The organism is Chryseoglobus sp. 28M-23, assembly GCF_014789785.1.
GTDB lineage: Bacteria > Actinomycetota > Actinomycetes > Actinomycetales > Microbacteriaceae > Microcella > Microcella indica.
This window is the reverse complement of record NZ_CP061846.1, coordinates 57,672-506,065: the sequence shown is the minus strand read 5'-3', so window position 1 is coordinate 506,065 and position 448,394 is coordinate 57,672. Positions and strand designations below refer to the sequence as shown.

Below are 448,394 nucleotides of genomic sequence, written 5' to 3'. Positions count from 1 at the left end.
AGTCCCTTCGGCGCGGCGGGCACGGGGACTCTGGGCGTCACGGTGAGGCCGGTGAGCTCGTCGGCGGTCAGCTGCGGCAGCCGTTCGGCGACATCGAGGAAGCGGTCGATCTCGGTCTCGTCGAGGATGCCCTGCGCGAGCATCCGGAACTTGGCCACGTACTCGGCGCGGCCGAAGGGCCGCGCGCCCTGCGGGTGCGCGTCGGCGACGGCGATCTCGTCGACCACCCGCTCGCCGTTCGTCAGCTCGATCTCGATGCGGCCGCCGAAGGCCTTCTCGCTCAGGTCGAGCGAGTGGTAGCGGCGCGTCCACTCCTTGTCTTCGACCGTAGTGATCTTCTGCCACAGGTCGACGGTGTCGGGGCGGGCCGCGCGCTCGGGGGCGTAGGAGTCGACGTGGTGCCAGCCGCCGTCCTGCAGGGCGACCGCGACGATGTAGGGGATCGAGTGGTCGAGCGTCTCGCGGCTCGCCGTCGGGTCGTACTTCTGCGGGTCGTTGGCTCCCGAGCCGATGACGTAGTGGGTGTGGTGGCTCGTATGGAGGACGATCCGCGTCACGTTCGCGGGGCCACGCAGCTCGGGCCGCTCGGCGCCGAGACGGCGCGCGAGGTCGATCCAGGCCTGCGCCTGGTACTCGGCGGAGTGCTCTTTCGTGTAGCTGTCGAGGATGCTCATGAGCGGTTCGCCCTTCTCGGGCAGGGGCACGTCGTAGCGAGCATCCGGCCCGCCCAGGAGCCACGCGATGACGCCGTCCTCGCCCTCGTAGATGGGGCTCGGGCTTGTCTGGCCGCGCAGTGCCCGATCGACGGCCTCGACGGCCATCTTGCCGGCGAAGGCGGGGGCATGCGCCTTCCATGTGGAGATCTCGCCCTTGCGCGACTGGCGCGTCGCCGTGGTCGTGTGGAGCGCCTGGCCGATGGCCTGGAAGATCGTCGCGCTATCGAGGCCGAGGAGCGTGCCGATGCCGGCGGCAGCGCTCGGGCCGAGGTGGGCGACGTGGTCGATCTTGTGCTCGTGCAGGCAGATGGCGCGCACGAGGTCGATCTGGATCTCGTAGCCGGTGAGGATGCCGCGCAGGAGCGCGGCGCCGTCGGCACCCGTGTGCTGGGCGACGGCGAGGATCGGGGGGATGTTGTCGCCGGGGTGCGAGTAGTCGGCGGCGAGGAAGGTGTCGTGGTAGTCGAGCTCGCGCACCGCGACGCCGTTGGCCCACGCGGCCCACTCGGGGCTGACCTTCCTGTCGGCCGGCAGACCGAAGACGGTGGCGCCGGGGCCGAAGGGGTGGGCTTCTGCCTGACCGCGCGCGGCGACGACGGGCGCGCGGCCGAGGCTCGCGACAGCGACGGCGGCGTTGTCGATGACGCGGTTGATGACCATGTCGACGGCCGCCTCGTCGAGGGGTCGCGTCGTCTCGGCGGCGAGGTCGGCGAGCCGGCCGGCGAGCTGCTCGCTCGGCGGCAGGTGCTCGCTGCTCTTGCGGGTGCGGATCTCGTAGGTCTTCACGGGGTCTCCTGACGGTCGTGGGAGGTGAGGTGGCTCTGGATGCTCGTGAGCGCGTTATGCAGGTGCAGCCGGGTGGCGGCGACCGCGCGTTCGGGGTCGCCGTCGGCGATCGCGTCGGCGATCGCGCGATGCTCGGCGGCGGCGGCGAGCAGTCGCCCGTCGTCGTCGCGCGCGAGGCGGCGCACGCGCGCGAGGTGCAGGCGCACGCTCGCGATCGCGGTGGCGAGGTAGGTGCTGCGGCCGCCGAGCGCGGCGTCGATGGCGGCGTCGAAGGCGGCGACGAGAGCGTAGTAGCCGTGGCGGCTGGCGTCGTCGTCGCGAAGGGATTCGACGGTGACGGTCCCGAAGCGCTCGGCGAGCGTGCGGAATTCGGCGCGGTCGTCGTGGGTCGCACGGCGCGCGGCCAGGCGCGCCGCCTGCTCGTCGAGCGTCGTGCGCAGCTCGAAGAGCGCGACGACGTCGTCGGGGTCGATGCTGCTGACGAGGAGAGTGCGGGGACCGCGCTCCTCCACGAGTCCATCGGCGACGAGGCGTGCAAGAGCTTCGCGCACGGGCGTGCGACTGACGCCGAGGCGCTCGGCCTGCTGCGCCTCCGTGAGGGGCGTGCCGGGCGTCAGGGTGCCGTCGACGATCTCGGCGCGCAATGTCGCGAGGACCCGATCGGCCGCGGAGCGGCTGGCGCGTGCACGCGGGCCCGCGCCCGGCGTTGCGCGCTGCAATCGCTCGCTCGTGTCGACCATCCCCTCACTGTATACATTGCTGACTCTCAAGTCGAGCCAACGCAGATTCAGGGTCTATTTCGTATACATTGCCCGCCGCGGAGCGCGGTGAGACCGCTCGAGAGCGTCCGACCTCCTGATGCACCAGCACAACTCGGGGTCGTCGTCCTTCCAGCTCGGTGCCGGCTCGTGGCCGATGTCGTACTCGTGGCCGTCGAGGTCGAGATCGTCGTACTGGGCGCCTTCGCGCAGCTCGAGGATGCGCTCGATGAGGGCGGCGAGGGCGCCGATGACACGCGGGCTCAGCCGATAGACACGCACGTTCTCCGCGGGTCGGCTAATGACGAGCCCTGCCCGAGCGAGCAGCGACAGGTGCTTCGAGATCGCTTCACGCCCGACTCCGCGCTCAGTCTGCACAGCGTTGGCGATCTCGCCCGACGCGTGCTCGCCACTCGCGAGAATCTCGATAATGCGCCATCGCACGGGCTGAGCCAGGAGGAAGAGGGTGTGCATTCGGCGAGTGTGCCTGCTGAGGCATGTGCCGTGAGAGGCACACTCGCGAAACGGGGATACCGCGCGGCAAGCGCCGACCCGGGAGGAGGAGTGAGGAGGAGGAGGAGGAGGAGGAGGAGGAGGAGGAGGTAGAGGAGTGGACGTCGCGCTGACCGGGTGGGCGGCGCAGGGGTGGGCGCCGGCGGGCGGGCGCAGGCCAGCGCCCACCCGCGGCGTCAGCGCTAGCGGCGCCCCTCGTCGCGGCGGTAGAGGGTGGTCATTCTTCTCCTCCCAGCACTGCGCGCAGCGCATCGGTGTAGTCCTCGAAGGCGCGACGGCCGCGCCGGGTGAGGGTGACGAACGTGACGGGCGTACGGCCCTGGTGGCTCTTCTCGACGGCCACGTACTCGGCCTCCTCGAGCTTGCGCAGGTGCGTCGACAGGTTGCCCGCCGTCATGTCGAGCAGCTCCTGCAGCCGCGGGAACGTGATGCGGTCCCCCGGCTCGAGCGACGCGAGCGTCGCCGTGATGCGCAATCGCGCAGCAGCATGGATGACCGGGTCGAGATCGGTCATCGTGCTCGCCTGCTCAGAGACGCGCGCATGACGATCGCCGCGACGAGGAACGCGCCGCCGCCGAGCACCGCCATGACGAGGTTGTTGGTCGGCGCGCCGAAGAACGGTGCGACTGTGCCGGCGACGATGATGACCGCACCGAGAACGAGCTGGTCGATCGAGCGCCAGAGCGCAGCGCCCATGAGGTACATCGCGCCCGCCACGAGAGCGTAGATCGCCGGAAAGTAGAGGCTCTGCAGCGTCGAATCCATGCCGCCCAGCGCCAACGCGACACCGATGAGGTACGCGCCGAGCGAGACGACCGGCCACGCGATGCCGTACACCGCTCCCGAGAAGTTCGAGGGGCCGCGCACCCCGCGATTGAGGCGCATGCCGATCACTGCGGAAATGGCGATCGAGCCGATCAGCAGCGCGCCGAAGATGACCGCGGCGACAGCGAGCGGGATCTGGAACCAAGGGTTGCCGCCCTCGTACCCCGACCACAGGGCGAGGAACCCGACACCCCATGCGACGCCCCAGACCGCGAGGATCCAGGGGATGCCGCTCAACTGGTCGCGCTCGAGAGCGGACTGCTGCACGCGCAGCAGGGCGAGCGCCTCATCGGGGCTCTGCAGGGGCTCGTCGTCGACAGGAGGGGTGGAGTTCGTCGTCATGACTACTTTGTACTGCAAACTACTTTGCCCGTCAACTACCGGGCGGGTGGGGTGGAGCGGCGCAACCGTAGACTGAAGGGCTCATGACTGCGCCCGCGAGCGGCCCCGTGCCGCGCATCCACTACCCGGCTGACCTGCCGGTGTCGCAGCGGCGCGACGACATCGCCACCGCCATTCGCGACCACCAGGTCGTCATCGTCGCGGGCGAGACCGGCTCGGGCAAGACGACGCAGCTGCCCAAGATCCTGCTCGAGCTGGGCCGAGAGCGCATCGCCCACACCCAGCCGCGCCGCATCGCCGCGCGCACCGTCGCCGAGCGCATCGCCGAAGAGCTCGGTACCGAGCTCGGCGGCCTCGTCGGCTACAAGGTGCGCTTCACCGACCAGGTGGGCCGCGACACACGGGTCACCCTCATGACCGACGGCATCCTGCTCGCCGCCCTCCGCGGCGACCGCGAGCTGAAGAACTACGACGCGATCATCATCGACGAGGCGCACGAGCGCAGCCTCACGATCGACTTCCTGCTCGGCTACCTCAAGCAGCTCCTCCCCCGCCGCCCCGAGCTCAAGGTCATCATCACCTCCGCGACGATCGACCCCGAGAGCTTCGCCGCGCACTTCGCCGACGCGCAGGGCCAGCCCGCCCCGATCATCGAGGTGAGCGGGCGCACCTTTCCCGTCGAGGTGCGCTACCGGCCGCTCGTCCCCGACGGCGCCGACGTCGAGAACCTCACCGATCCCGACGACGACGAGAGCGACGGCCCCAGCACCCCCGGTGAGGCCATCGACATGCTCGACGGCCTCATCGCCGCGGTCGACGAGCTCGGCCGCGAGGGCGACGGCGACGTGCTGTGCTTCTTCAGCGGCGAGAACGAGATTCGCGACGCCGCGGATGCCCTGCGCGGGCACCTCGCGAACGCCGGCCCGCGCGGCGCCGCCACCGAGGTGCTGCCGCTGTACGGCCGCCTGAGCGCGGCCGAGCAGCATCGGGTGTTCGAGCGGCCCGCGCCGGGCATTCGGCGCCGCATCATCCTCGCCACCAACGTCGCGGAGACGAGCCTCACGGTGCCGGGCATCCGTTACGTCGTCGACACCGGGACGGCGCGCATCAGCCGCTACTCGGTGCGCGCGAAGGTGCAGCGGCTGCCCATCGAGCCAATCTCGCAGGCGAGCGCCAATCAGCGCTCCGGCCGCTCGGGGCGCACGAGCCCGGGCATCGCGATCCGCCTCTACTCGGAGGCCGACTACGAGCGGCGGCCCGAGTACACCGACCCCGAGATTCTGCGCACCAACCTCGCCGCCGTCATCCTGCAGATGATCTCCCTCGACCTCGGCGACATCGCGCAATTCCCCTTCCTGCAGCCACCAGACAAGCGCGGCATCAAGGACGGCCTCGACCTGCTCACCGAGTTGCAGGCCATCACCACCAAGGACGGCGAGCCGCGCGTCACGAAGGTCGGCCGCGAGATCGCCCAGCTGCCGCTCGACCCGCGCTACGCGCGCATGGTCGTCGAGGCCTCCAGGCTCGGGGTTGCGCGGGAGGTCATCGCGATCGTCGCGGGGCTGAGCATCCAGGACCCGCGTGAGCGGCCGGTCGAGAAGCGGGAGCGCGCCGACCAGCTGCACAACCGGTTCCGCGACCCGTCGAGCGACTTCATCAGCCTCTTGAATCTCTGGAACCACCTGCAGAAGCGGCAGCGGGAGCTCAGCGGCAACCAGTTCCGCAAGGAGGTGCGCAGCGAATTTCTCAACTACCTGCGCATTCGCGAGTGGGCTGATGTCGAGCGTCAGGTTCGCCGTCAGGTAAAGGCAGCCGGGAAGAAGCCCGCCGATGGCGAGACGGGAGCCGATGCCACCGCCATCCACAAGGCCATCCTCTCCGGTCTCCTGTCGCACATCGGCCTCAAGGACCCCGCGAAGCGCGACTACCTGGGCGCGCGCCAGCGCCGCTTCGTGCTCTTCCCCGGATCCGGGCTCGCGAAGAAGCAGCCCGACGCCGTGATGGCCGCCGAACTCGTGGAGACGAGCAGACTCTTCGCCCGCACCGTCGCCGTCATCGATCCCGCGTGGGCCGAGCCGCTCGCGGGCGATCTCGCGAAGCGCCAGTTCAGCGAGCCGCGGTGGGAGAAGAAGCAGGGCTCCGCCGTCGTCACCGAGAAGATCACGCTCTTCGGCCTGCCGATCGTGCCCCGCCGCCGCGCGCAGCTCTCGCGCTTCGACGTGCCGCTCGCGCGCGAGCTCTTCATCCGCCACGCGCTCGTCGAGGGCGACTGGGATGTCAGCCGGCTCGACAAGCGCGTGACCGCCTTCCTGCGCGACAACGCGGCCCTGCGCCGCGAGCTCGAGCAGCTCGAGGAGCGCAGTCGCCGCCGCGACATCCTGCTCGACGACGAGCGCATCGTCGAGTTCTTCGAGGAGCGCATTCCCGCGGACGTCACCGACGTGCGCCGCTTCGAGCGATGGTGGCGGGATGCCCGAGCCGAGCATCCCGACCTGCTCACGCTGCGCCGCGCCGACCTCGTGGAGGTCGAGGAGGAGCCGGAGCACGACGCCGACGCCTACCCGACCCGGCTCACGCTCGGCGACCAGACGCTCAGTGTGGGCTATCGCTTCGAGCCCGGTGCCGCCGACGACGGCGTCACCGTCACCGTGCCGCTGCCCCTGCTGCCGCGGCTCGACGAGAGCGGCTTCGACTGGCTCGTGCCCGGTCTGCGGCACGAGCTCGTGACGGCGCTGCTCAAGACGCTGCCGAAGGCGATCCGCCGCAACGTCGTGCCCGCCGCCGACTGGGCCCGCAAGCTGCTCGACGCCGTGCCGGCCGAGGCCGACCTGCGCGAGCTGCCGCTCACCGAGTTTCTCGCCCAGGAGATCCGGCGGCAGACGTACACGCCCGTCGACCCCGACGACTTCGAGGTCGACCGGCTGCCCGCCCACTTGCGCATAGGGTACGCCGTCGTCGACGATCGCGGCCGTCGGCTCGCGCGCGGCACCGACCTGCGCGGCCTGCAGGCGAAGCTGCGCGAGCGCACGCGCGACTCGGTCGCGCGCGTCGCGACCGCCGCGGCCCCCAACCCCATCGAGCGCGGCGGCATCACCGCGTGGGACACGTCGATCGGCGACGGCGGGCGGCTGCCGCAGCAGCTCGACACGCGCCGCGGCGAGACGACGATCCGCGCGTACCCCGCCCTCGTCGATGAGGGCGCGAGCGTCGCCGTGCGCGTGCTCGCGACGCCCGAGGAGCAGGAGCGCGCCCACCGCGCAGGCGTGCGCCGCCTCGTGCAGCTCGGCGTGCACTCGCCGATGTCGTACATCCAGGAGCACCTCACGAGCGCCGAGAAGCTGAGCCTCGGCGCCTCGCCGTACCGCTCGACGGCCGCGCTGATCGACGACGCGCTGCGCGCCGTCATCGATGCCGAGCTGGATGCCGCTGCCGACATCCCTCGTGACGCCGCAGCGTTCGAGTCCGTGCGCGATCGCGTCAATGCGGGCCTGCCCGACCGTCTCTTCGGCGTCGTCTCAACGGTGGCCGGAGTGCTCGCGGCGGCCCGCGAGGCCGACGGGGCGATCAGTCGCGCCTCCTCGCTCGCGCTCATGGCGCCGCTCGCCGACGCGCGCGAGCAGCTCAACGCGCTTGTCTTCGACGGCTTCGTCGGGCGCACCGGGCTCGAGCGCCTCCCGCGCCTCGCCGTCTACGTGCGGGGCATCAGCTACCGTGTCGAGCGCCTCGCCGAGAACCTCGGCCGCGATCGCGCGTGGATGCTCGAGGTCGCCGAGGCTGCCGAGCTCTACCTCCGCGCGGGCGGGACTCTGCCCCTCGCCTCCGACTCGCCGGCTCAGATCGTGGAAGCTCGGTGGATGCTCGAGGAGCTGCGGCTGTCACTCTTCGCGCAGCAGCTCGGAGCCCGCGGACCAATCTCGGCGCAGCGCATCCGGAAGGCGCTTGTCGCTTCCGGATGATTAGCACTGGAGATCACGCGAGACCCGCGCCATCCCGTCATATCTCAATCAACCTTCCGTCGAGGTCAATCGCTCGTGTGCATCGAATCAACCATGCTCGCTGCGTCGCGTCGTTGGGCCGGTGTGAGCCCACTTGACGCGAATTCGAGCACGATGAAGTCGGACACATGCGCGTCGTCCGCTTCAGTGGCATACGTCGCGGCGTCTTCTCGGGTGGCGAAGCGCCAGACAGTGAGCTGGTCGGTACGAACGACCTGAACACAGGGAGCCGGATTGGCGCATAGTGACGCGGAATCGTCGCGGATTCCAGATACTGGGATGTTCGCTTGCGCGTAGGTGTCGATGACATGCCCCGCGTCGATGGTGGAGCGCGGATCACTGCAACCCGACAAGACCACCGCAGCGACGACAACGGGCACGAGGAGACGGGCATGGGTTCGCACCAGAGTTCCTCTCGTTCGCTTGCACGGGTTCCCACGGCCGAAAATTGCTCGACCGCGGGAACCTCGGTCGGTTACCAGTTGCACTGATGGCTCAGGGAGGTCGGGAGCCAATTGGAGAAGTTTGCGCGGAACCGTTCGAGGTTCCACTGGCCCTCAAAGTAGCCTCCGACCACGTGGCAGTCGTACTGCTGCCGGAGGGTTGCCTTGTTGGTAATCGCCGGCCAGGGAGTCCTGAGTTCATCCCACCCGGCACTCTGCATAATCGCGATGCCCGCGGCCAGCCCACCAGCACCGCCACCCTGAGCGAGTCCGGTGTGCACGGACACACCCCATGATGTGCGCGAGAAGTTGTACCTGATGTCCCCGCTCTGAGTGGAAGTCGAAAGGCCCTGGAACAGGTTGATGCCGAGCCACGGATCCGCGACGACCGGGTAAGCCGACGCCTTCCCGTGATCGACGTGCTGCACCAGCGTGTTGCCCTCAACGCGGAACGAAGTCGGCACGACCTCGCCCTTGGCGTCCAATGCCCAAGCTGGCGCGACACCCCCGAGGAAGGTGCCCGCAGCGTTCCAGAACGTTACGAGGCCATCGATATCGCGCACTTCCGCCCCGGCAGGAAGGCTGAGTGAGTAGCGGTACTCGGTTGGCGCGGCTGCACTCTCGATCACGGCCGCGATCTGCACCGAACCGTCCGGCTGGGCGATCGGGACACTCCAGGAGCCGTTCCCGTGGTCGAAACCCGCAAGGCCGTCTCTAAGTTCGGCCCGCGTGCCGGTTTCGAATGGCAGTCCGATGGAAAGGGTGCCGTTGGGCCCGTAGATCACCGCATCGTCGTCCGCGGATACGGGTAGACGAACGGTGAGAGCGTCCTCGTTCGGACGAATGGCCAAATCTGGAATCGTCAAGAACTCGTCGGGTACAGCGTCGAGCGCGATCAGTAGCTCCCGCTCGCCGAGTGACGAATCATCAACGGTCGCGTTCGCCGCCTGGACACTACCGATCGCAAGGGCTGCCGCGGACACTACCGCGGCGACTACTCGCTTCTGCATGTGGACCTCCCGTCTCGTTGAGGTCGTGACCTAGCGAGTCGCGTAAGCAGGAGCCCTACGCGCGAGAATGGCCTCCGCTACGAGGGCAACTCAGATCACTCGCTTTCTGAGTAATAGAGTATGCACTTTACATACTCCGCACAAGGGAATATTTCGCTTCCCTTCATATAGCGGCATGTGGCGTATCATGGAGTCATGACTCACGTGTCACTAGGCGAGTCCGCCTTCTGGATTCTGGCCACCCTCGCCGACAAGCGTCGGCATGGCTATGCAATCATTCGAGAAGTCGAGCGAACCTCCGGAGGTGAGGTGGTGCTCAAAGTGGCGACCCTCTATGCTGCCCTGGAGCGCCTGGAGCGGGTCGGTTGCCTCGTCGCCGACGGCGAGGAGGTAGTCGACGGGCGGGTGAGGCGCTACTACCGTCTGACCGAGGCGGGCCTCGACCGGCTGACTGCTGAGATTCGGCGCCTGGAAGATCGGGCGAGCGCTGCACGCGTACGACTCCAGTCCCGAACAGCGCTGGCTGGGGGACCATCGTGACCGCTGCGCTCGAAGACCAGTACCGTCGACTTCTCGGATGGTATCCGTCGCGATGGCGCGAGCAACACGCCGATGTCATCCTAGGAACATTGATGGAGGCCGCTGAGTCTGAGGGTCGGCAAAGACCGACGATGCGCGAGACGCTCTCGCTGGTCGGCCACGGTCTTGGCGGACGACTCAACGTGCGAAGCGGCATCTTCCTGTCTGCCCTGGGCCTAGCCGCTGCAATCCTGGCCGGGCTCTTGCAGCTCCTTGTGATTCCGTACTTCGGGGCGCCGTGGCTGGGTACCAGCATGCTGGTGCTGCAGGTGTTCCTCGCCCCAGCTCTCATCGCTACCGCGCTGGCCGCGCTGCTTCGAGAGAGCGGCACCCTTGGAGCGCTTGCGTCGCTAGCCGTTGCCGTGCTGGCATTGGCTGGGTTCGCGTCCGCACTTGCCGTGGCCGCGCTGTGGGAGTCGGCGTTCGCTGCTGCAGAAGCGGGAACCGCCGCGACGGCCGACTACAAGGCCGGACTGCTGATCTCCATTGCCGTCGGCTGGGCGACGGGGGCCGCGGCCATCGCCACCGGACTGCAGTCTGCGCTGGTATGCCTTGGCTTCAGCCGCGTCGACCGCTGGGCGTGGGCTGGCCTCGTCGCCGTCTTGGCCGCACCCGTACTCGCGTTGTCTCTACTGTCACCGACCCTGGGCGTACTGAGCGGGATCGTGATCCTGAGTCTATTGCTGAACCACCGTGGCCACCGTGAGCAGCGAGGCGCGCGATCGCTACCGCCGATCGTCGCGGCGGAGCCGGTGTCCGGTTTGGGCCGCGCTGCCGCAGCGTCTCTCGCCTGGCTAGGCTTTGCCATCGGGACCATGTCGGTCGCGTTCGCGCTGACGGGCTCCCATTGGCCCGGGGTCGCCTTGGATGGGACGCAGTCGATGCAATGGGGCATCGCCGGCGGATTCCTCAGTGCACTCATGGTTGTCCTAGCCCTCGCGGGCCTGGCCGTGGTGCGCTATCGCGAGCTCCGTGCGCGCATTTCCCTCTTGGTGGGTATCAGCCTCCTCGGTCTCGTGATCGCAGCCGTGACATCCTTGCCGCTGTTCGACGCGGCATCCCCGATTCGATGGGCCGGCGTGCTCGCCACGGTCCTCTGCGGCGCAGTCTTCTTGGCCACAGTCGCCTACTGGCGCATTCGCGGCTCACGCGGCATGCGCTCGGGGGTGGCGGTAGCAATCGGTGCAGGGTACTCAGTCACCGTGGGCTTCATTGTCACTTTCGCCGTAGCCTTCCTCGCACCCATCACTGGGCTACTGCTCGCGCTGTGGATGTCGCGTGGGTCTCGCCTGGACACAGCAGGAGCACTCAACTAGAAGGAACTCGCGATGCGCTCGAGCGGGCGGAACGTTGCGTCTAGTCTCCGACTCACCGAGGTTGGTAGTGAAGGCCCGCTGGATGCGCTAGGAGTTGCTGATCTCCCGCTCAGTGCAGCAGCTCGGAGCCCGCGGCCCGATCTCGGTGCAGCGCATCCAGAAGCACCTCGCCGGCTAGCCGAATCGAGGGCCCGGCCCCCGCGCTCTCAGCGATGCTGGTCGATGAGGATCGCATTGCCGTCAGGGTCGCGCAGGGTGATGTGGGCGGGGCCCTCGCCGTCGGCGGCAACCTTCTCGTCGAGCTCGATGCCCCGATCGAGCAGCGACGTCTCGATTTGCCGCACGTCGGTGAAGGGGTCGACGTTCTGCGCCTCGGCGGACCACCCCGGATTGAAGGTGAGGATGTTGCCCTCGAACATCCCCTGGAACAGGCCCAGGTTCGTCGTCCCGTTGCGCAGGATCAGCCACCCCTCCTCGGCCTGCCCGCCGACGACCTCGAAGCCCAGGGCGGAGTAGAACTCGCGTGACGCCGCCAGATCCTTCACGGCCAGACTCACAGAAAATGCACCCAGATCCATCGCTGTCTCCTCGTCTACTCGTGTGCGGCCGACTCTAACCCTCGTCACGCCCCTGCGCGAGGGCCACGGGGAGGCGGCGGTTATGCTCGCCGCATGGTCGCCGTCCACTCCGATCCGATCGGGCGCTTCACGATGCTGTCCACCGCGCTCCTTGAGGAAGTCGGCGTGCGTCGCGCCGACGACGCCGTGCACTCTGCCCTGTGGCCGACGGTCGGCGCGGTCGCCGGCCACGTGACTGCCGTCTACCGCTGGGTCACGACGATCCTGCGCACCGGCTCGCCCGCCGATCGCGCAGAGTCGCCTCTCGACGACGACACCAAGACGACGGTGCTGCGGGATGCTCGCACCGAGCTGCTCGCCGAGCTCGAGCGCGACGATCGCGAGTGCTGGGTGATCGGCGGCGCCACCGGCACGACCGCCTTCTGGCGGCGGCGCATGGTGCTCGAGTCGCTCAAGCACCTGCTCGACGTGCGCACTGCGCCCGGCTCCCGATTCGCCGTGCCCTCCGAGCTCGACGCCGAGCTCGCCGCCGACGGCGTCGACGAGTTCCTCGGGGTGTTCCTCGCTCGCAGCCGCGCGTCGCTCGAGCCCCTGCCGGGAGCCGTACGCCTGACCGCGACCGACGCCGACCGTACGTGGACCCTCACGCCCGACTGGTCGCTCGACGACGAGACCGACCCGACGGCGACGATCGAGGGGTCCGCGGCTGCGCTCCTGCTCCTCCTGTGGGAGCGGGCGAGCGCGCTCGACGAGCCCGACCGCTTCCGCGTCACCGGCGATGCCGCGCTGGTGCGCGCGTTCGAAGGCGCGCCGATCCACCGCTGACGTCCTGGGCCTCGCGGTGCCCTGCTACGTTCGGCTCATGAACGCGGTAGCCGATGGGTACCGACGCTGGGCAGCGTTGGAGGCTCACGGTTCGAGCGCTCAGTACGAGGCATGGGCCCTCGCCGTAGCAGCAGACGGAGAGCTGTGTGAGCGAATCAGTGCCCTACCTCGCGAGAAACGGCAGCCCAATCTCCTCTTCGCTGCCGCTCGAGTTCATGGCGCGTCCGCTGACACCGCGGACTTCCCGCACTGGTTGGGACAGAACTGGGATGCGGTCTGCACCACGGTCCTGACTCGCATCAACCAGACGAACGAACCAGCTCGATGCGCTTCTCTCCTGATGGCTCTGAGCCAGATTCCCGGCCCCATCGCTTTGCTGGAGCTGGGTGCATCTGCAGGGTTGTGTCTCATCCCCGATCGATATAGATACCGATTCTTGTCCGACGCCGGCGTTCACGAGCTTCGCCCCCGGAACGAGTCCCGCGGGGTCACGCTCGAGTGCTCACTGATGGCGGTTTCGTCGCCGACTTCGCTCCCCCACATCGTCTGGCGTGCGGGAATCGATAGGTCGTCGGTCGATCTGCAGGACGCCGAGGAGCTGCTCTGGTTCGAGTCCCTAGTCTGGCCAGAGCACGACGAGCGCCGGGTCCGCCTGCGAGACTCCCTCCGTCTTCTCGCTGAAAGCCCTCCTCGGGTGGTCCAGGGCGACCTCCTCGAGTACCTGCCGAGCATCGCTGCCGAAGCTCCGAGCGAAGCGACTCTGGTGATCATGCACAGTGCCGTGTTCGCCTACCTGGACGAGCAGCAACGACAGCTGGCTCAGACCCTGATCGACCGCACCGGCGCGCGCCACGTGAGTCTCGAAGGGGCTTCCGTCATGACAAGCGTTCTCCCGCGGTTGCCGAGCGGGGTGCTCGACGACCCGCGCTTCGTACTCGCGCTCGACGGAGTTCCGATGGGCATGGCCGCGCCGCACGGCGGAAGCTACGAAGCGCTCCCTCTCTCGTAGACGCGGCGGCCGGCGACCCAGGTGCCGACGCAGCGCGTCTCGTGGATGCCCTCGACGGGTCCCGCGAAGGGGTCGCGGTCGGTCGCGGCCAGGTCGGCCACAGCACCCACCTCGATAACTCCGGTGACCTCGGCGTCGCCCCGCCCGCGCCCGTTGATCCACGATGACCCGGCCGTGTAGGCGTCGAGCGCCTCGGCCAGGGTCAGCACTTCGTGCGGGAGCAGCGGCTCGGGGTCGAACTCGGGGTCGTCGACGGGCAGGCGCCGGTTGACGGCGACGTGGATCGCCTGCCACGGGTCGGGCGTCGAGACGGGCCAGTCGCTGCCCGCGCACAGCACCGGCCGAGCATCCCGCCGCTCCGTTACGCCACCCGCATGAAGGATGCTCGCGAACGGGTACTGCTGCGCGCCGCGCTCGGCGCCTACGACGGGCAGGGTGAGCTCGCGCATCTGCGGCTCGTGGCAGGCCCACACGGCCTGCGCGTTCGCAGTCACGCCGAGCTCGGCGAACCGTGCCGCATCGTCGGGATGCACGAACTGCAGGTGCGCGAGGTGGTGGCGCCGCGCATCCGTCGCCTCGCGGTCTGCCCATCCGTTGGCCGCGCGCGCCGCCGCGAAGCCGTCCAGCGCCTCGCGCACCGCCCGGTCGCCGATCGTGTGCACGTGCACGAAGAGCCCCGCCGCGTCGAGGGCGACGATCGCGTCGGTGAGCGCCTGCCCGCCGACGAAGGCGAGCCCGCGCGGGTTCTCGCCCTCGCCGAAGGGGCCGAGGTAGGGCTCGAGCAGGGAGGCCGTGCCGTTCTCGATGACGCCGTCGGCCATGATCTTCACGGCGGTCAGACGGAAGCGCGCAGCGGGCCCGAGGCGGGCAGCGAGAGCGTCGCGGCGGGCGACGAGCTCGCGCACCTGCTCGATGCCGCGATCGCGATCCCACCACATGGCCCCGACGACGTCGGCGGTGAGCTCGCCGCTCTCGAGCGCGGCTGCGTACACGAGCGCCGTGTCGGAGGCGCCGAAGTAGGAGCCGACGATGGCGTCCTGCCAGCCGGTCACGCCGACCGAGTGCAGGTAGCGCTGCGCCTCGAGCAGCGCCGCATGCTCGTCCTCGGCCGTCGTCGGCGGGGCGAAGGCGGAGACGAGTCGCGTGGCGCCTTCGTGCAGCGTGCCGGTCGGTCGGCCGTCGGCGTCGCGCTCGATGCGGCCGTCGGCCGGGTCCGGGGTCGACGCATCGACGCCGGCGACGCGCAGCGCGGCCGTGTTGGACCATGCCCCGTGGTGGTCTCGGTTGAACAGCAGCACGGGCCGGTCGGGCACGACGGCGTCGAGCGCCTCCGCGGTGGGCGTGCCGCCCGGGAATGAGCTCATGCTCCAGCCGCCGCCCGTGATCCACTCGCTGCCCGACACGTCACTGCGGGCCGGATGCTCCCGCGCATGCCGCGCGACGACCTCGAGGTACTCGGCCGCGGTCGACGCCGAGGTGAGGTCGCAGCCGAGTCGCTCCAACCCGCCCTGGATGGGGTGGATGTGGGCGTCGACGAACCCGGCGTGCAGCATCCCGCCCGCGAGATCGACGACCTCGGTGCCGGGCCCGCGCCACGCGCTCAGGTCGGCGTCGATCGCGGCGATGCGCCCGTCGACGACGGCGACCTGCAGCGGCTCGGGGCGTGCGGAACCGCCACGGCCCGCGCCTCGAGGGACGACCCCTCCCAGGAAGAGGAGGTCAGCGTGAGGCACGGGCCGTGGGGGGTTGTCGGCGAAGGGCTCGGCTATGCCGAGGTCTTCGCGTTGACTTCGTACGACGTGTTCGTCGACTCGAAGAAGTTGACGAGCTGCAGCGTGTCGTTCGCCGTCGCCATCCACTTCGCCGGGTTGGTGACGTTGTACTCGGTCTCGAAGCCGAGCTCCTCGAGGCGACGGTCGGCCAAGTACTTCACGTACTGGTTGATGTAGTTCGCGTTGAGGCCGAGGATGCCGCCCGGGAGGAGGTCGTGGTTGTACTGCTCCTCCATCTCGACAGCGTCGAGGATCATCTGACGGATCTCGTTCGCGAACTCCTCCGTCTGCAGGTCTTCATTCTCTTCGAGCACGGTGAGGATGAGGTTGATGCCGAACTTGAGGTGCAGGCTCTCGTCGCGCACGATCCAGTCGACGAGCGACCCGAAGTTGCGCAGCAGATTGCGCTGGCGGAACGACAGGGCGACCATGAAGCCGCTGTAGAACCAGATGCCCTCGAGGATCACGTTGTAGGCGACCAGGTTGCGGATGAAGTCCTGCTTGCCCTCGGTCGTCGTGATGTCGAGCGTGTCTTCCGTCATGCGGCGGATGAACTTGACCTCGAACTCTTCCTTGCGCGCCATCGACGGCACGCTCACGTGCGAGTCGTAGGCGGCCGCGCGGTCGATCGGGAAGGTCTCGAGCACGTACTCGAAGCTCATGCAGTGGTTCGCTTCTTCCCACATCTGCTTCGCGAGGTAGAGGTGCGCCTCGGGAGCGTTGATGTAGGGGTAGACGCCGAACGCGAGCGCCTTGTTGACGAGCAGCTCGTTCGGGTTGAAGTAGCTCATGAGGAACGTGATCGCGTGGCGCTCCTCATCGGTCATCTTCTTGAAGTCGGCGATGTCTTCGCCGAGCTGAACCTCGTTGGGGAACCACGTGTTGGCGACCGCCTGGTCGTACAGCTCCATCGCCCACTTGTAGGTGACGGGCTTGAGCAGCAAGCCCTCCTGAATGCCGGTGCCGAGAATGCCCATGGTCGGTGACTCGTCTTTCTGGTCGTCAGTGCACCGGTGGCCGGTGCGGGTGAATAAGGAGCAAACAGGGGTGGATGCTCGTGCCGAGCGCTGCGCCTACTGGCAGCTCTCGCAGTGCAACTCGTCCATCGGGTCGATCGGCACGAGGTAGTCCACCTCGCCCGTCGTCCCTCCGGAAGCCTGGGGGCCGCGGCGCATCACTCTGCCGCCTTGCTGGCGCCGCCGAAGCCGAAGCCCCGCTTCGGTGCGGACGCACCGACGGTCTCCGCCTCGGTGCTCGCCGGGGCGGCGGAGCCGGAGGACGCCGCGCCGAAGCCCTTGCGCCGCGTGCTCGAGCCGTCGCCGCCGACGGTCTCAGACTTGTTGACCTTGACGGTCGACTGCTCGGCCGTGTGGCGCGGCTTCATGTGCAGGTAGTAGGTCGTCTTGACGCCCCTCTTCCAGGCGGCCGTGTAGATGTCGACCATCTCGTCGACGTCGCGCGTCTCGAGGTACATGTTGCGGCTGATGGCCTGGTCGATCCACTTCTGGGCGCGCGCCGCGACCTCGAGGAAGGCGTACGGCGAGAGCTGGAAGCTCGTCTTGTAGGTGGCCTTGACGTCGTCGGGGATCGCGCTGATGCCCTGGATATCGCCCTGGCTGCGCAGGATCGACTCGCGCACCGACTCCCACAGCCCGCGCTCGCGCAGCGCCTCGACGAGGTTGCGGTTGACCTCGAGGAACTTGCCCGAGCTCGTGGAGCGGCTGAAGATCTGCGAGAACTGCGGGTCGAGTCCCGGCGTCGTGCCGGCGACGAGGCCGATGGATGCGGTCGGGGCGATGGCCATGAGGGTCGCATTGCGCATGCCGCCCTTGACCTTCTCGCGCAGCGCGTCCCAGTCGAGTCGCGTCGTGCGGTTGACCTGCATCTCGAGGCCGCGATCGGCCTCGGTGAGGTCGATCGTGTCGATCGGCACGATGCCCTGCGACCAGCGCGAGCCGGCGAAGTTGTCGTAGGAGCCGCGCTCCTTCGCGAGCTCGGCCGACTCGTCGATCGCCGCGTAAGAGACGTGCTCCATGATCTCGTCGATGAGGTCGAAGGACTCCTCCGAGTCGTAGGAGTAGCCGAGCTTCTCGACGACATCGGTGAAGCCCATGACGCCCAGACCGATCGCGCGGTTGGTCGTGTTGGCGTGGTCGGCCTCGTCGACGCTCGACACGGTGATGTCGATGAGGTTGTCGAGCTGGCGCACCGCGAGCCGCGCGCTCTCGGCGATCTTCGCGAAGTCGAGCCGGCCATCCACGAGGTGGCGGCTGAGGTTGATCGAGGCGAGGTTGCAGACCGAGATGTTGTCGCGGTCCTGCGGCAGGCAGATCTCGGTGCACAGGTTCGAGAGGTGGATCGTGCCCGTGTTGTTGTTGATCGCGCGGTTGTTGATCGTGTCCTTCCACGTGAGCCACGGGTGGCTGGAGGACTGCAGCGAGATGAGGATCTGCTTGAACTGCTCGCGCGCGCCGATCTTCTTGAACATGTTCAGCTCGCCACGCTCGGCCATCGCCACGTACTCGGCGTAGCGGGCGGAGAAGGCCTTGCCGTAGAGCTCGTTGAGGTCGCTCACCTCGAGCGGGTCGAAGAGGTACCAGTCCTCGTCGTTCTGCACGCGCTTCATGAACTCGTCGCTGATCCAGACGGCCGTGTTGGCGGTGCGGGTGCGGCGGTAGGGGTCGCCGGAGTTCTGGCGCAGGTCGAGGAACTCCGGGAAGTCCATGTGCCAGTTCTCCATGTAAAAGCAGAGGGCGCCGAACTTCTTGCCGCCGCGGCTGACCGCGCGCAGCACCGAGTCGATCGTGTGCATGAACGGGATCGGCCCGGTGGAGGTCGTGTTGTTGGAGCGGATGGGCGAGCCCTGCGCACGAAGCTTGGTCACGGAGAGGCCGATGCCGCCGGTGCCCTTCGTGAGCCACATGACGTCGCGCACGCTCTTGGCGATGTGCTCGATGTCGTCCTGCATCTCCATGACGAAGCAGTTCGAGAGCTGCGGGTAGCTCGTGCCGGCGTTGACGAGCGTGGAGCCCGCGGCGAGGTACTCGAGCGCCGACATCTTCTTGTAGAAGGCGATGGCGTGGCTCGTGGGGTCGGCCTCGTTGAGCGAGAGGCCCATGGCCACGCGCATCCAGAAGTACTGCGGGGTCTCGAGGGGCTGACCGTTGCGCGCCTTGATGCCGTAGCGGTTGTTGAGGGTCACGACGCCGATGTACTTGAGCAGGTCGTCGTGCGAAGGGTCGAGCGCAGCAGCGAGCGCCTCGAGGTCGAAGGCGTCGGGGAAGCGGGAGTCGAGCAGGTTCTCGCTCACGCCGCGCTGAATGTACGCGGCGAAGTGCTCGCGGTGCAGGTCGCGCAGCTCGGCCGCATTCTCGTAGTCGCCGAGCACGCGCTTGTAGATCGTCTTGAGCAGGAGGCGCGCGGCGACGGTGTCGAACGCCGGGTCGTCCTTCACGTTCTGCAGAGCGACCTGGATGACGGCCTCGTCGAGCTGCTGCGTCGTGATGCCGTCGAAGAGGGTGAGCTCGAGCTCGCTCGCGATCTGCGTCACCCACGTGATGTTGTCGTCGAGGCCCTGGGCGGCGTGCTCGATGGCGAGGTTGATCTTGTTGGCGTCGTACGCCTCTCGGCTTCCATCGCGCTTGACAACGGTGATGCTCACGTCTGCTCCCTCAGTGTTTCGCCGGTGCCGCCGCCTCGCTGTCGTGCGAAACGGCGTCCACGGTCGGAAAAAGCCCCGAAATCCGGGCTCTGCACGCCTTCCCCCGGCGCACGGTGTGATCACTATATATCGGGTGCCGCGTCGGATCGGCACCCAACATCTTGTGGGCGTGTCGTCCACACCTGTGCATAAGTTCGCCTGGTTATGCACATGTTTCCACCGACCTCCGACACGGCGCGGAAGGCCTCCGAACGCCCGGAAATCCGAGAATGCGTCCACCTGGCCAACAGGCTCTAGGCTGGTGCCCTTGTGAGTGGATATGGCGACCTGTTGAGAACTCCCGGCGTGGCGCGCATCATCTCTGCGCAGCTCACCGCCCGACTGCCCTCCGGCATGCTCTCGCTCGCCTTCCTCATCCACATCGAGGGCATCTTCGACTCCTACGCGGCCGCGGGCCTCGTGCTCGCGGCGACGAGCGTGGGCCAGGCGGTCGCCGGCCCCCTCACGAGCCGATGGATGGGAGCCCTCGGGATGCGCCCCGTGCTCGTCGTCACGCTCATCGTGTGCGCCACGGGCATCCTGCTCATCGCCTTCGCACCCATGCCCATCTGGCTCTACATGATCGTCGGTCTCGTCACCGGGCTGTCGACCCCGCCGATTCAGCCCGCCGTGCGCACGATCTACCCCAAGATGGTGACATCGCGCCAGCTGACGCCGCTGTTCTCGCTCGACGCCTCGGCGCAGGAGATCATCTGGATCATGGGGCCGGTCATGACGGTCTTCCTCGCCACGCAGGTCTCGAGCGTCATTGCCATAGCCGTCGCCGCCGTGTTCCTCATCGGCGGCGGCACGTGGTTCATCGCGTGCCCCGAGGTCGGCAAAGTGCGCATCCCGCGCAGTCGGCGCCGCATGGGCGTCGTCCTGCGCAACCGCGCCATGCTGCTGTCGACCATCACGGGCTTCCTGCTCATCGGCTCGGCCGCGTCGATCGAGGTCGGCGTCGTCGCGGTGTTCGGTGAGGAGGGCGCCGAGGCGGGCATCCTCTTCGGCATCTGGGCGATCGCCTCGCTCGTCGGAGGCCTGTCGATGGGCCACCTGCCGATCGGGCCGTGGGCGCTCGCGCGCCGCATGGGCATCCTGTTCGTCGGCATGGCGGCCGCGCCGTTCGCCCTGGAATTCTGGTGGCTCGCCTTCGCTCTCGTCATCGCCGGCATCGGCATCGCACCCGCCCTCGCCGTCATGTTCGCGATCGTCTCGGCGAGCGTGAAGTTCAGCGAGACAGCGGAGGCCTACGGGTGGCTCGGCACCGGCCAGCTCATCGGCGCGGCCTTCGGTTCCGCCGTCGCGGGCTTCCTCATCGACGAGATCGGGCCGCTCGGAGGGTTCTACACGGCGATCGGCTTCGCCCTCCTCGGCGTCATCGTCGCGAGCGCCTTCCATGGCTGGCACCCCGACCTGCGTGGCCGCGATGCGAGCCCCCTGGCCGACACGGAGCCCGTGCAGCAGATCAGCTGAGCGTGCCCGCGCCCCGCGCTATGTGCGCAGCGCGGCGAGCGGTGCGGCGAGCGACGCGAGCTCGTCGATGACGGCCTCCATCGCACGCTCGCGCGAGTCGTCGTGCGCGAGCGTGCCATCCTCGATCTGGCGGCTCGCACCGGGAATGATGACGTCGGCCGTCGAGCGCACCATGCCGAGCGCGAGCAGCACGGGTTCGAGCGCCGTGACGCCCCGCAGGCCGCCGGAGACTCCGCCGTAGCTCACGAACGCGACGGGCTTGCGGCTCCACTCGCGGAAGAGGAAGTCGAGCGCGTTCTTGAGCGCCGGGCTGTAGCTGTGGTTGTACTCGGGCGTCACGAGAATGACCGCCTCCGCGGCGTCGACGCGCTCGCTCCACGCGACCGTGTGCGGCTGCGTGTACTGCTTCTTCGCGGGATGCGCAGGCTCGTCGAGGAATGGTAGCGCGATCTCGGCGAGGTCGGCGAAGTCGACCTCGTGACCGGCCGCCTCCACGCGCTCACGCACCCACTGCGCGATGGGGAGGCCGATGCGGCCGGGGCGAACGCTACCGACGATGATCATGATTCGAGTCATGATGCGCACAACGGCGCCCTGCTCGACGACATTCCCCCACTCAGGGGAATCCCCGGCACCCGGGAGGGTCACCGCTTCCAGTAGCCCTTCACGACGGCACGCTCGACGTCGATGCCCCACGCGGCGAGCACCTGGCGCACGGGCGCGACGATCGACTGCTCGCCGCACGCGAAGACGAAGCGCTCGGCGGCGTCGGTGGGCGCCGGCAGCGCTTGCAGAGCGCTCACGAGGGCGGCGCTGGGGTGCGCGGCATCGGGGTTCAGGATGCTCAGCCGCAGCCCCGCGGGCGGCTCGATGCCGAGCGACGCGAGGTCGAACCGGGTCTCGAGCAGCAGGTGCCCGGTGATGCTCGAGCCGAGCATCCCGAGGTAGCGGCGCACCGCCGGGAGTGCGCTGTCGTCGCCGGCGATAACGACCTCACCGGGGCTGCCGTCGAGAACGACCGATCCCTTGGGGCCCATCATGACGCCGGGCGACCCGAGCGGTGCGCGCGCCGCCCACGCTCCGATCACGCCGGCCTCGGCGCCCGCCGCGCCGTGCACGAGCACGTCCACGTCGATCCAGCCCTCGGTCACGTCGTGCGCCACGACCGTCTCGGTGCGGGACTCGCCACGAGGGTGCCCGTCGTCGTCGAGCACGACCGGGCCGCCCTCGGCAGAACCCACCACGATGCGCACATGGTCGCCACCCCCGGGCGCGATGAAGCCCGCGAGCTCACCGGGTCGCGACGCGACGAGCCGCAGGCGCGCGTAATGCTCAGTCGAGGCGGTGCGGCCGTCGCGATACTCACCCTCGGCGCTCGCGAGGACCGTGCGCGCCCCGAGCCTCAGCTGGCGCACCGCGGGCGTAAACGGGTGGCGCGTGAGGGTGTATGGCATGGGCCGCCCGCCCGCTACCAGCGCTCGTGGATGGCGGCGCGAAAATAGCGGTCGTACAGCTCGACAACGCTCTCGTGGAAGGCGGGCGGCAGGTCGTCGACCTCGCCCGCGGCGGCGTTGGCGCGCGCTTGTTCGGGCGACCGGGCTCCCGGTATGACCGTGCTCACGCCCGGCAGCTGCGCGAGCCACGCGAGAGCGGCGGTCGCGGGTGCGAGCCCGTGCTGCTCGGCGAGCGCGGAGAACTCGACGGCCGCGGCGACGCCCGACTCGTAGTCGACGCCCGAGAAGGTCTCCCCCACGTCGAAAGCAGCGCCGTCCCGGTTGTAGTGGCGGTGGTCGTTCTCCGCGAAGGTCGTCTCGCGCGTGTACTTGCCGCTCAGCAAGCCCGAGGCAAGCGGCACGCGCGCGATGATGCCGATGCCGCGATCGACGGCGACGGGCAGAACGGCGTCGAGCGGCTTGAGGCGGAAGGCGTTGATGATGATCTGCACGGTCGCCAGATTCGGGCGCTCCATGGCGGCGAGCGCCTCGTCGACTCGTTCGACGCTCACGCCGTAGTGGCGGATGCGGCCCTCCTCGACCAGCTGGTCGAGGTCGTCGAACACGCGGTCGATCGAGTAGACAGCGGTGGGCGGGCAGTGCAGCTGCACGAGGTCGAGAGTGTCGACGTCGAGGTTCGCCCGGCTGCGGTCGTTCCAGGCGCGGAAGTTCTCGGTCGAGTAGTTCTGCGGCTCCTGCGGAAGGCGTCGGCCCATCTTCGTCGCGACGAAGACGTCGGCCTCCGGGCGGTCGGCGAGGTAGCGGCCGATGAGCTGCTCGCTGCGACCGTCGCCGTACACGTCGGCGGTGTCGAACACCGTGACGCCCGACTCGAGGGCGGCATCGAGTACGGCCCGAGCATCCGAATCGGAGACGTCGCCCCAGTCGGCGCCGAGCTGCCAGGTGCCGAGACCGAGAGAGGAGACTGCCGCGCCCGTGCGGCCGAGAGTGGATGTTCGCATCCCTCCAGCGTATGCGCCTTTTGCGAGGCGAGTCTCAGCCGTGCTCGCGGATGACCCGCTCGACAGCGCGCGCAAGCTTCGGGCGGATCAGGTGGTCCATGCCGCTCACGCGCGTCATCGTCACCTTGCGCAGCTGGGACACGATCTTGAGCCCTCCCGGCGCGATGAACGGGTCGAGTGTGCCGTGCACGATGTCGATCGGGGCGGTGACGTCAGCGAGGTCGGCCAGGGAGGTCTGCGACTCGATCGCGTTCTCGAGCGACAGCACGAACGGGGTCCAGTTGCGGGGCGAGACCTCCAGAACGTCTTCGATCGGCGCGATCGAGGCGAGCACGTCGGCCGCTCGCGTGGTGAACTCTCGGTTGGTGCGCAGGAACTGATAGGCGGCGAAGTACAGGCCCATGCTCGCGCGGTCGGCAGGATCGCCCATCGCGGCGGGTGGCAGGTAGACGGGCGGGCCGACCATCACGAGGTGGCTGACTTCGTCTCGGCGGCGAGCCGCGTACCGCGCGGAGATGAGGCTGCCGAGCGAGTGCCCGACGAGTGTGAACGGCCGCCGCAGGCGCAACGACTTGATCGTGCGGCGCAACGCGGCAGTGTGCTCATCGAGCGTGTAGCGCGCATGCTCGGGGATCGGCGACCGGCCGAAGCCGAGCAGGTCGATCGCGATGCAGCGGTAGTCAGGTTCGAGAAGCGGCACGAGGTTGTCGAAGGTCACGGAGGAGGACGCGATGCCGTGCACGAGCACGACCACGGGACGGTCGTCCCCGCGCCCCTCGCCCGAATCATGGGCGATGTGCAGCCGGGGCGGTCGCCGCAGCAGTCGGTCGAGGAAACCCATGCTTCGAGTCTCTCGCATCGTCCCCGAGATTGACTCGCCGATGGCGCCTAGGTGAGGAATGTGTGAGGGGGCCGGCGATCGCCAGCCCCCTCTCCTTCGCGTCCACCCCTAGTCGCGCAGGTCCATACGTTAGCCACCGTAGCCACCGGCGAGCCGTCGAGGGCCGGTTGTCATCGGTCCCTCAGGATGCTCAGGGCCGGGGGTCAGGTCACAGTTGCGTTACTGCGCAAAACGTTGGGTGGTGGCACGCCGGTGCGCGGCTCTAGCGTGAGCGGCATGACTCGTCGACTGCGCCTCACGACCGCCGCCTCGCTCACCCTGCTCGCCGCTCTCGCGCTCGGCGGATGCTCCGCCGGAGCCTCCGACTCGGCGACCGACTCGGGCGGGCCGGCCTTCGGCGGTGACTCGGGCGGCGAGCTCGGTAGCGAGTTCGGCGACGCGCCGGCCGCCGAGGAGGCGGCGCAGGATGGCGAGGTCTCCGACGGGCGCTCCGTCATCACCACAGGGCACCTCTATCTGACCGTCGACGCGCCGCTCGACGCCGCGGAGGAGGCCGCGCGCATCACCGAGCGCGCGGGCGGGCGGGTCGACGGGCGCACCGAGTACTCCCCCGACCAGGTCGGCTATGCCGCCGCCGAACTGCTGCTGCGCATCCCCTCCGCGACGCTCACGGCGACGCTCGAGGAACTGCGGGCGCTCGGCGAGGTGGAGGAGCTCACGCTGCAGACCGACGATGTGACGCGCGAGGTTCAGGATCTCGACGCGCGCATCACGGCGCTGCGCTCCTCGGTCGAGCGACTGCTCGCCCTGCAGGACACCGCGGCGACGGTCGAGGACCTCATCGACCTCGAGACGGCGATCAGCGATCGTCAGGGCCAGTTGGAGAGCCTCGAGGCGCAGCAGCGCTACCTCGCCGATCAGGTGGAGCTCTCCACACTTCGACTCACGCTCGGCTCTGACGAGACCGCGCCTGTCGACGAGCCCGACACCTTCCTCACCGGCCTCATCGCCGGGTGGGAGTCTCTCGTCGCCGTCGGCTCGGGCCTGCTCGTCATCGCCGGCGTGCTGCTGCCCTGGCTCGCGGTGCTCGGCGCGCTGGCCCTCGTGACGCTGCTCATCGTGCGCGGAGCTCGTCGTCGCCGGGCCCGCGCCGCCGAGCCGACTCCCTAGACGGCGGGGTCGGCCTGCGCGGCGGTGACGACGTCCACGAGCGCCGACCGCAGCGGGTGCCCCTCGTCGATTCCCATGACCTCCGTGACGAAGGTCGAGGCGTCGTCGGCCGCGAGGCGCACCGCGAGGGCGAGGCTCTCCGGGTCGTCCTCGGCCCGAAACCGCAGGGCCGCACTGATGGCGGCGAGAATCGCCACGGGGGTGATGCCGGCCTCGGCGAGCGCCGCGGCCGGTGAGAGGAACCGCTCGTTGCGGCTGAGCTTACGCAGCGGCTGGCGCCCCACGCGCGTCACCGGATCGGCGAGTGCGGCGTTCGCGAAGCGCTCGAGCGCGGTAGCGCGGTAGGAGTCCTGCGTCTCGACGTCGAAGCCGTGCCGCGCGACGAGCAGCTGGGAGGTCTCCTCGAGCACGGCGGTCACGGCAGCGCGCACGCTCGGCATGGCGATCGCCTCGTGGATGGTCGGTGCACCGGCGAGATGCCCGAGATAGGCCGTCGCGGCGTGCCCCGTGTTGACGGTGAAGAGCTTGCGCTCGATGTACGGGGCGAGGTCGTCGACGAAGTGGGCTCCCGGGATGCTCGGGGTCGAGCCCGCGAAAGGCCCCGCCTCGATCGCCCACTCGCAGAACGGCTCGACGCGCACGTCGAGGCCGTCGGCCGGGTCGGCGGTCGGCACGATGCGGTCGACAGCCGTGTTGGCGAAGACGGCACGCTCGAGCGCGTGGCGATCGCCCTCCAGGGACGTCGCGATCGACTCGCGCAGAGCATCCGTGGCGTGGAGCGCGTTCTCGCACGCCATGACGATGAGGGAAGCAGCGTCGTCGCTGCGCTCGCGCAGCGCGTCGGCGATGACGGGCGCGATGAAGCGCAGGACGGTGGGGCCGACGGCGGTCGTGGCGATGTCTGCCGTCGCGACCGCGCGCACGGCGGCATCACGGTCGGCGGAGGAGTCGATCGCGGTGAAGCCCGTGACCGTGTGCTCGCGTCCGTGCGGGCCGATCTCGATCACGCGGTACGACTCCGCATCGCGGATCGACGCGATGAGCTCGGCGTTGACATCGACGAAGGTGAGGTCGTGACCCGCCTCGTGGAGCAGCAGGCCGATGAAGCCGCGCCCGATGTTGCCGGCTCCGAAGTGGACGGCGCTCATGGCGGCTCCTACTCGTCGACGGCGTCGTTGACGTCGCCCAGCAGGGCGAGCACTGCCTCGGGAGTCTCGGCGGCGAGCACCTGTTCGACGGCGGCGTCATCGCTGAAAACCATCGCGAGCGCCGAGAGCACGCTCATGTGGCCGCCCTCCTTGCCGGCGATCGCCGCGACGACGCGCACCTCGTTGCCATCCCAGTCGAGCGGCTGCTCGTAGCGCACGAGGGTCATGGCGGAGGCGAGGATCGCCTCCTTCGCCTCGTTGGTGCCGTGCGGGATAGCGAGGTAATTGCCCATGAAGGTGGAGACCAGGGATTCGCGCTCCGTCATCGCCGACTCGTATGCGGGCGTCACGGCTCCTGCTGCCTCGAGTAGGCGCGCCGCTTCGGCGATCGCCTCCTCGCGCGTGCGAGCGGTGCCGTTCAGCACGATGCGGTCGGTGGTCAAAACGGTGGTGGTCACGCGAATCCCTGGCCTTTCACTTCACTCGATCGGTCGCGGTCAGCTCTGCTGACCCTTGATGTGCTGCACGACCTCGTCGTACTTCGGGCTGTTCATGAAGTTCTCGACCGAGACGTGCTCGGCGCCGGGCGCCGCGCCGCGGGCCCTCTCGGTGAGGTCCTGGTGAGTGATCACGAGATCTGCTGAGGCGTCGAGGTTCGCGATCGCCTTATTGGTGACCGTAACACCCGCTACCCCGGCGTCTTTGAGCTTCTTGCGCAGCACCGTGGCGCCCATGGCGCTCGAGCCCATGCCCGCGTCGCACGCGAAGACCACGTTCGAGATCGTCGTGCTCGTCGCAGTACCGCCCTGGCCGAGCAGCTCGCCGACGCGGCTCGAGCCGCCCTTGTTGTCGGCGTTCTGGTCGACCGCCGAGCCGAACGCATCCTTGCCACCCTCGAGGGCAGCAAGATCGCGCTTGCGGCTCGCTCGCAGGATGATGGCCGCCACCAGGAAGCTCACGGTCGCGGAGAGCACGACCGAGAGGATCACTCCGATGTAGCTGTCGTTCGCGGTCTGGATGAGCACCGCGAAGATCGAACCGGGCGAGGCGGGAGCACGGAGCCCCGAGTCGAAGATCAGGTTCGTCGCAACACCCGTGGCGCCACCGGCAATGACCGAGAGCACGAGGATCGGCTTCATGAGCACGTACGGGAAATAGATCTCGTGGATGCCACCGAGGAACTGGATAATGATGGCGCCCGGTGCGGAAGCGCGCGCGATGCCGACGCCGAAGAACATGACGGCAAGCAGCAGACCCAAGCCGGGGCCGGGGTTCGCCTCGACGAGGAACAGCAGCGACTTGCCGTTCTCCGCGGCCTGCTCGATACCCAGAGGCGTCAGAACGCCGTGGTTGATGGCGTTGTTGAGGAAGAGGATCTTCGCGGGCTCGACAAGGATGCTCGCGAGCGGCAGGAGGCCGGTGAGGACGAGGAAGTCCACTCCAGCACCCAGCGTGTCGCTAAACGCGGTCACCAGCGGCGAGATGCCGAAGAACGCACCGATAGCGAGCGCGAAGCCCAGAATGCCGGCCGAGAAGTTGTCGACGAGCATCTCGAACCCTGCGCGGATCTTGCCTGCCCACAGCTTGTCAACCTGCTTCATGATCCAGGCCGCGAGCGGGCCCATGATCATGGCGCCGATGAACATCGGAATGTCCGTGCCCACGATGACACCCATCGTCGCGATGGTTCCCACGACGCCACCGCGCGTGTCGTAGACCATGCGCCCGCCCATGTTGGCGATGAGGAGAGGGAGCAAGTAGATGATCATCGGGCCGACGAGACTCGCGAGGGTCTCGTTCGGCGTCCAGCCGGTGGGGATGAAGAACGCGGTGATGAAGCCCCACGCGATGAAGGCCGCGATGTTGGGCATGATCATGCCGCTGAGGAAGGTGCCGAACTTCTGCACTCTCACTCGTGCGCCGGGGCGCGCGGGGGCTGACGTCGTCGTCATGGTGTCGTACTCCTTTTTCGTGAGTGGTCGTGGCGTGAGGTGGAGCCGGTGGTGCTGACTTACGGGTGGACTGCGTCGAGAACTGCCGCGCGGGCGGTCTCGGCGCTCTCAGCCGACACAGCGAGTGCGGCGAGTCTGCGGGCGTCCCCGAGCGAGTGCATCGAGAGTTCTGCACGCACGTCGGCGATCGCGGAGGAGGACATCGAGAGCGAGGTCGCGCCGAGGCCCACGAGTACGACCGCGAGGATCGGGTCGGCGGCGGCTTCGCCGCAGATGCCGACGGGCACGCCGTGCGCGGCGCCTGCGGAGCCGACCGTCTCGATGAGGCGCAGCACCGAGGGGTGCCACGGGTTCTGGAAGGCCGCGACCGTGCCGAGCAGCCGGTCGGCCGCGAGGGTGTACTGCGTGAGGTCGTTCGTGCCGATGCTCATGAAGTCGGCGTGCTGCGCAACGTGGTCGGCGAGGATCGCGCACGAGGGAACCTCCACCATGACGCCCGCGATCGCGATGCCGAGCTCGTGGGCGAGGTCGCGGAAGTACTGCGCCTCCTGCGCCGTCGACACCATGGGCGCCATGACCTGCACGATCGCGTCGGAGTCCACGGCAGCCTGAGCGAGAGCGGTGAGCTGATCACGCAGGATCTCTTCGTGCGCGGCGAGGGCGCGCAGCCCGCGCCTGCCGAGCGCGGGGTTCTCCTCGCCCTGGTCGGTGAGGAACGCGAGCGGCTTGTCGGCTCCTGCGTCGAGCACGCGCACGACGACCTTCTGACCGGGGAACTGCGCGAACACCTCGCGGTAGGTGGCCGCCTGGTCCTCCACACTCGGCGCCTTCTCGGCTCCGAGGAAGAGAACCTCGGTGCGGAAGAGGCCGACGCCTTCCGCCCCGCGCGCGACGGCTTCGCGCGCCGAGTCGACCGACCCGATGTTGGCGAGCAGCGGCACGGCGCGGCCGTCGGCGAGCGCGCCGGGCCCCGAGCTCTGGGCGCGAATCGCCTCGAGGGTCGCGGTGCGCTGCAGGGCGAGGTCCACGCGCTCCTGGTCGGGGTCGCGCTCGACCGTGCCTGCCTCGGCGTCGACGAGCACGATGTCCCCGTCCTGCAGCGCCGCCGCTCCCGAGGCGCCGACGATCGCGGTGATGCCCTTCTCCCGGGCGAGGATCGCAGTGTGCGAGGTCGGGCCGCCGTCAGTCGTGACGAGGGCGAGCACCAGGTCGAGGTCGAGCGTCGCGGTGTCGGCGGGCGCGAGGTCGCGCGCCACGAGGATGAACGGGGTCTCCGACTCGGGCACGCCCGGCGCGGGCAGCCCGCTCAGGTGGGCGATCGCGCGCTGCGCGACGTCATCGAGGTCGCCGGCGCGCTCCCCCAGGTAGCCCCCCATGCCGACGAGCATGTCGCGAAAGCTGCCCATCGCCGCGTGGATCGCGTACTCCGCGGTCGCGCCGTCCTCCGTGCGGTGCTGCACGTCGGCGGCGAGGGCCGGGTCCTCCGCCATCATGGCGAGAGCATCCAGGACCTCGGCGGCCGTGCCGCCGGCGCTCTCCCCCCGCTGCCGCAGCTGCGCAGCCGTCGCGGTGAGCGCCTCCCGCGCCCGCTGCGCCTCCTCGTCAGGCGTGCGCTCGCTCGCCGTGTCGGCGGGCTGCGGCACCGGGTCGGGCATGCGGATGACCGGCCCGACGGCCGTACCCCGCCCGATGCCGACCCCCTGGAGCAGGTTCGCGTTCGTCGCGGCCGCCATCACGCGTCGTGGTCCTTCTCGAGGAAGGTCGCGAGCTGGTCGAGCACCGCCTCTTCCGTCTCCCCCTGCACACGCAGCGTCACCTCGTCGCCATGGTTCACCCCGAGGGAGACGACGCCGAGGATGCTCGCGGCGTTGATGGCGCGCTCGCCCTTCTGCAGCTCGACGGTGTGACCGGAGTCGGTGACCGTCTTCACGAAGAGCGCGGCCGGTCGGGCGTGCAGCCCGTGCGTGGAGGCGACGGTCAGAGTGCGTTCAGCCATGAGAGAGGCCTTCCCGTTCAGTGGTGGAGGTGAGCAGCGCGACGGCGTCGCGCGCGGCGGTCAGATGGTCGGCGTGCGCGAGCACGCCGACGGGAACCTCGCCCATCGCGGAGCGCACGAGGTCGAGCCGTGGGGCGACGTGCTGGCCGAGCAGCACGAGGTCGAGGCTCGGGGCGCGGTCGACGAGCTGGTCTTCGGCGAGCGCCTCCACCGTCCAGTCGAGGCCGCGTTCGCGCACCAGATCGCGCACGGCGCGGGCGAGGAAGGTGCTCGAGACGCCGGCACCGCAGACGATCGCGACAGTGCGGGTCATGATCGCCTCCTTGCGGTCTGCGGAGCGGGTCGAGCGGGTGGGACGAGCACGAGGACGTCGTGCCGGTCGCCGTGCGATTCCCATCGTGCGCCAGCGCGCCCGAGCGCCGCCAGCAGACTTCCTTCCCACCCCGCGGAAGCCCCCTCGCCGCCCCGCGCGCGGGGCAGGCCTCCCGTCGCGGGGAGCGGCCGGTCTACAGTGACTCCTGAGATGGCCGACAAATACGAGCGGATGCTCGAACTGCTGCTGCAGGCGGACGACTGGGTAACGGCGTCCGAACTGGCCGAGCAGCTCGGGGTGACGACGCGCTCCGTGCGCAGCTACGTCGCGGCCGCGAAGACGGCCGCGCATCCCCTGGCCCCCCTCACCGCGTCGACCGCCGGCTATCGCATCAACCGCGAGGCCTACGCGGAGTTCATCGCCGTGAGTCGCGAGCGCGGCACCTCAGCGGAGACGCCGCAGGATCGCGTGCACCACATCGTGCGCCGCCTCACCGAGACCTCGGCGGGGCTCGACGTGCACGGCCTCGCCGACACCCTGTTCGTGAGCGAGTCGACGCTCGAGGCCGACCTGCGGCGCGTCAAGTCCTTCGCCGACGAGAGCGGTGCCACGGTCGAGCGGCGCGGCAGCCGGGTCGCGCTGGCCGGCAGCGAGGGCGCGCGGCGGCGACTGCTGAGCAGGCTGCTGCAGAGCGAGATGACCCAGGGCATCCTCGACCTGGAGACGATCGAGCAGGAGTTCGCGCTCTCCGGGCTCGGCGCCTTCAAGACCGAGCTCATCCAAGAGCTCGACGGCGCGGGCTTCTTCGTCAACGAGTACGGCATCGACGCCGTGATCCTGCACGTCGCGATCGCCGTCGACCGCGCGCGACGCGACCAGCATCTGCCCGCGGGCGGTGCCACGGTCGTGCCCGAGCGGCACGTGCCCATCGTCGAGATCCTCACGCGGCTCGCGCGCGAGCACTTCGCCGTGGAGCTCACCCCCGCCGACACCGACTACCTGGCGCGACTGCTCGTGACGCGCGTCATCGCGCCCGGCAACGGGCCAGCGGGCGACGCGCACGTGGACGAGGACGACCTCGCGACGGTGCGGCGCATCGTCGATCAGGTGCTCGAGGAGTACGGCGTCGACTTCCACGACGACGCCTTCGTGGCGCGCCTCGCGATCCACCTCGGCAACCTCGTCACCCGGGCACGCGAGAACGCCCACACGCGCAACCCCCTCACGCGCTCGATCAAGAGCTCGTACCCGATGATCTTCGACATCGCCGTGTTCATCGCCTCGATCGTGCAGCGCGAGCGCGGCATCACCGTCGACGACGACGAGATCTCCTACATCGCCCTGCACCTGGGCTCGCACCTCGAGCGGCTCTCGCGCCGCGAGGAGCGGGTGAGCTGCACGATCGTGTGCCCCAGCTACTACGACCTGCACGCGATCCTGCGCACGCGCGTCGAGCGCGAGCTCGGCAGCGAGGTGAGCGTCGAGTTCGTCGTCACCCGCACCGACGTCGACCCGCGCGAGCTCACGAGCGACCTCGTGATCTCCACGATCCCGACCGTCGCGGTGCGGGAGGGCGTCGTGATCGTGCAGCCGTTCCTCACCGACGACGACATCGACGCGATCCGGGCGGGCATCTCCCGCGTGCGCCGGCACCGCCGCCGCGCACGCATCGCCGACGAGCTGCTCGAGTACTTCGACGCCTCCCTGTTCTTCGTGCCGCCTCCCGGCGACGACCCCGAGTCGATCATCCGCGGGCTCGGTGCCGCGCTCGTGGAAGCGGGAGTCGTCGACGAGCCCTACGTGGCCGCGGCGCTCGAGCGCGAGCGCATGTCGTCGACCGCGTTCACCGAGGCCCTCGCGGTGCCGCACGCCATGGGGCTCACGGCCGAGCGCACCGCGATCGCCCTCGCGCTCTCCCCCACCCCGATCCCGTGGGGGGATGCTCGAGTCTCGGTCATCGCCTTCATCGCGTTCAGCGCCGAGGGGCGGGCACGGTTCCAGCCGCTGTTCGACCAGTTCGTGGAGGTCTTCGCGGCACGCCGCGATGTCGCCGAGCTCGTGCGCGAGTCGAGCGACTTCGACTCGTTCATCGAGCAGCTCGCGCAGCTCATCGAGAGCGGCTGAGCATCCCGCCCCTGGCGGTGGCGCGCCTCGCACAGCGCCCGCTAGCCTCGTGGCATGCCGCTGACCGGAGAGTACGCACCCAGCACATCCGAGTGGGCCCGCGAGCAGGCGGAGCTCTACGAGCGCACGAACGGCCAGGAGGGCAACGACCTGCGCGGGCGCAGGATCATCGTGCTCACGACCCTCGGCGCCAAGACCGGCATGCTGCGCAAGACGGCGCTCATGCGCGTCGAGCACGAGGGCGACTATGCCGTGATCGCGTCCAAGGGTGGCGCTCCCGAGCACCCCGTCTGGCACCACAACCTCGCCGCGCACCCGCTGTGCGAGCTGCAGGACATGGCCGAGAAGCACGACTACCGGGCGCGACTCGTCGAGGGCGACGAGCGCGCCGCCTGGTGGGCTCGCGCGTGCGCGGTCTGGCCCGACTACGCGACCTACCAGACGAAGACCGACCGGCAGATCCCCGTCTGGGTGCTCGAGCGCGCGTAGCGCACGCGCGCGCCACGCGCCGCGCGCCACGCGCCGCGCGCCGCGGCCCAGATTTGCCGCATACGGGCGGTACGCCCAGACCCAAGCGCCTTTTCGCGCCAGATCTGGCGCGATGCGGCCCTCGCGCGCACCCCGCACCCACCCCGCGGCCCGCACCCCACGGCCCGCGCGGCCCAGATTCGCCGCAAACGGTGCGAACGCGCAGAGCCAAGCGCCCTTTCGCGCCAGATCTGGCGCGATGCGGCGCTACGCGGCGCGGCGCGGCGCGGGCTACGCGCGACGAGTGAGGAGGTCTTCCGCCGCCACCCAGGCGAGCATCGCGCACTTGACGCGCGCGACGTACTTCGACACTCCGCTCAGAGCGGCCGCGTCACCGAAGCGCTCCTCGTCGAGGGGGATGGCGCCACGCGAGCGCAGTGCCTCGCGGAACTCCTCGATGAGCGCGGCGAACTCCTCCGTCGTCCAGGGCGAACCCTCGTCGGCGGACTCTTCGGCGAGGGTCGCGAGCAGGGACGCGCTCGACTGCGAGATCGAGCATCCGGCACCCTCCCACGCGATCGCCTCGATGCGGTCGCCCGCCGCGTTCCAGCGCAGGGCGAGCGTGATCTCGTCGCCGCACACGGGGTTGCGCTGGTGACTGGTCTCCTCGCCGACCTCGAGGCCGACGCCGTGCGGGTGCTTCGAGTGGTCGAGGATGATCTGCTGGTAGAGCTGTTCGAGTGCGCTCACGGGGTGCTCCCTTCCGCTCCGAAGAACGACCGGATGCCCGCGACCGCGTCGAGCGCGAGCTCGACCTCCTCGGGCGTCGTGTGCACCGCCGCGCTGAGCCGCAGACTCGCGGTGGCGCCGAGCCGCCGATGCAGGGGTTGGGCGCAATGGTGGCCGACGCGGGCGGCGATGCCGCGGTCGTCGAGGAACTGCCCTGCGTCGTGCGCGTGCACTCCGTCGACGACGACGCTCGCGAGCGCGACCGTCGGCGCGGCGGGGTCGGTGCCGAGCAGCCGCACACCGGGAATGTCGGTGAGGCCGTCGCGCAGGCGCTGCGCGACGGCATGCTCGCTCGCGGCGATGCGGTCGAGGCCGAGCTCGTCGACGAAGCGCACGGCCTCGGCGAGCCCGATCGCCTGCGCGATGCGCGGAGTACCCGGCTCGAAGCGCTGAGGGCTCGGCAGGTACTCGGCCTTCTCCATCGTGACCGTGGTGATCATCGAGCCGCCGTAGAGGAACGGCGGCAGGGCGTCGAGCACCTCGGCGCGGCCGTAGAGCACCCCGATGCCGGTGGGGCCGTATAGCTTGTGCCCGCTGAAGACGGCGAGGTCGACGTCGAGCTCGCGCGGGTGGAGGGGCACGTGCGGCGCGGCCTGGCACGAGTCGAGCACGACGAGGGCACCGACCGCGCGCGCGAGGGGCACGAGCTGGGCGAGGGGGCTGACCTGGCCGGTGACGTTGGAGACGTGGCTGAGGGCGAGCACGCGCGTGCGCTCGCCGATGACGCTGCGGGCGACCTCGACGTCGAGGGCGCCGTCGTCGCGCACGGGGATGTGCCGCAGGGTCGCGCCGGTGCGGGCGGCGAGCTCCTGCCACGGGATGAGGTTCGCGTGGTGCTCGAGCTCGGTCGTGACGATCTCGTCGCCGGGCTGCAGAGAGTAGGGCGCCGCGGCGGCGCCGCCCATGCCGAGGCTCGCGTTGCCGAGCGCGTAGGCGATGAGGTTGAGCGCCTCGGTCGCGTGGCTCGTGAACACGACCTCCCTCTCGTCGACGTGCAGGAAGCGCGCGATGGTGAGCCGAGCATCCTCGTACAGCTCGGTCGCCTCGCCCGCGAGGGTGTGCGCGCCGCGGTGCACCGCCGCGTTCGCCGTCGCGTAGAAGCTGCTCTCGGCGTCGATGACGCGCTGCGGCTTCTGCGCCGTCGCCGCCGAGTCGAGGTAGACGAGCGGGTGACCCTGCACCTCGCGCTGCAGAATGGGGAACTGCGCGCGGATCGCCTTGAGCTCGCTGCCCGTGAACGGCTCGGCGGTCGGGGTGCCCGTGGGCGTCGCAACAGTCACGCCTCCAGGGTAGAGCGTGCTCCTACGGCGCGAGTGCCCACTCGACGGCGGCCTCGGCGTGCAGCCGCGTCGTCGGGAAGATCGGCCGGGCCACGTGGTGCTGCTCGATGAGCATCTCGATCTCGGTGCACCCGAGCACGATGCCCTGCGCGCCTCGGGCGACGAGCCGGTCGATGATGCGCCGGTACTCGGCGCGCGACTGCTCGGAGACCACGCCGCGCACGAGCTCCTCGTAGATGACGCGGTGCACGACCTCCTGGTCGTCGGGCTCGGGCACGAGCACGTCGAGCCCGTGCGAGGCGATGCGGTCTCGCAGGAACGGCTGCTGCATCGTGAAGCGCGTACCGAGCATCCCGACGCTGTCGAGGCCGGCTGCGGAGACGGCGCGCGCGGTCACGTCCGCCAGATGCAGCAGCGGGATGCTCACCGCTTCCTCGATCGCCGGCGCGACGAGGTGCATGGTGTTGGTGCAGAGCACGATCGCCTCGGCGCCGGCCGCCTCGAGACCCTGCGCCTCCCGCGCGAGCAGGTCGCTCGCCGCCGCCCAGTCCCCCGCCGCCTGCAGTCGCTCGACCTCGGCGAAGTCGACCGACACCATGACGAGGTCGGCCGCGTGCACGCCGCCGAGCCGCTCGGCGACGAGCTCGTTGACGAGCGAGTAGTAGAGGGCAGAGCTCTGCCAGCTCATGCCGCCGAGCAGTCCGAGTCGTCGCATGCTCCCTAGTCTTCCAGCGGGGGTTGCTGGGCCGACAGCGCCTCGCGCACGAGGGAGCGAGCGCCCTCCGGCAGCGCGTCGACCCCGCGCACCTCTCCGACCGAATCGCCACCGGGCCCGCGGGCGACGCTCACGCTCGCGGCGACCCCCGGCGCGTCGACCGCGAGGCGCACGTCCGCGCGGGCGAGCTCGTCGTCGTTCCAGTGGGCTCGCTCGATGGCCAGGCTCACGCGTGCGCCGTCGTGCTCGATGACCGTCGTCACCCGGTCGATGTAGGGGCACCACGGCGGCCCGGCTCCGTCCATGGGCGTCCACTCGCGCGTCGACTCCGTGACCGGCCGCACGTCGTCGAGACCGATCGCCGCGGCGAGCGCCGGGAGGGTCGAGCGCAGGCTCTGCGCGACGGTCTCCCACGAGGGCTCGGCAGGGTCGGCGGGCGGCGGGCTCGGCTCGGGCATCCCGCTCGCATCACCGGAGCGCGCAGCGCGCACCGCGTCAGCGAGTGTGGAGGTCGCAGACAGAGCGCGCGCCGCCGCGACGTGCACATCGCAGAACCAGCCCTGATTCTCGGGATGCCCCACCGCGCGCTCGGCCCTCGCCGCAGTCGAGCGGCCTGAGCCGCGCGCGAGCACGAACGTCACGAGCCGATCGGCCGTGTCGTCGAGGTCGACCCCGCACACCTCGCAGCTCGGCGGCCTCATGTCTCGCACCTTACCCGCGACGGCCCCCGGCGCGAGGGCAGCCCGAGCGGGCGTGGCTCTAGGCTGAGCGCATGATCCGACACATCGTGCTGTTCCGCCTCGCCGCCGAGGACGACACCCAGCGCCGCGAGGACGCGGCCGAGATCGCGAGCCGACTCGAGGCCCTGCACTCGCAGATCGCCGGCATCGAGAGCATTCGAGTCGACCGCGACCTCGGGCTCGTCGACGGGCACTGGGACCTCGCGCTCGTCTCCGAGCACGAGGACAACGCTGCCCTCGAGGCCTACCAGGTGCACCCCCTGCACAAGGAGGCTGCGGCATTCATCGCCTCCGTCGTCAGCGATCGCGCGGTGGTCGACTACGCGGTGTGAGTCGCGGTCGCCCCGGTCTTCGTGCGGGCGAGCACCATCCGGCGAGCACGGTGTCTACGTCGAAGCGCCCGTGATGTGAACCCCCGCGGAGTCGACGGTCACGTCGGTGAGCGTCACGCCAGCGTCACGCAGCACGGCATTGACTCCCGCGAGCCCGTCGTCCAAAAGACCGAGAACCTCGGACGGCACCTCCGCCTCGATGCCGTACACCACGGCGCTCGCCTCGGCGCTGAGCCCGCCGTCCTGCCCGACCGCCGGTGCGATCCGCACGTCCAGAAAGCCGAGATCGTAGGAGAAGTATCCGTCTCGAATGTCCACCCCGGGGAGGTCGAGCAGGCTTGCCGGAATCGTCGCCTCCCGGGCGCCCGACGTGATGAGCGGCTCGAGATAGTCGACGACGGGGCGGAGCGAATGCGGAACCGACGCCCGAAGCTCCTCCAACGCAGCGGTCACCTCCGCCGATGGCGCGGCACTGGGGTCAGGAGCTGGCGGCGGCGGCGGCTCCGTCGCGGCTGAGCCGGGCGGCCCAGCAGCGCCCGGGGCCGCGGGAGCACTCGCGTGAGCCTCCGTAGTCGCGCTCTCGGCCTCCGACGCGGTCGCATCCGGATCGGTCGGCGTGGTGGGCGGCGTGCCGGTCGGCGCGGGCGAATCGGCGACGTCGCCTTCGGCGGGTGCCGTCGACGAGACGGCGTCGGGAGGGTCCACCGATTCAGGACGCTCGTCGGCAGGACGTGGCTCGGGGGCGGTCGTATCGGGCCCTCGAGAGTCGACCGGTTCGGAGGGTTCTGGTGGCTCAGCCGCGTGCGCTGAAGGGTCACCCGTACTCGTGCTCGGGGTGACGTCGAGCGAGATCGTGATCTCGCCGTCGTCCCCCTCGATGACGGCGCCGACGCGCATGACGGCCCCGTGCGTTCCCACCCAGCCCTCTCGGTGGCTTCGACCCTCCGTGTCGGCCGTGAAATCCCATCGCTCACTCTCGGGTAGCTCGATGACCGCGCCCTGCCCGCTCGCGCGCATTCGTTCGAGCGCCGCGCGTGCTTCTGCGCCAGAGAGAACTACCGTGCGCGTGCCGACGCCGGGTGGCGTCGCCGGCCCGCTCGCAGCCGCACCAGCAGAAACCGTCACCGCCGTCGTGCGGCGCAGTGCGGTGTGCGCGCCTGCGCCGCTGCCGCCCGCGCCCGCGAGCAGTCCCACCAATCCGCCGGCGACGAGGGCAGCGGCTCCCGCCCCGAGTGGCGTGCTCAGGGGGTCTCCGAGAAGGTCGAAGACGACCGAGCCGGAGCACGAACTGCCGTCGGCGAAGCTCCACTCCAGCCTCCCCTCGTAGAGGCCGGTGCCGGCGTTGAGAAGCTGCCCGATGGGGAGCACTCCCGTTTCAACACCTGCACCGTCGCCGTCTGGGTCGACATCGTCGTCGCCCTGACTGAATACCGGAATGTTGGCACCCATGTAGGTGAGACCGCCCCACCCGCTCGTGATGCCCGAGGGCTTCGTGAAGCTGTAGGCGATCGTCGCGTCGCGGTCGGCGACGATCACCGGATTCGCGACGGTCAGCTCGGCGAGCGACTGCCCGTTGACGCTCATCTCGCACGACCCGCTGAGGTCGGCACGCGCGGGCGATGCGGCGCCCGCGTCGAGGCCGAGCATCCCGCTGGCGCCGACGACGATCCACGCCAGGACCGTCACTACGCTCATTCCCGCCGCCGCACGGACCGGCGACGTTCGGCGCAACCGTGCGTTGTAGCGGGCGACGGTCACGGCCCACAGCAGGGAGGGCACGATGATGCCGACGAGGAGGCCTGCCACGAGCGCCTGGATGAGCCGACCGACGTCGAAGACCGCAAGGCCGAACTGCTGCAGGATCATGGCGCCGCCGATGCCGAGCGCAAGGCCGGAGAGGATGCCGCCGACGCTGACTCTCGGAGTCCAGCGCAAGGGTAACCCCGGGTCGCGCTTCGGCGGATACTGCTTCGCACGCGCGACCGCGAATGCGCGCCGCACGAAGAACTGAACAACGAAGGACACCACCGCTACGACGGCGAGGCCGACCCAGCCCCAGACGAGCGTGGCAATCGTCACCAGCGCGAAGAAGACCGCCTGGATGAGGAACGAAGCGATTCCATGACCTACACGGGCAGCAGTGGCAGACATCGCCCACTCCAGAGTCGTTGATGGGGCGACTCGGGCTGGTCACCCTCGTGCGCGCCGACATTACCAGCATCCGTGCGCCCAGGGAACCCGCGGCGCTCTCGCATGCCTGCACCGACACACATCAGGTCTCGACAGCGCCGCCGATGTCGCGCAGGTGCTCCCGCAGGGTCAGCGAGGGCTCGTCGCGCTGGCGCTTCCGGTACTCGGTGTACCGCACCTGCGCCCGCAGGTTCACTCCTTGGCGCATGCGGTCGGCCTGCGCGGCCTCCGTCTCGCGGATGCTCGCCGCGAGCTCGAGCAGCTCCTCGCGGCGATCGGGGCGAACGACGAGCACGCCGTCCTCATCGAGCACCACGAGGTCGTCGGGGGTGACGGGCACGTAGCCGAGGCGAGCGCTGCGGCGCACGACGCTCGTCGCGGGTGCACGGCGCGGACCGTACGGGTGGGCGCCGCAGCTCACGATCGGCAGCCCGATCTGCCGCAGCTGCTCCGTGTCGCGGTGCCGCCCCCAGATGACGATCGCAGCGAGCCCCGCACGGTGGGCCTCGAGGGCGATCAGGTCGCCGACGCAGGCCTCATCGTCGCGGCCACCATTGTCGACGACGAGCACCGACCCGGGGCGCGCATCATCGATGATGGCGAGGAACGCGTCGACGCTGCCCTCGTGCGTGACCGGCAGTGCGAGCCCCGCGACGGGATGCCCGGCCCCGAGCATCCTCATCGTCGGGGGCGCGCTCGGCACGTCGAGCTGCAGCCGCACCGCCGCGTCGGCGATCGCGGCGGTCGGCAGGGCGGCGAAGGTCGCACGGTCACTCATGCCTCGAGCCTGGCAGGCACGCCAGTGCCGGGCGAGAGCCACCCGGGACCGCGTGGCCTGCGCAGCACCGGCGGCGCAGCTCTCCGGAGGATGCCGTACCGTGCCGTGCATGCCTGCACTCACCGACGGAACGACTCTGCCCGACATCGGCTTCGGCACGTACCCGCTGTGTGACGAGGAGGCCACGAGCGCGGTGCTCAGTGCCTTGGAGGCCGGCTACCGACTCATCGACTCCGCCGTCAACTACCGGAACGAGGATGCCGTCGGGCGCGCGATCGCGCGCACCGACGTGCCCCGCGACGAGATCATCGTCGCGACGAAGATCCCCGGCCGCGACCACGGCTTCGACAGCACGCTGGCCTCGTTCGACCGATCCACCGACGCTCTCGGGCTCGAGCACATCGACCTGTACCTCATCCACTGGCCGAACCCGCGCGTCGACCAGTACGTCGACACCTGGCGCGCCATGGTTCGCCTGCAGGAGGAGGGCCGTGTCGGGTCGATCGGCGTCTCGAACTTCACGCCGGAGTACCTGACCCGGGTCGCCGACGCGACCGGGGTCATGCCCGCTCTCAACCAGGTCGAGCTTCATCCGTTCTTCCCGCAGGTCGTGCTGCGCGCGTTCCACGCGCAGCACGGCATCGTGACGGAGGCCTGGAGCCCGCTCGGTAGAGCCGCACCCGTCAAGGAGTCCGCTCCCGTGGCGGGAGCTGCCGCGACCCACGGCGTGACGGCAGCGCAGGTGATCCTGCGCTGGCACCAGCAGATCGGCTCCCTGCCGATCCCGAAGTCGGGCGATCCCGACCGTCAGCGCGAGAACCTCGACCTCGGCGGGTTCACGCTCACCGACGACGAGGTCGCCGGGGTCTGCTGCACGGATAGGTGACACGGTTTAGTCACGCAGCCAGTGCGGCTGGCGTGTTCATGATGGCCTCGAACTCGACCGGGGTCAATCGGCCCAGAGCGGCTTGCCGGCGTCGCCGGTTGTAGGTGCGTTCGATCCAGGTGACGATCGCGATGCGCAGCTGGTCGCGGGTGCCCCAGGAGCGGCGGTTGAGGACGTTCTTCTGCAACAGCGAGAAGAACGATTCCATCGCGGCGTTGTCTCCCGCAGCGCCGACTCTGCCCATCGATCCGACCATGCGGTGACGGCTGATCGCTCGGAGGAATTTCCGGCTTCGAAATTGGCTGCCTCGGTCGCTGTGGATCACGCAGCCGGCGACGTCGCCGCGCATCTGAGCGGCGTTCTCCAGCGCTCGAACGGCCAGGCTTGACTTCATCCGCGAGTCGATCGAGTAGCCGATGATCTTGTTCCCGAACACGTCTTTGACGGCGCAGAGGTAGAGCTTGCCTTCCCCGGTTCGATGTTCGGTGATGTCGGTCAGCCAGAGCCGGTTCGGGCCATCGGCGGTGAACTCATGCCGGATGCGTCCGGTCTCGTCCACGACCGCGCAGAGGTCGTCGTGGACTGGCGGGCCTGCCTTCTTGCCGTTCCTGCCGCGCTTCTTTCCGAACGCGCTCCACCAGCCGTTGTCGCGGCAGATCCGCCACGCCGTCCGATCAGCCATCGATTCTCCGGCGTCGCGAGCTTCGTCGGCCAGCAGCCGATGCCCGAATTCCGCGTCATCCTGGTGAGCATCGAACAGCGCGTTCGCGCGATACGCCTCCACCCGATCAGCGTTCGTGATCGGCTTTTTCAGCCATCGGTAGTAGGGCTGGCGGGAGAGCTTGAGAACCCGGCACGTCACCGTCACGGGTATCCCGTCAGCGGCGAGCTCTGTCACGAGCGGGTAGAACCTTTTCCCGGCAGATGGGCCTGCCCCAAATACGCCGCCGCGCGGCGGAGCACCTCGACCTCCTGCTCGAGCAGCCGATTACGCTGACGCAGCTCCCGCAACTCGGCATCACGATCGCCCGGGGACAGCGACCCCGACTCGGCAGCCTGCCGGGTAGCGCGGGAGCGGGCGAGCCACTTCGTGAGCGTCATCGGGTGAACCCCGAAATCGTTCGCGATCTGCTCGACCGTCACTCCCGGTTCGCGATTCTCCGCGACGCGCACGACGTCATCGCGGAACTCTTTCGGATAAGGCTTAGGCACGATGGCATCCTTCCAGGCCCACCCCTCGGGCAAGCCATGTCAGATGTCACCTATCCGTGCAGCAGACCCCCGCGATGACCGCGCTGGGGCGCCCCGACGGCCGCCTGTTTGGCGGTGACCCGGAGACCCACGAGGAGATGTAGGCGCTCCGCGCGATATGCGGTCACGCGTAGAGCACGAGCCGTGCGACAGAGCGGTGGGATGGTGGACCTGAGGGGAGTCGAACCCTGTGACCGCAGGTTATGCGGTCACGCGTCGCGCTAGAGTCGCGCAACAAATCGGTGGGAGGGTGGGGATTTTGCATTCCTACTCAAAACATTGTGAAGTAGGTTCTTCACCCTTGAAGCTGCTATTCGCTTCGCGCCGATCCAGTCGTGACCAGGAAAAACAGTCCACCCCTGTCAGCCGAGCACTGCAGCTGCGCGAAGATGAGATCGATCGGCTGGTGGCTCGATTCAAGGAAACCGGCAGCGTCAAGGACGTGGCCGTCGAGTTCGGCATAAGCCGGCAGACCGCGGCGAAGCACATAAAGCAACGCGGGCTGCTGACCGTCAACCGGATGAACGAGCAGCAGATCCTCGAAGCCGCGGAGCGCTACCTCGATGGCGCGTCGGCGAAGGCGATCGGTCTCGCGCTGGGCTTTGATACCCAGACGGTGCTCAGGGGCCTGAGGAGTGTCGGTGTTCCGATTCGCCCTCGCGTAGGTTGGTAGGCAGATCGAGCCTCAATTCATTCGAAATGAAACTAAGCCCCGTCTCGCAATGAGACCTGCGGAGAACTGGCGACTATCGTGATCGACTTTCGAGCCCGCGAAAGTGCCACATAAAGGTTGCGAGGATCACGCATCTTGCTCAGATTAGCGATGACCACGTGGTCATACTCCAGGCCCTTGACCAGCAGCGTCCGCGAGGCGATCCGCGAGCCATTTCGTCTTCCTTGACGTCGTAGTCGCTCTCTGACCCGCCCCAGGTTGAGGACCGGAAGTTCACCGTTTTCGGCGGACATTTCGATCGCCTTCAGGGTGTCGTTCCATGCTTCCCATCGGTAAACCCTCACCGTGGCATTCGCGCGAATCACATGCGCGGATGCAACCAACTTGCCATAGTTCGGGTTCACGCGAAGAGCTTCCAGCGCCGCCATGACATCCTCAAGGCCAGCACGGTTCAGCCCCACAAGACTTTGCGCACCAGACAATCGACCCAGAACAGGCCCGTTGATTTCTGCCAGGCCAATGATGCACTGCTTTGCAAATCGGGCGAGCCATTCGGCGATCCGCGGATCACCATCGATTGGCAAGGCCTCGATGCCGTTCCGTGGATCGCCCCCGAGGTGAGCACGCATGAAATTGCCGCTGATGTCTTCCATGACTGAATACGCCCCACCGAGGCGACTCGCATGACCAGCGACGTCGCCAGGCCACTTGTCTAGCAGCACCACCGACTGCTCGAAATCTGAAAAGCCGTGAGCTACACCTGCAACTCCCGTCGGCCTCGTGTCGTTCACGATGGACAATCCTGGAACTGAAATCGCGCCGAAGTCGATGGTGTTTCCGTCGGCAAGTTGGGGACGAATGCTCATTAGCCAATCGCCAAGTTGCTCGTTGTGCCCCTTCCATCGATGCGGAACGGGAGCAATCTCGAACGGGGCAAAGCTCGTCTCGACTTCTGTGGCCCACTCTGCAAGTGGGCCAGCGAAGCCGAAGATGGCTTGCAGTCGGTCGCCCAGTACAACCGTCCTGGGTACAGCAGCCGAGATAGACAAGACAAGTGCGTGCTGGGTCAGCGTGCAATCTTGGTACTCATCGACGAAGAGGTAGTCGAAGCTGACGCTGTGGACGTCTACTCCCGTCAATGACTGGAGCACATTGGTTGCACCGGCTATGTAAGCATCAGACTGGCTCCAGTCAGGCACGTCCGACACAGAGATGCCAGCGATCACTGGATACGCACCGACCAACGAGAACGCCCAGCTTGTGATGGTCTCTACGCGAACAAGCCCGTTCGGAACGCCGAATAGCTTTAGTCGTTTGCGAATCGCATCCACGCCAGCATTTGTGTGGGTCAGTACCAGGCAGCGTTGGCTGCTCTCTGAAGCGACTGCAACTGCCGCAGCGAGTAGGTGAGTCTTGCCAGCTCCTGCAGGCATCTCGACCGACGCGGGGGCGGCGGCCAAGAGTTGCTCACAGGTTCGACGAAGCTCTTCATCCAATTCCATCAGAATCGCCTTGCGCCGTTGGAGCTGGCATCACCGGTGGCGCCGGATATGTGAAGGTCTTCACTTCGTCAAGCTTTGCCACCACCCGGGCTAGTCCCGGGCTATCTCGATGAGCATGGATCCAGTCGCCAAGAGATCGACCGCCATCAACTTCCTTGAACCAAGCCCGCTTGGTCGGGTCTGCTGCACGGATAGGTGACACGGTTTAGTCACGCAGCCAGTGCGGCTGGCGTGTTCATGATGGCCTCGAACTCGACCGGGGTCAATCGGCCCAGAGCGGCTTGCCGGCGTCGCCGGTTGTAGGTGCGTTCGATCCAGGTGACGATCGCGATGCGCAGCTGGTCGCGGGTGCCCCAGGAGCGGCGGTTGAGGACGTTCTTCTGCAACAGCGAGAAGAACGATTCCATCGCGGCGTTGTCTCCCGCAGCGCCGACTCTGCCCATCGATCCGACCATGCGGTGACGGCTGATCGCTCGGAGGAATTTCCGGCTTCGAAATTGGCTGCCTCGGTCGCTGTGGATCACGCAGCCGGCGACGTCGCCGCGCATCTGAGCGGCGTTCTCCAGCGCTCGAACGGCCAGGCTTGACTTCATCCGCGAGTCGATCGAGTAGCCGATGATCTTGTTCCCGAACACGTCTTTGACGGCGCAGAGGTAGAGCTTGCCTTCCCCGGTTCGATGTTCGGTGATGTCGGTCAGCCAGAGCCGGTTCGGGCCATCGGCGGTGAACTCATGCCGGATGCGTCCGGTCTCGTCCACGACCGCGCAGAGGTCGTCGTGGACTGGCGGGCCTGCCTTCTTGCCGTTCCTGCCGCGCTTCTTTCCGAACGCGCTCCACCAGCCGTTGTCGCGGCAGATCCGCCACGCCGTCCGATCAGCCATCGATTCTCCGGCGTCGCGAGCTTCGTCGGCCAGCAGCCGATGCCCGAATTCCGCGTCATCCTGGTGAGCATCGAACAGCGCGTTCGCGCGATACGCCTCCACCCGATCAGCGTTCGTGATCGGCTTTTTCAGCCATCGGTAGTAGGGCTGGCGGGAGAGCTTGAGAACCCGGCACGTCACCGTCACGGGTATCCCGTCAGCGGCGAGCTCTGTCACGAGCGGGTAGAACCTTTTCCCGGCAGATGGGCCTGCCCCAAATACGCCGCCGCGCGGCGGAGCACCTCGACCTCCTGCTCGAGCAGCCGATTACGCTGACGCAGCTCCCGCAACTCGGCATCACGATCGCCCGGGGACAGCGACCCCGACTCGGCAGCCTGCCGGGTAGCGCGGGAGCGGGCGAGCCACTTCGTGAGCGTCATCGGGTGAACCCCGAAATCGTTCGCGATCTGCTCGACCGTCACTCCCGGTTCGCGATTCTCCGCGACGCGCACGACGTCATCGCGGAACTCTTTCGGATAAGGCTTAGGCACGATGGCATCCTTCCAGGCCCACCCCTCGGGCAAGCCATGTCAGATGTCACCTATCCGTGCAGCAGACCCGTCGCTGCTTTTGCTACCCGCTCCCGTGCCACCTCAATCGTCATCCCATCAGACAACCAATCTGATACGTCGAGGGTCGACACGGTGCTTGTCGCATCTGTCCAGTTGATGTCATCAAGCACGGTCTGATGAGCACTTCGGCGCTCCACCCCCGCGGCGATGAATGAAGTCAAGGTCTCGGCATCCAGCTCGAAGCTGATTTGCGACTCTGTGTTGTGTTGAACGTCCCAACGGAAGATGTTCACCCCGCCAGCTTCCGCGGATGTGACGGCTGCGTCGCTCGTGCGAACGTCATTGTCCATAAAGCCCGCCACCTCATAGCCGATTTCGGCTAGTGCGAGAGCTCGCAATGGGACCTCCGAACCGCCCATCCCGTCCTGGATCGCGATTCCCTCGCCGGCAGAGGTCGATAGACCGATAGTGGTTCGTTCTTCATCCCAGTAGTCCAGCATTTGGAGAAGGAGGCCATGTTCCGTCTTTCCTTCCGCAACGATCACGCGACGAGCGAGAAGGGTTGATGGTCGGGATCGACGAACACGCTGAAGAACATCCGAGGCCCCTCCAAGCGAGGTGACAGTTACCGTCCCGCTTACCGAACGAACGGTTGCGAGGTTCTCAATCTGGGCTTGCTCCACGATCACCGGCGAGTGAGTGGTGACCACAACCTGCGAGTACGCGTCGTCAGTGAGCAGATAGTTAAGCAAGCGAACCGCTCGATGCGGCTCCAAGCCGTCTTCAATTTCGTCGACAACGGCAACAGCACGATTGCCCGCCGCTAGTTGCTGGACTGCGAAGCTCGCAAGTCTCCTGCTTCCGAGACCAAAACTGGTGAGCGGCACCATGCTCTCGTACAACGCAAGTCCAGCACCCATGGAGGAACGGGAGGTGTCAAGTCCAGGTTTGATGTCTTCGAAGCGGCCGCCGCCGATCGCGTTTGCTCGCTCTTGAATCTTCTGTGCGAGATCGGCAAGCGAGGAGCTTTCGTGACTCGCAAGAGCGGATTGTGCAGCTCGGGATGCAGCTGCCAGCGCGTCCCGCTCGCCGCCGTCCTGCGCGGACATGCGACCAAGCGCCGATGTCCGGCTCCATCGCAGTTGAGTGTCGGTACGGTCGTCGATCTTGAAGGTTGAGAAGTGGCGTCGCTGCGCGACCGTCAGCATGGTTTCCTGTCCATCGACCCGCTCGACCGTCCACTTTGGCTCCAAGCTGGAATCAACCGACAGGCTCGCAATCAGTGCCGGTGAATATGAATCTTCAGGATCTTGGTGCAGCTCCCCGTCATCGTCTACCCCACTCAGCCACAATCCGAAAGCGGTGTCTTTACGAAGAGAGTCGGGAAGATCGATAAGTACGGCACGGATTGATATTGGCTCATCGACGTTCCCCCCGTAGAAGTCAATGTCCGAAATTGGGATGTTCCAGCGGTCGCCGAGTAGGTAGTGGATCGCATCAAGAAGTGTTGACTTGCCGCTGTCGCCTGGACCAACAAGCACGACCAGGCGCTGGTCAGCCGGGAGGGTCCAGTCGAGTGACTTAATGCCGCGGAAATTTCGAATCTGTAGTCGCCTGATCCGCATGCTTCACCCAGCCTCTGCCCTGGCGAGGAACTCGACACTCTCGACTTCCGGCTGAATCACTTTGACTCACCCTTCAAGATGGTCCCTAGAGACTTGTGAAGCGAGCGCAGGATCTTCGCGCCCTCGGCGCTCGGGCGGGCAAGCCCGTCCTCAACGAGCCGACTCGCAATAACCCTCTTGCCTGGAATCGTGAGCTTTTCAGATCGAGCCCATGTGGCCTGACCCCGTGTTTCGGTCCACGCCGTTTGGGAGTCGTCACGGGTTTCGATGCGTGCAGTCCCGAGCATAGGCCGCCGGGGTCCGTGAATCCCCCCGGCGTGTTCGGAGAGCGTATTGCTGGTGTCAGCCCGCTTGTTCGAGGGGCTCGGTCAGAGCATATTCGAGCTGCTCCAGTTCGATCGGGGTGAGGTCATCGATCGAACTGTGGATGCGTTCGGTGTTAAACCACTGCACCCAGTCCGCGGTCGCGGCCTCGACCTGATCGACGTTTCGCCAGGGCCCTTCGTGATGGATCAACTCGGTCTTATAGAGTCCGATCTGGGACTCCGCGAGGGAGTTGTCGTAGGCGTCGCCGACGGATCCAACCGAGGGGTCGATGCCTTCCTCGATCAGGCGGTCGGTGAAGGCAATGGACGTATAGACGCTGCCGGCATCGGTGTGATGCGTCAGTCCGGCGAAGTCGGCGACGCCCTCGCGGCGCCTGGTCCAGAACGCCATCTCCAGGCAGTCGAGCACCAGCGGCGTCGTCATTCTCGTCGCCGCCCGCCAGCCCAGGATGCGGCGGGAGTGAACATCGAACACGAACGCGACGTAAACCCATCCGGACCACGACCACACGTAGGTGAAGTCAGCGACCCAGAGTTGGTTCGTGCGGAACCTGGCGAAATGCCGATCGACAAGGTCGGCAGGTCTGGTCTCGCGCGGGTCAGCATCGACCGGATTGGTGCGTTTCCCACGTCGCACGCCAGCGATGCCGAGCTCGCGCATGAGGCGCTCCACCGTGCAACGGGCAATGTCGTGGCCCTCGCGGCGCAGACGCAACCAGAGCTTCCGAGCGCCCAGCACGCGCCGTTGCCGCTGCCAGCAGCCCAGCACGATCGGCTTCCACCGCTCATCGGACACCTGCCGCGCTGAGGGTCGACGCTTGCGGGCGTCATAGTAGGTCGATGGGGCGATCTTCACCTCATGCTGGGTGAGCACGGCGCAGATCGACTCGACACCCCATCGCAGGCCACCATCATTGCGGTCCTTGTGGTCGGTGATGAACGCGACTATCGCTTCGCTGGCCGGTCGAGTTCGGCCGCGAAGAAAGCCGAAGCCGCCTTCAATATCTCGTTCGCCCGCCGCAACTCGGCGTTCTCTCGTTTGAGCTTCTTGATCTCCGCCTGCGCCTCGGTGGTCACCCCCGGCCGTTGGCCGACATCGACCTGCTGCCGCCGAATCCAGGTTCGGACCGTTTCGGGCGAGCCGATGCCGAGCATGCCGGCGACCGCGGTGATCGCGGCGTGCTCGCTGGGATAGTCAGGCCGCACCTCGGCGACCATGCGGACTGCGCGCTCACGAAGCTCGCGCGGATACTTGTTGGGTCGTGCCATGAGACTGATCCTTCCAAGGAATCGAGTCTCCGAACACGCCGGGGGGATTCACCGGTAGCCGAGCGCGGAGTGGCGACGGCCATGGTTGTAGTCCCTTTTCCAGTCGCCGATCACGACCCGGGCATGGTGCAGGCTGTAGAAACTGTTCAGGTTCAAACACTCGTCGCGAATGCGGGAGTTGAACGATTCCACGTAGCCGTTGCGCCACGGCTGGCCCGGCGGAATGTAGGAGATCCCCACCGAGTCGTTCGCCCAGTCGGCGAGGGTTTGGGAGACGAACTCGGGCCCGTTGTCGCACCGCAACACAGTCGGCAGGCCACGGTGGGCGACGATGCGCTCCAGTTCGTCCACGAGCCGGTCGGCGGTGATCGAGCGCTCCACGAGCCCGCCGACGCATTCGCGGGTGTGCTCATCGATGATCGAGGCGATCTTCAGGTTGCGACCGTTCTCGGTGGCATCGAACTGGAAATCCACCGCCCACACCGTGTTAGGCGCGTCAGCCGGGATAGGTTCAGCGGTGGAGGCGCCGACGCGTTTGCGGCGACGACGCACGATCACCCGCAGGCCTTCCTCACGCCAGAGCCGTTGGATCTTCTTGACGTTCACCACCCAGCCCTCACCGACGGCGTCGGCGTGGGCGTTGCGGTAGCCGCGCCGAGGATGAGTCTTCGCCCACGCTCGCAGCCACGTCCGCAATGCAGCGTCTGGGTCGGCGCAGGTCTCCGAGACCAAGGGTCGGCGCCAGGCCGATCTGCTCAGCCCGACCAGACGACACGCCATCCGCTCACTGATGTCGAACACGCTCAGCAAGTGACGGATCGCGGCGCGGCGTCTGCCCGGGCCTAAAAGTTTCCCTCTGCCAGCTCCTTCAACGCCGCCTTCTCCAGCTCCGCCTCAGCCAGCAGTCGCTTCAAGGTCGCGTTCTGTTTCTCGAGCTCTTTGAGCCGTTTCGCGTCTTCTGCTTTCAGGCCGCCGTATTGGTTGCGCCACCGGTAGTAGGTCTGCTCCGACACGCCGAGCTCCCGGCAGGCAGCTGCAACGTCGCCGCCATCGGCCAGGACACGGTCAGCGATGCCGAGCTTGCGAACGATCTGTTCCGGCGTGTGCCGGCGCCTTCTCGTGGTCATGATGAATCCAGTCTTCCTCCCCGACGAGCGGGGCAACAAGACGACTCTCATAACGAACGGACCGAAAATCTGGGGTCAGGCCACATGTTTCAATGACGCTTGGCCACGGGACGCTTCTATCGGGCAACTCCGGGAGGTCGGGAATGTCCGAGTTGTGTATACGCGGGTTGGCTTCCGCGATGAGCGACCGAACGGCTGTTCGGTATGAATCGGCATCTAGGAGATTTTCGAGGGTCACCGCGCCTAGCGTGACGATCTGGGTCGCCAAGACGCCACCCTTTATGAGAGCTTTGCGGAGGTCCGCACCTCCAGCATCGCCATCCACGAGAAACGCGACGCGAGCACCTGCAAGATCCAGGTCGGGATACATGGCAGAAGGTGTTTCGGAGATTCCCGGCGCGACTTGATACTCCAGATCTTCGAGTCCAACGGCGGCCTTGATCAGCGAAGGAAGCAGCAACATCTCCGATGCACCTTCCGCCAGGACAACGTAGCGAGCGGTCGAGAAGGCGGCGGCCCCTGCCCCCATCGCCAGCATCAGCGGCGAGAACCCAGCAGCGCCGTGCCAAAAACTGCCTTCGACGACGCTCCGCTGACCATTCGACTTGTCAGGTAGGACGGCACGAATGTTCGACCCGAGGTCGGGTGGCAAGCAAGCAGGCGAGTGCGTGGTGTAGATGATCTTCGCGGCTTGCTGTTGGCGCATAAACGTGTTGACTAGATCGGCCTGCGCATCGATGTGAAGGTGTGTCTCAGCCTCATCGATCAACAAGACAGGCGGAACAGTTTGGCCTCTGACCGCGAGGAACGCGACGAGGGCAACGAACATCTGGAGACCGGCGCTCCGCTCATCGAACTGCGTGATTGTCGACCCGTCTTGCTTGATGCGGATAGAAAGTACAGTCCTCTCGATCTTGAGCTGCACGGTAATGTTCGACTGTCTCCAGGCAACTTCGAACTTGCTCTGAAGTGTTTGATTAGCGCGCTCGATGTGAGTTTCGCGCGCTCCCTCGTCCCCATTACTAATGGTTCTCCAAAGCTCTGCCAACGAGAGCTCGGCCATGGTTGCGACGTTGTTCAGAGCCGCTGGTGGCTGCGCGACAACTTCTTCCGACAACGTGTAGGTCGAAGAAAGCGTTCGGTCTTCTTCGGCAAAGAGAAGGATGTCTGGCGCCCGACTGTGAAGACGCTCGGCAACCTCCGTTGTCGGGTCTTTGCGGCTCAACCACTGATCGACGCCTTCGAGCGCTTCTCGAATGGGACTCGATATCCCATGCTCGGCAAACTCGGCGATCCAAGATGCAGGGTTTAGGTCTGCGGCAACCTTGAGGTAGTCAGGTGCATCGCTGTCCACTCTGAGCAATTGGACAGCGTCCGACAGGCGCTGATGAAAAGACTCTCGACGCTCGTCAGGTCCATCCTCGTCCTCGCTTGTGGATGGGCCTACTTCTAGTTCAGCCAGCGCCTTCTTGGTTGCGGACTTCGTGACGGCCTTCAGGGCTGCGACAAGAGGTCCGGTTGCCTTTCGCGGCGCTGGTTCGACCCGAGTCGCCGTTTCGCCGGGGCCAGCAGTCCGAGACAGCCAGAGCGATGTCGGAGGCTCCTGAAGGTCAAGGTTTGCTACCTCTGCGCGATCGTCGTCGTTCAATAGGTACTGAGCCCTGACTACGACGTGCTTGTCAGCAACTTCGGGCTGGGCGCCACGAGATCGTTCGGTAACGGACAGACTCTTGCCGTTGTCGATATATGCAAGCGCCTTCAGCAGCGTCGTCTTGCCCGCCTCGTTCGGACCGACTATCGCGATGACCTTGTTGTCGAGATTGATCTTGCCTTGAGCGAGACGTCCGAAACCGCTGAACTCCGCTTTGACGAGCCTCACTTGGTACCGCCGTTCCCCGCGAATAGCTCGGCCTGCTCCAGAACGAGCTCAACTGCTTTGTCCTCCTGGTCAGGTGGATAGTCATACTTGGCCAGGAGGCGCCGCACCTTCGCACGCATCGCAGCACGAACGCTGTCCTTCAAATTCCAGTCAATCGTCGCACTGACACGTACGGCAGAGACAAGTTCGTGTGCGATCTTCTTGAGGGTGTCGTCGCCCAGCTCGAGTACGGCTGCGTCATTCGTGGCGATGGCGTCATAGAAGGCGATCTCGTCCTCGGCGAGGCCGAGGTCTTCGTGCCGCTTGGCATCGTCCCTCATCTGTTTGGCGAGCTTGACGAGTTCAGCGATGATCTCCGCGGTGGTCAGCGATCGGTTGGTGTACTTGTTTATCGCCTCTTCAAGTTGCTCACTGAACTTGCGGCCCTGAACAAGATTGGTGCGCTGTACCGTTCGGATCTGATCATTGAGCAACCGGCGGAGAAGCCCCATCTGCAGGTTCGGTCGGTCCTTGTCAGCGAGTGAATCAAGGAACTCATCAGAGAGGATCGAAAGGTCTGGTGTCTCAACTCCGGCCAACTTATAGATGTCGACGACCTGGTCTGCGGCAACGGCCTCGTTAACCAGCTGGCCGATCGCAGTGTCAATCTCGACGGCACCAGACCCTCCCCGACCTGAATCAGGGTTGAGAATCTTGAGAATGGCAGCCCGCACGTCGGTAAAGAGGCGGATGTCGTCACGAATCTCTGCAGCCTCTTCGGTGGCCCCGGCAAGCGCGTAGGCCTTGGCCAGTGCGAGGACCTGATCGTTGTAGCGGCTTGTCCGATCAGGGTCGGCCATGACGAAGTCGAGGACCTTTGCGTACTGGGCCAGTCGCTCGGACGCGGATAGAGCCGGTGAAGAGTTGTAGTCGCAGCCATGCAGTAGACCGCGGATGACATCGTGCTTCTCCAGCATCACAGCTACGAGTTCCTCGATCGGCACTCCGGCCTGGTCACGGTCCGACGGCGAGTACTCGACAAGTGCATCCTGAAGATTCGAGAAGACCCCGATGTAGTCGACGACCAAGCCACCGGGCTTGTCGCGGAAGGTGCGGTTGACCCGAGCGATGGCCTGCATAAGGCCGGCACCCTGCATGGTCTTGTCGACGTACATGGTGTGCATGGATGGAGCGTCGAAGCCGGTCAACCACATGTCACGAACGATCACGAGCTCAAGCGGATCGTCCGGGTTCTTGGCACGCGCCTTCAGATCCTTGCGCACGTCCTTGGAGTGGATGTGCGGCTGGAACTCAGCCGGGTCCGCAGCGGAGCCGGTCACGACCACCTTGATTTTGCCCTTGGCAGGATCGTCCGAATGCCAGTCGGGGCGGAGCGCGACGATCTTCTCGTAGAGGCGAACGGCGATGCGGCGCGACATTGTGACGATCATGCCCTTGCCGAACTGCGCCTCTCGACGCTTCTCCCAGTGCTCGACGACATCGCGTGCAATTAGATCGAGCCGTTCCTCCGCTCCAACAATTGCTTCGAGACGCGACCAACGCGACTTCGCTCGCGAGGCAGCATCCTCTTCGACTTGCTCGGTGATTTCATCGGCGAGTTCGTCCAGCGCTGCGTAGTCATCGACGCTGAGTTCCACTTTTGCGAGGCGAGACTCGTAGTAGATCTTTACGGTTGCGCCGTCCTCGACTGCGCGAGTCAGGTCATAGATGTCGACATAGTCGCCGAACACCGCCTTGGTGGACTTGTCGTTCGATTCAATCGGAGTGCCAGTGAAGCCCAGATAGGTGGCGTTGGGCAAAGCATCTCGCATGTGCTTCGCAAGGCCAGCTCTAAGGGTTCCGTCGGCAGAGAGAGTTTCACCGAATCCGTACTGTGAGCGGTGCGCTTCATCCGCGACAACTACAACGTTGCGTCGTTCGGTCAGAACAGGATTGGCGTCTCCGTCTTCGCCCGGCCGGAACTTCTGAAGTGTCGTGAAGACGATGCCACCTGATGCACGACGCAAGAGAGTGCGTAGTCCGGCCCGTGTGTCAGCCTGGACCGGCTTCTCCGGAAGAATCTCGGCGGGTGCGAAGACCTCGCCGAAGAGCTGGTCGTCCAGGTCGTTGCGGTCGGTGATGAATACCAACGTCGGGTTCTGCATGCGGGGATCGCGCATGATCTTCGCGGCGTAGAACACCATCTCGAAGCTCTTACCTGAGCCCTGCGTGTGCCAGACCACACCGCCACGTCGGTCGCCATCGACGCCCGAGGCTTTCACCGTCGACTCGACAGCCGCGTTGACCGCCCAGTACTGGTGGTACTTGGTGACGCGCTTGATCAGCGCCTTGATCTTCTGACCGGTCTTCTTGTCCGTGACACTCTCTTCGCTGAAGACCACGAAGTTGCGCACTATGTCGAGGAAGCGGTGCTGGTCGAAGATGCCCTTAATCAGCACTTCGAGCGCCGGGAGATTTGTCACGACTTCCCGACCGTCGACGGTCTTCCACGGCGCGAAGTGTTCGAAGCCGCCAGTGAAGGAACTCATGGCCGCGCTCGTGCCATCGGAGATAACGGCAACAGCGTTCGGAAGGAACAGTGACGGAATGTCGTGACGATACGTCTGGAGTTGATTCCACGCGCCCTTTAGGGTCGCGTGCTCATCGGTTGGATTCTTCAACTCGAGCAGCCCGAGCGGGATGCCGTTGACGAACACGATCACGTCTGGCCGGCGGTTCTTCCCGTTCTCAATGATCGTGAACTGATTAATCGCGACCCAGTCGTTGTTGGTCGGGTCGTCGTAGTCGATCAACCCGATGCGAACGGTGCGAACTGCTCCGTCGGCCCCCCTGTGCTCTACCGGCACGCCTCCCGTGATGAGCTTGTGAACACGAAAGTTCTCGGCAACAGGGTTCTGAGACTCTGCTCGCCCAAGACGCACGATTGCTTCGTCGATTAACGCTCCGTCAACGCCTGGATTGATGCGTCTGACTGCGGAGCGAAGCCGCGCCTGAAGGTAAACCTGCTCGAAGGACGTGCGTTCTTGCCCAGGCTCACCTGGTGCAAGGCTGGGTCCCCACGCAGTCTGATAGCCGAGCTGTGCGAGGTACTCCAAAGCGGCATCTTCGACGGTCGCCTCATTTACGTTGCTCATGCGCGCACCCCATCGGTGGAGCGAGGGAGGATATTTCCAGACAGTAGGTCCGGGAGAATTGCATCGCGAGTTGAAGCCAGGGCAAGATTTTCATCCCGAAGCTGTTTCATTCGATCGAACAACGGCTGGCTTGCGTCGTTGAACTCAGCAAGCGCAGATTCGATCGGCGGCGAGATCTTGTAGTCATCAAGATTGCTTGCAGCGAATCGCTGGCGACCAGACGTTCCCGTCATGCCACGGATCGCGAATTCGCGCACTGACTCATGGCGAACCAGACAGTAGATCCATGCAGTGGAGATCAACCCACGAGGACCAAGGACGATGTATTCGGTTGAGCCCCAACCAACTTCGTCGGGATCAAGCATGTCCACTACGGCAGTCTTCCCGTTTTCGAGGCACGGCGTGATCCGAGCCATCAGAACATCGCCATTGATGAACTTCTGTCCAGACCCGTACACCTTTGTCTCCCACTCGTAGATCTCTGCGGCAAACTCTGGCAACGAGGACATACCGACGTAAGTGGCGTTACTTCCTCGAGGGAGAGAGCGGCGCGGATTAACGTGCACCAAGTCGGAAATCGGTACACCTGTCGGGTCCTGCGAGACGTCAAACAACTGATCAAACCTTGATCGAACAAGCGCTTCGATCAAGGACTGTGCCCGCCGGTTCGACGCAATCTTGTCGTCAAGTGCGCCTAGGGTCGCTGCGACCTCTCTCTGTATCTGACGATCAGGAAGGCGTACTTTCTCGGTGTCGAGGAAGTGCTCAAACTGAAAGTTTGCGATTCCGGTGGAGCGATTCTGATACGACCAGGTCCGTTCCTCGGCATACATGCCCTGCAGCCACCAATAGACGTAATGGGGATCTGCAAGTTCCTTATCAATACGGACGAGTCGGCAGAAACTGGCGGGTATCACGTCATGCGAGAAACCATCAAGTAGCCTCTCCGAAACGAAGACCGTGCGCCCGGTAGGGCGTTCAGATGTCCCTCCCGAGATCTCCAAAATGATGTCGCCAACCTGGAGTTTGCGTTGCGGAATCTTTCGAGCTGCCTCCCACCGGACAGGGACGCGGGACGTGTCTCCGTGGGCAACAGCTGGAAAGTCTGCACCTCGAATGACAGCAACTTGCTCCGTACCTACTTCGTGAGCGTCGAGTCCCCAGCCGCCTCCCACGGCCCGCTCAACGAGTGCTCGCATTGGTACCGAAGATGCCGTCACGAGCTTAGATCTCCGAGGCGTTCCCGTACCTCATCCTCAATCTCACGCCCGTGGTCGAATTCTGCAAGAAGCGCCGCGGTGAGCCTCTCAATCCTCTCGGGCAAGGGCTCGCTATCGTCTTCGACATCCTCCGCTCCGACATACCTGCCAGGCGTAAGGACAAAGCCATGCTTTTCAATCTCATCGATCGTTGCCGACTTCGCGAATCCTGGGACATCTTCGAACCCGCCATCATTGTTGCGCCAAGAGTGGTAGGTCCCCGAAATCAAAGCAATGTCATCGTCGCTAAGTTCGCGCAACTTTCGGCTGACCAGCTTGCCCACCTTGCGCGCGTCGACAAAAAGAGTCTCACCGCGGCGCTCACGATGACCGTTTCCGTGACGGTTCTTGGACAGGAACCAGAGGCTAACTGGGATTCCAGTGCTAAAGAACAACTTGTCCGGAAGGGCGACCACGCAATCGACGAGATCGGCTTCAACGAGCTTTCGACGTATCTCCCCCTCGCCGCTGGTCTTTGAGCTCAAGGAACCATTGGCTAAGACGAATCCCGCAGTGCCGTTCGGTGCGAGGTGGTGAAGGAAGTGCTGAACCCAGGCGAAGTTTGCATTGCCCTCTGGTGGCGTGCCGTACTTCCATCGCGGGTCGTCAGCGAGCTTTGCGTCCCACCAGTTCGAAACATTGAAGGGCGGATTTGCGATGATGAAGTCGGCGCGCAGGTCAGGGTGTAGATCCTGCGTAAATGAGTCCGCAGAACGGTCGCCCATGTCGGCCTCGATGCCGCGGAGAGCCAAGTTCATCTTGGCCAGCTTCCAAGTCGCGTCGGTGAACTCCTGGCCATAGACGGAGATGTCAGTGCGCTTGCCACCATGGGCCTTCACGAACTTGGACGACTCGACGAACATTCCCCCAGAGCCTGCGGCTGGATCGTAGACACGACCCTTGTACGGTTCGAGCATCTCGACGAGCAGTTTCACAACCCAGCGCGGGGTGTAAAACGCACCGGCATCCTTGCCGGTCTCTTTGCCTGCGAACTGTCCAAGGAAGTACTCATAGACACGACCGAGCACATCGTCGCTGCCGTGATCGTCGGTTTCCGTGAAGCCGATAGATCCAATCAAGTCCACGAGCTGGCCAAGACGTCCCTTGTCGAGTCCTTCGCGACCATAGTTGCGCGGCAGGACTCCACGAATGACCGGGTTCTCCTTCTCAATGAGATCCATCGCCTTGTCGATGTCTTGGCCGATGCTTGGCAGCTTGGCTTTCGCCTGAATGGAGTCCCATCGCGCGTCAACCGGGACCCAGAACACGTTGTGGCTGGTGTATTCGTCGCGGCTTTCGATGAACTGCTGACGGCGAGCCTCGTTAGGGATGAAATCATCCGATGCCGGATCACTCAGCGAAGACTCGATTGACTTTCGACGCTCCTCGAATCTGTCGGAGATGTATTTGAGGAAGACGAGGCCGAGGACGACGTGCTTGTACTCAGAGGGCTCCTGGTTCCCACGCAAGGCGTCGGCAGCATCCCAAAGCCTTTGCTCCAGGGTTTTCGCTTGCTTCGGCTTTGCTGATGGTCTGGCCATGTTCTTGAGTCTTCTCCTCCACACCGAAGTGCGATTAGTCAGTTGTCCACGAGTCTCCGCTTCAGGTTATCGGCGCACTCAGACACTGGAACCTGACGAGTTCGGGCGATTCACCCCCGGGAGGAACCTCGAACCGAGAGCTGAATTCTGCTCTATTTATAACACGATGGGGTGATTCTGCCCACCCCTTAAGCCGGTTGGAGGAACCGCGAAGACAAATGGGGCGGCGGCCAGCCGGACGAGAACTCAAGGTTCTGCAGTCCAGCCAGTCGCCGCTGAGTCAGAGAGTGTCTTCTCTGAAGATGGGCAACACGTCCTGGTCGAGGACCGGAACGACGCGAACATCAGTGGCCAACGCCCACCGCTCCAGCAGGAGCATCGCCCAGATGACTGCCTCCCAGTAGTCGGTGTACTTCGCAGCGTTCCGATGCCACTCGGTCTCGCCGATCACCTGCACTTCGACCCTGTAGACCAGGGTCTCCGTAAGCAGCGAGAGGACGGTCTCGGGGACATCGGTTGTGTTGCCATCCTCGTCAGGCGCGCCGACAATGACAGCGTTGCCGACCAGCATGGCCCGCTGCCTGGCTTCCGGAACGTGGAACCACCACAGGAAGGTCATGCGCGAATTCAAGGGCAGATGCTGCAACAGTCCCTCCTCATTGACGAAGACCATGACCCCGAGTGACGGGATGTTGACTGCTTCGATCCACCCGCCGACGGCCTGCTGATAATCGCCGAACTCCGAGAACTCGCGAACTTCGAGCGCGGCTTCTGCGTCGTGTGGCACGACGATGCCTTTCGTCATGACTTCAACCTCCTTGATGCGAGCGGCCGGGAACCGGGTGGTTCTCTGATTAGCCGCACAGCACCAACGAGGGCGAAAGGTAGGCGACGGCCGCCCCGGGAGAGCGCAGGACGCGCTCTATCCCTAGGGCGACCGCCGACGCCAGTCACTCTTCGGTGGACGACTTGCCCTTGGCGCGTGATGCGCTTGCGGGGGCTGGTTCACCACCGAAGATGGCCTCGATCGCGCTCTGCTTGGTCTTCGCTTCGCGCTCGATCTCGGCTCGAACCGTCTCGGCCCTGGCGAGCACCTTCGGGTCGGACTTGCTGGTCACGACCCAGGCCTCGAGGGCGATTCGGATCTCTTCGGTGACGCTGCGGTCGTTGAGCTGGGCGATAACGTCCAGCTGCGCGCGCAGGTCATCGGTGATGCGCACAGCGAGCGTCCGCATCTGACTGGTTACCGGATACGCTCCGGCCGGCGGGGTGGCATCGGTCATGATGCTCCTCACCTCCTCCTCTTCGAGCGGCCGACGAACCCGGAACTGGGTTCCTCTGCTTGAGCCGCTCTCGGACGAGGAAGCGTGGGGATGAGTATGAACCGAGCGCGTCAGGCGTCAATATTCCGTTCGGATACGTTGGCAAAAGCACAACACTTGACTGCCTATTGACGGCTTAGGTCAACGAGGGCTCCAGCGCGAGACGGTCACAGCCAGACCGGTGAAAACATGCCTCGCGTTGAAGTAGATATCCGGATCACCACGAGTGACGGCCTCGTATATCGGGATCTTCTCGCCACTCCAAGAGAGCCTTAGTCGCAAAGGAAGCAAGGTGGTCTTGCCGAGAGTCTCGAGTTGAGTCCTGAGTCGTTGGTCCTGATCTGAGCGTTCAATTTCGGGAGAGAAGACTTCCACAACCTCTCCACCGACTCTGAGCGAAGGTGTCCCCATTCGGAGACGCGGAGGTATGCGCAGATCAAGTCCGACGCGGACTTCGTCACCAACTACCACGACGACGAGTCGCGCTCGCGGTTGTGTCCACGGGGTCTTGCCGAGGATCAGAAGAGCGAGCTTCTGGATGCCTGCATCGCTCCACCGGCGAACAGTTCGAGGATCGACGTAGTGTATCTCTGAGAACTCAACGAGCCGGTCAAGCGACGTCTCCCGGCTGGTCCCCCACCCGAGGCTGGCCATCGCCGCTTCGATCTCTCGGTCTCCGCTTTGCTCTTGTGCGAGATCAACGAGTCGCTTTAGTGCGACTGATGGATCTGCGCCGCCGAACGCCATGAGGATCGCGCGAGCGCGAGTCAGCTTCGACTCGTCGAGCTGACCTGGAAGCTTGCGCAATGCGCGCAGCTCACCAGTGATCGTGGCCTTCAATGAGTTAGTTGGCATCAGCTAATGTCCGGTGGGCAGAGGAGCCTGATCATCAACTTATTGCCGAGAGTCTCGGTACTTGCGCCCGTCGCCTGGTCCAGCCAGTGAACGGCGAACTTCGGCCAGAGCTCTCCTCGCCAAACGACAGCCAAGGATGTCTCCAGACCGGAATCCGGCACCAACATGGTGCCTCGTAGGCGTGCATGTTCAGCGTCGTCTCGTACTTCTCGAACCCAGTTGAGCGGCGGGTCGCTGTGTCGATTACCGACCAACACCTCGACCTCCACGTCACCCATTTCGACAACGAGAGGCCTAACCGTGCGCAGCATGACCGCGCTGCCCTGGTCGAGAGAGTTGATAGCGACGTCCAGGGAGGGAACCGACTCAACGGCCCAGTTCGAGGCGATGAGTACTGACAGCGCTTCCAAGCCTTTGTCGCTTAGGCGGCGCACCTGTCGCTGATCCAAGCCGCCCAGGTCGCCTCCCGCTTCCACAAGCCGGTCGAGGTGCGTCGCTCCACTACTGCTGAATCCAAGAGAGGCCGCGGCTGCTTTCGCGCTCCGACCCGAGGTTGCGTCCAGCAAGGCGTGCTGTAGCCGGGTGTAAGCAAGATAGGGATCACCATCCCCGAGGAGCCGCGTAATGGTTCTGGACGTGGCGAGGCTCTCAACCGTGACGCCAGTTGTTCCGCGTCGCAGTTCCTTCAGTTCTCGTAGGACTTCGCTCTGCAGGGATTCGTCCAAGTTCGATGTCACTTTTCTGTCACGACGGGGACAAGGCTCGATTGATTCGATCTTCTCAGAGGTTCGGACCCGAACTTCTTATCAAAGTCGAAGGGACATCTCATGTTCGAAACGAAGACCGAGCTGGCTCCTCTCGGGGGCGCCTTCAGCTCGAACGGACTGGCGCAGATGAGCGGCAGCGCGCAGCGCCAGACCGGCCGCGAGATCGAGCGCGTTCAGGCGCAGGCGCTCGTGGCCGATGTGCGGGAGCAGGGCCGGGCGCTTCTCACCAACACGGCGCTGCGGAACGTCGGCGCCTTGTCGGCGCTCGAGGCGCACCTGATCCAGGTCGCCCCACTGGGTGAGGCGCGCTACAAGCACATCGTCGACGCATACGCCATGGGCGCCGCGCAGGCCGTGGCGCGGTGGTGAGCCGTGCAGTACCTGGCGCTGATTGCGCTGCCCTTCCTGCTCGCAGGTGGACTCATCTACTGGGCAGGGGTTGGGGTGATGTCGCTCGTGGACTGGTGGCGTGACCGGCGGCGACGTCGCATCGCTCGAATCGAGGCCGAACTTGACCGTCAGCAGGCGGAACTTCGAGCCACCATCCTGAATCCCCCCGGCGTGTTCGGAGAGCGTATTGCTGGTGTCAGCCCGCTTGTTCGAGGGGCTCGGTCAGAGCATATTCGAGCTGCTCCAGTTCGATCGGGGTGAGGTCATCGATCGAACTGTGGATGCGTTCGGTGTTAAACCACTGCACCCAGTCCGCGGTCGCGGCCTCGACCTGATCGACGTTTCGCCAGGGCCCTTCGTGATGGATCAACTCGGTCTTATAGAGTCCGATCTGGGACTCCGCGAGGGAGTTGTCGTAGGCGTCGCCGACGGATCCAACCGAGGGGTCGATGCCTTCCTCGATCAGGCGGTCGGTGAAGGCAATGGACGTATAGACGCTGCCGGCATCGGTGTGATGCGTCAGTCCGGCGAAGTCGGCGACGCCCTCGCGGCGCCTGGTCCAGAACGCCATCTCCAGGCAGTCGAGCACCAGCGGCGTCGTCATTCTCGTCGCCGCCCGCCAGCCCAGGATGCGGCGGGAGTGAACATCGAACACGAACGCGACGTAAACCCATCCGGACCACGACCACACGTAGGTGAAGTCAGCGACCCAGAGTTGGTTCGTGCGGAACCTGGCGAAATGCCGATCGACAAGGTCGGCAGGTCTGGTCTCGCGCGGGTCAGCATCGACCGGATTGGTGCGTTTCCCACGTCGCACGCCAGCGATGCCGAGCTCGCGCATGAGGCGCTCCACCGTGCAACGGGCAATGTCGTGGCCCTCGCGGCGCAGACGCAACCAGAGCTTCCGAGCGCCCAGCACGCGCCGTTGCCGCTGCCAGCAGCCCAGCACGATCGGCTTCCACCGCTCATCGGACACCTGCCGCGCTGAGGGTCGACGCTTGCGGGCGTCATAGTAGGTCGATGGGGCGATCTTCACCTCATGCTGGGTGAGCACGGCGCAGATCGACTCGACACCCCATCGCAGGCCACCATCATTGCGGTCCTTGTGGTCGGTGATGAACGCGACTATCGCTTCGCTGGCCGGTCGAGTTCGGCCGCGAAGAAAGCCGAAGCCGCCTTCAATATCTCGTTCGCCCGCCGCAACTCGGCGTTCTCTCGTTTGAGCTTCTTGATCTCCGCCTGCGCCTCGGTGGTCACCCCCGGCCGTTGGCCGACATCGACCTGCTGCCGCCGAATCCAGGTTCGGACCGTTTCGGGCGAGCCGATGCCGAGCATGCCGGCGACCGCGGTGATCGCGGCGTGCTCGCTGGGATAGTCAGGCCGCACCTCGGCGACCATGCGGACTGCGCGCTCACGAAGCTCGCGCGGATACTTGTTGGGTCGTGCCATGAGACTGATCCTTCCAAGGAATCGAGTCTCCGAACACGCCGGGGGGATTCATCCTCCACCTCGCTGACCAGCTGGGAGTCGAAGCTCACGAGGCGCGCAAGGCGCTCATCCGCGAGTCGTTCCTCGCGTCGGGCAAGGTTCCTCCGCCCGAGTAGTGCCGCCAACAACGGGAGGATGCGCGAGCTCGTGCGTCCTCCCGTTGTTCATTCCACATCAGCCGCAACTGCGGCAGCCACTACCTGACAAGACGCGGCATGCGGCCCCTGTGCGTCGCCGTCCGCCCGACCTGTCTCGTCGCCTGACCCCGTCAAGCGACCGGAACATTGCCGACCAGCCGACATTCCCGCATAACCATCCCTCGACACCCGGCACACATCCGGGCGAGGAAGGAGAACTGATGAAACAGAATGAAGCCGACAACCCGCCGCAGCCGAAGCGGTTCAAGGTGGTCTACGCGGACCCGCCATGGGACATCGCCCAGAAGGGTGCCCGCGGCGCGAGCCAGCACTACGACGTCATGAGCCTGGAACGCATCAAGGCGATGCCGATCGGGGATCTCGCCGACGACAACTCGACCTTGCTGCTATGGGTGACGAACGCTGCCCTGCCGGCGGGGCTTGAAGTCATGGAGGCCTGGGGCTTCCGCTACATCACGAACGTCGTCTGGGACAAGTACTACATCGGCCTCGGGAACTACTTCCGTGGGAGCCACGAGATCCTGCTCCACGGCGTGCGCGGCAAGGCACCGTTCAAGTTCCACGGACAGCGATCAACCCTGCTGTTCCCGCGGCAGGACCACTCCCGCAAGCCCGAGGAGATGATCCCGCTGATCGAGCGCGTGCTCGACGGCCCGTACCTGGAACTGTTCGCCCGGCAGCGTCCGAACAGTCACAAGGACTGGAGCATCTGGGGCAACGAGATCGATTCCGACATCACGATTCCTGGCTACCCGGTGCCGAGCGACTTCGCCCGGCAGTCCACCGTCAACGGAGACCGGGAGGGATGAGGCGTGGCTGGATCGGAGCCGACCACGCTCGCTCGCCGCATGCTGAGCTTCTGCTTCGCCGTGCTCGTCAGCGTCGTCCTGCTGACCCTCGCGCTGGAGCTCCTGGCGAAGATCTGGGGCTGGCTTGCCCTCATCGCGGTGCTCGTGAGTGGCGTGTGGTTGGCCGTGAAGGTGCGCCAGTGGAGGTCGCAGAAGTGGTGATGAGCATGAGCACGTTTACCTCTGACAAATCGTTGCGGAATGAACAACATCGCTTGACAAGCAGGCCCGATGAGTTCATAACCGGTGCCAACCCAATTGGGACTTCCCTGCGACCGCTCCCCACCGCGAGCACCTCGGAGCAGAACAGAAGGGAGGTTTCCTATGTCTCAGCGCCGTAAGCGCAAGACCCCAGGCCGCCGCGTCTGGGTCTTCAGCGAACTCAATCACGACCTGCAACCTGAGCAGATCGCCCGCATCCTTGTCGCCGCAAGCCTCGAGCAGGCCCAGTGTGAGGCCGACGCCCGCCGCCTCGCAGCAGAGATGGGCAACTCCGACGTTGTTGACGGATCTGGTGGCGAGGGAGGTCGTCATGACTGATGTCGTCTTCCACACCGCTCACCTTCCTCGTCCCCTTGAGGCGGCAAGCGTTCGCAGGATTATCGAATCGCTGGCTCGTCCGACCGCACCGCGGCCGGACGTATTCGAGCTTCGGGCTGACGACGCGGGAGTGCGCCATCTCGTTGGTGTCGCCCCCGAGTCGATCCATCAGCTCACGCAACTGATCTCGACCTCGGTCTTCGACGGTCGCACGACGAAGGCTGAAGCGCGGGAACCGCTGCCGACAGTCAGACGCGTCGAACTGTCCGGCGGCCTGCCCGTCAAGACCGACGACATCGAGGCTTCAACCCACGCCGTCTACTCAGCAATGAGCGCGCGCAAGCGCGGTGAGGTCGTGGCCCTCCAAGTCGCCCTCGGTGCCGCGCACAGCCCCCAACTCGTACCGGACAAGGTCGCCAGCCCGGCGCAGCAGTCGTTGTGGCAGACCCTCACCACGGGGCCTGCGCCCGCCAGTGCTGAGGTGCGTCGCCGGATGAAGACTCGCGCTGCACAAGCGACCATCATGACGACGATCCGAATCGGCGTCACAGCAGCCACACCTGCTCGTCGGCAACACCTGACCCTGATGCTGTTCGCCGCCCTCCAGGGACTCGAGGCGCCTGGTGCGACGCTGCGGCTCGTCGCCGAGCAGGCTGGCGTGTTCAACGCGGCAACTCTCAGCCGTCGCCCGTCAGGCCGACTCAGTGTCGACGAGGTCATCGAATTGCTCGGCTGGCCGATCGGCGACGCCGAACTACCCGGCATGCCGAGCACCCACCCTCGACGCATCGCTCCACCCAAAACCCTCAGCTCGTCGGACGGCGTCTTCGCCACCAGTAACTCACCCGGCAATGAACGCCATGTCGGAATTACGGCGACGGCAAGGCTGCAGCACACCGTCGTCACCGGGCCGACCGGTTCTGGGAAAAGCATGGTGCTGGCTCGGCTCGCGCTCGACGACATCGCGGCAGGCCGGCCACTGGTTCTGGTGGACCCGAAGCGGCAGCTCGTGGACTACATCGTCGACCACGCTCCAGCCGATGCGGCGGGTCGGATCGTGATCCTCGATGCGGCTGACGATCGGCCGGTCGGCTTCAACCCGCTCGACACCAAGGGCCGACCAGCCGACGTCGTTGTCGACGGAATCCTGTCCTCACTGAAGGCCGTCTTCCACGACGGCTGGGGACCGCGCACCGAGGACCTCCTCCACGCAGGACTCCTCACGCTGGCCCGGGCAGGTGATGCGCGCAATGAGCCGTACACGCTGATCGACCTCCCCCGCCTTCTAACCGACGCAGCTTTCCGCCGTTCGGTTGTCGGCGCTGTCGCAAACGACCAGACCTTGTCGTCTTTCTGGGCAGCGTTCGAGGAGATGAGCGTCGGGCAACGGGCAGCCGTTATCGGCCCACCAATGAACAAGCTGCGCAAGTTCGTCCTGCGGCCAAACGTCGCCGCAGTGCTCGGACAATCACGCCCGGCCTTCCGACTGCGGGATGTCTTCCGCGACGGCGCCCATGCCGTGCTCGTGCCCCTCAACGATGCGCTCCTCGGGCCGGGCGCAGCGCAGTTGCTCGGCAGTCTGATCGTGGCTGAAGTGTGGATGGCAACCCTCGAGCGCGCTGGCGAGAAGGAGCCCACCAAACGGCCCGGGATGGTGTTCGTGGATGAGGTGCAGCAGTTCCTGAACCTGCCCACCTCGATTGCGGACGCGCTCGCCACCTCCCGCTCGTACGGTGTCGGTTGGCACCTGGCCCACCAGTTCCGAGACCAACTTTCCCCCGCCATGCGCGCCGCGTTCGATGCGAACGCTCGCTCGAAAATCGTCTTCGCGCTCGGCCCCGACGACGCACGAGACATGGCCCGCATGGCTCCTCGGCTGGTCGTGGAGGACTTCCAGTCACTCGCCCCCTACGAGATCTACGCCACCCTCGTCGACCGCGGAGCGCCTTCTGGTTGGTTGTCCGCGAAGACGCTGCCACCCGAGAAGCCGAGCCGACACGGCGATCTGATTCGCAGAGCAAGCCGCGACCAGTTCGGCACCGCGATCGCGAACGAGGTGCCGTCGCCCCCGCCTGAGCCGCCGCGTGCGGAGCCGGGGTCGCACCGGCGAGCGAGGCGAGCATGAGCGCCCAGTTCGTTGCCTCCAAGTGTGGTGTGACCTCTGGGGCAGGTATTCCGGTCGCTATTCCGGCCACGACGACCACCACCGGCCCACAGGCCCGCACCGTGGCCGCTGGTGGCGGCAACTGGGATGGGACTCCGCTGCTTTGCCTCACCGGTTCACCGTCCCGTGGAGGCCAACCATGACGGCCACCTGGACGCCCTACCGAATCAGGCAACTCTCCGAGCAGTTGACCGAGCGAGACCAACAGATCCTGACCAGCCTCGAGCAGTACCGAATGCTCTCCACCCGGCTCATTCAGCGTCTGCACTTCCCGGCTCTCCCGCTGGGCGATCACTCCAGCATCTCGGCAGCCACCCGCGGCACCACCCGCGTGCTCGGTCGGCTCGAACAGCACGAGCTGATCACACGACTGCCTCGTCGCATCGGCGGCATCAAGCACGGCTCGTCCGGCATCGTCTGGCAGCTGGCCGCCACCGGCGAACGATACCTGCGGGCGCAACGTGCAGATGGGCAACGTCGCCGCTTCGTCACCCCCTCAACGACGTTCATGGAGCACACACTCGAGGTCGCCGAGCTGGCCGTTGACCTGATCGAGAAGTCACGCACCGGTGCCGTCGAGGTGCTGAGCCTTCAGACCGAACCAGCCTGCTGGCGCGAATACACCTCCCCCAGCGGATCGTCCCTCGCGGTGAAACCCGATCTCGCGGTCGTGACTGCCGACACCGATTTCGAGACCCACAGCTTCGTGGAAGTCGACCGAGCCACCGAACACGGCCCGGCGGTGCTTCGGACGTGTCGCACCTACCAGCAGTACTTCCGAAGCGGCATTGAGCAAGACCGCACCGGAGTGTTCCCGCTCGTTGTCTGGGTGACCCCGGACGAGCGTCGCGCCGACCGTCTGCGGCGCAGCATCGCCGATGACCCAAGCCTTCAGACGGCCCTGTTTCACGTCATCCCGAAGGAGAACGCGCTGAGCGTTCTCGCCCCGGATGCAAGCCCTAACCCGAAAGGAGGAACGACATGACACCAACAATCATCACCCCGGATCAGACTGACAAGGCACGGCAGATCATCACCCTGATGATCGCCCTTGACCCCGAAGCGCAAGGGCACACCCTCGCCCGGCTCGTCGCAGCAACCCTGCACGGAGGCCCCGGCACCGCGCTTGAGCGCTTTGCCTCCAGCGGCACGCTCGAGTCCGAGGCGGCGCTCGCTGAACTCAACGAGCTGCGGGTTCCCCTGGAGCAGGAGGACTGGATCGACACCCTCGGCCGCTACATCCTGCTCAACGCCGGAGCACGCTCATGACCGAACGCGAACCCACACCCCGCAGCCACGAGCAGATCGACCTCGAGCGCTTCAGGCGAGCGGCCACCCGATTCGAGAACGCGATCACCCTCGGCATTGAGGCCGCGCGTTCGACAGGCCGTGAAATCGATGACGGCACAGCGCAACTGATCGCCCATGTCCTCGGGCGAGGCCTTGGTCGCGACTCCCAGCTGGCCGAGCACGGTCGCACGCGTCAAGGTGACGCGGAGGCCATGCGCGCCGAGTTCATGACGCTCTGGGAACACCCGCGCACCGGGGGGCTGACTCGCGAGTGGATCAACTGGCTCGGCACCTACCTCCTACATTCCGAGCCCGGTCCTGAGGTGCCAGACGGTGATCAGGTGGAAGCGGCGCGAGCGCTGCTGCGCAGCACCCTCGTCACCGATCAGCTGAACGTGGGAGGTGTCGCCCTCACCGTCAACATCCCCGCGAGCCTCACTGGCCCCGAACTGCGGGAGGTCGTCGCGCGCCTGGAACAGCTGCCGGAGATCTTCGAGCAGTCCTTCCACGCGTTCCTGACCCTGCCCGACGTCGATGCATCGGCGGAGAACGTGGCCGACCTGTTCGAGCAGTACTTCGTCGGACGCTTCGAATCCGAAGACGACGCCATCGAAGGCCTCACGCCAATCGATGAGTGGGAAACCCGACTGGGCGAATGGACGGCAGAGCTGGGACTGCCGGCCGAAGCGGTGTCGCTGGATCGGTCGGTGATCAGCGCGCAACTGCGTGAGGTGTATGACGTCGTCGAGATGGAAGGTCGCATCTATGCCTTTATTCGGTAGACCGCGCAGCGTCCCGAATCACCTTCCGGGGGTGTTCTCCCACGGCAGACTTCGAGCGATGCGGAATAGTCAACAGGCCCGGAATTCCGGGCCTGGCGAGGTAAAATGGGAGGGTAAACGGAGACCAAAGCCGATGTTCACGACTGCATCGGGCCAGCGTCCCAGCCCATTCCTGAATGGGGCGCCCACTCCACCACCTCTCTCTCGAAAGCACCACTTCGAGACTGCTCTCACTCCCACGGAAGGAGGGCAGTCATGAACCTGCCCGAGAACCCCACCACCTCCGCCTTCGTCGCAGCACCCCCGCGACTGCCCGACATCGCCCCTCACGTTGAGGTCGGCCCGAGCGAGACGACGATCATCAACCCGATCGCTGACGTCGTCGCGCCTACCGGATCGCGCGCTGTGGTCTACCTGCGCGTGTCATCCAAAGGTCAGGTCAACACCGACTATGACCCCGAAGGCATCTCGATCCCCGCCCAGCGGCAGTCCTGCCAACGCAAGGCCGAACAGCTCGGGCTGACCATCGTCGCCGAGTACGTCGAGGCCGGTATCTCGGGAACAGAGATGACCAAGCGCATTGCCTTCCAGCAGATGCTGGAGCGCATCCGCCGCGACAAAGACGTCGACTACGTCATCGTCTACAAGCTGTCCCGCTTCGCCCGGAACCGTACCGACGACGCCATCGTCATGGCCGACCTGCAGAAGCGCGGCGTGACGTTGATCTCCGCAACCGAGTCGATCGACTCCACCCCGGTCGGGCAACTCATGCACGGCATCCTGGCTGCATTCAATGAATACCGTTCCCGCGAGGACGGCGCTGACATCGCTTACAAGATGGGGCAGAAGGCACGAAAGGGTGGAACGCTCGGCCGTACGCCTCTTGGCTACTTCAACACCCTTGAGCGTCTGGACGGTCGCGAGTTTCGCGGAGTCGCGGTCGACGAAGAACGCGCGCCATTCGTGAAGCTCGCTTTCGAGCTTTACGCGACCACCGAACTCACAATGGAGGAGATTGCCGAGGAGCTGGAGGATCGAGGCCTCACCACCAGACCAACTCCCAAGCGGAGAGCACAGCCTGTTTCGGCGTCAATGCTGTCCCGGATGTACCGCAATCGCTACTACATCGGAGAAGTGACCTACAAGGGTGAGGTCTTCGAGGGTCGTCACCCGGCCATCGTGAACCGGGACCTGTTCATGAAGGTGCAGCGGAGACTGGAGAGCACCGGCAAGGCAGGCGAGCGAAAGCGCCTGCACCACAGCTACCTAAAGGGCAGCCTGTGGTGCGGCGAGTGTTTTGCAGAACGCGGCCTTAGCGACAGTCGAATGGTGATTCAGCGTGCCATTGGACGAAACGGATCGGACTACTTCTACTTCTTCTGCCGCGCTCGGCAGGAAGACATCTGCACGTCACGCCACCTGCCGATCGATGCAGTCGAAGATGCAGTGATCGATCACTACCGGACTGTGCAACTTCGACCCGAATTCATCGGCTTCGTCGAAGGCCAAGTCGACGATGCACTCGATGATCAAGTGAGGGCTCAGCGCGAGTGGAAAAACCAGCTCGAGATGCGGCGAAACGAACTCGACGCAAAGGCAGCAAACCTGGTCGAGCTCGTCGCCGACGGAGGACTGGCCGTTGAGCTGGCCAAGCAACGGCTGCGCCAAATCGAAGTGGACCGCGCAGACATCGACACCCAACTCGCCACAGTCGTCCAAGACCTATCGGCAGGGGTCGAGTACCTCAAGGGATGGTTGGAACTTCTTCGCGATCCTCACGCTCTCTACGTCCGCGCCAGCAACGAGATGCGTAGACGGCTCAACCAAGCGATCTTCGTTCGGATCTTCATCGCTGATGAGGGCCGGGTCGCCAGCGAGTTGTCTGAACCAGCGCGGCTCTTGCTTGAAGCGCAGAGCCGCTGGCAATCCATGCACTCAGGAGACGGAATCGGCTCAGCCAACGCTACGGCCGCTGCAGGGCTTCAAGAACAAACAACCACCGACAAGGTCGATGGTTGGAGTAAGGACTATTTGGTGGACCTGAGGGGAATCGAACCCCTGACCTCTTCATTGCGAACGAAGCGCGCTACCAACTGCGCCACAGGCCCGTGAACCGTCGACAACACTACCACCGGCGCGCGGGGCCACCGAAACGGCGAGAGTCTCCTCAGCCGGCGGCGCGACGGCGCTGCAGAACCTCGTCGAGGTCGGGCGCCCGCGTCGGCAGCCCGTCGACGATGCCCATGCGCGCGAACCGCGAGTCGCCACGCTCCGCGTCGGCCTCTGCACGGGAGACGCGCGCGGCGGGAGCCTCGCGAACTGTTGGGCCCGGCGCCTCGGTCGGCGCGGCGGGAGGCTGCGCGAGGCGCTGAGCCCGCTCGGCCTCCGCGGCGGCGGCCGCGAGGACGGCGGCGTGGTCGATCGTGGGCTGAGCATCCCGCACCGCCGCCGGAGCCGAGGGCGCGTCGAGGTAGGTGGGGCGCGGAAGCGGCACGGGGGTCCATGCGCGCTCGCGCGGCGCCTGACGCCCGGCGGCCGGCGCGGCTGGCGCGTAGTCAACGAACCGGGGTGCGGCCGGGGCGACCGCGGCGGTGCGACGGCGGCTCGCGCGGGCGAGGCCGCGCAGCAAGAGCATGCCGCTCAGGGCGACGAAGCCGGCCAGGCCCGTCCACGCCCACGCGCCGAACGCGACGGAGACGCCCACACCGACGAGAGCGGCAAGGGTCAGCAGGCTCGTCCCGGCGCGCGAGCGGCGCAGGCGGCGCTGACCGAGACGGGAGGCGTCCACTTCGGCGACGAGACCGGGAGCGGTCGAGGCGAGCTGAGCCCGCAGGGCACGCTGCCGGGCAGCCTCGCGCGCGCGCTCGATGGCGAGCTGCTCACGTTGCCGCGCGGCGAGCGAGCGCTCCTGCGCGGCGATCTCGCGCGCCGTCATCTCCGCGCGCACGGCCTCCGGCAGCTCGGTCGTCTGCGCCATGATGCGCAGGGTCTGCTGCAGGCGCACGGCGTTGCGCTCGGTCGCTAGGTACTCGCTGCGGCGGCGCCACATGGGCACGAGGTAGAGCAGCCACAGTCCTGCAGCGAGCGCGATGAGGATCGCTGTGCCGCCGCCCGAAGTGTCCACGCCGCAACGGTACGTCTGCCGCGCGCCTCCGGGCGGGATGCTCAGCGCGTGTCCGCCGGACGCACCCCGCCTACCCGGCCTGCAGCGCGCCCACGATGGCGCCCATCGCGGTGAACGCGACGATCGCGTATCCGGCGTTGATCGCGAAGTGCCGGAAGGGGCGGCGCTCGAACAGGTACACGACGCCGAGCAGCGTCGACACGAGGGTCGCGCCGGTGACGAGACCGGCGATCGTGCCGAAGAGCGGCCCCGCAGAACCGATGAGGAAGGCGAGGCTTGTCGCCGCGACGAGCGACAGCACGAACGAGCCGCCGAAGACGAGCGGGGCGCCCCGACCCAGCTGATCGTCGCTCACTCCCGCTACACGCTGCCACGGTCGCGCGAAGAGCAGCCCGAACCACAGCCCGCCCACGACGAACATCGACACGGCGGCGAGCAGGATTCCCCACACATTGACCGCTGCTTCCATGACTCCTCCTTCACGCACGCGCCCCGAGGGGCTCGGCGATGACTCTAGTGAGAGCGAAGCGGGTTCGTCTTGTACGGAATTACCGGTGCGCGGGATGGTCGAGCGGCACGAAGGTGGCGTACTCGAGGCCGAACTCGCCCAGGTCGTGCAGGAACCGCGCCGGCGGCGAGCCCGCGAACCGCGTGAAGGCGCGCGTGATGTGGGGCTGGTCGTAGTAGCCGTACTCGGCGACGAGCTCGGCCCAGCTCGGCAACGGATCGCGCGAGGCGAGCGAGGTGAGGAGGGCGTCGAACCGGGCCACGTCGGCGAAGCGCTTCGGTGTGACTCCGCACACCCGCGAGAAGCGCGCGCTCAGGGCACGCGGGCTCAGTCCCTCCGCCGCCGCGAGCCCGGCGATCGACGCGGGTCGATCGCACTCGAGCGCCACGCGCACACGCGTGACCACCGGGTCGGGGTCGGGGCCGTGCCGCGCTGCGTCGAGGAGACCCACGAGGTCGTCGAGCAGGCCCTCCGGGTCGTCGCTCAGCCGGCCCCGCGCAGCGAGCGCGTCGACACCCGGCACGAGCGGCTCGGCCGGCAGCACGGCGTCGACGAGCTCAGCTGGCTGCGCGCGGGCGAAGAGGCCCGCACCGTCGGCGGTGAACTGGGCCACGAGCATCCGCAGGTCGGTCGGATTCTCATTCACCAGGTACTGGGTCTGCACTCCCGCGAAGAACGGCCCCGCGAGCTCGACGCCCGTCGTCGTCGCACCGCGCGCCAGCTGACGATAGGGGTCGGAGAGGTTGACGATGAGGTGCGCGCGGGGGCTGGGAAGGATCTTCTCGAAGCGGCGCTGCGGCGCCGCGTGGAGGTACCAGAGCGCCTGCACGAACGGTGCCAGATCCTCGGGCACCGCGCGCGGCACGAAGAGCGGTGCCGTCACGGCAGCGGGAGCCCCCGCCGCGCCGCGATGACGTCCGTCTCGGGCACGGTCGCCGCCCCCGCGGGCACGCGGCCGGCGCGCCAGCGCTGCAGCACCCCCGTAGGCACCTCCTCGACGGTGAGCGCGAAGCAGAAGTGGTCGCGCCAATCGTTGTTGATGTGGATGTAGCGCCGCCGCAGCCCCTCGTAGCGGAAGCCGAGCTTCTCGACGACGCGCAGGCTCGCCGCGTTCTCGGGCCGGATGCAGATCTCCATGCGGTGCAGCCCGACAGTGAAGAAGACGTGGTCGGTCGCGAGGGCCACCGCCGTCGGCGTGAGACCGCGACCCGCGAACCGCTCCCCCACCCAGTAGCCGATCGTCGCCGACGCGAGCGAGCCGTAGCTCATGCCCGACACGTTCAGCTGGCCAGCCAGCCGGCCCTCCGTCTCGATGATGAACGGCAGGCCCTGCCCGGAGCGCGCCGCCACGAGGAGACTGCGGATGCTGCCCTTGGTGTCCCACGACATCGGGGCGACGGGGCTCGTCGCCTCCCACGGGCGCAGCCACGTCCGGCTCTCGATGAGCTCGCGCTCGAGCGCGCGGGCATCTCGCACGCGGATCGGGCGCAGCACGGTGACCCCGTCGCGCAGGGTGGGGATCGCGTTCACATCGCCTCGAGGTCGGTCGGTGAGGGGCTGCGGGGTCCGGTCAGCGCAGGGTCTCGTCAGCGCAGAGTGTCGGCGAACTCGACGAGCCACGGCCGAAGCTCCGGGCCGAGGTCGTCGCGCTCGGAGGCGAGCTGCACGATCGCCTTGATGTAGTCGAGCCGGTCGCCCGTGTCGTACCGGCGACCACGGAACACCACGCCGTAGACGCCGCCGTGCTCGACATTGCCGGCGAGCTCAAGCAGGGCATCCGTCAGCTGAATCTCGTCGCCCTTGCCCGGCGGCGTGTTCTCGAGAATGCCGAAGATCTCGGGGCGCAGCACGTAGCGGCCGATGATCGCCAGGTGGGAGAGCGCCGTGCCGGGGGCAGGCTTCTCGACGAGGCCCGTGATGCGCACCACGTCGTCGGTGTCGGTCGGCTCGACCGTCGCCACGCCGTACAGGTGCGCCTGGTCGGGCTCGACCTCCAGCAGGGCCACGATCGTCGCGTTGCGCTCCTCGTGCACCTCGATCATGCGCTCGAGCAGCGGGTCGCGCTCGTCGATGAGGTCGTCACCGAGGAGCACGGCGAACGGCTCGTGCCCGACGTGCATCTTCGCGCGCAGCACCGCGTGCCCGAGTCCCTTCGGGTCGCCCTGCCGCACGTAGTGCATGTCGGCGAGGTTCGTGGAGTGCATGACCTTGGCAAGCCTCTCCTGGTCGCCCTTGATCTGCAGCGTGTTCTCGAGCTCGGTCACCCGGTCGAAGTGGTTCTCGAGAGCGTTCTTGTTGCGCCCGGTGATCATGAGCACATCGGTGAGGCCCGCGTGCACAGCCTCCTCCACGACGTACTGGATGGCCGGCTTGTCGACGACGGGCATCATCTCCTTCGGCATCGCCTTGGTCGCGGGGAGGAATCGCGTGCCCAGGCCCGCGGCGGGAATGACGGCTTTCGTGAGCGACATGGCCTCAGCGTATCGGGGGAGGGCGCCTAGCATGGTGCGTATGATCAGCGAACCCGCAGGTGCCAAGCGCGCACTGCGCGCCGAGTTGCGCGAACGGCGGCGGATTCGCCCCTCGGCGGAGCGCGACGCGGCCTCGGTCGAGCTCACCCGCCAGCTCATCGCCCTCACCTCGGCGCTCGGCCCCCGAACCCTCGCGTGCTACCTCTCGACCCCCGACGAGCCCGAGACCCGCCCCTTTCTGGCGTGGACCGCCGAGCAGGGCCTCGACGTGCTGCTGCCGATCTCCCGCGACGACGGCCTCCTCGACTGGGCCCCCTACGACGCGAGCGACGAGGGCAGCGACGTGATCGGGATGCCCGTGCCCACGAGCGACATCGTGGCACCCATCGCGATCAACGACGTCGGGCTGATCCTCGTGCCGGCCGCCGCAGTCGACCGCACGGGCATGCGCATGGGATGGGGGCGCGGGTACTTCGACAAGACCCTCGGGTCGATGGATCGGCGCCCGCCGGTCTTCGCGGTGCTGTTCGACGACGAGCTCGTCGACGAGCTGCCGCGCGAGAAGCACGACCAGCCCGTCGACGGCGTCGTGACTCCGGGCGGCATCCAGCGCTTCTGAGCCGACGTATCCTTGTCGGCGGAGGTTCACATGCCCACCTATTCCTACCGCTGCACGGAATGCTCGACCGCGTTCGACATTCAGCAGGCGTTCACCGACGACTCCCTCACCGAGTGCCCGACCTGCGAAGGGCGACTGCGCAAGGTGTTCTCGTCCATCGGCGTGACCTTCAACGGCTCGGGCTTCTACCGCACCGACAGCCGGGCGGCGGAGCGATCGAGCTCGGGCGGTGGCTCAGGCTCGAAGGATTCCGGGTCGAAGGATTCCGGGTCGTCGGGTTCCGGCTCCGGCACGAAGGAGTCGAGCTCCTCATCGACCCCGGCAAAGAAGGAGACGACCAGCTCCGGCTCCAGCACCTCGACGTCGACCGCCGCCGCGAGCTAATCACGACCATCACGAACCGCATCATCGGCTGAGGAGGCACCCATGCTCAAGGGCTTCAAAGAATTCATCCTGCGCGGCAACGTCGTCGAGCTCGCCGTGGCGGTCGTCATCGGGGCCGCGTTCACTGCCGTCGTGCAGGCGATCGTCAGCTCGGTCATCAACCCCGCGATCAGCGCGCTCTTCTCTGCCGAGACGCTGGCCACGGCCCTCCCGGTCGTGATCCCGACCGTCTCCGGTGGCGAGGCGACCATGTACTTCGGCGCCGTCATCGGGGCTCTCATCAACTTCATCGTCGTCGCGTTCGTCGTCTACTTCGCGCTCGTGCTGCCGATCAACACGCTCAAGAAGCGCGCGGAGGAGCGCCGCAAGGCGGGCGAGCCTCCGGTGTCGGCCGACGCGCCGCCGACCGAGCTCGATGTGCTCACCGAGATTCGCGACCTGCTGACCAAGCGCGAGGCCTGAGTCCACTCAGTAGTGGGGCGGCTTGTCGGCCGTGAGCCGCTCGTCGTTCTCGGTGCCTCGGTTGCGCGCGGGTTCGGCGCCGTGCGGGTCTGAGCTCGGAGCCGGATCCGACCCCGGCGGGGGCGGGGTGGTGACCCTCCGGCGAGCGCGACGGGCCGCACTGAACCGGCCCTGCGCATCCTCATCGCTCATGCGCCCAGGCTACCCACCTCGGGTTGACGGGGCGGGATGCTCGGCTCAGGTGACCGCGGGGCGCGGGCGCGGCGTCTCGGGTGCGAGAGCCTTGCCGGCCATGGCGACGATGCGGTCGGCGACGCCGTCCGGATCGCTGAACAGTTCGAAGACGTGCACGCGCGCGTAATGCCAGCCGAGGCGCCGCAGCAGGTCGGGGCGGAGGCGCAGAGACTCGCGAAGGCTCGTGCCCGCGAGCGACGCGTCGGTCTCGATCGCGATGCAGTAGCCGCCGCGGCTCGCGACGAGGCTGAGCTTGCCGCGGTGCCCCAGCGCGGTCTTGAGCCCGCGAGCCTCGAGGCGCCGAGCGAGGTCGATGAGCATCGGGTCGCTGTCGTCCTGCAGCTCGACCGCGGAACGCCGCGCCTCGATGTCGGCGAGCAGATCGCCGAGAGCGCGAGCCCCGTGCGACAGCCGGTCGTCGTCGAGGTCGCCCGCGCGCAAGCAGCTGACGATGCGCACGAAGCGGCGAGCGCGCGTCATGGCGACGGCGAGCAGGCGGTCGCCGCCCGGGCGGCCGAGCGCGCCAATCTCGCTGAGAACGCGACCGTGCGGGGTGCGACCGTAGCCGATGGAGAAGATGACACGGTCGCGCGACTGGGCGACGGCCTGCTCGATCGTGAGCACGCCGAACGGCTCCGCCCGGTCGCCGAGCACGAACTCCTGCAGGTCGGGTCGGGTACCGATCGCCTCGAGCACGGCGTCCTGCACGCGCGCGGCGTGCCGATGACTCGCGGTGATGACCATGAGCGACTCGGCGGGGCGCGCGGTGGCGTGCTCGAGCACGAGGGAGACGACGCGCTTCACCTCCGCGTCGACGCTCTCGATCGCGCCCGTCTCATCGTCGGGCATACCGTGCCCCTCATCGAGGTAGTCGACGGCGATCGACGGATGCCCGAGGAACGAGCCGGCCCAGGGAAGCGAGTCGATGCGACCAGCGTAGAAGCGGCGGTTGACGAGCTCGGCGAGGTCCTCGCCGCCGGCGCGGTACGAGCGCGTGAGCGACTGCACCGGCAGGAGGTCGGCGAGCTGGAAGAGGGCGGAGGAGGCGTGCCGGGCATCCTCATCGGCGCTCGAGGCCCCGGCCGCATCGCGGCCGGCTGCGGGAGCCGCAGCGTCCACGGCCACCGAGAACGGTGCGGGGGTCTGGGTGACGGGGTCGCCCACGGCGACCACCTGCCGGCCGCGGCGCACAGCGCCGGCAACCTCGGGCACCGTCACGGCACCCGCGTCGAGCACGATGACCGTGTCGAAGGGAATCTCGTCGCTGATCTCGTGCACGTCGTACGGCGAGGCGAGCCACACGGGCGCGATCGGGCGGGACAGATGGGGAGCCTCGTGCTGGAGCTCGTGCGGCGTGATCGAGCCGCTCTTCAGCCGGGCCCGCAGGGCGTCGGCCTCCTCCGGCCAGTCGGTGATGCCGATCGACCAGTTCTCCGCGAGCTGCCAGCCGAGCAGCGAGGCGCTGCCGGCGGCGTGCGCCTCGTCGACGAGGCGGAAGTCGGCCTCGAGCCGGTCGAGCACTGCCGTGTCGGCGCCGAGCAGCGCGCGGTCCTGCTGCAGCAGGCTGTCGAGAGCGGAGCGCCACCACGCGAGCTCGAGCTCGGCGGCGACCTGCGACTGCGGCACGTGGCGCTCGGCGAGGTCGGCGAGCAGCGGCTGAACATCCCAGCCCTCGAGCAGGCGCAGCAGCTCGGTGCGCTCCTGCAGGTTGGCGAGCACGTCGCTCTCGGCCGCGAGGCCCTCGAGCAGGGCGTGCAGCTCGGCCAGGGGTCGATGCACGAGCGACCGGTCGCGGCTGTCGTGCCCGAGCGGAGCATCCAGCTCCTCGAGATCCTGCTCGACCTGCTGGTAGGCGTGGTGCACGTCCGCGATGCCCACCGGCACCGTCGGGGTGAGACCGGCGGGAACGAAGCGCTGCCACAGCACGCGCTGCTGCTGGATGCGCGTGAGCGCGTCGTGCAGATCGCCCACGTGCACGCCCGGCCGCAGGTACTCCTTGGCGAGGCCCTTCAGGCGGCGGCGCGTCGCGGCGGGCATCGTCGAGCCCTCTCGTCGCGGAGCGGTCGCCGCGATGAGCTCGCTGAGCGAGCGGTCGAAGACGGCCGGCTGGAACCGGTCGAGGGTGTCGCGGATGTCGGTGAGGAGCCGCAGGTACACACCGAGCTCGGCGAGCGTCTCGAACGGGCGCAGCGGCGTGGAGGCGATCAGCGCGCGACCGCGCTCGACGAGGCGCGGCAGGAGGTCGACGTGCAGGCGGCGGGCGCGCTCCTGGGCGCGCGCCGCGTCCTCCGCCTTCGAGAACCGCGCGCCGTACCAGGGCGAGTCACCGGGGCCGTAGCTGAACTGCCCGAGCTCGGCGGCCTGCACCATGGCCTCGGCCGCGGGGCGGCGATCGGTCGCGAGCAGTTCGACGGCCTGCCTGCTGAGGCGCGCTCGCGTGGAAGGCGGCGTGGGCAGGAGCGCGAGCCGACTGAGCTCGGTGACGCAGTCGAGCACGCTGATGCCGAGCACCGAGTCGGGGCGGGCGAGAGCCTCGCGGTAGTCGAGCAGCACGCCGCGGAGCCGAACGAGGGCTTCGTCGACCTCGACGACACGGGGGCGCTTCGCCTTCTCGTTGCGACCGATCGCGCGGATCAGGTCGCGGCGCAGCGTCGGCGCGGTCGCCGTGATGCCGGGCAGGCCGATGTCGGCGAAGCGCTGCGAGATGCTGCGCAGGCTCGCGCGGCGCGGGCTCACGACGAGCACACGCTTGTTCTGGGCGACGAGGGCGCCGAGGGCGTTGACGACGGTCTGCGTGCTGCCGGTGCCGGGGAGCGTCTTGACGACGAGCGAGGCACCCGAGGCGATGGTCGCGATGACCTGCTCCTGCTCGGCGTCGGCATCGAGAAGCAGCAGGTCGGTCTCGGGCGGCCGCTCGTCGGCGGGAACCGGCACGACGGGCTCACCGCCCTCCTGCACGGCCCAGCGCGCGCTCGTATTGCCGGCGGCCGCGTCGAGGATGGGATGCCCGAGCTCGTGCGCATCCGCCGCCATCGGCGCACCCACTTCGGCGAAGGTGGAGACCACGAGGCGCGGCGTGATGGTGAAGCCGTCGAGGTGCGCGGTGAGGCCGCGCAGGCGGTCGAGCGGCGGGTTCGGCTTGAAGGCGTCGCCGTCGTGGGCGAGCGCGACGAACGCCGCCTCGTCGAGGTGCAACGCGAACTGCTCGGCCAGCGTGCGCACGAGGGCGGGGTTGAGGCGCACCCGACCGCGCAGGGTGAGCTCGACGTCGCGCCCGCGACGCCGCAGGGCGAGGGGGCGCAGCAGCAGGGGCGCACGGTGGTCGATGCCGTCGTAGCTCCAGGCGACCATGCCGATGCCGAGGGCGATCGCGTCGATGCCGCGCACGCTCGAGAGCTCGAGGCCCTTGTCGACGATGCGCTCGGCCGCGATGCGCGCCGAGCGCAGGGCCACGTCGTCACGCACGAGGTTGCTCAACAGTGTGGGGCTGCCCGCGATGAAGCGGGCGAGGCCGCCGGGGTGGCTCGTGCCGAGCTCGATGCGGCCGCGCGGGTCGTCCTCGAAGTGCAGCAGCGTGCTGCGTCCGCCGAGCGCGGCGAGGTCGGCGCGCCAGCGCTCCCACGTCGGTGCCGCGACATTCATAGGCAGCACGCGGGGGTCGCCGACGCTGATCGACGAAGGCTGCGGACCGCCGTTCACGGTCGCAGGCTCGTCGATCTCATGATCGTCGTAACTGTCGGCACGCCACACGCCGTCACCCTATGACCGTCGCCGCGAAATACTGGGGATTCCGGGCGGTCTGCCGTCGAATCGGCCGCAACCGTAGACTCGCCACCGTGGAGCTCTTCGACGGCCTCGTGTCGATCATCGTCACCGGCGTCGGCACCGTGCTCGTCGTCGTCGCGGCCGTGTTCGTGGCCGGCATCATCGTCGTCTCACGGCGGCGCGCCCGGCCGCAGGCAGCCATCGATGTCGTGCGTCGCCGCGCAGGGTCGGCGCTCGTCCGCGCAGACGACCGCGTGGATGCGGCCGCGACCGACATCGACTTCGCGCTCGCCCAGTTCGGTGAGCGCGAGACGGCCGACTATCGCGCCGCCCTGTCGCGGGCGCGCGAGGACCGCGCCGAGCTCTTCCGCCTGCACCGCATGCTCGAAGACGAGCCGGGAGCCCGACTGCGCCACCGCGAGCGCGCCGACCGCATCGTCATGCTCGCCGACCGCATCGAGAGCACCCTCGATGCCGAGGCGGCGCGCTTCCGAGATCGCCGCACGGTCGAGAGCGGCGCCGAGGCCCGTGCTCACGGGCTGTCCGAGCGGGTGAGGGCGCTGCGGGATGCGGCGCGCGAGCGCGCCCTCGAGCGGGATGCCCTGCGCGAGCTCTTCGCCGAGGCGGCGCTCGGCGCGGCATCGACGGCGCCCGAGCGGGCCGCGGCTCTTCTCGACCGCGCCGATGCCCTCGCCGCCGAGGCGAGCGCCGAACTCGCGGTGGCCGCGGCGAGCGCCGTCGGCCCGCTGCTCGCCGACGCCGAGCGACTCGCCCACGAGGCGCACCAGCTGCTCGACCTCGTGCCGAGCACCGCCGCGCGACTGGATGACGCGCTCGCCGCGCTCGAGGCGTTGCGCGCCGACGCCCGCACGGCCCGCACCGAGGCCCTCGCCGACCTCGACGACGCACCGGACGCCGGCACAGCAGCCGCCATCACGTCCGCCGTCGCCGGGATCGACGCCGCGATCGTGGCCACCGGGGCGGACGAGGCGAGGCATCCCGTTCCGGCACTCGACCGCATCCGCGCGGCGATGGATCAGCTCGAGGTCGCCCTCGCCGCGAGCCGCACTCAGGCGCAGCGGCTCGCCCACGCGCGCGAGGCCTACGCAGGGGCGCGCGTGTCAGCGCAGAGTCAGCTCGCCGCCGCGCGCGCCGCACTCGGCCGCGGAGGCAGCGCGGGTGCTCGCGCGCGCCTCGCCGAGGCGGAGGAGGAGCTCGCCCTCGCCGAGCGCTCGACCGACCCCGTCGAGGCGCTCGACGCCGCCCGCCGCGCCATCACGCACGCGCGCGACGCCGAGGTGCTCGCCCGCTACTAGCCCGCGCCCGCGGCGCGCGGCGCCGAGCGCCCAGCGCGAGGCGCCCCTTTGTGCCAGATCTGGCCCGAACGGGCGCTCGGCGCCGTCGTTCAACCCACTTTCGGGCAAATCTGGGCTGCGCGCCGCGCGCGTGTACCTGTGCGGCGCGAGCCGCGCGGCAGGCGTGCGCGGTGCGCGTGCGCCGTGCGCGTGCGAGCTATGCGCCGTTCTGCAGGTAGGCGACGACGGCGAGCACGCGGCGGTGGTCCTCCCCCGTGTCGTCGAGCCCGAGCTTGGCGAAGATCGCCGACACGTTCTTCTCGACGGCGCCGACCCCGATGTGCAGGGCCTGCGCGATCGCGGTATTCGTGCGGCCCTGCGCCATGAGCTCGAGCACGTCGCGCTCACGCGGTGTGAGCGCCTCGAGCGGGTCATGCCGTCGTGCCATGAGCTGACTCACCACCTCGGGGTCGAGTACGGTGCCGCCTGCGACGATGCGGTGCAGGGCATCCCGCACATCGTCGAGGCTGACGACGCGGTCTTTGAGCAGATAGCCGAGCCCTGCACTGCCGGCGGCGAGCAGCTCGTGCGCATAGGTGAGCTCGACGTACTGCGACAGCAGCAGGATCGCGAGGCGCGGGTGCCGACTCCGCAGCTCGAGGGCCGCCCGCACGCCTTCGTCGCGGAAGGTCGGCGGCATGCGCACGTCGAGCACGACGGCGTCGAGCTCGAGCTCCGCGACCTCGGCGAGCAGCGCCTCGGCGTCGCCGTAGGCACCGACCACGTCGAGGCCTGCGTCGCGCAGCACGCGCACCAGCCCTTCGCGCAGCAGCACCGAGTCATCGGCGACGGCAACGCGAAGGGCTGGCATGGGGGCAAGCCTAGGCACGCGGCTCGCGGTCGGCGGCACGGTCGGCGGGGGCGGATGCTCCGCTCACGCCCGCGAGCGGCAGCGTCGCCCGCACGACGGTCGGGCCGCCCTCGGGGCTGTCGATCGTGAGCTCGCCACCGAGCCCGTGAGTGCGGTCGCGCAGCCCCTCGAGGCCGTGGCCCGTGCGCTCGACCGCGCCGCCCATGCCGTCGTCGCTCACCGTGATGGTGAGTGCGCCGTCGGCAGCGACCACCGCGAGCCGGATGCGCGTCGCCTGCGAGTGCTTGGCAGCGTTGGCGATGAGCTCGCTCGCCACGAAGTACGCGTTGCGGGCGACCTCGTCCGGCAGGTTCGCGGTCGCGCCGAGCTGCGACTCGAGCGCCACCGGGATGCTCGAGCGGCTCGCGAGCGACTCAAGCGCGGCGAACAGTCCGCGATCGAGGAGCAGGGGCGGCGCGAAACCGCGCGACAGGTTGCGCAACTCGTCGAGCGCGTCCTGCGCCTGACGCCGGGCATCCGCGACGAGGCCGCGCGCCTCCTCAGGGTTCTCGGCGATGCGGCGCTCGGCCGCGGCGAGGTCCATCTGCAGCCGGATGAGGCGCTGCTGCGGGCCGTCGTGGATGTCGCGCTCGATGCGGCGCAGGGCGCTGCCCTCGGCGGCGACGGCCGCCTGCCGGGAGGTGAACAGGCTCGATACCTGGCGCTCGAGCTGCTCGTTGCTGAAGCGGCCGAGGAACGGGCGCGCGATGGCGGCGTGCAGCCACGTGAAGCCGCGAAGCACGTAGGGCAGTGTGACGAGGGCGACGACGCCGAGCACGATGGCGGTGGCCGCGATGGCCGGCGCGAGGCTCTCCAGCCGCCCCTCGGCGACCACCCAGTCGGCCGTGGTGTAACCCTCGACCGAGAACTGCAACCCCCTCGTCGCGAGGGCGATGGGCACGGCGATGGCCACGACGGTCAGGCTCAGCCAGACGGTGAGCACGACGAAGCTCACCGTCGCGATAATCGGCGCGATGACGGCCCCGTGCAGCAGGGCGAGCCAGTACCGGCCGTTCGCGAGGGGGCGCAACCAGCGCTTCCACCACACGGCGGTCGGGTCGCTCTGCCACTCGGGCGGTGTGATGGGCGCCTCACCCGAGAAGCGCAGGCGAGCGATCTCGAACGCGCCCGCGTACCGCGACAGCAAGAGGGTGAGGGAGAGCACGAAGATGCCGACGACGAAGACGAGCAGGCTTGCTGCGCCCGAGACGAGCGACGTGAGAATCGCGCTCACCGCGATCGCAATGAGGAACGTGGGAACGAGGTAGCCGAGAGCGCGCGGCACCCGGCGCCACACGGCGCCGTAGCTCCAGCTGTCGGGTACGGCCGGCGCCGTGGGGGCGGGGGCCGCCGGCGCGGGGGTCGGGGATGCGGTGGTCATGGGTTTCTCCTGGGGTCAGACTGCCACGGCGCGGGGTGCGGCGCGGTGACTCCAGCCTCGTGACTCGCCCTCGCACGGGCCATCCGGCCCACCCACGAGCCGTACGGGGGTTATCCCCCGCACGCTTCGCGCCAGATCTGACGCAAATGGGCGCTCGTGGCGCCCGTGGAGCACAGTTTGAGGCGAATCTGGGCGAGCCGTGGCGCGGGGCCGGGCGGCGCGGGGCGACGACACGTGGGGCGGCGGCGCGCGCCGCGCGGCCGGACTACTCGAGCTCGAGGGTCACGACCGTGACCGCGATCGTGACGTTGACGGGCGCGGCCCACTCCTCGAGCACGGCGCGCACCTTCTCGCGGTCCTGGTGGAACGCGTTGGGCCCCATGAACACGGCGTCGAGGGCCTGCTCGATCGAGAGTGCGACCCGGCTGCGCACCTCCCGCGCGGAGACGAGCCGGGCATCCGGGATGCTCGCCGCGACCTCCTCCGCCTTCCCAGCGGGCACGCGCAGAAGCTTGAGCCCGTGCTGCAGCTCGCGCTGGTGGTCGCCGTGCGGCACGACGAGCACGGCGCGGCCGCCGGGGGCGAGGATGCGGCGCACCTCGGCAGCGGAGCCTGGCGAGAAGATGCGCAGCGCCACGGCGACGCTCGCGTCGCGCAACGGGATGCCCGTCCACACATCGGCGCTCACCGCTGCCAGGCGGTCGTGGGCGCGCGCGGCGACGCGCACGGCGGGGGCGGAGGCGTCGAGCACGATGCCGCGCAGGTCGGGGCGGGCATCCAGCACCTGCGAGGCGTACCAGCCGGTGCCGCCGCCGAGGTCGGCGAGCCAGCCCCGCGCGTCCTCGGGAACCGCCTCGAGCACCGCGTGGAGAATCGCGTCGTGGAAACCGTCGGCCTGGAACCGCTCGCGCGCCTCGAGCATCTCGGGGGTGTCGCCCGTCGCGGGAGCGCCCTTGCCCTTGTGCGCGGCGCGCAGGCTCAGGTAGCCCTGGCGGGCGCGGTCGAAGCGGTGCCGATTGCCGCACTCCGCTCCCCCGTCGGCGGGGGTGAGCGGCTCGCCGCAGCTCGGGCACTGCAGAAGGTCATAGGCCGCGTCGAGGGTAGTCACGCGCGCAACGCTATCGGTATCAGTAGAGTCGAAACATGTTCATCGTGACCAGCGTGCTCGGCCTCATCACCGTGTTCGACATCGTCATCCACGTGGTCACCGATCTGGTCGAGCCGTGGCGCATCGCGGGCAACATCATCGTGCTCGTCAGCGTGTTCGGCGTTCTGCTGCTGCCGAGACTGCGCCGCGTGTGGGTCGCCATTGCCGCCGGAGGGTGGAATCTCGCGCTCAACCTCATCCACATCAGCCTGAACGGCATCGGCGCGCTCGGCATCGTGCTCATCGCCACCACGACCGTGCTGTGGCTCGTGCTCGCGATCCTGTTCGCACGGCGGCCGAAGCCGGTCGTCTGAGCCCTACTGGGGCAGGGCGACCGGGCGCCAGCGGTGCGCCGGCTGGCCGGCGACGGGCAGGTCGACGAGGAAGAGCATGCCAGCACCGGGGTGGCGCTCGACCTCGGCCGGCGACAGGTCGCGGCTCGCGGTCGTCACGAGTGCCCGGTTGAGCGAGCTGCCGACGAACGCGAGGCTCGTGACGTGCGGCACGTCGAGCTCGATGTCTCCGTGCGGGTGGCCCAGAGCATCCAGATGGCGGATTCCGCCGCCACCCCACAGCGCCACCCACAGGCCGCCCTCCGCGTCGACCGCGAGGCCATCGGGCGTGGCGTCCTCGATGCGCGCGAACTCGCGACGGGCACCGACGTCGCCAGACTCGTAGTCGTAGGAGCGGGCGTAGACGACGTTCGCGGTGCTGTCGATCGAGTAGAGCGTGGCGCCATCCGGCGAGAAGCCGAGGCCGTTCGAGAGGCCCAGATCATCGTCGAGGGTCGTGACGGCGCCGTCGTGCTCGAGGCGCAGCAGCACGTTGCCCGAGTGGTCGCCGGTCATGCTGAGCCCGCCCACGATGAGCCGCCCGGCCGGGTCGATCACGCCGTCGTTGAAGCGGCGCCCCTCGGGCAGCAGCTCGCGCGAGGTCGTGACGTTGCCGAGAGCGTCGACGAGCGCAAGACGACGCTCGAGGGCGACGAGGAACTGCGCGTTGCCGAGCCGGAAGGCGCAGCCGACGTGGCTCTCGAAGTCGAGGGTGCGAATGACCTCGACCCGGTCGTCGGAGTCGAGGCGGCCGACGAACACGCGGCCGGCCTCGATGTCGATCCAGCTGACGGTCGCCGTCGCGGTATCCCACGCGGGCCCTTCGGCGAGCACGTGGCGGTCGGTGGAGAGCATCGTGACGGAGGTCATGCCTCCACCCTAGAAGCTCGCGCTCGCCGGCGACTCAGCGGCGGCGACTCTGCGCGAGGCGCACGACGACGCGCGCCCCGATGAGCACCTCCATGACGGCGGCGGGGCGAATCCAGCGCGAGCGCGGCAGGTCGACCATGCCGCCCCGGGCGAAGCTCGCGACGGTGAGCGCCCCGACGGGCATCGCCCACGCCGCGAAGGTGGCCACCTGCCACGCACGGCTGGTCTCGTAGCGCAGTGTGAACCAGGTCCACAGTGCGGCGTCGGCGAGGTAGTCGCCTTGCGTGCCGAATCGGGTGACCGTGCCGGTGCTGCGCGCGAGCTTGCCGTCGACGAAGTCGGTCGCGAGGGCGAGCACGGGCACGGCGGCGCCGAGCCGGTGCGCGGCGGCGGGCAGTGCGGCCCGGGCGACGGTGAGCAGATTGGGTGCGCCGAGCGTGCGACGCTGCTCGAGCATCCCGAGATGCGTGACGGTCATGATCCAGCTGGTGAGGAGCCAGGCGCGGCCGCGCGGGTGCGCGAGCGCGCCGATCGCGAGGTGGATGGCGGTCGCCTCGGCGACCGCGACGGGTCGCTTGCGGGCTTCGAGCATGCTGCGGCGGGTCGCGTCGTACACGAAGCGACCCAGCGCCCTCGGCCCGAATCCCTGCGCGCGCAGCCCGCTGAGGAGAGCCTCGGTGGCCGCGCGGCTGTCCGCGCCGGCGAGGGCGGCGAGCCGCGCATGCTCGACTCGCCGGAGAGCCCGCGCACGCACTCTCGCGCGCGCTGCTGCGGCGTCCGTCATCGCGGCCTCCCTCGCTCGTCACCCTATCTTCGGTGCATGCCGCGAAGAAGAGGGGCCGGGGAGGCCGCGACGGTTGTTCGGCCGGTTCAGCGGCCGGTCGCGTCGGGAGCGCGGTCGACATCACCTCGCCAGGAGCCGCTCTCGAAGCCGTTGTGCTCGATGAGGTCCTTGAAGCTGCGCAGGTCGCGGTCGATCTGAATGTCGTCGATCTGCAGGAGCGAGCCGATGCGCTCGACGGCGCCCTTCGGCTCCCAGGTGAGCTGCAGGGTGACCTTCGTCGTGTCGTCGCTCAGACGGTGGAAGGTCACGACGCCCGCGTGCTCCTCACCCGCCGTCGAGTTCCACGCGATGCGCTCGTCGGGGGTCTGCTCGACGATCTCGGCGTCGAACTCGCGGGAGACGCCCGCGAGGGATACCTCCCAGTGAGTGTGGGTGTCGTCGACCTGGCGCACCACGTCGACCCCGGACATGAACTGGGGGAAGGTCTCGAACTGCGTCCACTGGTTGTAGACGGTGGAGATGGGGAGGTCGATGTCGATCTCTGCTCGAACAGTGCTCATGGTGTGATCCTGTCTGTCTCGATGTGTCTGGCTCGATGCCGCGTCGAGGTCGTCGACGTGCGGTCGCCCCCACGGTAGGCGCGCAGACGGCGCTCAGGCAGGGGGTTGACTTCTCAGGAAGAGTTCTGCGGTGCGCCGCGCCGCACCGTCAGGCGGGGAAAGCTCACGAGATGCGGACGGTGACAATGTGTCCTACTATCGCCCCTCGTGGGTGATATCCGTCAGCACCTCAGCACGAACGTCGAGCAGTACTGTCAGCGCATGAAGATGCGTGACGACGTCGACGCTCCCCGCGAGGTCGAACACGTCGCACTGTTCCGCCGTATGCGCGACGCCGCGGAGGCGGCGCGCGACCTCGAGTCGCACGGCTACCACGCCGAGGTGACGCGTCGAAAGCTCACCAGGGCGACGCTCACCGCGACGAAGACGGCCGCGGTCGATGTGGACACCGCGGACGCGATGACCGAGGAGGTCTACACGATCGTGTGCGACCACCGCGGCGACTACGACGGTTGGGGCGCGCCCGTCCTGGCGCGCGGCTGAGCCGAGCTACCGACTTCCGCGGGCGCCTGTCGCGCCCCGCACCCGTTCGACCGCGAGCGTTTCGGCCGCGTCGAGCGGCGTGACGCCGTCGGCCTCGGCCGCGTCGAGCACGCGTGCGAGCGTGTCGCCGATGGCGCGCAGCCGGGCATCCAGCACGACGGACGTGGCGCCCTCCGCCGAGAGTGCGAGGTGGATGACGCCTCCAGCGTTGACGAGGAAGTCGGGGGCGTACAGGATGCCCCGCTCGGCGAGCTGCGCGGCCCCCACCCTCTCGGCGAGCGGATTGTTGGCCGGGCCGACGACTGCTCGCACGGGAAGCTGCTCGATCGCCGAGGCCGTGAGCGCTCCCCCGAGACCGGCGGGCACGAGCACGTCGGCCGGTGTCGTGAGCGCCTCCTCGGGCGGGATCCACGTCGCGCCGAGCTCGTCGGCGAGTTTCCGCTTGTCGACGATGTCGGTCACGATCAGTCGGGCGCCGGCGGCGGCGAGTCGGCTGGCCAGGCGCGACCCCACCTGTCCGAGCCCCGAGATGACGAAGGAGCGGTCGGCGACGTCGCGTGAGCCGAACAGCCGCTCCAGCACGACCTCGAGGCTGGCGTGCACGCCGATGGCGGTGCCCTCGGCGGGCTCGCCCGCGCCGCCGAGGCTCGTGGGCAGGCCGACGACGTGCGGCGTCCGCTCGCGCACGACGACCATGTCGTGCTCGGTCACTCCGACGTCTTCGGTCGTGATGTAGGTGCCGTCGAAGCTCGCCACGAGGTCGCCGAGGTCGAGCAGGGCATCCTGTCGTCGGCCGTCCTCCAGCGCGTCGCCCTCGCCCAGGATGATGACCGCTTTGCCGCCCCCGTAGTCGAGGCCGGCGAGGGAGTTCTTGAGGGTCATCGCGCTGGACAGCCGCAGCACGTCGCCGAGTCCGTCGCTCCAGTGGCCGTAGCGCCACAGGCGGCAGCCGCCGAGGCCGGGGCCGAGCGCGCTGGAGTGCAGGGCCACGCCGAGGCTGAGGCCGGAGCGCGCGCCCGTGACGAGTTCGACGCGCTCGTGGGTGAGCTCGGGCAGGGCGAGGCTGGTGGGCGTCATGCCTCCAGTGTGCCGTGCTCGGCGGCGTCGCGTTCGGGGGCGGCGCTCAGTTCGGGTGTGAACGGCGGGGCGACCCGTGGGGCGCCGAGTGCCGACCCCGGCGCAGCGGCGGCGTGCTCGAATGCCCACGCGTACGCGAGCAGCGCCGTGTCGTCCCATCCGCGGCCGGCGAACGTGAGCCCGATGGGCATCGCGATGTCGTCGAGCATCCCCATGGGCACCTGCGCGGTCGGAATGCCGAGGTGCCGCCACACGAGGTTGCCGTTGGCCACCCACGTGCCGTTGCGCCAGGCGAGCTCCGCGCTGCGGGGGTTCACGTCGGCGTCGGCCGGGCCGATGTCGGCGACGGCGGGGAACACGATCGCGTCGAGACGCTCAGCGTCGAGCCAGGCGTCCCAGTCCTGACGTCGGGTGGCGTCGAGCCCGCGCACGCCGTCGGCGAGGTCGGGTATCTGCTCGAGCGTCGGCACGCCGCTGGCCCGAGCCCGGTGCACGTAGTCCTCGAGCGGCACGTCTTCGGGGGCGAAGCGGCTGAGGTGGTCGTCATACCGGCCCGGCAGGGATCCGGGCGGGGTGGGGAAGATGAGGTCGGGGTCGACGTCGACGAGCCGGTGCAGGGCGGGATCGCCGTTCGCCTGCAGAAACTCGTCCCAGCCCCACATCGACAGCTCGTAGAGCTCGTGGTCGGCGAACGCGGGGGGGCACGAGTCCGCGCGCGACCATCGAGCGGTCGACGGCGCGCCCCCGGGACTCGTAGTTCGCCACGACGGGCAGGTCGACCTCCACGACCTCGGCGCCGGCGGCTTCGAGGACGGCGCGCGCCTTCCGCCACTGCGCGACGACGCTCGGTCGCGTGATGATCGGGTCGTCGGTCGCCTCATCGGCGTTGATGTAGAGGCGCGGGATGCCCAGCCGACGCCCGCGCAGGGCATCCGGGTCGGCGAGGGCGGGGTACGAGGCCGGCCGCACCTCGCTCGACGCGGGGAGGGGCAACCACGGCTGCGCGCGCCAGAAGTCGCCCCGCACGCCCGCACCCTCGACCCCGGCGTCGTCGGCGACGATCGCGTCGAGCACGAGCAGCAGCTCTCCCACGGTGCGCGTGTAGGGCACGACGACGTCCATGGTGGGCACGAGCGGCCAGTTGCCGCGCACGGAGATGACGCCCCAACTGGGCGTGTAGCAGCACAGACCGTTGTTCGAGGCGGGGCCGCGGCCGCTCGACCAGGTCTCTTCGGCGAGGGCGAAGGCGGCGAGGGAGGCTGCCAGCCCGGCCCCCGAGCCGTTCGATGACCCTGAGCCGAAGGGTGCCGGCAGGAAGTCAGGGTTGTACGGGCTCTCGGCCCGCCCGTACAGCCCGCGCTGCATGCCGCCGTTGGCCATGGGGGGCATGTTCGTGAGCCCGAGGCAGATTGCCCCGGCCGCGCGCAGACGCTCGACGGTGAACGCATCGTGCTGCGCGACGAGGTCGGCGAAGGCGGGCGAGCCGCTCGCGACGGTGAGGCCGCGCACCATGTAGCTGTCTTTCGCGAGGTACGGGATGCCGTCGAGAGGCCCGAGGGATGCGCCCCTCGCGCGCCGCTCATCGCTCGCGCGCGCCTCGTCGAGAGCTGCCGGGTTGTCGACCACGACGGCGTTCAGGGCGGGTCGCGCACCGTCGCCGGAGGGCTCGCGGTCGTACGCCGCGATGCGGTCGAGGTAGCCCTGCACGAGTTCGACCGCGGTCAGCTCGCCGGCGGCGAGTGCGGCCGCGAGGTCGGGAATGCTCGTCTCGACGAGCGGCGTGCGGCTCACGCCGCACCGCTGTCGCCGACGGGCAGCCCGCTGCGGGGCTGCTGCTGCGTGATGCAGTGGATGCCGCCGCCGCGCGCGAGGATCTCGCGGGCGTCGACCGTCACGACCTCGCGGCCGGGGTAGGCGGCGCCCAGCAGGTCGCGTGCGCGGGCATCCGCGACCGGGTCGTCGTACCCGCACGCGATCACCCCGCCGTTCACGGTGAGGTGGTTGACGTAGTTCCAGTCGACGAAGCCCTCGTCGTCGCGCAGCTGGCTCGGGGCGGGCAGATCGATGAGCGTCAGCCTGCGGCCTGCGGCGTCGGTCGCCCGCTCGAGCACCCCGCGCACCTCGCGCATGACGGCGTGGTCGGGGTGCGACTCGGCGGGCTGCTCGTGGACGAGCACGACGCCGGGTGACGCGAAGGTCGCGATCATGTCGACGTGCCCGCGCGTGCCGAGCGGCTCGTAGTCACGCGTGAGGCCGCGCGGCAGCCAGACCGTCTGGGTCACTCCGAGTGTGCGCGCCAGTTCTGCCTCGACGCGCTCCTTCGTGGCGTAGCGGTTGCGGCCGGGGTCGAGCTGCACGGTCTCGGTGACCATGACGGTGCCGTCGCCGTCGACGTGGATGGCCCCGCCCTCGTTGACGAGCAGACTCGGGATGCGCGTGCAGCCGGCCTGCTCGAGCACGAACTCGGCGATGAGCGCGTCGCGGGCGAACGCGCCGCCCTGGTCGCCCCAGGCGTTGAAGATCCAGTCGACGCCGCCGAGCTCGCCGGTCTCGTCGTCGACGACGAACGTGGGGCCGATGTCGCGCATCCAGAAGTCGTCGAGCGGGGCCTCGACGACTTCGATCTCGGCGCTCAGCAGCTGACGTGCGCGTGACCACTCGCTGGGGTCGACGACCATCGTCACGGGCTCGAACGGCAGGATCGCGTGGGCGACCGCCGTCCACGCCGCGTAGGTCGCCTCGCGCGCGGCCGAGCTGTCGCCCATGACGTCGCCCTCGCGCGGGAACGCCATCCAGATGCGGTCGTGCGGCGTGGTCTCGGCGGGCATGCGCCAGGTCATGGATGCTCCTTCCGGGCCTGTCGAGAGCCTACCGAGCGTGCCGCCTGGCCCTACCGCTCCTCTTCCTCGGCCCGCGAGAGGCGCTGCGAGATGTAGACGGGAATGAAGGAGAAGAGGATGAGCACGGTCGCGACGACGTTGACGAGGTTGCCCTCGTTGGGGCGCGCCATCGTGTTGAGGAACCACAGCGGCAGGGTGTCGACGCCGGGGGGAGCGGTGAAGATCGAGACGACGACCTCGTCGAAGCTCAGCGCGAAGGCGAGCAGGCCGCCCGCGACGAACGACGTGCGGAACTGCGGGAAGGTCACGAGCCGGAAGGTCTGCCCGAGACCCGCGCCGAGGTCCATCGACGCCTCCTGGAGGTTGGGGCTCATGCGCCGCAGCCGGGCGAACACGTTGTTGAACACCATGACGATGCAGAAGGTGCCGTGGGCGATGATGATGCCCAGGTAGCCGACCTGGATGCCGATGGGGTCGAGGATCGACGTGAAGGTGTTGCTGAACGCCACACCCGTGACGACGCCGGGGAGGGCGATGGGCAGCACGATGAGCAGGTTGACGGTCTGCTTGCCGAAGAACGAGTAGCGGGAGAGCGCGAACGCCGCGAGCGTGCCGAGGAGGAGCGCGATGACCGTGGCCCCGAGCCCGACGATGACCGAGTTGAGCACGGCCGCGCGGATCGGCTCGGAGGTGAGCGCGACGCTCCACCAGCGCAGCGAGAACTCGTCGACGGGCCACGCCGCGATCTGCGCATCGTTGAAGGCGTTGAGCATGACGAGCCCGAGCGGCACGTACATGAAGACGAGCACGACGCCGACGATGACGCCGAGCAGGGCCTTGGAGCGGCGGTTGAGTCTGAGCATGGGCCTCTCCCTACATCCGCTCGAGCGCGCCGGTGCGACGCGTGACGAGCAGGTAGATGACGACGAAGGCGATCGGCACGACCGAGAACGCGGCCGCAACGGGCGGGTTGAGGTTGATGTTGGAGGCGATGATCGAGCCGATCATCTGGCTGTTGGGGCCGCCGACGAAGCGGGCGGCGAGGTAGTCGCCGAGGCTGAGGGAGAAGGTGAAGATCGAGCCGGCGAGGAGCGCGGGCGTGAGGAGGGGGATGACGACGGTGCGGATGGTCGTCCATCCGCCGGCACCCAGGTCGGCGGAGGCGTCGAAGAGGTTCGGGGGTATCTGGCGGATCGCCGTGTACACCGGCAGCGCCATGTAGGGGAACCACAGGTAGGTGAGGGTGAGGATGACGGTCGGGATGCCGAACCCGGGCCCGCTGCCCCCGACGAGGCCCGCGATCGAGTTGAAGAAGCCCTCCTCGGTGAAGGTGATGCGCATGGCGACGACCTTGACGAGGTACCCGGCCCACAACGGGAGCGTGATGGCGATCGCGAGCAGGGCACGCAGCCAGGGCGAGGCGAGCTTGGCCATGAAGATGCCGAGGGGCACCGCGAAGAGAGCACTGATCGCCGTGACGGCGAGCGCGATGCCGAGCGTGCGCAGAGAGGTGCTCACGTAGGCGGGGTTGCTCACGAGCAGCGCGAAGTTGTCGAGCGTGAAGCCGGGCCGCACGAGGGAGGTGAAGGGGTCGACGATCCAGAACGCGGTGATGAGGAGCAGCGCCAGCGAGAAGATGTAGAGCCCGATGAGCCAGGCCATGGGCAGAGCGAGCAAGCCGGCGAGGCGCACACGCCGTCGACGGTGCAGCGCCGTCGAGAGCGGGCGGCGCACGAGCGTCGAGCTCGGCCCCGGGCGCCGCTGCGAGGCGGCAACGGTCGACGTCACGGTGACAACTCCCTGATCGATGGTGCGGAGAGGTGGAAGGGGTGGGGTGGTGGTGCTGGGGGCCGGCATCGGTCGGGCGCCGGCCCCCAGCGCTTCACTGGTGGTGCATCAGCCCTTGACGGTCAGCCAGGCCTGGGTCCACTGCTGGAAGTTCGTGCACTGCACGTCGGTGCGGCCGTCCACGCACTGCTCGATCGGCGTGGTCCAGTACCAGACCTGGTCGAAGTAGTCCTCGTTGGTCGCGTTGAACTCCTCGCAGTGAGCGGCAGCCTCGTCGCTCGTCTCGCAGAACGCGGCGTTGGCCGGGGCCATGCCGAAGTTCATCGCGATGGCGCCGTTGACGTCGGGGGCGCTCGTGTAGTCCATCCAGAGGTAGGCGCAGTTCGGCGAGTCGGACTCGGACGAGATCATCCAGGCATCCGACCATCCGGTCGAGCCCTCGACGGGCAGGGTGCCCTGGAACTTGTCGTCACCCGTCAGCTTGCGCAGGATCTCCCACGACGTTCCGACGACGGTCGTGCCGCCGGCGAACGACGTGATCTGGGCGACCGGGTCGGCCCAGTACTCGGAGACGATGTCGTTCTGCTGCTGCAGGAGCGCGATCGCGGCGTCGAGCTGCGTCTGGTCGAGCGCGTAGGGGTTCGTGATGCCGAGCTCCGGCTGCGTCGCCATGAGGTACACGGCGGCGTCGGCGATGTAGATCGGTGCGTCATAGGCGATGATCTGCCCGGCGTAGGGGCTGTCGGCCTCCCACACGACGTCCCAGCTCTCGGGCGCCTCGGGGATGACCTCGCTGTTGTACTGCAGGATGTTCGCACCGCGGCCGATCGGAACGCCGTAGCTGTTGCCGTTGATCGTGTCGTAGACCTGACCCTTCATGCCCTCGACGATGTCGTCGCCGAAGTTGGGGATGAGGTCGAGGTTGATCGGGGCGACGTCGCCGCCGGCGATGAGGCGCAGGCTCGCATCGCCCGAGGCGGAGACGAGGTCGTACTCGCCCGTGCGCATGAGCGTGACCATCTCGTCGCTCGTGCCGGCGACGCGACGGTTGACGACGCAGCCGGTCTCCTCGGTGAAGGTGTCGGCCCACTCGGGCTCGACGAATCCCGACCACGCGACGATGTCGACCGAGCCCTCGGCCTCGCCGAGCTCTTCGAGCATCGGCACATCCGGCACGTCGATGAAGAGACCGTCTCCGGTCTGGGCGTCCGTGCTGCATCCGACGAGCACGAGCGTCGCTGCCGCCGCGAAGGCGGGCAGGAGCAACTTCTTGTTCATGGCTGTTCTCTCTCTTCTGTGGGGTGGTGCAGGGCGGGGAAGGGTCTCAGGGCACGATCGCGGCGTGCTCGGTGAACCACACGGCACGCACAGGGTCGCCGCGGTGGAACGCCGAGGTGTCGTCGGGGGCGTGGTCGTTGTGGCGCTCGGCGATGAGCTGCAGGCCGAACTCGGTCTCGACGATGTAGCGCGTCGTCGGGCCGGTGTAGACGGTCTCGCTGATCGTTCCGCGCACGCTCGTCTCGTTCTCGCGCGGAAGGTCATCGGGGGCCGTGACGCGCACGCGCTCGGGGCGCACGCTCAGGGCGGCGGTCGCGCCGCAGAGCTCGCGGGCGAGCGGGGCGGGGATGAGGTTCGACAGCCCCAGAAAGCTCGCGACGAACGCGGTACCGGGGTACTCGTAGACCTCCCGGGGAGTGCCGACCTGCTCGACGCGCCCCTCGTTGAAGACCGCGATGCGGTCGCTGAGGGTGAGCGCCTCCTCCTGATCGTGCGTCACGAAGATGAAGGTGATGCCCACCTCGCGCTGAATCTGCTTGAGCTCGATCTGCATCTGCTCGCGCAGCTGCTTGTCGAGGGCGCCGAGCGGCTCGTCGAGCAGCAGCACGCGAGGACGCAGGATGAGCGCGCGCGCGAGCGCGATGCGCTGGCGCTGGCCACCGGAGAGCTGGTGCGGCAGCCGGTCGGCGACGTGCGCGAGCTTGACCTGCTCGAGCGCCTCGGCAACCCGGTGCGAGATCTCGCTCTTGGGCGTCTTGCGCACTCGGAGGCCGTAGGCCACGTTCTCCGCGATCGTCATGTGCGGGAACAGCGCGTAGTCCTGGAACACCGTGTTGACGGTGCGGTCGAACGGCGCCGCCGAGGTGACGTCCTGCCCGTCCAGCAGGATCTGCCCGCGCGTGACGTCCTCGAAGCCCGCGATCATGCGCAGCACGGTCGTCTTGCCCGACCCCGAGGGCCCGAGCATGGAGAAGAACTCGCCAGGCTCGACCACGAGATCGAGGTCGGTCACGGCGACCGTGTCGCCGTAGTGCTTGGCGACGCCGCGCAGCTCGACGCCGGAGTCGACACTCGCGGGAGCGTCCGAATCGAGGGTGGCAGCGGGGCTGTCAGTACCGGGCATGAGCGCGGGGACTCCTTACGAGCGTCATTGGATCGAGGCGTTAACCTCTAAAGATATAGTTTCATAGCTTTTATTTCCAGTGTGTAACGGAACCGCGTCATCGACGTATCGTTCGCGGCTGTCGGTTCGCGGCCCCGCACCGGGGTGCGTACGTCACAATGAGGGCATGGTCGTACCCCCTCCCCCCGCTGGGCAGAAGAGCTCCGGGCGATCCGGGCGACCCCACCGCCTCGTTCGAGCGGTGTTTCAGCCGATCGGCGATCAGGGGCGCGCCGCCCTCGTCGAACGGCGCATCGCCGACGCGATCATGGGCGGAGTGCTCCACGCCGGAGAGCGGCTCCCCGCGGAGACAGACCTCGCGCAATCCTTCGGAGTCGCCCCCGCCACCGCGCGCGAGGCGCTCCTCGCCCTCCGGGAGCGTGGGCTCATCACCACCCGCCGTGGGCGTCACGGCGGCAGCTTCGTCGCCGACACAGCCGACCCCACGACGTTCGCCCTCGACGCGCTCGCCGCGACCTCGCGCGTGGCCCTCCGAGACGCGGCGACGCACTACGCGACGATCACCGCCGCCGCGGTCGAACTGGCGGCCCGTCGCGCCGACCCGAGCGAGATCGCCCTCATCCGTCACCGCCTCGAGCGCGTCGACCCCGCCGACCCCATCGGCTGGAGGAGGGCGAGCGACGATGCCCAGATCGAGCTCTCCGCCCTCAGCCAGTCGGCCCGGCTCACGCGCGAGCAGATGCGACTGCAGGCCGAGCTCTCACCGCTCTTCGCCCTCGCCGACCGCGAGCCCGAGAGGCGCACCGCCACGCGCGAGCGATTCTGGGCTCTGCTCGACGCCGTCGAGCGCGGCGACCCCACGACCGCCGTCGACCTCAGCCGCGCAGCCGTGCGTGACGCAGTCGAGTGGCTCATCGACCTGCGCGAGTCGCTGGGTGCGTCATGAGCGACGGTGGCCGGGCATCCCGAGCATCGATAGCATTCCCCACCACGAGCGCACTGCGACCGACCTGGAGGCCCCGACCATGACGACGATTCCCGTGACCCAGTCCCCCGTCGAACTCGTCGCAGACTACTTCGGCCGCGCGATCTCCAGCCTCGAGTCGTGGAAGCCGCTGCTCGCCGCCGACATCGCCGCGGCACGCGCTGCCGGGCCGTTCACGAGCGAGAAGCTCGACGACCTCGTCGAGCCTTACGCGCACCGCACCTTCGACTCGCTCGAGCTGCCCGTGTACGGAGCCGGCTTCATCGCCGCCCTCGACTCGCTCGCCGACGCCGGCAGCCACCTCGCCTGGTGGCAGGGCGCCGAGCGCACCAAGCTCGTGCTCGCGAGCCAGTCGGTCAACAAGGAGCACATCGACTACAGCGAGCTCGAGTGGTACCGGGTGCCGCAGGCGACGGGCGAGGCGCACGTCGCCGGCCCCTACGTGGACTACCTGTGCAGCGACGAGTACACGATCACGGTCGCCGCTCCCGTCGCCATTGACGACGACTTCGTCGGCGTCGCGGGGCTCGACCTGCTCATCGACAGGGTCGAGCACGACCTCACGCCACGGCTCGCCGTCTTCGACGCCCACGTGACGATCATCAACGGCGTCGGGCGCGTGCTGCTGTCGACCGATGCGCGACGCGAGACCGGCGACACGCTGCGGGGAAGCGACCTCGACGCCTTCGAGCGGCACCCCTGCCCGGGCATGGCTCTCGAGGTGCTGCTGCACTGAGGTCGCCTGCCGAGAGCTGACAGTCGCAGTGAGCGCCGCAACTTGCCGCCGAGACGCCCCGCACGCTAGACATGCTCACACATCTACCCAGTACCGGGGGCACCATGGGCACACTGACCTACGACTCGACGTTGTCGGCCGACTTCGATGACCGCACGCTTGCACACCTGCAGATCGTGATCGGTGCGAAGCTGCGCCGCAACGAGGCGTTCTACTTCAGCTGGAAGGACGATGCCTCGATCGGCAACGGCCGCAGCGTGATCTGGGTGCACCCGACGATTCCGATCTCGTTCAAGTTCTTCGGCAGCCGGCCCCCGTCGATCAACCGCACGTGGGTCGACGACCTCATGCTCTCGGCCAACACTCCCGCGGGGCTCCACATCCTTCCCGAGCCGCCCGTGCCGAGCGAGGAGGAGTCCTGATGCGCACGACCATCCACTACGACGGCAAAGAGTACGTCGTCGCCCGCCACGCGACGGAGCTTCAGGAGGAGATCGCCACGATTCTTGCGACGGGAGCGCCGGGCTGGCTGCGCGTGAACCACGGCCGAGGCCAATTGCAGAAGGCCGACATCCTCGTCGACCGCGGCGTGCCGATCGGCCTCGTCGACTCGAGCGATCCGGAGTGACCCGCTCTTCTGGACCCCGCCCTTCCTGAGCACCCGCTGTCAAGGGGGCCCGGAAATGTTGTCCCCCGAACGGGGGCCATGCCAGCGTAGACTCTGAGCCCTCGCCGAGTACCTCGAGGGCAGTCAGGAGCCCCGCATGGCAGAGCAAGAGCAACCCGGCACGACGACGGCGACCACGCCGACTCCCGACCACGGCGAGTCGAGCTACGTCGGCTCAGGCAAGCTGAACCGCCGACGCGCCCTCATCACGGGAGGCGACTCCGGCATCGGTCGCGCGGTGGCCATCGCGTTCGCACGCGAAGGGGCCGACGTCGCGATCGTCTACCTGCCCGAAGAGCAGGAGGACGCACGCGTCACGGCCGACCAGATCGAGGCGGCCGGGCGCGAGGCGACGCTCATCCCCGCCGATGTTCAGCAGGAGGACGCCTGCCGCATGATCATCGCGACGACGGTCGACGCCCTGGGCGGGCTCGACATCCTCGTCATCAACGCGGCGTACCAGCAGTTCCGCGAGAGTTTCGAGGCCATCACGACCGAGGAGTTCGAGCGCGTCTTCCGCACCAACCTGTATTCGCTCATGTGGCTCACGCGCGAAGCTCTGCCGCACCTCGGCGAGGGTTCGAGCATCATCACGACGTCGTCGATCCAGGCGGCGAATCCTTCGGCGGGCCTTGTCGACTACGCGATGACCAAGGCGGCGCAGGTCGCGTTCACGAGCGCACTCGCCGATGACCTGGGCCCACGCGGCATCCGTGTCAACGCCGTCGCTCCCGGCCCGATCTGGACTCCGCTCATTCCGGCGACGGACTGGCCGGAGGGAAAGCTGGAGCAGTTCGGGCAGGACACGCCGCTCGGCCGCGCCGGTCAACCGGCGGAGCTCGCGGCGACGTACGTTCTGCTCGCCTCGGACGGCGGCTCGTACATCTCGGGCGCTGTCGTGCCCGTCACCGGGGGCAAGCACTTGTGAGCTGCGGCGGTCGCACTCACCGAATGTCAGGGGGATCGGAATCATGGGGACACTGCGGTACGAGATGGAAGAGTTCTCCTTCGACGACCGCGTGCTCGCGCACGTGCAGATCGTCATCAGCACGAAGCTCCGGCGTGGCGAGAACTTCTTCCTGACCTGGTCACTGCCATCGTCGGCAGGCAGCGGTCGCCACGCGCTGTGGATCGATAACGGCGTGCCGATCCACATCAGCTACTCGGGATCGCGCGCACCCGCCATCAACCGCGAGTGGGTCGAGTCGCTCATCCTGTCCTCCGCAACCGGCGGAGTTCACCTGAGCGAGGAGCCTCCCGAGCACGAGGACGGCTAGCCGTTCACCGTCGAAAAAGCAAGGTGTGTCCCTCGTCAGGCTGACGGGTTAGCGTGGCCCGCGGACGGAGGCATCCATGACGACAGTGACACTGACGATCAACGAGCACCGCATCCCCCTACGGGACGACATCGATGTCGCGGCGCTCACCGAAGAGATCGTCGAGGCGGTCCGCGGCGGCGGGAATTTCATCCACGTGGACGACACGCGCGGCCAGAGTTTCGAGGTACTCGTGACGCCGCACTCGCGGGCGATGATCACGCAGTCAGAACCGATACTGGACATGGCGCCGCCCGAGAACGGGTGGGCTCAGAGCCTCGAGCTCGACTTCTGACGACGATGCGCCTCACCGCACGGAGCGAATCGGCAGAACGGCGATCGCCCCGAGCACGCTGAGCACCATCGCGAAGGGGAAGAGCGCGGCGAACCCGAACAGCAGCACGATGCTGCCCGCGACCGCGGGGGCCAGGGTCTGCGGCAGCGTCGCGGCGATGTTGACGACCCCGAGGTCCTTGCCGTGGGCGTGCTCGCTCGGCAGCACCTGCGAGACAAGGGCCGTGTCGACGGCCTGGAAGGCGCCGAAGCCGAGCCCGGCGAGAACGGAGAAGGCGATCATGCCCTCGAGAGTGGGCCACACCCACGGCACGATGAGGGCAGCGCCCACGAGCAGCGACGAGGCGACGACGAAGGGCTTGCGACGCCCGACTCGGTCGCTCCACGGGCCCGAGATGGCGATCGAGAGCACGATGGCAGGCAGACCGGCCGCGGTCACGAGCGGCACGAGGCCGACGGCGTCGTCGCCGAGCCCGATGTAGTCCTGCAGCAAGTAGAGCAGGTAGCCGGAGACGGCGAAGTACCCCGTGTACAGCAGCAGCCTGCCCGTGAACGCCCAGAAGAAGTCGGGGTGGGCGATGGGGTTGACCCAGAAGGTCGAGAGGAAGCTGCGCACGTGGAACGGTGGCGCGGGCTCGCCGCGGTTGTCCCGATCAGGGTTGGCGATCACGAAGCTCGTGAGCACGACGATCGCGAACCCCGCGAGCAGCAGGTAGGCGACGGGGATGCTCTCGGCGAGGCTCGAGGCGAGGATCGCCCCGCCGATGGCGCCGAGCATCGTCATCGAGCCGATGACGGCGGCGAAGGTGCCACGCACGGCGGCGGGCACGCGGTCGGGCAGGATCGCCGTGAAGGGCCCCTGCACGATGTTGAAGGAGATCTGCACGAGCACCCAGCACAGCGTGATGAGCATGAGTGAGCTCGAGAACCCGAGCGCGATCAGGGCAAGCCCGCCCATGAGCGCTCCCCCGACGAGGTAGGGGGCGCGGCGGCCGTAGCGTGTGCGCGTGCGGTCGCTGATGCGCCCCGCAATGGGCTGGGCCACCATCGCGGCGAAGGCTCCGATCGTCGTCACGAGGGCGAGGTTGGCGACCTTCGCCGCCGGGTCGATGTCTTCTACCTGGAGGGGAAGCAGAATCGTGGGGATCGCTCCCCACAGCACGTAGATGCTGAGCGTGCCGGGCAGGAACCACAGCAGCAGGCGCCGCAGGGGGCCCTGGATGCCCGGCCGCGCGGTGCCCGTCGCCGCGGGCGCTTCCTGCTCGGGCCCGACCGACTCAGGGCCCGTGTTCGTCGTCGACGTCATCGTCTCGCTCACTCTCGTCGCGCACCGTCGCGCTGCCAAAACAGTATGGGATGCGGTTTTCGCGCGCAAGCGCTAGCATCGCCCACCATGAGCACCCGCGGCCCCTACGCGAAGGGCGTCGAGCGACGCCGCGAGATTCTCGACGCCGCCCTGCGCGTCATCGCGGCCGAGGGCTACGCCGGGGCGACGGTCGCCGCAATCGCGGACGCCGTGCAGATGAGCTCCAACGGGCTCCTGCACTATTTCGCGTCGAAGGACGAGCTGCTCGTCGAGGCGTTGCGTCGGCGGGACGAGCTCGACAGCGGCGGCGTCGACGAGCACGCGCTCGCAGCCTCTCTCGACGACCATGACCCGACCCTCGACGAGCTCGCGGAGCCACTGCTCGCGGTCGTGCGCCGCAACGCCGAGAGCGCAGGCCTCGTGCGGCTCTTCGCCCACCTCGCCACCGAGGGCGTCGACGACGGCCACGCGGCCCACGACTTCTTCGCCGAGCGCTACGCGCGGCTACGGCGGATGCTCGCCACCGCCGTCGCGCGCCTGCAACAGTCCGGCAGCGTGCGCGCCGATGTCGAGCCCGAGCAGGCCGCCGCGCTCGTGCTCGCTGCCATCGACGGTCTGCAGACCCAGTGGCTGTACGACGACAGCGTCGACATGCCCGCCCACCTGTCGGCGCTGCTGCGCCTGCTCAGCACACCCGAGGAGGGCCCGTGACGAACGACCACCCCACCGACCATGACGTGAGCGAGCTGAGCCTCGACGAGCAGGTCTCGCTGCTGAGCGGAGCCGACTTCTGGCGCACCCGCGCGCTGCCCGAGCGGGGCATCCCGCAGGCGATGCTCAGCGATGGGCCGCACGGTATTCGCGCGCAACCCGAGGGCGGTGACCATCTCGGGCTCGTGAGCAGCACGCCCAGCACGTGCTTCCCGACCGCCGTCACGACCGCCGCGAGCTGGAACCCCGCCCTGCTCGAGGAGGTCGGCGCCGCCGTGGGTCGCGAGGCGCGCGCCCTCGGCGTCGACGTCGTGCTCGGGCCTGGCCTCAACCTCAAGCGCCACCCGCTGTGCGGGCGCAATTTCGAGTACTCGAGCGAGGATCCTCTGCTGGCGGGCACCTTCGCGGCGGCGTCGGTGCGCGGCATCCAGAGCACGGGCGTCGGTGCCTGCCTCAAGCACTTCGCCGTCAACAACCAGGAGCACCGCCGCTTCGTGATCGACGCGATCGTCGACGAGCGCACCCTGCGCGAGCTCTACCTGCGCGGCTTCGAGCGCGCCGTGAAGCAATCCTCCCCCGCGACCGTGATGGCCGCCTACAACCTCGTGAACGGGGAGCACGCGACCGATTCGCGCGAGCTGCTCACGACGATCCTGCGCTCCGAGTGGGGCTTCGAGGGCCTCGTCATGAGCGATTGGGGCGCCGAGGCGGACCGCGTCGCGGGCATCGCGGCGGGCATGGATCTCGAGATGCCCGGCGGAGCCGGCACCGAGCCGCTCGTGCACGCCGCCGTCGACGAGCGCCGGCTGAGCATCGTCGACGTGGCGCGCAGCGCGGGCCGCGTCGCCGCCCTCGCCCGTCGCGCCGAGCGGGCGCGCACCGCGGCCCCGATCGAGACGATGGATGCTCTGCTCGAGCCGCACGACGCCCTTGCGCGCCGCGCCGCCGCCGCGAGCGCCGTGGTGCTGCGCAACGAGGGCGCACTGCCGCTCGCCCGCGAGAGCCGGATGGCCCTCATCGGCGCTTTCGCCGAGACGCCGCGCTACCAGGGCAGCGGCAGTTCTCTCGTCACGCCGACGCGTCTCACGACCGTGCGCGAGGCTCTCGCGGCGGCGGGTGTCGAGGTGACGTACGCCCGCGGGTACGACCTCGGCTCCAGCGGCGCGGGCTCGGCAACCGATGCGGCCCCCCTGGCGGAGGCGGTCGCGGCGGCGCGCGACGCGGAAGTCGCCGTCGTCATGGTCGGCCTCCCGCCGACCGCCGAGAGCGAGGGCTTCGACCGCGACACGCTAGAGCTGCCCGAGCAGCACAACGCTCTCGTGCGCGCGGTCGCCGCGGTCGCCCGCCGCACGGTCGTCGTGCTGAGCCTCGGCTCCCCCGCCGTGCTGCCGTGGCGCGACGAGGTCGACGCGATCGTCGTGGCGCACCTCGGCGGGCAAGCCTCCGGAGGCGCGGTCGCAGACCTGCTGCTCGGCGAGGTCGAGCCTGCGGGGCGCCTGACCGAGACGTGGTTCGCGAGCCTCGAAGACATCGCCGCCGACCCGTACTTTCCCGGCGGCCCCCACCAGGTGCAGTACCGCGAGGGCCTCTTCGTCGGCTACCGTCACGCGACGTCCGCGGGCGTGGCTGTGCAGTACCCATTTGGCCACGGCCTCGGCTACGGCAGCACAGCGTGGTCGGGGGCGATCGCCTCGAGCGACGAGCTCGCGCCGGGCGGCACCCTCGCGGTCGCGGTGGACGTCGAGAACACGGGCGACCGCTCGCGCAGCGACATCGTGCAGGTGTACGCGCACGACCGCAGCGGCGTCGTGCTGCGTCCGCGGCGCGAGCTCGTGGGCTTCGCGCACGTGACCCTCGCACCCGGCGAACGCCGCCGCGTCGAGGTCGAGGTGCGCGCCGGTGACCTCGAGTTCTGGGATGTGCGCCGGCACGACTGGGCCCTGCCGCGCGGGGAGGTCGACCTGGAGGTCGGCCGCTCGGTGGAGCGCATCGAGGCGACGCTCACGGTGCGGCTCGAGGGTGACGCGGTCGATTCGGCCGAGCCGCCGAGCACCCCGGCGGTGGCGGCGGGCGACGCCGAGTTCTCCGCTCGGCTGGGGCGCAGCATCCCGAGCCCGAAGGCCGACCGCCCGTTCACGCGAGACTCCACGATCGGCGACCTGAGCGCGACCCTCGTGGGCCGCGGCCTGCGCGCTGGCCTGCGCCGAGCGATGCCGGTGAGCGATGCCGACCGCGCCGACCCCGCGACGGTCGCGATGCTCGAGCGCTCCGTCGATGAGCTGCCGGTGCGCGGCCTCGCGCAGATGTCGGGCGGCCGCGTCGGCTGGAAGCACGTGGATGCTGTGCTCGCCTTCGCGAATCGGCGACCGTTTGCGGGGGTGCGCGCGCTGCTCTCACGGCGCTGAGCTCGCCCGACGGTTCGTGCGACTCCGGACTGTCGGCAATCGCCCTGCGCGCCCGTGCCACGATGAACTCGTGACCGCACCCCTCCCCCTCTCCGTCCTTGACCTCGCGCCGACCCGCCCGGGCGCTCCCGTGCGCGAGGCGCTCGCGGAGACGGTCGCGGTCGCGCAGGAGGCCGAGCGCAGCGGCTACCGGCGCGTCTGGTACGCCGAGCACCACAACATGGCGGCGATCGCGTCGAGCGCGACGGCGGTGCTCATCGCGCACGTCGCCGCGCACACGTCCACGATTCGTCTCGGCTCGGGCGGCGTCATGCTGCCGAACCACTCCCCGCTCGTGATCGCCGAGCAGTTCGGCACGCTCGCCGAGCTGCACCCGGGCCGCATCGACCTCGGTCTGGGCCGCGCGCCCGGCACCGACCAGGTGACGCTGCGCGCTCTGCGCCGCACGCCTGAGTCGGCCGAGTCGTTCCCTGCCGACGTCATCGAGCTCGGCCACTACCTCGGAGACGACCTGCCGGTGAGCGGCGTCAACGCGTATCCCGGCCGCGGCACTCACGTGCCCCGCTTCATTCTCGGCTCGAGCATGTTCGGCGCCGACCTCGCCGCGAAGCTGGGCCTGCCGTTCGCCTTCGCCTCGCACTTCGCCCCGGATGCCCTGCACGCGGCCCTCGCTCACTACACGAGCCGCTTCACCCCGAGCGACGAGCTCGCCGAGCCGCACGCGATCGCGGCGGTCAACGTCGTCGCCGCCGAGTCGGAGGCCGACGCCGCCGCCCAGCTGGAGCGTGTGCAGCGCGAACGCGTGCGCCGATTCCTGAGCCGCGGGCGGGAGCGCGAGTTCACCGAGGAGGAGTCGCACGTGCTCGTCGACACCCCTGCGGGCCGCCAGATTCTCGCGATGGGCCGCTACACCGCCTCGGGCACTCCGGTCGCAGTCGCCGAGCAGCTCGCCGCCTTCGCCGCCGACTGTGGAGCGCACGAGCTCATCACCGTGCACGCGGCGATGAGTCTCGAGCAGCGCCTCGCCTCGCTGCGCCTCACCGCCGAGGCGTGGGCGTCCCGCGACTGACCCGACGGAGGTCACGCGCGCACAGCGCGCGCTCGACCGGCACCGAGCCGAGTCTCAGCGTGGTGGCGTTGACTGTGGTCAAGACCGCGACCGTCGGCCTTTTCCCGCAGACGAAGGATTCCGCATGCGCAGCGCCACGAACCCCCGCTTCGACCTCTGGGAGGCCATGGAGGGCTTGCGCGAGCAGTTCGGCCCCCGCATGGAGGCGATGATGGGGCACGCCGACATCCGCTCCGCGGTTCTCGTCGCCCTGCTCGACGGCCCGAAGAACGGTCACCAGGTCATGCAGGCGATCGGCGACCGGATGCCCGGCTCGCGCACCCCGAGCGCCGGCGCCGTCTACCCGATGCTGCAGCAGCTCACCGACGAGGGTCTCGTGAGCAGCGAGCAGCACGACGAGCGTCGGGTGTACTCGCTCACCGAGGCCGGGCACGCCGTGGCGACGGAGGCCTCCGAGAGCATGCACGACTCGGGTCGCGACCACGGCTGGGAGTCGCGCATGCCCCGCTTCGGCGAGCACTCGCGCGCCCTGCCGAAGGCGGGTGTGAAGCTTGCGCAGGCCGCGTCGCAGGTCGCGCAGAGCGGCACGGTGGAGCAGCAGGAGCGCGCGGCGAAGCTGCTCGACGAGACGCGTCGAGCGCTCTACGCGATCCTCGCCGAGGACTGACCACCGTGGATTCCGCCCGCGGCGCGCTCGAGGCGCCGCCGGCCGATCGCGCGTCCCGCGCCCGCTATCGGCGCATCATGCGCTTCGCGGCACGCGCGCTCGCGCAAGCCTGGTGGTTCGAGCTCGTGCTGCCGCGGTTCGGGCTCGCGCGGTTCGCCGCGCGGGGCCGCATCCGGCGCCTGCAGAAGCTCGCCCGCCGCTTCCACGCGCTCGCCGCCGACCTCGGTGGGCTCATGATCAAGGTCGGGCAGTTCCTGTCGTCGCGCCTCGACGTGCTGCCGCCGGAGATCACGCGCGAGCTCGAGGGGCTGCAGGATGAGGTGGCTCCCGAGTCGTTCGCGAGCATCGTCGCGCAGGCGGAGCACGAGCTGGGCATCCCGCTCGATCGCGCCTACGCAACGTTCGAGAGCGAGCCGATCGCGGCCGCCTCCCTCGGGCAGGCGCACCGCGCGCGCCTGACGCCGACCCTCGCCGCCGATCTGGGGTTCAGCGACGTTGTCGTGAAGGTGCTGCGACCCGGCATCGAGCAGATCGTCGAGGTCGATCTGGCCGCTCTGCGCCGTGTTGCCCGCTGGCTCTCGCGTGTGAAGCTCGTCAACCGTCGCGCCGACGCGCCCGCACTTATCGAGGAGTTCGCGACGACGAGCCTGGAGGAGATCGACTACGTGCACGAGGCGGGCAACGCCGAGCGCTTCGCCGACATCTTCGCCGACGACCCGCGCGTCGGGGCGCCGGTGATCGTGTGGGAGCGCAGTGCGCGCCGCGTGCTGACCCTCGCCGACGTGACGGCGATCAAGATCACCGATGTCGGCGCGCTGCAGGCGGCGGGCCTCGACCCTGATGCGGTCGCCGCCGAGCTGGCCCGGGCGACGTTCGAGCAGATCTTCGTCGCCGGCTTCTTCCACGCCGACCCGCACCCGGGCAACATCTTCGTGACTCCGAGCGCCGAGCACGGCTTCACGATCACCTACATCGATTTCGGCATGATGGGCGAGATCACCGACGAGCTGCGCGACGGCCTGCAGCAGTTCATCTTCGCCGTCGCCTCGCGCGACGCGCGCGGCTGGGTCGTGGCAACGCAGCGCCTCGGGGTGCTGCTGCCCTCGGTCGACACTGTCGAGCTCGAGCGCGCCGTGACCGCCCTCTTCGACCGCTTCGGCGGCATGGGCGTGGCGGAACTCACGGCGCTCGACCCGCGCGAGCTGCAGCAGTTCGCGCTGCAGTTCAGCGAGCTCGTGCGCACTCTGCCGTTCCAACTGCCGGAGAGCTTCCTGCTGCTCATCCGCACCGTCTCCCTCATCTCCGGCGTCACGAGCGCCCTCAACCGCGACTTCAACATGTGGGACGCCGTCGACCCCTTCGCCCGCACCCTCCTGCGCGGCGGCGGCACGTCGACAGCGCGCAGCGTCGGCCGCGAGGCGGTCGCCATCCTCTCGGCGCTCGCGCGCCTCCCCCAACGAGTGGATGCTCTGGCCACGCGCCTCGACCGCGGCGAGCTCGCGGTGCGGAGTCCGGAGGTCGAGCAGCGCTTGCGCGTCCTCGACGGCACCGTGCGCCGCGCGACCTCGGCGATCCTCTTCACCGCGCTGCTGCTCGCCGGGGTCATCCTGCGCCCGACCGACGAGGTGCTCAGCTGGGTGCTCATCGGAGGCTCGGCGCTGCCCCTCCTCCACGCCGTGGCGCCCTGGCGGCTGCGCTAAGGGTGAGGACGTCTCTCCTGAAGGGGAGCGCGTCACGCACTCACCTTGATCGCGACATCGATAGCGATGTTCGCAGTTCAGGCGGGATCAGTCGGGCCGCATCGCTATCGGCAAACACTGTCACTGTGCCATGGAGGTTCAGCGCGGTGACGGGCCAGTCCACGTCGACCTCGCCTCTGGCCAGGCGCCGCAATGGCTCAGCCTTCGAATTGCCCTCGGCAATCACGACAAGTTCGGTCGCGTCGAGGATCGTGCCGATGCCCTGAGTGATGCACCACTCCGGCACAGCAGCAACATCATCGTCGAAGAATCTCGCATTATCCCTGCGAGTTTGATCCGACAACCTCACGACACGAGTGCGGGAGTCGTGAAGGGAGCCTGGTGCGTTGAAGGCAATGTGGCCGTCCGTTCCGACCCCGAGTATCTGAAAGTCGATTCCTCCTGACCGAGTGATGTCGGTCTCGTATTCAGCACACGACGCCTGCAGATCGTGTACGTCGGGATTGGGCACGCGGACGGATCCCGAAGTGAAGTCGACGCGCGACGTGAACTCGCGATCAATAACGTTGCAGTATCTCTGCGGATGGTCGGCAGGCAGTCCCACGTATTCGTCGAGCAGGAAGGCACCTGCCGAGGAGAATGACATGGCGCCCGCATTCGCTCGCCTCACGAGCTCGTCGTACAACGCCAGTGGACTCGACCCGGTAGCGAGTCCAAGGATTGCGTCCCGCTTGCGATCCAAGAGCGCCTGAATACGATCCGCAATGCTCTTCGCGAGTGTTGGTGGGTCAGCGATAACGAACCTCATGTCAGCCCTTCACCGCCCCCGCCGTCAGTCCGGACACGATTCTCCTCTGAAGAACGAGCGCCAAGATCACCATGGGAATGGTGACCATTACCGATGCGGCCGTGATCGTGCCGATCGGGCGCTGAAACTCCACGGCACCCGTGAACGCCGCAATGGCCACCGGAACCGTCTGTGCGACTTCCGCGTTCCTGGGCGCGAAGGTACTGGCCAGCAGAAATTCGTTCCACGATGTGACGAAGGTGATGATGGCGGCCGAGAACAGACCTGGCCCCGCGAGCGGCAAGATGACCTTGCGGAAGGCTTGCAGCGGTGTCGCCCCGTCGATCTTCGCGGCTTCCTCCAGTTCACTCGGGATCGCGGCGAAGAAGGTCGTGAGAATAAAGATCGTCAAAGGCAAGCTGAATGACACATAGGAAACGTAGAGTCCCTCCCACGTATTGAGCAGCCCGATCGAGCGCCAGACTTCGTAGAGCGGCGGCACGAGCGATACGGGAGGAAAGAGCGAGGCAGCGAGCACGCCGGAGAGCCACAGTACCCTGCGCTTGAGGGGGAGTCGCGCGATGGCGTATGCGGCCAGTGCTCCGATGATGGTGCACACAACGGTCGTCATCGTCGCGACGACCAGCGAGTTGCGCATGTTCAGTAGGAAGCCCTGCCCCAGCACCGCGATGTAGTTGTCGAGTCCGAATGGTCCTTGAAACAAGTCCGGATCGTTGAGAGCCCGATCACCGCGTTTGAAGCTCGTCATCACGAGCCAGAAGAAGGGCGCGAGGCACCACACGAACACGATTCCGAGAAGGACGCTCCACCGTGCATCCATGATGCGCCGAGGGGGGCGCTGCCGTGCGGTACGTGCGTGCGCGGTCTGGGTAGTCATCGGCTTCTCTCTCCGAACACGAGGTGGCTCCCGATCGCGCGCACGAAGATCACTCCGATCGCGAGAACGAGCATGAAGGTCAATGTCGACAACGCTGAACCGACACCAGGGTCGGGTGTTTCGACGATGTACTGTTGCACGAGCATCGAGAGCGACTCCGTACCGAACGCCCCGCCCGTCATGACTTCCGGCAAGTCGTACACGCGCAGTGCGTCCACCGTGCGGAACAACAGCGCCACGAGAATCGCTGGTCGCAGCAGCGGAAGTGTGATGTACCAGAATCGCTGGATTGAAGTTGCTCCGTCGACCTTCGCGCTTTCGTACATCTCGGAGGGAATGGTCTGGAGGCCCGCCAGCAAGAGGAGGGCCGCAAATGGTGCCGTCTTCCACACATCTGCGATGATGACGGTGCCTGCGGCCCAACCAGACTGCCCGAGCCAGTTGAAATCTCCGAGGCCGAGCAAGCCGTTGATGGAGCCCGGCGTGATGTTGAACATGAAGGCCCACATCTGACCGGCCATGACCGTCGGAATGATCCAGGGGATCAGGATCGTTGCCCTGACTATTCCCCTTCCTCGCAGTGCTCGATTCATGATCAGCGCGAATCCGAGCCCGATGATGAACTCGAGACCGACGGACGTCACGGTGAAAACCGCCGTGAACGACAGCGCCTGCCAGAAGACGCCGGAACTGAGCACCTCGACGTAGTTGTCCAGGCCCGCGAAGCCCTCACGTTGCCGACGCGTATAGGCATTCAGGCTCGTGACGAGAGCGTACAGAATGGGAAAAACGACGACGAGCACCATGACGGTGATCGACGGTGCAAGGAAGAGTCGCGCGAGCGCTGTCTCCGAGATGCCACGCCATCGGGCCGGTGCACGAAGGCGGCTGTTCGCCTCCGGGCTCCGCCGTGCGGAGCCACCGTGCATGGTGCTCGTGTCGTTCGGCATGATCTGTCTCTCTGCTCAGGTTCAGCCGTTGAGCGTGCCCTCGAGGAACGTGCGCATCTGCTCAGCTGCGTCGCGCGCAGACATCTGCCCATTGGCGGCTTCGAACAGGGTGCGCTGCATCTCCAGGCTGATCTCAGCCCACTGCGGCGCCGCTGGGCGCGGCTTGGCGTCCTGCAGGATCTCGCCCAACTGCTGCATCACGGGATCGTCGGCGAACTCGTCGTAGAGAGGCACGTGCACGGGGAGCACTGCGTCCTCGGCGAGGATCGTCTGCACCTCCACACTGGTCGCGGCCCACACGACGAAGTCTTTGGCGATGTCCTGGCGCTCCGAGAACGCGCTGACCGCGTTGTTGAATCCACCGATCGCCGATACTCCGGGCTCGCCGGTGAACGACGGCAGCGGAGCCACGCCCGTGACACCGTTTGCGGGGCTCTCGCTGTCATCAGCGATGAGAGCGTACGGTCCCGGCCAGTTGCGCATGAAGGCTGCATCGCCCGACTGGAACGCGATTCGCGACTCTTCCTCCATTGCTGTGTTGTAACCCGGGGCGAAGCAGCCGTCGTCAACGGATTCGGCGATGAACTCAGTCACTTCAGTCGCCAGATCGACATCGAACACGACCTCCGACTGGTCGGAATTGTAAAGGTCGCCCCCCGCGCTCCAGAAGAGCTCCAACCAGTTCACGACGAATCCTTCGTATCGGGCACCCTGCCCGATGAACCCGTCCATCCCTTCCTCGGCAGCGATCGACTCCGCTGCGGCGCAGAGCTCCGTCCAAGTGCGGGGCGCTTCGTCCACCAGGTCAGTTCGGTAGTACAGAATGCCCGCATTGGTGTTCAGCGGTGCAGCCCATAGCTCACCTCCCCACGACGACGACTCCATCGGCCCGGGGAGCGTGACCCCTTCGAGATCGGCGCGAACATCTTCGAGACTCACGATCCAGTCGTTCTCGACGTACTCTCCGGTCCAGATGACATCCAGCCCGAGAACGTCGAACTCCGAGCCGCCAGCTTGGAGTACAAGGGCTTGTTGCTCTCGAGCGCCGTCGGCTGCCTCAGGCAGCGCCTCGACGCGAACGGGAGTGTCGGGGTTCTCCTCGTTCCACAGTTCTGCAATGCTCAAATGCGCACCTCCCGGCTGCGAGCGAGGTCCGCCGATCGCCCACACGATCTCGCCCTCTTCGGCGTTGTCGGCGGGGGCGGGTGTGCAACCGGCGACGACGGACACGGCCGTCGCGACCGCGGCTGCCGCGAGGAGCCGCCCTGCTGTGTTCTGCTGTTTCATCTCTTCCTCCTTGTTGGTGTGGTGTTGCGACTTGTGGTGTCGGGATCGCCTATCGAGAAAGCCCGGCGCTACGCACTCGCGTCTGATACCCAGATCGGCGAGCTCCAGGCGTGCTGATCATCGACTTGGCTAACGCGCACGTAGTACCAGTCCTCGCTCGTTCTGCCGCCCTTGTCACTGATCTCCCACTGCAGGCTCGCGTCTGTGTTCTGAACCGCCTTCTCAAAGGCGAACGCTCCGCTGAGAAAACCACCGAGATAGTGCACATGGGGGCCGTCGAGCATGTCAGTGATGGTTGCCGTGAACTCTCGACCGTTCACGGTCGCCACGAGTTCGGCGTTCCGATCGGCGCTCACGTGCACGGCCAGTCGTTGCGTGGCATCCGTACTCACCGTCGGATTGCCACGGGTCCGCGTGCGTAGCCGAATCGTGCGCTCGTCACGCTGCTCCCATGCCGAGAACGAATACTTGTCCGTCTCGCCCGCTTGGTCAGCCAAGGTGTCGTATCCGTGAAGTCGAGGCTCCACAGCGTCAATCCGACCGCCGCGAAGTTCGAGTTCGACATCCCAGTCGACAGGAATCCCCACCTCGCCCCAGCCCATGGCCACCGATACGATGCCGGAGAAGTCGGCGTCGCGCGCCGCGGCCGTGGCGAGCTCGTTCCGGGCTATGACCTCTCCATTGCGAATGATCTCGACCCGATCCAACGCATTGCCTCCGCGAACATCCACGAGGATGCGGCGCTCCCCGTTCGCCACGACCGTCGAACCCATCGGGGCGCCGTTGATGCTCGTGGCGAGCATGATCCGCCCACCGGTGGCCGCGTAGGTTCTGCGCTGCCGGATGGCTTGCCAGATGCTCTCTCTCGTCAGGTCTTCCGCCCACACCATGGCCAGACCGTGCCCATAGCTTCCGGGGTGCGCGCTGTGGTGATCGGTAGAACCGATGAAGCCGAAGCGGCCGCCGCGAGCAAGCCCTGTCGTGGCGGTACTGCCGATGTCGCGCGGACCCATCGTGTGCAGATAGGGGCGCGGAGAATCATGGTGCTCGCCGCTGCCGTGCATGGAGACAAGTTCCACGACAGGCGAGAACTCCTCTGTGTAGGCGTCCCAATTGACCCCACGTCGACCTGAGCGATAGCCGATGTGGTGTGGGAGCACCATCGCGTCGGCGCCGCGCAAGCGGACGTCGCGCAGAGCGCGGCGGAGGGAGGGAAGATCGTTGGCGTTGGACGGGTCGAGCGGCCCGCGCCCCGTGTCGTAGTACACGCAGTGATCCCCGTACGCGAGTGAGTGCCATTCGAAGGAGAGGAATGAAACGAAGGAGTGCGGGTTGTTGACCTCTTCGGTGAAGTCCTGGACTTCTCCCCAGTGTTCGCGCAGGCGCGCGAAACCGCGTCGATGGTATTCCGCGACGTGCGCTGGCTCATCGGGCATGTCGTGCCACGCGGCATGCCCGGTCACCGAGGCGAAGTCGAGTTGCAGTCGAGCATTGCGGTAGGCATCGTCGATAGAGCCGTGGCCGTAGCTGATACCGCAGTGGTTGTGGATGTCTCCAGCGAAAGTCGTCAAGCCCTCGTACCCAGGCAAGCCGCTGCCGCGGCGAACGAACGTCATGGCGTTTCCTCTCTGGGTGGCGGGCCCGGCACCGTTGGCGGGTGCGCCGCCCGCGCCAGTTCGGGCAGATCATCGATGAAGGCGAATCGTCGACGCATGTCCTGGGCGTCAGTGTCTCCGCACTGAGCACGGCCGTCGGCGGCGCGCCTCCACGCTGCGATGTCGTCGAGGGTCGGTGCAGACAGAGATCCCGTGACCCGGGTGGTCGAGAGCGCCGCAGCGAGTGACGCCAACTCAAGTCGGTCTCGCAAGGACAACCCCCATTCGGTGGCGGCAACAAAGCCGCTGACGAAGACATCTCCCGCTCCTGTGGTGTCGACAGCTCGGACGGGTACGCCGGCAACGGCAGCGCTCTCCCCCGTGAGACTGTCGACCGCTATTGCGCCTGCTGCTCCCTGAGTCACCACAGCAACCGGGATCGTTTCGGCGAGCACGCTCAATGCGCGGTGCGGATCCTCGGTCCCCGTGTAGGCCATCGCCTCTACGGCGTTGGGCAGAAAGGCATGGCAGCCTGCGAGTGCCTCGAGAGTGTCGCGACGCCACGTCTCACCGGCATCCCACGCCACGTCGGCGAAGACTTTCGCGCCCCTGGTAATGGCCGTGCGCATCTCGTCGCCGCCAATTTCTCGACCATCCAGGTACAGAATGATCGACTTGGGGTCTCCAAGATCGCGGAAGGGCGCCGCGGAGTCAGCCGGCCGAGGCGCATCCCATGTCACCATCGCGCGATCACCCTCGACAGCGAGCGAGGCGGTGGCTGATGTCTGGGCGGCCGCGACGACGAACGACAGATCTACGCCCTCGTTGCTCAAAATCTCGCGACACCACGAACCCGCAGCGTCGTCGCCGATCGCGGAGCACATCGACACGGAGAGCCCGAGCCGTCGCGACGCAATCGCCTGATTCGCGATGCCCCCGGGCGCTATGCCGAAGTCACGAGCACGCACCTCAGTTCCTGGGCGGGGAACTCCGTCGACGCCCGCGAACACGAGGTCGAGGAAGACATCGCCCGCGACCAGGACGTCGCAGCCGTCCATGGTCGGGTCTGTGGGACTCGGCCACATCGACATAGCTTGCCTCCTCGCATGCTCTACATCGCGCTCAGGCACCACGCCCGATAACTGCTCATTCATGATCGATACTGCACGCTATCACGCACTTACGAGCATGTACATGTCGCTTTCTTGCGCGTTCATGCTCACAACCTGGTAATCTCATGCCCATGCTGAGTTCAACCCGCCGTGCTTCGATCGTCACCGAGCTTCAACAGTCCGGAGAAGTCTCGGTGCAGCATCTCGCCGATGAATTCGGTGTCAGTGCCTCCACCATCCGACGCGATCTGAACGCGCTCAGCAAGCAGGGGCGACTCCAGCGAGTCCGCGGCGGAGGGTCGATCGAGCCGGATCCGCGACCCTTCAACCAGGTCGCCCCGGCGTTCGCGGACGAGAAGGAGCGAATAGGCAGGCGTGCGGCTGAGCTGGTCTCCGACGGGGATGTCGTCATACTGGACATCGGCACGACCGTTGCACAGATCGCCCGACACCTTCGCGGGCGTCGGATCACCGTGATCACCGCATCCATCGCAGTCGTCGACCTTCTTCGCGACGATACCGACGTCGAGCTCATCGTTCTCGGCGGCGTCCTGCGAAAATCGTATCTCTCCCTCGTCGGCGCACTCACGGAGCAGGCGCTGAGCCAGATAACCGCAGACATCTGCTTCCTCGGTGCGAGCGGCGTTCGAGATGACGGTAGCGTTCTCGACTCGACGGGCATCGAAGTCCCGATGAAGCACGCGATCCTCCGCGCTTCTGAGCGGAGCGTGTTCGCCGTCGCCAGCGACAAGTTCCCGGGAACCGGACTGCTGTCCATCTGCGGTCCCGACCGCATCGACGTCGTAGTCACGACCTCAAAGGGGTGCCCGGCGCTGGACAGTCTGCGCAGCCAGAAGGTGTCGGTGATCGAAGCATGAAGCTGTCCATCATCGGAGGCGGTGGATTCCGTGTCCCCCAGATTTACCAGGCGGTATCCAGTGGCGATTCCCCGCTACTCATCGACGAGATCTCTCTCTACGATGTCTCCTCGGAGCGCTTGAGTGCAATCACCGCGGTCATCACGGAACTGGCTGCAGATGCCTCGCGCACCGTTGTGGTCTCGGCCACGACGGATATCGACGAAGCTCTGAAAGGCGCGAGCTTCGTGTTCTCTGCTATGCGGATCGGGGGACTTGAAAGCAGAATTCTCGACGAACGGATCGCTTTGGAACTCGGAGTTCTCGGCCAGGAGACCATCGGGCCCGGCGGACTCTCCTATGCGCTGCGGACTCTTCCCCACGCTCGAGAACTCGCGCTGAGAATCCGCCGACATGCGCCCGAGGCGTGGGTGATCAACTTCACGAACCCCGCCGGGATCATCACGGAAGCCATGCGCGAGATTCTTGGCAGTCGAGTAACCGGTATTTGCGACACGCCTATCGGCCTCATGCGACGGACGGCGCGCGCCGTGGGCCACGCGCCCCACGACGTCGACTTTGACTACGTGGGTCTCAACCATCTGGGGTGGCTGCGTCGCCTCAGCGTCGGTGAGCGCGATCTCCTTCCCGAGCTACTCTCCGACGATGCGACGCTGACGACCATTGAAGAGGCGAGGATCTTCGGCGCCGACTGGGTCCGAGCTTTGGGGGCCCTGCCGAACGAGTATCTCTTCTACTACTACTTCGGACGTGAGTCTTTGGAGCGAATCTCGTCGTCACCGTCAACCCGCGGGCAGTATCTCGCGCGCCAGCAGAATGCGTTCTACAGCCGCATGAGTTCTCCGGGTCGCGGCGGTGCGCGGCAGGAGTGGGAGCGAACGCTTCACGAGCGTGAGTCAAGCTATATGCCAGAGTCTCGCCCGCACGATGCGGCCGACCAGCGTGATCACCGAGATGTGGAGAACGGCGGCTACCAGAAAGTTGCTCTCGACTTGATGACGGCGTTGGTCGTCGGACAGTCCGCGACGATGATTCTGAACGTCTCGAACGACAGTGCGGGCGGAGAGCTCCTCGTGCCAGCTCTGCCCTCGAACGCGGTCATCGAGGTACCGTGCACCGTGGACAGCAAGGGGATCCATCCGCATCGAGTAGGTCCGGTTCGCGGAGACATGCTGGGGCTCATGGTGCAAGTAAAGGCGTGCGAGCAACTCGTCATCGAAGCATCGACGCGACGATCCCCTGAACTGGCGTGGCGCGCGTTCGCCGGGCACCCGCTCGTCGATTCTGTCTCAGTGGGCCGTCAACTTCTCGAGCAGTACCGGGAGCTCATTCCCGGCGTGGCGGAATCGTTCAACACGGATTAGCGCGTTGGGTGCGCGAGGTTGCGGAGCGCCCATCAGCGCGGGCCGCGAGTCGGGTGAACCGTCGATGTTACGCGTCACGGGTAGTGTCGACGTTTGCTTGCATCCCACGTCGAACCTTGGACGCATAGTGAACGCGCTCGTGGTCAGTACAGTTCGCAGCTTTCGGGAAATCCTGCTTCTTGCGATATCTCGCGACCGGGCCAACGAAGTTACCGGGCCTGTTCCTGAAACACACCACTCCGGGCCGACACTGCTCTGCGGCTGCACTGAGCAGGCACGCCATACCGCCCGTCAGCCGTTCGCATTGAACTCGTGCCGCAGAGAGCACGCGAGCAGGCTGTGCGGCCTGAGAAACGCCGGTAATCGAGAGGTTAAGGGGCTCTTCGCCGTTGAGTGTGGGTGGCGGGTGACGCGCCGGTAGCCGGGGCTGCTGGGGAGATGGGTCGAGGTCCCCGAGGATCAGAGGACTCTTACCTCTTCTGATCGCGAGGACCCCGACGATGACCGAGCCTACGACGCGCTGCCGAGCCGACGGCAACTATTGCGACCGCTGCGATCTTCTCCTGGGCCTGGAGGGGTTGCGGGTGATTGCGGTTGAGCGCCGCGGCCTGGGATCGCTGACCGTGACGGTCGAGTCCCCACCTGGTCCAGTCGGCTGCCCAGGCTGCGGTGTCCTCGCGACCGGTCACGGGCGCGCGCCGGTGCCTCTGGTGGACGCACCCGCGATGGGCCGTCCGGTCCGACTGCTCTGGCGAAAGCGCCGATGGCGCTGCGCGGAAGGTGCCTGCGAGGTCGTCACGTTCCTCGAGCAGGACCACACCGTGGCGTTGCCGCGCGCGAAGCTGACCACTCGGGCGGCGTGGTGGGCGATCGAGCAGATGCGCCGCGAGCACGCCTCGGTGAACGGTATCCGCCGGCAGTTGGGCACCAGCTGGCGAACAGTGTGGGAGACGATCAAGCCACTGCTGCAGATCGCCGAGGCGGATCCGGCTCGCTTCGATGGCGTGACCGTGTTGGGTGTTGATGAGCACGTCTGGCATCACGTGTCGACCAAGCCGATCAGCGTCGGCGGGCGGGGGCCGAAGGAGCTCACCGGCATGGTCGACCTGACCCGTGACGCGGCGGGCCGCACCCGCGCCAGGCTGCTGGATCTCGTCCCGGGCCGCTCGGGTGAGGCTTACCGGGCGTGGCTACAAGGGCGCGGCCCCGATTTTCGTGACCGGGTGAAGATCGCAACCTTGGATCCGTTTCGCGGTTGCAAGAACGCCATTGATGATCAACTCGACGACGCGCGCGCCGTGCTCGACGCGTTCCACGTCGTCAAGCTCGGAACCAAGGTCGTCGACGATGTCCGCCGCCGCGTGCAGCAGCAGCTCCACGGCCACCGAGGGCGCAAGGGTGATCCGCTCTATGGGATCCGGAACCTCCTGCGGGCAGGCGAGGAACACCTCACCGAACGGCAACGCACAAGACTCGCCCGCGCTTGGGCCGCCGATGAACAGCATGTCGAAGTCGAGGTCGCCTGGCACTGCGCGCAGCAACTGCGATCCTGCTACCACCAAGCCGGTCACCGCGAAGGTCGCGTGATCGCCGAACAGGTGTTGAGGTCGTTCTTCACCTGCCCGATCCCGGAGGTCGCACGCCTGGGCCGGAGGCTGCGAACCTGGCGAGATGAGTTTCTCGGCTACTTCGACACCGGCGGCGCGAACAACGGCGGCACCGAAGCGATGAACGGCCTGATCGAGCTCCACCGACGCATCGCCCGCGGCTTCCGCAACCGAGACAACTACCGCCTCAGGATGCTCCTCATCGGCGGCGGGCTATTCGCATGACCCACACTCAACGGCGAAGAGCCGGTTAAGGCATAGCTCACGGCGCTCGACCCGCGTGAGCTGCAGCAGTTCGCCCTGCAGTTCAGCGAGCTCGTGCGCACCCTGCCCTTCCAGCTGCCCGAGAGCTTCCTGCTGCTCATCCGCACCGTCTCCCTCATCTCGGGCGTCACGAGCGCCCTCAACCGCGACTTCAACATGTGGGACGCCGTCGACCCCTTCGCCCGCACCCTCCTGCGCGGCGGCGGCACGTCGACGGCGCGCAGCGTCGGCCGCGAGGCGGTCGCGATCCTCTCGGCGCTCGCGCGCCTCCCCCAACGACTGGATGCTCTCGCCACGCGCCTCGACCGCGGCGAGCTCGCGGTGCGCAGCCCGGAGGTCGAGCAGCGCCTGCGCGTCCTCGACGGCAGTGTGCGCCGCGCGACCTCGGCGATCCTCTTCACCGCGCTCCTGCTCGCCGGGGTGATCCTGCGCCCGACCGATGAGGTGCTCAGCTGGGTGCTCATCGGAGGCTCGGCGCTGCCCCTCCTCCACGCCGTGGCGCCCTGGCGCTTGCGGTAGGGGCTCGACCCCAGCGGCACCTACGCTGGTCTCATGAGCGATGACGACGACCGGCCCGTAGGTTTCCTCGGCCGCCTCCGCTCGGCGACGCCAATTGCGTGGGTGCTCATCATCGGCCTCGTGGGCGTGACCGCGAGCGGCGCCACGCTGCTCGTCATCCTGCTGGGCAGCTAGCGCAGGACGTCGACGTCGAGTCGTCCACAGGTACGCGGCGGCGCCACGACCCCACTGTCGCGAGACCTTTCGCCGCGCCCGCGGATGCGGGTCTCTACGTTGGCGGGAGCGTCGTCGCTCACGACGGTCAACCCGCGCTGTGTAGACTCGTGTGTAAGGAGGCAACGATGGCGACGAACTTGGCACTGGATCCCGAGCTTCTCGATCGTGCGCTCGCGGTGAGCGGTCAAGCCACTAAGAAGGCTGCCGTGACTCTCGCCCTGCAAGAGTTCATCGCCAGGCGAGAACAGCTCGGCCTTCTCGACCTCGTCGGCACGCTGGAGTGGGACGACTCCTTCGACTACAAGGCGGAACGCGCGCGGGCATGACTGTGCTCGTCGACACGAGCGTATGGTCGCTCGCACTTCGTCGCGACCGCCCGGCGATCAGCCCCGCCGTCGCTGGGCTGAGGACCGCGCTCGAGTCAGACCTGGTCGTGACGACGGGCCTCATCGTGCAGGAACTACTTCAAGGGTTTCTGCCCGAGCGCACCCAGTCCGAGATACGCCGACGCTTCGGCGCGCTCCCTGCCGTGCAGCCGACGCGCGACGACCACATCGCCGCGGCCGAACTGCGCAACTCATGTCGCCGCGCCGGAGTGCAACTCGGCACCATCGACGCCCTCATCGCGCAACTGTGCATCACCCACGACCTCGAATTGCTCAGCACAGATCGCGACTTCGAGTACGCATCCCACCACTGCACGCTTCGACTGTGGAGCGGCAGCGACTCGTAGCCATGAGAAGAGGCCGTGCAGCCCGGGAGCGTGCTCGATGGCAGCGCACGCCGCTCACCGCTCCTCCGCGATCGTCACGGCGGCGAGGATGCGGTCGAGCTCGAGAACGTCGTGCGTGCTGAGCCCGGCGAACGCGGGCGCGACGGCCTCGACGTACTCGCGTTCGAATCCGGAGATCTCGCGCCGAGCATCCTCACTGAGCCTGATGACCCGCCCGCGCTTGTCGCCCTCGCTCACCTCGCTCGTGACCAGGCCGGCGGCGCGCAGCGTGTCGACGGTCTGCGTGACGGCGCCGCTCGTGATGCCGAGCCGGTGCGCGAGTTCGGCGACGCGCGCGCCGTCGCGGCGGGCGAGCGCGAAGAGCAGGTTCATGGATGCTCGGCCGAGCCCGCGCTCCTGAAACGGGTACGCGCCCCGCGCCGTGACCTCGCGCGTGACGACGGCGATGCGCTCGATGACGCGCGCGAGCGACGCGGCACGGGCGTCGGTGTCGGCGTCGCTGCTCACGTCGGTCACTACTTGCTCACGAACGGCAGCTCGTGCACGAAGGTGTCGTCGTCGACCTGCGTGAGGATGAAGCGCGCGAGGTCGGCGCGGGCGATCTGCGTGCTCGCGTTGACGCCCACCCACCCGACGCGGTAGCTGCCGGTCGCGGGGGCATCGGTGAGGCGCGGGCCGCGCACGACCGTCCAGTCGAGGCCGCTCGCGCGCAGCGCCGCGAGGTGCGCGATCGCGTCGTCGAGCACGGCCGGCGAGAGCCGCCTCAGCAGCCACCGGATGAACCTGTCGGGCACTTTCGGCTGGTCGTGCTCCTCGGCGGGCAGACCGCCGCCGGAGAGCGAGATGATGCGCCGGATGCCCTGCTCGGCCATCGCGTCGACGATCGCCTGCGTGCCCTCCGTCTGCAGGGTGGGCGGCGAGCCCTTCACCTGACCGAAGACGCTCACCACGGCGTCGGAGCCTCGCACGGTCTCGCGCACAGCATCGCGGTCACGCACATCGCCCGCGACGACCGTGAGCCGCTCGTGGGCGTCGAGCACCTCAGGGCGGCGCGCGAGGGCGCGCACCGCGTGCCCGGCCTCGAGCGCCTGGGCGAGAACGTGGCGGCCGGTCTTACCGGTCGCGCCGAAGAGGGCGAGAGTGCGAGGGGTCGTCGTCATGTCGATACTTTAGCATCTAAAGTACTTAGTGCTCGGACTGTCCCGGGGGGGGCTACCGTTCCTCCGCCCCTCGGCGCACACTGTCGCCATGAGCGAGTCACCCCAGCCCCTGACCGACTACATCGCCGCGGCACCCGAACCGGCCCGCGCGGTGCTCGAGCACTTCCACCGTCGTGCGCTCGCCCTCGCCCCCGACGCCGAGGAGGCCACGAGCTACGGCATGCCCTCCCTTCGGTATCGCGGCAAGTCACTGGTAGCGGTGCGCATCACCGGCTCGGGCTACTCCGTGTACCCCTGCAGCGGCACGGTCGTGGAGAAGATCGGCCATCTCGCGGAGGGCTTGAGCATGTCGAAGGGGGCGATCCGCTTCAGCGACGCCCATCCCCTCAGCGACGACGCCTTCGACGCGCTCGTCGCGGAGCGCATGGACGAGATCGACGGGAGAAGCTGACCGCGACCGCCGAGATTGCGCTCGCGGTCAGCACGGCTCGCTAGTCTGGGCGCCCCCGCCGGGCGGCGACCGCCGCCCACCCGGGCCCACGACGAGGAGCAACCATGGCGAAGTCCACGAAGAACAGCAAGGCCACCAAGGCCGCGCTCGATGCGGCAGCAGAGTCTGCGAAGGACGCGAAGAAGCTCGCGAAGACCCTTCCGAAGAAGGTCGTGGGCAAGGCCATCGGTGCCATCGCGGCGATCGCCGCGGCGGCCGGGAAGGCCAAAGGCAAGGCGCAGAGCCGCCGCGCTTTGGCGCCCGCCGACAGCCGGGGCGACAGGGACGTCTCAAAGAGAGCGAGCGCGAAGGCGGCGGTGAACGCCGAGGCAGAGAAGGTGCGCACCGCAGAGAACACGAAGGCGAAGAAGCCGGCCGCGAAGGCCGACTCAACCCCCGTGTCGAAGCCCGACGACCTGTCGTCCCTGACGGTCGCGCAGTTGAAGGAGCGCGCGCAGAAGGAAGGGCACACGGGCTACTCGCGGTGTACGAAGGCCCAGTGGCCTGACCCCAGATTTTCGGTCCGTTCGTTATGAGAGTCGTCTTGTTGCCCCGCTCGTCGGGGAGGAAGACTGGATTCATCATGACCACGAGAAGGCGCCGGCACACGCCGGAACAGATCGTTCGCAAGCTCGGCATCGCTGACCGTGTCCTGGCCGATGGCGGCGACGTTGCAGCTGCCTGCCGGGAGCTCGGCGTGTCGGAGCAGACCTACTACCGGTGGCGCAACCAATACGGCGGCCTGAAAGCAGAAGACGCGAAACGGCTCAAAGAGCTCGAGAAACAGAACGCGACCTTGAAGCGACTGCTGGCTGAGGCGGAGCTGGAGAAGGCGGCGTTGAAGGAGCTGGCAGAGGGAAACTTTTAGGCCCGGGCAGACGCCGCGCCGCGATCCGTCACTTGCTGAGCGTGTTCGACATCAGTGAGCGGATGGCGTGTCGTCTGGTCGGGCTGAGCAGATCGGCCTGGCGCCGACCCTTGGTCTCGGAGACCTGCGCCGACCCAGACGCTGCATTGCGGACGTGGCTGCGAGCGTGGGCGAAGACTCATCCTCGGCGCGGCTACCGCAACGCCCACGCCGACGCCGTCGGTGAGGGCTGGGTGGTGAACGTCAAGAAGATCCAACGGCTCTGGCGTGAGGAAGGCCTGCGGGTGATCGTGCGTCGTCGCCGCAAACGCGTCGGCGCCTCCACCGCTGAACCTATCCCGGCTGACGCGCCTAACACGGTGTGGGCGGTGGATTTCCAGTTCGATGCCACCGAGAACGGTCGCAACCTGAAGATCGCCTCGATCATCGATGAGCACACCCGCGAATGCGTCGGCGGGCTCGTGGAGCGCTCGATCACCGCCGACCGGCTCGTGGACGAACTGGAGCGCATCGTCGCCCACCGTGGCCTGCCGACTGTGTTGCGGTGCGACAACGGGCCCGAGTTCGTCTCCCAAACCCTCGCCGACTGGGCGAACGACTCGGTGGGGATCTCCTACATTCCGCCGGGCCAGCCGTGGCGCAACGGCTACGTGGAATCGTTCAACTCCCGCATTCGCGACGAGTGTTTGAACCTGAACAGTTTCTACAGCCTGCACCATGCCCGGGTCGTGATCGGCGACTGGAAAAGGGACTACAACCATGGCCGTCGCCACTCCGCGCTCGGCTACCGGACCCCGGCGGCCTATGCTCGGGACTGCACGCATCGAAACCCGTGACGACTCCCAAACGGCGTGGACCGAAACACGGGGTCAGGCCACCAGCTTGTCGACCTGCTCTCACGCTGACGCGCCCGAGCACGACACCGTGAGACTTCACACGGTGCCCCTGGAGGGACTCGATCCCCACCGTGCCGCCTCGACGCCGCTTGCGGCGCCGCGGACTGCGCGGCGTGGGCCCACGTAGGGTTCTCGAAGCTTCCACCGGTACTGATGCGAAGAGCCGACCCTTCGGGGCCGGCTCTTCGCATCAGTGCACCTGCTACGGGTTTACTCGAACCCCGCGCCCGGGGTCGCCGCACCCCAGGAGCTGCTCTTCCGGTCGAGGTCGCGAGAGAAGCAACCGACTGGCCGCGCTCCGCGCCGGCGGGCTCGGCAACTGCGAGCAAACGAAGCCGAGCTCGTCGTTACTCGCTACCTCGCCGTCCGCAATATCCGAACCGTTGCTACGGAGTTCCAGGTCTCCCGAACGACTGTCGCCCGCATCCTGACAAAGCACGGGGTTGACGCGTCGCGCAGGATGACCGACGCCCAGATCACCGTCGCCGCCGGTCTATACGAGCAAGGGCTATCGAGTGCTGCAGTCGGTCAACGCCTGGGGTTTGACAACCACACAATTCTCAAAGCCCTCCGGGGGCGTGGCATCGAGATCCGAGCTCGCGCCACGACCGACCCCCTAAAGCGTGTCGCCGAAGTAGATTAGGCCCGACCGTGGGGTACGGCGTACCACCGCACCCCACGTGGGCTAGAACTCGGCGATCACGTTCCAGGTTGCCCCGCCATCATCGGATCGACTGACACCGCTGATCCCTCCCGAAACGATCGCGCCATCACTTCCTACAGAGAGGGCATCCGTGAGGGGCGGCGCCAACCCGATCGATGTCCATGTCACGCCATCGGTGCTGGTGTGGATGTATCCATCGACATCGACTCCGACGAGGAACGCATCAGTCGACGCGTCTTCTGGGCTCGACGCAATCAGAACCAGGAGCGGGGCTTCGTTCACCGGCGTGAACGTCATCCCATCGTCTCTGCTGACCAGGAGGCCTTGTTCTGTCGTTGCATAGAGCGCCTCGGCGGCGGTATCCCAACTGAGTGAGCGGGCACCAATCGACGCGCCAGTCATCCAGCTTCCCGCTCCGTCTCGACTGACCATGACCTGACCGGTCGCCGAGTCAATGCCCGCCAGTGTTGATCCCCCCGGTGATTCCTTGATGGTCATGCTGTGGAAGTCCACGTCTCCGACGAGGGAGATCGGGGCGAACCCTTCGCCTACGAGGTCGAGTTCGTAGACGCCGATGTTCGCTGGGAGATTCTCGTCGAGCGCTGGGTGGCCAGAGAAGTAGATCGTGTCTCCGAGTCGCGCCATTCCCATGACGTCGCCTCCCCACTCGCCGAGACGTTCCACCGACCCGTCGGCCGTGACGTGCAGAACTCCGTTATGGGTCGCCACGTACACCGCTCCCGTTCGCTGGTCAAGATCGACGGCGTGCACGTGCGACACCACGATGGGCTCCTCAGCAATGGGCATGTCCGTTGCCGGTGATGTGCATCCCGCAACGGTGACGGAGAGGGCGGCGACCGCCATCGCGGCCGCCGCTCCTGTCCGCTGCATTAGGAGTTGAGCATCGAGCGCATGAGCTCGATCTCCGCCGTTTGGCTGGCGATGATGTTCTCCGCCAGCTCGCGCACACCGGGGTGCTCGCCATCAGCAAGAACATCGTCGGCCATCTCAATAGCGCCCTCGTGGTGCACGATCATCTGCTCGAGGAACAGGTCCCCGGCTTCAGGTCCACTGGCGTCCTCAAGTGCCCGCATGTCCTCCTCGGTCATGCCTGCCATGCCGTCCATTCCGCCCATGCCGCCGTGATCCATTCCGTCCATGCTGTCGCTCATGGCGGGCATGCCCCAGTCATCGAGCCACTGCTTCATCTGCTCGATCTCGGGGCCCTGGGCAGCCTTGATCTGCTCAGCCAGCTCAACAACCTCAGGGTCGACGCCCGACTTGGCAAGCAACACGTCGCTCATCTCGATGGCTCCTTCGTGGTGCGGAATCATCATCTGAACAAACATGACGTCTGCCATGTTGGCGCCGGAACTCTCGGACGGCTCGGTAGTGGTCGAACATGCAGCCAGCCCCATCACGGTGATCAGGGCGAAGGCACCAGACGCGAGCGCGCGGATGCCGAATGACTTCTTCATGGTTCTACTTCTTTCGTCAGTGTTGGTTGTTCGGTCGCAGTGATGGTGCGTATTCACGCAGACATCGGGCGGCGAATCACTGACGAATGATGCAGAGTTCCGTGAGCTCAGGCGGGCGCGGCTCAGCGAGCCGACGGGGTGTGGTGTCGACCCTCGACACTCCCGGCGCTAGCAGCCCATGACGAAAGGCAACGAGTGGCAGGACCAGGCTGATGACCACAATGAGCGCCAGGAACACACACGCCATCAACAGCCCGGCGTGATCGCCAGCACAATCCACGCACGTGGAGTTTTCGTCGTCAGAGAAGTTCGCGTCGAGATGAGGAGCGACAGGCGCAGAGTGGTCGTGCTCCAGGGGCAAGGCAGATCCAGCAACGGAGCTCGTCACGGCAGTGGAGTGACCGACGGGGGTCGAGCCATGAGTGCCCATCGCGATGCCGACGACGGTAAACGTCGCAATCAGCAGCACGTACCCTAGGCGCCGAAGCATCTCTCATACCTCCAGGGGGTATGGTCTCACATCTCCCTCAGTCGAAATAGCGTATTCGCTGAGAACAGAGCGCACGATCGATGCACAACGCTCCGGGTCGCTCAGGGGCAAGCGATGGCCGCCGGGCAGGCGTGTGACGGTGATGTTCGGGTGCGTGCGTTCGAGCTCCTCGGCGCGACCGGGAACTTGCACCGGGTCTTTCTCACCGTCGACCAAGTGAACGGGCACATTGCGCGCAGCTAGGTCTCCAAGCGCGTCCGACCAGCCCGGATCGCGCACCAGCGAGTCGAACCCTGCGATGTACCCCGACCAGGTGTGTTCGACCGAGTCCCGGGCGACCGCCACCGGGAGTCGCGGGCTGATCGCAATGGCAACCCCGCGAGCCACCGTTCGGTTGTGACACATCCACTGGCATACCCGTTCGGCAACAGGCCCTTGGGCGAGCAGCGCCTCGAACCAGCCCATGTGCCGAATCCGGTCGCTGGCCTCTTCTGCCGAACGATACAGAGGAGCGTCGAAGGCCACGACAGCACGTGTCGGTGTGTGTCGCGCCCCAACCCGGAGGGCCAGAGATGCGCCCATGGAGTGCCCGACAATCACGACCGGGCGCGTGTGCAGTTTGAGCGCCCGAAGTGTTGCGATCACGGAGTCAGCGTGAACATCAGCGTCGACGGTTGCCCGAAGCGCTGGATGCTGGATGGAGGCACCGAATCCGATCGGGTCGATGGCCACGACGCGCGCATGGTGTCCGAGCACGTCGTAGGCCTCACCCCAGAAACGCTCGCTCGAGGCGAGACCTGCGAGAAGCACGACGACCGCCTCGCCGGTCCCGTGCACCCGTACGCCAAGGCCTGCGGCTTTCGCGCGCTCTCCCGCACCTGGTCGCCAGGAGTGAACCTCCGGCGAGAGCGCGTGAATTCCCGACCACACCAACGCTGGCGCTGCGAGGGCGGCCGCCGTGAAGATGCGTGATGCTTTCATGACGTCGAAGCGTAGCTAGCCCGCCACGGTTGCGCTCGAGACGACCTCGGGGAAAAGTTCCCCACCCCACTCAACCGCGTGCGAATCGCACACGAGAGAAACGCTTCTTGCTCTCTAAAGATTCGCAAGCAAGACTTCCATCTCGGCGATTTCATTAGTCTGCTGTTCGATGATGGCGCGCGCCAGCGCGACGGCTTCGGGGAACTTTCCGCCGTCAACTTCAACTTGGGCCATCTCTACGGCGCCCTTGTGGTGCACGATCATGCCTTCAAGAAACAGCCGCGCGGCCTCGATGCCCTGGGCGTCCTCGAGCGCCATCATGTCGGTCTCGCTCATCATGCCGCTCATCATCATGGAGTGACCTCCATGGCCACCAGCCATGCTGGGCGTACCCCACGCTTTGAGCCAATCATTCATTTGGTTGATCTCAGGCTGCTGCGCAGCTTCAATTCGCGCGGCGAGATCTTGAACTTCCGCAGGTATCCCCTCTTTTGCCAGGATCACTTCTGCCATCTCCAGCGCGCCCACATGGTGGGGAACCATGTTCGAGGCGAACGACACGTCCCGATCGTTGAATGGTTCGGCTCGGTTCATCCACGCCAGCGCGCCCGCGGCACTGAGCCCGACGAGCACGATGACGCCGGCAATGATTGCTATTCGTTGTTTCATTTCTGATTCCTCCTTCCACTTTCGTGGGTTATTGGTCCTCGACGTCAAAACAAGTCGAGGCGTAGCAGTGGCAACACCACTGCTACGCCTCAGCTCGTTCTAGGAGCGCACCAATCGTGCGATCGCCTTGGTTGCCTCATCAAGCTTCGCGTCAGCAACATCGCCGCCAGATCGGACAGCGTCCGTGACGCAGTGCTTGAGGTGCTCATCAAGCAGTCCGACGGCAACACCCTGCAAGGCGCTGGTGAGCGCTGAAATCTGGGTCAGGATGTCGATGCAGTACTGCTCCTCATCGACCATGCGGTGAATCCCACGCGCCTGACCCTCGATGCGCTTCAACCGGACGAGATACTTCTCCTTATCGGCAAGGTAGCCATGGTTTCCCTGATCAGCCGACATGCGAGAGCTCCTTCCTCTGTTCAGGCGCCGAGCCCAAGATTGCTTTCGCACTTGCCTCGGGTCGCAGGTCGAGTCGACGCAGCCACTGCGCATTCAGGGCGACGACGATCGTCGAGACCGACATCAGGACAGCGCCGACCGACATCGGCAGCACGAATCCGATCGGAGCAAGCACACCAGCGGCAAGCGGAACAGAAAGGAGGTTGTAACCCGCCGCCCACCACAAGTTCTGCTTCATCTTTCGGTATGAGGCCTTCGACAGCTGAATGACCGACAGCACCGAGCGAGGATCAGAGCTTGCCAGAATGACGCCAGCCGAGGCGATGGCAACATCAGTACCCGCGCCAATCGCGATCCCGACGTCCGCCTGCGCAAGTGCCGGAGCGTCATTGACCCCATCGCCGATCATCGCCACCGACCGGCCCTCTTTTTGGAGCTCCCGCACCTTAGCGGCCTTATGCTCCGGCCGAACGCCAGCAAAGACACGATCAATACCCAACTCGGCGGCAACCGTATGGGCAACGGCCTCTGCATCGCCGGTGATCATCACTACCTGACGGCCAAGAGCGTGCAGTGCGTCAACCGCTTGGCGCGACTCATCTCGGATGGCATCAGCAAGGCGCAACGCGCCAATGACTGTCCCGTCCGCAACCACATGGAGGATGATCGCTCCCTCCTTGCGCCACTCGTTCGCAACAGGGAGCTCTGTTTCATTCTCTTCAGTCAGCAGGTGTGGGCCACCAACGCGAACCCTCTTGCCCTCGACCAGCGCGGTCACTCCAACCGCCGGGGAAGAGCTGAACTCACTCGCTCTGGGCACGTCGATTCCGCGGCTTCGCGCAGCCTCCACGATTGCGCGAGCTAAGGGGTGTTCCGAATCCGACTCGGCCGCCGCGGCGAGAGCCACAACCTGCTCTTCCGTGAACCCACTGGTGGGTTCGACCGACGTGACCGTCGGCTCACCCTTGGTGAGCGTGCCGGTCTTGTCAAACAGGATGGTGTCAACGGTCCGCATACTCTCCAGCGCGAGTCGATCCTTGATGAGAACGCCGCCGCGGGCGGCACGTTCAGTAGCAATAGAAACAACCAGCGGAATGGCCAGACCGAGTGCGTGCGGACACGCAATCACAAGCACCGTGACGGTGCGGATGACTGCTTCATCCGGCATGCCTACGAGACTCCACACACCGGCCGTCACTAGCCCGGCGGCAAGCGCAAACCAGAACAACCACGCAGCAGCTCGATCGGCAATTCGCTGCGCCCGCGAGGTCGAATTCTGCGCCTCTGTGACCAGGCGCTGAATTCCGGCCAGTGCAGTGTCGTCGCCGACCGCCGTGATCTCAACACGAATCGAAGAGTCGGTTGCGATCGTGCCCGCGACGACGATCGCGCCTTCATTCCGCGTGACTGTCTTTGACTCACCGGTAATCATCGACTCGTCCATGCTCGCAGACCCCGAAACAACCCGGCCGTCCGCGGGGACGCGGCCACCAGGGCGCACCACAACAACATCGCCGACTGCTAGGTTCGCCGGCGCAACAATGCGGACCTGCTCACCGTCGATGACTTCTGCTTCGTCCGGGAGCAGCGCAGCCAGTGAGTCAAGCGCTGATGTCGTTTGCGCAAGCGAACGCATTTCGATCCAGTGCCCAAGAAGCATGATGACGATGAGCAACGCGAGTTCCCACCAGAAATCAAGTTGGTGATCAAGGAGCCCGAGGCTGGCACCGAGTGAAGCGACAAAGGCGACCGTGATGGCCAATCCGATCAGCAGCATCATCCCCGGCTTGCGGGACCGGAGCTCCGAGACGGCGCCCGTCAGGAAGGGCCGGCCACCCCAGAAGTACATGACGGAGCCGAGCACCGGTGAAGCCCAGGCAACCCAAGGGGTGTTTGGAAGCTCATAGCCGACAAGCATCGCGAACATATTTGAGAGCGCAACCACAGGCACTGCCAGCACGAGCATGATCCAGAAGAGTCGGCGAAATTGGCCCACATGATCGCCGTGGCCAGCATGACCACCGTGGCCCATCGCTGAGTGACCCGACGCATCGTGCCGATCGATCGATGCGTGTGGGTCAGCGCCGTGGTCGTGCTCGCTCCTGTGCACCGCGTGCTTGGACTCCGGTGCGCTCGTCGATGCGAGCGAGTGGTGGTCATGGTGATCGTTGTGCTGCATTGCGTCTCCTTACCCACGAGGGATTGTCATCTCATGATACCCCAGGGGGGTATGCGAGTAAAGACCTTTGGACTCGCTCGATGGACTTGCTGTTGTCAGGGATCGGCCCACATCTCGATGACAGGAGTCCGGTCGCAGGACACGCTGCGAAGTCGAGCTGTCCAACTGCACGCGTTGAGAGAAGTTCCGCCGACCGGAATAGCCGACCGGAATAGCAGTGCACCTGGAGGGACTCGATCCCCACCGTGCCGCCGCGACGCCGGCAAGCCGGCGCCGCGGACTGCGCGGCGTGGGCCCACGAAGGGTTCTCGCGGCTTCCAGGGTTCAACGCGCGAAGGGCCCGTCCTTGAGGACGGGCCCTTCGCGCGTTGTGCACCTGCTACAGGTTTACTCGAACCCCGCACCTGGGGTCATCACACCTCAAGAACTACTCTTCCGCTCGAGCCCCCGCAACCAGGAAAGTTCGACAACCGGAACTCGTCGGCGAGCCCGCCAACTGAGGGCTGACGAAGCAGAAGCTGTCGCGACCCGTTACCTCGCGGTGCGCAACGTTCGAACCGTCGCCGCCGAGTTCGGACTTTCCCGGACTACCGTGGCCCGAGTCCTGAGCGATCGCGGAATCGACGCGTCACGAAGGATGACCGAGGGTCAGATAGCGATCGCCGTCGAACTCTACGAAAGTGGCCAGTCGAGTGCCGTGATCGGCAAGCAGTTAGGCTTCGACAACCACACGATCTTGAAGGGGCTGCGAAGCCGCGGCGTCAGGATCAGGCTTGCGGCCGCTCAAAGGCGAGAGGGTGATTCAGGAAGCGTCTCCTAAAGGGTCAGCCTCCCGTCGAGACGATGACGCTGCAGACGCCCCCCGGTTCGCAGTCGGTCGGGTCGAGGTCTCGACCCGCCGCGATCAATTGATTCAATTCAGCTTCCAAGACAGCAAGCTCACGTTGCCGCCGCTGCACCTCATCGAGCTTTTCCTCGAGCAGAGTTGAGACATGAGCGCAGGGCGCTTCGCCCGCGTCGCGGATGTTGATCACACTGGCGATCTCAGCAAGGGTGAGACCCGCCGATTGCGCGGATCGAATGAAGTTCAGTCGCGATACGGCCGCGTGGTCATAGCGGCGATAGCCATTTCCTTCACGCGCAGAGGGCGAAAGAAGTCCTCGTCGCTCATAGAAACGGATTGTCTGTGAGGGAACACCGCTGACGTTGGACAGGTCGCCGATCTTCATGGGCTCCATTTCACCACTTGACCTTGCATCGCGCTACAAGGTTTATTCTCCGAGAATGGAGATCACGCTGCAGTACTTCACTGGTTGCCCGAATTGGTCGATCGCCGCCGAGCGTTTGGCAACGATCGCCTCCGAACGCCCCGACATCACCGTTCTTCACCGGCTCGTCGAAACGTTCGATGACGCGGAGAAGCTCGGCTTCCGCGGCTCGCCCAGCATTCTCGTCGACGGAGTGGACCCGTTCGCCGACTCGTCGGCACCCGTCGGCCTGGCCTGCCGTGTGTACAGCACACCCGCAGGTCGCGCTGGCGCCCCCACACTAGAACAACTGCGCATGGCGATCACCGCACAGCACGATCGAGTCGCACTGTGAACGCGGAGTACGACCTGTTCGTCATCGGTGCCGGGATGGCAGGGACCACTGCGGCCAACCGCTGCGCGTCCCAAGGCTGGAAAGTCGGCATCGTCGACACCCTTCCCTACGGAGGCACCTGCGCTCTTCGCGGCTGCGACCCCAAGAAAATTCTCCGCCGAGGCGCCGAAATCATCGACGATGCACGCCTCATGCACGGCAAAGGCGTTAACCAGAATGGCCTCACACTCGATTGGCCCGCCCTCATGCGGCACAAGCACGGCTTCACCGACGATATTCCAGGCGCCATGGAGTCCACGCTGAAACGGAACGGTGTGTCCACCTTCCACGGCGATGCCCGATTCGTCAGCCGCCATCACGTCGACATCAACGGCGAACAGCATTCCGCAGCACGATTTCTCATCGCCACCGGAGCCCGCCCTCGGCCGCTCGAGTTCTCCGGGCAGGAGCTTCTGGTCGACAGCACCGAATTCCTGAACCTCGAAGCGCTGCCCAGAAGAATCGTGTTCGTCGGCGGCGGGTTTGTTTCCTTCGAGCTGGCGCACATCGCAGCGCGCGCTGGCGTGGAGTGCGTGATCATCGACCACGGCACAAAGCCGCTGCGCGCATTCGACCCGGACCTCGTAGATCTGCTTGTGCGCCGCAGCGAACAGGCTGGAATACGAGTGCACCACAGCACCTCCGTGAGCGCAGTCACGCACACCTCCACGGGCTTTCACGTTGCAATCGAGCGGGACCGCGCGACGTCCAACATCGACGCCGACCTTGTGGTGCACGGAGCGGGCCGCGTACCCAACTTCGACGGCCTCGATCTGGAGGCAGCCGATATCGCGCACGGGCCACAGGGCATTGACGTCTTCGGGCACTTGCAGAGCCGTAGCAATCCGTACGTCTATGCAGCAGGTGACGCGGCGGGCACCCCGGGCGAACGCCTGACGCCGGTGGCCGTCTTCGAAGGTAAGGTCGCCGCATCCAACATGCTCAAAGGCATCGAGACCGTGCCCGATTACGCCGGCGTGCCCTCGACGGTGTTTACGATTCCAGAACTAAACCGGGTCGGGATGCTCGAACAAGAAGCTGCACGCGATGGTCGAGAGATTTCTGTGCGCTACCACGACACCAGCGGCTGGTACAGCAATTACCGAATCGGTGAGACTACCGCCGCCACGAAGGTGATCGTAGATCCAGCGACCGACTTGATTCTCGGGGCGCACCTACTCGGCCCAGGCTATTCAGAAGTGATCAACACGTTTGGCCTCGCCATCAAGCTCGGACTCACCACCCGACAGCTGAAGTCCGTGACGGCCACCTATCCTTCCGTCGGCTCCGACCTCGGCTCCATGTTCTGACAAATGCGATCCCGAGCGGAGCCGAAAGGCGTACAACACTGCTGATGAAAACCCGTTCAGATATTCCGGTCGGATATTCCGGTCGGATATTCCGGTCGGTGCCCCTGGAGGGACTCGAACCCCCAACCCTTTCCTTAGGACGGAACTGCTCTTCCATTGAGCTACAGAGGCGGTGCCTCCACTCTAAAGCAGGAGTGCCAGCGCTCAGCCGGCGAGCCGAGCGCAGTCGATGCAGAGCGCGGCCCCGGGCCGGGCATCCAGTCGGGCCGGATCGATCGCCCGCCCGCACCGCCGGCAGATTCCGTAGTCGCCGGTCGCCACCCGCTCGAGCGCGGTGTCGAGCTCGTCGAGCTCGCGCACCGCAGAGTCGAGCACTCCCGAGACCTGCGACCAGGCCTGCGACATCGTGGCGCCCTCAGGGTCATGCTCGTCGTCGTCCGAATTCGTGGATCGCGCACTCTGCACAGCGCGTAGCTCGTGGCGCATTTGCTCGACTCGGGCGGCAGCCTCGGCGCGGCGGCGGGCGAGAGCGTCGGCCGCTCCGTGCTCGTCGCGCTCGTTGCTCATGAGGCCATCTTGCCGGAGGCTCCCCTTCCAGAGCGGTCAAAGGATGCTCTCGAGCCGAAGGGCGCACGCCCCCAGAACGGCACCGGCCAGGCGCCGAGCGCCACCACGGCGAGCACCGTCTGCACGAGCCCCGACGCGAAGTAGATGCCGTGCAGCACCGACCATTCGAGCATGATGGCGAGCTCGACGAAGATCCAGATGATCATGATCAGCCCGGCTGCCGCATGCAGGCCCCAGGCGAGACGCAGTCGGCCATGGTGCGCGGCGATCGCGAGTGCCTGGCTACCGCCGACCACGACCCCGAGAATCACCCCGGGCCAGACGTACGAGGTGAAGACGCTGCCCTCGATCCACTCCGGCGGAACGCCCATGCCGCCGAAGAACGCCAGGCCCACGAACCCGATGAGCGCCGAGACCAGACTGAACCAGGCAACGATGAGCAGGATCGGGCCGACACCGCGCGGCGGCCTGGTCATGCGAGGCTCGACTCGCCATCTCCGTGGTCACCGGAGACTGTCGTCGCGGCGAGGGCGCCCAAGGCGACGCCCCACTGCTCGGCCCGGTCGAGCTCGCCGTCGACGAGTGGGCCCTCGTAGCCGTGCACACGGAACGTCGTCGACGGCTCCCTCACGTCGAAGCCGAGCGCCCGCAGTTCGGAGCGCGCGGCCTTCGCCGCTGATCCCGGCAGGCGCGGCGTGACGACCTTCGTATCGAAAGTGGCCGCCGGGATCGGGTAGAAGACCGGACACACCTCGCCCAGCCACTCGCGAATTCCGCGCGAGACAGCCGCGGGCGCATTCCTGGTCTGAACCGCACTCGCGCGCGTCGACGGGCGACTCATCGAGAAAGCGTGGGTCGGGCCGCCGACCACCACGAGGTCATACGGCTCGAGGAGCATCGGCGCCTCCTCGGCCGTGACCAGCTCGACGGGCGCGTGTCGCTCGAGCCCAACGGCGATGGCCCGAGCGACTCGTTCGGTGTTACCCCAGATGCTCTCGAAGACGACGATGACCCGCATTGCCCTACTCCTTCTCTGCTGCGACCTGCGCGGTCGACGTGCGGTCGGCGTCCGGCTCGACGACCGGCTCGTCCGGGCCCTGATCGAGGCGGAACGGCGGATACTCGTCCCGCAGGAGGGCCACGTACGCGGCGACGCGCAGCGCCCAGCGGTTGAGCCCGAGGATGAGGTCGAAGAGCGGCTGGCGGTACCGGCCCGTGAAGAGCAGGATCACCGCCGCGATGATCACTAGCACGCCTACGAGCGACGCGCCTGCGCCGACCGAGGTGCCGTGACCCCACTCCCAACCGACCGCTCCGCTCGAGCGGCCGAGCAGGATGCCCACGATCACGAGGTGCGGAATCGCGAGCAGCCATCCCTTGACGAGCACAAGGCCGTTGTTGAGCCGCTCCGGATACGCGACCTCGAAGGTGGCCGGGTAGTCGGCGCGCTCGAGGCTGAACGGCGGGTAGCGGTCGGTGCCGAGCGCCGAGTAGGCGTAGAACGCCACACGCCAGGTGTACCGCAGCACGCCCGTCGTGAAGGGGAACAGCGCACTCGGGTACCGTCCCGTGAAGAGGATCGCGAAGAAGGCGATCACGGTCGCCACGACGAACCCGACCCAGAGCACGCTCAGCACGATGTAGTGCGGAATCACGAGGATCCACTTCACGATCCATAGCCAGCGCGAGAGTGCGGGGTCGAGGTGCCCGGTGACCGCCACCGGATACGGGCCCGTCATGGGCGCGGTCTCCAGACTGCGCCCGCGGCCCCACCCGAACAGGCCCACTACGAGCAGAGCCAGCCCGAGCAGCAGTGTGATTGCCGAGGCGACCGCGAAGGCCGCGGCGACGGGTGACGCCCACGGCGCCTCGACGCCGAAGCGCAGAGTCGACTCGATACCCGCCGACCCGTCGGCGTTCATGACGACGAGTGTCCAGTCGCCGGTCTCGAGCTGCCACGTGAGGGTCTGGGCTCCGGGGCCACTCTCGGAGGCCACCCAGAAAGGCTGCTCCGTCGGCGATGCGGCCGGCGCACTGCCCGGAAGATCACGAATCAGGATGCGCGGCGGGTACCCGCGCGCCCCGTCGAGCTCGGCGATCGCGACGCCGTCGAGATACTCGGCCACAGCATCCGAGGGTCCGATGCCGACGAAGACGGGTGCGTCACCATCACGGCCGGCGGTCACAGCGAGTCGGACTTCGGGCACGAATGAGCCCTCGATCTCGATCGGCGGGGTGACGAGCGCAGAAGTCGACGTCTGCACGCGCGCTGCGGGCGCGGCGACGAACCCGTCGCTCGACCCCGCAGCGATCACCGTGGCGAGCGCAGCTGCCGCGACGAGCTGCGTGCCGGCGAGCGACGTGAGGAGGCTGCCGATGATGATCATGGCGAGCCACCCGCCGCGACGCGGGGCGGAGGAGTTCTGCACTGACGGTGCTTCTGACATGGCATGACCTGCACTTTCGGCATCCGACCACGGGGATACGGGCCACACTCTGCTCCCGGCGCCCACGGTGCACCAGGGCACAAAGTCCCCGCTCTTCCCGCGCTCGCTAGTGTTGCCGGCATGCGCACACCCGCACGGTTCGCTCTCACCCTCGCGCTCGCCGCCGGCTTCGCTCTCTCCTTCGCACCGGCGTCCGCGGTCGCCACTGCGCTGAAGAGTGACGTGAGCGACTTCACGTTCGACTCCTTCGACGCCGACTACACGCTCAGCCGCGAGGCTGACGGCACCTCGACCCTCGAGGTCGTCGAGACGATCGTCGCCCGCTTCCCCGACTTCGACCAGAACCGCGGCATCATCCGCGCGATCCCCGACGACTACGACGGTGTGCCGCTCAACACGACGATCAACGGCGTCACGGATGCGAACGGCGACCCGGTGTTCTTCGAGTCGTATCCGTCGGGCGGCTTCGTCGAGCTCGCCCTCGGCACCGACGAGTTCGTGCGCGGCGTGCAGACCTACGTCATCTCCTACACGCAGCAGAACGTCGTGCGATCGTTCGACGACACCGCCTCCGACGAGTTCTACTGGGACGTCAACGGCACCGGATGGCAGCAGCCGTTCGGCGAGGTGAGGGCGACGGTGACCCTCGCCCCGGACGTCGCCGAAGCACTCACGGGTAATGCCGCGTGCTACGTCGGTGCCTTCGGCGAGGACGAGCAGTGCGCGATCGACAACGACGGCTCGACCTTCACAGCAGGCTCCACCGACCTCGCACCCGGTGAGACCCTCACCGTGGCGATCGGCTTCGCCGCCGGCACGTTCCTGACCCCGGAGCCGGTGCGCCCAACGCCTCCCCCGCCTCCGCCACCGCTCCCCTGGTGGATGCACGTCGTCTCGGGCGGGCTGGGCCTCGCAAGCGCCAGCGCCCTCGTCGCGTCGATCGTGTCCCGCGTGCGCGCGGGCGGAGGCGCGAGAGGGCGCGGCGTCATCATTCCGCAGTACACCGAGCCCGAGGGCATCGACATTCTCCAGTCGGCGCAGCTGCTGGGGCGCTCCACCTCAGCGATTCCGGCCGCCGTCGTCAGGCTGGCCGTGCGCAAGAATCTGCGCATCCTCGCCTATGCGGTCGAGAAGGACGCCGCGCCGTACACGCTGCAGTACCTCAGCGACGACCGCACCGACGTGCTCGACCGCGCCGTGCTCACCGCCCTCTTCGGCCGCAAGCGAGACGCGGGCGAGCTGCGCGAGTACGGTTCGTACGACTCTGGGTTGGCCACGCGGCTCAACAAGCTCGCGGCGGAGGCGCGCGCGTCGCTCGTCACCGACGGCTTCCAGCGCAGGCCGAGGGGCGTGGGGTTCGGCTGGCTCATGGTCGCAGCGCAGGCCGTCGTCGGGTTCACCACCGTCATCACCGTCGCAATCTCGGTGGAGATCTTCGATGACGCGAGCCCCCTCGCGCTGCTCGTGCTGCCCGGCACCTTCTTCGCGGGCATCGCCGCCGTCGCGCTCGCGCTGCGACCCCTGCACCTGACCGAGAAGGGTCGCGAGGCACGCGACCACCTCGAGGGCATGAGGCTCTACCTGACCGTGGCCGAGCAAGACCGCCTGCGCATGCTGCAGAGCCCTCAGGGCGCCGAGCGAATCGACGTCGGCAACGACCTCGAGCTCGTGAAGCTGTACGAGAAGCTACTGCCGTGGGCGGTCGTCTGGGGCGTCGAAGACCAGTGGATGCGCGAGCTCGAGCTGCGCGTCGCCGCCACGGGCGAGACTCCCGATTGGTTCGTGGGCCGCAGCGGCTTCGAAGTGGCCCTGTTCACGACAGCGGTGCGCGGGATGACCGCCACGACGACCGTGCCCGCCTCGAGCTCGTCGTGGTCGGGCAGCGGGGGCGGCTCGTTCTCGGGCGGCTCGTTCGGCGGTGGCTTCTCCGGCGGAGGCGGCGGAGGCGGCGGAGGCGGCGGTCGCTAGAGCGGGGATCGCTGAGCGCCGAGCGTGTGAAGCAGCTTCTGGGCACGACCGCGCACCGACTTGTGGCGGCTCGTCGCCAGCGTGCGCAGCTCGGGTACGAGCCAGGCCGCCAGTGCTGGGCGCTGCCGCGCGAAGTGCGCGAGTGACTCCGCGGTGGTGTTCTGCACGATCCAGTCGTCGTAGTGCAGGTTCGCCTTCATGAGGGCGATGGCCGCATCGCGCTGCCGCGGGGTCATGTGCTCCTCGAGCAGCACGAAGAGCGTCGAGAGCGTCCACTTGGTGGAGGCCTGGTCAATCTCGGCGACCCAGCCGAGCAAGTCGTCGAGGTGGGCGGCCACCCATTCGGGCCGCTGCTGCGCGACACGCTTGACCGCGCTCGACACGCGCAGCCGCACGACCGCGTCGTCGCTGCGGTAGCAGGCCACGAGTTCGGCGAGCAGCGCGCGATCCGCGAGCACCTCGTCAACGACGCTCACGGTGTTGCCGAGCGAGTTCGGGTGCCCACCCGTCAACGGGCTCTCGAAGCGGCTCACCGACATGACGGCAGGGTATCGATGTGCACGGTCGCGCGCAGATCTAGAGTCGGTGCATGGTCAACGACGACTTCCCCGCCTTCCACCCCGACCTCACTCGCGCACGGCGCTTGCCGCGCACCTCGGCCACGCGGGGCAACCGTCGACTGCTGCGCGCGCTGACCCGCATCGGACGCGGACGAGCGCCGAAGCACGGCGAGCTCGTCGACCTCGCTGATGGCGTCACGGTGCGCGTGCACCGGCCAGCGGCGACGGATGCTCGCACTCGCGGCCCCGCGATCCTCCACCTCCACGGCGGAGGCCTCATCATCGGCTCGGCCGTGCAGGGGGACGCACTCTGCCGGCATCTCGCTGACGAACTCGGAGCGGTCGTCGCCAGCGTCGACTACCGCATGCCGCCCGAGCACCCCTACCCGACCCCGCTCGAGGATTGCTACGCCGCACTCCGGTGGCTCGCCGCACAGCCCGATGTCGACCCCCAGCGCATCGCCGTGATCGGCGAGAGCGCCGGAGGCGGGCTCGCCGCATCCCTCGCCCTGCTCGCCCGCGACCGCGGCGAGGTCACACTCGCCGGTCAAGTACTCGCATATCCGATGCTGGATGACCGCACGCCCGCAGGCAGCGGCCCCGACCCGCGCAGCCTGCGCCTGTGGAACGCGCGCAGCAATCGCCTGGGGTGGGGCATGTACCTCGGCGCGGGTGCGGCCGGCCCCGCCGCGACGCCGCTCGATTCCACGACCCTCGAGCTCGCCGTGCCCGCGCGCCGTGCCGACCAGGGCCCCAACACGCTCGCGGGACTGCCGCCCACCTGGATCGGAGTCGGCACGCTCGACCTCTTCCACGACGAAGACCTCAAGTTCGCTCGTCGCCTCAATGAAGCGGGCGTGCCGTGCGAGCTGCACGTGATCCCGGGCGCTTACCACGGCTTCGACAGGTCCGAGCCGGCCGCGGCGGTCTCCCGCGACTTCGTCGCTCGCCAGTTCTCGACCCTGCGCGGCATGCTCGGTGCGCGCTGACGGGCTATGTGCCTCCTGCGGCACATGCCCCGCGAGGCACACAGCCCGAACGCGCCCCCGCTGCCCTCGGCAACCTCGTGGCGAAGCAGACCCGCGCAGCCAGGCGCGACACGTGCCCTACGCGGCAGGCGCCAAGTACTCGTCCCACGCGGGCTGCGGGCGTTCGATGCCGCGCACGAGCCACGACGTGCCGTGCGGGGCCTTCGGGGTGAACAGCAGCTCCCAGCGCATCTCGGCCGGCGTGCGGTCGCCCTTGATGTTGTTGCACTTGAGGCAGCACGCCACGAGGTTCTCCCATGTGTCGGCGCCGCCCCGCGAGCGAGGCAGCACGTGGTCGATCGTCGTCGCGTGCGCATCGCAGTATGCGCAGCGGTTGCCGTCACGGCGCAGGACTCCGCGGCGGGTGAGCGGCACGCGGCGCGCATGGGGAATGCGCACGTAGCGGCGCAGCACGATGACGCTCGGGCGATCCCACGCGTCGTGAATGCCGAAGACCGGGTGCTCACCATCCGAGGCGAGCACCGTCGCCTTGTCGTTCATGACCAGCACGAGTGCTCGGCGAAACGACACCACGGCGAGTGGCTCGAACCCCGCATTGAGGACGAGTGTGCGCATTGACAGGCTCCTGTCGAACGGGCCCGCATGGCCTGCGGGCGTTCCATCGGTTCCCGGCGCATCACGGTGCGAGGGTCAACGCGGCCCGTTCGGGCACAAAAAAAGCACTGCCGTCAGACGGCAGTGCTCGATCCCGCAGAACCGCGACAGGGCGCGATCCAGCGAACGCTGACGGCTATGCGAAAAACGGCGCGCGCATCCACGGTTTGGATGTCCCGTCGCTCACTCATGGCCTCTCCTCCAGTGCCCCGTGCGGCACCAAGAACATCAGGCTAACCGAGAAGCCGCGTGCGCGCGCTGTGAGGCGCGCCGGTTCACACGGCGTTCACCCGCGCGCGTGCCGCCCCAGGCGTCAGAAGTCCAGGCCCCAGAAGCCCAGGCCCCAGAAGCAGAGGCGCTAGATGCCGAGGCGCACGATGTAGTAGGCGTCCGTCCACAGCGGGCGCACGGTGACACTCTTGCCCGCGTACGGCGCGTCCAGAATCTGACCGCCGCCCATGTAGATGCCGTTGTGCGACATGTCGTTGAAGATCACGATGTCACCGGCGCGGGCATCGGCACGCGAAATCGGCGTGCCCATCGCCGCCTGACCCCGCACGCTGTGCGGCAGCGCGATGCCGAACTGCGCATACACGTACTGCACGAAGCCCGAGCAGTCGAAGCCCGCCGGCGTGCTGCCGCCCCAGCGGTACGGCACGCCCTGGTACTGCAGGCCCACCTGCACGACCTGGTCGAGGCTGAAGTTCGGGTACGGCGGGTTGGCGAGGAAGTCGCCGACCGTCGGGCCGCTCCACTTCGGGGCGGCTGCCGCGAGCTGCGCGCGCCGCAATTCGGCAACGCTCGTCGCGTCGAACTCGTCGCGAGAGAGGTCTTGCGCCACCTCTGCGGTCGCGCTGATCGAGACCGTCTGCGACTCCGACGCACGCAGCTCGGCCATCGCCTCCGCGCTCGCCGAGCTCTCCGCGTAGGCGGGCCCCTGCAGGGACGTGCCGGGGAGAGCGAAGGTGGCGACGAAAGCTGTCGCCAGTGCGAGAGCGGCGACGTTCGTCAGGGTGCTCTTCACAGAGCGGCGGGCATGGGTAGTCACAGATCAACCTCCTGCCGCGCGACCCTGGATGTCAGATGCGCGACTGGGCGAGTGTACGCGAGGTAACGGGAAGGTCACAAAACGACGCGCGTCACTACATGTAGTGGCGAAAGCTCACTCGTCGACGTAGATGTGCTGCGCGACCTCCGCCGGAAGCTCGATGCCCTCGGCGCGACCGTCGACGTCCACGGCGATATAGCCGTTCGGCTCGGACCGAATCCTGGCCCGCGCGCCCGGCACGACCCCCGCCTCGAACAGCTGGTGCAGGAGGTCGGGATCGAATTGGACGGGCTCGGACAGGCGCCGGATCGTGCACTGCCGCATCCCCGCCGCCGTCGCGTGGGTGAGCGAGATGACACCGTCGAGGAAGTCGACGGCCGGCGCGCCCCCCAGCTCCTCCATGCCCGGAATCGGGTTGCCGTACGGCGACTCGGTCGGCCCGTCCAGCAGCGTCATCAACCGGCGCTCCACCTGCTCGCTCATGACGTGCTCCCACCGGCAGGCCTCATCGTGCACGTACGCCCAGTCGAGTCCGATCACGTCGGCGAGCAGACGCTCGGCGAGCCGGTGCTTGCGCATGACCGACACCGCCTTGTGGCGACCCTCCGGCGTGAGCTCCAGATGGCGGTCGCCCTCGACCCGCACGAGACCGTCGCGCTCCATGCGCGCGATCGTCTGCGACACCGTGGGGCCCGAGTGCCCGAGGCGCTCAGAGATGCGCGCCCGGAGGGGAACGATGTTCTCCTCCTCCAGATCGAGGATCGTGCGCAGGTACATCTCCGTCGTGTCGACGAGGTCGGTCATGGGCCTGTCTCCTTACACGCACGCGATCGTTCGCCCAGCCTAATCGTTCGGCATGAGCGTTCGGCATCGGCGACCGCCCGCCGCCTTCAGCATCGCTGGGGTGCCATCACGGGATGCCCCGCACCGCGCCCCCGCAGCCGCTCAGTAGACTCGAACCATGGCCGACGTGCGCATCCCCACCGACCTTCTTCCCGCCGACGGACGCTTCGGCTGCGGACCCTCGAAGGTGCGCCCCGAGCAGGTCGCCGCCCTCGCCGCCGCCGGTGAGCTGCTCGGCACCTCGCACCGCCAGGCCCCCGTCAAGAACCTCGTCGGCAGCGTGCGCGCCAGCCTCGCCGAGCTCTTCCGCCTCCCCGACGGGTACGAGGTCGTGCTCGGCAACGGCGGCTCCACCGCGTTCTGGGACGTCGCCGCGGCCGGCCTCATCGAGCGCCGCAGCGCGCACCTCGCCTTCGGCGAGTTCGGGGCCAAGTTCGTCGCCTCCGCCCGCGCCCCGTGGCTCGACGCCCCCCACGTCGTCTCGAGCGACCCCGGCAGCCGCGGCACGCTCGAGACGGTCGACGGCGTCGACGTGTACGCCTACCCGCACAACGAGACCTCCACGGGTGTGAGCGCGCCCGTCACGCGCATCGGCTCCGCCCCCGAAGCGCTGACCGTCGTCGATGCGACGAGTGCGGCGGGCGGCATCGACATCGACGTGAGCGAGACCGACGCCTACTACTTCGCCCCGCAGAAGAACTTCGCCGGCGACGGCGGGCTGTGGATCGCCCTCCTGAGCCCCGCCGCGATCGAACGGGCGCAGCGCCTCGACGCGAGCGACCGCTTCATCCCGCCGTTCCTCTCCCTCACCGCCGCCATCGACAACTCGCGGCTCGACCAGACGCTGAACACCCCCGCGATCGGCACGCTCGTCATGCTCGACAGCCAGCTGCAGTGGATGAACTCCTCTGGCGGGCTCGCGTGGGCCGGAGCGCGCACGGCCGAGAGCTCGGGCATCCTCTATGACTGGGCCGAGGCGCACCCGCTCGCGACCCCCTTCGTGGCCGACCCCGCGCACCGCTCCCCCGTCGTCGTGACGATCGACCTCGACGACTCCGTCGACGCCGCCGCCGTCGCGAAGACCTTGCGCGCGAACGGCGTCGTCGACACGGAGCCGTACCGCAAGCTCGGCCGCAACCAGTTGCGTGTCGCGACCTTCGTCGCCATCGAGCCCGACGATGTGCGCCAGCTCACGCGCTGCATCGACTACGTGATCGACGCCCTGGCAGACTGAGCGCCATGAGGCTCTGGGTTCCGCACGAGAAGCGCCGGCCGCAGCCCGAGCCGCTGCGCACCAACGACGTGCTCGCCTTCCAGGTCGGCCTCGGCCTCTGGCTCGTCGCGCTCGTCATCGCGCTCGGGATGCTCGCCACCCCGATCGCCTTCGACCCGGTTCAGACGCTCGCGACCATCGCGCTCGGCCTCGTGCTCGGTCTCGCCGGGCTGCTCGTCTCGCGCCGCGGCCGCCGCTGACTCGCACGCGCCGCGCCCATCCCGCGCCGCTCCGTCACGCCGTTCGTGACAAAGCACGCCAAACGTTCGATTGCAGTTGTCACGAAGGGCGTGACCCAGTCATTCGCCGAGCATCGATCGCACGCGTGACACCCCACCGACCTCGGTGCCGACTGATTCGTGCGGCTCACCATCGCACGCCGATGCGACGCAAGCGTCGAGCGAGTGCGACCTCCGAACCCGCCACGTTCCAGTCCCAACGGCCGTAGCCGTGCAGCTGCGGCCGGATCTCGTCCTCGCGCAGCTTTTCCTCATACACGGCCTGATCGGGGGTGCGCCCGGTGAGGTAGCGCGGATCGGTGTACTTCGCCCGCCCGTCGAACTCGGCACCGACGTTGAACTCGGGCCAGTAGAAGTCGAGCTCGTAGCGTCGCCCAGTCGGCCCGAAGACCGTGTGCTGCAGCTCGGGAGTCGGAACACCGAGAGCGTGCATCGTGACGCGGCTCAGAGACTCCCCCGGCCGGTTCGCGCGCCCGTCGATGAAGTCGAGCACGCGTCGCGCTCGCGCGAAACCTCGCCCGTGGTTGAGTAGCGACCACAGCTCCTCAAGCTCCTCGAGTGATACACCCGCGAGTCCCTCCGCGTCCCGCGGATGCGCGGCACGCCACAGAGCGGCGTCACCCATCGCGACAGCGACTGGGAACCTCGCGACTCGCGCCATGTCCACTACGGTTCGGCCAAGGGCGGTGAGAAGCATTCCGTCGATGTCCACAGGGTCTGCCGCCCAGGAGTCCGTGTGCCTGCGCAAGACCGAGGTCGAGCGACTGTTCGACGTCGCACTGCCGACGACGTGGACGTCCTTCGGCCACCGACCGAGGATGGGCAGCTGCCATAGTGCTGCTGCTGACCAGTGACTCAGCACGTCGGATGGGACAGCCCGCTCCCATGCCGCGCGAACTCTCAAGCGGTAGCGCTCATCGACGCCCAGCTCGTTCCAGGTGTCGCGCCGCACGTAGACGCCCGGCGCGAGCTTGAGAAACTCACCGTTGCGCGCGCCACGATAGACCTGCCGCCGGATGCCGAGATCGAGTTCGCGCTGCGGGTAGACGAGAGCACTGTGGTCGACCGGGGTGAGCATGCGAGCACTGTTCCTCACCCGTCGATAGGAGGCGCAACGCTGCCGTGAACGGCGTAGTCGCGCCCGTGCGGCGTCCCTGGGGAGGAGCGCCGAGCGATCAACTCAGGCCGTTTGTGACGACCTGGGCCGAACGTTCGGCGTGACTCGTCGCGACCGGCGTGACAGAGTGCGGCGGCACAGCTAGAGGCGCCGGGGTCCGAACGAGCTAGTCGCCGTCGCCGACCGTGTCGTCGTGCGCGTCGATGTCGACACCGTCGAAGACGTCGTCCCCGTCATCGCCGTGCAGGTCGTGCTCGTCGTGATCGTGGTCGTCGTCGGAGTCGTCGTCGTCACCCTCCGACTCGGCGTCAGCTGCCTGCTGCGCGAGGTAGTCCTCGAGCCTGTCCGACCACGGCACCCAGTCGGGAGCCGTGAGCGCGCCCTCACCGGGCATGAGCTCGGTCTCGAGCACGCTCGGCTCGAGCCCGGGGTTGACCGCGAGCGAGACCGTCCAGAACCAGCCGAGGTAGCCGCCCTGCCGCGTGGCGAAGCGCACCGTCGCGACATCGTCGGCCACGGTCACGTCGCGCAGGGCTCCGATCGTCGTCGCCGGGGTGATCTCCTCGAGCGCCGCGCGGGCGATCGGCTCGAGAACGCTCGCCTCGACGACGGGCGCTGCCGCAGTCGTGGTCGTGGTCGTGCCGCGGGCGCCTCTAGGCATCGAGATCGTCCGCGACCTTGCGCAGTACGGTGGCGATCTTGCGACCGTGGGCGGCGTCGGGGTAGCGGCCTCGCTTGAGGTTGGCACCGATGCCGTCGAGCAGGCCGACGAGGTCTTCGATGATGACGGCCATGTCGTCGGCCGACTTGCGGTTGAGGGTGCTCAGCGTCGGCCGGCTCTCCAGCACGCGCACCGACAGCGCCTGTGCGCCCCGCTTGCCGTCGGCGACGCCGAACTCGAGCCGGGTGCCGGCCTTGATGACCGCCCCCTCGGGCAGGGCGGAGGCGTGCAGGAAGACCTCGTCGCCGTCGTCGGACGCGATGAAGCCGAACCCTTTCTCCTGGTCGTAGAACTTGACCTTGCCGGTGGGCATGAGCGTTGTGTCCCCTCGCGTTCGCTGTCGTGTCGAGCGCAGTGCTCGAACCCCGAGGATACCGCCGCAGGATGGCCCCAGGAAACGGGGTACGAGCCTTTCAGCATGCGGCACTACCCTGGACGGGTGCCAGAAGAATCGTTCGTGATGAGCAACCGCGTCGAGCGCGTGCTCGCCTACATGGTCGCAGGCGTCATCCTGCTGAGCCTCGCGAGCTTCGTCGCCCTCATCGCCGGCACTGCGGCGGGTCTCGAACGGGGCGACTTCGCCGAGGGCATCTGGCCTCTCGTGACGATGATGCCGCTCGTCGGCCTGCCGATCGGCTTCGTCCTCATCATCGTGCTGCTCGTCGTCAGTGCTGTGCGCCGGGGGCGAGCTGCCAAGGATGCCGGCAACTAGCTCAGCCTCCCTCGCGCTCGCCGCGCGACTGCGCGACCTCGATGACGCGAGCGTGACGCGCATCATCCGTGAGCGCTCGATCTCCCCGACGTCGCTGCGCGACATCTTCGACCTCGCCGAGGCGCTGCTCGACCCTGCGGCGATCGGCATCGCTCTCGCGCGCCAGACCAGGCCGACGCTCGCCGCGCTCGTGACCGCGGGCGAGGCGGAGTCGATGCCGGTCGCCGACGTGGCGCGGCGGCTGGACCGCCCGGTCGACCAGGTGCGCAGCGACCTCCATGCGGCGCTGGATGCTGTGCTCATCGACCTCGTCGACGACACTGTCACGGTCTGGCCGACGGTGGTCGCCGAGCTCGCGCAGTGGCCGCAGCGCGGCCTTCCCGGCTCCGAGGCGCTGACCTCCGAGCATCCGCCGGTCTCTCTCGATGCGGTGGACGACGCCGACCGCGCGTCCGTCGATCGCGGCGCAGCCGAGCGCGCTTTCACGACGACGACGCAGCTCACCGAGATCGTTCTCGCCCTCGCGGAGGCGCCAGGGCGACTCCTCGCCCGCGGCGGGCTCTCGCTGCCCGACGCCAAGCGGCTCGCCGAGGTCGCGGGAGTCGAGCTCGACGAGCTGCCCCTCATCCTCGATCTCGCGTCGCTCGCCGACCTCGTGGAGGACGACGACGGCTTCACTCGGGCGACCACTCGCTCCGACGAGTGGCGGCGCGCACCCCTCGCCGACCGCTGGCAGCAGGTCGCCGAGGCCTGGGTGGCGCTGCTGCCCGTCGAACTCGTCGAGCTGCTCGCCTCACGCCCGCTCGCACGCTGGGGAGCAGCGCTCACCGACTTCGTGCACTGGCTGTACCCCGCGGGCGGTGACGCACTCGATACGAGGATGGCGCGCCGCGGCGCGCAGGGCGAGCGCCTCGGGGTGACCGCCGACGGCCGCGCGAGCACGATGGGTGCCGCGCTCCTGAGCCGGGGCGCAGCCGCGGCGAGCGCCGTGCTCGCGCCGCTCGTGCCCCCGGATGTCGACCAGGTGTACCTGCAGCACGACCTCACCGTGGTCTCCCCCGGCCCGCTCGCGGCCCACCTCGACGAGCGACTGCGTCGCCTCGCCGACGTGGAGAGCGCGGGGCTGGCCGGCCGCTACCGGGTCACCGCCGACAGCGTCACGCGGGCCGTGGCTCTCGGCGAGTCGGCGGAGGAGCTGCTGGCGTTCCTCGAGCAGCTGTCGCTCACCGGTGTTCCGCAACCGGTCGAGTACCTGATCCGCGAGACCGCCGCGCGCTACGGCAGCGTGCGGGTGGCGCCCGCCGACGACGGCGAGCGCGGCGGTGCCCGCGCACTCGTCACGAGCGAGGATCGTCTGCTGCTGGACTCGCTGCTCGTCGACGCCGCCACTGCTCCGCTCGGGCTGCAGCTGTCGAGCCCGGGTCGAGCGGTGAGCCGCTTCGAGCCCGCCGTCGTGTTGTGGACCCTCATCGACGCGCGGTACCCCGCAGCGCCCGCCGACGGATTTCCCGCTCCGGAGCGCCCGGGTCGCACCCGGCCGGTTGCGCCCGTGAGCGTCACCGATCCTGTCGCTGACGCCGTGGCGCGCATCCGCAGCGGCTCGACCGTCGGCACCGACGGGGATGACGCGTGGGTGGGGCGCCAGTGGGAGCTCGCCGTGCGCGGCAAGCTCGCGGTGCGCGCGACCGTGCGGCTGCCCGACGGCAGCGAGCGCTCCTTCGACCTCGAGCCGACCGGCATCGCGGCGGGACGCGTTCGCGGGCGGGACCGCGACGCCGACGTCGAGCGCACCCTGCCGATCGCGAGCATCACGGGCCTCGAGCCGCTCGAGTAGCGGCCCACGCGCACCGTGCGCCGCGCATCCCGTACCGGCGCTCTCAGCCGCGCGCTCTAGACTGGCCCGTTATGAATCCTGACGGCCCCCTCATCGTTCAGAGCGACCGCACCGTGCTGCTGGAGGTCGCCAACGGCCAGGCGGAGGAGGCCCGCCACGCCCTCGCCGTGTTCGCCGAGCTCGAGCGCGCACCCGAGCACGTGCACACCTACCGCATCACGCGGCTGGGGCTGTGGAACGCTCGGGCGGCCGGTCACGAGGCCGCCGAGATGCTCGCCGTGCTCGACCGCTACTCGAAGTTTCCGGTGCCGCAGTCGGTCGCGACCGACATCACCGAGACGGTGGGCCGCTACGGGCGGCTCGTCATCGAGCGGGATGACGACGGGATGCTCGTGCTGCGCTCGACCGACACGGCCGTGCTCACCGAGATCGCCTCCAACCGCAAGGTCGCCCCGCTGCTCGCGCGCCGCATCGACCAGCACAGCTACGAGCTCGCGGCGTGGGCTCGTGGGCAGGTGAAGCAGGAGCTCGTCAAGATCGGGTGGCCGGCCGAGGATCTCGCCGGCTACACTCCTGGCACTCCTCACGACATCGACCTCGACCTCGCTGACTGGGGGCTGCGGCCCTACCAGCAGCACGCGATCGACCAGTTCTTCGTGGGCGGCTCCGGCGTCGTCGTGCTGCCCTGCGGTGCCGGCAAGACACTCGTCGGCGCTGGCGCGATGGCGCAGGCGGGCACGACGACCCTCATCCTCGTCACCAACACGGTCTCGGCGCGGCAGTGGCGTGCCGAGCTGCTGGCGCGCACGAGCCTCACCGAGGAGGAGATCGGCGAGTACTCCGGCCAGGTGAAGGAGGTCAAGCCGGTCACGATCGCGACCTACCAGATCCTCACCGCCAAGCGGAAAGGCGAGTACGCGCACCTCGCCCTGCTCGACGCCCTCGACTGGGGTCTCATCGTCTACGACGAGGTGCACCTGCTGCCCGCGCCGGTCTTCAAGCTCACGGCCGAGCTGCAGGCCCGTCGCCGCTTGGGCCTCACGGCGACGCTCGTGCGAGAGGACGGCCGCGAGGGCGACGTCTTCAGTCTCATCGGCCCGAAGCGCTTCGACGCCCCGTGGAAGGAGATCGAGGCGCAGGGCTTCATCTCACCAGCGAGCTGCTTCGAGGTGCGCGTCGACCTGCCGGCGAGCGAGCGCCTCGAGTATGCGGCGAGCGCCGACGACCAGCGCTACCGGCTCGCGGCGACCGCACCCGCCAAGCTCGACATCGTGAAGCGTCTCGTGGCGCAGCACTCGGGCGAGCGCATCCTCATCATCGGTCAGTATCTCGACCAGATCGAGGAGCTCGCCGATGCTTTGGACGTGCCGCAGCTGACGGGGTCCACGTCCGTCGCAGAGCGCGAGCGGCTGTACCAGGAGTTCCGGGATGGCCGCACTCCGGTGCTCGTCGTCTCCAAGGTCGCCAACTTCTCGGTTGACCTCCCCGAGGCCACGGTCGCGATCCAGGTGTCGGGTTCGTTCGGCTCCCGCCAGGAGGAGGCGCAGCGTCTCGGGCGCCTGCTGCGGCCGAAGCAGAGCGGAATCCCCGCGAGCTTCTACACTCTCGTCGCGCGCGACACCGTCGACCAGGACTTCGCCCAGAACCGTCAGCGCTTCCTCGCCGAGCAGGGGTACAGCTACGAGATCCTCGACGCGAGCGCGATCGCCGCTGCTGCTGCGTGAGTCGCTCGCGCTAGGCGGCTCGAGCGCTGCGGCGACGATGAGCCGCGGCGACCAGAAGAAGGCCGCCGCCGAGGAGTGCGAGCGAGCCGAGGGCGAGTGCGCCCTCCCCGACCGCGCCGGTCGCCGCGAACTCCGCCTCGACGGGGACCTCGGGTACGTCGAACGGGAAGTACGCGATCACGACATCACGCCCTGACGAACTGGCGACGAGGCTGACCGCGTGCGTACCCGGCGCGAGCAGGTCGCCTGTGAACAGACTGCACGAGAGACTGCCCGCCGGGATCGTGCAGGTCACGAGGTCGGTGCCGTTCTCCCGGAGGGTGACGACCACATCGAGCCCTCTCGCCGCGCCGAGTGTCGAGTCAACTGAACTGCCGATCGAGAGCACATGGGCGGTGTCGCCGAGCACGCTCTCGCCCGAGGGCTGGGCAACCGTGTCGACGGTGGTGCCGAAGAGCGTCTGGGGCGCCGCGTGGGCCGGAGCGGCGAGCAGCGCACCGCTACCGAGGGCGAGCGCGACAACCAGGGCGATGGAACGAAACTTCTTCACGCAACGATCCTAGGCCCGGGCGCTCGCGACGGCACGCCCCCGAACAGGTCAGCGCGGCGTGTCAGCCGCGATCGACGGCGGCGAGGATGCTCTGCGCCAGCTCGGCGGGCTTCGTGAACTGCGGCCAGTGGCCGGTGGGCAGCTCGATGATCTCCAGCTGCTCGAGCTGAGCCAGCTCGCTCGTCCAGGGCGCGCCGGCCGAGATCGCATCACGCAGCATCGCCTCGGGGAACTCGCACGCGATGACCGTCACCGGAACCGCGAATCGTGCCTCGTCGTGGAGCGTCGGAGGATCGGTGGCGACCGCGGCAGGTTCCGGAAGCGCGATCGTGCGGAATCGCTCGCGCAGGGTGTCATCGAGATCGAGGAGGTCCTCCGCCTCGAAGAAGCCCCACTCGGGGAGCGGAATGCGGTCGCCCTCGACGGGGAGCTCGTCGTTGATGGCGCTGCCGTCGGGGAACGGCAGAGCGTCGACGAAGATGACCCTCGCGATATCCGCCGGGCGCGCATCAGCCGCCGCCCAGGCGATGCTGCCCCCGCCAGAGTGCCCGACGAGCACGACGGGGGACGCGACCGCGTCCACGATCTCCAGCACGGCATCGACGTGATCGTGGAGCCCGATGCCCGACAGAGCTCGGTCACCCTGCCGCTTGCCGGGCATGGTGGGAGTGTGGACGGTGTGGCCGGCCCTCGCGAGAGGAGGCGTCACGCCCGACCACGAAGCGCCGTCGAGCCAGAAGCCGGGGATGAGCACAATGTTCATACGGGAACCCTAGGCCGAGCATCCGACAATGTTGAGGAATCGATGGGAGCGGGCGAGACCGACGGCGCCCTTCGGGCATTCAGGAAACCCACAACAAACGCGCAGAGAATGGCCCCATGCCTGACGGACCCAAGATTCTCATCGTCGATGACGAGCCGAACATCCGCGACCTCCTGACGACGAGCCTGCGGTTCGCCGGCTTCGCCGTGCGCGCCGTGAGCAACGGGGCGCAGGCGATCTCCGCCGTGCTCGAAGAGGAGCCCGACCTCATCATCCTCGACGTGATGCTGCCCGACATCAACGGGTTCGGCGTCACCAAGCGCCTGCGGTCGAGCGGCTACACAAGCCCCATCCTCTTCCTCACCGCGAAGGACGACACCGACGACAAGATCATGGGTCTGACGGTCGGCGGCGACGACTACGTCACCAAGCCGTTCAGCCTCGACGAGATCGTCGCACGCATCAAGGCGATCCTGCGCCGCACCATGCAGGAGGAGGACGACGCCGTCATCCGCACGGGCGAGCTCATCATGGACCAGGACACGCACGAGGTCACGGTCGGCGACGCCGTCATCGAGTTGAGCCCCACCGAGTTCAAGCTCTTGCGCTACCTCATGCTCAACCCCAACCGTGTGCTCTCGAAGGCGCAGATTCTCGACCACGTGTGGGAGTACGACTTCAACGGCGACGCTGGCATCGTCGAGAGCTACATCTCGTACCTGCGCCGCAAGCTCGACCAGCACACCGATGAGCCGCTCATCCAGACTAAGCGGGGGTTCGGCTACATGCTCAAGGCGGCCAAGGTCTAGCCTTGGCTCCCGATGCATGAGCAGCTGACGCAGTGGTGGGAGGGCATCTCCCTCCGCTCCAAGATCACCGGCGTGACCGTCCTCGTCGTCACCGTAGGTCTGCTCGTCGTCGGCATGGGCACCCTCACGGTGCTGCAGCGCACGCTCGTCGACGAAGTCGACCGGCAGCTGCTGCAGGTCGCCGAAGAGCAGGTGCCGCAGTCGCCCGCGACCTTCAGCCTCGAAGACTTCGCCTCCTTCGACGAGCTGACTCCGTCTGTCTTCTCCAGCCAGTTCTACTTCGGCGCCGTCGCCGGGGACGGCGTCATCATCGACGACAACGTGGGCTCCGCGAGCCGGGATCGCGCACCCGACGTCTCGCGACTGACCGCCGAGTACCTCGAGCGCGTCGAGGGCGGCATCACCGTCGCGAGCCAGGACCGCACGACCCAGTGGCGCGTGGCGACCTTCCCTCTCGCCGTCGTCGACAGCGAGTCGGAGACGACGCACGCCGCGACCCTCGTGATCGGCGCCGACCTGGCCGACACGAACGGCGTGATCGGGTCGTTCGCCTCGATCTTCCTGGGCTTCGGTCTCGTCGTCGTCATCCTCAGCGCTGCCCTGACGCGCCTGCTCGTGACCTCCACGTTCCGACCGTTGCGCGACGTGGAGGCGACGGCCGCGCGGTTCGCGGGAGGCGACTTCAGCCAGCGACTGGGCGGAGCGACCCCCAACACCGAGGTCGGCCGACTCAACCGCTCTCTCAACACGATGCTCTCGCGCATCGACCGGGCGTTCGCCGACCGCGCCGCGACGATCAGCCAGATGCGACGCTTCGTCGGCGATGCCAGCCACGAGTTGCGCACTCCGCTTGTCTCGGTGCGGGGCTACGCCGAGCTGTACCGCATGGGAGCCCTGCAGAAGCCCGAGGATGTCGCTCAGGCGATGGAGCGCATCGAGAAGGAGGCCGTGCGCATGGGCGCCCTCGTGGCCGACCTGCTCGAGCTCGCGCGGCTCGACGAGTCGCGCCCTCTCGAGCTGGCGCCCGTCGACCTGGCCGACCTCGCTCGCGATGCGGCCCTCGACGCCATGGCGGGCGCACCGGACCGCGAGGTGACGGTCGTCCTCGACGAGTACGCACCCGAGGGCGAGGCGATCGAGAAGGATGCCCCGGCCGACGCCCCCGAGGCTGCGAGCCGCACCGCTCACGCCGACCCCGCCGAGTCGCCGAGCGCCCCAGCCCCAACCGGCGCGATCGCGCTGGCCGGCTCGGCTCTCGCGCGACTGCGTCGCCGCCGAGGCCGCTCGGTGGTGACCGAGCCCGAGGCCCCCGAGGCCTCCTCACCTCCCGCGCCCGCCGTGGTGCTCGGCGAGGAGAACAAGTTGCGCCAAGTGATCACCAACCTCATCGGCAACGCGGTGCGGTTCACGCCCGAGGGGTCTCCGCTCGAGATCGCGGTAGGGGCGGACCCTCTCTTGGGACTCGGCACGATCGCGGTCGTCGACCATGGCGAGGGCATCCCGCCGCAGTTGAAGGAGAAGATCTTCCAGCGCTTCTTCCGCGCCGACTCCTCGCGGGCCCGAGACACAGGCGGCTCTGGTCTCGGTCTCGCGATCGCTGCCTCCATCGTCGATCACCACCATGGCCGCATCGACGTTGTCGACACCCCGGGCGGCGGCGCGACCTTCCGAGTCACCCTGCCGCTCCTCCCCAAGAGCGACGAGACACCCGCAGGTGAGCAGGGGGCCGACGCGGCATCCGGCTCCTGACGCGCGCTCCTACTCTGCTGTGCAGCGGGGGGCTCGCCCTTGCGGGACAGGAGGACGTCATGACGCGATATCAGGTGGACAGCGATGCGGTGATCTCGGCAACGGGCGCAGCCCGCGGGTCGATCGGGCGCATCCAGGTAGAGGTCGCCGCGCTGCAGAACCAGCTCGTGTCGCTGCAGGGATCGTGGACGGGCTCCGCCGCGAGCGCCTTCCAATCGCTCGTCGCTGACTGGAGCGCGACGCAGCAGCGGGTCGAGCAGTCACTCGGCGCCCTGACCGAGGCGCTCGCGCACGCGGGGCAGCACTACGCCGAGATAGAGCATCAGAACGCCCGGCTCTTCCTGCGCTGACCGATGCTCCGCGCCCTAGTCTGGTGGGTGTGACCAGTTTCGACCCCGCCATCGTCGCGGGCGTGCTCACCCACATGAACGGGGATCACGCCGACGACAACCTGCTCATCGCCCGAGCGTTCGGTGATCGCGCTGCCGTGCGTGCGCGCATGGTCGGCGTCGACGGCGAGGCGGGAGAGTGGGTGTACGAGACAGACGCGAGCCAGGGGGCGGAGCACCCTCTGCGGGTGGAGTGGACGGCACCCATCAGCGCTCGGCCGCAGATTCGACGGGAGATCGTCGTGCTCTACGATCGCGCGTGCGCGGCGCTCGGGATCGAGCCTCGTGCCCACGACTAGCGTCGCGAGCGCCCGGACCCTCGGTATCTCAGACTCTGGCCGCTCGACCTCTGGCGCCTCGCTCGGGTGAGCGATAGGTTAGGTGCGCCTTACCTAGCCTGGAGATCACCGTGACCGCACCCGAGCCTGACGTCATCCCCTTCTCGCGCCTCGTGCGTGAGCGCACCGCTCGTGGGCACAGCAGCAGTGAGAGCGCCACGTTCATGAGCGACCTCATGGCGGGGGCGGGCTCCCGGGAGGACTACGTCGCCCTCGTCGAGCAGCACTACGTCATCTACGAGGCCCTGGAGAGCGTGCAGCCGGCGATGCGCGAGAACCCCGACGTCGCACCCTTCCTCTCCCCCGCACTCACGCGCCTGCCCGCGCTCGAGAACGACCTGGCGTTCCTTCACGGCGGCGACTGGCGCGCGCGCATCGCGCCGCTCGAGATCACGCGCCGATACGCGGCGCGCATCCTCGAGGTCGCCGCCACCTGGCCCGCGGGCTATGTCGCCCACCACTACACGCGCTACCTCGGCGACCTCTCCGGCGGCCAGTACATCGCAAAGGTCATGGCGCGGCGCTTCGGATTCGAGACCAACGGCATCGGCTTCTACCTCTTCGACCAGATTGCCGACCCGGGCGCCTTCAAGGACACCTACCGGCATCAGCTCGATACCGTCGCGTGGAACGACGACGAGCGCGAGCGCGTGATCGACGAGGTCATGGTCGCGTACGACTTCAACACCCAGCTCTTCGTCGGTCTCGCCGAGGCGCGCGACGCCGCCTGAGCAGTGCCGCCTGCCGCACACACGAAACGGGGCGGCATCCCGTGAGGGATGCCGCCCCGTTGTCGGTGCAGTGAGCTGGCTGGACTAGAAGTCCATGCCCCCCGAAGGGTCGCCCATCGGCTGCGGGTTCTTCTCCGGCTTGTCTGCCACGACGGCCTCCGTCGTGAGGAACAGCCCGGCGATCGACGCGGCGTTGAGCAGCGCCGAGCGCGTCACCTTCACCGGGTCGGCGATGCCGGCGGCGAGCATGTCGCCGTACTCGCCGGTCGCGGCGTTGAGGCCGTGCCCGATGGGAAGGTTGCGCACCTTCTCGGCAACGACACCCGCCTCCATGCCGGCGTTGAGCGCGATCTGCTTGAGCGGCGAGTCGACGGCGAGGCGGACGATGTTCGCACCCGTCGCCTCGTCACCGACGAGGTCGGTGAGCTCCTTCGACTCGAAGGCCATCTTGCCCGCCTGGATGAGGGCGACGCCACCACCGGCGACGATGCCCTCCTCGACGGCGGCCTTGGCGTTGCGCACGGCATCCTCGATGCGGTGCTTGCGCTCCTTGAGCTCCACCTCGGTCGCGGCACCCGCCTTGATGACGGCGACGCCGCCGGCGAGCTTCGCGAGGCGCTCCTGGAGCTTCTCGCGGTCGTAGTCGCTGTCGGTGTTCTCGATCTCGGCGCGGATCTGCTTGACGCGGCCCGCGATGGCGTCGGCCTCGCCGGCGCCCTCCACGATCGTCGTCTCGTCCTTCGTGATGACGACCTTGCGCGCGCGGCCCAGCAGGTCGAGGGTGGCGTTCTCGAGCTTGAGACCGACCTCCTCGCTGATGACCTGACCGCCGGTGAGGATCGCGATGTCCTGCAGCATGGCCTTGCGGCGGTCGCCGAAGCCGGGAGCCTTGACGGCGACCGACTTGAAGATGCCGCGGATCTTGTTGACCACGAGCGTCGCAAGGGCCTCGCCCTCGACGTCCTCGGCGATGATGAGCAGCTGCTTGCCGCTCTGGATCACCTTGTCCACGACGGGGAGCAGGTCCTTGATCGCCGAGATCTTGCCGTTGACGATGAGCACGTAGGGGTCTTCGAAGACCGCTTCCTGGCGCTCGGGGTCGGTGACGAAGTACGCCGAGAGGTAGCCCTTGTCGAAGCGCATACCCTCGGTGAGCTCGAGCTCGGTGCCGAAGGTGTTCGACTCCTCGACCGTGACGACGCCCTCCTTGCCCACCTTGTCAATGGCCTCGGCGATGAGCGCGCCGATCTCGGGGTCGGCGGCGGAGATGCTCGCGGTGGCGGCGATCTCCTCCTTGGTCTCGACCTCCTTGGCGTTCTTCAGCAGCTGGGCCGAGACGGCCTGCGTGGCCTTCTCGATGCCGCGCTTGAGGCTGATGGGGTCGGCGCCGGCCGCGACGTTGCGCAGGCCCTCGCGCACGAGCGCCTGGGCGAGCACGACCGAGGTCGTCGTACCGTCGCCGGCGACGTCATCGGTCTTCTTCGCGACCTCCTTGACCAGCTCGGCACCGATCTTCTCGAACGGGTCCTCCAGCTCGATCTCCTTGGCGATGGAGACGCCGTCGTTGGTGATCGTGGGGGCGCCCCACTTCTTCTCCAGCACGACGTTGCGGCCGCGCGGGCCGAGGGTGACGCGCACTGCGTCGGCCAGGATGTTCAGGCCGCGCTCGAGGCCGCGGCGGGCCTCTTCGTCAAAAGCAATCAATTTAGCCATGGGTGTCTTTCGTCCCTCCCGGACGTATCACGTGCAGTAGCTCTGGCACTCGGCAATCGCGAGTGCTAACTGATTCTGGCACTCGCACCCTTCGAGTGCAAGCCAACACGACCCGCCGTGAGCCAGATCTGACCCGAATGGGCGCTCAGGCATTTGGCGAGCGCCCGTTCCCGTCAGATCTGGCGGGAAGCGGGGTGGGGCTAGGGGGCGCGGAAGGTCACGTCGCCCGCGAGGGGGACGAGCTCGACCCACGTATTGCCGGGCGCGAGGCGCACGGCGACTCCGTGCTCGTCGAGCAGACGGATGGTGTCGGTGAGGCCGCTCTTCGACCACTGGGCGCGCACGGTGCCCCCACCCGTGGAGACCCACGCGTCGCCCGAGCCCCGCAGACCGACCGTCGGAATGCTCTGGATGACCTGCACGGGCACCCGGAGCGTCACGACGTTGACGGCGGCGAGCTGGTCGCCCGAGGCATCCCGATCGACGGCGCCGCCGTGCATGAAGCGCACCCAGCGCTCGCTCTCGGCGTTCCACTCCCACGCGGGCGTGTTGCCGACGGAGAACTGCAGCCCGATGCGGGCCGTGGGCGAGCCCTCCTTCGTGGCGGTCGCCGCGGCGACGCTCTCCGCGAAGGCGAACAGCTGCGGAGGCGGGTCGAGCCTGCCCTGCTGCGCCACGATCTGCGGCGCGCGCACGATGACGTTGTGCGGGGCCGGGGCGTTGGTGCCGCGGAAGATGGTCTCCGCGGTGTCTGCCTGCCCGTGGATCGCGTTGTACACGGGAGCGTTCTGCATCGCGACGACGAACCGGTACTGACCGCCCGAGTACGCGAAGACGCCGCCCAACGGCGACACGACGTCGGGGTCGACCGGTCGTACGGAGCGGATCGGGCCGATCTCGTCGGGAATGTCGGAGTGCCACACGGCGATGTGGCGCGTGGCGCCGCCCTCCACGAGGATCTCGTAGACGATGTCGGCCCGCCCGAGGCCGATCTGGGGGCGGGCGTTGATGTTGTTGTCGATCTTCGCTGCGATCGAGGGGTGGTCGAGCGAGCCGGGCGCCACCTGCTCTCCCGTTAGCGGGGCGAGCGTGTACGGTTCGGGCTCCTCGAACACCGGCACGTACTCGGGCGTCGCCGTCGGCACCGGCAACTCGCGCTCAGCGGCGCACCCGCTGGCCAGGGCGAGGGCCGCGAGCACGCCGACCGCTGCCGACCAGCGACTGCGTGCGCGCATCCTCATGGCGACAGCGTAACCGCGCAGGCGGAGGCGGGAGGTGAGGCGCGAAGCGGGCGCGCCGTCAGAGGACGGTGACGCCTTCGGCCTGAGGGCCCTTCGAGCCGGTGCCCACCTCGAAGCTCACCGCCTGACCCTCTTCGAGAACCTTGTAGCCGGGCATGTCGATGGCCGAGTAGTGGACGAAGACGTCCTGCTCCCCTCCCTCGAGAGTGATGAAGCCGAAGCCCTTCTCGGCGTTGAACCACTTGACGGTTCCCTTGGTCATGCGGTGACTCCTTGCTGTGCGTGGAGCGATGCTAACCACCGCAGCACGACCGTCACCAGGGGCCGCGAGCACTCTTCACAGAGTCGAAACGTCGGCGTAACGCCGATTCGGGATGCCCAGGGCCGGGCGTCAGCCGCGTGCCGAGTAGTCCGCGCCGAGCACGACGGTGATGGGAGCACCGGGGAAGGCGTCGGAGAGCTCGATGTCGGCAACACGCAACTGCTGCGCGATGCCGCGGGCGAAGCCTTCGTTGGCCGGGTCGGAGTAGAACACGACCGTGTCGGGGAAGTCGTCCTGCGCGGCATTCGTCGTCGTGCCGACGGGCCAGCCGGCCTCGGAGAGCTCGGCGCCGCCCTGAGCGGCGAGGCCCTCGAACGGTGTCGCATTGAGGACGGTGATCGTGAAACCGCTCGGAAGGTCGACGGCGCTCGGGTCCAGGACCGGGTCCGCCGTGGGCGTCATCGTCGGCGTGGGCTCGGGGGTCGGCATGGGCTCGGGCTCGGAGAAGCCCGGGATCTCGAAGGTCACGCTGTCGCTCACGAGGGAGAGGCTGTAGAGCCCGGCAACGACGAGCGCGCCGCTCGCGAGCAGGGCCCACGCCACCGCGATCCAGCCGCGACCCCGCCGACGCGGCGCCCGGTGCGCGCCGACGCGCCCGAGGGAGTCGGGCACGTCGTCGAAACGATCGGGGTCGTACTCGGCCATCGTGAAGCCTTTCGGCTGAGGTGGGGGCGGGTCAGGCTGCGCCGGTCGTCGAGGGGCGCCGCGTGCGGCGCTGCTGGGAGCGCTGCTGCCGCACCTCCCGCAGGCGACCGACCAGCACCGGGTCGTAGCGTGCGGCGACATCGGTGTCGATCACGGCGTTCAGCACCTGATAGTAGCGGGCGGCGCTCCAGCCGAAGTCACGACGGATGCGCAGCTCCTTCGCGCCGCTGTGGCCCCACCAGTCGCGCTCGAACTCGAGCACGCGGCGCGCGGGCTCGTCGAGGGCGTCGGATCGGGCATCCATACCCACACCCTAGGAGCCTCGCGAGCCCGACCGTGGCGGCTCGCCCACGGCCGGGCAGGTGCCCAGCCAACTCGGTTAGGGTTGCCTCAGTCGACCGGCGTCGCCCCGAGCGCGCCCCAGCCCCGTTTCGGACCCCCATGACCTCCCTGCTTCCCCGCGCGCTCGCGACGCTCCTGTGCGTCGCCGTGCTCTCGGCCTGCACGACGGGCACGGCGGGGCCCGTGGCCGAGTCGCCTGCCTCGATCACTCCTCGACCGCCGCTGGCCGAGCTCGACGTGCTCGAGAACCCGCGGGATCACGTGGGCCCGTCGACCGCGGTGCTCGAGACGGCCTCGATCACCCCCGTGGCGGAGGCACCGGCGCAGCAGCTGCCGACCACGGTGGTCTCTCGCGATCTCGCCGGCGACGTCGAGGTGACCGTCGACGACACGAGCCGCATCCTGCCGCTCGACATCGCCGGGTCGATCGCCTCGACCGTGTTCGCGCTCGGGTTCGGCGACTCGGTGGTCGGCCGCGACATCTCGACGACCTTTCCCGAGGCAGACGGCCTACCCGTCGTGACGAGCAGCGGCCACGCCATCAACAGCGAGTCGGTGCTCGCGCTGCGCCCGAGCATCGTCATCACCGATGGCACGATCGGGCCGACCGACGTGGTCGTGCAGCTGCGCGATGCGGGCGTCACGGTCGTCTACGTGGATGCTGAGCCAGGGCTCGGCGCCCCCGCCGAGCTCGCGCGGCAGGTGGCCGCGGCGCTCGGGGCGCCCGCGACGGGCGAGGTGCTGGCCGCGCAGCTCGACGCCGAGGTCGACGCCGTCGTCGACGAGATCGCCTCCATCGCACCGACCGACACCGCCGATCGCGTGCGCATCCTCTTCCTCTACCTGCGTGGCGCCTCGCGCATCTACTACCTCTTCGGCGAGGAGTCGGGTGCAGACGAGCTCATCGAGGGCGTCGGAGGCATCGACGTGGCCGGGGAGATCGGCTGGCAGGGCCTGCGCCCCATGACGGACGAGGCTCTCATCGCGGCCGACCCCGACCTCATCCTCGTCATGACCGACGGGCTCGAGAGCGTGGGCGGAGTCGAGGGGCTCCTCGCCGCGAAGCCCGCGATCGCCCTGACGCGCGCGGGAGAGAACCGTCGCTTCGTCGACATGGCGGACGGCGAGATCCTGAGCTTCGGGCCGCGCACGCCGCTCATGCTGGACGCCCTCGCGCGAGCGATCTACGCTCCGGACTCCTGAGTCCGCCCCTCGGGTGCCCAGCGCTCGAGGCGGTCGCCGTGAGGTGACACGACGGCCGCGGCGCGGCCATCGACGCTCAGGATGAAGTCGTCGTCCGGGCCGGGCAGGAGGGCGTCCGCGCTCTCACCCACGCGCTCGAGAACGCGGCGGCCGTCGAGAGAGATCCAGTGGCCGGGCAGCGCAGTGGCGAGGTCGTGGAACCGCTCGCGCCGCGCCGGGTCGAGGTAGACGAGCACGGCGGGGCTCCACACGACGAGCGTGGCGCCGCTCGGCGCCTGCGCGGCGAGCGCGGGCAACCCGTCGAGGGCGTCGCCCGCGACGAGTCGCGGCGGCTCTCGACGGGCGATCGTCATGGCCTGGTTCAGCTGCAGCGCTCGGTCGCGCTCCTCCGGCCAGACGAGCGTGCGCAACCAGCGCTCCGCCTCCGCGTCGCCCCAGGGCAGTGGCTGCCGCTCGAGCCCCGCACGCCAGACGATGCGGGGCAGGCGGGTCGGCACCGGCACGCTCTCTCCGAGAGCGCAGCGCAGCTCGAGCGCCGACGCGCCGTCCTCCGGATCGAGGCGGTGGAGCGCACTTCCCCGCTCGAACACGTGGCTGTAGCGGTCGGGAAGGAGTGTGAGACCCGCCGACGCGCCGACTTCGAGCAGCGCGACCGGCCCCTCGATGCGCTGCAGCGCGGCCACGAGCGGCGCCGTGCGCCGCGGATCGTTGGTCTGTGTCGCGCGCTGCCGGGCGATGCCGGCTACGGCCGGCCAGTGCTCCCGCACCCATGGCGCGATGCTCTCGTGCGGTGCGAGGCCCGCGAAGCGCGCGGCGGTGAGGATGAGCACAGGTTGACGGCTCGCCACGGGCAGCGCATCGATCAGCGCGATGCTCGCCTCATCGGCGGCGAGCGCCTCTGCCCAGCCCGCATAGGTGGGCGACCGGGGCGCCGCCTCCCGGGCGAAGCGCCGGTAGCGCTCGGCGGTCGTGCTCACGCCCGCATTGTGTCACGCGAACGCGCCGGGGCGGCCGTCGACCTCCGCATGCTCACGGCGCGCGGCGGCGACGCACGACCGTGATCCCGCCCACCGTGAGCACCGCGAGGGCGAGAACGACGCCCGCCCCGGTCAGCGCGGGCGCGACCCACGAGGCCCCTCCAGACACCACGAGGTCCGCCTCGACCTCGGCCGCGCAGGCTGGGTCGAGCGGCGCGACGATCGTGATCGGGTCGAGCGGCTCCCCCGCCGGGTAGGTGCCGAAGGCCGCCGCACCGTCCTCGGTGAGGGCGGCCGCGATGCCCTCGACGGTCAGCACGCCGTCCGCCACGGAGCGCGTGGCCGCCGTCAGGTCGAGGCTCGCGAACTCGACCCCCTGCGCCGCGACCTCGGCGCCCTCCTGCGTCGTGCCGACGACGTCGAGCACGAGCAGCCCCGACGCGGCGTCCGCGAGGGCGACGCGGGGCATGCTCACGGTCGTGTCGAGAATGTCGCCGTGCCCGGTGAAGCGGATGCTGCCCGCGAAGAAAAGCTCGGCCGTCGCCGAGCCCGAGGCGACGGCGCCGGAGCCCTCCCCGAACGTGAACGAGGGCGTCGCGTAGGTGGCGCCGTCGGCCGCCTGCCACTCGCCGTTCGCGATCGAGCCGCTCACGTAGGCGCGGAAGCTCTCTTTGAAGCCCCACTCGAGCCGAGCATCCTGCACCGCGCACTCGTCGACGGAGGCCGCCGCGGCCCTCTCCGTCTCTGCACCGACCGAGAGGCCCAGCCCCACGGCCGCGGCCACCGCGAGGGCGAGACCCGCAGTGCCGAGTCGGCGGCGGAAGCGACGGAGCACGAGAGGCCCTTCTGTACGACAGGCTGAGGGCGCGTCGCCGCGCCGGAGAACTGCGGTCAGGCTAGCCGTCGCACCTTCGAAGGCGCTATGCGGTCGCGGCGCGGTACATGGAGACGTGCGGGATGCCCGCCTCGACATATTCGTCGCCGTACGGCTCGAAGCCGAGCGCGGCGTACAGCGGCTGGATGTAGCTCTGGGAGTGCAGCGCCAACGGCTCGTGGCCGTGCCGCTCGATGACATGCTCGATGAGGCGCCGCGCGAGCCCCTGCCCGCGACGGTCGGCGCGGGTGACGACGCGGCCGATGAGGCGCCGGGCATCCCGATTGCCCTTCTGCGGCTGCGCGTCGACGACGACCCGCAGGTAGGCGGCCACGCCGCGATCGTCGGAGATCCAGACGTGCTCGGTGGTCTCCTCGCGGTCGCGCTCGTCGAGCTCCTCCTCGTCGATGCGCTGCTCGAGGAAGAACACTTCGGTGCGCACGCGCGCGATCTCGAAGAACTCATCGAGACTCAGTTCGCCCCACGTTCGCAGCATCGGGGAAGTCTCGGGCACGAATGCGAGTTTAATGGGGTGCAGACCAACCGCCCGAGGCCGGGCGAGAAGCGGGGAACCCCATGAGTGACGACACGACCGCCCAGAACGAGCAGACCTACGCCGTGCAGAAGACCGAGGACGAGTGGCGGGCCGAGCTCGGCGAGGAGCGATATCAGGTGCTGCGCGAGGCCGGCACCGAGCGCGCGTGGACGGGAGAGCTGCTCGACGAGAGCCGCAGCGGCATCTACACGTGCGGCGCGTGCAACGCCGAACTGTTCCAGGCCGGCACCAAGTTCGACTCGGGCTGCGGCTGGCCGAGCTTCTACGAGTCGGTGCGCCCGGACGCCGTCGAGCTGCTCGAGGACACCTCGCTCGGCATGACCCGTACCGAGGTGCGCTGCGCCGCGTGCGGCTCGCACCTGGGCCACGTGTTCCCCGACGGCTTCGGCACCCCCACGGGCGACCGCTACTGCATGAACTCGCTCGCGCTCGGCTTCACGGCCGACGAGGAGTAGGCCCGGCCGGGCCCGGCCCGGGTGACGTCGCGAGCAGGGTGCGCGGCCGCCGCCAACGGTCGAGGGTCGCCACGACGATGCCCACCGCGGTGAGCACGACGGCGGCGACGGTCTGAGGCTGCAGCGCGGGGCCGATAGCGGCGACGGAGTCGAACACGACCGCCGCCATGAGCTGGCCGAGCACGAGGCACATGCCGAGCAGCAGAACGCCGACGCGCGCGACCGCGGCCGCCTGGATCGCGATGAACACGACGCCGACAGCGCCTCCCGCGTAGAGGTACGCCTCGGTCGGCGGCTGGGCGGGCAGACCGTTCACGGCGAGGCTGATGACGGTCACGACGAGGAGTGCGGCCGTGCCGACCGTGAAGTTCACGAGCGTCGCCGCGAGCGGCGAGCCGCTCACCTGCCGCACGCGGCCGTTCATCGCTTGCTGCATACCCGCGCCGACTCCTGCGAGCAGCGGAAGGATGAGCGCCGGCCACGGGATGCTCCCGCCCAGGTCGCCCGCCACGGCGACGACCACGGCGAGCACCGTGAGTGCCGCGCCGCTCAGGCGCGCGAGCGTCGGAGGTGCCACGCGCGCTCCGGCGAAGCCCCGAGCATCCGCGACCATTCCCGTCACCGTCTGGCCCGAGACGAGCGCGACGGTGAAGATCGCCACCCCGAGGATGCCCGCCACGAGGCCCTGCGAGAGCACGAAGAAGCCACCGGCCGCACCACCGAGCAGCATCCACCAGGGCAGCTCGCCGGCGCGCAGCGCGGCGGGTATGCGCCGCACCGCCGCACGACCTCGCCGCGTCGACAGCACGATCACGAGGAGCAGCACCCAACCGGAGGAGAAGGAGACGAGCGCGGCCGTGAAACCGTCGTCGAAGCGCTGCCCGAGCTCTCCGTTGACGCGCGACTGCGTGGCGACGCCCACGCCGGCGAGCACCGTCGCCGCGACGGCGAGCGCGGTGCCGAGCGGGCCCGCGAGGCGGCCGCCGTCGAGACCCACGGCGTTCATGCGCATCCTCTCGGTGACGCGGACGAGTAGCGCAGCAAGTTAGTCAGGGCCGCCTCCGGGAATCGAACCCGGGACCTATTCATTACGAGTGAATCGCTCTGCCGACTGAGCTAAGGCGGCGTGACCCGGTTCCACCGGGCACGGCTCACGAGTTTATCCCATCGCGCGGGCGACCGCGCACACCCGTTACCCGTTGCAGACCGGATCACTCGCGGGCACCTCGCCCGTGAGCAGGTAGTCGTCGACGAGCCCGTTGATGCACGGGTCGCCTTCGTCGTAGGCGATGTGGCCTTCGCCGACGTAGGTGACGAGCACACCGCTCTCGAGCTGCTCGGCCAGCGCCTCGGCCCACTCGTAGGGAGTGGCCGGGTCACCGGTGGTGCCGATGACGAGGATCGGGGGCGCGCCGGCGGCGCGCACGGGCTCGAGGTCGCCCTCGAAGGCGTACGGCCAGTTGGCGCAGATGACGTCGCCGAGCGGTGAGGGGTCGGCCGTGGTCGGGGCGACCTCCCGAATGAGCTCGTTCTGCTCGGCGATGATGTCGCGGTCGGTCTCGACCGGATAGTCGAGGCAGTTGATGGCGATGAACGCTTCGAGCGAGTTGTCGACGTAGCGCCCACCCTCGCGGCCGTAGTAGAAGTCGGCGAGCAGGAAGCCCGTGGCGACCTCGCCGGTGCGCAGCTCGCTGAACATCTCACTGAGGAAGCTCCACGAGCCTTCGTCGTAGAGGGCCGTCGCGATGGCGATGTCGAGCACGGCGCTGTCGAAGAAGCGGCCGTCCTCAGCCTCGATGGGCTCCTCGCCCAGGCGGTCGTACAGCTGGCGGATGAGGTCGAGACTCTCCTCCACCCCGCCCGTGAAGGGGCACTCGCCGAGGCTCGGGCATCCTTCGAGGTACGCGCGCAGCGCCTGCTCGAACCCGGCGGACTGCGCGAGCACGACCTCGAAGTTCGTCGTCGTGGGGTCGGTCGCACCGTCCAGCACGAGGCGGCCGACTCTGTCGGGGAACCGGTCGGCGTACCGCGCACCGATCTCGGTGCCGTAGGAGTAGCCGAAGTAGTGGAGGGCCTCGTCGCCGACGATCGCGCGCAGAAGGTCGAGATCCTGCACCGTGCTCTCGGTGTCGACGAACTCGAGCAGCGGGCCGGTGTTCTGCTCGCACGCGGCGATGAAGTCGAGCGAGGCGTCGACGACCTCCGCCTCCCACTCGGGGGTTCCCGGCTCGGAGTCGGGGATTCCGTAGATGAACTCGTCCTGCTCGCTCGTCTCGGTGTAGCAGGTCACGGCGCTCGATCGGCCGACCCCGCGAGGGTCCCAGCCGACGATGTCGAACTGCTCGCGCAGCTCGGTGCTCACCGCGAAGTCGACGCTGTCGCGCACGAAGTCGAACCCGGAGGCGCCCGGGCCACCCGGGTTGATGAACAGCGAACCCTGGGGCGCGCCGCTCGCCGCCGGGTGGCGCACGAGGGCGAGTTCGACGTGCTCGCCCGTTCCAGGGTTCTGCCAGTCGAGGGGCGCGAGGGCCGTCGAGCACTGCGCACCGCCGCCGCAATCCCGCCACGCGAGAACCTGCGTGTAGTACGGCCGCAGCTCGTCGGCGACCTCCTCGCCCGTAGGGGTGGAGGTGTCGCCGCCGCCGAGGACGGTGGCGAGCCACGGCGGCACGCACCCGCTGAGCAGCAGTACGGGAACGAGGAGGAGGCTGGCGAGGAGGGGGCGTCGCGTCACGCGAGCGAGCCTAGTGCGGGAACCCTGCCGCTCGCCGCGACCATCATCGCCTCGAGCGCGAGGGCCGGCGGCGTGTTGCCGGCGACGCGGTGCCGCGCGAGGGCGATCGCGTCCATCGCTCCGAGGGCGGCCGCCGGGCTCAGGGTCTGCGCGGCACGCTCCACAGCGGGGCGCAGGGACTCGTTGACGAGCTCGAGGCCCGCACCGAGCTGGACGAGAAGGATGTCGCGGTAGAGCGAGAGCAGGTCGACGAGCACACGGTCGACACCGTCTCGCACGGAGCGCGTCGCGCGCCTCTTCTGGTCCTCCTCGAGGTTCTTGAGCGTCGACCGCAGTGCGGGCGGAACGGTGCCGCCGGGTTCGACGCCGAGCTGCCGCAGTGCGGCCTCGCGCTCCTCCGCCTCGCGCTCGACCGTGAACGCCTTCGCGTCCTCCGTCGCGATAGCGACGAGCTGCTCGGCGGCGAGCACGGCCCCGCTCACCGAGGTCACGTCGAGGGCGAGCTCGAGGCTGCGCGTGCGGCGGGCACGGGCATCCGGGTCGGTCGCGAGGCGCAGCGCCATGCCGATGTGGGTCTGCGCCTCTCGAGCGGCCTGCTCGGCGAGCGCGGGGGCGATGCCGTCGCGGCGCACGAGCAGGTCCGCGACCTCGGCGACGCTCGGCACGCGCAGGCGGATGGTGCGCACGCGGGAGCGGATGGTGGGGATGAGGTCGGCCGCGCTGGGCGCGCAGAGGATCCACACGGTGCGCGGCGGCGGCTCTTCCAGCGCCTTGAGGAGCACGTTCGAGGTGCGCTCGGTCATGCGGTCGGCGTCTTCGATGACGATGACGCGGTAGGGAGCGACGGAGGGCGAGAACTGACTCTGCGAGACGAGCTGCCGCACTTCGTCGATCGAGATGATGACGCGGTCGGTCGCGAGCACGGCGAGGTCGGGATGCGTGCGCGCGGCGACCTGCGCCTCCGTCGTCGCGGTCACGGCGGGATCAGGGGTCAGCCCGCTGAGCAGAGCGGTCGCGAACGCGTAGGCGAGGTTGGAGCGCCCGGACCCGGGCGGGCCCGTGATGAGCCAGGAGTGGGTCATCGAGTCGGGGTCGGCTGCGGCCTCCTGCAGGGCGCGGATGGCCGCCTCCTGCCCGGTCAGCTCGTCCCACGCGCTCATGCGGCCACTCTAGGCGAGCAGGTGCGACACCCGGTCGCGGATGCTCTGCTGCAGCTGCTCGACGGGCAGGGTCGCATCGAGCACGAGGAACCGCTCGGGCTCGGCCTCGGCGAGCCCGAGGTACGCGGCACGCACCCTCTCGTGGAAGTCGGCCTCCTCCGCCTCGAGGCGGTCGTAGCGCGTGCGGCTCTCGGTGAGGCGCTCGCGGCCCACGGCCGGGTCGAGGTCGAGCAGGACGGTGAGGTCGGGCAGCAGCCCTTCCGTGGCCCACAGGGAGAGGTCGCGAACCTCGTTCGCCTCGAGCACGCGCCCCGCGCCCTGGTAGGCGACGGAGGAGTCGAGGTAGCGATCCTGGATGACGACGTCGCCTCGCTCGAGTGCGGGCCGCACGACGGTCGCGATGTGGTGCGCGCGATCGGCTGCGTAGAGCAGAGCTTCGGCGCGCGGAGCAATGAACCCTCGGCGGTGCAGGACGATCTCGCGCAGCTCGAGGCCGAGGTCGGTGCCGCCGGGCTCGCGCGACTGCACGACCGTGCGCCCCTGCTGCTCGAGCCACGCGGTGAGGGCTCCCATCTGGGTGCTCTTGCCGGAGCCGTCACCGCCTTCGAGGGTCAGGAAGAGCCCGGTCATGCGATGCGACTCACTTCTTCTTCGGTGCAGTCTTCGGCGCGGCCTTCGACGCGCCCGTGGCCTTCTTGGCCGTCGTCTTCTTGGCCGGCGCCTTCTTGGTGGCGGTCGATGCACGCTTGGCGGGCTTCTTGGCGGGCCCCTTGGCGCGCTTGTCGGCGATGAGCTGAACGGCACGCTCGAAGTCGACCTCCATCGGGTCTTCGCCGCGCGGCACGGTCGCGTTGGTCTCGCCGTCAGTGACGTAGGGGCCGAAGCGGCCGTCTTTGAGCTTGATCGGCTTGCCGCTGACCGGGTCGGCGTCGAACTCCTTGAGGGCGCTCGCGGCCTTGCGGGCGCCGTACTTCGGCTCGGCGAACTTGGCGAGTGCTCCCGCGAGGTCGATGTCGAAGATCTGGGCCTCCTCGTCGAGCGAGCGCGAGTCTGCGCCCTTCTTGAGGTAGGGGCCGTATCGGCCGTTCTGCGCCGTGATCGGCTCGCCGCTCTCCGGGTCCTCCCCGACAAGGCGTGGCAGGTCGAGCAGGCGCAGGGCGGTCGCGAGGTCGACGGTCTCGGGGTCCATGTCCTTGAAGAGGGATGCCGTGCGCGGCTTCTCGCCCGTCTTCTTCTTGGGCGCAGCCTTCTTCTTCGGTGCGGGCTCGAGCACTTCACCGGTGGCGGGGTCGACGGCGGGCTCGGTCTGAGCGGGCTCAGCGGGCCCCTCCGGCTCGGGGTCTACCTCGGTGACGTATGGCCCGAAGCGCCCGGTCTTGGCGACGACGTTCTTGCCCGTCTCGGGGTTCACCCCGAGAACGCGGTCGCCGATGACGGGGGCGTCGGCGAGCTCTTGCGCTTTGGCGGCGGTGAGCTCGTCGGGGGCGAGCTCGTCGGGAATGTTCACGCGCCGCGGAGTCTCCCCGCCTTCGTCGAGCTCGAGGTAGGGGCCGTACTTGCCGATGCGCAGAGTGATGGTGTCGGTGAGCGGCATCGAGTTGAGGGTCTTCGCGTCGATCTCGCCGAGGTTGTCGATCACGGGGCGCAGGCCGGGCTGGTGGGCATCACCGAAGTAGAAGCCGGTGAGCCATTCGGTGCGGTCGGCTTCGCCGTTGGCGATGCGGTCGAGGTCGGCCTCCATGGCGGCCGTGAAGTCGTACTCGACGAGGTCGGCGAAGTTCTCTTCGAGCAGTCGCACGACCGAGAAGGCGATCCAGTTGGGTACGAGGGCGGAGCCGCGAGGGGTGACGTAGCCGCGGTCGACGATCGTGGAGATGATGGCGGCGTAGGTCGAGGGGCGGCCGATGCCCCGCTCCTCGAGCGCCTTGACGAGGCTCGCCTCGGTGTACCGCGGGGGCGGGCTCGTTTCATGCCCCTTGGGCTCGACCTCGACGACCGTGAGGCTCTGCCCGACCTCGAGCGGGGGCAGCTTCGACTCGGTGGGTTCGGCGCGCTCGTCGGCGTTGCGCTCCTCGTCGCGGCTCTCCTCGTAGGCCGCGAGGAAGCCGCGGAAGGTGATGACGGTGCCGCTCGCCGCGAATTCGGCGACGACGCCGGCGGGGGTAGCGCTCTGCGGCGTGGGGCCCGCGTGAATGGTGACCGAGGCGGTCTGCCCGCGCGCATCGGCCATCTGGCTCGCGACGGTGCGCTTCCAGATGAGGTCGTAGAGCTTCCAGTCGTTGCCGCGCAGGGTGCCCTCGAGCTCGCTGGGGGTGCGGAAGACGTCTCCGGCGGGGCGCACTGCCTCGTGGGCCTCTTGGGCGTTCTTCGACTTTCCGGAGTAGGTGCGGGGCTTCTCGGGAATGCTGTCGGCGCCGTACAGCTGGGTGGCCTGAGCGCGTGCGGCGTCGACGGCCTGCTGGGAGAGCGTCACCGAGTCGGTGCGCATGTAGGTGATGTACCCGTTCTCGTAGAGCGACTGGGCGACCGACATGGTCTGGCGGGCGGTGAACCGCAGCTTGCGGCCCGCCTCCTGCTGCAGCGTCGACGTCGTGAACGGCGCGGCGGGTCGCCTCGTGTACGGCTTCGATTCGACGTTCGCGACCGTGACGGCGAGGTCGGGGTCGCGCAGCGCCGCAGCGAGCGACGTGGTCGTGGACTCGTCGAGGGCGACCGTCTCGGCCGACTTGAGCTCGCCGCGGTCGGTGAAGTCGCGCCCGGTGGCGACCTTCTTGCCGTCGAGCCTGCCGAGTCGCGCTGTGAACGGGGTATCGCCGCCGACGGGCGCGAGCGTCGTGTCGAGGTCCCAATAGTTCGCGGTGACGAAGGCGAGGCGCTCGCGCTCGCGGTCGACGACGAGACGGGTCGCCGCCGACTGCACGCGGCCCGCGCTGAGCCCGGGGCCCACCTTGCGCCAGAGCACGGGGCTCACCTCGTAGCCGTACAGCCGGTCGAGGATGCGCCGGGTCTCCTGCGCGTCGACGAGCGCGGTGTCGAGGTCGCGCGTGGCATCGACGGCGCGCTGGATCGCCTCGGAGGTGATCTCGTGGAAGACCATGCGCTTGACCGGAACCTTGGGCTTGAGCACTTCGAGCAGGTGCCAGGCGATGGCCTCCCCCTCGCGGTCTTCATCCGTCGCGAGCCAGAGCTCGTCGGCGCCCTTGAGAGCCCGCTTGAGGTCGGCGACGGTCTTCTTCTTCGCATCGGAGACCACGTAGTAGGGCTCGAAGCCGTTGTCGACGTCGATGGAGAACTTGCCGAGTGGGCCCTTCTTGAGCTCGGGGGGCAGGTTCTTGGGCTCGATGAGGTCGCGGATGTGGCCGACGGAGGCCTGCACCTCGTAGTCGTCGCCGAGGTACTTGCCGATCGTCTTCGCCTTGGCAGGCGACTCGACGATGACCAGCTTCTTGGCTCCTGACACGGTGCTCCTCTTTACTGTCGCTCTCGATGCCGCGGGGATGGGATCCGCACCGCGACGGAATGCGCGGCGCGAAGCCGCGATCAGCCACACCATACACAGGGTGCGCGAGTGCGCACCTCACGGGCACCGGGAGGCCCGGCCCGTGCTGTCCGTTCCACGGCCACGCTGAGGACGGTGGCCCGCACCGTCACGATCATGCTGAAGCCCTCGGTGCGGCAGCCCACGAGGGCGGTGTCGTGGGCCCGCGCGACGCGCGCGGCGATCTCGCACGGATCGCCGGCGATCCACCCGAGCATGACGTCCGCCGCGGCGAGCGCGGCGGCATCCGCGGCCGCCCCCACCCGCTGCGCACCCGAGACGGCGCTCGCGGCGCCGACGAGAGCGAGCCCGGCGATGACCACGGCTGCGAGCACTCCGACGACGAGCGGCGTGCCCGCACCGCGGTCTGCAGACCATCGGGGCACGCGCGTCACCACCCTCCGTCGAGCGCGCACGAGGACGCGCTCACCGCGATCGGCACGCCGAGCACTCGGGGCGCGGAACGCGCGTCAACGCACACGAGCCCGTCAGAGCGGCTCGCCGCGACCGTCGCGCCGGGCACCGCCCGCTGCACGTGCTCCAGCGCCGAGGACTCGCCCCGACCGAGCAGTCGCGCGGCGTCGGCCGCTGCCAGTTGCAGGCGCACGAGTTCGGTGGCGGCGAGCAGTCCACCCAGGCAGGCGACGAGCACGAGAGCGACGGCGGGAAGGGCGACCGCGACCTCGGCCGTGGCCGCCCCGCGGTCGTCTCTCACCCGACGGTGAGCGCGGTGCGCACGAGGTCGGTGAGGATGCCGCGCACTTCGTCGCTCTGCATGATGACGACGAGCAGGCTCGCGAAGCCGACTGCTGCCATGGTCGCGATGGCGTACTCGGCGGTCGCGGCACCGCGATCGTCGGTGAGCCGCACCCGGCCTCGGCGGCGGGCGGTATTCGGCCCGCGAGTCGCGGCCGGCGGGCAGGAGGATGGGAGGGCGGTGCTCATGGTGTGCTCCTTGGGCGATCATGCCCGCAGGCGGCGGGCGGTCCAGTGGCACGAACCCGATCAGTCTGCGACGTGGGGCGCGCCGGCAGGCATGGCCGCCGCAGAACAGCGCAGAGCCCGTCTCACGAGGCGGGTGTGGAGGAGAGCAGGCCGAGCAGGAGCGGCACGACCCCCAGCAGCACGAACGACGGCAGGATGCACGCACCCAGGGGCAGCATGAGGCGCACTGCGAGCCTCTCCGCGCTGCCGCGCGCGCTCGCGCGGGCATCCGCACGACGTTCCACGGCCTCTGCTCGGCACAGGGCACCCAGCGGAGCTCCTGAGACGCGTGAGAGCCGCACGAGCGACTGCGCGGCCGCCGTCTCGACCTCGTCCAGCGCGAGGGACGCGCGGTCGAGCTCGGCCGTCACTAGTGCGAGAGCCGCCTCGGGTGAGCCGCCGCCGCCCGCGGCGACGGCGAGCAGGTCGAGAGGGAGCCCCGCCGTGGGCGGCGGCGGCGCCGCGGCGCGCAGCATGCGCCGCATCCACCGCCGCGCCAGCAGCAGGAGGCCGACCCCGAGCACCGCGCTCGTGAACCCGAGCGGCTGGGCGAGTGTGCCGAGCAGATCGACACCGAGCAGGAGCGCGAGGACGATGGCGCACACGGGCAGCAGGAGCACGATGCGCGCCGTGGCCTGCGGGCCGGCGAGAGCGATCTCGATGTCGCGAGCAGCCTCCTGCCGATCGCGGATCGCGCCGGCGAAGGCCGTGAGCGCGGGAGCGAGCGGCGCGCCGCTGGCGGCAGCGACTCGCCACGCGGCCAGCAGCCCCGCCCACGCTGGGTCCTGCGCGGGCGCCGCACGCTCGAGCGCGAGCGCCGCATCGGGAGCGCGCTCGAGCTGCGCGACCACGCCGTCGAGGGTCTCGTCGTCACCCTCGGCCGCGACGTGGCGCCACGCGGATGCTGGGGCGATTCCCGCGGCGAGGAGCACGGCGAGCCGGTGCACGTGCGCCGCGAGCCTCACGGGGGGCGTGGCCGTCACCGAGCATCCTCGAGGGGGATGATCGTGAGCCGCTCCCGTGCGTCGAGCGCGAAGCGACCCAGTGCCGCCGTGCGCTCCCCCGTCGTCGCGTGCTGCACGTGCACTGCCAGATCGATGCCGCTGCACACCTGCCGGGCCAGTGGCTCCGGCGCGAGGCCCGCGATCATGCCGATCGCCTCGAGTCGGCTCGGTACGTCGACGAGGGAGTTGGCGTGCAACGTGCCTGCTCCCCCGCGATGGCCGGTGTTGAGCGCGGCGAGAAACTCGCGCACCTCCGCCCCGCGGCACTCGCCTACCGCAAGCCTGTCCGGCCGCATCCGCAGCGCCTCACGCACGAGTCTCGCGAGGTCGATCGCCCCCGCGCCCTCCAGATTCGCCTGTCGGCATTCGAGAGCGACCACGTGAGGATGCTCCACCGGAGCCTCGGCGACGTCCTCGATGAGCACGATGCGGTCGCGTGGCGAGGCCTCCGAGAGCCAGGCCGCCATGAGAGTCGTCTTGCCACTGCCCGTGGCGCCGGTCACGAGAAGCGTGCGTCGTTCCTCGAGGGCCGCACGCAGAGCAGTGATGACCGGCGCGGGCAGTCCGCAGTCGTCGAGCGTCACCCGCTGCACGCGCGGCAGACGCAGCGAGATGGCCGTGCCCGCTCGCGCGATGGGCGGCAGCACGACGTGCACGCGGATGCCCTCGCCGAGCCGCACGTCGGCCGTCGGAGTCGCCTCGTCGACGTGGCGGCCGCCGTCGGCGATGAGCCTCACGGCCAGATCTCGAGCGTCTGCCGAGGTGAGCCGCACGCCCGGCACGCGCGTACTGCCGGCACCGTCGTCGCTCCACACCGCTCCATCGCCCGTCACGAACACGTCGGTCGCTCGCGCATCGGCGACCGCGGGGGCAAGCGGCCCGAGCGCTGCGACGAGGCTCGACGAGAGCGGACGGACCGCCGAGCCCTCGCCGGCGCGCCGCGGGTCGCGCGGCACGAAGGAGGTCACCCGGCCATCGTGGAGCCCCCCGATCGAGCACGCAGCCGCAGGCGACGCACGGGGGAGAAACTCCGAGAGCCCCTCCGTGGGGAGGGGCTCTCGGGTAGTTCGGGGGCGGCGCCCACAATGGGGGGAAGCGGGCGCCGCCACAGCAACACGGGATTGGGGGGAATCGATCGCGTTGCGAGGTCAGGCTTGCTGCTGACGAATCTCAGTGTATGCCAGCGCATGGGCCGGTCAAGTCTTTCGGGGCACTTATGTGTCCTCCAAACGGCGGACACACAGAATTGTACCCCGACGGGGTACGAAAACGCCGCCCGAGTCGCGTCGTGACGGGTGCTCTCGCGCACCACGAGCATCCTCGTATGATGGCCGGTGTTCCTCACCGGTGCGGCAGACCAGGCCAGCCCGCAGACACTCGACACTCAAGGATGATGATGTCCAGCACCTCGATCGACAGCCTTCTGCACGAGAAGCGCCGCTTCGCCCCCGACCCCGGCTTCGCCGCGAGCGCGGTCGCCCGCCCCGAGCTCTACGAGCGCGCGACCGACGACCGCCTCGCCTTCTGGGCCGAGCAGGCGCGCGACCTCGTGCACTGGCACCGCCCCTTCACGGAGACGCTCGACTGGTCGAACGCTCCCGTCGCCCGCTGGTTCGGCGACGGCGAGCTCAACGTCGCCTACAACTGCCTCGACCGGCACGTGCTCGCGGGCCACGGCGACCGCGTCGCGATCCACTGGGAGGGCGAGCCCGGCGACACGCGCAGCCTCACCTACGCCGAGCTGACCGTCGAGGTCAAGCGCGCCGCCAATCTGCTCGCGAGCCTCGGCGTCAGTCAGGGCGATCGCGTCGCGATCTACCTGCCCGTCATTCCGGAGGCCGTCATCGCGATGCTCGCCGTCGCGCGGCTGGGCGCCGTGCACTCGGTCGTGTTCGGCGGCTTCGCGGCCGAGAGCCTGCGCGCCCGCATCGACGATGCAGGCGCCAAGCTCGTCATCACCGCCGACGGCGCGTACCGCAAGGGCAAGGTGCTGCCGCTCAAGCCCGCCGTCGACGCGGCCCTCGCCGCCGGCGAGACGACGGTCGAGAAGGTGCTCGTCGTGCGGCGCGGCGAGAACGAGATCGACTGGACAGCGGGGCGCGACCTGTGGTGGCACGACGAGATCGCGCCCATGAGCGACGAGCACGAGGCACGCGGCTTCGAAGCCGAGAACCCGCTGTTCATCCTCTACACCTCGGGAACGACCGGCAAGCCCAAGGGCATCCTGCACACCTCAGGCGGCTACCTCACGCAGGTCGCGTTCACGCACAAGAACGTGTTCGACCTCAAGCCCGAGAGCGACGTCTACTGGTGCACGGCCGACGTCGGCTGGATCACGGGCCACAGCTACGTGGTCTACGGCCCGCTCGCGAACGGCGCAACACAGCTGCTCTACGAGGGCACGCCCGACACTCCCCACCCCGGCCGGTGGTGGGAGCTCATCGAGAAGTACAAGGTGAGCATCTTCTACACCGCGCCGACGGCGATCCGCTCGTTCATGAAGCTCGGTCGCGAGATACCGCAGAAGTTCGACCTGTCGAGCTTGCGCCTGCTCGGATCGGTCGGTGAGCCCATCAACCCCGAGGCATGGGTCTGGTTCCGCGAGATCATCGGCGGCGGCACCGCGCCCATCGTCGACACGTGGTGGCAGACCGAGACGGGCGCGATCATGATCAGCGCGCTGCCCGGCATCACGACGACCAAACCGGGCGCCGCCCAGGTTCCCCTGCCGGGAATCTCGGTGGATGTGCTCGACGAGGAGGGCGTGCACGTCGGCAAGGAGGCCGGAGGGCTCCTCGTGCTCACCGAGCCGTGGCCGAGCATGCTGCGTGGCATCTGGGGTGACGAGCAGCGCTACAAGGACACCTACTGGTCGAAGTTCGCGAACACCTACTTCGCGGGCGACGGCGCGCACCTCGATGAGGACGGCGACGTGTGGCTGCTCGGCCGCGTCGACGACGTCATGAACATCTCGGGCCACCGCCTCTCGACGATGGAGATCGAGTCGGCGCTCGTGTCGCACGAGCTCACGGCCGAGGCCGCGGTCGTCGGCGCGCACGACGACACGACCGGTCAGGCGGTCGTCGCCTTCGTGATCCTCAAGGGTCGTCTCGCGAACACCGTCACGCCGCAGGAGGCGAGCGACCTCCTGCGGGCGCACGTCGCCGAGCAGATCGGCGCGATCGCCCGGCCCCGTCAGGTGTTCGTCGTGGAGGAGCTGCCCAAGACTCGTTCGGGCAAGATCATGCGCCGCCTGCTGCAGGACGTCGCGGAAGGCCGCGAGGTGGGTGACACGACGACGCTCACCGACACGAGCGTCATCCGCATCATCTCCGACACCATGAAGTAGCGGAGAGAGGCCCGGCCGGGTCAGGCGAACTCGAGGATGAGCTCGACCTCGACCGGAGCATCCAGGGGCAGCACGGCGACGCCGACGGCGCTGCGCGCGTGCTGGCCCGCCTCGCCGAAGATCTCGCCCAGCACCTCGGAGGCGCCGTTGAGCACGGTCGGCTGGCCTGTGAAGTCTGGAGCCGACGCGACGAAGCCCGTGACCTTCACGATACGAGTGACGCGGTCGAGAGAGCCGATGACGCTCTGCGCCGCGGCGAGCGCGTTGAGCACGCACGTGCGGGCGTAGCCCGCAGCATCCTCGGCACTCACCTCGGCGCCCACCTTGCCGGTCGCGGGCAGGGCGCCGTCGACGAAGGGCAGCTGCCCCGCCGTGTGCACGAGGTGGCCGGTCACGACGGCCGGCACGTAGGCGGCGACGGGCTTCGCCAGCTGCGGGATGCTGATGCCGAGCTCGGCCAGGCGCGCGTCGATGCCGCTCATGCGGCGCCGCCTTCGAGGGGACGCTTGAAGTACGCGACAAGCCCGCCCTCCGGGCCCGGCACGATCTGCACGAGTTCCCAGCCCTCCGCGCCCCAGTTGTTGAGGATCGCCTGGGTGGTGTGGATCATGAGCGGAGTCGTGAGGTACTCCCATTGCGTCATCTCGGTCTCCGTTCAGGGTTAAGGGGGGCAAGTTGCCGTACCCTCAAGCATATGTCTGCCCAGAATCAGAAGGCCTCCGGCATCATCGGCGCACTCGCCGGCATGCTCGGCCTCAGCGCACTCGCCGGAGTTCTCGTGACCGTCATGGTCACCCCGGCGCTCGCGGTCACCGGAATGGCCGCCTCCAACACCATCGGCATCTTCGAGGGTCTGCCCGAGTACATCCGCATCGACGAGCAGTCCCAGCGCAACACGCTGTGGGCTCAGAAGACGGCCAACCCCGATGACGGCTACACCGAAATCGCGACGGTGTACTACCAGAACCGCGAGGAGGCCGGCTGGGACGACGTCTCGCAGTACATCAAGGATGCCGTGCTCGCCGGTGAGGACCGCCGCTTCTACGACCACAATGGCGTCGACGTGCAGTCGATCGTGCGTGCCGCGGTCGGCAACGTCGCCTCGGGCGACATCGAGTCGGGCGCCTCGACGCTCACGATGCAGCTCGTCAAGAACCTCTTCATCAACGAGGCCCTGCAGCTCGAGTCGGAGGAGGATCAGCTCGAGGCCATCCGCGCGGCGCAGGAGACGAGCCTCGAGCGCAAGCTCAAGGAGGCCAAGCTCGCGATCGGGCTCGAGAAGCAGTACACCAAGAACGAGATCCTGCTGGCCTACCTGAACATCGCCGGCTTCGGCGGCAACACCTACGGCATCGAGGCGGCCGCACAGGAGTACTTCGGGGTTACCGCCGCCGATGTGACCATCGCCCAGGCCGCGAGCCTCATCGCGATCGTTCAGCAGCCCGGCGCGCGCTCGCTCAAGAGCCCGGAGAACTACCCAGCAAACCAGGCCCGCCGAGACTTCATCCTCGATGCGATGCTCGATGAGGGCTTCATCACGGCCGCCGAGCACCGCGAGGCGATCGACCAGCCGGTCGACGAGGAGTTCGTGAACCCGAGCCCTCCCTCGAACGGCTGCATGGCGGGCCATCGATACGCCAAGTTCTTCTGCGACTTCGTCGTCGAGAACGTCGACAACTTCGAGTCGCTCGGTTCCACCGTGGAGGAACGGCGCAATGCGTGGCGCCTGGGCGGTCTCGACGTCTACACGACGCTCAACCTCTCGCTGCAGAAGGTGGCGCAGGACGAGGTGTGGAACTACGTGCCGCGCAAGGAGACCGCGCTCGAGCTCGGTGGCACCGCCGTGTCGGTGGAGACGGGCTCCGGCCGCATCATCACGATGGCGCAGAACAAGACCTTCGACAACACCCTCGAGGGCGGCGGCCTGGGCACGACTGCCGTCAACTTCAACACCGACCAGCCCTACGGCGGCTCAGGCGGATTCCAGACCGGATCGACCTACAAGGTCTTCGCTCTCCTCGAGTGGCTCAAGCAGGGCCACGGGCTCAACGAGTACGTGGACTCGACGGTGCGCACCTTCAACCAGGCCTCCTTCACCGACTCGTGCGTGGGCGGCTGGGGCGGGCCGTGGACACCGAAGAACGACGCGCCGGCGGCACCGGCGATGAGCGCCTACCGCGCCACCACCGATTCGGTGAACACCGCCTTCGTCGCGATCGCCCAGCAGCTCGACCTGTGCGGCATCCGACAGACGGCGGAGAGCATCGGAGTGCACCGCGCCGACGGGGCTCCCCTGGAGACGAACCCCTCGTCGGTCCTGGGCACGAACAACATCGCGCCCATGACGATGGCGGCGGCGTTCGCTGCGATCGCGAACGACGGCCGCTACTGCGAGCCCATCGCGGTCGACCGCTTCGTGACCCGCAACGGTGAGGAGCTTCCCGGTCAGGCGCCGGACTGCCGCCAGGGTCTCGACCCCGAGATCGCCGCCGCTGCCGCCTACGCCATGCAGGGCGTGATGAGCGGGGGAACCGGTGTCGCCTCCAACCCTCGCGATGGTGTGCCGATCATCGGAAAGACGGGAACCACCGACCGATCGAAGCAGACGTGGGTCGTCGGCTCCACGCGCGAGGTTGCGACGGCTGTGTGGGTCGGCAACATCAAGGGCGATTTCCCTATCCGCAACTACCCGAGCGGCGGCAGCCTCCGGCACCTCATCTTCAAGCCCCTCATGACTGCCGTGAACGGCCAGTACGGCGGAGGCGGCTTCCCGGATCCCCCGGGTCGACTCCTCATCGGTTCGGGCGTCGAACTGCCTGACGTGCGCGGCGAGACCGAGGAGGACGCCCGTTCCCTGCTCGAGGGGCTCGGCTTCGGCTTCGAGGTCTCCGGCCAGGTCGACTCCGATCTCGAAGAGGGCCGCGTGGCCAGCATGTCGATCGAACCGGGCACCCTGCTCGCGCGAGGGGTGATCGTGCGGGTGGAGACGAGTCGCGGCAACCTCATCGAGCTGCCCGACGTCTCGTCCGACGGCTACACCTTCGAAGAGGCTCGCGACATTCTCGGCGACGCCGGGTTCACGAACGTCTCCGAGTCCTGCTCCGAGATCCCGCCGGTGGAAGAAGGCGGCGATCCGCTCATGGACGGCATCGTCACGGGGCAGAATCCGAGTGGAGGCTCGAAGGTCAAGTATGAGAAGTCGATCACGTTGACGGTCTCGCGACTCGACTGTTCGTGAGCGCTCTCGTTCGCGGAACGGCCGCCGCATCCCTCGGGATCGCGGCGGCCGTCGCCGGGTACGCGACGGTCGTCGAGCGCCGCGCCTTCCGAGTGCGACGGGAGACCGTGCCCGTTCTCTCCCCCGGCGCCGAGCCGATTCGGATCCTGCACCTGAGCGACCTGCACCTCGCCCCCTGGCAGCGCGACAAGATCGAGTGGGTGCGGAACCTTGCGCAACTCGAGCCCGATCTCGTCGTCATGACCGGCGACAGCCTGGGTCACCTCGAAGCGCTGCCGGCCCTGCGTCGCGCGCTCGAACCCTTCGCGGGAGTCCCCGGCGTGTTCGTGCACGGTTCCAACGACTACTTCGCGCCCGGCCCCAAGAACCCGTTGCGGTACCTCATCGGCCCCTCTCAGCACCGCGCCGAGGAGGCGACGCGGCTGGACGTCGACGCGCTCGAGAGCTTCTTCCTCGACCGTCTGGGGTGGTTGAACCTCAACAACGACGTCACCCAGCTCTTCCTCAAGCGCTCCCGCCTCGAACTGCTCGGCACCAACGACGCCCACCGCGGATGGGATCGCCTCGATGTGCTGCCGGCCCTCATGGATGCTCTGCGCGAGCTCGACGAGGACCCGACCGACGACCCCGCCGTGACGATCGGTGTCACGCACGCCCCCTACCAGCGCGTGCTCGACTCCTTCACGACGCAGGGCGCCGATGTCATCTTCGCGGGGCATACGCATGGCGGGCAGGTGTGCGTGCCGGGCGTCGGCGCGCTCGTCACCAATTGCGACCTTCCCCGCGAGTACGCGAGGGGGCTGCACGTGTGGCACCACGCCCTGTCAGCGGCCTACCTGAACGTCTCGGCGGGTCTCGGCACCTCGATCTTCGCGCCCGTGCGCCTCGCCTGCCCGCCCGAGGCGGTGCTCGTGACTCTCGTCGACGACGACATCGGCTATTCTTGACGGGTCGCCCTCACTGAGGGCGCATCGGGGTATGGCGCAGCTTGGTAGCGCGCGTCGTTCGGGACGACGAGGTCGCAGGTTCAAATCCTGTTACCCCGACAGTGTTCTCTCTCGGGAACGACAGAAGCCCCCGAACCTACGGGTTCGGGGGCTTCTGTCGTCCCCCGGGCTCGTCACCCCGCCAGATCTGGCACGAATGGGCGCTTGAGCTCTGCGCGCGGCCCCGTTGGGGGCAAATCTGGGGCGGGACGAGCTACGCGGGGCGGGGCGGGCGGGGCGGGGCGGCCCGCGACTAGCTGAAGTCTGGGTCAGGTTCGAGTTCCAGCCCCACCGGGGCCTTCCACCCGGAGGCCAGCGACTCTCCCGACTCGTCGAGGTAGCACGCCCCGCACAGGCTCTCGTAGGCGACGTCGACGCCATCGATGGCGACCTGGTCGCCGTCGAAGACGAAGACGCCGTCGATCGAGCGCGCGTTGAAGACGGCTTTGCGGCCGCAGCGGCAGATGGTCTTGAGCTCTTCGAGGGAGTGCGCGATCTCGAGCAGTCGGCGGCTGCCGGGGAACGCGACCGTCTGGAAGTCGGTGCGGATGCCGTACGCGAGGACGGGGATGTCTTCCCGGATCGCGATGCGCAGCAGGTCGTCGACCTGCGGTGGAGTGAGGAACTGCGCCTCGTCGACGAGGAGGCACGAGACATCCCGTTGCCGCACCCGCAGCAGGGACGCACGATGCGCTTGGAAGCGCGTGTAGACGTCGTCGGTCTCGTCGATCGTGAAGTCGACGGCGCGCGTGACGCCGAGCCGCGACACGATCGTCTGGTCGCCCTTGGTGTCGATGCGCGGCTTGGCGAGCACGACGGACTGGTCGCGCTCCTCGTAGTTGTAGGCGGCCTGCAGCAGCGCGGTGCTCTTGCCGCTGTTCATCGCGCCGTAGCGGAAGTAGAGCTTGGCCATTACTGCAGGTGTCCGTCCTCCGCCGCCCGGCGGATCAGCTCGGCCTTGCTGCTCGCGGGGCGCCCAGCCTTCGCATACTTCTCGCGGACACGGCGCACATAGGTCTTGGCCGTCTCGTACTGCACGTTCATCTTGGCCGCGACCTCGCTCATGCTGTACCCGCTCGCGTAGAGCACGAGGGCTTCACGCTCACTGATGCTGAGCTTCGGGCGGGCGGGATGCACGGCTCCTCTCGGCAGCGGCCTCCAGTCGCGCACCGCCTCGCCGGAGGACTCCATGCCCATGACGCCGCGCGCGGCCTCCATGACCTCGCTCAGGGGCAGCGCCTTGGAGAGGAAGGCTGCGGCACCCGCGGCGAGCGCGCGCTCGCGCGCCTCGTCGGTGTCGAGACTGGTGAGCACGATGACCTTGGCTCCGGCTGCCCGGCAGGTGCGCACGCGCGCCTCGATCGAGACGGGCTCCTGCAGCTGGAAGTCGAGGAGGACGAGGTCGGTCGGAAATTGGTCGCTCTGCACGAGCTCGAACCAGGTGGGTGCGGTGAGCACGAGTTCGAAGTCGGGGGCGTTGCCCTCGATCCAGCTCGACAGGCTGTCGAGAAGAAGTTCATGATCGTCCAGGATGGCGAGGCGAACCCGGCGGCCCAGCCTCGCGTCAGTGTCCATACTCAAACTCTAGAGTCACCGCCTCGGCCTGGGCGTCGACGCGCGAGCGATGCGTGAGTCCGCGCACGAGATGCAGGGTGGGCGTGAGCACGCGCACCGCACGAGAACCACCCGTGGGGGTCGTAAGGGACCACCGGACGCTCACCCCCGTGGCCGTCGCGCGGATGCGCAATCCGATCGCCGACGCTTCGACGCGCTCGACCGCTTCCATGCCGATCGCGCGCAGGAGCGTGCGCTGCGCCGTCGTGAGTCGGCGGCCCACGTCGTCGGGGTCGTCGGCCGTTCCGCGCACGGCGGCCCCGGGGGCCCGCGAGCAGAGCTCGTCGAGGAGGCTCTGCGCCCAGCATCGCTGAACGTCCGCCACGAGGAGGGCCCGGATGCTCTGCGCGAGTTCGCGCGCCTCCTCCCGATCCTCGGGCGTGAGCCTTTCCGCCGCGCCGATGCGCGTGAGGTACGGCACGACCTTGCGATTCACGAGGCTGACCCGCTGCTGCTGCACCGAGCGCGCGACCCCGCCGCGCTGCTCGACGGCCGTTCCTGCCGCAGAGCGCCAGGCCTGCTCGAGCCAGGTGAGGATCGAGCTGTTCATGGAGAAGGCGTAGGCGGCGGAGGCGAAACCCAGGCAGGCGAGCGAGCTGGAGCCCGCCACAGCGAACGTCGCCAGGGGCACGGGTGACGCGGCGAAGGGTGCTTGCAGCAGGGCGAGAATGGCAGAGACCGCGGTGAGGCTGGCTGTAGCCGTCGCGAGCTCGAGGGCCGGTCGATAGGGCGCGAGTGACAGCAGGACGAGTCCTGCCACGAGCGGCGCCCAGTCGTCGCGCAGCAGGAGGTTGGCCCCGTACGTGGAGGCGACCGCGAGGCCGAGAACTGCGCCGAGCACAAGGTAGATCAGGAGCCCCCACGTGACGGAGAACACCGATCGGTGGGCTCGCGTGCGGTCGAGGATGATGGCGGCGATCGCGATGACGAGCACGGTGGCGAGGACGAAGCCTGCGAGCCACGTCACCTCGGAACCGCGCGAGAGCAGCGTGAGCAGGGGCAGGGCCACGGCGAGGGCGAGGATGCCGCGCGTGACCGGCCGCGCTGCGACGGCCGAGAGGGGGTCGATGCGCTCGGTCGTGGCCCGACCTGCCCGCAGACCGCGCGCCGCGATTCCCCAGGGGAAACGCGCGAGTTCTCGGCGCGCGAGCGTGGAGTGGGTCGTCATCGTCGCGGCGCCCCCGTCGGCACGCGCAGCATGACTGACGTGCCCTTGCCCGGTTGCGACCAGACCGTCGCGGCGCCCCCGATGGAGTCGAGCCGCCCGATGATGCTCGACCCGACCCCGAGCCGCCCCCCGCTGCGGCCGGCGACATCGAAGCCGACACCCGCATCGATGACCATGACCGAGAGTTCCTCCGGAGAGGCGCCGACCACGATCTCGGCGTGCGTCGTCACCGCGTGCCGTCGAACATTCGAGATGCACTGGGCTATCGCCCTCACGAGTTCGTCCGCGGTCTCCCGAGGCAGAGTCTCCAGCGCGTCCAGATCGCCCGCGAGGGTGACCTCGAGCTCTCCCCCCGCCTCCGCGACCGCCCGTCGCAGCAGTTCGGCTCGTTGGGCGCCGGCTGTGCCGTCGCCGGGCGCATCGACCGCGAACCACTCCTCGCCGACGATCATCGCCAGGTCGGCCGCGATCGACTCGCGCACCTCGTGCGAGATCCGAGCATCCGGCGTCGCCGTGACGACCGCGAGCTGATTGAGCACGGTGTCGTGCAGCAGCGCCGTGGCGCGCGACTCGAAGACGGCACGCACTTCGGCCAGTTGCTCGTCCTTCGCCGCCCGGAAGAGCGCCGACTGCGAGGCCCGCGTCGTGAACCGCTCGGCGCCGACCACGGCGAGGGTGCCGACAATGGCGAGATAGATCGCGAACGGTGTCCCGTCGAACTGCCATCCTGCTCCGACGGTGGCGCGCGCAGCGAAGGTGGCGAGCTCACCAGCGAGGTAACCGAGGGTGGTCCACGCGATCGCGTCGCGCGCCTTCGGCGTCACCCCCACGACCATCATGAGCGCGAGCTTGAGCAACTGCACCACGTAGTCGTCGTAGGCGATCGGCGCGCCGAGCTCGGTCGAGATGATGAGGGTGGAGAGGTAGACGCCGAGCCCCCCGATGACGACGTAGCAGACGGCGATGAAGCGGGAGGGTGTGCGGTCGAGCATGACGAGGAGGGCGAGCATCGGCAGGAGGGCCAGAAGCGCGGGCCACAGCGCGACCTCCGGGAGCGAGACTTCGACGGAGAGCCCCACGATTCCGACAGAGACGAGGCTCACGGCGGCGATCGCGTGCCCGGCGCGAGCGACAGCGGTGCTCGTCGTACGGGCAGCAAGGTGACTCGGTAGCCCGAGCGGCATCGCCTCCCCCTCTCCGCGCGCTAGAAGAAGGGCCCACAGCCCCCCGAGGCATTATGGCCCGCCCGCAGCCGCACGGCCAGTCCACATCCGGGGGGCACGAGTCAGAAGAGCGTGGCGGCCCCGCGGCGCTCAGGTGCCGCGGCTGTCGTGCGCGGTGCTACGGGTCGTACGGCGGCGGCGCGCTGCCGCGACCCCGCGAGAGCGGCAGACCGCACGGTGCCCGTCGCCGTGTCGAGCGCGGGCGCGCGCAGGCCGTGCGAGCGGCGCACCTCGTCGACGCGCGCTGCGAGCCACGCGCGGTAGGCCTTCGGCGGGTGCGGCCCGTCGCGGTAGAGCTCGCGGTACCTCTCGACCCGGTCCGGGTGCTCGCGCTCGAGCCAGGCGAAGAACCACTCGCGCACGCCAGGGCCCAGCCGCAGCGAGGAGTGCACGGCAGAGCGAGCCCCGGCCTCGCGGATGCGGGCGAACGCCTCGTCGAGGTGCGCGCGCGTGTCGGTGAGGTCAGGCAGCAGGGGCATGAGGAACACGCTCGGGGCGAAGCCCGCATCGACCGCCGCGCGGATGGTCGCGAGCCGAGCATCCGTCGAGGGGGTCCCCGGCTCGATCGACTGCTGCAGCTCGTGATCGTAGATGGCGATCGACATGCTCAGGTCGACGGGCACGCTCTGCGCCACGCGGTGCAGGAGCGGCAGGTCGCGGCGCAGCAGCGTGCCCTTCGTGAGGATGCTCAGGGGCGTGCCGCTCGACGCCAGAGCCTCGATGATGCCGGGCATGAGCGCATAGCGGCCCTCGGCACGCTGGTAGGGGTCGGTGTTCGTGCCGAGAGCTACGGGGTCGCGCTGCCAGGAGGTCCGCGCGAGCTCACGCGCGAGCACCTCGGCGACGTTGAGCTTGACGATCACCTGGGCGTCGAAGTCGCGACCGGCGTCGAGGTCGAGGTACTCGTGGGTCGGCCGCGCGAAGCAGTAGACGCACGCGTGGCTGCAGCCGCGGTAGGGGTTGATCGTCCAGCCGAAGGGCAGCCCGCCTCCCCCGCCGGGCACGCGGTTGAGGGCCGACTTGGCGAGCACCTCGTGAAACGTGAGCCCTGCGAACTCCGGCGGCCGCACCGTGCGCACGAGTCCGCTGAGCGCGAGGGCGCTGTCGGGCGAGTCGAGGCCGGGCAAGGCGTCGGCGGCGAGCGCCGTCGGCTTCTGGCCACTCCACCTCATGTGCCACCTCCTCACGGTAGTCGAACATATGTTCGACCGCTCGTCAAGTCCGGGACCATCGACCCGTGACGGGGCGCGCTCGCAGTCGTAGGCTCGGGGGATGCCGCACGTCGACCTCAACAGCGACCTCGGCGAATCCTTCGGTGCCTGGACGATGGGCGACGACGCGGCGATGCTGCCGCTCGTGTCGAGCGCGAACCTCGCCTGCGGTTTCCACGCCGGGGATCCGCTGGGCCTCCTCGCGGCGTGCCGCACGGCCTTCGCCCACGGGGTGACCATCGGCGCGCATCCCTCGTATCGCGATCGCGTCGGATTCGGGCGCCGGGACATGGAGGTCGCGCCCGAGGAGCTGGGCGCGGAACTCCTGTACCAGGTGGGGGCCCTGGTCGGCGTCGCCGAGAGCATCGGCGCGCGCGTCGCCTACGTCAAACCGCACGGCGCCCTCTACACGCGCATGGCGGTCGACCCGGTCGTCGCCGACGTCGTCGCAGAGGCCGCCGCCACCCTCGCGCTGCCCGTGCTCGGTCCGCCGCTCTCCGCCGTGGAGACGGCCTGCTCGCGCGCCGGGGTGAGGTTCGTGCGCGAGGCCTTCGCCGACCGCGCCTACCTCGCCGACGGCACGCTCGCCCCGAGGGGACTGCCGGGGGCGGTCATCACCGACCCGGCGGAGGTCGCCGACCGAGCCGAGCGCATCGTCGCCGACGGCGAGGTGACGGCGCTCGACGGCTCCACCGTGAGCGTGCGCGTCGACTCGCTGTGCGTGCACGGCGACACCGTCGGAGCGGTGCAGCTCGCGCACGCAGTGCGCGAGGCGCTGACGCGTGCCGGGGTCACGATCGCCGCCTTCGCATGAGGCTGCTGGCCTGCGGGGACCGTGCGCTGCTCGCCGAGTTCGCCACCCAGGCGGGTGTGCTCGGCGCGCTCGCGGCGTGGCAGGACGCTCCGCCCGGCGTGCTCGAGCTCGTCCCCGCCGCCCGCACCGTGCTCGTGCGCGTCGACCCTGGTGTGCTCGGGCTCGGGCACCTGGAGCACTGGCTGACGACGACCCCGCGCGCCGAGGCGGCCCTCCCGGTGGGCGCCGAGGTCACCATCCCGGTGCGCTACGACGGCGAGGATCTCGCCACGGTCGCGCAGGCGTGGGCGTGCTCGCCCGACGAGGTCGTCGATCGGCACTCCGCATCCGAGTGGGTGTGCGCCTTCGTCGGCTTCGCCCCGGGCTTCCCCTACCTCGTGCCGGCCGACGGTGCGGCGGCGCTCCCTCCCGTGGCACGACGATCGACCTCGCGCACGACGGTTCCCACGGGAGCCGTCGCCCTTGCGGCCGAGTACTGCGGCATCTACCCGCGCAGCTCTCCTGGCGGCTGGCAGCTCATCGGCACGACCGACGCCGTGCTGTGGGATGCGGCCCGCGCCGACCCCGCCCTCGTGACCCCCGGCACGCGCGTGCGCTTCGCGCGGGTGGTGCCGTGATGCTCTCCCCCGACGCTCTCGCGAGCTCGTCCGCTGCGCATCCGGTTGTGCGGGTGCTCGCCGTTGAGGGCCGAGCCCTCGTGCAGGACCTCGGCCGCGTCGGCCTCGCGCACCTCGGCGTGAGCGGGTCGGGCGCCTTCGACCGCGCCGCCCACCGCCTCGCGAACCGACTCGTGGGCAACCCCGAGCATGCCGCGGCGCTCGAGGTCCTGCTCGGCGGGGTGCGCCTGGCGCTGCCCGCCGGCTGCTGGCTCACCGTGACGGGCGCGTGGGGTCCGGTGACCCTCGAGGGCGAGCGCCTCGAGCCGCACACGGCCGTGCGCACGTCACTGCCGTGCGAGCTCGCGCTGGGCCCCGCGACGCACGGCGTGCGCTACACCGTCGCCGTGCGCGGCGGCCTCGCCGTGGCGGAGACGCTCGGCTCGCGATCGCGCGACACGCTCGCGGCGCTGGGGCCCGCGCCGCTCGCCGCGGGCGACGAGCTGCCGATCGGGCCGGAGCCTGACGACCTCGTGCCGCCCGCCGACCGCCTGCCGGTCGACCCGCCGACGACCGGTCTTGTCGAGCTCGACGTGCGCCCCGGCCCTCGGCTCGAGTGGCTCACGGCAGGCGCGCGCGAACTGCTGCTCGGCGTCGTGTGGCAGGCGTCGGCCCGCAGCGACCGCACGGGCGTGCGGCTCGAGGGGCCCCGGCTCGACCTCGCTCGGCACGGGGAGCTCGCGAGCGAGGGGATGCTGCGCGGGAGCATCCAGATCTCCCCCGACGGCGCGCCCACCATTTTGGGCCCCGACCACCCCGTGACCGGCGGGTACCCCGTCGCGCTCGTCGTGACGGAGGCCTCGCTCGACCGCCTCGCCCAGCTGCGCCCCGGCCAGCCCGTGCGCCTGCACCTCGTCGCCGGCCGCCCCTGACCTCCCGCCGCCCCCGGCTGTCACGAATCAAGGAACTCGGCTGCTGCGGGCCCGATCCTGGCCAGAGCGGGAGAGCTACTCGCCCGATGTTCCTTGATTCGTGACGCCGGAGGGCGGCCGCTCGGGGCCGCGGGCAGGTCAGCCGGCGGCGCGCTCGGCGGTCTCGACGACGTTCGCGAGGAGGAGCGCGCGCGTCATGGGGCCGACGCCTCCGGGGTTCGGCGACACCCAGCCGGCGACGCTCGCCACATCGGCCGCCACGTCGCCCGCGATGCGCGAGCGACCCGACTCGGGGTCCTCGACGCGGGAGACGCCGACGTCGAGCACGATCGCCCCGGGCGAGACGTCGGCGGCGCTCACGATGCCGGGCACGCCGGCGGCCGCGACGATCACGTCGGCGCGACGAAGGTGCTCGGCGAGGTCGCGCGTGCCCGTGTGGGTGAGTGTCACGGTCGCGTTGTACTCCCGGCGCGTCAGGAGTGCGCCGAGCGACCGGCCGACGGTCACGCCGCGGCCGACGACGACGACATCCTTGCCCGCCCACGACAGCCCGTGGCGCTCGACGAGCTCGATGACGCCGCGCGGCGTGCACGGCAGGGGCGAGTCGATCTCGCGCGTGACGCGCAGCATGAGGCGCCCGAGGTTGGTGGGGTGCAGCCCATCGGCGTCCTTGTCGGGATGCACGCGCTCGAGAATCGCGTCGGTGTCGATGTGTGGCGGCAGCGGCAATTGCACGATGAAGCCCGTGACGGCGTCGTCGGCATTGAGCTCGTCGATGACGGCCTCGAGCTCGGCCTGCGTCGTCTCCACCGGCAGATCGCGGCGGATCGATGCGATGCCGACTTCGGCGCAGTCCTTGTGCTTGCCGCCGACGTACCAGCGGGAGCCTGGGTCGTCGCCGACGAGCACGGTCGCGAGCCCCGGCACGATGCCGCGGGTCGCGAGGTCGGCGACGCGCCCAGTCAGCTCGGACTTGATGGTCGCCGCGGTGGCGGTGCCGTCGAGAATGCGCGCCGACGAGTCGGCGCGGTCGCGCTCGTGCTCGGCCATGGCTACAGCCCCGGGTAGAGCGGGAACGCCTCGGTGAGCGCCTCGACGCGGCCGCGCAGCGCAGCGATGTCGGGGCTCGGCATGAGCGAGTGCGCGATGATGTCGGCGACCTCGCCGAACTGCTCCTCGGCGAAGCCGCGGGTCGCGAGGGCCGGAGTGCCGATGCGCACGCCGCTGGTGACCATCGGCGGGCGCGGGTCGAAGGGCACGCCGTTGCGGTTGACGGTGATGCCGACCTCGTGCAGCAGGTCTTCCGCCTGCTTGCCGTCGAGCGGCGAGGTGCGCAGGTCGACGAGCGCGAGGTGCACGTCGGTGCCCCCGGTGAGCACGTTGACGCCCGCGTCGATGGCATCCGGCTGGGTGAGGCGGTCGGCGAGAATGCGCGCACCCTGGATGGTGCGCTCCTGCCGCGACACGAACTCGGGGGTCGCGGCGAGCTTGAACGCCACAGCCTTGGCCGCGATGACGTGCATGAGCGGTCCGCCCTGCTGGCCGGGGAAGACGGCGGAGTTGAGCTTCTTGAACAGCGACTCGTCGTTGCTGAGGATGATGCCCGAGCGCGGGCCCGCGAGTGTCTTGTGCACGGTCGAGCTCACCACGTGGGCGTGGGGCAGCGGCGAGGGATGCAGGCCCGCGGCGACGAGACCGGCGAAGTGCGCCATGTCGACCCACAGCTTGGCGCCGACCTCGTCGGCGATGGCACGGAAGGCGGCGAAGTCGAGCTGGCGCGAGTACGCCGACCAGCCGGCGATGATGACGGTCGGCTTGACCTCGAGCGCCTTCGCGCGCACAGCATCCATGTCGATGAGCATCGTCTCTGGGTCGACGCCGTAGGCGGTGGCGTTGTAGACCTTGCCGGAGAAGTTGAGCTTCATGCCGTGCGTGAGGTGGCCGCCGTGGGCGAGCTCGAGGCCGAGGATCGTGTCGCCGGGCGTCGCGAGAGCGTGCAGCACGGCCGCGCTGGCCGAGGCGCCCGAGTGGGGCTGCACGTTGGCGAACTCGGCGCCGAACAGGCTCTTGGCGCGCTCGATGGCGAGGTTCTCGGCGATGTCGACGAACTCGCAGCCTCCGTAGTAGCGCTTGCCGGGGTACCCCTCGGCGTACTTGTTCGTGAGAACGGAGCCCTGGGCTTCGAGGATGGCGCGCGGAACGAAGTTCTCGCTCGCGATCATCTCGAGCGTGTGGCGCTGGCGACTCAGCTCCTGGTCGAGCACGGCGGCGATCTCGGGGTCCACCGTCTCGAGGGGCTCGTTGAAGGTCGAAGGCAGGGAATCAGACACGGTCGGCTCCTTGTACGCGGGCTCGGGGCACGCTGCCCCGGCGGGTGGTGTGCTGAGGGCCCAGGCGAACGGCCCCTCGCCGTGTCAGTCGCTTCCTGATGGTGACCCATCTGAACGCCAGTTGCGACGGCGACGAGTCTACCGCGGCTCTCGCCCATCGCGCTGAGAGTGATCGGGCAGCACGATCGACCCGGTGATGAGCGGCACGCTCGACTCGTCCGCCACGTCGTCATCGGCGACGGCGACGGGAGCACGGCGGGCGCGCACCAGGTCGACGACGACGAGCAGAGCGAGACCGAACCCGATGATCGCAGCCTGCACGAGCGCGAGGGCCGGCGTCGGCAGCACGACGAAGAGCGCACCGCCGATCGCGGCGCCGCCGCCGATGCCGATGTTGAACGCGGTCGTGAGCAGCGCGGCGCCCACGTCGCGCACGCGCGCCGACGCCGTATGCAGCAGGCGCGTCTGCAGGAGGGTCGGGATGCCGCCGAAGGCGGCGCCCCACACGAAGAGCAGCACGATGACGAGCAACGGCACTCCTGCCGAGAGGCCGACACCTGCCACCGACACGGCGACGACGCCGAGCATCCCGTACAGCCCCCCGCGGGGGAATCGAGACCCGAGGAATCCGGCGAGGACCAAGCCGATCGCCCCCGCGCCCCCGTAGACGAACAGGAGCGCGCCGACGCTCGCCTCCGCGAAGCCCGCCGAGTCGATGAGGAACGGGGCGATGTAGGTGTAGAAGACGTTCTGGCCGCCGACGACGATGAGCACGAGCAGGCAGATGAACAGCACGGCGGGGAACGTGGGATCGCGGCGGGCGGGCAGGGTGATCTCGCCCGTGGCGAGCGTCGGGCGGTGCTGCACAGCCGGCAGGAACCGCACGACGAGCACCAGCAGCACGAGCACGATCGCGGCGATGACGCCGAATGCGGCACGCCAGCCGAGGGCCGTGCCGAGCGCGGTGCCGGCCGGCACGCCGAGAACGAACGCCGCGGTGCCGCCACCGCTCGTGACCGCGACGGCCCGCGCGATCTGATGACGAGGAACGAGGTGGCCCGAGTAGGCGCCCGCGATCGCCCAGAACAGGCCGTGCGCGAGACCGCCGAGCACGCGGGCGACGACGAGGAGCGCGTAGTCGGGGGCGATCGCCGCGCCCACGTTCGCGATCGCGAAGAGCACGAGCACGGCCAGCAGCAGGTGCTTGCGCTCGAAGCGGCGGGTCAGGGCGGCCAACGGCGCCGTCGTGAGCACGACCGTGCCCGCGAAGATCGTGATGAGCAGCCCCACCTGGGCTTCGGAGACATCGAGGTCGGCGGCGATCTGCGGCAGCAGGCCGGTGGGCAGGAACTCGCTCGTGACCATGAAGAAGATCGCGGTGGAGAGGGTGAGCAGCCCGACCCAGGGGAACGGACGAGTGGGGTGAGTCATGTGAGTGGCAAGAGCTTTCGCGGTCGGCGCGACGGGCCGACTGTCCCGGGGCGCGCCCTGACGACGAGCCGCGCGCCACTCTACCCGCGTTGGATGACCACCTGCGGGCAGCGGCGACCGTAGGCTGAAGGGCGTGACAAGCCCCCTGAACCACTGGATCGTGACCATCGTCTGCGACGACCGGCCCGGCATCGTGCATGCCGTGACGGGCGCGATCGTCGAAGCGCAGGGCAACATCACCGAGCTGCAGCAGTTCTCGGGGCTCGAGAGCGGGCGCTTCTTCCTGCGCCTGCAGACCGAGACGGCGACCGACCACGAGGGGCTGCTCGCGGCACTGCAGCCGGTGATCGAGAACTACGGCATGGAGTGCCGCGTCGACCGCGTCGGTCGCCCCCTGCGCACGCTCGTGCTCGTCTCGAAGGCGGCGCACTGCCTCAACGATCTGCTGTTCCGCCAGCGCAGCGGGCAGCTACCTGTCGAGATTCCGCTCGTGCTCGGCAACCACCCCGACCTCGCCGAGCTCGCGAGCTTCTACGACGTCCCCTTCGAGTCGCGGCCGGTCACGACCGCCGACGAGAAGGCGGCGTTCGAGGAGCGCGTGCTGCGCGCGGTCGAGGAGCACGACATCGAGCTCGTCGTGCTCGCCCGCTACATGCAGATCCTCTCCCCCGAGCTGTGCGCCGCGCTCGAGGGACGCATCATCAACATCCACCACTCGTTCCTGCCGGGCTTCAAGGGTGCGAACCCGTACCGGCAGGCCCATCAACGGGGCGTGAAGCTCATCGGTGCGACGGCGCACTTCGTCACGAGCGACCTCGACGAGGGCCCCATCATCGAGCAGAACGTCGTGCGTGTCGACCACTCGCGGTCGCCGGCCGAGCTCGTCGCGATCGGGCAGGACGAGGAGAGCCGCACCCTCAGCCAGGCGGTCACGTGGTTCGCGGAGGACCGCGTGCTCCTCGACGGCCAGCGGACCATCATCTTCCAGTAGTCGCTCGCTCCCCACCCGAAGGGCTCGCATGACCACGACACTGCTCACCGGCGGCCGGCTGCTCGACGCCGAGGGGTCCCGGCACGGCTGGGTCCTCCTCGAGGGCGATCGCATCGCGGCGACCGGCCTGGCGGGTCAGGATGCACCGCCTCCCGCCGCGACCACGATCGACGTCGCCGGCCGCACGATCACGCCCGGGTTCATCGACCTCCACGGGCACGGCGGCGGCGGCGCCGCGTACGACAACGGGCCGGACGAGATTCGCCAGGCACTCGCGACGCACCGCGCCCACGGCACGACCCGCTCGGTCATCTCGCTCGTCGCCAACCCCCTCGACGACGTCGTCGCGAGCCTCGGGGTGGTCGCGGCGCTCACGGAGAGCGACCCGACCGTCGTCGGCGCGCACCTCGAGGGCCCGTTCCTCGCGATCGGCCGCCGGGGCGCGCACTCCCCCGAGTTCCTCCGCAACCCCGACGAGGCCACCGTTGCGACTCTGCTCGAGGCGGGTGACGGCTGCATCCGGCAGGTCACGATCGCCCCCGAGCTGCCCGGAGCGCTCGACGCGGTGCGGCAGTTCGTCGCGGCGGGCGTCGTCGTCGCGGTCGGGCACACCGAGGCCGACGAGTACCTCGCGCGGGCCGCCTTCGAGGCGGGGGCGACGCTCGTGACGCACATCTTCAACGCGATGCCGGGCATCCACCACCGCGACCCTGGACCGATCGTCGCAGGCTTCGACGACGACAGCGTGACCCTCGAACTCGTGCTCGACGGCGTGCACGTGCACCCCTCCGTCGCCCAGATGATCTTCCGCGCCGCTCCGCACCGGGTCGCGCTCGTGACCGACGCGATGGCGGCCGCGGGAGGGCAGGACGGCTACTACCAGCTCGGCTCGCTCAACGTCACCGTGCAGAACGGGCTCGCCGTGCTCAACGGCACGCAGACGATCGCCGGCTCGACTCTCACGCAGGATGTCGCGCTGCGCACGGCCGTGACCGTCGCCGGTATCGACGAGGCGCGCGCAGTCGAGGCGCTCACCCGCACGCCGGCGTGCGTGCTCGGCCGCGACCACGAGTGGGGCTCGCTCGCGGCGGGCTTCGCCGCCGACCTCGTCGTCCTCGATGACGACTGGCGCACCGAGCGCGTGTGGGCGAACGGGGTCGTCGTCGGCGGCTAGCCAGACTCGCACCGGCACGACTGTGCCGCCGCGAGGCAAGTGCGACCGCTCGTGCGAGCACACATGCCACGAACGGGCGCACTCTCGGGCTTTCGGGTATCGCGAAGCAATCGCTCGGCTCGACCACAGCGAATACTCACTGACGATGACCATGCTGGGAGCAGCACGCGATCGCTGAGGGCGTCGAGTCTCGACGGGCCCCTCGCGACGGCAGCCCGCCCCCGCCGCCACGAGGAGACCGATGACACGCACCACACACCCCGCAGCCCTGCCGATGTACGCGACCGCAGCGGGGCTCACCCTCCTCGGCACCCTCGCCGGGTGCGCTGATGCGGGCGCGACGGCCGGCGGCACGACCCCTGGCGACACCTCGGCGAGCTACGCCGACGGCAGCTACCAGGCCAACGGCACCTACACCTCACCCAACGGCAGCGAAAACATCATCGTCGCGGTCACGCTCGAGGACGACGTGGTGACCGAGGTCGAGGTGACGACCAACCCCAACAACCCGACGACCGAGTTCTACCAGTCGGCCTTCGCCGAGGGCATCGCCGCCGAGGCGGTCGGCGTCGACATCGACCTGCTCGACGTCACGCGCGTCTCCGGCTCCTCGCTCACGAGCGGCGGGTTCCGCGAGGCCATCGCGAGCATCAAGGCCGACGCGCTCGAGGGCTGAGACGTGGCGTCGAGCCGCTTCGACGCGATCGGGGTGCCATGGCGCCTCGACGTCAGCGGTGCGCACGGCGGCGAGCACGACGGTGAACACGGCGTTGAGGCCGACGGCGAACTCAGCGACGACGACCTCGCCGCCGTGCACGCGCGCATCGAGCGCTTCGACCGCGACTGGTCGCGCTTCCGCACCGACTCGCTCGTGAGCCGCATCGCGCGCGGGGCCGGCTCCTGGACCCTGCCCGAGGATGCTGCGCCGATGCTCGACCTCTACCGCGAGCTGCACGACCTCACCGACGGCAGGCTCAGCCCGCTCGCGGGCGCCTCGCTCGAGCAGCTCGGCTACGACGCGACCTACCGGCTCGAGCCGCGCGGCGCCCCGCGCGCTGCGCCGCGCTGGGGCGACGCCCTGAGCCTGCGCGAGACCGCGGCCGGGCTCGTGCTCGACTGCCCCGCCCCCGTGCTGCTCGACGTGGGCGCGGCCGGCAAGGGCTACCTCGTCGACCTCGTCGGCGACCTGCTGCAGGCCCGTGGCGCGATCGAGACCGTCGTGGATGCGAGCGGAGACCTGCGCTGCTGGGGCGAGCGCAGCATCCGTGTCGCTCTCGAGAACCCGGCCAACCCCGCGAAGGCGGTCGGCGTCGTCGAGGTGCGCGGCGCGGCCCTCTGCGGGTCGGCGTCGAACCGGCGCGCGTGGGGCGACGGCCTGCACCACATCGTCGACGCGACGACGGGCCGACCGGTCGGCGGAGTCATCGCGGCGTGGGCGATCGCCGAGACGGCGCTGCTCGCCGATGGGCTCGCGACGGCGCTCTTTCTCACCGAACCGGCGCGCCTGGCCGAGCGTTTCCCGTTCCAGTGGGTTCGATTGTTCGACGATGGCCGCCTCGAGGGCAGCCCCGACCTGTCAGGAGAGCTGTTCGCATGAGAGCGACGATCGATGCCGTCACCGGCCGCGTGAGCATGTACCGACTGGCGACCGCGAGCCTCGTCGTGGTGCTCGCTCTCGGTGTCGTCCTCGCGTTCCTCGACATCATCGGGCCCGACCCGCACGCGATCCTCGGCACCGCAGGGGTCGTGCTCGTCGCCACTCTCGGCGCAAACGAGGTCGCGGCACGACTCGCGCGCGTCGTGCCGCACCGGGAGTCGAGCGTCATCACAGCGCTCATCATCGTGTGCCTCGTGCCGCCGAGCCTCGCCACGATGGCGCTCGTGGGCGCCGCCGCCGCCGGCATCATCGCGGCGCTGTCGAAGTACCTCATCGTGTGGCGCGGGCGGCATCTGCTCAACCCTGCCGCGACGGGCGTGCTCGTCGCGAGCCTCGCCGGGCTCACGATCGGCGCGTGGTGGATCGCGACTCCCGCCATGCTGCCCGTCGTCGCCCTCGGCGCCCTCCTGCTGCTCGACCGCACGCGGCGCCTCGACGTCGGGCTCGTCGCGATCGTGCTCACGGTCGCGATCATCGGCACCCGCATCACCCTCACGGGCGCCGCGCCGCTCGACGCCTACAGCTCGGTGCTGCTGCTGTTCCCCATCGTCTTCCTCGCCGGGTTCATGCTCACCGAGCCGCTCACCCTGCCGCCGCGACGCTGGCAGCAGTGGCTCACCGCGGCGGTCGTCGCCGTGGTGTTCTCGGTGCCCTTCAGCCTCGGCCCGCTCTACACCTCCCCCGAGCTGGCCCTCGTCGTGGGCAACATCGTCGCCTTCGCTGTCTCGCGCCGCCCCGGTGTCTCGCTGCGCCTCATCGGCGCGGCGCCCCTCTCGCCGCACGCGACCGAGCTGCGCTTCGAGCCCTCGCGGCCGCTGCGCTTCGAGGCGGGCCAGTACCTTGAGCTGCACGTGCCGCACGGAGCCGACCAGAGGGGAATGCGCCGCAGCTTCACGATCGCGTCGGCCCCGAGCGATCCGATCGTGCGCCTCGGCATGCGGATGCCCGACCCGGGCTCCACGCTCAAGCGAACCCTGCGCGAGCTCAAGCCGGGGGCCCGCGTGGCGACCACGCTCATCGCCGGCGACTTCCTGCTGCCCCGCGACCGGAGCATCCCGCTGGTCCTGCTCGCGGGCGGCATCGGCGTGACGCCGTTCGCCAGTCAGCTCGCCGAGCTCACGGCCCGCGGCGAGCGGCGCGACGTCGTCGTGCTGGTCGTGCCGTCGAACCCCGGCGAGCTGCTCTACCGCGACGTTCTCGAGGCGGCGGGAGCGCGCGTCGTCGAGGTGCCGCTCGAGAGCCTGACGCGGGATGCCCTGCTCGAGCTCGTGCCCGACCTCGCTTCTCGGCGCGGGTACGTCTCGGGTGCCCCTGCAGTGGTCTCCGCGGGGCGTGCGGCCCTTCGTGCGGCGGGTGCGAAGCGCATGCAGACCGACTACTTCGTCGGGTACTGAGAACCTCGATTCACGGGTGAGAAGCCGCTCTCACCAGGACTTTCGCCGTGCGCGAACACTTGGCACTCTCCCTACTCGAGTGCTAATATCTCCTTACTTGAGTCACCCCGACTCAGGTTTACATCGACCACCCGCCACCCGGCGGGCGACGTGACAAGGAGTACCGCGATGACGATGTTCTTCGACCCGTTCCGCGAGCTCGACCGCGTTGCCTCGAGCATGCTCGACCAGCGCCAGAGCCCGCGCCTCATGCCCATGGACCTGTTCCGCGACGGCGACCACTACGTGCTCACCGCCGACCTCCCTGGTGTCGACCCCGGCACGGTCGATGTGGACGTGGATGGCCAGCTGCTCACGATCCGCGCTGAGCGCTCGGCCCGCACCGAAGAGGGCGTCCAGTGGCTCGCCCGCGAGCGCGGCACCGGCAGCTACCTGCGCCAGCTCACCCTCGGCAAAGACATCGACACCGAGAACATCTCGGCCCACTACGAGAACGGCGTGCTGAGCGTCATGATCCCCGTGGCCGAGAAGGCGAAGCCGCGCAAAATCGAGATTGCGATGGCCGGCGACCGCAAGAAGGTCTCCGCCTAGCGGGTGACGCCTCCGGGCGCGCTCCCGCGGGAGGGTGCCTCGACGGGCCTCGCATCCTCGGATGCGGGGCCCGTTCTCATGCCTCCGGCCCGATCGAGCCCCGGCAGCCGCGCCTCCCCCGCGCGCACGGCGCGCAGGGCGCCGAGGATCGCCACGAGGTCGACGACCTCCTGTAGGGCCGCGCCGGCGATCGCGGGCAGGAACCCGAACGCGGCGACGAGCATGAGCCCGACCGAGATGATGATGCCCATCCAGATGCTTTGCAAGGCGACGCGCACAGTGCGCTGCCCGATGCTCACGGCGCGGGCGACGCGGGCGACGTCGTCGAGCATGATGACGACGTCGGCCGACTCGGAGGCGGCCGTCGAGCCGCGCGCACCCATCGCGATGCCGACATCCGAGACCGCGAGAACAGGCGCGTCGTTGACGCCGTCGCCCACCATGACGACCGGACGCGGCTGGAGCTCGCGCACGATGCGCACCTTGTCCTCCGGGAGGCACTCCGCGTGCAGCTCGTCGATGCCGAGACCGGCGGCGATGGGGCGCGCGGTCGCTTCGACGTCGCCCGTCACCATGAGGGTGCGCCGGATGCCCAGCTCGCCCAGCACGCGCAGCGTCGCCGCGGCATCCGCCCGCACTTCGTCGCGCAGCACGACCGTGCCCGCGAACTCTCCATCGACCGCCACGTAGACGGCGGACTCGCCGCTCGGCAGCTCTCGCCGCTCCACGCCGACGGCGTGCTCGGCCACGAAGGCCGGCTTGCCCACGACGACAGCGAGGCCGTCGACGGTCGCGGTGACGCCGTGCGTGGCGACCTCGCGCGCATCCTCCGAGCTGCCGAGGGCCAGGCCGCGGTCGGTCGCGGCCTCGACGAGAGCTGCGGCGAGCACATGGGAGGAGTACCGCTCGGCCGAGCCGACGAGCCGTAGTAGGTCATCCTCATCGATACCACCGGCCGGGTGCACAGCGACGACCTGCGGATGCCCCTGCGTGAGAGTGCCCGTCTTGTCGAAGGCGACCGTGCGTGTGCGCGCGAGCCGCTCGAGCGCGGCAGCATTCTTGACGACGATGCCGTGCTTGGCAGCACTCGACATGCCGCCCATGAACGCGACGGGCGCGGCGATGAGCAGCGGGCACGGCGTCGCGACGACGAGCACTTCGGCGAAGCGCACGGGGTCGCCGCTGAGCGCCCAGGCGACGCCCGCGATGACGAGCGACACGATCGTGAAGGGCAGCGCGTAGCGGTCAGCGAGGCGCACGATGGGGGCGCGCGACTGGGAGGCCTCCTCCACGAGCGCGACGATGCGCTGGTACTGGCTGTCGGCGGCGCGTGCCGTTGCCACGATCTCGACCGCGTCGGCCCCGGCGAGCGAGCCGCTGAGCACGGCATCGCCGCGCTGCCGCTCGACGGGCATGCTCTCCCCCGTGAGAGAGGACTCGTCGAAGGTCGCGGCGGCACTCGCGAGCTCGCCATCGACGGGAACGACCTCGGAGGGGCGCACGAGTAGACGATCGCCCGGTGAGACGTCGTCGACCGCGACATCCTCGACGTCGCCCTCGGCGGAGAGGCGGTGAGCCTGCTGCGGCACCTTACCCAGCAACGATCGCAGCTCGCGCTGCGCACGGCCCGCCGCGACATCCTCGAGCGCCTCGCCGCCGGCGAGCATGATCACGATCACGAGGCTCGCCCAGTACTCGCCCACGACGACGGTGCTCACGATGGCCATGATCGCGAGCACATCGAGCCCGAACTGTCCGGAGAGCAGGCTGCGCACCATGCCGACGCCCTCTTTGAGGGCGACCCCGAGAGCGAAGATCGACACTCCCCAGCGGGCGATCGGCTCGAGGTCGGCGGCGAGGAGCGCGAGCCCCACGGCGCCGACGAGCACCGCGAGCCCGACGAGGGGGTAGCGCCGTGCCGCCGCGACAAGTCTCCGCATGATGACAGGTCTACGCCCCGGGAGGGCGCGGCGCCAGCAAGCCGAGGCTTGCCTCACCGACCCTCCCGGTGGCGTCAGGCCCGCGCGGCTGCGCTGTCGTCGGTACTGCCTCGCTGGCGACGACGCGCCAGCAGGAAGAAGAGCAGACCCGTCGCGAGCAGCAGTGCCAGGATCGCGAAGGCGATGACGATACCGGTCGAGGCTCCGCCATCGGTCTCCGTCGTCGCCTCGGTCGCGTCATCCGCGACGACCGCGGGCTCTGCCGCAGGCTCCTCGATCTCCTCGACCACGAGGATGCCGAGGGAGAGCTCGATCGGCTCGCCATCCGCGCCCGTGCCCGTCACGACGATCGTGTGCTCGCCTGGTCGGATGCTCGACGGCAGCGTCACGACCGTGCCAGCCGCGAGATCCGAGCCGACGGTCATGCTCGTCAGATAAGTGGGCGTCGAGTACGCCCAGATCTCGATCGAGCTGTCAGCCGCGAACCCGCCGACGTCGATGCTCACGTCGCCGCCCACGAACACGACGGGAGTGGTACCGCCGCTCGAGCCGGTTGAGGCGCCGCCCGACATCGGCTCGACGACGAGGGTTGCACCCTGGGTCGAGACCGTGAAGCGCTCGCCGTCGACCACGATCGTCGACTGCTGAGTCTCGCCATCGACGATCGCCGTCGATGTGCCGGGGTTCTGCGGCGTGGTCTGCGGCGACGAGGGGGTAGCGCCGTGCCGCCGCGACAAGTCTCCGCATGATGACAGGTCTACGCCCCGGGAGGGTCGGTGCCGGGGGCAGGGCCACGCCCGAGGTCACCGCGGACGCATCCCGGTAGCCGACACGGCTCGCCGTGACCGTCACCGCGGACGTCGCACCCGGGGCAAGACCGGCAACCGTGACCGTTGCGCCGCTGCGCGTGACGCTGCCGGCGTTGGTCGCGGCGAGCGTGTAGCTGATCTCGGCCGAGTAGTTCGTGATCGTGAAGGTGAAGCCTCTCGCCGAGCTCGTGGAGGACGAGAACGTCGGGGCCGTGCCGATGGCGAGGGCCGCTCCGGTCACCTCGGCCGTGGCATCCGTCTCACCCTCCTTCGTGAAGGCGATCGTGACGGTCGCCGACTCGCCGGGGGCGAGGCCCGTGACGACGATCGTCTCGCCTTCGAGCGCCACCGCTCCCGCGGAGGTCGTGACCTCGTAGGTCGCCTCGGCATCGAAGTCCTGAATCTCAGCGCGGAAGCCGTCGAGGGTGGGCTCAGGGGCCGCCGGGTCGATCGCGCCCTGACCGAGCGCCGACGAGGTGACGCTCGAGGGGGCGTCGGTGCGACCGGTAGCAACCGCGACGACCGTGACCGTCGCACTCTGCGCCGGGGCGAGTCCCGTGACCGTGATGGTCGTACCGCTGCGGACGATGGAGCCCGCCGTCGTGGAGACGAGGTAGTCCACGCCGTCCTGCGGGTTGTCGATCGTCGCGCTGAAGCCGTCCGGCGTGCGGTCGCCGAGTGACAGGGCGGGCGCGATGCCGGTGCCCAGTGCCGCGCTCGTCACCGAGGTCGACGCATCCACGTGAGCCGCGAGGGAAGCGGTCACCGTGAGGGTTGCCTCCTGCTCGGGGTCGAGACCCGTGACGACGATCACGCCGTCGCTGAGAGCCGCGACGCCCTCCGTCGAGGAGACGGAGTAGTCGACGCCGTCGACGGCGTCGACGAGCGGCACAGTGAAGCCGTCGGAGGTGCGCGTCACGTCTCCGAGCTGCGGGCTCGGTGCGGCGGGCAAGGCCTCGCCGGTCACCGTCGTGGGCGCGTCGGCGCGACCGGCGCGCTGGGCCGTGACCGTGAGCTCGGCGCTCTCCCCCGGGGCGAGGCCTGCGACCGTCACGGTCGTGCCGTCGAGGGTCGCGGTCGCCTCACCCGGCAGGGAGAACTCGTACACGGCGAGCGCGTCGAGGTTCTCGAGCTGCACGGTGAAACCGCCGTCGATCGAGACCGGCTCGCCGAGCACGGGCGCGACACCCGCCTCGAGCGACGTGCCGCTCGTGCTCGCCGACGCGGTCGTGTAGCCGTGGCGCACCGCCTCAACGGTGACCGTCGACTCGGCGTTCGCCGCGAGGCCGCTCACGGTGACGGTGGAGCCGCTCACACGTGCGCTCGCGCCGTTCGTCGCGCTCGCTCCGTACGTCGTGACCTCCGAGTAGTTGCTGATCGCGACCGTGAAACCGTCCGGCGTGCGCACCGGCGCTGCGAAGGTCGGCGCGACGCCGATGCCCGTGGGGCTCACGGCGGCGGACGGGGCGCTCGCGAGGCTCGTGCCCTGCGCGTTGACGGCGTAGACGATGAACGTGTACTCGGTGCCGTTCGTGAGCCCGGTGACGGTGGCCGACCGGTCGGTCGAGACTGGTTCGATGAAGCGCGTGTAGTCGCTGTCGCCGACGGCGCGGTACCAGACCGTGTAGTCGCTGACGGCGCTCGCGCCCGCCGCTCCCGCGGTCCAGGTGAGGGAGGCCTGCGCGTCACCGGCGACGGCGGTCACACCGCTCACCGAGCCGGGCTTGCCCGTGTAGACGACGGGCACGCGCGGCGTGGAGCGCGTGCTCGTGCCTGCCGCGTTGGTCGCGTCGATCGTGATGTAGTACGTCGTGCCGTTGGTCAGGCCCGTGATCGTGCAGCTCGTCGCGCCCGTCGTCGTGCACGTTCGCAGCTGGCTGCCCTGCGAGGCCGCCGACCAGGCGACGACCGTGTACTTCGTGATCGTCGAGCCGTTGGCGTTCGGCGCCTCCCAGCTCACGATCGCGGAGCCGCTCGCGGGCTCCGCCACGATCGTCGCCGAATCGGGCGTGCTGGGCAGGGCGAAGGGCGTGGCGGTGCGCGTGTTCGACGCCTCCCCGGCACCGGCGGCGCTCACCGCGCGCAACGCGACCGTGTACTCCGTGCCGTTGGCGAGGCCGGAGATCACGATGGGGCTCGACGTGCTGGCCGCGGGGCGCCACTCGCCCCCGTTGAGCTGGTACTCGTAGCCCGTGATGGAACGCGAGCCTGCAGCGCCCGGCGTGAAGGCTGCCGAGAGGAAGGTGTTGGCGGGAGTCACCGTGCCGAGCGTCGGGGCCGAGGGCTTCGCGAGCGGCAGCACCGACACGCGCGGCGCCGACGCAGGCCCCGTGCCCGCGGCGTTCTGCGCGACGACCGAGACGAAGTACGTCGTGTCGTTGCTCAGTCCCGTGATCTCGCAGGCGGTGCTCGCGCTCGAGCAGCTCGCGAGCGCGGTCGTCGAGCTCGCCGTGGCGAATGCGCTCGCGGTGTACTGCGTGATGCTGGCGCCGCCCGTGGAGGCCGGCACCGACCACGACACCGCGGCGAGAGCGTTGCCGGAGACGACGGCCACGCCGGTCGGGGCGCCCGGAACCGTGCGCGGGGTCGCGGAACGGGCATCCGAGACCGCACTCGGGCCGGAGACGTTGACGGCCCGCAGCTCGATCGTGGCCGGCTGCCCGTTGGTGAGCCCCGTGAGCACGAACGGCGAGGAGAGCGTGCCGGTCGAGACGAACGGCGCACCGTTCAGGCTGTACTGCAGGTCGAGAACCGGCGAGCCGCCGTCGTCGGCGACCGAGAAGGCCACCGAGACGGCGCCGTCGAGCGCCGTGAGCGACGTGACCGGCTGGGCCGGCACCGCACGCGGAGTCAGGATGCGCGGGGCCGACGCCGCACCGACGCCCGCAGCGCTCGCCGCGCGCACGATGACCGTGTAGTTCTCGCCGTTGACGAGTCGCGCATCCACGTCGGAGGAGAGAGAGGTGATCGAGAAGGGGCTCGAGTCGGCTCCCGCTGCGGCCCAGGTCGTGCCCGCGTCGGTCGAGTACTCCCAGCCTGTGACCTCGGTGCCGCCGTCGTCGGCGAGATCCACCGTGAGGGTGAGGGTGCGGTCGGTCGGCAGGTACGAGACGATCGTCGGCTGGCCGGGCACCGCCACGGGGGTCGCCGCGACGGGCTCGGACGAGGGTCCGTCGCCGACGGCGTTGACGGCACGCACGGTGACGAGGTACTCGGTGCCGTTGGTCAGCCCCGCGATCGAGAACGCGGTGCCCAGACCTCCGGTCGAGACCCATGCGCCGTCATCGACGCGGTACTCGTACGCGGTGATGGGCGAGCCGCCGTTGGAGGCCGCGTCGAACCGCACGCGCAGCTCCGTCGAGCCGGGCGTGATGCTCGCGATCGTCGGGGCGCTCGGAGTCGTGCGGGCGATGCCCTCGGCGACGCCGGAGGCGGTGCCGGGGCCCTGCGCGTTCACGGCGCGCACCTCGACGTAGTAGGTCGTGCCGTTCGTGAGCGGGGTCGTGCCGTCGCTCGAGAGGGTCGTGATGACGAGCGGGCTCTCGGTCGTACCCGCGTCGCGCGCTCGCCAGGTGGCGCCGCCGTCGGTCGAGTACTCGTAGGTCGTGATCGCCGACCCGCCGTCGGAGTCGGGGGCGGTGAACTGCGCGCTCAGGGTCGCGTCGGAGCCCGCGACGGTGTCGCCGACGATCGAGGGTGCTCCCGGCGTCGTGGCGGGTGTGCCGACGACAGCGGTCGAGGGAGTGCTCGCGCCGACAGCATTGACGGCACGCAGTCGCACGTCGTAGCTCGTTCCGTTGACGAGGCCCGTGATGGTCGCGGGGCTCGCGGTCGTGCCGAGGGGCGTCCATGCGCCGCCCGCCTCGAGCTGGTACTCGTAGGCGGTGACGACGGACCCCCCGTCGAAGACGGCGGGGAAGGCGACCTGCAGGGAGGTGTCGGCCGCCGTGATGCCGTCGATGACGGGCGCGTCGGGAGTCGACGGCGTCGTGACGGTGACGGGCGCCGACGGCGTGCCTGCTCCCGCGGAGTTGAGGGCGCGCAGCTCGACTACCGCGCTCGCGCCGTCGTCGAGGCCGACGATCGTGACGGGGCTCGTGGTGCCGGCATCGACCCAGCTGCCGCCGTCCACGCGGTACTCGTAGCCCGTGATGGTGCCACCGCCGCCGAAGCCTGGAGTGAACTCGATGCTCGCACCACCGATCATGGGGCTGACCGCGTCGATCGTCGGGGCTCCTGGCGTCGAGATGGCCATGCCCGAAACAGGGTCGGAGGCGGCTCCAGCGCCGATCGCGTTGACCCCGCGCACGCGCACGTCGTAGGTGGAGCCGTTGCTGAGGCCGCTGATGAGAAGAGGCGACTCGGCCTCGGCGGTCGCGACCCAGGGGCCGCCGTCGAGCTGATACTCGTAGCGCTCGATCGCGATGGGCGAGGAAGCCGCGTCGAACGCGACCGTGAGCGCAGCATCCCGCGAGATGACGGAGGTGATGGACGGCGCACCGGGCACGCCGCTCGCATAGACCGGGTCGGAGGCGGCCGAGGGCGCGCTCGTGCCGAACGAGTTGACGGCCGCGACCCGGAAGATGTACGCCGTGCCGTTGGTCAGGCCCGTGACAGTGGCGGTGGTTGCGGTCGACTCGCCCTCCTCGACGATCTGCCAGTCGGGCGTCGCCGAGTCCTCGGCGTAGGCGATGACGTAGTCGGTGATGCTCGCGCCGCCCTCGTTGGCGGGCGCCGTCCAGCTGAGGGCGATCTGCTCGTCGCCCGTGGCGCCGATGACGCTCGTCGGCGCGTCGGCCGAACCGGTCGAGTAGGTGAGCGAGACGGAGCCGTGCCCGTTGTTGCCCGAGAAGTAGACGTACGTGGCACTGAGGCTCGCGAGGCCCGCGGTCGAGTTCGCGCCAGGAAAGCCGCCGTAGCCGAGCCACTCGGTGTCGGCGCCGATGCCGAACTCGATCGAGCCGGAGGAGCCGCCCGCGGCGCCACCGCCGCCCGCGCCGGAGCCGCCGCCGTCGCAGCGGGTCGTGCAGATGTCTTGCACGTTGAGGCCGTCCTGGCCGATGCCCGTGGTCATGTCGGTGCGCGGTGCGTGCGAGGCCTCGGCCTGTCGGCCGACGAGCGAGTAGTACTGGCCGCTGCCGCCGCCACCCCCTGCGCCGCCCGCCACGATCGTCTCGGTGCCCGTGAGCAGCACGGTGGCCGCGCCACCGCCGCCACCGCCGCCCGAGCTTCCCTGTCCGCCAGGCATACCGCCGCGACCACCGGCGTATCCGGTGAGCGGGCTCTGGCCCGCCGCCGCGCGCGTCTGACTCGACGTGCTGCTGTTGCCCGTCGCACCGCCGCCGCCGACAGCGATCGTGAGCACCTGGCCGGGAGTGACGGCGATCGTGCCGGTCACCTGACCCTTGTAGCCGCCCGGGATGGGCTCGCCCTGCGAGTCGCGGCCGCCGCGGCCGCCCTCGGCGCCAGTGATGACAGTGGAGAGCTGCGTGACCCCGGCCGGCACCGTGAAGGTCTGAACGGCGCCCGTGTAGCTGAAGGTCTGCGTGACGGCGGAGGGCGCCGCCGTTGCGGGTGCCGTCGGCATCGAGATCGCGGCCGCCGTGATGACGGCGGTCGTCAGCAGTGCTGCCAGTGCGCGGTGTGCAACGTGCGAGATCGACACGGTGAATCCCCCCAGGGCCCGATTCCCCCCAGCGCCGAGCGGGGGCTCGGTCGGGTTGCGGCGCTCGGGCGTGACGCCGCTTCACCATCCTGAGGGACGGCGAGCGGGGGCGAAAGAGGTTCACCTCCCCCCATCCGGGGGCGGAGGGCGCCCCATTCCGGGGGGTCGGGGCTCCGCGGGTGCCGCGGGGAGGTGCGCCGAGACGACGGATACCCGTGGCACTCGGCCACGGGCATCCGGTCAGCGGTTCTGCCTCACGCGGCAGCGACGGTGTCTACGCGAGTCGCGAGGCGAGGTTCTCGTCGAGGGCTGCGAGGAAGTCCTCCGTCGTGAGGTAGGCCTGGTCGTCGCTCACGAGCAGCGCGAGGTCCTTCGTCATCTTGCCGCTCTCGACGGTCGTGATGACGACGTCCTCGAGGGTCTCGGCGAAGGTGATGAGCTCCTGGTTGCCGTCGAGCTTGCCTCGGTGCATGAGGCCACGGGTCCACGCGAAGATCGATGCGATGGGGTTCGTCGACGTGGGCTTGCCCTGCTGGTGCTGGCGGTAGTGGCGCGTGACGGTGCCGTGCGCGGCCTCGGCTTCGACGATCTTGCCGTCCGGGGTCGTGAGCACGCTCGTCATGAGGCCGAGCGAGCCGAAGCCCTGCGCGACGGTGTCTGACTGCACGTCGCCGTCGTAGTTCTTGCAGGCCCAGACGTATCCGCCCTCCCACTTCATGGCGGAGGCGACCATGTCGTCGATGAGGCGGTGCTCGTAGGTGATGCCGGCAGCCTCGAACTTGTCCTTGAACTCGTTCTCGTAGACCTCCTGGAAGAGGTCCTTGAAGCGGCCGTCGTAAGCCTTGAGGATCGTGTTCTTCGTCGAGAGGTACACGGGGTACTGGCGCGAGAGCCCGTAGTTGAGCGAGGCGCGAGCGAAGTCGATGATCGAGGCGTCGAGGTTGTACTGCACCTGGGCGATGCCGTCGCCGGGCGACTGGTAGACCTCGAACTTCTGAGGCTCGGAGCCGTCCTCGGGCGTGAACTCGACCGTGAGCGTGCCCTTGCCCTTGAAGAGGAAGTCGGTGGCGCGGTACTGGTCGCCGAACGCGTGGCGGCCGATGATGATGGGCTTGTTCCAGCCGGGCACCAGTCGCGGAATGTTGCTGATGATGATCGGCTCGCGGAAGATGACGCCGCCGAGGATGTTGCGAATGGTGCCGTTGGGGCTGCGCCACATCTTCTTGAGGCCGAACTCTTCGACGCGCGCCTCGTCGGGCGTGATCGTGGCGCACTTGACGCCGACGCCGTGCTTCTGGATCGCGTGCGCCGCATCGACCGTGACCTGGTCGTCGGTCTCGTCGCGGTGCTGGATGCCGAGGTCGTAGTACTCGAGCGTCACATCGAGGTAGGGGTGGATGAGGCGGTCCTTGATGAACTGCCAGATGATGCGGGTCATCTCGTCGCCGTCGAGTTCGACGACGGTGCCCTCGACCTTGATCTTCTGCACGGGGGTTCCTCTCTTCGGTGGCAGAAGCCAGCCTAGCGGCTGAGCGAGATATCTCGACATCGAGATACCGAAGTCTGACCCTCGTGCGGGGGCCACGCGCTACTGTGGAGCGCATGGGGAACTTGCGAGTCGAAGAGCTGTCGGCGAAGACGATTGTGGCCGCGAACGGCCTCACCCTGCTGCCGGGCCAGGAGCAGTACATCACCCCGGTCTCCTACTCGGCCGCCGACGCCTACGTCGACCCGAGCACCACGTGGGCGCGCGTCGTCCTCGACGGCGACGAGGTCGTCGGCTTCATCCGCGGCAACTTCGACGCCGACAACCCGAAGCCGGAGTTCCGCAGCTGCGTCTGGCGCGTCAACGTGGATGCCACGGCTCAGGGCCGCGGCATCGGCAAGTTCGCCGTGCACGCCCTCGCGGAGGAGGCCCGCCAGCGCGGCTTCGACCGCCTCACCGTCATCTGGGAGTCGGGCGACGACGGGCCCGGAGAGTTCTTCCGTCGCATCGGCTTCACCGAGGTCGGCGAGACGGAGTACGGCGAGAAGATCGGCGAGCTCACCGTCTGACGGCGGCCCGCGCCCTTCCGCACCGCTGAGCGGCTCGCTAGGGTCGAGTTCATGTCAGATTCCGCGCCCCAGTCCATGCCCGCTCCCGCCCCCGGCTCCGGCCCTGCCGGCGCCATCAAGAGCTTCTTCAAGGCTCTGTTCGACTTCTCCTTCAAGAGCTTCGTCTCCCGCCGCCTCGCCGGCATCTTCTACGCCGTCGCCCTGGCGCTGACGGCGCTCGGTGGCATTATCTGGTTCTTCACGCTCATCGCGGGCGGCATCGCCACGCTCGCCAGCGGCAGCGATGGCGCGTTCTTCGGCGTGCTCATCATCCTCGGCGCGTTCATCATTGTGCCGCTGGGCTTGTTCGTCGCCGTGCTGCTGCTGCGCGTGTGGATCGAGGCGATTGTGGCCCTCATCGCCGTCGCCGAGAACACCGCGAGCCTGCGCAAGTAGCCGCGGCCCGGTCGCGCGCGTGAGCGAGCACGACCCGACGGCGCTCGAGGGCGAGCCGCTCGACTTCGCCGGGGCCGTGCTCGCCGTCGTCGACGACATCCCGCCGGGCCGCGTCATGACCTACGGCGACGTCGCCGCCGAGCTCGGCTCGCGCGGCGCCCGCGCCGTCGGCCGCGTCATGGCGATAGAGGGCGGCTCGGTGCCGTGGTGGCGCGTCGTGCGCGCCGACGGCAGACCCCCTTCCGGCCACGAGGATGCTGCGCTCAAGCACTACCGCGCCGAGCACACTCCCCTGCGCTGGGTCGTGCAGCCGCACGAGCCCGAGTACGTCGAGGCCCTCGCCTACCGGCTCGACCTCGGAGTCGCCAGCCACCGCCCTTGAGCATCACCGCGTACTCGGAGACCTGGACCGGAGACGCCGAGAACAAGCAAGCAACACGGCTCCCCGTCATCTTCCGACGACGTTTGACGTCGACTGGCGATCGCGACGACATCGTCTCGGAACTCCTTGCGATGGCGCTTGGACACGGTGGTCATGTTTCCAGAAGAGACCGAATCACCGCAGGTTATGAGTCGCCAACACCTTCAGCAGTCCCGACCGTGTATTCGGACACCTGGTCCCCAGCATCCAGAACCAGACCCGACACGTCAGCCGCCGCCGTGTGCGCGTAGCGGGTCGTGTCCGGTGTCTCGCCGGGGGTGGTGACGGTGCGGGCCTCGATGCGGTTAGTCACATCGCGGGTATAGGCGATCAGGGTGGAAGTGTCATCGCCGTGACCGATCGACGTCGATAGGTGACGGTTCGCCATATCGAACTCGAGCGTCTGGTCGGCCAGAGTCGTCGTGTTGCCGTGCGCGTCATGCGCCAACTGATTCGGCCTGGGTTTAGTGCCTACCCGGTTTCCTGTCCGGCGATCGCCGGCAAGGATGGTTCTTGGTCAGAGTGGTACGCCTGCTCGACCTCCATCGGGGTGAGGTAGTCGAGCTCACCGTTGAGACGGAGGGGCTGCTGAAGGTGCAGGTGACCGTTTCCCGCTCGGCAGCGTCGCGACCTGCGGCGACGTCGCCGCCGGGCTCGGCTCGCGGGTCGCCCGCGCCGTCGGCGTGCTGCACCCCCGGGTCGACCGCCACCGCCCCGCGTGATGCGCCCTCGTCACCGCGCGCCAATCTCGCGGAGCCCGGGAACCGCGCACTAGGGCACTTCGCGCCGCCGTTTGTGACGAACGTCGCCGAACGTTTCGCGCGTCTTGTCACAAACGGCGGCGTTGGACCGCGCGTTGAGCGCGAGCCGGCCTACACGAGAGAGTCGCGCCAGGCGGCGTGCAGCTGCGCGAATTTGCCCGTGCCGGCGATGAGCTCGGCGGGCGTGCCGTCCTCCACGATGCGACCGTGCTCCATGACGAGCACGCGGTCGGCGATCGCGACCGTCGACAGTCGGTGCGCGATGATGACCGCCGTGCGGTCGCTCAACAGGGTGTTGAGCGCTTGCTGCACGAGCCGCTCGCTCGGGATGTCGAGCGAGGCTGTCGCCTCGTCGAGGATGAGCACGACCGGGTCGGCGAGGAACGCGCGCGCGAACGAGATCAGCTGACGCTGGCCGGCCGAGACGCGACCACCGCGCTTGTTGACGTCGGTGTCGTAGCCGTGGGGCAGCGACTCGATGAAGTCGTGCGCACCCACGGCCTTCGCCGCATCAATGATCTCGTCCCGCGTAGCCTGCGGGTTGCCCAGGGCGATGTTGTCGGCGACCGTGCCCGAGAACAGGTAGGCCTCCTGCGTGACCATGACGATCGCGCGCCGCAGATCCTTCGGGTGCAGCTTGCGCAGGTCGACGCCGTCGAGCGTCACCGCGCCTTCCGTGGGGTCGTAGAAGCGCGCGATGAGCTTCGCGAGCGTCGACTTGCCCGCGCCCGTCGTGCCGACGAGCGCGATCGTCTGCCCGGCCGGGATCTCGAGCTCGAGATCCGGCAGCACGACCTCGTCCTGCGTGTACTGGAAGCGCACGCGGTCGAAGTGCACGGTGCCGCGCGCCTTCCACAGGTCGATGGGTGTCGTCGGGTCGGCGACCGAGGGCGTCTCCTCGAGCACGCCCGAGATCTTCTCGAGCGCGGCCGCCGCGCCCTGGTAGGAGTTGTAGAACATCGCCATCTCCTCCGCCGGGTCGAAGAACCGGCGGGTGTAGAGCACGATCGCGAGCAGCGCGCCGATCTCGAGCGCGCCGTCGACGATGCGGAATCCGCCGACGACGAGCACGGCGGCGACCGTCACATTGCCGATGAGGACGAGGCCCGGGTCGAAGATGCCGAACAGGCGGATGACGCGCGCGTTGGCGTGCCGGTACTCCTCGACGTGGTCGCCGAACTGCACCGCGTTGCGCGGCTCCTTGCGGAACGCCTTCACCGCCCGGATGCCCGTCATCGTCTCGACGAAGTGCACGATGAGGCGCGCCGAGGCGACCCGGGTGTACCGGAAGAGCTTCTGCGAGCGCACCTGGAACCAGCGCGTGAGCAGCAGGAGCGGCACGAGAGACACAGCCAGGACGAGACCCGAGGTCGGGTCGAGCAGCACGAGTGCGGCGGCCGTGAAACTCATGTAGAGCATCCCGGAGACCAGCTGGTTGAGCCCAGAATCCAGCAGCTCGCGAATCGAGTCGAGGTCGCTCGTCTGCCGCGCGATGATGCGGCCCGAGGTGTACGACTCGTGGAACTCGAGCGACAGGCGTTGCGTGTGCAGGAACACGCGCTTGCGCAGATCGAGCAGGATCGCCTGGCTGAGGCGCGCCGACATGACCTGGTAGAGCGCGATGAACGCCGCACCCGAGATGCCCGTCAGCAGGTACGCGCCGACGATGAGGCCGATCGGCATCCAGTCGTTCTCGTCGAGCAACGCCGGCAGACCGGTGTCGATGCCGTACGCGATGAGCGCGGGGCCGGCCACCTGCAGCGCCGTCGAGAGGACGATCACGAACATCGTGAGGATGACGCGCGCACGCACCGGGCGCACGAGCGAGCCGAGCAGCCGCAGCGAGCGAGCCCGCATCTGGCGAGACTCGCCGCGCGTGAAGTCGTCGCGCTCCTCGCCCTCGACGCCGACGACGCTCATCGGATTCCCTCCCCGTCCTGGTCGATGACTCTGCTCTCGCGGTCGATCGCGTCCTGGCGCCGACCCTGCTCCTCGGCGAGACGCAGGTCGCGCTCGGCGCGCTCCTCGGCCGCGAGCTCCTCGTCCTCGAGGGACGAGATCACGTAGCGGTAGTGCTCGTTGCGCTGCAGCAGCTCGGAGTGCGTGCCGACGTCGGTGATGCGCCCCTCCTGCAGGAGGGCGACGCGGTCGGCCATCTGCACGGTCGACGGGCGGTGGGCGACGATGAGGCCCGTCGTCTTCGCGAGGACGCGGCGCAAGGCCGCCTCCACCAGGGCTTCGGTGTCGACGTCGAGAGCGCTCAGCGGGTCGTCGAGCACGAGCACGGCCGGGTCGGCCGCGACGGCGCGCGCGAGCGCGAGCCGCTGACGCTGACCGCCCGAGAGACTCAGGCCCTCCTCCCCCACCAAGGTGTCGAGGCCGTTCGGCAGGTCGTAGGTGAAGCCCGCCTGCGCGATCTCGATCGCCTCGGTGAGCACCCGCTCGGCCTCGCGTGCGGCGGCCGGGTCGTCGCTCTCGGTGAGGTCGGGGCGGCCGAGCAGAACGTTGTCGCGCACGCTCGCCGAGAACAGCGTTGCGTCCTCGAACGCCATCGCGACGTGGCGGCGCAGCTCTTCGCGCGTGAGGTCGCGAATGTCGACGTCACCGAGCAGGATCCGCCCTCCCGTGACGTCGTAGAGCCTCGTCGCGAGTGCCGTGAGCGTGGTCTTGCCGCTGCCCGTGATGCCGACGAGCGCCATGGTCTCGCCCGGCTCGAGAGTGAGGGTGATGCCGTCGAGCGTTCCGGGAAGGTCGGCGGGAGCATCCTGATAGCGGAATTCCACGTTCTCGAACGTCATGCGCCCCGTGGGCTTCTCGAGCGTGCGCGGCGCCTCCGGGTCGGTGATCGTGTTGACCTCGTCCATGACCTCGAAGAAGCGGTCGGTGGCCGTGCGCGCGTCGAAGGTCATCGACAGCAGGAATCCGATCGACTCGATCGGGAAGCGCAGCACCGTCGCCGTCGCGAAGAACGCGAACAGCTCGCCCACGCTCAGCTCTCCGGCGGCGGCGAGCGCCACTCCGCCCAGCAGGCACAGCGCGAAGGCGACGTCGGGGATGAGCACGAGCCAGAACCAGATGCCGGCGATCGCCTTGGCCTTCTCGATCTCGGTGCCGCGCAGCAGCTCGGCCTGATCGGCGAACTTGAGCAGCGAATGCTTGCCGCGCCCGAACGCCTTGAGCACGCGGATGCCGTGCACGCTCTCCTCGACCGCCGTCGCGAGGTCGCCCTGCTGGTCCTGCGCGCGCCGCGCGATGATCGAGTACTTCTTCTCGAACAGGTAGCCGTACACCCAGAGGGGGACGCTCATCGCGAGGAACAGCAGGCCCAGCCACAGGCTCCAGCTCAGCAGCACCGCGAAGCCGATGAGGATCGTGACCGTGTTGACGATGAGCAGCACGAAGCCGAAGGAGAGCCAGCGGCGGATGAGGTTGAGGTCGCTCACCGCGCGGCTCAGCAGCTGCCCCGACTGCCAGCGGTCGTGGAACGCGACGGGCAAGTCCTGCAGCTGCGCGTAGAGGCCGTTGCGCATGCGCGCCTCGATGTGCGTGCCGGGCGTGAGCACGAACCAGCGGCGCAGCATGATGAAGACGGCTTCGAGGAACCCCAGGGCGAGCACGAGCAGGCCGGCCGGCCAGATCTGCGAGGCGTCGCCCGTGCGCAGTGGCCCGTCGACGAGGCCCTGCAGCACGATCGGGATGATGAGGGTCACGACTCCCGCGGCGAGCGCCGCGCCCATGCCCGCGTAGATCCACTTCATGGCCGGCTTCGCGTACGGGTAGATGCGCGCGATCGCCCGCATGGTGTTCAGGCGGGGCGGGGCGGGCGTGGTCGTCGACACGGTGGATCCTCGAGTGAGCGCGGCGACCGCTTGTGGCGGTCGCACAGTGGTGATGGTGCCGCAGAGGCTCGGTGGTGGTCGAGCGCGCAGCCTTACAGACTATCCCTCAGCGGGCGGGCGCAGAAACGCGAGAGCGGATCGTTACCGCACGAGCACGCTCAGGCACGTGACGCAGCCCTCGAGCTTCTCGAACTCGGAGATGTCGACCGTGATCACGCGGTAGCCGAGCGAGCGGATCAGCTCGGCGGAATGCGGTGCACTCGCCGCCATGAGCACCGTGTGGTCGTCGAGGACGACGACGTGTCCGCCTTCCGGCTCGGGCATGGGCAGGAACGAGCGGAACATAGACACGTCATCCACCAGATCGGGATGCCCGATCACCGTGCCGTCGGGCAGCGCCGTCACGGCGCTCTTGAGGTGCAGCACCTTCGACACGGGCACCGCGACGACGCCGAGCCCGTGCCGCGCGGCGATGACGCGCAGCTGGCGGATGCCCTCCGCGTTCGTGCGGCCGCCCCGGCCGACGTAGAGGGTGTCGCCGACCGCGAGCACGTCGCCGCCGTCGAGCGTGCCGGGCTCGACGATGCGCTCGAGGCGCAGACCCAGCTCGCGCGCGGTCTGCTCGGCCGCCGCGGTCTCCGGCTGCCGCTCCACAGCGCCGGGCCGTGTGACGACCGCGGTACCGGCGATGACGACGAGGGCGTCCTCGACGAAGACGCTGTCGGGCAGCTCATCGGCGGGAGGCACGTCGACGAGGGTGAAGCCCTCCGCCCGCAGTGCCTCCACGTATCCCTCCCACTGCGCGTCGGCCAGGTCGACGTCGACCTCCACGCGGTCCTGGTGCGTGAGCAGCCCCTCGGCCAGGCGCGGTGACGGCATGCGGACGAGCGCGAGGCGGCGCGCGGCCGTGGCAGAGGCATCCCGCGTCGTCATGATGCGACGGCCGATCGTCATGACCGCGAGCACGGCGATGACCTGGTACAGCAGGTTGAAGCCGAGCACGCTCAGCCACAGGTAGTCGATGAGCTCTTGCGTGATCGGGTTGCCGGCGACGACGAGCGCGAGCAGCGCGCCGAACCACGACGAGAGCAGCGCCGCGAGGATGCCCGTGCCGAGCGCGACCGCCCAGTGCCGGTAGATCGGGGCGAGGCCCGCGAGGGCGAGGAACACGAAGAGCAGGATCGACGAGAAGCCGAAGATGCCGTTCACCTGCGTGAGCACCTCGAGGGTCGCGCCGTTGATCGCGGCGAACAGCACGATCGTCACCAGGTGGGTCGTGAGGGCGACCGCGAGGGCGGTGAGGGTCGAGTCGAGCAGGCGGCGCAGCATCGGGGTCATGCGTGCCACGCTATCGCCCGCGCGACCGTGCTGAGACCGTGCTGAGACCGTCGAGGGTGCCACCGGGCCGTGCGGTCAGTGGAAGAAGTGGCGCTCGCCCGTGAGGTACATCGTCACCCCAGCGGCCTGCGCCGCCGCGACGACCTCCTCGTCGCGCACCGAGCCGCCGGGCTGCACGATCGCGCGCACTCCCGCGTCGAGCAGCACCTGCAGGCCGTCGGCGAAGGGGAAGAACGCGTCGCTCGCGGCGACCGAGCCGCGCGCCCGGTCGCCGGCGCGCGACACCGCGAGGTGGCACGAGTCGACCCGGTTGACCTGGCCCATTCCGACACCGACGGATGCTCCGCCCGACGCCAGCAGAATCGCGTTCGACTTCACGGCGCGGCACGCGCGCCACGCGAACTCGAGATCAGCGAGGGTCGCGTCGTCGGCCGGCTCTCCCGCCGCGAGCTGCCACGTCGATGCGGGCGCGAACGAGTGGTCGGCCTCCTGCCGCAGCAGCCCACCGCTCACCTGCCGCAGCTCGACGGCCGGCAGGGTGAACCCGGTCGGCAGCTCGAGCAGGCGGATGTTCTTCTTCTCGCTCAGCAGGGCCCGCGCCTCGGGCTCGAAGCCGGGAGCGACGACGACCTCGGTGAAGATCGGCGCGATCGACTCGGCGGCCGCGCGCGTGACGACGCGGTTGGCGGCGATGACGCCGCCGAAGGCGGAGACGGGGTCGCACGCGTGCGCGGCGGCGTGGGCTGCGGCGATCGACGCGCCCGCGGCGATGCCGCACGGGTTGGCGTGCTTGATGATCGCGACGGCGGGGGCTTCGTGGTCGTAGGCGGCGCGCACGGCGGCATCGGCGTCGACGTAGTTGTTGTACGACATCTCCTTGCCGTGCAGCTGCGTGGCCTGCGCGATGCCCGCGCCCCCGTCCGTTCGGTAGAGGGCCGCCGACTGGTGGCTGTTCTCGCCGTAGCGCAGCACCTGCTGCAGTCGCGCGTGCACGTCGACGGTCGCGGGGCTGCCGTCGCCCGCGGGGCCCGACGCCGAGACGGCGTCGGGCGCTGGCGTCGCGCGAAGCCCAGAAATGGGCTTCGCCTCAGCTCCGCGCGCGCGCACCCCGAGCGTGTCGGCGAACCAGCCGGCGACGGCGGTGTCGTAGGCGGCCGTGTGGCCGAACGCCTTCGCCGCGAAACGCTGCCGCTGCAGCAGGGTGGTGCCGCCGAGCGTCACGGCCTTCGTCACCTGGTGGTAGTCGGCCGGGTCGACGATGATCGCCACATTGGCGTGGTTCTTCGCGGCGGCGCGGACCATCGCGGGCCCGCCGATGTCGATCTGCTCGACGATCGCGCTCGCCTCCGCCCCGCTCGCGACGGTCTCCACGAAGGGGTACAGGTTGACGATCACGAGGTCGAACGGCGCGATGCCGAGCTCGGCGAGCTGCGCTTCGTGCGACGCGAGCCGCAGGTCGGCGAGAATGCCGGCGTGCACGCTCGGGTGCAGCGTCTTGACGCGCCCGTCGAGCGTCTCGGCGAAGCCCGTGACGGCGGAGACCTCGGTGACGGCATGACCGGCTTCGGCGATCGTCGCCGCCGTCGAGCCCGTGGACACGATCTCGACGCCCGCCCCCGCGAGCGCCGCAGCGAGCTCGCGCAGACCGGTCTTGTCGCTCACGCTGATGAGCGCACGGCGCACGGGGATCGCGTCGCGCTCACGGTAGAGGGCGGGGTCGTGAACGGGGCCGGCCATGAGGGTCTCCAAGGGTAGGTACGGGGTCGTGGGGTCAGGAGGAGCGGGGCGCGGATGCTGCGCCGAGATCGATCGACCCGTCGGCGATGCCCCGCACGACGTCGATGAGCAGGCGCCGCTCGACGGGCTTGATGCGCTCGTGCAGCGCGCGCTCGGTGTCGCCGAGCAGCACGGGCACGCGCTCCTGAGCGAGGATCGGGCCAGTGTCGACTCCCGCGTCGACGGCGATGACGCTCGCGCCGGTCTGCGTGGCGCCCGCGGCGAGCGCGTCGCGCACGGCGTGCGCGCCGGGGAACTCGGGCAGGTACGCGGGGTGGGTGTTGATGAGCCCGGGGGCGAGCGCGGTGACGACGCCCGCGGGCAGAAGTCGCATGAGGCCGCTCAGCACGACGAGGTCGGCACCCCACGGTGCGAGGGCCGCGAGCAGCTCGTCACCCCAGGCCTCGCGCGTGGGGTACGCCGAGTAGGGAACCGTGAAGGAGGGGATGCCGAAGACCTCGGCGTGGGCGAGCCCGTCGGCGTCACGGTCGGCGCCGACCGCGACGACGTGCGCGGGGTAGGAGTCGTGGCGGCACTCCTCGAGCAGAGCGCGCAGGTTCGACCCGCCGCCGGAGATCAGCACAGCGACCCTCAGCACGCGACTCTCACCACCACGCCAGGCTAGCGGCTGCGCGCGAGCCCAGTTAGCGGCTGCGCGCGGGCACGGTGCGCCGGGGCGCCCGCACGCCGGCGGCGAGCAGGCCGAGGGTGACTCCGAGGAGCGTCTCGGCGAGCATCCAGAACCCGACGGCGACCGGGTCGGGGCCGACCACCGCGAGGCGACCGGGCCCAGCCGAGCCCGCCGAGAGCCACGCCAGGAAGCCCATGGCGAGGCCGGCGACGATCGCCGCGAGCACGCCCGTGAGCACGGACCAGCCGACCCGCGCTCCGAGCGGCAGGTCGTACGCGTAGGCGCGACCGAAGGCGTCCGCGAGGCGGGGGCGCACGGCAAGGCCCGCCGCGAACGCCGCGGCGACCGGCACGAGGAGGGTCAGGTAGCCGAGCGGGGACTCGCCGGCCGGGAGCGCCCCCAGCAGCGGGATCGCCGGCAGCGGCCCGAGCGACACCGCGACGGGGCTCACGATCGACCCTGCGCCGAGCGCGAAGCCCGGCCCGATGAGCCACGACGCCGACCACAGCACGATCGTCGGCAGCAGCGCGAGCTGCCCGAGTGTGAGCGCGAGCCCGCCGAGCACGCCTGCCTGCACGCTCTCGTAGAGCGCGATGACCTGCCCGAAACCGAGCGCGAGCGCGGTGGTCGCGAGCAGGGAGCCTGCGAGCACCACGGTGGCGACGGCGCCGAGGCCCGCGCGCAGGGCGGCGCCGCCGATGCCGGTGAGCAGGGGCGGAGCATCCGCGATGAGCTGCCGCAGGCGCACGCGCGCCGGGTTGGTCGCGCCGATCGAGCCGATCGCGACGCCGAGCCCGTAGACGAGTGCAGGGAAGAGCGCCCCCTGCCACCGCGACGGCAGGGCGGCCGGATGCCCGGCGCTGAGCACCACGAGGGCGGAGAGCACGAGCACTCCCGTGACCGCCACGAGCTCGCCGATGATGCGGTGCGGCTCCGCCCGCAGCCGACGCCCGAGACGGACGCCGAGCAGCGCCGTGAGCAGGGCGAAGCCGAGCATCGCGAGCGTGACGGCGAAGGGATCGCCGACCCCGTCCACTCCGAGCGCGAGGGCCGTGACCGGGTCGAGCTGGAACGTCACCGTCACCCCGTGCCCGAGCAGCCACAGGTCTGCGGCGGCGCGCCAGAAGATGATCCAGTCGAGCTGGAAGCCGAACTGCGCCGCCCACAGAACCGTGCCGAGAGCGAGCGGGATGCTGAGCCCGACGCCGACGACGAGCAGCGCCTCGAGGGCGGCGAGAGTGGCGGTGAGGCGGCGCGTCATGGGTGCCCCGAGCCTAGGCGAGCGCCCGCTGCGCCGCCTCGCGCGCCGCGGCGGGCGTGTCGGCCGCGCACGCCGCCTCGGCCGCCCGGCGGCACTGCTCGAGCGTGGCCTGCGCGAGCGTGTCGCCGACGGCGGGGATCGCGCGTGCCGCCATCGACAGGCTCTGTGCCCCGAGGCCGACCAGCACGGGAGCCAGGCGCGCATCCGCCGCGCCCTCGCCGCACACGCTCAGCGGTGTCCCGGTGCGCGCGGCGGCCGCGCCGACGAGCGAGATCATGCGCAGCACGGCCGGCTGCCACGCGTCGGTGAGCTCGGCGAGCTCCCCCGACTGCCGGTCGGCGGCCATCGTGTACTGGGCGAGGTCGTTCGTGCCGACGGAGACGAAGTCGGCGAGCGCGCACAGCTCCTCGGCGACCATGACGGCGGCGGGCGTCTCGATCATGATGCCCACCGTGGCGAGCCCCGCGGCGCGTGCGCGCCGCACGAACTCGCGCGCCTCGCCGACGGTCGCGATCATGGGCGACATGACGTGGGGATGCTCGGCCGTGCGCTCGGCCGCGATCGCGATCGCCCGCAGCTGGTCGTCGAGCACCCCGGGGTCGCGCCGCGACGTGCGGTAGCCGCGCACGCCGAGCGCCGGGTTCGGCTCGTCCTGGGGGGTCAGGAACGGCAGGGGCTTGTCGCTGCCGGCGTCGAGCGTGCGCAGCACGACGGTGCGCCCCGCGAATGCCGAGAGCACCTCGGCGTAGGCGTCGACCTGCTCCTCCACGGTCGGCGCGGTCGTGCGGTCGAGGAAGCAGAACTCGGTGCGGAACAGACCCACGCCTTCCGCGCCCCGCTCGAGGGCGCGCGCGGCATCGCGCGGCGCCCCGATGTTGGCGGTGAGCTGCACGAGGTGGCCGTCTCTCGTGCGGCCGGGCCCGACGAACGGCGGCACCGTGAGCACCCCCGTCGCGGTGGCCTGCTCGGCCGCGTCGGGCTGCACGACGAGCTCGCCCGTGCTGCCGTCGACGAGCACGAGCGTGCCGTCGGCGAGGCCCGTCGCTCCCACCGCGCCCACGATCGCGGGGATTCCGAGCTCGCGCGCGATGATCGCCGTGTGGGAGGTCGGCCCGCCCTGCTCCGTCACGAGCGCGAGGCACGTGGTCGCGTCGAGCGCGACCGTGTCGGCGGGCGCCAGATCGTCGGCGACGACGATGACCGGATGCCCCGTCTCCGGCAGTCCGGCCAGCTCGACGCCGCGCAGGCGCGCGATGATGCGGTCGCGCACATCGATGAGGTCGATCGTGCGCTCGGCGAACCGCCCGCCCGCCTCGCGATAGCGCTCCGCCGTGCGCGTGAACTCGCGCCACACCGCGGCCTCGGGCGTGAGGCCGTCGTCGCGGATTCCCGCGGCGGCGGCCGCCGCGACAGCCTCGTCGGCTGCGAGCACCGCCGTGGCGAGCAGCACCTCGCGCCGCTGGCCCTCGAGCCGCTCGCCGCTCGCGCGCAGTGACTCGGCGACGTGCGCCGTCGCGCGCTCGAGACGCTCGACGGCGTCGGGGCGCACGGCCGCCGGCAGCCGCTCCGCGGTGGACGGCGCGACCGGTCGGGCGCCGCGGCGCACGGCCACCGGGCCGACGACCCGGCCGGGGCTGACCCCGAGCGGGCGGGCGGGGGGGTGGTGCTCGGCGGGGGCCTCGACGGCGGCGGGGCGGCGGGGGCCGCATCCGGCGCCTCGGTCGGCGGCCCGCCCGCCTCGGAAAGCTCCCCAGCGAGCTCCTCGGCAAGCTCCTCCCCGAAGCCCTCCTCGATGAGCTCGCGCACGGCCTCGACGGCGGCGCGGGCGTCCGCGCCGGTGCCGGTGATGCGCACGGGGGTTCCGGGTGCGGCGGCGAGGATCGCGATGCTGATGGCGCTCGTGGCCGTCGCCGGCTCCTTGCCGGGCACGGCGAGCGTCACGGTCGCGGCGTAGCCCGCGAGCAGTTCGGCGATGACGGCGGCGGGGCGCGTGTGCAGGCCGCCGACGTTGCGCACGGCGGTCTCGACGACGACCTCGCCGCCGCCACTCTCCGCACCCGCTTCACCCGCGCTCACGGCGGCAGTCTACGGCGCGGCCCGCACCCCGAACGCGCGGCGGTAGGCCTGCGGCGTCGTGCCGAGCGACCGCGTGAAGTGGTGCCGCAGCGTCGCCGAGGAGCCGAAGCCGCACACGCGCGCGACCTCCTCGACGGGGGCGTCGGACTCCTCGAGCAGCTGCTGCGCGCGCAAGAGCCGCTGGCGGTTGAGCCATGCGGCGGGGCTCTCGCCGAGCTCGGCGCGGAATCGGCGGGCGAAGGTGCGCTCCGACATCAGCGCGCGGCGCGCGAGGGCCTCGACCGAGTGATCGTCGCCGAGGTGGTCGAGCATCCAGTCGGTGAGCTCGGCGAGGCTCGTACCGCCGTGCTGCACGTCGGGCTGCTGGATGTACTGGCTCTGCCCGCCATCGCGTTGCGGCGGCACGACCATGCGCCGGGCGATCACCGACGCCGCGGCAGCGCCGTGCTCGCGCCGCACGAGGTGCAGGCACGCGTCGATGCCGGCCGCGGTGCCCGCGCCCGTGATGACGCGGCGATCCTCGACGAAGAGCACGTCCGGGTCGACGACGGTGCGGGGATAGGTGCGCTGCATCTCGTCCGCATACATCCAGTGCGTCGTGCTGCGACGACCGTCCAGGATGCCCGACTCGCCCAGCACGAACGACCCGCTGCAGACGCTGAGCACCCAGGCCCCTCGCGCCTCCGCCGCACGAATCACCTCGAGGTAGCGCTCGTCCACGGGCCCGATGCTGCGCGCGGCGACCGCGATGAGGTCAGCCTCGGCGGCGACCGACAGGTCGTCGGTCACGAGGATGTCGAACCCGAGGCTCGTGCGCACGGGCCCGGGGTCGGCGGTGACGACGTGGAAGTCGAACGCGGGTGCGCCGGAGGAACTGCGGTCGATACCGAAGACTTCGCACAGCACGCCGAACTCGAAGGGCGCGAGCCCGGGGATGGCGAGGGCGACGACGCGTCGGAGCATGGACGGCCTTTCCAGGAGGCGAAGCAGAGTGGCGGAATATTGACTGACAATGGCAATCCTGCCACTCGTGGCCGAGATTGTCCAGTCATAGATTTTCTGCCATGACCACGATCGCTCTCATCCTCCTCGCACTCCTCGCCGCCGCGGGCATCGGTGCCACGATCATCGCGATCGTGCGCGACGGCTACCGCCGGGTTCCGTATGCCCGCCCATTGCGCGAGTACGAGCGCGACGACCACTACCGCGCCTGAGCACGGCGCCCCACGAGCGTGCGGGGTGGCACACGCCCGCCTCCCCGCACACAGCGACGGCCCTGCCGCCCCATCCAGGGGGTCGGCAGGGCCGTCGTCTGCTGAGTGCGGTCGCCGCTTACAGCGCGGCGATGACCTCGCGCATGAGGGAAGCCGTCTCGCTCGGCGTCTTGCCGACCTTGACGCCCGCGGCCTCGAGGGCCTCCTTCTTGGCCTGCGCGGTTCCCGCGGAGCCGGAAACGATGGCACCGGCGTGGCCCATGGTCTTGCCCTCGGGGGCGGTGAAGCCCGCGACGTAGCCCACGACGGGCTTCGTGACGTTGGCCTTGATGAAGTCGGCCGCGCGTTCCTCGGCGTCACCGCCGATCTCGCCGATCATGACGATCGCCTTCGTCTCGGGGTCGGCCTCGAATGCCGCGAGGGCATCGATGTGCGTGGTGCCGATGATGGGGTCGCCGCCGATGCCGATCGCCGTCGAGAAGCCCAGATCGCGCAGCTCGAACATCATCTGGTAGGTGAGCGTGCCCGACTTGGAGACGAGACCGATCGGGCCCTTGCCCGTGATCGTCGCCGGGGTGATGCCGACGAGGGACTCCTCCGGCGTGATGATGCCGGGGCAGTTCGGGCCGATGATGCGTGTCACGTTGCCGTGCGCCTGCGCCGTCGCCCAGATGTCGGCGGAGTCCTGCACGGGGATGCCCTCGGTGATGATGACCAGCAGCGGGATGCCCGCCTCGATGGCCTCGATCGCGGCGTCCTTCGCGAAGGCCGGGGGCACGAAGGCGATCGACACGTCGGCACCCGTGCTCGACATCGCCTCGGCGACCGAGCCGAAGACCGGCAGCTCGAGGGCCGAGCCGTCCTTCGCGGAGTGCTCGACCGTCGTGCCGGCCTTGCGCGCGTTCACGCCGCCGACGATCTGGGTGCCCGCCTTGAGCATGAGCGCGGTGTGCTTGGTGCCCTCGCCGCCCGTGATGCCCTGGACGATGACCTTGGAATCCTTGGTGAGGAAGATCGACATTGTTCGCGTATCCCTTACTTCGCAGCCAGTTCGGCAGCCTTGTCGGCGCCCTCGTCCATGGAGCTCGCGAGCGTCACGAGCGGGTGAGCGGCCTCCGCGAGGATGCGGCGGCCCTCCTCGACGTTGTTGCCATCGAGTCGGACGACGAGCGGCTTGGTCGCCGCGTCGCCGAGAATCTCGAGGGCCTTGACGATGCCGTTTGCGACGGCATCGCACGAGGTGATGCCGCCGAAGACGTTGACGAACACGCTCTTGACCTGGGCATCGCCGAGAATCACATCGAGGCCGGCCGCCATGACGGTCGCGGATGCCCCGCCCCCGATGTCGAGGAAGTTCGCCGGCTTGACGCCACCGTGGGCCTCGCCCGCGTAGGCGACGACGTCGAGCGTCGACATGACGAGCCCCGCACCGTTGCCGATGATGCCGACCTCGCCGTCGAGCTTGACGTAGTTGAGGTCGTGCTCCTTGGCCTTCGCCTCGAGCGGATCGCCCTGCTCGCCGCCAGCCCACTCTGCCTGATGCGGGTGGCGGAAGCCGGCGTTCTCGTCGATCGAGACCTTGCCGTCGAGCGCGATGATGTCGCCAGCGCCCGTGAGCACGAGCGGGTTCACCTCGACGAGCGTCGCATCCTCGTCGTCGAAGACGCGGTAGAGGCTCACGAAGACCGGGGCGACCTTCTCGACGAGCTCCTCCGAGAAGCCGCCCTGACGGGCGATCTCGCGCGCCGTGTCGAGGTCGATGCCCGTCAGCGGGTCGACGTGCACCTTCGCGAGGGCATCGGGGCGCTCCTCCGCGAGCTGCTCGATCTCGACACCGCCCTCGACGCTGCAGAGCGAGAGGTAGGTGCGGTTCGCCCGGTCGAGGAGCACCGAGAAGTAGTACTCCTCGGCGATGTCGGCGCCCGCCGCGACCATGACGCGCTGGACGACGTGGCCCTTGATGTCGAGGCCGAGGATGTCACGGGCGTGAGCCTCGGCCTCGTCGGCCGTCTTGGCGACCTTCACGCCGCCGGCCTTGCCGCGCCCGCCGACCTTGACCTGGGCCTTGACGACCGTGACGCCGCCGATCTTCTCGGCTGCGGCCCTCGCCTCCTCAGGGGTGTCGGCGATGACGCCGGGAAGCACGGGAACCCCGTACTTCTCGAAGAGGTCTCGGGCCTGGTACTCGAAAAGATCCACGGTGTTTCATCCCATCCGCGTGCACAACATTGGAAGTGGTCGATGCGGTCTCTCGATGTCGAGATTTCTCGATGTCGAGACAAATCCGCGTCCAACTTTAGCGTGCTCGCCGCAGCCTCAAGACCGCGGGGTCCGTCTCGCTCAGTCGTCGCGCCGCACGACGACGACCGTGACGTCGTCGGAGGAGGTGCCGCGGGCACGCGTGCGCAGAGCATCCACGACCTCCTGCGAGGAAGACGCGAGCAGGGCGAGCGCCGCCACGCGATCCAGGCCGTCGAGCGAGCCGTCGTACAGATCGAGCACGCCGTCGCTCGCCGCCACGAGCGTGTCTCCAGGCTCCAGCGTGATCGTCTGCTCCTCCCACTCCGTGTCGATGTCGACGCCGAGGGGCGGAGAGTGCGAGCGCAGGCGCTCGATCGTGCCGTCCGTGCGCGCGATGACCGTCAGGCCGTGCCCGGCATCCACGAAGGTGACCTCGCCCGAGTCCATGTCGACGCGCGCGTGGAAGAGCGTCACGAACAGGCCCGTCGTGTCGAGGTCGGCGTTGAGGGAGGCCGCCGCGAGGTTGACGGCGCCCGTGACATCGCCGAAGCGCGCCGCCGACCGCAGCACCGCGCGCACCGTCGCCGCGATGATCGCCGCCGCGATGCCCTTTCCCATCGTGTCGGCGAGCGTGATCGCCGCACCCTCCCCGACCGGGTACCAGTCGTAGAAGTCGCCGCCGACCGCCCTCGCGGGCTGGCAGAAACCGGCGATGTCCCACCCCGGCATGCTCAGCATCTTCGACGGCAGCAGGCCTTGCTGCACCTCGGCGGCGCGCGAGAGCTCCTGGCTCACCGAGAGCTCCTGCTGCACCCACGAGGCGAGGTCGCGCAGCATCGCCTGCTCGCGCTCGGTGAAGGCACGGGGGCGGGGGTCGTAGATGCAGAACGCGCCGATGCGCTCCCCCGTCGACGCGTAGAGCGGGTGGCCCGCGTAGAAGTTGATGAGACCGTCCTGCGCGCGATCCGCGTACGCGGGATCGGCTGTCAGCTCCGGCACCACGAGAGTGTCGTCGCCCATGATCGTGTCAGTGCACACGGAGCTCTCTCGCGGCATCTCCACGACCGCGTCGCCGGCGACGGACTTCGCCCACTGGCGGTCGCCGTCGATGAGGTTGATCGCCGCCGACTGCACGCCGAACAGGCTCTTCGCGAGGCGCGTCACGCGATCGAAGCGCTCCTCGGGCGACGTATCGAGGATGCCCAGCTCCTCGAGCGCGCGCTGCCGCGCCATCTCGTCGATGACCCCGGTGATCGACACCGAGGGCATGCCGCGGGTCGAGGAGCGATCCACGTCCTGCGCCTCACGGCCACGCACGAGAGTCCAGTGGTTGAATCCGTCGACGCGTCGGTGCTCGACCGTGTCGACGAGGGCCTTCATGAGGGGAATGCCCCGGCCCGACTCGGCGAGGGACTCCGCCTCGGGCATCTCGCGGCCCTCGAGGTCGACGTGGTCGACCTCGCCCGAGTCGCTCAGCGTCGCCTCCAGGCGGTCCTTGTACGCGATGACGGTGAGGGTCGCCTGCACACCTCGCCCGTGGTTCGCATGCTGGATGACGTTCGCCGTGAGCTCGATGATCGCCGTCTCGAGCGACATGCGGTCGCGCGCACTCAGGTCAGGCACGCTCGCCCACACCGAGTCGAGCAGGTCGTGCACGGTGTCGACCGTGTGGGGCGGCGCAGTGAGCCGCAGGGTGCGGGTCACCATGTCAGGCATCCGCGTACGCACTCTCCACGCTGTCGAAGCTCCGCAGCACGCCGGCCATGTTGGTGAGCTCCAGCACCAGCTCCACCTGCTCGGTCGGCTTCACGAGCCGCACATCGCCCCCCGCCTCTCGTGCTGTCTTCATGCCGGCGATGAGTGCGCCGAGACCTGAGGAGTCGAGGAAGACGACGTGCTCAAGAGTGATCGCGACGCGGGGCCGGTTGTCGTCGACGGCCGATTGGATGGCTTCGCGCACCCGAGCCGCGGTGACCATGTTGAGCCGGCCGCTCACACTGATCTCCGTCACGCCCTGCGGGTGCGGAATGATCGAGATGTCCATGAAGGTCTCCTGACGTCTGTCACACCATTGTCCCTGCTGCGTCCGCTCGAGCCCGGCAGGCTGGCGGGGTTCGGCGAGGTCCTAGAGCTTCTCGATTGGGTTCACCGCGGACGAGCGTTGAACAGACAGGGATGCTTCAGAAGCTCGTCAGAGTTTCTGAATCGGGGCAATCTTCACGAGGAGGCGCTTGCGCCCCGCCTTTTCGAACTGCACCTCGGCGATCGACTTCGCGCCGTTCTGCGTCACGCTCGTCACCGATCCGTCGCCGAAGTCGGCGTGGCGAATGCGGTCTCCCACGTCGAGCGTCAGGTCGCCGTTGTCGCGCACCTTCGCCGTGACCGTGTTCGCCCACTCCTTCTTCGGCTTTCCCGGTGGCAGCGACGTGCTGTACCCGAACTTCGGCGTGCCTGAACCGCCGAGCGCGCGCTGGCCGCCCCCGGTCGTGCGCGTGCCCATGCCCGGGGCATCCCGCCAGTCGATGAGCTCGGCGGGAATCTCCTGCAGGTACCGGCTCGGGGCGGCGACCTGCGTGTCGCCGAACGTCGTACGGGTCATCGCGAGGCTCAGGTGCAGCCGCTGGCGCGCGCGCGTGATGCCGACGTAGAACAGGCGGCGCTCCTCGGCGGGGCCGCCCGGCTCGGTCGCGCTCATCTGGTGCGGCAGCAGGTTCTCCTCCACGCCCGTGATGAACACGGCGTCGTACTCGAGCCCCTTCGCGGTGTGCAGGGTCATGAGCGACACGGTGCCGCTCGAGTCGTCGAGGTCGTCAGCCGCGGCGACGAGCGCCACCTCGGTGAGGAAGTCGATAAGGCGGCCCTCCGGGTTGTTCTTCTGAAACTCGCGGGTCACCGCCACGAGCTCCTCCACGTTCTCGGCGCGCGCCTCGTCCTGCGGGTCGCGGCTGCCGCGCAGCAGCTCGAGGTACTTCGTCTTCTCGAGGATTCCCGTGAGGATGTCCGGCACCAGGCCGGTGTCGAGCGACTCGCTCGCCGCGTCGAGGATCGCGGCGAGGTCGACGATGGCGGCGGTCACTTTCGGTCCGAGGCCGAGGGCGGGAGCATCCCGCAGCGCATCGATCATGGTGCCGCCCAGTTCGTCGGCGTGGTTCGCGAGCGCCGTCTCCGTCGCGGGCCCGATACCGCGCTTGGGCGTGTTGAGGATGCGCCTCATGGCGAGGCCGTCGGCCGGGTTCGCGACGGCGATGAGGTACGCCATCATGTCCTTGATCTCGGCGCGCTCGTAGAACTTCGTGCCGCCGAGCACGCGGTACGGGATCGCCGAGCGGATGAAGATCTCCTCCAGCGCTCGCGTCTGCGCGTTCGTGCGGTAGAACACGGCGATCTGGTTGTACGGCGTGCCCGCCTCGTGCAGCGCGCCGATCTCGTCGGCCACGAACTGCGCCTCGTCGTGCTGGCTGTAGCCCGTGAAGCCGACGATCTTCTCGCCTGAGCCGACCGCCGTGAACAGGTTCTTCGCGATGCGGTCGAAGTTGTTCGCGATGACCGCGTTCGCGGCGTCGAGGATCGTCTGCGTCGACCGGTAGTTCTGCTCGAGCAGGATCACCTCGGCGCCGGGGAAGTCGCGCTCGAACTCGACGATGTTGCGAATGTCGGCGCCGCGGAACGCATAGATCGACTGGTCCGAATCGCCCACGACGGTGAGAGCGGCTGCCGGGATGCCCCCGCTCGCGTCCGTCTCGATACGAGTGTCTGCGGGCACGTGCTGCGGCTCGACCGGCCGGGTGAGCTCGCGGATGAGGGCGTACTGCGCGTGGTTGGTGTCCTGGTACTCGTCGACCAGGAGGTGCCGGAACCGGCGCTGGTAGAGCGCCGCAACCTGCGGGAAGGCGCGGAACAGGTACACGGTCTGCGCGATGAGATCGTCGAAGTCGAAAGCATTCGCACGTCGGAGCTCGGCCGTGTAGCGGCGGAACAGCTCGAGGAACATGACCTCGGTCGGATCGTTGGCGTTGATCTGGCGGCTGTAGCCCTCGACGTCGATGAGCTCGTTCTTGAGCTTCGAGATCTTGCCGGCGACCGCGCTCACCGTGAAGCCGAGCGTGTCGGCCTGCATGTCCTTCACAAGCCGCTTGATGAGCGCGCGGGAATCAGCCGAGTCGTAGATCGTGAACCCGCGCGTGAACCCGAACTGCTCGGCCTCCCGGCGCAGGATGCGCACGCACGCCGAGTGGAACGTCGAGATCCACATGCCCTGCGCGGCATCCCGGCCGACCAGCTGCTCGACGCGCTCACGCATCTCGCCCGCCGCCTTGTTGGTGAACGTGATCGCGAGAATCTGGCTGGGCCACAGCTCGCGATCACGGATGAGCCGGGCGATGCGGCGGGTGAGCACGCTCGTCTTGCCCGAGCCGGCACCCGCGACGATGAGCAGCGCCTGTGCGCGCGACTGCACTGCGGTGAGCTGCTGCGGGTTGAGGCCCTCGAGCAGCGGGTCACCGTGCCCACTCGAGGTGTCAAGGGTGTCGTCGGGGAGGAAGCTCATGGCGGCCCCAGTCTAGGTCGCGCCCCCGACCGCCTCCCCGCTCGAGGGTCAGAGGGCGGCGCGAGCCTCGAGAGCCAGGTCGGGCTGGTCGGCGAAGACGCCGTCGAGCCCGGTCGACAGCACGGCGCCGAAGAACCCATGCCAGTCGCCGTGCGCGGCAGGGCTCGAGCCGACGCGGCACGGAGCCGGCAGGAAGCGGTTCTCGGCGCGCAGAGTCCACGTGTAGACGCGCAGGCCCCGATCATGAGCGCGCGCCACGAGAGAGGATGCTGCGAGGCCGTGATCGAGCATCCGCCAGTCCTCGCCGTCACGGCCCGTGACCCCGGCCGCGGCCCGCACCAGCAGAGAGGCCTCGGGGCTGATGCCGTCGACGCCGCGCGCGAGCTCGGCGAGCCCAGCGTCGGTGAGCTGCGAGGCGTAGGAGGGTGCGGCCGACCCCTCTCGCGCGACGAGGTCGGCGGCCTTTCCGCGCCGCTCCAGGAGGTACACGTACTCGGCCTCCACGCCGCGGTCGCGCACCTGCCCGAGCACCGTCTGCTCGAACGACTCGACCACGAGGCGATCCCGGTCGCCCCAGCTCGCGACCTCGGCGGCGAAGAGCTCGTCGAGCGGCAGCCCGGCCGCCGCGAAGTGCGTCGCGTGCTTGAGCTCGGCGACCATGCGCACGGGCCTCTCCGCGCCGTCGAGCAGCGCCATGAGATCGCGCAGTCGCAGCAATGGGTAGTGGCCGTCGAACCGGGCAGACGCCTGACGCAGCTCGGGCAGCCGTTCGCGGGCCCGCAGGGTCGCGAGCTCGGCCCATGTGAAGTCTTCCGTGAACCAGCCGGTGATGCGCTCACCGTCGATGGTCTGCGTGCGCCGGCGGTCGGCGAACTCGGGGCGAGTCGCCACGTCGGTCGTGCCGCCGATCTCGTTCTCGTGGCGCAGCACGAGCTGGCCATCCCGGGTCGGCACGATGTCCGGCTCGATCGCATCGGCGCCCAGCGCGATGGCGAGGCGGTAGGCGGCCAACGTGTGCTCCGGCCGGTACGCGCTCGCGCCGCGGTGAGCGATGACCTGGGGGCGTGGCGCGTCTGACACGCCGTCAACGCTACGCCGATACTCTGCAAGGCATGAACGCCGAGCAGCCCGCGATCGCCGACGGCGACACGCTGCCCGGCGCGACCCTCCATCAGGGCCAGGGCAACACCGCGCGCGCCGCGGCGCGACGGCCGCGCCGCCGCACCAACCCGCTCGCGATCGCCGCTCTCATCCTCGCCGTGCTGCTCAGCCCCGTGGCCGCCCTGTTCGGCCACATCGCGCTCGGTCAGATCGCACGCTCGCAGGGCCGCGAGCGTGGCACCACTCCCGCCTGGATCGCCGTCGGCCTCGGCTACCTGTGGCTCGTCGGCCTGCTCATCATCGTGGGGGCACTGCTCGTGGCGCTCGACGGCGGAGTGCTGCCGTGGCCGTAGCGCCACTCGAGACCGCGGCGCGGCTGCCACTGCGGTGGGGCACCTACGACGGCCGCCGCTGGGCGGGCCTCACGCTCATCGTCGGCGGCATCGTGCATCTGCAGGCCGCCGGCCCCGACAACCTGATTCCGCTCGCCGTCGGCACGGTCGCGCACGTCGCCGGTTGGCTCATCATGCCGGCGCGGGGCTGGCGCCGAGTGGTGCCGATCGTGCTCAGCACCTTCGTCGGGTGGCTGCTGCTCGCCGGGCCGCAACTGATGTGGACCCTCACGATCCCCTTCCTCTTCTGGCTGCTCGTGCGGCACCGCCCGTGGCGCAGCCTGCTCGCCGTGAGCCCTGTGCTGCTCAACGGTGTGATCGCGGTGGCGGTGTTCCGCGAGTACGAGGGGATGCCCCTGGCACTGGGCGCATCCGCTCTCGTCCTCGTCGGGTCGGCCTGGTGGGCCGCAGCGATCGCTCGGCGTGCTCATAGCGATTCTCACTAGAATCAAGCCATGGCTACCTCGAACCCCGCGTTCAACTCCCCCGCGTTCTCGCTCAACCAGTCCTCCGCGATCATGCACCGTGCCGCGACGCCCTCCACCGAGCAGCTCGACGAGCTCTACGGCAAGCCCTCGGCCACGCCGGAGCAGACCGACCGCATGACGTACGAAGACACGATCCAGAAGGCCGTCGGCGCATTCGCGCTCGTCGCCCTCGGTGCCGCCGTCGGCTGGTTCGTCCCCTTCCTCACGATCCCCGCCGCGATCGTCGGCTTCGTGCTCGCGCTCGTCAACATCTTCAAGAAGAAGCCGTCGGCCGGTCTCGTGCTCGCGTACTCCGGCGTGCAGGGCATCTTCGCCGGTGGCATCTCGGCGATCTTCGAAGCCATGCCGCAGTACTCGGGCATCGCCGTGCAGGCGCTGCTCGGCACCGCGGCGGTCTTCGTCGTGACGCTCCTGCTGTTCCGCAGCGGCAAGATCCGCGCCTCGAAGAAGGCCACGAAGGTCTTCCTCATCGCGATGATCGGGTACGCGCTGTTCTCGCTCATCAACGTCGGCATGATGCTGTTCGGTGCGACGGACGACATGTTCGGCATGCGGAGCGCCACGATCTTCGGCATCCCGATCGGGCTCATCCTGGGCATCCTCGTCGTCCTGCTCGCCGCCTACTCGCTCGTGCTCGACTTCGACCAGATCAAGACCGGCGTTGAGAATGGCGCCCCGCGCATGTTCGCCTGGCGCGCCGTGTTCGGCATCGTCCTCACCGTCATCTGGCTCTACATCGAGATTCTGCGGATGCTCGCCATCCTGCGCGGCGAATAGCCGACAGAGGTACGGGATGAGGGCCGCCCTTCGGGGCGGCCCTTTCTTGTTGTGTGGGGGTTGCTTGGGAGTTCGGAGCCCAACGACAGCACTGTCCGGCTCATGTTGCCCGCGGGTTCAGAGACCGACCGCGGGGACCGCGGTCGGCGCTGGCGTCGCGCGAAGGCCAGAAATGGCCTTCGCCTTTAGCTCCAGCGCGCGCACCGGGACGCCCGCTGGAATAGTTGCGCAGCGAGGCCAGAAATGGCCTCGCTGCGCAACTATTCCCATTCAATAGTGCCGGGGGGCTTCGACGTGACGTCGAGCACGACCCGGTTGACGCCGTCCACCTCGTTCGTGATGCGGTTCGAGATGCGCGCGAGAACGTCGTATGGGAGGCGCGTCCAATCCGCCGTCATCGCGTCCTCCGAGGAGACGGGGCGCAGCACGATGGGATGCCCGTACGTGCGCCCGTCGCCCTGGACGCCGACCGATCGCACGTCGGCAAGCAGCACGACCGGGCATTGCCAGATCTCCTCGTCGAGTCCCGCCGCGGTGAGCTCGGCGCGCACGATCGCGTCCGCCTCGCGCAGCAGGTCGAGGCGCTCGAGCGTGACCTCGCCGATGATGCGGATGCCGAGCCCCGGCCCGGGGAACGGCTGACGGCCGACGATCGCCTCGGGCAGCCCGAGCTCGCGGCCGATCGCCCGCACCTCATCCTTGAAGAGCGCGCGCAGCGGTTCGACGAGCTCGAACTCGAGATCCTCGGGCAGCCCGCCCACGTTGTGGTGGCTCTTGATGTTGGCCGTGCCGGTGCCCCCGCCGGACTCGACGACGTCGGGGTAGAGCGTGCCCTGCACGAGGAAACGCACGGCCTCCCCCTCGCCCTGCGCTTCGAGCACGAGCGCCTCCGCCGCACCCTCGAAGGTGCGGATGAACTCGCGCCCGATGATCTTGCGCTTCGACTCGGGGTCGGTGACACCTGCGAGGGCGTCGAGGAACTGCTCGCGGGCATCCACCGTCACCAGTCGGATGCCCGTCGCCGCGACGTAGTCCTCCTCGACCTGCCGCCGCTCGTCGGCGCGCAGCAGGCCGTGGTCGACGAAGACGCACACGAGCTGATCGCCGACCGCCTCGTGCACGATGGCCGCCGCGACCGCGCTGTCGACGCCGCCCGAGAGGCCGCAGATGACGCGGGCCGAGCCGACCTGCTCGCGAATGCGCTCCACCTGCTCGGCGATGACGCTGCCGCTGTTCCAGTCGGCCGGGATGCCTGCCGCGCGGTGCAGGAAGTTCTCGAGCACGCCCTGCCCGAACTCGGAGTGCTTCACCTCCGGGTGCCACTGCACGCCGTACAGCTTGCGCTCGTCGCTCGCGAACGCCGCCACGGGGGTGTCGTCGGTGGAGGCGAGCACGTCGAAGCCGTCGGGGGCCTGCGCCACCGAATCGCCGTGGCTCATCCACGTCGTCTGCGCGTCGGGCTGACCGGCGAGCAGCACGCCGCCGTCGCCGACGACGCGCATCGGGGTCGACCCGTACTCACGGCGACCCGTGCGCGCGACCTCGCCGCCGAGCTGCTTGGCCATGACCTGGAAGCCGTAGCAGATGCCCATGACGGGCACGCCGAGCTGCAGGATTCCCGGGTCGAGGTCGGGCGAGCCCGGCTCGTACACGCTCGAGGGGCCGCCGCTGAGCACGATGCCGACGGGGTTCTTGGCCGCGACCTCGGCGGCCGTGATCGTGTGCGGCACGATTTCGCTGTACACGCTCGCCTCGCGCACACGCCGCGCGATGAGCTGGGCGTACTGCGCGCCGAAGTCGACGACGAGCACGGGTCGAGCATCAGTAACTGCCTCGGGGCTGACCTCACTCATGCTGCACTCCCCTCGGTGACGGCGTGCGCATTCTCGGGCGTCAGCCCGGCGATGACGGCTTCCACTTGGCGGGGCACCTGGCGCTCGAAGAAGAACGACAGGAACGGGATGATGCCGCCCATCGCGATCCACAGGAACCGCCAGAACGGCCACCGCAGCACCCGCCACAGCACGAAGTCGCAGGCGAGGTAGAGCACGTAGAGCCAGCCGTGGACGGCGAGCAGGAAGATCGAGAGGTTGAACCCGGTGAGGGTGTCGACGGGGCTGAGCGCGATGAACCCGGAGGGGCCGTTCAGTTCGATGTCGCTGCCGAGGCCGTAGCGGGTCACCATCATGACGACGAGCCCGAGCAGGAAGATGCCCGTGATGATCGAGGAGACCTTGTAGACCGCGAGAGTTCGCCGGATGAGGGGGATGTCTGCGGGCTTCGGGCCGATCACCATGCGCTCAGTCTACGGGCGCGGGCTGGGGCGACTCGTGCGCGGGGGCGAGCCCTGCCGGGTCTGCTGCGTCCGCATCCCGCTCGGCCTGCTCCTTCTCCTGCTCGTCCTTCACGAGTCGCCACCACAGGTACACGGCGAAGCCTCCGAAGATGACCCACTCGAGCGCGTAGAACAGGTTGAGCAGGTTGAGCTCGACCTCCGCTTCGGGTGGGGGTGCGGCGACGGCGGTGAAGCCGGGGGGCGGGTCGCTGTCGACGAGGTAGCCGGCGTAGACGGGTTGCGGGTCGGCCCACAGGTTGACGAGCTCGGCGACGGAGATCGTCTCGCGTGCGCCGGATTCGAAGTCGCCGACCTGCGGCGCCTCCCCGGGCACGTACCGCCCGGTCAGCTGCGTCTCGCCCGCCGGCAGGGTCGGGATGCTCGCCCCGGGCTCGACGAAGCCCACCACCACGGCAAGGCTGTGGCCGTCGTCGGTCACGAGGTGGCGCACGACCCAGTCGCCCGGCGCACCGTCGCCGCCGGGAGCGTTGTTGAGCCGACCGGTGACGACGACCTCGTCGTCGGCCTGCCAGGAGCCGTCGACCGTGACGAGCCGGCCGCTCGCGTCGGAGGTCATGACCTGCTGGGGCTCGGCTACGGTGACGAGCGGCACCGCTGTCTCGGTGTCGCGCTCGATGACGGTCGCGCTCTCGATGGACCGCTCGAGCTGCCACTGGCCGAGGGCCGCGAAGGCGGCGGCGACGCCGAGGGCGAGGGCGAGGGCGGCGACCCACTTGGGGCGTCGGGCGACCGACCACCAGGTCGGACCGGTGCGAGGCGCAGTGGGGGTCGGCGCCGCGGTCGTCGTCATGGTGCGGGGCGCCTTTCTGCGGTCGGGCTGTCGCGTTCAGTGTACAAAGCAGCGGCGGGGCCCCCGCTGGGAGCCCCGCCGCCGGTGTCGTGCCGTGAGTGCCTAGTTGACGCCTGCGCAGAGCTCCAGGTTGGCCACGTCGGTGCTGAGTGCGGCCGGGCCTCCGAGCAGCACGATCGTCTCGGCGCCGAGCGCGACGATCGACTCGTAGACGTTCTCGGGGATGCACGCGGTGCGGCTCACGTACAGCGGCACCCCTTGGCCCGCGGCGAGCGCCGAGCCCGCGAGGGCGTCGGCGAAGCTCTCACCGGTGGCGAGGTACACCACGGTCTCGGCGTCGAAGGCGTTCTCGTTGATGGCCACCGAGGTCGCGTAGCGGTCGTCGCCCGAGGTGCGCTGCACCTGGTAGGACTCCGACACGAGCTGAGACTGGATGCCCCCGCTCACGACCGTCGTACCACCGGCGATGTAGATCTCCGTGGCGCTGAGGTCGTCGAAGGCCTGCAGCGTCGCCGCGTCGAGCGAGCTCGACGTGCCGCGAACGAGGATGACCGGCCCGCCGAGCTCGGCGGCCGCGGGGCCGGCCGTGAGCGCGTCGGGGAAGTTCAGCCCGCTCGCGATGTAGACCGCCCCGACGGTGGCGAATGCGTAGTCGGCGATGGCACGCGAGGTCGCGTACCGATCTGCTCCGGCGACGCGCTCGACGCTGGGCGAGAAGCTCAGGCCTTCGAGCGCGTTCTCGACCGAGGTCGACACGGCAGCGGTTCCGCCGACGATGACGATCGTGGCGGGGCTGAGCCTGTTCAGCTCCGCCCGCACCGCGGAGGGGAGCGTGTTCGCCGGGGTGAGCAGCAGAGGAGCGTTGTCCTGAGCGGCGGCCGGGGCTGCGCTCAGGGCGTCCGCGTATCCCACGCCGTTCGCGATGTAGACGGTGTCGGCGCCGCTCGGGAAGCCGTCCTCCGAGATGGCCACGGCCGTCTCGTAGCGGTCGTCTCCAGCGAGGCGCTCGGTGACGGGCGGCGCGAGAGTCTCGAGCTCGAACCCGAACGTCGTCTCCGCGCAGCCGATGGTGATCGACTCGATGGTCGCTTCGCCGATGACTCCCGAACCGAGGCTGTAGCCGTACTCCAGGATGCGCGCCTCGGGGTTGGCGAGCAGGTACTCGTCGAGCGTGCCGAGCGAGGGGTACCCGCCGCCGGAGGGAACACCGAATCCGGTGCCACCGGTCACCCAGAAGCGGGCGTCGGCCCAGTCGCCGTTGACGGTCGTCGTCCAGTCGCCGCCGCCGTAGGCCCAGGGCTCACCGACGAGCAGCGCGTCCTGCGTGCCGTCGCCGTCAGCGTCGAACCCGAGCTGCAGGCTCGGGCGCACACCGGTGTAGCCGTCGGCGATATCGAAGGCGATGTCGCCGACGTCGCTCAGCGCGATGTCGATCGGCGCGTAGCCGGCCGCCTTGGCCTGACCGAGGGTGCCCGGCTCACCGAAGGTCTCGACGCGCAGACCGTTCTCGGTGAACTCGTTGATGCCCTGATCCCGCGTCTGCGAGAAGTCCCAGTCTCCGAGCGCGAGGTTGGTGACCTCGGTCGAGGTCGTGGTCACGCAGGATTCGATCACCGGCTGGGTGAAGGTGTAGCGCGTGTCGTCCCAGACGAGGCTCGGTACGACGGCCGTGGTGTCGGCCTGCACGCCGTAGCCGGCGAGCGCGACCCCTCCACCTTCGGCGGCGGCGAGGTCGAAGACGGCGTCGATGAGCTCTCCGAGGGAGGCAGTCTCCTGCACGCCGTAGTCACCGAAGGCCCGCGTGGTCGCCCACGTGTCGGCCTGCGAGAAGGAGTGGCTGCCGGCGGTCAGGCTCGTCGAGCGCAGTGTGGTGAACGTCGGGTCGAGCGGGTCGCCGAAGAAGAGCGGCACCTGGTAGGTCACGGATCCACTGGCGACCTCGACGCTCGCGCGCTCGACGAGCGAGCGGAGCTGCGAGCGCGTCAGCGTGTTGGCCGTGACGCCCTCGGGCGTCGCCAGGTCGGTGCCCTTGATGACAGTCGACGGGTCTCCGAGGCCGAGGTGCAGACCGTCGGCGAGGACGACCGAGTTGTCGAGCGTGCCGTTGGGGTTGCCCTCGTGCCACTCGGTGTAGGTCTGCGCGGTCTCGTTCGCCTTGACGTCGCGCTCGTACACCGTGACCTCGGTGAGGGGGTCGACCGCGGGAACGCTGTCGGCGGTGATGCGCATGACCAGTCCGTTGAAGGTGCTCCAGCCGGAGCTGACCTTGAAGGTGCCGTCATCGCCGCCATAGTTCGTAGCCCAGAACATCTCGTCCGTGGTCTCATCGGCACCCGTGGTAGGTGCCGCCGGGGAGAGGCTGACGTTGAGTGAGTCATACGGACCGCCCACACCGAGGGGGTTGGCGCCGTAGTTCCGCGTGTTGTACGCGATGGCGACGATCACTTCATTGCCGACGAGCACATCGAGGTCGCTGAAGACGACGTTGGCCGAGATGCGATCCGAGCACTCACCTGCGGCGTCCTGCCACTTTCCCGCGTTCTCATCCGTGCAGTCGTCCGAGGCTGATGGGCGGTACGGAATCGACATTGTCTTCGTCGTGGTGTCGATCAAGTCTCCGGCCGCGACGTCGGCTCCGCTCCGGTCGACCTCATAGAGATTGAGGGTGATGGGGTGGTCGAACGTGGCTCCGACCGCGCTCTCGCAGTCGTCGTCCTGCCAGGAGCCTGACTCGCATGCCCAGCTCGTCAGGTTGACGACGACCTCGGTGACACGGCGATTGTCACCGTCGAGGCTCACCAGATCCCCGAACTGCGAGGTCTGAGTCGATTGGAAGGCCAAGCTCGAGTAGCCAGTCACGGGTGCGTCGGGTATCGAGTCGTAGACGACGGCGGGCGCGGCCGAGGCCGGCGCCGCGACGGCGATGCTGAGGCCCGTGAAGGCCAGGGCGAGGGCGGCGGTGCTGCCGAGCAGGCGCGCGCCAGGGGACGATGAACGGATCACAATAGGGCTCCAGTGGGGGGTCTGGCGACCCTGCCGGCGTCGGCGATGGCGCATGCAGCTCGCGGGTACGAGTCGTCGGGTGCGCACCGATCATGCGTCAGTCGGCAGCGTTCGGGTAAGGGTGATGCTTCGGGTATGAGCACGGATTCACCGTTGCCGACGAATCCTGACTCACCCTCACGCTACGTCAGACCACCGACATTGACAAGAAAATGTCGGATTCCGCACTCGTCGGCAGCCTGCGCGAACCGCTCACGACGACGACTGCACGCGCGATGACACATCCGGCGCCGCGATCCGCACGCGGTCGGCGCTCTCGTCGTCCGGCTGCTCCTGGCTCGCGCGTTCCGCCTCTACACGGCGCAGATAGTGCTCGACCTCCCACTGGCGGCGCTCGTCGTCCCAGCCGAGCTCGGCAGCCATGAGGTCCGCGACGACGGGTGCCGCCTCGACGCCGCGATCCCACGCCTCGATCGAGATGCGCGTGCGACGCGCGAGCACGTCCTCGATGTGCAGAGCGCCCTCGTGCGTCGCGGCGTAGACGACCTCCGCGGCGATGTAGTCGTCCGCTCCCGGCAGGGGCTCCTGCAGCTCGGGTCGGGCGATGATGAGGTCGAGCAGTTCATCCGTGAGCACGCCGTAGCGGTTGAGCAGGTGCTCGATGCGCACCTTGTGCACGCCGAAGGCCCGCGCGATCTTGCCGCGCTTGTTCCACGCCGCCTGGTAGCCCTCCGCGCCGAGCAGCGCGATGTCCTCGGTGACGCTCGCCGGCACCTTGCCGTCGAGTGCGGCCGCGGCCTCGTCGATCGCGTCCTTGGCCATGATGCGGTACGTCGTCCACTTGCCGCCCGCGACGACCACGAGCCCGGGCACGGTGTGCGCGACGATGTGCTCGCGAGACAGCTTGGAGGTCTCGTCCGACTCCCCGGCCAGCAGCGGCCGCAGCCCGGCGAACACGCCCTCGACGTCCTCGCGCGTGAGCTTCACGGCGAGCACCTCGTTGACCGTCGTGAGCAGGTAGTCGATATCGGCCGCCGTCGCTGCCGGGTGCGCCTTATCGAGATCCCAGTCGGTGTCGGTCGTGCCGATGAGCCAGTGCCGGCCCCACGGGATGACGAAGAGCACACTCTTCTCGGTGCGCAGCAGGAGGCCGAGGGTCGACTGGAACCGATCGCGCGGCACAACGATGTGGATGCCCTTCGAGGCCCGCACCTTGAATTGCCCGCGCTCCCCGACCATCGCCTGCGTGTCGTCCGTCCACACGCCCGTCGCATTGACGACCTGGCGCGCTTTCACCTCGAAGCGCTCCCCCGTCTCGAGGTCGTGCGCCGTGACCCCGACGACGCGCTCGCCGACCTTGAGGAACCCTTCGACGCGCACGCGGCTCGCGACGTGGGCCCCGTAGAACGAGGCCGTGCGCGCGAGGGTCGACACGTAGCGGGCATCGTCGACCTGGGCGTCGTAGTACGTGAGCCCACCCGTGAACGCGTCGCCGCGCAGGCTCGGTGCCGCCCGCAGCACCTGGCGGCGGCTCAGGTGTCGGTGGTGGGGAACCCCGGGCGGGCGCCCGCCCGTGTAGCTGAAGAGGTCGTAGAGCGCCATGCCCGCTCCGATGTAGGCGCGCTCGATGAGCGGCTTCGTGAGGGGGAAGAGGAATTTCACGGGCTTGACCAGGTGCGGGGCGAGGCGCTGCAGCAGCAGCCCCCGCTCGATGAGCGCCTCGCGCACGAGGCGGAAGTCGAGCTGCTCGAGGTACCGAATGCCGCCGTGCACGAGCTTCGACGAGCGCGAGCTCGTTCCGCTCGCCCAGTCACGCTGCTCGAGCATCCCGGTACTGAGCCCTCGCGTCACGGCATCGAGCGCGGCGCCGGTGCCGACGATGCCGCCGCCGACGACGAGGATGTCGAGCTCCTTCTCACGCAGCCGGGCGATCGCCGCCGCACGCTCGTCGGGGCCGAGCTTGGTGGAGCGGGTGACGGTCTTTCCTCGAACCATGCTGTTCTCCCGAGTGTGAGGCGCGGGGGCCGCGCGGCGCCCCCGACGCTAGTGCGACTGGTACGGCGCGATCACGACCTCCACGCGCTGGAACTCCTTGACGTCCGAGTAGCCGGTCGTCGCCATCGATCGTCTCAGAGCTCCCATGAGATTGACCTGGCCATCCGCCTGAGAGCTCGGCCCGAGGAGCACCTGCTCGAGCGGCGCGAGCTGGCCGACGTGCACGCGATGGCCGCGCGGCAGCTCGGGGTGGTGCGCCTCGGCGCCCCAGTGCCAGCCCCCGCCCGGAGCATCCGTCGCGCGCGCGAGAGCCGACCCGAGCATGACCGCGTCGGCGCCCATTGCGATCGCCTTAACGATGTCGCCGCTCGTACCGAGGCCGCCGTCGGCGATGACGTGCACGTAGCGGCCTCCAGACTCGTCGAGGTAGTCGCGTCGGGCGGCGGCGACATCGCTGATCGCGGTCGCCATCGGCGCGTGGATGCCCAGGCTCAAGCGCGTCGTCGACGCAGCCCCGCCGCCGAAGCCGACGAGCACCCCTGCAGCGCCTGTGCGCATGAGGTGCAGCGCGGCGGTGTAGCTCGCGGCGCCGCCCACGATGACGGGCACGTCGAGCTCGTAGATGAACTTCTTCAGGTTGAGAGGCTCGGCGTCGGTGCTCACGTGCTCGGCGCTCACCGTCGTCCCTCGGATCACGAAGAGGTCCACCCCGGCCTCGAGCACGGCCTCGTGGTACTCCTGCGTGCGCTGCGGGCTCAGCGCTCCAGCAACGGGCACCCCTGCCGCGCGGATCTCCGCCAGCCGCGCGCTGATGAGCTCAGGCTTGATCGGCTCGGCGTACATGGCCTGCATGGCTGCCGTCGCCTCGGCCGGGTCGAGGTCGCGGATGCGGGCGAGCTGAGCCTCAGCATCCTCGTACCGGGTCCACAGCCCCTCCAGATCGAGCACGCCCAGACCGCCGAGGCGACCCATCGCGATCGCCGTCGCGGGGCTCATCACCGAGTCCATGGGCGCCGCGAGCACGGGCATCTCGAACTTGAGCGCGTCGATGCTCCACGCGAGCGACACCACCTGGGGGTCGCGGGTACGACGGCTGGGCACGACCGCGATGTCGTCGAACGAGTACGCCCGACGCGCGCGCTTGGTCTGCCCGATCTCGATCTCCATCACGCCTCAACCCTACCGGCGGAAGCCCGGCGCACGGCGAGCGGTACGGTGACGGAAGGCGGTCGACGGCGAGCGCCGCGAGGAGGGCGACATGACGAGCAGCGCACTGAGCATCGAGCGGCGCGGCGAGCGCGACGTCGCGCCGTTGCGCATCGCGGTCGTCGGCGCAGGCGGCTGGGGCGCCCAGCACGCGCGGGTCGTCACCGAGCGTCTCGACACCGAGCTCGTGGGCATCGTGGGTCGCGACCCCGGGCGCACCGAGGCGCGCGCGGCCACCTACGGCACGCGCGGCTACACCTCCCTCGACGGGATGCTCGAGGCCGAGCATCCCGACCTCGTCACCGTGTGCCTCCCGAATGAGGAGCACTTCGCCCCCACCCTCGCCCTGCTGCGCGCAGGCGTGCCCCTGCTCGTCGAGAAGCCGCTCGTGTTCGACCTCGGCGAGGCGGACGCGCTGCTCGAGGCCGCAGGCGACACGTTCTTCGCCATCAACTTCAACCACCGCTACGCCGAGCCCGTGCTGCGCGCGCGGGCCGCGATCGAGGCCGGCGAGCTCGGCGACCTCGTGTTCGCGACCTGGCGCTTCGGCGGCGAGGCGAACCGCGGGCCGTCGCCGCACGCCAACCTCATCGAGACGCAGTGCCACGGCTTCGACCTGCTCGAGCACCTGTGCTGGCCTATCGCGTCGGTCGCCGCGCAGATGACGTCGATGACCTACGGGGCGTTCAGCACGGTCGCGATCGCCCTCGAGTTCGCCTCGGGCGCGGTCGGCACGATGCTCGGCACGTACGACTCGTCGTACGCCTACCGCGACAGCCAGGTCGTCGAGCTCAACGGCACGGCGGGCCGTGCGGTCATCCGCGACACCGTCGGATCGCTGAGCCTGCAGTCGGTCGGCGACGAGACCGAGCGGGTGTGGCGGCCGGGCTACTTCGACGACGAGGCACGGTCGTTCGAGCGCACCTTCGACCGGCACCTGGATGCTGTGCTCGCGTCTCTGCGCGCCGGCACGCCGCCGCCCGTGCCGGCGTCGGCGGGTCGCCGTGCGCTCGAGCTCGCGCACGCGGTCATCCGCTCGCACGAGTCGGGTGCGCGCGTGCCGACCGCGCCCGCCGGCGCGTAGCCGCCCGCCGCACCCGCCCCGCCACCCGCGCTTCGCACGGAAAGCGACACGTCGCACGCGTCAGAGCGTGCGAGGTGTCGCTTTCAGTGCGAGGCGCGCAGGCCGTGAGCGCCGAGGCACTCCGGCAGCCTCGAGCTTGTGGCGCAGGAGACGCGGATCTCGCAGGTCGTCCCACACGCAGCGGAGCATCCCGTCGCCGGTTCCCCGAACGGCGTCCTCCCGATCCTTCTCCTCGATGACCACCTGCTCGGCGCTGCGGCCGCCCCGCGCCTCGCCGGCTCGGTACTTGAGGCGCCCATCGAACTCACCCGCGAGCCGAATCGTCGGCCACCGAACGTCGGTGCGGAAGCGTCGACCGTCGGCGAGCCGGTACTCATGCTGCAGGTCGGGAACCTCGAAGCCGAGTTGGTGGATGAGCACACGCATCCAGGACTCCCCCGGCGACTCGGCGCGTCCGTCGGCGAATGCGAGAGCGCGCTCGAGGCGAGCCCTGCCTCGCACGAGCGCGAGAGCCTCCGCAGCCGCGCGGATGTCGTCCAGGGTCGTCGCCGGGGCGCCGGGACGCCGCCGTACCCGAACCGCCCAGTCGATCGCCGCGACGGCCCGCCCGAACCCTGAACGGACGGCCAGTTCGGCGAGCGTGCGCGGCAGATCCGTCACCACTGCCCCGCGATGCTCGACGACACGGAACTCGTCATCCGCGGTTGCCCAGTACCGCAGATCAGAGGCCCGCCGGGTGGCGCGGTCGTCCCACCCGAGCGCATCCACCACCGGAGCGAACTCGTCCTCCAGAATCGGCACTCCCCACACCCGCGCCGCAGAGATGCCGCACAGCGGCTGCCGAAGGCGCCCCCGAGTTGCGGCGGCAACCGTGCGCAGCAATTCGCGATCCCAAGGGTCAAGACGCTCGACCACCGCGCGCGGCACGTAGATGCCGCGAACCAGTCGCACGACCTCGCCCTGCACAGTCGCTCGCTGCAGCGACCGGGCGAGGGATGGGTCGTCGACCTCGGCGACCACGATGGCGTGAGCGAGTGCGTCGGCGATGATGTCGGCCATGCCGTGACCTTGCCCCAGCTACCGGGAGCCGCGTGCGTCAGGTACCCGAATGTGCACAGTGTCCGCTCGCGAGCATCTCCTGAGGAGGCGCGTCAGCACGTCGTACTCGTTGCGACACCTCGCACGCTTCCGACAGTACGAGGTGTCGCAACCCGTACGAGGCGACCGCAGATGCGCGGCCGGCGGGAGTGGGGTGGATGGCGCCTACCGGCGGTAGTTGGGAGCCTCGACGACCATCTGGATGTCGTGCGGGTGGGACTCCTTGAGGCCGGCCGCCGTGATGCGCACGAACTTGCCCCGCTGCTTGAGATCCTCGATCGTGCGGGCCCCGGTGTAGAACATCGACTGCCGCAGGCCACCGAGCAACTGGTAGACGACCGAGCCGACGGGTCCGCGGTAGGGCACCTGGCCCTCGATGCCCTCCGCGATGAGCTGCTCGTCGCTCGGCACATCGGCCTGGAAGTAGCGGTCGCGCGAGTACGAGGTCTTCGTTCCGCGCGTCTGGAGCGCGCCGAGGGAGCCCATGCCGCGGTACGACTTGTACTGCTTGCCGTTCACGAAGATGAGGTCACCCGGGCTCTCGTCGGTGCCCGCGAGCAGCGAGCCGAGCATGACGGTGTCAGCGCCGGCGACGATCGCCTTCGCAATGTCGCCCGAGTACTGCAGGCCGCCATCGGCGATGAGCGGGACGCCCGCCGGCCGGGCCGCGAGGGACGCCTCGTAGACGGCCGTGACCTGGGGCACACCGACGCCCGCGACGACGCGCGTCGTGCAGATGGAGCCGGGGCCCACACCGACTTTCACGGCGTCGGCGCCCGCATCGATGAGCGCCTGGGCTCCCGTGCGCGTCGCGACATTGCCTCCGATGACGTCGACCTCCGCGAAGGCCGGGTCGGCCTTGAGCCGAGCGATGATCTCGAGCACGCCCCGGCTGTCGCCGTTCGCCGTGTCCACCACGATCGCATCGATCCCCGCGTCCCGCAGGGCTCCAGCGCGCTCCCACGCGTCACCGAAGAAGCCGATGGCGGCGCCGACGCGCAGTCGACCGGCCGTGTCCTTCGTCGCGTTCGGGTACTTCTCGCTCTTGTCGAAGTCCTTGACCGTGATGAGTCCGCTCAGACGACCCGCATCGTCGACGAGAGGCAGCTTCTCGATCTTGTGCTGGGCGAAGAGCGCCAGCACGTCGTCCTGCGAGATACCCACAGGACCCGTGATGAGCGGGGCGGCCGTCATGACGTCGCGCACGAGGGTCGTCGGGGCTTCGAAGGCCGACACGAACCTCATGTCACGGTTCGTGATGATGCCCACGAGCGTGCCGTCGCCCTCCACGACAGGGAGGCCAGAGACACGGAAGCGCCCGCACAGGGCGTCCACCTCGGCGACCGTCGCATCGGGCGTCGTCGTGACGGGATTGGTGATCATGCCCGACTCTGAGCGCTTCACCTTGTCGACCTGCTCGGCCTGATCGTCGATCGAGAGGTTGCGGTGCAGCACCCCCATGCCGCCGTGGCGCGCCATCGCGATCGCCATGCGCGCCTCCGTCACGGTGTCCATCGCGGAGGACAGCAGCGGAGCGTTGACGCGGATGCGCCGCGTCAACTGCGAGGCGGTCTCGGCCTCGCTCGGAATGACGTCCGTGTGGGCGGGCAGGAGCATGATGTCGTCATAGGTGAGGCCGACGAAGCCGAACGGATCGGGCTGGTCCATGAGTCCCCTCGAGGTGCGCGGAAGTGGGCCCGGATGCAACGGCGAATTCCGGTTCTTCAGCTTAACGCGTTAGGCAGAAACGTATTCCGTGGCAATAATGGCTAGTCATCGGTGGTTGCCGCCGCGAAACGCGACGGCAACAAACGATCCGTATCGTCAACGATGACGACAGGGCCCAACCCGCCCGCGGGGCAGCACGCCTCGACCCGGAACAACCTGGAGGTTTCGTGGCACACGCTGCTAGCAGACCAGTCGCCCGGCGGGCACCACGGCGGCTCATGGCTGTCCTGTTCGCCACGGTCGTGGCTGCTCTCACTCTGTCCGTCGCCGCACCGGCTGCTGCTGACGAGGTCGGTCTCGACGAGTACGACTTCCGCATCAGCGGCCTCGTCGAGCTCGCCGACGAACCACTCGAAGACGTACGGCTCGTCATCGACGGGGCTGGCTTCAGCGTCGAGGTGGAGACCGGCGCGGACGGCCGCTGGGCCGTGGGCGTGCCCGAACAGGGCGACTACACCGTCACGCTCGACGAGACGACGCTCCCCGACGGCATCGCCGTCGTGCAGACGACGCAGGAGGGGGACGAGACCCCCAACAGCCGCGATGTCAACGTCGGACAGTCCGGCAGCACCGTCTTGAACTTCTTCATCGGCCAGGGCGAGCGCAACACCCTCAATCTGTGGGATCAGATCGTTGACCGCTTCTTCAACGGGCTCAACTTCGGCCTGCTGCTGGCGCTCGCCGCCATCGGCCTGTCTCTCGTGTTCGGCACGACCGGACTGAGCAACTTCGCCCACGCCGAGCTCATCACCTTCGGTGCTCTTATGGCGCTCACCTTCAGCACGGTGGTCGCCCTGCCGCTGTGGCTCGCCCTTCTCATAGCGCTCATCTTGAGCGCGGCGTTCGGTTGGGCGAACGACGCAGGCCTGTGGAAGCCGCTGCGCAGGCGCGGCGTCGGGCTCATCCCGATGATGATCGTGAGCATCGGCTTGTCGCTCACCCTCCGCTACGTCTTCCAGTTCTTCTACGGCGGCGAGACCCAGCAGCTTCCCGGCGCGACCGATTCTTCGTTCTCGATCGGCGCATTCGGCCTCTCCTGGATCGATGTCGGCAGCATGGCGCTCTCGGTCGTGGTCCTGCTCGCGGTCGCCTACTTCCTGCTGCGCACGCGCATCGGCAAGGCGACGCGCGCCGTCTCCGACAACCCCGCGCTCGCGGCAGCCTCGGGCATCGACGTGGACCGCGTGATCCGCATCGTGTGGGTGCTCGCGGGATTCCTCGCCGGCATGTCCGGCATCATCTGGGCCTACTTCCGGCCCGGCGTCGGCTGGGACATGGGCTTCCAGCTGCTGCTCCTGACGTTCGCCGCGGTGACGCTCGGCGGACTCGGTACCGCGTTCGGCGCTCTCGTCGGCGCGCTCATCGTCGGTTTCTTCGTCGAGATGTCGACGCTCATCATCCCCTCCGACACGAAGTACGTCGGGGCGCTGATCATCCTCATCCTGGTGCTGCTCGTGCGGCCTCAGGGAATCCTCGGACGCAAAGAACGAATCGGCTAGGAGCGGACCATGGACTGGATTCAACTACTCTCCAACGCCGCGCAGGAGTTCATCTCCCCGACGACGGCCGCCTACGCGCTCGCCGCCCTCGGCCTCGCCGTGCACTTCGGGTTCACGGGCCTGCTGAACTTCGGCCAAGCGGGCTTCATGATGCTCGGCGCATACGGTTTCGCCATCGCGACGCTCACGTTCGGCTGGCCCGTGTGGGCGGCGGTGCTGTTCGGCGTCGTCGCGTCGATCGTCTTCGCCTTCATCCTGGGTCTGCCGACCTTGCGACTGCGCGCGGACTACTTGGCGATCGTGACGATCGCCGCGGCCGAGATCGTGCGCCTGCTCTTCACGACGAACGTGTTCGAGCCCGTCACGGGGTCTGCGAACGGCCTGCAGGGCTACAAGGGCGGCTTCGAAGATCTCAACCCTATTCCCGAGGGCACCTACGGCTTCGGCCCGTTCGTCTACAACGAGTACGACTGGTGGGTTCGCATCGTCGGGTGGGGGGTCGTCGTCATCGCGGCCATCATCACGTGGCAGCTCTTCAAGAGCCCCTGGGGTCGTGTGATCAAGGGCATCCGCGAGGACGAGGATGCTGTGCGCGCGCTCGGCAAGAACGTCTACTTCTACAAGATGCAGTCGCTGATCCTCGGCGGCGTGTACGGCTCCCTCGCCGGCATGATCTTCATCCTGCCGCGTTCAGTGGTGCCCGCGAACTACCAGCCGACCCTGACGTTCTTCATCTACGCGATCCTCCTGCTCGGCGGGGCCGCGACCGTCTTCGGTCCGATTCTCGGCGCGATGGTCTTCTGGGTGCTGCTGTCGTTCTTCTCCGGTTTCATCGCTCGTGCTGTCAGCGAGGGCTTCATACCCTTCATGACGACCGTGCAGGCCGGCCAGTTGCGCTTCATCTTCGTCGGCATCGCGATCATGCTCATCGTCATATACAGACCACAGGGAATCCTGGGCAACAAGAAGGAGCTGGCTTTTGTCAAGTAGCAGCCCGAGTGACGCCACCGGCCCCGTCAAGACCACGGGGCTCCATGTCGGCGAGGCCGCACCCGGCGTGGCCAAGACCGACCCGATCATCGTTGCCGACCACATCACGCGCCGCTTCGGCGGGCTCACGGCGGTCGATGTCGACCACATCGAGATTCCGCGCGGGGCGATCACGGCGCTCATCGGCCCCAACGGAGCGGGCAAGACGACGCTCTTCAATCTCCTGACCGGCTTCGATCAGCCTGACTCGGGCAAGTGGACCTTCGACGGCTCCGGCATCTCGGGCATTCCCGCGTTCAAGGTGGCCCGCAAGGGCCAGGTGCGCACCTTCCAGCTGACGAAGGCGCTCGCGCTGCTCACCGTGCTCGACAACATGAAGCTCGGGGCCAAGGGGCAGCGGGGCGAGAGCCTCTTCCGCGCTCTCTTCCCGTTCATCTGGAAGAAGCAGGAACAGGAGATCGAGGAGCGCGCGCTCGTGCTCCTCGAACGCTTCAAGCTGCTCGAGAAGAAGGATGACTACGCTGCGAGCCTCTCCGGCGGCCAGCGCAAGCTGCTCGAGATGGCGCGTGCTCTCATGAGCGAGCCCACTCTCGTCATGCTCGACGAGCCGATGGCGGGTGTGAACCCGGCGCTCACGCAGTCCCTCCTCGACCACATTCTGGGTCTCAAGGAGCAGGGCATGACGGTGCTCTTCGTCGAGCACGACATGCACATGGTGCGGCACATCGCCGACTGGGTCATCGTCATGGCGGAGGGCCGCATCGTCGCCGAGGGCGACCCGCACGAGGTCATGGCGAATCCGGCCGTGATCGACGCCTACCTGGGCGCTCACCATGATGAGGACCTCGGGGCCATCGACTCCGAGGCGAAGGACGCGATCAAGGAGCTGGCCGATGACGACGCCGACGAAGTCAAGCACTGAAGCGGGAAGCGCCGCCGTAGACGACCGCAAGCTCGTCGTCCACGTGGACAAGGTGACGGCCGGCTACCTGCCCGGCATCGACATCCTCACCGACTGCTCGCTCACTGCCTACGACGGCGAGCTCATCGGCATCATCGGGCCGAACGGGGCCGGCAAGTCGACGCTTCTCAAGTCGATCTTCGGGCTCGTCAAGGTGCGCCAGGGCACGATTTCCCTCTACGGAGACGAGATCACGAATCTCAAGGCGAACAAGCTCGTCTCCAAGGGCGTCGGCTTCGTGCCGCAGACCAACAACGTCTTCCCGACCCTCACGATTCGCGAGAACCTGGAGATGGGCATCTTCCAGAAGCCCAAGGAGCTCGATCACCGACTCGAGTTCGTGGTCGACATCTTCCCCGAGCTCGGCAAGCGGCTCGGGCAGCGTGCCGGCTCGCTCTCCGGCGGTGAGCGCCAGATGGTCGCCATGAGCCGCGCCCTCATGATGAGCCCCGAGGTGATCCTGCTCGATGAGCCCAGCGCTGGCCTCTCGCCCGTGCGGCAGGACGAGGCCTTCCTGCGCGTCAAGGAGATCAACAAGGCGGGCGTGACGACGATCATGGTCGAGCAGAATGCTCGGCGCTGCCTGCAGATCTGCGACCGCGGATACGTGCTCGACCAGGGCACCGACGCTTACGAGGGCGCGGGCCGCGACCTGCTCAACGACCCCAAGGTCATCGGCCTGTACCTCGGGACCCTCGGCCAGGAGTAGCGCCCGCAGAACCGCCACGAGGGCCCCGCAGAGCACGTCTCCGCGGGGCCCTCGTGCGTCTGCTCGCGGGGCTCCGCCACGCGGCGGCACGACAAAGGGCCCCGGCGTGATGCCGGGGCCCTCCGTGGTCAGCTAGTCGAGACTAGTTGAGGCGGTTGCCCGCGTAGGTGTTGTCGTCGCCGTACTCGAAGATGCCGATGGTGGCCTCAGTGGGGTCACCGGCGTCGTTGAGCGTGATCGGGCCCGAGGGGCCGTCGTAGTCGACGATGCCGCCGTCGGCGATGATCTGCGCGCAGGACGCGAAGTCCGTGCACTTCTCACCGTCGCCGGAACCACCCGAGACCTCCTGCAGCTTCGACGCGATGTCGACACCATCGGTCGAGCCGGCCGCGAGAGCGGCGAGCGCGATGAGGATGGTGGCGTCATACGACTCGGACGAGTACAGGTACGAGTCCAGGTCGGGGTCGATCGCGTCAAGGCGGTCGGTGAAGTCGTCCGTCAGGTTCGGGGCCGGGGCAGTGCCCTTGGCGCCCGTGATCAGACCGGTCTCGAAGTCTGCACTGTAGTCGGCGAGGTTGCCGTCCACGAAGTACAGGTTCTCACCCGGGTATCCCGCGCCCACGAGGCCCGGAACGACGATCTTCGCCTGGTCGAACGTGATGACGGCGATCGCGTCGGGGTTGGCAGCGGTCAGCGCCGAGATCTGCGAGTCGAAGCTCGTGTCACCCTCGTTGAACAGCTGCTCCTCGACGACCTCGCCACCAGCGGCCTCGAAGGTCGAGGTGAGCTGCGCCGCGAGGCCGGTGCCGTACGCGTCGTTCAGCACGAGCAGACCGAGGGTCGCTGCGCCGTCTTCCGCGATCAGGTTTCCGAGAACCTCACCCTGGAGCAGGTCCGAGGGGGCGGTGCGGAAGTACAGGCCGTCGTCGTCGTAGGTCGTGAAGTCCGGCGAGGTGTTCGCCGGCGAGAAGTGCACGACGCCCGCGCCGGTGATCTGGTCGATCACCGTGAACGAGACACCCGAGGACGCTGCGCCGATGATGGCGTCGACGTCCTGCGAGAGGAGGTCGGTCACCGAGACGGTTGCGGTGTCGGTCGTGGTGTCACCGGAGTCGCGGTAGATCGCTTCGACGGTGAGGCTCGTACCCGCCTCGTTGATCTCCTGCACGGCGAGCGCGACGCCCGCCTCCTCGGGGGGCCCGAGGAACGCCAGCGCGCCACTCTGGGGCAGGATGGTGCCGATCGTGAGAGTCAGGTCTTCAGCGGGGCCAGCAGGCTCTTCCTCTGTCGTCGCTGCGCATCCACCGAGGATGAGTGCGCTGGTGCCCAGGACGGCAATGCCGCCGAGGACCGACTTGAGAGAACGAGAGCGGCCGGCCGAGCCGGAAGTGAATACGCCCATGTTGCTCCTTGCGTTTCGAATGTGTTCAGGACACGGCAACGGGATACGTCACCATTAAGCCACCGTACGGCGGTAGTGAGGCACGCACAATACGTACGGGTTACATCCCTGTAACGCCGAGATTCGATGTCACAATCCGATCACAGCGACGGATTCCGTCGAGAAGTGTGCATCGAGCGCGCGATTCCGCATCGGGACGGTGATGCCCGGTCGATCATCGCAACCGCAGCGTGCCGATGCGCACCGGCCGGTTCTCCTCCGAGTACCGGTAGAGCCCGTAGTCGGCCTTCGTGACGTCACCCGAGGCGTCGAACGCGACATCGCCGACGAGCCCGACGTAGTGGAACGAGCCACGATCGTCGTGGACGACCCGGCACTCGGCGACGCTCCCGCAACGGTAGCCCTCCGCGGTGATGCGGGGCAGGCCGGCGGCGATGGACGGTCCGCCGTCGTCGTCGTACTCGAGCGCGGCGAGCGCGGCGAGGACGACGGCGTCGTAGGTCTCGACCGCGTATCGGAAGCTGCGCAGCGCCGGGTCGGACTGGCGGAGCCGCGCGATGAACTGATCGCTCGCTGGGGTGCCTTCGAGCACCCCGTACGCGCCCTCCAGCACGCCCTCGGGAAGGGTGGCGGAGTAATCGGCCATGTTCTGCGATGTCAGCCAGAGCGTGCGCCCTGCGACGTCCACCTCCGCGAGCGCGACGATGAGACCGCGTGTCTGCTCATCGAGGGCCGTCGTCGTCGCGATGACCACGGCATCCGGCTCCACCGCTGCGATGTCGGTCGCCATGCGCGCCAGGTTGCTCGACTCGGTGAGCGTCTCGAGGCCGCCCAGCAGCGCGTCCTCGTCAGCGAGGCCCGCGATGATGCTCGCCTCGAGGGCGAGGCCGAGCTCGTCATCGTCGGTGACGAGCACGATCGAGGAGCCCCCCGCGGCGAGGACCGACTGCGCGATGAGCGCCCCCTGGTTCTCGTAGGAGGGAATGGTGCGGAAGAGCACGCCATCCTCATCCTGCGCGCGCAAGGAGGGGTAGGTGGCCGCGGGCGAGATGACCGTCACGCCCGCCTCCGCGGCGAGCGGGATGATCCGCTCGGCCAGCACGGAGGTTGCGGGCCCGATGATCACGTCGACCTCGAGCTCGAGGAGGTCTGCCATCGCCGACTCGAGGTCGTCGCCCGACGCATCCCCGGAGTCTCGGTGGAAGATCTCGACGGGCTCGCCCAGCACTCCCCCGGCCGCGTTGACGTCGCGCACCGCGACCTCGGCGGCCGCGACGAGGGCAGGGCCGATGAAGGAGATGTCGCCGCTCGTCGGGAAGAGGGTGCCGATACGCAGCACGCCGTCGCCGCTCGCCTCGACGGTCGCGACGGCGCTCGGCGTCTCGCTGGGCGTCGGCATGGGCCCGAGGCCCGAGCATGCCGTGAGGCCGAGCGCGGCCGCGACGAGCACCGCTGAGGCGGCACGAGGTGTTGTGCGCATCGGGGTCTCCTTCGCGCTGGTCGGTGTCGAGTGCTGGGGTCGCGCGGACGACGGTGGCTGCTCACCCGCACACTAGCGCTCCGCCGCTCAGACCGGTTCCACCGGCGGCGGTGCGGCGCGGCGCCGGGAATGCTGACGCGCACGCACCGCGTCCGTGCTCAGCACGATGAGGGCGAGCCAGACGAGGGAGAAGCCGATCCAGCGCTCGAGGGGCATCGCTTCTCCCATCACGATCACCCCGAAGAGGAACTGGAGCACGGGTGCGAGGTACTGCACGAAGCCGACCACGGTGAGGGGCAGTCGCCGGGCTGCCGCGGCGAAGAGGAGGAGCGGAATGGCCGTGACCACGCCGGCGAGAGCGAGCAGCAGCGTGTGACCGGGGTCCACCGTGCCGGCGGTGAGCGAGCCGAGCATGCCGATGACGACAAGCTCGCCGATGGCGAGCGGCACGAGCCAGGCGGTCTCGAGGGTGAGCCCGCCCACAGCCGAGACTCGGGGGCCCATGCGGTTCTTCACATAGCCGTAGAACCCGAACGAGAAGGCGAGCGCGAGCGCGATCACGGGCACCGTGCCGTAGCCGACGGCCAGCACGATCACGGCGACGATGCTCAGAGCGACTGCGCACCACTGGGCGGGCCGTAACCGCTCGCGGAGGAAGACGACCCCGAGCGCGACCGTGACGATGGGATTGATGAAGTATCCGAGCGCCGCTTCGAGGATGAAGCCGCTGAGGGAGGCGTAGACGTACACGTGCCAGTTGACGGCGATGAGGACTGCCGCGACGGCACTGAGGAGCAGGATGCGCCGGTCGACGATGAGCGCCCGCAGGGCAGGGAAGGTGCGCGTCGCCCCGATGATGAGAAGGCAGAAGACCAGAGAGAGCAGGATGCGCCACGCGACGATCTCGACGGGCCCCGTCGGCATGAGGGCGATGAAGTAGACCGGCAGGAGACCCCAGAGCCCGTAGGCGCCGATGGCGGCGAGAAGGCCTGTCGACGAGGAGCGAGGGTCGGGCACAGCCTCACTGTAGTGCCGCTCGCGGGGCTCGCCGCACCGCTCCGGCATGCTCCCGGAGACGCCGAGACCCCCGTTGCGCCGAAGCGCAACGGGGGTCTCGGCCCGTGGAGGATCCGCGCTAGCGGACGACCACCGCGAGCACGTCGCGCGCCGAGAGGACGAGCAGCTCGTCGCCGTCGTACTTGACCTCGGTACCGCCGTACTTCGAGTACAGCACGCGGTCACCGACGGAGACGTCGATGGGGACGCGGTTGCCGTTGTCGTCGATGCGGCCGGGGCCGACCGCCACGACCTCGCCCTCCTGGGGCTTCTCCTTGGCGGTGTCCGGGATCACGAGACCGGAAGCAGTGGTCTGCTCCGCCTCGACCTGCTTGATGACGATGCGATCTTCGAGCGGCTTGATGGAGACCGACACGGTTGACCTCTTCTTTCCTAAAGACGATGAGGGAGTTGGCACACTCGCCCTGCGAGTGCCAGCACCACTGTACCCAAGGAGTTAGCACTCATGCAATCCGAGTGCCAATGCGCCGAGCGCGCAAGGGTGGGAGGATCGCTGGCATGGAGAGCGCCGAGCTACGAGAACTGTTGACGCAGGAGGCGCTCGCACTGCTCGATTCGCTTGAACCGAGCACCTCCACCGACGATGTCGTGCGACTCGTGAGTCGGTTGCGTCGAGACGGGCATCCCGCTGCTCGCGTAGCCGCCGTGCTCTCGCAGTACCGTCTGCGCCGCCGCGCCTCCGCTAAGTTCGGCCAGTTCGCCGATCGCATGCTGTTCACCGAAACCGGCCTCGAACAGGCCACCCGACTGCGCGTTGCCGCGCTCCACGCCGGCCGCTTCGCGGCCGCGGGCCTCGAGCACGTCGCCGATCTCGGGTGCGGAATCGGGGGGGACGCGATGGCGATGGCCGCACTCGACCTGCGCGTGACCGCGGTCGAGCGCGACGAGGTCACGGCCGCCCTCGCCGCCTACAACCTGGCGCCGTGGGCGAGCGCCCACGTCGTGCATGGCGATCTGACGGCGATCGACCTCGACGGCGTCGACGGCATCTGGCTCGACCCCGCTCGGCGCGAAGGCGCACGCCGACTCGCCGACCCCGGCGACTGGTCGCCCCGCCTCGACAAGGCCCTCGAGCTCGCCCGTCGGCGGCCGGCCGGCATCAAGCTCGGGCCGGGCATGGATCGAGCGCTGCTGCCCGATTCCGGCGAGGCGCAGTGGGTCTCCGTGGGCGGCGACGTCGTCGAGCTCGTGCTGTGGAGCGGCAGCCTCGCCCGCCCGAACGTCGGGCGCGCCGCTCTGGTTCTGGGCGCCGACGACAGCGCGCACGAGCTCACCGCGAAGCGCGACAGCGAGGACGCTGCGGTCGGCGAGCTCGGCGACTGGGTCTACGAGCCAGACGGCGCGGTCATCAGAGCCCGCCTCATCGGCCTGCTGGCCGACCAGCTGGGGGGCCGGATGCTCGACCCGACGATCGCGTACATCACGGCCGACCGGCTCGCGCCTACCCCCTTTGCGCGCGCGTTCCACGTTCGGGAACGCTGGCCCCTCGACGTTCGTCATCTGCGGCGCGAGCTCGCCGCGCGCGAGATCGGAGTGCTCGAGATCAAGAAGCGCGGCGTCGACATCGATCCCGCAGCCCTGCGGCCGAAGCTGCAGCTGCGCGGTGATCGCTCAGCGGTGCTCATCCTCACCCGCGTCGCGGGCGAGAAGGCGGTCCTGCTCGCCGAGCGGGCGGACGAACCGCCGCGCGCGACGAGCGGGGCCTAGCAGTGCCTAGAACCCGCCGAGCGTCGCCGCCGGGATGAAGAGCAGGGGCAGCAGGAAGATGCCGACCCAGAAGATGCCCCACAGGATCGAGATGCCGAGCCCGATGTAGCCGGTCACGAGGCCCGCGATGGCCATGCCGCGAGCGTGCGGCTCGCGATTGAGGCCCAGGTGGCCGAGGATGACGCCCGCGAGCGCCGGCAGGAGACCGAAGCCGACGAACGAGAGCAGCAGGCCCACGATGCCGCCGATGAGCGCAAGAATGCTGAGCGTCGACGCGGGGCCGGCCGGCGCGGCCGCGTAGGGCTGCTGGCCCGCGTAGGGCTGCTGCGCGTAGGGCGACGCCCCCGGGGCAGCGGGAGGTGGTGCGGCAGTCGGCGTGGTCGCAGCCGCGGGCTTCTTCGCAGCAGCGGGCTTCTTGGCGGCGGCCGGCTTCGTCGCGGCGGGCTTGCGGGCCGCTGGCTTCTTCGGGGCCGCGGCGAGGGGCTCGTCGCCGGCGCCCTCATCGGCGGCGGGGCTGGGGATGTCGGTGCTGGCCATGCGGTGTCCTCGCTCGAACGGATGACGGATGCCCTCAGCCTAGCGATCGCAGACCGCTCTCCGGGGTCCTGACGGCGCGCACGGGAAAGGCCCGCCCGCGACATCGCGGACGGGCCTCAGGTCGACAGCTCTAGAAGGTGCTGTAGCTGACCGCGCTGCCGAAGATCAGGAACGGCAGGATGATCGTGACGACCCAGAAGATGATCCACAGCACGCTGAAGACGTAGCCGAGGATCGTGCCGGTGAGGGCGAGGCCGCGGCCGTTCTCCCCGGTCTTCTTGATCTGGCTGAGCGAGATGTGGCCGACGACGATGCCGGCGATGGGAATGAGGATTCCCAGGATGAGCGCGACGATCGCGAGCGTGTTGGTCTTCTGCTCGGGAGCCGACGAGTACGGCGTCGACGAGGGCTCAGGGGCGGGAGGAGGTGCGTCAGTCATGGTGCTCCTAGTGATGTCGTGGCGAAACCGGGGTGGGCGATCCCATGTTTCCAGTGTCCCGAGGGGGTGTCAACGCTCGCGAGGGAGCGGCGCAGCCGCCGGCGAGCATCCCTAGGCCTGAATGCGCGTGACCGGAAGCGTCGAGTCGGCGCTGACGTCGAGCGTCGACGGCGGGTGCCCCGCGGCGATGAGCTGGGCGCCCAGCGCGGCGATCATGGCCCCGTTGTCGGTGCACAGGGCGAGGGGCGGGATGCGCAGGCTCACGCCTGCCGCCGCGGCGCGCTCCTCGGCGAGCGCCCGCACGCGCGCATTGGCGACGACTCCCCCGCCGAGCAGGAGGCGGGGCACGCCGAGATCCCGACACGCCGCGATCGCCTTCGCCGTGAGCACGTCGGCCACTGCTTCGCGGAAGCTCGCCGCGACATCCGCCACGGGCACCTCCCCTCCCGCATCGCGCACGCGCTCGACGTGCCGCGCGACCGCGGTCTTGAGCCCCGAGAACGAGAAGTCGTATCGGTGCCTCTCGAGGTCCTTCGGCAGGGTGAGCCCGCGCGGAAAGCGGATCGCCGCCGGGTCGCCGTCCGCGGCGACGCGATCGATGTGCGGGCCGCCCGGGTATGGCAGGCCGAGGAGGCGGGCCACCTTGTCGAAGGCCTCCCCCGCCGCATCGTCGATCGTCTCCCCCAGCAGCTCGACGTCGCTCGTGAGATCGCGCACGAGCAGAAGACTCGTGTGGCCGCCCGAGACGAGCAGCGCCACGGTCGGCAGTTCGAGCTCTGTGCCGTCGTCGCGCAGCACATCGGCACCGACGTGCCCGACGAGGTGGTTGACGGCGTAGAGCGGGCGGTCGAGCGCGAGAGCGAGTGCTTTCGCGGCGCCCACGCCGACCATGAGAGCGCCAGCGAGCCCCGGTCCGCTCGTGACGGCGATCGCGTCGAGGTCGGCGAGTCTCACGTCGGCTTCGGCGAGGGCCGCCCGAATGGCGGGCTCGATGGCCTCGAGGTGCGCACGCGCGGCGACCTCGGGCACGACGCCGCCGTAGCGGGCGTGCTCCTCCATCGAGGAGGAGATGACGTTGGCGAGCAGAGTCGAGCCGCGCACGATGCCGATGCCGGTCTCGTCGCAGCTCGTCTCGATGCCGAGCACGAGGCTCACGATGCCAGCTCCGCGCGCATGACGATCGCATCCACGTCGTCCGGCTGGTAGTAGCGCGGCCGCACGGCGATGCGGGTGAAGCCGTGGCGCTCGTAGAGGGCCTCCGCCCCGGGGTTGTCGGCGCGCACCTCGAGCAGCATCTCCCGCGCACCGCGATCCCGGGCGAGCGTGAGCAGGTGCCGCACGAGCACGGTGCCGACCCCGAGCCGCCGGTGCGTGGGGTCGACCGCGATCGTCTGCAGGTCGGCCTGCTCGGCGCGGGGCACCGCGCTCAGTCCCGCGTAGGCGACGACCTCGTCCCCCGACTCGGCCACGAGGTACACGGTGTGCGGTGAGGCGAGCTCGGCGGCCATGACATCCCTGCTCCACGCATCGGCGGGAAAGGTCGCGCGCTCGAGGTGCATGATCGCGTCGAGGTCGGCGAGCGCCGCCTCCCGCAGCCGGATGCCCGGCCCACCCTCGGCACGAGACGCGGTCATGCCGACACCCGCTTGGGAGCGGCGAGCGTCACATCCGGTGCTCGCAGGTACAGGGGTGCCGGCTCGGGGAACGACGCTCCGACCGCTCTGCGCGCCTGGGCCGCTCGTGCGAGCCAGACCGCGGGGATCTCCGCCACCTCGTGCACCGTGAGCCCTGGCTCGGGCACGTAGGCGACGCGCTCCACGAGGTGAGCCGGTTCGACCTCCGCCGGGACCGGGAGCGCGGCGGTGTAGACGGTCACCGCCACTTCGCGGCGACGGGCATCCGTGACGATCGCGAAGCGACCGGCGACCTCGCCCGCGACGAGCAGACGCAGCGCCACGGCCTCGTGACTCGGCACCCCGAGCACCGGGATGTCGAGACCGAGCGCGAGGACGCGCGCCGCCGCGAGACCCACCCGCAGGCCGGTGAACGGACCAGGGCCGATGCCCGCCGCCACCGCGGTGAGGGAGCCGCGCACGTCGGGAGCCGCAGCGAGCATCGCGGCGAGGAACGGCCCGATGACCTCCGCGTGGCGGCGGGTGTCGGCAGTCGAGCGTTCGGCGACGACCGCACCGTCCTCGGCGAGCAGGGCGACCGAGGTTCCCGCCGAGGTGTCAATCGCCAGGAGCATGCAGCCAGCCTAGGTCGGCCCAGCGAGCCCCGACGCCCTGGACCGTCACGCTGCGCGGTTCGACAGGCTCGAGGGAGGGGTCGTCAGTCGCCGAGGAGTCGCCGTGAGCATCGCCGGCGCCGTGCGGTCGCGCGATCGTCACCGCGAGCCACTCGTCGATGATGTGCTCGAGCAGGCCCGCCCCCCACTCGACGACGGTGATGCTCTCCGCGAAGTCGAGGTCGAGGTCGTCGAGCTCGCGCGCGTCCGCCAGCCGGTACGCATCGACGTGGACGAGCGGCGGGCCGTCCACGCGCGGATGCGTGCGGGCGAGCACGAAGGTCGGGCTCGTGACTGCGCCCCGCACGCCGAGAGCGGCTCCGAGCCCGCGCGTGAGAGTCGTCTTGCCCGCCCCGAGCTCGCCCGTGAGCAGCACGGCATCCCCCGCCCGCAGCTGCGCGGCGATGCGCGCGCCGAGCTGCTCCATCGCCTCCGGGTCGGCGATCGTGAGGTGCGCGGCGCCGCTCACGAGCGCACCTGGGTGCGGGTCACCCGGCGCCCGAGCCGGGTGACGATCTCGTAGCCGATCGTGCCAGCGGCATCGGCCCACTCCTCGGGGGAGGGGGCGCCCGTCGCGGGGTCACCGAACAGCACCGCGCGGTCACCCACCGCCACGTCCGCGTCGCCGACCTCGACGACGCACTGGTCCATCGCCACACGACCGACGACGCGATGGCGCCGCCCCGCGATCACGACGGGGCCGTCCACGGCATGGCGCGGCACGCCGTCCGCATAGCCGAGCGGGACGAGCGCGAGGGTCGTCGCCCGGTCGGTGCGATGGCGGTAGCCGTAGGAGACCCCCGAGCCCGCGGGAACCCGCTTGACGTTCACGACGCGCGCACTGAGCTCCATCGCCGGCCGCAGCGGCACGGCGCCGCGCAAGTGGACCTCAGGGGCGATGCCGTAGAGAGCGATACCGACGCGCACCATGTCGTAGCGCGCCGCAGGATGGTCGAGTGCGGCGGCCGACGCCGCGACGTGGCGCAGCCCGGGTTCGAGGCCCGCGGCACGCACGGCGTCCAGGAACTCCTCGAAGGCGACGACCTGCGCGCGGTCCTCCTCGGCCGTCGTGTTCGACAGGTGCGTGAAGACGCCGCCCAGACGCAGCGAGCCCGCCGCCTGCGCGCGCGCGACCGCGTCGACGATCGCGCCCCACTGCGCAGCAGGGGCCCCGTTGCGGCTGAGCCCGGTGTCGACCTTCACGTGCACGACCGCGCGGTGGCCGACCGCGGCAGCACGCTCTACCTCCGCGAGCGAGCTCACCCCGAACTCGATGCCCGCCTCGGCTGCCGCGTCCAGGTCGGCGAACGGGTCGTGCAGCCACGCGAGCACGGGCGCGTCGATGCCCGCTGCGCGCAGCTCGAGCGCCTCGTCGATGTCGGCCACTCCCAGATGGTCGGCGCCAGCCTCGAGCGCCGCGCGTGCGGCCCTCGCAGCACCGTGGCCGTAGCCGTCGGCCTTGACGACGGCCATGAAGTGGGGTGTCGGCGCCGCGCGCCGCATCCGCTCGGTGTTGTGCGCGATCGCACCCACGTCGATGCGGGCCTCGCGGAAGGGGCGGGTCATGCGGCCTCCCCCGCGGCGGGGTCGGAATCGGCAGGGTCGGAATCGTCCGACTCGGCGACGACGAACGCCGTGGCCACGCCCGCATCGTGCGACATCGACACGTGCAGGTGCGCGATGCCGCGGCTCGCCGCGATCTGAGCGGCGCGCCCGCTCACCCGCAGGTCGGGGTTCCCCTCCGCATCGGAGACCACCTGCATGTCGTGCCATCGCACGCCGTCCGTCGCCCCGAGTGCCTTGAGGAGCGCCTCCTTCGCCGCGAACCGCCCCGCGAGCGAGCGCAGCGGCAGGCCGCGCTCAGCGGGGGCGAAGAGACGATCGACCAGGCCGGGCGTTCGTCCGACGGCGCGCTCGAAGCGGGCCAGGTCGACGACGTCGACGCCGATCCCGACGATCACGAGCGCATCCGCGGCATCGGCTACTCGACCGTCACCGACTTGGCGAGATTGCGCGGCTGGTCCACATCGAGCCCCTTGGCCGCTGCGAGCTCCATGCCGAAGATGTGCAGCGGCACGACGGCGAGAAGCGGTTCGAAGAACGGCGAGGCGAGGGGGATGCGGATGACCTCGTCGGCGTGCGGCAGGACGGCGACGTCGCCCTCCTCCGCGATCGCGATGACGCGCGCGCCCCGCGCCCTGATCTCCTGGATGTTCGAGACGACCTTCGCGTGCAGCGAGCGCTCGTCGCGAGGGCTCGGCACGATCACGAACACCACCTGACCTGGTTCGATGAGGGCGATCGGCCCGTGCTTGAGCTCACCAGCCGCGAAGCCTTCCGCATGGATGTACGCGAGCTCCTTGAGCTTGAGGGCACCCTCGAGCGCGACCGGGTAGCCGACGTGGCGACCGAGGAACAGCACCGAGCGGGTGTCCGCCATCCAGTGCGCGAGCTCCCGGATGCGATCTCCCACCTCGAGAACCTTCGTGAGCTTCTCCGGCACCTCCTGCAGCTCCGCCACGAGACCGCGCACGGTCTCATCGTCGAGCGTCGCGCGCGCCTGCGCGAGCTGCAGCCCGAACAGGTACATGGCGGTGATCTGCGCCACGAAGGCCTTCGTCGAGGCGACCGCGACCTCCGGCCCTGCGTGCGTGTAGATGACCGCATCAGACTCGCGCGGAATCGTCGCGCCCTGCGTGTTGCAGATGGAGAGCGTGCGCGCTCCCGCCTCGCGGGCGAACTTCACAGCCATGAGCGTGTCCATCGTCTCGCCAGACTGGCTCACCGAGATGACGAGGGTCGAGGTCGACAGCACGGGGTCGCGGTAGCGGAACTCGTGCGCGAGCTCGACGTCGACCGGCACCCTCGCCCACTGCTCGATCGCGTACTTGCCGACGAGGCCCGCGTAGGCGGCCGTGCCGCACGCGATGATGAGCACGCGATCGATGCCGCGCAGAACATCGTCGCCCAGAGCATCCAGCTCGGGAACGTGGACGAGACCGTCGCTCACCCGGCCGAGAATCGTCTTCGCGATCGCCTCCGGCTCCTCGCTGATCTCCTTCGCCATGAAGCTCGACCAGCCGCCCTTCTCGGCCGCCGTAGCGTCCCAGTCGACCTCGAAGGTCTTGGGCGTCACCGCGACGCCGTCGAAGCCGACGACCTCGACGCTGTCGGGGCGGATCGTGACGAGCTGGTCCTGCCCAATCTCCATGGCGCGGTGCGTGTGCTCGACGAACGCCGCGACGTCGGAGCCGAGGAAATTCTCGCCATCGCCGAGGCCGATCACGAGCGGAGAGTTGCGGCGGGCGCCCACGACGACGCCCGGCTGGCCCGCGTGCACAGCGAGAAGGGTGAACGCGCCCTCGAGCCTCTGGACGACGTGCAGCATGGCCGCGGTCAGATCGCCCGTCTCTCGGTAGGCCTCGCCCACGAGGATGGCGGCCACCTCGGAGTCGGTCTCGCTGTGGAACTCGTGGCCTCGAGCGACGAGCTCCTCCTTGAGGGGTGCGAAGTTCTCGATGATGCCGTTGTGGATGAGCGCGAGCTGGCCGCCGTCGCCGAGGTGCGGGTGGGCGTTCTCGTCGGTCGGCCCGCCGTGGGTCGCCCAGCGGGTGTGGCCGATGCCGGTGCCGCCATCGGCCAGAGCCGTCGACGCGAGGTCGTCGGTGAGCACGCGCAGCTTGCCGGCGTGCTTGCGGGTGCCCAGCGCACCATGGTCGTCGATGACGGCGACTCCCGCCGAGTCGTACCCCCGGTACTCCAGGCGCTTCAGGCCGCCGAGCAGCACCTCGACGCTGCCCCGAGGGCCGACGTATCCCACGATTCCGCACATGACTGACGATTCTAGGGCTCCGCGGACGGGAGTAACGTGGAGCCGATGCCCGAGGCGAGCGCAGCGCGCGAGACCAGTCCCTTCGTCGAGATCGATCGCCGACGGTGGGCGGCGCTCGCCCCCGCCACGCCGCAGCCGCTCACCGAGCAGGAGCTCGTGCAGCTGAGAGGACTCGGCGACTCCCTCGATCTGCGCGAAGTGGCCGAGGTGTACGTGCCGTTGAGCCGTCTGCTCAATCTGTACGCGGCGGGAGCCCGCGATCTGCACTCTGCGACCCGCAGCTTCCTCGGCGAGAGCGGGCGCAGCACGCCCTTCGTCATCGGGGTCGCCGGCTCTGTCGCGGTCGGCAAGTCGACGATCGCCCGACTGCTGCGCGAGCTGCTCTCACGGTGGGAGGACACCCCGCGGGTCGAGCGCGTCACGACGGACGGTTTCCTCCTGCCCACGGCCGAACTCGCTCGTCGGGGCATCCTGCATCGCAAGGGGTTCCCCGAGTCCTACGATCGCCGCGCCCTCCTCCGATTCGTCTCGCGCATCAAGTCAGGCGTCGAGGAGGTGCGCGCACCCGTCTACTCGCACCTCACGTACGACCGCGTCCCCGATGCCGAGATCATCGTGAGGCGGCCCGACATCCTCATCGTCGAAGGGCTCAACGTGCTGCAGCCCCCGGGGCCGGGTGCAAGCCTCGCGGTGAGCGACCTGTTCGACTTCACCGTCTACGTGGACGCCCGCACGAGCGACATCGCCCAGTGGTACGAAGACCGCTTTCTCGCCCTGCAGAGCGGCGCATTCGTGGACCCGCGCAGCTACTTCCACCGCTACGCGGCGCTCTCGCACGAGCAGGCCATCGCCAAGGCGCGCGAGATCTGGCGCGAGATCAACGAGCCGAACCTCGTGGAGAACATCCTGCCGACGCGGGCACGAGCGTCGCTCGTGCTGCGCAAGGAGCACGACCACACCGTCTCGACCGTTCTGCTGAGAAAGATCTGATGGCCGAGTCCGAGAAGTACACTCACGGCCACCATGAGAGCGTCCTGGCCGCGCACCGATGGCGCACGATCGCGAACTCCGCCCACTACCTCGAGCCCCACCTGACGGCCGGCCGTTCCCTCCTCGATGTCGGCTGCGGCCCGGGAACGATCACCGCCGAGTTCGCCGAGCGCCTCGCGCCGGCTCGGGTCGTCGGCCTGGACGCCGCCCCCGACGCGCTGGCCGCGGCGGCGGAGCTCGAGACGAGCGCCGAGTTCGTCCTCGGCGACGCCTCGCGCTGCCGTTCGACGACCAGACCTTCGACATCGTGCACACGCATCAGATCGTGCAGCATGTGCAGGACCTTGTGGCGATGCTGCGGGAGATGGCGCGCGTGGCGCGCGGTGGCGGCCTGGTGGCCGCGCGGGAAGTGGACTACTCGGCGACGACATGGTTCCCTCTCCTGCCGGAGCTCGAGCTCTGGCTCGACGTCGTCCGTCGAGTGCACCGCGCGAACGGCGGCGAGCCCGACGCCGGGCGTCATCTCACGAGCTGGGCGCTCGACGCCGACCTCACGAGGCCGCAGTTCACGGCGTCCGCCTGGGCGTTCACGACCGCGCAGGAGCGCGAGTGGTGGGGCGGCGCCTGGGCGGAGCGCGCACTCCACTCTCGCTTCGCAACCGACGCCGTCGAGGGCGGTCACGCGACCGTCGACGAGCTGCAGGCCATCAGCGACGCCTGGCGTACGTGGGCGGCCGACGAGCGCGGGTGCTTCACGATGACCCACACGGAGCTCCTCGCCACGGTGTGAGCGCGCCGGTGCGAACCCGCGGTGACCGCTGCCTCCTCCCGGAGGACCTTAGACGGCGAGCTCGGCCGACACGACGGCGGCGAGCCTCTCGGCGACGGCCTGCGCGGTCTCCTGGTCTGCCGCCTCGACCATGACGCGCACCATCGGCTCGGTGCCGCTTGCGCGCAGCAGCACGCGTCCGCTCTCCCCGAGCAGCGCCTCCTCCGCGGCAACGGCCTCCGCGAGGGCAGCACTGTCGTGCACGCGCGTGCGGTCCACGCCGCGCACGTTGATGAGCACCTGGGGGAAGACCGTCATGACGTCGGCGAGCTCGGCGAGCGTGCGGCCCGTGCGCGACATCTCGGCGGCGAGCTGCAGGCCCGTGAGGATGCCGTCACCGGTCGTCGCGTGCTCCTGGAAGATGATGTGGCCAGACTGCTCGCCGCCCAGGCTCAAGCCGTGCTCCGCGAGCGCCTCGAGAACGTACCGGTCGCCGACCTTCGTCTGGATCACGGTGATGCCGTGCTCGGCCATGGCGCGCCCGAGGCCGAGATTGCTCATGACGGTCGTGACGAGGGTGCTCTGGGCGAGTAGACCACGCCGCTGCATCGAGACGGCGAGGATCGCCATGATCTGGTCGCCGTCGATGACCCGCCCGTCGGCGTCGACCGCGAGGCACCGGTCGGCGTCGCCGTCGTGGGCGATGCCGAAGTCGGCACGCTGCTCCAGCACCGCGCGCTGCAGGGGCTCGAGGTGGGTCGAGCCGACGCCGTCGTTGATGTTGAGGCCGTCGGGGTCAGACCCGATGACGCTCACCGAGGCACCGGCGTCGCTGAACACCTGCGGCGAGATGCCTGCCGCGGCGCCGTGCGCGCAATCGATGACGATGTGCAGGCCGTCGAGCCGGGCATCCAGGGTGCGTAGCAGGTGCAGCAGGTAGCGGTCCTCCGCATCGGCGAACCGGCGGATGCGCCCCACAGCCTCGCCCGTCGGCGCGAGCTTCTCGCCCTCGAGTGCACCCTCGATGCGGTCCTCCACCTCGTCGGGCAGCTTGGTGCCGCCGAAGGAGAAGAACTTGATGCCGTTGTCGGGCGCCGGGTTGTGCGATGCCGAGATCATGACGCCGAAGTCGGCCCCGATGTCGCCGACGAGGAAGGCGGCGGCAGGCGTGGGGATGACCCCGGCGTCGAGCACGTCGATGCCCGAGCTCGCAAGGCCAGCCGACACGGCCGCCGTCAGGAACTCCCCCGACACGCGAGGGTCGCGCGCGACGATCGCGGTCGGGCGCTTGCCCTGGGCGCGCAACTCATCGGCGTGCCGGCCCTGCGTGAGCACGCGAGCGGCGGCCTGGGAGAGGCCGAGGGCCAGGTCAGCGGTGAGATCACCGTTGGCGAGCCCCCGAACCCCGTCCGTGCCGAAAAGGCGACCCATGTGGGTGGTCCGAAGCCCGAGGCGCGACTAGCGCTTCGAGTACTGCGGAGCCTTGCGCGCCTTCTTGAGACCAGCCTTCTTGCGCTCGATCACGCGCGCGTCGCGCGTGAGGAACCCGGCCTTCTTGAGGGTCGCACGGTTGTTCTCACGGTCGATCTCGTTGAGTGCGCGCGCGATGGCGAGGCGCAGTGCGCCCGCCTGACCCGAGGGGCCGCCACCGGTGATGCGCGCGGTGACGTCGTATGCGCCCCCGAGCTGCAGCACGGTGAAGGGGTCGTTGATGAGCTGCTGGTGCAGCTTGTTGGGGAAGTACTCCTCGAGGGTGCGGCCGTTCACCACGTAGGTGCCGGCGCCGGGAGCGATGCGCACGCGGGCGATCGCCTGCTTGCGGCGGCCCACTGCGGCGCCCGACACGGAGAGGATCGCGCGTGGCGCGGCCTCCGCTGCGGGGGCGGTCGACTCGGTCGAGTAGCTCGAGGGGGCGACCTCGGTCGCCGCGTCGGTGCTCGTGTTGTCGCTGTTCGTCACGTCTGCCACGTTGCTCATTGTCCTTAGCGTCGTCGGCGGCCGCTACTGAGCGACCTGGTCGAGGGTGTAGGTCTTCGGCTGCTGCGCAGCGTGCGGGTGCTCGGCGCCCGCGTAGACCTTGAGCTTCTTGATCTGAGCACGGCCGAGCGAGTTCTTCGGCAGCATGCCGCGAATCGCCTTCTCGACGGTGCGCGCCGGGTTCTTCTCGAGCATCTCCGAGTAGGTCGTCGCCGTGAGGCCGCCCGGGTAGCCCGAGTGGCGGTATGCCTTCTTCTGCTCGAGCTTGGAGCCGGTGAGGGCGACCTTCTCGGCGTTGATGATGATGACGAAGTCGCCCATGTCCATGTGCTGGGCGAATGTCGGCTTGTGCTTGCCGCGCAGGAGAACGGCGGCGTGGCTGGCGAGGCGGCCGAGGACGACATCGGTTGCGTCGATGACGACCCAGTCGCGCTGAATGTCAGCGGGCGTGGGGCTGAAGGTGCGCGTCACAGTGCGTACTTTCTGGTCGAGGTGTTCGCGAATCCCACTCCGGTGGGAGTTCTCGACGCAGATCGCGCGAGAACGCCTCGGTGGAGGGCTCAACTGGATGGCCGTCGGCGACGGACACCAAGGGGAAAGCCTACTCGGCCGAGGGCCGCCGGTCAATCTGACGACGTGCCTCACGAAGAATGCCCGCGAGTGGGTTCCCGTGCCTCAGATAAGAATGCCCGCGAATGGCGGGCATTATCCGAGGTATGGGAAGCAGGTTGTCGATGGCTGCGCGAGCAGAGATCACGGTGAAGTACGCCCGGGCGTATGCGAAGGCGTCGAAGAAGGACAAGGGCCGGCTGCTGGACGAGGTGGTCGCGGTCACCGGCTGGTCGCGGGATAACGCCCGTCGCAGGCTCGCGAAAGCCGCTCGACCCCGCCCTCGCACGGTGAGCAAGGCGCGGAAGCCTCGGGCTCGGAAGTACTCCTATGACGCGACGAAGACGCTGCAAAGGGTGTGGGCGTTCGCGGGATTCGAGTGCGGGAAGTACCTGGCCGCGGCGATGCCGGTCCTGCTGGACGCGTTGGAACGCCACGGCGAGCTCAGAGCCGGCCAGGCCCGCTACTCGCCCGAGGTGCGGGCCGAGCTGGAGGCGATGAGCCCGGCGACGATCGACCGCTACCTCGCCCCCGCGAGAGCGAAAGACCCACTCCGGGGCATCTCGACGACGAAGCCGTCGCCGCTGCTGCGCTCCTCGATCCAGGTCCGCAAAGCCGGCGACGAGGTCGAACAGTCCCCGGGGTTCTTCGAGGGCGACACCGTCGCGCACTGCGGTCCGACGCTGAAGGGCGAGTTCTGCCGGACGGTGAACCTCACCGACATGCGCACCGGGTGGGTGACGACCCGTTCCACCCGCAACAACGCGCACCTGAACGTGCTGGCCGCCCTCCAGCACGCCACCTCACAGGTTCCGTTCGAAGTCACCGGGCTCGACTTCGACAACGGCGGCGAGTTCATCAACCACGACGTCATCGGCTGGGCCGCCGAGCGGAAGATCTTCTTCACCCGCTCCCGCCCGTACAACAAGAACGACCAGGCCACCATCGAGTCCAAGAACAACCACCTCGTGCGCCGTTACGCGTTCTACTGGCGCTACGACACCCCGGAAGAACTGACCCTCCTGAACCAGCTCTGGCCGCTCGTGAACGACCGGCTGAACTTCTTCACCCCGACCAAGAAACCCACCGACTGGTCGACCGACGCCGCCGGACGCCGCAAGCGTCTCTACGACGCCCCGAAGACCCCGTTCGACCGTCTCCTGGCCGCCGGAGTCCTCTCCCCAGACCAAGCAGCCCAACTGCGCGACCGGCGCGACCGGATCAACCCCGCCGAACTCGCCCGCCGCATCCAATCCCTCCAAGACCGACTCACCGGCCTTGCCCGCGACCGCACCCTCGCACTCCAAGCCGAAGCCGCCACGCCTCTGCCCGACACCACCCGCGGCATCAAACTACGCCCCGCGAGCTGACCCCCGGCTTCGCGGGCATACTTAACTGGGGCACGGGAACCATTTCGCGGGCATTCCTACATGAGGCACCTCGTCTGAGAGCAGGGGGTCCCGTCGCGCGCGGGTCTGCTCGGCGCGGGCCGCCAGCTCGGCGTCGGGCGGGTAGCCCACCTCGACGAGCGTGAGCCCGTGCGCGCCCACGACGGGAGCGGCGCCGGTGCGGCGTGCTCCGTCGAGCACGGCGAGCAGAGCATCCTCGTCGAGGCGCCCGGCGCCGACCGCGATCGCCGCACCGACGAGGGCGCGCACCATGGAGTGGCAGAAGGCATCAGCGCGCACGTGTCCGATCAGTGCGCCGTCTTCATCGCGGGACCACGAGTAGTCGAGCAGGGTGCGGATGGTCGTCGCCCCCTCTCGCGGCTTGCAGAACGCCGCGAAGTCGTGGAGACCCGTGAGCGCCCGACTCGCGGAGTCCATCGCGGCGAGATCGAGCGTCTCGTCGACCCACAAGGTGTGGCCGCGACGTCGGGGGTCGCGCGGGCCCCCGCGATCCACGAGACGGTACTCGTAGCGGCGCCACAGGGCGGAGAATCGCGCGTCGAACCCGGCGGGTGCGCGCCTCGCGTCGCGCACGACGAGGTCACCGTGGCGACCGGCAATGCCGTTGAGCCTGCGACGCAGGGAGGCCTCGGGGCCGCCCTCCCGCGGGCCGCGCCGCCGGTCCCGCTGGGCGATCTCGTGCCACTCCTCCGGCGAGAGCTCCAGGTGGGCGACCTGCCCGATCGCGTGCACCCCCGCATCGGTGCGCCCCGCGACCGTGACCCTCGGGGCGTCGACGGGGTCGGCGCCCCGGCGCAGAATGGTCGCGAGCGCCTCGCCCAGCTCTCCCTCGACGGTGCGCAGGCCGGGCTGCCTGCTCCAGCCGGAGAACGCCGCGCCATCGTAGGCGAGGTCGAGCCGCAGGCGCACAGTGTTCACGGCCGACCATCCTACGATGGAGCGCACGGGTCGGCGGTCGTCCGCCCCGAGGCTCGATGACGAGACGACGGCGATTCGGGGGAGCATGTTCCAGACACCGCGACCCGTCGAGAGCGCCGATGCGCGGCGCCTGCCGGGCCTCGACGGCCTCCGGGCGCTCGCGATCGTGCTGGTGCTCGCCTACCACCTCTTCCCGGGTCTCGCGCCCGGCGGCTTCCTCGGCGTCGACGTGTTCCTCGTCGTGAGCGGCTACCTCATCACGACCCTGCTCATCGAGGAGCACGCGCGCTCCGGCCGCATCGCCCTTCGCCGCTTCTGGGCCCGGCGCGCGCGGAGACTGCTGCCCGCCCTCGTGCTCGTCGTCGCCGTCTCCGCGGGGCTCGCGGCCCTCATGGGCGGCGACGTGCTCGTGGGCATCGGCTGGCAGCTCGTCGGGGCGTTGACGTTCAGCTACAACTGGTTCTCGATCGCGACCGGGGCCGACTATCTCACGCAGACGAGCCCCGAGCTGCTGCGGCACCTCTGGTCGCTCGCGGTGGAGGAGCAGTTCTACCTGCTCTGGCCGGTCGCGCTGCTCGCGCTGCTCGCGATTGCTCGGCCGGGCATCCGCATCGCCGTCGTGAGCGCGCTCGCGGCCGCGTCTGCCGCGGCGATGGCCCTCGTCGCCGGAGACCCGGCCCTCGACACTGCCGCCGCCTCCGCCGCCTACTTCTCCACCCTCACGCACGGTTTCGGCCTCGCCGCCGGTGCCGCGCTGGCCCTCCTGCGCTCGCAGCGCGCGCGGGGCGGCGACGGCCCCGCACGCGCCCGTCTCCTCACCGATGCCCTCGGTGTGCTCGCGGGTCTCGGCCTTGTCGGCCTCTCCCTCGTGCTCACGATCGATGGCGCGGCGACGTATCGCGGCGGCCTGGTCGTCGCCGTGGCGCTCACTCTCGCCGTCATCGCCGCCGCCGACCGCCCGCAGAGTCGGCTGGTCAGCGTTCTGGATGCTCCGCTACCGCGGTGGGTCGGCGAGAGGTCGTACGGGCTGTACCTGTGGCACTGGCCCTTGATCGTGCTGCTCGGAGCGCGACTGACCGAGCTCGACCGCGCGAGCCTCGGCGAGACCTGGTTGCTCGGGGTGATCGCGCTCGCGGGTTCGGTGCTGCTGGCAGCCGCGAGCTACCGACTCGTGGAGTCGCCGTTCCGTCGCGCGCCTCGCGCAGCGCGTGCTGTCCCTCTGCGCGCCGTCGCGGCCGCGGGCGTTCTCGCACTGCTGGCCGCCTCGAGCACCGCAGTCGCCCAGGCGCCGCCTCGCTCGGAGGCCGCCGAGCTCATCGCCACCGGCCAGGTCGCTGTCGCGGAGTCTCAGCGCCGCGCCGAGCGCCCGCTGCCGCGGGACGAGGAGCCCGCGGCAGCGGTGGCCGGCACGCTGCCGTCGGGTGACGAGATCACCGCGATCGGGGACTCCGTCATGCTCGCGGCGGCGCCGCAGCTGCAGGAGCGCTTCCCGGGCATCGCGATCGACGCCGTCGTGTCCCGGCAGATGCGCCAGGCGCCGCAGATCGTGAGGGCCCTCGTCGAGTCTGACCGCCTGCGCGACACGGTCGTGCTCGGGCTCGGCACGAACGGGCCGATCGACCCGGAGACGCTCCACGAGGTACGGGCGCTGCTCGGTCCGGAACGCACGCTCGTGCTCGTGAGCGCGCAGGCGCCGCGCGGCTGGACGGAGGGTGTCAATGCCCACCTCGTCGACTTCGCGCGCACATATCGGCTTGTCGAGCTGAGCGACTGGCGCGCGGCCATCAGCCCGCAGCTCTCCCTTCTCGCCCCCGACCAGATCCACCCTGGCCCAACCGGCGGACAGGTCTACACGGAGACTCTCGCCGCGGCGCTGCAGCGCATCGCGGACCTGCCTCCCCTCGTGGACTACGAAGCGAACCCCGGCCTCCAGCGACCGCGGTAGCGCCTCTCAGTAGACGATCCGGTACGCGACGTCACGCGTCGTCGGGGTGAAGCCCAGTGCCGTGTAGACGCCCAGCGCGTCTGTCGGGCTCTCGGTGTCGACGTCCAGAACGGCGCGCTCGAGGCCCGCGAGGGAGTACGCCTCGAGTACCGCCCCGAGGAGTGCGCTCGCGAGGCCCCGGCGACGCCAGGGCCTCACCGTGCCGACGAGCCCGATGTAGCCCGAGCTGAAGCCTTGCCGCGCCCAATCGTCTTCGTTGACCTCGGACGTCACGAAGCCGACGACCTCGTCGTCGACGAGGGCGACGCGGCTCAGTGGAGCGCGGAAGGTCGGCAGCTCGATCATCGACTGCCACTGCTCCGAGCCCATGGGCTGACTGCCCCAGTGGTCCGCGAAGGCCTGGTTCTTGGCCACACGCACGGCCTCGCTGTATTCGGCCCGAAAGGGCTCGATGCGCACGCCGCCCTCGGGAGCCGGGCCCGCGGGCAGCGCACTGGCTACCTCGCACTCGAGCGTGGTGAAGTAGCGCGCCGCCTCGAATCCCTCGCGTGCGAGGAGTGCACCGTGCTCGGGCGCGATCTCGGCGGCATGGCTCATGACCCACGCCGGCAGGGCGAGGTCGGAGGAGGCGAGCATCTGACGAGCGCGATCGTGCTGCCACGCGAGGAGCGTTCGCCCGATGCCCCGCCCGCGGTGCGTGGGGTCCACCCCTCCCGCGAGAAAGACGCGCACGAGCGACTCGGGGTCGGGAGGCATCGTGACGAGCCCGTACGCGACCGCCGCTCCCCCGGCATCCGTGCACAGCAGTCCATCGGCGGACGGGTCGACCCACGAGCGCTCGAGTGCATCGCGCATCTCCTCGAGCGACTCGCTCCACGCCGGGTGGTCGCGCACGCTCATGCGTTCGGCAAGGCTCGTCACGAGGGCGGCGTCATCGCGCCTGAGTGTGCGCCACCGGTAGTGGGCGGAGTCGGCGGGGAGCGTGAGGGAGGAGGGAGCCTGCACCCTCTCACGCAGGGGAATGCGGTCGTTCTCGGTCACAGGCACAACAGTACGGCCCCCGCACCGTCGGGTGCGGGGGGCCGAGTGCTGTGGCAGCCGGTGCTACTTGGTGTCGTCGGCCTCGGCGCTCGAGGCGTCCTCGCTCGACGCCTCGTCGGTGGACTCGACGGCGTCAGCCTGAGCATCCGCGTCGTTCTCGACCGCGTCCGGAGCGTCCGTCGCCTCGGCCTCAGGCTCGGTTGCCTCAGGCGCGGCGGCCGGAGCCGATGCTGCCTCAGCGGCAGCCGACTTCTTGGCGCTCTTGGGCTTCGGGTTGACGGGCTCCAGCACGAGCTCGATGACTGCCATAGGCGCGTTGTCGCCCTTGCGGTACCCGGTCTTCGTGATCCGCGTGTAGCCGCCCTCGCGCTCGGCGACGAGGGGCGCGATCTCCGTGAAGAGCTCGTGCACGGCACTCTTGTCGCGGATGACGGTCATGACGCGACGGCGCGCGTGCAGGTCACCGCGCTTGGCGAACGTGATGAGCCGCTCCGCGAGCGGACGCAGGCGCTTCGCCTTCGTCTCGGTCGTCGTGATGCGCTTGTGGGTGAAGAGCGCGGTCGCCAGGTTGGCGAGGAGCAACCGCTCGTGAGCGGGGCCTCCTCCGAGGCGAGGACCCTTGGTGGGCTGAGGCATGATGTCTGTTCTTTCGTATCAGTGACGGTGTGGGGATCGAGGGCGGCGCGAGGCCTAGCTCGACTGCTCGTCGTCGTCGAAGCCGCCGTAGAAGTGCGCGCCGTCGAAGCCGGGAACGGCGTCCTTGAGCGAGAGGCCCATCTCGACGAGCTTGTCCTTGACCTCGTCGACCGACTTCTGCCCGAAGTTGCGGATGTTCATGAGCTGCGTCTCCGACAGGGCGACGAGCTCGCTCACGGTGTTGATGCCCTCGCGCTTGAGGCAGTTGTAGCTGCGCACCGACAGATCGAGGTCTTCGATGGGCATGCTCAGCTCGGTGGAGAGCACCGCGTCGACCGGCGCAGGGCCGATCTCGATGCCCTCGGCCTGCGTGTTGAGCTCGCGGGCCAGGCCGAACAGCTCGACGAGCGTGCGGCCGGCCGACGCGATCGCATCGCGCGGCGTGATGGCCGACTTCGTCTCGACGTCGACGACGAGACGGTCGAAGTCGGTGCGCTCCCCGGCACGGGTCGCCTCGACGCGGTAGGTCACCTTGAGGACGGGCGAGTAGATCGAGTCGATCGGGATCTGCCCCGCCTCGCTGAACTCGCTGCGGTTCTGCGTGGCGCTCACGTAGCCGCGACCGCGCTCGATCGTCAGCTCCAGCTCGAACTTGGCGCTGTCGTTGAGCGTCGCGATGACGAGCTCGGGGTTGTGGATCTCGACCCCCGCGGGTGCGGAGATGTCGGCCGCCGTCACCTCGCCAGCGCCCTGCTTGCGCAGGTACGCCGTGATGGGCTCGTCGTGCTCGCTCGAGACGACGAGGTTCTTGATGTTGAGGATGATCTCGGTGACATCCTCCTTGACACCCGCGATGGTGCTGAACTCGTGCAGCACGCCGTCGATGCGAATGCTCGTGACGGCCGCTCCGGGAATCGACGAGAGGAGGGTTCGACGCATCGAGTTTCCGAGCGTGTATCCGAAACCGGGCTCGAGCGGCTCGATCATGAACCGCGAGCGGAAGTCGGAAACGCTCTCCTCGGTGAGGGTGGGACGCTGTGCGATGAGCACTATGGATTCCTTTCGGCAAAGTGTCCGCCATATGACACTTGTGGCGCGGCGGGTGGCTGGCCCGCCGGATGTGTTGAGTTATTGAGTGCGGTGGAGCTGGAAGCGATGCATCGCATCGCCGCGACCCCAGCACCGACACGAGCTGAGCTCGGGTCGGGTCACTGAGGTCGAAAAACTAGACCCGACGACGCTTCGGCGGGCGGCACCCGTTGTGCGCCTGCGGAGTCACGTCGCTGATCGACCCGACCTCGAGGCCCGCGGCCTGAAGCGAGCGGATCGCCGTCTCCCGACCGGAGCCCGGGCCCTTGACGAAGACGTCGACCTTCTTCATGCCGTGCTCCTGCGCCTGACGCGCGGCAGACTCGGCGGCGAGCTGAGCGGCGAAGGGCGTCGACTTGCGCGAGCCCTTGAATCCGACCTGCCCGGACGATGCCCAGCTCACAACGGCGCCGCTCGGGTCCGTGATCGACACGATCGTGTTGTTGAAGGTGGACTTGATGTGGGCCTGGCCCACGGCGATGCTCTTCTTCTCTTTGCGACGCGGCTTACGAGCGGCCGACTTCGGTGCTGCCATGGTGTTCTCCTAAAACGAGGTCGAATCGATAGTCAGGGCGAACCCGGGGACTATCGGGCCTTCTTCTTGCCGGCGACGGTGCGCTTGGGTCCCTTGCGGGTGCGCGCGTTGGTCTTGGTGCGCTGACCGCGCACGGGCAGGCCGCGGCGGTGGCGGATGCCCTCGTACGATCCGATCTCCACCTTGCGGCGAATGTCGGCGGCGACCTCGCGGCGGAGGTCACCCTCGACCTTGTAGGTGCCTTCGATGTGGTCGCGGAGCGCGACGAGCTGGTCGTCGGTGAGGTCCTTGACGCGGATGTTCCGGTCGATACCGGTCTCGGCGAGCGTCTGCGTCGCGCGAGTACGGCCAACGCCGTAGATGTAGGTGAGGGCGACTTCGACGCGCTTATCGCGAGGAATGTCGACTCCGGCAAGACGGGCCATGACGGCTCCTTCAGGGGATTCGTGAGAGGTGTGGAGCAGTTCCGGTGCCAAGGCCTCTCGCCCTGGGTGTCCCCCGCTGTCGCGGGTTCTGGAACTGCCTGGTGTTCGTATTCAGTTGTTCGGCGACAAGATTCTCGGCTGTGTCGCCTCCGGGCGGTCGAGACGACCGCCCGCGTCGGGGTTGCACAGGCCAGAAATGGCCTGTGCCGCCTTAACCCTGACGCTGCTTGTGCCGGGGGTTGTCGCAGATGACCATCACGTTGCCGTGACGACGGATCACCTTGCACTTGTCGCAGATGGGCTTGACGCTGGGGTTGACCTTCATGGTGCGTATCTCTCTTGTTCGCTGGCCTCGTGCGCCGAGTGGATTCTCGGGCCGTTCCTTACCCAGGTCGACGATTCCGATTACTTGTAGCGGTAGACGATCCGGCCGCGGGTCAGGTCGTAGGGGCTCAGCTCCACGATCACGCGGTCCTCGGGGAGGATGCGGATGTAGTGCTGGCGCATCTTGCCCGAAATGTGGGCGAGAACCTTGTGGCCGTTGCTCAACTCAACGCGGAACATTGCGTTGGGCAGCGCTTCGACCACCGAGCCTTCGATCTCGATGACACCGTCTTTTTTGGCCATAGCCTCTTCGTCGCTAAAAGTGGGGAATGTCGAACTGGTCGTGCGGATCACGGTGCTCAGCCCTGTTGACTCCCGTCTGCACGGCGGGTGAGAGGCGGCGGACACGCCAGAGGCGTGCCGAAAGCACCAAAGATTTAGCTTAGGTGATAATGCACCCCGGGGGCAAGTCGAGCGGAGCCGCTCACGCGGGAACGTGGATGCCGCGCTCGGCGAGCGCGGTGCGGATGCGCCCCGTGACCTGGTCGATCTCGCCGATGCCGTCGACCTGGCTCAGCAGGCCTCGTTGGGCGTACACGTCGATGAGGGGCGCCGTCTGCTCGCGGTAGACCGTCAGGCGGTGTCGCACGACCGACTCGTCGTCGTCAGCGCGACCCTGGTCGAGAGCGCGCTTGCGCAACCGCTCGACGACGACGTCGGGGTCTGCCACGAGCTCGATGACGGCGTCCATGGACGTGCCCTGGCCGGCGAGGAACTCGTCGAGGGCGCGCACCTGATCGGTCGTGCGGGGATAGCCGTCGAGCAGGAAGCCCCCGGCGCAGTCATCCTGTGCGAGTCGATCGCGCACGAGGTCGTTGGTGAGCGAGTTCGGCACGTTGTCGCCGGCATCCATGTACGCCTTCGCCTGACGTCCCAGCTCGGTCTCGTTGCGCACGTTGTCACGGAAGATGTCGCCCGTCGAGATGGCCGGCACGCCGAGTGCGTCGGAGAGGGCGTGCGCCTGCGTGCCCTTGCCCGCCCCGGGAGGGCCGATGAGGAGCAGTCGTGCTTCGCTCATCGCAGCAGGCCCTCGTAGTGCCGCTGCTGCAGCTGTGCATCGATCTGCTTCACCGTCTCGAGGCCGACGCCGACGATGATGAGGATGCTCGCGCCACCGAACGGGAAGTTCTGGTTCGCTCCCACCGAGGCGAAGGCCAGGAGCGGGATGAGTGCCACGAGCCCCAGGTACAGGGAGCCGGGCAGGGTCACGCGGGTCAGGACGTAGTCGAGGTACTCCGCGGTCGGGCGCCCCGCGCGGATGCCGGGGATGAAGCCACCGTACTTCTTCATGTTGTCGGCGACCTCTTCAGGGTTGAACGTGATCGCGACGTAGAAGTACGTGAAGCCGACGATGAGCAGGAAGTACACGACCATGTAGATCCAGTTGTCGCCGGAGACGAGGTTGTTCTGGATCCAGACGACCCACTCCGGCGCGGTCTCCCCCGCCGCCGGCTGGTTGAACTGCGCGACGAGCGCGGGCAGGTACAGCAGTGACGAGGCGAAGATGACGGGCACGACACCGGCCATGTTGACCTTGATGGGGATGTACGTGTTGTTGCCGCCGAAAGTGCGCCGACCCACCATGCGCTTGGCGTACTGCACGGGGATGCGGCGCTGCGACTGCTCGACGAACACGACCGCGCCCATCACGAGGATGCCGAGCGCGAGGACGAGCAGGAAGATCTCGAAGCCGGAGGTGACGGCGATGGACCAGAGCGCCGACGGGAACGTCGCCGCGATGGAGACGAAGATGAGCAGCGACATGCCGTTGCCGATGCCGCGCTCGGTGACGAGCTCGCCGAGCCACATGATGAGGCCCGTGCCGGCGGTCATCGTGATGACCATGAGCAGGATCGCGTACCAGGCGTCGTTCGTGATGAGCTGGCTGCACTCGGCGACACCGCTCGTCGTCGGGAAGAGCGCTCCGGCTCGCGCGACGGTGATGAGCGTCGTCGACTGCAGCACGGCGAGCGCGATCGTCATGTAGCGCGTGTACTGCGTGAGCTTGGCCTGACCGGCCTGGCCCTCCTTGTGGAGGGTGTCGAAGTGCGGGATGACGACGCGCAGCAGCTGCGTGATGATCGACGCGGTGATGTAGGGCATGATGCCGAGCGCGAAGATCGACAGCTGCAGGAGCGCCCCGCCGCTGAACAGGTTGACGAGCTGGTACAGGCCCGTGGCTCCCTCGTTGCCCGCCAGACACAGCTGCACGTTCTGGTAGTCCACGAACGGCGCGGGGATGAAGGAACCCAGGCGGAAGAGCGCGACGATTCCGAGTGTGAAACCGATCTTCCGGCGCAGGTCTGGCGTGCGGAAGATCCGCCCGATTGCTCTGAACACGAGACCTCCCGTAGTAACGACATGAGCATCTTCCCGCCCGGCGGCGAAAGCTGCTGTGGCCCGTTCGGGCCGGTGGCGGGTGGCCCCGAAGGGCCACCCGAGCGGCTACTTGATGGAACCGCCAGCGGCGACGATCTTCTGCTCCGCGGAGCGCGAGACCTTGTCGACTGCCACAGTGAGCTTAACCGCAATGTCGCCGGAGCCCAGAACCTTGACCTTCTCGTTCTTGCGCACAGCACCCTTGGCGACCAGGTCACCCACAGTGACCTCGCCACCCTGGGGGTACAGCTCGGCGAGCTTCTCCAGGTTCACGACCTGGTACTCGACCCGGAACGGGTTCGTGAAGCCGCGCAGCTTGGGCTGGCGCATGACGAAGTTCAGGTTTCCACCCTCGAAGCCCGGGCGCACCGAGTAGCGAGCCTTCGTGCCCTTGGTACCGCGACCGGCCGTCTTGCCCTTGGATCCCTCACCGCGACCCACGCGAGTGCGCTCCTTCTTGGAGCCCGCCGCGGGGCGGAGGTGGTGCACCTTGAGAACCTGCGCGCGTGCGACGTCGGATGACGCCTTCTTCGCTGCGGGCTTCTTGGCGGGAGCCTTCTCAGCGGTCGAGTCCGACGCAGCCGCGCTCGAGGTCGCCGCAGACTTCTTGGCTGGTGCCTTCTTCGCAGCAGCCGGCTTGTCGGCGGCCGGCTTCTCAGCGGCGGCCTTCGCCGGCGCCTTCTTGGCCGGGGCCTTCGTCGCCGGAGCCTTGTCAGCCGCGGCCTTCGCCGGAGCCTTCTTCGCAGCGGCCGGCTTGTCAGCGCCTGCCTTCGCCGGAGCCTTCTTCGCAGCGGCGGGCTTGTCAGCCGACGCCTTGCTCGTGCTCGAGGAGGCCGGGGCCTTCTTCGCGGGAGCCTTCTTGGCCGGGGCCTTCGCGGCCTCGTCCTTCTTGTCTTCTGCCATTAGTCAATCTCCTCGACCTTGACGAGGTGAGCAACCTTGGTGACGTACCCGCGGTTCGCCGGGGTGTCCTCGCGCACGACGCTGTCGCCGATGCGCTTGAGGCCGAGGCTGCGCAGGGTGTCGCGCTGGTTCTGCTTCTCGCTGATTACGGACTTGATCTGAGTGACCTTGAGCTGCGCGGCCATCAGGCACCACCCTTTCCGGCTGCCGCCTCGGCCGCGAGGGCCTCGGCGCGCACGAGGCGCGCAGGAGCGACATCCTCGAAGTCGAGCCCACGGCGGGCGGCGACAGCACGCGGCTCTTCGAGCTGCTTGAGCGCCGCCACGGTCGCGTGGATGATGTTGATCGTGTTCGACGAACCGAGCGACTTGCTCAGCACGTCGTGGATGCCGGCGCACTCGAGCACGGCGCGCACGGGACCACCGGCGATAACACCGGTACCCGCAGCGGCGGGGCGCAGGAGCACGACACCCGCAGCGGCTTCGCCCTGCACGGGGTGCGGGATCGTCTGGGCTACGCGAGGCACGCGGAAGAAGTTCTTCTTCGCCTCCTCGACGCCCTTCGAGATCGCGGTCGGCACCTCGCGGGCCTTGCCGTAGCCGACGCCCACCATGCCGTTGCCGTCGCCGACGACGACGAGCGCGGTGAAGCTGAAGCGACGCCCGCCCTTGACGACCTTGGAGACGCGGTTGATCGTGACGACGCGCTCGAGGAAGGGGCTCTTCTCGCTATCGCGCGACCCACGGTCGCGGTTGGGGTTGCGCTCGCGACCGCCGCGACGCGCCTCACGGGGCTCGTTCGCGGTCTCCGACGACGCAGCAGTCTCCACGGGAGCCTCAGCGGCAGCCACGGTCTGGTCTTTCGCGTTCTCGGTCACAGGCTCAGCCCACCCTCTCGAGCTCCATCGGCGATCGCCGCGACGCGTCCTGCGTAGCGGTTGCCGCCCCGGTCGAAGACGACAGCCTCCACACCGGCCTTCTTCGCGCGCTCAGCGAGCAGCTCGCCCACCTTGCGCGCCTTAGCAGTCTTGTCTCCGTCGAACGTGCGGAGGTCTCCCTCCATGGTCGACGCGCTCGCGAGGGTACGACCCTGCGTGTCGTCGACGACCTGCACGAAGACGTGGCGAGCGGAGCGCGTGACGACGAGGCGGGGGCGCTCCCCCGTGCCCGTGACGCGCTTGCGCAGCCTCGCGTGACGGCGGCCCTTGGCGGCCGTCTTGCTCTTGCCTCTTGTTCCGAGACCCATGATTACTTACCAGCCTTTCCGGCCTTGCGACGGACAACCTCGCCGGCGTAGCGCACACCCTTGCCCTTGTAGGGCTCGGGCTTGCGCAGCTTGCGAATGTTGGCCGCGACTTCGCCAACGGCCTGCTTGTCAATGCCGCTGACGGTGAGCTTGTTGTTGCCCTCGACCGTGAAGGTGATCCCGGCGGGCGGGTCGACCGTGATCGAGTGCGAGTAGCCGAGCGCGAACTCGACCGCGGCGCCCTTCGACTGCACGCGGTATCCGGTGCCGACCACCTCGAGACCCTTGGTGTATCCCTGGGTCACGCCGATGATCTGGTTCTGGATGAGCGTGCGCGTGAGGCCGTGCAGCGAGCGCGAGTCGCGCTCGTCATCCGGTCGGGTCACGACGACCTGGTTGTCGTCGAGGGCGACCCGGATGGGCTGCGCGACCGTGAGGCCGAGCTCGCCCTTCGGGCCCTTGACTGTGACGGCCTGGCCGTCGATCTTCACGTCGACACCACTGGGGATGTCGATGGGCATGCGTCCGATTCGTGACATGTCAGATCACCACACGTAGGCGAGGACTTCCCCACCCACGCCCTTCTTCATCGCCTCGCGGTCGGTCAAGAGACCCGAGGAGGTCGACAGGATGGCCACGCCGAGGCCGCCGAGAACGTTCGGGATCTCGGTGGACTTCGCGTACACGCGAAGGCCGGGCTTGGAGACTCGCTTGATGCCGGCGATCGACCGCTCGCGGTTCGGCCCGTACTTGAGCGAGAGCGTGAGCGTCGTGCCGACGCGCGCGTCCTCGACCGCCCAGTCCGAGATGTAGCCCTCGCGCTTGAGGATCTCGGCGATGTGCGACTTCAGCTTGCTGCCGGGCAGCGAGACCGTGTCGTGGTGCGCCGAGTTGGCGTTGCGCAGTCTGGTCAGCATGTCTGCGACCGGATCTGTCATCGTCATAGTGGTGTCTTCCGTTTCTCACCTGGTTTCGCTCACCCGTTACACGAGTGACGACCTGGGCGATCGTGGTCCGAGTCGGACCGGTGGTGGGTGCCCTACTGGGCGGGGTTCGCGAAGGGGAAGCCGAGCGCGCGCAGGAGTGCGCGACCCTCGTCGTCCGTCTTCGCGGTGGTCACGATCGTGATGTCGAAGCCGCGCACGCGGTCGATCTTGTCCTGATCGATCTCGTGGAACACGCTCTGCTCCGTGAGGCCGAAGGTGTAGTTGCCGTGGCCGTCGAACTGCTTCGGGCTCAGGCCGCGGAAGTCGCGGATGCGCGGCAGCGCGAGCGTCACGAGGCGGTCCATGAACTCCCAGGCGCGGTTGCCGCGCAGCGTCACGTGGGCGCCGATCGGCATGCCCTCGCGGAGCTTGAACTGAGCGATCGACTTGCGGGCCTTCGTGACCTGAGGCTTCTGGCCGGTGATCGCGGTGAGATCCTTGATCGCACCGTCGATGACCTTGCTGTCGCGAGCGGCCTCGCCGACACCCGTGTTCACGACGATCTTGACGAGACCGGGAACCTGGTGCGGGTTGGTGTACCCGAACTCCTCGGTCAGCGCCTTGGTGATCTCGGCACGGTACTTCTGCTTGAGGCGCGGCTGGATTGTGCCAGCCTGCGCAGGGGCAGTGGTTGACATCAGAACTTCTCACCTGACTTCTTGGCGTACCGCACGCGGACGGTCTTCTTGACGCCGTCCTTCGTCACGGTCTCCTCGCGGAAACCGACGCGGGTCGGCTTCTTGGACTTGGGGTCGACGAGCGCCACGTTCGAGATGTGGATCGAGGCCTCGGAGGTCTCGATGCCGCCCGTCTTGGTGCCGCGCTGCGTCTGACCGACGCGCACGTGCTTCGTGACGTAGTTGACGCCTTCGACGATGACGCGGTTCTTCTCCGCGAGCACCTCGATGACGCGACCCTGCTTGCCGCGGTCTCCGCCGCGGTCCTCGGTCGCGCCGCTGATCACCTGGACGATGTCGCCCTTCTTGATCTTGGCCATGGGTTACAGCACCTCCGGGGCGAGCGAGACGATCTTCATGAACTTCTTGTCGCGAAGCTCACGACCGACCGGCCCGAAGATGCGGGTACCACGAGGGTCCCCGTCGGCCTTCAGGATCACGGCGGCGTTCTCGTCGAACTTGATGTACGAGCCGTCGGAACGACGGGTCTGCTTGATGGTGCGCACGATGACCGCCTTGACGACGTCGCCCTTCTTGACGTTGCCACCGGGGATGGCGTCCTTGACGGTCGCCACGATGACGTCACCGAGGCCGGCGTATCGACGGCCGGAGCCGCCGAGCACGCGGATCGTGAGCAGCTCCTTGGCGCCGGTGTTGTCGGCGACCTTGACGCGGGATTCCTGCTGAAGCATTGTTCTCTCCTACCCAATAGGCGCGAGGGCCTACTTGGCCTTCTCGAGGATCTCGACGAGGCGCCAGCGCTTCGTAGCGGACAGGGGACGGGTCTCGGAGATGAGCACGAGGTCGCCGACACCGGCGGTGTTCTGCTCGTCGTGCGCCTTGACCTTCGAGGTGCGACGGATGACCTTGCCGTAGAGCGGGTGCTTCACGCGGTCCTCGACCTCGACGACGATGGTCTTCTCCATCTTGTCGCTCGTCACGTAGCCGCGGCGCACCTTGCGGTACCCGCGGGCGCTCTCGTCGCGAACGTCGTGCGCGGCCGACTCGTGGCCGGCAGCGGCCTTCTTCTCGGTCGTCGCCATCAGTTCTTCTCCTCAGTCTTGTCCGAAGCGCCCTTGTCCGAAGCCTCGGGCTTCTCGCCAGCGTCAGCCGCGGCCTTCGCCTTGGTGGACTTCTTCGCCGGCTTCTCGGGAACCTCGATGGGGGCGGGCGTGGCACGGATGCCCAGCTCGCGCTCGCGGATCACGGTGTAGATGCGCGCGATGTCGCGCTTGACGGCGCGCAGTCGGCCGTGGCTCTCAAGCTGCCCGGTCGCGGCCTGGAAGCGAAGGTTGAAGAGTTCTTCCTTCGCCTTCTTCAGCTCGTCGACGAGTCGCTCGTCTTCAAAGGTGTCGAGCTCGACAGGTGCCAGCTCTTTCGATCCGATCGCCATTACGCGTCGCCCTCCTCGCGCTTGATGATGCGTGCCTTGAGGGGCAGCTTGTGAATTGCGCGGGTCATGGCCTCACGAGCGAGCTGCTCGGGAACACCGGCGACCTCGAAGAGGACGCGACCCGGCTTGACGTTGGCGACCCACCACTCCGGCGAGCCCTTGCCGGAGCCCATGCGGGTCTCGGCGGGCTTCTTGGTGAGCGGGCGGTCGGGGTAGATGTTGATCCACACCTTGCCGCCGCGCTTGATGTGACGCGTCATGGCGATACGAGCGGACTCGATCTGACGGTTGGTCACGTAGGCGGGGGTCATGGCCTGGATGCCGTACTCGCCGAACGACACGACGGTTCCGCCGGTCGCGTGCCCACCGCGCTTGGGGTGGTGCTGCTTCCGGAACTTGACCTTACGGGGAATAAGCATGTCTCTAGCCTTCCGCTCCGGCCGCAGCGGGCGCCTTGGCGGCGGCCGGACGGCCGCCGTCGCGACGCGGGCCGCGGTCAGAGTCACGACGCTCGGGGCGCGACGACTTCTGAGACGCCTGCTCGCGAGCGAGTTCCTTGTTGGTGATGTCGCCCTTGTAAATCCAGACCTTCACGCCGATGCGGCCGAAGGTCGTGCGCGCCTCGTAGAAGCCGTAGTCGATGTTCGCGCGGAGGGTGTGCAGGGGCACACGGCCTTCGCGGTAGAACTCGGAGCGGCTCATCTCGGCGCCGCCGAGGCGGCCGGAGACCTGGATGCGCACACCCTTGGCGCCGGCACGCTGGGCGCCCTGGAGGCCCTTGCGCATCGCACGGCGGAAGGCCACGCGAGCGCTGAGCTGCTCCGCGATGCCCTGCGCGACGAGCTGCGCCTCGGCCTCGGGGTTCTTGACCTCGAGGATGTTGAGCTGGATCTGCTTGGCGGTGAGCTTCTCGAGGTCGGAGCGGATGCGCTCAGCCTCGGCGCCGCGGCGACCGATCACGATGCCCGGGCGGGCGGTGTGGATGTCGACGCGAACCCGGTCACGGGTGCGCTCGATCTCGATGCGGGCGACGCCGGCGCGGTCGAGGCTCGTGGTGAGCATCCGGCGGATCTTGACGTCCTCCGCGACATAATCTGAGTAGCGCTGACCGGCCTTCGTGCTGTCGGAGAACCAGCGCGACACGTGGTCGGTGGTGATTCCGAGTCGGAAGCCGTACGGATTGACTTTCTGGCCCATGTCTACTTGCTCGCCTTCTTCTTGCTCGTGCTCGAGCCCGCGGCGGTCAGCTCATCCGGCGTCGCGAGGACGATCGTGATGTGGCTGGTGCGCTTGAGGATGCGGAACGCCCGACCCTGGGCGCGCGGCTGGAACCGCTTGAGGGTCGTGCCCTCGTCGACGAATGCGCGGGACACATAGAGGTCCTGCTCGTCGAGGAAGGAGTTCGCTGCATCCGCCTTCACCCGTGCGTTGGCCATGGCCGACGCGACGAGCTTGTATACGGGCTCGCTCGCACCCTGGGGTGCGAACTTCAGGATGGCCAGGGCCTCGAGGGCCTGCTTGCCGCGGATCAGGTCGACGACGCGACGAGCCTTCTGAGGCGTCACGCGGATGTGTCGCACGCGGGCGATCGACTCCACCATGTGTATCTCCTCTTCAACCGTCCCCGCGTTAGCGGCGACGACCCTTCTTGTCGTCCTTCTCGTGTCCACGGAAGGTGCGGGTGGGCGCGAACTCGCCGAGCTTGTGCCCGACCATGGTCTCGGTCACGAACACGGGGATGTGCTTGCGACCGTCGTGCACGGCGATGGTGTGGCCGAGCATCGCGGGCACGATCATCGATCGGCGCGACCAGGTCTTGATGACGTTCTTGCTGTTGGCCTCGTTCTGCGTGAACACCTTGCGAAGCAGGTGGTCGTCGACGAAGGGGCCCTTCTTGAGACTGCGTGGCATCTTTTTCGACTCCTACTAGCGCTTCTTGCCAACGGTGCGGCGGCGGACGATGAGCTTGTCGCTCTCCTTGTTGGGGCGACGCGTGCGGCCCTCGGCCTGGCCCCAGGGGCTGACCGGGTGACGTCCACCGGACGTCTTGCCCTCTCCACCACCGTGCGGGTGGTCGACCGGGTTCATGGCGACACCGCGGACGGTCGGGCGCACGCCCTTCCAGCGCTTGCGACCGGCCTTGCCCCAGTTGATGTTCGACTGCTCGGCGTTGCCGACCTCGCCGATCGTGGCGCGGCAGCGCGCGTCGACGTTGCGGATCTCGCCCGAGGGCAGACGCAGCTGGGCGTAGGGGCCGTCCTTGGCGACAAGACGCACCGAGGCGCCGGCCGAGCGGGCCATCTTCGCGCCGCCACCGGGGCGGAGCTCGATGGCGTGCACGACAGTACCCACGGGGATGTTGCGCAGCGGCAGGTTGTTGCCCGGCTTGATGTCAGCCGAGGGGCCCGACTCGATGATGTCGCCCTGCGAGAGCTTGTTCGGCGCGAGGATGTAGCGCTTGGTGCCGTCCACGAAGTGCAGGAGCGCGATGCGCGCCGTGCGGTTCGGGTCGTACTCGATGTGCGCGACCTTCGCGTTGACGCCGTCCTTGTCGTTGCGACGGAAGTCGATCATGCGGTACTGGCGCTTGTGGCCACCACCGATGTGGCGCGTCGTGATGCGACCCGAGTTGTTGCGGCCACCCGTCTTGGGCAGCGGCTTGAGCAGCGACTTCTCGGGGGTCGAGCGCGTGATCTCGGCGAAGTCCGAGACCGACGAACCGCGACGACCGGGGGTCGTGGGCTTGTACTTGCGAATAGCCATGGTGTCTGTCCTTCCGGGCCTAGCCGACAGCCGTGAAGATGTCGATCGAGCCGGACTTCAGGGTCACGATCGCGCGCTTGGTGTCCTTGCGCTTTCCTGTGCCGAAGCGGGTGCGACGGGTCTTGCCCGTGCGGTTGAGCGTGTTGACCGACGCGACCTTGACGCCGAAGATCTTCTCGATCGCGAGCTTGATCTCCGACTTGTTCGCGCGGGGGTCCACGATGAAGGTGTACTTGCCGTCATCGATGAGCGCGTAGCTCTTCTCGCTCACGACGGGCGCGATGATGACATCGCGGGGGTCCTTGTTCTGGGCGACCTCGTGGACGCTCATGCGCTGACCTCTTCCTTCTTGGTCTTGGCCGTCACGAAGGCCTCGAACGCGGTCGTCGTGAAGACGATGTCGTCGCTGACCAGCACGTCGTAGGCGTTGAGCTGGTCGGGGCTGATGACGTGCAGGTTGCGCAGGTTGCGCACGCTCTTGAGGTTGACGTCATCCCCGCGCTCGATGACGACGAGCACGTTGCGGCCCGAGGCGACGGCGGCGAGCGTGGATGCTGCTGCCTTCGTCGAGGGCGTGTCCGAGCCGAACGACTCGACCACGTGCAGGCGGTCGCCACGAGCGCGATCCGAGAGCGCACCGAGGAGTGCTGCTGCGATCATCTTCTTGGGGGTGCGCTGCGCGTAGTTGCGCGGCGTCGGCCCGTGGACGATGCCACCACCAGTCATCTGAGGAGCGCGGATGGAGCCCTGACGAGCGCGGCCCGTGCCCTTCTGCTTGAAGGGCTTGCGGCCGGCACCGGAGACCTCGCCACGACCCTTGGTCGAGTGCGTGCCCTGGCGCGCGGCAGCGAGCTGGGCCACGACGACCTGGTGCAGCAGCGGCACGTTGGTCTGGACGTCGAACAGCTCGGCGGGCAGGTCGACCGATCCGGTCTTCTTGCCTGCGGCGTCGACGACGTTGAGAGAAGCAGCCATGGCGATCACGCCTCCTTCACGGCGTTGCGGACGAACACGAGGCGGCCGCGAGCACCGGGAACGGCGCCCTTGACGAGCAGGAGTCCCTTCTCGAGGTCGACCGAGTGCACGGTGAGGTTGAGAACTGTCACGCGGTCGCCGCCCATGCGACCCGCCATGCGCATGCCCTTGAAGACGCGGCTGGGGGTCGAGCTGGCACCGATCGAGCCGGGCTTGCGGTGGTTGCGGTGCGAACCGTGCGAGGCCGAGACGCCCTTGAAGTTGTGGCGCTTCATGACGCCCGCGAAACCCTTGCCCTTGCTCGTGCCGACGACGTCGACGCGCTGGCCGGCCTCGAAGATGTCGACCGCGAGCTCCTGACCGGGCGTGTACTCGCCGGCGTCGGCGGTACGCACCTCGGTGAGGTGACGGCGCGGCGTGGAGCCGGCCTTCTCGAAGTGGCCGCCGAGGGGCTTCGTGACCTTGCGCGGGTCGATGGCACCGTAGGCGATCTGCACCGCCGCGTAGCCGTCGACCTCGGGGGTACGGACCTGCGTCACCACGTTGGGAGCGATCTCGACAACGGTGACGGGGATGAGTGTGTTGTTCTCATCCCACACCTGGGTCATGCCGAGCTTGGTGCCCAGCAGTCCCTTGGTCGTCTTGGTAGCAGACATTGTCGGATTCCTTAGAGCTTGATCTCGATGTTGACGTCGGCGGGCAGGTCGAGTCGCATGAGCGAGTCGACGGCCTTCGGCGTCGGGTCGATGATGTCGATGAGCCGCTTGTGCGTGCGCTTCTCGAAGTGCTCGCGGCTGTCCTTGTACTTGTGGGGCGACCGGATGACGGCGATCACGTTCTTCTCCGTCGGCAGCGGGACGGGGCCCACCACAGTGGCTCCCGCACGCGTCACGGTGTCGACGATCTTGCGCGCCGATGCATCGAGACCGGCGTGATCGTAAGACTTCAGCCGGATGCGGATCTTCTGTCCCGCCATGCTCAACTCTCTTCCTTCTTAGGTCGGTGCGCACCCTGTCGGGCGCGCACTCCTGCGGAGCGCTCGTGAGAGGTCGCACCACTGTTCTTCTGTCAAACGTCAACCGGACTGCCGCTGCCGCACGCGAGGTCTCCCTCTCGCGCGACATTCTCGGCGGCCGCGATCTCCGCTCAGGTCACCGACCCCCGCGCTCGGGCGTGTCGCCTTCGCCAGGCACAGAGGTATCCCTGTGCCAAGTGGTTGTCGGTTTAAGCTGTGTTCTTCTGCCCGCGGCCTAGGCTCATCGCGAGCCGCTGTCGATCACTCGATGCGGCGCTCGTCCTATGCACTGCCTGGCAGTGAGCCGCGCACTAGCACGGCGTGTGGAACTAGAAGAGTCTGCCACACCGATAGCCCCCCTGCAACTCGGGCGTGTCGCCTGAAGGCGAGGCCATTTCTGGCCTCGCCGGCGACAGCGCCCCGGCCGCCGTCCCGGCGGGCGGTTGTCGGCCTGAGCAGCACAGGCTCGCCGTCCCGGCGGTCGGTTGTCGGCCTGAGCAGCACAGGCTCGCCGCCCCGGCGGGCGGTTGTCGGCCTGAGCAGCACAGGCTCGCCGTCCCGGCGGGCGGTTGTCGGCTCTACACCTGGACCGGCGGGGCACTGCGCGGGATCGTGCGGGGCCCGAGGATGGCCAACTCCACCACCAGCACGGCGACGACCCCGCTCACGAGCAGCACTGCTCCCGCCGCGACGGCAATACCGACGAGCAGCAGCTCCCATCCGCCCCCTCCCGAGGACGGGCGAATTCAGATGATCGTCGCAACACGGCGGAGAGATAAGCGTAGCTCGACGTAAGTTCATCGAGAGCTGTATAGTCATCGAATGCTGACTATTGCTTCTCGTCTCGATGTAATGAACCGGCTCGGTCGAGCGATGGCCGATCCAAGCCGTTCGCGGATTCTCATGTCTCTGCTGCAAGGCCCGAGCTATCCAGCCGTGCTGTCGCGTTCGCTCGAGCTGTCTCGTTCCAACGTCTCGAACCACCTGACGTGTCTCCGCGACTGCGGGATCGTGGTGGCGGAACCTGAGGGGCGCCAGACGCGCTACGAGATCGCGGACCCGCACCTGACAGCAGCGTTGACCGCGCTTGTTGAGGCGACGCTCGCGGTCGATGAGAACGCGCCGTGCGTGGACTCGTCGTGCACTGTTCCGGGTTGCTGCGGCGCGGGAGCAGGCGCATGAGCGCGGCGTTGACGACCGAACGACGGTCGACGCTGCACCGCCGCGTTCGCTTCATCGTCGGGTTCACGATCACGTACAACGTGATCGAAGCGATCGTCGCGATCTGGGCCGGCGTTCTGGCATCGTCGGCGGCACTGATCGGGTTCGGGCTCGATTCCGTCGTCGAAGTGCTGTCAGCGGTCGCGATCGCCTGGCAGTTCACGAGGAAAGATCCCGAGCGATGGGAGAAGGTCACGGTCCGCGCCATCGGTCTGGCGTTCTTCGCCTTGGCGGCGTATGTCACCGTCGATGCCGTGACGAGCCTGATCAGTCAGGAAGGGCCCGAACACAGCCCGCTCGGGCTCGGGATCACCGCCCTGAGCTTGCTCGTCATGCCCCTGCTGGCATGGTTCGAGGTACGCACCGGGCGTGAACTCGACTCGAAGAGCGTGCTCGCGGACGCAAAGCAGCTGATCTTGTGCGTCTATCTCTCGGGTGCCGTCTTCATCGGGCTGATCCTGAACAGCCTGTTCGGCTGGTGGTGGGCCGACTCGGTGGCCGCCCTTGTGGTCGCCGTGCTCGCGATCCGCGAAGGTATCGAGGCCTGGCGCGGTGACGTCGAATCGCCGTTCGAGGTCCTCGAAGATCTCGACAAAGACGACAAAGACTGACGACGTTCAGGCAGCGACGTCCCAGATCCTCGCAAGACGCTCGGCTGGCGTGTCCCAACCGAGCGTCTTGCGGGGCCTCGTGTTCAGTTCATGGGCGACTCGGGCGAGCTCGGCCGGGCTGTGAAGCGACAGGTCGGTGCCTTTCGGGAAGTACTGGCGGAGCAGGCCGTTGGTGTTCTCGTTGCTACCTCGTTGCCAGGGTGATGCGGGGTCGCAGAAGTAGACCGGGATATCCGTCGCGACGGTGAACGCCTTGTGCTGGCCCATCTCGCTGCCCTGGTCCCAGGTCAAGGAGCGTCGCAGTTCGGCCGGCAAGGTTCCGATGCTCCTGACGAGCGCGTCTCGCATTGCCTCGGCACCGTGGTCGTTCGGGAGATGGACGAGCATCACGTATCTCGTGGTGCGCTCGACGAGTGTGCCGATCGCGGTCTTCTGGTTCTTTCCGATGATGAGGTCACCTTCCCAGTGGCCGGGAACGGCCCGGTCGGCAACCTCGGCCGGGCGGTCGCTGATCATGACCATCGGGTCCCGATATCGGGGCTGACGCTGTTGCGCCTGACGGCGCGACCTCCGGCGAGCCCGCCCGGTGCGCAGCGACCGATGAAGCTCACGGTGCAGCTCACCTCGACGCTGGACGTAGAGTGCAAGGTAGATCGTCTCGTGGGCCACGCGCATCTCTGGCCGATCAGGGAACTCACGGCGGAGCGTCCGGGCGATCTGCTCCGGGCTCCACCGCAGATCAAGCTTGCTCTGCACATACGTGCGGAGCTCAGCGTTCAGCGCGATCTTCCCGGGCTTGGGGCGCGGCCGACGGTCGTCGGCACGCGCCTGAGCTGCGTAGGGCCGGTACGAGCCAGTACCCGGGTGACTGTTCCTGCGGACCTCTCGGCTGATCGTCGACGGACTCCGATTCAGCTCTCGCGCGATCCTGCGGATCGACCACTTCGCCAACAAGCGGTCCGCGATAAAGACCCGATCCTGCTCACTGAGGTACCTCGACGACAAAGAAGGCCGGTACGGTCGCACCGCAATGGGTGCGACCGTACCGGCCTTCTTCTTGGTTCCACTAGTCCAGACGCCTGAGCGCCACCGCTTCGTCGTGCGATAGTTCACGCCGACGATTCTGGCGGCCTCAAGGAAGTCATAGCCATTCGCGACGAGCTCGAAGTACTTCGCGCGCTCAGCATGCAGTTTCCTCCGGCCCTGCGGGATCTGCCGATCCTGACGAATCTCGAACACGAGCAACTCCTGAAGAACTCAGGTGTTGCGACGATCACAAGAACTCAAGACGCAACCGTCACGATCGCCAGCACCCCCACGTTGATGATCACGGCGACGACGAGGCTCAGGATGTGCGTGCCGATCCGCCAGCCCACGGCGCGATACCGGTGCGCGATCGAGCCGATGATGAGCATGATCGCCCAGAGCACGAGGGCGATGCCCAGCAGGCCGAAGAGGACCCTGGGCACCTGGTCGAGGAAGGTCCCCACGGGGTCCCCGGAGTCGGTCAGCGCGACGAGACCGAAGATGCTCCACGCCAGCAGGATCGTGAGCAGCAGCGTCACGCCGACTTCGAGGGTGACGCGTCCTGCCATGGTGCTCCTCCGCGCTCAGGGATGGTGTGCGGCTGAGCGTAGCGTGCCGAGCACGATCACCGGGAGGGGTTAACGACGGAGCGGGGACCGGGCCGAAGCCCGATCCCCGCTCTCGTGTGGAACTGAAGGACTACTTGAGAACCTTCGTGACCGTTCCGGCACCCACGGTGCGGCCACCCTCGCGGATGGCGAAGCCGAGGCCCTCCTCCATGGCGATGGGCTGGATCAGCTCGACCGTCATGTCGGTGGTGTCGCCGGGCATGACCATCTCGGTGCCCTCGGGCAGCGTGATGACGCCGGTGACGTCGGTGGTGCGGAAGTAGAACTGCGGGCGGTAGTTCGTGTAGAAGGGGTTGTGACGCCCACCCTCGTCCTTGGAGAGGATGTACGCGGTGCCCTCGAAGTTCGTGTGAGGGGTCACCGAACCCGGCTTCACGACGACCTGACCGCGCTCGACGTCCTCGCGCTTGGTGCCGCGGAGGAGAAGACCGCAGTTCTCGCCGGCCCACGCCTCGTCGAGCTGCTTGTGGAACATCTCGATACCCGTGACGATCGTCTTCTGCGTCGGGCGGATGCCGACGATCTCGACCTCGGCGTTGATCGCGAGAGTTCCACGCTCGGCGCGGCCCGTGACGACGGTGCCACGACCGGTGATCGTGAAGACGTCCTCGATCGGCATGAGGAACGGCTTGTCCTTGTCACGCACGGGGTCGGGGATCGACTCGTCCACGGCGTCCATGAGGTCGAGAACGGACTGAACCCACTTCTCGTCGCCCTCGAGCGCCTTGAGGCCCGAGACCTGGATCACGGGAGCGTTGTCGCCGTCGAAGCCCTGGCTGGCGAGGAGCTCGCGAACCTCGAGCTCGACGAGCTCGATGATCTCGGCGTCGTCCACCATGTCGGACTTGTTGAGCGCGACGAGCAGGTAGGGCACGCCGACCTGCTTGGCGAGGAGCACGTGCTCGCGCGTCTGCGCCATCGGGCCGTCGGTCGCCGCAACCACGAGGATCGCGCCGTCCATCTGCGCGGCACCCGTGATCATGTTCTTGATGTAGTCGGCGTGACCCGGGGCGTCGACGTGCGCGTAGTGACGCTTGGGGGTCTCGTACTCGACGTGCGAGATGTTGATCGTGATGCCGCGCTGACGCTCCTCCGGAGCCGAGTCAATCGAGGCAAAGTCACGCTGCACGTTGGTGGCCGAAGGGTACTTGTCAGCAAGCACCTTCGAGATCGCCGCGGTGAGCGTGGTCTTGCCGTGGTCGACGTGACCGATGGTTCCGATGTTGACGTGCGGCTTGGTCCGCTCGAACTTGGCCTTAGCCACTGTGGGTCCTCCTCAGGACTTGGTCGCAGGTTTCCTCTTGCAGTTGGATTCCCGCAGTTGGTTGATATCTATCGTACTGAAGGCTCTCAGCGAGCCCTCACGGGCAGGGCGATTACTCGCCCTTGTTCTTCTGGACGATCTCCTCGGCCACAGCCTTCGGGACCTCCGCGTAGCTGTCGAACGTCATCGAGTAGACGGCACGACCCGAGGTCTTCGACCGAAGGTCACCGACGTACCCGAACATCTCCGACAGCGGCACGAGGGCGCGAACGACCTTGACACCCGTTGCGTCCTCCATCGACTGGATCTGGCCGCGACGAGAGTTGAGGTCGCCGATGACGTCGCCCATGTACTCCTCAGGGGTGCGCACCTCGACCGCCATGAGCGGCTCCAGCAGCACGGGGCTCGCCTTGCGAGCGGCCTCCTTGTAGGCCATCGAACCGGCGATCTTGAACGCCATCTCCGAGGAGTCGACGTCGTGCGACGCGCCGTCGAGCAGCGTCGCCTTGACGCCCACCGTCGGGAATCCGGCGAGGACGCCGACCTGCATGGCGTCCTGGATGCCCGCGTCCACCGAAGGGATGTACTCGCGCGGAACGCGGCCACCGGTGACCGAGTTGACGAACTCGTAGCTCGTCTCCGGCGTCACCTCGAGAGGCTCGAGCATGATCTGGATCTTGGCGAACTGGCCCGATCCACCCGTCTGCTTCTTGTGGGTGAAGTCGAACTTCTCGATCGTCTTGCGGATCGTCTCGCGGTAGGCCACCTGCGGCTTGCCGACGTTCGCCTCGACGTTGAACTCGCGCTTCATGCGGTCGACGAGGATGTCGAGGTGCAGCTCGCCCATGCCCTTGATGACCGTCTGACCGGTCTCGGTGTTCTGCTCAGTGCGGAACGTCGGGTCTTCTTCAGCGAGCTTCTGGATGGCCGTGCCGAGCTTCTCCTGGTCGGCCTTGGTCTTCGGCTCGATGGCGACCTCGATGACCGGCTCGGGGAACGTCATGGACTCGAGGATGACCTGCTCGCTCGGGTCGCACAGAGTGTCGCCCGTCGTGGTGTCCTTGAGGCCGATGACCGCGTAGATGTGACCGGCGGTCACGCTCTCGACAGGGTTCTCCTTGTTGGCGTGCATCTGGAAGATCTTCCCGATGCGCTCCTTCTTGCCCTTGGTCGAGTTGATGACCTGCGACCCCGACTCGATGGTGCCCGAGTACACGCGAATGTAGGTGAGGCGACCGAAGAACGGGTGCACGGCGACCTTGAACGCGAGAGCGGCGAAGGGGTCGGTCGAGTCGGGGTGCCGCTCGACGATCTTCTCGGCATCGCGCACGTCGTGACCCTCGACCGCGGGAACATCCAGCGGCGACGGCAGGTAGTCGATGACGGCGTCGAGCATGGGCTGCACGCCGCGGTTCTTGAAGGCCGAACCGCAGAAGACCGGGTAGATCTCGCTGTTCACGGTCATCTTGCGGATCGCGCCCTTGATCTCCTCAGGCGTGAGCTCCTCGCCGCCGAAGAACTTCTCGAGCAGCGCGTCGTCGGACTCGGCGACAGTCTCGAGCAGCGCCTGGCGGTACTCGTTGGCCTTGTCGACGAGGTCGGCCGGGATCTCCTCGATCTCGTACTGGGCGCCCATCTTGACGTCGCCCTTGGAGTCTCCGCGCCACGTGAGGGCACGCATGTAGACGAGGTCGACGACACCTTCGAAGGTGTTCTCGAACCCGATGGGGATCTGCATGACGAGCGGCTTCGCGCCGAGGCGCTTGATGATCGTGTCGACCGTGAAGTAGAAGTCGGCGCCGAGCTTGTCCATCTTGTTGACGAAGCAGATGCGCGGCACGTCGTACTTGTCGGCCTGACGCCACACGGTCTCCGACTGGGGCTCCACGCCCTCCTTGCCGTCGAAGACCGCGACCGCACCATCGAGCACGCGGAGCGAGCGCTCCACCTCGACGGTGAAGTCGACGTGACCGGGCGTGTCGATGATGTTGATCTGGTGGTCGGCCCAGAAGCACGTCGTCGCGGCGGACGTGATCGTGATGCCGCGCTCCTGCTCCTGCGCCATCCAGTCCATCGTCGCGGCGCCGTCGTGCACCTCACCGATCTTGTGGGTGATTCCCGTGTAGAACAGGATGCGCTCGGTGGTCGTCGTCTTGCCGGCATCGATGTGCGCCATGATGCCGATGTTGCGGACCTTGTTCAGGTCGGTGAGCACGTCAAGTGCCACGGGGTTCCTCCGGTCAGGTTGAGGGGATTCGTGAGCGGGGCGGGCTGGCCGCCCCGCTCACGCGAAAAGTGCTACCAGCGGTAGTGAGCGAACGCCTTGTTCGACTCGGCCATCTTGTGGGTGTCTTCGCGGCGCTTGACCGCGGCGCCCAGGCCGTTGGAGGCATCCAGGATCTCGTTCATGAGACGCTCGGTCATCGTCTTCTCGCGACGAGCCTTCGCGTAGCTGGTCAGCCAGCGCAGCGCGAGAGTGTTCGCGCGGTGCGGCTTGACCTCGACGGGCACCTGGTAGGTCGAGCCACCGACGCGGCGACTGCGCACCTCGAGGGTGGGGCGCACGTTGTCGAGAGCCTTCTTGAGCACGACGACGGCGTCCTGGCCGCTCTTCGTGCCGACGCCCTCGAGCGCGCCGTAGACGATGCGCTCGGCGAGGCCCTTCTTGCCGTCGAGGAGGATCTTGTTGACGAGCTGGCTGACGATCGGGGCGCCGTAGACGGGGTCTGCGACGACGGGGCGCTTGGGCGCGGGTCCTTTACGAGGCATTACTTCTTGTCCTTCTTCGCGCCGTAGCGGCTGCGGGCCTGCTGACGGTTCTTGACAGCCTGGGTGTCGAGGGCGCCGCGCACGATCTTGTAGCGCACGCCGGGGAGGTCCTTCACACGACCGCCGCGCACGAGCACCATCGAGTGCTCCTGCAGGTTGTGGCCCTCGCCGGGAATGTAGGCGGTGACCTCGGTGCCGTTGGAGAGCTTGACGCGGGCGACCTTGCGCAGAGCCGAGTTCGGCTTCTTGGGGGTCGTCGTGTAGACGCGCGTGCAGACGCCGCGCTGCTGGGGGTTGGCCTTGAGGGCGGGCGCCTTGGTCTTGACGACCTTCGGGCTGCGACCCTTGCGGACCAGTTGCTGAATTGTGGGCAAGATTGCTCCTCGTAAAGCTGCACGGTGACAGCGGTTGCGGTGGTGTTATGCCCCGACCGTGCTGTGCACGATGCGGGCTCACGCGAATCCGCCGGACTCCGCGATCGGTTCGCGGTGACGGATATGCCGTGGGGGTGTCGTGGACGGCCGCCGAGGCGGACTCCCGCGAGGGACCCGATTGTGGATGCTCGTCACTCGCGTTGCTCCGGCCACTTCCGTGGCACAGCGCAAGCGCGCGCCGAAGCACACACCTGCCCAAGAATAGCCGCAGTGCTCCTGCCGGTCAAACGGCAGTCTGCCCCCCGACCGACGCCCGGTGCGCCTCGAGGTCGCGCTGGTACGCCGCCCGTGCTTCCGCGTTGCGCGCGGTGACCGTGCGCCCGCGCTTGGCGACGAGCCCGCCGACCCAGATCGGGACCTCGCGCGCGGCGATGGCCGCGGCAAACCCGAGGGGGCTCGTGAGCTGCGCGAGCACGATCGAGCCCACGACGCTCGCCTCGGCACCGACGGCTCCCGCCATGATGAGCGCGGCGCCGATGAACGACACGTAGACGAGCACGGCGACGATGAAGCCGCCCAGCACGTGAGCCCACCATCCCGCTCGATTGACGATGATGACGAGCAGCAGGTAGCTCAGGGCGAAGACGATGACGGGCACCCAGTAGATGGGGGCCGCGAAGTACTGCAGCATCGCGCCAGCGGAGACGGGCGGCGCGATGATGCTCACGAGAAGCACCAGAGCGGCGTACACGGCGGCGAAGATGACGGCGCCGAGTAGGACGACGAGCGTGCCGACACCGCGGGCGCCCTTCTTCTTGGGCTCGGGCGGGGCGCTCACGTAGACGACCTTGGAGTCTGCCGCCGTCGCCGTGGGCTGCTCGGCCGTCGTCGACTGCTCAGCAGTGGCCGACTGCGCCGTGGTCGCGCTCGTGGTCGGCGCCTCCTCGACGGGGGCCTCCGGAGTCGCCGCCGGCCGCTCCTCGGCCGGAGTCGCGGGCTCAGCAGCGGCAGCGAGTGTCGAGTCATCACCCGCGGGCGCCGAGGACTGCGGGGCCGAACCCTGCTCCTCCTGCGAGACGTCCGCCGTGGCCGGCTTCTGCGAATCGGGGGTCGGATCCTGCTTGTCGGATGACGGTGTGCTGGTCATGACACGCTCCTGAGACGTCGACGATGCTGGCGGCTCACCCTAGCAAGGCGAGGTGACGCGATGCGAGGGTTCCGCACGTGGGCCCGCTTGGCAGGTGCTCAAGCGTCGCCTTCCGCGGGCGCCTCCTCCGCGTCCTCCGTCGGCTCCTCGGGCGTGGTGCCGTCGAGCGGCAGGACGCCGGGAGCGGGCTCGCCCGCAATCATGTACAGAATGATGGTGATCGTGGTGGAGCGCGCCTCGGGATCGGACCCCGCGCTGAAGGTGAAGCTCGGCACGACGGTGAAGCGGCCCGCCCTCTGCAGCGCGTCGATGTAGGCGAGCGTGGGCGGCAGCTCGCCGCCCACCGTGGCCACGACGTCCAGTTGCACGAGGGTGCCGGGAGGCACCTGCCCGAACTGATCAGGCACGAGGGTCGGATCCGCGGGCACGGGCTCATTGATCACAATGCTCTCCAGCGGGAGTCCCTCGCCGACTAGCTCGCGCAGGAACAACTCGACCGCGTCGGCGTACTCGGGGAGCTCGGGGAACTGCGCCTGCAATTCAGCGAGCTGCTGCTGGAAGTCCTCGAGCCGTTCGAAGTCGGCTTCGAGCTGGGCGAGAGTGGTGCGACTGAGCTGGTTCTGCGCGAGCACCGCTGCGCGCTCGGAATCGTAGCGCGCCATCTCTGCGAGTTTCGGCGCAGCCCCGAGGAACCACCCCAGGGCGACGATGGCGATGACCGCGATAATGGTCGCGAAGGTCCAGATGCGCGTGGATGGGGGGTTCACTCCGAGGCCTCCTGCTGAGTGAGGACGGCGCGGGAGAGGTTGAGCGTCACGGCCGTGAGGTACCCGTCCTCACCGCTGCCGGCGATCGAGTCGATGCTCGCGTCCGCATACCCCTCGAGCTGCTCCCACGCTCGCAACCAGCGAGAAGAGTCTGGTAGCCCACCAGTGGCGACCGTGAGGAGCACGGTCGCCGACCGTGCCGAGCGCAACGGCCCCTGCTGCGTGAGGGGAGCCTCGAACGGCGAGTTTCCCCGCACAGTGATGCCCTCGACGATCTCGTCCGAGCCGAGGATGGAGAGGAAGGGACGCAATTCCTCCTGCCACAGGACCTCGACGCCCGCGAGCGCCTCGCGCTGCGCGACGATGGCGGTCAGCCGATCCTGGATGCCGGTCACCTCACTGAACTCAAGCTGCTGCACGAGGAGCTGCTGGGTGATGGCGCGCTCCGCCTCGAGCCTCTGCTGGGCGGCCGCCGCGAGCCAGTACGAGCCGACGACTCCACCGACGACGACAACGAGCACGAACACGACCAGCGCGATGAGCCCGCGGCGCCGCGAACTCTCCCGGCGCCGGAGCGCGACTTCGGGTGGCATGAGCTGCGCGCGCGGAATGGCGCCGTAGATCAGAGGCGACGATGCGTCTCGCGATTGCTGTCGGCTCATGAGCGGCCTCCGATCGCGAGACCGATGGCTGTGGACCAGGACTGCAACCGTTCCTCGCTGACCTTGCCGCGCAGCGACCTCGAGAGGGTCACGGCGCCGAGCGGGTTCACGGGCACAACCGCGATGCGGGTCGACTCGGCGAGCGCGACGTTGAACCCACGCATCTGCATGGCGCCTCCCCCTGCGGAGAGGTGGTCGTACATCACCCCAGGCCGCACGCTCGCGAAGTACGCGAGCGTGTTGCGCACCGCGGTGAGCAATTCGCTCGTCGACTCGTGGATGACCTCGGCTGCCCGCCGCTGCTCGTCGGTGTGCGCGAGCGGCGAGAGGCCCAGCTCGCGCTTGAGGCCCTCGGCATGCTCACGCGAAACGCTCAGACGGCTCATGAGCGCCCGCGTCGTGTCGTCGCCGCCGGCCGGCACGATGCGGATGAACTGGGGCACACCGGCCTGCACGATGACGATCGTCATCGCGTTGGCCCCGATGTTCATGTGTACGGCGTAGCCCTCCGTGGGCGAGGAGAGAGCGTGAACGCGCGTCGTCGCGAAGGGCAGGAGGTCCATGCTCACCGCCGTGAGGCCCGCCATCGTCACGGCGGTGATATTCGTCGTGACCGCCTGCTTGAAGGCGGCGACGAGTAGGCCGTTGACCGCGGGGCCCGACTCGCTCTGGGTCTCGCCGATCGGGTAGTAGTCGAGCACAGCGTCGCTCACGGGCACGGGCAAGAGGTCCTGCACCTGGAACGGGAGCGACTCCTTGATCTGCGCGAGCGGCATGCGGGGCACGGTGAGGTCGCGCACGATCACGCTCTGCCCGCCGATGCCGAGTGCGACGTCCTTCGTGCGGAACCCCCCTGCTGCCCACAGGCGCTTGAAGGCGGAGGCGAGCGTGTGCACCTCGATCACGTCGCCGCGCTTGACGGAACCCTCGGGGAGGGGCACCTCGTGGGCGCGCACGATGGTCGGCTTCGCCTTGGCGGCATCATCGAGCTCGACCGCGCGCAGCGTGGTGCTGCCGATGTCGACTCCGACTACTGGCCCCGTCATAGTTCGCCTCTCACTCCAGCCCGAACGCGGCCAGGTAGCCGCGTGCGATCGGTTCACCGAACAGGATGCCCACCCACGCTCCTGCCAGCATCCACGGCCCGAAGGGGATTCCGGTGGTGCGACGCGCCCGACGGACGAGGATGAGGATCACTCCGTACAGTCCGCCGAGCAGGAAGGCGGCAAGCGCACCCACCGCCAGAGCATCCCACCCGAACCAGCCGAGGAAGAGGCCGAGCACCCCGGCCAGCTTGACGTCGCCCAAGCCCATGCCGCGCGGCGAGATCAGCGCAAGAACCAGGTAGAGGGCGAAGAGGATGCCCGCGCCCGCGGCTGCGCGCGCGAGGCTCACAACATCCCCGCTCGCGACCGCGGCCACGCTAAAGGCGGCGGAACCCACCGCGTAGGCGGGGAGCACGATGCTGTTGGGCAGCCGGTGCACGTCGAGGTCGATCGCCGCGAGCGCGATGGAGATAGCTGCGAGGTACAGGAGCGCAGCGAGCACGACGACGTCCGCCGTGAGCCGCACGGCCGACGCGGCGGCATCCAGTTGCGGCCCGAGCACGGCCGTGATGACGACGAAGGCGACCGCCGCGCCGAGCTCTATGAGCGGATATCGCGCCGAGATCGGCGCGCCGCAGTCGCGGCACCGTCCCCGCAGGAGGAGCCACGAGAGCACGGGGATGTTGTCATGTGCGCGCACGGGCGCCGAGCACGCTGGACACGCGCTCGGAGGGTGCACGATCGAGAGCCCCGCGGGCACACGATAGATCACGACGTTCAGGAACGATCCGATGATCGCGCCGAGCAGGCCAGCGAACGCCGGCAGAAGGGTCGCCATGGCGCCCTACGAGCCCGCTGCGGTCATGGTGCGATAGTCGAGCAGGTCACCGAGGTTACCGCTGCTGCCGCCAGACGGCGGCGGCGGCGGCACCACGCCGCCATCGAAGTGATAGCCGGGAATGCCGATAGGAACGAAGGTGAGAGTGCTGTTGTTGCTGAAGCTCACGGTGCCGCCGTAGTAGTGGCCTCGCCACGTGAGCTGGTTGCTGTTGCGCACGTCGCACGGGGTGTAGATCAGGACCGCGACCGGAGCGGCAATGGTGTTGGTGTTGTTGACGTCGAACTGGCCACAGTTCGTCCGGGTCGGCTGAGCATCCGGAACCGTGTCGGGCGTGATGAAGCGCAGCCGACGCTCGGAATTCGGATCATCGGAGCGCACGAGGAACTGGCCGAGGTTGACGGTCGTGGGCAGGATGAACGTCAGATCGGTCTTGAGGACGAGCTCGTAGGTGCTGTACCAGAGGGTGAACCCTCCCGAGCAGCCACGTGCATCGATCACCGTCGGGCTCGTGTACTGGCTGAAGGCCTGGACCGCAGCCGTCTGGGAGCCATTCTTGTCGATGTTGCACGGCCCCGCGTACGTGACGATGTCCCAGCCGTCGTCCGACCAATCTGCCGGGCGGTAGTCGACATCCACCCACGGCGGAACAACGGGCATCGGAAGGCCTGCCTGGTTGTACAGGACGGGGTCTGCACCCGAGCTCTGCGCGACGGCACACGCGTTGCCCGCGGGATCCCATCCGGTCGCGCCCGACGAGCAGCGCGGGCCCCACGAGTCGATCGTGCCCCCGACGTACACCCCACCGCCGATCGTGGAATTCGGGCTCACGGTGGAGAGGCCGGAGCCGGCGCCGATGACGTCGCCGCCGACATCCTGATTGTTGTTGAGCGTGATGGTCCCGGAGGCCCAGACATCGCCCAGAGCGCTGCAGGAGTTGTCAAGCACGATGTTGCCGTTGGCCGCGACGATGTCTCCCTCGATCGTCACCGAGTTGCTGCAGATGATGTTGCCCTCGCGCACGAAGACATTCGCTGAGTTGCCGTTGAGCTGGACGAGTTCGAGATTGTTGCTCAGGCCGGGCGTGCCGTAGCTGAACACCGCGGCGCCGCTCGCCGCCGCAGGCACATCGGGAATCCAGTCGTAGACGAGCTCGACGGCGGCGGAGTCGAGGGCCGACGAGCTCTCGGCCACTCCCTCGTCGAGCGCGAACCCGGTCGAGACGATCCGCACGTGCGTCGACGTCGCGTCCGGGCAGCCCGACACCCATGGTGCGCTCTCGCCCACGCGCTGCTCCACCTCGACCGAGTAGAACGGCTGCCCGGCCGCGGCCCCCGTGATGGTTCCATCGACATCGCCGTAGGTCGCGTCGAGGTCACCGTCGGAGGGGCACGCCTCGGTCTCGAGAGCAGCCCGCATGGATTCGGCGCCAGCTTCTGCCGCCGCCTGGGACTGCACGCCGGCTCGCGTCAAGGAGGTGTAGCCGACCGCCTGCACGGTCGCGGACGAGATCGTGAGCGTGATGATCGAGGTCACGGCGATGAGCCCGATGACCGCGATCATGACGTTGCCTCGGTCCTCGTTGCCGAGTCGATCCTGGCGCAGCGTACGCATCATGGGAAGCATTGCGGGCTCACATTCGTCTCGGGCGCTCGGCCTGTGATCGTGGTGATGAAGAGCGAGGAGGGGCCACTGCCGGTCTCCACGGCATACCGCAGGGCAAGACCGCGGGCCCCTTCGGCTGCGAAGACAGGGTACTCCGCTCCCGCACTGTCGACATCGGGGACGATACCGCCACTCAGCGGCGTCCACCCTGTGCCGACCGAGCCGGGGCTGGGAGTAGTGATCGCCGACGGGGAGGTTCGGCTGTAGATCGTGTCGAGCGAGGCGTCATAGAACCACGCGACGCATTCGGCACCGCCCGGGGTAGTGACGCGAGCGACCGCGAAGCGCGAGACGCCGTCCGCTGCGGTGGAGACCGAGACGGCCGTCGAATTGCGCACGCCTCCCTCAATCACATTCACCACGAGCTGGCCGTCGGTCGTCGAGGCAGTGACCGTGCGGACGGTCTCATCCGCTCGCATGGAGCTGACGAGCACCCCGCCGATGACGATGACGACGACAGAGACGAGCGCGGAGCTGATGAGGAGCTCGACGAGGGTGAACCCCTCGTCCGAGCGGCGCCGCCCGCTCACGGCGAAGTTCCCGGGAGAAAAAGGAGGGTGCGCGACTCAGCGAGCGTGCTGCCGTCGGACGCATCCTGGGCCACGACCCGCACGAGGTTTGTCGACTTCTCGACGCACGTGGCGAGGTCGGGGACAGTGGTCACGACCTCGATCGTGACGCCCTGCGCATCGACCTGCGTGCTCGTCCCGCCGAGAATCTGCAGGGCCGCGCACGTGTTGGGAGCCTGGTCGAGGGCTCGATCGGTGACCTGCGCGACGAGTCGTGTCGCCGTGGCGATCGTGGAGTTCGCCTCCGACGCGCGCAGCCCCGACACGAGAACGGGGATGAAGGAGATCGCGATGAGGGAGATGAGGAACATCGAAATGACGATCTCGAGCAGGCCGAGGCCGCGCTCATCGACCGGGCGCGATGCGCTTCGCTCGATGCTCATGAGACCCCCCTCTCATCGCTGGTGAACGCCGGGCCGAGATGACGCTTCGTCTTCGTAGCGGCCCGGATACCCGTATGGGTGGGACCCCCGTACCGGGGGCCCCACCCGACGGATGGTAGTGACGAGTGCTGCCCTAGCAGGTTCCGGCCGTCGGTGCACCGGACGTGCTGTCGACGTGGAAGGTTTGAGAACCGGTGGCCTCGAAGCAGAAGGCCGCACCCGGCGTCACCACGGTGACCACACCGGTCGGCCAGCCGAACTTCTCGAGCTCCGCAAGCTCTGCTGCGGTCGGCGTGGTCGCCGCGATGCCGTCGGAGTCGGAGACGAGGTAGCTGACGTAGGCGACCTTCGCCGTGGCGAGGTTCGACTCGGCCTGCGAGTCCCGTGCGGCATCCTGCTGGCCCAGGAAGACCGGGATCGCGATGGCGGCGAGGATGCCGATGATGATGACCACGACGAGGAGCTCGATGAGGGTGAAGCCCTCGTCCTTGCCCTCGGCGAGGCGCTTGCGCTGTGCAGCAAGTGCGGTGTTGATGGACATGTGTCCGTTTCCTTTCCTATCAAACGATGATTGACAGGTGGGCCCCCCACGGAACATGAAACTGGCCCCCCACAAGCAATGGTGGTTCATGGTGCTCACCGTGCATATCCCCTCTACGGGGGTGATCAAGCATCCCGGCGCCCCCAGTGCGGGGGCCACCCTGCTACTGGACCTGGTTGAAGATGTCGAAGATGGGCAGGTAGAGCGCGACGATCATGCCGCCGAGCACCACGCCGAGGAAGGCGATCATGAGCGGCTCGATGAGAGAGGTGAGCGACTCGGTCGTCGTCTGCACCTCGGCATCGTAGAAGTCGGCGATCTTCTCGAGCATCGTCTCGAGTGCCCCCGAATCCTCCCCGACCGCGATCATCTGCGTCACCATGGGCGGGAAGATGGGCTCGCTCGCGAGGGGACCCGCGATTGAGCGCCCCTGGCGCACCGAGTCCTGCACGGAGTTCACCGCCTGCTCGACCTGCCAGTTGCCCGATGTCGAACCGATGATGGAGAGCGCCTGCAAGATGGGCACGCCCGCGCCGATCATCATGCCGAAATTGCGGGTGAAGCGCGCGATCGCGATCTTCTTGAAGAGATCGCCGAAGACGGGCATCTTGAGCAGCAGCGGCTCGTAGATCGACCGGAACTTGGGGGTGCGCCTATTCGCCCGCCACCAGATCGACCCGGCGATGCCGAGCACGAGGGCGACCGGACCGATCCAGACCATGTTCTCGGAGATCACGACGAGGATCTGAGTCGGCAGCGGCAGCGTGCCCCCGAGGTCGCTGAAGAGGTCGTCGAAGACGGGCACGATGAAGACGATCATGCCGACGACCGCGAGCACCGCCATGATGAGAACGACGACGGGGTAGGTCAGAGCCGATTTGATCGTGGCCTTGAGCTCGACCTCTTTCTCAAAGTTCTTCGCGACGGATTCGAGGGATGTCTCGAGGAAGCCGCCCACCTCGCCCGCGCGCACGAGGTTGACGAAGATCGGCGGAAAGGCCTTCGGGTGCTTGGCGAGGCTGTCGGAGAAGGTGCTGCCCTCCTCGACCGCCGAGCGCACCTCGTCGAGGGTCTCCGCGAGCTTCGGGTTCTCCGACTGCCCGGCGAGAATGTTCAGCGCCTTGAGCAACGGCAGACCCGCGCTGATCATCGTCGCCATCTGGCGGCTCATGACGGCGAGATCCTTGAGCGTGACCTTCTTGTCGAAGAGTCCCCCCAGCGAGATGTCGCGGTTGAGGCCGGCGCCGGCCGCGACCTGCTGGATGGAGACGGGGGCGATACCCATGGTGCGCAGACGTGCGACGACCGAGGTCTCGCTCGGAGCATCCACCCGGCCCTTGACGGTCTTGCCGCTCGCATCGCGGCCGGTGTACGCGTAGGTGAGCGCGCTCGCCATCAGTAGCTCCTGGGGGTCGAGGCGGCCATGGCGTTCGACCCGCCACCACCCATGGGTGTGGCCTGACGGTGGACGAGGCGGTTGAAGTTCTCCGGATCCTGCATCTTGGCGTGCGCGGCTTCGTGGGTGACCATGTGGCTGTTGACGAGGTCGGCGAGGTGCTGATCCATCGTGTGCATGCCAGCCTCACGGCCCGCCTGCAGCGCCGAGGTGATCTGGTAGGTCTTGCCCTCGCGGATGAGGTTGGCGATCGCGCCCGTAGTCATCATGATCTCGGTCGCGATGATGCGGCCCTTGCCGGTCGCGCGGGGCAGCAGCGTCTGGCAGACCACTCCCTGCAGCGTGAGCGCGAGCTGCGAGCGCACCTGGCCCTGCTGGTGCGGAGGGAAGACGTCGATGATGCGGTCGATGGTCTGCGCCGCGGACTGCGTGTGCAGCGTCGCGAAGACGAGGTGGCCGGTCTCCGCCGCCGTGAGCGCCGTCGACACGGTCTCGAGGTCGCGCAGCTCGCCGATGAGGATGACGTCGGGGTCCTGCCGCAGCACGCGCTTGAGGGCGTCGGCGAAGGAGTGCGTGTCGGCGCCGACCTCGCGCTGGTTGACGAGGGCGCGCTGGTTGGCATGCACGAACTCGATCGGGTCCTCGATCGTCACGATGTGCTCGGCGCGCGTCTTGTTGACGAGATCGATGAGGGCGGCGAGCGTCGTCGACTTTCCCGACCCGGTCGGGCCCGTGACGAGCACGAGGCCGCGCGGCAGGGTCGCGAAGCGCCCCACGACCGACGGGACGCCGAGCTGCTTGAGCGACTTGATCTCGGTGGGGATGAGGCGGAAGGCGCCGGCCAGGGAGTCGCGCTCGCGGTAGAAGTTCGTGCGGAAGCGGTCCTCGCCGCGCGGGCTGATCGCGAAGTCGAGCTCCCACTGCTCGTCGAAAGCCTCGCGCTGGCGATCGCTCATGACGCTGCCGAGAACGGCGTCGACCGTCGCCTTGTCCCAGATCTCCGCGCCCGTGACGGGAGTGAGCTCGCCGTCGATGCGCGCCATGGGGCGCGCGTTCGCGGCGATGTGCAGGTCGGAGCCGCCGCGCGCGATGAGATCGTCGAGCGCGTGGAGAAGAAGAGGGTGGATGCCCGGCATCGCCGTGCCGAGCCCCGCGACGGGCGGCGGCGCATCGTAGGCGGGCTGCGCGGGGGGCGCGGCGTCGATTCCTGGGCCGCGCAGCGGTGGCGCGGCTGCCGAGGTCGTCGGCGGCGCAGCGGACGGAGCCATCGGCGTGCCGACGGGAGGCGGCGCGGCGACCGGCTGCTGCCCGACCGGCGGGGGCGGCGGAAGGTGCGGGGTACCCGTCGCGACGTCAGGGATAGCGTGCACGGAGGCCGCGGTGGGTGGCGCGAATGGTGCGCTGAGGCCCGAGACCGGCGCACCGCTCGGCGCAGTGGTGTGGTCGGCGAACGGCCCTGCGGACTCGTCGGTCACCGACCACACCCTGCGCGGCGCCGCGGCGCCCTCCCCCGTACCCCCGAAGCCGTTGGCCTCCGTCATGCTGTCTCCCCCGTCGTGATCCGGTGCATACCGGCTGTGTGTGGTGTCGCCGCGCCCGCTCAGGCGACGACGCGCAGGATCTCCTCGATCGAGGTGAGCCCCGCACGCACCTTCGCCCAGCCGTCCTGACGGAGGGTGAGCATGCCCTGCGAGACCGCGAGCCTCATGATCTCGGCGCTCGAGGCGCGCGCGACGGCGAGTCGCTCGATGTCTTCGGTCACGGTCATCACCTCGTGGATCGCCATGCGGCCCCGATACCCGGTGCCTGAGCAGGCCGAGCAGCCGACGGCGTGGTAGAACCGCGGGCTCGTCTCCTCCTCGCGGCGGCCGAAGCCGAGGTGGTCGAGGTGCGCGAGGTCGTACTCCTGCAGCTGCTTGCAGCGGTCGCACAACCGGCGCGCGAGGCGCTGGGCGACGACGCAGTCGAGCGCCGAGCCGACGAGGAAGGGCTCGATGTCCATCTCGATGAGTCGCGTGATCGCGCTGGGGGCGTCGTTGGTGTGCAGGGTCGACAGCACGAGGTGACCCGTGAGCGAGGCCTCGATGGCGATCTGCGCCGTCTCCTGGTCGCGGATCTCACCCAGGAGCACGACGTCGGGGTCGGAGCGCAGGATGCTGCGCAGCGCGCTCGCGAAGGTGAGACCCGCCTTGGGGTTCACCTGCACCTGGTTGATGCCCGCCATGCGGTACTCGACCGGGTCCTCGACCGTGATGACGTTGATCTCCGGACGGGAGACGGCGTGCAGGGTCGTGTAGAGCGTCGTCGACTTTCCCGAACCGGTCGGCCCGGTGACGAGGATCATGCCGTACGGCTTGGTGTACGAGTTGCGGAAGGCGCTCAGGTTGCCCTCGAGCATCCCGAGATCGCCGATATCGCGCGTCGTCGCGTTGTTGTCCAGGATGCGCATGACGACCTTCTCGCCGTACACGGTCGGCAGGGTCGCGACGCGGAGGTCGATGACCTGGCCGCCGTGCTGCACCGACATGCGACCGTCCTGCGGCCGGCGGCGCTCGGCGATGTTGATGTCGCTCATGATCTTGAGCCGGGAGATGACACCGTTCTGGATGTTCTTCGGCGCCTGCTGCACATCGTGCAGCACGCCGTCGATGCGGTAGCGAACGCGCATCTCGAACTCGCCGGGCTCGATGTGGATGTCGGAGGCGAGGTCTTGGATCGCCTGTCCGATGATGAGGTTGACGAAGCGCACGATGGGAGCGTCGTCGGGGTCGGCCTCGCGCACGGCCACCTGGTCGGAGGGCGTCGGTGCGATCTCCTCCTCGATCGCCGTCGTGAGATCGCTGAGCTCGCCGTCGGCGCGGTGGAAGCGATTGATCGCCGCCTCGAGGTCGCCCTTCTCGGCGACGACGGGCGCGACCTGCATGCGCGTCAGGGCTCGCACGTCGTCCATGGCGAGCACGTCGCGCGGGTCAACCATCGCGAGCGTGATCGTCGTCGCAGTCGCGTGGACAGGCAATACGTGGTGGCGGCGGCACAGCTGCGCCGGGACCATCGCGACCGCCGTGCGGTCGACCGGATACTCGGAGAGCTCGACGAAGGACAGCCCGGCGACCTCGGCTCGCGCGGACGCGACCTGGGCCGCGCTCACGAGACCGCGCTCGACGAACTCGCCGACGAGCACCTCGTCGTCGCCTGGGTCGTGCACCTGGTCGAGCGACTCGATCGGGACGAGTCCGCGAATGATCAGCACTTCGGTGACGGAAACCACAGCAGAACCTCCCCCCTGGACGCGCCCGGCCACCGGCCGAATGCATGGACTGCTTCTCGGTCACGGTACGACACGCCGTGCGCTCGACAATAGTCCCGCGTTCGGGGGTAGTCCACACTCGCCACAGGAATAACATTCGCCCCACGAACACCGCGGGGCCCGCACCGTATTCGGTGCGGGCCCCGCGAGCGCTTGGCTGGGGGCCTGGCCCCGCCTAGCTGGACGTGCTGGCTAGCTGTACGTGCCGGGCGTCGGCTCGTCGCTCGAGAACGAGTCGAAGTCGACGAACGAGAGGTCCGCCTCGGTGAAGCTCGAGTCGTCGGCGAAGATGCGGTTCGGGTAGCGCTCCGACTTCGCCTCCTCCGTCGCCTCGACCGACACGTTGCGGTACGCGGGCAGGCCGGTACCGGCCGGGATGAGCTTTCCGATGATGACGTTCTCCTTGAGGCCCAGCAGAGGGTCGCGCTTTCCCTGCATGGCGGCCTCGGTGAGCACGCGCGTCGTCTCCTGGAAGGACGCGGCCGAGAGCCACGACTCGGTGGCCAGCGAGGCCTTCGTGATACCCATGACCTCCTGACGCGCGGACGCCGTCTTCTTGGACTCGGAGAGCGCAGCCCGGTTGAGGGAGTTGTACTTCGAGCGGTCGACGAGCTCACCGGGCAGCAGCTCGGTCTCGCCGTGGTCGACCACGGTGACCTTGCGCAGCATCTGGCGCACGATGACCTCGATGTGCTTGTCGTGGATCGGGACACCCTGCGAGCGGTACGCACCCTGCACGCCCTCGACGAGGTGCTGCTGAACAGCACGCACGCCCTTGACCCTCAGGACCTCCTTCGGGTCCACCGGACCCTCGAAGAACTGGTGGCCGAGCTCGACGTGCTGGCCGTCCTCGACCAGGAGCGAGACGCGCTTCGACACGACGACCGCGACAGGCTCGTCGCCGTTGTCGGGCGTCAGCACGATACGGCGCTGCTTCTCGGTCTCCTCGATCGTGATGCGACCGGCGCTCTCCGCGATCGGGCTCGCGCCCTTCGGGGTGCGAGCCTCGAAGAGCTCCGTCACGCGGGGCAGACCCTGCGTGATGTCGTCCGCTCCCGCCGAACCACCCGTGTGGAAGGTGCGCATCGTGAGCTGCGTGCCGGGCTCGCCGATCGACTGGGCCGCAATGATGCCCACGGCCTCACCCAGGTCGACGCGCGTGCCCGTGGCCATGGAGCGGCCGTAGCAGGATGCGCACACCCCGACCGCGGACTCGCAGGTCAGGACCGAGCGCACCTTGATCTCAGCGACGCCCGCATCGACGAGCGCCGTGATCTGCACGTCGCCGACATCGGATCCCGCCTCGAGCACGACCGTGCCCTTGGCGTCGACAGCGTCGGCCGCGAGGGTGCGGGCGAACACGAGGTTCTCGACGTTGTCGTCGCGCACCCAGGCGCCATCCACCTCGTGGGCGATCGGGAAGTCGAGGCCTTTGGACGTGCCGCAGTCCTCCTCGCGGATGATGACGTCCTGCGCGACATCGACGAGTCGACGCGTCAGGTACCCCGAGTCCGCCGTGCGCAGCGCCGTGTCGGCGAGACCCTTGCGCGCGCCGTGCGTGGCGATGAAGTATTCCGCCACCGAGAGGCCCTCGCGGTACGAGTTGATGATCGGACGGGCGATGATCTCACCACGGGGGTTCGACACGAGCCCGCGCATCCCGGCGATGTTTCCGACCTGCAGCCAGTTACCGCGGGCACCGGAGGTGACCATGCGGTTGATGGTGTTGTCGAGCGGGATGTTCGCGCGCATCTCGGTGTTGACCTCCTTGGTCGCCTCCGTCCACAGCGCGACCAGCTCGGCGCGACGCTCGTCATCGGTCGTCAGACCCTTGTCGAACTGACCCTGGATCTTCGCGGCGCGAGCCTCGTAGGTCGCCACGATCTCCTTCTTGCGCGGCGGCGTGAGCACGTCGCTCAGCGCGACCGTGACTCCCGAGCGCGTCGCCCAGTAGAAGCCGGCGTCCTTCATCTTGTCGAGCGTCGCCGCGACGACCGTCTTCGGGTAGCGCTCAGCCAGGTTGTTGACGATCTGGCTGATCGTGCCCTTGTCGGCGACATCGGCGATGAACGGGTAGTCCTCCGGCATGAGCTCGTTGAAGAGGGCGCGACCGAGCGTCGTCTCCTTGAGCTGGCGCCCGCCGTACTTCTGGCCCTCGAGACGGATGCGGATCTTCGCGTTGAGGTGCAGCGAGCCCTGATCCATGGCCATGATCGCCTCGGGGATCGTCGAGAAGGCACGACCCTCGCCCTCGGCGCCTTCGCGCTCGGTCGTGAGGTGGTGCAGACCGATGATCATGTCCTGCGTCGGCACCGTCACGGGGCGGCCGTCGGAGGGCTTGAGGATGTTGTTCGAGGCGAGCATGAGGATGCGCGCCTCGGCCTGGGCCTCGACCGACAGCGGGAGGTGCACGGCCATCTGGTCACCGTCGAAGTCGGCGTTGAACGCCGCGCACACGAGCGGGTGCAGCTGGATCGCCTTGCCCTCGATGAGCTGAGGCTCGAACGCCTGGATGCCCAGACGGTGCAGCGTGGGCGCGCGGTTGAGGAGCACGGGGCGCTCGCGGATGATCTCCTCGAGCACCTCCCACACCTGCGGCCGCGAGCGCTCGACCATGCGCTTGGCGCTCTTGATGTTCTGAGCGTGGCCCAGATCGATGAGGCGCTTGATGACGAACGGCTTGAAGAGCTCGAGCGCCATGATCTTCGGCAGGCCGCACTGGTGCAGCTTCAGCTGCGGGCCGACGACGATGACCGAGCGGCCCGAGTAGTCGACGCGCTTGCCGAGCAGGTTCTGGCGGAACCGACCCTGCTTGCCCTTGAGCATGTCGCTGAGCGACTTGAGCGCGCGGTTTCCGGTGCCCGTGACGGGCCGGCCGCGACGACCGTTGTCGAACAGCGCGTCCACGGCCTCCTGCAGCATGCGCTTCTCGTTGTTCACGATGATCTCGGGTGCTCCGAGGTCGAGAAGGCGGCGCAGGCGGTTGTTGCGGTTGATCACACGCCGGTACAGGTCGTTGAGGTCGCTCGTCGCGAAGCGTCCACCGTCGAGCTGCACCATCGGGCGCAGCTCCGGCGGGATGACCGGGACGACGTCGAGCACCATCGCGGCGGGCGAATTGCCCGTCTGCAGGAACGAGTTGACGACCTTGAGGCGCTTGATCGCACGAATCTTCTTCTGACCCTTGCCAGCCGCGATCTGCTCGTGGAGCTGCTCGCTCTCGGTCGCCAGGTCGAAGGCCTCGAGGCGCTTCTGGATCGCCTCGGCGCCCATGTAGGCCTCGAAGTACAGACCGAAGCGGTCCTGCAGCTCCTGGAATACGGCGTCTTCCGGCTTGAGGTCGCCCACCTTGAGGGTGCGGAAGTCCTCCCACACTCGCTCGAGCTGACCGATCTGCTCGTCGAAGGACTTGCGCAGCTGCGCCATCTCCTTCTCACCGGCGTCCTTGGTCTTGCGCTTCTGATCGGCCTTGGCGCCCTCGGCCTCGAGCTCGGCGAGCTCGGTCTCGAGCTTCTGCATGCGCGAGGCGATGCCGCTGTCGCGCTGGTCCTCGAGGGTCTTGATCTCGAGGCGCAGCTCGTTCTCGAGCCCGGGGAGGTCGGCGTGGCGACCTTCCTCGTCGACCGAGATGACCATGTAGGCGGCGAAGTAGATGACCTTCTCGAGGTCCTTCGGCGCCATGTCGAGCAGGTAGCCGAGGCGGCTCGGCACACCCTTGAAGTACCAAATGTGCGTGACCGGAGCGGCGAGCTCGATGTGGCCCATGCGCTCGCGGCGCACCGAGGACTTCGTGACCTCGACGCCGCAGCGCTCGCACACGATGCCCTTGAAGCGCACCCGCTTGTACTTGCCGCACGAGCACTCCCAGTCGCGCGAGGGGCCGAAGATCTGCTCGCCGAACAGGCCGTCCTTCTCAGGCTTGAGCGTGCGGTAGTTGATGGTCTCCGGCTTCTTGACCTCGCCGTGCGACCACTTGCGGATGTTCTCGGCGGTAGCCAGGCCGATCTGGAGGTAGTCGAAAGTTGTTGCGTCGAGCACGTTTCTTCTCTTCTCTAAACGTCGTCAGATACTCGTGGGGCGAGAGCGGCTTAGATCTCGTCGATCGTCGACGACTCGAAGCGGCTGGAGATGTTGATGCCGAGCTCTTCCGCGGCGCGGTAGACCTCGTCATCGGTGTCCTTGAGGCTCACCGCGGTGCCGTCGGCCGAGAGGACCTCGACGTTCAAGCACAGCGACTGCATCTCCTTGATGAGCACCTTGAAGCTCTCGGGAATGCCCGGCTCCTGGATGTTCTCGCCCTTGACGATGGACTCGTACACCTTCACGCGGCCCAGGATGTCGTCGGACTTGATGGTGAGGATCTCCTGCAGCGCGTACGCCGCGCCGTAGGCCTCGAGAGCCCAGACCTCCATCTCGCCGAAGCGCTGGCCACCGAACTGCGCCTTACCACCCAGCGGCTGCTGCGTGATCATCGAGTACGGGCCCGTCGAGCGCGCGTGGATCTTGTCGTCGATGAGGTGGTGCAGCTTGAGGATGTACATGTAGCCGACCGAGATCGGGTCAGGGAACGGCTCGCCGGAGCGGCCGTCGAACAGCCGCGCCTTGCCCGAGGAGTCGATCATGCGCACGCCGTCGCGGTTCGGGAGCGTCGAGTCGAGAAGACCCGCGATCTCGTCCTCGCGCGCACCGTCGAACACCGGTGTGGCGATCTTGGTGCCGGGGGCCGCCTCGCGCGCGTTTGCGGGAACTCCCTCGGCCCAGTTCGGGCTTCCTTCGATCTTCCAGCCGCGCGATGCCGCCCAGCCCATGTGGATCTCGAGCACCTGGCCGAAGTTCATGCGGCCGGGGACGCCGAGCGGGTTGAGCACGATGTCGACCGGCGTGCCGTCCTCGAGGAACGGCATGTCCTCGACGGGGAGGATCTTCGAGATGACGCCCTTGTTGCCGTGGCGGCCGGAGAGCTTGTCGCCCTCGGAGATCTTGCGCTTCTGAGCGATGAACACGACGACGCGCTGGTTGACGCCCGAGCCGAGCTCGTCGTCGCCCTCCTCGGCGTCGAACACCTTGACGCCGATGACCGTGCCCTGCTCGCCGTGGGGAACCTTGAGCGAGGTGTCGCGCACCTCGCGCGACTTCTCGTTGAAGATCGCGCGCAGCAGGCGCTCCTCGGCACTGAGCTCGGTCTCGCCCTTCGGCGTGACCTTGCCGACGAGGATGTCGCCGGGCGCCACCTCGGCACCGATGCGGATGATGCCGCGCTCGTCGAGGTCGGCGAGCAGCTCGGGGCTCACGTTCGGCAGGTCGCGCGTGATCTCCTCCTTGCCGAGCTTCGTGTCGCGAGCATCGACCTCGTACTCCTCGATGTGGATCGAGGAGAGGGTGTCGTCCTTCACGAGGTTCTGGCTGAGGATGATGGCGTCCTCGAAGTTGTAGCCCTCCCACGACATGAACGCCACGAGGAGGTTCTTGCCGAGCGCGAGCTCGCCGTTCTCGGTCGCGGGCCCGTCGGCGATGACCTCGCCGACCTCGACCCGGTCGCCGGCGTTGACGACGACGCGGTGGTTGTAGTTCGTGCCCTGGTTGGAGCGGTCGAACTTGCGCAGGTAGTACTCCTGCGTTCCGCCCTCGTCGAGCTGCACGGTCACGGCATCGGCCGAGACCTCGCTGACGACTCCCGCACCGGTCGCCGTGATGACGTCACCGGCGTCGACCGCGGCGTAGCTCTCCATGCCGGTGCCGACGAGCGGCGACTCGGAGCGCAGCAGCGGCACGGCCTGACGCTGCATGTTGGCACCCATGAGGGCGCGGTTCGCGTCGTCGTGCTCGAGGAAGGGGATGAGCGAGGTCGCGACCGACACCATCTGGCGGGGCGACACGTCCATGTAGTCGACGGTGCTCGCGGGCACGAGCTCGACCTCGCCGCCCTTCTTGCGCACGAGGACGCGGTCGTCGGCGAAGGAGCCGTCGCTGTTGAGAGGGGCACCGGCCTGGGCGACGACGAAGTCGTCCTCGTCGCTCGCGGTCAGGTAGTCGATCGTCGCGGTGACCTTGCCCTTGGCCTTGTCGACCCGGCGGTAGGGCGTCTCGATGAAGCCGAACGCGTTGATGCGGGCGAACGAGGCGAGGGAGCCGATGAGGCCGATGTTCGGGCCTTCCGGCGTCTCGATGGGGCACATGCGGCCGTAGTGGCTGGGGTGCACGTCGCGCACCTCGACACCGGCGCGCTCACGCGAGAGACCTCCCGGGCCGAGCGCCGACAGGCGGCGCTTGTGGGTGAGGCCCGCCAGCGGGTTGTTCTGGTCCATGAACTGGCTGAGCTGCGAGGTGCCGAAGAACTCCTTGATCGCGGCCACGACGGGGCGCACGTTGATGAGCGTCTGCGGCGTGATCGCCTCGATGTCCTGCGTCGTCATGCGCTCGCGCACGACGCGCTCCATGCGGCTCAGGCCCGTGCGCACCTGGTTCTGGATGAGCTCGCCGACAGCGCGGATGCGACGGTTGCCGAAGTGGTCGATGTCGTCCACGTCGAGCCGGAGGTCGACGGGCTTGCCGCTGCGGCGGCCCGCGATCGTCTCACGGCCCTCGTGCAGCGACACCATGTACTTGATGGTCGCGACGATGTCGTCGACGCTCAGCACCGAGTCGGCGAGAGGAGCCTCGACACCGAGCTTGCGGTTGATCTTGTAGCGACCGACCTTCGCGAGGTCGTAGCGCTTGGGGTTGAAGTAGAAGTTGTCGAGGAGCGCGCGTGCGGCCTCGGCGGCGACCTGCTCGCCCGGGCGCAGCTTGCGGTAGATGTCCTTGAGCGCCTCTTCCTTCGTGAGGACGGCATCCTTCTCGAGGGTCTGCTCGATCGAGTCGAAGCCGGCGAAGTGCTCGCGGATCTCCTCGGTCGTGAGGCCGAGGGCCTTGAGGAAGACCGTGACCGACTGCTTGCGCTTGCGGTCGATGCGCACACCGACCTGGTCGCGCTTGTCGACCTCGAACTCAAGCCACGCACCGCGCGACGGGATGATGCGCGCCGTGTAGACGTCCTTGTCGGTGACCTTGTCGAGCGCGCGCTCGAAGTAGACACCGGGGCTGCGCACGAGCTGCGACACGACGACGCGCTCCGTGCCGTTGATGATGAACGTGCCCTTCTCGGTCATGAGCGGGAAGTCGCCCATGAACACGGTCTGGGTCTTGATCTCACCGGTCATGTGGTTCATGAACTCGGCCTCGACGTAGAGCGGGGCCGCGTAGGTCTTGCCGCGCTCCTTGCACTCGTCGATCGAGTACTTCTGCTCTTCGAGGTAGGGGTTCGTGAACGAGAGCTGCATGGTCTCGCCGAGGTCCTCGATGGGGGAGATCTCCTCGAAGATCTCCTCGAGCCCGCTGCGGGCGGGCACATCGGTGCGACCGGCGGCCTCGGCCTCGGCGAGGCGGGTCTTCCAGGCGTCGGAGCCGACGAGCCAGTCGAAGCTCTCGGTCTGCAGTGCCAGCAGATCGGGAACGGTCAGCGTGTCGCTGACCTTGGCGAATGACAGCCGCGAGGCGGTGCGGCCGTTCTTGGGAGAGTTGTTCGAGCGTGCAGTGCGCGCAGCAGCCAAGGATCTAACCTCCGTGGACCCCTCGAAGAGGCCCCAAGTCCTGTCGGGCGATGACAGATGATTTTCGGTCGAGTGAACGCGCCACGATTCGTGGGGATCTGCGAAGAATGAGATCCGCCCCGCCGCTATACTCGGGGCACCTCAGCCATCCGCCATATGACGGCTGAAAGACACGGTGAGCGCAAACCTCAATACTAGATGCCCCCTGCCCGCTGTGTCCAGTCCCATTCCTTGACCAGATGCGAACCCTGCGCTATAAGCGCCGGAACATTCCTCGGCTTCCGTCGCTGGGCGAGCGCAACGGGGATGTGCCACGCTTGCGAGCATGACGAGCGCACGCGAGACGGGGGCAGTCGAGACGCGGCTGCCGAGCGGCCTTCTCGCGCGCATCGAGCCGGACCGGTGGGACGCCGGAAGCTACCAGCTCGTCGTGGACGGCACACCGCAATCGCACGTCGACCTCGATGACCCGAGCCGCCTGTTCTTCGAGTACGTGCAGCGCATCGGCCATGTCATCGACGAGTGGGGCGACCCTGGGGCGCCGCTCACCGCCGTGCATCTCGGGGCGGGTGCGCTCACTCTGCCCCGCTACGTCCACACCACGCGCCCTGGATCTCGCCAGCAGGTCATCGAACTCGACGAGGAGCTCGTGGCTTTCGTGCGCGAGCACCTTCCTCTGCCCCGCCAGTCGGGCATCCGGCTGCGCTACGGGGATGCTCGAGCGACGCTCGCGCGCCTGCCGACGGCTCTGCGCGGCGCGGTCGACATCGTCGTGGTCGACGTGTTCAGCGGTGCGCGCATTCCCGCCCACGTCACGAGCGTCGAGTTCTACGAGGAGCTGCGCGCCTTCCTCGCGCCCGGAGGCATCGTCGCGGTCAACATCGCCGACGGCCCCGGCCTCGCCTTCGCCCGCAGTCAGGCCGCCACGCTGCAGTACGTCTTCGCCGAGGTCGCGATCCTCGCCGAGACGGGTGTGCTCAAGAGTCGCCGGTTCGGCAACGTCGTCATGGCGGCGGGAGCCGACTCGCTGCCGCTCGACTGGATGCCCCGCCTCATGGCTCGCGGCCCGCATCCGGCCACGGTCACGAGCGGGAAGGACCTGACCGCCTGGGTCGCGGGAGCACCGATCACGACCGACGCCACCGCCGTCGCCTCCCCCGCGCCCTCGAGCGGTCTCTTCAGCGCACGGCGATGAATGCACCTCGCCGCGCGCGGAACCCTGGCGAGGGACTGAGCGGTCAGGGTCGCGGTGGGTCGGCCGCGACGATCGCAGGTCGCAGTCTCTCGATCGCGCGCACGACAGCGCTCGCATCGGAGCCGTCGACGGCCGCGTCCTCGAGCACGCCGCGCAGCACGACGAGGAAGGCATCCATGTCGTCAGCGGTCAGGCCGAGGGGCTGGTGCGCCTCGCGCATGCTGCGGCCCTCGTACTCCTCGGGGCCGTCGAGGATGACCGTGAGGTAGGCCGCGCGGTGCTGCTGGAGGATGTCGAGGTTGAGCTCGGCGAAGGCCGGCCCGAGCCGAGGGTCGTCGAGCAGGCGCCGGGAGAGCTCGTCGACGAGCTGCTCGACGGCGGCGGCGCCGCCCAACCGTTCGTACAGAGTCATCATGACCTCCCCTCACGTGTCGTGGCGAGCGTACACGCCTGCGCAGACGGCGCACACCGTGCGCCCAGCCGCGCCCTGCAGTCTGGGGATACCGGAGGCTGGGGAGGACGCGCATGGGACGGCGCACAACACCGACCGCGATCTGTGCGGCGACACTTCTCCTCCTCACTGGCTGCGCCCCCTCAGGCCCGGAGTTCCTGCCCGTGCCGAGCGGCCAGCCTGTGCCGACCCCGACCGGTGAGCTCGGCGGCACCGGGAGCAGCGGCACCGACGAGCGCGGTCCCCTGCGCCCCGCGGCAGAGCCCGACACGGTGATCTCCGGCCTCTCCGCGCCGTGGTCGGTCGTACCGCTGCCCGTGGGGTCGACGCTCGTGAGCGAGCGCGACACGGCGCGGGTGCTCGAGCACACCCCGAGCGGCGACGTACGCGTCGTCGGCACGGTGCCGGGAGTCGTCCCCGGCGGGGAGGGCGGGCTGCTCGGCCTCGCCGCCCACGACGCGGGCACGCCGTACCTCTACACCTATTTCACGAGCGGCTCCGACAACCGCATCGTGCGGTTCGAGCTGCTCGGCGAGCCCGGCGGGTACGAACTCGGAGCGAGCGAGGACGTGCTCACGGGCATCCCGAGATCACGCACCCACAATGGCGGCCGCCTCGCCGTCGGCCCGGACGGGATGCTCTACGCGACGACCGGGGATGCGAGCCAGCCCGGTCTCGCGCAAGACGCCGACTCCCTCGCCGGCAAGATTCTGCGCCTCACCCCCGACGGGGCCGTGCCCGACGACAACCCGACGCCGGGCTCGTACGTCTACTCGCTCGGGCACCGCAACCCGCAGGGCCTCGCCATCGACGCGAGCGGTCAGCTGTGGGCCGCCGAGTTCGGGCAGAACACCTGGGACGAGCTCAACCGCATCGAGCCGGGAGCCAACTACGGCTGGCCCGAGGTCGAGGGCGAGGGCGGCGGAGCCGGCTTCGTCGACCCCGTGCAGCAGTGGTCGACGAGCGAGGCGAGCCCGAGCGGCCTCGGCATCGTGGGCGAGACCCTCGTGCTCGCCTCCCTGCGGGGGCAGCGACTGTGGCTTGTCGACCTCGATCGCCCGAGCGAGAGCACGGCCGTCTACGCAGGCGAGTACGGACGACTGAGGGATGCTCTGGCCGGGCCCGACGGATCCCTCTGGTTCCTCACCAACAACACCGACGGGCGCGGCTCGCCCCTCCCCGGTGACGACCACCTCTACTCGGTGCCGCTCCTCCCCCGCGACGACTGAGTCCACAGCGCCGGTGCCGCGGGCGCCGCGGGCGCCGACCGTCGGGCGGGCCGCCTACCATCGAGGGCGTGAGCGAGTTGGAGCGAGTGCGCGTGTGGGCGGAGGCCCTGATTCGACTGCACCTCGACGGCTCCTGGAGCTTCGCCTTCGACCGGGCGGCACGGCGTGCCGGGCTCTGCGACTTCGCGAAGAAGCGCATCACCGTCTCACGCCACCTCGCCGAGCGGGCCGAGGACGACGTCGTGCATCAGACCCTCCTGCACGAGGTGGCGCACGCCCTCGCCGGGCCGAAGGCAGGGCACGGACCGGAGTGGAAGCGCATCGCTGCCGAGCTCGGCTACGTCGGCGGCCGCACCCACGACCAGCCCATCGCCGAGGATCGCGCTCGCTGGCGCGGGCACTGCCCGGCCGGCCACGAGTTCGTGCGCTTCCGCCGACCCACTCGCGATCTGGCGTGCGGGCGCTGCGGGCGCGGGTTCGACCGCGCCCACCTCATTCAGTGGCGCGCGATCACTCGCTGACCTGCACGTCCTTCCAGAAGGCGACGTAGCCACTGAAGTCGGCACCCACGCGCTCGAACGCCGTCGGCATGGGCGTGGGGTAGCTCCACGCGCGGTCCTGGTACTTCTCACCGTCGACGACGACCGTGAAGTACTGGGTGTCGCCCTTCCACGGGCAGTGGTACGGCGTGGGGCTCTTCTCGAGGAACTCGCTCTTGACGCTCGACGGCGGGAAGTACCAGTTGCCCTCGATCTTGAGAAGCTCGTCCTGCGGCGCTTCGGCGATCACGGTGCCGTTGATGTGTGCCTTCATGGTGTCCTCCCTCAGTGTCGGATCACGCGCCGGGAAGCGGCACGCTCCATGGGCAGGAACGCTAGGCGGGCAGGCTGAATTCCCGCAGGATGCGCAGCTCGCCGCTCTCGAGGCGCTCCCGAGCGGCCGCGACCGCCTCAGGCCCGGCCTCGCTCGCGAGCGCTCGACCGCTCACCGAGGCGCTCAGCATGTGGCCGACGGCACCGCGCAACCCCGCGTAGGCGGCGGAGGCGGCAGCCGCCTCGGGGCTCGTCGCGTCGATGCCGACGGCGCCGAGCGCCTCGACGACGGCGCCGGCGAGGAGGAGGTCTTCGACCGCGAGACCCTCCGGCGCCTCGACGGGCGAGCCTGCCGCGACGACGGCGACCATCGTGCGCTCTCCGCGCTCTGCCTGCAGCGCGAGCAGGCGCCGAGCGATGTCGCCGACGGAGCCCAGAGTGGCGTCGATGATCTCGAGGCGGGGAGGCAGAGCATCCACGGGGCACGCCTCGCCCACGAGCCCGTCGCACCAGACGAGCAGGTGCGCAGACTCGCCGATGCGGCGAGCGCCGTCGAGACCGACATCGAGGCGGACCTGGTAGCGCTCCTGAGCTTCAGGGGCGGCGTCGAATGCGGTGGTCACAGGTCGATCGTAGCGAGGTGCCGCACACTGGGCTCATGCGTGTGCGACTGAACCTGCTGCTCGACTGCCCGCCCGACGCGGCGTGGGAGGCCGTGCACTCGCCCGCGGTCTTCCAGGCGGTCTCGGGACCGATCACGGCGGCGCAGTCCCTCGAGGCGGACGGATTTCCCGACCGCTGGGCCGACACCGAGCACCGCGTGCGGCTGCGCATGCTCGGGCTGCTGCCGATGGGAACCCAGCTCATCGCGCTGCGCGACGAGACCCGGGCCGACGGGACCCGCATCGTGCACGACGAGGGTGGGCCGCTGACGGGCGCGATGAGCATCGTCTCGCGCTGGCACCACCGCATGGCGATCAGCCCCGACCCCGCCGCGCCGGATTCTCGCACGCGGTTTCGCGACGCCCTCGACGTCGGCGCTGGCGTGCTGACGCCCGTCGTCTGGTTCGGGTTCTGGGTCTTCTGGCAGCTGCGGGCGCAGCAGCTGCGGCGGCTCGCGCCCGGGTGGGCGGTGCAGTTCGGCCCGGCGGCCTAGGCGGGCGGCAGGTCGTGAGCGCAGCATCCGCGCCCGCCGGCGCCACCCCCGACCGAGCCGTGAGCGCCCTGGCCGTCGCCGACTGGCGTCGCCGCATCACGGCGCTCTACGCCGAGGTGCGGGAGGCGACCGACCTGCCCGCGGCGCACGACCACTGGCGGCGCGCGCGGGACGAGCTCTTCGCCCATCACCCCGCTTCGCCCCTGCTGCCCGCCGATCGCGAGGCGTTCACCGGGCTGCGCGTGAAGCCTTACGACCCCGCGTGGCGATTCGAGTGCGTGATTCAGGATGCTGAGCCACGGCGCCTCGACGTCGAGACCGGCACCGATGGAGTCGTGCCGTTCGAGCGGCTCGGGCTCGTCGAGGTGCCCGGCGTCGGCTCGCTCGACGTCTGGCGGCTCGCGTCGTACGGCGGCGGCATCTTCGTTCCCGTGCGCGACGCCCTCTCGCGCGTGCCCGGCGGCACCTACGGCGGTGGGCGCTACCTGCTCGACACCGTCAAGGGCGCCGATCTCGGCGGAGGCCGGGCGCCGTGGTCGCTCGTGCTCGACCTCAACTTCGCCTACAACCCGTCGTGCGCCTACGACGAGGCATGGGCCTGCCCGCTCGCTCCAGCCGGCAATGTCGTCGACATCGAGATCCCCGTCGGCGAGCGCTACGGCAACGGCCGCCTCACGCTCTGACACCCTCCTGGACTCATCCTGAAGGCGACCTGCTACGGTTGACGTATTGGACAGCCCATCGATGGGCTCCCAGCGTCGTAGAACGCTTCCTCTTCTCGCACATCGCGCACTGACTCGCGCGCAGCGAATCGATACTTTCTCACGGCGAACTGATTGCGGCCATCGCCGCCGTCGCCAACCATCACCCTCGTGCTCTGCACGGACATCAACGCTGCGCGCAGTGTGACGGAAACCCCGTCAGATTCGCCGCGAAGTGTGACTGTCGCCCCAGGCAAGCGCCCTTGTGCGCCAGATCTGGTGGGGTGGAACACTGAAAGGCACCAACCATGACCACCACCTTCCGCACGCTCGGCGTGCCATACCCCCTCGTCGAGGTGCTCGAAGCACAGGGCAAGACCGAGGCCTTCCCCATTCAGGTCGACACCCTGCCCGACACCCTCGCCGGGCGCGACGTGCTCGGCCGCGGCAAGACCGGCTCGGGCAAGACGCTCGCCTTCTCGATCCCCATGGTCGCGCGCCTCGGCACGCGGCTCGCGGGCGGCCCGCGCCGCAAGGGCGCACCGCTCGGCATGGTGCTCGCGCCGACGCGCGAGCTCGCCACGCAGATCAACGCCGTGCTCGAGCCGCTCGCGAAGGCCTACGGCCTCACGACGACGACGATCTTCGGCGGCGTCTCGCAGCACCGCCAGGTGCAGGCGCTGAACGCAGGCGTCGACATCATCGTCGCGTGCCCCGGCCGCCTCGAGGACCTCATGAAGCAGCGCCTCGTGACCCTCGACGCCGTCGAGATCACCGTGCTCGACGAGGCCGATCACATGGCCGACCTCGGGTTCCTGCCCGGCGTCACGCGCATCATGAAGTCGACCCCGACCGACGGCCAGCGCCTGCTCTTCAGCGCGACCCTCGACAACGGCGTGGACAAGCTCGTGAAGCAGTTCCTCCACAACCCCTCGACCCACTCGGTCGACGAGGCCAACTCGCCCGTCGCGGCGATGACCCACCACGTCTTCGAGGTCTCCGGCGTCGACGAGAAGAAGCGCCTCGTCTCGACGCTCGCCTCGGGCTCCGGTCGACGCATCCTCTTCATGCGCACCAAGCACCAGGCCAAGAAGCTCGCCAAGCAGCTCACGGCCGACGGCATCCCCGCCGTCGACCTGCACGGCAACCTCTCGCAGCCCGCGCGCGACCGCAACCTCGCCGCCTTCGGCGACGGCAGCGTGCGCGTGCTCGTCGCCACCGACGTCGCCGCGCGCGGCGTGCACGTCGACGACATCGAGCTCGTCATCCACGTCGATCCGCCCATGGAGCACAAGGCGTACCTGCACCGCTCAGGCCGCACCGCTCGCGCGGGCGCCGCGGGCGACGTCGTCACCCTCGTGCTGCCCGAGCAGCGCCGCGACACCGCGATGCTGCTGCGCAAGGCCGCCATCCAGGTGCAGCCGCAGCAGGTCACCGCGAGCTCGGAGGCCGTCACGCGCCTCACCGGCGAGGTCGCGGCTCCCGTCGCCTTCGCCGACCTCCCCTCCGTGCTGCGCCCGCCCGTGCAGGGTGGGGGCCGCTCGCAGGGCGCCAACGCTCAGCGCAAGCGCGCCGGTCGCGACGGTGACGGCGGCGGCGCAGGCCGCGGCGGCCAGCGCGGCGGATCGCGTCGCGGCGGCTCCGGCCGAAACGCCTCCGATCGTGACGGCGCGGCTCGCGCCGACGGCGGACGATCGACGGACGCCGGACGCACGCGCGGCGACGCCGCCCCGGCTCGCGCCGCGGCACCGCGCCACAGCGATGCGCCGGCAGCACCTCGTGCGCGCCAGGGCTCGCGCCGGGCATCCTCTCCCGGCAGCACCGGCGGCGGAATCCGCGTCGGCCAGGTCGTCCGCTCCAACAGCACCGGCGGCCAGCGCCGCGGGCGCTGACCCGGCAGCCCTGATCCGGTTCTTCTGACCCGGCAGCTCCTTCACGGCGGCGCCGCTCCCCCTCGTGGGGAGCGGCGCCGTTTCGCTAGGAGGCGTGAGCGCGGCGCCGACTGATCACGACGAGGGTTGCTCCCGCGAGCAGCAGCGCGATGACCAGCGCGATCCACGCGGCGAGTTCGACACCCGTGAGGGCGAGCGTCGTGAGGAAGACGTTGGAGAGCGTCGAGTCGTTGAGCCCGTCGGCGAGAGTGAGATCACCGAGCTGCATGGCGCCATCGAGCCACACGACCTGGGCGGTGGCTCCGCCGCTGTCCACCTCCGAGATCGAGCAGACGGCGTTCGCCGGCAGGTTCTCGAACATCACGGTCGTGCCGTCGCGGATCTGCGACACCATGCTCGTCGGGCGCTCCGGCTCCGGCTCGCTCTCATCCGACTCCCCGCCTTCGTCGGTCGCGCCCTCCCGGGTGCCCTCGTCTGGGAGCCTCTCCTCGTCCATCCAGTCGCCCGGCAACAGGGGCACCAGCTCACCGTCGCGGTCCCACAGGCACGAGGTCTCGATGACGAACGTGGCGTCAGTGGCCTCGCTCGCGAAGGGGCCCGTGACGTCCTTCGTGACCGAGAAGGCCGCGAGCAGGAAGGTGTTCTCGAGTCCCACGGTGTGATCCTCGTCGGCGACCACGACGAACTCGCTCGCCGTCGCGTCGGTGCGCGTGGCACCGCCCGTGCGGGTCTCCGTCACCGTGCAGTCGGCGCCCGCCGGGATCTGCTCCCAGCTGTTGCGGTAACCGTTGAGCTCGGTGAGCTCGCGCGCCGCACCTCCCGGGATCTCCAGGGCGGTGACGACGCCATCGATCGGCAGCGTGCAGGCAAGGCTCGCCTCGAAGGATCCCCGCACGAACGTGCCGGTGCCGTCGCCCGCGAAAGTCTTCTCCACGACGACGCCCCCCACGTCGAAGGTGTTGGTCACCGTGAAGCCGACCGGCTCGGCGGAGACGGTGACCTCATCGACATCGATGCTCGTGCTCGTCGCGCCCGCCGCGCGCGTCTCGACGAGCGAGCAGTCGGCGTCGAGGGGAAGACCCTCGTAGGTCGCACGGTAGAAGCCGTCGGAGGTGAGTTCGCGCAGTGCTCCGCCAGGGATCTCGAGCTGCTGCTCGATCCCGTTGACGTCACGAAGGCACGTGAGCTCGACCTCGAACGGCCCGGCGCCCCACGTCGCAGCACCCGCCCCCACGCGCTCCTTCTCGACCTCGACCTCGCCGAGGGCGAAGGTGTTGGTGACCGTGACGTCGATGGGCTCGTTCCCGATCGTGACGTCCGCCGTGACGCCGTCGACGATCGAGCCGTCGATCGAGGCACCCGCGAGAGTCACGGTCGTGGAGGAGGCTCCGCCCGTGGCAGTCTCCGTCACGGTGCACACGGCACCCGTGGCGAGGTTCTCGATCGTCACGGGCTCGTCGCCGCGCGCGAACGTGAACGTATCGGTGAAGACCGTGCGCAGACCGGTGCTGTCGTCGAGCTCGCAGGTCACGTCGATCTCGACAGGAGCGTCCGCCCATTCGTCGGCGCCCGCGCCGACCACCGACTTGGCGAGCTCGATCGAGCCGACGGTGTAGTCGTTCTCGATCTCTGCGGTCGTGCTCGTTCCGAGGGTGACGACCGCGGCATCGGCGACGATCGTCGAGGACCCCCCGCCGTCCACGACGGTCACGACGCGCGTCTGCGCCGCGTCCATCGTGTCGGTCTCGGTGATCGTGCACCGGGCCCCATCGGGCAGGCCGCTCAGCGACCATGTCTCACCGTCGGCGAGGCTGCGCTGCATCGGCGTCTCCGCGTCGTAGCCCGTGCCGTAGACGGCGTCGCCCTCGAAGGTGCACGCGACGGCGACGGGGAAGGGCCCGTAGTCGATGGCTGCGCCCGCAGCGTCGACAGCGTCGCTCGAGACGGTCTTGGTGACGGCGAGGCTCGCGAGCTCGAACGTGTTCTCGACCTCGAGAGCCGGCTGCACCTGGTCGTCGACGAGCTCGGAGTCGTCGACCACGACGGTGAACGTGTGGCCGGTGGCCACGTCCGTGGTCAGCTCACCGCCCTCCGCATCGAGGATGCGACTCGAGGTCGCGCCGGCCGGGTCGCTCTCGGTGAGGGTGCACGCGGCACCAGACGGCAGAAGCGTGTAGCTCGCGGTACCGCCAGAGGCGAGAGTGCGCGTCGCTCCGCCCGCGATCGTCACGTCGACGCCGTCGCGCACGCACGCCAGCGTCACCTCGAAGGGGCCGTCGCCGTACGCGGCTCCCGCCCCGAGCACGGTCTTGGAGATCTCCACCGAGCCGGTCAGGTAGTAGTTCTCGAGGGTCACCGACGCGGGCGCGCCGGATGTCACGACGATGCCGGTGCCGTCGATGACTGTTCCCTCGTCGTCGACGATGCGGTGCGCATCGGCGCCCGTCGCGAGCGGGTCGCGCTCGAACACCGCGCAGGTCGAGCCGTCGGCGAGGTTCTCGATCGTGACGAAGCCGTCGGCGAGCACCGTGACGTCGCCGTTGAACGACTCACCGACGAGCGGGCTCGTGCAGACGACGTTCGCCGTCACGGACTCGGGGGCGAACTGCCCGACGCCCCCTCCGATGACGTCCTTGGCGATCGTGAAGCTCGTCACGCCGTAGCGGTTGGTGAACTGCACCGTGTTGCGGGTCACCGGGCTCGTGCCATTGGCGGCGAGAGAGGCGATCGTGGTCGACGTGCCGTCGATCGAGGTCGAGGAGCCTCCCACCGTGCGAGCGATCGACGTCGAGTCCGCTTCTTGGTCTTCCGTCTCGGAGACCGTGCACGAGGCGCCCGCGGGTAGACCCGTGAGTGTGCGCGTCTCGTCGTGGCGCAGCGCGAACGTCATGGGTGCGGCGGCGAAGCCGTCGGCGAGCACCGCGTCGCCCTGGAAGGTGCAGGAGACCGCGAAGGCGAAGGGATCGGCCGGGTACACCGGGTCGTCGTTCTCATCGACGGCGTCGGTGAGAACCGTCTTGCCCACGGTGACGGAGGCGAGGTCGTAGCGGTTGGTGACCGTGCGGCTCACCGTGCTGTTGCCCGAGATCGTCACGTTGCTCGGGTTCGTCACCTGCGTGGCGCCCGCGCTCTGCTGCTCCGTGATGGCGCACGTCGACCCCGCGGGGATGTTGTCGATGGTCTGACTGAGCTGAGTCGACGCGCTGAAGGTGAGCGTGCCGTACCAAACCGCCGTGGCACTCGCCCCCGGCGGCTGCGTGGCGGGCGCGATCGTCGACGCGGTGCGCGTGCAGTTGACGAGAACGGTGAAGGTGCCGTCGCCGAAGTCGTAGGGGTCGGTCGCGCCGGCTCCCGTGATCGCCTTGGTCACGGTGAGCGAGCCCACGGCGATGCTGTTGGTGTAGTCGACCGCGTTGGTCGGCTCGCCCGCGCCGTCGTTGGGCGCCAGGGTCACGATGGCCGAGGTGCCGGAGGTCGGCGCCGCGGCCGCTCCGCCCGTCGTGATGACCTTCGTGACCGTGGCACCGCGCGACTGGGTCTCGGTCACTGTGCAGACCGCGCCGGCCGGCAGCCCCGTGTAGCTGCGGGAGCCGCCGTCGTTGAGTGTGAAGGTGGACGGCGAGACCGCGATCGGCTGCGCGCCCGACCCGGTGTCGAACGTGCAGGCGATCGAGAAGGTGAAGCTGGTCTGCATGATCGGGTCGCCAGCCGCGTTGACCGCCCCGTTCATGTCCACCGACTTGGAGATCGTCAGCCCGGCGAGGTCGTAGGTGTTGGTGACTTCGCTCAGCTGGATCGCGGGGCGCTCGGCGAAGGCGGGGCGCGGGTTGAAGACCGTGGAGGGGCTGTAGTCGAGTGCCCGCACGGTGACCGTCGACGGCAGCGTCGTGATCGAGGTGGCCCCCGTCGTGCCCGCCTCGCTGATGCCGCACTCGGCATACAGCGGGATACCGAGGATGCGCTCGGCCGCCGCGTTGCTCGTGATCGTGAAGGGCGAGCGGTCGTCACCAGCGCTGTCGAGCAGCGAGATGGGCTCGCCGCCGACCGAGCAGGCGACATCGATCGGCACCGAGCCTGGCGCGAACGAGGCTCCTTCTCCCTCGACGATCTTCGCGAGGTCGAGAGCACCCGTCGCGAGAGCGACGCCGACCTTGCGCGGCTCGGTCACGAAGCGGTATGGGAGGTCGTTGTCGCCGTCGCGGCCGCGGGCGGCACCGGCGATCGAGTTGTAGGCGATCGAGTCGCGGTCGAGGTTCGCGTCGGTCTCGCGCAGCACCGGCTCGCGCGCGGTCTCCGAGCGGTACACGATGGAGATGTCCTCGCCCGGCAGGAGGCCCTGGTCGGCCTCGGCGACGCCGACTGTCAGGTCGACGACGAACTTGAGCGCGATGACGCTCTCGAGCAGCGCTGCGTCGGGCACCGCCGGCATGACCTGCCAGCCGTCGACAGGGTCATCCCGGTCGGGGATGCCTCCCGCGCTCGGGCTGTCGATGCAGGGCCAGTACTGCTCGACCATCGGCGGGGTCGAGCTGGGCGACATGCCGAGCTCGCGCTGAATGTCGGCGCCGTTGCACGCCGGAGTCGCGAGATCGAGACGATCGGTGTAGTAGACCGTCAGGGCCTCATCGGGCCAGCCGACGAGCCGCGGTCGCTCGGTAAGCGTCGGCGTCCACCGCGAGTTGCGGTTGTCATTGATGATGACGCCGCGGTCGTTCTCCCGGGGGGCACGTCGATCGCGACGACCTCGAAGACGCGCACGTTGCCCGCATTGAAGAAGTTGCCGGCCCACTCTTCCGTGCCGCCGGGGCGCGTGATGGGCACGCAGGGGTAGCGGTAGTAATCCTTGCCGTCCACGGCGAGAGTGGGAGCGCTGCAGTCGACGCCGTTGTTGACCGTGCGGATGACGCCCAGATCGTCGTAGGGCGCACTCGTGACGGGGTCGACGACGGGGTCGCCGTTGATGTCGAGGGGCCCAGCGCCGACGCCCTTCACTCCCTTGACGATGTTCATGGGCGCGCTCGGGAGCGCCCAGACCTTCGTGGTAGCCGTGCAGCTCGATACCTCGAGCTGCGGGTCGGGCTCGAGAATGCCGTTCGTGGAGTACTCGCAGCGATCGAACTCCTGGTCGCTCGTGACGATCGCGCTGTTGACGACGAAGTCCGACGTCTCGGAGCCCGCCTGCAGGAACTGGCGGAAGAGCAGGGGCGCCGAGATGGTGAGGGTCCACCCCTTCTCGAGGATGAACCCCGGGTCTGGCGTGATCGTGAGCGGCTGGCCGCCGGACGCGCTCGCCCCGAGGTCAGCGGTGAACGAGGGGGCCGCGACCGACTGGCTGGACTCGTCGACGACGGAGATCTCGATGAGGTCTTCGGGCTCGTATGGCGTGTTCGTCTCGGGGTCGATGCCGAGCTCGAGCATCGGCCCGGTGCCGTCGACGGGGATGAGATCGACGATCTGCAGCTCGGCAAGGTCCTTGTCCTGACCCGTGCCGAGGTTCCGTACCGTGATCTCGTAGGGGATCGGAGCGCCCAGGGTGAGCGGGCCGAAAGGCGTCTTGATGACGCGCACCTCGGCCGGGCGGTGCTGGAACAGGATCTGCCGGGTGTCGTCATCGGTCGCCTGCCAGAGCGGAGCATCCGCGCCGTCGTCGGCCCACGAGGTCACCTCGACGTCGTTCGTGAAGACGCCGACCTCGGTCTCCCCCGGAGCAGGGTCGGAGTAGATGTAGAGGGTCGACGGCACCGGCTCGGTACTGGGGGCGACCAGGAGGTCACGCCGCGTCGCGGTGAAGCGCACGGTCTGCAGCGGGTTGTACGGGCGCTCCCACGCCGCGCCGTCGGCGCGCGTGTAGTGCAGACGGATGCCGCGGATGTCGGCGGTCACGGCGCCGGACGGCAGCGACGGCAGGGCGAGCGTCGAGCCGAAGGAACCCTCGACCCAGCAGGCGTCGAGCGCGGTGGACCCGGAACACTCGGCCGTGATGCCGCCGGACCCGTCGACGACGTAGTCGACGCCGACGAGGACGTCGACCTTCACCCGGTTGAGCGGCGCAGCGAACGAGTGGGAGGAGAATCCGCTGAAGTTGTACGCGTTCCAGAACGACGGGGTGAGGTCTTCGATGACCATGTCGGTCGAGCGCACGTTGCCGGAGGGCTGACCGGTCAGTGTCACCGTCGCGGTGCGCGAGTTGCCCTCGAACTGCGTCGCCGGCACGGTCGGTGTCGCCGTCGTGTCTGCCTGGATTCCCTTGGTCGCCGTGACCGCGTACGAGAGGTTCTCGACCGTGACCTGCGCGCTCGCCTGCGCGGTGAGGACGTTGTCGGTCTCTCCCTCGGCAGGGTCGGTCAGACCGCCCGGGTCGGTGATCGTGGCCTCGGCGGTGTTCGCCACGATGGCGCTCGTCGTGCTGTCGACTCGCGTGCCTGGCGTGCTGCGGAGGTCCTGTCGCAGCTGGGTGTCGACGACGAGGCGTGTGGAGGCCTCGACATCGATGCGCCCCGTGTGCACGACCTCGATGCCCACGACATCGGCGAGCTGCGCCGCGCTGAGCGCGAGGGCGGCCGAGCGGGTGTAGGAGGTGAACGCCGCCCCTTCACGCTCGAGGATGACCTCAGTCGACGTCGCCCCTGACGGCACGCTGAGCGAGACGATGTCGTACAGGTTGACCGACTCGAAGGGAGTGGTACCCGCGACCGGGTCGAGGATGGAGAGCTCGTCGACCTTCGACACTGACGTGTTCTGCGCGTCGATCGTCATGCGGGCTCGAGGGTAGAGCGCCTGGGGCGTGCCGCCGGGAGGGGTGCCGAGCGGGCCGTCGACCCAGCTCTTCGTGATCTCGACGGTCAGCGGCTGATCGAAGATGAGGATCGTGTCGCCATCCGTGCGCGTCAGCAGCACGCTCTCGGCCTCATCGCGCCCCTCGAAGCGCGCCGTGTTGTTCACGACGCCGAAGTCAGCGGTGTTGTACAGGGCCTCCCGAGTGGCGCCGAGCACGGCGACACCGGAGTCGGAGCGGCGCACGTCGCGCACCTCGAAGACGAGGTCGACGCGGCGGTCGAGACCCATCGACGGGGCGACGCCCGTGCCGACGGGAGGTGCCGCAGGGTTGGTGCCGATGCGCGACCCGCGCGAGGGGCTCTCCTCGACGATGAGGCGCACCCCGGTCGCCGCCGCGCTCTCGGCGTCGGTGAGCGTGTACCCGGGGAACGTGCCGTCGCAGCTCGCGGGGCACGGGTCGCCCGTCGCCCCGACCCAGCCTGACCCGGGCACGAAGAGCTCGACCGCTGCGATGCGGTCGAAGGTCAGCAGGGCGTCCATGCCGCTGGAGATCGCCGGAATACGGACGAGGTCGAAGGCTTCGAACACGGTGTCGGCGACGGGCGTCGTCGCAGGATCGGTGGCGGTGTCGGACAGCACGACCGAGTCGAAGAAGGTGCCAGCCGTGCCCCACGAGATGCGCGCCGTCGCCTGATCGGCGCTGCGGGCATTCACAGCCTCGAAGCCCGTGCTCGCCACGGGCTGCCACTCCTTGGAGATCGCCGCAATACCGCCCGAGCCGTCACCGCTGTCGACGGTGGGCAGCAGCAGGAGGGGAGCCACGGCGTCGTCCGTGGCCTCGGAGGGCGTCGCCACCGGGTTCGACACGCGGGCCTGCACGGTGTTGTCGACGCTGATCGACTCGGTGCGCGTGGCCGACGCGGCCTCGCCCGTTCCGTCGCGCAGCTCGCCGCGCAGGGCGAAACGGAGGTTGGGCTGAGCGCTGAAGCCGGGGTTGAGCAGCGTGCCCGAGGTGTCGTAGTCGACGTGCTGGTAGCTGAAGCGGATGCCCTGGAGCACCTCGCGCACGCCGGCATCGATGCTCGTCGTGAGGAAGGACGGGCCGAGGAGCCCGTCGGCGCCGGGCAGCACGCTCCACGTCGACCCGTCGAAGTACTCCACCGTGAGAGTCGTGTTCGCGGGAACGGCTGTCGCCACGATGTCGGTGAGTGTGAAGTAGTTGTAGAAATCGTCGGCGCCCGTCTCCAGCGGGTCGGTGATGACGAGAGCGACGGAACCGACCGTCGAGGACGAAGGATCGACTGCCGTCGCCGGCAGTGGCGTGATGCGGCCGGGCAGGGAGATGAGCGTCGTCGCACCTTCGAGGCTGTACAGCTCGTCGGGGCTGATGATCTTCTCGACCTCGGTGTTCACGCGCGAGGCGCGACGGGTGAGGTCGTCCGAGGCCAGGGCGAAGGCCGATTGGTCGTCGAGAGCGACGACGTCGACACGCACCTGGTTGGTCGTGGTCTCGTCGCTCACGACGGCATCCGTGACCACGCGGAAGGGCAGCGACGCGTACTGCCCGGGCGTCATGCCTCCGGGCTGCGTGCTGAGGAACCGGACCCGCACGCTCTGCACGAGCGCAGCATCCACCGGGGCCGGGAGCGTGTCGACGGTGGTCGTCGTGACGGGCGCGCTGAAGTCGGCATCGCCCTCGTACCAGTAGCTCACCTCGGCGCTCGCGGCGCTCACGGGCCACTCGATATCGGCGTCGACCCAGCTGTCGAAGCTCAGGCCCTGATCGGCGAGCGAGGTCGAGCCGGGCGCGGGCTCGGTGAGCGTGAGCTCCTTGAGCGCGAAGTCTCCCCCGTTCTGGCCTCCGATCGTCACGCGCTCGAACGCACCGCCGATCACGTAGGCGTTCTCGAACTGCTTGGTCGCGAGAGGGGCGATGCTCGAGGGGTCGAGGCGGATCGTGTCGGCGGCCGGCTCGGGGCTCGTCGTCGTCGCGTCGAAGCGCACCCACGAGCTCGCCGTGTTGGTGAGAGTGAGGGTCGAGGCGACAGCGGCCGCGGTCGCCGTGAGCTCGCCGTCGATCGTGATGCCACCCGTCGCGCCCCGGTCGACCCGCCCGGTGCTCGACGAGAAGACGATGCGCAGCCCGCGGATATCAGCCGTGTCGACTCCAGTGGGAAGGGCGGCTGTGGCCGCGGGCGTGCCGGTCGTCCAGTCGGCGCCGTCGAACCAGTCCACGCGCACACGATCGGCGCCCGCGGGGAGCTCGAGCCCGCTCAGGCCCGTGATCTCGACGTAGTCGAGGATCGTCGAGGAGGTGTCTGCGGGTTCCTGGATGACGAGCTCGTCGACCGAGCCGTTGCTCGTGTTGGTCGCCCCCAGGTCGAAGGCGACGGTGCGGCCGAGCACGGCCGGGGTGGTGGCGGGGGTCACGGACTTGGTCGTGTCGGAGCCGAGCACGCGCGGCACGGCGAGCAGCACCTCGGCGCTCGACTCGACGAGGCTCGGGCGCGGAGGGTCGAGCGCGAGGTCCTCTCGGTTGCTGACCGTCACGGTCGCCGTGTTGGGCAGCAGGGTTCCGTCGAAGTCGGCGGACAGGTCGGAGGGGACGGTCGCGGTCGCGCTGATCTGCACGCCCGTGCCGGCCTGCATGCCCGTGAAGCCGCCTCCCAGATCGTCGATGACCTCGACCGTGAAGGCGTTGCCCGAGATCTGCACGTCGATGGGCGGCACCTGCGTCGCCATGGTGACCGACTGGAGCTCGAGCGGCGCGGGCACCGAGTCGGCGAGCGTGAGGTCGAGGCAGTCGGTCTCGAGCGAGGAGCAGTTGATGCTGAACTGGTAGGTCACCGTCTGGCCGGGGCCGACGGAGGTGGGCGCGGCAGGAATCGCTTCCTTCTCGAACTGGATGAGCACGGGCTCGTCGGGGTCGCCCTCGGCTGCGACCGCCGACGGCATCGTCACGAAGGGCGCGAGGAGGGCGATGAGACCCGCGGCCGCGATCGCCGCGAGTACGCGCGTAGAGAATCGTCGAAACATGTGCTGCCCCCGGGTTGACGTGCCGGCGCGACGACCGGATGCCGCCCCCGTCTTTCACCCTAGAGGTCTATGAACCTCATTCATGTCCCTAGAACGGGGGTGCTCGTGGCCCCAGACAGGGGTACGACGGGGAACTCGTGCCGCTAGGGCAGCACGCCCACCGAGGCCAGAGCCGAGCGCAGAAGGGCACCGCGACCGCCCTCCATCTCGTCGGAGACCCGATCGGTCGCCGCCTCGGCCGGGCTCAGCCACGTCAGCTCGAGCGCATCCTGCCGGGGGTCGCACGTTCCGGTGACGGGGACGACGTAGGCGAGCGAGACGGCGTGCTGCCGGTCGTCGGAGAACCGCGTCGGGCTCGGGAACGGGAAGTACTCGGCGACGGCGAACGGAACGGGCGAGGCGGGAAGCTGCGGGAAGGCCATCGGGCCCAGGTCCTTCTCCAGATGGCGGAACAGCGCGTCACGCAGAGTCTCGCCGTACAGCACGCGACCGCTCACGAGCGTGCGCGTGATGCTGCCCGAGTCGGTGGCGCGCAGGAGGACTCCGACGTCGGTCACCGTGCCCATGCCGTCGACGCGCACGGGCACCGCCTCGATGTAGACGAGAGGCAGTCGCTGGCGGATCTGCTCGAGCTCCTCATCCGAGAGCCAGCCCGGGTTGGGGTCGGGGGTGCGCACGGTAGCCATGCTCCATTGTCACCCGCTCGGCGGCCTCCCGCGCGCATCAGACACGATGCACCTGACACCATGGGGGAATGAGCGCCGTGCAACTGATCGACGAGAGCGCCGTGCTGTGGTCTGCACCGCAGAGCGAGCGCGCCGACCGACCACTGCTCGTGCTGCTCCACGGATACGGCTCGCACGAGGGCGACCTCTTCGGCCTCGCCCCCCACCTCCCCCTCGACCCGGTCATCGCCGCCGTGCGCGCCCCCCTGCGCGCCGGCCCCGGCTACTCCTGGTACCCGCTCGAGAACGTCTCGCACGAGGAGCGCGCAGCGGGGGCCGACGCCGCCGCCCGGGGCCTTCTGCAGTGGCTCGACGGAACCTCGGCCACGTCGGTCGGCCTGCTCGGTTTCAGCCAGGGCGGGGCCATGAGCATCCAGCTGCTGCGTCACGCCCCGGAGCGCTTCGCGTTCGCGGTATCGCTCGCCGGTTTCGTCGTGCCGGGCCAGGCCCCCGCCGATGACCGGCTCGCGCAGCTCGCTCCCCCGGTCTTCTGGGGGCGCGGCACGCACGACGAGGTGATCCCGTCGTCGTTCATCGAGGCCACGCAGCGCTGGCTGCCGCATCACTCGACCCTCACCACGCGCATCTACGAAGGGCTCGGCCACAGCGTGAGCGAACCCGAGCTCGCCGACGTGCTCGCCTTCCTGCGCGCCCGCTACGCCTGAGCGCGGCCCGGGCGCATCCTGTCAGGCTCGCGGTCGGTGCCGAGGGGCAGAATGGCGGGATGACCGACCCCGAGCCTGACGACGTACTCGGTCGCTTCGCGCCGGCCACGCGCGAGTGGTTCACCGGAGCTTTCCCGGCGGCGACTCCGGCGCAGCTGGGCGCGTGGGAGGCGATCTCGACCGGGCGCCACGCGCTCGTCGTCGCACCGACCGGGTCGGGCAAGACACTCGCGGCTTTCCTCTCGTCGATCGACCGTCTTGTCGCGACCCCCTCGCAGCGCTCGGCGACGGCGACCGAGGGCGGCTCCCGCACGACCGTGCTGTACGTGAGCCCGCTCAAGGCGCTCGGCGTAGACGTGGAGCGCAACCTGCGTGCCCCGCTCATCGGGGTCGAGCGCACGGCAGCACGGCTCGGGGTCGACGTGCCACCGATCACCGTCGGGGTGCGGTCGGGCGACACCCCCACGCAGGAGCGTCGCGCCCTGCAGAAGAACCCGCCAGACATCCTCATCACGACCCCGGAGAGCCTGTACCTCATGCTCACCTCGAGCGCCCGCGAGACGCTCGACGGCGTCACGACGGTCATCGTCGACGAGGTGCACGCGGTCGCCGGAACCAAGCGCGGCGCGCACCTCGCGCTGAGCCTCGAGCGGCTCGATGCCCGCTTGGCGCGCCCCGCGCAGCGCATCGGCCTCTCGGCGACAGTGCGGCCCGTCGAGGAGGTCGCACGGTTCCTCGGCGGGGCCGCCCCGGTCACGATCGTGAAGCCGCCGGCCGCCAAGACCTTCGATCTGACGATCTCGGTGCCTGTCGACGACATGACTGCACCCGGCTCGCTCGTGCCCGTCGAGGAGGAGGGGTCGACCTCGGGCGTGGCACCGCCGCCGTCGATCTGGCCGCACGTGGAGGAGGACATCGTCGAGCGCGTGCTCGCGCGCCGGTCCACGATCGTCTTCGTGAACTCCCGCCGCCTGGCCGAGAGGCTCACGGCCCGGCTCAATGAGATCTACGCGGAGCAACTCGCTGGCGAACCGTCGCCCCCGACGGCGCCACCGGCCTCGATGATGGCTCAAGCCGGCGCGACAGGAGGCGCCGAGCCCCTCCTCGCCCGCGCGCATCACGGCTCGGTGAGCAAGGACCAGCGGGCCGACATCGAGGACGACCTGAAGTCGGGCCGCCTGCGCTGCGTCGTCGCGACGAGCAGCCTCGAGCTCGGCATCGACATGGGAGCGGTCGACCTCGTCATCCAGGTGGAGGCACCTCCCAGCGTGGCGAGCGGGCTCCAGCGCATCGGCCGCGCCGGCCACCAGGTCGGAGAGGTCTCCACGGGCGTGCTCATGCCCAAGCACCGGCTGGACGTGCTGCACGCGACCGTCACGAGCGAGCGCATGGTGAGCGGCCTCATCGAAGAGCTCCGCATTCCGCAGAACCCGCTCGACGTGCTCGCCCAGCAGACGGTCGCCCACGTGGCGCTCGAACCGTGCGAGGTCGAGGAGTGGTTCGACACGGTGCGGCGCAGTGCTCCGTTCGCCGGCCTGCCGCGCTCGGCCTTCGACGCCGCGCTCGACCTGCTGAGCGGCCGATTCCCGAGCGACCGCTTCGCGGAGCTGCGGCCGCGCATCGTGTGGGATCGCGTACGAGGCGAGCTCAGCGGTCGACCCGGTGCTCAGCGCCTCGCCGTCACGAGCGGCGGCACCATTCCCGACCGCGGCCTCTACGGGGTCTTCCTGCCCGGCGAGGGAGCCGGTCGTCGCGTGGGCGAGCTCGACGAGGAGATGGTCTACGAGTCGCGGGTCGGCGACGTCATCTCCCTTGGGGCGACGAGCTGGCGCATCGACGAGATCACGCACGACCGCGTCGTCGTCACGCCCGCGTTCGGGCAGCCCGGCAAGGTGCCGTTCTGGCGCGGGGACGGCCTGGGGCGGCCGGCGGAGCTCGGGCGCGCGCTCGGCACCGCGACGCGCGAGCTGGGCGCGGCGACCGCGGAGGGTCGCCGGGAGCGCCTCGTCGCCGCGGGTCTCGACGACCGCGCCATCCTCAATCTGGATGCTCTGCTCGCCGAGCAGGCCGCCTCCACCGGTCACCTGCCGACCGACGAGACTCTTGTCGTCGAGAGGTTTCGCGATGAGCTCGGCGACTGGCGGCTCGTCCTGCACTCGCCCTACGGCCTCGCGGTGCACGCGCCCTGGGCCCTCGCCGTGTCGGCGCGCATCCGCGAGCGCCACGGCTTCGATGGCGCGGCGATCGCCGCCGACGACGGCATCGTGGTGCGGCTGCCCGACACGGAGAGCGAGCCGCCGGGCGCCGAGCTCTTCCTGTTCGAGAAGGACGAGCTCGACGAGCTCGTGACGGTCGAGGTGGGGGGCTCGGCGATGTTCGCGAGCCGGTTCCGCGAGTGCGCCGCGCGCGCCCTGCTGCTGCCGCGGCGCAACCCGAGCCAGCGCAGCCCGCTCTGGCAGCAGCGGCAGCGTGCGAGCCAGCTGCTCGAGGTCGCCCGCGAGTTTCCCGCCTTCCCGATCATTCTCGAGACCGTGCGGGAGGTTCTCGGCGACGTCTACGATCTGCCCAGCCTCACGCAACTCACCGATCGTATCCGCCAGCGATCGGTGCGCCTCGTCGAGGTGGAGACGCCGACGCCTTCCCCCTTCGCGCGCTCCCTCCTCTTCGGCTATGTCGCCGCCTTCCTCTACGAGGGCGACAGCCCGCTCGCCGAGCGTCGAGCTGCGGCGCTCAGCATCGACTCGACCCTCCTCGCCGAGCTGCTCGGCCGCGCGGAGCTGCGGGAGGTGCTCGACCCGACGGTCATCCTGCAGACCGAGGCCGAGCTGCAGCGCTTGGCTCCCGATCGCCGGGCTCGCGATGCGGAGGGCGTGGTCGACCTGCTTCGCCTCCTCGGGCCGCTCTCGCTCGAGGAGCTCGTCGAGCGCGCAGGCGTCGAGCTCGCGGCCGAGCCGCCCGGCCGCGCCGAAGTCGTCTCGGGCTGGCTGCACGAGCTGGGTCGCGCGAACCGCGTCCTCTCGGTGTCGATCGCGGGGGTGTCCCGCTACGCGATCGTCGAGGACGCCGCGAGGCTGCGCGACGCCCTCGGCACCCCCGTGCCGATCGGTGTGCCGACCGCGTTCCTGGAGAGCGTGCCCGACCCGATCGGCGACCTCGTCGCGCGCCACGCGCGCAGCCACGGCCCGTTCGTCGCACAGGACGTCGCGCACCGCTTCGGGCTCGGCATCGCGGTGGTGACGGATGCCCTGCGCCGGCTCGCCGGCGAGCGGCGTGTGCTCGAGGGCGAGTTCCGCCCGGGCGCGAGCGGCACAGAGTGGGTCGACGTCGAGGTGCTGCGGCGGCTGCGCACGCGAAGCCTCGCGGCCCTGCGCTCGGAGATCGAGCCCGTGAGCGCGGGCACACTGGGGCGCTTCCTCCCCTCGTGGCAGAACGTGGGCAGCACGCTGCGCGGGCTCGACGGCGTGCTGCAGGCGGTCGAGCAGCTGCAGGGCGCGGCTCTGCCCGCGAGTGCATGGGAGACCCTGGTTCTGCCGAGCCGTGTGCGCGACTACTCCCCCGCCTGGCTCGACGAGCTCACCGCCGCGGGCGAGCTCGTCTGGGCGGGAGAGGGCTCCCTCGCCGGCAACGACGGCTGGCTGAGCCTGCACCTGCCCGAGACGGCGCCGCTGAGCCTGCACGACCCCGCACCGACCGAGCCGACCCTGTCGCAGGAGGCGATCCTCGCCGCGCTCTCGAGCGGTGGCGCCTACTTCTTCCGCCAGCTCTCCGACGTCGTGAACAGCCAGGACGGCCTCGACCGCGTCGACGATGCCGCCCTGGCCGATGATCTCTGGCAGCTCGTGTGGGCCGGCCTGCTGACGAACGACACGCTCGCGCCCGTACGGGCGATGCTCGGTGCCACGCGCCAGCGGGCGAGCACTCCTCGGCGCGCACCGCGCTCACGCAGCTATCGCGGGTACGCGCGCCCGGCCTCCGTCTCTCGGACGGGGCCGCCGATCGCGGCGGGCCGGTGGTCGCTGCTGCCCGACCGTGATGGGGACGCGACTCGGCGAGCAGCGCATCTCGCCGACACCCTCCTGGAACGGCATGGCGTCATCACGCGCGGTGCCGCGCAGGCGGAGGAGGTCGTGGGAGGCTTCGCGCTGCTGTATCGCGTGCTCAGCCGAATGGAGGAGGCCGGCCGGGTGCGCCGCGGCTACTTCGTCGAGCACCTCGGGGCCGCCCAGTTCGCCACGCCGGCGACCGTCGACCGGGTGCGCGCGCACTCGCGCGACCCCGATGCCGCCCCGGCGCTGCGCGCCGTAGTGCTCGCCGCGAGCGACCCGGCCAACCCCTACGGCGCTGCGCTGCCCTGGCCGGCCGTCCAGATCGACTCGGCCGACTCCGCACGGGGAGCCTCGCCGGGTCACCGCGCGGGCCGCAAGGCGGGGGCGATCGTCCTGCTCGTGGACGGGCACCTCGCCGTCTACCTGGAGCGCGGCGGCAAGAGCGCCCTGACGTTCACGGACGACGCCGCCGTGCTCGAGGCCGCCGCCGCTGAGCTCGCCGCCGTCGTGCGTGCCCGACTGCGCAGCGTGCGGGTGGAGCGGGTCAACTCGCAGAGCGTGTTCGGCACACCTCTCGCCGACGCCCTGACCGCCGCGGGCTTCGTCGCCACGCCGCAGGGCCTGAGGCTCAGGGTCTGAGGCGCCGAGCATGCCGGAGGGAGACACCGTTCATCGCGCCGCGCGTCGGCTGGCCGAGGCGCTCGAGGGTCGTGCGGTGCTCAGCAGCGATGTGCGCGTGCCCCAGCACGCGACCGTCGATCTGAGCGGCGAGGTCGTCGACGCTGTCGTCGCGCGGGGCAAGCACCTGATCATGCGCATCGGGCCGAGCGTCGTGCACTCGCATCTCAAGATGGAGGGCTCGTGGCACGTCTACCGCCCGGGCACGCGGTGGCGCCGCCCCGCCTTCGAGGCGCGCATCGTGCTCGACGTGGCCTCCGGAGGCGGGGATGCTCACCCCTGGCAGGCCGTCGGTTTCGCGCTGGGCGAGCTCGACATCGCGCCGCGTGACCGCGAGGAGGAGCTCGTCGGCCACCTCGGGCCCGACCCGCTCGGCGACGACTGGAACCGGGAGGAGGCGCTGCGCCGCCTGACCGCCGACCCGACTCGGCCCCTCGGTCTCGCCCTGCTCGACCAGCGCATCATCGCCGGCCTCGGCAACGACTACCGCAACGAGACGCTCTTCCTGCGCGGCATCCTCCCCGAGCGCACCGTGGGCGAGGTGGATGCTGCTGCCGCGCTCGATCTGGCGGTGCGCCTCATCCGCGCCAACCGCGACCGAGTCGAACGCACGACGACGGGCGACACGCGTCGAGGGCGCCGACTGTGGGTCGCGCACCGCGACCGCGAACCCTGCCGGCGATGCGGAACCCCCGTGCAGCGGGGAACCCTCGGCGACGACGCCCTCACCGAGCGCATCACGTGGTTCTGCCCGCAGTGCCAGCACTGAGAGCACAGCGGATGGTCGGGAGCTACTCCTCGGCGTCGCGCGCCCCGCTCGGGCGCCAGGCGACGATGCGCAGGCTCGCCGCGGCCGTGAGCGCGACGACTCCGGCAATGCTGAGCGGCAGCGCGAGCATCTGCGCGATGCGCGGCACCACGTAGGTGCTGGGATCGTAGATGCCGGGCGCGACGCTGAAGGCGTACTCGCTGTACACGGTGAGGGCGATCGCGAGAGCGAGGGCGAGGCCACCCACGGCCCACAGTGCACGCAGCCAGGGGTTGCCGGCGACGACGATCTCGAAGTGCGCGTGGTCGTCGAGCGCACGCGCCGTCGGGCGGTGCCGCTGCGTCGACGTCGGCACAGCGACGCCAGCATCGAGAACCGGGCCTCTCGGGGAGTCCGACCGAACGGCACGTGTCTCTGATGCCGCGGCCGGTGGCGGAGTCTCCTCGGCCCCGCCGCGCTGAAAGGCGGTCGGGTATCGCGGGTCCAGGTCTGTCTCGCGAGGGCTCACGTCGACCCACCTCCTTCGGTGCGTGCGGTGCGGTCAGCCTAACCCGCCCCGTTCGGGGTGCCGGAGGGTGCCCGGTAGCCTCACAGCATGCTCTCGCCCGTCTCCCTTGGAGCGACACTCACGGTCGCGGGGCTCCTGCTCGGGCTCGCCTCGTGCGGCGGCGAGGCTCCGTCGATCGGTGACGACGCACGTGCGACGTCGACGGGCACCGTCCTCTCGATCACCGACGGTGACACTCTGCGCCTCGCACTTGATGGCGAGGAGCTCGCCGTGCGCCTCATCGGCATCGACACCCCCGAGGTGCACCCCGAGGTCGAGTGCTTCGGGCCGGAGGCGGAGGCACTCCTCGCCGACCTCGCACCCGTCGGCGCAGTGCTGCGCGTGGAATACGACCTCGACCCGCGCGACCCCTACGACCGCGAGCTGCTGTACCTCTACACCGAGGACGGCACGTTCGTGAACCTCGAGCTCGTCGCGCGCGGCGCCGCTGAGGCCGTCCTCTTCGAGCCCAACGATCGCTACTGGGACGAGTTGCGCGCGGCCGAACGAGAGGCGCGGGATGCCCGGCTCGGGCTCTGGGCGCAGTGCTGACGCAAGGCCCGCGCGGCCCGCGCGCTACACCCGTTCGATGAGGTGCGGCCCGTCGCCGCGCAGCGGTGCGACCGCGTGCAGCTCGAGCCTCTCGAGCACCGTCTCGCTCTCGGCGACGACCATGTCGACGAGGGCGGCATCGCCCTCGACGGTCGGGTCGAGCCAGGCGTCCCACGCCTCACGCGGCAGCATGACGGGCGCTCGATCGTGGATGCTCGCCGCCGGCCCGTGGGCTGCGCGCGTGAGCATCGTCGCGGTCAGCACCCACGGCTCCGGCTCGGCACCCTCGGCGGCGGGCGGCCGCCACCACGAGTACAGCCCGGCGAAGGCGAGCTCCCCCTCCACCGGATCGGTGATCCAATGCGGGGTCTTGAGCGGCTTGCCGCTCGAGCTCTCGACGGTGTGCCACTCGTAGTAGCCGTCGGCGGGCAGGATCGCACGCGAGCGCACGACGGCGTTCTTGAAGGTGGCCTTCTCGGTGACGGTCTCGCTGCGCGCGTTGAACGTCGGATACTTCGAGGCGAGCTCGGTCGCCCACCGCGGCACGAGCGACCAGCGCGCCGCCGTGACGAGGCGCGAGGGCATCCCGTCCGGGTCGTTCTTCGGCACCCGGTCGACGACGATGGGCACCTGCTGCGTGGGCGCGATGTTCCAGCTCGCCGGCATCGCGACCGCGTCGACCTCGTCGGCCTCGAAGTAGGCGCCGAGCTCCTCACCGCTCTTCGTGTTCGCGTACCGCCCGCACATCAGGGCGCCTCCGCGGCGAGCGCCGCGCGCAACCGGGTCGAGTCGACGCGGTGGATGGTGTGGACGACGTCGTCGACGAGCACCACGGGAATGTCGTTGCGGTGCCGCTCGAAGAGTTCGGGATCATCGAGGATCGAGTGCTCGACGAGCTCGACCTGCGGGAAGTCGAGCAGGGCATCCTCGATGATGTCGCGCGCCACATCGCACAGGTGACAGCCGGGCTTGGCGAGCAGGGTGACGGTCGTCGCGGGCACGCGCTCAGTGTACGCGTGCGCCGGGAGCGAGCGCCGTGCCTATGCTGGTCACGATGTCTGACACCGCCGCCGACGCCGGGCCTGCAGCTGCACCGAGCCCGACCCCGATCGTGGCGTTCTTCGACGTGGACAACACGCTCATGCGAGGGGCGAGCGTGTACCACCTGGGTCGCGCGGCCTGGAAGCGCGGCTACGTGACCTTCGGCGACATCGTGCGGTTCGGCTGGAAGCAGATGCGCTTCATCGCCGTCGGCGAAAACCACCGCCACCAGGTCGCCGTGCGCGACCGCGCGCTCGAGCTCATCGCTGGCCACACCGAGGCCGAGCTCGAGGAGCTCGCGATCGAGACCTACGAGAAGCGCATCGAGCGGCTGCTGCTGCCGGAGACCGTGGGGCTCGCCCAGGATCACCGCGACAAGGGTCACGAGGTGTGGCTCATCACCGCGACCCCGGAGGCCTGCGCCCGGGTCATCGCCGAGCGGCTCGGGCTCACGGGTGCGATCGGCTCGCGCATCGTGAGCGTCGACGGCGTGTTCACGGGCGAGCTGCTCGGCCACGTCATGCACGGGCCGCACAAGGCGACGGCCGCGGCTCAGCTCGTCGCCGAGCGCGGTGCCGAGCTCGCCGACTGCTGGGCGTACTCCGACTCGCGCAACGACATCCCTCTGCTCGAACTCGTGGGCAACCGCGTGGTCGTGAACCCCGATGCGGCCCTCGCGCGCTACGCGAAGGCACGCTCGTGGTCGATCCTCACCGCTGGTGCCGCGAGCATCCGCGCCGCACGCCGGCGCGTCCGTCGCGAGGCGCGCGCGGTTGCGCGGTCGGCGCGCCGCCAGCGCTGAGCAGAGCCGTCTCGAGCGCCCCGCACCTGTGCGTGCTCGCCGCATCTGTGTGCGCTCCGACAGACACACATGCCCCCTGTGGGCACAGTCGTCTGCTGTCATGCGCCGCCGGCGCTGAGCCCGCCAGCGGTGGGCCCGGCAACGCCCGACGGCGGAAGGCCCGGCAACACGAAAGGCGCCCGACCCTGGGGGCCGGACGCCTGTCGGAGGCTCGGTGGCCTCTACTTCTTGTTGCGACGCTGGTGACGCGTCTTGCGCAGCAGCTTGCGGTGCTTCTTCTTGGCCATGCGCTTGCGGCGCTTCTTGATGACGGAACCCATAGAAAATCCTCTGATCGTCGACTGAACGGGAGCAACGGCCCGTTCAGGACCGTGTCATGTACCGCAGGAGTCTAGCCGACGTCGCTGATGGGCGTGTCGATGGCCGATACGACGGCCGACTCGGGGATGCGGAACGAGCGCCCGAAGCGGATCGCCGGCAGGTCGCCCGCGTGCACCATGCGGTACACGGTCATCGAGGAGACGCGCATCATGTCGGCGACTTCCGCCACCGTCAGGAAGCGCACGTCGCTCAGGTCGCGGTCCATGTCGTCATCCTCGGGTCGTGCGCACACTCGTGGAGTGACGAATGTGTCCGAAGTTCAGAGTAGGGGCACGTGTGACTGAAGTAAAGAGACCCGATCGGGGGCTATCGAGCGGGATGCTCAGCTCTCGCCGCGCTTCCAGGGCAGCTTCTGCGTGACCGACTCCTGCACCTCGTGCAACCGCTCCTGCACGCCGTGCAGGCGCTCCTGTGCCTCGTGCACGACCGTGCGCGCCTGGTGCGAGGCCCCAGCCGCGACGCGACCGACCGTGCTGCCGGCACGCTCGACATCCGCCCCGGCCCACGCCGTGAAGACGGGGCTCGTGACGGGCTCGAGCCCGTCGGCACCGGCGCTGAGGAACGGCACGAGGTAGTCCTCGACCTCCTCGAGCGGGCTCGCGTCGACCCGGTAGTAGCGGTGCTGCCCCTCCTCGCGCACGGTCACGAGACCGTGCTCGCGCAGCACCTTGAGGTGCTTGGAGACGGTGGGCTGGGTCGCGTCCATGCGCTCGACGAGCTCTCCCACGCTCAACTCTCCCGATGAGGCGTCCGCGGCGAGCGCCGCGTCGAGCAGGTGCTGGAGGAGTTCGCGCCGCGTTGCGTCCGCGATCACGTCGAAGATGTCGGCCATGTGACCAACCTACTCAGGCTTGCCCCGGAGTACCATGACAGGCGGCCCGCGGGCCGAGGGGAGCTTCCATGGCCAGCAGGGCGCGCATGCGCGGCAACGCGCCGCGAGTCGCGCGCACGCCCCTCCAGCGACTGCGCGACGCCACCAACGACGTTCTCGCCTCCTCCCCCGCCCGCTTCGCGATCATCGTCTTCACGGTGCTCATCGGCCTCGTGACGACGCTCCTCATGCTGCCCATCGCGAGTGCGAGTGGTGAACCGACTCCGTTCGCCGACGCACTCTTCACGGCCGTCTCTGCCATCTGCGTGACCGGGCTCGTGACCGTCGACATGGCCACACACTGGTCGGTGTTCGGCAACGTCGTGATCGTCCTCGCGCTGCAGATCGGCGGGATCGGCGTGCTCACGCTCGCCAGCATCCTCGGTCTGGTCGTCTCGCGGCGCCTCGGCCTGCGCGCCAAGCTCCTCGCGGCGAGCGACACGAACGCCGCCCGGACGCACGGCGGGCCTGTGTCGGAGTCGCAGGCCGTGCGCCTCGGCGAGATCGGCAACCTCCTCGTCACGGTCGCGGTGAGCGCGCTCCTCATCGAGCTCGTGCTCTTCGCGATCATCCTGCCGAGACTGCTGCTCGCCGGCTTCGACGTGTGGACGTCGATCTGGCAGGGCTTCTACCTCGCCGCCTCCGCGTTCACCAACACGGGATTCGTACCGCTCGTCGACGGCATGGAGCAGTTCTCGGCAGACCCGTGGATGCTCATCACGATCGCCGTGGGGGTGTTCCTCGGCTCCCTGGGCTTCCCCGTCATCTTCGCGCTCACGCGCTTCGCGCGGTTCCGCGCGCGCCTGACCGTGCACGCCAAGCTCACGATCGTCACGACCCTCGTGCTCATCCTCGTGGGCATGATCGTGATCCTGCTGCTCGAGTGGAACAACGCCATGACTCTCGGCGACCAGGACTACGCGAACCGGCCGCTCACCGCGTTCTTCGTCTCGGTGATGACGCGCTCGGGCGGCTTCAGCCCCATCGACATCGGCGCGATGAACGGCTCGACCCTGCTCGCGCTCGACATGCTCATGTTCGTCGGGGGCGGCAGTGCATCCACAGCAGGTGGCATCAAGGTGACGACGCTCGCGGTGCTGTTCCTCGCCGCGTTCGCGGAGGCCCGCGGCGACCGCGACATCGAGGTGTTCGAGCGACGCATCCCGACCGACGTGCTGCGCCTCGCGGTCAGCATCGTGCTGTGGGGGGCCACGATCGTCTCCGCATCCTCGATCGCCATCCTGCACATCACGAAGGCTCCGCTCGACATCGTGCTGTTCGACGTCATCTCGGCGTTCGCGACGTGCGGGCTCTCGGCGGGTCTCACGACGAACGACCTGCCGGACTCGGCGAAGTACATCCTCGCTGCCACCATGTGGGCGGGGCGCGTTGGTACAGTGACCCTCGCCGCGTCGCTCGCGGCGGCGCAGCGCCGGCAGCTGTTCCGGCGAGCAGAAGAGAGGCCGATCGTTGGTTGAGAGAATCCGGCACGACGCCCCCGTCCTCGTGATCGGGCTCGGCCGCTTCGGGGCGGCCACGGCCGGCCAGCTGCAGCGGCTCGGCCGCGAAGTGCTCGCGGTGGACGAAGACGCGAACCTCGTGCAGAAGTGGTCGGAGCGCGTCACCCACACGGTGCAGGCCGACGCCCGGTCACTGGATGCTCTGCGCCAGATCGGCGCGGAGGAGTTCTCCATCGCCGTCGTCGCGACGGGCTCGTCGATCGAGTCGAGCGTGCTCATCACGGCGAACCTCGTGGACCTCAAGGTGCCGCAGATCTGGGCGAAAGCCATCAGCCAATCGCACGGCAAGATCCTCGCCCGCATCGGCGCCAACCACGTCATCTACCCCGAGGCGGAGGCGGGCGAGAGGGTCGCCCACCTGGTCTCGGGCCGCATGATCGACTTCATCGAGTTCGACGACGACTTCGTGCTCGTCAAGATGTACCCGCCCAAGCCGATCCGCGGGGTCTCGCTCACCGACTCCCAGGTGCGCTCGAAGTACAAGATCACCGTCGTCGGGGTCAAGAGCCCCGGCAAGCCGTTCACCTACGCGACCGAGCAGACGGTCGTGTCGAACCACGACCTCATCATCGTCTCGGGCACCGAGAGCGACATCGACCGCTTCGCCTCGCTCGACCACTAGCGCCGAGCGAGGCGCGCGGCCACGCTACTGCTCGGGCGACTCCTCGCTCGGCGAACCGTGCAGCTCGCGGTGCTCGCGGACCCAGTCGCGGCGGTCGCCCCGCTCCTCGCGGCGATCGTCGAGGCGCTCCTGCAGGCGCTCGACCGCCTCGCTCGCCATCACCGGGCCGCCGGGCCCGCGATCGGGCAGATGCGTGCCGAGCAGCACGCCCCCGCCGAACGTGAGCCCCAGCAGCAGCACGGAGCCGACGGCGATGCCCGTCGCCGCGAGAACCGTCCGCGTGCCCCCGCGACTCGTCGCCGCAGGGGCGGACGGCGACGCCGGGGTCGCCGGTGCGGGCTCCGAGGCGCCTTGCTGGTCTGGACGATCGTTGCTCTCCGTCGTCATGACGGCCTCCTTCGTGTCGATCGGCCCGCGGTGGTCCACGAGCCACTCGAGCACGGTCGTCGCCCTGCCTATGCGCCGCCTATGCGCGGCGCAAGAGGACGATCGGCGCTCGCCCAGCGCTGACACAGCGCACCGCCGACCCCTTATCCGCCGGCGGCGAGCTCCTTCGCCCTCGCGAGCGCGGCACGGGTGGCCCGGCCGAAGACCTCGGCCAGCTCAGCATCCTGCAGCACGGCCACGGCGCGCTCGGTCGTGCCCTTCGGGCTCGTGACGCGGCGCCGCAGCTCCGCCGGGTCCTCGTCTCCCGCCTCGAGCAGCAGGCTCGCGCCGAGGAAGGTCTGCTGCACCATGAGGGCCGCCACCTCCTCCTCGAAGCCGAGCTCCTCGGCCGCCCTCGTGAACTCCTCGATGAGCAGGAAGACGTAGGCGGGCCCCGAGCCGGAGATCGTGGAGAGCGCGTCGATCTGCGCCTCCGGCAGCTCGATGACCGTGCCCACCGTGCGGAACAGCGCGGCGGCGAGCGCGAGGTCGGTCGCTGAGGCGCGCGAGCCTCCGCTCACCCCCGTCACACCCCGGCCCACGAGGGCGGGGGTGTTGGGCATCGCCCGCACCACGGCCTGCGCGACCCGCTCCTCCATCGCCTCGGTCGTCACGCCCGCGGCGACGCTCACGACAAGAGCCTCGGGGTGCAGGTGGGGAGCGAGCTCATCGAGGAGCGGCAGGATCTGCGCCGGCTTGACGCCGAGGAGCACGAGCCGAGCATCCTCGACCGCCCACCGGTTCGCGTCGTGCTCGTGCTCCGTGGCCCTGGCCTCGATGCCGCGCTCGCGCAGAGCGGCCGCCGAGGCGTCCGTGCGGGTCGTGGCGCGCAGCGACGGCACGCTCATCCCCGGCTGGCGCAATCCGTGCAGAATCGCACCGCCCATGGAGCCGGTGCCGAGAATCGCGAGGGAGGGCAGCTGCTCAGTCATGCCACGAGTGTAGGTTGGAGGGCGCCAGACAGATACCGCGCGGTGGCGCGGAGGAGGCGGAAGGCGGCGAGCAACGTGACCGACGACAACCCCGACCAGTCCGGCACTCTCGCGAGTGCCGAGGCCGTTGCGATTCGCGAGGTCATCGCGGGAACTCCGGGAGTGCAGTCCGTGGGCGACGTGCGCGCGCTGCGCCTCGAGGACGAGCGCCTCGTCATCACGGCGCGACTCGGGTTCGGGCGCTCCACGCCCATCGCCGACGTCGTCGCGGTGCTCGGCGCCGTGCGCGCCGGCATCCGCCGTGCCGTACCGGGCGCTCGCGACATCGTGCTCGAGCCGGAGGTCGCCGCACCGCGCGTCGACGCCAACCCGCCCACCGACGTCTTCGTCATCAGAGGAGCAGAGTGACCATGGAATTCCTGTATTCGTTCTTCATCGTGGGCCACTTCATCGGCCTCGCCGCGATCGTGGGCCCCTTCCTGCTGCAGATGCGCCGCAACAGCGACTTCGCCATCGGCGCCGTCCTCGGCGGCGCGATCACGCAGCTCGTCACGGGCATCGCCCTCGCGGGCATCGCCGCCTCGCAGATCGAGGACTACACGAAGATCTTCGTCAAGCTCGGCATCGCGCTCGTCGTCTTCATCGCCGCGCTGCTGGGTTGGCTGCGCGCCCGCAAGAACGGCAACACGCGCGCCGTGAAGCCCTTCTTCCACGCCGCGGGCGGGCTCGCGCTCGTCAACGTCGTCATCGCCGTCTTCTGGTAGCGGGCGGCACGCCTGAGGCGGTTGCTAGGGGCGGCGTTCGCTGAAGAAGTCGCGCAGCAGCTGCGCAGACTCCTCCGCGTCGACCTCGGCGACGACCTCGCGCACGCGGTAGGGCAGGCGGCGCTCGCGCAGCAGGTCGACGACGCTGCCCGCCGCGCCCGCCTTCTCGTCCCAGGCGCCGAAGACGACGCGGTCGACACGCGCGGCGAGGATGGCGCCGGCGCACAGCACGCAGGGCTCGAGGGTCACGACGAGCGTGCACCCCGACAACTGCCAATCGCCGGATGCTCGACCCGCCTCGCGCAGCGCGACGACCTCGGCGTGGGCAGTCGGGTCGCTGTCGCGCTCTCGGGAGTTCCTGCCACGCGCGATGACCCGGCCCTGAGCATCCAGTACCACGGCCCCGACCGGCACATCCCCCGTCTCGAGGGCGACGCGCGCCTCGGCGAGCGCCTCGCGCATCGCCTCGCGGTCGCTCGCGCTCACGACGGCCATGGTGCCCCTTCCGTATAGATTGACCCTATGCGAGTGCACGTAGCCGACCACCCACTCATCACCCACAAGCTCACGGTTCTGCGCGACGCCTCGACGCCGTCGCCCACCTTCCGCGCGCTCACGGCCGAGCTCGTCACGCTGCTCGCCTACGAGGCGACGCGCGGAGTGCGCACGCACGAGGTGCAGATCACGACGCCCGTGACGACGACGATCGGCCTCGCCATCAGCGAGCCGCGACCGCTCATCGTGCCGATCCTGCGCGCAGGGCTCGGCATGCTCGACGGCATGACGACGCTCGTGCCGACCGCCGAGGTCGGCTTTCTCGGCATGGTGCGCAACGAGCAGACGCTCGAGCCGAGCGTCTACGCGGAACGCCTGCCGGACGACCTCGCGAACCGTCAGTGCTTCGTGCTCGACCCCATGCTCGCGACGGGCGGATCGCTGCTGTCGGCGATCGAGTACCTCTTCGACCGCGGCGCCGTCGACGTCACGGCCGTCTGCCTCCTCGGAGCACCTGAAGGTCTCGCGATGATCGAGAAGGCCACCGAGGGCCGCAACGTCACGATCGTGCTCGGCGCGCTCGACGAGCGCCTCAACGAGCACGGGTACATCGTGCCGGGCCTCGGCGACGCGGGCGACCGCCTCTACGGCACGGTCGCGTAGCCCGCACGCCCGCGCAAGTGTGCCCACACGGGCCAGATCTGGCGCATATGGGCGAACACGTATCGGCCGAGCGCCCCGTCGCGCCAGATCTGGCCCATACGGGCACAGCGGGGAGGGCGGGGCGACTTGACGACCCCGCGAGCGCCCGGGATACTGCAGGGCATGACCGTCACCGCGAATCCTCTTGCTGCCGCTACGGCCCTCGGGATCGTCGGCATGATGATGCCGGTGCGCGCTGACGAGTGCTGTCGAATGTGCGCGTGATCGACGATTCCGTCGAGCCTGCGCCGACCGTGCGACCCATGAGTTAAGCCGTGGACGATCGCGACGACGCCGGGCTCCCCGCTCCCGAAGCCGACGATTCGGCACGGGATGCGCGCACCCCTCGCAGCACATCTTCGAACGACTCGCGCGCCGACGGCGCGGAGCCGTTCGACTCAGCCGAAAGCGTCACGCCCATGTCTCTCGCCGCCCTCGACCGCACCGCTCCGACCCTCGACCCCACCCGCACGCCCGACGTGTCGAGCTCGCCCGTCCGTTCCAGCTCGCCGGACGCCCCCACCCCAGCCGCGTCTGGCACACCCCGCGTGCGCGCCGTGCCCGAGGGCACCGAGGCGCGCGGCTTCGTGCTCTACGTCGGCCTCGACGAGGCGAAGGCCGCCGCCGCCGGCATCGACCTCGGTCGCCTCGTGAACGAGCTCAAGAGGGTGACCGCCGAGCTCGCCCCGCAGTCGCAGACCCACGCCGCCGTGGCCCTCGCCCCGGCCGGGGCGGGCGGGCGCGACGTCGACGTCGTGCGCCTCGCGCTGCAGGACCCGGCGGCACTCGCGCGCTACCGCCGCGGACCGGAGCCCGCCGAGAAACCGGTAGAGGGTGTCGTGATCGACATCTCCCGCAAGCGCGTGCTGCTCGACGGCGAGACCGCCGCGCTCACCTACAAGGAGTTCGAGCTGCTGCAGTACCTCGTGCTGCGGGAGGGCAAGACGATCGAGCGTGCCCAGCTCATCGCGGCTCTGTGGGCCGACGCGGCCGAGGGCGACGATGTGCCCAACGAGCGCACGATCGACGTGCACGTACGACGACTGCGGTCGAAGCTCGGCGGTTACGAGGACATCGTGCGCACCGTGCGCGGTGCCGGCTACCGCTTCGACCGGCACGCCGACGTCGTCATCCGGTACGCCTCGACGCCGAGCCCGGACTTCTTCTAGGGTCAGCCCCCTCTAAGCGGTAGCGGTGGCGCGCCGCCGGAGAGACCGCAGCCGCCACAGCACACCGCGGTGCGGGGCGAGCAGGTAGGCGAGCGCGAAGAGCGCCGCGTTGGCGAGCACGACGGCCCCTCCGGGGGCGACGTCGAGGTAGTAGCTCGCGTACACGCCGATGATCGAGCAGCTCGCGGCGAGCACGGGCGCGAGCACGAGCATCCGGCCCATGCGGTCGGTGAGCAGGTGCGCCGTCGCCCCGGGGATGATGAGGAGGGCGACGACGAGCACGACGCCGACGATCTGCAGGCTCACGACAGCGGTGAGGGCGAGCAGGCCCAGCAGGAGCGCGGAGAGGACGCGCGGGGAGATGCCGATCGAGTGGGCGTGGTCGGCGTCGAAGGCGTAGAGCGTCAGGTCGCGCCGCTTGACGATGAGCAGGGTGAGCGCGACCGCGCCGAGAATGCCGATCTGCCAGAGGTCGCCGGCTGACACGCCCAGCACGTTGCCGAAGACGATGTGGCCGAGGTCGATCTGACTGGGCACGACGGAGATGAGCACGAGGCCGAGGGCGAAAAGGCTCGTGAAGACGATGCCGATCGCGGCGTCCTCCTTGACGCGGCTGTGGTCGCGCACGAGGCCGATGAGCAGCACGGCGAGGAGCCCGAAGACCAACGCCCCCAGTGCGAAGGGCGCGCCGACGAGGTAGGCGAGCACGACGCCGGGCAGCACCGAGTGCGCCACAGCGTCGCCCATGAGCGACCAGCCGATGAGCACGAGCCAGCAGCTGAGCACCGCGCACACGACGGCCGCGATCGTCGTGGCGGCCATCGCGCGCACCATGAACTCGAAGCCGAAGGGCTCCAGGAGCAGGTCGAGGAGGCTCATGCTCGCTCCTCGCGGGGGAACTGGAAGGCGCGCGCAAGCGACTCGGGGGCGAGCGCGACCTCAGGCTTGTCGACGGTGATGAGCCGCCGGGCGAGGAGGATGACGCGGTCGGCCCGGTCGGGCAGCGTCGTGAGGTCGTGCGTCGAGACGACGACGCTGCGGCCGTCGCGCGCGAGCTGGGTGAGCAGCCCCGCGATGAGGGCCTCACTGCGCTGGTCGACCCCGGCGAAGGGTTCGTCGAGCAGGAGCAGCTCGGCATCCTGCGCGAGTGCGCGGGCGAGGAGGGCACGCGTGCGCTGGCCGCCCGACAGCGCGCCGATCGGGCGCTCGGCGAGGTCGCTGAGCCGGACGCGCGCGAGGGCATCCTGCACCGCATCGCGATCGGATGCCCGTGCCCGCCGCATCGCGCCCAGGCGACCGTACCGGCCCATCGTCACGACCTCGCGCACCGAGAGCGGGAAGGCACGGTCGACGCTGTCGCCCTGGGGCATGAAAGCCACCCGGCCCGCCTTGCGCGCGACGCTCGGCGGCCCGCCGAACACGCGGACCGAGCCGCTCGAGAGGGGAACGCGGCCCATGATCGCGGCAAAGAGTGTCGACTTGCCTGCGCCGTTCATGCCGACGAGGGCATCCACGCTGCCCGCGGCGATATCGAGGCTCACGTCTTCGAGGGCGAGCACCTCGCCGTGGCGCACGGTCACGCCGTCGAGGCTCACGACGCCGCCGCCGTGGTCGCGGTGCGGTGCCGCCTGCGCCGCGCCACTCACGAGGTGAGCCCGTCGACGATGAGGGCGAGGTCGTAGCGCAGCAGGTCGAGATAGCTGGGCACGGGGCCGTCGGGTTCGGAGAGCGAGTCGACGTAGAGCTCGCCCGCGTACCGGGCGCCGGTGCTCTCGGCCACCTGCAGCATGGGGTCGGCGGAGACCGTCGACTCGCAGAAGACGGCGGGCACCTCGCGCTCCCGCACGACGCGGATCGTGTCGGCGATGCGCTGCGGCGTGGACTGCTGCTCGGCGTTGACCGGCCAGATGTACTGCTCGGCGAGACCGAGGTCGCGGGCAAGATAGGAGAACGCGCCCTCGCATGTGACGAGCACGCGACTGCTCTCGGGCACGGTGTCGATGGAGGCGGTGAGCTCGGCAGCGAGTGCGCGCAGCTCGGCCGAGTACGCCGCCGCGTTGCTCGCGAACTCTGCCTCACCCTCGGGGTCGAGCTCGGTGAGTGCCGCCCGGATCGTCTCGACGTAGCTCTCCGCAGCGACCGGGGACATCCACGCGTGCGGATTGGGCGCCGTCGTGCCGGCGATCGCGATGGGCTCGATGCCCTCGCTCGCCACGACGCGCGGCACGTCCAGATTCTCGAGGAATTGCTCGAACCAGGCTTCCAGGCCGAGGCCGTTGTCGACGATGAGCGCGGCATCCTGCGCACGCCTCAGGTCGCCCGGGGTGGGCTCGTAGCCGTGGATCTCGGCGCCGACGCGCGTGATCGACTCGACCCGCACGCGCTCACCACCGACCTCGCTCACGAGGTCGGCAATGACGGTGAAGGTCGTGACGACGAGGGGGCGGTCGTCGGCCTCCTCGGCCGGGACGCTGCAGCCGCCGAACGCGAGCGCCGCGAGTACGGCGAGACCCGCGCCCCTCACCGCGCGGCGGGACGGCGCGGGCACCGCAGCCCGATTTTTCGGCATACCGAAAAGTTACAGCCTCAGGATGTCTGCGGCAACGAGGCGGGGGCCGCGTCGGCTCCCGCACCCGTGGGGGCCTCGAGCATGAGCTCGGGGTTCTCGCGCTGCAGGATGAGCAGGCGCCACTCGTTCGAGAACAGCGCGAGCAGGCTGCCGTCGCTGCGCTCGACGATCTCGCACTCGCGCTTGCGGGCGAGCACCTCGGCGCTGGCCCGGTCGGTGACGCGCGCGATCGAGTACGGCAGGGCATCCCACGCGATGGGCACGCGGAATTCGCGCTCCATGCGGTCGGCGACGACCTCGAACTGCATGGGCCCGACGGCGCCGAGAATGGGCTCGCGATCGCCGCGGCGCTCCGAGCGCAGCACCTGCACCACGCCCTCCTCGTCGAGCTGCTCGATGCCGCGGCGGAACTGCTTGTAGCGGTTCGCCTCGGTGCTGCGCGCGATGCGGAAGTGCTCGGGCGCGAAGGGCTCGATCGCCGGGAACGTCACGGGCCGCTCGTCGTAGAGTGTGTGGCCGGGGCGCAGCGAGGCGGCGTTGACGAGCCCGACGATGTCCCCGGGCCAGGCCTCCTCGAGCGTCGCGCGGTCCTGCCCGAACACCTGCTGCGCGTAGCGCGTGGCGAACGGGCGCCCCGACTGCGCGTGGGTCACGATCATGCCGCGCTCGAACCGGCCGGAGCAGATGCGGGCGAAGGCCACGCGGTCGCGGTGCGCGGGGTCCATGCCCGACTGCACCTTGAACACGTAGGCCGAGAACGGTTCGTCGAGGGAGCGCTCCGCCCCCTTCTCGTCGACTCGCACGACGGCGGCGGGCGCCGCACTCACGATGAGGTCGAGCAGGTGCCGCACACCGATGTTGAGCACGGCGGCGCCGAAGAGCACGGGGGTGACGGCGGCTCCGTCGGCGTCGGCCGCATCCGCTCCCACGATCGCCGCCTCGTCGTGCGCGGTCGTCCAGTCCTCGCCGAACTCGGCCTCCGCCTCGGCCGGAGTGAGGGTGTCGATGCTCGCGATCGTCGCGCCGCCGGGGGTGCGGTGGTAGCGCTCCATCTGGCCCGAGGCGACGTTGAGCAGGCCGTGGAAGACGCCCGAGAGCCCGACCGGCCACGTGACAGGCTGCGGCACGAGGCCCGTGCGGTCGCGCAGCTCGTCCATGAGGTCGAGCGCGTCACGGCCGGGGCGATCCCACTTGTTGATGACGGTGATGATCGGGATGCCCCGCCGACGGCAGACGTCGAACAGCTTCATCGTCTGCGCCTCGAGGCCCTTCGCCGCATCGACGAGCATGACGGCCGAGTCGACCGCCGAGAGCACGCGATAGGTGTCCTCCGAGAAGTCGGAGTGGCCGGGGGTGTCGACGAGGTTGATCACCGCGCCCTCGTGCTCGAACTGCACGGCGGCCGAGGTGATGGAGATGCCGCGGGCCTTCTCCATCTCCATCCAGTCCGTCACGGTCGCCGCCCGGTTGCCCTTGCCGTGGACGGCACCCGCCGTCGTGATGCGGTTGGCATGCAGGAGGAGGGCCTCGCTGAGGGTCGACTTGCCGGCGTCGGGGTGCGAGATGACGGCGATCGTGCGGCGACGGGATGCCTGCTCGGTGACCTCGGTCATGGCTCTCCCTCCCCTCGCGCTGCGCGTGCTGCCGACCCTCGAGTCTACGGGCGCGGGACTCGTACGCCGACCGGACGGCCTCGGCCGGGCATCCGCAAAAAAAATAACGGAAAGGTAACTAGACACCGTTACCGTTCTGTTATACCTTCTCAAGTGCGGAAGTTGTTTGCTGTGGCAGCTGACGCGGAATGTGATTGCAGGACACTCTTGGTGCAAGGGAGAGGGCCGGTTGCTTGCCTCGGCAACCGGCCCTCGATTCTGTTGACGGGCGCATCAGGCGTCTCGGCCACACAGCGTCACACTCTGCACACGCGCATGCGGGTGCATAGAGTTGTCGCATGACCGAGAAATCGTTGGCTGTCGACGCGTGGGAATCGCTGTTCCGCGCGCAGGTCTCGGTGCTGCGGCAGTTGACCGCCGAGTTTCCGACCCACGAGATCTCGTTCACCGAGTACGACGTGCTGTTCAACCTCAGCCGTGCCGACGGGCGCTGCCTGCGCATTCGCGACCTCATCCCCCACCTCCTGCTGAGCCAGCCGAGTGTGAGTCGCCTGCTCGACCGGCTCGCCGCGCGCGGTCTCGTCGAGAAGACGCCAGACCCGCGCGACGCGCGCGGCACGATCGTGGCCCTCACGCCCGAAGGCTTCGAGCTCTTCAAGCGCGTGGCCGTCATCCACGCCGACTCGATCGCGCGCCGCGTCGGCGGCTCTCTCGACCCCGAGGAGCTGCGGCAGCTCACGGCGCTCTGCGACCGCCTGCGCGGCGAGTAGCGGCTAGAGCTCGCGGGCCGGCCGAGGCGCGGAGCGCGGTGTGACGCCGAGCGCTCGGAACAGGTCGCGCCGACGGCGCAGTGCCGCCTCAGGCAGCATGCGCGAGGCGGCGAGAGCCTGGGGCACGGCCGCGACAAGCACGCGACGTCGGGCAAGGCGCACATCCCGGGCGAACCGGGGTCGAGGCCGCGCCGCGGAGTCCCAGAGGCCGATGAGCAGGCGCGCAACGCTCGGGACGTCGTCGACGCCGAACCGGGCACGCGCATAGGCGAGGGAGGGAGCCCTCGACGGCGGGCAGGGAATGCCGAGCTGGTCGAAGAAGGGGCGCATGACGCCCTCGCCGCCGACGGAACGTGTGAGTTCGGGCAGGCGCACCCTCTCCTCCGGCGTGATGACGACCGAGAACTGCTGAAAGAAGAAGGCGCGGAACTCCTCCAACCGCGGCCCGCCCGAGCGAGGCCCGAGGCGGCTGTGCACAGCGAGCATCATCATCGTGAGACGGTCGACAGCCCACACCTCGCGGCCGAACGCGCGCATGGCTACCCGCTCGCTCCACAGCCTCTCGAACACGCTCACAGGGTGGCGCAGGAAGCCCGGGATGATCGGGTACAGGTCGAGGTAGGCGTTCGAAGCGAGGTGCCACAGCGAAACGACCGCCACGGGAATCACCGAGCGCGAGGGAGCACGCGCCGGCACCCACCCCGCTGACCCGAGCGCGCCGAGCAGAACCTCGATCCCGACCGGGTCGACGATGAGCGAGAGCGCCTTCGAGGCGCGCGGCGAGATGAGCCCGTGCTGCACGTACACGACGCCCCCGCCCATGAGCACCGGCACGGCGAGGCGGTCGGCTTCGGCGAACACCTCGCGAAACGCCTCGTGACGGGGGTCGCCAGCGAGGGCATAGGGCGGCAAGGGCCCCGAGGGCGCGGCCGCGGGAACGAGGGGGATGCCCGCCTCGCCCTGCTCGTCCTCCACTGTCATGCCGCCCTCGCTCGAAGCGTGATCGCAGGATGCCGCACGTACGCTGAACGCATGTCGCAACCCTCCAGCATCGTATGGCTTCGGGATGACCTCCGGGTGGCCGACAACCCCGCGCTCCTCGCCGCCGCCGAGCGCGGAGCGCCCGTCGTCGTGCTCTACCTGCTCGACGAGGTCTCGCCCGGCCAGCGCCCGCTCGGCGGCGCGAGTCGCTGGTGGCTGCACCACAGCCTCGCCGCACTCGAGGCGAGCCTCGCCGAGCTCGGCACGAGCCTGACGTTGCGGCGCGGCGCCGCGAACGACGTGCTGCCCGCCCTCGTGCGCGAGGTCGGGGCCGACGCGGTGTTCTGGAACCGCCGATACTCGGCCGCGCGCGAGGTCGACGCCGAGCTCAAGGCGCGACTGCGGGAGGACGGCGTCGAGGTGCGCAGCTTCGCCGCCTCGGTGATCTACGAGCCGTGGACTCTCACGACCGGCGCGGGCGCCCCGTACAAGGTCTTCACGCCCTTCTGGAAGGCGGCGCTCGCGAGCGAGGAGCCCCGCGATCCGGTCGCTGCTCCCGACGCCCTCGAGGGCCGCGCCGCCCAGAGCGAGCAGCTCGAGGGCTGGCAGCTGCTGCCGACGCGACCCGACTGGGCCGAAGGGCTGCGCGCGACGTGGACCCCGGGCGAGCAGGGCGCGCACGAGCGCCTCGAGCAGTTCGTCGAGGAGGGCCTCGCTCTCTACCACCGGCGCGACGAGCCGGGCATCGAGGCGACGAGCCGCCTGAGCCCGCACCTGCGCTTCGGCGAGATCAGCCCGCACCAGATTCGCCACCGCGTGCAGGAGGGCATCAGCCCCGAGGCCGCGCGCAACCGGGTCAAGTTCCTCAGCGAAGTGGGCTGGCGGGAGTTCTCGGTGAACATCCTCTTCCACTGGCCCGACCTCGCGACGGTCAACTTCCGCCGCGAATTCGATGAGTTCCCGTGGGGTCGCCCCGACCCCGGGCAGCTCGAAGCGTGGCAGCAGGGTCAGACGGGCATCCCGATCGTCGACGCGGGCATGCGCGAGCTGTGGGCGACCGGGTGGATGCACAATCGCGTGCGGATGATCGTGGCCTCCTTCCTCACCAAGAACCTGCTCGTCGACTGGCGAGTGGGCGAGGACTGGTTCTGGGACACGCTCGTCGACGCCGACCCCGCCAACAACGCGGCGAGCTGGCAGTGGGTCGCCGGCTCCGGCGCCGACGCGGCCCCGTACTTTCGCGTCTTCAACCCGCTGCTGCAGGCCGAGAAGTTCGACCCCGAGCAGGAGTACATCCGCCGCTGGGTGCCCGAGGTCGGCACCGAGGAGTACCCCGACCCCATCGTCGACCTCAAGGAGTCGCGCGACGAGGCGCTCGCGGCGTACGAAGCCGTGAAGGCGGCCAAGGCCTGAGTCTCCAGACCGTCCCGCCGAGTACGGGATACTCAGGGGGATGACTGCGCCCCGATCGCTGACCGTGCCGCCCGTGCTGCTCGCGGTCGTCGCGATTCTCTCCGTGCAGTTCGGCAACGCGATCGCCGGCTCGCTGTTCAGCGTCGTGGGGCCCCTCGGGGCCGCCGCGCTGCGCATGACGCTCGCCGCCGCCATCCTGTGCGCGGTCGTGCGCCCCCGCGTGCGCGGCTGGGACCGCCGGACGTGGGCAGGGGTCGTCGCCCTGGGTGTCGGCCTTGCCGGCATGAACGCGCTCATCTACCTCGCGATCGACCGCATCCCCCTCGGCGTCGCCGTCACGATCGAACTGCTCGGGCCGCTCGCGGTCGCCGTCGCCGGTACTCGACGGTGGCGCGACGTGACGTGGGTCGCCCTCGCGGCGATCGGTGTGGCCCTGCTCGGGCTCGACGGCGAGGCGCAGCTCGACCTCGTCGGTGCTCTCGTCGCCGCCGGTGCCGCCGCCTTCTGGGCGCTCTACATCGTCGCCTCGGCGCGACTCGGGCCTCGTGCTCGCGGTGTCGACGGCCTCGGGGTGGCGATGGTCGTCGCCGCCCTGCTCGTCGCCCCGTGGGGGGCGAGCGCCGCGATCGGGGCGGTCGCGCTCGACCCGATCCTGCTGCTCGCCTTCGCCGGGGTCGCGATCATGACCTCCGCGATTCCGTACGCCCTCGAATTCCTGGCCCTCAAGAGGATGCCCACGCGCGTGTTCGGCGTGCTCTCGAGTCTCGGCCCCGCCGTCGCAGCGCTGGCCGGGCTCATCGTGCTCGGGCAGGACCTCTCCCCCGCGCAGCTCGTCGCGATCGTCGTCGTCATGGCCGCGTGCGCGGGAGCTGTGGCCTCCAGTCGATCCCGCAGCATGAGAATCTCCTCATCCGCGCCTCCTGCCCCTCTCATCGACGGTGCCCACGATGGAGACATCACCGGGAGGGATTCCGCCTCCTGATTCTCAGAAGAAGGAGCACCTCATGAGCTTCACCCCCAAGAACTGGATCGCCATCAGCGCCGTCTCGGCGCTCGGACTCGCGGGCCTCACCGGCGGTGCCGTCGCGACGGCGAGTACGATGCCGCTCGTCTCCGGCGCCACCAACCTGCAGATTCCCGGGGTCACCGTGAACGACGACGACTCGGTCTCGACCGATGACAGCGGCGACCTCACGTTCGACGTCAACAGCGACAGCATCGTGTCACCCTCGCCCGCGAGCACGCCCTCCCCGGCGAGCACGGAGTCGCCCGCGTCGCCTCTGAGCCCCGCCTCCGCCTCGGCGCCGAGCCCCGTGAGCGTCGACAGCCCGCCGTCACCGGCCAGCCCCGCGTCGCCGGCAAGCGTCGACTCGCCCGCGAGCCCCGCCTCCGTCGGCTCCTCCGACTAAGGGCACGCAGCCCGAGCCGCATCGGGGGGCTCGGTCAGCACACGACAGCTACACGAGAGGCGGTCGTCCTCCTGAGAGGGCGACCGCCTCTCGTGCTGTGCGCACTCCTGTCACGGTCGCCGCCACCACGTCGTCGCCGGCCAGCAGACCGTGCAGCAGACCGGCCGAGAAGGCGTCACCGGCTCCCGTCGGTTCCACGGCGTCCACGGGCTCCACGGCAACGCGCTGCAGCTCGTGCCCGCGCCGCGCGACGATCACTCCATCACCGCCGCTCGTCAGCACGACCGTCGGGGCGTGCTCGAGCAGAGCCTCGGCGCACTCCTCCGGCGTGGGCGTCGACTCGTCCGCCGCCATCGCGTCCCCGACGAGCAGCTGCGCCTCCGCCCGGTTGGGCAGCAGAATGTCGACGCCGCGCGTATCGGCGAGAAACTGCTCGACCCCGTAGTCGACGAGGAACCCGGCTGACCCCGGGTCGAGCGACACCATTACTCCGCGCTCGTGGGCGCGACGCACGAGCTGGGCGAACGACTCGGCCTCGAGCGCGTCGAAGAGCGTGTAGCCGGTGAGGTGAAGGCACGCAGCTTCGTCGAGCAGGGCATCCGTGACCGCCGCCGGCGACAGCGTCGCGTTGGCACCCCGATCGGTGAGCATCGTGCGATGCTCACCGTCGACGACGATGACGATCGTGCCCGTCACGCGATCGGGATCTTCGGAGAGGTGCGGCGTGACCCCGGATGCCCTCAGGGCGCCTGCGTGCCGGTCGAGATCCCCGGCCCCGACCCGCCCCACGAGGTCGACCGGAGCTCCGAGCCACCCCAGCCACGCCGCGGTGTTGGATGCGGAGCCGCCGGGTCTGCGCACGATCGTGCTCGTCGTGTCGGTGTCGGGGCGCACGGGCCCGCCCGGCACCACGATGATGTCGTCGATGACGTCGCCCACGACGACGACGCGCGAGCCCGCCACGGTCAGGCGCCGGCCCGTGCCGCCCAGGCGCGCGCGATCGCGCCCGCGACCCGCACGTTGTTGCGCGCGAGGTCGAGGTTGACCTCGAGGCTGCGGCCGCCGGAGAGCTCCACGATCGTGCCGAGCAGGAACGGCGTGACGGCCTTGCCGCTCACCCCCGCGCGCTCGGCGGCCGCGAATGCCTCGTCGAGCACGCGGTCGTGCTCCTCGCGCTCCCAGGCCTGGTCGGCGGGCACGGGGTTGGCGACGACGATGCCCTGACGGTGGCCAAGCGCATCGTGCGCGACCATGACGGCGGCGACGTCGGCGGGGCTGTCGACCGACCAGTCGAGGGTGAAGGCGCTCTCCCGCAGCCAGAAGCTCGGGAACACGGTCGTGCCGAGACCGATGACCGGCACGCTGTACGTCTCGAGACGCTCGAGGGTGGCGGCGATGTCGAGCACGCTCTTCACCCCCGCCGAGACGACCGTGATGGGTGTCACCGCGAGCGTGGAGAGGTCGGCGGACTCGTCGAAGGTCTCGCCCGCGCCGCGGTGCACACCGCCGAGGCCGCCCGTGGCGAAGACGCGGATGCCCGCCATCGCGGCGAGGTGCGCGGTCGCGGCGACCGTCGTCGCACCACTCGCGCCGCGGGCAGCGAGGATAGGCAGGTCGCGCACGCTCGCCTTCGCGAGGTCCTCCTCGGCGATGCGTCGCACACCGTCGGTGTCGAGCCCGATCTGGGGAATACCGTCCAGCACGGCGATCGTCGCGGGGGTCACGCCCTGGTCGCGCAGGAGCTGCTCGAATTCGAGAGCCGCCTCATGGTTGCGGGGCCGGGGAAGGCCGTGGCTGATGATCGTCGACTCGAGGGCAACGACGGGGCGGCCTGCGGCGAGCGCGGCCTCGACGTCGGGAGACAGGTGCAGGAGGGTCACCGAGCAAGGCTAGCCGGTGGCGAGTGGAGCGAGCCCAGCCCATCGCAAAGGACAGTCCTGTGCGAGACATGGCCCGAGGAACTAGCCTGACTAATCGCGGCTCTGGTTGTGCCCACCGCTACCAGGTGAGCCCGAACGCTTGGCGAGCCGCTACTCGGGCAGCGGCAATCCGCGCTCCCCGTGTTTCGCGGTCATCCGTGCGTGTATGTGCCGACGGCGCCTACTCATGCGTGCACGCTCTCGCCCTCCGGGTCCAACCTTTCTGATTCCGAAGTTTCCTTCAAACCAGCGCACGAGCCAACTCCTGCTGCGCTGCATTTCAAGCACCGGAAGATACAGATTGTTGGTCACAGGTACCGCAGTCCACTGCTGGCTCCAAGTGCTACGCAAATTCGTGGTTCGGAAGTTCATCCACAACCAAAGCCTGGTGGGGTCTGCTGAAGGGTCGAGCTCAAATTCCGGAACCGTCTCGTCGTCGCTCGCTCGGTTAACGACTAATCCACCGAGCCGATAGGAATCGGCATACAGAACAATCGTCAGGTGGGTGACCTCCGATCCAAGGAAGTACGTCATCACTCTGGCTGATTCACCCTTTGCAGGCGAAGGAACCCACTGGACAGCAATGCGAGGGATGGTTCGCCGGTTCTCGTCGTTCCACCAACGGATCAGCATGATCACGAAAGAGGCGATACCCAGAAGGCCACCAACGATGCCGAGTACGGACCCAATGGAAGTCAAGTCGAGAACGTCTGGGTTAACATTCATCGTGCGCTGAGTCATGCTCGCGACCTTACAGGGCGCGGATATGCCTCCGCGTAGTCGCGTGACAATGGCTAGGTCAGCAGATGAGAACTCACAGCAGCTTTGGCGTGAAAGCCGAGAGAGCAGTCGAGTGATAGCTGTGGCGCGCCCGGAGAGACTCGAACTCCCAACCTTCTGATCCGTAGTCAGATGCTCTATCCATTGAGCTACGGGCGCGTGTCGCACGAGGCGACTGAGTGAGCATACCAGCGCTGCGACGGGGAGGCGAACCGGATGCCGACGCCTGCCTTGACTAGACGTACATAGTACGAATAGACTCGGCCACATCGACGTACTTAGTACGATTCCGGACAAGGAGAAGCACATGACCGATTCGACCAACCACGGAAAGACCCGAGAGGAACACCTGCGCGAGGAGAAGCTGCTCGCCATGCGATGGCACGGGTGGGCATCCCCCGTGGGCCTGGGGGTAGGCCTCGTGTGCGTGGGCGCGTTCTGGGCCCTGTTCACGCTGGGACTGTCCGTCCTGGCCGCGACGCCCTACTAAGGGAGCGCGCTCACGCGAGCGTGACAGTCGCCGATCGAGTGCCACCGACAGTGGTCCGCCCCACCGGCGGCACTCGATCGCCTCACGCTCCCGCCGCTGCCTCCCCTGCGCGCTCCACGCCGTCGAGCACGTAGCCGAGGCCGACCTCGAAGGAGTCCCCGAAGTCGTAGCCGGGCTGCATCACGTGCTCCGTCGTGAAGCGCACGAGAGACGGATACTGCTCGGGAGAGAGAGGCATCACGACCTGCTCGCTCGCCTCGGTGAGATCACCGCCGCTCTCCCCCAAGGGGAGCGCAGCCTCCTGCAGCGCGAAGCCGTACACGAAAGCATCGACCACGGCGAGTCCGTGCGCCACCACCGCCATCGAGTAGCCCGTGCTCAACCATGTAGCGAGCATCGCCTCGTGGTGATCGAGAATCTCCGCGCCCGGAGTGCGCCGGGACTCCATGATGGGAATGGCCCAGGGATGGCGGCGCAGAGCGCCGCGCAGGGATCGGGCACGCGCCCGCACCTCGTCCTTCCACGGGGAAGTGGGGTCGGGACGCTCCACCTCGGCGAACACCCGACCGACCATGCCGTCGATGATGTCGTCCTTGTTCTGGACGTAGTGGTACAGGCTCATGGGCCGCACGCCGAGGTGATCGGCAAGCCGTCGAATGGTCAGCGGCTCGAGGCCGATCTCATCCGCGAGCTCGACTGCGGCGCCGATGATCTGATCCCGGCCCAACGTTCCGCGCTGGCGGCTTCTCTGCTCGGTCATCGCACCTTCCTCCCTGTCGTTCTTGACACATCGTACTAAGTATGGCTACATTGCTCGAATCAACGTACTTAGTACGACTCAGTGGGCGCCGGCCTTGCCAGCCCAGCCATCCACCCCCCCTCAGCAAAGGAGAACACCCCATGTCCACGCACACCGATAGCTCTCGTCGCACCGCGGCACGCGTAGCCGGGATCGGCTACATCGCACTCTTCGTCCTGGCGATCTTCGCCAACTTCGTCGTCAAGCAAGGCATCATCGACCCAGCCGACGCCGAGGCCACGGTTGCCGCGATCCGTGAGCAGGAGACGCTGTTCCGCGTCGGCCTTGCCGCCTTCATCGTCGTCTTCCTCATCGACGTCCCCGTCGCCTGGGGGCTCTACGTGCTCTTCGCCCCCGCTGGGCGCACGCGGTCGCTGCTGGTCGCGTGGTTCCGCATCGTGTACACGGTCTTCCTCGGCGTCGGCGCCGTCTTCATGTTCCTCGGGCTCGAGATCGCCACGAGATCGACCTCCCTGGGCGCTGACGTCGCCCTTCTCATGCTCGCGGCCTTCGACTTCACCTGGTACGTGGGGCTCATCGCCTTCGGCCTGCACCTCATGCTGCTGGGAGGTCTGATCATTCGATCCCGCATCGCCCCGCGCCTCATCGGAGTCATCCTGGCCGTCGCCGGGGCCACGTACGCGCTCGACACACTCGCGCACGTCCTCGTCTCCGACTACGCGGCCATCGCCGACGTCATGCTGGCCATCGTCGCCATCCCCTCAATCGTCGCCGAACTGACCTTCACGGTGTGGCTGCTGCGTGCCGGTCGCCGGTCGAGCCCCGTCACCCGAGAGGAGACTGCCGTTCCCGCGCGGGTGTAGGGCAGAAACCGTCCTGGCCGTGGACGAAACGTGTCGCCCTCGGCCAGGATGGTGACCCTAGGCATGACCAGCACGTGACGAGAATCCTGAAGCGAGCGCAACCGGTGCGGACGTTAACCCTGTTCCCTCATCCGTTCGACCCGCGCACTGCCGTGCTCATCACCCAGTGGCTGTTCCTCGCCCTGCTCGTCGTGAGCCTGCTCGGCGTCGCGCTGATCGACGCCGAGGGCGTCGTCACCCTCGGTGCCCTCGCAGGGCTCGTCCTCATCCTCGCGATCACCGTCGTCATGACGATCGCGCGACCCGCTCTCACCCCCACGACGGCGCTCTTCTACGTCGTCCCCGCCCTCGACTGCCTTGCGATCGCGATCCTCAGGGTCGACGCGGATGGCGCGGCGTCGCTCTCGCCTCTGCTCGCGATCATCGTGCCGGCCACGTGGTTGGGCACGAGCGGCCGCGCGTGGAGCATCCTCGTCGCCTTCGCGCTGGGGGCGCTCACGATCGCGGGCGATCTCGTCCGCACTGCCACGGCGCCGCCCGGCGCCCTCGAGGCAGATCTCCCCGCACTCCTCATGGTTCCGATCATCGCGGCGGTCGCGAGCCTGTTCGGGTTCCAGCTCGTCGACGAGGCGGAAGTCGCCTCAAGCTCTGAGCGCGCGGCGCGGCGCACGCGCGACGCGATCGTCGACACGGTCGAGGTCGGCATGATCGTGCTCGACGGGAACGGTGCACCGGTGATCGTCAACCGCGCGTTACGCGAGCACCCCGTCGTGCGCGCGGAAGGGCCCGACCCGTACTCGGCGATCCGCTCCATCCCCTCCTTCGAGGCCGACGGCCGCACGCCGCACACTCCCGAGCGGGAGCCCCTTATGCAGGCGATGACCGAGGAGGGCATGACCGACGAACTGTTCTGGGCTAGGGCCCACGACGGTGTCACGACCGCAGCGTTCATCGCCAACTCTCGTCGCCTCGTCGACGAGCGAGGGCAGCTCGAGGGCACGGTCATGGTCTTCACCGACGTGACCGCCTACGTCGAGGCCGTGCGCTCACGCGACCGCCTCATCAGCAGCGTCTCGCACGAGCTGCGCACGCCACTCACCGTCATGAGGGGCTTTCTCGAGCTGGCGACCGAGTCCCACGCGAGCGGAGGGGACCGCCTCACCGAGTACCTCGAGGTGGTCGAGCGCAACCTGGTGCGCGAGTTCGCGATCGTCGACCAGCTCATCCTCGCAGCACAGGCCGACATGGAGCCGAGCTCGGCACAGCCCGCGGCGACCGAGCTCGACGCCGTCACGGCGAACGCACTCGAGACATTCCGGCATGAGGCGCAAGCCAAGTCGATCGAGTTGCACTGCAGCGCGCCCACGACGACGGCCCCACTCGACCCCCGGCTCTTCCGCCTCATCACCGAGGCTCTCATCGCGAACGCCGTGCGTTTCACACCCCTCCACGGGCACGTCGACGTGGGCGTCGACTACGACGCGGGCGACGGCACTGACGGGCTCGGGATCGTGCGCCTCACCGTGCGCGACTCCGGAATGGGTATCTCGGCCGCCGACATCGAGCGCATCTTCGACCCCTTCTTCCGCACCGAGGCCGCGATGCGCTCGGGAGCGCCTGGCGTCGGGCTCGGTCTGCCCATCCTCAAGCGCATTCTCGATGCGCACGACGGCACCATCCGCGTGCAGAGCGAGCTCGGCGGGGGGACGACGGTGACCGTCGAGCTGCCCGTGTGAGCCCGACGGGTCCGCGCTAGGTGCGCGGGCGGTCGCGCCCGATCCACCCGAGGTGGGTGTGCGTGAAAGCGTCCGGCCGCTTCAGCCCGTATCCGAGTGCCCGATCGACGGCCACATGGAAGGCCCCGGCCAACGCTGCGAGACCGCAGATGGTCGACAGCTCGGGCGAGGATGCTGACATGAGAAGAGCGACAGCCCCGAGCACAGCCGGCCACGCGTAGTTGTGGACGCTGTTGTAGAGGGCGGCGCCCACTGACGGGGATCGCAGGTAGCCGAGCGCTGAGAGGTCGAAGAGCAGGAAGGCGGCGAGCGTGACCCACCACCACTCGGGGTAGATGACGACCGCGATGACGATCACGAGAACCCCCAGCAGGGCGCTCTCGATTCGTTGCACTCGTTCAGGGTTCATTGCGAGCCAGACGGACGGAGGAGAGCGGAGACGGAGGGATTTGAACCCTCGGTCCCCTCAAAGGGGACTCCACCTTAGCAGGGTGGTGCACTCGGCCGGACTATGCGACGTCTCCTGGCTGAAGCCTCCCCCACTATAGCCGCTCGTGGGTGAGGCTTCACACGGCCTAGTTGGCGACCGAGCAGGTGTAGTCAGCCGCGGTCTGACCCTTGACGCCCTCGAGAACCTCTGCAGGCTCCTCGTCCGCGAGTGGCGGGACCGTTGGTGCCGCCGAACCCGTCGGTGCGGGGGTCGTGGGCTCGGGTGCCGGGGCGTTGGGGTCCAGCGCTGAGCCGATGCCCGTCTCACCCTCCTGGAGTGCGAAAGACTCGTCATTGCGAATCTTCTCGAGCAAAGCGGACGCCTGCCACTCGATCGGCTGCACCTTGCCCGAGTACACCCCTGTGCCACCGGTCGTGCCGGGATACTGGACGAACGTGATGTTTTCCGTTGGGATGTCCTTGAGCACGAGAGCCATCGAGACCATCGTGTCGACGTTCGCGAGACTGCTCGACAGTTTCATCGAACTGGTCGCCACCGTCGCGAGCCCGTACAGCTTCGTCACATCGGTGAGGACGCCCTCCGACTGCACCTTGCGGATGAGCGACGAGAGGTACACCTGCTGCGAGCTGATCCGGCCGAGGTCGCTACCGTCCCCTACACCCTTGCGTGAGCGCAAGAAAGCCAGCGCCTGCCGACCCTCGAGACTGTAGGTGCCGGCCTCGGGAAGGTTCAATCCTGTGAACTCATCGTAGATGGGGCCATCAACACACACATCTACGCCACCCACGGCGGATGACATGCGAGCGACGCCGTCGAAGGAGATGATTCCGGCGTACGGGACGTCGAGGCCCGTGAGGGCCTCGACCGTCAGCACAACACAGCTCAGGCCGCCGTACGACATCGCCACGTTGATGGGCTGCGCCGACATCGCGAAGTAGCTGCCGCCCTCCGGGTTCGGGCACGACGGAATCGGCACAACCATGTCACGAGGGATGCTGACCGCGACCGCCGACTGCTGGTCCTCGGCGACGTGCACGAGAATGTTGACGTCGTTGAGGACGGCGCCTCCGCGGTCGTCGCCGTCCGATTGGCCCTCGGCGTTGTCTACGCCGACGAGGAGCACGTTGAAACCGCCTTCCCACTCCCCGACAGTCGGGATGACGCGCTCCTCGCCTTCTGCCGTGACGAGCTCGACGACGTCGATGCTCTCATTGAGCTGATTCACCGCGATCGCCGCGACAGAGACCCCGCTCACCAGAACAACGGCCATCGTGCCGCCGAGGACGGCGAGAAGGGTCTTCCATGCACTGTGACGCTTGAGTCGGCCGTGGCGCACGGCCGCGGTCGGCAACGATCGGCTCGCGCGATCACGAAGCTGCTCAGTCATGCGGTCTCCTCGTGCACAGGTTCAGGGTGCAAGCATGCGGCCCGACGGGGCCGAGCGTCTCGAGCGGAGGGCGTGGGATTCGAACCCACGAGACATTTCTGCCCACTGGTTTTCAAGACCAGCTCCATCGGCCGCTCGGACAGCCCTCCTTGGTGGTCAGTGAGAAGAGTACCCGACCATGCCTATGCAGAGGCGTGGAGTGTCGCGAGCGCCTTCGCGAGGCCGTCCTCGATGTCGGTCGCGGTGACCTCGGAGGCGACGGCGACGACCTCGTCCGGGGCTTGCCCCATCGCGACACCGCGCCCCCCGCCGCGCGTCGCCCAGTCGAGCATCTCGATGTCGTTGCGGCCGTCACCCACGCACAGGACGCGGTCTCGGGGAATGCCATGAGCATCCCGCACTCGCTCGAGGGCGGTGGACTTGTTCACGCCGTCGGGCGCGATGTCGAGCCACGCCGTCCAGCCGACGTTGTAGCTCACCTGGTGCAGACCCATGAGCTCGACGGCGGCGAGGAACTCCTCCATCGCGTGCCCGGGAGAGATCACGACGACGCGGGTCGCGGGCTCGTGCGCGAGCTTCTCGAACGGCACCTCCTCGCTCACCGCGCCGAGAGCGCCGTCGGGGAAGGAGCCGTGGAAGCGGTACAGCCCCTCCTCGTTCTCGACGGCGTAGTTCGCGTGGGTCAGGTGGGGCCGGATGCGCTCGAGCACCGCCGAGGCATCGAATGTCTCGACATGGTGGCGCCGGTACCCGGTGGGGGCCTTCTCATCGCGACGCAGTGTGATCGCGCCGTTCGAGCACACGACGTACTCGGGCGCGATGCCGAGCCGGTCGAGGATGGGGAGCGTCATCGCCACCGAGCGGCCCGTGGCGAGCATGACCTCGTGCCCGTCATCGCGCACGCGCTGCACTTCGTCGCGCACTGCATCCGAGAGCGTGCCATCCTCGTGCAGAACCGTGCCGTCGATGTCGAGGGCCACCAGCCACTTTCTGCTCACGCGACGGGCTCCATCACCGAGAGACCGCCCAGGTAGGGGCGCAGTACCTCGGGTACGACGACCGAGCCGTCCGCCTGCTGGTGCGTCTCGAGGATCGCGACGAGCCAGCGCGTCGTCGCGAGCGTGCCGTTGAGGGTCGCGACCGGCGCGGTCTTGCCGCTCTCGGTGCGATACCGGGTGTCGAGTCGCCGCGCCTGGAAGGTCGTGCAGTTGCTCGTGCTCGTGAGCTCGCGGTAAGCATCCTGCGTCGGCACCCAGGCCTCCACATCGAACTTGCGCGCGGCACTCGAGCCGAGATCGCCGGCCGCGACGTCGATGACGCGATAGGGGAGGCCGAGTGAGCGCAGCATCCCCTCCTGGAGGGCAAGAAGAGCCTCGTGCTCGGCGACCGCGTCAGCCGGGTCGACGTAGCTGAACATCTCGAGCTTCTGGAACTGGTGCACGCGGATGATGCCGCGAGTGTCTTTGCCGTAGCTGCCCGCCTCGCGGCGGTAGCAGGTCGACCAGCCGGCGTAGCGCAGGGGGCCGCCGCTCAGGTCGAGGATCTCGTCGGCGTGATAGCCGGCGAGCGCCACCTCGCTCGTGCCCGTGAGGTAGAGGTCGTCGTCGCGCAAGCGGTAGACCTCGTCGGCGTGCTCGCCGAGGAAGCCCGTGCCCGACATGACCTCCGGTGTCACGAGCGTCGGGGTGATCATGGGGGTGAAGCCGGCCTCCAGTGCGCGGTCGAGCGCAAGGTTCATGATCGCGAGCTCGAGACGCGCACCGACGCCCTTGAGGAAGTAGAAGCGCGAGCCGGAGACCTTGACTCCGCGCTGCAGGTCGATCGCGTCGAGCAGCTCGCCGAGCTCGACGTGATCACGGGGCTCGAAGTCGAAGCGCGGTACCGTCCCCTCCTCGCGCAGCGTGATGAAGTCGGTTTCACCGCCCGCGGGCACACCGTCGAGGACGACGTTGGGGAGGCCGCCGACGACGCGGGCGAACTCCTCCTCGGCTGCGGTCACCTCGTGCTGGGCCTGCTTGACGCGCGCCGACAGCTCCTGGGCCTGGGCGACGAGCGCCGCCTTCTCCTCCTTGGGTGCCGCCGCGACCGTCTTGCCGACGGCGTTCTGCTCCGCGCGCAGGGACTCGAAGGCGGTGATCGCCTCGCGTCGTGCCTGATCGGCCGCGATCGCCTCGTCGACGAGGTCGACCGACGCCCGTCTGGCCTCCTGCGAGCGTCGCAGGGAATCCGGATTCTCGCGCAGCAGTTGGGGGTCGATCACGCCCCTAGTCTGTCACGCACCCCGGCTGGGAATCACGCGGCATAGCCCGTGCGACATGCTCTACTCTGACGCCATGGCCACTGCTGGCGCCTCCGCCGACCTTCCGCGTCTCGGCGTCGTCGTCAACCCGGTTAAGGTGGAGCTGAAGGAGCTGCGCCGCACGGTGGCGGCCGCGGAGAAGGACCACGGCTGGGCCGAGTCCCTCTGGCTCGAGACGAGCGTCGACGACCCAGGCCAGGGTGTCGCGCGCGACGCCGTCGAGGCTGGCGTGACCGCCGTGCTCGTCGCCGGCGGAGACGGCACCGTGCGGGCGGTCTCGGAGGGGCTCGTCGACTCGGGAATGCCCATGGTGCTCATGCCCGCGGGCACCGGCAATCTGCTCGCCCGCAACCTCGGCGTGAGCGTCAACCGCATGAAGGAGGCAGTCGGCACCGCGTTCACGGGCGAGGACCACGCGATCGATGCGGGGATCGCGGAGATCACGCGCGAGGGCGGCGAGACGGAAGCGCACGCCTTCGTGGTCATGATCGGCATCGGGCTCGACGCGAAGATGATCGCGGCGACGAATGCCGACCTCAAGAAGCGCGTCGGCTGGCTCGCCTACGTGGAAGCCATCGCGCGCATCTTCAAGGACGTCGACGCGGTGCGCCTGCGGTACACCCTCGACGGCTCCTCCCCCCGATCGACGAGCGCCCACACCGTGCTCATCGGCAACTGCGGTGCCCTCCCGGGCGGCGTGCTCATCCTCCCCGAGGCGAGGATCGACGACGGCCTGCTCGACGTCGTCGCCATGCGCCCGCGCAATCTCTGGGGCTGGATCCGCGTCGGCACCGCCCTCGTCTGGGAGAACGGGGTGCTGCACAAGTCCCGCGTCGGTCGGCGCATCATGGCCGCGGACAAGCGCGTGCGCGCCCTCCGCTACTTCCAAGGGCGCAGGATGACCCTCGGTTTCGACAAGCCCGAGGAGTTCGAGATCGACGGCGAGGAGATCGGCCTCGTGACGCACGTCGCCGTGCGGGTCGCTCCCGCCGCCCTCATCGTGCGCATCCCGAAGGGCGAGCGCGAGCGGCTCGGTGCCGCCGGGCAGTCCTAGGCTTCCGGTTCCCCCGAGAGGATGCTCCGCAACCAGTCGCGCGCATCCGCGAAGACCTCGTCGCCGTACTCCTGCACGAACTCGACCTGACGCTTGTCCGCCCGCGGGTACGAACCCAGGAAGATGACCTTGGGGCTGAAGCGTCGCAGCCCCAGAAGGGCGTCGGCGACCCGTTCGTCGTGGATGTGGCCGTCGAGGTCGATGACGAAGCGGTAGCGGCCGAGGGCGTCGCCGATGGGCCGCGACTCGAGCAGGCTCATGTTGACACCGCGCGTGGCGAACTGCTCGAGCATCTCGAGCAGCCGACCGGGCGCGTCGTCGGGAAGCTCCGCGATGATGCTCGTCTTGTCGGCGCCGGTGCGCTCGGGAATGGCGAGGCTGCGGCTCACGAGCGCGAAGCGCGTGACGGCGTTCGGGTTGTCGCCGATCTGCTCGGCGAGCACCTCGAGAGCGTGGTGGTCGGTGATGCCCGGCGGCGCGACCGCGGCCTGCGCGAGATCGTTCTCGAGCAGCCCCGCAGCGGCGGCGACGTTCGACGGCGCGGGGATGTGGCCGTGATCGGGCAGGGCCGACTCCAGGTAATGGCGGCATTGCGCGTAGGCGACGGGATGCGCCGAGACGACCCGCACATCCTCGAGGCGCACACCCGGTCGGGCGACGAGAACGAAGTTCACGGGCACGAGGTACTCGCCGATGATGCGCAGGCCTGGCACGGTCGCGAGGGCGTCCTGCGTGGCGCTCACCCCGCCCTCGACCGAGTTCTCGATCGCGATCATCGCGCCGACGCTGCGGCCCGCGGTCACGTCGTCGAGCGCCTCGCCGACATTGCTCACGCTGCGCCAGGTCGCACCCGCGGCCTCAGGCACCTGGCGCAGGGCCTCCCACGTGAACGTGCCGATCGGGCCCAGATAGGAGTACACCGGGGTCGCGTCGGGGGCGTCGCTCATGCTCGGCAGTCTATTGCCGAGCATCCCGCCCCTTGTGCCGCAGGGGTTCGGGTGTGGATGCTCGCAGGGCCCGGTGGTTGGATGGGCGCATGACCGAACGCGCCGGAACACCCGCCCGCCCGGACGACCTCGTCGACATCGACGCGCTGCTGGGGGCGTACGACGACCGCGTTCCCGACCTCGACGACCCGGCGCAGCGCGTCGTGTTCGGCACGAGCGGGCACCGCGGCTCGAGCCTCGACGGCGCCTTCACCGACACCCACATCGCCGCGATCACGCAGGCGATCGTCGAGTACCGCTCCGAGCAGGGCACGCGCGGGCCGATCTTCGTCGGCGCCGACACGCACGCGCTCTCCGCCCCTGCACAGCGGACGGCGCTCGAGGTGCTCGCGGCGAACGGCGTCACGGCCCTCGTCGACGCTCACAACGACTGGGTTCCCACCCCCGCGCTCAGCCACGCGATCCTGCGGGCGAATCGGGATGCTCCCACCGACGCACAGCGTGACGGCATCGTCATCACCCCCAGTCACAACCCGCCCCGCGACGGCGGCTTCAAGTACAACCCTCCCCACGGTGGGCCGGCGGATTCGGACGCGACGAGCTGGATCGCCCGCCGCGCCAACGAGCTCATCGCCGGAGGCAACCGTGACGTGCAGCGTCAGGTCGCCGTCGATGCGCAACCCTACGACTTCCGCGAGCACTACGTCGCGGACCTGGGCGACATCCTCGATCTCGACGCGGTGCGCGCGAGCGGCCTGCGCATCGGCGCCGACCCGCTCGGCGGTGCCGCGGTCAACTACTGGGCTCTCATCGCCGAGCGCTACGGTCTCGACCTCACGGTCGTGAACCCGACGGTCGACCCGCGGTGGGGCTTCATGACCCTCGACTGGGACGGCAAGATTCGCATGGACCCGTCGAGCCGCCACGCGATGGCGAGCGTGCTCGCCCACCGGCACGACTACGACCTTCTCACCGGCAACGACGCCGACGCCGACCGGCACGGCATCGTCACGCCCGACGGCGGTCTCATGAACCCCAACCACTATCTCGCCGTCGCGATCGAGTACCTCTACACCCACCGCCCCGGCTGGCGAGCCGATGCCGCGATCGGCAAGACCCTCGTCTCGAGCACGATGATCGACCGGGTCGCTGACGGCCTGGGGCGGCGCCTGTGGGAGGTGCCCGTGGGGTTCAAGTGGTTCGTGCCCGGCCTCCTCGACGGCTCGGTCGCGTTCGGCGGCGAGGAGAGCGCTGGGGCGAGCTTCGTGCGCAAGGACGGCACGGTGTGGACGACCGACAAGGACGGCATTCTGCTCGCCCTCCTCGCGTCGGAGATCACCGCGGTCACCGGGCAGACCCCCTCGCAGATCTACGCGGACCTCACCGACCGCTACGGAGACCCCGCCTACGAACGAGTGGATGCTCCCGCCACCGCCGCGCAGAAGACCGCGCTCGGCTCGCTGCAGGGCGACGCGATCACGGCGGAAGAGCTCGCGGGCGACCCGATCACGGCGACGCTCTCGGAGGCGCACGGCAACGGTGCGGCCATCGGCGGCCTCAAGGTGTCGACGCACCGGGCGTGGTTCGCGGCGCGGCCGAGCGGCACGGAGGACGTCTACAAGATCTACGCCGAGTCCTTCGGCGGCCCCGAGCACCTCGCGCAGGTGCAGCGCGAGGCGAAGGCGATCGTCGACGCCGCGCTGGGCGGCTCGTGAGCCGCGCCGAGCGCTTCGCCGCGTGGGATGCGATCACGCCGCAGCAGTTGAGTGCCCGCGGCGGCATGAAGTGGTCGCTCTTCCCCGGCACGCTCGGCGCGTGGGTGGCCGAGTCGGACCTCGGCACGGCGCCCGCGGTCACGGCGGCGCTGCATGACGCGGTCGACCGCGGCGACCTCGGCTACCTGCCGCGGGGCGTCTCGAGCGAGCTGTCGCGGGCGACCGCCGGATGGCTCGCCGAGGAGACCGGGTGGGATCCGACGCCGGAGCGCGTGCATCCCATCGCCGACGTCATCCAGGGCCTCGAGTACGCGATCAGGCACTACACGCGCCCCGGTTCTGCCGTCGTCGTGCCGACCCCGGCGTACATGCCCTTCCTGACCTTCCCGGCGACGCTCGGGCGGGAGGTCGTGGAGGTTCCGCACGCCGTCGACGAAGGCCGCCACACGCTCGACCTCGACGGGATCGACGCCGCGCTGGCCGCGGGCGCAGGTCTCGTGCTGCTGTGCAATCCGCTCAACCCGGGTGGCCGGGTGTTCGAGCGGCCGGAGCTCGAGGCGCTTGCGACCGTCGTCGACCGGCACGGCGCTCGCGTGTTCTCCGACGAGATCCATGCCCCGATCGTGTTCGGCGAGAGGCGCCACGTGCCGTACGCGAGCGTGAGCGACGTGACCGCCCGGCACACCGTCACCGCGATCTCGGCGTCGAAGGCGTGGAACCTGCCCGGTGTCAAGTGCGCGCAGTTCATCACGAGCAGCGACGCCGACGAGGCGATCTGGGAGAGCCTCGGGCCGCTCGGCAGCCACGGCGCGAGCACGCTCGGCGTCATCGCCAACACGGCAGCCTACGATCACGGTCGCGCGTGGCTCGCCGACGTCGTCGACTACATCGACGGCAACCTCGCCCTGCTCGGCGAATTGCTCGCCGACCGCCTGCCCGAGGTCGGCTACCGGCGGCCGGAGGGCACCTACATCGCGTGGCTCGACGTGGGCGCGCTCGGGCTCGGCGACACCCCGGCGTCGACCATTCGCGAGCGCGCTGCCGTATCCCTCACCGAGGGCACCGCGAGCGGACGGGCCGGCGCTGGCCACGTGCGCATGATCCTCGCGACGCCTCGGCCGCTCGTCGAGCAGCTCGTCGCGGGAATCGCGCGCGCCGCCGGGCGCTGACGAGGCAGCCGACCTACTGAGGACGGAGGCTCAGCCCGCGTAAGTGGGCGCCGGGGGCAGCCCGAAGAACTCCTCGAGAGTTCGGATGCCCGTCTCATGCAGCTCGGTCGCCAGCTCGACGCCCACGTATCGGTAGTGCCACGGCTCGTACTCGTAGCCGGTGATGTCGGTGAGCCCCGCCGGGTAGCGCAGGTGGAAGCCGAACCGGTGCGCGTTGGCGGCGAGCCACTGACCGTGAGGCGTGTCGCCGAAGCACTGATCGAGCGGACACACCGACGGCACCGAGCTGATGTCGATCGACAGGCCCGTCTGATGCTCGCTGTGCCCTGGACGCGCGCTCGTGAGGTCGGCCGCGCTCTGCCCGAGGCTGTCGACCCAGCCCTGATAGATGCGCACCTGCGAGTCGTAGCTACGGTAGGAGCTCTGCGACTGCAGCTCGAGCCCCGCCTCCTCGCGCGCCGTCGCGAACATGTCGACGGCGGCATCCGCTGCTTCTGCACGCAAGTACGGCTCGTACACGTAGGGAATGTCGACGAATACGAGATCGCTCGGGGCGTAGCTCTGCGGCTGCAGCGGGCGCAGCTTGTTCGCGACGACCCACAGCGAGTTCGGGTCGTCGATCGAGCGCGCCTCGCGGTCGAAGGTGGGCGTCGGAGTCGGCGTGGGGGTGGGCGTCGGGGTCTCGCTCGGGGTCGCCGTGGGGGTGCTCGGCACGGGCAGCGGCCCTCGGTCGACGGCGCACCCCGCGAGTGCGAGCAGGGTCGCCGCTGTGAGGGCGATGAGGGAGGTGCCGCGTGCGTTCACGAGTCGAGCCTACCGGGCCGCGCACGCGAGCCCGAGGGTCGTCGGCGAGCGCGCGGGTGGGGGAAGAGCATCCCTCTGATCAGGGATTTCAGGTCGATCTGGAACTAGCGTTGACATTCCAGTCCGATGATGCGTACTGTGTGCCGAAGTGTGAGAGCGCTCTCACGGTCTCTGAATGAGAGCGCTCTCACGCTGAGAGATCCCCTCTCGATCCATTCACCCACACACGCACAAAGGAGTGACCGTGAGACTGTCACGACGCACCACAGCAGGCGCCGCCGTCGCGGGGGCAGCAGCCTTCGCGCTCGTCGCGAGCGGCTGCGCGACCGAAGCCAGCGAGCCCTCGGCCGACGAGCCCATCGAGCTCACCATCACGACCTTCGGCACCTTCGGGTACGAGGACCTGTACGAGGAGTACATGGACCTCAACCCCAACGTGACGATCGTCGCCAACAACATCGACACCGGTGGCAACGCCCGCACCGACACCTTCACGAAGCTCGCCGCCGGCAGCGGACTGAGCGACATCGTCGCCCTCGAGGAAGGCTGGCTCGGGTCGATCATGGAGGTCAGCGGTGAGTTCGTCGACCTGCGCGACTACGGCATCGAGGACCGCGCCGGCGACTGGGTCGACTGGAAGTACCAGCAGGCGACCGACCCCGACGGCCGCGTCATCGGCTACGGCACTGACATCGGCCCGGAGGGCATCTGCTTCAACGGCCCGCTCTTCGAGGCCGCCGGCCTGCCGAGTGACCGCGAGGGCGTCGCCGAGCTGCTCGATGGCGGCTGGGACACCTTCTTCGAGGTCGGCCAGCAGTACGTCGACGCCACCGGCAAGGCCTGGTACGACCACTCGGGCTTCGTCTGGAACGCCATGGTGAACCAGCTGCCCGAGGGCTACTACACCTCGGATGGCGAGCTCAACGTCGACGGCAACGCCGAGCTCAAGGCGCGCTTCGACCAGCTCGCCGCCGCGACCGAGGGCGGCCAGTCGGCCGCGCAGGGCGCGTGGGACTGGAACGGCGGACAGTCGTTCGTCGACGGCACCTTCGCGACCTTCGTGTGCCCCGGCTGGATGCTCGGCGTCGTGCAGGGCAACACCGAAGCCGGTGGCGGCGACGCCTCGACCGGCTGGGACTTCGCTGACGTCTTCCCCGGCGGCGCGGCGAACTGGGGCGGCGCGTTCCTCGCCGTGCCCGAGACGAGCGACAAGAAGGAAGCCGCGGCGGCCCTCGCCTCGTGGCTGACCGAGCCCGAGCAGCAGATCAAGCAGTTCGACGCAGCGGGAACCTTCCCGAGCACCCTCGAGGCTCAGGCCGAACTGGCCGCAAACCCCACGCCGAACGCGTTCTTCAATGACGCGCCGGTGGGCTCGATCCTCGCGGGTCGCGCCGAGGGCGTCGTCGCGCAGTTCAAGGGACCGGACGACTCGCTGATCCAGGAGAACGTCTTCGGCCCGCCGCTGCAGGCGCTCGACCGCGGCGAGCTCGACGGCGAAGGCGCCTGGGCCGAGGCCCTGGCCCTGCTCGACGAGCTGGTCGGCTAGCACCACCACGACGACGGGGGCCGTTCCCGACCCGAACGGAACGGCCCCCGTCGCGCACCTCCCTCCATCCCACTCCTCCCCGTATCGCGGCCGACACCGGCCTCGAGCGCCGGCGAAACGGAACCACCATGACGAGCACACTCGCGCGACCCGAGCAGGGCACGCCACCGGCCACCCCAGGCGCAGCGCCCCGCCGTCGCACGGGGCTCACCCTGGCCCGATTCGACCTCAAGGCCTCGCCGTACCTCTACATCGCCCCCTTCTTCGTGCTCTTCGCCGTCACGGGGCTCTTCCCCCTCATCTACACGCTCGTCGTCTCCCTGCACGACTGGCCGCTCCTGCAGGGGCAGGGCGACTTCGTCGGATTCGACAACTTCGCCGCCGTCCTCGGCGACCGCTTCTTCTGGAACTCGATCGGCAACACGCTGAGCATCTTCCTCATCTCGACCGTGCCCCAGCTCGCGATGGCGCTCGTGCTGGCAGCGATTCTCGACCAGCACCTCAAGGCCCGCACCTTCTGGCGCATGAGCGTGCTGCTGCCCTACGTCGTGACCCCCGTCGCCGTCGCCCTCATCTTCTCGAGCGTCTTCAGCGAGGACTCCGGTCTCGTCAACAACCTCATCGGCCTCGTCGGCATCGACCCGGTCGAGTGGAAGCACGACGTCTTCGCCAGCCATGTCGCGATCGCGACGATGGTCAACTGGCGCTGGACCGGCTACAACACCCTCATCCTGCTCGCGGCCATGCAAGCGGTGCCCCGCGACCTTCACGAGTCCGCGGCCATCGACGGAGCGGGAGCCTCACGTCGGTTCTTCTCGATCACGATCCCGAGCATCCGGCCCACCGTGATCTTCGTCATCATCACGTCCACGATCGGCGGCCTGCAGATCTTCGCCGAGCCCCGCCTGTTCGACGTCTCGAACGCCGGTGGCATCGGCGGCGCCCAGCGACAGTTCCAGACCACGGTGCTCTACCTGTGGGAGATGGCGTTCTTCCGCCAGGACTTCGGGCGGGCCGCGGCCATCGCGTGGCTGCTCTTCCTGCTCATCGTCGCGATCGGGCTCGTCAACTTCGGCATCTCGCGGCGCATCGCGAGCGTCGAAGGGAACCGCCTGAACCGTCGTGCACGACGACAACTCGCCGCCCACCGGAGGGGAAACCGATGACCGCGCCCGCCCCCACCCCCGTCATGCCCGTGCGGCCCGCCCGTGCCGACAAGACCGAGGTCGAGCATCCCCGACCGCGCAGGCGCCGAGTCGGCGGCTCCGGCGTGGCCCTGCGCCCCGGCTTCCTCAGCTACGGCCTGCTGCTCGCCTGGGTTCTCGGCACCGCGTACCCCCTGTGGTGGTCGTTCGTCGTCGCGAGCGGCACCAACGCCACCCGTGGCGAGACGCTGCCGCTCATCCCCGGCGGGAACTTCCTCGCCAACGCCGCACGAGTGCTCGACGCCATTCCCTTCTGGCTCGCCCTCGGCAACTCGATCATCGTCTCCTCGATCATCACGATCTCCGTCGTGACGTTCTCGACCCTCGCGGGCTACGCCTTCGCGAAGCTGCGCTTCACGGGTCGCGAGGGGCTGCTCGTGTTCGTCATCGCGACCATGGCGATTCCCACCCAGCTCGGCATCATCCCGCTCTTCATCGTCATGCGCGAGCTGGGGTGGACGGGCACGCTCGGCGCCGTCATCATCCCGACCCTCGTCACGGCGTTCGGGGTCTTCTTCATGAGGCAGTACCTCGTGGGCGTCATTCCCGACGAGCTCATCGAGGCGGCGAGGGTCGACGGCGCCAACCAGATCCGCACCTTCTTCACGGTCGCGGTGCCCGCCGCCCGACCCGCGATGGCGATCCTCGGCCTCTTCACGTTCATGATGGCGTGGACGGACTACCTGTGGCCCCTCATCGTGCTGAGCCCGCAGAACCCGACCCTGCAGACGGCGCTCGGCCAGCTGCAGTCGGGCTACTACGTCGACTACTCGATCGTGCTCGCCGGCGCCGTGCTGGCGACGCTGCCGCTGCTCATCCTCTTCATCGCCGCGGGGCGCCAGCTCATCTCGGGCATCATGCAGGGAGCGGTGAAGGGCTGATGGCGTCACGGAGACTCCCCCCGGGATTCCTGTGGGGGTCCGCCACCGCGGCCGCGCAGATCGAGGGCGCGTCGCACGAGGGCGGCAAAGAAGACTCGATCTGGGATGCGTTCGCGCGTGTACCCGGCGCGATCGCGCGCGGCGACTCCCCCTCCGTCGCCGTCGACCACTACCACCGCATGCCCGACGACGTGGCCCTCATGCGCGAGCTCGGCCTCGACTCGTACCGCTTCTCGGTGAGCTGGGCGCGCGTCAAGCCGGGTGACCGCGAGCCGAATCGCGCCGGGCTCGCGTTCTACAGCCGCCTCGTCGACGAGCTGCTCGAGGCGGGCATCCTGCCCTGGCTCACGCTCTACCACTGGGATCTGCCGCAGACCCTCGAGGAGAAGGGCGGCTGGGCGAACCGCGACACCGCCTACCGGTTCCGCGACTACGCCGCGCTCGTGCACGAGGTGCTCGGCGACCGCGTCACGCACTGGACGACGTTCAACGAGCCGCTGTGCTCCTCCCTCATCGGCTACGCGGGCGGCGAGCACGCGCCCGGTCGCAGCGAGCCGCGCGCCGCCCTCGCGGCCCTGCACCACCAGCACCTCGCCCACGGCCTCGCCACGCGCGCGCTGCGGGAGCACGGAGCGCAGCAGCTCGGCATCACGCTCAACCTCACGAACGCGGTGCCGAACGACCCCGATGACCCAGTGGACCAGGACGCCGCGCGACGGCTCGACGCCATCTGGAATCGCGCCTTCCTCGAACCGCTCCTGCTCGGCGCCTACCCTGCCGACTTCGTCGAGGACGTGCGCGAGCACCACTTCGAGGGGCTCATCCGCGAGGGCGACCTCGAGACGATCGCGGCGCCGATCGACTTCCTGGGTGTGAATCATTACCACGACGACAACGTGAGCGGTCATCCCCTGCCTTCGGATGCTCCGCGCGGGCTGCGGCCCACCGACTACGCGCACGGCAACCCGTTCGTGGGCTCGGAGCACCTCACGTTCCCCCGCCGCGGCCTGCCCCGCACGGCCATGGACTGGGAGATCAACCCCGATGGCCTGCAGCAGCTGCTCGTGCGCCTCGGTCGCGAGTACCCGACCCTTCCGCCGCTCTACGTGACGGAGAACGGGTCGGCGTGGGACGACGTCGTCGAGCAAGACGGCTCGATCGACGACGAGCCCCGCGTCGAGTACCTGCTCGCCCACCTCGAGGCGGTCGCCGCCGCTATCGAGGATGGAGCCGACGTGCGCGGCTACTTCGTGTGGTCGCTGCTCGACAACTTCGAGTGGGCGTGGGGCTACGACAAGCGGTTCGGCATCGTGCACGTCGACTACGAGACGCAGAAGCGCACGATCAAGCGCAGCGGTCGCGTGTACGCGCAGCTCATCAGCGAGGCGCGCGCCGCCACCACGGCGACCGCTGCGCCGTAGGATGGCGGCACGCACCGACCCCGCCGACCCGAGGCGCACCGGCACGACCCCCATCGGAGCACCCTCATGAGCGACGACACGGCGACCGACGCCACCGCGATGGGCGCGCCGACCCTCGAGGAGGTCGCCGTTGTCGCGGGTGTCTCACGCGCCACGGTCTCACGCGTCATCAACGACTCGCCCCGCGTGACTCCGGCGGCGATCGCGGCCGTCGAACGCGCGATCGCGGAGCTCGGCTACGTACCCAACCGCGCGGCGCGCATCCTCGCCTCGCGGCGCACGTTCGCGATCGCGCTCGTGATCCCCGAGAACACTGCCAAGTTCTTCGCCGACCCCTACTTCGCTCAAGTCATCCAGGGCGTCGCGCTCGAGCTGTCGAGCACGGCGTACACCCTGAGCCTGCTCATCGCGCCCGAGGCCGACGCCGAGAAGACCCGCAACTTCTTGCAGGCGGGCAACGTCGACGGCGCTCTCGTGCTCTCGCACCACTCCGACGACCGCTCCTACCTCGCCCTCGCACGCACGCTGCCGGTCGTCTTCGGCGGGCGGCCGATGAGCGCAGAAGGCGGAGAGGGCTACTACGTGGACGTCGACAACGTCGCTGCCGCCCGACTCGCCACCGAGCACCTCGTCGCGAGCGGTCGCCGTCGGATCGCGACGATCGCGGGCCCCGCCGACATGGCCGCAGGCCTCGATCGTGTCGACGGTTGGCGCGCCGGGCTCGAGGCGGCAGGGCTCGAAGCCGATCTCGTGGAGCGCGGCGACTTCACACCCGCGGGCGGCGCCGATGCGATGCGGCGCATCCTCGATCGTGGCGTGCGCATCGATGGGCTGTTCGCGGCGAGTTCGCAGATGGCCTCGGGCGCCCTGAGCGTGCTGCGGGATGCTGGGCTCACGATTCCCGACGACGTCGCCATCACCTCCATCGACAACGACTACTTCGCCCAGAACGCCACCCCGCGACTCACGACCGTCGAGCAGCCCTCCGTGGAGGTGGGCCGCACGATGGCGCGCCTCATCGTCGACCGCATCGAGGGTCGCGCAGTCGCACAGGTCACGATCCTTCCGACGCAGCTCGTCGAGGGCGATAGCGCCTGAGAGCCAAAAGGGGCGCTACAGGTCAGGCTCGACTTCTCCGCTAGGCACCTAATCGCGACGAGGCCGCCAGATTCAACCTCTCGAATCTGCGCAACTTACGTCGCTGCACGCGCGGCATGGCTCCCGCGAGATCGACCAGGTGCAGTCGAACGCATTCGGCGAAGTGCGGACTGCCCGCGGCGATCAAGGCATCGACAAGCCCGCTGTTTCGCTCTCCATTCTTGTTGGCGTAGTAGCGCAACTGCGCGAGAGACGCCTCACGCACGTTTAGCGGTGCTGAGTCATTCACCAACACGAAGAAGTCGTCCGGATGATATGCCTCGTATTCCAGCTCGTCGGCATTGGGCTGGTTGAGCAGGCCATGGTCACAGGTCAGCAATATCTGGGCCTGGGCAGCGAGCGCAGCTGCATGCACGTGAAAGTCGTCGGGATCAGCACCCTGATACGCGACGGATCCGTCGAAATCATCCACCAGCTCATCGAAGACCTCGACGATCGCCGCTCGTATTCGCGTGATCTGCCCGCCGTCCCACCGAGGATTGTTGTCTCGCAACTTGGAGAGAGTTTCAGCGATCACGTCTTCGCTAGTGCACAGCAGGAACATTGAACGTGTCGAAACGCGCAGTTGAAACAGCCAGTATCGAAGGCACGCAGAATAGAGGACATCTGCATCGACGAATACTCGTTGCTGAATCACTTTCCAAGGCTAGTCGGGCAACACCTCTCGCAGCGCACGGATCGCGTCGACACGCGCGTCGTTGCGTCGATCGCGAAGTGCCACAACATCCTGAGCGAGAACCCGATGGTGTGTGCCGACGATCCGCGAACGGATGTCGCCAGCCTTGATGAGCTTCATGAACGTTGGTCGGGAAACCCCCAGTAGCTCTGCGGCCACAGTTGTCGTCAGTTCTTCCGGCATCGATCGAATGTGCATCGTCCCGCCGCGAGCAGCGCGCTCAATGACGTGGACGAGCAACCTTGATAGTGATTCCGGTACTTCGTAGTTGGTTCCGTTGATCACCACTTCAAGGTGACCAAGTCGGTCATCTTCAGCGGTCTCAACGAGTTCGATAGCCTCATCTCGAAGTTGATCGTCAACAATGATTGAGTCGTTAGACAGCGTTAGCGTTGTCACCGTTCTCATCTCTCTCGTGCCTTCAAGGCAAGCTTGAGTCGGTCGTCGCTCGTATTACCCGAGTACCACTAGGTTACACATGTATCCGCAACTCTGCGCGGCGTGTCCAGAACTCCGTATAGAGCTACGCGTAGAGAGTCTCGACGCGTACCAGCGAGCGGATTCATGCGTAGGCCCTGGTAAGACAGTGCCTGAGAGCACCTTCGACGCCTCTCGCTAGGGTGAGCGGCATGAGTCTCACCGTCACCCACGAGCCCGACGCCGACCGCTACGCCGCCTATGACGGCGACGAGCTGCAGGGCTGGATCATCTACGACAACGCCGGCGGCACCCTCCGCCTCCTCCACGCTGAAGTGCCGCCGCTCAAGCGCGGCCAGGGCGTCGGCGGGGCCGTCGTGCAGGCGATCCTGCAGGAGCTGCGGGAGACCACGAGTGAGCCCGTGAAGCCGATCTGCGGCTTCGTGGCGTCCTGGATGCGCCAGCACCCGGAGTACGCCGACCTCTCCTCGCGCGCCTGAGCACCGCCGCATCACGCCCTAGAGGCGTACGCTCCCCCGGTAACCGTCGCCGTCATCCGGATCACCCTCGAAGCGGATTCCGCCCGGGCCTTCGTCGCCCGGGATAGGTGCGGGTGCGGGTAGCATCGTCTGCCGGTCGAGCTCGATCTGCGCCTCGTGCCGCGTGGGGTTGAAGACCTCGTCGCCGATGCCCACAAGCCCTCCTCCTGATCCGCCCCTGCGCCCGTTGCTCCGGAAGTCGATCCACCCGCGGCGCTGGGCGAGCACGCCGACCGCGATCACCCCGATCACGATGAGCACCCACCCCCACCACTCGATCACCCGTCGAGCCTACCGACGGCAGCTCGCGGTCGGGCCCGCCGCCGCTGCGCGCGGTGATGCGCGACTACTCTGGTGCCATGAGCCGCACCCGCGCCATCATCTCCGCTGTCCTCGTCGGCCTCGGCGCCCTCGCCTACGGTGTCTCCCCCATCGACGTGATCCCCGAGATCCTCGTGGGTCCACTCGGTTTCGGGGACGACCTTGCGGTGCTCGCCGGGGCGGGCTTCGCCATCTGGAAGCTCCTCAGCGGGCGCGACCCGCGTCAGGCCGGGCCGCAGCCCGGCTCGCAGCCTCAGCAGAGTCCTCAGCCGCACTACGAGCAGAAGCCCCGCCCCGAGCAACAGGGCTGAGCCTGGTCGGCGCGGCTCTCAGTCCCAGCCCGAAGCTCAGTCGCGCAGCGGCAGCACGACCGGTCGCCCCGAGGCGCCGAGCCGGTGAATCCGCACCTCGAGCCCGTAGACGCGACTCACGCGCTCGGCCGTCATGACCTCGGCGGGCGTGCCGAGCGCGTCGAGCCGACCGCTGTCGAGGAGGGCGATGCGGTCGGCGTAGGCACCCGCGAGCGAGAGGTCGTGCACGACGACGACGACCGCTCGGCCCTGCGCGGCGAGGCCGCGCGCCACGCGCATGACCTCCTCCTGGTGACGCAGGTCGAGCGCCGCGGTCGGCTCGTCGAGGAAGACGATGTCGGTCGACTGCGCGAGCACGCGGGCGAGCGACACCCGGGCCTGCTCGCCGCCGCTGAGCGAGGTGAAGCGTCGGCCGAGCAGGTGCTCCACGTCGGCCGCTTCGACCGCACGGATGACCGCTTCGCGGTCGTCGTCGACCGTCGAGCCGCGCATCCAGGGATTGCGCCCCATCTGCACGATCTCGATGACGCGGAAAGGGAAGCTCACGGCGTTCGCCTGCGTGAGCACAGAGCGGAGCCGGGCCAGCTCGAGCGCACGGTAGTCGCCGATCGGCCGGCCCAGCAGCGTCACCTCTCCCTCGTTCGGGCTCGCGTCGCCGCTGAGCACCGAGAGCAGCGTCGACTTGCCGGCGCCGTTCGGACCCACGAGGGCGAGGATCTCACCCGCGCGCACATCCAGATCGATGCCGGTGAGGATGCCCCGCCCGTCGAGGCGCACGCTCACGCCGCGGGCCTCGATGAGGGCGGACCCCGGCGCGCTCATGCCCAGCCTCCGCTGCGGCGGCGCTGCCGCCACAGCAGGTAGAAGAAGAACGGGCCGCCGATGAGCGAGGTGAGCATGCCGATCGGCAGCTCGGCGCCCGCGACCATCGTGCGCGTGAGCAGGTCGGCGAGCACGAGCAGGGCTCCGCCGCCCACCGCGCTCGCGATGATGAGGCCGCGGTGCGCAGGCCCGATGATCATGCGGATGATGTGCGGCACGACGAGCCCCACGAAGGCGATGATGCCCGTGAAGGCGACAGCGACGCCCGTCAGCAGGGCGACGAGCACGATCGAGACGAGGCGCAGCCGTTCGACGTTGACGCCGAGGTGACGCGCGTTGCGTTCGCCGAGCGCGAGCAGGTCGAGCCGCTGCGCCAGGAGGATCGCGGCGATCACGCCCGCCACGCCCACGGCGGCGACGATCGCCACTTGCGACCACAGGGAGCCCGCGATCGAGCCGAGCTGCCAGAAGACGATCTGCTCGCGGCTCGCCGTGTCGGCGACGAACAGCACGAAGGCGATGCCGGCCTGCGCGAAAGCGTTGATCGCGATGCCGGTCAGCAGCAGGGTGACGACCTCGGTGCGCCCGCCGGCCCGCGACACCACGTAGACGAGCAGCGTCGCGAGGAGCGCGCCGAGGAAGGCGAACACGGCGATGCCCGCGCCACCGAGCACGGAGGCGCCGAGCACGATCGCCGTCGCAGCACCGAGGGCGGCACCGGAGGACACCCCGACGACGCCGGGCTCGGCGAGCGGGTTGCCGAAGATCGCCTGCATGACCGCGCCCGCGACGGCGAGCGCCGCCCCCACCAGGAGGCCCATGAGGATGCGCGGGAAGCGCACGAACCACAGCGTCGACTCCACGATGGGGTCGGTGGGCGCCCACACGGTGTCGAGGCCGACAGCACGCAGCAGCGAGCCAGCGACCTCGGTGGGCGTGATCGCGAGCTGCCCCGTGATCGCCGACAGCACGATGCCGCCGACGACGACGCCGGCGAGCAGGAGCGTGAGGCCGACGGCCCGGATGCGCGGGCTCACGGAACGCGCTGGATCCAGTCCTCCGTGGAGAACTTCTCCGCGACGAGCTTCTCCACGCGCTCCATCTCCTCCGGGGCGATCTCGCTGTCGGTGAGGCCGTTGAGCGAGCGGAACGTGCCCAGCAGGGTCTCGATGACCTCGTCCCGCGTCAGACCGGTCTGCGACTTGAGCGGGTCGACCCGCTTGTTGGCGCTCTTCACGCCCTTGTCGCTGAGCTTCTCCCGGCCGATGCGCAGCACCTCGGTCATGCGATCCGCGTCCATGTCGTACGCCATCGTGACGTGGTGCAGCACGGAGCCCGAGCCGAGCCGCTTCTGCGCCGCGCCGCCGATCTTGCCGGCCGAGCTCGCGATGTCGTTGAGCGGCACGTAGCGCGCATCGAGCCCGAGCTCGCGCAGGGCGACGATGACCCACTCGTCGAGGAACGCATAGGACTCCGCGAAGCTCATGCCGTTGACGAGCTCGCTCGGGGCGTAGAGAGAGTAGGTGATGGCCGACTGCGGCTCGATGAACATCGCCCCGCCGCCGGAGATGCGGCGCACGATCTCGAAGCCGTAGCGCTCGGCGTTGTCGCGATCGACCTCGTTGCTGACCGACTGGAACGAGCCGATGACGACCGCGGGGCTCTTCCACTCCCAGATGCGCAGGGTGGGCCCGCGCGAGCCGTCGCCCACGCACTCGGCGAGCACCTGGTCGAGCGCCATCTGCTGCAGGGGCGCGAGCGCGGGGCCGCGCAGCAGCTGCCAGTCGTAGTCGGCGAAGGTCGTCGCGCTCGACAGCGCGCGGCGGATCGTCGTCGCGACCGCTTCGGCGCTGAACCCGAGGAGGACGGCACCGTCGGGCAGAGCATCCGCGATTCTCGCCGTGAGGGTCTTCGCATCGGACGCCGCTGGCATACCGCGCACCGCCGCCTCGATCGCGGGGATCGTCTCGTCGGGCTCGACGAAGAAGTCGCCAGCGAGGCGGAACATGCCGATGCGGTCGTCGCTCACCGCGAGGTCGACGACGACGAGCTTGCCGCCGGGAACCTTGTACTCTGCGTGCAGTGCCTCACCGTGCATGACACTGAGCCTATTCGCCCTGCCCTGACGCAGCGACAGGGAACCCTGGCAGTCGCGTTTAGATCACGCCTTGCGCGAGCATCGCGTCGGCGACCTTCACGAAGGACGCCGTGTTGGCTCCGATCACGTAGTCCCCCCGCGCGCCATGGCGTTCCGATGACTCGTAGGTCATGTCGTGCACGGACGTCATGATGGCGCGCAAGCGATCCTCACTGTCGGCGAAGCTCCAGCGCTGGCGCGATGCGTTCTGGCTCATCTCCAGAGCACTCGTCGCGACTCCGCCCGCGTTGGCAGCCTTCCCCGGCGCGAAGAGCACTGAGGACTCCCTGAAGGCCTCGATGGCCTCCGGCGTGCACGGCATGTTCGCCCCCTCTGCCACAGCGGTGACGCCCTGCCGAACGAGGGTGGCCGCCGCCGCGCCGTCCAGCTCGTTCTGAGTAGCGCAGGGGAGCGCGATATCGGTGGGCACGTCCCACACGGAGCCTGCGCGCACGAAGTGAGCACCCGGTCGACGTTCGGCGTAGTCGCTCACGCGCAAGCGCTCGACCTCCTTGACCTGCTTGAGCAGATCGAGGTCGATGCCCTTCTCATCGACGACGTAACCGGAGGAGTCGGACGCCGTGATGGCTGTTCCCCCCAGCTGCTGGATCTTCTCGATCGCATAGAGCGCGACGTTGCCGGACCCGGACACCACAGCGTTCAATCCCTCGATCGCACGGCCGCTGCGTTCGAGCATCTGCTCGAGGAAGAAGACCGTGCCGTAGCCGGTGGCCTCCGTGCGCACCTCCGCCCCACCCCAGGCAACGCCCTTGCCGGTGAACATGCCGGACTCGTGCCGGTTCATGATCTTGCGGTAGCGCCCGAACAGGTAGCCGATCTCGCGAGCACCCACACCGATGTCTCCCGCGGGAATGTCGGTGTGCTCGCCGAGATGCCGGTAGAGCTCATCCATGAAGCTCTGGCAGAAGCGCATGACCTCGCCGTCGCTCCTGCCGTGCGGGTCGAAGTCGCTCCCACCCTTGGCCCCGCCGATGCCCTGAGCGGTCAGGGCGTTCTTGAAGATCTGTTCGAAGCCGAGGAACTTGACGATGCCGAGGTTGACGCTCGAGTGGAATCGCAGGCCGCCCTTGTACGGCCCCAGGGCCGAGTTGAACTGCACGCGGAACCCGCGAGAGACCTGCACGCGATTGTCGTCGTCGACCCACGGCACGCGGAAGACCACCTGGCGCTCGGGCTCGACGAGCCTCTCGAGGATTCCCGCCTCGACGTAGTCGGGGCGCTCGTCGAGCACCGGTGCGATCGACTCCAGCACCTCGTGCACGGCCTGCATGTACTCGGGTTCCCCCGGGTTTCGAGCGGCGACGGTCTCGAGAATCGGGTCCACGACCCTTCGCAGGGACGGCGACGAGGACGTGATCGACATGGCGGAGCGCTTTCGTTCGAGACGGTGCCCGCCGGAATCAAGGTCGGCGGTGCAGGTGGCGGGAGACCCCGCCTTCAGGGCACCCACCCTACTGCTGACCGCGACGCGCGGGTGCGGACGTCGGCGTAGGGTGCGGGCATGGATCCGATCGCCCTGCACCTGCCCACGTTGGCCGACCACCTGATAGCCCAAGCCGCCGACAGCCCTCAGGGGCGCAGTGCGCAGCGCATCGACCTCGATCACGAGACTCTGCGCATGACGGCGATCGGATTCGCCGAGGGAGGGGCGCTGCCGGACCATCGGAACCCGGGCGAGGCGGTGCTGCAGGTCGTGCGCGGACGAGTGCGCCTCAGCGATGCGACCCGCACGATCGACATGGACGCAGGGATGATCGCGCGCATCCCCGACGGTGTGCACCGTCTCGACGCGCTCGAGCCGAGCGTGGTCGTGCTGACGGCGATCTCGATGCCCGTGGGCAGGACGCCCGAGACGGACGCGGCCGGCTAGGAGCCGGCGAGCAGCCGGTCGTCGAGCCAGGCGACGAGGTCGGCGCGCACCTCGACCTGGTTGGTCTCGTTGAAGACCTCATGCCGGGCGCCCACGTACACGATGAGCTCGACATCGGTGAGGCCGCCGCGCTGCAGATAGGCGTCGGCGAGCTTCTTGGCACTCGCCTCGCCGCCGAGCGGGTCGTCGTCGCCCACCATGATGAGCATCGGCATCGGCCGCTCGACGCGCTTCGGTGTGCCGTAGAGGCGGAGGCCGTCGCGAAGGCCGAAGAGCTGCAGCACCTTCGCGTCGGTCGTGAGCGGGTCGGCCGCGAAGGCCTCCGAGACGGCCGGGTCGCGGCTGAGCCACTCCGCACCCGTCGTGCCGAGGTGCTTGTGCCGCGCGTTGAGGTCGCCGCCGTTCATCGCCAACGGCGTGCGGTACGCCGTGCCGGTGAGGACGACCGCGTCCCACGGCACAGGGCCCTCGTTGAGGAGGTTCTGCGCCATGAGCGAGCCCCAGGAGTGGCCGATGAGCGCGAAGGGGAGGTCGGAGTGGTCGAGGCGCACGAGCTCGGCGAGGTCGAGCAGATTCTGCTGCGTGGCTCGGAGGCCTCCGACACCGAGCTTGCCGATCTTGCTGAGATCGCCGTTCCAGTACTCGACACCGGTCTGGCCGTGGCCGCGGTGATCATCGGCGTAGACGACGTAGCCGGCGGTGACGAGGGACTGCGCGAGCGCCTCGTAGCGCAGCGCGTGCTCGCCCACCCCGTGCGCAATCTGCACGGCACCGCGCGGCTTGCCGGGCGCCCACACGTAGTAGTGCACGACGACGCCGTGCGCGTCGGTGACGGTGCGGTGCTCGCGCTCGGCGATAAATGTGGGCATGGCGGATCCTCCTGACGCCCATCGTATGCGTCGCCCAATGGTTAGCCGAGGTAATGAGCTAGGCTAAGGGCATCATGGCCACGACGACCGACCCGGATGAAGAGCTGCGAGTCCTCCTGCAGCAGGTGGCCCGCCGCATTCGCGCCGAGCGTGCCGGCAGCGGCGTCACCGACAGCCAGCTGAGTGTTCTGTGGCGACTCGTCGCCGGCAGTCGCACGACGCCCGGTGCCCTCGCCGAGCATGAGCGCGTGAGCCCGCCGAGCATCAATCGCACCCTCAACGGCCTCGAGGCCTCCGGGTTCATCACGCGAGAACCCAGCAGCGAGGATGCGCGCCAAGTGTGGGTCACGATCACCCCGGCGGGTCACGAGCTCGTCGCCGAGACCCGCCGGCTACGCAACGCCTGGTTCCACGAGCAGCTCGAAGCACTCACCGCCACCGAGCGGCGAGCCCTCGAGGCGGTGCGACCGATCCTGCGCCGCCTCGCCAGTTCGTGAGCGCGATGTTCCGATCGCTCGGAATCCTGAACTACCGCATCTGGTTCATCGGCGCGATCGTCTCCAACATCGGTACCTGGATGCAGCGGACCGCGCAGGACTGGTACGTGCTCACCGAGCTCACCGACAACGACGCCGCCGCGGTGGGCATCACCCTCGCCCTGCAGTTCGGCCCGGCGCTCGTCATCGGGCCATACGCGGGCATCATCGCCGACCGCCTCGCCGGGCGACGGCTCATCGCGACCACCCAGTCGGTGCAGGCGCTCCTGGCACTCGTGCTCGGCATCATCATTCTCACCGGCGTCGCCGAACTGTGGATGGTCTACGCGCTCGCTCTCGGCCTCGGCATCACGACCGCCGCCGAGGCTCCGGCCCGACAGACGTTCGTGGGCGAGCTCGTCGGCAAGGACGACCTGCCCAACGCGGTCGCCCTCAACTCGACCTCGTTCAACGGAGCTCGTCTCATCGGGCCCGGCATCGCAGGCCTGCTCGTTGCCCTTCTCGGAGCAGGCTGGGTCGTGCTCATCAACGTGCTCACCTTCTCGGCGATGCTCGTCGCCATCGCCCTCCTGCGCTCCGATCGGCTGCAGCCGATACGGAAGACGAACAAGGGCCGGGGGCAGCTGCGGGAGGGCATCCGATACGTGCGTCGCCGCGGTGATCTGCTCGTCATCTTCGCGATGATCTTCCTCATCGGCACCGTCGGCTTCAACTTCGCGATCTTCACGGCGACCATGGCGCGGGTGGAGTTCGGACGCGGGGCGAGCGAATTCGGCCTGCTCTCCTCCGTCGTCGCCGTCGGCTCCGTGGCGGGAGCCCTCGCCGCCGCGCGTCGCGTGCGGCCGCGACTGCGCGTCATCGTGCTCGCCTCGCTCGGACTCTCCGCCTCCATGGCGACCGCGGCCCTCATGCCCACCTTCGAGCTCTTCGCGGTAGCCCTCGTCCCGGTCGGGTTCACCGCCATGACGATGGTGACCTCGGCCAACGCCTACGTGCAGACCACCACCCGGGCATCCATTCGCGGGCGCGTCCTCGCGCTCTACCTGACCGTCTTCATGGGCGGCACCCCGCTCGGCGCCCCCCTCGTCGGCCTCATCGCCAACGAGGCCGGGCCCCGCTGGGCGATCGTCGCGGGCTCCCTCGGCGGGCTCTTCGCCGCGATCATCGCCATCCTCTGGATGCGCTCGACCCGCAACCTGCGCGTCGGCCGCCGCCACGCCGACGACCGCTGGTGGCGCATGACCGTCGCCTACGACGGCGACGACTACTCGAAGCGCCTGCGCAACCGGGAGACGGCGACGCAGGAGCTCGCGGTCATCGAGGCGGAGACGCGCAAGTCGTAGGGGGCGGGGCGCTCACGCCTCGCGCGTGATCTCCACCGTGACGAAGAGGCGCGAGCTCGCCGGCCCCGCGTAGACGCCGCGCAGCGGCGGCACGTCGGTGTAGTCGCGGCCGCGGCCGACGATGACGTGACGGTCGCCGATCTCGATCGCGTTCGTGGGGTCGTAGCCGCGCCAGCCGCCGTCGAACCACTCCACCCAGGCGTGCGACTCGCCCGCCACGGTCTCGCCGATCTGGGCATCCGGAACCGGGTGCAGGTAGCCGCTCACGTAGCGCGCCGGAATGCCCGCGGTGCGCATGGCCCCGAGCGCGAGATGCGCGATGTCCTGGCACACACCGCGCTGGTCCTGCCAGGCCTCCGCGGCGGTCGTGTGCACGCCCGTCACGCCCGACATGTACTCGACCTTCTCGTGCACCCAGTCGCAGATGGCGCGCGCGGCCTCCGCGGGCGGCAGGGACCCGCCGAGCTCGCGGGCGCGCTCGGCGACCTCCTCGGGCGGCATCGTGAGGCGCGTCTGCCGCGTGCTCTCCACGAGGGCGATCGAGCGGTCGAAGAGCGCGCGCAGAGCATCCCACCCGATCGGCTCCCCGTTCACCGGACGCTCGCGCACCTCGACGAGGCTGTCGGCCGTGAGGGCGAGCTCGTGGTGCTGCTCGAGCTGCTCGAACGCCGTCGCGCGGGTGCCGAAGTAGTCGGTGTAGTGGTGCAGCGCCGAGTGCGGCGTGATGTCGAGATGCGAGAAGAGCACGAGCTGGCCGTCCGAGCTCGCCGGCAGCATGCGCGCCTCGTTGTACGACGCGGTGACGTCGCCCTCGTAGTGGAAGCCCGTGACATGGCGCACGCGCAAGCGGTTCATGACGACTCCCCCACCCAGCTCGGAGCGGCGTTCGTCGGGAAGTAGCGCTGACGCACGGCCTCGCTCGCCGAGCTCGTCGCCGACTGCACCGCGTCCATGTGGCGCTGCAGGTCGTCGAGGATGTCGTGAATCGGGCGGTACTCGAGCTCGCTGCGGATCTGCCCGAGCTGGCGCAGGGCTGCATCGCCGACGCCCGCCCGACCCGTGCCGCGCGGCTCGATGTCGCGCAGGCAGTTCTCGGCCCGCGTGACCGAGTAGAGGATGCTGCGCGGGAACAGCCGGTCGAGCAGGAGGAACTCGGCGGCATTCGTGGCGCTCGGTACACCGCGGTAGGTGCGCAGGTAGGCCTCGTAGGCGCCGCAGCTGCGCAGGATCGTCGTCCACGACGGACCCGAGGCCTCGGTGAGCGAGCGCGTCGCGAGCAGGCGCGCGGTCATGTCGGCGCGCTCGAGGCTGCGACCGAGCGTGAAGAAGCTCCACGACTCGTCGCGGCTCGACGACGACTCGACGATGCCGACGGCGAGCGCCGACCGCTCGCGCACCCAGCCGAAGAACTCGTGCACCTTGTCGTTGGCGACGCGGCGCGGCATTCGGGCGCGCGTCGTGTTGAGGGCCTCCCACAGCTCCGTGCTCACGACCTCGCGGGCGCGGCGCGCGTTCTCGCGCGCTGCGCCGATCGAGTAGGCAATCGAGGCGGGGTGCGACCGGTCGACGGCGAGGATGCTCAGCACATCGCCGCGCGTGAGGGCATGGTCCGGCGCCACGGCGCTGCCCATGACGCTCAGGAGCGACCGGCACGCGGTGTCCTCGTCGATCCAGGGGTCCTCGAGCAGCAGCTGCAGGTGCACGTCGAGAATGCGGGCGGTGCCGTCTGCGCGCTCCACGTAGCGGCCGATCCAGAACAGGCTCTCGGCGATCCGGCTGAGCATCATGATGCCTCCCCCTTGCCACGGGGAGCGCCATTGCTCGGGTTCTTCTTCGCGCTTTGCTGCTGCTGCTGTTGCTGGTCCTGCCGAGGATCGTCCTGCGGATTGTGGTCGGGCAGGTGCGCGTGGGCATCCGTGATGATCGGGATCGACTGCGTGACCGTCGCCTGCTCGGTGACGATGCCCTGGATGTCGTGGCTGTCGGAGACCATCGCCTGTCGGCCGACGACCCAGGTGTCTTTCGAGCCGCCGCCCTGCGAGGAGTTCACGACGAGCTGCCCCTCGGGGAGGGCGACGCGCGTGAGGCCGCCGGGCAGCACCCAGACATCGCTGCCGTCATTGACCGCGAAAGGCCGCAGGTCGGCATGACGCGGCCGGATGCCCTCATCGACGAGCGTCGGAATGGTGGAGAGCTGCACGACCGGCTGCGCGATCCACCCTCGGGGGTCGGCGATGAGCCGCGTGCGCAGCTCGTCGAGCTCCTGCCGGCCGGCCGCCGGACCCACCACGAGCCCCTTGCCGCCCGAGCCGTCGACGGGCTTCACCACGAGCTCGTCGAGGCGGTCGAGAACCTCGGCGAGAGCATCCGGCTCCTCCAGGCGCCAGGTGTCCACGTTGGGGATGATCGGGTCCTCGTCGAGGTAGTACCGCACCAGATCGGGCATGTAGGTGTAGACGAGCTTGTCGTCGGCGACACCGTTGCCGACAGCGTTCGCGATCGTCACATTGCCCAGGCGTGCCGCGAGCATGAGGCCCGGCGTGCCGAGCATCGAGTCGGCGCGGAACGTCAGCGGGTCGAGGAACTCATCGTCGACGCGGCGGTAAATCACATCGACGCGCTGCGGGCCGCTCGTCGTGCGCATGAAGACGCGCCCGCCCGAGCAGAACAGGTCTCGACCCTCGACGAGCTCGACGCCCATAAGGCGCGCGAGGAGCGTGTGCTCGAAGTACGCCGAGTTGTAGACGCCCGGCGTGAGGACGACGACCGTCGGCTCCCCCACCCCGCTCGGCGCCGAGGCGCGCAGGGCGTGCAGGAGCTGGTTCGGGTAGTCGCCGACCGGGCGCACGCGCATCGAGACGAACAGCTCGGGCAGCGTCTGCGCCATGACGCGGCGATTCGAGATGACGTAGCTCACGCCGCTCGGCACGCGCACATTGTCTTCGAGCACGCGCCACGCGCCGTGCTCGTCGCGGATGAGGTCGATGCCGGAGACCTGGATGCGCACGCCGTTCGCGCTCTGGATGCCCGCCGCGGCGCGGTGGAAGTGCGAGGAGGAGGAGATGATGCCGGCCGGGATGACGCCGTCGGCGATGGCCTTCTGCGGCCCGTAGATGTCGGAGAGGAAGCGCTCCAGAGCCCGCACGCGCTGGGCGATGCCGCGCTCGACGTCGACCCACTCGGCACGGTCGATGACGCGAGGAACGGCGTCGAGCGGGAAGGGTCGCTCCTCGCCGGCGAAGTCGAAGGTGACGCCCTGTGCGAGATAGCTGTCGGCGAGCGCCTCGGTGCGGCCGCGCAGCTCGTCGGTGCTCATCTGGGCGAGAGCCTGATGGATCTGCCGGTAGGGCAGGCGCACCTCGCTGTCGGGGGCGAACATCTCGTCGAAGGCGACCGCGGAGCCGCGCCGAGTCGGCGTCGGCGCGTATCCCTCGAACAGGTCGGCCATGGACCCACCCTACTCGGGCAGTATTGCGGCGATGTTTCCTCGAACGCCGCTCTCCGGTGGCGTTCCCGCGCACAGCGTCAGTGCGACGCCTCCGCCAACTCGCTCTCGAGACGCTCCACATCATCGCGATGGCACAGCTCGGTCGCGGCTGTCATCGCCGCGGCGGCCCCCGCCGCCACTCCAGCGCGGAACGCCTCCGCGATGTCGCGCCCCTCGGCGAGGCGCAGCACGACCCCGGCGAGGAAGCTGTCGCCCGCACCGACCGTCGAGGCGACCTCGATCGGGGGCGGACGCAACCGCGTCGTGCCCTCGCGGTTCACGAGCACGGCACCGTCGCCGCCGAGGGTGAGGGCGACGGTCTCGACGCGGCCTCGCCGCACGAGCTCCTCAGCGGCCGCGACGCGATCCTCGATCGTCGTGAGGGTCGCGCCGACGAGCTCGCCGAGCTCGCGTCCGCTCGGCTTGATGAGGAAGACGCCCTCGTCCAGCGCCGCCTCGAGCGCCTCGCCCGAGGCATCCACGACCGCACGGGCGCCGTGGCGGTGGGCGGCTCGGGTCGCCTGGGCGTAGAAGTCGTCGGGAACGCCCGGGGCGAGCGAGCCGCTCAGCACGACGTAGCCGCCGAGCCTGCTCGCATCCTCCGTCGCATCGAGCGCGGCCTGCCACTCGCGGTCGCTCAGCTCGGGGCCCTGCAGCACGAACCGGAACTGGTCGCCCGTCGACGTCTCGTCGATGGTGACGTTCTCGCGCGTCGACCCGCCGATCGGGATGACCCGACCGATGATGCCCTCGGCCTCGAGCAGCTGGCGGTAGGCCTGACCGGTCGGCCCGCCGAGCGCGTAGATCGCCGTCGACTGACCCCCGAGGCGCCGGATGACCCGGCTCACGTTGATGCCCCCGCCGCCTGGGTCGACGCGGCTCGGGCCGCAGCGCATCTTGTGCTCGGGACGCACGCGCTCGGTGGAGGTGCTCACGTCGAGCGCGGGGTTGATCGTGAGCGTCACGATCGGCATCGGCGGGGCGGAGCGCGTCTCGGCCATGCCCCCAGGCTAGCCCTGTGCGGCGTACTGCTCTCGAATCACCGGGCGCGCATCGGCGGGATGCTCGGCCCAGGTCTCGACGGGCCACTCGGGCCGCGCGTCGCCGAGCGCCCAGGCCGCCTGCGCGGCGGCGCCGAGGGCGACGTACTCACCCGGTTTGGGGATGACGACCGGCACGCCGAACACCTGCGCCGCGACGGGCCCGACCGCGGCGCTGCGCGCAGCACCGCCGATGAGCAGGATGCGCTCAGCCGGCACGCCGAGGCCCGTGATCGAGTCGAGCCCGTCGGCGAGGCCGCACAGCATGCCCTCGACCGCCGCGCGCGCGAGGTTCTCCCGCGTCGTGCTCGCGAGCGTGAGGCCGGTGAGCGTCGCGGTCGCGTCGGGCAGGTTGGGAGTGCGCTCGCCTTCGAAGTACGGGTGCAGCACGAGGCCGTCGGCGCCGGGCTGCGCGGCGAGGGCGAGCTCGGCGAGACCGTCGTGGTCGACACCGAGCAGGCGCGCGACGGCGTCGAGCACACGCGCGGCGTTGAGCGTCGCGACGAGCGGGAGGTGGGCTCCCGCGGCGTCGGCGAACCCGGCGACCGTGCCCTGAGCATCCGCGACCGGGTCTGCGCTCACGGCGTAGACGGTGCCGCTCGTGCCGATCGAGACGACGACGTCGCCGGGGCGCGCGCCGAGCCCGAGTGCGGCGCCCGCGTTGTCGCCGGCACCCGGCCCCACAACGATGCCGCTGCGGCATCCCGACAATTCAGGAGTTTCGGCATCGACCGCGACCGAAGCGTGCGGATCCAGCACCCGCGGCAGCACCACGTGTGCAGGATCTCCTGAATTGTGGAGGCCCGCAGGGTCGGCCTCGCGCGCCGGGCGCAGCCGCACGGTCGGGCTCGTCGTCCTCGACGTGCGCAACCCGTTCTTCACCGAGCTCGCGCGCGGCGCCGAGGACCGCGCCGCCGCCGAGGGCCTGTCGATCCTGCTCGGCAACAGCGACGAGGACCCTGCACGGGAATCCACCTAACTCGACCTCTTCGAGGAGCAGCGCGTGCACGGCGTGCTCATCTCTCCTCTCGGAGATGTCACCGAGCGGCTCGAGCGGCTGCGCGAGCGCGGCACGCCGGCCGTGCTCGTCGACCGGCGCGGCGAGGGCACGGGGTTCTCCTCCGTCGCCGTCGACGACGTCGCGGGCGGGTACCTCGCCGTGCGCCACTTGCTCGACATCGGCCGTCGCCGCATCGCGCTCCTCGCGGGGCCGCTCGACATCCGCCAGGTCGCCGACCGCGTGACAGGCGCACGGCGGGAGATCGCCGAGGTCTCCGACTCGACGCTCGAGATCATCAACGCCCCCGGGCTCACGGTCGTCGACGGCCGACGTGGCGGCGAGGAGGTCGCCGCGCGCACTCCGGCCGACCGTCCGGACGGGATCTTCGCCGTCAACGACCTGCTCGCGGTCGGCGTGCTGCAGGCTCTCGTCATGACCGGCAGCCTGCGTGTGCCGGACGACATCGCCCTCGTCGGCTACGACGACATCGACTTCGCGAGCGCGGTCGTCGTGCCCCTCACGTCGGTGCGGCAGCCGAGCCAGCTCATCGGCTCCACCGCGATCGACCTGCTGCTCGAGGCCGTGGCCGACCCGGGGCTCGACCCCCGTGAGGTCGTCTTCCAACCCGAACTCGTGGTGCGCGCGAGCACCGCGCGGTAGCTCCGTCGCCGCGCGGGCTCGCCCATACTTTCTTCGTACACTTGTCTAACAATCTGGTACGGTCGAGCGCATGACCGCCGAAGCCCTCGCTGTGACGCGCGTGCCCGACGCCGTCTACGAGGCGCTGCGGGAGAGCATCCTCACGCAGCGCGAGGCTCCAGGCTCGGCCGTGACCGAGCAGGCGATCGCCGACCGCTTCGGCGTCGCCCGCCCCACCGCGAAGGTCGCGCTCGAGCGCCTCGTCGCCGACGGGCTGCTGCGACGCACCGCGCACAAGACCGCGCGCGTGCCCGAGCTGACCCGTGACGACATCGTCGACCTCTACGCCGCGCGCGCGACCGTGGAGGTCGCCGCCCTGCGCAACCTCGCCGAGAGCGGCACACACCCCGCCGACGCCGTCGCGGCCCAGCGCATGCTGAGCGATGCACTCGTCTCCGACGACGGCGACACCGCGCCACTGGCCCGCGCAGATGTGACCTTCCACCGCGCCCTCGTCGAAGCGCAGCACTCGCCGCGCCTCGCACGCCTGCACGGGCTGCTCATGGGCGAGATCGAGCTCTGCACCGGGCAGGTGCAATCGCACCGGCTACTCGCCCTCGGGGATGTGGTCGACCAGCACCAGAGCATCCTCGATGCCGTCGCCCGCGGCGACGCTGCCGTCGCCGGGCAGCTCACCCGAGCCCACATCGAGGGCGCCCGCGACCGGCTCCTCGGCCATTACGACCAGACACACGCAAAGGATTAGCCCCATGGTGAAACGCCGCTTCCCCCGCCCGAGCGAGCTCGCGCCGCTCATGAAGTTCAAGAAGGCGACGCTCGACGCGAAGAAGCGGCGGCTGCAGAGCGCGCTGACCATCCACGACCTGCGGGCGATCGCGCAGCGGCGCACCCCGAAGGCGCCCTTCGACTACACCGAAGGTGCGGCGGAGGCCGAGATCTCGCTCGGGCGTGCGCGGCAGGCCTTCGAAGACATCCAGTTCCACCCCGCGATCCTGCGCGACGTCAGCCGCGTCGACACCGGATGGGATGTGCTCGGGTCGCGCGTCGAGCTGCCCTTCGGCATCGCGCCCACCGGATTCACGCGCATGATGCAGACCGAGGGCGAGGAGGCTGGTGCCTCCGCGGCCGCTGCGGCGGGCATCCCGTTCTCGCTGTCGACGATGGGCACGACGAGCATCGAGGACGTTCGAGCATCGGCGCCCGAGGGTCGCAACTGGTTCCAGCTCTACATGTGGAAGGACCGCGAGAAGTCGATGCAGCTCGTCGACCGCGCTGCGCAGGCCGGCTTCGACACTCTCCTCGTCACCGTCGACGTGCCCGTCGCCGGCGCGCGCCTGCGCGACAAGCGCAACGGCTTCTCGATTCCGCCGGCCCTCACGCTCGGCACGATCGCCAACGCGATCCCCCGCCCGTGGTGGTGGTGGGACTTCCTGACCACCGAGCCGCTCGCCTTCGCGAGCCTCTCCAGCTGGGACGGCACCGTCGCCGAGCTTCTCGACTTCATGTTCGACCCCACGGTCACCTACGAGGACCTCGCCTGGATCAAGGAGCAGTGGCCGGGCAAACTCGTCGTCAAGGGCGTGCAGACCGTCGACGACGCGAGGAGGCTCGCCGATCTGGGTGTCGACGGCATCACCCTCTCGAACCACGGCGGGCGCCAGCTCGACCGCGCGCCGATCCCCTTCCACCTCCTGCCGGAGGTCGTGCGCGAGGTCGGCAACGACACCGAGGTGCACCTCGACACCGGCATCATGACCGGCGCCGACATCGTCGCGAGCGTCGCCCTCGGGGCACGCTTCACCCTGATCGGCCGCGCCTACCTCTACGGGCTCATGGCCGGCGGCCGCGAGGGCGTCGACCGGGCGATCGAGATCCTCGGCTCCGAGATCGCCCGCACCATGCGCCTGCTCGGCGTGACCTCCCTCGAGGAGCTCGAGCCGGGCCACGTGACTCAGCTGCAGCGGCTCGTACCGCGCGGCTGACCTCGAGAGAGCGGGATGCGCATCTCCGCTCCCTCCGACCCCGTCGCGGCGCTGTGGTGGTCGTCGCGGCGGGGTCCTTCCTCACGCTCACGCGTTCGGGGCTTCCTGCACCGACACCCCGCGCGACGTCAGATCGTCAGCGAACGCCGCGCGCAGCGCGTCGTCGACCTCGTGCTCGCGAGCGCGGATGCTGTCGACCGCGCTCTCGATGCGGCGTGGCCCGATGACCGGCCAGCAACCGGGCACCGCGTCGAGCATCGCGGCGAGCGCGAGTCGGTGCACCGACAGCTCTCGTTCGGCGGCGAGCGCCGCCACCCGGGGCACGCGCGTCGCGAGAGGAGCGGCTCTCGGCCCGCCGAAGGGCGCGTAGGCGAAGAAGTCGATGCCGCGCTCACGGCAGTACCGGTACTCGGCGAAAGACTCGACTCCGAGCCCGAGCCGGTTCTGCACGGCGTCGATCTCGGCGATGCCCTCGAGCTGCTCGAGCATCTCCACGGAGGCATTCGAGACCCCGATCCGCAGCGCGAGCCCTTCGCGCCGCAGCTCGTCGAGCGCGCGCACCGATGCCGCGACGTCGTCGACCTGGTCGGCGCGGTGCAGCAGCAGTGCGGGTGGCCCCCCGAGCACCTCGACGCTGCGCTCCGCATCGCGGCGCAGCCGGGCGGCGCTGCCGTCGGCGTCCCACGAGGCGGTGCCGAGACGGTAGTGGCCGGCCTTCGTGATCACCGGGATGCCCGGCCGACGCTCCTCGGCGACAACGGCGAGCCGCTCGCCCACAGCGTCGTCCTCGACCGAGGCGTAGGCCCGCGCCGTGTCGAGCGCCGCGGCGCCGGCGTTGACGCCCGCGCGCACGACGAGCTCGGCGTGCCGCTGCTCCATGCCTTCCCCGAGCACGAGCGACGCCACGCCGAGAACGACGCCGGGCCCGTCGAGCATGCTCATGCTTCGAGAGTAGGGGCTCCTGGCCCGCTCCGCCGAGCGCGCCTACACTGGCTCCCCATGGAGCGCACCGGTGCCGACGTCGACGAGTTCCTCGCGAGTCTCGACGGGCCGCACGCTGAGACCGTGCGCGCGATCGACGCGCTCATCGGCGAGCGGCTCGGTGGCCGCGAGCGCGAGCTCTGGGAGGGCGTGTTCTGGGGCGGCACCGAGCAGCGCATCATCGGCTACGCGCGCATCGAGCAGCCCCGGCCGAAGGGCGAGAGCGTCGAGTGGTTCCTGCTCGGCCTCGCGCAGCAGCAGAAGCACGTGAGCCTCTACGTGAACGCGGTCGCCGAGGGCGGCTACCTGCTCGCCCAGTACCAGGGCCGGCTCGGCTCGCTCAAGCAGGGCGCCGCTGCTCTCACGATCCCGTCGCTCGAGAAGGTGAACCTCGAAGGGCTGGCCTCCCTCGTCGACGAGGCGTTCGCCACGCTCGATTCCTGAGGCAGTCGAGCTCCGCGCCGGGCGCCGCCCGCGCCCTCTAGGCTCGAAGGCGGAGGTCACACGATGGAGTTCTGCGTCTTCACCGAGCCCCAGCAGGGGGCCGACTACGAGACGATGCTGCGGCAGGCCCAGCACGCCGAGAGGCTCGGCTTCGACGGCTGGTTCCGCTCCGACCACTACCTGGTCATGGGCGACGGCGACGGACTGCCTGGCCCGACGGATGCGTGGACGACGCTCGCAGGCCTCGCGCGCGAGACGAGTAGCATCCGCCTCGGCACGCTCGTGTCATCGATGACGTTTCGCCACCCGGGCATCCTCGCCATCCAGGTCGCCCAGGTCGATGCGATGTCGGGCGGCCGGGTGGAGCTCGGCCTCGGCACGGGCTGGTTCGCGCAGGAGCACGCGGCGTACGGCATCCCCTTTCCCACGAAGCGATTCGGGATGCTCGAGGAGCAGCTCGCGATCGTGACGGGCCTGTGGCGCACCCCTGTCGGCGAGCGCTTCGCCTTCGACGGCGCCCACTACGCCCTGACCGACTCCCCCGCCCTGCCGAAGCCCGTGCAATCGCCGGTTCCGCTCATCGTCGGCGGCGGGGGGCCGCAGCGCACCCCGCAGCTCGCGGCCCGCAACGCGACCGAGTTCAACATCGGCTTCGTGGGAGAGGAGAAGGTTCGCGACGCGTTCGCGAACCTGCACCGCGTGTGCGGCGAAGAGGGTCGCGATCCGCTCACGCTCTCGCTCTCCGTCGCGCTGCCGACGATCGTCGCGGCGTCCCCAGCCGAGCTGGAGCGTCGCTGCGCCGCGGCCGGCATAGACCCCGGGCGGGCGGGTGCCGCGGCCGAGGAGGGCGTGCTCGTCGGCACCCCCTCGCAGGTGGTCGAGAAGCTGCAGCGCGTCGCCGACCTCGGCACTCGTCGCGTCTACCTTCAGTGCATGGACATGACCGACCTCGAGCACCTCGACCTCATCGCCGCCGAGGTTCTGCCGCACGTGACCGACACAGTCGCATGAGCGGGCACAGCGGCGTGAGCGGCGCATCCGCCGATCCGCGCTGGAGCGCCGCTACCGCCTGGGTGCGGCGCCACGTCGACGCCGGCCCTTTCCCCGCCGCCGTGCTCGGCATCACCGACGCCGCCTGCACGCAGCATCTGGAGGCCTTCGGCGCCGTCGACGACCGCCCGACGACGACCGAGGACCGCTTCGCGCTGTACTCGGTCACGAAGCCCCTCGTGGCCCTCACGGTCATGCGGTCCGTCGAGGAGGGCTCCCTCACTGTCGACGCCCGATTGCGGGATGCTCTGCCAGGGTTCCTGAGCCCCGACGTCACCCTCGCCCACCTCATGAGCCATTCGAGCGGCATCGTCGACCACCCGCTCGGTGCTCCGATGCCCGCGGGCGCCACGAGCCTGCACGAGACGATCGAGCGCACGGCCCTCGAGACGATCGTCGGCACCGCCCGCCGCTACAACAACCTCGCGTGGGCGGGCGTCTCGGCGATCCTCGAATCCGCGACGGGCGACACCCTCGAATCGCGGCTCGCGCAGCTCACGAGCGCGGTTGGCGCCGAGGGGCTCTCCTTCGACACGGCGGGCACCCCGCGCGTGCACGGCGGGGACGTCATGGGGCACGACCCTGAGGCGATGTTCGCGCAACGGCATCCGGCCGCCGGCCTCGCGGCGAGCGCGGAGGACCTGCTCGCGGTCGGCCGCTCCCTCCTCGCCGGCGACGGCGCAGTCGTCTCGCCACCGACGCTCGCCGCGATGCAGCGGCCTCGCACGGAGGGGCTGTTCATCATCGACCCGGAGCCGCGCAAGCGCTTCGAGAACTTCGGCCTCGGCTGGAACCTGCCGCGCCGCCCCGGCCTCGTCGACCACAGCGTCTTCGGCCACGAGGGCTGGTCGATGACCCAGTTCTGGCTCTCCCCTGCCACCGGCCTGTGCCTCGTGCTGCTCACCAATCGGCTCGATGCGCGCGAGCCGTGGCACCCCGTGCGGCCCGACGAGCTGCAGAACGCCGTCTTCGCGGCGGGCACCCCGTGAGCGCGCCGGAGGACGGCACGGTGCCGCACATCATCGTGCTGCCGGGCGGCGGCTACGGCCACCACGCCGACCACGAGGGCGAGCCGGTCGCGCAGTGGCTGCGGTCGCTCGGCCTGTCGGCGAGCGTGCTGCACTACCCGGTGGCATCGGTCAACGGGAACGCCGCGCGCCACCCCGGCCCGATCGACGCGGTGCGCACGCGGGTCGCCGAGCTGCGGGCCGACGGGGTCGGGCGGCTGGGCATCCTCGGATTCTCGGCCGGAGGCCACCTCGCCGGCCACGCCGCGATGTCGGGCCCCTCGCGCTCATCCGCGACCAGTCGCCTCGTCGACGCGGCGATCCTCTGCTACCCGGTCGTGTCGATGCAGCTGCCGACGCACGCCGGCTCGCGCCACAACCTCATGGGGCGGTGGGCGGCGCCGTGGACGCGGCGTGCGCTGTCGGTCGACCGTATGGTGACGCGGGATGCTCCGCCGACGTTCCTCTGGCACACCGCAGAGGATGCCGCCGTGCCCGTGGAGCACGCCTACCGGCTCGCGGCCGCTCTCGCGGCGCACACCGTGCCGCACGAGGTGCACGTGTACCCGCGCGGGCGGCACGGCCTCGGCCTCGTCGACGGGGTGCCGGACGGCGAGCAGGCGGGCAACGCCGCCGACTGGACGGCAGCGTGCGCGCGCTGGCTGCGACAGCTCGGCTGGGTGAGCTGAGCCCGAGGGCGGTCAGAGGGCGCGGCCGTGAGCCTCGGTACTGCGCGCCCCGAGGGCGGGGTGCCGAGCATCCAGCAGGCGGATGGCGATGACCGAGGCCCACACGATGCTCACGCCCGCGATGCACGTGATCCAGAGCGCCGTGAGACCGGCCTCCGCCGTGCTCAGCCCCACACCGACGAGCGCATAGCTGACGGTGACCGCGTAGACGATCGAGCCGCGGGAGACGGCGACGAAGCCGACCGCCGTGGGCCCCGCGAGGCGGTCGCGGATGCCCGTGTCGACCGTGACCGTCGACGGCCGCACCTGGGCGAGCGCCCACGCGATGCTCAGGACGATGATGACGCCCCAGATCGCGAACCAGGCGCCAGGCGGCACGATCGGCGAGAACTCGGCCCCCGACTGCAGCGTCGAGGGCGACAGCCAGTCGAAGACGAGAGACGACACCGGCTGGCCGATCGCGAGGACGACGACGAGGATGCGCAGCGCACGACGGCGGGTGGGCGGCGAGAGCGCGGCGCCCCCGGTGGAGGGTGACGGTGCGGCGGCAGTGCGGGCCTCGCTCGTGGCGGACTCCTCTCGGTCGCGGACGGTCGTCGCCGGAGCGGTCACGCCCAGAGTAGGGCGCAGGCTCGGAGGGCGCAGGTACCTGCCAGGCGGCGCTCAGGGAGACCGGCGGTCAGCGGCCCGTGCGCTCCGCGAGCCAGCGCAGAGCATCCTCGGCACCGTGCTCCTCGGCGGCCAGAACGGAGAGGTGAGCCTCCCCGGGGAGAGTCCAGTGCTCGCAGCCCGGGAGCGCGCCGGCGAGCCAGCGGGAGTGGCTCGCCGGCGCGACCCGATCGTCGCTCCCGTGCAGCAGCAGCACCGGCGCCGTGATCGCTGCGAGGTCGACGCCCCACCGGGTGACGTAGGCGAGATCGTCGTCGATCATCCCGTCGAGGCCCTTCGCCACACCCGCCGCGGCGACCTCCGCGAGCCAGCCCCACGGCCCGGCGAGGGTCGCCCAGTCGCGCGCCGTGAAGTCGATCGGGGCATCGGCGCTCTCCTCCTCGTGGCGGCGCTTGCGATCCGCCCCCTCCTGCGCCGACCGCAGGGCCGCAGTGCTCGTCGGGCCCATGCCGTCGAACCAGTCGAGGCCGTCGGCGTCGAAGGGCGCGAGGCCCGCGACGCTCACGACCGCCGACACCCGATCGGTCAGCGTCGCCGCGCACGCGAGCCCGTGCGGTCCGCCGCCCGAGTGGCCCATGACCGCGAAGCTCTCGAGCTCGAGGGCGTCGGCGAGCGCTGCGACATCGGCCGCGACCGAGCCGACGGTGCGGCCTGCGTGCCGAGTCGAGCCACCGTAGGCCGGGCGGTCGAACGATACCCAGCGCAGGCCGAGCTTCTTCGCTGCTCGCATGAGCGGCTCGGGCGGGTTGCCGGTGTTGGGCGTGCCGTGCTGCCAGAGGACCGGGTAGCGCTTCTGCGCGCCACTGTCGTAGACGTGCAGAGTGCGGCCGTCGGGAAGGTCGATGTCGCGCTCGCGCACGCGCGTCACCGCACCGTCCCCCTCACGGCAGCGGCCCCAGCAGGTCGGTCGCGACGGTCGCGTGCACGGCCTCCGTGTCGCTCGGATGGTAGATGCCCGCGAGCACATCGCGCTGCAGCCTGCTCAGCTCGGCCGTGGCGCGGTAGGCGCCGCCGCCGCTGATGCGCATCGCCTGGTCGACGACGTGCCGCGCAGTCTCGACGCTGCGGTGCTTGAGCCCCGCCAGGTCGCGGAACCACCGCGCACCTCGATCGACCCCGTGGTCGCGATCGTGCACGACCGCGTGCAGCTGCGGTGCGAGCGCATCGAGCGCGAGCGCAGCATCCGCGATGCGCCAGCGGATGTCGGGGTCGTGGGCCTGCGGGGCTCCGCCGGCTCTCATGCTCATGCGTCGCTGCGCGCTCTCCACGGCGAGCTCGAGGGCGCGATCGGCGATGCCGGCATAGACGCTCGCGATGAGGGTGTGGAAGTTGGCGGCGATCGCGAGTGCGTAAGCGTCGCCGCTGGGGCCGACGGGCAGAATGCGCGCGACCCGATCGTCGGTCACCACGGCACCCTCGAGCCCTGTCGTGTGGCTCTGCGTCGCGCGCATGCCGAGCGTGTTCCAGTCGGGGGTGATCGTGATGCCGGGAGTCTCCCGCGTGAGGAAGCCGTGCACGATGCTCGGCTCCGAGCCGTCGGCGGGGTCGTGCCGACCGAGCACCCCGAGGCGCGTCCACGCGGGCGAGAGGGTCGTGAAGATCTTGGTGCCCGTGAAAGCCCAGCCGCCCGCGCCGCCGTCGAGCGACACGCGCTCGACGCGCGTGAGCGAGTCGCTCATGACCCGGTCGTTGCCCGCCTCGCTGATCGCGAAGGCGAAGAGCTCGCCGCGCTCGCCGTCGTCGAGCACCCACTGCAGCGAGGGGTCGCCCGCGGCCGCGAGGTCGCGCGCGACCCCCATCCAGACGTGGTGCATCGTGAGCCCGAGAGCGGTGGCGGGTGCGTGCGCGGCGAGCAGGCGCTGATCCGCGGATGCTGCGCTCAGGCTGCGCGGCGCCAGATAGCCGGCCACCCGCAGCTCGTCGAGATCCTCGGTGAAGAAGCCGTTCGCGGCGTCGTACCCGGGCGCCCGTTCGCGCACGCGCGCGAGCAGCTCGGGGTTCAGCGCAGAGGCCATGCCCCTCACGCTACCCCCGCCCCCTGGGCCAGATCTGGCGCGAAAGGGCGCTCGGCGCAGTGGATAGAGCCGATTCGGGGCGAGTCTGGGCACGAGTGCGTCGTGGCGACGCACATGCCGCACCGGCCCGCCCTCCCCATGGTGCGCCCTGCCGCCCTCGACTCCCTGCGCAGCCCCTGGCGAACGGGCCACCTGAGTGTCACCCGTGCGCACTAGCATCTCGCCCATGGCATTCATCGAGGCGACGGATCTCGTCAAGACCTATTCCCCCAAGGGCGCCCCCGTCGTGCGGGCCCTCGACGGGCTCGACCTCGACGTGCCGCAGGGCACCGTCGCGGCCCTCCTCGGCCCCAACGGCGCCGGCAAGACCACCACCGTCAAGGTGCTCACAACGCTCATCAGGCCCGACTCGGGCACCGCGACGATCGACGGCGTCGACGTGCTCGGCGACCCGCAGGCCGTACGCCGCATGATCGGCGCGAGCGGTCAGTACGCCGCCGTCGACGAGAACCTCACGGGCTTCGAGAACCTCATGATGGTGGGGCAGCTCTACCACCTGGGCACGAAGGTCGCCCGGCAGCGGGCGAAGGAGCTCATCGAGCAGTTCGACCTCGTGGAGGCGCAGAATCGCCCGGTCAAGGGCTTCTCGGGAGGCATGCGCCGCCGCATCGACCTCGCAGGTGCGCTCGTCATCAAGCCCCCCGTGCTCTTCCTCGATGAGCCGACGACGGGTCTCGACCCGCGCAGCCGCATGGGCATGTGGGACGTCATCGAGACCCTCGTCGCCGACGGCACCACGGTGCTGCTCACGACCCAGTACCTCGAAGAGGCCGACCGCCTCGCCGACTCGATCTCGGTCATCGACAACGGCAGGGTCATCGCGAAGGGCACGGCCGACGAGCTCAAGGCCTCGGTGGGCGGCCAGCGCGTGGCGCTCACCCTCGTGAACGAGGCCGACGGCGAGGCAGTACGGTCGATCCTCGCCCAGCACGGCTCGGGCGAGCCCGTCGCCTCGGGCGGTGGGCGCACGTGGATCGTGCCCGTCGCAGACGGCGCTCCCGCCCTGAGCGCGATCGTCGCGGCGGTCGCGCAGGAGGGCATCTCCCTGCATGACGCGGGGATGCGCAGGCCCACGCTCGACGACGTGTTCCTGCAGCTCACCGGGCACGAAGCCGAGCACAGCCCCGATGAGACGAACAGGGACGAGACGACGGAGGACGCAGCGTGAGCACGATCAACCCGACGGTGACGGGCACCGCGCCCCGAGCATCCGGAACCTTGACGCCGGTGCCCGGCAACACCGTCACGAGGTTCCTCTCCGACGGCTGGGTGACCACGTGGCGCAACCTCATGAAGATCATCCGGGTGCCGGAGATCCTGCTGTTCAGCCTCATCCAGCCGATCATGTTCGTGCTGCTGTTCAACTATGTGTTCGGCGCCGCGATCGACATCCCCGGTGAGGGCTACACGTCGTTCCTCATGGCGGGCATCTTCGGCCAGACCGTCGTCTTCGGGTCGACTTACTCCGGGTCGGCGATGGCGCAAGACCTCAAAGACGGCATTATCGACCGGTTCCGCACGCTGCCCATGAACGGCGCCGCCGTTCTCGTGGGCCGCACCAACGGCGACCTCGTCATCAACGCGCTCTCCATGCTCGTCATGATGGGCACCGGGTTTCTCGTCGGCTGGCGCGTGACCTCCTCGCCGCTCGAGTTCCTCGCCGCCGTCGCCCTGTTGCTGCTGTTCGCCTACGCGTTCTCGTGGGTCATGGCGTTCCTCGGCCTCGCGGTGCGCAGCCCCGAGATCATCAACAACGCGTCCTTCCTCATCCTCTTCCCGCTCACGTTCGTCTCCAACGCCTTCGTGCCGAGCGAGAACCTGCCCACGCCGCTGCGCGTCTTCGCCGAGTGGAACCCCGTCTCGGCCCTCGTTCAGTCGGCCCGCGAACTGTTCGGCAACGTTCCCCCCGGCACGCCCGTCGGCGACGCGTGGACCGCGCAAAACCCCATCGCGACCGTGCTGCTCGGCATCGCCGTGATGCTGCTCATCTTCGTGCCGCTCTCCATCAAGAGGTTCAACTCGCTCTCGCGGTAGGACGGCCGACGACGACTGTGCTCCCTCGTCGCAACTGTGCTCGGCAGATCGGGCACAGTTGCCACGGAACGGCACACTTGCGGCTCGACTGGGCTCGGCCAAGCTCGGTGCGCGGCGGCGCTACGCGAGGGCGCAAGCCAGGGCGCGGATGCCGCGCTCGACCTCCGCGAACGAGGTGCTGAGCGGCGACAGCCCGATACGTACGCCGCTCGGGTGGCGGAAGTCGGGGATGACGCCCTCGGCCCAGAGCGACTCCACGGCGCGGGCCGCGTTAGGGTGATCGATCGTGACGTGCCCGCCGCGGCGCGCCTCCTCGCGCGGGCTCGCGAGCTCGGCCTCGGGGATGAGCTCCTCCACCAGCGACAGCGCGAACCCGGTCAGCAGGACCGACTTGGCGCGGATAGCGCGGATGCCCATCGACCCTGTGCCCACCGACTCGATCTCGTCGAGCATGTCGCTCAGCGCCACCATCCCCAGGATCGGGTGCGTGCCGCTCACGAGCCGACGGATGCCCTCAGCCGGCGCGTACGGCTCGGTCATGGCGAAAGGCTCCTGCGCCCCGAGCCAGCCCGGAATCGGGTTGCGCAGCTCACCCTGATGCCGCGCGGCGACATAGGCCCAGGCCGGGGCGCCAGGGCCTCCGTTCAAGTACTTGTACGAGCATCCAACTGCCATGTCGACGCCCCAGGCGTCGAGCTCGAGCGGCACCGAGCCGACCGCGTGCGAGCAATCCCACAGCATGAGCGCGCCCGAGCGCTGCACGACGCCCGTCGCCGCGGGCATGTCGGCCCACCACGCGCTGCGGTAGGCGACACCGCTGAACAGCGCGGCGATCGTGCGGTCGCTCACTGCGTCGGCCGCGAGCTCGGGCGTGATGCCGGCGTCGCGCGGAGCTTCCACCCACCGCACCGTGAGCGCGTGGTCCTCGGCGAGGCGGTCGACGATGTAGCGGTCGGTCGGGAACTCGTCGCGCAGCACGACCAGCTCGTCACGGCCGGGCCGGGCCGCGATCGCGGCGTGCAGCAGCTTGAAGATGAGCACCGTCGTCGACTCGGCCACGATCGTCTGGCCGGATGCTGCGCCCAAGCAGGCCGCCCCGATGCGGTCGCCCAGCCGCTCTGCCTGGGTGAGCCAGCCCTCGTCCCACGCCCTGATCAGTCGCCCGCCCCACTGCGCGCGCACCACCTCGGGCAGAGACTCGAGCGTGCGGGTCAGCGGGCGCCCGAGCGAGTTGCCGTCGAGGTACGCGACGAGGTCGTCGCCCGGCACGAAGCGCTCGACGTACTCGGCCAAAGGATCGGCGGCGTCGAGCTCGGCAGCGAGGTCACTCGGCACGCTGTCCCGGTCACTCGGCACGCGGTTGCTCATGCGCCGAGCCTACCCACGCCCACCTTGAGCCAGATCTGACGCGAATGGGCACTTGGCGCTGGGCCAAGCGCCCATTCGCGTCAGATCTGCGCCTGTAGCGGGGTCGCGGGGAAGGCCAGGCCGGGGCGCTGCACGGCCAGGCGCACCTCGTCGCCCACGTGCGGCAGCTCGACCGCGGCCATGCGCATGCGCACCGTGGGGCCACCGACGACGTCGCAGCTCAGCATCGCGTCGTGGCCCGCGTACGAGATGGCCGCGACGCGGGCGTCCGCACCGGCGGCCGCGTGGGCGAGCAGCTCGGGGCGCGGCACGATCCACTCGGGGCGCAGCATGAGCCGCACACGGTCGCCGTCGGCGGGCGCGAACCCGACCGCGGTGGCCTCGACGGCGCCGAGCGCGCACGTCACGCGACCCCCGCGCCACAGCCCGTCGAGCTCGACCACATCGCCCACGAAGGAGGCGACCCAGTCGGAGGCGGGGTGCTGGTAGATCTGCTCGGGGGTTCCGAACTGCTCGAGCCGGCCATCCCGCAGCACCGCCACCTTGTCGGCCAGGGTGAGCGCCTCCTCCTGATCGTGCGTCACGAGCAGCGAGGTCGTGCCCTGGGCGCGCAGCAGCTCGGCGACCTCGCGGCGCAGGCCGACGCGCAGCTGGGTGTCGAGGGCTGCGAAAGGCTCGTCGAGCAGCAGCAGCTCCGGGCGGGGCGCGAGGGCCCGCGCGAGCGCGACCCGCTGAGCCTGCCCGCCGGAGAGTTGATTCGGGGCGCGGCCGGTGAGGTCGCCGAGCCCCACGAGCTCGGCGAGCTCGGCGATGCGCGTAGCGCGACCCATCGCGCCACCGCGACCGCGCGGCACCGCGAACCCGATGTTGTCGGCCACCGAGAGGTGGGGGAAGAGCGAGGCCTCCTGCGGCACCCAGCCGATGCCGCGCTTCTCGGCCGGCACCGTGCGGCCCGGTCGGGAGAGCTCGCGCTCCCCGATGCGGATCGACCCCGCCCCGATGGGCAGCAGGCCCGCGATCGCGAGCAGCAGGGTCGTCTTGCCGCAGCCGCTCGGCCCGAGCACCGCCACGAGGTCGCCCGAGTCGATGCGCACCGAGACGTCGTCAATCGCGAGCGTCGACCCGTGGGTCACGCTCACCCCGTCGATGACGAGATCGCTCACAGCTCCTCCTTGGCGACGGTGCGCACCCCCGAGAGGATGACCGCCGGAACAGCGGCCAGCAGCACGAGCATCGCGGCGTACGGTGCGGCAGCCCCGTACTCGACGATCACGGTGCGGTTCCACAGTTCCGTGGCGAGCGTCGACACCCCCGTGGGGCGCAGCAGCAGCGTCGCCGGCAATTCTTTCATGGTCGCGATGGCCACGAGCAGGGCGCCGATGCCGACACTCGGCAGGGCGAGCGGCACGGTCACGCGCCACCACGCGCGCAACGGCGAATCGCCGAGCGTGCGGGCGACCGCGACGAGGCGCGGCGGAACGTCTCCAAGCCCGGCCCGCATCGTGCTGATCGCCTTCGGCGCGAACAGCACGGCGTACGCGAAGACGAGCACGACGACGCTCTGGTAGAGCACCGGAACGACCGCGAGGGCGAAGAACACGAGCGACAGCCCGACGACGATGCCGGGCAGCGCGTGGCCGAGGTAGCTCACCGACTCGAGCGCCGACACGAGCCGCCCGCGGTAGCGGCTCGCGAGCGCCGCGACGGGCAGCGCGAGCAGCACGGCGAGCAGCGCCGCACCGACGGCGACTCCCACGGTCGCGCCGACCGCTCCGAGCAGGCGTGCCACGTCGAGCTCGCGCAACGTCTGCGCCTCGAGCAAGCGCGCGAGCAGCCCGAGCAGGGGAACCGCGACACCGACGGCGGGGGCCGCGGCGACGACGGGCAGCAGGGCCACGAGCATCCCGCGCCGGATCGTTCGCGGGGCGACCGCGCGCGCCGCCTGCCTCGGCAGCTGGCCGCGCGCACTGCGCTCCCCCACGACGACGAGGAGGGCGAGCACGACCAGCAGCAGCGCGAGCACCGCCGCCTGCGCGCGATCGAAGCTCGCCGCGTACGCCTGGTTGATGCCCCACGTGAGGGTCGGGAACCGCATCATCGCGACGAGCCCGAAATCGCTCAGCGAGTACAGCGCGACGAGCAGCGAGCCGGCGATCGCGGCGGGGCGCACCTGCGGCCACGTCGCGACGAGGAAGGCGCGCACGGGCCCGCGGCCGAGGGTGCGCGCGACGCCCTCGAGGTCTCCGGATGCTCCGCGCAGCGCCGCCGCGACCGGCAGCGTCACGTACGGAACCGTGACCGCCGTGAGCAGGATCCAGCTCGGTACGAAGCCGTTGATCGCGGGCAGCGTGACCAGCCACCCGTAACCGGCGAGGTAGGAGGGCACCGCGAGAGGCAACGACGAGACGAGCAGCCAGGCGCGCGGGAAGGGCACGCGCAGTCTGCTCAGCACGACCGCCGTCCCCGTACCCAGCACGAGCGCGCTGAGCGTCACGGCGGCCGCGAGCCCCAGCGAGTTCGCCGCGTACTCGAGCACGCGCGGCCGGGCGAGCACGTCGAGCATCGCCTCGAAGCCGCCCCCGGTGGCCCGCACCACGAGGTACACGAGCGGGATGGCGGCTGCCGCCGCCGCCACCCCCGCCGCGACGACGAGCAGCCCCGGCGGCCGACCCGGTGCCGCCGGAGCGGTCACGGGCGCGGGCCGCCGGGGCGGCTCGACTGCCTCCGGCGCGATGATCATGCGTCTAGTGCATCACCCTCGGCTGAAGATGCGGGTCAGTGAGAGCCTCGGCACTAGATGAGGCCGTACTCGGCGAGCAGCTGCTGCGTCGTCGACAGGTCGTCGAGGTCGCTCAGGTCCAGTGCGGGGTTGACGAGCGAGTCGAGCGCGGGCAGGCCTTCGGGCGCGTCGACACCGGGCAGCAGCGGGTACTCGAAGGTCTGCTCGACGAAGTAGGCCTGCGCCTCCTCCGAGACGAGGAAGCGCACGAACTCGAGGGCGTCGGCGTCCTCGGCCGCGGCGCTGAGGATGCCCGCACCGGTGACGTTGACGATCGAGCCCGCGTCGCCCGCCGCGAGGAACTTCAGCTGCGCACGCATGTTCTCGGCGCCGACCTCGGCGGCCTGACGGAACCAGTAGTAGTGGTTGATGAGCCCGACGTCGAGGGTGCCCTCGTTCACGGCTGTGAGCGTCGCGGTGTTGTTCTCGAAGATCTGCAGGTCGTTGCCGGCGAGCGCCTCGACCCACTCCTCGGCGGCCTGCTCGCCCTCGATGACGCGCAACGCCGTGACGAAGGACTGGAAGCTCGCGTTGCCCGGCGGCAGGCCGAGCCGGCCGGCCCACTCGGGCTCGACGTACTCGGCGACCGTGTCGGGCAGGTCGTCCGCCGTAAGCTCGTCGCCGTCGTAGACGACGACGCGGGCCCGGCCGGTGACGCCGACCCAGCTGTCGTCGGTGGAGGTGAAGCCCGCGGGCACAGCGTCGGCGATGTCGTCGGGCAGGGTCGCGAAGAGTCCGGCCTGGCTGAGGGCGCCGAGCGCTCCGGCATCCTGGGAGAGGAAGACGCGGGCGGGGGTCGCCTCGCCCTCCTCGAGCAGCAGCGCGCCGAGCTCAGCGGTGTTGCCGTAGCGCACGTCGACCTCGATGCCCGACTGCTCCTCGAAGAGGTCGATGAGCGGCTGGATGAGCTCCTCGTCGCGGCCCGAGTAGAGCGTGAAGGCACCGTCGGCGGTCGGCTCTCCGCCGGGCTCGGCCGGCTCCGTGCCGGGGTTGGCGGCGCAGCCGGCGAGAAGGGCGGCGCTCGCGGCGAGGGCGAGCAGGGGCAGGGAACGCGATGTGCGCATGGGGATGAAACTCCAGAGAGTGCGAAGGGAAACGGGACTCGGCGACGCTGCCAGAAGTTAGGTTAGGCTAACTTCACGCTAGGCGCCACTCCACGCCGAGTCTCACGCCCAACTCACCGTTTCGTGCCAGATCTGGCGCGAAAGGGCGCTTGCCGTGGCGGATAGACCCCGTTTGCGGCAAGTCTAGGCCCCTCGAGCACGCGGCGCGAGCACGCGGGGCGAGGCGCGAGGACGTGCGAGCTCCGTGGGGCACATGCACACGGCGACGGATGCGCGGCTCGCGCACCCCTCACGCGAACTCGGCGAGCACCGCCTCGAGCTGGTCGAGACCCCAATCGAGGTCCTCCTTCGACACGACGATGGGCGGCGCGAGCCGGATCGTCGAGCCGTGCGTGTCCTTCGCGAGCACGCCCCGCGCGAGCAGCGCCTCGCACACCTGGCGCCCGGTCGCGAGCGACGGGTCGATGTCGATGCCGGCCCACAGCCCGGCGCCGCGCACCGCGAGAACGCCGCGGCCGATGAGCGCCTCGAGCCGTGCGTGCAAGTGCTCGCCGAGCACGCGCGAGCGCTCCTGCATCTCCCCGGTCTCGAGCAGCGTCACGACGGCGTGGCCGACGGCGGCGGCAAGCGGGTTGCCGCCGAACGTGGATCCGTGCTCGCCCGGGTGCAGCACGCCGATGACGTCGCCGCGCCCGATGACCGCGCTCACGGGGACGATGCCGCCGCCGAGCGCCTTGCCGAGCACGTACAGGTCGGGGATGACCCCGGTGTTGTCGCACTGGAACGTCGCACCCGTGCGGCCGAGGCCCGACTGGATCTCGTCGGCGATCATGAGCACGTTGTGCTCCGCGGTGATGCGGCGCATGCTCGGCAGGTAGTCGGCCGGCGGCACGACGACGCCCGCCTCGCCCTGAATGGGCTCTACGAGAACCGCGACCGTGTTGTCGGTGATGGCCTCCTCGAGAGCGGCCGCATCCCCGTAGGGAACCGCCACGAAGCCGGGCGTGAACGGCGCGAACCCGTCGCGGGAGGTCGGGTCGTCGGAGAAGCTCACGATCGTCGTCGTGCGGCCGTGGAAGTTGCCGCTCATGACGATGATCTCGGCGGCGCCCTCGGGCACGCCCTTGACGCGGTATCCCCACGCGCGCGCGAGCTTGATCGCCGACTCGACGGCTTCGGCTCCCGTGTTCATGGGCAGCACGCGGTCGACCCCGGCCAGTCGCGCGAGCGCTTCGGCGAACGGACCGAGGCGGTCGTTGTGGAAGGCGCGGCTCGTGAGCGTGATGCGCTCGAGCTGGTCGCGGGCGGCCGCCAGAAGATCGGGATGACCGTGGCCGAAGTTCACCGCCGAATAGGCCGCAAGGCAGTCGAGGTAGCGCTTGCCGTTCACGTCGGTGACCCAGGCGCCCTCGCCCCGCTCCACGACGACGGGCAGGGGGTGGTAGTTGTGGGCGAGCCGCTCGTCCTCGATCGCGATGAGCGCCTCGCCGGCGTCGTGGGCGGTGGTCGTGGTGGGGGTCATCATCGTCGCAGCTCCAAGGTGCAGCACTTCACGCCGCCGCCCCCGAGCAGCAGCTCGCTGAGGTCGACGCCGATGGGTTCGTAGCCGCGCTCGCGCAGCTGTCGGTCGAAGTCGGTGGCGCGGCTCGCGATGACGACGTGCAGGCCGTCGCTGAAGGAGTTGAGGCCGAGCACGGCCGCGTCCTCTTCGGTCGCGATGATCGCGTCGGGGTAGCGCTCGCGCAGAATCGCCTGCGAGGCCTCGTCGAAGGCCTTCGGCAGGTAGGCGATGTTCGCCTGCTGACCCGGCGCCGGGTCGGGGTCGAGCACGGCGATCGCCGTGTCGAGGTGGTAGAACTCGGGGTCGACGAGGGTCAGGCTGACGACGTCGCGGCCGACCGTCTCGGCGAGTTCGCGGTGGCTCGCGGTCGAGGTGCGAAAGCCGGTGCCGGCGAGGATGACGTCGCCGACGAGCAGCATGTCGCCCTCGCCCTCGTTGACTTCGGCCGCCGCGTGCGGGGTGAAGCCCTGCTCGGCGAGCCACGCCAGGTAGGCGGGGCCTTCGGCCGCGCGCTCGTCGTAGGTGAACTTGGCGCCGTAGGCGATGCCGTCGAGGGTGAAGCCGCCGTTGGCCGAGTAGACCATGTCGGGTAGCCCCTCGATGGGGTCGATGAGGTGCACCTCGAACCCGAGCTCGATGTAGATCGCGTACAGGCGCTCCCACTGCTCGACGGCGAGGGTCGTGTTGGTGGGGTTCTCGGGGAACATCCACGGGTTGATCCGGTAGCTCACCGTGAAATAGTCGGGGCGGCACATGAGCACGGTGCGCGTGCTGGCCGTGCGGGCGGGCGTGCGCGCCGCAGCGGGGTCGTTCGTCGGGGTCAGAGTCACCCGTCCAGTGTCACACGCAACCGAACGGCGCTGTCAATCGCTGAGCGCAACTTTTCTGCATCATCTGGTCGCTCCACGCAGCTAATCGCCGTACTCTGGGGGTGTGGACGCCATCGACTACCGCATCATCGACCAGTTGCGCCAGAACGCCCGCGCGGGCTACGGCGACATCGGGGACGTCGTCGGGCTCTCGGCCTCCGCAGTTAAACGCCGCGTCGACAAGCTCGTCGCCGACAAGGTGATCCGCGCCTTCACGGTGCAGGTCGACCCTGCTGTCGACGGGCTCGCCGTCGAGGCGTATGTGGAGCTCTTCTGCCGCGGCACGGTCGCGCCGGACGAGTTGAGGCGCATCCTCTCGACCGTGCCCGAGGTGATCGATGCCGGCACCGTGACGGGCGAGGCTGACGCGATCGTGCGCATCCGCTCGCGTGACATTCAGAGCCTCGAGGATGCCCTGGAGCGGGTTCGCGTGGCCCCCAACGTCGACCACACCCGCAGCGCGATCATCCTCTCGAGGCTCGTCGACCGCGTGCAGGACTGACGCCCCCGGGAAGGTACGTCTCAGTAGCGATCGTCGATGGCGGCCATGAAGTCTTCGAAGTGGCTATACCAGACCGAGTGCTCGGCGCCGGGAATGTCGCGCACCTCGATGCCGCGCCGTCGGAGGTCTTCGGCGATGTCGTCCGTGATGTAGTCGCTCGGGCTGGGCCGCACCATGAGAGAGCGTGGTGGCGCGCTGGGTGTCCAGTCTCCGCCCTCCGAGACCGCCAGGGCAACGGCCGATTCGACATCGAACTGCTCTGCAGCACGAGACTCCACCTCGATGTCGCGCTCTGAGTAGAAGGGTCGTCGCTCTCGCAGTCCGTCGGCCGTTCGGGCCGCCTTACTGCGCGCATATTCGGTGCGCACCACACTGGGATCCCACCCGCCGCGCTTGGTGAAGGGCGAATCGATGAAGACGGCACTCTCCGGGGCTAGCTGATCCAGGGCCGCAGCAAGAACGGTGCCCCCATAGGAATGCCCCATGGCGAGAACGGGTGAATCGCTCGAGAGTGCCTTCCAGGTTTCGACGACCAGCTCGACGACTCGCGGGACGCTGTTCGCAGGCTCAGCATCGGAATCACCGTGGCCAGGCAGGTCGAGCGCGATCACACGACGGTTGCGACTCGCCAACTCTCGGGCGACTCGCCACCAACTCTGTCGACATCCGAGCATCCCGTGCAGGAGCAAGACCGTCGACTGCCCTGAACCCCACTCGGTGGCGGCAAGCGTCATACATCCATCTCAACACAGTCTCGAATCGCAGAGACAACGGCGCAGCAGTGGAGACAGCATGGCGGCCCTGTCGCGGACTCGCTATCGTGCGACGACCATGCCGAAGCCCACCGCGATTGTGTACGTCGACGGCTTCAACCTCTACAAGGGTCAGCTCGAAAGTCGGCCCGACAACAAGTGGCTGAATCTCGTGGCTCTCTTCGATGACGTACTCAGTGACTACTCGATCGTCGCCGTGCACTACTTCACCGCACGCATCAAGGGGCGCATGAACCCAGAAGATCCCCGGGCGCCCGATCGGCAGGATGCGTACATCCGCGCCCTCCGTACTCTCGATCGCCTGACAGTTCACGATGACTCTCTTTTCACGGTCCACCACGGAATGGCGCGGGAGTGGGTCGATGGCAAGGAGAGGCCACCCCTCACGCGCCACCATGTCTACAAGGTGCAGGAGAAGGGCTCGGATGTGAAGCTCGCTACTCAACTCTTGATGGACGCGCTCGATGGGCTAGCGGACACCTTCGTGGTCGTCTCATCAGACTCGGACCTCGCACGGCCGATTGAGGTCGTCAAGCAGAGATTCGGCGCTCGCGTGGGGATCCTCTATCCACGTGACGCATCGACGAGGCTCTTCACGAGAGCTGGCATCGATTTCAGCCTGTACCTCAGGCCGGCATACGCCGCGCGAAACCAACTGCCTGACGTCGTACAGACACCGAAACGCGCGATTCGGCGGCCGACTAAGTGGAAGAAGCAAGGCCCCGCCGAAGCGGGGCCTTGAGCCTGATCCAGAGGAACAGGGGTTGTGGTTCCAGGTTAGCAGGCAGCTCTGGCAGCAGCGAGAACTGTCCACTGCAGAGCAAGCAAGCAGCGCTACGCGGCGACGGTCACGGCGTCCACACGCTCGGCCTGCTCCACGAGGTACCGCGTGTAGGCGGGCACCGTGAGAAAGGTCGGGAAGTCCTCCTGCAGCGTCACGGTGCGGAACACGTCCTCCGCCTCGGCGAGCTTGTGCCCTTCGGGGGTGGGCAGCTCGGCCATGATCTCCCGCAGCAGACGCTCGACGAGCTGCTTGCTCACGGGCTCGCCCTCGGTCGTCAGGTGGTCCTGGTGGATCCACTGCCACAGCTGCGAGCGGCTGATCTCCGCGGTAGCGGCATCCTCCATGAGGTTGTCGATCGCCGCCGCGCCGATGCCGCGCAGCCAGGACTCCAGGTAGCGCACCGTGATGGAGATGTTGGCGCGCACTCCCGCGAGCGTCACCTCGCCACCGGCCGAGCGGATGTCGAGCAGGTCGCGCGCCGTCACGTGCACGTCGTCGCGCTGGCGGTCGAGCTGGTTCGGCCGACCGCCCAGGACGGCGTCGAACTCGGCGCGCGCCACGGGGATCAGGTCGGGGTGTGCCACCCACGAGCCGTCGAAGCCGTCGCTCGCCTCGCGCAGCTTGTCGGCGGCGACGCGCTCGAGCGCCCGCTCGGTGACTTCGGGGTCGCGTCGGTTCGGGATGAACGCGCTCATGCCGCCGATCGCGTGCGCGCCCCGCTTGTGGCAGGTCTGCACGAGCAGCTCGGTGTAGGCGCGCATGAAGGGCAGGGTCATGAGGATGCGGTCCCGGTCGGGCAGCACGAACCACTGGCCCCGTCCGCGGTAGTTCTTGATGATCGAGAAGACGTAGTCCCAGCGGCCGGCGTTGAGGCCGGCGCAGTGGTCGCGCAGCTCGTAGAGGATCTCGTCCATCTCGAACGCGGCGCCGAACGTCTCGATGAGCACCGTCGCGCGGATCGTGCCGTGCGGCAGCCCGAGGCGCTCCTCGCTGAAGGTGAAGACGTCGTTCCACAGCCGCGCCTCGCGGTGGTTCTCGAGTTTCGGCAGGTAGAAGTACGGGCCGCGGCCGCGCGCGATGAGCTCGTGCGCGTTGTGGAAGAGGTAGAGCCCGAAGTCGACGAGGCTCGCACTCGCCGCCAGGCGCAGGCCGTTGCGGTCGACGTGCTCGATGTGCTTCTCCACGAGGTGCCAGCCGCGCGGCCGCATGACGATCGTCGGCGTGCGCTCGGCCGTCACCTCGTAGGTCTTGCCTTCCGCGTTGGTGTGGGTGAGCCGCCCGCGGATCGCGTCGAAGAGCGAGAGCTGCCCCTCGACGATGTTCCCCCACGTCGGACTCGTGGCGTCCTCCAAATCGGCGAGCCACACGTTGGCTCCTGAGTTGAGGGCGTTGATCGTCATCTTCGGGTCGCACGGGCCCGTGATCTCGACCCGTCGGTCCTCGAGGCCGGGGCCGGCCCCGGCGACGCGCCACGACGCATCCTCGCGGATGCTCGCCGTGTGCGGCAGGAAGCGAAGGTCGCGCCCATTGCCCAGGTCGTAGCGCACCTGCATGCGCTCGGCGAGGCGGTCGTGCCGCTCGCCCGCGAAGCGGTGGTGCAGCTCGGCGAGGAACTGCAGCGCCTCCGGCGTCAGGATCTCGTCGTACCGGGGCCGCATCGGCCCGGTGATGCTCAGTGTGGTCATGATGCTCGTCCTCTCAGGGAAGTACTGGTCCAGAAGTGCGGTGGTGGTGTTCGCTCATTCGGGCTTTCGGATGCGGAACCCGCTGTGTCGCGTGCGACACACCGTGTGGAACGGTCGTGCGCCCGAGTGAGCGAACAGGAAGCGCTGTCTAGTGGAACTGCTCGGACTCGGTCGAGCCCACGAGAGCGAGGGTCGCGCTGGCCGGGTTGAGGGCCGTCGCGATGCGGTCGAAGTAGCCGGTGCCCACTTCGCGCTGGTGCTTGGTGGCGGTGTAGCCGTGAGCCTCGGAGGCGAACTCGGCCTCCTGCAGCTCGACATAGGCGCTCATCTGACGGTCGCGGTACCCGCTCGCAAGCTCGAACATGCCGTGGTTGAGCGAGTGGAAGCCGGCCAGGGTGATGAACTGGAACGCGTAGCCCATCGCCGACAGTTCGCGCTGGAACTTCGCGATGGTGTCGTCATCGAGGTGGCGCTTCCAGTTGAACGACGGCGAGCAGTTGTATGCCAGCTTCTTGCCGGGGAACTCGGCGTGGATGCTCTCCGCAAACGTGCGCGCGAGCTCGAGGTCGGGCTCGCTCGACTCGACCCAGAGCAGGTCGGCGTACTCGGCGTAGGCGTGGCCACGGGCGAGCACCGGACCGATGCCGGGCTCCACGCTGTAGAAGCCCTCGGCGGTGCGGCCGCCGGTCAGGAACGGCTGGTCGCGTTCGTCGACGTCGCTCGTCAGCAGGTTCGCGGCGAGCGAGTCGGTGCGGGCGATGATGATGCTCGGCACGTCGGAGACGTCAGCGGCGAGGCGCGCGGCCTGCAGCGTGCGGATGTGCTGGCTCGTGGGCACGAGCACCTTGCCGCCCATGTGACCGCACTTCTTCTCGCTCGCGAGCTGGTCCTCCCAGTGCACCCCGGCCGCTCCGGCCTCGATCATGCTCTGCATGAGCTCGTAGGCGTTGAGCGGGCCGCCGAAACCGGCCTCGGCGTCGGCGACGATCGGGGCCATCCAGTCGCGCCCATCCTGCTCGATCTGCCCCGCGCGCAGCAGCGCGTTGTTGATGCGGCGCACGACGGCGGGCACCGAGTTGGCCGGGTAGAGGCTCTGGTCGGGGTAGGTCTGGCCGGAGAGGTTGGCGTCGGCGGCGACCTGCCAGCCGCTCAGGTAGATGGCCTTGAGCCCCGCGCGCACCTGCTGCACGGCCTGGTTGCCGGTGAGAGCACCGAGGGCGTAGGTCCACTCCTCGGGGTTGTCGGTGTTGGCCTGAATCTGCTCCCACAGCTTCTCGGCGCCGCGGCGGGCGAGCGTGCGCTCCTCGCGCACGGGGCCGCGCAGCTCGATGACGTCCTCGGCGGTGTAATCGCGGCGCACGCCGTCCCAGCGCGCGTCGGTCTTCCAGCTGGCCTCGAGCTCAGCGGCGGTCTGCGTCTGGTCTCCTGCGCGCTGCTGTGACGGGCTCTGCGTGCTCATGGTGTGCTCCTCGTGACGAGTGGGTCGGTGTGGAAGCAACACTGGGCGAAGAACAACCCTCCGCACCCGCCCCGAAGCACTGAAATACCCCGCTATTTCAGTTGCGCTGAAAACCTCGCGGTGTCAGGCTCTCGGCATGACCCCAACGCCCCTGCTCTCGGCCCAGGCTGAAGAGGTGATCGATTCGTTGACCCTCGGCAAGCGCATCCGGCAATTACGTACGGATGCCCAGCTCACGCTCGCCGACCTCGCGAGCACTGTCGGGGTGGCCACTTCGCACATGTCGAGCCTCGAGAACGGCAAGCGCGAGGCGAAGCTCAGCGAGCTGCAGTCGGTCGCCCGCGCTGTCGGCGTCACGCTCGACGAGCTGCTCACGCCCACTCCGCCGAGTCGGCGCGCGGCGCTCGAGATCGCCCTAGCGCGGGCTCAGGAGGGTCCGCTGTTCTCGAGTCTGGGCATCCCGCCGCTGCCCGTGCGCAAGTCGCTCAGCGACGAGGCGATCGAGACGGTGCTCGCCCTGCACGACGAGTTGCAGCGGGTGCACGTCGAGCGGGCGGCGACGCCCGAGGAGGCGCGACGGGCCAACGCCGAGCTGCGGCAGTCGATGCGGGCGCGCGGCAACTACTTCGGCGAGCTCGAGACGATCGCGGCAGACCTGCTGCGCAAGATCGGGCACGAGGGCGGGCCGCTCTCGCAGCGCCTCGCCGCCGAGCTCGCGAGCCACCTCGGCTTCGCACTGCACTACGTGAGTGACCTGCCGAGCTCGACCCGGTCGATCACCGACCTCGAGAACGGGCGCATCTACCTGCCCGTCTCGAACGCCCCGGGCCGCGACCCGCGCGCCAACCTGCTGCAGGCGCTCGCCGGGCACGTGCTCGGTCGGCCGGAACCGCGCGACTACGCCGAGTTCCTCACCCAGCGCGTCGAGTCGAACTACCTCGCTGCCGCGCTCATGATCCCCGAGGGCGACGCGGTCGCCTTCCTGCAGCGGGCGAAGGAGCGCCGCGAGCTCGCCGTCGAAGACCTGCGCGACGCCTTCGCCGTCACCTACGAGACGGCCGCGCACCGCTTTACCAACCTCGCCACCGAGCACCTGGGCATCCCCGTCCACTTCCTCAAGGTGTCCCCGGCCGGTGTGCTGTCGAAGGCGTACGAGAACGACTTCGTGCAGTTTCCGAAGGATGCCCTCGGTGCGGTCGAGGGGCAACTCGTGTGCCGCAAGTGGTCGGCGCGGCAGGTGTTCGACGAGCCCGACCGCTTCAGTGCGTACCACCAGTACACGGACAAGCCGACGGGCACCTACTGGTGCACCTCGCGCATCGAGTCGGGCTCGGCTGGCGAATTCTCGATCTCGGTCGGCACGCCGTTCGCGCACGTCAAGTGGTTCCGCGGCCGCGAGACGACCCGCCGCGGGGAGTCGAGCTGCCCGGACCCGGCGTGCTGCCGGCAGGCGCCGGCGCCGCTCGCCGAGCGCTGGAGCGGCGCGGCGCGGCCCCAGGCGCGCATCCACTCGTCCCTGCTCGCCGCCCTGCCGGCCGAGTCCTTCCCCGGGGTCGACCAGACCGAGGTGTACGGGTTCCTCGAGCGGCACGCGCCGCGCGCGTAGGGTCGGCGGATGGAGTTCTCGATCGACTCGGGCTCGGCGACGCCGCCGTACGAGCAGATCCGCGGGCAGGTACGCGACGCCGTGCGGTCAGGTGCGCTCGCGCCGGGCGCGAAGCTGCCGCCCGTGCGGCGCCTCGCCGAGGAGCTCGGCCTCGCTGTGAACACTGTCGCGCGCGCCTACCGCGAGCTCGAGGCCGACGGCGTCGTGGAGACGCGCGGCCGCAACGGCACGGTCGTCTCCCCGCACGGCGACGCGACCGAGCGCGCCGCGCAGCAGGCGGCGGGCGCCTACGTCGAGACCGTGCGCCGGCTCGGCCTCCCCGACGTCGAAGCCCGAGCGCTCATCGACGCGGCGCTGCGTACGTAGTCGGCGCGGGCTGCGGGAGTGTCGTGCGGGCTGTCCGTCGCACGGTTTTCTCACCCGCGACCTGTCGCGCCGCCCCAGTGAAGCGAACAGCACGCCGAGCCGATGCCGCTCCCGTCGGCGCGCCGCGCGCAACAACCGGGGGGACGCGACACACGGTCACGCGGCACTGCGCACCTAGCGCTGCTCGAACCCTAGAACTCGAGCTCGCCCATCGCCGGGTAGGGGTTGCCGAACCGGTGCGCCGTGAGCGACACGGCCTGCTCGCGCAGGAACGGCAGCAGCTCCACGCGGCCCGAGACCGTCACGGGATTCGACCAGATCGCGACATCAGGGTCACCGTCCACGGCTGCCATGAGCTCCCGCGCGACGTCGTGAGCCGACCGGGCGCGAGGCGCATCCCCCGCACCGGACGCGGAGTCCGCACCGGATGACGCGGGAACCGCGGAGGCGACGACCGTGCCGTCGCCCCCGATGAGCCGGATGCGCGCGGGCCGCTCCTCGACGACGCGCGCCGTGAACGCCGCATCGCTCTCGATCGCGACCGAGGTCACCCGCAGGCGCGACTCGCCGGCTTCAATCGCGGCGAGCAGGCGCGCCGGAATGGGCACCGCGCTGCTCAGCTGCACGTGGGCGCCGACCCGCGCGGCGGCGAGCAGCACGCGCACGAGCCCGACGACGGGGGCACCCTCGGCGGCCCGCACGGTGACGTCGGTGCGGCGGTAGCGCAGCACGTTGCGCTCGACGCCGAGCTGCGAGTCGTCGCGGCCGAGGCCGAACTCGTCCTCCCACGCGGCCTGGTCGCTCAGCGCTCCCGCGCGAGCAGCGTCGAAGCCGACGAAGTCGAGGGCCGGCTGAGCCGCCTCGAGCAGGCGCCGCACTCCGTCGTGCAAGCCGCGCACGCTGAGGTTCTGCTTCGGCTCGCGCGCGACGGGGTGCCACGTGCCGAAGCCCATGACGTAGCTGGGCCCGCCCGCCTTGGTGGAGCCGCCGACGCTCGAGCGCTTCCAGCCGCCGAACGGCTGCCGGCGCACGATCGCGCCCGTGATGCCGCGGTTGACGTAGAGGTTGCCCGCCTCGACGTGCTCGAGCCAGTGGTCGACCTCGTCGACGTCGAGCGAGTGCAGGCCCGCCGTGAGGCCGAACGATGTCGCGTTCTGCAACGCGATCGCCTCGTCGAGCGAGCGCGCGCGCATGATGCCGAGCACGGGCCCGAAGTACTCGGTCGTGTGGAACTCGCTGCCCTCGGTGACGCCACGGCGCACGCCGGGGCTCCAGCTGCGGCCCTCGTCGTCGAGCTGGCGCGGCTCGATGAGCCACGACTCCCCTTCGTCGAGCGTCGTGAGCGCGCGCAGCAGCTTGCCCTGAGCGGGCTCGATGAGCGGGCCGACGATCGTCGTCGGGTCGGTCGACGCCCCCACCTTCATGGTCATGACGGCGTCGACGAGCTGGCGTTCAAAGCGGTCGGAGTCGGCGACGGAGCCGACGAGGATCGCGAGCGAGGCGGCCGAGCACTTCTGACCGGCGTGGCCGAAGGCGCTCTTGGCGAGGTCGGCGACGGCGAGGTCGACGTCGGCGGACGGGGTGACGACGATCGCGTTCTTGCCGCTCGTCTCGGCGAGAATCGGCAGGTCGCTGCGCCACGACCGGAACAGCGCCGCGGTCTCCCACGCTCCGGTCAGCACAAGGCGGTCGACGCTCGGGTGGCTCATGAGCGCCCGCCCGACCTCGTTCTCGGGCACGTCGACGAAGCGCAGCACCTCGCGCGGCACACCTGCATCCCACAGCGCCTGCACCATGACGGCGGCGCAGTGCCGCACCTGAGGGGCGGGCTTGATGATGACCGAGCTGCCCGCGGCGAGCGCCGCGAGCGTGCTGCCGGCGGGGATCGCGACGGGGAAGTTCCACGGCGGCGCGACGACGGTCAGGCGGGCCGGCTCGAAGCGGGCGTCGTCGATGCGGGCGAGGTCGTGCGCGCTCTCGGCGTAGTAGTGGGCGAAGTCGATCGCCTCGCTGATCTCGGGGTCGCCTTCGGCGAGGGTCTTGCCGGCTTCGGCGACCATGACCTCGAGAAGATCCGCGCGGCGCGAGGCGAGCATCCGGCCCGCGGCGTGGAGAATCTCCGCGCGCCCGCCGGCGCCGCGATCGGCCCATCCGGATGCTGCGCTGCGGGCCTCGCTCACGATGCGTTCCAGCGCGCCCACCTCGGCGACCGCCGCCTGTTGCACGAGCTCCGAGCCGGGCAGCCGGCCGTTCTCGAGCCCCGCCGCGGCGGCGCGGAGCACCGCGCGGCCCCACTCCCGGTTGGCGGGCAGCGCGGGGTCGGTGTCTGGCTCGTTGTCGAAGCCCTCTCGAACTCCAGCGCCCGCGCGCACCCCTGTGCCCCCGGAAAGAGGGTGGGGCGTGTCAGCGAGTCGGTTCTGCACGCGATGCACCTCGGGCGCCCCTGGGGCCGCGGCGAGATCGTCGAGCGCGGCGCGGAACCGCCCCTCCTCTCGAGCGAAGATGCGCGCATCGTCGACGAGCTCGAAGACGCCGCTCATGAAGTTCTCGGTGCTCGCGTTCTCCTCCAGCCGCCGGATGAGGTAGCTGATGGCCGACTCGAAGTCGCGGGGGTGCACGACGGGCGTGTAGAGCAGGAGGTGCCCGACGGTGCGGCGCACGGCGTCGGCCTGGTCGGGAGCCATGCCGAGCAGCATCTCGAACTCGACGCGGTCGCTCACCCCGCGGGAGTCGGCGAGCAGGTGCGCCCACGCGATGTCGAAGAGGTTGTGACCGGCGACGCCGATGCGCACGGCGTCGACGCGGTCGGGGTGGAAGGCGTGGTCGAGCACGCGCTTGTAGTTGGTGTCGCTCGCCTGCTTGCTGGGCAGCACCGCGACGGGCCAGCCGTGCACGGCCGCGTCGACGCGCTCCATGGCGAGGTTGGCTCCCTTGACGACGCGCACCTTGATGCCGGCGCCTCCCGCGGCGCGGCGGGCCTGGGCCCACGCGGTGAGGCGCTCGAGCGCGGGGAGCGCTTCGGGCAGGTAGGCCTGCAGCACGATGCCGGCCTCGTACTGGCGCAGGGTGGCGCGGTCGAGGAGACGCTCGAAGACCTCCATGGTGAGGTCGAGGTCGCGGAACTCCTCCATGTCGAGGTTGAGGAAGGTGGGGCGCACGCCGAGCGCAGCGGCCTCGTAGAGCGGCACGAGGCGGTCGACGACGCGCTCGACGGTCTCGTCGAACGACCACATGGAGAGCTGGCTGACGATCGCGGAGACCTTGACGGAGACGTAGTCGACGTCGTCGCGGTCGACGAGCTCGCGAATGCCCTCGAGGCGCCGGTCCGCTTCCGCGTCGCCGAGGACGGCCTCGCCGAGCAGGTTGATGTTGAGCTGGTCGCCGTCGCCGCGCAGCTTCTGCAGGGTGCGGCCGAGACGGCTGGGCGTGGCGTCGATGATGAGGTGCCCGACCATGCCGCGCAGCACGCGGCGGGCGATGGGCACGATGGGCCACGGCAGGAGGGGCGCGAAGCCGCCGCCGAGGCGGATGAGGAACCGCAGGTGCCAGGGCAGGAATCGCGGGATGCGCTGACTGAGCTGCTCGAGGTTGCGGGCGGCGACGCGCAGGTCGTCGGGGCGGGCGACGCGATCGACGAAGCCGAGGGCGAACTCGAGCCCGAGCGGGTCCTGCAGCAGCCCGGCGAGGCGCGTGGCGCTCGCGTCGGGCGTCACGCCTTCGGTCTGGCCGAGCCAGTCGCGCACGAGCTCGACGGCGGGGTCGGCGAGGGCGGTGGGGGTGCTGGGTGCGGTGCTGTCGACGCTCATGCCCCCAGTCTGCGCCCTGGTGTCGTGCAGGAATAGCGATGATACGCGTACAGTTTTGTTCGGGATGCTCGAACAGCACTCTCTCGGACGACGGAAGGCCGCCCATGCTCGACCTGCGTCGCTTGAGCCTGCTGCGGGAGGTGCACCGCCGCGGCACGCTGCACGCCGTCGCGCGAGCTCTCTCCTACAGCCCGTCGACGATCTCGCAGCAGCTGAGCCTCCTCGAGCGCGAGGCTGGCGTGCCCCTGCTCGAGCGCACGGGGCGGCGCGTGCAGCTCACCCCGCAGGCCGAGCTGCTCGTGGCGGGGGCGAGCCGACTGCTCGACGACATGGAGCGCCTCGAGGCCTCGCTCGTGCCCTCGACGCAGGAGGTCACGGGCACGGTGCGGCTCGCGGTGTTCCAATCCGCCGCGCTGGGCATCGTGCCGCAAGCGCTCTCCCTGCTCGCGCAGGAGCACCCCCGCGTGAGGCTCGAGATCACGCAGCGCGAGCCCGAGAGCGCGCTCGACGAGGTGTGGGCGCGCGAGTTCGACCTCGTGATCGCCGAGGAGTACCCCGCCCACGCCGCTCCCCTGCGGCGCGAGCTCGACCGCGTGCCGCTGGGGCACGATGCGCTGCGCCTCGGGGCGCCCTCGGCAGCGCAGGCGCGCGCCCCGTCGGGGCGCGCCATCCGATCGCTGGCGGAGGCGGCCGAGCACGCCTGGGTCATGGAACCGCGCGGAACAGCGAGCCGCCACTGGGCCGAGCAGCAGTGCCGCCTGGCCGGTTTCGAACCAGACGTGCGCTTCGAGACCGCCGACCTGCAGGCGCACATCCGCCTCGTGGAGGCCGGGCACGCGGTGGCGCTGCTGCCCGACCTCGTGTGGAGCGGCCGCGCGCCGACGGTTGAGCTCGTCACGCTCGCCGGCGACCCGCACCGCACGCTCTTCACGTCCACGCGCACGGCGGCGGCGTCGCGGCCCGCGATCGTCGCGGTGCGCGAGCTGCTCGCGCGCGCCCTCACCCCCGCCTCCCCCTGACCGCCGCTCGACCGAGTCGCGGCTCAGGCGTCGAGCTGCACGGCCACGAGCAGAACGACGGCGACCACGGCGCTCAGCACGACGACGGCAGCCGTGCGCACCATGAGCGACCACGGGTCACGGCGCTCGGCCGTCGAGCGGTGCACGCGCGGGGTCGACGCGGCGACGATGACGGCCGCGAGGATGAGCGCGCCGGCCGCGATGGCCACGGCGGGCTCGCCGAGTCGCACCGCCGTGATCGCGGCGAACAGGGCGACGAGTGTCGAGTGGGCCTCCGTGCGCTGCCAGGAGAGGCTCGTGCGGTCGACGGGTGCGCGAGCGGCCGCGTTCACGTCGCCGACTCGAGCGCCTGGAAGGCGGCGAAGGCGGCGAGCACCAGGGCGACGGCGATGACACCGCCGACGAGCCACGGGAGTGCCGCGGGAGCGGGCAGCGGCTCCCGCAGCCGCAGCGCCTTCTCCGAGCGGTGCCAGGAGACGAGCGCCCACACGGCGAGCGCCGCACCGCCGAGACTCGAGAGCGCCGCGATCGCGAGGATGATGACGGGTAGCTCGCCGAAGCTCGCGAGCGTCGCGAGGGCGACACCGCCGGCGACGAGCGCCATGCCGGTGCGGATCCAGGAGAGAGCCGTGCGCTCGTTCGCGAGGGAGGCCTGCACCTCGGGCTCCTCCCCCACGCTGTACACGGAACGGGGGCGGCGCGAGTCGGTCATGCCGGAACGCTAGCGGAGCATCCGACCCGTGCTGTAGCCGCCTCCCGGCCTATTCCCAGACGCTCGGCGTGGCCTCGCGACGAGGCGGCAGTGTCACGCTGCGACTCCACTCGGCGAGCCAGTCGGGCAGCGGGTGGTTGTCGGGGTCGAGCCCGAACAGCTCGGCGAGCTCGGGGATCGGCACGATGCCGCCGCTCTTTTTGAGGAACCGCGCCTTGATGACCCCGCGTGCGCAGATCTCGCCGTCGCGCACGAATCGCTGCTCGACATAACCGGCGATGTCATCGATGCCGACGATGCGGCTCTCGATCTCGTAGCGCTGCCATGGGTCGAGCGAGCGGCGGTAGGTGATGGTCGAGCTCACGACGACGGGGTAGTAGCCGCGCGTGCTGAGCTCGCGCCACACGCCCGACCGCACCATGAGGTCCATGCGGCCGAGATCCATGAGGGAGAGGTAGACGCCGTTGTTCATGTGGCCCTGCACGTCGAGGTCGCTCGGCAGCACGCGGAACCGCACGGTGCCGACGTCGGTGGGGGCGAGCGGCGGGCGGCGACGGGCGGCGAGCATGACGCGCAGCAGGCGGAGGATCTTGTTCACGCCTGGAGCGTAGGCGCTCAGCGCGCGCGGTGGTCTTCGATGGTGGCTTTCGGCCCGAATCGCGGCCCCGTGACCCCGCTCAGCGTGATGAGTCGCACAACGCGCTGTCGCTGCCCGCTGAAGGGGGCGAGCAGCGCGAGCATGCCGTCGTCGTCGGTGCGCTCGCCCGTCACGTAGTGGCCGACGACGTGGCTGAGATGGGCATCGCCGACACTCACCGCATCGGGGTCGCCGTGCGCGCGCTGCGTGATCTCGGCCGCCGTCCAGATGCCCACGCCCGGTATCGACGTGAGCGCGGCGACGACCGCGGGGCCTCCCCGGCCGAGGTCGAGCGTGCGGTCGAGGGCCGAGGCGACGGCCGCGACGCGGCGAATGGTGCGCATGCGCTGCGGGCCGACTCCCGCGCGGTGCCAGTCGTGGTCCGGGATGCTCCGCCACCCTTCCGGCGTCGGCACGACCCGCATTCCCTCCGGTGCGGGGCCGGGCGGCACCTCGCCGTGCTGCAGCAGCAGCCGGCGCCACGCCCGCCGGGCTTCCACGCCCGTGACCTTCTGCTCGAGCACGGCGGGCACGGCCGCCTCGAGCACGAGCTCGGTGCGGGTGAGCCGCACTCCCGGGCGGCGGCGCTGCACGGAGGCGAGTGCCGCGACGGCCGAGGCCGGCCACCCCGGCACGGGCCGAGCGGCCGCTGCCGCGAGGTCGAGCGACTCGGGGTCGTCACCGTCCCCGAGCAGTGCGGGCACGTGGGCGAGGCTCCACTCGGCGCCGGGGCCCCAGGCGCGTGCGCGCACGACGGTCTTCCCGGGGGCGACACGTCGAGGCTCGAGGTGCAGAGTCGCGGCCCCGCGCGGTGTGCGCTGCGTGCGCCAGACGCTGCCGTCGGGCATCCACTGCGAGGTCGGGTCGCCGCGACCGCGCTGGAGGGGCGAGAGGGTGCTGGCGAGATCGAGGGGATGCTCGGGGCAGTAGTCGAGCGCCGCCCCGGCCTCCGCACCCTCCGCTCCCCGAGCCCTCAGCGTCACGACTCCATGATGCGCACGACGACCGACGCCGAGCGGGAGCGCCCGCGGACGCGGCCGAGGGCGCGGATGGCGCGGTACTGCGCCCCGTACTTCTCGAGGAACACCTCGTCGAGCCGCTCGCGCGCCGCGTCGTCGTCGAGAATGGTGGCGCGGGCGGAGACGACCCGCGCATCCTCGTGCGGCCCACCTGATCGGTCGCAGCCCTGCAGCGTCACGCGCGGCGTGTGGCGAATGCGCTTGACCTTGCCCGAGTCGGCGCCGGTGGTCACGATGAGGGCGTCGCCGTCGCGGGCCACCCACACGGGCGTGGGCACGTCGACGCCCGAGCGCCGCGTCGTCGTGAGGAGCACGTACTGCTCGTCGCCGAGCTCGAGCAGGCCTGGTTCGGTGGTCATGGCGTCACGGTAAAGGGGGCGGCTGAATGCGCGGTGCGCATCCCGCCGCCCCCTCCCGGAGCTGTGCGGTCTAGTAGTAGCCGACGGTGCTGAAGAGCGCGGCGCTCGTCACGGCCACGATGATGCCGACGATGAGACCGATGACGAGGAAGATGATGCTCAGGATGATCGCCCACTTGGCGAAGGGGTTGGCGTAGCCCGCAGCCTTCGACTGGTTGTTGGCGACGATGCCGAGGATGAGGCCGAGGAGAGTGAAGAGGAACGCGAGGACGAGGGCGACGATGCCGAGAGTCTTGCCGGGGTAGTCGGCGGGGTTCTCGGCGGGGGCGGAACTGTAGGGCGTGGGCTCGGTCATGCGGGGCTCCTAACAGGGTGGGGGCGAACCCGGGCGGGCTCACCGTCGCGCGAACTCTACCGGCAGAGGGTGTCGCGCAGAAGAAGCCATGCGGAGGTCGGGCACGCGCGTTTCCGCTCATCCCCGCGGAGGCACCAAGATAGAACGCATGAGAATCGGAATGCTCACGAGCGGTGGCGATGCCCCGGGCCTCAACGCGGTCATCCGCGGGGCCGTGCTGATCGGCCAGACGGTGCACGGGCACGACTTCATCGGTCTGCGAGACGGCTGGCGCGGGCTCATCGAGGCTGACACCATGCCGCTCGGCCGCAACGAGGTCAAGGGCATCAGCAAGCAGGGCGGCACGATCCTCGGTACGTCGCGCACGAACCCCTTCGAGGGGCGCGGAGGGGTGGACCGGGTGAACGAGGTCATGACCGATCTCGGCATCGACGCGATCATCGCGATCGGCGGAGAGGGCACGCTCGCGGCGGCGAAGCGGCTGACCGACGCCGGCATCCGCATCGTGGGCGTGCCGAAGACGGTGGACAACGACCTCGACGCGACCGACTACACGTTCGGCTTCGACACGGCCGTGCAGATCGCGACGGAGGCGATGGATCGCCTCCGTACGACGGGGGATGCCCACAGCAGGTGCATGGTCGCCGAGGTCATGGGGCGCCACGTCGGGTGGATCGCCCTGCACTCGGGCATGGCATCCGGCGCGCACGCGATCCTCATTCCCGAGCAGCGCACGAGCATGGAGCAGATCTCGCAGTGGGTCACGAGCGCCGCGTCGCGCGGCCGCGCGCCTCTCGTCGTCGTCGCGGAGGGCTTCACTCTCGACTCGATGGACGATCCGCATTCGGAGCGAGGGCTCGACGCCTTCGGCCGCCCGCGCCTGGGCGGCATCGGCGAGCTCATCGCCCCCCTCATCGAGGAGCGCACGGGCATCGAGACGCGCGCCACGACGCTCGGTCACATTCAGCGCGGCGGCACCCCGAGCGCCTTCGACCGGGTTCTCGCGACGCGACTGGGCATGGCCGCGGTGAACGCCGTGACCAACGGTGACTGGGGTCGCATGGTCGCGCTGCGCAGCACGGAGATCGTGACGGTGCCGTTCGCCGAGGCCCTCGGCACCCTCAAGACCGTGCCGCAGTCGCGCTACGACGAAGCGGCGATGCTCTTCGGCTGAACCGCCGCTCCACCACCGGCCCCGCCCTCGCGCGGCGGCGCCGTGCGCGCATAGGGTGGGCGCATGACGCGCGGTTGGCAGCTCACGCGAGGCGACGACGGAGTCGACGCCCGCCTGCTCGACGACGTGGGCGACCTGGGGGCGGGTGACGTCACCGTCGACGTCACGTGGTCGGGCATCAACTACAAGGATGCGCTCGCCTTCACCGGCAACCCGGGAGTCATGCGCATCGATCCGCTCGTGCCGGGCATCGACCTCGTGGGGCGGGTCAGCGCGAGCGACGACGAGCGCTGGAGCATCGGCGACCGTGTGCTGCTCAACGGCGACGGTGCCGGCGAGACCCACCACGGCGGCCTGGCCGAGCACGCCCGCGTGTCGGGAGGCGCGCTCGTCGCCGTGCCCGACAGTCTCACCGATCGGCAGGCGGCCGGCATCGGCACGGCCGGCTTCACCGCGATGCTGGCCGTTCTCAGCGTGGAGGACCATCGCGCCGACCTGGACTCCGTGCTCGTGACGGGTGCGAGCGGCGGCGTCGGCTCCTTCGCGATCGCCCTACTCGCCCGCGCCGGTGCGACCGTCATCGCGTCCTCGGGCCGCCCCGAGCACGCGCAGCAGCTGCGGTATCTGGGAGCGTCAGAGATCATCGACCGCGATGAGCTCGACCGTGAGAGCCGCCCGCTCGACACGCAGACCTTCAGTGCCGCGATCGACTCGGTGGGCGGGCGCACTCTGGCGAGCGTGCTGAGCCGAACGCGGCAGGGCGGTACCGTCGCGGCCTGCGGGCTCGCCGGTGGCACCGATCTGCCCACGACGGTCATGCCGTTCATCCTGCGCGCCGTGACGCTCGCGGGCATCAACTCGGTGCACTGCCCGACCCCGTTGCGCGAGCGCGCCTGGCAGAGGCTCGCGCGCGACCTCGACGCCGAGGTCATCGACGGCGTCGTGACCGACGTCACGCTCGATCGGGCGCAGTCCGCCGCCGAGGACCTCCTGGCTGGCCGCGTGCGAGGTCGCATCGCGGTCGAGGTGCGCGGAGCATCCGGATGATCGCCGGTCTCACGGTGAGTGTGATCGCCGCGGGCCTCGCCGTCGCGGTGCACATCGCGATCTTCGTTCTCGAGAGCGTGCTGTTCACGCGGCCATCCGTGCGCCGACTGTTCGGGGTGCGCCCGAGCGACGACTCGGCACCCTTGCGGGTCTTCGCCCGCAACCAGGGCGTCTACAACCTCGGCCTCGCGCTGGTCGTGGGAGCCGGAGTCGTGCTCATCCTCGCCGCACCATGGGGCGAGCGCGCCGGAGCCGAGCAGGGCGCGATCGGCGCCGCTGTGCTCGTGGCCGGGTGCGCGGTCATGCTGCTGGCCGCCCTCACTCTCGTGGTGACCGCGCCGCGACTGTGGCGTGCCGCCGCCGTGCAGGGAGCACCACCGCTCGTGGCGATCGGGGCACTCCTGTTCGGGGGGTCCGTGCCGCTGGGATGAGAGTCGATGTCGCCGGTCAGGGCACGACGGGCGGGCAGCGGTCGTCCGGATCCATCGCGTAGTCGGCGAGTGCACGTACGAGCGCGCTGCTCGACCGCTCTTCGGCGATGCGGTGCACAGAGAGACCCGCGGCGCGCGCGTCGAACGCCGTGCGGGGGCCGATGCAGGCCACGACGGTGCACTCGGGCAGGGGCGCGAACTGCTCCGCGATCTGCCGGGCCACGCTGCCCGAGCTCACGAGCAGTCCGTTGATGCGGCCCTCCGCGATCTCGGTGACGATCTCGGCGGGTGCCGCGACCCCGACGGTGCGGTAGGCGCTCACGAAGCGGGCATCGATGCCACGGTCGCGCAGCCCGCTCACGAGCGTGGGCTCCGCGATCTCCGACTGGGGAACGAGCACGCGGGCGCCGCGCGGGTCGGGCCATTCCTTGACGAGGCCGCGAGCCGAGTGGTCGCTCGGCACGAAGTCGACCGGGTACCCGGCGAGCTGCAGGGCGTGCGCGGTGGTTTCGCCGACCGCCGCGACGCGTATTCCCTCGGGCAGGCGCACGCCCTGGCCGAGCAGAACGTCCACGGTCGTGGCGCTCGTCACGACGAGCCAGCCGTACTCTCCCGCGCGCAGCGCGTCGAGTTCGGCGTTGAGGGCGTCCTGATCATCGGCGCCCGCGAAGTTGATGAGCGGTGCGATCACGGGAGATGCCCCGAGCGACCGCAGCTGGGCGGCGATGCCGTCTCCCCACTTGCCGCCGCGGGGCACGAGCACGCGCCAGCCGAGCAACGGCTTGATGACCGGCAGCGCGCCCGTGGGCGTGCGGTCGATCGCCATGTCTGTGGGTGAGGACATCAGGTTAATGATGACCCGCTCGAGCGCAGACGCATAATCGAGCCATGAACGCCCGGTCGACGCGCAGAGGTTCCGGGGTCGCACCGGGCAGCAGGCGCGGCGCTCCCGGAGGCGCTCAGTCGTCGCTGAAGATCGCCCACGCGACGAGCCCGACCACGACGACCGCGGCAGCGGTCGCTCCGATGACCCAGGGGACCGGGTTCGACTCGTAGGAGGCCTGCGCGCGCTGCGCCACCTCGGTGCTCCGCTTCTTGACGTCGAACTTCTCGTCGATCGCGTCGAGCGTCTGCTCGAGCTGCGCGCGGGTGGCCGAAACGGTGCTCTTGACGTTGTCCTTCGCCGTGTCGACGGTGTTCTTGACGGTGTCGCTCATGAGTTTCCTCGCTTCCTGAGTCCGCGGATCGTGCGGACGTCTTCCTTCACGCTGTCGATGGTCTCGGTGGGGGTGGGGGGAACGCCGCGCTTGAGCTGCCCGTACCCGACGAGGCCGATGAGCGCCGCGAGCACGAGCAGGATCCCGCCGACGATGAGGGCCGCGGCCCAGGCCGGAACGACGAGTGCCAGGGCGAGCACGCCGGCTGCGGTGAGCACGAGCGCCGCGAAGAACGCGAACACGCCGGCGCCGACCAGCAGCCCGGCGCCGATGCCCGCTGACTTGAGCTTGCTCGTGATCTCTGCCTTGAACGATTCGATCTCGGCCTGCAGCAGCTCGATGATGAGCCGAGGAACGTCCGCGATGAGCGAGATCAGTCCTCGACGGGAGCGTCCTTCAGGAGGGGTGGTCATCGTGTACCGCCGATCAGGAGTTCGTGGTCGAGCCGGAGCCCTTGGCGGTGGAGCTCTTCGCGGACGAGCTCTTCGCGGACGAGGCCTTCCCGGTGGAGCTCGTCCTGCCGCTCGAGGTCGAGCCGGACTTCTTGGCGCCGCTCGAGCGCGAGCTGCTCGGCTTCGCGCTGCGACCCGTGATGCCCCCGACGATCTTCTTGGCGCCGTCGGAGACGAAGCCGGCGACCTCGGGCGCCTTGTCCTTCACGAAGTCCTCGGCCTGCTCGACTCGCTCCTGCACGCGGGGGTCGTTCCAGAGCCGCGCCGACGCGGTCTTGATCTGCTCATAGCGCTCGCGTCCCGCGCGAGTGCCGAGTACGTAGCCGACGCCGAGTCCAGCGGCGAACAGGATCTTGCCTCTCATGGCTCCTCCTTCTGCGATGGGCACGGATGTGGAGCGTCCGCGGGTCTCCAGCGTAGTGCCGCCGGACCCGTGCCCGTCGGGGAATACGGAGGGGATTCCCAGGGCGGCACGGCTGGCGCCGACGCGCGGGTCACGTGCATACTTAGGCAATGCTTACCTCACCTGAGCGCACCGCGGTCGCATGGCCGGCCTACCGTCCGTACCGCGCTACGGTCGCTCGCGTGCTGCCGCTGAGCCCCAGCTTCCGTCGCGTGACCTTCACCGGGCCCGACTTCGAGATCTTCGGTACGACAGGGCTCGATCAGCGCATCAAGCTCATCCTTCCCTCCGCCGACGGGGGCCTGTGCGACGTGGGCGCCGACGATGAGCGCGTCGTACGCGAGGGCAGCTGGTACGCCCGCTGGCGAGCGCTGCCCGCTGCTGACCGCAGTCCTTTCCGTACATACACGGTGCGCGCCATCCGGCCCGAGCGACGCGAGCTCGATGTCGACATGGTGCTGCACCCCGCCGCGTCGGGCCACGGGGACGGTCCCGCCGCGAGCTGGCTGCGCCGCGCGACGGTGGGAGACGAGGTCATCATCGTCGGCCCGGATGCGCGCACTGCCGACCCGACCGTCGGCATCGACTGGCGACCGGGCTCGGCCCGGCACGTGCTGCTCGCCGGTGACGAGACGGCCGCTCCGGCCATCTGCTCGATCATCGAATCGCTCGACCCCCGCATCACGGCGCAGGCGTTCATCGAGGTGCCCTCGAGCGCCGACATCCTCTCGCTCGTCCCTCGCGGCATCTCTCGCGTCGCCTGGCTCGCGCGCGACGCTGGCTGCGAGACCGCGCACGGCTTCGAAGCGATCGCTCCGCGCGGCGAGCTGCTCGAGCGCGCCGTGCGCGCCTGGCTGCCCCGCCACACCGCCGAGCTCGCGAGCGCGGTCTCCCTCGCCCCGCAGCAGCTGGACGATATCGATGTCGACGCGGAGCTGCTCTGGGACTCCCCGGTCGACCCCAGCACGGGAGACTTCTACGCCTGGATCGCCGGGGAGGCCTCGACCGTGAAGTCTCTTCGCCGGCACCTCGTGAGCGACATCGGCGTCGATCGTCGCAACGTTGCCTTCATGGGCTACTGGCGCGACGGTCGCTCCGAAGCCCAGTGACCGTCCGCCGGCTCGCGCCGCGAACGGCTGGCGCCGCCATCGCCGGCGCCGTCGTCGTGCTCGCCGTGCTCGCGAGCCTCGCCATCGGCGCGCGCGCGATCGACCCGCTCACGCTCGTGGACGTGATCCTCGCCTCCGCGTTCGAGGGAGCGGTGCTCGACGCGACCGGCCTCGGCGCAGCGGAGGTCGATGCCATCGTCATCGTCGAGCTGCGCATCCCCCGCACCCTCATCGGTCTCGCCGCCGGTGCCGCGCTGGGTCTCGCCGGAGCGGTCATGCAGGGCGTCACGCGCAACCCGATCGCCGACCCCGGACTGCTCGGCGTGAACGCGGGCGCGTCCTTCGCCGTCGTCGTCGCGATCTCCATGCTCGGCGTGGTCTCGCCGCTCGGCATCGCCACCGGTGCCCTGCTCGGCGCGCTCCTGGCCTCGGTGCTCATCGCCATCGTCGCCGCGTCGACCCGTTCGCTCACGACTCCGGCCGTGCTCGTCGTCGCCGGCGCCGCCGTCACGGCGGGGCTGACCTCGCTCACGACGCTCGTGCTGCTGAGCGACCCCGCGGCCCTCGATCGGTATCGCTTCTGGACGGTGGGCTCGCTCACGGGCCGCGACCTCGAGCTCGCGACCGCCCTCCTGCCTCTCCTCCTGCTCGGGGGCATCCTCGCCGCCCTCCTCGCGCGGCCCCTCGACGCGCTCGCCCTGGGCGACGATGTGGCGCGCGGGCTCGGCTTCCGGCTGCGCTCGACGCGCGGGCTCGCCCTCGCGAGCATCGTTCTGCTGTGCGGCACGGCGACGGCGCTCGCCGGCCCGCTCGTCTTCGTCGGTCTGCTCGCCGCGCACGCCGCTCGCGCACTCGTCGGCACGCGCCACGGCATCCTCCTGCCCACCTCCGCGCTCGTCGGCGCCGCCGCCCTGCTCGTGGCCGACTCGCTCGGCAGAGTCGTCGCTCCCCCCGCCGAAATCGAGGTCGGGATCGTCATCGCCGTGCTCGGCGCCCCCCTTCTCATCGGCCTGGTCCGGTCTGCGCGGGAGGCGGTGTGAGCGGGCTCGAGCGCCACCGTGCGCACGATCGCCGTCGAGGCCTTCTCGTGGTGCTCCTTCTTCTCGTGTGCCTCACGGCGCTCAGCGTCGTCGCCCTCGGGGCCGGCGCCGTGCCCGTGCCCCCCGTCGAGGTCGCCGGCGCGCTCCTCGGTCTCGACGTGGGCGGCTCGAGCTTCATCGTGCTCGGGCTGCGCCTGCCGCGCCTGCTGCTCGCACTCCTGGCCGGCGCGGCTCTCGGCCTGGCTGGAGCCCTCCTGCAGTCCGTCGTGCGCAATCCGCTCGCGAGCCCCGACATCGTCGGCATCACGGGTGGCGCGAGCGCCACGGCCGTGCTCGCGATCGCCGGGGGAGCGAGTGGCTGGGCCGTGAGCGGCGCGGCGCTCGGAGGCGCGCTGGGCGCCGCCGCGGTGGTCTTCCTCGCGAGCGGGCGCGGCGTCGCCGGAGCGCGCTTCGTCGTGGTCGGCATCGCCGTAGCCTTCCTCGCCCAGGGGGTGCTCGGGTTCGCGCTCACACGCGCCTCGCTCGTGCAGGCCGAGTCGGCCTACTTCTGGCTCGTGGGCAGCGTCGGCTCGCCGAGCGACTCCGACCTGCTGCTGCTCGCGGTGACCCTCGCGGTCGTCGTCCTCGCGCTCGTGCTCGGTGCCCACGCCCTCTCGCTGCAGGCCTTCGACGACGACACCGCGCGAGCGCTCGGCGGTCGGCCCGTCGCTACTCGGGTTCTCGCGATCGCGGGGTCGAGCATCCTCGCCGCGATCGCGGTCGCCGTCACGGGGCCGATCGCGTTCGTCGCGTTCGTCTCCGGCCCTCTCGCTCGCCGGATGCGCGGCCGCGGCCCCGCGCTCGCCACGGCCGCACTCACCGGAGCCCTCATCGTGCTCGCCGCCGACCTCGTGAGCCAGAATCTGCTTCCCGGCTCTCTGCGCCCGCCCGTCGGTCTCATCACGGGCGCGCTCGGCGCTCCGTTCCTGCTGTGGATCCTCGTGCGCGGCGAACGAGGATCAGCACGATCGCGCGCTCGGCTCCCGACCCGCGACCGGGCCCCGATGATGGAGGAGACATGACGACACCCGCCCTGCGGGCCGAGAGGCTCACCCTCGGCTACGACCAGCGCATCGTCGTGCGCGGCGTCGATCTCGAGATCGCCCCCGGCTCGCTCACCGTGCTCGTGGGCGCGAACGCGAGCGGCAAGTCGACGCTGCTGCGCGGACTCAGCAGGCTCATGACACCGCTCTCGGGTCGCGTGCTCGTCGAGGGGCGCGACGTGACCGAGCTGCGGGGGCGCGAGCTCGCCCGCATCCTGGGCGTGCTGCCGCAGAGCCCGATCGCACCCGAGGGCATCATCGTCGCCGACCTCGTCGCGCGCGGACGCTACCCCCATCACGGCATCTTCGGCGGGCACCGCAGTGATGACGACGCGGTCGTCGCTGCGGCCCTCGACGCGACCGACGCTGCCGAGCTCGCGAGCCGTCGTGTCGACGAGCTCTCGGGCGGCCAGCGCCAGCGGGCCTGGATCGCCATGGCCCTCGCCCAGCAGCCCCGCATCCTGCTGCTCGATGAGCCGACGAGCTCGCTCGACATCGCCCACCAGACGGAGGTGCTCGATGTGCTGCGGGCGGAGGTCGCGCGCGGCATGACGGTCGTGGTCGTGCTGCACGATCTGACCCTCGCCGCCCGCTACGCGGACGAGGTCGTCGTCCTGGCGGACGGCGAGATCGTGGCGCAGGGGTCGGCCGAGAGGACCATGACGCCCGCCGTGCTGCAGCGCGCGTTCGGCATCGAGGCGCTCCTCTTGACCGATCCGGATACCGGCCGCCCGGTCGTGCTGCCGCGGGCGGTTGCAACGCAGGCTCGCTAGATATAAGGTTAGCCTTACCTAAGCGCGGTCGCTTCGGGCCCTCCTCGAGCCCACCCGCGCGACCGCGCACCGTCCCTCCCGTTCGCCCTGTCTAGGAGACCCTCGTGACCCCCACTCCCCTGCGCGCTCTGCGACGCACCGCCCTCGCCGGCCTCGCCGCCGCGACCATCGCACTCGTCGGCTGCGCCGCCGAGACCGCCGACGTGCCGGACGGCTCGCCCGGCGACGCGAGCTTCCCCGTGACGATCGCGCACGCCTACGGCGAGACCGTGATCCCTGAGCGGCCCGACCGCGTCGTCACGTGGGGCTGGGGTACGACCGATGCCGCGATCGCCCTCGGCGTCACGCCCGTCGCGATGCCCTTCCAGGCCTACGCGGGAGACGCAGAGGGCGTGCCGCCCTGGATTCGCGAGGCGCTCGAGGAGACGGGAGAGCCGTTGCCGACGGTGCTGCCCGACACCGGGGAGGACGTGCCCTTCGAGGAGATCGCCGCGGCCGACCCCGACGTCATCCTCGCGCACTACTCGGGGCTCACCGAGGAGCAGTACGCCACGCTCAGCGAGATCGCTCCCGTCGTCGCCTTCCCCGACCAGCCGTGGTCGACGCCGTGGCGCGAGGTCATCACCATCACGGGCGACGCACTCGGCCTGCGTGCGGAAGCCGACGACGTGCTCACCGGGATCGAGGACGCGATCGCCGCCTCCGCCGCAGAGCACCCCGAGTTCGCGGGTGTCAGCCTCGCCGCCGTGTGGGACAGCGCGGCGACCTTCTACGTCTACGCCGATGAGGACCCCCGCGTGGAGTTCATGCTCGACCTCGGCTTCACCAACGCCGCGGCCGTCGACGAGCTCGACACCGACGAGTCGCCCTTCTACTTCACGCTCTCCCACGAGCGGCTGAGCGAGCTCACGAGCGACGTTCTCGTCGTCTACGGCACGACCCAGGAGGAGGTCGACACCTTCCTCGACGCCGGATACTCCCAGGCGATGCCGCAGGTGCAGGCGGGGGCGATCGCACCGATCGTCGGCGCCGAGTTCATCTCCTCCGTCTCGCCCCCCTCGGCCCTCTCGCTCACGTGGGGCCTCGACGAGACCGTCGCTCAGCTCGCCGCGGCGGTCGCCGCGCTCGAGTAGCGAACACGAGCCCGAGCGCGACCGAGTGGTCGCCCGACTCGGGTCACGCGCGCGACGCCGAGGCGGCGGCCCGAGCAGCGGGGGCCGCCGCCTCGAGCACGCGCGCGACTGCCGCGTCGTCGTGCGCGGCGGAGACGAACCACGCCTCGAAGACGCTCGGCGGCAACGAGACGCCGTGGTCGAGCATCCCGTGGAAGAAGGCGGGGTATCGCCACGATTCCTGATCCTGGGCCTCCGCGTAGTTCTGCGGGGCCGTCTCGCGGAAGAAGATCGAGAACTGCGAGCCCGCCCACGCCACCGTGTGCACGACGCCCTCCGCGGCGAGAGCCGACGACAGGCCGTCGCCGATCTGCCGCGCGGCGCTCGTCAGCCGGTCGTAGACGGCCGGGTCGGCCCCCGCGAGCATCGCCGCGCCTGTCGCCACCGCGACCGGATTGCCGCTCAGCGTGCCTGCTTGGTAGACGGGTCCGAGCGGAGCGAGAAGGTCGAGCACCTCGGCGCGACCGCCGAGACCCGCGAGCGGCAGACCGCCGCCGATGATCTTGCCGAACGTCGTGAGGTCGGCATCGTACGGTGTGCCCTCGCGCTCCTCGAGGCCCCACCAGCCCGCGGCCGTCGCGCGGAACCCGGTCATGACCTCATCGCTGATGAGCAGGGCGCCGTGAGCATGCGCCGTGTCGGCGAGGAGCCGGTTGAAGCCCGGCTTCGGGGGCACGACCCCCATGTTCGCGGCGGCCGCCTCCGTGATGACGGCCGCGATGCGATCACCGTGCGTCGCGAAGACCTCGGCGAGCGCCGCCTCGTCGTTGTAGGGGATCACGATCGTCTGCGCGGCCGTCTCGGGGGTGATGCCCGCCGACCCGGGAATGCCGAGCGTCGCGATGCCCGAGCCCGCCTCCGACAGCAGCGCGTCGGAGTGCCCGTGATAGTGCCCGGCGAACTTCACGAGCAGCGGCCGACCGGTCGCCCCGCGCGCGAGGCGGATCGCGGTCATGGTCGCTTCGGTGCCCGTCGAGGTGAGGCGCAGCTTCTCGATACCGCGGCGCTCGGTGCCGTCCGCGGCGGTCAGGGTGAGGCGATCGAGCACGAGCTCAGCGAGGTCGACCTCTCCCGTCGAGACGGCCCCGAAACCGAGGCCGTGATCGACAGCGGCATGGGCGGCCGCGATGACATCGGGATGCGCGTGGCCCAGCAGCGCCGGACCCCACTGCCCCACGAGGTCGACGTACTGAGTGCCCTCGATGTCGGTCACGTACGGGCCGCGGCCGCTCGCGAGGAAGCGCGGGGTGCCGCCGACCGAGCCGAACGCGCGCACGGGCGAGTTGACGCCCCCGGGCGAGACGGCGAGGGCGCGCTCGAAGGCCTCGGCGTTCGTGGCCGACGTGCGCCCGGAGACGAAGCGGGTCATGACAGGAGTCCCTTCTCGGCGAGGTCGAGCGCCGCGTAGCTGAGGGTCGCGTCCGCGCCGGCCCGGCGCAGCGAGGTGAGCGCCTCGAGCTGAGCGCGGTCGCCGTCGATCCAGCCGTTCTGCGCTGCAGCGGCGATCATGGCGTACTCCCCCGAGACCATGTAGGCCCACACGGGCACCGGAGAGGTGTCGGCAACGCGGCGCAGTACGTCCAGGTACGGCAGCGCGGGCTTGACCATCACGATGTCGGCGCCCTCGTCGATATCGAGCGCCGCTTCGCGCACGCCCTCGCGGCCGTTGCCCGGGTCGAGCTGATAGGTGCGGCGATCACCCTGCAACGCCGACTCGACCGCATCGCGGAAGGGCCCGTAGAACGCCGAGGCGAACTTGGCGGAGTAGGCGAGCGTTGCGGTGTCGGAGTATCCCGCGGCGTCGAGCGCGTCGCGGACGACGCGCGTCTGGCCGTCCATCATGCCGCTGAGGCCGAGCAGCTGGCTGCCCGCCTCGGCCTGCGCGATCGCCATGGCCGCGTAGCGCTCGAGAGTGGCATCGTTGTCGACCCGGCCCTGAGCATCCAGCACGCCGCAGTGCCCGTGGTCGGTGAACTCGTCGAGGCACAGGTCGGTCTGCACGACGAGACTGTCGCCGACCTCGGCGACGATGGCGCGCGTTGCCACATTGAGGATGCCGTCCGGGTCGGTCGCTCCCGTTCCCGTCGCGTCGCGCGTCGAGGGAACGCCGAAGAGCATGAGCCCACCGAGCCCAGCCTCGGCCGCGCGGGCGGCGAGCGCGCGCACGCTGTCGAGGCTGTGCTGCTCGACGCCCGGCATCGAGCCGATCGGCTGCGGGGCGTTCAGGCCCTCCCGCACGAAGACGGGCAGCACCAGGCGCCGGGCTGCCACCTCCGTCTCGCCGACGAGGCGGCGCAGAGCGGGCGTCGCACGCAGACGGCGGGGGCGGATGCGCGGGCCGAGGCCGCTCATCGCGCACCGCCGAGAGGCGCGAGGTCGGCCGCACCCTGCCGCAGCAGCTCGTCGACGACGAGCGCAGCGGCGTCCTCCCCGGGAGTGCGCGTGTCGGCGACGTACAGCGCATGCGCGCTCGAGACCTGCTCGCCCGTCTCGGGCGAGTACACGCGTGCGGCGAGGAAGAGCATGCCGTCATCGAGGAAGGCGTGGGCGCCGAGAGGCGCCGAGCAGCCCGCCTCGAGCAGGCGCAGCACGGCCCGCTCGGCGTCCACGGCCGTGCGCGTGGGGCCGTGGTCGAGGCTCTGCAGGGCGGAGGCGAGGGGGCCGCGCGTGCCGCGACGCACCTCGACCGCCAGGGCTCCCTGCCCCGGGGCGGTCGGCCAGCCATCGATCCCCAGGTGCTCGGTGATGGCATCGTCGCGGCCCAGACGCTCGAGCCCCGCGGCGGCGAGGATGACCGCCTCGAGGTCGGCCGCCACGCCCTCCCGGTCGCCGAGGACGCGCGCGAGCCGGGTGTCCACGTTGCCCCGCAGCTCGACGACCTCGAGCTCGGGGAACCGGCGGCGCAGTTGCGCGCGGCGTCGCGGTGAGCCCGTGCCCACTCGCGCGCCCGGCGCCAGCTCGGCGAGCGGAACCCCGCCCCCGACGACCGCGGCGTCCCGCGCATCCGCGCGCTTCGGCATCGCACCGATGACGAGCTCGTCATGCGGGGTGGTCGGCAGATCCTTGAGCGAGTGCACGACGACGTCGCACTCCCCTGCCAGGAGCGCCTCGCGCACGGCGGTGACGAACACGCCAGCGCCGCCCATGCTCGCGAGCGGCTCTGGCGAGGTGTCGCCATGCGTCGTGATCGTCACGAGCTCGACGTCGAGGCCCGTGCGGGCCGCGATCGAGTCGGCGACGCGCTGCGACTGCGCGAGCGCGAGGGCGCTGCCCCGAGTGCCGAGCCTGATCGGCGCCGCGTCGGCTGTCGGCGGTGGGGCGGCCGTCACGGCTGCAACCCCGAGATGGCGGGCTTGTAGCCCGCGCGCACGTTCTCGCAGCAGCCCGGCCGGCACACGTCGTACCAGGGCCCGAGCGTCGTCTCCCGCACGCGCTGCGCGGCGGGGGTGCCCCGCAGGCGCTCCTCGATGAGGTCGACGAGCCCGCTCACATAGACGGGGTCGACGCCGGGAGTCGGCACGCGCACGCCCGCCACCCCGTGCTCCTCGCAGGTCTCCATCGCCTCCGTGTCGAGGTCCCACATGACCTCCATGTGGTCGCTCACGAAGCCGACCGGCACCATGACGATCGTCGTCGCGCCCGCGGCAGCGTGCTCGCCGATCGCGTCGTTGATGTCGGGCTCGAGCCAGGGCTGCGTGGGAGGGCCGGACCGGCTCTGGTAGACGAGCTGCCACTCGACCTCGGGCACGTCGGCGCCCTCGTCTCGGAGCGTCGCGAGCGCCCGCTGCATGATGACCTCGCTCACGGCGAGGTGCTGGGCCGCGTAGGCGCCACCCTCGCCCCAGTCGACATCTCGAGGGCCGCTGCGCTCGGCATCGGTGGTCGGGATGCTGTGGGTCGCGAACAGCACACGCGTCGCGGCGAGGTCGGTGCCGGCCGCGAGCAGCTCGCGCAGAGCATCCGCGACGCCCGTCACGAACGGGGCGACGAAGCCGGGCGCATCGAAGAACTGGGCCACCTTGTCGATGCGCACCTGGCCCCACAGGCCCGTCGCGTCGAGGGCCTTCGCGAAGTCCTCGCGGTACTGGCGGCAGCTGGAGAAGCTGCTGTAGGCGCTCGTCGCGAGGCCGAGGATCGTGCGGTGGCCGTCGTCGAAGGCCTGCTGCAGGGCCTGGGGCAGATAGGGATCCCAGTTGCGATTGCCCCAGTAGATCGGCAGCCCCAGGCCCCGACGATCAGCCTCGGCCTGCAGCGCCGCCTGCAGCTGGCGGTTCTGCTCGTTGATGGGGCTCACCCCGCCGAAGTGGCGGTAGTGGTGCGCGACCTCCTCGAGGCGCTCGTCGGGGATGCCGCGCCCGCGCGTGACGTTGCGCAGGAACGGGATGACGTCGTCCTGACCCTCGGGGCCGCCGAAGCCGGCGAGGATCACGGCGTCGTAGGCGACGGGCGCCTCGACGCGCCCGGGCACGGCGAAGGCCTGCGCCGTGTCGGTCGCGGCGCGCGCGAACTGCTCGCCCTCGTAGTGGCCGTCGGCCAGGTCGACCACCACGGCCTTGCCGTCCGGTCCGAGACCGTTGTTCGAGATGTTCGATGAACTCAGCGTCATCGCAGAACCTCCAGGATCTGGGCGTCGAGCTCGGCATCGTCGAGCCTGCGGCCGGTGTAGAACGGCACTTCTTCACGCACGTGCCGGCGAGCCTCCGTGTAACGGAGGTCGCGCATCATGTCGACGAGGTCGAGCAGCTCGTCGCTCTCGAGACCGAGCAGCCACTCGTAGTCGCCGAGAGCGAAGCTCGCGACCGTGTTGGCGAGCACGCCGGTGAAGGCGCTGCCTTTGCGGCCGTGCTCGGCGAGCATGTCGCGCCGCTCCTCGTCGGGCAGCAGGTACCACTCGTACGACCGCACGAACGGGTACACGCACAGCCAGGTCTTGGGCTCCTTGCCGAGCATGAAGGCGGGCGCGTGGCTGCGGCTGAACTCGGCCTGCACGTGCACCCCCATGGCGTTCCACGTCGGCAGAAGCCCGCTCAGCAGCTCGGCGCGGCGCAGGGTCCGCACCGCCGACTGCAGCGCCTCGGGGTCGGCGCCGTGCAGCCACAGCATGATGTCGGCGTCGGCGCGCAGGCCGCTCACGTCGTAGACGCCGCGCACCGTCACTCCTCGTTCGGTGACGGCGGCCACGGCGTGCGCGACGCCGCCGCCGCTCGCGGGGCGGGCGGCATCCCGTCGCAGGACGACGTAGAGGGTGTAGGCGAGGGTGTCGCTCACGGCTGCAGCTCCTTCATGGTGCGCTGGGTGTGGTCGATGATGGCGGCGAGCCCGGTTCCGGCGACCTGCTCACCGACGATCGGGATGCTCCCGCTCGCCTCGATGCGGCCGGCCCGGTGCCACGTGGTCACCGTGGAGCCGACGACGCTCGCAGCGGGCAGAGCGAAGCCGAGCAGTCTGCCCGCGTCCTCGCGGGCCTGGTCGACGGTCGCATCGTGCTCGTAGCTCAGGCGCAGCACCTCACGGCCGTGGGCGGCTGTGCGCACCCACTCCCACTTCGCGGTGAGGTGCGTGAGGGCTCGGGCGCGCACGCTCGAGCCTCGGGCGACGAGCACGCCGGTGCCGCGGGGCGCCTCGGCGAGAGCATCTCTGCCGCCGAGAGCATCAGCGTCGACGACGAGCGTCACGAGGTGGGTCGCGGTGCGCGTCCCGGCGCCGACGAGGCCGGGTGCTGCGACGACGACCCGCCCCTCGAGCTGCTCGCCGTCGTGATCCGGGTCGTCTGTGGCGAGCACGACGCGATCGTCGTGCACCTCGGCGACTCGCGTGCCGTAGTGCACGGGCACGCCGAAGCGGTCGAGTTCGGCGAGCAGCGCCTCCACGAGCACGCTCATGCCGCCCTCGAGGCCCGCGACGAGACTGCCCGCGGGGGCGTCGATGCGCAGCCGGGCGACGGCGCGGCCGAGCGAGTTCTCTCGCAGGAGGTGGTGCGCGAGCCCGGGCACGGCGCCGAGCGGGAGGTCGTCGGGGTGCCGCGAGTGGATGCCCTCGACGACGGGCGCGACGAGCTTCTCGAGGATGCCGTCACCCATGCGGCGGCGCACGAGCTCGCCGACGGTGGCGGACTTCGCGCCGACGGGCCCGGGTAGCACCGTGTCGAGCATCCCGCGCCAGGCATCGCGCCGCCCGACGATGCTCACGACGTCCGCCGCGAGCGGGGCGGACGGGATGCCGAGGAGGCTCACAGCGGGCAGCCGCGCCGCACGGTCTTCAGCGCTGTGCAGCCACGCCCCCCGGTCGTCCGGGCTCACGATGCGGTGCTCGAGGTCGAGTCTCGCGAGATAGTCGCGCACGATGCCACCGCGCGTCGCGAACGATTCGGCGCCGGAATCGAGGCGGATGCCGGCGACCTCGTGGGCTCGCACCTGGCCTCCGGCGACCGCGTCGGCCTCGAGAACGCGCACGGTGTAGCCCTGCAGCACGAGCTCGCGAGCGGCGACGAGGCCCGCGACACCCGCGCCGACGACGATCGCGGCGGGCGGCGCCCCCGCGACGGGAGCGCGCTCGCTGGGGCTCGGGTCAGTCATGCTCGGGTCGGTCGCCGTGCACGTGGGCGACGAGGCGCGTGAGTGTGTCGGGGTCGGTCTCGGGGGGCACGCCGTGCCCGAGGTTGAGCACGTGGGCGGGCGGGCGGCGGCCTCGCTCGAGCACGTCGTCAGCGTGCGCGGCGAGCACACTCCAGGGAGCAGTGAGCAGGGCGGGGTCGATGTTGCCCTGCAGCGGCATCGCGTGGTCGAAGGCGGCGCTCGCCTCATCGAGCGGCAACCGCCAGTCGATACCGATCGCGTCGACGCCGAGGGCCGCGATCTGCGGCAGGATGCGATCGGTTCCAAGACCGAAGTGCACGCGGGGCACGTCGAGCCCCCGCAGGTGGTCGAGGGCGCGCTTCGAGTGCGGCGCGACGCGGCGCTGGTAGTCGACACGCGAGAGCGAGCCGACCCACGAGTCGAAGAGCTGCGCCGCGCTCGCGCCCGCCTCGACCTGCGCGCGCAGGAACATGCCGGTGACGTCGGCGCACCAGTTGAGCAGCGTCGCCCACGTGTGCGGGTCGCTGTGCATGAGTGCGCGAGCCCTGATCTGGTCCTTCGAGGGTCCGCCCTCGATGAGGTACGAGGCGAGCGTGAAGGGGGCGCCGGCGAAGCCGATGAGCGGCGTGGCGCCGAGCTGCTCGACGGTGAGGGCGACGGCCTCGCGCACGGGGTCGAGCGCGGCGGGGTCGAGGGGGCGCAGCGCGAGCACATCGGCGGCCGATCGCACAGGATGCTCGAGCACCGGCCCCCGCCCCGCGACGATGCTCACCTCGACTCCGGCAAGCAGCACGGGCACGACGATGTCGCTGAAGAAGATGCCGGCGTCGACGCCGTGGCGCCGCACGGGCTGCAGGGTGATCTCGCTCGCGAGCTCGGGCGTCAGGCACGCCTGCAGCATGTCGCCGCGCGCGCGCAGCTCACGGTACTCGGGCAGGGATCGCCCGGCCTGCCGCATGAACCACACGGGGGTTTGCTCCGGTCGGTCGCCGCGGTAGGCGCGTACGAGGGCGGAATCGGTCGTGCGACCGTCGACGAGGGGGTGGGTGGGGCGCAGAGGCACCCGACCAGGATAGGCGGCCTGGAGTGTGAACTCGCTGTTCTGAGGCACCCTCGGCAATACCCCCTGGGGGAATGTCAGGGTTCGTCGGCTCACGCGCCGTAGGATAGGTCCTCGTGCTCCTCTGCATCACCGCTCACCACCGCAACACGTCGTTCGAGCTCCTCGAACGACTCGCGGTCGACGCCGCCGAACTCTCTCGGTCGGTGCACGATGCGCACCCCGCGATTCGCGGCGCGGTGTCGATCGCGACGTGCAATCGGCTCGAGGTCTACCTGGATGTGGACGCGCCCGATCTTCTCGCGCGCGAGCTCGCGCAGCGCTCGGTGCTCGGTGCACTCGAATCGCTCGCCGGTGTGGAGGAGGCCGCGGTAGCGCAGAACGCC

At 69.2% G+C, this 448,394-nt stretch carries 437 protein-coding genes, 7 tRNA genes, 8 pseudogenes and 1 riboswitch (2 of these 453 cut by a window edge); of the genes and pseudogenes, 158 read left to right on the top strand and 294 right to left on the bottom strand.

What is annotated here, in order from left to right:
* From IE160_RS02510 to IE160_RS02490, 5 genes are all read right to left on the bottom strand, one after another.
* Nucleotides 1–1,502, bottom strand: the 5' portion of a protein-coding gene (locus IE160_RS02510) for an MmgE/PrpD family protein (RefSeq protein ID WP_191151564.1). 7 nt of this gene lie to the left of the window's left edge; only the first 1,502 of its 1,509 coding nucleotides appear in the window; its start codon is at nt 1,500–1,502; the stop codon falls past the left edge of the window.
* Complete coding sequence (locus tag IE160_RS02505) at nt 1,499–2,242, bottom strand: GntR family transcriptional regulator (RefSeq protein ID WP_179873195.1); 744 nt, start codon at nt 2,240–2,242, stop codon at nt 1,499–1,501. Before IE160_RS02505 ends, IE160_RS02510 begins: the two co-directional genes overlap by 4 nt.
* 54 nt (nt 2,243–2,296) lie before the next feature.
* A complete protein-coding gene (locus IE160_RS02500; protein ID WP_191151563.1) occupies nt 2,297–2,734 on the bottom strand; it encodes an ArsR/SmtB family transcription factor in 438 nt (145 codons plus the stop codon).
* Between the two features lie 256 nt (nt 2,735–2,990).
* A complete protein-coding gene (locus tag IE160_RS02495) occupies nt 2,991–3,287 on the bottom strand; it encodes a transcriptional regulator (RefSeq protein WP_152582213.1) in 297 nt (98 codons plus the stop codon).
* Nucleotides 3,284–3,940 (bottom strand): hypothetical protein, encoded by a 657-nt coding sequence (locus tag IE160_RS02490; protein ID WP_179873191.1) that lies wholly within the window; start codon nt 3,938–3,940, stop codon nt 3,284–3,286. The genes IE160_RS02495 and IE160_RS02490 overlap by 4 nt, the downstream gene beginning before the upstream one ends.
* Nucleotides 3,941–4,023: 83 nt before the next feature.
* Here IE160_RS02490 and hrpA point away from each other — a divergent pair, with 83 nt between their 5' ends.
* Nucleotides 4,024–7,896 carry an ATP-dependent RNA helicase HrpA gene (hrpA, locus tag IE160_RS02485; RefSeq protein ID WP_191151562.1) on the top strand — a complete coding sequence of 1,291 codons (3,873 nt, stop codon included), beginning with the start codon at nt 4,024–4,026 and terminating at the stop codon, nt 7,894–7,896.
* 65 nt (nt 7,897–7,961) lie between these two features.
* Here the strand turns inward: hrpA and IE160_RS02480 are convergent, their stop codons facing one another.
* Together IE160_RS02480 and IE160_RS02475 are read right to left on the bottom strand one after the other, a co-directional pair.
* Nucleotides 7,962–8,339 carry a hypothetical protein gene (locus IE160_RS02480; protein ID WP_179873189.1) on the bottom strand — a complete coding sequence of 126 codons (378 nt, stop codon included), beginning with the start codon at nt 8,337–8,339 and terminating at the stop codon, nt 7,962–7,964.
* Between the two features lie 71 nt (nt 8,340–8,410).
* A complete protein-coding gene (locus tag IE160_RS02475; RefSeq protein WP_191151561.1) occupies nt 8,411–9,388 on the bottom strand; it encodes a hypothetical protein in 978 nt (325 codons plus the stop codon).
* 195 nt (nt 9,389–9,583) lie between these two features.
* Here IE160_RS02475 and IE160_RS02470 point away from each other — a divergent pair, with 195 nt between their 5' ends.
* Both IE160_RS02470 and IE160_RS02465 read left to right on the top strand, forming a co-directional pair.
* Nucleotides 9,584–9,928 (top strand): PadR family transcriptional regulator, encoded by a 345-nt coding sequence (locus tag IE160_RS02470; RefSeq protein ID WP_179873187.1) that lies wholly within the window; start codon nt 9,584–9,586, stop codon nt 9,926–9,928.
* Nucleotides 9,925–11,283 (top strand): hypothetical protein, encoded by a 1,359-nt coding sequence (locus tag IE160_RS02465; RefSeq protein WP_179873186.1) that lies wholly within the window; start codon nt 9,925–9,927, stop codon nt 11,281–11,283. Before IE160_RS02470 ends, IE160_RS02465 begins: the two co-directional genes overlap by 4 nt.
* Nucleotides 11,284–11,489: 206 nt before the next feature.
* On the opposite strand, the gene IE160_RS02460 is transcribed toward IE160_RS02465, so the two are convergent.
* Nucleotides 11,490–11,861 carry a VOC family protein gene (locus IE160_RS02460; protein ID WP_179873185.1) on the bottom strand — a complete coding sequence of 124 codons (372 nt, stop codon included), beginning with the start codon at nt 11,859–11,861 and terminating at the stop codon, nt 11,490–11,492.
* A 93-nt stretch (nt 11,862–11,954) separates the two neighbouring features.
* Here IE160_RS02460 and IE160_RS02455 point away from each other — a divergent pair, with 93 nt between their 5' ends.
* Together IE160_RS02455 and IE160_RS02450 are read left to right on the top strand one after the other, a co-directional pair.
* Nucleotides 11,955–12,686, top strand: a complete 732-nt coding sequence (locus IE160_RS02455) for a maleylpyruvate isomerase N-terminal domain-containing protein (protein WP_179873184.1) — start codon at nt 11,955–11,957, stop codon at nt 12,684–12,686.
* On the top strand, nt 12,640–13,695 hold the full coding sequence (locus IE160_RS02450) for a DUF2332 domain-containing protein (protein WP_348531837.1): 1,056 nt from the start codon (nt 12,640–12,642) through the stop codon (nt 13,693–13,695). Before IE160_RS02455 ends, IE160_RS02450 begins: the two co-directional genes overlap by 47 nt.
* Here the strand turns inward: IE160_RS02450 and IE160_RS02445 are convergent.
* From IE160_RS02445 to IE160_RS02435, 3 genes are all read right to left on the bottom strand, one after another.
* The gene (locus IE160_RS02445; RefSeq protein ID WP_191151560.1) at nt 13,671–15,428 is read right to left on the bottom strand and encodes an amidohydrolase; all 1,758 of its coding nucleotides are present in this window, start codon (nt 15,426–15,428) and stop codon (nt 13,671–13,673) included. The two genes, IE160_RS02450 and IE160_RS02445, sit on opposite strands and share 25 nt — an antisense overlap.
* 32 nt (nt 15,429–15,460) lie before the next feature.
* Nucleotides 15,461–16,444: a ribonucleotide-diphosphate reductase subunit beta gene (locus IE160_RS02440; RefSeq protein ID WP_179873181.1), complete on the bottom strand. Its 984-nt coding sequence runs from the start codon at nt 16,442–16,444 to the stop codon at nt 15,461–15,463.
* A gap of 197 nt (nt 16,445–16,641) precedes the next feature.
* Entirely contained in the window at nt 16,642–19,128 is a 2,487-nt protein-coding gene (locus tag IE160_RS02435) for a ribonucleoside-diphosphate reductase subunit alpha (protein ID WP_179873180.1), read from the bottom strand.
* A 309-nt stretch (nt 19,129–19,437) separates the two neighbouring features.
* Between IE160_RS02435 and IE160_RS02430 the strand changes: the two genes are divergently transcribed.
* Complete coding sequence (locus IE160_RS02430; protein WP_179873179.1) at nt 19,438–20,643, top strand: MFS transporter; 1,206 nt, start codon at nt 19,438–19,440, stop codon at nt 20,641–20,643.
* A gap of 18 nt (nt 20,644–20,661) precedes the next feature.
* Here IE160_RS02430 and IE160_RS02425 read toward each other — a convergent pair whose 3' ends face one another.
* The 4 genes from IE160_RS02425 to IE160_RS02410 form a co-directional block, all read right to left on the bottom strand.
* Nucleotides 20,662–21,207, bottom strand: coding sequence for an NADPH-dependent FMN reductase (locus tag IE160_RS02425; RefSeq protein WP_224744534.1), 546 nt, complete (start codon nt 21,205–21,207; stop codon nt 20,662–20,664).
* An 80-nt stretch (nt 21,208–21,287) separates the two neighbouring features.
* Entirely contained in the window at nt 21,288–22,097 is an 810-nt protein-coding gene (locus tag IE160_RS02420; protein ID WP_191151558.1) for a siderophore-interacting protein, read from the bottom strand.
* A 14-nt stretch (nt 22,098–22,111) separates the two neighbouring features.
* Nucleotides 22,112–23,098 carry an aldo/keto reductase gene (locus tag IE160_RS02415; RefSeq protein ID WP_191151557.1) on the bottom strand — a complete coding sequence of 329 codons (987 nt, stop codon included), beginning with the start codon at nt 23,096–23,098 and terminating at the stop codon, nt 22,112–22,114.
* A 34-nt stretch (nt 23,099–23,132) separates the two neighbouring features.
* Nucleotides 23,133–23,939, bottom strand: a complete 807-nt coding sequence (locus IE160_RS02410; protein WP_191151556.1) for an alpha/beta fold hydrolase — start codon at nt 23,937–23,939, stop codon at nt 23,133–23,135.
* Between the two features lie 276 nt (nt 23,940–24,215).
* Here IE160_RS02410 and IE160_RS02405 point away from each other — a divergent pair, with 276 nt between their 5' ends.
* Nucleotides 24,216–25,109 carry a DUF4349 domain-containing protein gene (locus IE160_RS02405; protein ID WP_191151555.1) on the top strand — a complete coding sequence of 298 codons (894 nt, stop codon included), beginning with the start codon at nt 24,216–24,218 and terminating at the stop codon, nt 25,107–25,109.
* Here the strand turns inward: IE160_RS02405 and IE160_RS02400 are convergent.
* The 6 genes from IE160_RS02400 to IE160_RS02375 are packed head-to-tail and all read right to left on the bottom strand — an operon-like array spanning nt 25,106 to nt 30,518.
* Entirely contained in the window at nt 25,106–26,257 is a 1,152-nt protein-coding gene (locus tag IE160_RS02400) for a mannitol-1-phosphate 5-dehydrogenase (RefSeq protein WP_191151554.1), read from the bottom strand. The genes IE160_RS02405 and IE160_RS02400 overlap by 4 nt on opposite strands.
* Before the next feature lie 8 nt (nt 26,258–26,265).
* Nucleotides 26,266–26,715: a PTS mannitol transporter subunit IIA gene (locus IE160_RS02395; RefSeq protein ID WP_191151553.1), complete on the bottom strand. Its 450-nt coding sequence runs from the start codon at nt 26,713–26,715 to the stop codon at nt 26,266–26,268.
* A 39-nt stretch (nt 26,716–26,754) separates the two neighbouring features.
* Nucleotides 26,755–28,209 (bottom strand): PTS mannitol transporter subunit IIBC, encoded by a 1,455-nt coding sequence (locus IE160_RS02390; protein WP_191151552.1) that lies wholly within the window; start codon nt 28,207–28,209, stop codon nt 26,755–26,757.
* Nucleotides 28,210–28,268: 59 nt separating this feature from the next.
* On the bottom strand, nt 28,269–29,942 hold the full coding sequence (gene ptsP, locus IE160_RS02385) for a phosphoenolpyruvate--protein phosphotransferase (RefSeq protein WP_191151551.1): 1,674 nt from the start codon (nt 29,940–29,942) through the stop codon (nt 28,269–28,271).
* Nucleotides 29,942–30,205, bottom strand: coding sequence for an HPr family phosphocarrier protein (locus IE160_RS02380; RefSeq protein WP_191151550.1), 264 nt, complete (start codon nt 30,203–30,205; stop codon nt 29,942–29,944). Before IE160_RS02380 ends, ptsP (IE160_RS02385) begins: the two co-directional genes overlap by 1 nt.
* On the bottom strand, nt 30,198–30,518 hold the full coding sequence (locus tag IE160_RS02375; protein ID WP_191151549.1) for a PTS sugar transporter subunit IIB: 321 nt from the start codon (nt 30,516–30,518) through the stop codon (nt 30,198–30,200). The genes IE160_RS02380 and IE160_RS02375 overlap by 8 nt, the downstream gene beginning before the upstream one ends.
* Before the next feature lie 210 nt (nt 30,519–30,728).
* Between IE160_RS02375 and IE160_RS02370 the strand changes: the two genes are divergently transcribed.
* Together IE160_RS02370 and IE160_RS02365 are read left to right on the top strand one after the other, a co-directional pair.
* A complete protein-coding gene (locus IE160_RS02370) occupies nt 30,729–32,642 on the top strand; it encodes a BglG family transcription antiterminator (RefSeq protein WP_191151548.1) in 1,914 nt (637 codons plus the stop codon).
* Nucleotides 32,643–32,696: 54 nt separating this feature from the next.
* On the top strand, nt 32,697–33,131 hold the full coding sequence (locus tag IE160_RS02365; protein ID WP_191151547.1) for a nitroreductase family deazaflavin-dependent oxidoreductase: 435 nt from the start codon (nt 32,697–32,699) through the stop codon (nt 33,129–33,131).
* A 270-nt stretch (nt 33,132–33,401) separates the two neighbouring features.
* Here IE160_RS02365 and sufU read toward each other — a convergent pair whose 3' ends face one another.
* The 4 genes from sufU to IE160_RS02345 are packed head-to-tail and all read right to left on the bottom strand — an operon-like array spanning nt 33,402 to nt 36,595.
* Nucleotides 33,402–33,860 (bottom strand): Fe-S cluster assembly sulfur transfer protein SufU, encoded by a 459-nt coding sequence (gene sufU / locus IE160_RS02360; RefSeq protein WP_179873171.1) that lies wholly within the window; start codon nt 33,858–33,860, stop codon nt 33,402–33,404.
* Nucleotides 33,857–35,179 (bottom strand): aminotransferase class V-fold PLP-dependent enzyme, encoded by a 1,323-nt coding sequence (locus IE160_RS02355; RefSeq protein WP_191151546.1) that lies wholly within the window; start codon nt 35,177–35,179, stop codon nt 33,857–33,859. The genes sufU and IE160_RS02355 overlap by 4 nt, the downstream gene beginning before the upstream one ends.
* A 22-nt stretch (nt 35,180–35,201) precedes the next feature.
* Nucleotides 35,202–35,894 carry an aspartate/glutamate racemase family protein gene (locus IE160_RS02350; protein WP_191151545.1) on the bottom strand — a complete coding sequence of 231 codons (693 nt, stop codon included), beginning with the start codon at nt 35,892–35,894 and terminating at the stop codon, nt 35,202–35,204.
* 5 nt (nt 35,895–35,899) lie between these two features.
* A complete protein-coding gene (locus tag IE160_RS02345) occupies nt 35,900–36,595 on the bottom strand; it encodes a hypothetical protein (RefSeq protein ID WP_179873168.1) in 696 nt (231 codons plus the stop codon).
* 71 nt (nt 36,596–36,666) lie between these two features.
* Between IE160_RS02345 and IE160_RS02340 the strand changes: the two genes are divergently transcribed.
* The gene (locus tag IE160_RS02340; protein ID WP_179873167.1) at nt 36,667–36,966 is read left to right on the top strand and encodes a Dabb family protein; all 300 of its coding nucleotides are present in this window, start codon (nt 36,667–36,669) and stop codon (nt 36,964–36,966) included.
* Between the two features lie 54 nt (nt 36,967–37,020).
* Here the strand turns inward: IE160_RS02340 and IE160_RS02335 are convergent, their stop codons facing one another.
* A complete protein-coding gene (locus tag IE160_RS02335) occupies nt 37,021–39,117 on the bottom strand; it encodes a hypothetical protein (RefSeq protein WP_179873166.1) in 2,097 nt (698 codons plus the stop codon).
* Between the two features lie 121 nt (nt 39,118–39,238).
* Nucleotides 39,239–39,934 carry an RraA family protein gene (locus tag IE160_RS02330; protein WP_179873165.1) on the bottom strand — a complete coding sequence of 232 codons (696 nt, stop codon included), beginning with the start codon at nt 39,932–39,934 and terminating at the stop codon, nt 39,239–39,241.
* A gap of 109 nt (nt 39,935–40,043) precedes the next feature.
* On the opposite strand from IE160_RS02330, the gene IE160_RS02325 reads away from it, so the two are divergent.
* Nucleotides 40,044–40,820 carry an aldo/keto reductase gene (locus IE160_RS02325; RefSeq protein ID WP_191151544.1) on the top strand — a complete coding sequence of 259 codons (777 nt, stop codon included), beginning with the start codon at nt 40,044–40,046 and terminating at the stop codon, nt 40,818–40,820.
* A 10-nt stretch (nt 40,821–40,830) separates the two neighbouring features.
* On the opposite strand, the gene IE160_RS02320 is transcribed toward IE160_RS02325, so the two are convergent.
* A protein-coding gene (locus tag IE160_RS02320) for an IS3 family transposase (protein ID WP_191150673.1) occupies nt 40,831–42,032 on the bottom strand; the annotation gives its coding sequence in 2 pieces (ribosomal slippage) (nt 40,831–41,736 and nt 41,739–42,032; 1,200 coding nt in all).
* A 340-nt stretch (nt 42,033–42,372) separates the two neighbouring features.
* On the opposite strand from IE160_RS02320, the gene IE160_RS02315 reads away from it, so the two are divergent.
* Entirely contained in the window at nt 42,373–42,744 is a 372-nt protein-coding gene (locus IE160_RS02315; protein ID WP_191151543.1) for a helix-turn-helix domain-containing protein, read from the top strand.
* A 32-nt stretch (nt 42,745–42,776) separates the two neighbouring features.
* Here IE160_RS02315 and IE160_RS02310 read toward each other — a convergent pair whose 3' ends face one another.
* From IE160_RS02310 to IE160_RS02250, 13 genes are all read right to left on the bottom strand, one after another.
* Nucleotides 42,777–44,246 (bottom strand): UvrD-helicase domain-containing protein, encoded by a 1,470-nt coding sequence (locus IE160_RS02310; RefSeq protein ID WP_191151542.1) that lies wholly within the window; start codon nt 44,244–44,246, stop codon nt 42,777–42,779.
* 209 nt (nt 44,247–44,455) lie between these two features.
* A protein-coding gene (locus IE160_RS02305; RefSeq protein WP_191150673.1) for an IS3 family transposase occupies nt 44,456–45,657 on the bottom strand; the annotation gives its coding sequence in 2 pieces (ribosomal slippage) (nt 44,456–45,361 and nt 45,364–45,657; 1,200 coding nt in all).
* Between the two features lie 50 nt (nt 45,658–45,707).
* The gene (locus IE160_RS02300) at nt 45,708–47,303 is read right to left on the bottom strand and encodes an ATP-dependent nuclease (RefSeq protein WP_191151541.1); all 1,596 of its coding nucleotides are present in this window, start codon (nt 47,301–47,303) and stop codon (nt 45,708–45,710) included.
* A 342-nt stretch (nt 47,304–47,645) separates the two neighbouring features.
* Nucleotides 47,646–48,898 (bottom strand): IS3 family transposase gene (locus IE160_RS02295; protein WP_179872076.1). Its coding sequence is split into 2 segments (ribosomal slippage): nt 47,646–48,616 and nt 48,616–48,898, totalling 1,254 coding nucleotides; the frame shifts between segments, so codons are not numbered across the junction.
* A gap of 48 nt (nt 48,899–48,946) precedes the next feature.
* Nucleotides 48,947–50,025 (bottom strand): IS3 family transposase gene (locus tag IE160_RS02290; RefSeq protein WP_224744533.1). Its coding sequence is split into 2 segments (ribosomal slippage): nt 48,947–49,755 and nt 49,755–50,025, totalling 1,080 coding nucleotides; the frame shifts between segments, so codons are not numbered across the junction.
* Nucleotides 49,964–51,904 (bottom strand): AAA family ATPase, encoded by a 1,941-nt coding sequence (locus tag IE160_RS02285; protein WP_191151539.1) that lies wholly within the window; start codon nt 51,902–51,904, stop codon nt 49,964–49,966. Before IE160_RS02285 ends, IE160_RS02290 begins: the two co-directional genes overlap by 62 nt.
* On the bottom strand, nt 51,901–55,038 hold the full coding sequence (locus tag IE160_RS02280) for a type I restriction endonuclease subunit R (protein WP_191151538.1): 3,138 nt from the start codon (nt 55,036–55,038) through the stop codon (nt 51,901–51,903). Before IE160_RS02280 ends, IE160_RS02285 begins: the two co-directional genes overlap by 4 nt.
* Nucleotides 55,035–56,258 carry a restriction endonuclease subunit S gene (locus IE160_RS02275; RefSeq protein ID WP_191151537.1) on the bottom strand — a complete coding sequence of 408 codons (1,224 nt, stop codon included), beginning with the start codon at nt 56,256–56,258 and terminating at the stop codon, nt 55,035–55,037. The genes IE160_RS02280 and IE160_RS02275 overlap by 4 nt, the downstream gene beginning before the upstream one ends.
* The gene (locus tag IE160_RS02270; RefSeq protein ID WP_191151536.1) at nt 56,255–57,838 is read right to left on the bottom strand and encodes a class I SAM-dependent DNA methyltransferase; all 1,584 of its coding nucleotides are present in this window, start codon (nt 57,836–57,838) and stop codon (nt 56,255–56,257) included. Before IE160_RS02270 ends, IE160_RS02275 begins: the two co-directional genes overlap by 4 nt.
* A 280-nt stretch (nt 57,839–58,118) precedes the next feature.
* A complete protein-coding gene (locus tag IE160_RS02265) occupies nt 58,119–58,643 on the bottom strand; it encodes a DUF3846 domain-containing protein (RefSeq protein ID WP_191151535.1) in 525 nt (174 codons plus the stop codon).
* A 145-nt stretch (nt 58,644–58,788) separates the two neighbouring features.
* A complete protein-coding gene (locus tag IE160_RS02260; protein WP_191151534.1) occupies nt 58,789–59,121 on the bottom strand; it encodes a YlcI/YnfO family protein in 333 nt (110 codons plus the stop codon).
* 180 nt (nt 59,122–59,301) lie between these two features.
* Nucleotides 59,302–60,000, bottom strand: a complete 699-nt coding sequence (locus IE160_RS02255) for a hypothetical protein (RefSeq protein ID WP_191151533.1) — start codon at nt 59,998–60,000, stop codon at nt 59,302–59,304.
* 14 nt (nt 60,001–60,014) lie between these two features.
* On the bottom strand, nt 60,015–60,740 hold the full coding sequence (locus IE160_RS02250) for a hypothetical protein (protein ID WP_191151532.1): 726 nt from the start codon (nt 60,738–60,740) through the stop codon (nt 60,015–60,017).
* 102 nt (nt 60,741–60,842) lie between these two features.
* Between IE160_RS02250 and IE160_RS02245 the strand changes: the two genes are divergently transcribed.
* Nucleotides 60,843–61,151, top strand: a complete 309-nt coding sequence (locus IE160_RS02245) for a hypothetical protein (protein WP_191151531.1) — start codon at nt 60,843–60,845, stop codon at nt 61,149–61,151.
* A 217-nt stretch (nt 61,152–61,368) separates the two neighbouring features.
* On the opposite strand, the gene IE160_RS02240 is transcribed toward IE160_RS02245, so the two are convergent.
* Nucleotides 61,369–62,621, bottom strand: a protein-coding gene (locus tag IE160_RS02240; protein ID WP_179872076.1) for an IS3 family transposase whose coding sequence is annotated in 2 segments (ribosomal slippage) — nt 61,369–62,339 and nt 62,339–62,621 — 1,254 coding nt in all. Because the reading frame shifts where the segments join, the coding sequence is not laid out codon by codon here.
* 397 nt (nt 62,622–63,018) lie between these two features.
* Here IE160_RS02240 and IE160_RS02235 point away from each other — a divergent pair.
* The 8 genes and pseudogenes from IE160_RS02235 to IE160_RS12695 form a co-directional block, all read left to right on the top strand.
* The gene (locus tag IE160_RS02235; protein ID WP_191151530.1) at nt 63,019–63,627 is read left to right on the top strand and encodes an MT-A70 family methyltransferase; all 609 of its coding nucleotides are present in this window, start codon (nt 63,019–63,021) and stop codon (nt 63,625–63,627) included.
* 3 nt (nt 63,628–63,630) lie between these two features.
* Complete coding sequence (locus tag IE160_RS02230; protein ID WP_191151529.1) at nt 63,631–63,828, top strand: hypothetical protein; 198 nt, start codon at nt 63,631–63,633, stop codon at nt 63,826–63,828.
* A 162-nt stretch (nt 63,829–63,990) separates the two neighbouring features.
* A complete protein-coding gene (locus IE160_RS02225) occupies nt 63,991–64,206 on the top strand; it encodes a hypothetical protein (RefSeq protein WP_191151528.1) in 216 nt (71 codons plus the stop codon).
* The gene (locus IE160_RS02220) at nt 64,199–66,331 is read left to right on the top strand and encodes a type IV secretory system conjugative DNA transfer family protein (RefSeq protein WP_191151527.1); all 2,133 of its coding nucleotides are present in this window, start codon (nt 64,199–64,201) and stop codon (nt 66,329–66,331) included. The genes IE160_RS02225 and IE160_RS02220 overlap by 8 nt, the downstream gene beginning before the upstream one ends.
* A 178-nt stretch (nt 66,332–66,509) precedes the next feature.
* Complete coding sequence (locus IE160_RS02215; protein ID WP_191151526.1) at nt 66,510–67,355, top strand: replication-relaxation family protein; 846 nt, start codon at nt 66,510–66,512, stop codon at nt 67,353–67,355.
* A complete protein-coding gene (locus IE160_RS02210) occupies nt 67,352–67,639 on the top strand; it encodes a hypothetical protein (RefSeq protein ID WP_191151525.1) in 288 nt (95 codons plus the stop codon). The genes IE160_RS02215 and IE160_RS02210 overlap by 4 nt, the downstream gene beginning before the upstream one ends.
* Nucleotides 67,636–68,442, top strand: coding sequence for a hypothetical protein (locus tag IE160_RS02205; protein ID WP_191151524.1), 807 nt, complete (start codon nt 67,636–67,638; stop codon nt 68,440–68,442). The genes IE160_RS02210 and IE160_RS02205 overlap by 4 nt, the downstream gene beginning before the upstream one ends.
* Nucleotides 68,443–68,697: 255 nt before the next feature.
* Nucleotides 68,698–69,606 (top strand): annotated as a pseudogene (locus IE160_RS12695) (recombinase family protein); the annotation flags it as partial.
* Nucleotides 69,607–69,852: 246 nt separating this feature from the next.
* On the opposite strand, the gene IE160_RS02190 reads toward IE160_RS12695, so the two are convergent.
* The 7 genes from IE160_RS02190 to galU form a co-directional block, all read right to left on the bottom strand.
* The gene (locus IE160_RS02190; RefSeq protein ID WP_191151523.1) at nt 69,853–70,143 is read right to left on the bottom strand and encodes a hypothetical protein; all 291 of its coding nucleotides are present in this window, start codon (nt 70,141–70,143) and stop codon (nt 69,853–69,855) included.
* Nucleotides 70,144–70,474: 331 nt separating this feature from the next.
* Nucleotides 70,475–70,550: transfer RNA gene (locus IE160_RS02185), tRNA-Ala, on the bottom strand.
* Nucleotides 70,551–70,609: 59 nt separating this feature from the next.
* A complete protein-coding gene (locus tag IE160_RS02180) occupies nt 70,610–71,566 on the bottom strand; it encodes a hypothetical protein (RefSeq protein WP_179873157.1) in 957 nt (318 codons plus the stop codon).
* Nucleotides 71,567–71,636: 70 nt separating this feature from the next.
* Nucleotides 71,637–72,035: a DUF1761 domain-containing protein gene (locus IE160_RS02175; protein WP_179873156.1), complete on the bottom strand. Its 399-nt coding sequence runs from the start codon at nt 72,033–72,035 to the stop codon at nt 71,637–71,639.
* Between the two features lie 79 nt (nt 72,036–72,114).
* Nucleotides 72,115–72,957 (bottom strand): AraC family transcriptional regulator, encoded by an 843-nt coding sequence (locus tag IE160_RS02170; RefSeq protein ID WP_179873155.1) that lies wholly within the window; start codon nt 72,955–72,957, stop codon nt 72,115–72,117.
* Nucleotides 72,954–73,604, bottom strand: a complete 651-nt coding sequence (locus IE160_RS02165; RefSeq protein ID WP_224744532.1) for a GNAT family N-acetyltransferase — start codon at nt 73,602–73,604, stop codon at nt 72,954–72,956. The genes IE160_RS02170 and IE160_RS02165 overlap by 4 nt, the downstream gene beginning before the upstream one ends.
* A gap of 56 nt (nt 73,605–73,660) precedes the next feature.
* Complete coding sequence (gene galU / locus IE160_RS02160) at nt 73,661–74,545, bottom strand: UTP--glucose-1-phosphate uridylyltransferase GalU (protein ID WP_191151522.1); 885 nt, start codon at nt 74,543–74,545, stop codon at nt 73,661–73,663.
* Nucleotides 74,546–74,585: 40 nt separating this feature from the next.
* Here galU and IE160_RS02155 point away from each other — a divergent pair, with 40 nt between their 5' ends.
* From IE160_RS02155 to mscL, 3 genes are read left to right on the top strand one after another with little or no spacing between them, the layout of a single operon-like run.
* Entirely contained in the window at nt 74,586–75,164 is a 579-nt protein-coding gene (locus IE160_RS02155) for a 5-formyltetrahydrofolate cyclo-ligase (RefSeq protein ID WP_179873153.1), read from the top strand.
* Between the two features lie 30 nt (nt 75,165–75,194).
* Nucleotides 75,195–75,548: an FmdB family zinc ribbon protein gene (locus IE160_RS02150; RefSeq protein WP_179873152.1), complete on the top strand. Its 354-nt coding sequence runs from the start codon at nt 75,195–75,197 to the stop codon at nt 75,546–75,548.
* A gap of 42 nt (nt 75,549–75,590) precedes the next feature.
* A complete protein-coding gene (gene mscL / locus IE160_RS02145; RefSeq protein ID WP_191151521.1) occupies nt 75,591–76,010 on the top strand; it encodes a large conductance mechanosensitive channel protein MscL in 420 nt (139 codons plus the stop codon).
* A 6-nt stretch (nt 76,011–76,016) separates the two neighbouring features.
* Here mscL and IE160_RS02140 read toward each other — a convergent pair whose 3' ends face one another.
* Entirely contained in the window at nt 76,017–76,202 is a 186-nt protein-coding gene (locus IE160_RS02140) for a hypothetical protein (RefSeq protein ID WP_179873150.1), read from the bottom strand.
* Nucleotides 76,203–76,247: 45 nt separating this feature from the next.
* Nucleotides 76,248–79,994 (bottom strand): DEAD/DEAH box helicase, encoded by a 3,747-nt coding sequence (locus tag IE160_RS02135; protein ID WP_502708744.1) that lies wholly within the window; start codon nt 79,992–79,994, stop codon nt 76,248–76,250.
* A gap of 86 nt (nt 79,995–80,080) precedes the next feature.
* Here IE160_RS02135 and IE160_RS02130 point away from each other — a divergent pair, with 86 nt between their 5' ends.
* Nucleotides 80,081–81,325 (top strand): hypothetical protein, encoded by a 1,245-nt coding sequence (locus tag IE160_RS02130; protein ID WP_179873149.1) that lies wholly within the window; start codon nt 80,081–80,083, stop codon nt 81,323–81,325.
* Nucleotides 81,326–81,521: 196 nt separating this feature from the next.
* Here IE160_RS02130 and IE160_RS02125 read toward each other — a convergent pair whose 3' ends face one another.
* The 3 genes from IE160_RS02125 to IE160_RS02115 all read right to left on the bottom strand — a co-directional run bounded on the left by IE160_RS02125 (nt 81,522) and on the right by IE160_RS02115 (nt 84,703).
* Nucleotides 81,522–82,175: a response regulator transcription factor gene (locus tag IE160_RS02125; RefSeq protein WP_179873148.1), complete on the bottom strand. Its 654-nt coding sequence runs from the start codon at nt 82,173–82,175 to the stop codon at nt 81,522–81,524.
* Between the two features lie 10 nt (nt 82,176–82,185).
* Nucleotides 82,186–83,595 carry a sensor histidine kinase gene (locus IE160_RS02120; RefSeq protein ID WP_179873147.1) on the bottom strand — a complete coding sequence of 470 codons (1,410 nt, stop codon included), beginning with the start codon at nt 83,593–83,595 and terminating at the stop codon, nt 82,186–82,188.
* Between the two features lie 265 nt (nt 83,596–83,860).
* A complete protein-coding gene (locus tag IE160_RS02115; protein WP_179873146.1) occupies nt 83,861–84,703 on the bottom strand; it encodes a putative RNA methyltransferase in 843 nt (280 codons plus the stop codon).
* Between the two features lie 35 nt (nt 84,704–84,738).
* On the opposite strand from IE160_RS02115, the gene IE160_RS02110 reads away from it, so the two are divergent.
* Nucleotides 84,739–85,056 carry a hypothetical protein gene (locus tag IE160_RS02110; RefSeq protein ID WP_179873145.1) on the top strand — a complete coding sequence of 106 codons (318 nt, stop codon included), beginning with the start codon at nt 84,739–84,741 and terminating at the stop codon, nt 85,054–85,056.
* A 3-nt stretch (nt 85,057–85,059) separates the two neighbouring features.
* Here the strand turns inward: IE160_RS02110 and IE160_RS02105 are convergent, their stop codons facing one another.
* The 3 genes from IE160_RS02105 to IE160_RS02095 form a co-directional block, all read right to left on the bottom strand.
* Nucleotides 85,060–85,944, bottom strand: coding sequence for an SMP-30/gluconolactonase/LRE family protein (locus tag IE160_RS02105; RefSeq protein WP_179873144.1), 885 nt, complete (start codon nt 85,942–85,944; stop codon nt 85,060–85,062).
* A gap of 34 nt (nt 85,945–85,978) precedes the next feature.
* Nucleotides 85,979–86,728 carry a CDP-alcohol phosphatidyltransferase family protein gene (locus tag IE160_RS02100; RefSeq protein ID WP_179873143.1) on the bottom strand — a complete coding sequence of 250 codons (750 nt, stop codon included), beginning with the start codon at nt 86,726–86,728 and terminating at the stop codon, nt 85,979–85,981.
* 86 nt (nt 86,729–86,814) lie between these two features.
* Nucleotides 86,815–87,288, bottom strand: coding sequence for an SRPBCC family protein (locus IE160_RS02095; RefSeq protein WP_179873142.1), 474 nt, complete (start codon nt 87,286–87,288; stop codon nt 86,815–86,817).
* 261 nt (nt 87,289–87,549) lie between these two features.
* Here IE160_RS02095 and IE160_RS02090 point away from each other — a divergent pair, with 261 nt between their 5' ends.
* A complete protein-coding gene (locus IE160_RS02090) occupies nt 87,550–87,831 on the top strand; it encodes a ribonuclease E inhibitor RraB (RefSeq protein WP_179873141.1) in 282 nt (93 codons plus the stop codon).
* A gap of 6 nt (nt 87,832–87,837) precedes the next feature.
* Here the strand turns inward: IE160_RS02090 and IE160_RS02085 are convergent, their stop codons facing one another.
* The 7 genes and pseudogenes from IE160_RS02085 to IE160_RS02055 form a co-directional block, all read right to left on the bottom strand.
* Nucleotides 87,838–88,908 (bottom strand): Glu/Leu/Phe/Val family dehydrogenase, encoded by a 1,071-nt coding sequence (locus tag IE160_RS02085; RefSeq protein ID WP_179873140.1) that lies wholly within the window; start codon nt 88,906–88,908, stop codon nt 87,838–87,840.
* Nucleotides 88,905–90,699, bottom strand: a pseudogene (locus IE160_RS02080) (amidase). The gene IE160_RS02085 and the pseudogene IE160_RS02080 overlap by 4 nt, the downstream one beginning before the upstream one ends.
* Nucleotides 90,696–91,748, bottom strand: a complete 1,053-nt coding sequence (locus IE160_RS02075) for an agmatine deiminase family protein (protein ID WP_179873138.1) — start codon at nt 91,746–91,748, stop codon at nt 90,696–90,698. The pseudogene IE160_RS02080 and the gene IE160_RS02075 overlap by 4 nt, the downstream one beginning before the upstream one ends.
* Nucleotides 91,749–91,798: 50 nt before the next feature.
* Nucleotides 91,799–92,611: an ABC transporter permease gene (locus IE160_RS02070; RefSeq protein WP_191151520.1), complete on the bottom strand. Its 813-nt coding sequence runs from the start codon at nt 92,609–92,611 to the stop codon at nt 91,799–91,801.
* A gap of 10 nt (nt 92,612–92,621) precedes the next feature.
* Nucleotides 92,622–93,536: an ABC transporter permease gene (locus tag IE160_RS02065; protein WP_224744531.1), complete on the bottom strand. Its 915-nt coding sequence runs from the start codon at nt 93,534–93,536 to the stop codon at nt 92,622–92,624.
* 108 nt (nt 93,537–93,644) lie between these two features.
* Nucleotides 93,645–94,814 carry a type 2 periplasmic-binding domain-containing protein gene (locus IE160_RS02060; RefSeq protein WP_191151519.1) on the bottom strand — a complete coding sequence of 390 codons (1,170 nt, stop codon included), beginning with the start codon at nt 94,812–94,814 and terminating at the stop codon, nt 93,645–93,647.
* A 46-nt stretch (nt 94,815–94,860) separates the two neighbouring features.
* Nucleotides 94,861–95,937: an ABC transporter ATP-binding protein gene (locus IE160_RS02055; protein WP_191151518.1), complete on the bottom strand. Its 1,077-nt coding sequence runs from the start codon at nt 95,935–95,937 to the stop codon at nt 94,861–94,863.
* 241 nt (nt 95,938–96,178) lie between these two features.
* Between IE160_RS02055 and IE160_RS02050 the strand changes: the two genes are divergently transcribed.
* From IE160_RS02050 to IE160_RS02020, 7 genes are all read left to right on the top strand, one after another.
* Nucleotides 96,179–96,883, top strand: a complete 705-nt coding sequence (locus IE160_RS02050) for a FadR/GntR family transcriptional regulator (protein ID WP_224744530.1) — start codon at nt 96,179–96,181, stop codon at nt 96,881–96,883.
* Nucleotides 96,873–97,658, top strand: coding sequence for a cache domain-containing protein (locus IE160_RS02045; protein ID WP_224744529.1), 786 nt, complete (start codon nt 96,873–96,875; stop codon nt 97,656–97,658). Before IE160_RS02050 ends, IE160_RS02045 begins: the two co-directional genes overlap by 11 nt.
* A gap of 104 nt (nt 97,659–97,762) precedes the next feature.
* Nucleotides 97,763–98,080 carry a DUF7882 family protein gene (locus IE160_RS02040; protein WP_191151516.1) on the top strand — a complete coding sequence of 106 codons (318 nt, stop codon included), beginning with the start codon at nt 97,763–97,765 and terminating at the stop codon, nt 98,078–98,080.
* On the top strand, nt 98,080–98,286 hold the full coding sequence (locus tag IE160_RS02035; RefSeq protein WP_179873131.1) for a hypothetical protein: 207 nt from the start codon (nt 98,080–98,082) through the stop codon (nt 98,284–98,286). The genes IE160_RS02040 and IE160_RS02035 overlap by 1 nt, the downstream gene beginning before the upstream one ends.
* A gap of 136 nt (nt 98,287–98,422) precedes the next feature.
* Nucleotides 98,423–99,253, top strand: a complete 831-nt coding sequence (locus tag IE160_RS02030) for an SDR family oxidoreductase (RefSeq protein ID WP_191151515.1) — start codon at nt 98,423–98,425, stop codon at nt 99,251–99,253.
* A gap of 43 nt (nt 99,254–99,296) precedes the next feature.
* Complete coding sequence (locus IE160_RS02025; RefSeq protein ID WP_191151514.1) at nt 99,297–99,602, top strand: DUF7882 family protein; 306 nt, start codon at nt 99,297–99,299, stop codon at nt 99,600–99,602.
* Nucleotides 99,603–99,678: 76 nt separating this feature from the next.
* Nucleotides 99,679–99,936, top strand: a complete 258-nt coding sequence (locus IE160_RS02020) for a hypothetical protein (RefSeq protein WP_191151513.1) — start codon at nt 99,679–99,681, stop codon at nt 99,934–99,936.
* Between the two features lie 12 nt (nt 99,937–99,948).
* Here the strand turns inward: IE160_RS02020 and IE160_RS02015 are convergent, their stop codons facing one another.
* Entirely contained in the window at nt 99,949–101,241 is a 1,293-nt protein-coding gene (locus IE160_RS02015; protein WP_191151512.1) for an MFS transporter, read from the bottom strand.
* A gap of 87 nt (nt 101,242–101,328) precedes the next feature.
* Here IE160_RS02015 and IE160_RS02010 point away from each other — a divergent pair, with 87 nt between their 5' ends.
* From IE160_RS02010 to IE160_RS01990, 5 genes are all read left to right on the top strand, one after another.
* On the top strand, nt 101,329–101,952 hold the full coding sequence (locus IE160_RS02010; protein WP_191151511.1) for a TetR family transcriptional regulator: 624 nt from the start codon (nt 101,329–101,331) through the stop codon (nt 101,950–101,952).
* Nucleotides 101,949–104,357, top strand: coding sequence for a glycoside hydrolase family 3 C-terminal domain-containing protein (locus IE160_RS02005; RefSeq protein WP_191151510.1), 2,409 nt, complete (start codon nt 101,949–101,951; stop codon nt 104,355–104,357). The genes IE160_RS02010 and IE160_RS02005 overlap by 4 nt, the downstream gene beginning before the upstream one ends.
* Nucleotides 104,358–104,427: 70 nt before the next feature.
* The gene (locus IE160_RS02000) at nt 104,428–105,426 is read left to right on the top strand and encodes an LLM class flavin-dependent oxidoreductase (protein ID WP_224744528.1); all 999 of its coding nucleotides are present in this window, start codon (nt 104,428–104,430) and stop codon (nt 105,424–105,426) included.
* 124 nt (nt 105,427–105,550) lie between these two features.
* Nucleotides 105,551–106,093, top strand: coding sequence for a PadR family transcriptional regulator (locus IE160_RS01995; RefSeq protein ID WP_191151508.1), 543 nt, complete (start codon nt 105,551–105,553; stop codon nt 106,091–106,093).
* A 5-nt stretch (nt 106,094–106,098) separates the two neighbouring features.
* Entirely contained in the window at nt 106,099–107,793 is a 1,695-nt protein-coding gene (locus tag IE160_RS01990) for an ABC1 kinase family protein (protein WP_502708743.1), read from the top strand.
* A 40-nt stretch (nt 107,794–107,833) separates the two neighbouring features.
* Here the strand turns inward: IE160_RS01990 and nagB are convergent, their stop codons facing one another.
* The 6 genes from nagB to IE160_RS01960 all read right to left on the bottom strand — a co-directional run bounded on the left by nagB (nt 107,834) and on the right by IE160_RS01960 (nt 114,368).
* Nucleotides 107,834–108,601: a glucosamine-6-phosphate deaminase gene (gene nagB / locus IE160_RS01985; protein WP_152584183.1), complete on the bottom strand. Its 768-nt coding sequence runs from the start codon at nt 108,599–108,601 to the stop codon at nt 107,834–107,836.
* Nucleotide 108,602: 1 nt separating this feature from the next.
* Nucleotides 108,603–109,478 (bottom strand): carbohydrate ABC transporter permease, encoded by an 876-nt coding sequence (locus IE160_RS01980; RefSeq protein ID WP_152584184.1) that lies wholly within the window; start codon nt 109,476–109,478, stop codon nt 108,603–108,605.
* Nucleotides 109,475–110,284: a carbohydrate ABC transporter permease gene (locus IE160_RS01975; RefSeq protein ID WP_210416822.1), complete on the bottom strand. Its 810-nt coding sequence runs from the start codon at nt 110,282–110,284 to the stop codon at nt 109,475–109,477. The genes IE160_RS01980 and IE160_RS01975 overlap by 4 nt, the downstream gene beginning before the upstream one ends.
* Before the next feature lie 165 nt (nt 110,285–110,449).
* Entirely contained in the window at nt 110,450–111,658 is a 1,209-nt protein-coding gene (locus IE160_RS01970; protein WP_191151507.1) for an ABC transporter substrate-binding protein, read from the bottom strand.
* Nucleotides 111,659–111,783: 125 nt separating this feature from the next.
* Nucleotides 111,784–113,331, bottom strand: a complete 1,548-nt coding sequence (locus IE160_RS01965; RefSeq protein WP_152584186.1) for a DUF3604 domain-containing protein — start codon at nt 113,329–113,331, stop codon at nt 111,784–111,786.
* Nucleotides 113,328–114,368 (bottom strand): carbohydrate kinase family protein, encoded by a 1,041-nt coding sequence (locus IE160_RS01960; protein ID WP_165638141.1) that lies wholly within the window; start codon nt 114,366–114,368, stop codon nt 113,328–113,330. The genes IE160_RS01965 and IE160_RS01960 overlap by 4 nt, the downstream gene beginning before the upstream one ends.
* Nucleotides 114,369–114,553: 185 nt before the next feature.
* Here IE160_RS01960 and IE160_RS01955 point away from each other — a divergent pair, with 185 nt between their 5' ends.
* The 7 genes from IE160_RS01955 to vapC all read left to right on the top strand — a co-directional run bounded on the left by IE160_RS01955 (nt 114,554) and on the right by vapC (nt 120,003).
* Nucleotides 114,554–115,300, top strand: coding sequence for a DeoR/GlpR family DNA-binding transcription regulator (locus IE160_RS01955; RefSeq protein ID WP_191151506.1), 747 nt, complete (start codon nt 114,554–114,556; stop codon nt 115,298–115,300).
* A complete protein-coding gene (locus IE160_RS01950; protein WP_152584189.1) occupies nt 115,297–116,664 on the top strand; it encodes a 6-phospho-beta-glucosidase in 1,368 nt (455 codons plus the stop codon). Before IE160_RS01955 ends, IE160_RS01950 begins: the two co-directional genes overlap by 4 nt.
* Nucleotides 116,665–117,164: 500 nt before the next feature.
* The gene (locus IE160_RS01945) at nt 117,165–118,496 is read left to right on the top strand and encodes an ISL3 family transposase (protein ID WP_224744527.1); all 1,332 of its coding nucleotides are present in this window, start codon (nt 117,165–117,167) and stop codon (nt 118,494–118,496) included.
* Nucleotides 118,497–118,589: 93 nt separating this feature from the next.
* On the top strand, nt 118,590–119,054 hold the full coding sequence (locus IE160_RS01940; RefSeq protein ID WP_191151505.1) for a hypothetical protein: 465 nt from the start codon (nt 118,590–118,592) through the stop codon (nt 119,052–119,054).
* 33 nt (nt 119,055–119,087) lie between these two features.
* Nucleotides 119,088–119,228, top strand: a complete 141-nt coding sequence (locus IE160_RS01935; RefSeq protein ID WP_191151504.1) for a hypothetical protein — start codon at nt 119,088–119,090, stop codon at nt 119,226–119,228.
* A gap of 167 nt (nt 119,229–119,395) precedes the next feature.
* Nucleotides 119,396–119,596, top strand: coding sequence for a type II toxin-antitoxin system VapB family antitoxin (locus tag IE160_RS01930; protein WP_179873121.1), 201 nt, complete (start codon nt 119,396–119,398; stop codon nt 119,594–119,596).
* Nucleotides 119,593–120,003, top strand: a complete 411-nt coding sequence (gene vapC, locus IE160_RS01925) for a type II toxin-antitoxin system VapC family toxin (RefSeq protein ID WP_191151503.1) — start codon at nt 119,593–119,595, stop codon at nt 120,001–120,003. The genes IE160_RS01930 and vapC overlap by 4 nt, the downstream gene beginning before the upstream one ends.
* Before the next feature lie 54 nt (nt 120,004–120,057).
* Here vapC and IE160_RS01920 read toward each other — a convergent pair whose 3' ends face one another.
* On the bottom strand, nt 120,058–120,519 hold the full coding sequence (locus IE160_RS01920; RefSeq protein ID WP_191151502.1) for a MarR family winged helix-turn-helix transcriptional regulator: 462 nt from the start codon (nt 120,517–120,519) through the stop codon (nt 120,058–120,060).
* Entirely contained in the window at nt 120,519–121,163 is a 645-nt protein-coding gene (locus IE160_RS01915) for an NAD(P)-dependent oxidoreductase (protein ID WP_191151501.1), read from the bottom strand. The genes IE160_RS01920 and IE160_RS01915 overlap by 1 nt, the downstream gene beginning before the upstream one ends.
* A gap of 88 nt (nt 121,164–121,251) precedes the next feature.
* Between IE160_RS01915 and IE160_RS01910 the strand changes: the two genes are divergently transcribed.
* The 3 genes and pseudogenes from IE160_RS01910 to IE160_RS01900 form a co-directional block, all read left to right on the top strand.
* The gene (locus tag IE160_RS01910; RefSeq protein ID WP_191151500.1) at nt 121,252–121,614 is read left to right on the top strand and encodes an iron chaperone; all 363 of its coding nucleotides are present in this window, start codon (nt 121,252–121,254) and stop codon (nt 121,612–121,614) included.
* 104 nt (nt 121,615–121,718) lie between these two features.
* A complete protein-coding gene (locus IE160_RS01905) occupies nt 121,719–122,189 on the top strand; it encodes a hypothetical protein (protein ID WP_191151499.1) in 471 nt (156 codons plus the stop codon).
* 47 nt (nt 122,190–122,236) lie between these two features.
* Nucleotides 122,237–123,382: pseudogene (locus tag IE160_RS01900) on the top strand (IS3 family transposase); the annotation flags it as partial.
* A gap of 720 nt (nt 123,383–124,102) precedes the next feature.
* Here IE160_RS01900 and IE160_RS01895 read toward each other — a convergent pair.
* From IE160_RS01895 to IE160_RS01865, 7 genes are all read right to left on the bottom strand, one after another.
* A complete protein-coding gene (locus IE160_RS01895) occupies nt 124,103–124,945 on the bottom strand; it encodes a WD40/YVTN/BNR-like repeat-containing protein (protein WP_191151498.1) in 843 nt (280 codons plus the stop codon).
* 26 nt (nt 124,946–124,971) lie between these two features.
* Nucleotides 124,972–125,559, bottom strand: a complete 588-nt coding sequence (locus IE160_RS01890; protein ID WP_191151497.1) for a DUF305 domain-containing protein — start codon at nt 125,557–125,559, stop codon at nt 124,972–124,974.
* Nucleotides 125,560–126,052: 493 nt separating this feature from the next.
* Nucleotides 126,053–127,030 (bottom strand): alpha/beta fold hydrolase, encoded by a 978-nt coding sequence (locus IE160_RS01885; RefSeq protein WP_191151496.1) that lies wholly within the window; start codon nt 127,028–127,030, stop codon nt 126,053–126,055.
* A gap of 114 nt (nt 127,031–127,144) precedes the next feature.
* On the bottom strand, nt 127,145–127,699 hold the full coding sequence (locus tag IE160_RS01880; protein ID WP_191151495.1) for a DUF305 domain-containing protein: 555 nt from the start codon (nt 127,697–127,699) through the stop codon (nt 127,145–127,147).
* Between the two features lie 99 nt (nt 127,700–127,798).
* Complete coding sequence (locus IE160_RS01875; protein WP_191151494.1) at nt 127,799–128,098, bottom strand: metal-sensitive transcriptional regulator; 300 nt, start codon at nt 128,096–128,098, stop codon at nt 127,799–127,801.
* Nucleotides 128,088–130,277: a heavy metal translocating P-type ATPase gene (locus tag IE160_RS01870; RefSeq protein ID WP_191151493.1), complete on the bottom strand. Its 2,190-nt coding sequence runs from the start codon at nt 130,275–130,277 to the stop codon at nt 128,088–128,090. The genes IE160_RS01875 and IE160_RS01870 overlap by 11 nt, the downstream gene beginning before the upstream one ends.
* A gap of 824 nt (nt 130,278–131,101) precedes the next feature.
* Nucleotides 131,102–131,506 (bottom strand): heavy metal-responsive transcriptional regulator, encoded by a 405-nt coding sequence (locus tag IE160_RS01865; RefSeq protein WP_130484801.1) that lies wholly within the window; start codon nt 131,504–131,506, stop codon nt 131,102–131,104.
* Between the two features lie 55 nt (nt 131,507–131,561).
* On the opposite strand from IE160_RS01865, the gene IE160_RS01860 reads away from it, so the two are divergent.
* Both IE160_RS01860 and IE160_RS01855 read left to right on the top strand, forming a co-directional pair.
* Nucleotides 131,562–131,879: a thioredoxin family protein gene (locus IE160_RS01860; protein ID WP_191151492.1), complete on the top strand. Its 318-nt coding sequence runs from the start codon at nt 131,562–131,564 to the stop codon at nt 131,877–131,879.
* Nucleotides 131,876–133,228 carry a dihydrolipoyl dehydrogenase family protein gene (locus IE160_RS01855; protein WP_191151491.1) on the top strand — a complete coding sequence of 451 codons (1,353 nt, stop codon included), beginning with the start codon at nt 131,876–131,878 and terminating at the stop codon, nt 133,226–133,228. The genes IE160_RS01860 and IE160_RS01855 overlap by 4 nt, the downstream gene beginning before the upstream one ends.
* A gap of 99 nt (nt 133,229–133,327) precedes the next feature.
* Here IE160_RS01855 and IE160_RS01850 read toward each other — a convergent pair.
* The 5 genes from IE160_RS01850 to IE160_RS01830 form a co-directional block, all read right to left on the bottom strand.
* A tRNA-Arg gene (locus IE160_RS01850) sits at nt 133,328–133,399 on the bottom strand.
* 33 nt (nt 133,400–133,432) lie between these two features.
* Nucleotides 133,433–133,795 (bottom strand): TraR/DksA family transcriptional regulator, encoded by a 363-nt coding sequence (locus IE160_RS01845; RefSeq protein WP_191151490.1) that lies wholly within the window; start codon nt 133,793–133,795, stop codon nt 133,433–133,435.
* Nucleotides 133,792–134,271 carry a hypothetical protein gene (locus IE160_RS01840; RefSeq protein WP_224744526.1) on the bottom strand — a complete coding sequence of 160 codons (480 nt, stop codon included), beginning with the start codon at nt 134,269–134,271 and terminating at the stop codon, nt 133,792–133,794. The genes IE160_RS01845 and IE160_RS01840 overlap by 4 nt, the downstream gene beginning before the upstream one ends.
* Nucleotides 134,268–134,813 (bottom strand): flavodoxin family protein, encoded by a 546-nt coding sequence (locus IE160_RS01835; RefSeq protein WP_191151489.1) that lies wholly within the window; start codon nt 134,811–134,813, stop codon nt 134,268–134,270. Before IE160_RS01835 ends, IE160_RS01840 begins: the two co-directional genes overlap by 4 nt.
* A gap of 4 nt (nt 134,814–134,817) precedes the next feature.
* Nucleotides 134,818–136,224 carry a DUF4389 domain-containing protein gene (locus IE160_RS01830; RefSeq protein WP_224744525.1) on the bottom strand — a complete coding sequence of 469 codons (1,407 nt, stop codon included), beginning with the start codon at nt 136,222–136,224 and terminating at the stop codon, nt 134,818–134,820.
* A 138-nt stretch (nt 136,225–136,362) separates the two neighbouring features.
* On the opposite strand from IE160_RS01830, the gene IE160_RS01825 reads away from it, so the two are divergent.
* The gene (locus IE160_RS01825) at nt 136,363–138,210 is read left to right on the top strand and encodes a DUF2207 domain-containing protein (RefSeq protein ID WP_191151487.1); all 1,848 of its coding nucleotides are present in this window, start codon (nt 136,363–136,365) and stop codon (nt 138,208–138,210) included.
* Here the strand turns inward: IE160_RS01825 and IE160_RS01820 are convergent.
* Nucleotides 138,207–138,749 carry a hypothetical protein gene (locus IE160_RS01820; RefSeq protein ID WP_191151486.1) on the bottom strand — a complete coding sequence of 181 codons (543 nt, stop codon included), beginning with the start codon at nt 138,747–138,749 and terminating at the stop codon, nt 138,207–138,209. The genes IE160_RS01825 and IE160_RS01820 overlap by 4 nt on opposite strands.
* 50 nt (nt 138,750–138,799) lie before the next feature.
* Between IE160_RS01820 and IE160_RS01815 the strand changes: the two genes are divergently transcribed.
* On the top strand, nt 138,800–139,759 hold the full coding sequence (locus IE160_RS01815) for an alpha/beta hydrolase (RefSeq protein WP_191151485.1): 960 nt from the start codon (nt 138,800–138,802) through the stop codon (nt 139,757–139,759).
* 117 nt (nt 139,760–139,876) lie between these two features.
* Here IE160_RS01815 and IE160_RS01810 read toward each other — a convergent pair whose 3' ends face one another.
* The 3 genes from IE160_RS01810 to IE160_RS01800 form a co-directional block, all read right to left on the bottom strand.
* Nucleotides 139,877–140,374: an HNH endonuclease gene (locus IE160_RS01810; RefSeq protein WP_152583943.1), complete on the bottom strand. Its 498-nt coding sequence runs from the start codon at nt 140,372–140,374 to the stop codon at nt 139,877–139,879.
* Between the two features lie 397 nt (nt 140,375–140,771).
* Complete coding sequence (locus IE160_RS12680; protein WP_284438296.1) at nt 140,772–141,461, bottom strand: C40 family peptidase; 690 nt, start codon at nt 141,459–141,461, stop codon at nt 140,772–140,774.
* A gap of 114 nt (nt 141,462–141,575) precedes the next feature.
* Nucleotides 141,576–142,265: an iron-dependent transcriptional repressor DtxR gene (locus IE160_RS01800; RefSeq protein ID WP_179873097.1), complete on the bottom strand. Its 690-nt coding sequence runs from the start codon at nt 142,263–142,265 to the stop codon at nt 141,576–141,578.
* Nucleotides 142,266–142,422: 157 nt separating this feature from the next.
* Here IE160_RS01800 and serC point away from each other — a divergent pair, with 157 nt between their 5' ends.
* Both serC and IE160_RS01790 read left to right on the top strand, forming a co-directional pair.
* A complete protein-coding gene (gene serC, locus IE160_RS01795) occupies nt 142,423–143,538 on the top strand; it encodes a phosphoserine transaminase (protein WP_191151484.1) in 1,116 nt (371 codons plus the stop codon).
* Between the two features lie 5 nt (nt 143,539–143,543).
* Nucleotides 143,544–143,777: a DUF2530 domain-containing protein gene (locus IE160_RS01790; protein ID WP_179873095.1), complete on the top strand. Its 234-nt coding sequence runs from the start codon at nt 143,544–143,546 to the stop codon at nt 143,775–143,777.
* Between the two features lie 166 nt (nt 143,778–143,943).
* Here the strand turns inward: IE160_RS01790 and IE160_RS01785 are convergent, their stop codons facing one another.
* The 3 genes from IE160_RS01785 to IE160_RS01775 all read right to left on the bottom strand — a co-directional run bounded on the left by IE160_RS01785 (nt 143,944) and on the right by IE160_RS01775 (nt 145,967).
* Nucleotides 143,944–144,894 carry a hypothetical protein gene (locus IE160_RS01785; RefSeq protein WP_179873094.1) on the bottom strand — a complete coding sequence of 317 codons (951 nt, stop codon included), beginning with the start codon at nt 144,892–144,894 and terminating at the stop codon, nt 143,944–143,946.
* Nucleotides 144,895–145,099: 205 nt separating this feature from the next.
* On the bottom strand, nt 145,100–145,594 hold the full coding sequence (locus IE160_RS01780) for a DUF3027 domain-containing protein (protein ID WP_191151483.1): 495 nt from the start codon (nt 145,592–145,594) through the stop codon (nt 145,100–145,102).
* The gene (locus IE160_RS01775; RefSeq protein WP_179873092.1) at nt 145,587–145,967 is read right to left on the bottom strand and encodes a cold-shock protein; all 381 of its coding nucleotides are present in this window, start codon (nt 145,965–145,967) and stop codon (nt 145,587–145,589) included. The genes IE160_RS01780 and IE160_RS01775 overlap by 8 nt, the downstream gene beginning before the upstream one ends.
* A gap of 147 nt (nt 145,968–146,114) precedes the next feature.
* Here IE160_RS01775 and IE160_RS01770 point away from each other — a divergent pair, with 147 nt between their 5' ends.
* The 3 genes from IE160_RS01770 (at nt 146,115) to IE160_RS01760 (ending at nt 149,924) form a co-directional block, all read left to right on the top strand.
* Nucleotides 146,115–146,366 carry a multidrug ABC transporter ATPase gene (locus tag IE160_RS01770; RefSeq protein WP_152583936.1) on the top strand — a complete coding sequence of 84 codons (252 nt, stop codon included), beginning with the start codon at nt 146,115–146,117 and terminating at the stop codon, nt 146,364–146,366.
* A complete protein-coding gene (locus IE160_RS01765; protein WP_191151482.1) occupies nt 146,353–148,200 on the top strand; it encodes a helicase-associated domain-containing protein in 1,848 nt (615 codons plus the stop codon). Before IE160_RS01770 ends, IE160_RS01765 begins: the two co-directional genes overlap by 14 nt.
* A gap of 71 nt (nt 148,201–148,271) precedes the next feature.
* Entirely contained in the window at nt 148,272–149,924 is a 1,653-nt protein-coding gene (locus tag IE160_RS01760; protein ID WP_179873090.1) for a DNA repair helicase XPB, read from the top strand.
* Between the two features lie 10 nt (nt 149,925–149,934).
* Here IE160_RS01760 and IE160_RS01755 read toward each other — a convergent pair whose 3' ends face one another.
* Both IE160_RS01755 and IE160_RS01750 read right to left on the bottom strand, forming a co-directional pair.
* Nucleotides 149,935–150,474, bottom strand: coding sequence for a hypothetical protein (locus IE160_RS01755; protein WP_191151481.1), 540 nt, complete (start codon nt 150,472–150,474; stop codon nt 149,935–149,937).
* Nucleotides 150,475–150,535: 61 nt separating this feature from the next.
* Nucleotides 150,536–151,237: an alpha/beta fold hydrolase gene (locus tag IE160_RS01750; protein ID WP_191151480.1), complete on the bottom strand. Its 702-nt coding sequence runs from the start codon at nt 151,235–151,237 to the stop codon at nt 150,536–150,538.
* A 116-nt stretch (nt 151,238–151,353) separates the two neighbouring features.
* Between IE160_RS01750 and IE160_RS01745 the strand changes: the two genes are divergently transcribed.
* The 5 genes from IE160_RS01745 (at nt 151,354) to IE160_RS01725 (ending at nt 155,253) form a co-directional block, all read left to right on the top strand.
* Nucleotides 151,354–152,046, top strand: a complete 693-nt coding sequence (locus IE160_RS01745; protein WP_179873087.1) for a response regulator transcription factor — start codon at nt 151,354–151,356, stop codon at nt 152,044–152,046.
* Nucleotides 152,047–152,058: 12 nt separating this feature from the next.
* Nucleotides 152,059–153,795 (top strand): sensor histidine kinase, encoded by a 1,737-nt coding sequence (locus tag IE160_RS01740; RefSeq protein ID WP_179873086.1) that lies wholly within the window; start codon nt 152,059–152,061, stop codon nt 153,793–153,795.
* Nucleotides 153,796–153,854: 59 nt separating this feature from the next.
* Entirely contained in the window at nt 153,855–154,145 is a 291-nt protein-coding gene (locus IE160_RS01735) for a WXG100 family type VII secretion target (RefSeq protein ID WP_191151479.1), read from the top strand.
* A 29-nt stretch (nt 154,146–154,174) separates the two neighbouring features.
* A complete protein-coding gene (locus IE160_RS01730) occupies nt 154,175–154,483 on the top strand; it encodes a DUF2470 domain-containing protein (protein WP_179873084.1) in 309 nt (102 codons plus the stop codon).
* A gap of 110 nt (nt 154,484–154,593) precedes the next feature.
* Nucleotides 154,594–155,253 carry a biliverdin-producing heme oxygenase gene (locus IE160_RS01725; protein ID WP_179873083.1) on the top strand — a complete coding sequence of 220 codons (660 nt, stop codon included), beginning with the start codon at nt 154,594–154,596 and terminating at the stop codon, nt 155,251–155,253.
* An 84-nt stretch (nt 155,254–155,337) separates the two neighbouring features.
* On the opposite strand, the gene groL is transcribed toward IE160_RS01725, so the two are convergent.
* The 5 genes from groL to IE160_RS01700 form a co-directional block, all read right to left on the bottom strand.
* On the bottom strand, nt 155,338–156,966 hold the full coding sequence (gene groL / locus IE160_RS01720) for a chaperonin GroEL (RefSeq protein ID WP_152583927.1): 1,629 nt from the start codon (nt 156,964–156,966) through the stop codon (nt 155,338–155,340).
* Nucleotides 156,967–157,166: 200 nt separating this feature from the next.
* A complete protein-coding gene (locus IE160_RS01715; protein WP_179873082.1) occupies nt 157,167–158,207 on the bottom strand; it encodes a DUF3048 domain-containing protein in 1,041 nt (346 codons plus the stop codon).
* A gap of 58 nt (nt 158,208–158,265) precedes the next feature.
* Complete coding sequence (locus IE160_RS01710; protein WP_179873081.1) at nt 158,266–158,469, bottom strand: cold-shock protein; 204 nt, start codon at nt 158,467–158,469, stop codon at nt 158,266–158,268.
* 129 nt (nt 158,470–158,598) lie between these two features.
* Nucleotides 158,599–159,174, bottom strand: a complete 576-nt coding sequence (locus IE160_RS01705; RefSeq protein ID WP_179873080.1) for a LytR C-terminal domain-containing protein — start codon at nt 159,172–159,174, stop codon at nt 158,599–158,601.
* 31 nt (nt 159,175–159,205) lie between these two features.
* The gene (locus IE160_RS01700; RefSeq protein ID WP_179873079.1) at nt 159,206–159,478 is read right to left on the bottom strand and encodes a DUF3263 domain-containing protein; all 273 of its coding nucleotides are present in this window, start codon (nt 159,476–159,478) and stop codon (nt 159,206–159,208) included.
* A 137-nt stretch (nt 159,479–159,615) separates the two neighbouring features.
* Between IE160_RS01700 and IE160_RS01695 the strand changes: the two genes are divergently transcribed.
* Complete coding sequence (locus IE160_RS01695) at nt 159,616–160,719, top strand: heme/hemin ABC transporter substrate-binding protein (protein ID WP_191151478.1); 1,104 nt, start codon at nt 159,616–159,618, stop codon at nt 160,717–160,719.
* Here the strand turns inward: IE160_RS01695 and IE160_RS01690 are convergent.
* From IE160_RS01690 to IE160_RS01680, 3 genes are all read right to left on the bottom strand, one after another.
* The gene (locus IE160_RS01690; RefSeq protein ID WP_179873077.1) at nt 160,701–161,696 is read right to left on the bottom strand and encodes a DUF2332 domain-containing protein; all 996 of its coding nucleotides are present in this window, start codon (nt 161,694–161,696) and stop codon (nt 160,701–160,703) included. The two genes, IE160_RS01695 and IE160_RS01690, sit on opposite strands and share 19 nt — an antisense overlap.
* A gap of 52 nt (nt 161,697–161,748) precedes the next feature.
* Nucleotides 161,749–162,531: an HtaA domain-containing protein gene (locus IE160_RS01685; RefSeq protein ID WP_191151477.1), complete on the bottom strand. Its 783-nt coding sequence runs from the start codon at nt 162,529–162,531 to the stop codon at nt 161,749–161,751.
* 85 nt (nt 162,532–162,616) lie between these two features.
* Nucleotides 162,617–163,084 (bottom strand): GNAT family N-acetyltransferase, encoded by a 468-nt coding sequence (locus tag IE160_RS01680; protein WP_224744524.1) that lies wholly within the window; start codon nt 163,082–163,084, stop codon nt 162,617–162,619.
* Nucleotides 163,085–163,146: 62 nt separating this feature from the next.
* Here IE160_RS01680 and msrB point away from each other — a divergent pair, with 62 nt between their 5' ends.
* Nucleotides 163,147–163,581, top strand: a complete 435-nt coding sequence (msrB, locus tag IE160_RS01675; RefSeq protein ID WP_191151476.1) for a peptide-methionine (R)-S-oxide reductase MsrB — start codon at nt 163,147–163,149, stop codon at nt 163,579–163,581.
* On the opposite strand, the gene IE160_RS01670 is transcribed toward msrB, so the two are convergent.
* From IE160_RS01670 to IE160_RS01620, 11 genes are all read right to left on the bottom strand, one after another.
* Nucleotides 163,562–164,587 carry a DMT family transporter gene (locus IE160_RS01670; RefSeq protein ID WP_191151475.1) on the bottom strand — a complete coding sequence of 342 codons (1,026 nt, stop codon included), beginning with the start codon at nt 164,585–164,587 and terminating at the stop codon, nt 163,562–163,564. The genes msrB and IE160_RS01670 overlap by 20 nt on opposite strands.
* A 47-nt stretch (nt 164,588–164,634) precedes the next feature.
* A tRNA-Thr gene (locus tag IE160_RS01665) sits at nt 164,635–164,707 on the bottom strand.
* 66 nt (nt 164,708–164,773) lie between these two features.
* A complete protein-coding gene (locus IE160_RS01660) occupies nt 164,774–166,315 on the bottom strand; it encodes an alpha/beta hydrolase (protein WP_191151474.1) in 1,542 nt (513 codons plus the stop codon).
* Nucleotides 166,312–167,475 carry a DNA polymerase III subunit delta' gene (locus IE160_RS01655; RefSeq protein WP_191151473.1) on the bottom strand — a complete coding sequence of 388 codons (1,164 nt, stop codon included), beginning with the start codon at nt 167,473–167,475 and terminating at the stop codon, nt 166,312–166,314. The genes IE160_RS01660 and IE160_RS01655 overlap by 4 nt, the downstream gene beginning before the upstream one ends.
* A gap of 9 nt (nt 167,476–167,484) precedes the next feature.
* Entirely contained in the window at nt 167,485–168,105 is a 621-nt protein-coding gene (gene tmk, locus IE160_RS01650) for a dTMP kinase (RefSeq protein ID WP_191151472.1), read from the bottom strand.
* A 10-nt stretch (nt 168,106–168,115) separates the two neighbouring features.
* Nucleotides 168,116–170,935 carry a type I DNA topoisomerase gene (gene topA, locus IE160_RS01645; protein WP_191151471.1) on the bottom strand — a complete coding sequence of 940 codons (2,820 nt, stop codon included), beginning with the start codon at nt 170,933–170,935 and terminating at the stop codon, nt 168,116–168,118.
* Between the two features lie 80 nt (nt 170,936–171,015).
* Nucleotides 171,016–171,399 carry an Rv3654c family TadE-like protein gene (locus IE160_RS01640; RefSeq protein ID WP_179873069.1) on the bottom strand — a complete coding sequence of 128 codons (384 nt, stop codon included), beginning with the start codon at nt 171,397–171,399 and terminating at the stop codon, nt 171,016–171,018.
* Between the two features lie 5 nt (nt 171,400–171,404).
* Nucleotides 171,405–171,728 carry a TadE family type IV pilus minor pilin gene (locus tag IE160_RS01635; RefSeq protein WP_191151470.1) on the bottom strand — a complete coding sequence of 108 codons (324 nt, stop codon included), beginning with the start codon at nt 171,726–171,728 and terminating at the stop codon, nt 171,405–171,407.
* Complete coding sequence (locus IE160_RS01630) at nt 171,725–171,958, bottom strand: DUF4244 domain-containing protein (protein ID WP_179873067.1); 234 nt, start codon at nt 171,956–171,958, stop codon at nt 171,725–171,727. Before IE160_RS01630 ends, IE160_RS01635 begins: the two co-directional genes overlap by 4 nt.
* 122 nt (nt 171,959–172,080) lie before the next feature.
* Nucleotides 172,081–172,980, bottom strand: coding sequence for a type II secretion system F family protein (locus tag IE160_RS01625; RefSeq protein ID WP_179873066.1), 900 nt, complete (start codon nt 172,978–172,980; stop codon nt 172,081–172,083).
* Nucleotides 172,977–173,969: a TadA family conjugal transfer-associated ATPase gene (locus tag IE160_RS01620; protein WP_224744523.1), complete on the bottom strand. Its 993-nt coding sequence runs from the start codon at nt 173,967–173,969 to the stop codon at nt 172,977–172,979. The genes IE160_RS01625 and IE160_RS01620 overlap by 4 nt, the downstream gene beginning before the upstream one ends.
* A gap of 428 nt (nt 173,970–174,397) precedes the next feature.
* On the opposite strand from IE160_RS01620, the gene acs reads away from it, so the two are divergent.
* Nucleotides 174,398–176,350, top strand: a complete 1,953-nt coding sequence (acs, locus tag IE160_RS01615) for an acetate--CoA ligase (protein ID WP_179873064.1) — start codon at nt 174,398–174,400, stop codon at nt 176,348–176,350.
* A gap of 20 nt (nt 176,351–176,370) precedes the next feature.
* Here the strand turns inward: acs and IE160_RS01610 are convergent, their stop codons facing one another.
* Together IE160_RS01610 and sp36 are read right to left on the bottom strand one after the other, a co-directional pair.
* Nucleotides 176,371–176,832: a RidA family protein gene (locus tag IE160_RS01610; RefSeq protein WP_191151468.1), complete on the bottom strand. Its 462-nt coding sequence runs from the start codon at nt 176,830–176,832 to the stop codon at nt 176,371–176,373.
* Nucleotides 176,829–176,993 carry a Sp36 family protein gene (sp36, locus tag IE160_RS01605; protein WP_179873062.1) on the bottom strand — a complete coding sequence of 55 codons (165 nt, stop codon included), beginning with the start codon at nt 176,991–176,993 and terminating at the stop codon, nt 176,829–176,831. Before sp36 ends, IE160_RS01610 begins: the two co-directional genes overlap by 4 nt.
* A 51-nt stretch (nt 176,994–177,044) precedes the next feature.
* Between sp36 and IE160_RS01600 the strand changes: the two genes are divergently transcribed.
* From IE160_RS01600 to IE160_RS01590, 3 genes are all read left to right on the top strand, one after another.
* The gene (locus IE160_RS01600) at nt 177,045–179,588 is read left to right on the top strand and encodes a transglycosylase domain-containing protein (RefSeq protein WP_179873061.1); all 2,544 of its coding nucleotides are present in this window, start codon (nt 177,045–177,047) and stop codon (nt 179,586–179,588) included.
* Nucleotides 179,585–180,535, top strand: a complete 951-nt coding sequence (locus tag IE160_RS01595) for a metallophosphoesterase (protein ID WP_224744522.1) — start codon at nt 179,585–179,587, stop codon at nt 180,533–180,535. The genes IE160_RS01600 and IE160_RS01595 overlap by 4 nt, the downstream gene beginning before the upstream one ends.
* 25 nt (nt 180,536–180,560) lie before the next feature.
* Nucleotides 180,561–180,634 (top strand) — tRNA-Pro (locus IE160_RS01590).
* 193 nt (nt 180,635–180,827) lie between these two features.
* On the opposite strand, the gene IE160_RS01585 is transcribed toward IE160_RS01590, so the two are convergent.
* From IE160_RS01585 to IE160_RS01565, 5 genes are all read right to left on the bottom strand, one after another.
* A complete protein-coding gene (locus tag IE160_RS01585) occupies nt 180,828–181,487 on the bottom strand; it encodes a thymidine kinase (RefSeq protein WP_179873060.1) in 660 nt (219 codons plus the stop codon).
* Nucleotides 181,487–182,149, bottom strand: a complete 663-nt coding sequence (locus IE160_RS01580) for a response regulator transcription factor (RefSeq protein ID WP_191151467.1) — start codon at nt 182,147–182,149, stop codon at nt 181,487–181,489. The genes IE160_RS01585 and IE160_RS01580 overlap by 1 nt, the downstream gene beginning before the upstream one ends.
* A complete protein-coding gene (locus IE160_RS01575) occupies nt 182,139–183,356 on the bottom strand; it encodes a hypothetical protein (protein WP_191151466.1) in 1,218 nt (405 codons plus the stop codon). Before IE160_RS01575 ends, IE160_RS01580 begins: the two co-directional genes overlap by 11 nt.
* On the bottom strand, nt 183,353–184,540 hold the full coding sequence (locus tag IE160_RS01570) for a sensor histidine kinase (RefSeq protein ID WP_179873057.1): 1,188 nt from the start codon (nt 184,538–184,540) through the stop codon (nt 183,353–183,355). The genes IE160_RS01575 and IE160_RS01570 overlap by 4 nt, the downstream gene beginning before the upstream one ends.
* Nucleotides 184,541–184,641: 101 nt before the next feature.
* Nucleotides 184,642–185,751, bottom strand: a complete 1,110-nt coding sequence (locus tag IE160_RS01565; RefSeq protein ID WP_191151465.1) for an Rv2578c family radical SAM protein — start codon at nt 185,749–185,751, stop codon at nt 184,642–184,644.
* Between the two features lie 100 nt (nt 185,752–185,851).
* Here IE160_RS01565 and IE160_RS01560 point away from each other — a divergent pair, with 100 nt between their 5' ends.
* From IE160_RS01560 to IE160_RS01550, 3 genes are read left to right on the top strand one after another with little or no spacing between them, the layout of a single operon-like run.
* Entirely contained in the window at nt 185,852–186,604 is a 753-nt protein-coding gene (locus IE160_RS01560; RefSeq protein WP_179873055.1) for a LamB/YcsF family protein, read from the top strand.
* A complete protein-coding gene (locus IE160_RS01555) occupies nt 186,601–187,221 on the top strand; it encodes a 5-oxoprolinase subunit B family protein (protein WP_191151464.1) in 621 nt (206 codons plus the stop codon). Before IE160_RS01560 ends, IE160_RS01555 begins: the two co-directional genes overlap by 4 nt.
* Nucleotides 187,221–188,132, top strand: a complete 912-nt coding sequence (locus IE160_RS01550) for a 5-oxoprolinase subunit C family protein (protein WP_191151946.1) — start codon at nt 187,221–187,223, stop codon at nt 188,130–188,132. The genes IE160_RS01555 and IE160_RS01550 overlap by 1 nt, the downstream gene beginning before the upstream one ends.
* 138 nt (nt 188,133–188,270) lie before the next feature.
* Here IE160_RS01550 and IE160_RS01545 read toward each other — a convergent pair whose 3' ends face one another.
* From IE160_RS01545 to IE160_RS01535, 3 genes are all read right to left on the bottom strand, one after another.
* Nucleotides 188,271–189,182 carry a bifunctional methylenetetrahydrofolate dehydrogenase/methenyltetrahydrofolate cyclohydrolase gene (locus IE160_RS01545; protein ID WP_191151463.1) on the bottom strand — a complete coding sequence of 304 codons (912 nt, stop codon included), beginning with the start codon at nt 189,180–189,182 and terminating at the stop codon, nt 188,271–188,273.
* Nucleotides 189,183–189,184: 2 nt separating this feature from the next.
* Complete coding sequence (gene glyA / locus IE160_RS01540) at nt 189,185–190,462, bottom strand: serine hydroxymethyltransferase (protein ID WP_191151462.1); 1,278 nt, start codon at nt 190,460–190,462, stop codon at nt 189,185–189,187.
* Nucleotides 190,463–190,513: 51 nt separating this feature from the next.
* Nucleotides 190,514–190,597: riboswitch (ZMP/ZTP riboswitch) on the bottom strand.
* A 3-nt stretch (nt 190,598–190,600) separates the two neighbouring features.
* Nucleotides 190,601–191,893 (bottom strand): MFS transporter, encoded by a 1,293-nt coding sequence (locus IE160_RS01535; RefSeq protein ID WP_191151461.1) that lies wholly within the window; start codon nt 191,891–191,893, stop codon nt 190,601–190,603.
* Nucleotides 191,894–192,026: 133 nt separating this feature from the next.
* On the opposite strand from IE160_RS01535, the gene purU reads away from it, so the two are divergent.
* The 6 genes from purU (at nt 192,027) to IE160_RS01505 (ending at nt 197,700) form a co-directional block, all read left to right on the top strand.
* Nucleotides 192,027–192,884: a formyltetrahydrofolate deformylase gene (gene purU, locus IE160_RS01530; RefSeq protein ID WP_179873049.1), complete on the top strand. Its 858-nt coding sequence runs from the start codon at nt 192,027–192,029 to the stop codon at nt 192,882–192,884.
* Between the two features lie 28 nt (nt 192,885–192,912).
* Nucleotides 192,913–194,058: an N-acetylglucosamine-6-phosphate deacetylase gene (gene nagA, locus IE160_RS01525; protein WP_191151460.1), complete on the top strand. Its 1,146-nt coding sequence runs from the start codon at nt 192,913–192,915 to the stop codon at nt 194,056–194,058.
* Nucleotides 194,059–194,299: 241 nt separating this feature from the next.
* A complete protein-coding gene (locus IE160_RS01520) occupies nt 194,300–194,734 on the top strand; it encodes an FMN-binding protein (RefSeq protein ID WP_191151459.1) in 435 nt (144 codons plus the stop codon).
* A gap of 3 nt (nt 194,735–194,737) precedes the next feature.
* The gene (locus IE160_RS01515) at nt 194,738–195,655 is read left to right on the top strand and encodes an FAD:protein FMN transferase (protein ID WP_191151458.1); all 918 of its coding nucleotides are present in this window, start codon (nt 194,738–194,740) and stop codon (nt 195,653–195,655) included.
* Nucleotides 195,652–197,109, top strand: a complete 1,458-nt coding sequence (locus IE160_RS01510) for an FAD-dependent oxidoreductase (protein WP_191151457.1) — start codon at nt 195,652–195,654, stop codon at nt 197,107–197,109. The genes IE160_RS01515 and IE160_RS01510 overlap by 4 nt, the downstream gene beginning before the upstream one ends.
* Nucleotides 197,110–197,277: 168 nt before the next feature.
* Nucleotides 197,278–197,700, top strand: coding sequence for an Hsp20/alpha crystallin family protein (locus IE160_RS01505; RefSeq protein ID WP_179873044.1), 423 nt, complete (start codon nt 197,278–197,280; stop codon nt 197,698–197,700).
* On the opposite strand, the gene IE160_RS01500 is transcribed toward IE160_RS01505, so the two are convergent.
* From IE160_RS01500 to IE160_RS01485, 4 genes are all read right to left on the bottom strand, one after another.
* A complete protein-coding gene (locus IE160_RS01500; RefSeq protein WP_179873043.1) occupies nt 197,697–199,640 on the bottom strand; it encodes a heavy metal translocating P-type ATPase in 1,944 nt (647 codons plus the stop codon). The genes IE160_RS01505 and IE160_RS01500 overlap by 4 nt on opposite strands.
* 74 nt (nt 199,641–199,714) lie before the next feature.
* On the bottom strand, nt 199,715–200,146 hold the full coding sequence (locus tag IE160_RS01495) for a hypothetical protein (protein WP_191151456.1): 432 nt from the start codon (nt 200,144–200,146) through the stop codon (nt 199,715–199,717).
* A complete protein-coding gene (locus IE160_RS01490) occupies nt 200,115–206,114 on the bottom strand; it encodes a beta strand repeat-containing protein (protein WP_191151455.1) in 6,000 nt (1,999 codons plus the stop codon). The genes IE160_RS01495 and IE160_RS01490 overlap by 32 nt, the downstream gene beginning before the upstream one ends.
* A gap of 274 nt (nt 206,115–206,388) precedes the next feature.
* Nucleotides 206,389–207,603: an NADP-dependent isocitrate dehydrogenase gene (locus tag IE160_RS01485; RefSeq protein ID WP_179873041.1), complete on the bottom strand. Its 1,215-nt coding sequence runs from the start codon at nt 207,601–207,603 to the stop codon at nt 206,389–206,391.
* Nucleotides 207,604–207,716: 113 nt separating this feature from the next.
* Between IE160_RS01485 and IE160_RS01480 the strand changes: the two genes are divergently transcribed.
* Genes IE160_RS01480 through IE160_RS01470 form a run of 3 tightly spaced genes read left to right on the top strand, consistent with a single transcriptional unit; the run spans nt 207,717 to nt 208,986 of the window.
* Nucleotides 207,717–208,169 carry a GNAT family N-acetyltransferase gene (locus IE160_RS01480; RefSeq protein WP_152582489.1) on the top strand — a complete coding sequence of 151 codons (453 nt, stop codon included), beginning with the start codon at nt 207,717–207,719 and terminating at the stop codon, nt 208,167–208,169.
* 51 nt (nt 208,170–208,220) lie between these two features.
* A complete protein-coding gene (locus IE160_RS01475) occupies nt 208,221–208,604 on the top strand; it encodes a DUF4282 domain-containing protein (RefSeq protein ID WP_191151454.1) in 384 nt (127 codons plus the stop codon).
* A 19-nt stretch (nt 208,605–208,623) separates the two neighbouring features.
* A complete protein-coding gene (locus IE160_RS01470; protein ID WP_191151453.1) occupies nt 208,624–208,986 on the top strand; it encodes an MGMT family protein in 363 nt (120 codons plus the stop codon).
* A gap of 184 nt (nt 208,987–209,170) precedes the next feature.
* Here the strand turns inward: IE160_RS01470 and IE160_RS01465 are convergent, their stop codons facing one another.
* The 10 genes and pseudogenes from IE160_RS01465 to IE160_RS01420 all read right to left on the bottom strand — a co-directional run bounded on the left by IE160_RS01465 (nt 209,171) and on the right by IE160_RS01420 (nt 221,670).
* Nucleotides 209,171–209,473, bottom strand: a complete 303-nt coding sequence (locus IE160_RS01465; RefSeq protein WP_191151452.1) for a hypothetical protein — start codon at nt 209,471–209,473, stop codon at nt 209,171–209,173.
* Nucleotides 209,474–209,897: 424 nt separating this feature from the next.
* Entirely contained in the window at nt 209,898–211,706 is a 1,809-nt protein-coding gene (locus IE160_RS01460) for an ABC transporter ATP-binding protein (protein WP_191151451.1), read from the bottom strand.
* Nucleotides 211,703–213,586 (bottom strand): ABC transporter ATP-binding protein, encoded by a 1,884-nt coding sequence (locus tag IE160_RS01455; RefSeq protein WP_191151945.1) that lies wholly within the window; start codon nt 213,584–213,586, stop codon nt 211,703–211,705. Before IE160_RS01455 ends, IE160_RS01460 begins: the two co-directional genes overlap by 4 nt.
* Nucleotides 213,587–213,766: 180 nt before the next feature.
* Nucleotides 213,767–214,963, bottom strand: a complete 1,197-nt coding sequence (gene ddaH, locus IE160_RS01450; RefSeq protein ID WP_191151450.1) for a dimethylargininase — start codon at nt 214,961–214,963, stop codon at nt 213,767–213,769.
* 75 nt (nt 214,964–215,038) lie between these two features.
* On the bottom strand, nt 215,039–216,700 hold the full coding sequence (gene purH, locus IE160_RS01445) for a bifunctional phosphoribosylaminoimidazolecarboxamide formyltransferase/IMP cyclohydrolase (RefSeq protein WP_191151449.1): 1,662 nt from the start codon (nt 216,698–216,700) through the stop codon (nt 215,039–215,041).
* Between the two features lie 34 nt (nt 216,701–216,734).
* Nucleotides 216,735–217,337: a phosphoribosylglycinamide formyltransferase gene (gene purN, locus IE160_RS01440; RefSeq protein WP_191151448.1), complete on the bottom strand. Its 603-nt coding sequence runs from the start codon at nt 217,335–217,337 to the stop codon at nt 216,735–216,737.
* A 46-nt stretch (nt 217,338–217,383) separates the two neighbouring features.
* Nucleotides 217,384–218,631, bottom strand: a complete 1,248-nt coding sequence (locus tag IE160_RS01435) for a cell division protein PerM (protein WP_191151447.1) — start codon at nt 218,629–218,631, stop codon at nt 217,384–217,386.
* Between the two features lie 13 nt (nt 218,632–218,644).
* Nucleotides 218,645–220,261, bottom strand: a pseudogene (gene ptsP / locus IE160_RS01430) (phosphoenolpyruvate--protein phosphotransferase); the annotation flags it as partial.
* A gap of 218 nt (nt 220,262–220,479) precedes the next feature.
* Nucleotides 220,480–220,647 (bottom strand): annotated as a pseudogene (locus IE160_RS12690) (HPr family phosphocarrier protein); the annotation flags it as partial.
* A gap of 69 nt (nt 220,648–220,716) precedes the next feature.
* Nucleotides 220,717–221,670 (bottom strand): GlxA family transcriptional regulator, encoded by a 954-nt coding sequence (locus IE160_RS01420; RefSeq protein WP_191151445.1) that lies wholly within the window; start codon nt 221,668–221,670, stop codon nt 220,717–220,719.
* Between the two features lie 101 nt (nt 221,671–221,771).
* On the opposite strand from IE160_RS01420, the gene IE160_RS01415 reads away from it, so the two are divergent.
* A complete protein-coding gene (locus IE160_RS01415; RefSeq protein WP_191151444.1) occupies nt 221,772–221,921 on the top strand; it encodes a hypothetical protein in 150 nt (49 codons plus the stop codon).
* Nucleotides 221,922–222,039: 118 nt separating this feature from the next.
* Here IE160_RS01415 and sucD read toward each other — a convergent pair whose 3' ends face one another.
* The 6 genes from sucD to IE160_RS01385 form a co-directional block, all read right to left on the bottom strand.
* Nucleotides 222,040–222,942, bottom strand: coding sequence for a succinate--CoA ligase subunit alpha (gene sucD, locus IE160_RS01410; RefSeq protein ID WP_191151443.1), 903 nt, complete (start codon nt 222,940–222,942; stop codon nt 222,040–222,042).
* A gap of 14 nt (nt 222,943–222,956) precedes the next feature.
* Nucleotides 222,957–224,120, bottom strand: a complete 1,164-nt coding sequence (gene sucC / locus IE160_RS01405; protein WP_191151442.1) for an ADP-forming succinate--CoA ligase subunit beta — start codon at nt 224,118–224,120, stop codon at nt 222,957–222,959.
* Nucleotides 224,121–224,261: 141 nt separating this feature from the next.
* Complete coding sequence (locus tag IE160_RS01400) at nt 224,262–225,869, bottom strand: SpoIIE family protein phosphatase (protein WP_191151441.1); 1,608 nt, start codon at nt 225,867–225,869, stop codon at nt 224,262–224,264.
* 1 nt (nt 225,870) lies between these two features.
* Nucleotides 225,871–226,206: an STAS domain-containing protein gene (locus tag IE160_RS01395; RefSeq protein WP_179873025.1), complete on the bottom strand. Its 336-nt coding sequence runs from the start codon at nt 226,204–226,206 to the stop codon at nt 225,871–225,873.
* Nucleotides 226,207–226,353: 147 nt separating this feature from the next.
* Nucleotides 226,354–228,708 (bottom strand): ATP-dependent helicase, encoded by a 2,355-nt coding sequence (locus IE160_RS01390; protein ID WP_191151440.1) that lies wholly within the window; start codon nt 228,706–228,708, stop codon nt 226,354–226,356.
* 48 nt (nt 228,709–228,756) lie between these two features.
* Nucleotides 228,757–229,788: a glycerophosphodiester phosphodiesterase family protein gene (locus tag IE160_RS01385; RefSeq protein WP_191151439.1), complete on the bottom strand. Its 1,032-nt coding sequence runs from the start codon at nt 229,786–229,788 to the stop codon at nt 228,757–228,759.
* A 32-nt stretch (nt 229,789–229,820) separates the two neighbouring features.
* Between IE160_RS01385 and IE160_RS01380 the strand changes: the two genes are divergently transcribed.
* From IE160_RS01380 to IE160_RS01370, 3 genes are read left to right on the top strand one after another with little or no spacing between them, the layout of a single operon-like run.
* A complete protein-coding gene (locus IE160_RS01380; RefSeq protein ID WP_191151438.1) occupies nt 229,821–230,162 on the top strand; it encodes a DUF4190 domain-containing protein in 342 nt (113 codons plus the stop codon).
* Nucleotides 230,153–230,647: a hypothetical protein gene (locus IE160_RS01375; protein WP_191151437.1), complete on the top strand. Its 495-nt coding sequence runs from the start codon at nt 230,153–230,155 to the stop codon at nt 230,645–230,647. The genes IE160_RS01380 and IE160_RS01375 overlap by 10 nt, the downstream gene beginning before the upstream one ends.
* 9 nt (nt 230,648–230,656) lie before the next feature.
* Entirely contained in the window at nt 230,657–231,466 is an 810-nt protein-coding gene (locus IE160_RS01370; RefSeq protein ID WP_191151436.1) for a Bax inhibitor-1/YccA family protein, read from the top strand.
* Nucleotides 231,467–231,726: 260 nt separating this feature from the next.
* Here the strand turns inward: IE160_RS01370 and guaA are convergent, their stop codons facing one another.
* From guaA to IE160_RS01340, 6 genes are all read right to left on the bottom strand, one after another.
* Nucleotides 231,727–233,319: a glutamine-hydrolyzing GMP synthase gene (gene guaA, locus IE160_RS01365; protein WP_191151435.1), complete on the bottom strand. Its 1,593-nt coding sequence runs from the start codon at nt 233,317–233,319 to the stop codon at nt 231,727–231,729.
* Nucleotides 233,316–233,762, bottom strand: a complete 447-nt coding sequence (locus tag IE160_RS01360; RefSeq protein ID WP_191151434.1) for a DUF3817 domain-containing protein — start codon at nt 233,760–233,762, stop codon at nt 233,316–233,318. The genes guaA and IE160_RS01360 overlap by 4 nt, the downstream gene beginning before the upstream one ends.
* 4 nt (nt 233,763–233,766) lie before the next feature.
* On the bottom strand, nt 233,767–234,612 hold the full coding sequence (locus IE160_RS01355; RefSeq protein ID WP_191151433.1) for an SURF1 family protein: 846 nt from the start codon (nt 234,610–234,612) through the stop codon (nt 233,767–233,769).
* Between the two features lie 102 nt (nt 234,613–234,714).
* Nucleotides 234,715–237,615: a cell wall-binding repeat-containing protein gene (locus IE160_RS01350; RefSeq protein WP_191151432.1), complete on the bottom strand. Its 2,901-nt coding sequence runs from the start codon at nt 237,613–237,615 to the stop codon at nt 234,715–234,717.
* A gap of 252 nt (nt 237,616–237,867) precedes the next feature.
* Complete coding sequence (locus IE160_RS01345; protein ID WP_191151431.1) at nt 237,868–239,610, bottom strand: glycerol-3-phosphate dehydrogenase/oxidase; 1,743 nt, start codon at nt 239,608–239,610, stop codon at nt 237,868–237,870.
* Between the two features lie 48 nt (nt 239,611–239,658).
* Complete coding sequence (locus IE160_RS01340; RefSeq protein ID WP_179873816.1) at nt 239,659–240,777, bottom strand: GuaB3 family IMP dehydrogenase-related protein; 1,119 nt, start codon at nt 240,775–240,777, stop codon at nt 239,659–239,661.
* A gap of 91 nt (nt 240,778–240,868) precedes the next feature.
* Between IE160_RS01340 and IE160_RS01335 the strand changes: the two genes are divergently transcribed.
* Nucleotides 240,869–241,900, top strand: coding sequence for a Gfo/Idh/MocA family protein (locus tag IE160_RS01335; protein WP_191151430.1), 1,032 nt, complete (start codon nt 240,869–240,871; stop codon nt 241,898–241,900).
* Nucleotides 241,901–241,960: 60 nt separating this feature from the next.
* Here the strand turns inward: IE160_RS01335 and IE160_RS01330 are convergent, their stop codons facing one another.
* Entirely contained in the window at nt 241,961–242,959 is a 999-nt protein-coding gene (locus tag IE160_RS01330; RefSeq protein WP_191151429.1) for a hypothetical protein, read from the bottom strand.
* A 204-nt stretch (nt 242,960–243,163) separates the two neighbouring features.
* Complete coding sequence (gene guaB / locus IE160_RS01325; RefSeq protein WP_191151428.1) at nt 243,164–244,666, bottom strand: IMP dehydrogenase; 1,503 nt, start codon at nt 244,664–244,666, stop codon at nt 243,164–243,166.
* Nucleotides 244,667–244,944: 278 nt separating this feature from the next.
* Between guaB and IE160_RS01320 the strand changes: the two genes are divergently transcribed.
* From IE160_RS01320 to IE160_RS01305, 4 genes are read left to right on the top strand one after another with little or no spacing between them, the layout of a single operon-like run.
* A complete protein-coding gene (locus IE160_RS01320; protein WP_179873012.1) occupies nt 244,945–246,225 on the top strand; it encodes a branched-chain amino acid ABC transporter permease in 1,281 nt (426 codons plus the stop codon).
* A gap of 9 nt (nt 246,226–246,234) precedes the next feature.
* Nucleotides 246,235–247,215 (top strand): branched-chain amino acid ABC transporter permease, encoded by a 981-nt coding sequence (locus IE160_RS01315; protein ID WP_191151427.1) that lies wholly within the window; start codon nt 246,235–246,237, stop codon nt 247,213–247,215.
* Nucleotides 247,205–248,137, top strand: coding sequence for an ABC transporter ATP-binding protein (locus tag IE160_RS01310; RefSeq protein ID WP_191151426.1), 933 nt, complete (start codon nt 247,205–247,207; stop codon nt 248,135–248,137). The genes IE160_RS01315 and IE160_RS01310 overlap by 11 nt, the downstream gene beginning before the upstream one ends.
* Nucleotides 248,109–248,885: an ABC transporter ATP-binding protein gene (locus tag IE160_RS01305; protein ID WP_191151425.1), complete on the top strand. Its 777-nt coding sequence runs from the start codon at nt 248,109–248,111 to the stop codon at nt 248,883–248,885. Before IE160_RS01310 ends, IE160_RS01305 begins: the two co-directional genes overlap by 29 nt.
* A gap of 142 nt (nt 248,886–249,027) precedes the next feature.
* Here IE160_RS01305 and IE160_RS01300 read toward each other — a convergent pair whose 3' ends face one another.
* The 4 genes from IE160_RS01300 to groES all read right to left on the bottom strand — a co-directional run bounded on the left by IE160_RS01300 (nt 249,028) and on the right by groES (nt 253,199).
* Nucleotides 249,028–250,287 carry an ABC transporter substrate-binding protein gene (locus IE160_RS01300; RefSeq protein ID WP_191151424.1) on the bottom strand — a complete coding sequence of 420 codons (1,260 nt, stop codon included), beginning with the start codon at nt 250,285–250,287 and terminating at the stop codon, nt 249,028–249,030.
* A 214-nt stretch (nt 250,288–250,501) separates the two neighbouring features.
* Nucleotides 250,502–251,767 carry an ABC transporter substrate-binding protein gene (locus IE160_RS01295; protein ID WP_191151423.1) on the bottom strand — a complete coding sequence of 422 codons (1,266 nt, stop codon included), beginning with the start codon at nt 251,765–251,767 and terminating at the stop codon, nt 250,502–250,504.
* An 87-nt stretch (nt 251,768–251,854) separates the two neighbouring features.
* Nucleotides 251,855–252,832 (bottom strand): EamA family transporter RarD, encoded by a 978-nt coding sequence (gene rarD, locus IE160_RS01290; RefSeq protein WP_191151422.1) that lies wholly within the window; start codon nt 252,830–252,832, stop codon nt 251,855–251,857.
* A 70-nt stretch (nt 252,833–252,902) separates the two neighbouring features.
* Complete coding sequence (gene groES, locus IE160_RS01285; protein ID WP_152582531.1) at nt 252,903–253,199, bottom strand: co-chaperone GroES; 297 nt, start codon at nt 253,197–253,199, stop codon at nt 252,903–252,905.
* Between the two features lie 143 nt (nt 253,200–253,342).
* Here groES and IE160_RS01280 point away from each other — a divergent pair, with 143 nt between their 5' ends.
* Nucleotides 253,343–254,551 carry a class I SAM-dependent methyltransferase gene (locus tag IE160_RS01280; RefSeq protein WP_191151421.1) on the top strand — a complete coding sequence of 403 codons (1,209 nt, stop codon included), beginning with the start codon at nt 253,343–253,345 and terminating at the stop codon, nt 254,549–254,551.
* Nucleotides 254,552–254,557: 6 nt separating this feature from the next.
* Here the strand turns inward: IE160_RS01280 and IE160_RS01275 are convergent, their stop codons facing one another.
* The 9 genes from IE160_RS01275 to glmS form a co-directional block, all read right to left on the bottom strand.
* Nucleotides 254,558–255,088, bottom strand: coding sequence for a DUF4190 domain-containing protein (locus tag IE160_RS01275; RefSeq protein ID WP_191151420.1), 531 nt, complete (start codon nt 255,086–255,088; stop codon nt 254,558–254,560).
* Nucleotides 255,089–255,218: 130 nt separating this feature from the next.
* Nucleotides 255,219–255,527: a DUF4190 domain-containing protein gene (locus IE160_RS01270; protein ID WP_224744520.1), complete on the bottom strand. Its 309-nt coding sequence runs from the start codon at nt 255,525–255,527 to the stop codon at nt 255,219–255,221.
* Nucleotides 255,528–255,638: 111 nt separating this feature from the next.
* The gene (gene tsaD, locus IE160_RS01265) at nt 255,639–256,682 is read right to left on the bottom strand and encodes a tRNA (adenosine(37)-N6)-threonylcarbamoyltransferase complex transferase subunit TsaD (RefSeq protein WP_224744519.1); all 1,044 of its coding nucleotides are present in this window, start codon (nt 256,680–256,682) and stop codon (nt 255,639–255,641) included.
* Nucleotides 256,679–257,161, bottom strand: coding sequence for a ribosomal protein S18-alanine N-acetyltransferase (gene rimI / locus IE160_RS01260; protein ID WP_191151419.1), 483 nt, complete (start codon nt 257,159–257,161; stop codon nt 256,679–256,681). Before rimI ends, tsaD begins: the two co-directional genes overlap by 4 nt.
* A complete protein-coding gene (gene tsaB / locus IE160_RS01255) occupies nt 257,158–257,775 on the bottom strand; it encodes a tRNA (adenosine(37)-N6)-threonylcarbamoyltransferase complex dimerization subunit type 1 TsaB (protein ID WP_191151418.1) in 618 nt (205 codons plus the stop codon). Before tsaB ends, rimI begins: the two co-directional genes overlap by 4 nt.
* Nucleotides 257,759–258,283, bottom strand: a complete 525-nt coding sequence (gene tsaE, locus IE160_RS01250) for a tRNA (adenosine(37)-N6)-threonylcarbamoyltransferase complex ATPase subunit type 1 TsaE (RefSeq protein ID WP_224744518.1) — start codon at nt 258,281–258,283, stop codon at nt 257,759–257,761. Before tsaE ends, tsaB begins: the two co-directional genes overlap by 17 nt.
* On the bottom strand, nt 258,280–259,380 hold the full coding sequence (gene alr / locus IE160_RS01245) for an alanine racemase (protein ID WP_191151417.1): 1,101 nt from the start codon (nt 259,378–259,380) through the stop codon (nt 258,280–258,282). Before alr ends, tsaE begins: the two co-directional genes overlap by 4 nt.
* Nucleotides 259,377–259,775, bottom strand: a complete 399-nt coding sequence (locus IE160_RS01240; RefSeq protein WP_191151416.1) for a holo-ACP synthase — start codon at nt 259,773–259,775, stop codon at nt 259,377–259,379. The genes alr and IE160_RS01240 overlap by 4 nt, the downstream gene beginning before the upstream one ends.
* A gap of 20 nt (nt 259,776–259,795) precedes the next feature.
* Nucleotides 259,796–261,646 carry a glutamine--fructose-6-phosphate transaminase (isomerizing) gene (glmS, locus tag IE160_RS01235; protein ID WP_191151415.1) on the bottom strand — a complete coding sequence of 617 codons (1,851 nt, stop codon included), beginning with the start codon at nt 261,644–261,646 and terminating at the stop codon, nt 259,796–259,798.
* 45 nt (nt 261,647–261,691) lie between these two features.
* On the opposite strand from glmS, the gene coaA reads away from it, so the two are divergent.
* Both coaA and IE160_RS01225 read left to right on the top strand, forming a co-directional pair.
* Nucleotides 261,692–262,636 carry a type I pantothenate kinase gene (coaA, locus tag IE160_RS01230; RefSeq protein ID WP_191151414.1) on the top strand — a complete coding sequence of 315 codons (945 nt, stop codon included), beginning with the start codon at nt 261,692–261,694 and terminating at the stop codon, nt 262,634–262,636.
* Nucleotides 262,636–263,426 (top strand): annotated as a pseudogene (locus IE160_RS01225) (methyltransferase domain-containing protein). Before coaA ends, IE160_RS01225 begins: the two are co-directional and overlap by 1 nt.
* 48 nt (nt 263,427–263,474) lie before the next feature.
* Here IE160_RS01225 and glmM read toward each other — a convergent pair.
* Genes glmM through rplM form a run of 3 tightly spaced genes read right to left on the bottom strand, consistent with a single transcriptional unit; the run spans nt 263,475 to nt 265,853 of the window.
* Nucleotides 263,475–264,836, bottom strand: a complete 1,362-nt coding sequence (gene glmM, locus IE160_RS01220; RefSeq protein ID WP_179872996.1) for a phosphoglucosamine mutase — start codon at nt 264,834–264,836, stop codon at nt 263,475–263,477.
* Nucleotides 264,837–264,863: 27 nt separating this feature from the next.
* Nucleotides 264,864–265,382 carry a 30S ribosomal protein S9 gene (gene rpsI / locus IE160_RS01215; RefSeq protein WP_152582544.1) on the bottom strand — a complete coding sequence of 173 codons (519 nt, stop codon included), beginning with the start codon at nt 265,380–265,382 and terminating at the stop codon, nt 264,864–264,866.
* A gap of 24 nt (nt 265,383–265,406) precedes the next feature.
* Nucleotides 265,407–265,853 carry a 50S ribosomal protein L13 gene (gene rplM / locus IE160_RS01210; protein ID WP_179872995.1) on the bottom strand — a complete coding sequence of 149 codons (447 nt, stop codon included), beginning with the start codon at nt 265,851–265,853 and terminating at the stop codon, nt 265,407–265,409.
* Between the two features lie 263 nt (nt 265,854–266,116).
* Here rplM and IE160_RS01205 point away from each other — a divergent pair, with 263 nt between their 5' ends.
* Nucleotides 266,117–267,361 (top strand): integrase catalytic domain-containing protein, encoded by a 1,245-nt coding sequence (locus tag IE160_RS01205; RefSeq protein ID WP_191150778.1) that lies wholly within the window; start codon nt 266,117–266,119, stop codon nt 267,359–267,361.
* Nucleotides 267,362–267,382: 21 nt separating this feature from the next.
* Here IE160_RS01205 and IE160_RS01200 read toward each other — a convergent pair whose 3' ends face one another.
* Nucleotides 267,383–268,309, bottom strand: a complete 927-nt coding sequence (locus tag IE160_RS01200) for a tRNA pseudouridine synthase A (RefSeq protein ID WP_502708752.1) — start codon at nt 268,307–268,309, stop codon at nt 267,383–267,385.
* 25 nt (nt 268,310–268,334) lie between these two features.
* On the opposite strand from IE160_RS01200, the gene IE160_RS01195 reads away from it, so the two are divergent.
* Nucleotides 268,335–270,263, top strand: a complete 1,929-nt coding sequence (locus IE160_RS01195; protein WP_224744516.1) for an acyltransferase family protein — start codon at nt 268,335–268,337, stop codon at nt 270,261–270,263.
* A gap of 6 nt (nt 270,264–270,269) precedes the next feature.
* On the opposite strand, the gene IE160_RS01190 is transcribed toward IE160_RS01195, so the two are convergent.
* The 29 genes and pseudogenes from IE160_RS01190 to rpsJ form a co-directional block, all read right to left on the bottom strand.
* Complete coding sequence (locus IE160_RS01190; protein WP_191151411.1) at nt 270,270–271,304, bottom strand: GNAT family N-acetyltransferase; 1,035 nt, start codon at nt 271,302–271,304, stop codon at nt 270,270–270,272.
* A gap of 63 nt (nt 271,305–271,367) precedes the next feature.
* Entirely contained in the window at nt 271,368–271,940 is a 573-nt protein-coding gene (gene rplQ, locus IE160_RS01185) for a 50S ribosomal protein L17 (protein ID WP_179872992.1), read from the bottom strand.
* 54 nt (nt 271,941–271,994) lie between these two features.
* The gene (locus tag IE160_RS01180) at nt 271,995–272,990 is read right to left on the bottom strand and encodes a DNA-directed RNA polymerase subunit alpha (protein ID WP_152582678.1); all 996 of its coding nucleotides are present in this window, start codon (nt 272,988–272,990) and stop codon (nt 271,995–271,997) included.
* 175 nt (nt 272,991–273,165) lie between these two features.
* Nucleotides 273,166–273,564, bottom strand: a complete 399-nt coding sequence (gene rpsK / locus IE160_RS01175) for a 30S ribosomal protein S11 (RefSeq protein ID WP_100823513.1) — start codon at nt 273,562–273,564, stop codon at nt 273,166–273,168.
* A gap of 50 nt (nt 273,565–273,614) precedes the next feature.
* The gene (gene rpsM, locus IE160_RS01170) at nt 273,615–273,989 is read right to left on the bottom strand and encodes a 30S ribosomal protein S13 (RefSeq protein ID WP_152582679.1); all 375 of its coding nucleotides are present in this window, start codon (nt 273,987–273,989) and stop codon (nt 273,615–273,617) included.
* Between the two features lie 211 nt (nt 273,990–274,200).
* Complete coding sequence (gene rpmJ, locus IE160_RS01165; RefSeq protein ID WP_152582680.1) at nt 274,201–274,314, bottom strand: 50S ribosomal protein L36; 114 nt, start codon at nt 274,312–274,314, stop codon at nt 274,201–274,203.
* 80 nt (nt 274,315–274,394) lie between these two features.
* The gene (gene infA, locus IE160_RS01160; protein WP_066056559.1) at nt 274,395–274,616 is read right to left on the bottom strand and encodes a translation initiation factor IF-1; all 222 of its coding nucleotides are present in this window, start codon (nt 274,614–274,616) and stop codon (nt 274,395–274,397) included.
* 181 nt (nt 274,617–274,797) lie between these two features.
* Complete coding sequence (locus IE160_RS01155) at nt 274,798–275,391, bottom strand: adenylate kinase (protein ID WP_191151410.1); 594 nt, start codon at nt 275,389–275,391, stop codon at nt 274,798–274,800.
* Nucleotides 275,388–276,713 carry a preprotein translocase subunit SecY gene (gene secY / locus IE160_RS01150; RefSeq protein ID WP_152582681.1) on the bottom strand — a complete coding sequence of 442 codons (1,326 nt, stop codon included), beginning with the start codon at nt 276,711–276,713 and terminating at the stop codon, nt 275,388–275,390. Before secY ends, IE160_RS01155 begins: the two co-directional genes overlap by 4 nt.
* Nucleotides 276,714–276,818: 105 nt before the next feature.
* Nucleotides 276,819–277,439 (bottom strand): annotated as a pseudogene (rplO, locus tag IE160_RS01145) (50S ribosomal protein L15); the annotation flags it as partial.
* Nucleotides 277,440–277,654: 215 nt separating this feature from the next.
* Nucleotides 277,655–277,840 carry a 50S ribosomal protein L30 gene (rpmD, locus tag IE160_RS01140; protein WP_179872989.1) on the bottom strand — a complete coding sequence of 62 codons (186 nt, stop codon included), beginning with the start codon at nt 277,838–277,840 and terminating at the stop codon, nt 277,655–277,657.
* Complete coding sequence (rpsE, locus tag IE160_RS01135; protein ID WP_179872988.1) at nt 277,840–278,532, bottom strand: 30S ribosomal protein S5; 693 nt, start codon at nt 278,530–278,532, stop codon at nt 277,840–277,842. The genes rpmD and rpsE overlap by 1 nt, the downstream gene beginning before the upstream one ends.
* Nucleotides 278,529–278,900: a 50S ribosomal protein L18 gene (gene rplR, locus IE160_RS01130; protein ID WP_152582684.1), complete on the bottom strand. Its 372-nt coding sequence runs from the start codon at nt 278,898–278,900 to the stop codon at nt 278,529–278,531. The genes rpsE and rplR overlap by 4 nt, the downstream gene beginning before the upstream one ends.
* A 2-nt stretch (nt 278,901–278,902) precedes the next feature.
* Entirely contained in the window at nt 278,903–279,439 is a 537-nt protein-coding gene (gene rplF / locus IE160_RS01125; protein WP_179872987.1) for a 50S ribosomal protein L6, read from the bottom strand.
* A 6-nt stretch (nt 279,440–279,445) separates the two neighbouring features.
* The gene (rpsH, locus tag IE160_RS01120) at nt 279,446–279,844 is read right to left on the bottom strand and encodes a 30S ribosomal protein S8 (RefSeq protein WP_152582686.1); all 399 of its coding nucleotides are present in this window, start codon (nt 279,842–279,844) and stop codon (nt 279,446–279,448) included.
* 95 nt (nt 279,845–279,939) lie between these two features.
* Nucleotides 279,940–280,524, bottom strand: a complete 585-nt coding sequence (gene rplE / locus IE160_RS01115) for a 50S ribosomal protein L5 (protein ID WP_152582687.1) — start codon at nt 280,522–280,524, stop codon at nt 279,940–279,942.
* On the bottom strand, nt 280,524–280,883 hold the full coding sequence (rplX, locus tag IE160_RS01110) for a 50S ribosomal protein L24 (protein WP_179872986.1): 360 nt from the start codon (nt 280,881–280,883) through the stop codon (nt 280,524–280,526). The genes rplE and rplX overlap by 1 nt, the downstream gene beginning before the upstream one ends.
* Before the next feature lie 3 nt (nt 280,884–280,886).
* Complete coding sequence (gene rplN, locus IE160_RS01105; RefSeq protein WP_100823527.1) at nt 280,887–281,255, bottom strand: 50S ribosomal protein L14; 369 nt, start codon at nt 281,253–281,255, stop codon at nt 280,887–280,889.
* A 30-nt stretch (nt 281,256–281,285) separates the two neighbouring features.
* Nucleotides 281,286–281,606: a 30S ribosomal protein S17 gene (gene rpsQ, locus IE160_RS01100; protein WP_191151408.1), complete on the bottom strand. Its 321-nt coding sequence runs from the start codon at nt 281,604–281,606 to the stop codon at nt 281,286–281,288.
* Nucleotides 281,606–281,956: a 50S ribosomal protein L29 gene (gene rpmC, locus IE160_RS12675; protein WP_179872984.1), complete on the bottom strand. Its 351-nt coding sequence runs from the start codon at nt 281,954–281,956 to the stop codon at nt 281,606–281,608. Before rpmC ends, rpsQ begins: the two co-directional genes overlap by 1 nt.
* On the bottom strand, nt 281,956–282,375 hold the full coding sequence (gene rplP, locus IE160_RS01090) for a 50S ribosomal protein L16 (protein ID WP_191151407.1): 420 nt from the start codon (nt 282,373–282,375) through the stop codon (nt 281,956–281,958). The genes rpmC and rplP overlap by 1 nt, the downstream gene beginning before the upstream one ends.
* Before the next feature lie 4 nt (nt 282,376–282,379).
* Nucleotides 282,380–283,153 carry a 30S ribosomal protein S3 gene (gene rpsC / locus IE160_RS01085; protein WP_100823531.1) on the bottom strand — a complete coding sequence of 258 codons (774 nt, stop codon included), beginning with the start codon at nt 283,151–283,153 and terminating at the stop codon, nt 282,380–282,382.
* Nucleotides 283,154–283,155: 2 nt separating this feature from the next.
* On the bottom strand, nt 283,156–283,557 hold the full coding sequence (gene rplV, locus IE160_RS01080) for a 50S ribosomal protein L22 (RefSeq protein ID WP_100823532.1): 402 nt from the start codon (nt 283,555–283,557) through the stop codon (nt 283,156–283,158).
* 28 nt (nt 283,558–283,585) lie between these two features.
* Nucleotides 283,586–283,867 carry a 30S ribosomal protein S19 gene (gene rpsS, locus IE160_RS01075; protein ID WP_100823533.1) on the bottom strand — a complete coding sequence of 94 codons (282 nt, stop codon included), beginning with the start codon at nt 283,865–283,867 and terminating at the stop codon, nt 283,586–283,588.
* Between the two features lie 15 nt (nt 283,868–283,882).
* Nucleotides 283,883–284,719, bottom strand: coding sequence for a 50S ribosomal protein L2 (gene rplB / locus IE160_RS01070; RefSeq protein ID WP_152582692.1), 837 nt, complete (start codon nt 284,717–284,719; stop codon nt 283,883–283,885).
* Nucleotides 284,720–284,738: 19 nt separating this feature from the next.
* A complete protein-coding gene (gene rplW / locus IE160_RS01065; protein ID WP_152582693.1) occupies nt 284,739–285,050 on the bottom strand; it encodes a 50S ribosomal protein L23 in 312 nt (103 codons plus the stop codon).
* Nucleotides 285,047–285,694 (bottom strand): 50S ribosomal protein L4, encoded by a 648-nt coding sequence (rplD, locus tag IE160_RS01060; protein WP_179872983.1) that lies wholly within the window; start codon nt 285,692–285,694, stop codon nt 285,047–285,049. Before rplD ends, rplW begins: the two co-directional genes overlap by 4 nt.
* Nucleotides 285,695–285,699: 5 nt before the next feature.
* Nucleotides 285,700–286,350 (bottom strand): 50S ribosomal protein L3, encoded by a 651-nt coding sequence (gene rplC, locus IE160_RS01055; protein ID WP_179872982.1) that lies wholly within the window; start codon nt 286,348–286,350, stop codon nt 285,700–285,702.
* An 11-nt stretch (nt 286,351–286,361) separates the two neighbouring features.
* Nucleotides 286,362–286,670 carry a 30S ribosomal protein S10 gene (rpsJ, locus tag IE160_RS01050; RefSeq protein ID WP_047561503.1) on the bottom strand — a complete coding sequence of 103 codons (309 nt, stop codon included), beginning with the start codon at nt 286,668–286,670 and terminating at the stop codon, nt 286,362–286,364.
* Nucleotides 286,671–287,531: 861 nt separating this feature from the next.
* On the opposite strand from rpsJ, the gene cmtR reads away from it, so the two are divergent.
* Both cmtR and IE160_RS01040 read left to right on the top strand, forming a co-directional pair.
* Nucleotides 287,532–287,891 (top strand): Cd(II)/Pb(II)-sensing metalloregulatory transcriptional regulator CmtR, encoded by a 360-nt coding sequence (gene cmtR, locus IE160_RS01045; RefSeq protein ID WP_191151406.1) that lies wholly within the window; start codon nt 287,532–287,534, stop codon nt 287,889–287,891.
* Entirely contained in the window at nt 287,888–288,541 is a 654-nt protein-coding gene (locus tag IE160_RS01040; protein ID WP_191151405.1) for a cation diffusion facilitator family transporter, read from the top strand. Before cmtR ends, IE160_RS01040 begins: the two co-directional genes overlap by 4 nt.
* A gap of 6 nt (nt 288,542–288,547) precedes the next feature.
* Here the strand turns inward: IE160_RS01040 and IE160_RS01035 are convergent, their stop codons facing one another.
* The 20 genes from IE160_RS01035 to rpoB all read right to left on the bottom strand — a co-directional run bounded on the left by IE160_RS01035 (nt 288,548) and on the right by rpoB (nt 314,513).
* On the bottom strand, nt 288,548–289,732 hold the full coding sequence (locus IE160_RS01035) for an IS30 family transposase (protein ID WP_191151942.1): 1,185 nt from the start codon (nt 289,730–289,732) through the stop codon (nt 288,548–288,550).
* A 92-nt stretch (nt 289,733–289,824) separates the two neighbouring features.
* Nucleotides 289,825–290,136: a hypothetical protein gene (locus IE160_RS01030; RefSeq protein ID WP_191151404.1), complete on the bottom strand. Its 312-nt coding sequence runs from the start codon at nt 290,134–290,136 to the stop codon at nt 289,825–289,827.
* Nucleotides 290,137–290,266: 130 nt separating this feature from the next.
* Nucleotides 290,267–291,460 (bottom strand): elongation factor Tu, encoded by a 1,194-nt coding sequence (gene tuf / locus IE160_RS01025; protein ID WP_179872980.1) that lies wholly within the window; start codon nt 291,458–291,460, stop codon nt 290,267–290,269.
* Nucleotides 291,461–291,572: 112 nt separating this feature from the next.
* On the bottom strand, nt 291,573–293,687 hold the full coding sequence (gene fusA / locus IE160_RS01020; protein ID WP_191151403.1) for an elongation factor G: 2,115 nt from the start codon (nt 293,685–293,687) through the stop codon (nt 291,573–291,575).
* A gap of 71 nt (nt 293,688–293,758) precedes the next feature.
* Entirely contained in the window at nt 293,759–294,229 is a 471-nt protein-coding gene (rpsG, locus tag IE160_RS01015) for a 30S ribosomal protein S7 (protein ID WP_100823539.1), read from the bottom strand.
* A complete protein-coding gene (gene rpsL, locus IE160_RS01010; RefSeq protein ID WP_152582702.1) occupies nt 294,229–294,603 on the bottom strand; it encodes a 30S ribosomal protein S12 in 375 nt (124 codons plus the stop codon). Before rpsL ends, rpsG begins: the two co-directional genes overlap by 1 nt.
* Nucleotides 294,604–294,886: 283 nt before the next feature.
* Nucleotides 294,887–295,750, bottom strand: a complete 864-nt coding sequence (locus tag IE160_RS01005) for a hypothetical protein (protein ID WP_179872978.1) — start codon at nt 295,748–295,750, stop codon at nt 294,887–294,889.
* Nucleotides 295,751–295,848: 98 nt separating this feature from the next.
* Nucleotides 295,849–296,517 (bottom strand): hypothetical protein, encoded by a 669-nt coding sequence (locus IE160_RS01000; RefSeq protein ID WP_191151402.1) that lies wholly within the window; start codon nt 296,515–296,517, stop codon nt 295,849–295,851.
* Entirely contained in the window at nt 296,514–297,179 is a 666-nt protein-coding gene (locus tag IE160_RS00995) for a hypothetical protein (RefSeq protein ID WP_191151401.1), read from the bottom strand. The genes IE160_RS01000 and IE160_RS00995 overlap by 4 nt, the downstream gene beginning before the upstream one ends.
* The gene (gene pilM, locus IE160_RS00990) at nt 297,176–298,225 is read right to left on the bottom strand and encodes a type IV pilus assembly protein PilM (protein ID WP_191151400.1); all 1,050 of its coding nucleotides are present in this window, start codon (nt 298,223–298,225) and stop codon (nt 297,176–297,178) included. Before pilM ends, IE160_RS00995 begins: the two co-directional genes overlap by 4 nt.
* A 10-nt stretch (nt 298,226–298,235) precedes the next feature.
* The gene (locus IE160_RS00985; RefSeq protein ID WP_191151399.1) at nt 298,236–299,063 is read right to left on the bottom strand and encodes a prepilin peptidase; all 828 of its coding nucleotides are present in this window, start codon (nt 299,061–299,063) and stop codon (nt 298,236–298,238) included.
* Between the two features lie 6 nt (nt 299,064–299,069).
* A complete protein-coding gene (locus tag IE160_RS00980) occupies nt 299,070–300,680 on the bottom strand; it encodes a hypothetical protein (protein ID WP_191151398.1) in 1,611 nt (536 codons plus the stop codon).
* Nucleotides 300,677–301,258, bottom strand: a complete 582-nt coding sequence (locus tag IE160_RS00975; RefSeq protein ID WP_191151397.1) for a prepilin-type N-terminal cleavage/methylation domain-containing protein — start codon at nt 301,256–301,258, stop codon at nt 300,677–300,679. The genes IE160_RS00980 and IE160_RS00975 overlap by 4 nt, the downstream gene beginning before the upstream one ends.
* Entirely contained in the window at nt 301,255–301,680 is a 426-nt protein-coding gene (locus tag IE160_RS00970) for a type IV pilus modification PilV family protein (protein WP_191151396.1), read from the bottom strand. Before IE160_RS00970 ends, IE160_RS00975 begins: the two co-directional genes overlap by 4 nt.
* Nucleotides 301,681–301,813: 133 nt before the next feature.
* Nucleotides 301,814–302,221, bottom strand: a complete 408-nt coding sequence (locus tag IE160_RS12670; RefSeq protein ID WP_191151395.1) for a type II secretion system protein — start codon at nt 302,219–302,221, stop codon at nt 301,814–301,816.
* A 163-nt stretch (nt 302,222–302,384) separates the two neighbouring features.
* The gene (locus IE160_RS00960; RefSeq protein ID WP_191151394.1) at nt 302,385–303,617 is read right to left on the bottom strand and encodes a type II secretion system F family protein; all 1,233 of its coding nucleotides are present in this window, start codon (nt 303,615–303,617) and stop codon (nt 302,385–302,387) included.
* Complete coding sequence (locus IE160_RS00955; RefSeq protein WP_284438295.1) at nt 303,617–305,158, bottom strand: type IV pilus twitching motility protein PilT; 1,542 nt, start codon at nt 305,156–305,158, stop codon at nt 303,617–303,619. Before IE160_RS00955 ends, IE160_RS00960 begins: the two co-directional genes overlap by 1 nt.
* Before the next feature lie 59 nt (nt 305,159–305,217).
* Nucleotides 305,218–306,885 (bottom strand): GspE/PulE family protein, encoded by a 1,668-nt coding sequence (locus IE160_RS00950; RefSeq protein ID WP_191151393.1) that lies wholly within the window; start codon nt 306,883–306,885, stop codon nt 305,218–305,220.
* 231 nt (nt 306,886–307,116) lie between these two features.
* Entirely contained in the window at nt 307,117–310,962 is a 3,846-nt protein-coding gene (gene rpoC, locus IE160_RS00945; RefSeq protein ID WP_179872968.1) for a DNA-directed RNA polymerase subunit beta', read from the bottom strand.
* 50 nt (nt 310,963–311,012) lie between these two features.
* Complete coding sequence (gene rpoB, locus IE160_RS00940; protein WP_179872967.1) at nt 311,013–314,513, bottom strand: DNA-directed RNA polymerase subunit beta; 3,501 nt, start codon at nt 314,511–314,513, stop codon at nt 311,013–311,015.
* A gap of 325 nt (nt 314,514–314,838) precedes the next feature.
* Between rpoB and IE160_RS00935 the strand changes: the two genes are divergently transcribed.
* Nucleotides 314,839–315,708 (top strand): spermidine synthase, encoded by an 870-nt coding sequence (locus tag IE160_RS00935; RefSeq protein WP_191151392.1) that lies wholly within the window; start codon nt 314,839–314,841, stop codon nt 315,706–315,708.
* Between the two features lie 43 nt (nt 315,709–315,751).
* On the opposite strand, the gene IE160_RS00930 is transcribed toward IE160_RS00935, so the two are convergent.
* Complete coding sequence (locus tag IE160_RS00930; RefSeq protein ID WP_191151391.1) at nt 315,752–316,123, bottom strand: group I truncated hemoglobin; 372 nt, start codon at nt 316,121–316,123, stop codon at nt 315,752–315,754.
* A 110-nt stretch (nt 316,124–316,233) separates the two neighbouring features.
* On the opposite strand from IE160_RS00930, the gene IE160_RS00925 reads away from it, so the two are divergent.
* Both IE160_RS00925 and IE160_RS00920 read left to right on the top strand, forming a co-directional pair.
* On the top strand, nt 316,234–317,388 hold the full coding sequence (locus tag IE160_RS00925; RefSeq protein WP_191151390.1) for a PQQ-dependent sugar dehydrogenase: 1,155 nt from the start codon (nt 316,234–316,236) through the stop codon (nt 317,386–317,388).
* Between the two features lie 68 nt (nt 317,389–317,456).
* On the top strand, nt 317,457–317,909 hold the full coding sequence (locus IE160_RS00920) for a SprT-like domain-containing protein (RefSeq protein WP_152582718.1): 453 nt from the start codon (nt 317,457–317,459) through the stop codon (nt 317,907–317,909).
* Here IE160_RS00920 and IE160_RS00915 read toward each other — a convergent pair.
* Both IE160_RS00915 and IE160_RS00910 read right to left on the bottom strand, forming a co-directional pair.
* Entirely contained in the window at nt 317,899–318,201 is a 303-nt protein-coding gene (locus tag IE160_RS00915; RefSeq protein ID WP_191151389.1) for a DUF427 domain-containing protein, read from the bottom strand. The genes IE160_RS00920 and IE160_RS00915 overlap by 11 nt on opposite strands.
* A 61-nt stretch (nt 318,202–318,262) precedes the next feature.
* Entirely contained in the window at nt 318,263–318,823 is a 561-nt protein-coding gene (locus IE160_RS00910; RefSeq protein WP_191151388.1) for a hypothetical protein, read from the bottom strand.
* Nucleotides 318,824–318,858: 35 nt separating this feature from the next.
* Between IE160_RS00910 and IE160_RS00905 the strand changes: the two genes are divergently transcribed.
* The 3 genes from IE160_RS00905 (at nt 318,859) to IE160_RS00895 (ending at nt 321,949) form a co-directional block, all read left to right on the top strand.
* On the top strand, nt 318,859–319,356 hold the full coding sequence (locus IE160_RS00905; protein WP_191151387.1) for a hypothetical protein: 498 nt from the start codon (nt 318,859–318,861) through the stop codon (nt 319,354–319,356).
* A 14-nt stretch (nt 319,357–319,370) separates the two neighbouring features.
* A complete protein-coding gene (locus IE160_RS00900) occupies nt 319,371–320,039 on the top strand; it encodes a DUF1684 domain-containing protein (RefSeq protein WP_224744515.1) in 669 nt (222 codons plus the stop codon).
* Nucleotides 320,040–320,365: 326 nt separating this feature from the next.
* Nucleotides 320,366–321,949 carry a DEAD/DEAH box helicase gene (locus tag IE160_RS00895; RefSeq protein WP_191151386.1) on the top strand — a complete coding sequence of 528 codons (1,584 nt, stop codon included), beginning with the start codon at nt 320,366–320,368 and terminating at the stop codon, nt 321,947–321,949.
* 85 nt (nt 321,950–322,034) lie between these two features.
* Here IE160_RS00895 and IE160_RS00890 read toward each other — a convergent pair whose 3' ends face one another.
* The 3 genes from IE160_RS00890 to IE160_RS00880 form a co-directional block, all read right to left on the bottom strand.
* Nucleotides 322,035–326,489 (bottom strand): DUF5979 domain-containing protein, encoded by a 4,455-nt coding sequence (locus IE160_RS00890; RefSeq protein ID WP_191151385.1) that lies wholly within the window; start codon nt 326,487–326,489, stop codon nt 322,035–322,037.
* Nucleotides 326,490–326,563: 74 nt separating this feature from the next.
* Nucleotides 326,564–331,762 (bottom strand): hypothetical protein, encoded by a 5,199-nt coding sequence (locus IE160_RS00885; protein WP_191151384.1) that lies wholly within the window; start codon nt 331,760–331,762, stop codon nt 326,564–326,566.
* 143 nt (nt 331,763–331,905) lie between these two features.
* Entirely contained in the window at nt 331,906–332,448 is a 543-nt protein-coding gene (locus tag IE160_RS00880) for an NUDIX hydrolase family protein (protein ID WP_179872957.1), read from the bottom strand.
* Nucleotides 332,449–332,516: 68 nt separating this feature from the next.
* On the opposite strand from IE160_RS00880, the gene IE160_RS00875 reads away from it, so the two are divergent.
* The 3 genes from IE160_RS00875 to IE160_RS00865 are packed head-to-tail and all read left to right on the top strand — an operon-like array spanning nt 332,517 to nt 338,645.
* Entirely contained in the window at nt 332,517–333,152 is a 636-nt protein-coding gene (locus IE160_RS00875; protein ID WP_191151383.1) for an alpha/beta hydrolase, read from the top strand.
* Between the two features lie 59 nt (nt 333,153–333,211).
* Nucleotides 333,212–337,837: an ATP-dependent helicase gene (locus IE160_RS00870; protein WP_191151382.1), complete on the top strand. Its 4,626-nt coding sequence runs from the start codon at nt 333,212–333,214 to the stop codon at nt 337,835–337,837.
* Between the two features lie 10 nt (nt 337,838–337,847).
* Nucleotides 337,848–338,645 carry a DNA-formamidopyrimidine glycosylase family protein gene (locus tag IE160_RS00865; RefSeq protein ID WP_179872954.1) on the top strand — a complete coding sequence of 266 codons (798 nt, stop codon included), beginning with the start codon at nt 337,848–337,850 and terminating at the stop codon, nt 338,643–338,645.
* Between the two features lie 22 nt (nt 338,646–338,667).
* Here the strand turns inward: IE160_RS00865 and IE160_RS00860 are convergent, their stop codons facing one another.
* On the bottom strand, nt 338,668–339,000 hold the full coding sequence (locus IE160_RS00860) for a hypothetical protein (RefSeq protein WP_191151381.1): 333 nt from the start codon (nt 338,998–339,000) through the stop codon (nt 338,668–338,670).
* Between the two features lie 240 nt (nt 339,001–339,240).
* Between IE160_RS00860 and IE160_RS00855 the strand changes: the two genes are divergently transcribed.
* Nucleotides 339,241–339,744, top strand: a complete 504-nt coding sequence (locus IE160_RS00855; protein WP_179872952.1) for a thermonuclease family protein — start codon at nt 339,241–339,243, stop codon at nt 339,742–339,744.
* Nucleotides 339,745–339,768: 24 nt separating this feature from the next.
* Here IE160_RS00855 and IE160_RS00850 read toward each other — a convergent pair whose 3' ends face one another.
* A complete protein-coding gene (locus IE160_RS00850; protein WP_179872951.1) occupies nt 339,769–340,491 on the bottom strand; it encodes an SOS response-associated peptidase in 723 nt (240 codons plus the stop codon).
* A complete protein-coding gene (locus tag IE160_RS00845) occupies nt 340,491–340,745 on the bottom strand; it encodes a glutaredoxin family protein (protein WP_179872950.1) in 255 nt (84 codons plus the stop codon). Before IE160_RS00845 ends, IE160_RS00850 begins: the two co-directional genes overlap by 1 nt.
* A 53-nt stretch (nt 340,746–340,798) precedes the next feature.
* Between IE160_RS00845 and IE160_RS00840 the strand changes: the two genes are divergently transcribed.
* Nucleotides 340,799–341,587 (top strand): HAD family hydrolase, encoded by a 789-nt coding sequence (locus IE160_RS00840; protein WP_179872949.1) that lies wholly within the window; start codon nt 340,799–340,801, stop codon nt 341,585–341,587.
* A 221-nt stretch (nt 341,588–341,808) separates the two neighbouring features.
* Here IE160_RS00840 and IE160_RS00835 read toward each other — a convergent pair whose 3' ends face one another.
* From IE160_RS00835 to IE160_RS00825, 3 genes are all read right to left on the bottom strand, one after another.
* Entirely contained in the window at nt 341,809–341,907 is a 99-nt protein-coding gene (locus tag IE160_RS00835) for a 30S ribosomal protein bS22 (protein WP_003792170.1), read from the bottom strand.
* A gap of 71 nt (nt 341,908–341,978) precedes the next feature.
* On the bottom strand, nt 341,979–342,173 hold the full coding sequence (locus tag IE160_RS00830) for a helix-turn-helix domain-containing protein (protein ID WP_179872948.1): 195 nt from the start codon (nt 342,171–342,173) through the stop codon (nt 341,979–341,981).
* A 117-nt stretch (nt 342,174–342,290) separates the two neighbouring features.
* Nucleotides 342,291–342,800, bottom strand: coding sequence for an ArsR/SmtB family transcription factor (locus tag IE160_RS00825; RefSeq protein ID WP_152583981.1), 510 nt, complete (start codon nt 342,798–342,800; stop codon nt 342,291–342,293).
* Between the two features lie 68 nt (nt 342,801–342,868).
* On the opposite strand from IE160_RS00825, the gene IE160_RS00820 reads away from it, so the two are divergent.
* Both IE160_RS00820 and IE160_RS00815 read left to right on the top strand, forming a co-directional pair.
* Nucleotides 342,869–344,317, top strand: coding sequence for a TrkH family potassium uptake protein (locus IE160_RS00820; RefSeq protein WP_224744514.1), 1,449 nt, complete (start codon nt 342,869–342,871; stop codon nt 344,315–344,317).
* On the top strand, nt 344,310–344,981 hold the full coding sequence (locus IE160_RS00815) for a potassium channel family protein (RefSeq protein WP_191151380.1): 672 nt from the start codon (nt 344,310–344,312) through the stop codon (nt 344,979–344,981). The genes IE160_RS00820 and IE160_RS00815 overlap by 8 nt, the downstream gene beginning before the upstream one ends.
* Before the next feature lie 24 nt (nt 344,982–345,005).
* Here IE160_RS00815 and IE160_RS00810 read toward each other — a convergent pair whose 3' ends face one another.
* Both IE160_RS00810 and proC read right to left on the bottom strand, forming a co-directional pair.
* Complete coding sequence (locus IE160_RS00810; protein ID WP_191151379.1) at nt 345,006–345,422, bottom strand: hypothetical protein; 417 nt, start codon at nt 345,420–345,422, stop codon at nt 345,006–345,008.
* A gap of 89 nt (nt 345,423–345,511) precedes the next feature.
* Complete coding sequence (proC, locus tag IE160_RS00805) at nt 345,512–346,339, bottom strand: pyrroline-5-carboxylate reductase (protein WP_191151378.1); 828 nt, start codon at nt 346,337–346,339, stop codon at nt 345,512–345,514.
* Between the two features lie 75 nt (nt 346,340–346,414).
* Between proC and IE160_RS00800 the strand changes: the two genes are divergently transcribed.
* Nucleotides 346,415–346,747, top strand: coding sequence for a cation diffusion facilitator family transporter (locus tag IE160_RS00800; protein ID WP_179872943.1), 333 nt, complete (start codon nt 346,415–346,417; stop codon nt 346,745–346,747).
* A gap of 2 nt (nt 346,748–346,749) precedes the next feature.
* Nucleotides 346,750–347,103 carry a hypothetical protein gene (locus IE160_RS00795; protein ID WP_179872942.1) on the top strand — a complete coding sequence of 118 codons (354 nt, stop codon included), beginning with the start codon at nt 346,750–346,752 and terminating at the stop codon, nt 347,101–347,103.
* Between the two features lie 24 nt (nt 347,104–347,127).
* On the opposite strand, the gene IE160_RS00790 is transcribed toward IE160_RS00795, so the two are convergent.
* Nucleotides 347,128–347,598 carry a nucleoside deaminase gene (locus IE160_RS00790; protein WP_179872941.1) on the bottom strand — a complete coding sequence of 157 codons (471 nt, stop codon included), beginning with the start codon at nt 347,596–347,598 and terminating at the stop codon, nt 347,128–347,130.
* A 27-nt stretch (nt 347,599–347,625) separates the two neighbouring features.
* Between IE160_RS00790 and upp the strand changes: the two genes are divergently transcribed.
* Both upp and IE160_RS00780 read left to right on the top strand, forming a co-directional pair.
* Nucleotides 347,626–348,261: a uracil phosphoribosyltransferase gene (gene upp, locus IE160_RS00785; protein WP_191151377.1), complete on the top strand. Its 636-nt coding sequence runs from the start codon at nt 347,626–347,628 to the stop codon at nt 348,259–348,261.
* A 458-nt stretch (nt 348,262–348,719) separates the two neighbouring features.
* Complete coding sequence (locus IE160_RS00780; RefSeq protein ID WP_191151939.1) at nt 348,720–349,469, top strand: winged helix-turn-helix domain-containing protein; 750 nt, start codon at nt 348,720–348,722, stop codon at nt 349,467–349,469.
* A 12-nt stretch (nt 349,470–349,481) separates the two neighbouring features.
* Here the strand turns inward: IE160_RS00780 and IE160_RS00775 are convergent, their stop codons facing one another.
* From IE160_RS00775 to IE160_RS00760, 4 genes are read right to left on the bottom strand one after another with little or no spacing between them, the layout of a single operon-like run.
* Nucleotides 349,482–350,348, bottom strand: a complete 867-nt coding sequence (locus IE160_RS00775; RefSeq protein ID WP_191151376.1) for a metal ABC transporter permease — start codon at nt 350,346–350,348, stop codon at nt 349,482–349,484.
* Nucleotides 350,345–351,115 carry a metal ABC transporter ATP-binding protein gene (locus tag IE160_RS00770; RefSeq protein ID WP_224744513.1) on the bottom strand — a complete coding sequence of 257 codons (771 nt, stop codon included), beginning with the start codon at nt 351,113–351,115 and terminating at the stop codon, nt 350,345–350,347. The genes IE160_RS00775 and IE160_RS00770 overlap by 4 nt, the downstream gene beginning before the upstream one ends.
* Nucleotides 351,112–352,017, bottom strand: a complete 906-nt coding sequence (locus tag IE160_RS00765) for a metal ABC transporter substrate-binding protein (RefSeq protein WP_224744512.1) — start codon at nt 352,015–352,017, stop codon at nt 351,112–351,114. The genes IE160_RS00770 and IE160_RS00765 overlap by 4 nt, the downstream gene beginning before the upstream one ends.
* A gap of 38 nt (nt 352,018–352,055) precedes the next feature.
* A complete protein-coding gene (locus IE160_RS00760) occupies nt 352,056–353,651 on the bottom strand; it encodes a peptide chain release factor 3 (RefSeq protein ID WP_191151374.1) in 1,596 nt (531 codons plus the stop codon).
* Nucleotides 353,652–353,989: 338 nt separating this feature from the next.
* On the opposite strand from IE160_RS00760, the gene IE160_RS00755 reads away from it, so the two are divergent.
* Entirely contained in the window at nt 353,990–354,421 is a 432-nt protein-coding gene (locus tag IE160_RS00755) for a MarR family winged helix-turn-helix transcriptional regulator (protein ID WP_191151373.1), read from the top strand.
* A 3-nt stretch (nt 354,422–354,424) separates the two neighbouring features.
* Here IE160_RS00755 and IE160_RS00750 read toward each other — a convergent pair whose 3' ends face one another.
* Nucleotides 354,425–355,402, bottom strand: a complete 978-nt coding sequence (locus IE160_RS00750; RefSeq protein ID WP_191151372.1) for a hypothetical protein — start codon at nt 355,400–355,402, stop codon at nt 354,425–354,427.
* Between the two features lie 51 nt (nt 355,403–355,453).
* Between IE160_RS00750 and IE160_RS00745 the strand changes: the two genes are divergently transcribed.
* Genes IE160_RS00745 through IE160_RS00735 form a run of 3 tightly spaced genes read left to right on the top strand, consistent with a single transcriptional unit; the run spans nt 355,454 to nt 358,224 of the window.
* Nucleotides 355,454–356,815 (top strand): cryptochrome/photolyase family protein, encoded by a 1,362-nt coding sequence (locus tag IE160_RS00745; RefSeq protein WP_191151371.1) that lies wholly within the window; start codon nt 355,454–355,456, stop codon nt 356,813–356,815.
* A 40-nt stretch (nt 356,816–356,855) separates the two neighbouring features.
* The gene (locus IE160_RS00740; protein WP_191151370.1) at nt 356,856–357,797 is read left to right on the top strand and encodes an EamA family transporter; all 942 of its coding nucleotides are present in this window, start codon (nt 356,856–356,858) and stop codon (nt 357,795–357,797) included.
* 22 nt (nt 357,798–357,819) lie between these two features.
* A complete protein-coding gene (locus IE160_RS00735) occupies nt 357,820–358,224 on the top strand; it encodes a hypothetical protein (RefSeq protein WP_191151369.1) in 405 nt (134 codons plus the stop codon).
* A gap of 48 nt (nt 358,225–358,272) precedes the next feature.
* Here the strand turns inward: IE160_RS00735 and IE160_RS00730 are convergent, their stop codons facing one another.
* The 4 genes from IE160_RS00730 to IE160_RS00715 all read right to left on the bottom strand — a co-directional run bounded on the left by IE160_RS00730 (nt 358,273) and on the right by IE160_RS00715 (nt 361,082).
* Entirely contained in the window at nt 358,273–359,187 is a 915-nt protein-coding gene (locus IE160_RS00730; protein ID WP_191151368.1) for a carbohydrate kinase family protein, read from the bottom strand.
* 2 nt (nt 359,188–359,189) lie between these two features.
* The gene (locus IE160_RS00725) at nt 359,190–360,104 is read right to left on the bottom strand and encodes a pseudouridine-5'-phosphate glycosidase (protein ID WP_191151367.1); all 915 of its coding nucleotides are present in this window, start codon (nt 360,102–360,104) and stop codon (nt 359,190–359,192) included.
* A gap of 150 nt (nt 360,105–360,254) precedes the next feature.
* Nucleotides 360,255–360,884 carry a hypothetical protein gene (locus tag IE160_RS00720; RefSeq protein ID WP_191151366.1) on the bottom strand — a complete coding sequence of 210 codons (630 nt, stop codon included), beginning with the start codon at nt 360,882–360,884 and terminating at the stop codon, nt 360,255–360,257.
* Nucleotides 360,885–361,006: 122 nt separating this feature from the next.
* A tRNA-Arg gene (locus tag IE160_RS00715) sits at nt 361,007–361,082 on the bottom strand.
* A gap of 148 nt (nt 361,083–361,230) precedes the next feature.
* Here IE160_RS00715 and IE160_RS00710 point away from each other — a divergent pair.
* Complete coding sequence (locus IE160_RS00710; protein WP_179872929.1) at nt 361,231–361,413, top strand: hypothetical protein; 183 nt, start codon at nt 361,231–361,233, stop codon at nt 361,411–361,413.
* 82 nt (nt 361,414–361,495) lie between these two features.
* Here IE160_RS00710 and IE160_RS00705 read toward each other — a convergent pair whose 3' ends face one another.
* The gene (locus IE160_RS00705) at nt 361,496–362,173 is read right to left on the bottom strand and encodes a TetR/AcrR family transcriptional regulator (RefSeq protein ID WP_191151365.1); all 678 of its coding nucleotides are present in this window, start codon (nt 362,171–362,173) and stop codon (nt 361,496–361,498) included.
* 140 nt (nt 362,174–362,313) lie between these two features.
* Here IE160_RS00705 and IE160_RS00700 point away from each other — a divergent pair, with 140 nt between their 5' ends.
* Both IE160_RS00700 and IE160_RS00695 read left to right on the top strand, forming a co-directional pair.
* Nucleotides 362,314–363,036 carry a DUF4386 domain-containing protein gene (locus tag IE160_RS00700; protein WP_191151364.1) on the top strand — a complete coding sequence of 241 codons (723 nt, stop codon included), beginning with the start codon at nt 362,314–362,316 and terminating at the stop codon, nt 363,034–363,036.
* A gap of 104 nt (nt 363,037–363,140) precedes the next feature.
* Nucleotides 363,141–364,772, top strand: a complete 1,632-nt coding sequence (locus tag IE160_RS00695) for a sensor histidine kinase (RefSeq protein WP_179872926.1) — start codon at nt 363,141–363,143, stop codon at nt 364,770–364,772.
* 16 nt (nt 364,773–364,788) lie between these two features.
* On the opposite strand, the gene IE160_RS00690 is transcribed toward IE160_RS00695, so the two are convergent.
* From IE160_RS00690 to serS, 6 genes are all read right to left on the bottom strand, one after another.
* Nucleotides 364,789–365,166 (bottom strand): DUF4260 family protein, encoded by a 378-nt coding sequence (locus tag IE160_RS00690; RefSeq protein WP_246299272.1) that lies wholly within the window; start codon nt 365,164–365,166, stop codon nt 364,789–364,791.
* A 40-nt stretch (nt 365,167–365,206) separates the two neighbouring features.
* A tRNA-Ser gene (locus tag IE160_RS00685) sits at nt 365,207–365,296 on the bottom strand.
* A 51-nt stretch (nt 365,297–365,347) separates the two neighbouring features.
* Nucleotides 365,348–366,610: an LCP family protein gene (locus IE160_RS00680; RefSeq protein WP_179872924.1), complete on the bottom strand. Its 1,263-nt coding sequence runs from the start codon at nt 366,608–366,610 to the stop codon at nt 365,348–365,350.
* Nucleotides 366,611–366,674: 64 nt separating this feature from the next.
* Nucleotides 366,675–366,759, bottom strand: a tRNA-Ser gene (locus tag IE160_RS00675).
* 33 nt (nt 366,760–366,792) lie between these two features.
* Complete coding sequence (locus IE160_RS00670; protein WP_191151363.1) at nt 366,793–367,608, bottom strand: HAD family hydrolase; 816 nt, start codon at nt 367,606–367,608, stop codon at nt 366,793–366,795.
* Complete coding sequence (serS, locus tag IE160_RS00665; protein WP_179872922.1) at nt 367,605–368,870, bottom strand: serine--tRNA ligase; 1,266 nt, start codon at nt 368,868–368,870, stop codon at nt 367,605–367,607. The genes IE160_RS00670 and serS overlap by 4 nt, the downstream gene beginning before the upstream one ends.
* A 73-nt stretch (nt 368,871–368,943) precedes the next feature.
* Here serS and IE160_RS00660 point away from each other — a divergent pair, with 73 nt between their 5' ends.
* On the top strand, nt 368,944–369,963 hold the full coding sequence (locus IE160_RS00660; RefSeq protein WP_179872921.1) for a diacylglycerol/lipid kinase family protein: 1,020 nt from the start codon (nt 368,944–368,946) through the stop codon (nt 369,961–369,963).
* Here IE160_RS00660 and pheA read toward each other — a convergent pair.
* The gene (gene pheA / locus IE160_RS00655; RefSeq protein ID WP_152582590.1) at nt 369,960–370,910 is read right to left on the bottom strand and encodes a prephenate dehydratase; all 951 of its coding nucleotides are present in this window, start codon (nt 370,908–370,910) and stop codon (nt 369,960–369,962) included. The genes IE160_RS00660 and pheA overlap by 4 nt on opposite strands.
* 89 nt (nt 370,911–370,999) lie before the next feature.
* Between pheA and pgm the strand changes: the two genes are divergently transcribed.
* Both pgm and IE160_RS00645 read left to right on the top strand, forming a co-directional pair.
* Nucleotides 371,000–372,625 carry a phosphoglucomutase (alpha-D-glucose-1,6-bisphosphate-dependent) gene (gene pgm / locus IE160_RS00650; RefSeq protein WP_191151362.1) on the top strand — a complete coding sequence of 542 codons (1,626 nt, stop codon included), beginning with the start codon at nt 371,000–371,002 and terminating at the stop codon, nt 372,623–372,625.
* A complete protein-coding gene (locus IE160_RS00645) occupies nt 372,622–373,794 on the top strand; it encodes a MalY/PatB family protein (protein ID WP_224744511.1) in 1,173 nt (390 codons plus the stop codon). Before pgm ends, IE160_RS00645 begins: the two co-directional genes overlap by 4 nt.
* Nucleotides 373,795–373,824: 30 nt before the next feature.
* Here the strand turns inward: IE160_RS00645 and IE160_RS12665 are convergent, their stop codons facing one another.
* On the bottom strand, nt 373,825–374,598 hold the full coding sequence (locus IE160_RS12665) for a M15 family metallopeptidase (protein WP_179872920.1): 774 nt from the start codon (nt 374,596–374,598) through the stop codon (nt 373,825–373,827).
* 244 nt (nt 374,599–374,842) lie between these two features.
* Here IE160_RS12665 and IE160_RS00635 point away from each other — a divergent pair, with 244 nt between their 5' ends.
* The 5 genes from IE160_RS00635 to IE160_RS00615 all read left to right on the top strand — a co-directional run bounded on the left by IE160_RS00635 (nt 374,843) and on the right by IE160_RS00615 (nt 380,749).
* The gene (locus tag IE160_RS00635) at nt 374,843–376,144 is read left to right on the top strand and encodes an ABC transporter substrate-binding protein (RefSeq protein ID WP_191151361.1); all 1,302 of its coding nucleotides are present in this window, start codon (nt 374,843–374,845) and stop codon (nt 376,142–376,144) included.
* Between the two features lie 128 nt (nt 376,145–376,272).
* The gene (locus IE160_RS00630) at nt 376,273–377,310 is read left to right on the top strand and encodes a carbohydrate ABC transporter permease (RefSeq protein WP_152582586.1); all 1,038 of its coding nucleotides are present in this window, start codon (nt 376,273–376,275) and stop codon (nt 377,308–377,310) included.
* Nucleotides 377,311–377,333: 23 nt separating this feature from the next.
* Entirely contained in the window at nt 377,334–378,230 is an 897-nt protein-coding gene (locus IE160_RS00625; protein ID WP_191151936.1) for a carbohydrate ABC transporter permease, read from the top strand.
* On the top strand, nt 378,230–379,651 hold the full coding sequence (locus tag IE160_RS00620; RefSeq protein WP_191151360.1) for a glycoside hydrolase family 1 protein: 1,422 nt from the start codon (nt 378,230–378,232) through the stop codon (nt 379,649–379,651). Before IE160_RS00625 ends, IE160_RS00620 begins: the two co-directional genes overlap by 1 nt.
* 66 nt (nt 379,652–379,717) lie before the next feature.
* Nucleotides 379,718–380,749, top strand: coding sequence for a LacI family DNA-binding transcriptional regulator (locus IE160_RS00615; RefSeq protein WP_179872917.1), 1,032 nt, complete (start codon nt 379,718–379,720; stop codon nt 380,747–380,749).
* 40 nt (nt 380,750–380,789) lie between these two features.
* Here the strand turns inward: IE160_RS00615 and IE160_RS00610 are convergent, their stop codons facing one another.
* Nucleotides 380,790–381,446: a PIN domain-containing protein gene (locus IE160_RS00610; RefSeq protein WP_179872916.1), complete on the bottom strand. Its 657-nt coding sequence runs from the start codon at nt 381,444–381,446 to the stop codon at nt 380,790–380,792.
* 9 nt (nt 381,447–381,455) lie between these two features.
* Nucleotides 381,456–381,884, bottom strand: a complete 429-nt coding sequence (locus IE160_RS00605; protein WP_179872915.1) for a helix-turn-helix domain-containing protein — start codon at nt 381,882–381,884, stop codon at nt 381,456–381,458.
* A gap of 230 nt (nt 381,885–382,114) precedes the next feature.
* On the opposite strand from IE160_RS00605, the gene IE160_RS00600 reads away from it, so the two are divergent.
* Nucleotides 382,115–382,402 (top strand): GNAT family N-acetyltransferase, encoded by a 288-nt coding sequence (locus IE160_RS00600; protein ID WP_179872914.1) that lies wholly within the window; start codon nt 382,115–382,117, stop codon nt 382,400–382,402.
* 18 nt (nt 382,403–382,420) lie between these two features.
* Here IE160_RS00600 and IE160_RS00595 read toward each other — a convergent pair whose 3' ends face one another.
* Nucleotides 382,421–382,723: a hypothetical protein gene (locus IE160_RS00595; RefSeq protein ID WP_179872913.1), complete on the bottom strand. Its 303-nt coding sequence runs from the start codon at nt 382,721–382,723 to the stop codon at nt 382,421–382,423.
* A gap of 77 nt (nt 382,724–382,800) precedes the next feature.
* Here IE160_RS00595 and IE160_RS00590 point away from each other — a divergent pair, with 77 nt between their 5' ends.
* Nucleotides 382,801–383,073, top strand: a complete 273-nt coding sequence (locus IE160_RS00590) for a YkvA family protein (RefSeq protein ID WP_218925619.1) — start codon at nt 382,801–382,803, stop codon at nt 383,071–383,073.
* A 36-nt stretch (nt 383,074–383,109) separates the two neighbouring features.
* Here IE160_RS00590 and IE160_RS00585 read toward each other — a convergent pair whose 3' ends face one another.
* From IE160_RS00585 to gdhA, 4 genes are all read right to left on the bottom strand, one after another.
* Nucleotides 383,110–383,895 (bottom strand): heme ABC transporter ATP-binding protein, encoded by a 786-nt coding sequence (locus tag IE160_RS00585; RefSeq protein WP_152582581.1) that lies wholly within the window; start codon nt 383,893–383,895, stop codon nt 383,110–383,112.
* On the bottom strand, nt 383,892–384,950 hold the full coding sequence (locus tag IE160_RS00580) for a FecCD family ABC transporter permease (protein WP_152582616.1): 1,059 nt from the start codon (nt 384,948–384,950) through the stop codon (nt 383,892–383,894). Before IE160_RS00580 ends, IE160_RS00585 begins: the two co-directional genes overlap by 4 nt.
* Nucleotides 384,929–385,978, bottom strand: coding sequence for a lipoate-protein ligase LplAB (lplAB, locus tag IE160_RS00575; RefSeq protein WP_191151935.1), 1,050 nt, complete (start codon nt 385,976–385,978; stop codon nt 384,929–384,931). The genes IE160_RS00580 and lplAB overlap by 22 nt, the downstream gene beginning before the upstream one ends.
* 73 nt (nt 385,979–386,051) lie before the next feature.
* A complete protein-coding gene (gdhA, locus tag IE160_RS00570) occupies nt 386,052–387,416 on the bottom strand; it encodes an NADP-specific glutamate dehydrogenase (RefSeq protein ID WP_152582580.1) in 1,365 nt (454 codons plus the stop codon).
* A 138-nt stretch (nt 387,417–387,554) separates the two neighbouring features.
* On the opposite strand from gdhA, the gene IE160_RS00565 reads away from it, so the two are divergent.
* Complete coding sequence (locus IE160_RS00565) at nt 387,555–387,923, top strand: cupin domain-containing protein (protein WP_152582579.1); 369 nt, start codon at nt 387,555–387,557, stop codon at nt 387,921–387,923.
* On the opposite strand, the gene IE160_RS00560 is transcribed toward IE160_RS00565, so the two are convergent.
* Nucleotides 387,920–388,792 carry an alpha/beta fold hydrolase gene (locus IE160_RS00560; RefSeq protein WP_191151359.1) on the bottom strand — a complete coding sequence of 291 codons (873 nt, stop codon included), beginning with the start codon at nt 388,790–388,792 and terminating at the stop codon, nt 387,920–387,922. The two genes, IE160_RS00565 and IE160_RS00560, sit on opposite strands and share 4 nt — an antisense overlap.
* A 74-nt stretch (nt 388,793–388,866) precedes the next feature.
* Here IE160_RS00560 and IE160_RS00555 point away from each other — a divergent pair, with 74 nt between their 5' ends.
* Both IE160_RS00555 and IE160_RS00550 read left to right on the top strand, forming a co-directional pair.
* Entirely contained in the window at nt 388,867–389,289 is a 423-nt protein-coding gene (locus IE160_RS00555) for a MarR family winged helix-turn-helix transcriptional regulator (protein WP_152582577.1), read from the top strand.
* A 5-nt stretch (nt 389,290–389,294) separates the two neighbouring features.
* Complete coding sequence (locus tag IE160_RS00550) at nt 389,295–390,632, top strand: MFS transporter (protein WP_224744510.1); 1,338 nt, start codon at nt 389,295–389,297, stop codon at nt 390,630–390,632.
* 12 nt (nt 390,633–390,644) lie between these two features.
* Here IE160_RS00550 and IE160_RS00545 read toward each other — a convergent pair whose 3' ends face one another.
* The 5 genes and pseudogenes from IE160_RS00545 to IE160_RS00525 all read right to left on the bottom strand — a co-directional run.
* Nucleotides 390,645–391,487 carry a transglutaminase family protein gene (locus tag IE160_RS00545; protein ID WP_179872910.1) on the bottom strand — a complete coding sequence of 281 codons (843 nt, stop codon included), beginning with the start codon at nt 391,485–391,487 and terminating at the stop codon, nt 390,645–390,647.
* The gene (locus IE160_RS00540) at nt 391,484–392,416 is read right to left on the bottom strand and encodes an alpha-E domain-containing protein (protein WP_152582615.1); all 933 of its coding nucleotides are present in this window, start codon (nt 392,414–392,416) and stop codon (nt 391,484–391,486) included. Before IE160_RS00540 ends, IE160_RS00545 begins: the two co-directional genes overlap by 4 nt.
* Entirely contained in the window at nt 392,416–394,080 is a 1,665-nt protein-coding gene (locus IE160_RS00535; RefSeq protein ID WP_152582574.1) for a circularly permuted type 2 ATP-grasp protein, read from the bottom strand. The genes IE160_RS00540 and IE160_RS00535 overlap by 1 nt, the downstream gene beginning before the upstream one ends.
* A gap of 77 nt (nt 394,081–394,157) precedes the next feature.
* A complete protein-coding gene (locus IE160_RS00530) occupies nt 394,158–395,120 on the bottom strand; it encodes a 1-phosphofructokinase family hexose kinase (protein WP_224744509.1) in 963 nt (320 codons plus the stop codon).
* 9 nt (nt 395,121–395,129) lie between these two features.
* Nucleotides 395,130–395,933: pseudogene (locus tag IE160_RS00525) on the bottom strand (FGGY-family carbohydrate kinase); the annotation flags it as partial.
* 19 nt (nt 395,934–395,952) lie between these two features.
* Between IE160_RS00525 and IE160_RS12685 the strand changes: the two are divergent.
* The 4 genes from IE160_RS12685 (at nt 395,953) to IE160_RS00510 (ending at nt 398,801) form a co-directional block, all read left to right on the top strand.
* Nucleotides 395,953–396,138: a hypothetical protein gene (locus IE160_RS12685; RefSeq protein ID WP_349815720.1), complete on the top strand. Its 186-nt coding sequence runs from the start codon at nt 395,953–395,955 to the stop codon at nt 396,136–396,138.
* A gap of 24 nt (nt 396,139–396,162) precedes the next feature.
* Nucleotides 396,163–396,819: a substrate-binding domain-containing protein gene (locus tag IE160_RS00520; protein ID WP_349815719.1), complete on the top strand. Its 657-nt coding sequence runs from the start codon at nt 396,163–396,165 to the stop codon at nt 396,817–396,819.
* Between the two features lie 70 nt (nt 396,820–396,889).
* Nucleotides 396,890–397,564, top strand: a complete 675-nt coding sequence (locus IE160_RS00515; protein ID WP_152582571.1) for a GntR family transcriptional regulator — start codon at nt 396,890–396,892, stop codon at nt 397,562–397,564.
* A 4-nt stretch (nt 397,565–397,568) separates the two neighbouring features.
* Nucleotides 397,569–398,801, top strand: coding sequence for an alpha-hydroxy acid oxidase (locus IE160_RS00510; RefSeq protein WP_191151357.1), 1,233 nt, complete (start codon nt 397,569–397,571; stop codon nt 398,799–398,801).
* Nucleotides 398,802–398,888: 87 nt separating this feature from the next.
* Here IE160_RS00510 and IE160_RS00505 read toward each other — a convergent pair whose 3' ends face one another.
* Nucleotides 398,889–399,743 carry an aldo/keto reductase gene (locus IE160_RS00505; protein ID WP_191151356.1) on the bottom strand — a complete coding sequence of 285 codons (855 nt, stop codon included), beginning with the start codon at nt 399,741–399,743 and terminating at the stop codon, nt 398,889–398,891.
* Between the two features lie 57 nt (nt 399,744–399,800).
* Between IE160_RS00505 and IE160_RS00500 the strand changes: the two genes are divergently transcribed.
* The 4 genes from IE160_RS00500 (at nt 399,801) to IE160_RS00485 (ending at nt 402,972) form a co-directional block, all read left to right on the top strand.
* On the top strand, nt 399,801–400,226 hold the full coding sequence (locus IE160_RS00500; protein ID WP_152582568.1) for a DUF1801 domain-containing protein: 426 nt from the start codon (nt 399,801–399,803) through the stop codon (nt 400,224–400,226).
* 63 nt (nt 400,227–400,289) lie between these two features.
* Nucleotides 400,290–401,237: an LLM class F420-dependent oxidoreductase gene (locus IE160_RS00495; protein ID WP_191151355.1), complete on the top strand. Its 948-nt coding sequence runs from the start codon at nt 400,290–400,292 to the stop codon at nt 401,235–401,237.
* Nucleotides 401,234–402,265 (top strand): serine hydrolase domain-containing protein, encoded by a 1,032-nt coding sequence (locus IE160_RS00490; protein WP_191151354.1) that lies wholly within the window; start codon nt 401,234–401,236, stop codon nt 402,263–402,265. Before IE160_RS00495 ends, IE160_RS00490 begins: the two co-directional genes overlap by 4 nt.
* Nucleotides 402,262–402,972 carry an alpha/beta hydrolase gene (locus IE160_RS00485; RefSeq protein ID WP_191151353.1) on the top strand — a complete coding sequence of 237 codons (711 nt, stop codon included), beginning with the start codon at nt 402,262–402,264 and terminating at the stop codon, nt 402,970–402,972. Before IE160_RS00490 ends, IE160_RS00485 begins: the two co-directional genes overlap by 4 nt.
* 12 nt (nt 402,973–402,984) lie before the next feature.
* Here the strand turns inward: IE160_RS00485 and IE160_RS00480 are convergent, their stop codons facing one another.
* The 3 genes from IE160_RS00480 to IE160_RS00470 all read right to left on the bottom strand — a co-directional run bounded on the left by IE160_RS00480 (nt 402,985) and on the right by IE160_RS00470 (nt 405,656).
* Entirely contained in the window at nt 402,985–403,584 is a 600-nt protein-coding gene (locus IE160_RS00480; protein ID WP_179872902.1) for a hypothetical protein, read from the bottom strand.
* A gap of 67 nt (nt 403,585–403,651) precedes the next feature.
* On the bottom strand, nt 403,652–404,509 hold the full coding sequence (locus IE160_RS00475) for an alpha/beta fold hydrolase (protein ID WP_224744508.1): 858 nt from the start codon (nt 404,507–404,509) through the stop codon (nt 403,652–403,654).
* 13 nt (nt 404,510–404,522) lie between these two features.
* Complete coding sequence (locus IE160_RS00470; RefSeq protein ID WP_179872900.1) at nt 404,523–405,656, bottom strand: acyl-CoA dehydrogenase family protein; 1,134 nt, start codon at nt 405,654–405,656, stop codon at nt 404,523–404,525.
* 226 nt (nt 405,657–405,882) lie between these two features.
* Here IE160_RS00470 and IE160_RS00465 point away from each other — a divergent pair, with 226 nt between their 5' ends.
* Complete coding sequence (locus tag IE160_RS00465) at nt 405,883–406,884, top strand: ATP-binding cassette domain-containing protein (protein ID WP_191151351.1); 1,002 nt, start codon at nt 405,883–405,885, stop codon at nt 406,882–406,884.
* Entirely contained in the window at nt 406,881–407,750 is an 870-nt protein-coding gene (locus tag IE160_RS00460) for an ABC transporter permease (protein ID WP_224744507.1), read from the top strand. Before IE160_RS00465 ends, IE160_RS00460 begins: the two co-directional genes overlap by 4 nt.
* A 120-nt stretch (nt 407,751–407,870) precedes the next feature.
* On the opposite strand, the gene IE160_RS00455 is transcribed toward IE160_RS00460, so the two are convergent.
* The 6 genes from IE160_RS00455 to ddaH (IE160_RS00430) form a co-directional block, all read right to left on the bottom strand.
* On the bottom strand, nt 407,871–409,118 hold the full coding sequence (locus tag IE160_RS00455) for a kynureninase (protein ID WP_179872898.1): 1,248 nt from the start codon (nt 409,116–409,118) through the stop codon (nt 407,871–407,873).
* A gap of 80 nt (nt 409,119–409,198) precedes the next feature.
* Nucleotides 409,199–410,281 (bottom strand): ABC transporter ATP-binding protein, encoded by a 1,083-nt coding sequence (locus tag IE160_RS00450; protein ID WP_179872897.1) that lies wholly within the window; start codon nt 410,279–410,281, stop codon nt 409,199–409,201.
* Entirely contained in the window at nt 410,278–411,858 is a 1,581-nt protein-coding gene (locus IE160_RS00445) for an ABC transporter permease (protein WP_179872896.1), read from the bottom strand. The genes IE160_RS00450 and IE160_RS00445 overlap by 4 nt, the downstream gene beginning before the upstream one ends.
* A gap of 53 nt (nt 411,859–411,911) precedes the next feature.
* Nucleotides 411,912–412,961 carry an extracellular solute-binding protein gene (locus IE160_RS00440; RefSeq protein ID WP_191151350.1) on the bottom strand — a complete coding sequence of 350 codons (1,050 nt, stop codon included), beginning with the start codon at nt 412,959–412,961 and terminating at the stop codon, nt 411,912–411,914.
* A 289-nt stretch (nt 412,962–413,250) separates the two neighbouring features.
* A complete protein-coding gene (rocD, locus tag IE160_RS00435) occupies nt 413,251–414,483 on the bottom strand; it encodes an ornithine--oxo-acid transaminase (RefSeq protein WP_152582611.1) in 1,233 nt (410 codons plus the stop codon).
* A complete protein-coding gene (gene ddaH / locus IE160_RS00430) occupies nt 414,483–415,352 on the bottom strand; it encodes a dimethylargininase (RefSeq protein WP_407941908.1) in 870 nt (289 codons plus the stop codon). Before ddaH (IE160_RS00430) ends, rocD begins: the two co-directional genes overlap by 1 nt.
* Nucleotides 415,353–415,455: 103 nt before the next feature.
* Here ddaH (IE160_RS00430) and IE160_RS00425 point away from each other — a divergent pair, with 103 nt between their 5' ends.
* Entirely contained in the window at nt 415,456–415,893 is a 438-nt protein-coding gene (locus tag IE160_RS00425) for an Lrp/AsnC family transcriptional regulator (RefSeq protein ID WP_152582557.1), read from the top strand.
* Between the two features lie 20 nt (nt 415,894–415,913).
* On the opposite strand, the gene IE160_RS00420 is transcribed toward IE160_RS00425, so the two are convergent.
* A complete protein-coding gene (locus tag IE160_RS00420; protein WP_255508264.1) occupies nt 415,914–416,567 on the bottom strand; it encodes an alpha/beta fold hydrolase in 654 nt (217 codons plus the stop codon).
* Between the two features lie 157 nt (nt 416,568–416,724).
* Here IE160_RS00420 and IE160_RS00415 point away from each other — a divergent pair, with 157 nt between their 5' ends.
* Nucleotides 416,725–417,408: an NYN domain-containing protein gene (locus IE160_RS00415; RefSeq protein ID WP_165638065.1), complete on the top strand. Its 684-nt coding sequence runs from the start codon at nt 416,725–416,727 to the stop codon at nt 417,406–417,408.
* Between the two features lie 92 nt (nt 417,409–417,500).
* Here IE160_RS00415 and aceB read toward each other — a convergent pair whose 3' ends face one another.
* Complete coding sequence (aceB, locus tag IE160_RS00410) at nt 417,501–419,135, bottom strand: malate synthase A (RefSeq protein ID WP_191151348.1); 1,635 nt, start codon at nt 419,133–419,135, stop codon at nt 417,501–417,503.
* Nucleotides 419,136–419,283: 148 nt separating this feature from the next.
* Nucleotides 419,284–420,594: an isocitrate lyase gene (gene aceA, locus IE160_RS00405; protein ID WP_179872892.1), complete on the bottom strand. Its 1,311-nt coding sequence runs from the start codon at nt 420,592–420,594 to the stop codon at nt 419,284–419,286.
* A gap of 136 nt (nt 420,595–420,730) precedes the next feature.
* Between aceA and IE160_RS00400 the strand changes: the two genes are divergently transcribed.
* Nucleotides 420,731–422,200: a helix-turn-helix transcriptional regulator gene (locus tag IE160_RS00400; RefSeq protein WP_191151347.1), complete on the top strand. Its 1,470-nt coding sequence runs from the start codon at nt 420,731–420,733 to the stop codon at nt 422,198–422,200.
* Nucleotides 422,201–422,209: 9 nt separating this feature from the next.
* Nucleotides 422,210–422,566 (top strand): GntR family transcriptional regulator, encoded by a 357-nt coding sequence (locus IE160_RS00395; protein WP_191151346.1) that lies wholly within the window; start codon nt 422,210–422,212, stop codon nt 422,564–422,566.
* Between the two features lie 191 nt (nt 422,567–422,757).
* Here IE160_RS00395 and IE160_RS00390 read toward each other — a convergent pair whose 3' ends face one another.
* Nucleotides 422,758–426,372 (bottom strand): proline dehydrogenase family protein, encoded by a 3,615-nt coding sequence (locus IE160_RS00390; protein WP_191151345.1) that lies wholly within the window; start codon nt 426,370–426,372, stop codon nt 422,758–422,760.
* Between the two features lie 104 nt (nt 426,373–426,476).
* Here IE160_RS00390 and IE160_RS00385 point away from each other — a divergent pair, with 104 nt between their 5' ends.
* The gene (locus tag IE160_RS00385; protein WP_191151344.1) at nt 426,477–427,391 is read left to right on the top strand and encodes a LysR substrate-binding domain-containing protein; all 915 of its coding nucleotides are present in this window, start codon (nt 426,477–426,479) and stop codon (nt 427,389–427,391) included.
* Nucleotides 427,392–427,414: 23 nt separating this feature from the next.
* On the opposite strand, the gene IE160_RS00380 is transcribed toward IE160_RS00385, so the two are convergent.
* The 6 genes from IE160_RS00380 to IE160_RS00355 form a co-directional block, all read right to left on the bottom strand.
* Nucleotides 427,415–427,723 (bottom strand): hypothetical protein, encoded by a 309-nt coding sequence (locus IE160_RS00380; RefSeq protein ID WP_191151343.1) that lies wholly within the window; start codon nt 427,721–427,723, stop codon nt 427,415–427,417.
* A complete protein-coding gene (locus tag IE160_RS00375; protein WP_179872887.1) occupies nt 427,720–428,103 on the bottom strand; it encodes a YidH family protein in 384 nt (127 codons plus the stop codon). Before IE160_RS00375 ends, IE160_RS00380 begins: the two co-directional genes overlap by 4 nt.
* Before the next feature lie 49 nt (nt 428,104–428,152).
* Nucleotides 428,153–428,701 (bottom strand): acyl-CoA thioesterase, encoded by a 549-nt coding sequence (locus IE160_RS00370; RefSeq protein ID WP_191151342.1) that lies wholly within the window; start codon nt 428,699–428,701, stop codon nt 428,153–428,155.
* A 17-nt stretch (nt 428,702–428,718) separates the two neighbouring features.
* The gene (locus tag IE160_RS00365; RefSeq protein WP_224744505.1) at nt 428,719–429,723 is read right to left on the bottom strand and encodes a DNA-3-methyladenine glycosylase family protein; all 1,005 of its coding nucleotides are present in this window, start codon (nt 429,721–429,723) and stop codon (nt 428,719–428,721) included.
* Complete coding sequence (locus IE160_RS00360) at nt 429,720–430,118, bottom strand: PPOX class F420-dependent oxidoreductase (RefSeq protein WP_191151341.1); 399 nt, start codon at nt 430,116–430,118, stop codon at nt 429,720–429,722. Before IE160_RS00360 ends, IE160_RS00365 begins: the two co-directional genes overlap by 4 nt.
* Before the next feature lie 70 nt (nt 430,119–430,188).
* Nucleotides 430,189–430,473 carry a hypothetical protein gene (locus IE160_RS00355; protein ID WP_152583370.1) on the bottom strand — a complete coding sequence of 95 codons (285 nt, stop codon included), beginning with the start codon at nt 430,471–430,473 and terminating at the stop codon, nt 430,189–430,191.
* Nucleotides 430,474–430,621: 148 nt separating this feature from the next.
* On the opposite strand from IE160_RS00355, the gene IE160_RS00350 reads away from it, so the two are divergent.
* The 3 genes from IE160_RS00350 to IE160_RS00340 all read left to right on the top strand — a co-directional run bounded on the left by IE160_RS00350 (nt 430,622) and on the right by IE160_RS00340 (nt 433,125).
* The gene (locus tag IE160_RS00350) at nt 430,622–431,647 is read left to right on the top strand and encodes a 6-phosphofructokinase (RefSeq protein WP_179872884.1); all 1,026 of its coding nucleotides are present in this window, start codon (nt 430,622–430,624) and stop codon (nt 431,645–431,647) included.
* Between the two features lie 63 nt (nt 431,648–431,710).
* Nucleotides 431,711–432,694: an MDR family oxidoreductase gene (locus tag IE160_RS00345; RefSeq protein ID WP_191151340.1), complete on the top strand. Its 984-nt coding sequence runs from the start codon at nt 431,711–431,713 to the stop codon at nt 432,692–432,694.
* A complete protein-coding gene (locus IE160_RS00340; protein ID WP_191151339.1) occupies nt 432,691–433,125 on the top strand; it encodes a DUF1304 domain-containing protein in 435 nt (144 codons plus the stop codon). The genes IE160_RS00345 and IE160_RS00340 overlap by 4 nt, the downstream gene beginning before the upstream one ends.
* A 16-nt stretch (nt 433,126–433,141) precedes the next feature.
* On the opposite strand, the gene IE160_RS00335 is transcribed toward IE160_RS00340, so the two are convergent.
* The 4 genes from IE160_RS00335 to IE160_RS00320 all read right to left on the bottom strand — a co-directional run bounded on the left by IE160_RS00335 (nt 433,142) and on the right by IE160_RS00320 (nt 435,158).
* On the bottom strand, nt 433,142–433,969 hold the full coding sequence (locus tag IE160_RS00335) for a uroporphyrinogen-III synthase (RefSeq protein WP_224744504.1): 828 nt from the start codon (nt 433,967–433,969) through the stop codon (nt 433,142–433,144).
* Nucleotides 433,970–434,084: 115 nt separating this feature from the next.
* On the bottom strand, nt 434,085–434,342 hold the full coding sequence (locus tag IE160_RS00330; protein ID WP_224744503.1) for a DUF3618 domain-containing protein: 258 nt from the start codon (nt 434,340–434,342) through the stop codon (nt 434,085–434,087).
* The gene (locus IE160_RS00325; protein WP_191151338.1) at nt 434,339–434,755 is read right to left on the bottom strand and encodes a phage holin family protein; all 417 of its coding nucleotides are present in this window, start codon (nt 434,753–434,755) and stop codon (nt 434,339–434,341) included. Before IE160_RS00325 ends, IE160_RS00330 begins: the two co-directional genes overlap by 4 nt.
* 13 nt (nt 434,756–434,768) lie before the next feature.
* Nucleotides 434,769–435,158 carry a YtxH domain-containing protein gene (locus IE160_RS00320; protein WP_179872880.1) on the bottom strand — a complete coding sequence of 130 codons (390 nt, stop codon included), beginning with the start codon at nt 435,156–435,158 and terminating at the stop codon, nt 434,769–434,771.
* A 149-nt stretch (nt 435,159–435,307) separates the two neighbouring features.
* Here IE160_RS00320 and IE160_RS00315 point away from each other — a divergent pair, with 149 nt between their 5' ends.
* The 5 genes from IE160_RS00315 (at nt 435,308) to IE160_RS00295 (ending at nt 440,334) form a co-directional block, all read left to right on the top strand.
* Nucleotides 435,308–436,306 (top strand): siderophore-interacting protein, encoded by a 999-nt coding sequence (locus IE160_RS00315; protein ID WP_191151337.1) that lies wholly within the window; start codon nt 435,308–435,310, stop codon nt 436,304–436,306.
* The gene (locus IE160_RS00310) at nt 436,303–437,346 is read left to right on the top strand and encodes a FecCD family ABC transporter permease (protein WP_224744502.1); all 1,044 of its coding nucleotides are present in this window, start codon (nt 436,303–436,305) and stop codon (nt 437,344–437,346) included. Before IE160_RS00315 ends, IE160_RS00310 begins: the two co-directional genes overlap by 4 nt.
* 47 nt (nt 437,347–437,393) lie before the next feature.
* A complete protein-coding gene (locus IE160_RS00305) occupies nt 437,394–438,407 on the top strand; it encodes a FecCD family ABC transporter permease (protein WP_191151336.1) in 1,014 nt (337 codons plus the stop codon).
* Nucleotides 438,404–439,201 carry an ABC transporter ATP-binding protein gene (locus IE160_RS00300; protein WP_191151335.1) on the top strand — a complete coding sequence of 266 codons (798 nt, stop codon included), beginning with the start codon at nt 438,404–438,406 and terminating at the stop codon, nt 439,199–439,201. Before IE160_RS00305 ends, IE160_RS00300 begins: the two co-directional genes overlap by 4 nt.
* A gap of 104 nt (nt 439,202–439,305) precedes the next feature.
* A complete protein-coding gene (locus IE160_RS00295) occupies nt 439,306–440,334 on the top strand; it encodes an iron-siderophore ABC transporter substrate-binding protein (RefSeq protein ID WP_224744501.1) in 1,029 nt (342 codons plus the stop codon).
* Between the two features lie 43 nt (nt 440,335–440,377).
* On the opposite strand, the gene IE160_RS00290 is transcribed toward IE160_RS00295, so the two are convergent.
* From IE160_RS00290 to hemE, 7 genes are read right to left on the bottom strand one after another with little or no spacing between them, the layout of a single operon-like run.
* Nucleotides 440,378–441,742 carry a glutamate-1-semialdehyde 2,1-aminomutase gene (locus IE160_RS00290; protein WP_191151334.1) on the bottom strand — a complete coding sequence of 455 codons (1,365 nt, stop codon included), beginning with the start codon at nt 441,740–441,742 and terminating at the stop codon, nt 440,378–440,380.
* On the bottom strand, nt 441,739–442,725 hold the full coding sequence (gene hemB / locus IE160_RS00285) for a porphobilinogen synthase (RefSeq protein ID WP_191151333.1): 987 nt from the start codon (nt 442,723–442,725) through the stop codon (nt 441,739–441,741). Before hemB ends, IE160_RS00290 begins: the two co-directional genes overlap by 4 nt.
* Entirely contained in the window at nt 442,722–443,702 is a 981-nt protein-coding gene (gene hemC / locus IE160_RS00280) for a hydroxymethylbilane synthase (protein WP_191151332.1), read from the bottom strand. Before hemC ends, hemB begins: the two co-directional genes overlap by 4 nt.
* Complete coding sequence (locus tag IE160_RS00275; protein ID WP_191151331.1) at nt 443,699–444,979, bottom strand: ferrochelatase; 1,281 nt, start codon at nt 444,977–444,979, stop codon at nt 443,699–443,701. Before IE160_RS00275 ends, hemC begins: the two co-directional genes overlap by 4 nt.
* Complete coding sequence (gene hemQ, locus IE160_RS00270; protein WP_179872872.1) at nt 444,976–445,641, bottom strand: hydrogen peroxide-dependent heme synthase; 666 nt, start codon at nt 445,639–445,641, stop codon at nt 444,976–444,978. The genes IE160_RS00275 and hemQ overlap by 4 nt, the downstream gene beginning before the upstream one ends.
* Nucleotides 445,638–446,948 carry a protoporphyrinogen/coproporphyrinogen oxidase gene (locus tag IE160_RS00265; protein ID WP_191151330.1) on the bottom strand — a complete coding sequence of 437 codons (1,311 nt, stop codon included), beginning with the start codon at nt 446,946–446,948 and terminating at the stop codon, nt 445,638–445,640. The genes hemQ and IE160_RS00265 overlap by 4 nt, the downstream gene beginning before the upstream one ends.
* A complete protein-coding gene (hemE, locus tag IE160_RS00260) occupies nt 446,941–448,011 on the bottom strand; it encodes a uroporphyrinogen decarboxylase (protein WP_191151329.1) in 1,071 nt (356 codons plus the stop codon). Before hemE ends, IE160_RS00265 begins: the two co-directional genes overlap by 8 nt.
* Nucleotides 448,012–448,124: 113 nt before the next feature.
* Here hemE and IE160_RS00255 point away from each other — a divergent pair, with 113 nt between their 5' ends.
* On the top strand, nt 448,125–448,394 hold the 5' portion of the coding sequence (locus tag IE160_RS00255) for a glutamyl-tRNA reductase (protein ID WP_179872869.1). It continues 1,023 nt past the right edge of the window; only the first 270 of its 1,293 coding nucleotides appear in the window; the start codon lies at nt 448,125–448,127; its stop codon lies beyond the right edge, outside the window.

Excerpts from the sequence above, each read along its gene's own strand:
- IE160_RS00795 (WP_179872942.1), top strand. The coding sequence starts at position 346,750 with ATGGAATTCCTGTATTCGTTCTTCATCGTGGGCCACTTCATCGGCCTC.
- IE160_RS01415 (WP_191151444.1), top strand. The coding sequence starts at position 221,772 with ATGACCACGATCGCTCTCATCCTCCTCGCACTCCTCGCCGCCGCGGGC.
- IE160_RS02125 (WP_179873148.1), bottom strand. The coding sequence starts at position 82,175 with ATGCCAGCCCTTCGCGTTGCCGTCGCCGATGACTCGGTGCTGCTGCGC.
- IE160_RS00470 (WP_179872900.1), bottom strand. The coding sequence starts at position 405,656 with ATGGCCTCTGCGCTGAACCCCGAGCTGCTCGCGCGCGTGCGCGAACGG.
- IE160_RS00350 (WP_179872884.1), top strand. The coding sequence starts at position 430,622 with ATGAGAATCGGAATGCTCACGAGCGGTGGCGATGCCCCGGGCCTCAAC.
- IE160_RS02205 (WP_191151524.1), top strand. The coding sequence starts at position 67,636 with ATGACCGAACGCGAACCCACACCCCGCAGCCACGAGCAGATCGACCTC.
- IE160_RS00275 (WP_191151331.1), bottom strand. The coding sequence starts at position 444,979 with ATGACGCTGAGTTCATCGAACATCTCGAACAACGGTCTCGGACCGGAC.
- IE160_RS00505 (WP_191151356.1), bottom strand. The coding sequence starts at position 399,743 with ATGAGCATGCTCGACGGGCCCGGCGTCGTTCTCGGCGTGGCGTCGCTC.
- IE160_RS02060 (WP_191151519.1), bottom strand. The coding sequence starts at position 94,814 with ATGAACAAGAAGTTGCTCCTGCCCGCCTTCGCGGCGGCAGCGACGCTC.
- tmk (WP_191151472.1), bottom strand. The coding sequence starts at position 168,105 with ATGACCGGGCTCTTCCTGACCCTCGAAGGCGGTGACGGCTCCGGCAAG.
- IE160_RS02495 (WP_152582213.1), bottom strand. The coding sequence starts at position 3,287 with ATGACCGATCTCGACCCGGTCATCCATGCTGCTGCGCGATTGCGCATC.
- IE160_RS01320 (WP_179873012.1), top strand. The coding sequence starts at position 244,945 with ATGGCTGTCCTGTTCGCCACGGTCGTGGCTGCTCTCACTCTGTCCGTC.
- IE160_RS02280 (WP_191151538.1), bottom strand. The coding sequence starts at position 55,038 with ATGAGCAACGTAAATGAGGCGACCGTCGAAGATGCCGCTTTGGAGTAC.
- IE160_RS01560 (WP_179873055.1), top strand. The coding sequence starts at position 185,852 with ATGCCGCACGTCGACCTCAACAGCGACCTCGGCGAATCCTTCGGTGCC.
- IE160_RS00830 (WP_179872948.1), bottom strand. The coding sequence starts at position 342,173 with ATGGACCGCGACCTGAGCGACGTGCGCTTCCTGACGGTGGCGGAAGTC.
- IE160_RS01505 (WP_179873044.1), top strand. The coding sequence starts at position 197,278 with ATGACGATGTTCTTCGACCCGTTCCGCGAGCTCGACCGCGTTGCCTCG.
- IE160_RS01005 (WP_179872978.1), bottom strand. The coding sequence starts at position 295,750 with ATGACCAGCACACCGTCATCCGACAAGCAGGATCCGACCCCCGATTCG.
- IE160_RS02345 (WP_179873168.1), bottom strand. The coding sequence starts at position 36,595 with ATGAGGCCGCCGAGCTGCGAGGTGTGCGGGGTCGACCTCGACGACACG.
- IE160_RS00445 (WP_179872896.1), bottom strand. The coding sequence starts at position 411,858 with ATGATCATCGCGCCGGAGGCAGTCGAGCCGCCCCGGCGGCCCGCGCCC.
- IE160_RS02455 (WP_179873184.1), top strand. The coding sequence starts at position 11,955 with ATGGTCGCCGTCCACTCCGATCCGATCGGGCGCTTCACGATGCTGTCC.
- IE160_RS01600 (WP_179873061.1), top strand. The coding sequence starts at position 177,045 with ATGTCTGCCCAGAATCAGAAGGCCTCCGGCATCATCGGCGCACTCGCC.
- IE160_RS02020 (WP_191151513.1), top strand. The coding sequence starts at position 99,679 with ATGACGACAGTGACACTGACGATCAACGAGCACCGCATCCCCCTACGG.
- IE160_RS01875 (WP_191151494.1), bottom strand. The coding sequence starts at position 128,098 with ATGTCGGCTGATCAGGGAAACCATGGCTACCTTGCCGATAAGGAGAAG.
- IE160_RS00335 (WP_224744504.1), bottom strand. The coding sequence starts at position 433,969 with ATGTCCTCACCCACAGACATGGCGATCGACCGCACGCCCACGGGCGCG.
- purH (WP_191151449.1), bottom strand. The coding sequence starts at position 216,700 with ATGGCCGGCCCCGTTCACGACCCCGCCCTCTACCGTGAGCGCGACGCG.
- IE160_RS01655 (WP_191151473.1), bottom strand. The coding sequence starts at position 167,475 with ATGAGCGCGTGGGACGAGCTGACCGGGCAGGAGGCGGCCATCCGCGCC.
- IE160_RS00820 (WP_224744514.1), top strand. The coding sequence starts at position 342,869 with ATGGCCAGCAGGGCGCGCATGCGCGGCAACGCGCCGCGAGTCGCGCGC.
- IE160_RS00755 (WP_191151373.1), top strand. The coding sequence starts at position 353,990 with ATGACCGAGAAATCGTTGGCTGTCGACGCGTGGGAATCGCTGTTCCGC.
- IE160_RS00680 (WP_179872924.1), bottom strand. The coding sequence starts at position 366,610 with ATGACTGAGCAGCTTCGTGATCGCGCGAGCCGATCGTTGCCGACCGCG.
- IE160_RS01420 (WP_191151445.1), bottom strand. The coding sequence starts at position 221,670 with ATGCTCCGACGCGTCGTCGCCCTCGCCATCCCCGGGCTCGCGCCCTTC.
- galU (WP_191151522.1), bottom strand. The coding sequence starts at position 74,545 with ATGTCGCTCACGAAAGCCGTCATTCCCGCCGCGGGCCTGGGCACGCGA.
- IE160_RS00710 (WP_179872929.1), top strand. The coding sequence starts at position 361,231 with ATGACCGATTCGACCAACCACGGAAAGACCCGAGAGGAACACCTGCGC.
- tsaB (WP_191151418.1), bottom strand. The coding sequence starts at position 257,775 with ATGCTCCTGGCGATTGACACCTCGGCGGGAACCTCGGTCGCCCTGCTC.
- IE160_RS01205 (WP_191150778.1), top strand. The coding sequence starts at position 266,117 with ATGGCTGCGCGAGCAGAGATCACGGTGAAGTACGCCCGGGCGTATGCG.
- rimI (WP_191151419.1), bottom strand. The coding sequence starts at position 257,161 with ATGACCGCGTCTCGTGCCGAGGGTGGGCCGGGCATCCGGCTGCGGGAG.
- rocD (WP_152582611.1), bottom strand. The coding sequence starts at position 414,483 with ATGACCCCCACCACGACCACCGCCCACGACGCCGGCGAGGCGCTCATC.
- IE160_RS01745 (WP_179873087.1), top strand. The coding sequence starts at position 151,354 with ATGCCTGACGGACCCAAGATTCTCATCGTCGATGACGAGCCGAACATC.
- IE160_RS01810 (WP_152583943.1), bottom strand. The coding sequence starts at position 140,374 with ATGCGCACACTCGTCCTCAATGCGGGGTTCGAGCCACTCGCCGTGGTG.
- IE160_RS00455 (WP_179872898.1), bottom strand. The coding sequence starts at position 409,118 with ATGAGCAACCGCGTGCCGAGTGACCGGGACAGCGTGCCGAGTGACCTC.
- IE160_RS02210 (WP_191151525.1), top strand. The coding sequence starts at position 67,352 with ATGACACCAACAATCATCACCCCGGATCAGACTGACAAGGCACGGCAG.
- pgm (WP_191151362.1), top strand. The coding sequence starts at position 371,000 with ATGACCGAACGCGCCGGAACACCCGCCCGCCCGGACGACCTCGTCGAC.
- IE160_RS00700 (WP_191151364.1), top strand. The coding sequence starts at position 362,314 with ATGTCCACGCACACCGATAGCTCTCGTCGCACCGCGGCACGCGTAGCC.
- groL (WP_152583927.1), bottom strand. The coding sequence starts at position 156,966 with ATGGCTAAATTGATTGCTTTTGACGAAGAGGCCCGCCGCGGCCTCGAG.
- IE160_RS01360 (WP_191151434.1), bottom strand. The coding sequence starts at position 233,762 with ATGGTGATCGGCCCGAAGCCCGCAGACATCCCCCTCATCCGGCGAACT.
- IE160_RS02010 (WP_191151511.1), top strand. The coding sequence starts at position 101,329 with ATGAGCACCCGCGGCCCCTACGCGAAGGGCGTCGAGCGACGCCGCGAG.
- guaA (WP_191151435.1), bottom strand. The coding sequence starts at position 233,319 with ATGAGTGAGGTCAGCCCCGAGGCAGTTACTGATGCTCGACCCGTGCTC.
- IE160_RS02350 (WP_191151545.1), bottom strand. The coding sequence starts at position 35,894 with ATGCGACGACTCGGACTGCTCGGCGGCATGAGCTGGCAGAGCTCTGCC.
- IE160_RS00620 (WP_191151360.1), top strand. The coding sequence starts at position 378,230 with ATGGCGTCACGGAGACTCCCCCCGGGATTCCTGTGGGGGTCCGCCACC.
- IE160_RS01935 (WP_191151504.1), top strand. The coding sequence starts at position 119,088 with ATGAGCGATGACGACGACCGGCCCGTAGGTTTCCTCGGCCGCCTCCGC.
- IE160_RS00395 (WP_191151346.1), top strand. The coding sequence starts at position 422,210 with ATGGAGTTCTCGATCGACTCGGGCTCGGCGACGCCGCCGTACGAGCAG.
- IE160_RS00705 (WP_191151365.1), bottom strand. The coding sequence starts at position 362,173 with ATGACCGAGCAGAGAAGCCGCCAGCGCGGAACGTTGGGCCGGGATCAG.
- rpsI (WP_152582544.1), bottom strand. The coding sequence starts at position 265,382 with ATGAGCAACGTGGCAGACGTGACGAACAGCGACAACACGAGCACCGAC.
- IE160_RS01820 (WP_191151486.1), bottom strand. The coding sequence starts at position 138,749 with ATGTCGGTGAGCCGCTTCGAGAGCCCGTTGACGGGTGGGCACCCGAAC.
- IE160_RS00955 (WP_284438295.1), bottom strand. The coding sequence starts at position 305,158 with ATGACGGAGGCCAACGGCTTCGGGGGTACGGGGGAGGGCGCCGCGGCG.
- IE160_RS02155 (WP_179873153.1), top strand. The coding sequence starts at position 74,586 with ATGATCAGCGAACCCGCAGGTGCCAAGCGCGCACTGCGCGCCGAGTTG.
- IE160_RS00420 (WP_255508264.1), bottom strand. The coding sequence starts at position 416,567 with ATGCTCGGATGTCGACAGAGTTGGTGGCGAGTCGCCCGAGAGTTGGCG.
- IE160_RS02500 (WP_191151563.1), bottom strand. The coding sequence starts at position 2,734 with ATGCACACCCTCTTCCTCCTGGCTCAGCCCGTGCGATGGCGCATTATC.
- IE160_RS02310 (WP_191151542.1), bottom strand. The coding sequence starts at position 44,246 with ATGGAATTGGATGAAGAGCTTCGTCGAACCTGTGAGCAACTCTTGGCC.
- IE160_RS00540 (WP_152582615.1), bottom strand. The coding sequence starts at position 392,416 with ATGCTCAGCCGGATCGCCGAGAGCCTGTTCTGGATCGGCCGCTACGTG.
- IE160_RS01715 (WP_179873082.1), bottom strand. The coding sequence starts at position 158,207 with ATGAGGATGCGCGCACGCAGTCGCTGGTCGGCAGCGGTCGGCGTGCTC.
- IE160_RS02400 (WP_191151554.1), bottom strand. The coding sequence starts at position 26,257 with ATGAGCGCCGTCCACTTCGGAGCCGGCAACATCGGGCGCGGCTTCATC.
- IE160_RS00850 (WP_179872951.1), bottom strand. The coding sequence starts at position 340,491 with ATGTGCGGGCGGTACGCGAACACGAAGAGCGGTGAGGAGCTCGGCGCC.
- IE160_RS01305 (WP_191151425.1), top strand. The coding sequence starts at position 248,109 with ATGACGACGCCGACGAAGTCAAGCACTGAAGCGGGAAGCGCCGCCGTA.
- IE160_RS02300 (WP_191151541.1), bottom strand. The coding sequence starts at position 47,303 with ATGCGGATCAGGCGACTACAGATTCGAAATTTCCGCGGCATTAAGTCA.
- rpsC (WP_100823531.1), bottom strand. The coding sequence starts at position 283,153 with ATGGGCCAGAAAGTCAATCCGTACGGCTTCCGACTCGGAATCACCACC.
- IE160_RS02425 (WP_224744534.1), bottom strand. The coding sequence starts at position 21,207 with ATGATCATCGTCGGTAGCGTTCGCCCCGGCCGCATCGGCCTCCCCATC.
- IE160_RS00515 (WP_152582571.1), top strand. The coding sequence starts at position 396,890 with ATGACCGCCGAAGCCCTCGCTGTGACGCGCGTGCCCGACGCCGTCTAC.
- rpsG (WP_100823539.1), bottom strand. The coding sequence starts at position 294,229 with ATGCCTCGTAAAGGACCCGCGCCCAAGCGCCCCGTCGTCGCAGACCCC.
- rplF (WP_179872987.1), bottom strand. The coding sequence starts at position 279,439 with ATGTCACGAATCGGACGCATGCCCATCGACATCCCCAGTGGTGTCGAC.
- IE160_RS02490 (WP_179873191.1), bottom strand. The coding sequence starts at position 3,940 with ATGACGACGAACTCCACCCCTCCTGTCGACGACGAGCCCCTGCAGAGC.
- nagB (WP_152584183.1), bottom strand. The coding sequence starts at position 108,601 with ATGAGGTTCGTTATCGCTGACCCACCAACACTCGCGAAGAGCATTGCG.
- IE160_RS02440 (WP_179873181.1), bottom strand. The coding sequence starts at position 16,444 with ATGGGCATTCTCGGCACCGGCATTCAGGAGGGCTTGCTGCTCAAGCCC.
- nagA (WP_191151460.1), top strand. The coding sequence starts at position 192,913 with ATGACCACGACACTGCTCACCGGCGGCCGGCTGCTCGACGCCGAGGGG.
- IE160_RS00630 (WP_152582586.1), top strand. The coding sequence starts at position 376,273 with ATGACGAGCACACTCGCGCGACCCGAGCAGGGCACGCCACCGGCCACC.
- IE160_RS00400 (WP_191151347.1), top strand. The coding sequence starts at position 420,731 with ATGACCCCAACGCCCCTGCTCTCGGCCCAGGCTGAAGAGGTGATCGAT.
- rpmD (WP_179872989.1), bottom strand. The coding sequence starts at position 277,840 with ATGGCCGCGCAGCTCAAGGTCACTCAGATCAAGTCCGTAATCAGCGAG.
- IE160_RS00495 (WP_191151355.1), top strand. The coding sequence starts at position 400,290 with ATGGAGTTCTGCGTCTTCACCGAGCCCCAGCAGGGGGCCGACTACGAG.
- hemB (WP_191151333.1), bottom strand. The coding sequence starts at position 442,725 with ATGAGCGGCCTCGGCCCGCGCATCCGCCCCCGCCGTCTGCGTGCGACG.
- IE160_RS00875 (WP_191151383.1), top strand. The coding sequence starts at position 332,517 with ATGAGCGCCGTGCAACTGATCGACGAGAGCGCCGTGCTGTGGTCTGCA.
- rpsM (WP_152582679.1), bottom strand. The coding sequence starts at position 273,989 with ATGGCCCGTCTTGCCGGAGTCGACATTCCTCGCGATAAGCGCGTCGAA.
- IE160_RS01550 (WP_191151946.1), top strand. The coding sequence starts at position 187,221 with ATGCTCTCCCCCGACGCTCTCGCGAGCTCGTCCGCTGCGCATCCGGTT.
- IE160_RS01335 (WP_191151430.1), top strand. The coding sequence starts at position 240,869 with ATGACGAGCAGCGCACTGAGCATCGAGCGGCGCGGCGAGCGCGACGTC.
- rplD (WP_179872983.1), bottom strand. The coding sequence starts at position 285,694 with ATGGCTGCTTCTCTCAACGTCGTCGACGCCGCAGGCAAGAAGACCGGA.
- IE160_RS00340 (WP_191151339.1), top strand. The coding sequence starts at position 432,691 with ATGATCGCCGGTCTCACGGTGAGTGTGATCGCCGCGGGCCTCGCCGTC.
- IE160_RS00930 (WP_191151391.1), bottom strand. The coding sequence starts at position 316,123 with ATGATGACTCTGTACGAACGGTTGGGCGGCGCCGCCGCCGTCGAGCAG.
- rplR (WP_152582684.1), bottom strand. The coding sequence starts at position 278,900 with ATGGGTCTCGGAACAAGAGGCAAGAGCAAGACGGCCGCCAAGGGCCGC.
- IE160_RS01960 (WP_165638141.1), bottom strand. The coding sequence starts at position 114,368 with ATGGACGGCTGCGACGTCCTGGTCGCGGGCGATGTCTTCCTCGACCTC.
- IE160_RS01780 (WP_191151483.1), bottom strand. The coding sequence starts at position 145,594 with ATGCCTAGAGGCGCCCGCGGCACGACCACGACCACGACTGCGGCAGCG.
- acs (WP_179873064.1), top strand. The coding sequence starts at position 174,398 with ATGTCCAGCACCTCGATCGACAGCCTTCTGCACGAGAAGCGCCGCTTC.
- IE160_RS01815 (WP_191151485.1), top strand. The coding sequence starts at position 138,800 with ATGGTCAACGACGACTTCCCCGCCTTCCACCCCGACCTCACTCGCGCA.
- IE160_RS01510 (WP_191151457.1), top strand. The coding sequence starts at position 195,652 with ATGAGAGCGACGATCGATGCCGTCACCGGCCGCGTGAGCATGTACCGA.
- IE160_RS02330 (WP_179873165.1), bottom strand. The coding sequence starts at position 39,934 with ATGAGTGACCGTGCGACCTTCGCCGCCCTGCCGACCGCCGCGATCGCC.
- IE160_RS00760 (WP_191151374.1), bottom strand. The coding sequence starts at position 353,651 with ATGACCGAGGTCACCGAGCAGGCATCCCGTCGCCGCACGATCGCCGTC.
- IE160_RS00465 (WP_191151351.1), top strand. The coding sequence starts at position 405,883 with ATGGCATTCATCGAGGCGACGGATCTCGTCAAGACCTATTCCCCCAAG.
- IE160_RS01610 (WP_191151468.1), bottom strand. The coding sequence starts at position 176,832 with ATGAGCGGCATCGACGCGCGCCTGGCCGAGCTCGGCATCAGCATCCCG.
- IE160_RS01275 (WP_191151420.1), bottom strand. The coding sequence starts at position 255,088 with ATGGCCAGCACCGACATCCCCAGCCCCGCCGCCGATGAGGGCGCCGGC.
- IE160_RS00565 (WP_152582579.1), top strand. The coding sequence starts at position 387,555 with ATGGATCCGATCGCCCTGCACCTGCCCACGTTGGCCGACCACCTGATA.
- rplW (WP_152582693.1), bottom strand. The coding sequence starts at position 285,050 with ATGAGCGTCCACGAGGTCGCCCAGAACAAGGACCCCCGCGATGTCATC.
- IE160_RS01800 (WP_179873097.1), bottom strand. The coding sequence starts at position 142,265 with ATGACCGACCTCGTCGACACGACGGAGATGTACCTGCGCACGATCCTC.
- sp36 (WP_179873062.1), bottom strand. The coding sequence starts at position 176,993 with ATGACGCAATGGGAGTACCTCACGACTCCGCTCATGATCCACACCACC.
- IE160_RS02110 (WP_179873145.1), top strand. The coding sequence starts at position 84,739 with ATGTTCATCGTGACCAGCGTGCTCGGCCTCATCACCGTGTTCGACATC.
- IE160_RS02375 (WP_191151549.1), bottom strand. The coding sequence starts at position 30,518 with ATGACCCGCACTGTCGCGATCGTCTGCGGTGCCGGCGTCTCGAGCACC.
- IE160_RS01695 (WP_191151478.1), top strand. The coding sequence starts at position 159,616 with ATGACCTCCCTGCTTCCCCGCGCGCTCGCGACGCTCCTGTGCGTCGCC.
- IE160_RS02340 (WP_179873167.1), top strand. The coding sequence starts at position 36,667 with ATGATCCGACACATCGTGCTGTTCCGCCTCGCCGCCGAGGACGACACC.
- IE160_RS01825 (WP_191151487.1), top strand. The coding sequence starts at position 136,363 with ATGCGCACACCCGCACGGTTCGCTCTCACCCTCGCGCTCGCCGCCGGC.
- IE160_RS01580 (WP_191151467.1), bottom strand. The coding sequence starts at position 182,149 with ATGGACACTGACGCGAGGCTGGGCCGCCGGGTTCGCCTCGCCATCCTG.
- IE160_RS00935 (WP_191151392.1), top strand. The coding sequence starts at position 314,839 with ATGACGAGCGCACGCGAGACGGGGGCAGTCGAGACGCGGCTGCCGAGC.
- IE160_RS01910 (WP_191151500.1), top strand. The coding sequence starts at position 121,252 with ATGAGCGAGTCACCCCAGCCCCTGACCGACTACATCGCCGCGGCACCC.
- IE160_RS01435 (WP_191151447.1), bottom strand. The coding sequence starts at position 218,631 with ATGACGCGCCGCCTCACCGCCACTCTCGCCGCCCTCGAGGCGCTGCTC.
- IE160_RS01965 (WP_152584186.1), bottom strand. The coding sequence starts at position 113,331 with ATGACGTTCGTTCGCCGCGGCAGCGGCTTGCCTGGGTACGAGGGCTTG.
- IE160_RS00385 (WP_191151344.1), top strand. The coding sequence starts at position 426,477 with ATGCTCGACCTGCGTCGCTTGAGCCTGCTGCGGGAGGTGCACCGCCGC.
- IE160_RS00890 (WP_191151385.1), bottom strand. The coding sequence starts at position 326,489 with ATGTCGCCCAGCTCGACCCCGCCGATGGTCGAGCAGTACTGGCCCTGC.
- IE160_RS00510 (WP_191151357.1), top strand. The coding sequence starts at position 397,569 with ATGGTGAAACGCCGCTTCCCCCGCCCGAGCGAGCTCGCGCCGCTCATG.
- IE160_RS01885 (WP_191151496.1), bottom strand. The coding sequence starts at position 127,030 with ATGAAAGCATCACGCATCTTCACGGCGGCCGCCCTCGCAGCGCCAGCG.
- IE160_RS01880 (WP_191151495.1), bottom strand. The coding sequence starts at position 127,699 with ATGAAACAACGAATAGCAATCATTGCCGGCGTCATCGTGCTCGTCGGG.
- IE160_RS00325 (WP_191151338.1), bottom strand. The coding sequence starts at position 434,755 with ATGACCACCCCTCCTGAAGGACGCTCCCGTCGAGGACTGATCTCGCTC.
- IE160_RS01535 (WP_191151461.1), bottom strand. The coding sequence starts at position 191,893 with ATGACTCACCCCACTCGTCCGTTCCCCTGGGTCGGGCTGCTCACCCTC.
- proC (WP_191151378.1), bottom strand. The coding sequence starts at position 346,339 with ATGACTGAGCAGCTGCCCTCCCTCGCGATTCTCGGCACCGGCTCCATG.
- IE160_RS00915 (WP_191151389.1), bottom strand. The coding sequence starts at position 318,201 with ATGAAGGCACACATCAACGGCACCGTGATCGCCGAAGCGCCGCAGGAC.
- IE160_RS00740 (WP_191151370.1), top strand. The coding sequence starts at position 356,856 with ATGACTGCGCCCCGATCGCTGACCGTGCCGCCCGTGCTGCTCGCGGTC.
- IE160_RS02380 (WP_191151550.1), bottom strand. The coding sequence starts at position 30,205 with ATGGCTGAACGCACTCTGACCGTCGCCTCCACGCACGGGCTGCACGCC.
- IE160_RS00865 (WP_179872954.1), top strand. The coding sequence starts at position 337,848 with ATGCCGGAGGGAGACACCGTTCATCGCGCCGCGCGTCGGCTGGCCGAG.
- IE160_RS01765 (WP_191151482.1), top strand. The coding sequence starts at position 146,353 with ATGCCGGCAACTAGCTCAGCCTCCCTCGCGCTCGCCGCGCGACTGCGC.
- IE160_RS02245 (WP_191151531.1), top strand. The coding sequence starts at position 60,843 with ATGTTCGAAACGAAGACCGAGCTGGCTCCTCTCGGGGGCGCCTTCAGC.
- IE160_RS01565 (WP_191151465.1), bottom strand. The coding sequence starts at position 185,751 with ATGAGGTGGAGTGGCCAGAAGCCGACGGCGCTCGCCGCCGACGCCTTG.
- IE160_RS02025 (WP_191151514.1), top strand. The coding sequence starts at position 99,297 with ATGGGGACACTGCGGTACGAGATGGAAGAGTTCTCCTTCGACGACCGC.
- IE160_RS00560 (WP_191151359.1), bottom strand. The coding sequence starts at position 388,792 with ATGCCCACATTTATCGCCGAGCGCGAGCACCGCACCGTCACCGACGCG.
- pilM (WP_191151400.1), bottom strand. The coding sequence starts at position 298,225 with ATGACGGGGCCAGTAGTCGGAGTCGACATCGGCAGCACCACGCTGCGC.
- mscL (WP_191151521.1), top strand. The coding sequence starts at position 75,591 with ATGCTCAAGGGCTTCAAAGAATTCATCCTGCGCGGCAACGTCGTCGAG.
- IE160_RS01520 (WP_191151459.1), top strand. The coding sequence starts at position 194,300 with ATGACACGCACCACACACCCCGCAGCCCTGCCGATGTACGCGACCGCA.
- IE160_RS02450 (WP_348531837.1), top strand. The coding sequence starts at position 12,640 with ATGCCGCGCTGGTGCGCGCGTTCGAAGGCGCGCCGATCCACCGCTGAC.
- IE160_RS01270 (WP_224744520.1), bottom strand. The coding sequence starts at position 255,527 with ATGACTGACGCACCTCCTCCCGCCCCTGAGCCCTCGTCGACGCCGTAC.
- rplN (WP_100823527.1), bottom strand. The coding sequence starts at position 281,255 with ATGCTTCAGCAGGAATCCCGCGTCAAGGTCGCCGACAACACCGGCGCC.
- IE160_RS00855 (WP_179872952.1), top strand. The coding sequence starts at position 339,241 with ATGCTCTCGCCCGTCTCCCTTGGAGCGACACTCACGGTCGCGGGGCTC.
- IE160_RS02365 (WP_191151547.1), top strand. The coding sequence starts at position 32,697 with ATGCCGCTGACCGGAGAGTACGCACCCAGCACATCCGAGTGGGCCCGC.
- gdhA (WP_152582580.1), bottom strand. The coding sequence starts at position 387,416 with ATGTCGATCACGTCCTCGTCGCCGTCCCTGCGAAGGGTCGTGGACCCG.
- IE160_RS02235 (WP_191151530.1), top strand. The coding sequence starts at position 63,019 with ATGAAACAGAATGAAGCCGACAACCCGCCGCAGCCGAAGCGGTTCAAG.
- guaB (WP_191151428.1), bottom strand. The coding sequence starts at position 244,666 with ATGGACCAGCCCGATCCGTTCGGCTTCGTCGGCCTCACCTATGACGAC.
- aceB (WP_191151348.1), bottom strand. The coding sequence starts at position 419,135 with ATGACCACACTGAGCATCACCGGGCCGATGCGGCCCCGGTACGACGAG.
- IE160_RS01395 (WP_179873025.1), bottom strand. The coding sequence starts at position 226,206 with ATGGACATCTCGATCATTCCGCACCCGCAGGGCGTGACGGAGATCAGT.
- alr (WP_191151417.1), bottom strand. The coding sequence starts at position 259,380 with ATGACCCGCCCCTTCCGCGAGGCCCGCATCGACGTGGGTGCGATCGCG.
- IE160_RS02260 (WP_191151534.1), bottom strand. The coding sequence starts at position 59,121 with ATGACCGATGCCACCCCGCCGGCCGGAGCGTATCCGGTAACCAGTCAG.
- IE160_RS00390 (WP_191151345.1), bottom strand. The coding sequence starts at position 426,372 with ATGAGCGTCGACAGCACCGCACCCAGCACCCCCACCGCCCTCGCCGAC.
- cmtR (WP_191151406.1), top strand. The coding sequence starts at position 287,532 with ATGCTGACTATTGCTTCTCGTCTCGATGTAATGAACCGGCTCGGTCGA.
- IE160_RS00585 (WP_152582581.1), bottom strand. The coding sequence starts at position 383,895 with ATGAGCGCGCCGGGGTCCGCCCTCATCGAGGCCCGCGGCGTGAGCGTG.
- IE160_RS00415 (WP_165638065.1), top strand. The coding sequence starts at position 416,725 with ATGCCGAAGCCCACCGCGATTGTGTACGTCGACGGCTTCAACCTCTAC.
- IE160_RS01390 (WP_191151440.1), bottom strand. The coding sequence starts at position 228,708 with ATGAGCTTCCTCCCCGACGACACCCTTGACACCTCGAGTGGGCACGGT.
- IE160_RS01840 (WP_224744526.1), bottom strand. The coding sequence starts at position 134,271 with ATGACCAGGCCGCCGCGCGGTGTCGGCCCGATCCTGCTCATCGTTGCC.
- IE160_RS02335 (WP_179873166.1), bottom strand. The coding sequence starts at position 39,117 with ATGTCTGCCACTGCTGCCCGTGTAGGTCATGGAATCGCTTCGTTCCTC.
- IE160_RS00905 (WP_191151387.1), top strand. The coding sequence starts at position 318,859 with ATGCGTGTGCGACTGAACCTGCTGCTCGACTGCCCGCCCGACGCGGCG.
- IE160_RS01915 (WP_191151501.1), bottom strand. The coding sequence starts at position 121,163 with ATGACGACGACCCCTCGCACTCTCGCCCTCTTCGGCGCGACCGGTAAG.
- IE160_RS02075 (WP_179873138.1), bottom strand. The coding sequence starts at position 91,748 with ATGACCTGGCGCATGCCCGCCGAGACCACGCCGCACGACCGCATCTGG.
- IE160_RS01845 (WP_191151490.1), bottom strand. The coding sequence starts at position 133,795 with ATGAGCAACGAGCGCGACGAGCACGGAGCGGCCGACGCTCTCGCCCGC.
- IE160_RS01995 (WP_191151508.1), top strand. The coding sequence starts at position 105,551 with ATGCGCAGCGCCACGAACCCCCGCTTCGACCTCTGGGAGGCCATGGAG.
- IE160_RS01785 (WP_179873094.1), bottom strand. The coding sequence starts at position 144,894 with ATGCTCACCCCGGTCGACCACAGTGCTCTCGTCTACCCGCAGCGCGAA.
- IE160_RS00980 (WP_191151398.1), bottom strand. The coding sequence starts at position 300,680 with ATGATGCGTACGCTGCGCCAGGATCGACTCGGCAACGAGGACCGAGGC.
- IE160_RS02370 (WP_191151548.1), top strand. The coding sequence starts at position 30,729 with ATGGCCGACAAATACGAGCGGATGCTCGAACTGCTGCTGCAGGCGGAC.
- IE160_RS02415 (WP_191151557.1), bottom strand. The coding sequence starts at position 23,098 with ATGCGAACATCCACTCTCGGCCGCACGGGCGCGGCAGTCTCCTCTCTC.
- IE160_RS02475 (WP_191151561.1), bottom strand. The coding sequence starts at position 9,388 with ATGCAGAAGCGAGTAGTCGCCGCGGTAGTGTCCGCGGCAGCCCTTGCG.
- IE160_RS01700 (WP_179873079.1), bottom strand. The coding sequence starts at position 159,478 with ATGGATGCCCGATCCGACGCCCTCGACGAGCCCGCGCGCCGCGTGCTC.
- IE160_RS01775 (WP_179873092.1), bottom strand. The coding sequence starts at position 145,967 with ATGCCCACCGGCAAGGTCAAGTTCTACGACCAGGAGAAAGGGTTCGGC.
- IE160_RS01460 (WP_191151451.1), bottom strand. The coding sequence starts at position 211,706 with ATGAGCGTCGTCGGCGTCGAGGGCGAGGAGCGCGACGACTTCACGCGC.
- ptsP (WP_191151551.1), bottom strand. The coding sequence starts at position 29,942 with ATGGCGGCCGCGACGAACGCGAACCTGCTCCAGGGGGTCGGCATCGGG.
- IE160_RS01865 (WP_130484801.1), bottom strand. The coding sequence starts at position 131,506 with ATGAAGATCGGCGACCTGTCCAACGTCAGCGGTGTTCCCTCACAGACA.
- IE160_RS02035 (WP_179873131.1), top strand. The coding sequence starts at position 98,080 with ATGCGCACGACCATCCACTACGACGGCAAAGAGTACGTCGTCGCCCGC.
- IE160_RS02090 (WP_179873141.1), top strand. The coding sequence starts at position 87,550 with ATGAAGATGCGTGACGACGTCGACGCTCCCCGCGAGGTCGAACACGTC.
- IE160_RS00600 (WP_179872914.1), top strand. The coding sequence starts at position 382,115 with ATGAGTCTCACCGTCACCCACGAGCCCGACGCCGACCGCTACGCCGCC.
- IE160_RS02085 (WP_179873140.1), bottom strand. The coding sequence starts at position 88,908 with ATGACGCCCACCAGCCTCGCCCTGCCCGAGCTCACCCACGAGCGCGTC.
- IE160_RS01585 (WP_179873060.1), bottom strand. The coding sequence starts at position 181,487 with ATGGCCAAGCTCTACTTCCGCTACGGCGCGATGAACAGCGGCAAGAGC.
- IE160_RS01040 (WP_191151405.1), top strand. The coding sequence starts at position 287,888 with ATGAGCGCGGCGTTGACGACCGAACGACGGTCGACGCTGCACCGCCGC.
- IE160_RS00625 (WP_191151936.1), top strand. The coding sequence starts at position 377,334 with ATGCCCGTGCGGCCCGCCCGTGCCGACAAGACCGAGGTCGAGCATCCC.
- IE160_RS00825 (WP_152583981.1), bottom strand. The coding sequence starts at position 342,800 with ATGGCCGACATCTTCGACGTGATCGCGGACGCAACGCGGCGCGAACTC.
- IE160_RS02270 (WP_191151536.1), bottom strand. The coding sequence starts at position 57,838 with ATGGCCAGACCATCAGCAAAGCCGAAGCAAGCGAAAACCCTGGAGCAA.
- IE160_RS02070 (WP_191151520.1), bottom strand. The coding sequence starts at position 92,611 with ATGCTCAGACTCAACCGCCGCTCCAAGGCCCTGCTCGGCGTCATCGTC.
- IE160_RS01770 (WP_152583936.1), top strand. The coding sequence starts at position 146,115 with ATGAGCAACCGCGTCGAGCGCGTGCTCGCCTACATGGTCGCAGGCGTC.
- IE160_RS12670 (WP_191151395.1), bottom strand. The coding sequence starts at position 302,221 with ATGTCCATCAACACCGCACTTGCTGCACAGCGCAAGCGCCTCGCCGAG.
- IE160_RS00535 (WP_152582574.1), bottom strand. The coding sequence starts at position 394,080 with ATGGCCGACCTGTTCGAGGGATACGCGCCGACGCCGACTCGGCGCGGC.
- IE160_RS01300 (WP_191151424.1), bottom strand. The coding sequence starts at position 250,287 with ATGGGCGTATTCACTTCCGGCTCGGCCGGCCGCTCTCGTTCTCTCAAG.
- IE160_RS00995 (WP_191151401.1), bottom strand. The coding sequence starts at position 297,179 with ATGAGCCGACAGCAATCGCGAGACGCATCGTCGCCTCTGATCTACGGC.
- IE160_RS00895 (WP_191151386.1), top strand. The coding sequence starts at position 320,366 with ATGACCACCACCTTCCGCACGCTCGGCGTGCCATACCCCCTCGTCGAG.
- rpsK (WP_100823513.1), bottom strand. The coding sequence starts at position 273,564 with ATGGCAGCACCGAAGTCGGCCGCTCGTAAGCCGCGTCGCAAAGAGAAG.
- IE160_RS00590 (WP_218925619.1), top strand. The coding sequence starts at position 382,801 with ATGAGCCGCACCCGCGCCATCATCTCCGCTGTCCTCGTCGGCCTCGGC.
- IE160_RS01480 (WP_152582489.1), top strand. The coding sequence starts at position 207,717 with ATGGGGAACTTGCGAGTCGAAGAGCTGTCGGCGAAGACGATTGTGGCC.
- IE160_RS02095 (WP_179873142.1), bottom strand. The coding sequence starts at position 87,288 with ATGAGCACTGTTCGAGCAGAGATCGACATCGACCTCCCCATCTCCACC.
- rpmC (WP_179872984.1), bottom strand. The coding sequence starts at position 281,956 with ATGGCGATCGGATCGAAAGAGCTGGCACCTGTCGAGCTCGACACCTTT.
- rplP (WP_191151407.1), bottom strand. The coding sequence starts at position 282,375 with ATGCTTATTCCCCGTAAGGTCAAGTTCCGGAAGCAGCACCACCCCAAG.
- IE160_RS00490 (WP_191151354.1), top strand. The coding sequence starts at position 401,234 with ATGAGCGGGCACAGCGGCGTGAGCGGCGCATCCGCCGATCCGCGCTGG.
- IE160_RS00750 (WP_191151372.1), bottom strand. The coding sequence starts at position 355,402 with ATGACAGTGGAGGACGAGCAGGGCGAGGCGGGCATCCCCCTCGTTCCC.
- rpsQ (WP_191151408.1), bottom strand. The coding sequence starts at position 281,606 with ATGGCGACGACCGAGAAGAAGGCCGCTGCCGGCCACGAGTCGGCCGCG.
- IE160_RS02120 (WP_179873147.1), bottom strand. The coding sequence starts at position 83,595 with ATGACCACCGCATCCCCGACCCCCGCGCCGGCGGCCCCCGCCCCCACG.
- IE160_RS02150 (WP_179873152.1), top strand. The coding sequence starts at position 75,195 with ATGCCCACCTATTCCTACCGCTGCACGGAATGCTCGACCGCGTTCGAC.
- IE160_RS00615 (WP_179872917.1), top strand. The coding sequence starts at position 379,718 with ATGAGCGACGACACGGCGACCGACGCCACCGCGATGGGCGCGCCGACC.
- IE160_RS02215 (WP_191151526.1), top strand. The coding sequence starts at position 66,510 with ATGACGGCCACCTGGACGCCCTACCGAATCAGGCAACTCTCCGAGCAG.
- IE160_RS00440 (WP_191151350.1), bottom strand. The coding sequence starts at position 412,961 with ATGCGCACATCGCGTTCCCTGCCCCTGCTCGCCCTCGCCGCGAGCGCC.
- IE160_RS01630 (WP_179873067.1), bottom strand. The coding sequence starts at position 171,958 with ATGAGCACCGCCCTCCCATCCTCCTGCCCGCCGGCCGCGACTCGCGGG.
- IE160_RS02100 (WP_179873143.1), bottom strand. The coding sequence starts at position 86,728 with ATGACGGACGCCGCAGCAGCGCGCGCGAGAGTGCGTGCGCGGGCTCTC.
- sucD (WP_191151443.1), bottom strand. The coding sequence starts at position 222,942 with ATGTCGATCTTCCTCACCAAGGATTCCAAGGTCATCGTCCAGGGCATC.
- IE160_RS00545 (WP_179872910.1), bottom strand. The coding sequence starts at position 391,487 with ATGAACCGCTTGCGCGTGCGCCATGTCACGGGCTTCCACTACGAGGGC.
- rpsJ (WP_047561503.1), bottom strand. The coding sequence starts at position 286,670 with ATGGCGGGACAGAAGATCCGCATCCGGCTGAAGTCTTACGATCACGCC.
- IE160_RS02505 (WP_179873195.1), bottom strand. The coding sequence starts at position 2,242 with ATGGTCGACACGAGCGAGCGATTGCAGCGCGCAACGCCGGGCGCGGGC.
- IE160_RS01280 (WP_191151421.1), top strand. The coding sequence starts at position 253,343 with ATGGAGAGCGCCGAGCTACGAGAACTGTTGACGCAGGAGGCGCTCGCA.
- IE160_RS02265 (WP_191151535.1), bottom strand. The coding sequence starts at position 58,643 with ATGACGAAAGGCATCGTCGTGCCACACGACGCAGAAGCCGCGCTCGAA.
- IE160_RS01570 (WP_179873057.1), bottom strand. The coding sequence starts at position 184,540 with ATGCCGCTCGGGCTACCGAGTCACCTTGCTGCCCGTACGACGAGCACC.
- IE160_RS01575 (WP_191151466.1), bottom strand. The coding sequence starts at position 183,356 with ATGACGACCCACTCCACGCTCGCGCGCCGAGAACTCGCGCGTTTCCCC.
- IE160_RS00780 (WP_191151939.1), top strand. The coding sequence starts at position 348,720 with ATGTCTCTCGCCGCCCTCGACCGCACCGCTCCGACCCTCGACCCCACC.
- rplC (WP_179872982.1), bottom strand. The coding sequence starts at position 286,350 with ATGTCTGCTACCAAGACGACCAAGGGACTGCTGGGCACCAAGCTCGGC.
- glmS (WP_191151415.1), bottom strand. The coding sequence starts at position 261,646 with ATGTGCGGAATCGTGGGATACGTCGGCCCTCGGGGCAGCGTCGAGGTG.
- IE160_RS01945 (WP_224744527.1), top strand. The coding sequence starts at position 117,165 with ATGACCGAGCCTACGACGCGCTGCCGAGCCGACGGCAACTATTGCGAC.
- IE160_RS02040 (WP_191151516.1), top strand. The coding sequence starts at position 97,763 with ATGGGCACACTGACCTACGACTCGACGTTGTCGGCCGACTTCGATGAC.
- glmM (WP_179872996.1), bottom strand. The coding sequence starts at position 264,836 with ATGGGTCGCCTTTTCGGCACGGACGGGGTTCGGGGGCTCGCCAACGGT.
- upp (WP_191151377.1), top strand. The coding sequence starts at position 347,626 with ATGCGAGTGCACGTAGCCGACCACCCACTCATCACCCACAAGCTCACG.
- rarD (WP_191151422.1), bottom strand. The coding sequence starts at position 252,832 with ATGCCGGAGCGGTGCGGCGAGCCCCGCGAGCGGCACTACAGTGAGGCT.
- IE160_RS02220 (WP_191151527.1), top strand. The coding sequence starts at position 64,199 with ATGACTGATGTCGTCTTCCACACCGCTCACCTTCCTCGTCCCCTTGAG.
- IE160_RS01835 (WP_191151489.1), bottom strand. The coding sequence starts at position 134,813 with ATGCGGGTCATCGTCGTCTTCGAGAGCATCTGGGGTAACACCGAACGA.
- IE160_RS00660 (WP_179872921.1), top strand. The coding sequence starts at position 368,944 with ATGGCCACTGCTGGCGCCTCCGCCGACCTTCCGCGTCTCGGCGTCGTC.
- IE160_RS00870 (WP_191151382.1), top strand. The coding sequence starts at position 333,212 with ATGACCGACCCCGAGCCTGACGACGTACTCGGTCGCTTCGCGCCGGCC.
- msrB (WP_191151476.1), top strand. The coding sequence starts at position 163,147 with ATGAGTGACGACACGACCGCCCAGAACGAGCAGACCTACGCCGTGCAG.
- IE160_RS00265 (WP_191151330.1), bottom strand. The coding sequence starts at position 446,948 with ATGACTGACCCGAGCCCCAGCGAGCGCGCTCCCGTCGCGGGGGCGCCG.
- rplB (WP_152582692.1), bottom strand. The coding sequence starts at position 284,719 with ATGGCTATTCGCAAGTACAAGCCCACGACCCCCGGTCGTCGCGGTTCG.
- IE160_RS00775 (WP_191151376.1), bottom strand. The coding sequence starts at position 350,348 with ATGAGCCTCCTCGACCTGCTCCTGGAGCCCTTCGGCTTCGAGTTCATG.
- IE160_RS01670 (WP_191151475.1), bottom strand. The coding sequence starts at position 164,587 with ATGAACGCCGTGGGTCTCGACGGCGGCCGCCTCGCGGGCCCGCTCGGC.
- IE160_RS02420 (WP_191151558.1), bottom strand. The coding sequence starts at position 22,097 with ATGCCATACACCCTCACGCGCCACCCGTTTACGCCCGCGGTGCGCCAG.
- IE160_RS00360 (WP_191151341.1), bottom strand. The coding sequence starts at position 430,118 with ATGACCACCGAACCAGGCCTGCTCGAGCTCGGCGACGAGCAGTACGTG.
- infA (WP_066056559.1), bottom strand. The coding sequence starts at position 274,616 with ATGGCCAAAAAAGACGGTGTCATCGAGATCGAAGGCTCGGTGGTCGAA.
- coaA (WP_191151414.1), top strand. The coding sequence starts at position 261,692 with ATGCCCGAGGCGAGCGCAGCGCGCGAGACCAGTCCCTTCGTCGAGATC.
- IE160_RS01345 (WP_191151431.1), bottom strand. The coding sequence starts at position 239,610 with ATGGTTCGAGGAAAGACCGTCACCCGCTCCACCAAGCTCGGCCCCGAC.
- IE160_RS00840 (WP_179872949.1), top strand. The coding sequence starts at position 340,799 with ATGTCTGACACCGCCGCCGACGCCGGGCCTGCAGCTGCACCGAGCCCG.
- IE160_RS01155 (WP_191151410.1), bottom strand. The coding sequence starts at position 275,391 with ATGAGCGAAGCACGACTGCTCCTCATCGGCCCTCCCGGGGCGGGCAAG.
- pheA (WP_152582590.1), bottom strand. The coding sequence starts at position 370,910 with ATGAGCGACGCCCCCGACGCGACCCCGGTGTACTCCTATCTGGGCCCG.
- IE160_RS01195 (WP_224744516.1), top strand. The coding sequence starts at position 268,335 with ATGGAGCGCACGGGTCGGCGGTCGTCCGCCCCGAGGCTCGATGACGAG.
- IE160_RS00735 (WP_191151369.1), top strand. The coding sequence starts at position 357,820 with ATGAGCTTCACCCCCAAGAACTGGATCGCCATCAGCGCCGTCTCGGCG.
- IE160_RS00885 (WP_191151384.1), bottom strand. The coding sequence starts at position 331,762 with ATGTTTCGACGATTCTCTACGCGCGTACTCGCGGCGATCGCGGCCGCG.
- IE160_RS01860 (WP_191151492.1), top strand. The coding sequence starts at position 131,562 with ATGGAGATCACGCTGCAGTACTTCACTGGTTGCCCGAATTGGTCGATC.
- IE160_RS01400 (WP_191151441.1), bottom strand. The coding sequence starts at position 225,869 with ATGGTGACCCGCACCCTGCGGCTCACTGCGCCGCCCCACACGGTCGAC.
- IE160_RS00925 (WP_191151390.1), top strand. The coding sequence starts at position 316,234 with ATGGGACGGCGCACAACACCGACCGCGATCTGTGCGGCGACACTTCTC.
- IE160_RS00300 (WP_191151335.1), top strand. The coding sequence starts at position 438,404 with ATGACGACACCCGCCCTGCGGGCCGAGAGGCTCACCCTCGGCTACGAC.
- IE160_RS02030 (WP_191151515.1), top strand. The coding sequence starts at position 98,423 with ATGGCAGAGCAAGAGCAACCCGGCACGACGACGGCGACCACGCCGACT.
- IE160_RS01975 (WP_210416822.1), bottom strand. The coding sequence starts at position 110,284 with ATGGTGCTCGTCGTCGTTTTTCCCATTCTGTACGCTCTCGTCACGAGC.
- IE160_RS02460 (WP_179873185.1), bottom strand. The coding sequence starts at position 11,861 with ATGGATCTGGGTGCATTTTCTGTGAGTCTGGCCGTGAAGGATCTGGCG.
- IE160_RS02470 (WP_179873187.1), top strand. The coding sequence starts at position 9,584 with ATGACTCACGTGTCACTAGGCGAGTCCGCCTTCTGGATTCTGGCCACC.
- IE160_RS01355 (WP_191151433.1), bottom strand. The coding sequence starts at position 234,612 with ATGACGACGACCGCGGCGCCGACCCCCACTGCGCCTCGCACCGGTCCG.
- serC (WP_191151484.1), top strand. The coding sequence starts at position 142,423 with ATGGCCGACGTGCGCATCCCCACCGACCTTCTTCCCGCCGACGGACGC.
- IE160_RS01340 (WP_179873816.1), bottom strand. The coding sequence starts at position 240,777 with ATGGAGATCGAGATCGGGCAGACCAAGCGCGCGCGTCGGGCGTACTCG.
- IE160_RS01790 (WP_179873095.1), top strand. The coding sequence starts at position 143,544 with ATGAGGCTCTGGGTTCCGCACGAGAAGCGCCGGCCGCAGCCCGAGCCG.
- IE160_RS02225 (WP_191151528.1), top strand. The coding sequence starts at position 63,991 with ATGTCTCAGCGCCGTAAGCGCAAGACCCCAGGCCGCCGCGTCTGGGTC.
- IE160_RS02325 (WP_191151544.1), top strand. The coding sequence starts at position 40,044 with ATGCCTGCACTCACCGACGGAACGACTCTGCCCGACATCGGCTTCGGC.
- IE160_RS01455 (WP_191151945.1), bottom strand. The coding sequence starts at position 213,586 with ATGCGGGCGATCGCGCGCATCTACCCGTACGCGAAGCCGGCCATGAAG.
- IE160_RS00745 (WP_191151371.1), top strand. The coding sequence starts at position 355,454 with ATGTCGCAACCCTCCAGCATCGTATGGCTTCGGGATGACCTCCGGGTG.
- rplV (WP_100823532.1), bottom strand. The coding sequence starts at position 283,557 with ATGGTGGAGTCGATCGCCCGCGTGCGACACATCCGCGTGACGCCTCAG.
- IE160_RS01740 (WP_179873086.1), top strand. The coding sequence starts at position 152,059 with ATGCATGAGCAGCTGACGCAGTGGTGGGAGGGCATCTCCCTCCGCTCC.
- rplE (WP_152582687.1), bottom strand. The coding sequence starts at position 280,524 with ATGTCAACCACTGCCCCTGCGCAGGCTGGCACAATCCAGCCGCGCCTC.
- IE160_RS00500 (WP_152582568.1), top strand. The coding sequence starts at position 399,801 with ATGGAGCGCACCGGTGCCGACGTCGACGAGTTCCTCGCGAGTCTCGAC.
- IE160_RS00720 (WP_191151366.1), bottom strand. The coding sequence starts at position 360,884 with ATGACTCAGCGCACGATGAATGTTAACCCAGACGTTCTCGACTTGACT.
- IE160_RS01315 (WP_191151427.1), top strand. The coding sequence starts at position 246,235 with ATGGACTGGATTCAACTACTCTCCAACGCCGCGCAGGAGTTCATCTCC.
- IE160_RS01475 (WP_191151454.1), top strand. The coding sequence starts at position 208,221 with ATGTCAGATTCCGCGCCCCAGTCCATGCCCGCTCCCGCCCCCGGCTCC.
- IE160_RS00555 (WP_152582577.1), top strand. The coding sequence starts at position 388,867 with ATGGCCACGACGACCGACCCGGATGAAGAGCTGCGAGTCCTCCTGCAG.
- hrpA (WP_191151562.1), top strand. The coding sequence starts at position 4,024 with ATGACTGCGCCCGCGAGCGGCCCCGTGCCGCGCATCCACTACCCGGCT.
- IE160_RS01370 (WP_191151436.1), top strand. The coding sequence starts at position 230,657 with ATGGCTACCTCGAACCCCGCGTTCAACTCCCCCGCGTTCTCGCTCAAC.
- IE160_RS01890 (WP_191151497.1), bottom strand. The coding sequence starts at position 125,559 with ATGAAGAAGTCATTCGGCATCCGCGCGCTCGCGTCTGGTGCCTTCGCC.
- IE160_RS00880 (WP_179872957.1), bottom strand. The coding sequence starts at position 332,448 with ATGGCTACCGTGCGCACCCCCGACCCCAACCCGGGCTGGCTCTCGGAT.
- IE160_RS01735 (WP_191151479.1), top strand. The coding sequence starts at position 153,855 with ATGACGCGATATCAGGTGGACAGCGATGCGGTGATCTCGGCAACGGGC.
- IE160_RS00550 (WP_224744510.1), top strand. The coding sequence starts at position 389,295 with ATGTTCCGATCGCTCGGAATCCTGAACTACCGCATCTGGTTCATCGGC.
- rpsH (WP_152582686.1), bottom strand. The coding sequence starts at position 279,844 with ATGACGATGACAGATCCGGTCGCAGACATGCTGACCAGACTGCGCAAC.
- IE160_RS01295 (WP_191151423.1), bottom strand. The coding sequence starts at position 251,767 with ATGCGCACAACACCTCGTGCCGCCTCAGCGGTGCTCGTCGCGGCCGCG.
- IE160_RS01955 (WP_191151506.1), top strand. The coding sequence starts at position 114,554 with ATGCTGAGTTCAACCCGCCGTGCTTCGATCGTCACCGAGCTTCAACAG.
- IE160_RS02055 (WP_191151518.1), bottom strand. The coding sequence starts at position 95,937 with ATGCCCGGTACTGACAGCCCCGCTGCCACCCTCGATTCGGACGCTCCC.
- IE160_RS02015 (WP_191151512.1), bottom strand. The coding sequence starts at position 101,241 with ATGACGTCGACGACGAACACGGGCCCTGAGTCGGTCGGGCCCGAGCAG.
- IE160_RS02390 (WP_191151552.1), bottom strand. The coding sequence starts at position 28,209 with ATGACGACGACGTCAGCCCCCGCGCGCCCCGGCGCACGAGTGAGAGTG.
- IE160_RS02140 (WP_179873150.1), bottom strand. The coding sequence starts at position 76,202 with ATGAGCGATGAGGATGCGCAGGGCCGGTTCAGTGCGGCCCGTCGCGCT.
- IE160_RS01555 (WP_191151464.1), top strand. The coding sequence starts at position 186,601 with ATGAGGCTGCTGGCCTGCGGGGACCGTGCGCTGCTCGCCGAGTTCGCC.
- IE160_RS00320 (WP_179872880.1), bottom strand. The coding sequence starts at position 435,158 with ATGAGAGGCAAGATCCTGTTCGCCGCTGGACTCGGCGTCGGCTACGTA.
- IE160_RS00970 (WP_191151396.1), bottom strand. The coding sequence starts at position 301,680 with ATGAGCATCGAGCGAAGCGCATCGCGCCCGGTCGATGAGCGCGGCCTC.
- IE160_RS00530 (WP_224744509.1), bottom strand. The coding sequence starts at position 395,120 with ATGGCCGAGACGCGCTCCGCCCCGCCGATGCCGATCGTGACGCTCACG.
- IE160_RS01500 (WP_179873043.1), bottom strand. The coding sequence starts at position 199,640 with ATGCGGAGACTTGTCGCGGCGGCACGGCGCTACCCCCTCGTCGGGCTC.
- IE160_RS00375 (WP_179872887.1), bottom strand. The coding sequence starts at position 428,103 with ATGACCGACTCGCGCCGCCCCCGTTCCGTGTACAGCGTGGGGGAGGAG.
- IE160_RS01380 (WP_191151438.1), top strand. The coding sequence starts at position 229,821 with ATGAACGCCGAGCAGCCCGCGATCGCCGACGGCGACACGCTGCCCGGC.
- IE160_RS00315 (WP_191151337.1), top strand. The coding sequence starts at position 435,308 with ATGCTTACCTCACCTGAGCGCACCGCGGTCGCATGGCCGGCCTACCGT.
- IE160_RS01705 (WP_179873080.1), bottom strand. The coding sequence starts at position 159,174 with ATGGCCGAGTACGACCCCGATCGTTTCGACGACGTGCCCGACTCCCTC.
- IE160_RS01980 (WP_152584184.1), bottom strand. The coding sequence starts at position 109,478 with ATGACTACCCAGACCGCGCACGCACGTACCGCACGGCAGCGCCCCCCT.
- IE160_RS01930 (WP_179873121.1), top strand. The coding sequence starts at position 119,396 with ATGGCGACGAACTTGGCACTGGATCCCGAGCTTCTCGATCGTGCGCTC.
- IE160_RS01895 (WP_191151498.1), bottom strand. The coding sequence starts at position 124,945 with ATGGCGGTCGCCGCCCTCTCCGTCACCGTTGCGGGATGCACATCACCG.
- IE160_RS00345 (WP_191151340.1), top strand. The coding sequence starts at position 431,711 with ATGACGCGCGGTTGGCAGCTCACGCGAGGCGACGACGGAGTCGACGCC.
- rpsS (WP_100823533.1), bottom strand. The coding sequence starts at position 283,867 with ATGCCACGCAGTCTCAAGAAGGGCCCCTTCGTCGACGACCACCTGCTT.
- IE160_RS01330 (WP_191151429.1), bottom strand. The coding sequence starts at position 242,959 with ATGGCCGACATCATCGCCGACGCACTCGCTCACGCCATCGTGGTCGCC.
- aceA (WP_179872892.1), bottom strand. The coding sequence starts at position 420,594 with ATGAGCACGCAGAGCCCGTCACAGCAGCGCGCAGGAGACCAGACGCAG.
- IE160_RS02410 (WP_191151556.1), bottom strand. The coding sequence starts at position 23,939 with ATGGGTTTCCTCGACCGACTGCTGCGGCGACCGCCCCGGCTGCACATC.
- IE160_RS00330 (WP_224744503.1), bottom strand. The coding sequence starts at position 434,342 with ATGAGCGACACCGTCAAGAACACCGTCGACACGGCGAAGGACAACGTC.
- IE160_RS00835 (WP_003792170.1), bottom strand. The coding sequence starts at position 341,907 with ATGGGTTCCGTCATCAAGAAGCGCCGCAAGCGCATGGCCAAGAAGAAG.
- IE160_RS01905 (WP_191151499.1), top strand. The coding sequence starts at position 121,719 with ATGGCGAAGTCCACGAAGAACAGCAAGGCCACCAAGGCCGCGCTCGAT.
- IE160_RS02405 (WP_191151555.1), top strand. The coding sequence starts at position 24,216 with ATGACTCGTCGACTGCGCCTCACGACCGCCGCCTCGCTCACCCTGCTC.
- ddaH (WP_191151450.1), bottom strand. The coding sequence starts at position 214,963 with ATGACCCCGATGCTGCGCCGCCTGCTCGACTCGACCCTCACCGCCCTC.
- IE160_RS00290 (WP_191151334.1), bottom strand. The coding sequence starts at position 441,742 with ATGACCCGCTTCGTCTCCGGGCGCACGTCGGCCACGAACGCCGAGGCC.
- IE160_RS01545 (WP_191151463.1), bottom strand. The coding sequence starts at position 189,182 with ATGGCCGAGCACGAGCGCGACCGCGCCGACTCGTCGGCGCGCATTCTC.
- IE160_RS01750 (WP_191151480.1), bottom strand. The coding sequence starts at position 151,237 with ATGAACATTGTGCTCATCCCCGGCTTCTGGCTCGACGGCGCTTCGTGG.
- IE160_RS02105 (WP_179873144.1), bottom strand. The coding sequence starts at position 85,944 with ATGACCTCCGTCACGATGCTCTCCACCGACCGCCACGTGCTCGCCGAA.
- IE160_RS00985 (WP_191151399.1), bottom strand. The coding sequence starts at position 299,063 with ATGGCGACCCTTCTGCCGGCGTTCGCTGGCCTGCTCGGCGCGATCATC.
- vapC (WP_191151503.1), top strand. The coding sequence starts at position 119,593 with ATGACTGTGCTCGTCGACACGAGCGTATGGTCGCTCGCACTTCGTCGC.
- IE160_RS01870 (WP_191151493.1), bottom strand. The coding sequence starts at position 130,277 with ATGCAGCACAACGATCACCATGACCACCACTCGCTCGCATCGACGAGC.
- IE160_RS00355 (WP_152583370.1), bottom strand. The coding sequence starts at position 430,473 with ATGACCGAGCCCACGCCCTACAGTTCCGCCCCCGCCGAGAACCCCGCC.
- IE160_RS01710 (WP_179873081.1), bottom strand. The coding sequence starts at position 158,469 with ATGACCAAGGGAACCGTCAAGTGGTTCAACGCCGAGAAGGGCTTCGGC.
- IE160_RS01030 (WP_191151404.1), bottom strand. The coding sequence starts at position 290,136 with ATGGCAGGACGCGTCACCCTCGAAGTCGGCGTGACGCTGCTGCTCACG.
- rpmJ (WP_152582680.1), bottom strand. The coding sequence starts at position 274,314 with ATGAAGGTCAACCCCAGCGTCAAGCCCATCTGCGACAAGTGCAAGGTG.
- IE160_RS02175 (WP_179873156.1), bottom strand. The coding sequence starts at position 72,035 with ATGGAAGCAGCGGTCAATGTGTGGGGAATCCTGCTCGCCGCCGTGTCG.
- IE160_RS01950 (WP_152584189.1), top strand. The coding sequence starts at position 115,297 with ATGAAGCTGTCCATCATCGGAGGCGGTGGATTCCGTGTCCCCCAGATT.
- IE160_RS00790 (WP_179872941.1), bottom strand. The coding sequence starts at position 347,598 with ATGGCCGTCGTGAGCGCGAGCGACCGCGAGGCGATGCGCGAGGCGCTC.
- rplX (WP_179872986.1), bottom strand. The coding sequence starts at position 280,883 with ATGGCCAAGATCAAGAAGGGCGACATCGTCCAGGTGATCAGCGGCGCG.
- rplQ (WP_179872992.1), bottom strand. The coding sequence starts at position 271,940 with ATGCCTCAGCCCACCAAGGGTCCTCGCCTCGGAGGAGGCCCCGCTCAC.
- IE160_RS01760 (WP_179873090.1), top strand. The coding sequence starts at position 148,272 with ATGAATCCTGACGGCCCCCTCATCGTTCAGAGCGACCGCACCGTGCTG.
- IE160_RS00960 (WP_191151394.1), bottom strand. The coding sequence starts at position 303,617 with ATGGCGAGCGCGCTCACCTACGCGTACACCGGCCGCGATGCGAGCGGC.